Origin of the sequence: Rhodococcus sp. WB9 (genome assembly GCF_007558985.1) — a bacterium.
GTDB lineage: Bacteria > Actinomycetota > Actinomycetes > Mycobacteriales > Mycobacteriaceae > Rhodococcus_F > Rhodococcus_F opacus.
In genome coordinates, this window is the sequence record NZ_CP041769.1 from 2,034,747 (window position 1) to 2,489,021 (window position 454,275).

Sequence of the window (454,275 nt, forward strand, 5' to 3'; positions counted from 1 at the left end):
TGGGGTGGTATCCGCGGTGCGAAGGAGATGTTGCCGCCGTGATCGCGCATTCCACCGAATCCCGCGACACACGCCATCCATGTTCCGGCGAGTGAGGCGATGTGCAATCCGTTCTCCACGTTGGCGTGGAGGTCGTGGAGATCGGTCAGAGCGGCTTCGGCGAGGTAGTCGTAGGCGAGTTGAAGTTGCCCGACCTCGGCGGCCATCACGGACTGCACGCACGCCGACAGGGAGGAGTCCCGAACCGTCAGTGCCTCGTAATAGGCGAAATTGGCGATCTTCTGTTCGTGGGTGAAGGCGTCGCCCCGAAGGTACATCGCCAGCACGAGGTCGGCCTGCTTCACCACCTGCTTGCGGTAGAGATCGAAGTACGGGTAGTGCAGCAGCAGCGGATAGTGCTCGGGTGGTGTGCCTTCGAAGTCCCACTCGGCGTGGTGCGTGAAGGCGTCGGATTGCTGGTGGACGCCGAGAGCGTCATCGAACGGGATGCGCATGTGCTCGGCGGCATCTCGCCAGAGTGCTGCTTCCTCGTCGTCCACACCGAGCTCGCGCGCCAGGCCGGGGCGTCTCTCGCAGGCGGCCGCCGCGTCGTGCAGATTCTTCTGCGCCATGAGATTGGTGAACACGTTGTTGTCGGCGACGGCGGTGTATTCGTCCGGCCCGGTGACACCGTCGATTCGGAACTCGCCCTGCGCATTGTGATGGCCGAGCGACGTCCATAGCCGGGCGGTCTCCACGAGCAGTTCGACGCCGCATTCGGCTTCGAACTCCTCGTCCCCGGTCGCGGCCAGGTACCGGGATGTTGCCGCGGCGACATCGGCACCCACGTGGAAGGCCGCGGTTCCCGCGGGCCAATAGCCCGAGCATTCTTCGCCGTCGATCGAGCGCCACGGGAACACGGCGCCTGCCTGCCCCAGCTGTACGGCGCGGTTCTTCGCCTTGTCGAGCGTGGAGTGTCGCCAGCGCAGCGCGTCGCGGGCCGAGTCCGGCACCGTGTACGTGAGCAGCGGCAGGACGAAGGTCTCGGTATCCCAGAACGCATGCCCGTCGTATCCGGGCCCGGTCAGACCCTTCGCGGGGATCGCGCGTGACTCACCGCGAGCACCCGCCTGCAGCACGTGGAACAGTGCAAACCGCACCGCCTGCTGAAGTTCCGCGTCGCCGTCGATCTCGACGTCCGCCGTCTCCCAGAACGCGTCGAGGTACTCGCGCTGCCTCTTCAGCAGGGTTTCCCAGCCGGTTTCGAGTGCTCCGGCGAGCGCCCCCTCCACCTGGCCGCGCAGGGCCGGAGTCGACCGCCGCGCGGACCACCCGTACGCCAGGTATTTCGTCACCTTCAGGCGTTCACCCTGGGGGATGTCGACTGCCACGGTGAGGCGGGCCAGATCCTCTTCGGTCTCGATGCTGCACCGCCCGTTGGACGGGTACTCGACCTCGTGGTCCATACCCGCGGCCATCCGTAGTCCCGACGCCCTCGTGTGATGGGCGAGCACAGCCTTGAAGTCGTGGGCGGCAGCGAAATCGGAGACGAGCGGACTGTCCAGGGCGGCAGCTACTCTGGGGTCGTCCGTGCGGGCCGGGATGTGTTCGTTGGCGAGCAGATCCGATTGCAGGACGAGTTCGATGTCGCCGTCGAGTGGCTCGACCTCGTAGTGGATGGCGGCGACCGCGCGGGAGGTGAACGACACGAGCCGTTCCGAATGGATGCGGACCCGGCGTCCGGTCGGTGACGTCCACTCGGTGGTGCGGCGCAGGGTGCCCGAGCGGAAGTCCAGCACCCGCTCGTGCGCGGGTGCGCTGCCGTACCGCATGTCCATGGGCTCGTCTTCCACGAGCAGGCGGATGATGCTGCCGTCGGTCACGTTGACGACCGTCTGTCCGTCCTCGGGGTAGCCGTAGCCCGCCTCCGCATACGGCAGGGGGCGTTGCTCGTAGAACCCGTTGAGGTAGGTGCCGGGGAGGCCGCGTGGTTCACCCTCCTCGAACGTGCCACGAATTCCGATGTGTCCGTTGGACAGTGCGAAGGTGGATTCGGTGGCGTGCAGTGCCTCCAGATCCAGTCCGCGCCAGCGCAGCTGCCACGGCGAGATCTCGTAGCCCTTGTCGTCCATGCTCACCTTTCCAGGAGTTCGGCCAGGTCGTTCACCACCACGTCGGCGCCGTGCTCCCGTAACGCCTCGGCCTGATCGTTCCGATTCACCCCGACGACGTAACCGAATTCGCCTGCCCGCCCTGATTCCACTCCGGAGAGGGCGTCCTCGAACACGGCCGCCTGATCGGGATGCACGTTGAGGGCGCGGGCGGCCGCGAGGAACGAATCCGGCGCGGGTTTACCGCGGAGACCCTGCTCGCTGATCACCACCCCGTCGATGCGGACGTGGACGTAGCGGCTGAGATCGGCCGCGTCGAGGACGGCCTTGCCGTTCGCGGACGACGTGACCACGGCGATCTTCAGGCCGGCGTCGTACGCCGCGCTGATGTAGCGGACCGAACCGGGGTAGGGGCTGACGCCTTCCTCTTCGATGACTTTCAGCAGCAGCCGGTTCTTGCTGTTCCCGACACCGTTCACGGTCTCCGCGCCGGGCGGATCGTCCGGCGACCCCTCCGGCAACGTGATGCTGCGGGACGTGAGAAAGGTCCGGACCCCGTCGGCGCGGGGGCGTCCGTCGACGTAGTCGTAGTAGTCCTGGTCGGTGAACGGCCGGAAGTTCGCGCCCTCGCGATGCTTCAGGAACTCGTCGAACGTGCGTTTCCACGCCTTCCGGTGCAGCACCGCCGTTCCCGTGAGCACACCGTCGAGATCGAACAAGCAGGCCGAGATCGCATCAGGCAGTCCCATCACCTCCCCGACGGTACCGCCGTCGACGGCGGTTTCGCTGAGGCGCGCGCAAATCCCGCACCCGATCGGACCGGAATCAGGTCGTTGACTTCCAGCCGGCGGCGGTCGAATACTGAGAGTTCCCATTGACTGTTGCGGAGTGCACCGTGAGCATCGAGGAACCGGTCCCGTCGGAGCACGTGAAATCCCTCGCCGTTCGCGCGATGGAGATCGTGGCGAACGGAAGCCGCGCTGATTTCGATTCCGTCGTCCACTCGGGCGCAGTCAACCGGGAGAGCGCGACGGAACCCCCGCGGACGCGAGGGCGCGGGCCCGACGCGTTCTACGCTTCCGCCGTGTGGCTGCGTTCCGCCTTCACCGAGCTGCGGTTCGACGTCGAGCATGTCGTGGTCGAGGGCGACCTCGCTGTCGTCCACACGATCATGAAGGGCAGGCACGTCGGACCCTTCGTTGTCTACGACGAGCAGGGATCGATCGACCAGGTGTTCGCGCCCACGGGGCGATCGTTCGCGGTCGAGCAGTCGCACTGGTTGCGCGTCGAAGACGGCCGCGTCATCGAGCATTGGGCCACCCGGGACGACCTCGGTCAGGCGGTCCAGCTGGGCTGGGTGCCGCCGACGCCGCTGTCGATGGTCCGCAATGCCTGGGCCAAGCGTGCGGCGCGCAGGAACGCGCAGAGCTGATTCGCCGTTCGTGTCGGAAGGGTGACGATTCCACGCAAAGACGCCAAAACGTACCAAACGGACCGTATGTTCCGTTCGATCGATAGATACTCGAACGAAGGAGACGGTCTTGAAACGCTCGGTGGTTATCGCGGCAAGTTGTGCGCTCCTGACGCTGTCGGCCTGCGGGTCCGACAGCGAACCGACGCCGACATCCGAAACGGCTGGCTCGACCACAAAGGCGACACCCGCCGCAGCCACGACCACTCCGCCGACATCGGAGCTCGCACCGCCGCCTGTCGAACCCGAGTCGAACGGAGGCGGCGGCGGTTCGTCGGAGACCGGGCAGGGCGGTTCCGGCGGGGGTGGGCAGGCTCCGGTCGCAAGTCAGCAACAGGTGCCGGTGGTACCGCCGCCTGCAGTGGTTCCGCCGCCGGTCGAGCAGCCCGCCGCATCCGAGCCGCCACCTGTTGTCGAAGAGGAACCGCCGGTGGCCGAGGAGGAGCCTCCCGTCGAGGAGACCGAGCCGCCGGTCGAGGGAGAAGATCCCGAGGCCGAGGGCGAGGATCCGCCGGGAAACGAGGAACAGATACCCGAGAATCCCTGATGCACTCCGCCTGTGCGGGCACAGTCACTCGGTCAGTTCGTTGACGCGATCCGCGAGCAGCGCGCAGTAGGTCCGGTCGGTGCCCGGGGCGAGCCGCACCCGGTAACTGGTGTGGTCGCCACGGAACAGGTAACCGTTCACGTCGTCGATGGCCTCGGAGTACTGCTGCCACACTGTCCAGGGTCGCCACCAGTTCAGGATCACCGCCTGCCACCGGCGGGTGCGGAGCCGATCGACGAGGTCCGACACCCACGCCCTCGGGTCGGCGAGTGAGAAGGCCGCCGACTGGTCCACGAACGTGCGCAGAGGCGAGTTGCCCGGGCAGCAGCAGATGGCGTCCAGCGGGTCCGCGATCTGCCACACGGGCATCCCCGTGATCGGGCGTTGTCCCGCGATTCCCCAGCCCGGCAGGTCCGGAGACGCCGGCCGCAGCGGATCGGCGATCAGACCGGCCCCGCGAACGTCCAGGGCGGGGTGCAGGCCCCGCCCCACCTCGGCTGCCACGTTGCCGGCGAGTGCAGAACCTCCCGAGTAGCCGAGCAGAACAACGGGATTCGGGTCCTCCGCGATCATCCGCAACAAGAGCGTGCGTCCTTCGGACAGCGCCCTGTCGAACGCTGAACCACCCGGATCGGGCACCGGTCCGTAACTTGCCTCCCACGGAACCTGCTTGACGACGAACCGTGCGGGATCCAGCAGTTGCGTGGTGTTGGTGAGCATGTTGACGCCCCGATCCTCACCGATGCCGCGGCAGCACAGAACGGTGATCATGCAACCTCCCACGTGAGTGCCGATGTGTGCCCGAGCACACTTTCCCACTCACGTGCGGGGGCGTCCCCTGATCGGGGGAGTCGAGATTCATCCGATGCACGGCCTGATCGGCGGACAGACGTGGGCGCCGGGGCGGGAGAGAGTTGTCTCGTACAGGGATCAGCCGTTCACGTGGACAGGAACCTTTGTCATGTCACCCATCTCCAGCATCGAGGTTGCCCGAGCCCGTCGGTCTCGCCGTGTGTTGTTCGTCGGCAATCCCACCCGCTACAACGATGTGTCGCAGTGGGCGATGGTCCGGCAATGGGTGGCGCTCCACGGGCTGGAACCGATCCGTGAACTCGAGGGAGACGTGCTCTGCGTCATCGTCACCGAGGACATTCTGGACGGGCGTTGTTCGCCGAAGGAATCGGCCGCCGTTCAGCACGCCCGTGCGCTCGGCGTGCCGTGCATCAGCGTCCACGACACAACTTTGATCTGGCAGGTCACCGCTCGCGTGCGGTCACGGATACGCGAGTCGGCGGTCGTACCTGCGGGAGTGCATCGCGACGGCGCGTGAGCCGAGAGCAGCGTAGTCGCGGGTGAAGTGGTGGTTCAGAGCCGCTTGTGGAGGAGGCGTCGAGGGCGCTTCGGCCTCGGGTCCCACGATCCAGCTTGGCGGAACCCCCAGATCGCGATTCCGAGTGCGACCGCCGACAGCAGGTCGGACACGGTCAAACCGTGTGAAGAGTTGAGTGCCCACAGGACGTCGCCCTCGAGCGGTCCGTTGCCGAACAGCCATAGAGCCGCGGCCGCGACGGTGGCTGCGGCGGACGCGCGGGAGGGGCGTGCAAGGCACAGTGTGGTCGCCGCAAACAACAGGTTCATGAACACGAGTGGATAGAAGGGCAGCGCCATCCCGTCATTCTTCCAAGCTGCAGCGGGAACGCACCCGGTGGGGCGCGGTCATGCGACCGTTCGGTCGGGCGGGTCGTTCTTTCTTGTCGCGTCTTCCCTGGCGGGCAGTTCGCGCAGGTCTTTCTGCCGTATCGCTCTCCCGATGAGGATCGCGAGCGGCACCGACAGTGCCACCCACACCAGCGCGACCCAGGCTATCCACCACACACATCGAGTATGCCCGCCCCTGGACGCTTGCCCAAGGGCGCCGCGGTCCGAGGGGACTGGTCGGTAGCACAAACTCGCAAAAATTACCTGGTTATCGCTGGTTTGCCCTGCCAAGTTCGGGGCACCCCCTTCGGTAGGGATTGGTTCTCTTTTCAAGGAGGTGGGTGATGACGACACCAGGTATGTCGATCGAGAGACACCCTGATATCGCCGAGTTGCGGGCTCGCTACGACCGAGTCTCGGAACAGCCGATGACGCAGGTCACCGAGGGCCTGATGTTCATGGCGGGCCTCTACATGGCGGCGTCACCGTGGATTGTCGGGTTCGCGAGCCAGTCGGGCCTGGCGATGTGCAACCTGTTGTCGGGTGTTGCGGTGGCACTGCTTGCCGTCGGCTTCACGTCGGCCTACTCACGCACGCACGGCATGGCGTTCGTCGCGCCGCTGCTGGGTCTGTGGATGATCGTCAGCCCGTGGCTGGTCGTCGGAGTAACCACCACGGCGGGAATGATCTGGTCGAACGTGATCTGCGGCATCGTCGTCTGTCTGCTGGGTCTCGGTATCACCGCCATGGGCATGGCGGACGGCGGAATGCGGATGAGGAGGAGGTAGTCGCGGCGCGTGCCTTCATGGGGATGGGGCACGAGTCACAGGAGCGCCCGCCGATTCGGTGGGCGCTTCGTTGTTTGCCTAATTCTGTTTGAGAAACGCGTCGTGCTCCTGGTGGGCGCGCTTGATGAGGTCCATGAGTGCGGTTTCTTCGCGGACCATCTTCTTGAACTTCGGGTCGAGCTTCTTGAGCTGTTCCTCCTCGCCCCGCAATTTGTCGTACATGCGTTCGCGCTCGGCCAGGTCGGCGGTGTAGTCGAGGTCGAGGTAGTTGATCGCGTGCCGCCGGGCACCGGCGATGGCGGATTGTGCCCTGCCCTTCTTGCTGGTGAGCGACGCGATCACGGTGATGACGAGGATGCCGATGATGACGGCCAGCGACGCGAACGTGCTGATCTCGATGACGTTCACCGGTTCGCCGTCGTTGACGAACGGCAGGTTGTTCTCGTGCAGCGCGTGCAGGATCAGCTTGACCCCGATGAACGCGAGGATCGCGGACAGTCCGTACGACAGGTAGATGAGGCGGTCGAGGAGACCGTCGAGCAGGAAGTACAGCTGCCGCAGACCCATCAGCGAGAACACGGTGGCCGTGAAGACGACGAAGACGTTCTGGGTGAGACCGAAGATCGCGGGAATGGAGTCGAGCGCGAACAGGATGTCGGTGCCGCCGATCGCAACCATCACCAGCAGCATCGGCGTCATCGCCCGCTTGCCGTTCTCGATGGTGAAGAGTTTGTCGCCGTCGTAGTGCTCGGTGGTGTGCATGAACTTCTTCGCGATCCGGATGATGAAGTTGTCGGCCGAGTGCGAATCCTCGGTCTCTGGTCGCAGCATGTTGCCGGCGGTGATCAGCAGGATCAGGCCGAAGAAGTAGAACACCCACGCGAACGAGTTGATCAGCGCGGCACCGAGGAAGATGAACGCGGTCCGGGCGAAGATCGAGAACACGATGCCGAACAGCAGGACCTTCTGCTGGTCTTCGCGCGGGACCCGGAAGCTGGACATGATGATGAGGAAGACGAAGAGGTTGTCGACGGACAGCGCCTTCTCCGTGACGTAGCCGGCGAAGTACTCCGAGCCCATGTCGACGCCGCCGAAGATCAGGACCGCGACTCCGAAGAGCAACGCGAGTCCGACGTAGATCGACGACCAGATCGCCGCTTCCCTCAGCGTCGGGATGTGCGCGTGGCGGACGTGGAAGAAGTAGTCGAACGCGAGCAGCGCGACGATCACGATGATCGTCACAATCCAGGCGAACGGAGTCACATGCATCGTCTCTGCCTTTCAGCCGAAGCGAACGCGCCTGTTCGTCAGCGTAGTCGCGCACAGGGCGGGACTCGGCAGAACCGCCGCGGTCGCCGGGACGGCACACGCGCTGCCGTCCCGGCGACCGGGCTCATCCTCGGTCGCCGAACACCGTCCGGTGCCAGTCCTTCCTGGCGGTTCCGGTGATGTCGGACATGACGTGCTTGACGTTGGTGTATTCGTCGAGCGAGTACGTCGACATGTCCTTGCCGTAACCGGACGCCTTGTACCCGCCGTGGGGCATCTCGCTGATGATCGGGATGTGGTCGTTGATCCAGACACAGCCCGCGGCGATGTCGCGGGAGGCGGTTTGAGCCCGGTACAGGTCCCGTGTCCACGCGGACGCCGCCAGCCCGAAGTCGGTGTCGTTGGCGAGCGCGATTCCGTCCGTATCGTTTTCGAACGGCAGGACGACGAGAACCGGGCCGAAGATCTCCCGCTGCACGATCTCACTCGACTGGTCGGCACCCACGACGAGCGTCGGCTCGTAGTAGAAGCCGGATGCGAGGTCGCCCCCGGGGACGGATCCGCCGCGGACGATCTTCGCCCCGGTGCCGCGGGCACGATCGATGAATCCGGCGACGTGCTGCTGCTGTCGCCGCGACACCAACGGCCCCATGTCGGTACCGGGATCGGACGGGTCGCCCAGGCGGACGGTATCCATGAGCGAGGCCACCCCGGCGACGAAGTCGTCGTACAGCGGACGCTGCACGTAGGCGCGGGTGGCCGCGGTGCAGTCCTGGCCCGAGTTGATGAGGGCACCGGCGACGGCTCCGTTGATCGCCGCCTCGAGATCGGCGTCGTCGAACACCACGAACGGTGCCTTTCCGCCCAGTTCCAGGTGAAGTCGCTTGCCTGCCGCGGCGGCCGCGATCTGCCGTCCCACGGGCGTCGATCCGGTGAAACTCACCATGCTCACGTCCCGATGCGACACCAGCGACGACCCGGTCGTCACGCCGCGGCCGGTGATCACGTTGACGACGCCGTCCGGCATGCCGGCACGGGACGCGGCCTCCGCGAACAGCAGCGACGTCAGGGGAGTGATCTCCGCCGGTTTGAGCACGATCGTGTTGCCGGCGGCGACCGCGGGCAGGATCTTCCACGCCGCCATCTGCAGCGGATAGTTCCACGGCGCGATCGAGCCGATCACCCCGACCGGTTCACGGCGGATGGTGGACGTGTGGTCGGGGGAATACTCGCCCGACGCCTTGCCCTCCAGGTTGCGGGCCGCGCCGGCGAAGAACGACACGTTGTCGATCGACCCGGGAACGTCGAACTCGGTCGACAGCTTGATGGGCTTGCCCGTCTGCCGGGTTTCGGTGCGCGCGATGTCGTCGGACATCTCCGTGAGCTCGGCAGCCCATCGAGTGAGGACCGCGGAACGCTCGCCCGGGCTCGTTGTCGACCATTCCGCGTAGGCGGTCTTCGCGGTGGCGACCGCGTCGTCGACGTCGTCCACCGACGCCTCGGTGCGGGAGGAGATCACCTCGCCTGTAACCGGATCGAGCACCTCGTACCGCTCGGCTGCCCGGCCGTCCCGGTAGCGGCCGCCGACGTACAGCCCCGGAAGGTCCTGGTGGTTCACAGCAGGGTCCAGGCTTCGGTGAGGACGCTGCGCAGGATGCGTTCGATCTCGTCGAATTCGGCCTGCCCGCAGGTCAGCGGCGGGGCGAGCTGGATGACCGGGTCGCCGCGGTCGTCGGCCCGGCAGTACAGGCCTGCGTCGAACAGGGCGGTGGAGAGGAACCCGTGCAGGATCCGTTCGGCTTCGTCGTCGGTGAACGACTCCTTCGTGGTCTTGTCCTTGACCAGCTCGATGCCGTAGAAGAAGCCCTCTCCGCGCACGTCCCCGACCATCGGCAGGTCGGTGAGCTTGTCGAGAGTGGCCCGGAAAGCCGGCGCCTGCTCGGCGACGTGGGCGTTGAGGCCCTCGCGTTCGAAGATGTCCAGGTTCGCCAACGCCACCGCCGCCGAGACGGGGTGCCCGCCGAAGGTGTAGCCGTGCGCGAACATCGACGTCCCGTCGGCGAACGGTTCGAACAACCGGTCCGAGGCGATCATCGCCCCGATCGGGGAGTACCCGGAGGTCATCCCCTTGGCGCAGGTGATGATGTCGGGCACGTACCCGAAGTCGTCGCACGCGAACATCGACCCGATCCGGCCGAACGCGCAGATCACCTCGTCCGAGACCAGCAGCACGTCGTACTCGTCGCAGATCTGCCGGACCCGCTCGAAGTAGCCGGGCGGGGGCGGGAAGCAGCCGCCGGCGTTCTGCACCGGTTCGAGGAAGACGGCGGCGACGGTGTCGGGGCCCTCGAATTCGATGGCCTCGGCGATCCGGTCGGCGGCCCAGATCCCGAAGGCCTTCGGGTCGGAGCCGAGGGGGTCGGGGGCCCGGTAGATGTTGGTGTTGGGGACCCGGAACGCGCCGGGGGTGAGCGGTTCGAACGGGGCCTTCAGCGCGGGGATGCCGGTGATGGCGAGGGCCCCCTGCGGGGTGCCGTGGTAGGCGATGGAGCGGGAGATGACCTTGTGTTTGCCGGGTTTGCCGACCTTCTTAAAGTATTGCTTGGCCAGTTTCCAGGCGCTTTCGACGGCCTCGCCGCCGCCGGTGGTGAAGAAGACCCGGTTCAATTCGCCGGGGGCGTAGCCGGCGAGGCGTTCGGCGAGTTCGATCGCCGGTGGGGTGGCGTAGGACCACAGCGGGAAGAACGCGAGTTGTTCGGCCTGTTTGGCGGCGGCCTCGGCGAGCTCGATCCGGCCGTGACCGGCCTGGACGACGAACAACCCGGACAGCCCGTCGAGGTAGCTCTTGCCGGCCGCGTCCCAGATCCGGGCGCCCTCACCGCGGGTGATGATCGGCGGGGTGATGTTCTGCCCGTGCCGGGAGAAATGCCCCCACAGGTGGCGGCGGGCGGCAGCTTCGAGTTGCGGCGTGGTAGGCGAAGTGTTGGTAACCGTGGTCATCGGGTTCCCCAATCATATTGCTGTTTGACAAGTTTCAGGTACACCATCGTCTCGGTGCCGAGCACACCGGGAATAGTGCGAATTTCTTTGTTGAGCACGGTCAGGAGGTGGTCGTCGTTCTCGCACACGATCTCGGCCAGAATGTCGTAGGCGCCTGCCGTCAACACGACGTAGTCGATGGCGTCGACGTCGGCGAGCCGGGCGGCGATGTCGGTGACATCCCCGGAGCAGCGGATTCCGACCATGGCCTGACGTGAGAATCCCACTTGAACGGGGTCGGTGACCGCGACGATCTGCGTGACGCCGGTGTCGATCAGTTTCTGCACGCGTTGGCGTACAGCTGCTTCCGACAATCCGACGACCTTGCCGATGGCCGAGTACGACCGTCGTCCATCCTCCTGAAGTTGCTCGATGATCTGCTTGGACACGGGATCGAGAGAGGCAGGCTGCTCAGACATGGTCGAATCCTCCCTTGGTCGTCGTGTCGAAGACAATCGGCTCGGACATTTCGGAACTATCGCCTCTTCCTTGTGACGTGGGTACTCACGATTCGGGCACCTTCACTTCGGTGTCGGCGGTGAGGGTGCGTCCGCGGAAGAAGTTCCGGGAGCCGGTCGCGAAACACAGCAGCATCAGGGGGATTCCGACGACCAGCATTCCGACGCCGAGAACGAACACGCCCCCGAACGGGCCGAACGCGGTGAATCCGTAGTCGGGACGCAGCATGTCGACGGCGCTCTGCACGAAGGCCCACGTCATGCAGAGGGCACCGAGCAGCGGAAAGATGCCGCGCATGAACAGGTTACGTGCCGAGTCGAGGAGGGTGCGACGGAAGTACCAGACGCACGCGTAGGCGGTGATGCCGTAGTAGAAGGCGACCGCGAGTCCGAGCGACGCCACCGAATCCTGCAGGGCGTTGGCGCTGGCGAACGACAGGACCAGGTAGAACAGGAGCGCCGACGCTCCCATGACCAGGGTCCCGAAACCGGGGGTCATGTACCGGGGGTGCACGGTGGAGAATTTTCGCGGCAGTGCCTCGTAGACCGCCATCGACAATGTTCCGCGGGCCGTCGGCAGGATGGTGGTCTGGGTCGAGGAGAGCGCGGAGATCGAGACGGTCAGCAGCAGCAGCGAGGCGGCGACCGGCCCGGCGACCGGCCCGCCCAGCGTGGTCAGCACGTCGTCGACGTTCTCGGGGTTGTTCAGTCCGATCCCGGTGTCCCCGAACCCGGCGAACGACTGGACCGCGTATCCGACGAGGACGTACGTGGCGACGAGAATGACCGTGGTCAAGACCGCGGCACGGCCGGGCGTCCGCTCCGAATCCTTCGTTTCCTCACCGACTGCCAGGCAGGCATCCCACCCCCAGTAGATGAAGATGCACAGGATGATGGCCTGTGCGGCACTGGACATCGAGACGCCGGTGGGAATGATCCAGTCGAGTTTCGGCGTGATCGCCTGTGGGCCGGCGGTGCCGCCGAACACCTTAGACAGTGCGATGACGCTGACCCCGATGAGGACGGTGAACTGGACGGCGATCAGGATATTCTGCAGCCGTTCGCTGATGAGGATGCCGCGAAAGCTGACGTAGGTCATGGCGGCGATGAAGAAACACCCCAGCAGAACCTTCGCGGCGAGCGACTCGGCTGCCGCGTGTAACCCGAGAACCTCGAACAGGTAGATCGCCGCAATCTCCGCGGTGTTGGCGAGGACGATGATTGCGGACACGGCGAGTCCCCACCCCGCCATCCACCCGATCCACGGACCGAACGCCTTGGTACCCCAGGTGAACGAGGTCCCGCAGTCCGGGGTGTCCCGATTGAGCTCGCGGTAGGCGAACGCCGTGAGCAACATCGGGATGAACGCGACGAGGAACATCGACGGTGCCTTGTCGCCGACGGCCAGAACGACGTATCCCAGCGTCGCGGCGAGGCTGTAGGCGGGTGCGACCGACGACAGCCCGATCACCGTGTTGCCGATCAATCCCAGTGCGCCGCTGTTGAGGCCCTTCGCGGTGCCGAGCGGGTTCTGGGTCTTCGAGGGCTGGGTCTTCAAGGGTGGAGGTTCGGCAATGCTCATCAAGTCTCCCTCGAGGTGTGCGGGTGCGGGCAGACGTGCCCGTGCAGGTGTAGTACAGGGGTGCAGTGGTTTTCGCGGCTATGTTGCCGGTGCGGCGATGAAGATTTTCCGCAGCGTGTCGCGCACGATCCAGCGGGTCTTCTGGCCGGACCGCACGTGGACGACGCTCCCGGGACCGAGCTCGAGATCGGGGGTGCCGTCGTCGAACTGCACTGTCGCGTCGCCGCTGAGCACGACGAACACCTCGTCGATCTCGACGTCGCACGAGATGCTGGGCTCGATTTCCCAGATGCCGACGGTGGCGCCGGCGAAGTCGCCGAGCACCCGTTCGCCGACCATCGGGGCCGGTCCGCGGACCACCTGATCGTCGGGCAGGCGGTGATAGGTGAGGTCAGAGGTTTGAGCCTCGGTGTGCGGTCCGGATTGCCAGGCGACGACCCCGGTCACGAGTCGAAGCCCAATCCGACGGCGTCGAGAGCCTTGAGGAAGACGTTCCGTCGGCCGTCCCTGTGGTCGGCGCGGTCGAGCGACCACCGGGTGGCGTTGATGCCGGCCGCCGCCAACGGTTCGGGCGGGAAGGGGAGGGGCATGTCCTGCACCATCTTCAGTTCCGTCAGCGCCGTCGTCTCGCCGGACACCTTGTCGAGCATGACGTTCGCCGCGAAGCGGGATGCGCCGACACCGAGACCGGTGAAACCGGCCGCGTATGCGATCCGCCCCTTCGCCGCGGAACCGAAGAACGAGCAGAAGCGGGTCGACGTGTCGATGACGCCGCCCCACCGGTGGGTGAATTCGAGGCCCTCGAGCTGGGGGAACGTCGTGAAGAAGTGGTTCGCGAGCCGGGTGTGGGATTCGGGACGGTTCTCGAGGTCGTGCCGCATGCCGCGACCGAAGTGGTAGATCGCGTCGTATCCGCCCCACAGGATTCTGTTGTCCCGGGTGAGCCGGTAGTAGTGGAACTGGTTCGACATGTCGGCGATGCCCTGTCGCGCGGACCATCCGACCTCCGCGAGCTGTGCGTCGGAGAGCGGTTCGGTCATGAGCACGTAGTCGTACACCGGAACCGTGTGCAGCCGGTACCGCTTCAGCAGGGACGGAAAGGCATTGGTTGCCAGGATCACTCGTCCGGCAGACAGGGTCGCGGACGCCGTCCGCACGCCGACGCGGGCCGACGACCGGGAGCGGTCGAGGCCGAGCGCCTTCGTGTGCTCGAAGATGTCGACGCCGTGCTCCGCGCAGGCCCGGCCGAGTTCGGCGGCGAGCTTGGCCGGATGCACCAGCGCGGTGGACTGCTTGTCCCACACGCCGGCCAGATACGTGGGCGAGTTCACCTGCGCCCGCATCGCGGGGCCGTCGAGCACCGTGGTGGTAGCGCTCGGCGGCGTGTCGAACACGTCCTTCGCCTGGTAATCGGCGATCGCGACCGAGATCGCGCCGTTTCGTTCGAAATCGCAGTCCAACCCCAGAGTGTGAACGGTCTTCTCGATGGCGTCGAGGTTCTCGAGCCCGAGCGCCTCGAGGGCGTCGATCTCCCCCGGCCAGCGTCGTCGTCCGTTCTCGCTGCCGTGGGTCAGGCTGGCTTCGACGAACCCGCCGTTGCGACCGGATGCGGCCCATCCGATGGTCTCGCCCTCCACGAGCGCGACGGACATGTCGGGGTGGCGCTGTTTCGCGAGGAGCGCACTCCAGAGTCCGGTGTATCCGCCGCCGACGACCACCAGGTCGTACGCGGCGTCGGCCGAGGCGGCCGGGTAGGTGGGTGTGTCGGCGACGTCCTCGATCCAGAACGGTGCCAACCGGGTGCGCCGGAGCGCATGGTCGACGACCTTCGCGTTCGGTTGATTCTTCTCGAACACTGTCTGCAGCATGGAGCACCTTTGTTGGTGGAATGACCGAAAGGTGACGTGTGAGGCGCGTCACTGTGGCACCCATCCTGACCTACGCCCGCCACTATTTCAATAGCAATAGGCGAGAATCATTGCGGAATCAGTTGTCGAGGTAAGAATTGGAAACCGAATCGGTTGCCCCTTGCTGGCCTGCCTTGTCAGCGCGCGACCGTTCCGAGGTGCAGTGACACCGAGCGGACCGGGCTGATCCTGGCCTCGTCACCGGACTTGACGGCGTGAACGGTGCCGAACTCGACGGTCTCGTCGGGGAAGGTGCCCGCGAAGGCGTAGGCGTAGTAAGTCCCCGCGACCGCATCTCCCGGCACCGTGTAGGCGATGGCCTCCTCGAGGACCTCGCCGGGTTGCAGGTCGACGTCGATCGGCCCGAAGAAGGGGTCGCTTGTCCGGCCGTCCGGGGAGACTGCGCTGACCCACACCTGCCCCGCGTAGGGACGATCGTCGGGTGCCTCGACGAGCATGGTGGTGTCGACGGTGCCGCCGCCCGCAGGCAGCGTGGTGTCGGAATCGGCACGCAGCGTGACCCGCACCGGCAGATCCGTGTCGGGGTTGGCGGGTCCGGTCGACGCGGGCGAACCGTCGCCGACCTCGGGCCACCCGTTGGCCCACACGATCCGGTCGATCATTCCCTCGCGTCGCCGAGCGCCGCTCGGCAGATCCCGGTTGTCGCGTGGAATGGCGTGGTACACGATCCAATCCGCGCCCGCGTCGTCGGACACCACCGTGTTGTGGCCCGGGCCCGCCCACGGTTCGCTGCCCGCGAGGATGAGGGCGCCGCCGCCGTCGTTCAGGTCCTGACCCTTGCGGTCGAGGTATGGCCCGGTCAGCGATTCCGACCGGCCGACGAGGACGCGGTAGGCGGTGTCGGCGCCGTTGCAGCAGTTGCCGGCGGAGAGGAACAGGTAGTAGTAGCCGTCGTGGAATTCGACGTAGGGGCCCTCGAAGCGTTCGTCCGCGACCCGTACGGGTTCGCCGGCCGCCGCGGTCCCGTCCGCGCTGAGCGGGATGGCGTGGACGCCCTGGAAGTTGCCGACGAACATCGTCTTCGTCGTGCCGTCGTCCCATACGAACGGGTCGATGGTGCCGCCGACGCCGACGTCGTGGGCGCAGAACACCGGGCGGCCCAGATCGGTCCACGGTCCGGTGGGCCGGTCGGCGGTGGCGAGACCGATGCACGGGTTCGACTCGTCGTAGAGCGAGTAGTACAGGCTGTACTGGCCATCGGATTCGAGCACGTTCGGTGCCCACGCAAGCTTGCCGTCCGGGTGCCACGCGGGCCGGTCGGGGAAGACGTCGCCGAGGTACATCCAGTCCATGAGGTCGGCGGACTTGAAGATCGACATGTTGTGCATGCCCTGGCCGTCGCCCCAGTCGTCGGCGGTCGTGTACATGTAGAACATGCCGTCGGAAGCGCGGACGACGCTCGGGTCCGCGGCCACCGGTTGCACGATCGCGTCGGCCGTCGCCGACGGGGCAGGCGCGACCATCAGGACGAGAAGCGTCAGCGTCGTCACGATCCACCCGCGCCGCGGACGGTGTCGGGTGCCGGACTTGCGCAGCGCAGCATCGTCAGTGTCCACGTCACTCCCAACCTCGCCCGCCCGGAATCCGCAAATCTATAAGGGTGAGGTCGAGGTTAAGGGTGGAACCGGCTCACAGCGCCGGACTGCAACCGAACCGTGTTCTGCCGGCGGTGACCGTTGTCAGGTCGTGGGGTCGAGCAGGACGAGAGGGATCTCGCGGTCCGTTTTCTTCTGATAGCCGGCGTATCCCTTGTAGGCGGCCGTCACTTGCGGCCACAGCCGGGCCCGCTCCTCGGGGGTGGCCGTGTGGGCGCGCATCGACCGCGCGGGCCCGCCCTGCAGCGAGAGTATGACCACCGGGTTGGCCTGCAGGTTGAGGTACCACGCGGGGTGGCGGTCGTCGCCACCCCGCGAGGCCACCACCACGAGGGTGTCGCCTTCGCGCACCGGCACGGTCAGCATCACGCGGTGCACCTGCCCGGTCTTGCGGCCGACGGTCGTCAACTCCACCGCCGGCATCTTGCCGAAGCTCTTCCCGACCCGCCCACCCGTAATGCGCAGTACGGCACGGTGCAGGGCATTCATGAACTTGAGTGACCGGTCCGAAGGCATGGTGTCAGCGTAACGAGGTCGGCGTCCGCACGAGCAGGCTAACGCGATGGCCGCGGTCAAGTTCGGGCTGGACTCCGGATACCAGCCGCCCCGACTCGGCGAGCACATCCCGGCAGGTCCCACGTCGGGCTTTGACGGATGCTTAGGGGCTCTAATCATGAATGACAGCGACGCCGAGGGGGAGGAGGATCGAGTCGAGACCGATCAGTCTCATTGTCACGTACTGGTGATTCTGCTTCGGAGTTTCCCAGGAAAGAGATTTGCCATGTTCGTTAAACCCTCTGCCTACGCCGGCGTCATATGGGCGTCGGTTGGCTGTGCGCCGTCGGCCCCGCGGCAGCTGAGACAATCCCACAGCCGAGTCCAGTCATTCTCAGTTTCGTCGAGTTCAACTGCCCTGGTCCTGGTGGAGCGTTCAGTGGCGTCGAATATGTCCAGGACCCTAACGACTCCAACGCCTTCTACGTGTGCAGCGGCGGGCTGCCGCAACAACATCTGAGATGCCCAGACGACACGGTGTTGAACATGAGCACGACCCCGCCGACATGTGATCAGTGGCGGGCGCCCTACGGGAACTAGCTGATGGCTGATGCGCAGGGTCGGCACGCATTAGCTGAGCGGCCGATGTTGATGGCCGAACGGTTGGTGGGAAATCATCCGGTCGAACCAGCGCGGTAGGCTCAGGCCGCGAAAGGATTGTTGTCGGCGAACACGACATGTCAGCCTTTATCGATGCCGTCGACGTCGTGCTCAACCGGGGTGTACTCCACCATCGAGGCGGCGTTGCCAGTATTGCTGGAGCACGGTGACGGCGGTGCCATCGTAATCACGAGCTCGACAGTCGGGCTCAACGCGCTGTGTCCGACCTTAAGTCTCTGAAGCCATGGAATTGCCGGCTATCACGCCGCGAAGCACGGAATCGTTGGTTTGATGCGGTATTACGCGACCTCCTGACCACCCCCGGATCATTCGTCAGACAGGAGCGAGAAGTCATACCGAACATGGTGACCGTGGTTCCGCTGAACGCGACCACGAAGACGGTAACGGGCCTACAAGGAGTCCGCGGTGCGGGGCCGGGGGACGAGTTCGAACCAGGCGCTGAACCCGCCCTGTAGGTGCGGATCCGGATAACTGAGGGCGAGGCCCTGCTGGTCGAAGGTGTCGAACCATTCCGTCCAGGCGATGTGTTCGAGACTCGAGTCAACTCCGTGCAAGTCTATGCGGAGCACGTCGCAGGCAGTGGTGTGAGGGACCCGGGCGGGGGTGCCGTGATGGGTTCGGATCCACTGACGGATTTCCTCGTGGTCGGTGGTGAGATGCGTGTGTGTGGTCATGAGATCGATCCTGCTGTGTCGCTACGTGGGTTCATTGCTGCTCGATCGCACAGCGTGTGTTCGTCGGGACGATCGACACCACTGCGGCCGGGTTCAACCACGGCCCGCCGCGATCCCCGACGTCGTCGCAGTCCCGCTGCCGTGGCGGTTCCGGTTTCATGCCGGTGGCGGCCGGCACCGTCGGCGGCGTTCGCCCCGCCGCGGCGTTTCCCGGGTCCCAGGGGTGGGTGGTCCGGATGTAGGCATTGAAGTCCTCGATCCGACGTCGCAGGTTCAGCTCGGTGTGGCCGATGGCTTGGGCGGCGAAGGGTTCGAGGAGACGGCCGAGGGTTCTTCCGGTCAGTCCGCTCGGGGGTTGGTAGCTGAAGTCCACGGTTAGTCGGGTCTCGCAGATGCCGGTGGCGGTGAAGCGCCAGATCGAGGTGTTCCTGAAGCCGTCGATCGAGTCGAGGGCGATCAGGCGGTTTCCTTCCCAGGCGGTGACCGTGAGGATCGAGTGAATGGTTTTGAAGCCGACCTGCATGGCGGCGTCGAAGGTGGCGCCGAGGCCGTGGTCGAGGGTGCCCGTGGGATCGAATCGCGAGATGCCGAACGCCCAGCTGGGGACGTTGCGGTAGTTGCCGATGAAGTCGAATGCGACGTCGATCGGCACAGTGGCGACCGCGCTGTGGTGAGTGTGCATCATCTGTCTGCCTTTCGGTGTGGTTGCACCGAAAGGCGGGGCTCGCGACACGACGCGCGGATCGATTGTTCGATCATTCGGTCGTCTGCTGAAACGCCTCGTCCGGGCCCAGCACCATGGGGAGTGTGGTCTGCCGGATCGGCACATCCAAAATCAGCGACCAGTTCGCCACTTGGCGTGGGACCGTCTGAAGCGGGCGAACTTGCCACCACTAAACATACTCAAGGTATGATATAAGGGCAATAAAATACTCGTGGGTTTTCTCCCTAGCGGGGACAGGCGCCAGTCGCGAAAGGAGTGTTCCCGTCGAGTTGATCACAGTGACAGGAACGGGATGATGTCGACGATTTCGAGCACCGGGTTGGTGGAGTCGGCGTCCGAGTGGTGCACCGAGGCGGAGATTCAGGTGCAGGCGCCGGTCGTGGCGAGCGGGCGAAACCTGACGCGGAGCGTCTTGTTCATCGGTAACCCGTCCACCGTCACCGAGGTGACGCACTGGGCCGCGGTGCGGCATTGGACGGTGGAGCAGGGGCTGAAACCGGTCCGCGACTTCTCCGGCGACGTGCTGTGCGCGATCGTCACCGAGGCCGTTGCCCACGGGACGTGTTCCGGTTCGGACGCGGCGGTCGTGCAGCGGGTGCATGCCCGCGGTGTGGATTGTATTCAGGTCTGCGACATCGAGCCGTGGGGGACTGCTTGGTCGTCCGGGGTGCTTGCGCCTACGTCGGCTCCGTGACCACTCGCTGGGCGGCGGGCCAGAATTCGAGTCCGTCGGTCAATTCGACACGGTCCCATGGGTCCGCTGCCGGAGTCGTGTGAGCCACCCTCGTGGATGGTTACCTGAAGGAGGGGGATGGCCACTGCGGAGGTAGCCATTGTGAGTGCAGACCGAGCGAACCGGCCCGCGCGCCCGGCCGACGGCTTCGTCGACGCGCATTGCGAGGTGCGGTCGAGCACCGCGGACCGGGCGGCGGAGGTGGACCGGTGGTGCGGCGTTCACGAACTCGTGTGACCGGTCCGAAGGCATGGTTTCAGCGCGACGACGTCGGCGCCCGCACGAGGCTCGGTGCGGGCGCCTGTGCCGAATTACGGCCGGTCGTGGACGAGTTCGCTCGGGCCGATTCCCGCCTCGCCGGCGATTCCGGCGAGTTCCGCGCCCACCGATTCCCGTGGTTCGTCTGCCGTGGCCTTCTTCTGCGGTCCGGTGAGCAGTGAGGCGATGCCGCCGATCACGCACGCGGTGATGGCGAAGGCGAATGCCATGGCCAGACCGTCGGCGAACGGTCCCGAGATCAGTTGCGGGAAGAAGTCGAGGCCGGTGAGGTGCGCCTGTTGCTGCTCGGTGAGCGAGGTCAGTTGCGGTCCGAGCAGTTCCTGAATCGGGTTGGCACCGAGGAACGCCGCGAACAACACGGCGACGGTGGGCAGGTTCGCGATCTGGGTGGCCTGCGCCGCGGAAACCCCGTTTGCCATCAGTCCGTCGCTCATCGCCGACGGCAGGTGGGTGCTGAGGCCTGCGATCATCAGGCTGAAGAAGAAACCGATCGACAGCACCATTGCCGCGTTCTGGAACGTCGTCATCATGCCCGCGCCGACGCCGCGCGCGTTGGCGGGCAGGCTGTTCATCACCTCGGCGCGGTTCGGGGCGGAGAACATGCCCATGCCGATGCCGTTGATCAACAGCGTCACGGCGAATGCCCAGTAGTGGAAGTTCACTGGCAGCGCGATCAGCATTCCGAACGTGGCCGCGGTGATGAACATGCCGGTGCTGGTGAACCACTTGGTGCCGAATCTGTCGGAGATCACCCCGGCCACCGGTGCCGACAGCAGGAATCCGACGGTCATCGGCAGCATGTAGATGCCGGCCCACAGCGGGGTGCGGCTGTAGCCGAAGCCGTGCTGCGGCAGCCAGATGCCCTGGAGCCAGATGATCAGGATGAACTGCAGACCGCCGCGGCCCAGCGACGCCACCAGGTTGGCGATGTTGCCCCACGTGAACGACTTGATCTGGAACAGATGCAGGTTGAACAGGGGATTCGCGACCCTCGTCTCGATGACGCAGAACGCTGCGAGGACGGCGAGGCCGCCGACGAGGCACCAGAGCACCAGCGGGCTGCCCCAGCCCATCGACGAGGAGCCGTACGGCTGGATGCCGTAGGTGATGCCGACCAGCACGGCGATCAGTCCGACGGCGAAGGTGATGTTGCCCCACCAGTCGATGTCGGCGTGCTGGCGGACGCCGGTGTCGCGGAGTTTCAGGTAGGCCCAGATCGTGCCGACCACGCCGAACGGCACCGACACGAGGAAGATCAGATTCCAGTGGATCGACGCGAGGATGCCACCGATGAGCAGGCCGAGGAACGACCCGGCGATTGCGGCGACACCGTTGATGCCGAGCGCGAGGCCGCGCTGATCGGCGGGGAAGGCGTCGGTGAGGATCGCCGACGAGTTCGCCATCAGGAACGCCCCGCCGACGCCCTGCACGACCCGCCACCCGATGAGCCACAGTGCCGCCTCGGAGCCGTCGAACCACGTCACGGCCAGGAAGATCGAGGCGATCGTGAACACGGCGAAGCCCATGTTGTACATCCGGGCTCGCCCGTACATGTCGCCGAGGCGTCCGAAGCTCACCACCAGGACTGCGGTGACCACGAGGAACCCCATCATCATCCACAGCAGGTAGCTGGTGTTGCCGGGTTCGAGTGGGTTGAGGTGGATGCCTTTGAAGATGTCGGGGAGCGCGATCAGCACGATCGACGAGTTGATCGTCGCCACCAACATGCCGAGGGTGGTGTTCGACAACGCAATCCACTTGTAGTGGGGGCCGAGTTCGTCGAGTGTCCGGTTGTCGTCACCGATCGGGACGGAAGGTTCCTTCGTGTGGGAGACCACGGGATTTCACCTCTCGATTTTCATAGTTTTCAAAAGTAAGTAATCGAAAGCAAAGTGTTCTGTTGTCGCGTGTTCTGTGTGGTGGGGCGTTCCGCCGACCGTGGCATCCCTCGATCGGATATGTCCGGTATGTCGCTGTCGCTCAATCGGTTCCGTCGAGACGGTCGATCAGGGTTGTGATGATACGACGTCTCGATCCACCCCGCACCCCAGGCGCTGTGGCCCGATCAGGGGACAGCCGAATCATCCCATTCCAGGCCCGATCGGGGGACAGTCCGGGCGCCCGATACGCGACAGGATGACTCTCATGCGAGTCGGACGCAGGAACAGGACGAGGTAGATGTCGACGATAGCGAGCACCACGTTGGCCGAGGTGGCGTCCGAGTGGTGCACCGAGGCAGAGATTCAGGTGCAGCCGTCGGCTGTCGCGGGCGGGCGGAATGTCACGCGCAGCGTGCTGTTCATCGGTAACCCGTCCACTGTCACCGAGGTGACGCACTGGGCCGCCGTGCGGCACTGGACGGTGGAACAGGGACTGAAACCCGTACGCGAACTCCAGGCTGATGTGCTGTACGCGATTGTCACCGAGGCCGTTGCCGACGGCACCTGCGCGTCGGCGGACGCGGCGGTCGTGCAGCGTGTGCGCGCCCGTGGCCTGGACTGCATCCCCGTCTACGACATCGAGCCGTGGGGGACGGCCCGGCTATCCGGTGCGCTGCCCCCTACGTCGGCTCCGTGAGCGCGCGTTGGGCCGCGGGCCAGAATTCGAAACCTGCGGTCATCAGTCCGCCGAGCCCGATGATGATCACCGCGGCGTCGACGCTGGTCCGCCCCTCCTTCGCCCAGTAGACGTCTTCCAGATCCAGCAGCAACGCCAACTCGTCGACGATGAGCGCGGTGCCGACGCCGTACGAGATGGGCACCGTCGGATGGCGGCGCTGCTTCTCGGAGCCTCGAACCGCCACGGTTCCGACCCCGGCCAGCGCCGCGATGCCGAGGTTGTAATGGTGGAAATGACGGCCGTGCAGACTCAACCCGCCCCCGGCCGGCCCGTGCCCACGCCTGATCCAGTGCGTCAACGCCCGCACTCCCGCGAACGTCAGCGTGAACGCGGCCCACGACACCACCGCCGACTGCTCACTCGGGTCGAGCTTCCTCCGCCACGCAGCACGCAGACGGCGCAAGCGACTGCGGTGGGGCTCGGTCGCCGTGTCCTGGGTCGTCACGCCGTCAAGCGTGCCACTCGTTCGCGTACTTCGTATGTCGTTCCGAGACTTCTTCGGTGGGGTTACCCGAAGGTCGCGGCTGCCACGAAATCATTGACTCGAACAAACGTTCGAAGTAAGATTCGAACATGGGACTCGGGGGAGATATCCAGGGGGTGTTGTCGGACGAGATTCTGGCGACCGCGGTCGGCGATGCGTGGCGTCTGGCCGAGGCGGAGTTGCTCGAATCGGTCGTTCGTATCTCGGAGGAGATTCAGCGACTCGAAGCCTTGCGTGTCAAGCTCGTCGGGGCCGTCGACCACCGCTGCAAGGTCGACGTGCTGGGGTTTCCGAACGCCAAGATGTGGCTGGCTTCCAAGACGTTGCTCGAGGTGGGCGCGGCGGGGCGAATCGTGCTGTTGGGCCGAGGTTTGCGTCTCCAGCCGGAGATCGCGGACGAGTATTTCGGCACAAATATTTCGGCGGAGCACGCAGCGCTGATCATGAAGTTCTGCGAGAGGCCACCCAAGGGCATGCCACTCGAAGCGATGGATGAGTGCCGAAACGCGTTGCTGTTCGCCGCAACCGGTCCCACCGCGAACACGGACGCGGTGCGCGCCGTGATCGCCAGGTTGGAACGCGCCTTCGAGTCCGACGATCCGCCGCCCAGTGAAGACACCGACCTCAACGAGTTCCACGCATCCAAGACACTCAACGGCCGTGTCGCCGTCAAGGGCGACCTGGATGCCGTGACCGGTGAGATGCTGCTCTCGGCGCTCTCCGGACTGTCCAAGCCGCGGCCCGCGCAGGACGGAACCAAGGACCCCCGCACTCCCGGGCAGCGGCGGGCCGATGGGTTCACCGAACTCCTGCGCCGCTATCTCGACTCCGGGGTCGCCGGCGAAGAAGGCGGCGAACGACCGCACGTCTCCGTCCACGTGAACGTCAAGGATCTCGCCGACCACACCGACTGCAGTGCACGAGCACAGCAGGATGCCGCCGCCTCGCCGGACGACTCGCTCTTCGCCGTCGAGGGGGTGGCGTGGACCGAGTGGATGGGGCCACTGAGTCTCAGGGCAGCCCGGCTCCTCAGCTGCGATTCGATCTACACGCCGATCGTGCTCGACGACAACGGGGCGCCACTCGACCTCGGCCTCTCCACCCGGACAGTCACGAAGAGGCAGCGAAAAGCGTTGGTGGCGAGGGATCGAGGATGCGCATTCCCCGGGTGTGGTGCGCCGCCGTCCTGGTGCGAAGGTCACCACATCGTTCACTGGTCCGCAGGCGGGCCGTCCGACATGGGTAACCTGGTGCTGCTCTGCGGCTTCCACCACCGGCTGCTGCACCGCAGCGACTGGGAGATAGAGATGGGAGCCGACCGGCACCCCACGTTCATCCCACCGGGGCAGGTCGACTGGGAGCGAAAGCCGCTACCGGCGCACAACCAGGCCCGGCCCCGAGCCTCCTGACCCGGGGCACCATGCCGACTCGGCAACAGGATGATTCCTGTTGCCGAGTCGGCATGTCGTGGTGCCAGGAGTCCGGTCGGTGTCACCGAACCGTCGTGCCCATCGCCTGCGCAAGACCGTTGCGATCGGCGACGTCGAGCTTTATGCACGCACGGTAGATATGCCCCTCGACCGTCCGCACCGAGACGAACAACCGATCGGCGATCTGGCGGTTCGACAATCCGGCCGCAACCATCGACCCCACTTCCCGTTCACGACTCGTGAGGGGGAGCGGATGGGCCGCCTCCACCAGCGCGGGGGACGACATGTGGTCGCATCGGGCCGACAGGGCTTCGGCCGCTGCAGCGCACTCGATCGAACGCCGCTTGTCTCCGGCATGCGTAAACGCGATCGCCGCTCGAGCGTAGGCATCGGCGGCATCCGGCAAGGCGCCGATTCTCTCGAACTCGGCTGCCGCCGAGGCCGCACCGCATCCGTTTCCTGCCGCGACTGCCGCCGCATGCCGGGCAACGATGTCGACGAGTTGGCCGTCGCAGATCTCGGCCAACTCGGCGAGACGCGTGGCGGTAGTCGTGTCGCCGAACCGGGTGGCAAGGTGAAGCGCGACCGCCTCGATGCCGAATTGTCCTGACTGACAAGCGCACTCTGCTGCCGACCGCGACAGGTCGACGGCCCGCGAGGTTTCACCTCGTGCTGCGGCGAGCCACGCCTGCGACATCATGAGTTGGGGCCCGAACACGGCCACGTGCCGGCCGTTCCGGGCCTGTGCTGCGGTGATGATGCCGACCGCCTCGTGAATGCGGCCGAGTTCCGCATACGCCTGACCGAGCGCGATGTAGGCGGGAAAACTCCATGATATGGCGTCGGCCGTATCGCCGACGTTGAGGGCGGCGATCGCCTGCTCGAGGCGACCCGCGGCGTCGGTGAACCGGCCGCGGACAAGTTCCACCGTCCCGACCAGGATGTTCGCAAGCCCCCACGCAACGTATCGGCCGCTGGACGCCAACGAGAGGTATTCCTCGGCTCGGTGTTGCGCCGCGGCGAACTGTCCGGTGAGGGTCAACGCCAGGATCTCGCCGTGTGCGGCGGGGAACCGCAGCAACCCGTCGATCTGATCGGCCACCGCCGCGCTGCGTGCCGCCAGTTCCGGCACTTGGCCGCCGCGTCCCATGAGTGCCAGGGACAACCCGCCACCGAAGTACGCCCACTCGATCGCCCATGGCAGCACTCGGTCGGCGGCCAGAATCGCCTTCGCCGCCGCTGCTGCTTCCTCGGGCCGATTCTCGAACACCGCGCACACCGAGCCGATGCCCTCGATGATCGGCACGAGACTGGGATGCGTGACCTTCTCCCGGAGAACCGCGAGCACTTCGTCGGCCTTCTCCGACTCGCCGCTCGCCCAGAACAGGTTGGCGATCCGCGACGTACCCCAGCGCACCAGCTGCACCTGGTCCAGGCTGTCGGGCGAAAAGGACAGCAGCAACGATTCCGCCTCGGTGGCGTGCCCCTGCCACAACAGCGCTCGTGCCAGGAGGTCGGCTGCCTCGAAGCCGCCGGTCTGGTCGAGTGCCGCGCGCGCAAGCCTTTCCCCCAGTGGCACATTCGCCAGACCGATTGCGTCCTCGGCAGCGTTGATTAGCAGTTCGGGTTCGACGGACCGGTCGCTGTCGAGGGCCAGCTCGGCCAGGCGAATCCGGTTCGAGGATCCGACCACGGCGCGGCTGCTCAGGGCCTCCACGAGCTGTCCGCGGAGCCTCCGGCCTGCCGCGCGCCCCACCCGTCGTCGGATCACCTCGCCGAACAGTGGATGCGTGTAGCGGACGTCGAGCCGGTGTCCGTCCTCGACGATTCTGACGAGGCCGCGTCGCTCGGCCTCCTCCACCGCATCCTCACCTGCCAGCTGACCGAGGATGTCGAGATCGAGCGGTTCGCAGAACGTGAGGAGCTGCAGCGCCTGCAGCACGTCGTGGGGAATCTGATCGATCCGGTGCTCCAGCAGGGACGCGAGTTCGGACGTGATGGCGGCACGGCCCCGCAACTGCCAGACACCACCCGAGCGTCGCAGCGTCCCCGCTTCGAGGGCACCCTCGACCAGATGCCGGACGAACAACGCGTTCCCGCCGGACGCCTCCCAGATCGTGTCCGCGCTCAGCCCCTCGAGGGGGCCGTCCAGCACGGACTCGATCAACTCGATGCTCTGGTCCCGGCTGAACGGCGACAGTTCGAGCCGCAAGAGGTGCCCGTCCTTCCACAACGACGTGATCGCGTCGGGCACGGTCTCGCCGTTGCGAACGGTGGCGACGATGTGCACCGCCCTGTCGAGGGCAAGCTGATGAAGGAACGTCGCCGACAGCTGATCGAGGAGGTGCGCGTCGTCCACTCCGATCACCACGTCGCGACTGTGGCCGTCGTCGAGGAGCGCCTGCCGTGCCGCAGACAGGAAGGCAACCGGATCTCGGGAGGTGGACGCACCGACCAGATGGGCGAACACGCCCAGCGGGATGCTCCGCGCCGATTCGGTGCCCGCCACCCACTTCACCTCACGCGGCAACGACTCGGTGGCGAACCGCGCGAGGGTGGTTTTGCCGACGCCAGGATCGCCCGTGAGGACCACACCGCATCCCCCGGACCGAGCCGTGAGCGACGCGGTGATCGCGTCGAACTCGACTTGCCGCTGAATCAGAGGCCACGTCGGACCCATACCGATGAGTCTAGTTTTCTTGCGGCACAGGTGACAGCACTGCGGCGGGTATCGGGCGAGAGTTGTCCAGCGCACCAGTGCAATACAGCCTCGAAGTTGCTTTACGCCACAAAACTCCGGAGCCGTCTATGGATTGAGTAGCGCGACACGGGCACGAGTTCGGTTTCGCGATCGACCGAAGGTGCGTCTCGCGCGATCGGGTAGGACGCTACTCGCGAGATTAGCCGACATCCCGGCCACGCTGAATGGGTATCGCGGAAAGTTATTGCGTCGAACTACAGGAGAATGTCATGACCGCGCGGCCGGAGCCCTTCTTCAGTTGGACGGCGCGACGGATCGAACTCGATCGGCTCCGCGAATCCGAGTCCTCCGATCTGGTGTTGGACGAACTCGTGTCGCTCGGAACCGGCACGGCGCGACTGATCGCCACCCGCGACGACGCCGATGTCGACTACCTCGCTCTGATCGTCGGCGACGTCGCAGACGGACATAACATCGCGGTCCGCGGCGTCGACGAGGAGGCGCTACTCATCGAGGGCAGCCGAACAGAGTCCTCTCCGGAGATCCTGATCGGGTTGCGGGCCGCACAGAGCATCTGCGGTTGCTCCGATGCTCGGCACGTCGACAGCCAGCTGTGCCTGGACGGTCCGATCCGGACGATGATCGCATCGATCGGCGTGAGGTCCGTCGTCGTCGACTGGTACCACGTGATCTCTGCGGTCGCGTGAACCGAGCTACTCACCCCGACAGCTCGGCCCGCCACAAATTCGGGTAGCGCGCCACTCGCGGAATTCGGGAGCCGACGCCGGAGAGTGGAGGGAGTCCCATGAGCGCCACCGGCGATCGAAAACTAAAGGTAAGTAGACACATTGACGCGACGACGAGCGCGCCGCGATCCAGAGCAAAAGGACGAAACAGTGATGTTTCCACAAGATTCCGACCGTGACGGCGACGGGGCCGATGCCGATTCGCGGGCCGAGACGACGGGCCGTCAGGTCGTGGTGTTCACGGACGACGGGAGGCGAGCGGGTCCCACAGCACTCCTACGGTCCCTCACCGGCGTCTCGACCGTAACAAGAAGTAGCGAGTTTGATTCTTCGGCAATGGATCTCGAACTGGCGGAAGTGTCCGACGCAGTTCTGTTCGACGAACTCGGAATTGCCGTAGTGACCGCGGACCCCGACCAGTTGGTCGCACTCCGCACCGCAGTCGCCTCGCCCGACGTCGCGGTCCTCTCGGTCGAACCCGAGTTGTTCCACCATGCGCTGGACAGTGAAGACACCGTCGTAGAGATCGCACGGCCTGAGAACGGCGCAGCCGCGCCAGTAGACCTCGACCACTTCCTGGATACGCCGGAGTTCACCTGGGGACTGCAAGCGACGCGCACCACGACGTCGGAATGCAGTGGGCGCGGTGTCAGGATCGCCGTCCTCGACACCGGATTCGACCTCACCCACCCGGATTTCCAGGGTCGCACCATCACGGCCCAGTCGTTCGTTCCGGGTGCAGCACCCCAGGACGGGCACGGACACGGCACGCATTGCATCGGAACGGCCTGCGGTCCGGCGGCAGCGACCGGCACCCGTCGATACGGAGTGGCTCACGAGGCCGACATCTTCGTCGGGAAGGTTCTGTCGGATCAGGGGCGTGGCGTGGACGGTGGGATCCTCGCAGGAATCGAGTGGGCCATCGCCAATGGTTGTCACATCGTCTCGATGTCGCTCGGTGCCGACGTCGCGTCGGTGTCCGTCGCCTACGAGACGGTGGGGCAGCGAGCGCTGGCGGCCGGAGTGCTGATCGTGGCCGCGGCCGGCAACAACGCGAACAGAGCCGCCGGACGCCCGGGACTGGTCGGCGTACCCGCCAACAGTCCGTCGATCATGGCCGTCGCTGCAGTCGACCCCGATCTCGGGCTGGCCAATTTCTCTGCTGCGAGTAACCCCGTCGCCGGTGGTCAGATCGACGTGGCAGGACCTGGCGTGCGGGTGTTCTCGTCGGTGCCGATGCCTGCGCGCTACGGCTCCAAGAATGGAACGAGTATGGCCACTCCGCACGTCGCGGGCATCGCTGCCCTGTGGTGCGAGAAGACCGGGCGCACCGGCCGCGATCTGTGGTCACTGCTCACCCAGCATTCCCGGCGGCTCGGGTTGCCGTCACTCGATGTGGGTGCCGGGCTGATCCAGGCATCCAGGCATCCAGGCATCCAGGCATCCAGGTAGAAGTGCCCGACGTATCGTGCCCGGCATGGTCGGGATCAGTGTCACGGTGGACGCCGACCACGTCGAGGACATCGACGTGGTCGGCGTCGCGCTGGCCGAGGAGGGCATGCGGATCGACGCGATGCACCGCACGATCGGAATCATCTCCGGTTCCGTCCCCGCGGGCCGACTCGCAGCCCTCGAGGCAGTTCCGGGCGTCCTGGCCATCGAACTGGAGCAGCACGTCGACATCCGCCGTAGCGGCCCTGAACCGTGGTAGGCGACGTCAGACGCGGATGCTCCGCGCGATCACACCCAGCAGTTCTGCGATCTCCGACCCGACATTCAGGAATGTCTCCTCGTCCTTGCCGACCGGATCGGAAATGTCCTCCGGCGTCCCGTCCGACTTGTGCTGAGGACGGGCCGATGCCAGGTCGGCGACAGTCTTGGCGTCCGACGCCTCGGCTAGCCGGGCAGCCTCCTTCAGCGTGAACGTCTTCTTCAGCTGCTCCGGGGCCAGCGCCAGCACCTTCTCGCGCTGACGCTCGGTCATCGTCAACACCAGATCGGCATCCGCCGCCAGATCGGCGGTGAGCATCCGCGCGGTGAAATCGCTCGGATCACCGCCGAGCCCTTCGAGGACTTGCGCGGCCGTCGGTTCCATCGGGCGTCCGACCGCGGCGCGGGTACCTGCACTTTCGGCAGTCAGATCGGTGATCCCGAGCTCCTCGGCGTATGCCACTGCGAGGCGCTCAGCCGTTGGGGAGCGACAGACGTTTCCGGTGCAGACGAAGAGAACATGCATGGGCGAAGCATAGGGTCTCGCCCCGCACCGTTCGTACACGCACTGTTGGCTTCGAGCATCAGTCGGGTAAATATCGCGCTCACCTGCACTGGTTATCAAGGGTGCATGCGCTGCACCGTGTTTGGAACCGGATACCTGGGAGCCACCCACGCCGCCTGTATGGCGGAACTGGGCCACGACGTCCTGGGCGTCGACATCGATCCCGGAAAAGTGGCGAAGCTCTCCTCCGGGGAGGTCCCGTTCTACGAGCCCGGGCTGGGGGAGGTTCTGCGCCGGAACATCGACGCCGGCCGACTGCACTTCACCACGTCGTACAGCGAGGCCGCCGAGTTCGCCGACCTCCACTTTCTCGGTGTCGGCACCCCGCAGAAGAAGGGCGAGTACGCCGCGGACCTGCGGCACGTGCATTCGGTGATCGACACACTCGCGCCGCTGCTCGATCGCCCTGCCGTCATCGTCGGCAAGTCGACCGTTCCCGTCGGGACGGCGGCGGAGCTGGGTGCGCGGGCCCGGGCGCTTGCACCGGCGGGTGACGCCGTGGAAGTGGCGTGGAATCCGGAGTTCCTGCGGGAGGGCTTCGCCGTCGAGGACACCCTGCACCCCGACCGGATGGTGCTGGGAGTGGACCGCCAGCGCCCCGGACGCGCCGAGACCGAGTTGCGCGAACTGTATGCCCGCCTGCTCGGCGAGGACATTCCGTTCCTGGTCACCGACCTCGCCACCGCGGAACTGGTGAAGGTCTCGGCCAATGCGTTCCTCGCCACCAAGATCTCCTTCATCAACGCCATCTCCGAGGTCTGCGAGGCAACCGGCGCCGACGTCACCCAACTTGCCGACGCCCTCGGGTATGACGCGCGGATCGGCCGGCGCTTCCTCAACGCCGGGCTGGGCTTCGGCGGCGGCTGCCTGCCCAAGGACATCCGCGCATTCATGGCGCGGGCGGGTGAGCTGGGCGCGAACCAGGCACTGCACTTCCTCCGGGAGGTCGACAGCATCAACATGCGGCGTCGCACCCGGATGGTGGAGTTGGCGGCGCAGGTGTGCGGAGGTTCGCTGCTCGGCGCCAATGTCGCCGTGCTCGGCGCGGCATTCAAGCCCGAATCCGACGACGTCCGTGATTCGCCGGCACTGAACGTCGCGGGAATGATGCAGTTGCACGGGGCAGTGGTCAGCGTCTACGACCCGAAAGCCCTGGACAACTCACGCAGACTGTTCCCGACGCTGAACTACGCGACATCGGCGGTCGAGGCGTGCGACAACGCCGACGCCGTGCTTCTGCTCACCGAGTGGGCGGAGTTCGCGGCCCTGAAACCCGAGGATCTGAACGACGTGGTCCGGGCCCGGGTGATGGTCGACGGCCGCAACTGTCTCGACGCCGCGGACTGGCGCACCGCAGGGTGGGTCTATCGAGGTCTCGGGAGGGGATAGCGCGCGCAGATAACGGTTTGTGACCTCGCGGTTCCCCGCGATAACGGGTTGACGATCTCCGCTCCCGCGGCATCGGCGGGCGGTAGCGTCAGCCTCAATCGCAACGGAGGGCTGGCGATGTCGAAGGCACGTCACGGATCCCCACTCGCACTCCTGGCTGCCGTTGCCTGTATCTGTGCGCTCGGTGTCGCCCCCGCTCGGGCGGCGGAAGTCCCGACCCTGCCGGGGCCGGCGCAATCCGACGCCGGCGCGGCCATCTCGTACGCGAAGCAGCATCCGCATTCGGCGCCCCCCGGGGCCAACGATTTCTCGTGCCGCCCCGGTCCGGCGCACCCCCACCCCGTGATCCTCGTACACGGGAGCGACGGCAGTGCCTATTCGAACTGGGCCGGGTTGAGTCCGAAATTGAAGGACGCCGGCTACTGCGTGTTCGCCCTGAACTACGGACGGAAACCGGGCACCGAACACTTCGGGATGCAGACGATGACCGAGGGAGCGGCCGAACTCGAGGTGTTCGTCGACGATGTCCTGGCCGTAACCGGTGCGGACGAGGTCGACCTGATCGGTCACTCGCAGGGCGCGACGGTAGCCCGGTACTACATCAACAGGCTCGGCGGAGCCTCGAAGGTGAACCGCTGGATCGGTCTCGCGTCCCCGTCCTACGGTGGAACGTTCTTCGGGATCGCCACGGCTCTGCAGACGCTGCCCGGCGGCAACGAGTTGATAGTGGGGATCGGTTCGGAGGCCCTCGCCGAGCAGGTGCAGGGATCGCCGTTCCTCACCGCCCTCAACGCCGGCGGTGACACCGTTCCCGGCGTCGAATACACCACGATCGGGACGCGATACGACGAGGTGATCCAGCCGTACACCAACGTCGCGCTACACGACCCCGGTGCCACCAACATCCTCGTCCAGGACCTGTGCCCGCTGGATCAGACCGGCCATTTCAACCTGCCCTACGACCCGTTCTCCCAGCAACTGGTACTCAACACGCTCGATCCTGAACACACGGTCGTGCCGCCCTGCACGTTCGTACCGCTGGGCACGGGCATCGCGGGAGTGATCATCGCGAGCAACTTCTGAGTTGCCTCTCGCCGAACGGTTGCTCGGTTGCCCCGTCGGACCGCTTCGCTAGACTGCGGGCCATGGAGTGGGGGGATTCCGGATCGAACCCGTGCACAGTCGAGTTAGGCGGCCCATGAGTTCGGTTCTAGGAGTGTCGGTCGGTGCGAGCGCGGTGCGCTTGGCACGACCCGACTCCGTGAACCGTGACGACGCCGGGAACCGGCTCGTCCCCGATTTCCGGGCCCAGGTCGTCGCCGCGGGGCGGGACCTACCGGAGGAACTCGCCGCCGAAACGATCGGCGTCGTCCTCGCCGGGGCACCCGACGCCGGGCAGGTCCGAGCCACCGGGGTCGCCTACCGCGACGAAGCCCAGGCAGGCGCCGTCCAGGCGGCGATGGCCCGGCAGCAACTCGCCAACTACCAGCTCGTCACCGAAGCCTCGGCGGCGCTGAAGTTCCTCGACGCCTCGGGCGCACTCGACGACCATGCGACGCTCCTCTTCTACGACCTGGGCAGCTCCGGGCTCACCGTGAGCGTCGTCGACCGGGCGACGGGGGAGGTGGTGGAAACGGTCCGCACCGACACGGTGAGCGGAGACGTCTTCGACCGGCTGATCCGCGACAACCAGTTGGAGAACAAGCGGATCGAGGAGCCCGGCGACGCGCCCGCCGGCCTCGCGCTCGACCTCCGCTGTCGTGAGGCGAAAGAGCGGCTCTCCACCGGCGGCGCCGTCGCGGTGCCCGGCGACGGCGGGCTGCTGTTGCTGTCCCGCGACGTCTTCGACGCACTGATCGTTGTTACCGTCGAATCTTCGGCGCGCCTCGCCCGCGACGTGATCACGAAGTCGGGACGAACCCCCGATGCCGTGGTGTTCATCGGCGGCGGTGCACGCATCCCTCTGGTGCGGTCGGTGCTGCAGTCGTGGCTCGGGTTGCCGGTCGTCGTTCCCGATCACCCCGAACTCGTTGCGGCACAGGGTGCCGCGCTACTTGCCCAGCAGGTGGTGCCGCCACCCGCCGAGGTCGCCAGGGTCCTTCCGCCGCCATACACGCCGCAGTCCGCACCGGACGCAGTCGTATCCACCTACCAGGCTCCGAGCGCGACCGTCGCACGCACCGGTGCGCCGTCGAGTACTCCGTCCTGGCTGAGCGCCGCGGCGCCGCCGCCGAGTCAGCAGGTGGCCAAGCCCCAGATCCGGGGGGCCGCGCTGGCGGGCAGCGCGCTCGCCGTGGTGGCGGTGATCGGTCTCGGACTCGGGTACGGCAAGAACCTGCTGGCACGCACCGAGGGCTCGTCTCAGCCGGTGACCACACAACTCACCACCGCATCGCCGGTCATGACCGAGGTGGCCACGCCGTCGCCGACGACGCTCCCGCCGCCTCCGACGTCCGAGGCCGTCGAAGAGCCGATCCAAACGGCGTCGCAGATCCGGATTCCGGAGCCGGAGCCCGTGCCGCCGCCCCCACCACCCGTTCCGGTGTTCCCCGGTCTGCCGCAGATCCCACTGCCGCCGTTCCCACTGCCCGAACTTCCCAGGTTCCCCGGAACGTAGTCGCCGCCGTTCTCCAGGCCTACGATGGGAATGGTTCCGGCGTAGAGAGGATGTGTGCAGTGACTGCAAATCCAGCGGAGTTCCACAGCACTCCCAACGTTCCCAGGCCTTCGGCGGCCGCGCCGGCAGACACGCGCCGGCTCGTCGCATATTCCAAGCCGATCCTGAAGATGTTCCCGCCCACCAGCGAGCATGCGGCCAAAGTGACGATGCTGACCGTCTACGCGCTGATGGTCATCGCCATCATCTTCATCGTCCTGCGGGAGTTCGGCGTCTTCAGCTAGCGGTCGCCGCGCTACTTGGAATGGCGGCCACCCCGTGACGGCTTGACCGCGGGAGCGCTGCCGGAAGGACCCGCGCCGATCGGCCGCGCCAGCATCACCGCGATCGCGGTGGTCAGCGGAACCGACAGTGCCAGGGCGATGCCACCGACCGCCGAACGCACGATCTCGATGGCCACGGCATCGCTGAGCAGCACGTCCTGGATCGATCGCCCCGCCACACTGAACAGCAACAGCAGCGGCAACGCCCCGCCGGCATACGCGAGGACGAGGGTGTAGACGGTGCTGGCGATGTGATCGCGACCGACGCGCATCGCCGAACCGAATATCTGACGCCGGGAGGCGTCGGGGTCCAGCGACGCCAGTTCGAACGCGGACGCCGCCTGCGTGATGGTGACGTCGTTGAGCACACCCAGTGAGCCGATGATGAAGCCGGCGAGCAGGAGTCCGGTGATGCTGACGTGCTGTATGTACGTCTGGACGTTGGTGTTCTGTTCCTCGGAAAGCCCAGTGAGACGAGTCATCTCGATGGTGGCGTAGGAGAGGATCGCCGCCACCAGCATCGACGCGAGAGTGCCCAGCAACGCAGAACTCGTTCGCAGGGAGACACCGTGCGCGAGATACAGCACGGCATACAGGATCACGGCGCCGGAGACGAGGGCCACCGGGATCGCGGGTTGTCCGTCCAGCAGGGCCGGGAGCGTGAACAGGACGAGCACGCCGAACGAGACGACGATGCCGACGAGTGCCCGGAATCCGCGCCACCGCGCGACCGCGATCACGACGACGGCGAACGCGAGGGCAATGAGGGTGACGGGCAGGCCGCGCGCATAGTCCTCGAACGAGTACTCCGTGGTGCCGTTCACGTCCGTCTGACGGGACAGCCGGATCTTCTCGCCCACCCGGAGGTCGGGCTGCCCGGGGCCGGGAATGATTTCGAGCAGCGTCTGGGTACCGGTGTTGGGACCGGACTCGATGTCGACGATGCTGCGCTGGCACTCGTACGCGCCGGCCGGCGGCGGCAACGGGGTGCCGGTGAAGACGCGCCCGGCCGACGGGCTTCCGCAGTCGCCGATGTTCTGCATCGTGACCGTGCCCGACTCCGTGACGACTGCACCGCCCTGGGCGCTCTGGAAGGGCTGTTCGACGTCGACGCTCGGCTTGCCGGGCCACAACGCGATGGCGCCGATGAGCACCGCGACGCCGATGGCGACGAGGAGTCCGACGACCACCTTGGCGGCCACAGGTCCCATCGGGGCCGGTCCGTCGCTGTGGCCGTGGCCGTGGCCGTGTCCGTGTCCGTGTCCGTGGAATTCGCTCATCGGCCGCGTCGCGTCGGCTGCTGGGGGGATTGTCTCGGCACGCACGACAGGGTAGTCGGACGGGGACCGGCGACGCTGGGACGGAAGTGGCGTGAGGTGCCAGTGTTGCCACGCTGTCAGGCTCGTATTGCTCTCGTGTCGCTTATATGTCGCCGGTGTGATTAGATATCGAAGCATGGCCCGCAGCAGCTAATCTGCAGCGAACGCCGAACTCCACGCAGGGGTGGTCCGGAACTCCGAACGAGGGGTGTGTTCCGCGGACGCAGAGCCGCTGCGTGGAGAGATTTGCCGAGCTGGGTGGCGGGGTACAGGGGGGGTTGACCCCGCCACCAACCTGGCGCCCACAGGGGGGGAGGGGCGACAGGTGCTCGAGGCACTCGAGGTGCCGGTTGCCAATCTACCGACACGGTAGGGGTATTCGTCAACCGGGTAGGTGAAATCGCCCACATGTCGTGACCTCGTACCCCGACGGCCTAGGATTATGGCCGTTCGGAGGTGTTCCAGTGCGAATCTCGCGGCAGTCGCGATCCAGCAACCATCTTCGCCGGATCGTGGCGGAGATGGCTATTCCCGTGCCCTGGAACAGGGATCAGCTCGTCGCCGGCGTCGCAGCTCGTCGTGGCCGTCCGATTCACCTGGTCCCGGTCTCGCACGCCCTCGTCCAGGGCGGTCATTCCGGTCTCTGGCTCGCACGGGCCGACGACGACGTGATCCTGTACGCAGCAGGGACGTCGGACGTGCACGCCACCCACATCATCTGCCACGAACTGGCACACATGGAGCTCGGCCACGACCGCGACACGATCGGGGACACCACCGTCGATTCGACGGCCTTGTCGGTCGCCGCGCCAACGGTCGACACGGCGCGCGTGGTCAAAATGCTCGGCCGGTCCAACTACTCGAACGACCAGGAATACGAGGCGGAACTTCTCGCCACCCTGATCATGGCGGGTCGTCGAGCGGGCACGAGCGGCGACACCGTCGGTGACGCACGGGTGTCGCGGATGCTCGGAACGTTCTGACGCCGTGTACGAACCGCCCACCTATGTGAGCTGGCCGCTCCTCGCCGTCGTCTGGGGAACGACCCTCCTGCGCCTGGCTCTCGTCCGGTCGACTGTCGCCGAACGCCGGATGAACGCCGCCCTCGTCTTCGCGTCCCTCTCCCTGGTCCTCCAGCGGTCACTGGCACAGATCTGGCTCGACCGGTGGTTCGGGTACGGGTTCGCGAACACCCTCAGTAACGTCTGCATCATCTTGACCGCGGCGTCGCTGATCAGTCTCTTCTCCGCGTGGGCGCTCGGCCCGGCGCGCCTTCCCCGGATCCACGTCGTCTCGCTGTCGATGTGTGCCGTCGCGGGGGCAATCCTGATCGGCCTGAGCACGCCGGCGCGATCGCGGGGCGTCGCCATAGCCGACGAGGGCGGCTGGCCCTTCGCGACGTACTGCATCACGTACGCGGTTCCGATCCTGTCCGTCGCCCTGCTCAACCTGTGGATCTCGCTGAAGGCCGTGCGCAGCGCGACACCGGGACGCGAGCGCCGGGTGTTTCTCGCGGTCATCGCCCTGTCGTTGTTCGAGGTGTTCGACATGGGAGTCGTCGTGACGACCGGCGTGGTCAACGCGGTCAGCGAAGACAACGCCCTGACCGAATCGCACAGCGACTCGGGGGCGTTCATCCGCCTGCTCGTCGTGTCGGCGGGCGCGCTCATCTCGGTCGGACCGGTGGTACGGGCGCTCGGTCACCGGTGGCGGTCGCGGCAAGTCACCCGGCGTCTGCAACCGATGTGGCGGACCCTGACCGGTGCGGTGCCCGAAGTGGTCCTGGAACTGCGACCGGCGGATCGCCGGGCACTGTCGGCCCGGAGCCGCCTCGACCGCATGAGCGTCGAGATCCGCGACGCGATCATGATCCTCGACCGGCACGTGGTGTTCGAACTCGGCGGGCATTCCGGCACCGCACCGCCCGTGGTCACGGCGACGCGGCTGCACCTCGCGTGCCTGGCCCGCCGGGCCGGTCACCGGGCGCACGGCAGGGGCGGGACGGCGCACCTGTTCACGACCGACGTCGGCGGCGAACCGTGGGAGCTGGCCCGGCTGGCCGATCACTGGCGGGACGCCGAGCATCTGGCGGCCGAACTGTGGGCGCGTCGCCTCCCGCAGTTCGGCGGCCCCGCGGACCCGTCGGCGCGCGTCCCCGCTCAGGTCTGACGAGGATCCGGCGCCGGACCGTGACTCCGCCGCAGATTCTCCAGAAGGGGAATCAGCGATTCCATCTCCGCGGTGCTCGGTTCCGCGGATGCGTCGAGCGATCGCATCGACAAGTGCCGGACACCGGCCTCGCGAACCGCGATCTTGAAGCGGACCAGCGTGTCGTAGTCGTGGTAGCCGTCGGCGGCGAGGTACTGCTCGGGGGCGTGGAAGTGCTGCGCGACCGCCCGCAGGACGTCGGGCTCGGGCGCGTGGTGATCGTTCCTGCGCAGGGACTCGATCTCGGACGGCTCGACGGCACGGCCGAGTATCCGCGACACACCCGCGGCGACGGTGTCTTCGCCCGGTTCGGGACCGTCGAGGTCGTGGGCCAGCGAGAAGAGGCGGTTGACCCGCACCGACAGCGGCACGCCGTTCATGCGTTCACCCCCGCATCTCCGCTGCGTTCGGGATCCTCGGTGGCCACGAGTTTCACCGCGTCCTCCCATCGACGCCAGAAGCGCTCCCGGGTGGCCGCGTCGAGGCCGTCTCCCCGGCCGTAGAGGAAACGGCGATACCGTGCTTCCTCCAGTTCACGTGGGTCGGTGACCGTGGACGGTTCCTCCAGCAGGTGGCCGAACGCGAATTCGACCAGCGGCTGGCGCGGCCCGGCCGGGCCTCCGTTGACTTCCAGCAACCGCGTCACGTACGCGCCGGTGATCTTCGAGACCACCCGGCTCAGTTCGCCCGCCGCCTCGGCCAGCCCCGGAACCTCGGGGTGCGCCGCGCTCAGCTTGGTGATCTGGGTGTGCGGCCCCAGGATCTCGATGATCGTGTCCAGATCCAGCGGAATCTCCGACGGCCCGAGTGTCAGCGGGCGCGAGGTCGGTGACCGGTCCTCCCCGTCGAGCGCCTCGAGCGGAGTCGGATGACCACCGTCGAGAGTGCGAGCCGCGCTGCCCGGAGCCCAGCGGAGCGCGACGTCCAGTTTGCGGAGGGTCTCGATGCTCGGATCCGGGCCGGTCCCGTTCTCGGCGCGCGTCTGAGCTGCGTCGGACGGGCCACCCGCGGCCGTGACCTCGTCCTGTGTGAGGTTCAGCAAACGCCGTCGTCGATGGACGAATTGTCCGAAACGCGCGCGGGTGCTGGTGACCATTCGTTTCCCCCAGGAGACACGCAAGCGACGCGCGTGTCGCTTGCTGTGCGTCGATCCTACTGCTTGTAGCTGGTGAGGAAATTTCCGAACCGCTCGATGGCGACAGCGAGATCACGCGCCCACGGCAACGTCACGATGCGGAGGTGGTCGTGGTCCGGCCAGTTGAATCCGGTGCCCTGCACCATCAGGATCTTCTCCTGCAGCAGAAGGTCCTGGACCAGCTTCTCGTCGTCGTAGATCTCGTACACGTTCGGGTCGAGGCGGGGGAATGCGTACAACGCGCCCTTCGGCTTCACGCACGAGACACCGGGAATCATGTTGAGGCGTTCCCAGGCCACGTCACGCTGTTCGAGCAGTCGACCACCCGGCAGGATCAGATCCTCGATGCTCTGGTGCCCACCGAGCGCCACCTGGATGGCGTGCTGCCCGGGCACGTTCGGGCACAGACGCGTCGACGCGAGCAGGTCGAGTCCCTCGAGGAAACCCGCGGCGTGCTCCTTCGGGCCCGTGATGGCCACCCACCCGGACCGGTAGCCGGCGACGCGGTACGCCTTCGACAGGCCGTTGAACGTCAGGCACAGCAGGTCCGGGGCCAGCGTCGCCAGCGAGATGTGCTTGGCGTCGTCGTAGAGGATCTTGTCGTAGATCTCGTCCGCGAGAAGCAGCAACTGATGCTTGCGCGCCAGGTCGACGAGCTGCTGCAGCACCTCCATCGAGTACACCGCACCCGTGGGATTGTTCGGGTTGATGACCAGCAGCGCCTTGGTCTTGTCGGTGATCTTCGACTCGATGTCCGCGATGTCGGGGTTCCAGTCGTTGCCCTCGTCGCACAGGTAGTGCACCGGGGTGCCGCCGGCGAGGCTCGTCATCGCCGTCCACAGCGGGTAGTCCGGTGCCGGGATCAGCACCTCGTCGCCGTTGTCGAGGAGCGCCTGCATCGTCATCGTGATGAGCTCGGACACACCATTGCCCAGATAGATGTCGTCGACGTCGAGTTCGGGGAACCCGGCGACCAGCTCGTAGCGGGTGACGATCGCGCGCCGCGCCGACAGGATGCCCTTGGACTCGGAGTACCCCTGCGCGTACGGGAGCGCGGCGATCATGTCGCGCATGATCACGTCGGGCGCGTCGAAACCGAACGGTGCGGGGTTGCCGATGTTGAGCTTGAGGATCCGGTGGCCTTCCGCCTCCAGCCGGGCGGCGTGGGCATGTACCGGTCCACGAATCTCGTAGAGCACGTTCTGAAGCTTGGTGGACTGCTCCAGCTTGCGGTGCGGCATGCGGTGATGGCCGTGGTCTGGGTTGCTCACGAGCGTCATTCTCCCACTCCCGGGCAACCCGATTTCTACTGGTGGGTATCAGACCGCCGTCGCGTCGTCGAAACACCCCGCCCGCGCAGGTGCCCGTCGTACCCTCGAGAGGGGGTCGGATCCGTCTCGCATTCACCGCGCCCGGAGGGAATGACGCACATGTCAGCACCGGTATCCCGTCGCCCCGGACCCGTCGACATCGCGCACCACAGCCATCTCGTCGGGGTGTTCGCGCCGCAACGGGAGGAGGTGGACGTCCGGGATCTCGAGGTGATCGGCGAACTACCCGCCGATCTTCACGGCGCCTATCTGCGCAACGGGCCCAACCCCCGGTTCGATCCGATCGGGACGTACGTCTATCCGCTCGACGGCGACGGCATGGTCCACCGAATCGAAATCGCCGACGGTGCGGCCCGGTACACCAACCGCTTCGTCCGAACCCCGATGGTGCAGGCGGAGGAGAAGGCCGGGCACGTCATCTGGCCCGGCGTCACCGATCTCTACACGCCGACGGAGGACGAAGTGGCGCCCGACCTCGCGGGCACGTCGCGCGAGCTGCCCGACATCAACATCGTCCGGCACGGCGGACGGCTGCTCGCGATGGCCGAGACCACGCTGCCGTTCCGCCTCGACCCCGCCGACCTGAGCACGCTCGGGCGCGAGAACTGCGACGGCGCCATGGGTGTGGGGAGCACCGCGCACCCCAAGCTCGACCCGGTCACCGGGGAGATGGTGCTGTTCAATTACATGCTCGAGGCCCCGTACCTGACGTGGTCGGTGGTGAACCCCGACGGTTCGGTGGCACGGCCACCGACGCCGGTCGCGGGTGCGGACACGCCGCTGATGATTCACGACATGGCGCTCACCGAGCGCTACATCGTTCTGATGCTGTGCCCGCTGGTCTTCGACATCGCCGCCGTGCTGACCGGTGGGTCCGTGCTCGACTGGCGCCCCGAGGACGGCACGCGGATCGCGCTGGTGCCCCGCGACGGCGGGCCGGTCCGGTGGACGACGCACGACGCCTACTGGGTGTGGCATTTCGCGAACGCCTTCGATCTGCCGGACGGGAGGGTGAGCGTCGACTACGTGGAGTGGACCTACCCCGGTGGGTTCGCGAAGGCCCCGTCACCGTCGCTCGGCTCGTTGGTTCGCGCCGTCGTCGACCCCGGCAGCGGACGGGTGACGCGAGAGGTGGTGTGCGACCGCGACGTCGAGTTCCCGCGAGTCGACGACCGTGAGCTGACCCGAGGGCACCGCACGGTGGGGACCGTCGGCAAACTCGACCGCAGCCTGGGACGGCAGGATTCGCTGTGGTTCTTCGACACTGCCCGCGGCACCGAGGCGCACTGGGATCCGGGGAGCGTGTCGGTGGGTGAACCGATCTTCATGCCCGGCGCCGAGCACGAGTACTGGGGAATGATCGGCACAGACCGGGCCGACATGTCGTCCTGGTTCTTCGTGCTGCCCGCCGAGGTCCCCGGGTCGGGGCCGATCGGTAAGGTGCGGCTGCCGATCCGGGTTCCGGCGGGCCTTCACGGCGCGTGGCTGCCTGCGGAGTAGCGGACGGCGGAATATCCTCTGCGGATGACCTCTGCGCCTTACGGTTCCTGGCCCTCTCCGATCGCGGCGGCGGATCTCGCCTCCAGCGGCCACCCCGTCGAGGGCGGCCGGTACGTGGGCGACGACGTGTGGTGGTCGGAACTGCGACCCAGCGAAGGCGGGCGGGTCGCGGTGCGGCGCCTCGGTCTGGACGACGAACCGGAAGACGTCCTGCCCGCGCCGTGGAACGCCCGCACCCGCGTTCACGAGTACGGCGGCGGCGCCTGGACCGTCACCGACGCCGGCCGCCTGGTGTTCGCCGAGTTCAGCGATCAGCGCCTGTACCTGCTCGAAGGCGGGACGCCGGTGCCGCTGACGCCGGAGCCGCCGCAGCCCTGCTCGCTGCGGTACGGCGACCTGTCGGTGATCGACGGCGAGGTGTGGGCCGTGCGCGAGATGCACGACACGGACGGTGGCGTCTCCCGCGACATTTGTGTGATTCCGCTGGACGGGTCGGCGGCGAACGACCCGCACCGGGTGCGGTCCGTCGTCGCCGGCTCCGACTTCCTGGCCAATCCGCGGCTGTCCCCGGATCGAAGGCACCTCGCCTGGATCGCGTGGGACCACCCGCAGATGCCATGGGACGGCACCGAGCTCAGGGTCGTGGCGGTCGAAGGCGGCCGCGTGACAGGGAAGGTGCGGACACTTCTCGGCGGTCCCGAGGAATCGGTGCTGCAACCGGAATGGGACGGTCCCGCCGACCTGTACACGATCAGCGACCGCAGCGGCTGGTGGAATCTCTACCGCGTCGGCATCGACGATCCCGACCCGGTCGCGTTGTGCCCGATGGACGCCGACTTCGGCGGCGCGCTGTGGATGCTCGGCGGCCGGTGGCACACCCGCCGCGACGACGGCACACTCCTGACCGTGCGGACGTTCGGAACCGACACCCTCGCCGTCCTCGATCCCGCGACCGGTTCGCTCGTGGACATCCCGCTGGACGGGCTCACCAGCGTCGGCCTCGGGGACCGCAACGGCAACCGGATCCTGCTGCTCACCGGCGGCGCCCAGACCCCGTCGGGCCTGCGCGAACTCGACCTCGACACCGGTGCGCTCCGCACGGTCCGGCTGTCGGTCACCGAACTTCCCGAGGCGGCATATCTCCCCGAGGCCCGGCAGCTGACGTTCCAGGGCGCCGAACGTGAAGTCCACGTGATCGCCTACCCGCCGCGTCACCCGCGGTACCGGGGCGAGGACGGGGAGTTGCCGCCGTATGTGGCGTTCGTGCACGGCGGACCGACGTCGCGGGTCGCGCCTTCGCTGAATCCCGTGTTCGCGTTCTTCACCAGCCGCGGAATCGGCGTCGTCGACGTGAACTACGGCGGGTCCACGGGATACGGTCGCGAGTATCGCAACCGGCTGCGGGGACAGTGGGGGGTCGTCGACGTCGAGGACGTGGTGACGGCGGTGACCGGCCTCGCCGAGGCCGGCATGGCGGACCCCGGCCGGCTGGCGATCGAGGGCGGATCCGCCGGCGGGTGGACCGTGCTCGCGGCGCTGACCACGTCGGACGTGTTCGCGTGCGGTGCGTCCTACTTCGGGGTGGCCGAACTCGACGGGTTCGTGAAGGAGACGCACGACTTCGAGTCCCGGTACATCGACGGCCTGATCGGTCCGCTGCCCGAGGCGGCCGACCTCTACGCCGAACGTGCACCGCTGAACAACGTTGGCGGACTGAACTGCCCGGTCCTGCTCCTGCAGGGTCTCGACGATCCGATCGTGCCGCCGTCGCAGGCGGAACGGTTCCGGGATGCGCTCGTGGAGAAGGGCATCCCGCACGGTTACCTCGAGTACGAGGGGGAGTCGCACGGATTCCGGAAGCTGGCCACCCTGATCAGCTCGCGTAACGCCGAACTGTCCTTCTACGGCCAGGTATTGGGATTCGAGCCACCGGACATTCCGCGACTCGAACTCTGGCGACCCGAGGGATAGCGGCGGCCACTCCCCGGTGAACGCCGCACCTCGTCATCCCGCGAGCCGAGCCTCGCAGGAACGCGCCGCGCACGCGCACGCCTGAACCGTTGCGGGGTCGATGGCCGGGCGTCCCGCCTGGGACCGCCAAGAAGGTGGTGGGCAGTCCGACAACACCCGCAGTTCCCGGAACACGTGGGTGTCCGCGAGCAGCCGATCGGCCGCCCTGTTCAGGCTGCGGCTCGCCGACGACAGTGTCCGCGTCAGCACGGCCTGCAGCGAGCTGAGCGCCGAGTGCGCTTTCAATTCGGTGCTGCGCTGACCGAGCTGCAGATGCGGTGTGCGGCGAAGGTCCTCGAGGCCACTGTGCGCCGTCAGCTCGCGGGCCAGTGCCGGCGCGTCGGTCGCGCCCGCGCGAATCAACCTGACCGCGAACCGGATACCGAAGAGGCCGAGGTCAGGCCTCGGTGAGAGCGCCAGCCGACAGTGAGGCGTAGATGAGCATGAACACGAACAACATCCAGCCCGCACCCTGCCAGATCTGCCACCGGCCACCGGCCCGCCACACCCGGTAGGTCTGCACGAAAGCTCCGATCCCGCCCAGGAGCAGCAACGCGGGTGGGCCGAAAACAAGGACGTACTTTTCTCCGCCGGCACACTCCATCATCGACTCGGCGCGGTCACCGGACCCGATCGACATCCACGCGACCGAGAGGAGCGCAACGACCACTGCACCGCCCATGACCGCCACCGTGTACGTGGCGGCGCGGCGAAAAGTGAGATCGGCGCCCGAAGTCATCATGTCGGAGGTTACGCCGTGCGCAACGCGGGCCGTCACGGAAAACAGCAGCGCCCCCACCGTGATCGGTGGGGGCGCTGCTGTTCACTGCAGTCGGCTAGCTCTTCCGGCCCGGTGCCTTCGCGCCTGCCTTGAAACCGAGTCCGCCAGGCTTGGCCGGCGGCGGAGCCTTCACCGTTTCCGGTGCCTTGCCGTTGGATCCGTCGCCGTTCGACTCCTCGACCTTCGGAGCCGCGGTCTCGGTTGCCTCGGCCTTCGGTGCTTCAGCTGCGGGAGCCTCGGCCGCGGGTGCTTCGGCCTTCGGAGCTGCGGCCTTGGGGGCCGCGGCCTTGCGAGCTCCGGGAGCCTTGGCGCCGCTCTTGAAACCGAGCCCACCGGCCTTCGCCACCGGGGGAGCCTTCGGCGCCTCGGCAGCGGGGGCCTCCGAAGCGGAGGACGTGTCGGCGACCTGCGGTTCGGAAGCCTGGGGCTCGGCACCCTGGGGTTCGGCGATTGCCGGCTCGGCGGGAGCGTCCGCGGGAGCGGCCTTCGCGCCGGGAGCCTTCGCCTTGCCCTTCATCTGCAGACCTTTGCCCGGTGCCTTGGCGCTGGACGCGAGTCCGAGTCCCTTCGGCTTCGCCGCGGGGGCGTCCTGAGCAGGGGTTTCCGCTGCGGGAGCCTCTGTCGCCGGTGCTTCGGCAGCCGGAGCGGCGGCCTTCGCGCCGGGAGCCTTGGCGGCACCCTTCATCTGCAGACCCTTGCCGCCCGGTGCCTTCGCGCCGCCGGCGAGTCCGAGGCCCTTGGGCTTGGGTGCCTCCGCTGCGGGCGCCTCCGTACCGGCAGCCTCGGCCGTAGCAGGAGCAGCCTTCTTGGCGCCGGGTGCCTTCGCCCCGCCTGCCATGCCGAGCCCCTTGCCGGGTGCCTTGGCGCCGGGAGCCTTCGCCCCGGGTGCCTCGGCCAGGCCCTTCATCGCCAGGCCCTTGCCCGCGGGAGCTTCCGTGGCGGCCGGCGTTGCAGCGGCCTCCTCGACCTCCTCGACGCGCTCCTTCTCCACCACCTCGGCCGTGGCCTCGGCTGCTGCCGGCGATCCTGCCGGCTCGGCCGGCTTCTCGCGGGGGATGACCGTGATGTTCTCGCTCAGCTTCTCGGGCGCGAGACGCGTGATGGACGAGAGCATCAGCTGGGCGACGTCGACGACCTCGACGCCCTCGCCCTGGCCGGACTCCTGGCGAGCGGTGACGCCGTCGGTGAGCATGACGCGGCAGAACGGGCAGCCGGTCGCGATCTTCTTCGGATCCGTGCTGAGCGCCTCGTCGACCCGGTCGATGTTGATGCGCTTGCCGATGTTCTCTTCCATCCACATGCGGGCACCACCGGCACCACAGCACATGGACCGTTCGCCGTGACGGGGCATTTCCTTCAGCTTGACGCCGGAGGCTTCCATCAGCTCGCGGGGTGCGTCGTAGACCTTGTTGTGGCGACCGAGGAAGCAGGGGTCGTGGTAGGTGACGTCCTCACCGACGGACGCGACCGGAATCAGCTTCTTCTGGCGGACCAGGCGGTTGAGCAGCTGAGTGTGGTGAACCACCTCGTACTCGCCGCCGACCTCCGGGTACTCGTTGCCGAGCGCGTTGAAGCAGTGGGCGCAGGTGACGACGATCTTGCGCTTGCGCTGCTCGACGCCGTCGAAGACCGAGTTCAGCAACTCGATGTTCTGCATGGCGAGCTGCTGGAACAGGAATTCGTTACCTGCGCGGCGAGCGGAGTCACCGGTGCACGTCTCGTCGGCGCCGAGCACCATGAACTTCACGCCGGCGGTGGCGAGCAGCTCGGCGACGGCCTTGGTGGTCTTCTTGGCGCGGTCCTCGTAGGCGCCGGCGCAGCCGACCCAGAAGAGGTACTCGTAGTCCTCGAAGCTGTCTGCATCCTGGCCGAACACCGGGATCTCGAAGTCCATCTCCTTGATCCAGTTGAGACGGTCCTTGGAGTTCTGACCCCAGGGGTTGCCCTTGTTCTCGAGGTTCTTGAACAGGCCGGCCAGCTCGGACGGGAACTCCGACTCGATCAGCACCTGGTAGCGGCGCATGTCGATGATGTGGTCGACGTGCTCGATGTCGACGGGGCACTGCTCGACACACGCGCCACAGTTGGTGCAGCTCCACAGCGTCTCGGCGTCGATGACCGGAGCCAGCTCGCCTTCGACGGTTTCGCCGACCAGCTTGCGCTCGGCCTCCTGGCGTGCAGCCTCGGGGATCGCGGCCAGCTTGGCCTCGTCCACGGCGCCGTCGCCGTCCACCAGGCCGATCTCGTCGCCGCCCATGTCCTTGCGGCCACCGGCCAGCAGGTACGGGGCCTTCGCGTAACCGTGGTCGCGGAGCGACGTGATGAGCAGCTTCGGCGACAGCGGCTTGCCGGTGTTCCAGGCGGGGCACTGCGACTGGCAGCGCCCGCACTCGGTGCAGGTGGTGAAGTCCAGCCAGCCCTTCCAGGAGAAGTCCTCGATGTTGCCGGCGCCGAACGTGTCGGTATCCGGATCGGCGTCCTCCATGTTGATGGGCTTGCCACCCGACATCATGGGTTTGGCCGCACCGAGGGCGACGTCGCCGTCGTCCTCACGCTTGAAGTAGATGTTCGCGAACGCCGCGAAGCGGTGCCAGGCGACACCCCAGGTGATGTTGCGGCCGACGACGTAGAGCCAGATCATGCCCGACATCAGCTTGACGAAGGCGAAGAACGCGACCATGTTCGGGCTCGCGGGCAGCAGCTTCGCGAGGTTCATCGTGAAGAAGTCGGTCCACGGGTTGGCGTGGCCGTAGGTGGCGATCTTGCCGGCCTTCACGAAGATCATGCCCAGGCCCTCGATGAGGACGACGGCCTCGACGAAGTACGCGGCCTTGAAGTCGGAACCACTGAACCGGGACAGCCGGGCGGGCACGCGGGGGTGGTTGAGCTGGCGGATCACGATCAGCGTGGTGATACCGATGACCGTGCCGAGGCCGAGGATCTCGTCGATGAAGTGGTAGACGGCGGTGTTGCCGACCAGCGGCCAGTGGAACGCCGGGTCGAACGTCTGCCCGTACGCCTCGAACCACACGATGGCTCCGAGCATGAACCCGACCATGACCAGCCAGTGAGCCCAGCCGACGGTGCGGAACTTGCTCATACGGGTGTGCGCGATGAACTCCACACACATCTGCTTGAAGCGCGGGAAGAAGGGGCGCCATCGGTCCGGGGCCGACTGGCCGATCCGGACGACGTTGACCATCTTCAATGCGCCAGTGATGAAGGAGAACCAACATACGAGGCTCAGCAGCACGCCGATGGTGCCCAACGTGATCGTCAGGGCATTCATGTCGCGGCCTTTCGTTTCAGGGCGGCAGGGCGGCCACCTCGGGACTGCTCGTGATCCTAACGCTTGCTAAGTTACCCGCTAGTAACTTATTTAGTCTACCTGCGGGTAACTTACCGGTGTTCGGCGGGATCTCTGCAGCTCGGGCGCCGATGAGGCATGTGGTGCATGCCACAATCGGACTTTCTGTTCGTCACGTTAAAGGGTCGAAATTGCGGCGCTCACCCAAGGTCGCCCTAACTCCGGCCGGCAGCCGCCGGAGGCCGTCCGAGCGGCTTCGTGAGAGGGCTTCAGAGGTCGTTTTCGTCACGAATTCGACGCGGTTGCATTGCGTTCGGATAACGATGGGCAAATATTCCGCGTACGCACGTTCCGTCCTCTCGATAACAGGCCGAGTGACGTAATTCATCTCGTGTAATTCGCGCGAATTACACCCGATTGATTTGCTACCGATCGGTAACTTGCGGGCGCGACGAATTTTTCGTCAATGAACATTTCGGCCGTGATTCCGCTGTTACTCTGAGCGTGTTTTCCGGCCCTGGCCAGCGGTCGCACGGGGGGCCGTGCAGTGCACTTCGATCACACCAGTACTTCGTCGGGACGCTCCTGAAATGAGGCATCAATGATCGTGAGAAAAGCTGCAGTCACGGCAGGGATGGCGGTCGCCGCCATGGGGCTCGCTGCCGGGGTTTCTCATGCAGGGCCGGTGGCGGCACCCGCTCCAGCGGCGCCTGTTCCGGCAACGGCGGCGCCCGCGGTTCCTTCGCTGCCGTTCCACGACGTCGCATCCCGCGAGGAGAACGACAGGGCGTTCGCCCAGTTCGGTGCGCAGGTCGGCATCGCCGTCACGGTCGGCAGCCTGGTCGGAACCATGGCCGGTGCCGGAATCGGCTGTATCGCAACACTTCCTGCGTGCCTTCCCGGTCTGGTTACCGGAGCCGGTATCGGCGGGGTCGTCGGAACGATCGTCGCCGGGGGTCCCACTCTCGGTGTCAGTGCATACCAGTTGTGGGAGACGTACAACGCCGCTCCGGGGACGTCGATCTACGCGGACCGGGACGAGTAGAGCCCTCGTATCAGCGCCCGGCCCCGTCGTGCCTCACACGGCGGGGTCGAGTCGTGAGTGGAGGCGACCGCGAATAAACCGACCGGTTCCCCGCTTTGTGTGAGAATAACTGCATCCCCGACTGGTGGAACTCTTGAAATTCGATCCCGATGCCGTTCTGGGCGCAATTTTTCATAACCCTGAGCAGACTATTTCGTGAGCGCCTTTTCTCGAGGCGAGACTCAATTGGGATCTGTCACAGCTGCAAGTTACTGTTTAGCAACGGATGGGGTTGAAACCTTAAGGGGATGGAATGAAGTTGCGTCGTATCGTTACGACTTCGGCACTTTTGGTGGGTGTGCTCGCGACCGGGTCCGGGGTGGCGGACGCGGAACCCGTCGCCGAGCCGGGCACCGAGATCGGATACGAATCCCACATCGAGGACCGCACGGTCGTGACCACGCTCGACGCCGGCGCCTTCGCGCTTGCATCGGACGGGAAGTCCGTTGCGATCAAGGATGCGGGTGGGGCAACTGTCGTTTCCCTCCCGCTCGCGTACCGGTTCGACGGATTGCAGTTCCCGTTCGAGGAAGAGATCACCGAAGACGGAAAGACCCTGCGCCTGACGCCGAGCGTCGACAAGGCCGAGGCGACGCCGATCTCGCCCGAGGATCGGATCACGCCCATCGCGCTGCACGACGTGGCGTCGATCGACGAGAACACCCGGGCCCAGTCGGCGTTCCAGCAGCAGCTCGGCATCGCGATGACGGTCGGCAGTCTCGGCGGCACCATCGTGGGTGGAATCCTGGGATTCGCCGTCGGCTGCGTGGTCGGGACGCCGGTCGCGGTCTTCGGATGCCTGCCGTTCGGCGTGACGGGCGCGGGAATCGGTGCCCTTCTCGGCACGATCGTGGTGGGCGGCCCCACGCTGGCCATCGCCGGTATCGACCTGATCAACACGCTGAACGCACCGCCCGGCACCACGAAGTGGGTGAAGTAGCCGCACCCCGCAGTACCTCAGACGCCGCCCGCCTCCCTTCGGAGGCGGGCGGTTCGTCGTTGCGCGGCCTCGCGACCGTGAACCTCGTCACACCCGCAGAGCTGATCTGCCTGACCGGCCCATGCTTAGGCTAACCTTCGTCCGTCACAGCGCTGCTCTCGAAACGGATCTCGATGAACCTCCGACGGTTTACTGCCACCTCCATGCTCGTCGTCGCGGCGATGGGCGTCGGAGCGGCCACGTCATACGCCGATCCGGCCGCCGCACCCCAGCCGGGTGCGGAACAGGGCATCCCGAACATCAACTACCAGACCGCTCGCGACGGTGACGCCGCTGTGGCCACCCTCGACGCCGGCGCCTTCTCGATCAACGACGCGAACGACACCGTCGACGTGGTCGACGACGGCGGCCGCGTCGTCGCCTCCATTCCCACCTTCTTCCGGGTCGACGACCTGCAGCATCCCTTCGCCGTGGCGGTCGACGAGTCCGCTCGCGTCCTGCGACTCGTCCCGAACATGGATCCGTCGGCAGCGACCCCCGTACCCGTGTCGGAACGCCTCACCCTCGACGACGTCGCCGCGCCGCAGGACAAACAGGAACGCGACGATCGCGCACTCGACGACTTCCAGCAGCAACTCGGCATCACGAGCGCGATCACCGCGATCGTCGCCGCCATCATCGGTGGGGCGATCGGATGCGCGATCGGCGTCATCCCCGGCACGGCTGCGCTGGTGATTCCGTTCCTGGGCCTCGCGGGGCCGGTGGCCGGGTGCATCGGGGGTGCGCTGATCGTCGCGCCCGTCGTCGCGCTCGCCGGCACCATCGTCGTCGGCGGTGGCGCCCTGGTGGTTCTGGGCATTCAGTATTTCAACACCATCAACAGCCCGTTCGTCGCACCGGAACCCACGGCATGAGCGGCCGGTTCGCACGGAACCTGCGGGCCGTCACCGGAGCAGCGTTCCTCGTCGTCGCGGCCCTCGGGATCTCCGCCGGGACCGCACACACAGCTCCACTGGCGCAGCAGGATTCGTCCGACATCGGCTACGAGGCACACACCGAGGGGGAGTCCGTCGTCACGTCGATCGACGCGGGCGCCTTCCGGATCACCGGCACCCGGGAAGCGATCGAGGTGGTGGACGACAGCGGCAAGCTGGTGGCTGTACTGCCGCTCACGATTCGGGTCGGCGACGCCGTCTATCCGATCGACGCCGACGTCGACGGGCGGAAGGTGACGCTTACCCCGCAGGTTCCCGCCGACGTCGCGTCGTCCGTGAAATCGGTTGCGCAGGAAGGATTCGACACTCAGGAAGAGCGTGACGACTCGGCGCTCGCCGACTTCAACAGTTACCTCGGTTACGCGACGCTGATCGGCGGCCTGATCTTCGGTGTGATCTTCGGCGCCGTGGGTCTTGCGGTCGGGTGCGGCCTGTTCGCCGTGACCGTGATCGGCACGCCGGTCGGGTGCCTCGGCGGGCTGCTGGCGGGATTCGCCGCCGGCGGGCTGGCCGGCACCATCTTCGTGGGCGGCGCCGCACTGGTGATACTCGGAATCCAGTACCTCGTCACCATCAACACGCCGTTCGTTCCGCCCGCGCCCGAGCCCACCGCCTGATCAGTTCCCGCGCGCTCGGCAGCCGGTTGCCGTGATCGTCGGCAGCACCAGAGAGGGCAGATTCGCAGCCACCGTCGCCGACTGGTTCGTTCGCGCCGCTCTCGACGTCATTGACCTCGCGGACGTCCCACTGCCCGTGGTGGTCCCGGCTTTCGGCACCGACGCAGAGCCTGCGGTGGCCGCAGTGGGGGCGCGGCTCGCGGCCGCGGACGCCTTCGTCGTGGTGACGCCCGAGTACCACCACAGCTTTCCCGCGGTCCTGAAGAACGCCATCGACCTGTTCCGCGACGAGTGGCGGGCCAAGCCCGTCGGCTTCGTGTCGTACGGCGGGATGGGCGGGGGACTCCGCGCGGTGGAACAGCTGCGGTTGGTGTTCGCGGAACTTCACGCGGTCACGGTCCGCGACAGTGTCGGCTTTCACGGTGCGGGGGCGGTGTTCGACGAGCACGGGGAGCCGCTCGACCCGGCAGTCAGCTCGAGTGCGGTCAAGAACATGCTCGACCAGATCGAATGGTGGGGCACCACCCTGCGGGATGCCCGGGCGGTCCGGCCCAACGCGGCCTGAGTGCGCGAACGACGACAGCGGCCCACCTCCCGAGAGGGAAGCGGGCCGCTGTCGCAGGCGGAGTGCGTTACGAGGTGCGCACGCGCAGACCCGGGTTCTCGGCCAGCACCTCGTTGATCGGGGTGGCGAACAACTCGGGGCTCTCGCCGAGAACGAACGTGACGACGTCCGCGACCTGGCAGATCGGGTACTGCCCGACATTGGAGGCGCTCGAAATTCCGAGTGCCAGCGTGCCGGTCACGATCGTGCCGCCGCTGTCGCCCTGCAGGGCGCACATGCTCGTCGAGAAGCTGTCGGCCAGCGTGCGTTCACCGACCGAGACGGTCTGCGCGACGGACGTGACGACACCGCACGTGAAACCGGTGGTCAGACCCGACTTGCACACCGGGGCGCCGACAATCGGATCGGCGGTTCCGGTGATGGCGACCGGCGCTGCGCCGGGAACCCGGACGCCGTTGTTCTCGAACCGGTGTGCGGCGTTGTCGTCGGCCCGGATGATCGAGTAGTCGTGGATGTCCAGGCTGGTCTTGGCGAAGGTGCCGATCCGCGGACCGGTGCCACCCGGGACCAGAGAGAACGCCTCCGACGCCTCCGAGGTGCCGGCAGCGTCCCGGTTGGGGTCGCAGTGTCCGGCCGTGATGTTCACCGGGCCGCCCGAGCTGTCGGTGCCGTTGAAACCGAGCGAGCACCGCAGCCCCACTCCGCCGCCGAGCGAGCCGTACGCGTCGCCGCCTAGCAGGGCGTCGGCGGGGAGCGGTTCGGCGATGGGGGTGAGGTCGGTGGACGGCAGCGGAGCGGCCGTGGCAGGCGACTGCACGACGCGTGCGCCCTTCAGGAAGTCTGGAAGCTGCAACCCGCCCACGTTGTCGGCGCGGAGCACGAGATCGTTGTTCACGATGTCGATGGCCACACCGCGAACGAGGTCCGCGACGGCGGGCGGCTGGGTGTCCAGCCAACCGTCGAGCGACTTCACCTGAGCCTGCAGGCTGCTCTCGCTCTGTGCCACATCCTTCACCTGGAAGCCGGCCTTCTCGGCCGCGGCGACGGCGGCGTCCTTGTCCGCACCGTCGGCGAGCCCGACGATGGGGGTGCCGGCATTGTCGAGCCACGTTCCGGCGAACGCATCCGGGAACTGGATGCGGGCGATCTTCGCGAACTCGGCCAGCTTCTGGCCCAGCTCGGAGTGCTCCAGGTACTGGTCCGGGCTCAGCGACAGATCACGCTGGATAGCGTCGATCAGTTCCGCGGGAAGCTTGGCGGCCTGGCCGGACACTCCGGGCTCGACCGGATCGGCCTGAGCGGAGGCGGCGACCGGACCGAGGAGCAGCAGCGCGGCGGAGCCGAACACGGCGGCACGACGTGCGATGGAGCTTCGCATGGGGGCCTTTCTGATGTTTGTTTGTTCGCAGTTGCCTCGCGGGCGCATACGAATACGACCCCCCGACAGGTAAGGCCGTACACAGTCGGAGTCGACTATATGGGTTCGCCCCGTCTATTCCCACCTGTAACACTCTCGGTGGACGGCGCAGCAGGACAAAGCGGACACCACCCCTGAATGCACCTGTGCCCGGTGTCCGAGAGCAACGGACACCGGGCACCGGGTGGAGCGGTGGAGAACTAGTCGGAGATGGTGCGCACGCGCATCCCGGATCCGATCGTGTCCACGATGTCCGCGACAGGGATGCCCAGGCTGGCGGTGCCACCCTCCGGTGCCAGCACCAGGTTCGCCTCCGTGCAGTTGGGGGCGCCACTGGCGTTGGAACCACTGGTGATACCCAGCGCGAGGGTTCCGGTGACGATGGCGCCGCCGCTGTCACCCGCGAGGGTGCAGGCCGTGCCGGCGAAACCGTTGACCACGCGGCTCGAACCGTCGGCGACGAACAGCTGCGTCTCGACGTGATCGGCCGCCACCACGCCACACGTGAACGACGACGTCTGACCCGACTTGCAGATCGGGGCGCCGACGACGGGCCGGGCGGTGCCGGTGATCTCCAGCGTGGTGCCGTTCGCGCCGCGAACCGCGGGACGGTCCAGACCGGCCTTGACGCCTGCCTCGTTGAGCTTGATCACCGAGTAGTCCAGCTTGTCGGCCGGGTTGCCCACCGACGACTTCGAGAACGCGCCGATCTGCTGGCTGTCGTCGACGTTCTGGTGGTTGGGGAGGAACACCGGCGACGGCTGACCCTCGGCGGGGTTGCAGTGTCCGGCGCTGATGTTCACGGCCTGGCCGCTGTCGTCCACGGCGTTGAAGCCCAGCGAGCAGACGGAGATCTCCGAGATCGGCGTCTTCGGCAGCTCACCCGCGGTGGTGATGTAGGTGTCACCGGCGAGGGGGCCCCGCTCCACCGGACCGCCGCCGCCGGGGCTCAGCATGACCTTGACGTTGGCGAGCAGCGTCGGCAGGTTCAGCGCCTGGCCGATGGGGCTGTTGACGACGTCGATGACGACGCGGTTCTCGAGGACGTCGATCGACGCGGAGTTGACCTGGGACGCCACGTCCTTCGGCAGTCCCGCGATCCAGCCGTTCACGTCGGAGAGGGTCTTCTCCAGGCCGTTCGCGGACACGGGCGCAATGCGGGTGTCGTACCCGGCCTTGGCTGCGGCGTCGGCGGCCTCGTCCGTGGTGACCGCGACGACGGGCTGACCGTCGAGGCCGATCCAGGCCCCGGCGAAGTCGTCGGGATGCTGTTCCCGGAAGTCCTCGGCGTAACTGCCCAGCTCCTGTGCCTTCGCGGCGCGGTCGAGGTACTCCTGCGGGCTGATCTTCAGGTCGCGGGTGATGGCCTCGACGAGTTCGGCCGGCAACTTGTCGGCGCTCAGCTGAGTGGTGTCGGGCTGCGTAACAGGGTCGGCCTGGGCGGCGGTGGAAAACGGAAAGAGAAGAAGCATTGCCGAGGCGCCTACAACAGCGGCGCGGTGCGCCAGCACGTTACGCATGAAATCCCTTCTGCACGGAATCCGTTCACTGAGGATTCCTTCTGGGGTGGGTATCAGCGCCCCACCTTAAGCTACGGACGGGTCGGCCCGTCGGGGAGGTGTGACCGAAGCCTCACTGACCTGGACTTTTCGCAGCGGGCTTCGCGGGCGTGGTCGTGGTGGTGATCGCGGCCGCGGGTTCCTTCATCGTCGTCGTCGTCGTGGTTGTTGTCGTTGTTGTTGTGGTGGTGGTCGTCTCCGGCGGCGTCGTCGTGGTCGTAGTGGTCTGCGGGACCGTGGTGATCGAGGGGAGGGTGATGACCGGCGTCGTCGAGGGCGGAGGCGGCGGCACGAACACGGGTGTCGTCTCCACCGGTGCAGGCGGGGGAGCGACCGGGACCGGGGCTTCAACCTCCGTCGTCACGGCCACCTCCTGCGTGCTCGCCGTCGGGAAGACCGCGGGTGGAGCCTGCGTGGGTCGTGCGCTGGACGTCGTCACCGACGCGGTCTGGGCGTCCCGGATCGTCGGGACAGCGGTGCTGCCGTTGCCGGTGAGCGCGAACGCGAGCGCCCCACCGGCCACCACCAGTGCGGCCGCGGCGACACCGGCGATGATCAGCGGCCGACGGTTCGTGCGCTTGGCGGGTGGCGTCGGTGTACTCGCGGGAGCGGACGCCTCGGTCTCGGCGGGCGGATACGCGTCGGCGGCAGCGGCCGCGGCTGCGGGCACCGCCGTCACGGCGGAGTACGCGGTGTGCATCGGGGCCTCGACGACCGGAATCGACTCGGTGTCGGCGCTCGTGTCCTCGTCGGTCAGTGCCAGCCCGGCCGCCAGCAGTGCCGCGCCGTGGGCCGGGGATTCCGGTGAAGCGGCGAGCGCCACCGACTCCGGGATGAGAGTCGCCTCGCCCAGACCCATGTAGTCGAGGGATTCGCGCAGCTTCGTGACGATCTCCGGTGCCCAGTCCGACGGATGGGTCGCGGTGACCTTCACCGTCCCCGACAGTCCGTCTGCGGCCTCCCGGAACAGGCAGAACATCGCCGTCGCGACGAGGTCCTCGGCGCGGGTCAGCGAACCCGCGTACTCGATTCCCGCGGGCTCACCGACGCGGGCGAGGAAGTCGCGGACGGCGCCGGTCGATTCCGTGCCGGGGTCGCCGAGCTGAACCGTGCCGTCCGGGGCCGTGAACAGGACGGACGGGTGTTCGATCGTCCTCACATCGGTTCCGGAAGCGGTCACCACCGCTGTGGAAACCGAATCGCCGACGGTGAGTCCGACTCCGGTGGTCATGAAAGATCCTTACTGGCACGGTTCGAGGGAGTGCGTCATCGCACCATGCACAGTGTGTCGCCTGTCGCAGTCGAATGGTTACACGGGGCGCTGCTGCGCCTTCGGCGCCCGTGAGTACTTATCAACCACCCGCGGTTAATAAGTACTCACGGGTCAGGAGTCTGCGGAATACCCGTGGCCCATCGCACGCAGCATCGACAGCAGCTCCGACCGCGACCCGGCGCCCAGCCGTCGCCGGATCCGGGCCACATGGTGCTCGATCGTCTTGGCGGAGATGTAGAGGCGTGACCCGATCTCCCGGTACGTCAGCCCCTGGACGAGCAATTCGGCCACCTCGGCCTCACGGTCGGTGAGCGATCCCGGCGTGCTCGGACTCGACACGACCGCGGAGTCGGTGCCGTTGCCCGCGGACGTCGGCTGTCGCAGGGCCCTCGCGACCTGCAGGAGCGTGGTCGCGACCCGCGTGTCGGACGCGCGCAGCGCGGCTTCACCCGCGAGGCGCGCACCGTCCCACGGCAGGCCGATCCGGTCGAGGGTGCGGGCCGCGTCCTCGACGGATGCGGCGTCGATGTCGCCCTGCAGCACACGCAGCCAGGCGCGACCGGCGGTGGCGAGCCCGGACGCGTACGTGCTGACCTGGGCGGCCTCGCCGAGTGCGCGGGCGTGGGGCATCAGGTCTGTGGGGCATTCGGCGAGGATCGAGGCCTGCACGCCGTACCAGTGCAGCGCCGATCCCCACATCGCCGGCTCGCCGAGCGTCCGCAGCAACGACTGCGCGTCCTCGACGAGGTGGGTGATCCGGGCGGGTTCGCCGACCCGGATCGACGTCAGCCACAGTTCGCCGAGCGGCAGCAGACTCAGCAGGTCCACCGAGTACTCGGCGAGCACGCCCTGCGCGCCCGCCCAGGCCTGGAGCAGTGCCGCGTTGTCGCCGGTGCGCCGGGCCAGCCCGACCCGCAGACCGTGGACGAACAGCAGGTCGCGCTGCCGCATCGACGCGGCGTCGAGACCGTCGAGCCGGGACTGCGCGGCGGTCAGATCGCCGCGGACCATGGACGTCCAGGCGGTAAGCAGCTGATGCCGGTTCGCGGTGACACTGCCGGGCTGTTCGGCTTCCCGTGCCCGGGCGAGGACGGCGTCCGCGTGGGCGAGTTCGCCGCAGTGGAGCGCGGCGAGGGCGGTGATCGCGGCGGGCGAGTCGGGCAGCACCCGTGGCCGGGACGCGCGACCGGGCAGCGACAGCGCACGCGTCAGTGAGTTCAGTGCCGCGTTGGCGGACGCGGTCACCGACTGGACGAGTCCGGTCGCGACGAGTGCGGCGCCGGCGGTGGCGGCGGTGGGGGGTGCGCCCGCGCTCGTCGCGAGGACGGCTTCGGCGTCGTCGAGTCGCCCCGCGACCACCAGGACGGAGGCGGCGAGGGAGGCGTCGGCGCCGGCCCGGTCCGCGCCGAGCCAGGCGTACAATTCGGCGCTGCGATCGATCATGCCGCAGAACGCGGCGCCGGCGGCCGAAATCCTGACCGCCGCAGCGAGTTCCGCATCGTCGACGGTGCCGGACCGTTCGAGGACCGAGTCGGCCAGCCCGACCGCGGTGTCGAGGTCGCCGTTCAGGGCGCAGGCCTCGGCGTATGCGACGACGGCGGTGTCGCCGAGCCTGCCGGCCCGGCCGGCTTCGGCATACAGTGCGACGGCGGTGGCCGGCTCGGCGAGTTCGGCCTGGGCGCAGAGGAATCGGCTCAGTTCGTCGCTCGATGTGCCGGTCGCGGCGACCGCGCGGGCGACGGGCAGCGTGAGCGTTCCGCCGTCGACGTGATGGGTGAGCAGGCGGCGAGCGAGCGTGGTCAGCCGGTTCTCGCCGAGCGTCGTTGTGAGATGCGTGCGGTCCGCGTGAACCAGCGTGTCCCGTTCGTCGACCCAGCCGTCCGCGCGGAGCGCGTCCACGGCGGCACGGGCACTATCGGGTTCGACGTCGAGTACTCGGGCGACCACGGTCTCGTCGAGGTCGCTGCCGAGCAGAACCAGTGCGAGAGCGGACAGTTGGGGGCCGTCGAGCTCCGCGAGTTCCGTGGGAGGAAGCGGTGAGGGCAGCGTGGACACCGGCGCCCTATCCGCCGTTACCGAGGACGCCGGGCACCAGGCCGGTGACTCCGCCGACGACGCCACCGACCGTGTCGCCCACTCCGTTGACGGTGTCACCCACCGCGCCGGCTCCGCCGACGATGGTGTTGGCGATCGCGGCGCCGCCGTCGGTCTGGGGAACGCTCGGGGCCGGAGCGGGGGCCGGGGCGGGTGCGGGAGCAGGGGCCGGTGCGGGTGCGGGTGCTTCGGCCGCGGGAGCCGGTGCGGTACCGGGAGCTGCGGCAACCGGTGCGGCGACGGCCGGTCCCACGGTGCCGGGTGGGACGGTGCCGGGGGCGGCGACCGGGGTGGCGACGCCGGCGGCGGTGCCGGGGACACCGGTCGCGGCGGCGATGCCCGCCGCCTCGGTGCCGGGAGTGGTGGCGCCCGTCGCGGCGGCCTCGGCAGGAACACCGGACGTGGACGCCGCGCCCGCCGACGTGCTCGACGACTGCGAGGTGGTGGAACCCGAGCCGGACGACGGTGCGATGTCGAGGGCGGTGCCGAGCGACAGCCCACCCGCGGCGAGCAGGGCGATGGCCGCGGCGGAGGCGGTGATGATCCCGGCCTTCTTCTTCCGCGACATGCCGGTGGCGGCGGGCTCGGCGAGGGTCGGTGCGGGGGTGCGGGCGGCGAGGACGACGGTCTCGGCGTCCGGCTCGACGGTCTCGGCGGCGGCGGGCGCTGCCGTCACCGGTGCCACGGTGGGCGCGACGACCGGCATCCGCGCGACGGTCGGGGCGGCGGCGCGTCCCGCATCGTCGTCGGCGGCGAGCAGGGCGGCGCCCAGGGCCGCGGTATGGCCCGGACGTTCGGCCGCGACGACGGGTACCCGCAGTTCCGCCGACAGCAGTTCGGCGACCAGCGGGATCGCGGCGCTGCCGCCGGTGAGCACCACCTGGGTGACATCGCTGGATTCGAGGCCGGCGGCGTGGATGCTCTCGCGCACCAGCGTCACCGATTCCTGCAGGGACTCGCGGATGAGATCTTCGAGTTCCGAGCGGACGAGTCGCACGTCGGTGGAGATGCCGGGCAGCTCGATGCCGATCGTGGCCTCGGTGTCGGACGACAGGGCCTCCTTCGCCGCGGTGCAGCGGGTCCGCAGCCGGGTCAGGGCGGCGACCGTGTCGGGGGCGAACGGGTCGACGTCGCCGAACTCCTCGGCGACGTTGCCGAGGACGTACTGCATGGTGGCGTGGTCGAAGTGGGCGCCACCGAAGTCCTCGGACCGCACCGGCTTGCCGAGGACGCCGGTCTCCGTGCCGTGTGCGTCCGAACGGAAGAGGGTGATGTCGAGCGAGGTGCCGCCGAGGTCGTAGATGACGGTCAACGCGTCGCCGAGGGCGCCGCGGGTCCGTTCGAGCCACGTCATCACCGCCTGCGCCTCCGACACCAGGGTGGCGTCCGCGACGCCGGCCTGTTCGAGCGCGTCGGCGAGGACACCGACGGTGTACGGCGGCCAGACGGTCGGGTGGGCGACGACGGTGGTCGGGAGGCCGTGCCGACCCGACGCGGCCTGGTGCACGATGCAGCTCACGGCGGTAGCCACCAGGTCTTCGCCGGAGTAGGTCGAACCGTCGTCGGTGAGGATCCCGACCGGGTCGCCCACCCGGTTCGCGAAGTCGGACACCGTAACCGCGTCCGGTTCGCTCGTGTCGTCGCCGAGGACGGGTGCGCGGTCGGGGGAGAGGTGGAGAACACTTGCGCGGGACAGGACGGTGAGGTCGGCGGCATCCGTCATGCTCGCCCCGTCCGGGTCGATGGCGGCCACTGTATTGACCGATCCGACACCGATGCCGAGCGCTGCAGCCATGTTCCACTCCTGTGGTCCGGGCGGGCGTCACGCCGCCTGCGTCAGGCGGACGGTGCCGCCGTCGTATGTAACGGCCGATGCCGTCGTGGTCACTCGAATTGTCGCGGGTGGCGGCCGTTTCGTTACGCGACGCCGCTGGTCGACGGCAGTTACGGGGCCGATCCCCTAATGGCCCCCTATCCCCTAACGGGGAGGACCCGGCCCCCGATGGGAGATCCCCGATACCGGGGTCCCCGAGTAGGGGGCGCCGCCCCGTTGGGAAGGGGCCCGCCGATCCATAACGTGTATTTCACTCGCCGTCACAGCAGTTGTGGTGGCCAACCGAACTCCCCGAACCTCGACTACAGGAGAGCTGCCATGGCTACCAACGCCGTCCTCGACTTCATCCTCGGCCTTCTTCGCGACGAGCAGGCTGCGGCTGCCTACTGCGCCAACCCGACCGAGGCGCTGTGCGCCGCCGGCCTGCAGGGTGTGAGCCACGCGGACATCGTGTCCGTCGCTCCGCTGGTCGCGGAGTCGGGACTGTTCGCAGGCGGCGGGGCCGACCTGGCCGCGATCGTCAACGCCGGTGCCGACGTCGCCGGTGACGTCGCGGGCGGTATCGGCGCAGGTGTCGGTGGCGGCCTGGGCGGCGGCCTCGGTCTCGGCGGCGGACTCGGCGGTGCGGTCGGTCTCGGTGCCGGCGCAGGCCTCGGTCTCGGTGCCGGCCTGGGCGGCGATTTCGACTTCGCCGCGGAACTGGCCGCCGGCCTGAGCGCAGCACTCGGTGCGGCCCTGGAGATCGGCGGCGAGATCGGTGCGCAGCTCGGCGCCGCGCTGGGTGCAGCCCTCGACGCAGCACTCTCCCTCACCGGTGGTCTCGACCTCGGTAGCGCCCTCGACATCGGCGCCGCGATCAGCGGAGCCCTCGGAGGTGCCCTCGGACTGGGCGCCGACCTGACCGCACAGCTCGCCACCACCCTCACCGCGGCGATCACGGCCCTGCCGGTGGTCGACGTGGCCGGTGGCCTCACCGGGATCCTCGCCCCCGCACTGTCGATCGGCGGCGACCTGGGCGCCGAGCTGGGTGCGGCACTCGGTGCCGCCCTCGGAAGCGTCGTCGACCTCGGTGGCAGCCTGGACGGTGACATCCTCGCCGGACTCGGTGGCGGCCTCGACCTCGGTGGCGTGCTCGGTACGACCCTCGGCGGCGTGCTCGGTGTCGACGCCGGTCTCGGCGGTGCGCTGGGCGGTGCCCTCGACGCGGCGATCGGCGCCGGTGGCGGACTGGGCGCCACCCTCGAAGGCTTGCTCGGCGGTGAACTGCTCAGTGACGTCGCCGGCTCGCTCGGCGGAGTCCTCGGCACCGACCTCGGTGGAATCCTCGGTGGCGCTCTCGGTGGCGTCCTCGGTGCGGGCGGCGACCTCAGCGCAGACCTCGGTGGCGCACTCGGCGCGACCCTCGGTTCGATCGCGGACCTGGGCGGCGGACTGGACCTCGACGCGATCCTCGGTGCGGGCGGCAGCCTCGGCGGTGCGCTGAGCGGACTGCTCGGCGGTGAACTCGGAGTCGGCGGCGACCTCACCGCCGGTCTGGGCACCGCGCTGGACGCCGTTCTCGGTGCCGGTGGCGGCCTCGACCTCGGCGCCGTTCTCGGTGCCGACGGCGACCTCGGTGGCGCGCTGAGCGGCATCCTCGGCGGCGTCCTCGGCGCGGGCGGTGACGTCAGCGGCGATCTCGGTGGAGCCCTGGGCGGACTGCTCGGCGGCGCCCTCGATCTGGACGGTGGCCTCGGCGGCGCCCTGTCCGGCGCACTCGACAGCGGACTGGGACTGGACGCCGCACTCGGCACGGTCCTCGGCGGAGCCCTCGGCCTGGACGGCGGCCTGGCCGCGGAATTGGGCAGCACCCTCGACGCCGTGCTCGGCGCGGGCGGCGTGACGGACATCGACCTGGGCGGTCTGCTGGACGGTGGACTGGACCTCGGGCTGGGCGCCGACCTCGGTCTCGGCGGAGAACTGACGTCGGAGCTGACGACGGCGCTGAGCGGAGCCCTCGGGCTGGGCGGCGAGGCAGGCGCGAATCTGGGCACGGTCCTGGGCGGCGCCCTGGAGAGCGGCCTCGGGCTGGGCGGTGTCCTCGACACCGGCGCCGACCTGGGCACCACCATCAGCGGCGCGCTCGGCGGGGTGCTCGGAGTCGACGGTGACGCCACCGCCGGTCTGGGTGCGGCGCTGGATGCGGTGCTCGGCGCGGACGGCGGAGTCGACCTCGGCGGCGTGACCGACCTGGGCGGCCTGCTCGGCGGTGCGTTCGGCGTCGGTGGCGGTGCGGGCGCAGACCTCGGCGCGGCCCTGGGCGGAGTGCTCGGTGGTGCGCTGGAGACCGGCGGCGCCCTCGACCTCGACAGCGTTCTCGGCGCGGAGGGAAGCATCGGCAGCACGCTGGGCACCGCTCTCGGCGGCGTCCTCGGAGCCGACGGTGACCTCAGCGCGACCCTCGGTTCCGCACTGGAGACGGCGCTGGAGGCCGGTGGCGGACTCGATCTCGACTCCGCTCTGGACGCCGACCTCGGACTCGGCGCCGCAGCCGGCGTGGGCGGCGCCCTGGACGGTGCGCTCGACGCGGGCACCGATCTCGCGGGTGGCCTGGCGGGCGGCATCGACGGCGCACTCGGCGGACTGCTCGACGTGGGCAGTGACGTCACGGGCAACGTGGGCGGCGCGGTCGGTGGCGGCGTCGCGGGCGGCGCGGACGCCGCAGCCGGCATCGGTGCCGGTGTCGCGGCGGGTGTCGGTGCGGTTGCCGACGCCGGAGCGGACCTGGGCGGCAGCCTCGGAACCAACCTGGTCGGCGGACTGGACACGGCGGGTGGCCTGGGCGCCGGTCTGACCAGCGGCCTCACCGGTGGTCTGGGTGGAATCTTCGAAACCGGTGCGGGCCTCGGCTCGGCACTGACCGGCAGCGTCGGCGGTGCCGTCGACGCGGTGGGTGAGGCCGGCGCCTCGGTCGGCGCGGTCGCCGACGCCGGTGCGAACGTGGACGCGAATCTCGGTGGCGTCCTGGACACGGCTGCCAACCTGGGCGGCACCGTCGGTGGCGCTCTGGACACGGCTGCGAATGTCGGCGGAAGTCTCGGCGGCACCGTGGATGCCGCGGCCGGAATCGGCGGCGACGTGGCCGGTGGAGTCGAAGGCGGCCTGGACAGCGCGGTCGACGCCACTGCCGGTCTGACCGGTGGCCTGGACGCCACCACCGACGCGGTCGCCGGTCTCGGCGCCGGATTGTCCGGTGGCGTCGGTGGCCTCGGATCCCTCGGCACCTCGGTCGGAGGCGCACTCGACGGTGCGGTCGGCGGAGCGGTCGACGGTGGAGCCGCAGTGGGCGGAGCGGTCGACGGCGGAGCGTCCGCCGGCGGTTCGGTCGAGGGTGGAGCGTCGGCAGGCGGTTCCGCCGACGCGGACGCGACCACGGACGGTTCGGCCGACCTCGGTGCGGTCGGCGGGGTCGTGGCCGACACCACCGGTTCGATCGCAGGCGACCTCGGATCCACCCTGGGCGGTGCCGTCGACACCGGAGCCGACACCTGGTCGTCGATCGACGCGGACAACGCGTTCGGCGCCGACTCGGGCCTGCACGCGGACACCGATGGCTCGCTGTTCGGCGACACCGACTCCTCGGTGGCCACGACGCACGACGTCACGGACGTGGTCGATCACCTCGAGCCGTGATGAGACGGCGGTTCCGGCATCCCCCAGACGGGGCGGCCGGAACCGCCGTACGATGTAACGAAATCAGCCCCGGACGCGTTATGCGTGCGGGGCTGTTTCACACACAGTCGGGTGTCGGCGCACCGAACAGGTGTCCGCGCAGAGGTCGGAAGAATTGCGGGTCAACGAAGCTCATGGACAGTGCAGCCGCCGAGAAGAGTCCAGCCGGGTCCCAGTCGATGACGGCGTTGCTCGAGCAGGCCCTGGACGTGGCGAAGAGGTTCGGTCGCGGCGATCTGGCGCAGCGCCTGGACTCGGCCCGGACCCGGGTGCAGGACCCGCGGATGCGGATCGTGGTGGTCGGACCGCTCAAGCAGGGCAAGAGCCAGTTCGTGAACTCCCTTCTCAACCTCACCGTGTGCTCGGTGGGTGACGACGAGACCACCGCGATCCCGACCGTCGTCCAGAACGCCGAGACGGCGTCGGCGGAACTGCTCCTCGCCGATCCGGGCGCCGACCCGATCCGGGTTCCTCTTCCGCTCGACGAGCTGAACGGCATCACGCCGGCCTCGCCCCGCGCCGAGGGCCGGGAGGTGCTGCGGGTCGAGGTCAACGTCCCGAGCCCGCTGCTCGCGGACGGTCTGGTCCTGGTCGACACGCCCGGCGTGGGCGGCGCCGGCAACCCGCACGCCGCGAGCACACTCGGGCTGATTCCGGCGTCGGACGCCGTGTTCGTTCTGTCCGACGCCAGCCAGGAATTCACCGAACCGGAGCTCGGCTTCATCCGTCAGGTCACCAGCCTGTGCCCGTCGGTGGCGTGCCTGATCAGCAAGACGGACCTGTACCCGCACTGGCGCGAGATCGTCGAGGCCGACCGCGGGCACCTCGCGCGCGCCGGTCTCGACGTTCCCCTGATCCCGATCTCCTCGGTGCTGCGGTCGCACGCGCTGCGACTGCAGGACGAGGAACTCAACACCGAATCCGGTTTCGTCGACCTGTACGCGTTCCTGCGCGAACGGGTGGTGGCGCGGGCGGAGGCGAACACACGGCGGGCCGTGTCGCTGGACGTGTCCTCCGCGGCCGAGCATCTCACCCTGGGGATCGGCAGTGAGCTTGCCGCCCTGCGTGATCCGGCGAAGGGCGTCGCAGCGGTCGCCGAACTGCAGAAGGCGAAGGCCGCCGCCGAGGAGCTGCACAAGAAGACGTCGCTGTGGCAGCAGACGCTCGGCGACGGCATCGCCGACCTGGCCGCAGACATCGACCACGACCTCCGGGACCGGTTGCGCCGCGTCACCCGTGAGGCGGAGGAGACCGTAGACGAGGGCGACCCCGGCAAGGACTGGGACGCGCTGGGCCAGTGGCTCGAGCAGGAATTCGCCACCGCGATCGGCGACAACTTCGTCTGGGCCCACGACCGCGCGCTGTGGCTGGCCGAGGTGGTGGCGCAGCACTTCGCCGAGACGGGTGCCGTCGAACTGCCGCACCTGGACGTCGCGAACGTCGACGGTGTTCTCGAACCGGTGGCCTCGCTCGCGGACCTCGAGGCCGGACGCATCGGCATCACGCAGAAGGTTCTCGTCGGAATGCGCGGATCGTACGGCGGCGTCCTCATGTTCGGTCTGATCACCACGATGATGGGGATGGCCCTGGTCAATCCGATCTCGATCGGCGCCGGAGTCCTCCTCGGCACCAAGGCGTACCGGGAAGACAAGGAGAGCCGGATCCTGAAGCGGCGTGCCGAGGCGAAGGCCGCGATCCGCCGGTTCGCCGACGACGCCAGCTTCCAGGTGGGCAAGGAGTCGAAGGATCGGCTCCGGTCGATCCAGCGCTTGCTGCGCGATCATTTCAGCGCGATCGCCGAGCAGGCGCTGCGGTCGATCAACGACTCGCTGCGCGGCGCGCAGGAGGCGGCGAACCTCGAGTCCACCGAACGGACCCGTCGGATCGCGCAGCTCGAAAAGGATCTCCACGTCGCATCCGAACTGAAACAGCAAGCCGCGCAACTCGTCGCAGGCGACGCGGGAGCGGTCACGGCATGACGGCCGCTCCACTTCACGAAGCCCGGGCACTCATCGCGTCCGCCCGGCAGCTGTACGCGGGCAGACCCGAGATTCGGGATCAGCTGACCGAATGTGCCCGGCGACTGGAACAACCGCTGCGCGTGGCCCTGGCCGGTTCGCTGAAGGCCGGCAAGTCCACTCTGCTCAATTCCCTGGTGGGGCAGGATATCGCGCCCACCGACGCGACCGAGTGCACCCGCGTCGTCACCTGGTATCGGAGCGGGTCGACGCCCACCGTGACGGCCTGGTATCAGCCGGACAACGGCAGCGGCGCTCAGCGTTCCGCCAACGTCCCGGTGCTGCGCCGGGACGGACATCTCACGTTCGACCTCGGCCACCTCACCGCTGACCGGGTGGACCGCCTCGACGTGGAGTGGCCGTCGTCCGCCCTGGCGCACACGACGATCATCGACACCCCGGGCACGTCCTCGCTGTCGCGGGACGTCTCGGCCCGCACCCTCGAGATGCTCACACCCGACAACGAGGCGTCCGGCGCCGACGCCGTCGTCTACCTGCTGCGCACGCTCAACGCGACCGACGTCCAGTTCCTCGGTCAGATCGGCGACCACGTGGGCGACGAATCGGGACCGCTCGGGGTGGTCGGTGTCGTGTCGCGGGCCGACGAGGTGGGGGCGGGACGCCTGGACGCCATGATGTCCGCGAAGGAGGTGGCGTCCCGGTTCGCGGGCGAGCTCGAGCGCACCGGGCTGTGTCAGGCCGTCGTCCCCGTCGCGGGTCTGCTGGCGCTCGGCGCGCGCACGATGCGTCAGGCGGAGTTCACCGCGTTCCAGCATCTGGCCGAGGTCCCGGTGGACGATCTGAACCTGGCGATGCTCTCGGCCGACCGGTTCGCGCGTGAGGACAGTCCGCTTCCCGTGGACGCCCGGATGCGGGCTCAGCTGGCAGACCGCTTCGGGCTCTTCGGGATCCGGATGGCGGTGACCCTGATCCGGTTGGGCACCAAGGACTCGCCGACGCTGGCGGCGGAACTGGTGGAACGCAGCGGCCTCGACGAATTGCGTCAGGTGATCGACATCCAGTTCGGGCAGCGGGCCGACCAGTTGAAGACTCATTCGGCCCTCGTGGCACTCAAGCGGGTACTCACGGCACATCCCGTGCCGGGCGCGAGCGAGATCCTGCTGTCGGCCGAACGACTGCTCTCCGACGTGCACGGTTTCCAGGAACTGCGGCTGCTCGGGCGGCTGCGGTCCACCGAGGTGGGACTGCCCGCCGACGACGTGGCCGAGTTGCAGCGCCTGATCGGCGGCTTCGGGATCCAGATCTGCGAACGACTCGGCACCGACGGCGACGACTCCGTCGAGTTGCAGCGGATGCGGGCACTCGCCGCGGTCCGGAAGTGGCGCGAACGGGCCCGGCATCCGCTGCTCGACCAGTTCACGGCGCGGGCCTGCACCGTGGCGGCCCGCAGCGCGGAGGGTGTGCTCGAGGAGCTGAACACGGTTCGCCTGTAAGACCGTCCGTGTCAGGTCGCGGACACGCCGGTGATCTCACCCTCCCGGAACGCGTTCACGAACAGCTGGTGATCCCTGCGGCTCACCTCGGCATATTTGATGCCGAATTCGACGATCTCGTCGACGAATTCGTCCAGCCTGCCGTCGAGGACACTGCGGACGGCGTCCTCGGTCTGAAACGTGACCAGCGTCTGGTTACTGTCCTCGTCGGAGACGCAGTGCACCTTCGCGGTCGCCCGGCCGAGATCCTCGAGCACCGGCGTGATGTCCTCCGGCTCGGTGAGATCGGACCAGTCCAGGTCCAGTTCGTACGGGGAGAGTTCGGCGACCACGAAACCGGTGCCGTCGATCTCCGTGTAGCCGAGCAGCGGATCCGTGTGAACCTGCAGGGCCCGCTGACTCACCGCGGTGCGATGACCTTCGTGCTCGAAGTAGCCGCGGACGGCGGGTTCGTCGACGATGCGGCTCGGTGCGGCGACGTTGCCCTGTTTGAGGGAGAGCACGATGTCGTTCTCGAGGGCCTGGGTCGCTCCTTCGATGAGTACGTTGTACGCCGGGAGGCCGGCGCTGCCGATTCCGAAACCCTTCCGCCCGACCACGTCCTTGATCCGGTAGAACACCGGTCGCGCGGATCGCTTGCTGCGGGGCACTCTCTCGATGTACTTGTCCAGCGCCTCGCACACGATCGTGCGTTCCTTCTCGTCGAGTTCGCGGACACCGCGGCCCCGCCGGAAACGCCGGTCGTAGTCCTCGATCACCGTGGCGGACTCGAGCAGGTCCACCCGGGTGGCGAGGCGCGCGCTCAGCAGGAGATCGTGAATGGCACCGCGCGAATTGTCCAGGCGCAACGCATACGCCTCGTCCGCCTCTTCCCGCGCATACTGCAGGACCTGCTCGACGTAACTGCGCAGATACGTCTCGGCCAGCGCCCGGACGTCCTTGTCGGGGAGGGCCTTCTGCCAGCCCATCAGGGCCAGACTCGCGACGAAGCGACGAAGATCCCAGCTGAAGTGCCCCACGTACGCCTCGTCGAAATCGTTGACGTCGAAGACGAGGGTGCCTTCCGAGTTCATGTACGTGCCGAAATTCTCCAGGTGAAGATCGCCGTGAATCCACACCCGGCCGGTGCGCTCGTCCGCCCACGGATCGTCGAAGTTTCGCAGATCGTCGTAGAACAGGCAGGCGCTGCCGCGGTAGAAGGCGAACGGATCGGCGGCCATCTTCCGGAATTTCGTGCGAAACGCGCTCGGGTCCGCCTCCATCAGGTCGGCGAAGGTCTCGACGAGGACCTCCACGATCCGCCTCTGCCGCGCAGCATCGGTGTCGTCCACACCCGCCTCCTTACCGCGGCAGACCCGCCGCCGCACGCCTCGTCAGGACCACACCGAATCACGGTAGCGCTGTCGCCCGCCCAGTGACTGCTGATACGCCCAGGCGGCGGCGACGGTCTCGTCGAGATCGGTGTGCCGCGGGTGCCAGCCCAGCTCGGCCTGGACCCGTGCACCCGACGCGACGAGGACCGCCGGATCGCCGGCGCGGCGCGGGGCGTCCCGGGTGGTGATGGTCCGGCCCGTCACGCGTTCGCAGGACGCGATCACTTCCCGCACGCTGAACCCGGTGCCGGTGCCGAGGTTGTAGATGCGATGGGTGCCCGGCCGGGCCGACTCGAGCGCCAGGACGTGCGCCTCGGCCAGGTCGCGGATGTCGATGTAGTCGCGGACGGCGGTGCCGTCCGGGGTGGGCCAGTCGGCGCCGAACACCGAGATCTCGTCCCGTTGCCCGGCAGCGACCTGCAGCACCAGCGGGATCAGGTGCGTTTCCACCAGGCGATTCTCGCCGAGCCCGGCGTACGCGCCCGCCACGTTGAAATAGCGCAGGCTGCACGCCGCCAGACCGTGCGCCGCCGCGTACGACGTGATCGCGTGGTCGACCGCCAGTTTGGTGGCGCCGTACGGGTTGGTCGGCCGGGTCGGAGCGTCCTCGGTGATCGGCACGGACTCGGGAGAACCGTACGTCGCTGCGGTGGAGGAGAACACCAGCCGGCCGGTACCGGACGAGCGCATCGCCTCCAGAAGGGCGAGGGTCTTGACGACGTTGGCGTTCCAGTACGCCTCCGGCCTGTCCACCGATTCGCCGACGAGGGAGCGGGCGGCGAAATGCAGCACGCCGTCGAACTCCGCGCCGCCGAGAACCCGTTCGGCCGCGCTCGCGACGTCGTCTTCGACGAATACCGCTCCCGCAGGCACCGCGTCGGCGTTGCCGGTCGACAGGTCGTCGACGATCACGACCGTGTGGCCGCACTCGAGCAGCCGCCGGGCGCAGACGCTGCCCACGTAACCGGCGCCGCCGGTGACGAGAAGTTTCACTTGTTACTCCTTCGGAGGGTGTTCAGTCGCCCAGCCGCAGTCCGGTGGTCGGGGAGAAGTAGTGCAGGCGGGCGGGGTCCGGTGCCAGCCGGATGACGTCGCCCTTGGCCGGGGACGGGGTGTCGCTGACGCGCGCGACGATGTCGTGGCCGCCGAGTTCACCGTCGCGGACGATGCGCCCGTAGATGTAGGCGTCCGCGCCGAGTTCCTCCACCACGTCCACTTTCACTGTGGTGCCCTGGTCGGACACGGTCCAGGCCTCGGGGCGGATTCCGACGACCACCTGGGCGGTGTCGACGGCGTTCAGTGCCGACCGCTCGATCGGCGCCGACAGCGAACCGATCCGGGCGGCGCCGTTCACCACGTCGACCTCGAAGAGGTTCATGGCCGGTGATCCGATGAACCCGGCGACGAAACTGTTGACCGGTTTCTCGTACAGCGTCTTCGGGCTCGCGCACTGCTGCAGGATGCCCGCCTTCATGACGGCCACGCGGTCACCCATGGTCATGGCCTCGACCTGGTCGTGGGTGACGTACACGGTGGTGGTGGCCAGCCGGCGCTGCAACAGGGAGATCTGGGTGCGGGTCTGCACCCGGAGTTTCGCGTCGAGGTTGCTCAGCGGTTCGTCCATGAGGAACACCTGCGGGTTGCGGACGATGGCCCGGCCCATCGCGACACGCTGGCGCTGCCCGCCGGACAGTGCCTTCGGCTTGCGGTTCAGGTAGTCGCCGAGGTCGAGAATCTTCGCGGCCTCCTCGACGCGGCGGCCGATCTCGCTCTTGTCCATGCCGGCGATCTCGAGGGCGAAGCCCATGTTCTTCGCGACCGTCATGTGCGGGTACAGGGCGTAGTTCTGGAACACCATCGCGATGTCGCGCTCTTTCGGCGCGAGGGCGGTGACGTCCTTCTCGCCGATGCGGATGGCGCCGTAATCGACGTCCTCGAGACCGGCCAGCATCCGCAGGGACGTCGACTTGCCGCACCCGGACGGGCCGACGAGGACGAGGAATTCGCCGTCCTCGATGTCGAGGTTCAGTGAATCGACGGCCGGCACATCGGAACCGGGGTACATCTTGGTGGCTGCGTCGTACGTGACTCGTGCCATGGTGTTCTCCTGGTCGTGGAAGGGGATCTCAGAGTCGGTGCGCCGAGCCCGACGGCTCGGCGGACAGGAACTGCGGCGTGGGCAGGGCGGCGGATTCGGCTCGGCGGACGACGTTCTCGGCGACGGCGTCGATCCGGTCGGCCGGAACGAGGGCGATCGCGGAGCCGCCGAAGCCGCCCCCGGTCATCCGCGCACCCCAGGCGCCGGCCGCCAGCGCCGCGTCGACGGCGGAATCGAGTTCGACGGAACTGACCTCGTAGTCGTCGCGCAACGAGGCGTGCGAGCGGTTCAGGGCGTCGCCGATGTCGGTGATCCGGCCGCGGTCGAGCAGGTCGGCGACCTCCCGGACGCGACGGATCTCGCCGAGCACGTGCCGGACCCGCTGCGCTGCCGGGGAACTCAGCGCCGCGACGGCCGCGTCGACGTCGGCGACGTCACGCAGTGTGGCGACGCCGAGGTCGGCGCAGGCCTTCTCGACGGTGGCGCGCCGGTTGCCGTACTGGCCGTCGACCAGCCGGTGCGGCGCGTTGGTGTCGATGACGACCAGTCGGGCGCCTGCGGCGTCGAAGTCGAGCGGAACGTGCCGGGTCGCGCCGCCGCGGCAGTCGAGGAGCAGGACGTGACCGGGGCGGGCGAGCATCGCAACCGACTGGTCCATGCCGCCGGTGGACGCGCCGGCGATCTCGTTCTCCGCACGGATGGACGCGGTGATCAGCGGCCGGCGGCCGGCGCCGTCCGTGGGCAGTCCGGCGAGGTCGGCGACGGCGAGCGCGAAGGCGCACTCGAGTGCGGCCGAACTCGACAGCCCGGAGCCGACGGGGACCGTCGAATGCACCGCGACGTCGAAACCGGTTCCCGCCGTGAGATGCCCGGACCGGCGTAGCGCCCACACCACTCCGGCGACGTACGCGGCCCAGCCGGCCGGGTGGCCCGGGGCGACGTCGTCGAGCGGACCGTGCCAGGACTCGCCGGTGTGCGTGGACACGGCGTGCAGGATCCCGTCGTCGCGTACTCGGACGGCGACGACGGTCACGTAGGGGAGGGCGAACGGCAGTACCAGTCCGCCGGCGTAGTCGACGTGCTCACCGATGAGGTTGACCCGGCCTGGTGCAGTCCAGACGCCGTCCGCGGCGCCGCCGAACGTGCTGCGGAACAACGCCTCGGCGGTACCTGCGACCGCGTCGGGGTCGACGGGGGTGACCCACTGCGGCGCACTCACGACGCCACCTCCCGCAGCCGGTCGGCGATGCGCTCGGGGGTGGTGTCGTTGACCCACGCCCCCATCCCGGACTCGGATCCCGCCAGGTACTTCATCCGGCCGGGGGAACGCATCATCGAGAACAGTTGCAGGTGCAGGCGTCCGAGCGGACGGTCCTCTCCGACGGGCGCCTGGTGCCACGCGGCGATGTACGGCACGGCGTCGACGCCGTCGAAGAACCGGTCGACCCGGCGCAGCAGTTCGAGATAGACGTGGGCGAGTTCGTCGCGCTCGTCGTCGGACAGTTCGGTGAGGTCACGGACGTCGCGGTGCGGTGCGAGATGCACCTCCAGCGGCCAGCGCGAGGCGGCGGGAACGTACGCGGTCCAGTGCTCGGCGGCCAGGACCACGCGCCTGCCGGATCGTGTTTCGGCGTCGAGGACATCGGCGAGCAGTAGTCGCCCGGTGCTCTCGAAGTGCTCGCGGGAGCGCCGGATCAGCGCGTCCGTGCGGGGCGGCAGGTACGGGTAGGCGTAGATCTGCCCGTGCGGATGGGTCAGGGTGACGCCGATTTCCTTGCCCCGGTTCTCGAAGCAGAACACCTGCCGGACCCCCGGCAGCGCCGACAGGTCGGCGGTGCGGTCGGCCCAGACGTCGACGACGGTGCGGACCCGGTCGACGCTCAGGGTGGAGAACGCGGCATCCGGGTTGCTGGTGAAGCACACGACCTCGCACCTGCCCGCCCCCGGTGCCAACGGCCACAACGCTTCTCCGTCGACGCGGTCCGGAAGGTCCTGCTCGGCGGCGCCCGTCGCCAGCGACGGGAAGCGGTTCTCGAACACCACCACGTCGTAGTCGTCGGCCGGAATCTCCGTGGGCGCCTTGCCCGGCATGCTCGGGGCGAGCGGCGACGCGTCCGGCGGCGGCAGGAACGTGCGGTCCATCCGCTGGGCGGCGATGACCACCCACTCCCCGGTGAGCACGTCGAAGCGCATCTGCGACTGCGACACCGCCGGCGGCAGCGGCCGTGAATCCACCAGTTCGCGGGTGGCGCCGCCCGACACATACGGCTCGGAGTCGTCGAAGTAGATCAGTTCGCGGCCGTCCGCGAGGGTCGTCCGGGTCTTGCGCATCCGGAGCCGTGTGCCGGTCTCCCGCGCCTCCTGTTCGTCACGCACGGTCATCGGTGGGTCCTTCCCGGTTCTCCCGTGTCACCACGAGATCGCCGACGTGGTCGGCAAGAGCTTCCTGGGCGGCGCGCTCGAGCCCGGCGTCGGTGATGAGGATGTCGACGTCGGACAGCGGGATCGTGTTCGCCAACGCGGTCACACCCCACTTCGTGTGGTCGGCGAGCACCACGACCCGCCGCGACGACGCGACGAGCGCCTGATTGGTCTGTGCTTCCATCAAATTGGGGCAGGTGAGTCCCGAGTCGATCCCCATCCCGTGCGTCCCCAGGAACAGCATGTCCACGTGGATGCCGCGCAGCGCGGCGACCGTGAGCGGCCCGACCAGAGCGAACGACGGGGTGCGCTGACCACCGGTCAGGAGGATGGTCTGGTCGTCGCGGCCACCCTCGTGGAACGTGTCGGCGACGGGCAGCGAATTGGTGACGACGGTGATGTCGGGGACGTCGAGGAGTTCGCGGGCGAGGGCGTGCGTGGTGGTGCCGCCGGAGATGCCCACCGACGTGCCCGGGCGCACCAGCCGGGCGGCGGCGCGGGCGATGGCCTGCTTGGCCTCGCGGTCGAGTTCGGACTTCGCCGAGAACCCCGGTTCGTGCACACTCGCCGACCGCGGCAGGGTGACCCCGCCGTGCACCCGCTCGACGAGACCCTGCTCGACGAGTTCGTTGATGTCGCGCCGGATGGTCATGTCGGAGACCCCGAGTGTCGCGCCGAGGTCGACGACCTTTACCGCACCGTGCGCGGTGACCTCGTCGAGGATCACCTGCTGGCGCTGACGAGCGAGCATCATGCGTCCGCCTTTCGGGTCCGGGCGCCGGTGTCGGCGCTGTCTTCGCGAATCACAGCACAGCTGCCGGGTTCCAGCGTGAGCGGTCCGTCGACCACCCGTTCGGTGACGAGGTCGGTGCCGGACACCTCGACGGTCACCTTCTCGGTCGTGTGGTTGAGGACGAACAGCCACGACCCGTTCTCGCCCCGCCTGCGCACGATCTCCACGTCGGCGTGCTGCCCAGCGTGGAGGTCGAGACCGGCTGCGGCGCAGATCGATTCGGCGATCCTCGTCCAGCCCTGCGTGTCGGGGACGGTGGCGAGATACCAGGCGGCGCCGTCGCCGACCGGACGCCGGGTGAGGGCGGGCACACCCTGGAGGTGCCCCTCGGTGTGGCGGGCGAGAACCTCCACGTCCTCGGACACCGTCAGATACTCGGTCCAGATGCGGGCCGCAGTGCCGTCGTCGAGGGCGACGGTCTCGTCCGCGCCGAGCGGGAAGAACTCCTCGGTGCGGACACCCAGCAGGTCGCGGAACGCCCCGGGGTAGCCGCCGAGCCGGACGTGATCGTCGCGGTCCGCGATCCCGGAGAATGCGGTGACCAGCACCTGGGCGCCGGCGCGGGCCGCGGCCTCGATGCGCGCGGCGTCCTCGTCGCTGCACAGGTACACGGCCGGAACGACCACCACGGCGTACCGGCTCAGGTCGGCGTCCGCGGGGATCACGTCACACGTGACGCCGGAGAAGGCGTGGTGGGCGCGTTCGGCGATCGCCATGGGCTGCATCAACCGGGACGGGTGCCCGTCCTGCTCGCACGCCCACTGCGACTCCCAGTCGAACAACACACCCACCGGGGCCTCGACGCGGCTGCCGGCCACCGGTTCGAGGCGGCGCAGCACGGCGCCGAGCTGGACGACTTCCCGCCATCGCGCGGAGTCGGTGCCCGCGTGCGGAACCAGAGCGGAATGGAACTTCTCCGCACCCGCGTCGGATGCGCGGAACTGGAAGAAGGCGATGCCGTCCGCTCCGCGGGCGACGTGGGCGAGAGAGTTGCGCAGCATCTCCCCGCGTGCCTTCGCCCGGTTGACCGGCTGCCAGTTGACGGCGCTCGTCGAATGTTCCATCAGCAGCCACGGCCGTGAGCCGGCGATACCGCGCGTCAGGTCGGCCGAGAACGACAGCCGGTGGTGGGCGGCGCCGTCGCCCGTCGCGGGCCCCACCAGGTAGTGGTCGGTGGACACCAGGTCCTGTTCGGGTGCCCACTGCGCGTAGTTCATGTCGCCGGCGAGCGACTGCGGTGAGCCCATGCCCACCATGAAGTTGGTGGTGACCGGGACGTCGGGCGTGATGCGCCGCAGTATCTCCCGCTCGGCGAGGTACTGGTCGAGGAGGGCGTCCGAGCAGAACCGGCGCCAGTCCAGCAGATGCGTGGGATTGCCGAACGTCGTGCTCGCGGCGGGCGGCACCACTTCGTTCCAGTCGCTGTAGTGCTGGCTCCAGAACGTCGTGCCCCACGCCCGGTTGAGTTCGGTGAGGTCGCCGTAGCGACGCTGCAGCCACCGCCGGAACGCCCGCGCGCTGTCGGGGGAGTAGCAGCGTGAGTTGTGGCAGCCGAGTTCGTTCGACACGTGCCAGAGCGCGAGTGCGGGGTGGCCGCCGTATCGGGTGGCCATCTTCTCGACGAGGACGAGGGAGTGGTCGCGGTAGATCGGGGAACTCGGGCTCCACGTCTGCCTGCTGCCGATCTCGTACCGGTAGCCACGCTCGTCCACGGGCCGGACCTCGGGATGCGCGGTCGTGAGCCACGGCGGTGGGGACGCGGTCGCGGTGGCCAGGTCGACGCGGACGCCGCCGTCGTGCAGGAGGTCGAGGACGCGGTCGAGCCAGCCGAAATCCCACGTGTCCGGAGTGGGCTGGAGCCGGGCCCAGGAGAAGACGCCGACGGTGGCGAAGTCGACACAAGCCTCGCGCATGAGTTCGACGTCGCGTTGCCAGACCTCTTCCGGCCACTGCTCGGGGTTGTAGTCACCGCCGAAGGAAATACCCCGGGTCGGCCACCGCAGGTGCCGCCCGCCGGAATCGCTCGCTGTGTGCATGCTCACAATCTGTCCGATCGCTGTTCAAAAGTCAACACGAATGAACATTTCTGCACTTACGCAGGTAAAAGCGCTAACAACTGGTTGACAATGCGCGGTGCGGCGTGATTTTGTAACCTGAATCACGTAAGTGCGTGAGGCGACAGCACCGAAATGTGATCGAAGTTGTTCGATTTCGATCAGGTGGTGAGCGACTCCGACCACCCCGGTACTCAATCGAAAAGGGCACCATGAACCGAAACGAGCTGCCGCACCCGTGGCAACCCTCCCGGCGCACCTTTCTCAAGGCCGCGCTCGGCGCCGCGGGCGCCCTGTCGACGGCGGGCCTGCTGTCCGGGTGCACGAGCGGTGTCGACCCCCACGTGATCACCCTCGGATCGCGGCTGTCGGACAAGAACGCCAAACTCGGCGTCCAGGACGTCGTCGAGATGTTCCAGCAGCAGACCGGCGGCGCCGTGCGGATCAACTCCGTCGACTCCACCTCGTTCCAGGAGAACGTCAACAACTACCTGCAGGGCACCCCGGACGACGTCTTCACCTGGATGTCGGGGTACCGCATGAAGTACTTCGCCGACAAGGGCCTCGTCGACGACGTCAGCTCGGTGTGGCAAGCGCACGGCAGCGGCTTCAGCGACAGTTTCCGCGAGGCGTCCACCGGAACCGACGGCCGGCAGTACCTGATCCCGTTCTTCTACTACCCCTGGGCCGTGTTCTACCGTCCCAGCCTCTGGCAGCAGCGCGGCTACGCGCCGCCGAAGACGTTCGACGACTGGGTGACCCTGTCCAAGCGCATGCAGGCCGACGGACTCACCCCGATCGGATTCGGCGTCCGCGACGGCTGGCCGCCGTTCGGCACGTTCGACTACCTCGACCTGCGCCTCAACGGTGTCGACTTCCACCGCTCCCTCCTCGCGGGCGACGTGAGCTGGACCGACAACCGCGTCCGGTCGGTGTTCGACACCTGGCGCGAGATCCTCCCGTTCCACCAGCCGCAACCGCTGGGCCGCAAGATGTCCGAGGCGCAGCAGGCACTCCTCAACAAGGAGGTCGGCATGCTGGTGGCCGGCATGTTCGTCGCACAGAGCTTCCCGGCGGGGCCCGACCGCGAGGATCTGGACTTCTTCGCGTTCCCCGAACTCGACTCCGCCGTCGGCACTTCGGCGGTGGAGGCGCCCATGGACGGATTCATGATGCGCAAGGACCCGCGCAACCTCGGCGGGGCGCAGCAGTTCCTCTCCTTCCTCACGAGCGCCGACGCCGCAGTGGCGTACGCGAAGCAGGACCCCCAGGCGATACCCGCGCACCGTGATGCCGATCTGTCGAGTTTCCCTCCGCTCGTGCAGAAGTCGGCCGCCCTCGTCCAGGGTGCGGGGTCCATCACCCAGTTCCTCGACCGGGACACCCGCCCCGACTTCGCGTCCGTCGTGATGATTCCGGCGATGCAGCAGTTCCTGGGCAACCCGAACGACGTCGACGGCCTGGTCCGCAGCATCGAGCGTCAGAAGGCGGCGGTGTTCGGGCAATGAGAGCACACGAGAAGACAACGACCACCATCACGGTCCCGACAGGTCAGGTGAATTCATGACCAGCACAGTTCCTCCCCAGACCGGAACCGAACCCAGGATCCCGGCGCCGAAGGTCCGGCGCAGCCGGGGTGACCGGTGGACCATCGCCGTCATGCTCGGGCTGCCCGCCGCGATCGTGATCGGGCTGGTGTGGATTCCCACCGTGCTCACGGTGATCCTGTCGTTCGCACGCTGGGACGGCATCGGCGGCACGTCCACCATCGAGTGGATCGGCCCGCAGAACTACGTCGACGCCGTCCAGGCGTACCCACCGTTCCAGCAGGCCCTCCACAACAACGTCCTCTGGCTGGCGTTCCTGTTCGTCTTCCCGACGATCCTCGGCATCTTCCTCGCCGTCCTGCTCGACCGGGGCCTGAAGGGCAGCCGGCTGTATCAGAGCATCTTCTACATCCCCGTGGTGTTGTCGATGGCACTGGTCGGATTCGTGTGGCAGCTGATCTACGCCACCGACGGCGGCGTGCTGAACACCATCCTGGGTACGGACGTCGACTGGCTCGGCAACCCCGACGTCAACATCTGGGCCGTCATGGTCGCCGCGAGCTGGCGGCACACCGGCTACATCATGTTGCTGTACTTGGCCGGTCTCAAAGCCATCGACCCGTCGGTGCGCGAAGCGGCCCTCATGGACGGCGCCGGCCCGATCCGCACGTTCTTCCGGATCGTGTTCCCCTTGATGAAGCCGACCAACCTGCTGATCATCGTCATCACCGTCATCGAGGCCCTGCGCGCCTTCGACCTCGTGTGGGTGATCAACAAGGGCCGCAACGGACTCGAACTCATCTCCGCCCTCGTCACCGCCAACGTCGTGGGCGAAGCGGGCCGGGTCGGATTCGGTTCGGCCCTGGCGACGATCATGCTCGTGATCTCGCTGGTGTTCATTGCCCTCTATCTCTGGATCGTGATGCGGAGCGACGACTGATGACCATGACGACACCCCTCGCCGACCACAGTGCGCCCGTCGACCGGCCCGGGCCCCGCAACACGGCCGCGGTGGCCAACCGGCGCCGGCTGAGTACCGCGCACGCGGCGATATACCTCCTTCTCACGGCGCTGGCGTTGCTGTGGATCTTCCCGCTGCTGTGGGCGCTCTACAACTCGTTCCGCGACTACGACTACGTCCTCACCCACGGCTACCTGTCGGTCGGCGGTTTCACGCTCAGTAATTACACCGAGTCGTGGGAGATCGGCGGAATCCCGCACTACTTCTTCAACTCGATGCTCATCACGATCCCGGCGGTGCTGCTGATCCTGTTCATCGGGTCGATGGCGGCGTTCGTGCTCGCCCGGTTCCCGTGGAAGTTCAACGTGATCATGCTGGCGGTGTTCATCGCGGGCAATCTGCTGCCGCAGCAGACGCTGCTGACCCCGTTGTTCCGGCTGTACAACGCGATTCCGTTGCCGTACTGGATGAGTTCGTCGGGCTCGCTCTACGACAGCTACTGGGGACTGATCCTGGTGCACGTCGCGTTCCAGACCGGGTTCTGCGTGTTCGTGTTGAGCAACTACATGAAGACGGTCCCGCCGGAACTGCTCGAGGCGGCGACGGTGGACGGCGCCGGGCTGTTCCGCCAGTACTGGCAGGTGGTGCTCCCGCTGTGCCGTCCTGCTCTGGCCGCGCTCGCGACGCTCATGATCACTTGGATCTACAACGATTTCTTCTGGGCACTGGCGCTGATGGTCAGCGGCGACAAGCTGCCGGTCACCACCGCGCTGCAGAATCTGCAGGGCAGCTTCTTCACCGACACCAACCTGCTCGCCGCCGGATCGGTGCTCGTCGCATTGCCGACGGTGCTCGTATTCGTCGCGCTGCAGCGGCATTTCGTTTCCGGGCTGACGATGGGAGCCAACAAGTGAGTGCGACTCCACCGCACGCGTACGTCCACCTCGCCGCAGGCGGCGTGTCCGCCGTGCTCGACCTCACCGGGGGACGGTTGCCGGCGATCGTGCACTGGGGTGCGGCGCTCGGCGACCTCACCCTCGCCGACGTCGAAGCCCTGGCGCAGGCGAACATCGAGCCCCCGGCGGGCAACGTGGTCGATCTCCCGGTGCGGCTGTCGATACTCCCCGAACACCACACCGGGTGGGTGGGGAAGCCCGGGATCGCCGGGCATCGGGACGGCGCCGACTGGTCGCCGCTGTTCACGACCACCACGCTCACGGTCGGCGGAGTCGAGCACCGGTCGGGACTCGTCGCGGTCGGTGCCGGCGCGGTCCGGGTCGCCGCGCAGGACACGGTGGCCGATCTGGGTCTGGTCCTCGACATCGAACTGCTGCCGAGCGGTCTCCTGAGGGCGCGCGCCGAGGTCACGAACGAGGGCGACTCCTTCTACGTTCTCGACGACCTCCAGCTCGCGTTCCCGGTCCCGCCGCAGGCCCGCGAGATCCTCGACTTCGCGGGCCGGTGGGGGAAGGAACGGATCCCGCAGCGCCGTGAACTGACCGTCGGCATCCACGAACGCGAAGGACGGAAGGGACGCACCGGCCCGGACGCCGCGACGGTGCTCTCCGTCGGCGTGCCCGGATTCGGGTTCGGTCGCGGGGAGGTGTGGGGCACCCACGTCGCGTTCAGCGGCAACCACCGGCACTACGCCGAACGTCTCTTCACCGGTTTCCAGGTGGTCGGCGGCGGGGAACTGCTCCTGCCGGGCGAGGTACGGCTCGCGGACGGCGAGAGCTACGAAACGCCCTGGGTCTACGGCGCCTACGGAGACGGCCTCGACGCCCAGGCGCATCGCTTCCACGACTATCTCCGGTCGCGGCCCACGCACCCGCGGCGCGTGCGCCCGGTCACGATCAACGTGTGGGAGGCGGTCTACTTCGACCACGACCTGGCCCGGTTGACGGACCTGGCGGATCGCGCGGCGAAGCTCGGCGTCGAGCGCTATGTGCTCGACGACGGCTGGTTCAGGTACCGGCGCAACGATCTGGCGGGCCTGGGGGACTGGCACGTCGACGAGACGGTGTGGCCGAACGGTCTGCATCCGCTCGTCGATCACGTGCGTTCCCTCGGCATGGAATTCGGCCTGTGGTTCGAACCGGAGATGATCAACCTCGATTCCGACCTTGCGCGGGCGCATCCGGAGTGGGTCATGGCGACCGGCGGTCGCACGCCCGTGCCGTCCCGGAACCAGCAGGTGCTCAATCTGGGGATCCCCGAGGCGTACGACCACATCCTCGAGCGCATGTCCGCGATCCTCGGCGAGTACGACATCGCCTACATCAAGTGGGACCACAACCGCGACCTGATCGACGCCGGCACCGCACCGCACGGCCGCGCCGCCGTCCACGACCAGACCCTCGCGACGTACCGGCTGATGGACGAACTGAAGCGCCGCTTCCCCGGACTGGAGATCGAATCCTGCTCGTCGGGCGGAGCGCGGGTGGACCTCGGCATCCTCGAGCGCACCGACCGCGTCTGGGTCTCGGACTGCATCGATCCGCTCGAGCGTCAGCAGATGAACCGGTGGACGATGCAGCTGCTTCCCCCCGAACTGCTGGGCTCGCACATCGCGTCCGGAATCTCCCATACGACGGGCCGGTACCACCGCCTGTCGTTCCGGGCGGGGACGGCGCTGTACGGGCACCTCGGGATCGAGTGGGATCTCGCGACCGCCACCGACGACGAGAACGCACAGCTCGCGGTGTGGATCGACCTGTACAAGCGGCACCGGGAACTCCTGCACACCGGAACGATGGTGCGGGCCGACGAGATCGACCCGACCCTGCTCGTCTACGGTGCGGTCGCGGCGGACCGGGCGGAGGCGCTGTTCTTCCTCGCGTACGTGGGGCGCTCCGAGGTGTCACCGCGGGGCAGGTTCACGCTGCCCGGGCTCGACCCCGACCGGCGCTATCGGGTGCGTCCCGTCTTCGCCGGGGCACCGGACGAGGGCCTGAAACCGCCCGCGTGGTTCGACGTACAGCCACCGGGCGGACGAGCCGACGGACTGTCCGCGGGGAGCGAGGTACCCGGCGTCTCGATGACGGGCCGGGCCCTTGCGGTGGTGGGTCTGCAGACACCCGCGTCCTTCCCCGACGACGTGGTCGTGCTCTCGGTCACCGCGGAGGCGTAGCCGCAGCACCAGGTGGGCAGGATTCACCCTGGGGTAGGTAGCCGGTGTTCCGGCAGCGGGGCACCATGGTTTTCACCAGTCGGCGAAAAGTTTGAACCGCAGGAGGTAAGTCAACACTCGAAAACGCCACACGAAGAGAACACCTCACCGGAACCCGAACCCGGTGAGGTGTTTTCGTCTGTTCTGCCGGGCGGGTCAGAACTCCATGCCCGCGTCGGCGCCCATCTGCATGGTGGTGTTTCCGCCGTCGAGGGATTCCCGGATGATGTCGGCGTGACCGGAATGGTGGCCGGTCTCCCGGATGATGTGGAGCAGGGTGCGGCGGATCGTCCACCACTGCCGCTCGGGTGCCCAGGGTGCGGTGGGCAGTGGGACGAGCACGTCCAGGTCGTCGAGGCCGGCCACGGCGGCCTCCGTCGCGCGGGCCACCTCGGCGTACTCGGCGAGCAGTCCCTCGAGGGTCTCGTCGTCGCGCATGTAGTACTTCTCCATGGCCCACTCCATGTCGAACTCCGCGTTCTCGTCGGGTTCGAGAATGGTTTCGACCCAGTGCTTTTCCGTGTGGGACACGTGCTTGATCAGTCCGCCGAGCGTCAGGTCGCTGACGGTCGAGCGCTGCCGTGCCTGTTCGTCGTCGATGCCGCGGACCGTGATCAACAGGGTGGCTCGCTGCTCCTGCAGGATCTGGAGGAGGTCGGCGCGCTCACCGGTGGCGGGGGACTTCTGCGAAGTGGTCATGAGAAGAAGAGTAGAAGCGATTGAGGTCAGAAACGGTCCTCATTAGGAAGGCCTTCTCAGGGTTTTTCTCGGGGTCCAAGTTGGGTGCCTTCCTGGATGCGTGGAAAGCGCGCGCCGCGAAGGATTCTCGGTATGAACTTCGACTCTCCGGGACCGGCACCCCGGCCCTCCCGCCGACGCGTGTGGCTTCGCGTTCTCGGGGGCATGGTGTCGCCCGTCCTCGTCGCCGTCACCGTGGGAGTCGGCACGTTCGCGTACGCCTCGACCGCCGCCGAGAGCGACACCGGCGGGCAGATGGAATTCCGGCGAGCCCTGACGATTCCGCCGCTCGCGCCGGGTGTCGCGCGCCCCGATGTGGGTACCCCCACGGTGACGCGTCACGCCGATGTCGCCGGGTGAGCCGGATCGGCGCGGGCGAACCCGCGATGCCCCACCAGCCCGCACACGGGTGACCCCGCTCGGTTCTCTCTTCTGGGTCCGCCCAGCCCACCGATGATCAGCCCACCGATGAAAGGAATCATCATGATCCGCACGACGATGACCGCACTGGCAGCCGTGGCTCTCGTGTTCGGCGCCGCGTCCGTGACCCAGACCGCTGCCGCCCACCCGGCCTGCAACTCCTCCTACGAGGGCACGACCAACGACGAGTACGACCCGGACCCCGACTTCACGGGGACGACCAACGACGAGTACGACCCCGATCCCGAGTATTCGGGCACGTCCAACCGCGAATACGACCCCGACCCGGAGTTCCACGGCAGCACCGATCCGTGCCAGGTGTGAGTCCGGTCAGCGGTTCCGGCGCAGCCACGGAGACACACCGGGAGCGAACAGGGCGAGCACTCCCACCGCGACGAGGGCGCTGTAGGCGAGCGGCGCCCACTGCAGCACACCCGCGGTCGCGTCACCGGCGTCCGACAGCAGGGTCCACAGGCCCACCCCGCCGGCGGCGCTGAGGACGCCGACGACGGCGAGGGTGATCTGGCCCGCCGGTTTCCGGGCACGCAGGAGTTGTATCCCCAGCAGTCCGAGGAGGATCAGGACGACGGCGATGGCGCCGCTGCCGATCAGCGTCAGGTTCACCGTGTCGGTGATGTCCGTCGCGGAGTCCCCGGGATTGTCCGCGGCGACCGAGGCCTCGAGGGCGTCGCGGACCGCGCCGAGGTCGAGCGCGATGGCCCCGGCGATTCCGGCGAGAACGACGAACGATCCCACCCAGGCGGACAGCGACACCGCGACCGCCTTCGGGGTGGCATCGGTGGGGGTGGCGCGCAGCGGGGTGACCGCGAACTCCGGACGCGGCGGTACGGGTCGCGGCGGTTCCGGCCGGCGTGGCGGCTGCTCGGGTGTCGTCACGCTGCGATCCTATCGACCTGCCGTACCGTGGCGGGCCGACGCGCGGGTCCGTGTCGGCGGCCCCGAAACGCGGCGCCGAAACACGGCGCCCGAACAAAATGTGGGCATCCGGGAACAAATCTCCGCACCCCTCCGTTGAGCCTTACGACAACATGAGCGTGCAAGACTCAAGTTCGAATTGACTCCCGACGGTGTCGGAGTGCAAACTTGAGCGGAGGGCGCTCACTAAGCGCCAACATCGCAGTTCAGTAATGAAAAACCTGCACACAGGACTGCAAAACGAAAGTGAGGAACACTATGGCTCGTGCCGTCGGTATCGACCTCGGTACAACGAACTCGGTCGTGTCTGTGCTGGAAGGCGGCGAGCCCGTAGTGGTCGCCAACGCCGAAGGTTCACGCACCACCCCGTCGATCGTCGCCTTCGCCAAGAACGGTGAGGTGCTGGTCGGCCAGCCCGCGAAGAACCAGGCCGTCACCAACGTCGACCGCACCATCCGCTCCGTCAAGCGCCACATCGGCACCGACTGGAACGTGGAGATCGACGGCAAGAAGTACACGCCCCAGGAGATCAGCGCGCGCACGCTCATGAAGCTGAAGCGCGACGCCGAGGCGTACCTGGGTGAGGACATCACCGACGCGGTGATCACCGTCCCCGCGTACTTCGAGGACGCCCAGCGTCAGGCCACGAAGGAAGCCGGCCAGATCGCCGGTCTCAACGTCCTGCGCATCGTCAACGAGCCCACCGCGGCCGCCCTGGCCTACGGCCTCGACAAGGGCGACAAGGAACAGACCATCCTGGTCTTCGACCTCGGTGGCGGCACCTTCGACGTCTCGCTGCTCGAAATCGGCGACGGCGTCGTCGAGGTTCGCGCCACCTCCGGTGACAACCACCTCGGTGGTGACGACTGGGACGAGCGCATCGTCACGTGGCTCGTCGACAAGTTCAAGGCTCAGAACGGCATCGATCTGACCAAGGACAAGATGGCCCTGCAGCGTCTCCGTGAGGCCGCCGAGAAGGCCAAGATCGAACTGAGCTCCTCGCAGAGCACGTCGATCAACCTGCCCTACATCACCGTCGACGCGGACAAGAACCCGCTGTTCCTCGACGAGCAGTTGTCCCGCAGCGAGTTCCAGAAGATCACGTCCGATCTCCTCGACCGCACCCGCGCGCCGTTCCAGGCCGTGATCAAGGACAGCGGCATCGCCGTCAAGGACATCGACCATGTCGTGCTCGTCGGTGGTTCCACCCGTATGCCCGCCGTCTCCGATCTGGTGCGCGAGCTGACCGGTGGCCGCGAGCCCAACAAGGGCGTCAACCCGGACGAGGTCGTCGCCGTCGGCGCCGCCCTGCAGGCCGGTGTCCTCAAGGGCGAGGTCAAGGACGTGCTGCTCCTCGACGTCACCCCGCTGTCCCTCGGCATCGAGACCAAGGGTGGCGTGATGACCAAGCTCATCGAGCGCAACACCACCATCCCGACCAAGCGTTCCGAGACCTTCACCACCGCTGACGACAACCAGCCTTCGGTGCAGATCCAGGTGTTCCAGGGTGAGCGTGAAATCGCCTCGCACAACAAGCTGCTCGGCTCGTTCGAGCTGGCCGACCTGCCGCCCGCCCCGCGTGGCGTGCCGCAGATCGAGGTCACCTTCGACATCGACGCCAACGGCATCGTGCACGTGACCGCCAAGGACAAGGGCACGGGCAAGGAGAACACGATCAAGATCCAGGACGGCTCCGGTCTGTCCAAGGAAGAGATCGAGCGGATGGTCAAGGACGCCGAGGCTCACGCCGAGGAAGACAAGGCCCGCCGCGAGGAGGCCGAGGTGCGCAACCAGGCCGAGTCGCTCGTGCACCAGACCGAGAAGTTCATCAAGGACAACGAGGACAAGGTGCCCGCCGACGTCAAGGAGAAGGTCGAGGCTGCCATCAAGGAAGCCAACGACGCTCTCGCAGGCACCGACATCGCGGCCGTCAAGGCCGCGGTCGAGAAGCTGGCCACCGAGTCGCAGGCCCTCGGCCAGGCGATCTACGAGGCCAGTGCCGCCGAGGAAGCCGCCAACACCGACGGTTCCGGCGCGAGTGGTGCCGACGACGTCGTCGACGCCGAGGTCGTGGACGAGCCGTCCGAGTCGGAGAAGAAGTGACGTCCGACAACACCGAGCAGGAACCGGTCACTTTCGTGGACAAGCGGAAGATCGACCCCGAGACCGGTCGGACACGGGACGCGGAGCCGGTAGTGGAGCCCCTCGCGGGCACCGCTGCCGCCCCGCAGCCCGGCTCGGTGGACGAAGGGGACCTGCCGGACACGGCAGCTCCGGAGACGGACGAGTTGGCGGAGCGCACCGCTGACCTGCAGCGACTGCAGGCGGAGTACGCCAATTACCGCCGCCGCGTCCAGCGCGACAAGCAGGCCGACATCGCGAACGCCAAGGCGTCCGTCGTCGGTGAACTCATCGCGGTGCTGGACGACCTCGACCGTGCACGCAGCCACGGCGACCTCGACTCGGGGCCGCTGAAGGGTGTGGCAGACAAGCTCACCGGCACCCTCACCTCGCTCGGCCTGAGCGAGTTCGGTGCCGAGGGCGACGCATTCGATCCGGCGCTGCACGAGGCAGTGCAGCACGAGGGCGAGGGTCACGACCCCGTTCTCGGCACGGTGATGCGAAAGGGCTACAAATTCGGTGATCGTGTCCTGCGGCATGCGATGGTAGCTGTGATCGATCGCGCCGGCGGTGCCGGCGCGAACACCTCCGACGAGGCGGCGAAGCCCGCCGAGTCGGAACAAGAGTAAGAGCGAGAGGAGGAGACGCCCAGTGAGCCAACGGGAGTGGATCGAAAAGGACTTCTACAAGGAGCTGGGCGTCTCGTCCCACGCATCCGCGGACGAGATCAAGAAGGCGTACCGCAAACTCGCCCGCGACCTTCATCCCGACGCGAACCCCGGCGACACGAAGGCCGAGGAGCGTTTCAAGTCCGTCAGCGAAGCACACGCCGTGCTCTCGGACCCTGCCAAGCGCAAGGAATACGACGAGGCCCGGCGACTGTTCGCGAGCGGCGGTTTCGGTCAGGGCGGCGGCGGATTCAACCCCGGAGCCGGCGGTTTCGGCCAGGGCGGATTCGACATCAACGACCTGTTCGGTGGCGGCGGCGCGGCGGCCGGTGACGGCGGCCTCGGCGACATCTTCGGTGGCCTGTTCAATCGCGGCGCCGGTGGTGGCGGCGCGACCCGCACGACCAACCGTCCCCGTCGTGGCAGCGACGTCGAGACGGAGACGACCCTCGAATTCCGTGAAGCCACGCTGGGCGTCACGGTTCCGCTGCGTCTGACCAGCCCGTCGCCGTGCACCACCTGCCATGGCAGCGGTGCCAAGCCGGGAACCAGCCCGCGAGTCTGCCCGCGCTGCAACGGGACCGGAATCGTCAGCCGAAACCAGGGCGCGTTCGGGTTCAGTGAGCCGTGCGACGACTGCCGCGGTACCGGCTCGATCATCGACTCGCCGTGCGAGGTGTGCCACGGCAACGGCGTCACCAACCGGACCCGCACCATCACCGTCCGCGTTCCCGCGGGTGTCAGCGACGGACAGAAGATCCGGCTGGCAGGCCAGGGGGAGGCGGGCCTGCGCGGCGCGCCGTCCGGCGACCTGTTCGTCACGGTCCGGGTGCGTCCCGACAAGGTGTTCGGCCGCAACGGCGACGACCTCACCCTCGTCGTCCCCGTCAGCTACGGTGAGCTCGTGCTCGGAACCACGGTCTCCGTCCCCACGCTGGAGGGGCGCGTCGGTGTGAAGATTCCGGCGGGCACAGCCGACGGCCGGGTTCTGCGGGTACGCGGCCGAGGCGTTCCCAAGCGTGCGGGTGGCGCCGGTGACCTGCTGGTCACGGTCAAGGTCGCCGTTCCGCAGAAGCTCGACGACCCCGCCACCGAAGCACTGAAGACCTATCTGGAAGCAGAGAAGGCCAGCGGATTCGATCCCAGGGCCGGGTGGGCAGGTGCCTGATGAGCGATACGACCCAGGATCCACGCGAGACCGCCGTTGATCCGGACGCCCAGATCTTCGTGATCTCGGTGGCCGCGGAACTCGCCGGCATGCATGCCCAGACGTTGCGCAACTACGACCGGCTCGGTCTCGTCACCCCGCACCGCACGTCCGGTGGCGGGCGACGGTACTCGCCGCGGGATGTGGCGCTGCTCCGTGAGGTGCAGCGCCTCTCGCAGGACGAGGGTGTCAACCTCGCCGGGATCAAGCGGATCATCGAACTCACCAACCAGGTGGAGGCTCTACAGCACCGGGTTCGCGAGCTGGCCGAGGAGATCGCCAAGATTCACGCCGGCTACCGGCGCGATCTGGTGCCGATCCCGCGGAGCAATGCGCTCGTCGTGTGGAAGCCGCGACACCAGCGCTGACCCGGCGATCTCTCGGGTGAATCGAACCGATGTCGCACTGGTCCTGTCGGAGTGAACCAGTGCGACATCGGGCCCCAACCCCCGGCTCATCGGTCGCGGTTGCCCCAGCGGGGCCCGCGGCGGGTGCGTGATCGCGGAATGTTCATCTCCTCGAGACGTGCCTTGATCTCCTCGGTGGTCCACATCGTGCGGGAGACGGTGGGGGTGGGGGTCTCGGTGACGTGCATGATCATGTTCTCCGGCTTTCTACGAGTGTTCGGTGGATGGTCGGGATCGTCTGTCAGGGGTGTCCGTACAGGTGGTAGCCGGCGTTCATGTTCGGGTAGCCCGAGTCGATCCAGCTGCTGATGCCGTAGGCGTGGCCATAGTCGGCGTCGACGCGGGTGCCGTCCACGTCGGTGGTGTTGCTGTAGTTGTCGGCGCGGAACACGGCTTGGGCACCACCGGGGAGCGAGTAGGTGGCGTCCACCTCGACGCCGTTCGGATCGGTGGAGAATGCCTTCACGATCTGGCTGCTGTGCGGGGCGAGGTAGTCCGACGGCGCCTGAATCCACTGCCCGTAGGGGTTCGACGAGCCCGCGAGGACCATCGGCAGGTCGGTGTCGTTGCTGATCGTCATCGCGATCGTGGGTCCCGATGTCGGCATCGTGCCCGCGGTGGCAACACCCGCTGCGGCGATGGCGAATCCGGTGACGGCCACTGCGGTGGCAGGCAGTGCGATGTAGAGTGCGACGCGGCGGCGGGCGGTGGTGCGCATGATGGCTTCTCCTGAGTTGTGACACTTCGGGGGGGAACGTCTGGGGCCGTGGGGGTTTCGGTTTCCGATCTCCCCGTTTTCCGGTGTGCACCAACTATGTCGCGAATATGCGCCGTCGTCTGTCCACCGACAGGACCGAGCGCGGGATGAATCCGGTGTCCACCGATCGGGGGACACCGGCGCCGCGAAGTGCTCCGCGCGGGCCTGCTCTCGTGAGAAAGTGAGCAATGGACTTCGCCGGAGTCGCTTCGCATCGGGCCGCGCCGTGAGCGCCGTGCGGGTCGTGGTGGGCGACGACCACCCGATCTTTCGGGACGGTGTCGTCCGTGCGCTCCTGGCGAGCGGCGACATCGAGGTGGTCGGCGAGGCGGACGACGGTGCGGCGGCGCTCGCCCTGATCCGCGAACTCGCCCCCGACGTCGCACTGCTCGACTATCGGATGCCGGAGCTGGACGGTTCCCAGGTGGCGGCGGCCGTCCGGCGAGCCGAACTGGCCACGCGGGTGCTGCTGCTGTCGGCGCACGACGAGTCCGCGATCGTCTACCACGCGCTGCAGGAGGGGGCGGCGGGGTTCCTGCCCAAGGAGTCGACTCGGGCGGAGATCGTGAAAGCCGTCCTGGACTGCGCTCAGGGCCGCGACGTCCTCCCCGCCTCCCTCGCCGTCGGACTGGCGGGTGAGGTGCGTCGTCGCAGTGAACCGGTCGGGCCGGCGCTGAGCGGCCGGGAGAAGGAAGTGCTGGCGCTCATTGCGCGCGGCCAGAGCATTCCCACGATCGCCGGTGAGCTGTATCTGGCGCCGTCGACGGTCAAGACTCATGTCCAGCGCCTGTACGAGAAGCTCGGGGTGAGCGACCGCGCGGCCGCGGTGGCCGAGGCGATGCGACGCGGCTTGCTGGAGTGACGTGCCGCTTCCGTCCCAGAGTCGCGTAGTCCGTCGCTACAGCACCGAGGCCGTCCGGGTGACCGCCATTCTCCGGTTACCGCTGATCGGGCTGATGGCGCTGCTCGGGCCGGTGATCCGCGTGGTGCACTGGAAACCCGACGTCTTCGCCGGGCTGCTGATCGGGTATGCGGCTCTGGCGCTCGGCTGGCTGATCTTCGTCCTGGTGCGGGACGTCGGACCGTGGGCGGGCTGGGTGTCCACCGCGGCGGACGTCACCGCGGTGGTGGCGTTGTGTATCGCCTCCGGCGGCGCGACGTCGGTGCTGCTGCCGGTGTTCTTCCTGCTGCCGATCTCGGTGGCGTTCCAGTACCGGCCGCGTCTGACGGCGATCGTCGGGGTTTGCACCGCCGTCGGGTACCAGGTGGTGTGGATCGTCTACTCCAAGCGCGACGACGCAGTCGGCTTCCCCGACGAGGTGTACCTCTACTTCGGGTTCCTGTTGTGGCTCGCGGCCGCGACGACGGCGTTGTCGTACGTGCTGGTCCGGCGCTCTGCGACGGTGATCTCGCTGATGGATGTGCGCAGGCAGCTGATCGCCGAATCGATGGGCGCCGAGGAACGCGAGCGACGGCAACTGGCCGAAGACCTTCACGACGGGCCCCTGCAGAATGTCCTGGCCGCCCGGCTGGACGTGGAGGAGGCCCTGGAGCGAAACCCGGACGACATGCTGGTCGCCGCCGAGTCCGCCCTCCGCGAGACCGCGGCGCAACTTCGGTCCACGGTCACCACACTGCATCCGCAGGTCCTCGCGCAGCTGGGCCTCACCGCGGCGCTGCGCGAGCTCACCGATCTCTACGCGCGGCGGGGGTTCGAGATGTCGGTGAGCCTCGACGACGTCGGTCACCCCGACTGCCAGGAGCTGCTCTACCGGGTGGCGCGGGAACTGCTCACCAACGTGACCAGACATGCCCAGGCGACGACGATCGAATTCGCACTCACCCGTGCCGACGGGCGGACCACGCTGACGGTCGCCGACGACGGCGCCGGTTTCGATCCGGCCGTCGTCCCGGAACGGGTGGCGCAGGGGCACATCGGGCTGGCGTCGCACATCGTGCGGGTCGAAAGCCTCGGCGGCACCTTCGACGTCACGTCCTCACCCGGATCGGGCACCCGCGTGGTGGTGACGGTGCCGGACTCGCGCTGACCGCGCTGGGCGGTTGACGTGTTCGCTGACGGGTAATCGGGGACCAGTCGATCGCGAAGGAAGGGCAGAGCAATGGGTACGCGCGAGTCATCCCGGACGAAGTCGCCGGTTCAGATCGCCGCGCTCGTCGTGGGTGTGGTATTCCTCCTGGTCGGGATCCTGGGCTTCGTTCCCGGCATCACGACCGACTACGACCTGCTCGGCGGCGCCGGGCACCATTCGGGCGCGAAACTGCTGGGAATATTCCAGGTTTCGGTGCTGCACAATCTCGTTCACCTGATTTTCGGCGTCGCCGGCATCGCATTCGCCAGGACCGTACAGACTGCGCGCCTGTACCTGGTCGTCGGCGGTGTGGTCTATCTCGTTCTGTGGATCTACGGACTGGTGATCGACCAGGCCAGTGCGGCGAACTTCGTGCCGGTCAACACTGCCGACAATTGGCTGCACTTCGCACTCGGCGCCGGAATGGTCGCGCTCGGATTCTTCACGGCGCGGGTCGGGTCGTCGCCCGCAACGGACCCGACCCGACCGCACTCGCCGATGGACTAGTCACTGCGGGTGACGGCCCTCGGCGAATTCCTCGACGATCTTCGCGCAGAACGCGGGCAGGTCGTCGGGGTTGCGGCTCGACACCAATCCGTTGTCGACCACCACTTCCTCGTCGACCACGGTTCCGCCGGCGTTGCGGATGTCGGTGCGCACGCTCGGATACGACGTGAGAGTGCGGCCGCGGACGACGTCGGCCTCGACCAACGTCCACGGTCCGTGGCAGATCACGCCCACCGGTTTGCCCGAAGCGACGAAGTCGCGGACGAAGGCGACGGCCGACTCGTCCATCCGAAGGTGGTCGGGGTTCGTGGTGCCGCCGGGCAGGATCAGTGCGTCGAAGTCGGCGACCGACACGTCGCCGACCACGGCGTCGACGGCGTAGGTGCCTGCCGCGTTCACGTCCGAGTTCATGGCCTGGATCTTGCCGGGGGACAACGCGATCAGCCGAACCTCCGCGCCGGCGTCCTCCACGGCCTTTCGTGGCTCGACGAGTTCGACTTCCTCGACCCCGTCGGTGGCCAGGATCGCGACCTTCCGGCCGCGCAGTGTGTCTGCCGATGTCATGGGCACTTCCTTCCTCTGGTGAACACAAGCGACGGGTACCCGCTCGGCCCGAAGCCAATCGGGTGGGAATCAGAGTCGTCGGAGATCGGTGGTTGCGGGGCCTTCGAGAAGTGTTCCGCCGGAAGTGAATCGGGACCCGTGCAGCGGGCAGTCCCACGAAGCCTCCGCATCGTTCCAGCGGAGCACACCACCGAGGTGCGGGCAGACGGCGCAGACACGCTCGGTGTGACCGTCCGAGGTGTATTCGCCGACGGGCAGCAGTCCCTCTCGCACGATGCGTGCCCGGCCCTGCCCGCGTTGCCGCCCCACGAGCGCGTCGCCCCAGCCCGCGACCATCTCCACCGCCACCTCACCGTTCGCCTTCACCGCCGCGGGAAGGTCGAAAAGCTGCGTCGGCGAATAGCTCTGAAATGCCTCGCCCCAGCGCATGTGGCCACCCAGAATGCGTCCGGCGAGCACGAGACCGGCGGCGACGCCGTTCGAGAGACCCCACTTGCCGTAGCCCGTGGCGACGAGAATGCCGTCACCGCCGGGAACCAGTGGGCCGACGTAGGGGAGCGCGTTCAGCGAGGAGTAGTCCTGCGCCGACCAGCGGTGGGTCGGCGTCGCCCCGGGAAAGTGACGGCCGGTCCAGGCCAGTAGATCGTCGACCGCGGCCTGCGGCGACGTGCTTCGCCCGACGTCGTGACCGTTGCCGCCGACGACCAGAACACGACCGGCCTCGGCTGGGCGCAGCGACCGGGTGGGCTGATCGGCGGTCAGGTACATGCCCCCGGGGGCACCGCCCGGCACCCGGAACGCCGCCGCATACGATCGTTCCGCCTTCAGCCGGGCGAAGAATCCTCCGCGATCGAGGATCGGAGTTCCCGTCGCGAGAACCACGCGGCGGGCTTCGATGTCGCCGTCCGGCGTCGACAGGACGTGGAATCGCACCAGCGTCCGGACCGACGTCACGCGACGGTGCTCGAACACGTCGCCGCCGTGCGTGATCAGGTCGCGGGCCACCGCATGGAGAACGGGCATCGGGTCCAGGAACGCCTGGTCGTCGATTGTGACGGCGTCGACGTGGGGCACCGGGATCTCGAGTTCGGGCACGAGTCGCACGGGCAGGCCCGCCGATCGCGCGGCCGTGTACTGGGCGCGCACCGCGTCGACGCCGGACTCGGTCTGCGCGAACGTGAAATCCGGTGCCGTGCCGACGGGAATCTCGCGGTCGTGGCAGTACCGGAGCAGCCACTGCTGGCCTTCCAGGTTTCCCTCGACATACGAGCGCAGGATGTGCGACGCGTGGCGTCGGCCGATCTCGGCGAGCCGGGTACCTTGCAGCACACTGACCTTGCCCGTGGTGTTCCCTGTCGTGACGGCCCCGATGGTTCGCGCTTCGACGACGGCGACGTGCTGTCCCGCACGGGCGAGCAGTAGCCCGGTGATCAGCCCGGTCACCCCCGCGCCCACCACCACGGTGTCGTACCGTCCGCGTTCGTCCCACGATCGCCCCGTTACCGCGCCGCGGTGACCGGCGACGTGATCGAGCCAGAGGGAAGGCATTACGGCTTCAGGAGAATCTTCACAGCGCCGTCTTCCTTCTTCTGGAAGATCTCGTACGCGTGCGGCGCGTGGTCCAGTGGCAGTTCGTGAGTGGCGAACGTGTCGACACCCAGGGGGTCGGCGTCGGTGAGCAACGGCAGGATGTCCGGCACCCACCGCTTCACGTTGGCCTGCCCCATCCGCAGCTGAATCTGCTTGTCGAACAGGGTGAGCATCGGTATCGGGTCCGCCATTCCTCCGTACACCCCGATGAGCGAGAGGGTGCCGCCGCGCCGCACGATGTCGATGGCCGAGTACAGCGCGTGCAGCCGGTCGATTCCCGCCGTCGACATCAACGGGGCCGCGATGGCATCGGGCAGGTACGACGTGACCTGCTGCAGGAGTTTCGCGCCGGGGGAGCCGTGCGCTTCCATGCCGACGGCGTCGATGACGGAATCGGGTCCGCGGCCGTCGGTCATCTCCCGGATCACGTCGCCGAGTTCGCCCTCGGCGTCGTTCAGGTCGACCGTCTCGATCTGCCGCGCCCGCGCTCGGGCGAGCCGCTCGGGTACGAGATCGACGCCGATGACCCGAAAACCCTTGTGCGTGGCGATGCGTGCCGCCATGTCGCCGATCGGTCCGAGCCCGAGAACGACGACGGAACCGCCGTCGGGTATCTCCGCGTACTCGACGGCCTGCCATGCCGTCGGCAGCACGTCGGACAGGTACACGAAGCGCGAATCCGGTGGACCCTCCGGAACCGTGATGTGGGTGTTCTTCACGTGCGGCACCCGAAGATACTCGGCCTGGCCGCCGGGAACGCTCCCGTACAGTTTCGAATAGCCGAACAGCGCCGCGCCCATGCCCTCGTCCCGGATCTGGGTGATCTCGCACTGGGTGAACAGCTTCCGATCGCACATGGGGCAGCTGCCGCAGGATATCTGGAACGGGATGACCACCCGGTCGCCGACCTTCACGTCGGTCACCTCGGACCCCACTTCGCGGACGATGCCCATCGGTTCGTGGCCGAGGATGTCGCCCTCGTTCATGAACGCACCGAGCAGTTCGTACAGGTGCAGGTCGGAGCCGCAGATGTTGGTGGTGGTGATCTCGACGACAGCGTCGGTGTTCTGTTCGATCACCGGGTCGGGGACGGTGTCGACGCTGACCTCCCGTTTGCCCTGCCACGTCACGGCTCTCATCGGGCTCTCCGGTTCGCCTTCTCGATCGCGTCGACGAGTTCGTCCTTGGTCATGGTGGACCGGCCGTGTATGGCGAGTCGCTGCGCGATGTGCATGAGGTGGTCCTTGCTCGCGTTGGCGTCGACGCCCTCTGCCGTCGCACCGGACGCGTTCGGGCCGCCGCTCTTCGCGCGCTCGTCCGACGGGCCCTTCTCGTCCTTGGCCTCCCAGTGGTCCCCGACCTTCTCATAGCTGTGTTCGAGGGCGTCGTACGCGACGCGATGCGCCCGTTCCTCGTCCCCGTACTGGTCCATTGCGGAGTCGTACACCTTGGCGAACGTGCGCTGCGCCTTCTCGGACGACTTCTTCAACGTCCCGGGGAGCTCGCGCTTCTTCGGCTTGCCGCTGTCGGTGGTCTTCGGCACGGAAATCCTCCTCGGGTGTAGAGGTGCCCGCACGGACGATTACCCGACTCTCGGAGATCTATGCGAGCGGGGGAGGAACTCGACCGGGCGCGGAGGTCAGCGCCTGCTCGAGCAGTTCCAGGGCACGGTCGGTCGTTGCGGTCACGACGTCCTGCGGTTCACCGTCGAATCGGTGCATCTCGGTGTCGATGCGGCCGTGGGTGAAGAGTCCGAACCAGACGGTCCCCGGCGGTTGCCCGTCCTGGGGGTCGGGGCCGCCCGCACCGGTCACTGCGACGGCGATGTCGGCTCCGAGCAGTTCCGCGACCGCACTTGCCATCGCGCGGGCACTGGCCTCACTGACGACGGGACCGTCCGGCACCTTCAGCACCCGGTGTTTCACGTCGCTGGAATACGCGACCACGCTGCCCCGGTACCAGTCGGAGGACGCGGGCGCGGCGCCGAGAATGCATGAGATCTGCCCGCCGGTGAGGGATTCCGCCGTGGCGAGGAAGACGTGCGCGCTCTGCGCCGCGGTCGAGATCCGTTCTGCGATTCGGTCCTGCGGACTCATGGACCTCACGATATCGGACGTGTTCCGGCGCGGAGTTGCCGTCGCCACCCGGGAGCCAGGTGGAACAGGTTTCAGTTTTTCCGGTTTCCGGTTAGGGTGTCGGTGACCCAGGACACAGGAAATCCAGGCCGCCGGACCAATGCGCCTCGGCGTCGCGGGAGTAGAAGGATTACAGATGACCGACGAGTTCGCAGATCTGCATCGACCCGCCTTCGCTGCAGACCTCCTCATCACTGCACTGGAACGCAACTCCGACAAGCCGGCGCTCTACCTCGGCGACGTCGTCCTCACCGGCGGTGAGATGCGCGATCAGATCAGTTGCTTTGCGCAGGCACTGGCGTCACTCGGAATCGGTAAAGGCACGAGCACCGCCATGCTGTCCAAGAACAGGCCCGAAGTGCTCATCAGCATGGGCGCCACCATGATCTCCGGATGCCGCGCCAGCGCGCTGAACCCGATGGGCTCGCTCGACGACCATCTGTACATCGTCGGCGACGCCGAGATTCAGACGTTGATCTTCGATCCCACCGCCTTCGAGGAGCGCGCCGCCGAACTGGTAGCGCAGTCGCCGTCGATCGAGAACGTGTTGTCGTTGGGGCCGTCCGAAGTGGGTACCGACATTCTCGCCCTCGCCGAGAACTTCACCCCGCAACGCCTGCGGGCGGCGGACGTGGCCGCCGACGACAACAGCAGCATGGTCTACACCGGCGGAACGACCGGCAAGCCGAAGGGCGTCGTCGGCTCCTACCAGTCCGGCGCGACGCTCAACCAGATTCAGATGGCCGAGTGGCAGTGGCCCGACGAACCGCGTTTCCTCATCTGCACGCCGCTGTCGCACGCCGGCGCCGCCTTCTTCATCCCGACCCTGCTGCGTGGCGGCGCGCTGATCGTGTTGCCCGCGTTCGAGCCCGGTGCCGTCCTCGAGGCGATCGAGAAGCACAAGATCTCGGCCACGATGCTCGTCCCCACCATGATCTACCTGCTGATGGATCACCCCGACCTGCCGAAGCGGGACGTGTCCAGCCTGCAGACCCTCTTCTACGGCGCCTCGGCGATGTCGCCGGCCCGGTTGAAGGAGGGCATCGAGAAGTTCGGCCAGATCTTCTTCCAGTTCTACGGCCAGACCGAATGCGGAATGACCATCGCGGTGCTGCGGAAGGAAGAGCACCTGGCGGACGATCCCAGCCGGCTCGCGACGTGCGGGCGTCCCGTGCCCTGGCTGAACGTCGCCCTGCTCGACGACGACCTGAACGAGGTCCCCCAGGGTGAGCTAGGTGAGATCTGCGTTCGTGGCCCGCTGGTCATGAAGGGGTACTGGAAGAAGCCCGCCGAGACCGCCGAGGCCTTCCGCGGGGGATGGCTGCACACAGGCGACGTCGCACGCAAGGACAAAGACGGATTCATGACGATCGTCGACCGGAAAAAGGACATGATCGTCACCGGCGGATTCAACGTGTTCCCCCGGGAGATCGAGGACGTCATCTCGGCGCATCCGGCCGTCGGCTCGGTCGCGGTGGTCGGCGTTCCGGACGAGAAGTGGGGCGAGGCCGTGAAGGCGTGCGTGGTGTTGCGGGCCGGGCAGACGGTCGACGCCGCCGAACTCGTCGAACGGGTGCGGGCCGCGAAGGGATCGGTGCACGCCCCCAAATCGATCGACTTCGTCGACACGCTGCCGCTCACCCCGCTCGGCAAACTGGACAAGAAGGCGCTGCGCTCCCGGTACTGGGAAAGTGCAGACCGAGCGGTCGGATAGCACGACCAGGGCGGAAAAAAAGGGACCTGGTCTGCGGCGTGGCGCCCGCGCCTATAGTCTGCCCAAGTACTTCGCGGCGAGGCCGCGTTCAGTCGGTGACGAGGATGCGCGGTGGATTCACAGGCAATATCGCTGGTCCGGTCGAGTTTCAAGGCTATCGCGGCGGTGCCGGACGGGCCCCAGACTCTGTCGCGGTCCTTTTATGCCCTGCTGTTCGCGCGGTATCCCGACGCCCGGGACTTCTTCCCCGCGGCCATGGACGAGCAACGCGACCGGTTGATCTCCGCCGTCCAGTACGTGATCGAACGGCTCGAGGAGGAATCCGGGCAGATCCTCGCCTACCTCGCCCAGCTCGGCCGCGACCACCGTAAGTACGGAATCGAGGACGCGCACTACGTCGCCGTCGGCAACTCCCTGATCGCCGCGGTGGAGCAGTTCCCCTCGACCGAGCCGTGGACCGACGAACTCGAGCAGGCGTGGCGCGACGTCCTCTCGGTCGTCGCCGCCACCATGATGGATGCGGCCAACGCCGAAAGCGGCCCGGCGGCGTGGGGCGCGACCGTGATCGAGCACCTCCAGGTCCGCAAGGACGTGTCGATCGTCCGCCTGCAACTCGACGAGCCGATGACCTACACCGCCGGTCAGTACGTGAGCGTGCAGGTGCCGTCGCGTCCCCGGATGTGGCGGTACCTGTCGCCGGCGAACCCCGCCAACGACCAGGGCATCATCGAGTTCCATGTCCGACGGGTGTCGGGCGGCTGGGTCAGCCCCGCCATCGTCAGCCAGACACTCGCGGGCGAGCGGTGGGTGATCGGGTCCCCGCTCGGCGACCTGGGAGTCCGCTACGACAACGGTCGCGACATCCTCATGATCGGATCGGGGACGGGAATCGCGCCGCTCCGCGCGCAAATCCTGCAGATGTCGCAGCGCGGCCAGGACCGCCGCGTCCACGTCTTCTTCGCCGGGCGGTACCCCTGCGACCTCTACGACCTGGGCACCCTGTGGGCACTCGCGGAGCAGAATCCGTGGCTGACCGTCGTCCCGGTCACCGAGGAGGACGAGGACCCGTGGTGGTACACCGGCCCGAGCAGCGCCGCGTTGCCCGGCATGCACCGCCGGTTGACCGGCAAGGTCGGGCAGGTCGTCGCCGACTTCGGGACGTGGGCCGAGCGCGACATCCAGCTCGTCGGCTCCGAGGCGATGATCAACACCACCAAGTTCCGGCTGCACGCGGCGGGCACTCCGCCGGAGAACATCCGGCACGACCCGTCCTACTGATCCGAACGGCTCAGTACGGGTCGAACTGAATGTTCTCCGCGGGGGTCCCGGTGTCCCGGAGACGGTCGAGGGTGGCGCGGACCATCGCCGCCGAACCGCACACCAGCACCTGGTGCTCGGTGAACGCGCCGTAGGACGTCACGACGTCGGGTAGCGAGCCCTCGATGAGGTCGTCCTCGGTGAACCCCACGTCCACTCTGGTGCGCTCGTACCATTCGTCGGTCCAGTCCGGATTCACGACGTTCTCCACCACCGGAATGACGGTGAGCCACGGCAGATCCTGCAGCAGCAGGTAGAGCATGTCGGACGCATACAGATCGCGCGGAGTCCGATCGCCCGTGAACAGGAACACCCGCGGCGGATTCGGCTTGCGCGACAGGTCCAGCAGGATCGATCGGAACGGTGCCAGGCCGGTGCCGCCGGCGACCATGATGACATCCGGCCCGTCCTCGTCGACGGACATCGTGCCGCGCGGTTCGAGAATCTGCCACTGGTCGCCGGTCGAGGTCCCCGTGACGATGTCACCGCTGACCCAGCCACCGGGCACTGTCCGGACGTGGAATTCAAGCTTGCCGTCCAGTGACGGCGGCAGGGCGGGGGAGAGTCTGCGCAGCAGCCGCGGGTTCTGGGGCACGCTCACGTCCACGTATTGCCCCGGCGCGAACGGGACGTAGTCACCGACGAGGCGGACCACGGCGAGGTCGTGCCGCAGGCGGTGATGTTCGACGACAGTGCTGGTCCAGGTGGTCTGCGTGGCTTGCATGGCGTGATGCTCTCCCGACGGTCGAACCGGATAGCGGATGGGCAGGGACGGGCTGCGCGACTAGATCAGGGGGTCGTGCCGGATCAGTTCGGGCGGTGTACCGCCGCGCTGCAACGCGTACACGGTGGTCTTGATCATCGCCGGAGAACCGGAGATCTGGATCTGCCGGTCCGCCCACGACCCGAACCGGGCGACGACGCGGCCGAGCTGCCCCTGGAGTCGTTGATGCAATCCCGGCGGCACCTCCGGGGCGGGAATCGTGTGCCACCACGGGTCCTCGTCCTCCTCGGACACGGGAACCACGGTCAGCCACGGATTGCTCAGCGACAGGTGCCACAGGGTCTCGATGTCGTACAGATCGCACGGATACTTGCCGCCCACGAACATGTGGACCCGCGGATTGTTCGACCGCATCGCCATTTCCATCACCTGGGCGCGCAGCGGCGCGATGCCGGTCCCCGAACCGATCATCAGGACGTCCTGCCCGCTGTCGCGGTCGACCTCGAGACCGCCCAGCGGGGAGCTGAGCAGCCAGCGGTCGCCCACTTGCGTCTCGTTCACGATGGCGGGGCTCACCCACCCACCCGACACGCGGCGGACGTGGAACTCGAGCTGGCCGTACGGGTTGGCGGGGATGGCAGCCGACAGGTACCGCCACATCCGGGGTCGCTGCGGGATCTGGACGCTGAGGTACTGGCCCGCACCGTAGGGGATGGGGGAGTCGGTCTCGAGACGGACGATCGCGAGGTCGTCGAGGCGGCGTTCGTGATCGACCACGGTGGCGCCCCACGCGGCGGGCAGGTCGTCGGTGTCCGCGGCGTCGGCCATCGTGTGGAGGAGGAGGTCGAGCAGTTCTGTCCAGGCCGCGGTCAGCGAGGGCGTCCAGATGGCCTGGGTGAAGGAACTCTGCACGGCGACCAGCAGCGCATTGCCCGACGCGAAGTAGTGCCTGCCCTCGACGCCGTACTTGCGGTGGTCACGGCCGAGCTGGCTGAGGAAACCGAGGACCCGGCCCTCGTCGTCGAGGTTGTCGATGACGAACTGCAGTGCCTGGAACAGGCGGTGACCCTGCTGATCCAGCGCAGGCGGGAAGAGCGCGCGGAATTCGGGGTGTTCGGCGAACAGGGTGGCGTAGAACGTGGTGGTGAGCCGGTTGCGTCCGTGTTCGGTGGACACGATCGACGAAAAGCTGGCGCGCAGACGCGAAATCACGAGCGGATCGAGGCAATCTCGTGTCAAGCCGTCCCCTGCCTCCGTGCCTGCTGATTCGAACACCCGCATTCTAGCCGTCCCGCGGGCGGACCCCGGGTTACGGCAACGGCCGGTTCGGCGTGTGCCCCCGGTATTTCGGTGGGTCGCTATTGAGCTGTGACCACCGGCAAGGCACGATGCATCCAGTTGACAGGCAGTGTTACCGAGGGGGGCCCATGAGAGTTGGCGGTGCGCGGGATCGGGGTCGGTTTTGTCCGGGGATGCCCAGTTCGGCCCGGGTTCGCCGAGCCGCCGCTGTCGTGGCGGCCGTGACGCTGACGGCGATCGGCGGCGGAGGCGTCGTCTCCGCCGAACCCCGGACGACGATCGAGTCGATCTCGGCCGACGAGGCGCCCGACGGTTCGCGGTTGGTCGGGGTCACCACGGTGGGCGAATCGCAGATGAACTTCACCGTCCACTCGACCGCCATGGACAAGGACATCACCGTCCGGGTCATCCGGGCCGCGTCGGAGAAGCGTCCCACCGTCTACATGCTCGGCGGCGTCGAGGGGAACTCCGAGCAGTTCGGCTGGGAGCAGAAGGCGGACGTCGAGAAGTTCTTCTCCGACAAGGACGTCAACGTGGTCATCCCGTTCGGTGGCCAGTCCAGTTACTACGCGGACTGGAAGCAGGACGACCCCGAGCTCGGGCGGAACAAGTGGCAGACGTTCCTGACGAAGGAACTGTCACCCATCGTCGATTCCGCGCTCGAGACGACCGGGAAGAACGCCATCGCCGGGCTGTCCATGTCGGCCACCAGCGTCCTCAACCTCGCGATCTCCAAGCCGGGGCTGTATCAGAGCGTCGGGGCGTACAGCGGGTGCGCGATGACGAGCGACCCGGTGGCGCGGCGGTTCGTCGAGATCACGGTGTCGGACTTCGGCGGGAACCCCGAGAACATGTGGGGTGCGGCCAACGATCCGCTGTGGGCCGCGAACGATCCGTACGTCAACGCGGAGAAGCTCCGGGGGACCACCCTCTACATCTCCAATGGCAGCGGGCTGCCGGGACCGTACGACACCCTCGACGCCCGGACCGTCGGCGGCGACCGTCGCAACCTCGCGACGCAGGTCGTGGTGGGTGGTGTCATCGAGGCCGTCACCAACGACTGCACGATACGGCTGGCGGAGAAACTCCGCGCCCTGGACATTCCGGCCACGGTCGATCTCCGGCCGGTCGGCACACACTCGTGGGGGTACTGGCGCGACGACCTGTCCGCATCCTGGCCGACGATGGCGGCCGCGATCGGGGCCTGACATCTCGCCCCGCGAACCGTCGCGGGGCGAGAGAATTGGTGTAGCGGAAAATTTCCAAAGTTGAGCGGAACAGACTCAACCCTTCGCGCGTTAAGAAGATGACAGCGTCGCCACGTGCCACTCGGCCCCGGGCGGCGGACCGTTCTACAACGCCAGAAGAGGTGAACAGTGGACTCGTTCAATCCGACCACCAAGACCCAGGCCGCGATGACCGCTGCGCTCCAGTCGGCGTCGTCGGCCGGTAATCCCGACATCAGGCCCGCGCATCTGCTCGTGGCCCTGCTCGACCAGACCGACGGCATCGCCGCCCCGCTGCTCAAGGCGGTCGGCGTCGATCCCACCGTGGTCCATCGTGAAGCGCAGGATCTCGTCGACCGGCTCCCCAAGACGACGGGCGCCACGACCACACCGCAGCTCGGCCGCGAGGCCCTCGCCGCACTCACCGCAGCACAGCACCTCGCCACCGAACTCGACGACGAGTACGTGTCGACGGAACACCTGATGGTCGGACTCGCCTCGGGTGAGTCGGACGTGACCGGACTGCTGAAGCGGCACGGCGCCACCCCCGAGGCGCTGCGTGACGCGTTCACCTCCGTCCGCGGCAGTGCGCGCGTCACCAGCCCGGACCCGGAAGGGACGTACCAGGCGCTCGAGAAGTACTCCACCGATCTCACCGCGGCGGCCCGCAACGGCAAGCTCGACCCGGTGATCGGCCGCGACAACGAGATCCGCCGCGTCGTGCAGGTACTCAGCCGCCGGACCAAGAACAACCCGGTGCTGATCGGTGAGCCCGGCGTCGGCAAGACCGCCATCGTCGAGGGGCTCGCTCAGCGCATCGTCGCAGGCGACGTTCCCGAATCGCTGCGCGGCAAGTCGGTGATCTCCCTCGACCTCGGATCGATGGTCGCGGGCGCCAAGTACCGCGGCGAGTTCGAGGAGCGACTCAAGGCCGTCCTCGACGACATCAAGAACTCGGCCGGTCAGGTCATCACGTTCATCGACGAGCTCCACACCATCGTCGGTGCGGGTGCCACCGGTGAGTCCGCGATGGACGCGGGCAACATGATCAAGCCGATGCTCGCCCGCGGCGAGCTGCGGCTCGTCGGCGCGACCACGCTCGACGAGTACCGCAAGTACATCGAGAAGGACGCGGCCCTCGAACGCCGCTTCCAGCAGGTGCTGGTGGGGGAACCCTCCGTCGAGGACACCGTCGGCATCCTGCGCGGGCTCAAGGAGCGGTACGAGGTGCACCACGGCGTGCGCATCACCGACTCCGCGCTCGTCGCCGCCGCCACGCTCAGCGACCGGTACATCACGTCCCGGTTCCTCCCGGACAAGGCGATCGACCTCGTGGACGAGGCCGCGTCCCGGCTGCGGATGGAGATCGACTCGCGACCCGAGGAGATCGACTCCGTCGAACGCATCGTCCGCCGCCTCGAGATCGAGGAGATGGCGCTGCAGAAGGAATCCGACGCGGCGTCGAAGGACCGGCTCGAGAAGCTGCGTCAGGAACTGGCGGACGAACGGGAGAAGCTCAATCAGCTGACCACCCGCTGGCAGAACGAGAAGCAGGCCATCGACTCCGTGCGCGGGGTCAAGGAACAGCTCGAGACGCTGCGCGGCGAGGAGGAACGCGCCGAACGCGACGGCGACCTCGGCCGGGCCGCGGAGCTGCGGTACGGCCGCATCCCGCAGCTCGAGAAGGAACTCGAGCAGGCGGCCCGCGAGTCCGGTGCCGCCGCCGACGGCGACGTCATGCTGAAGGAGGAAGTGGGTCCCGACGACGTTGCAGACGTGGTCGCGGCATGGACCGGCATCCCCGCCGGCCGCATGATGGAGGGCGAGACCGCCAAGCTGCTGCGGATGGAGTCCGAACTCGGCAAGCGGGTCGTCGGCCAGGAAGCGGCCGTCGTCGCCGTCTCGGATGCGGTTCGCCGCGCCCGCGCCGGAGTCGCCGACCCCAACCGGCCCACCGGGTCGTTCCTGTTCCTCGGACCGACCGGCGTCGGTAAGACGGAGCTCGCGAAGTCCCTCGCGGACTTCCTGTTCGACGACGAGCGCGCCATGGTCCGCATCGACATGTCCGAGTACAGCGAGAAGCATTCGGTGGCCCGGCTCGTCGGCGCCCCGCCCGGATACGTCGGGTACGAGGCGGGCGGCCAGCTCACCGAGGCCGTGCGGCGGCGTCCGTACACGGTCGTGCTGTTCGACGAGGTGGAGAAGGCGCACCCCGACGTGTTCGACATCCTGCTCGCCGTCCTCGACGAAGGTCGGTTGACGGACGGTCAGGGACGCACGGTCGACTTCCGCAACACCATCCTGATCCTCACGTCCAATCTCGGTGCGGGTGGATCACGGGAGCAAGTGATGGACGCGGTCCGGCACGCGTTCAAGCCGGAGTTCATCAACCGGCTCGACGACGTCGTGGTCTTCGAGTCGCTCACGGAAGAGCAGCTCGAGTCCATCGTCGACATCCAGCTCGCCCAGCTGTCCCGCCGGCTCGCGGCGCGGCGACTGACGCTGGACGTGTCCGAGTCGGCCCGCTTCTGGCTGGCCGTCCGCGGCTACGACCCCATGTACGGGGCCAGGCCGCTGCGCCGGCTGATCCAGCAGGCCATCGGCGACCAGCTCGCGAAGCTGCTCCTCGCCGGTGACGTCAAGGACGGTGACACCGTCCCCGTGAAGGTGTCCGAGACCGGGGACGCGCTCGTCCTCGGCTGACCCCCAGGTGAGTGGCACGGTGTGCTCCCGCACGCCGTGCCACTCACCTGTGTTTTCACAGCGACGTCTTAAGTTTCGTCGTTACCCTGGACCGTCCGTAGCCGCAGGACACCGGCCGGACGAACCCGAGGGAGGGGCCGATCATGACGAACCCCGACGACCCGCGCACCCCGCAGGAACGCGCGTACGACGGAACGGAGTCGTGGACCACCGACGATTCCGCGTCGAGGGCTGGTGACGAGGACCCCACCCAGGCGTGGTCGCGGCGGGACCAGCCGACCGAGCATCTCGGATCGCCCGAGCAGCGCACCGAGCACATGGGCCCCGCAGGCACACCGACCGAGCAGTTCTACACGTCCGATCCGACCGCGGCGTACGGGCGGAACCAGCCCAATCCGACGCAGGCCTACCCGACCTACGATCCGCGGTACGACCCGCAGGCTCCACCGCCGAACGCCACACAGGCGTATCCGACGTACGACGCCCAGCAGTACCAGGGCGGGTATCCGACGGGGCAGTACCCGAACGCCCAGTACCCGAACGCCCAGTACCCGCCGGGTCAGTACCCGGGCTCGCAGTACCAGGCGCCGGTCGCCGAGAGCCCCGAGGAGAAGAAACCCCGCCGGATCGGCACGTGGATCGCCGCGACCGCGGCCGCGCTGCTGTTGATCGCCGTCATCGGCTTCGGAGTCGCCCTCTTCACATCCGCGCCGAACAATTCCTCGAGCACCACGGCGGCGGGCCCCACCACGTCCCGTCCGCCCGCCACCGCGCCGCCGAAGACGACGACCCCGCCGCCGTCCACCACGTCGGAGTCGCCGCTCGATCAACTCCCCGGCGGAATCGGCGAGGCCATCGGCGCTGCCGGCGCCGCGTTCGGAACGATCAGCGCCAACGACGGCTCCACGCTGACCCTCGACGCCCTCGGCGGTTCCCAGTTGACGGTCCAGACCAACGCGCAGACCAATGTGATCGCACTCGACGGCACCACGGTCGCCGATCTGAAGCCCGGGTTCACCGTGATGGTGCAGGGAACGAAGGTCGAGAACGGCACGATGACGGCCGAGACGATCATCAGCACCGAGCTGCCGAAGCTCGGCGGTAACTGAGACGATGGGTCCGGGCAAAACCGACACGGGGTGTCCGGGTACCGCTTCGCCTCGTAACGGCGTCGACTCGCTAGGCTGATCACCGATGACGGGAATGTGGTTCGTACTGGCGTTGATCGCACTCGCAGGCGCGTGCGCGCTGCTCTATTTCGATCGCTCGCGTCGTGACCAGACGGGTCGTGTGCGGCAGATCTGGGCCAAGGCCCAGGGCTACACATACGACAACGTCGAAGAGAAGCTGCCCGGCCAGTTCCATCGGGCCGCGCTGGCCAAGCAGGAGTACCTCAGCGCCATCGATGTGGTGAAGGGCGAACGCCGGGGCGAGTCGTTCATTCTGTTCGACCTCGAGGAGACCGCAACCATCGTCGCCGTGCGCCGACGGGTGGGCTCGGACGTCGACATCGACCTGCGCCTCAAGTCGACCCCGCCGCCCAAGGATTCGGATCTCGAACTCCTCGGTGCCATCGGACCGCGAGTCGTGTTCGCCACCGACCTCGAAATCGCCCGCAGGGTCTGCGATCAACGCATGGTGGCGTTCACCGAGTCGGTGCCGCCGCACGTGAACATGCTGTGGAGCGAAGGCGAGTGGACCCTCGGTTCGCTGCCCATCGGCAGCAGCGGCCGTGAATGGGATTCGGCCATCGAGGCCGTCGCCCGGCTGTCCGGCATCCTGCACGTCCTGCCCCCGGTCACCGAACCGCGCGGACTCGACCGCGGCCACCACGACCCGAGCCGCCCGCGACTACGCGAAGGCGCTCCCGCCGAGGCGCGTCCCGAGCGTCCGACGTCTCCCCGACCGCCGGCCCCCGGCGCTCCCCGGCAGCAGACCTCCGGCGCTCCGCGCCCGCCGGCCCCCGGCGCTCCCCGGCAGCAGACCTCCGGCGCTCCGCGCCCGCCGGCCCCCGGCGCTCCGCGCCCGCCGGCCCCCGGCGCTCCGCGCCCGTGAGTGCGTGACGAGTCCTGGGACTCGCTAACCGCGCACAGGCGCGCAGCGCCTTGCTACCGTCACCGGTATGTCGACGCCCTCCAGTTCCGCCCGACCCGTTGCTCTCGTCACCGGCCCGACGTCGGGGCTCGGTGCCGGTTTCGCGAGGAAATTCGCGTCTCTCGGTTACGACCTCGTGCTCGTCGCGCGTGACGAAACCCGCTTGCAGGCCCTCGCCGACGAGATGAAGGCGTTGTTCGACACCGAGTCCGAGATCCTGCAGGCCGATCTGGCCACGGCTTCCGGGCGCGAGGAAGTGGCGCAGCGCCTCGGGAAGGGTGTCGAGGTGCTGGTCAACAACGCCGGATTCGGCACTTCGGGCGAATTCTGGACGGCGACGCCGGAGCTGTTGCAGTCCCAGCTGGACGTGAACGTCACCGCCGTCATGCAGCTGACCCGCGCGGCGTTGCCCACCATGATCGCGTCGGCGAACGGCACCGTCATCAACGTGGCGAGCGTCGCCGGCCTGCTGTCCGGGCGCGGATCGACCTATTCGGCGAGCAAGGCGTATGTCATCTCGTTCTCCGAGGGACTGGCGAACGGGCTGGGCGGCACGGGTGTGCGGATCCAGGCGCTGTGCCCGGGCTTCATCCGCACCGAGTTCCACGAGCGCGCGGGCATCGAGATGAGTTCGATTCCGAAGCCGATGTGGTTGAGCGTCGACCAGGTGGTCGCGGCGTCGCTGTCCGATCTCGAGGACGGCAAGGTGGTGAGTATTCCCGGACTTCAGTACAAGGTGCTGACCACGGCCGGTCGCCTCGTCCCGAAGAGTCTGGTCCGGCGGCTGACCAACGTGTTCGGCCGGGGGCGTGCCCGCACGTAGAGGTGGGTAGGGTTTCGGGCATGAGCGATCGCGAGGATCTGGCCGCGTTGGTGCGTGAGCTGGCAGTTGTGCACGGCAAGGTGACGTTGTCTTCGGGCAAGGAAGCCGACTACTACGTGGACCTTCGCCGCGCCACGCTGCATCACGAGGCGGGCCCGCTGATCGGGAAGTTGCTGCGTGAGCTGGTGGCGGACTGGGATTTCGACGCCGTCGGCGGACTGACGATGGGCGCCGACCCGGTGGCGATGGCCGTGATGCACGCCCCGGGCAGGCCGATCGATTCGTTCGTGGTGCGCAAGGCCGCGAAGGCGCACGGCATGCAGCGGCAGATCGAGGGACCGGACGTCGTCGGCAAGCGTGTCCTCGTCGTCGAGGACACCACCACCACGGGCAACTCTCCGCTCACCGCGGTGAAGGCGTTGCGCGACGTCGGGGCGATCGTCGTCGGTGTCGCGACCGTCGTCGACCGCGCGACCGGTGCCGACGAGGTGATCGCGGCCGAAGGTCTCGAGTACCGTTCGCTCCTCGGTCTCCCCGACCTGAACCTCTGACCGCACATGTGAGTGGCGAAGTGTGCGGAGGCACACTTCGCCACTCACATGGGGGTGGTCAGTCGGCGTCGGCGGCCGTGACGGCCAATGCCTCCGCGACGCTGTGCGGTTCGGGATCGTGCTCGTCGACGTGAGCGAGGACCTTCCGTCCGGTCGCGAGCACGATGATCGCGGCGGCGGTGCACACGGCGCCGACCCAGAACGGCATGTGGATGTTGCTCTCACCGAGCTTGCCCGCGACCCACGGTGCGGCGGCGCCGCCGACGAAGCGGACGAAGCTGTACGCCGCGGACGCCGTCGACCGCTCGACGGGCGCGGAGATCATCACGGTCTCGGTGATGAGCGTGTTGTTGACACCGAGGAAGAGTCCGGCGAGCACGACACCGACGACGAGCACGGTCTTGTTGTCGGTGAACGCGGCCATCATGGCGAGGTCGAGGGCGAACAGCGCGAGGGCCACCATCATCATCGGCAGCGTGCCGAAGCGCCGCTGCAGCCGCGGGGCGAGGAACACCGACGCGACGGCCAGCGCGAGGCCCCATCCGAAGAAGATGAATCCGATCGAGTACGTGCCCATGTCGAGCGGGAACGGCGTGTACGCGAGCAGGGTGAAGAAACCGTAGTTGTAGAGCAGCGCGGTGATCGCGACGGTGAGCAGACCGCGGTGGCGCAGCGCGAGGAACGGCGCGGCGATCGATGTGCGGTGCTCCGGCTTGGGTGCGGCCGGCAGCATCACGACGATCAGGATGAACGCGACGGCCATCAGGGCTGCGACGCCGAAGAACGGTGCGCGCCAGCTGATGTTGCCGAGGACGCCACCGACCAGCGGGCCGACGGCGATGCCGATGCCCAGCGCGGCCTCGTAGAGGATGATGGCCCGCGCGACGCCGCCGCTGGCAGCGCCGACGATGGCGGCGAGCGCGGTGGCGATGAACAGGGCGTTGCCCAGTCCCCAGCCGGCACGGAAGCCGACGATCTGGCCGATGGTGCCGGAGCTGCCTGCCAGCGCCGCGAACACGACGATGACGGCGAGGCCGGTGAGGAGGGTCTTCTTGGCGCCGATCCGGCTCGACACCACGCCGGTGATGAGCATCGCGACACCGGTGACCAGCATGTAGCTGGTGAACAGCAGCGACACCTGGGACGGCGTCGCGTCCAGTTGTTCGCCGATCGGCTTGAGGATGGGGTCGACGAGCCCGATGCCCATGAACGCGATGACGCTGGCGAAGGCGACGGCCCACACCGATTTCGGCTGGTGGAGGAGGCTCGGTGGCGCCTCGCTGGATGTGCTGTTCGTGACGGTTGCGGTCGTGGTGCTCACGGCCACCTCCTTCGATGTACGTCGGGGTATGGATGGGTTGTCAGGAAGAGCGGGCCGACGACTTGACGATCGAACGCAGTTCCGACAGGCCCTGCGCCAGTCGTTCGAGTTGCTCGGGCTCGAGGTCCGCGAAGTGCGGGGCGAGTGCACACGCGATCTCGTTGCGGGACACGGTCAGCCATTCGCGGCCCAGGTCCGTGATGGACACCCGGACGGCCCGGGCGTCTTCCGGATCGGGTCGGCGGGCAACGTATCCGCGATCGGCCAGCTTCTGGAGCAGGGCGGTCGCGGACGGTTGGGAGCAGCGGTCGATGCGGGCGAACTCGCTGATGCGTAGCTCGCCGTGGTCGTCGAGCAGGGCGAGGGCACGTGTCCACGGCCGGGGGTGGTCCTCGGATCCGAAGGAGCTCGCGAGCCTGGTGAATCGGTGAGAATTCGTGACCAAGTCGACGAGCAGGCTCTGCAGCCGCGTGTCGTCGTCCATGCCAAACATATTACATAGGCTAACTAACTATGTAAACCCGACGAAGTGCTTCACGGCCCGCATCCGCCCCGGCGGGCGCGGGCCGCGAAGATCAGGACGAGTGCTTCGCGCTCTGCTCGACCTGGCGGCGCAGGGTGGCGTCGGTGTGGCGGATCGCCTGCGCGACGAACGGCTCGATGAGCTTGCCGAGCGCCTTACCTGCGAGGCCGCCGGGCAGGTCGTAGCGGAAGTCGACCGTCATGCGGGTCTCGGTTTCGCCGACCGCCTCGAACTGCCACCGCGAATGGGTGTACAGGCCGTCGATCGATTCCAGCTCGATCACCGAATTGCGTTCCCACCCGGTGACCTTCACCACGGAGTCGAGGGTCTTGGGGCCGACCTTCATCGCGGCGTCGTAGACCGCGCCGAGGCCCTGGTCGTGGTCGCCGATCGGATCGAACTTCGTGATCCCGAACATCCAGGACGGGACGTGGCGGTAGTCGTCCACGTAGTCGAACGCGGCCGCGACCGGTGCGCAGGCGAGGGCAGTGTGATGGATCTCGATCATCGTGACTTTCCTGAGGGGTGGAGGGCGGGGGGCTGCGCTGTCCGGTACGGGCGGATGGCGTAGTTCTCGAGGTCGAACCGGGCGAGGCGACGGCGCAGGGAACCGGTGGACCAGGGACACGCGGCGAAGTTCCTGCCGTCGGCGTCGAGGTAGTAGCTACTGCATCCGCCGTTGTTGAAGACGGTCGGCTCCAGGCCCTTCTGTACCGCGTCGTTGAACCGGCGGAACGGCTTATCGCGTACCTCGAGTACTTCGATGCCCTGCCGCTCCGCCTTGGTGAGTCCGTCGATCACGTAGTCGAGCTGGGTCTCGGCCAGTCCGAGAAACGAGTTGTACACCAGAATGTTCGGTCCGAGCATGATGTACGCGTTCGGTGCGCCGGGCGTCGTGGTGGCCAGGTAGGCCTCGGGGCTCTTCGACCACTTCTCCGACAGCAGTGTTCCGTCGCGTCCGCGGATCCGGTTCGCGATCGGTGGATGACTCACGTCGAAGCCGGTTCCGAAGATGATGACGTCGACCTCGCGGCGGGTGCCGTCGGCTCCGACGACCACGCGTCCGTCGACCTCGGCGAGGGCGTGCGGAATCAACTCGACGTTGCTCTTCGTCAGCGCCGGGAGATACGTGTTGGACAGCAGGAGGCGTTTGCATCCCAGCGTGAAGTTCGGTGTCAGGGCCGCGCGAAGTGCCGCGTCCGGTACCTGCCTGGCCAGCCAACGGGTGCCGATGGGGTTGAGGAGCCGGGCGGTCCGTTCGCGGCGCATCACCGAAGTGAGCGTCCGCAGGATGACGTCGAGGAGCCGCCGGAACGCGCGCTGCACCGCGGGCACCCGCGCGAACACCCACTGGGCGATGCGGGGGAACGGAAAGTCCAGGCGCGGCACCACCCAGGCCGGGGTGCGCTGGAAGACGTACAACTCCTCGACGTCCGGCTGGATCTCGGGGATGAACTGCACCGCGGACGCGCCGGTGCCCACGACGGCGACCCTCTTCCCGGTGAGGTCGACGTCGTGATTCCAGCGGGCCGAGTGGAAGACGTCGCCGTCGAAGCCGTCGATTCCGGGTACAGCAGGAGTGCTCGGTTCGGTGATGGGGCCCGCCGCGAAGATCACGTGCTGGGCGACGATCGTGCCGCGGCTGGTATCGAGGATCCAGCGTCGGCGCTCGTCGGACCAGGCGGCTTCGCGGAGTTCGGTCTGCATCGAGATCCTGGACTGCAGACCGAACGTGTCGACGGTGTCCTCGATGTAGGACAGCAGTTCCGGTTGCAGGGCGAAGTTGCTGCGCCACCGCGGATTGGGGTGGAAGGAAAACGAGTACACGGGGGCGGGGATGTCGACACCGCACCCGGGGTACGTGTTCTCGCGCCACACGCCCCCCACACGATCGGACTTCTCCAGCACGACGAAGTCCGTGATGCCCGCGCGTTCGAGCTTGACCGCGGCGGCGATCCCGGACAGTCCGGCGCCGACCACGACGACGCGCAGGTGCCGCTCGTCTCCGCTGCCGTCGGGTGCGGCGGCCTGCTGAGTGGTTGTCGCTGTCATGGCTTCTTCCCTGCGCGGATGGGGAACCGTCGTCGTCGGTCCAGTTAACTGAGACGCAGTGTCACAGTAAAACGAAGTATGCGCATTGGCAAGCGAAGGCGAGGCCGGTGTCGGCTGGGAACTCGGGGTCATGGGGCTGTACCTGCACGCAAGCAACGCGTTCGGGACGCCGGAGCGTGCCGCGACCGCGGCCGGCGTTCGCACGACCGCGTTCTACACGGGAGCCGACACCGGGGCGGGCTGAACCGGGTCCTGGAAGAATGGCGTCCGTGACCGAGCGCAAACCTCCCGGGGTGAGCTTCGAGAGCTGGATCGACAAGCAGATCCGGCTGGCTCAGGAGCGCGGCGACTTCGACGATCTCCCCGGCTCGGGTAAACCGATTCCGGCGGGCGATGTCGACGACGAACTGTGGTGGGTGAAGAACTATCTCCGGCGTGAGAATCTGCCCACCGATTCGCTGCTCCCGACGCCGCTGCAGCTGCGGAAGGAGATCGAGCGGTTGCCCGACACGATCCGTGGGCTGCCGTCGGAGCAGTCGGTGCGGGACGTGGTGGCCCAGCTCAACCTGCAGATCGTCGCCTGGTTGCGGGCACCCTCCGGCCCACGGATCCCGGTCAGCCCGATCGACGCGAACGAGGTCGTCGCGACCTGGCGGCAGCAGAACCGGCCGGCGCGGAAGCCGCCGGTGACCGCGACCCCGGAACCCGACGATCCGCCCCCGGCCGGCAGGCGATGGTGGCGACGGAAACGGTGACGGATCATCCCTTCCGGAAATCACCCGATTCCATCACCCGGGACACGAGCAGTCCGGCGATCAGCCCCCAGAACGCAGCCCCGACGTTGAGGAACTGCACGTTCGACACGGTCACGAGGAAGGTCACGAGCGCGCCGAGCGTGTGCCGGGAGCTGAACGCGGCGACGAACGAACCCTGCAGTGCCCGGAGCATCGCGAGTCCGCCGAGCGTGGCGACGAACGCGACCGGGGTGGCCAGCATCAGCTGAACGAACAGCGGTGCGAACAGGCCGACAACCATGGCGAGCAGCCCGCAGGCGACGGCCGCCGTGTACTGCCTGGTGCGCTGCCCCGATGCCACCAGCAGGGCGTTGGTGGGCCCCGTCAGGCACGTCGAGACGGCTCCGACCGCGGAGGTGGCGAGGGACCAGACCCCGCACAGGACGGTGCCGACGTTCATCGGCGGCTTGTGGCCGGCGGACGTCAGCACGGCCGCGCCCTGACCGTTCTGCACGACGATGACCGTGATTGCGAGCGGCACTACCAGTTCGGCGATCGCCTGCCAGGTGAACTGCGGCGCCTGGAACATCGGTGCCGCGATCCACGATGTACTCGAACCGGTCGGGTGGAAGCGGCCGGTGACCGCGACCGCCGCCGCCCCGACGAGCAGTGCGCCGAGGATCGGTGGCATCCACCGGCCGAACGCGGCTCGGGACGCAAGGACGACGAAGACTACGACCATCGGAACGGCCACGGCCGCATCGGTTCCCACGGCGTGGACGAGGTCGGTGCCGAACTTCAGGAAGACGCCGGCCACCATGGCCATGACGATCGGCATCGGGAGCATCGCCATGACCTGATGTACCCGCCCGGTCAGGCCGAGGGCGAGGATCAGGAGCCCGGTCACCAGAAACGCGCCGAGCACTTCCGGCCACGACAGGTGGGTGAGCGAGCCGCCGACGATGATCGTGCCGGGGATGGTCCAGAAGAACGCGAGCGGCTGGCGGTACAGCCAGCTGGCGAGGGCGGTCAGGATTCCGTTGAGGAAGAAGACACCGAAGATCCACGACGCCATCTGCTGGGGCGACAGTCCGCCCGCGGAGCCGGCGGCCAGGATCACGGCGACGGGACCCGTCGCGGAGAAGATCAGCCCGATCAGACCGTTGGCGGCGTAGGTCCCGGCGAGGCCGCCGATCAGGCGGCGCGGGCCCACGGGCGGCCACGGTGGTCTCTCGAAGCGAGGGGGGCGGGTCTGCACGTCTTCGCTGCGGGTCGGTTCCTCGGTGGTCGTCATGAGGCCTTCCTGCTCGGGCGGGAGTCATAATGTACGCAAAGCGGACATAGCTCCCGCAATGCGTACATGCTTAGTGTGGTCTGGATGATAACCACTCGCGTCCCGGGGCTGCACGGCGGGCCGTCGAACCCTGGGTGGGGTGCTTTCCACCCCTGGGGTGAACGACACTCGGGCGCCGTCGCGACAGACTCGAAGGCGTCGACCCGACACCACCCCCGCACCGACGAACCATGCGAAGAAGGGCCACATGGCTGAACTCACCCGAATTCCCCGAGAGCGAGGCACCGTGTACGCGCGGCGCCCCACGGTGGCAGCGGAACGCGAACCGCGATCCGCCGTCGAACGGACGTCGACGTTCCTGGCCTACGGTCTGCTCGCGTTGTTCGGCGGGCTCGGCATCTTCGGAACGATCTGCTCGGTCGATGCCATCCCGGACGGCGCGCGGATCGCCGTCGTCCAGACGGTGCCGACGCAGTCGCAGCCGCTCGATCTGCCGCATCCGGCGCCGGACACTCCCGAGCCCACTCCCGGCGGCGTCTGATTCGTCAGGATGCGACGTCGTCGCGCAGTGCCGCGAGTTCGAGTAGCCGGGGCAACATGTCCGGCGACGCGATCGAGGGCAGGAGCAACGCCCACATGTCGGCCAGACGCTCGTACAGGTCGGAACGTCCGGTCAACGCCTCGGACACCAACTGCATGCCGGTGAACGAACTGACCAGGAACCGGGCGAGTGCCGCGGGGTCGACGGTCGCGCGCAGTTCTCCCGCCTCCCGCGCCTTGCCCGCGAGTGCGACGAGGGTGTCGGTCCAGTCGATGTAGGGGTCGGTGGCCGGGCCGCGGGACGTACCGAGTTCCAGGGTGAGTCGCACACCCGCTCGCACGATGGGCTCGGTCAGCAACTGGCGCGCCATCTCCTTGGCGCACAACAGGATCGCTTCCATCGGTGACTGCGCCGTCGCGAGCACTCGCTGCGCCGCCAGCATCGCCATGGCGTGCTGTTCCTTGATCACCGCCCAGGCGAGCGCTTCCTTGGACTCGAAATGAAAGTACAAGGCGCCCTTGGTCACATCGGCATAGGAGAGGATTCCGCTCAGGCTCGCGCCGCCGTACCCGAGCTTCTCGAAGCTCAGTGCCGCACCCTCCAGTACCTGATGGCGGGTGGCTGCCGCGCGCGCCTGTTTTGCCATCACCTGTGCCTCACAATCGCGGATTATCCGTCGCGTCCACTCTCGAGTCAACCACTTTTCGGGCCGGTAACCTCGGCACGTCCGCAAGTGTGGGAGGAAGACGTGAAGTCGAAGAACAACTGGGGTGTCGAGCATGTGGTGTTCGCCGGTGCGACGCTGGCCACCGTCGTCGGGGCCGTCACCGGGCGTGAACGGTTGCAGCAGGCCGCGAAACCACTGATCGCACCCGCGCTCGCCGCCCGTGTCCTGCGGCGGCGTGCAGACACGGACCCGGCCGACATCGCACTCCTCCTCGCTGGTCTCGCGGCCGCGACCGTGGGTGACGTCTTCATGATCGATCCCGACGACGACGCCCGTCTCGTGCGCGGCGCGTCCTCGTTCGCCGTCATGCAAGTGGGCTATTCCGCGCTGTTGCTGCGCCGGGGCGCCCGGCCCACCGTGCCCGCATTGCTTCCCCGGCTCGCCGGTTGGGCAGGCGCGGCGGCACTGCTGCGCGGACGGGCGAAGGAGGTCGCCGCGCCGTTGACCGCGTACGGGTCGTTGCTCGGCACCACGTCGACCCTGTCCTCCGATCCGTCCCTCGCGCCCGGCGCGGACGTCGTCGCGAATGTGGCCGTGCCGGGAACCGACCGTCGCAGCTGGCTCGGCGCGGGCGGGATGCTGTTCACCGCCTCCGACGGTCTGATCGTGTTGCGGCGCTTGTTCATCCGAGGCGAGCGGGGAAGGGCTGTGGCGGAAGGCGTGATCCTCGCCAGCTACGCGGCGGCCCAGTTGCTGCTCGTCGAGGGGATGCTCGCACTCGGTCGTCGCCGGATCACGGGCAGAGCATGATGTGGTCCCGGTCCTTCGGGTCCACGAGGATGGTGATCGTCTCACCGGGCAGGAAACGTGTCGCGTTCTCCCGCCGCACCTCGTAGACGACACGTCCGGCGTAGCTCTCCGATCCGGGCACGGTCAGCCGGAGGTCCAGTTCGGTGAGCTCCCCGTTGTCGAGAGTGCGGCGCAGCGGAGTGACGTGCTCGATGCGGGCCCAGCCTTCGAGTCCGTGCCGTTCGAGTTGGCGGTCGGCGCGGCTGGGCCGTTCGGCCGCCATCATCCCGAATCCCAGCGCCGAGCCGAAGGCGGCGACCAATCCCATGATCTGGTACGGGATGGTCGCCGGCGGGGTGTGCTCGATCAACCATCCCAGCCAGACGGCGAGGACGATGACGTAGCCGACCGTGACGAAGCAGACCGTCCGCACGATGCGCTGATGATTCATCGATTGCCTCCACCTCCAGATTAGCCCGTCCCGGCCTCGCCGAAGCGACCCCGCCGCCGCACTGCCGTTAGAGTGCAGTGTCGGCAGCAGGAAAGCATGTGTGGAGGTGGCCGTATGGCGTGGCGTCGGGTGTCGTTGGTGTGTCTGAGCATTGGCTCGGCCATGATGCTCGCAGGGTGTGGTGGGTCCTCGGACGCGGTGGCTCCGCCGACGTCCACGACGACTGTCGCGGCTCCTGTGACCACCACCACGACCACGGTTCCGCCGACGACCACCACCACGACGATTGCGCCGCCGCCCACGACGACGGAAGCGCCGACCACGACGCTCGTCGACGTCCCCTACGAGCACAACGAGTCGTACTTCTTCACGTCCCCGGACGGCGGGTTCCAATGCGGCATCATCAAGCTGCCGAACCGCACCGAGGCCGGATGCCAAGGGTCGACCAGCCCGGTGCCGCCGCGGCCGGCCGACTGCATGGTCGACTGGGGACACGGCATTCGCGTCGAGAACGACGGCGAGGCGTCGTTCATGTGCGCCGGGGGCCTCGTCTACACGTCGGGCGGCGACGAACCGGACGCGGCCCTGCCCGCCGGGGCGAAGCTGTCCAAGCTCGGTTACACGTGCAGCACCACGGCCACGGCCGTCACGTGCACCAACGACGAGACGTCGCACGGCTTCACCGTCGCTCCCGATTCGAACAAGACGTTCTGACATCGTGAGCGGAGTCGAGACCGGCCAGGTCGAAGTCGCCGAGGCGGGTCCCACCGAATGGGGGGACAACCCGAACGGCGTCGGTCCGTGGACCGAGGAACACGACACCCCGGTCCCTGCCGACCCGCGGTACGACCCCGAACTGCTGGCCGGCGGCGATCGCCGCAACGTGGTCGACGCCTACCGGTACTGGACGCGGGAAGCGATCGTCGCGGACATCGACAGCCGTCGCCACCCGCTGCACGTGGCCATCGAGAACTTCGGGCACGACGCCAACATCGGGACGGTGGTGCGCACCGCCAACGCGTTCGCCGCCGCCGCGGTCCACATCGTGGGACGTCGACGCTGGAACCGCCGCGGGGCCATGGTCACCGATCGGTACCAGCACGTCCTGCACCATTCGGACGTCGACGGCCTCGTCGAGTTCGCACGTGAGCGGGGTCTCACCATCGTGGCCGTCGACAACACGCCCGGATCCGTCCCGCTCGAGACGGCGAGTCTGCCCCGCGACTGCGTGCTCCTGTTCGGCCAGGAGGGGCCGGGAGTCACGGACCAGGCGAAAGAGGTTGCGGCGATGACGGTGTCGATCGCCCAGTTCGGTTCCACCCGCAGCATCAACGCGGGCGTCGCCGCGGGAATCGCCATGCACGCGTGGGTGCGTCAGCACGCCGACCTCGACCGCGCCTGGTAGCGGAACCCCCGGCGAATAGGCAAGATCAACTCTTATGCAGGACTCGTGGTCGGCGCGCGCGGACGCCGCTGAAGAAGCGGTGGTGAGCAGGCACCTTCGCCGGCTGTGGGCGCTACCGGGCACCGCCCTGGGCGTCGTCGCCTGGCCGCCGGTCCGGCGCGAGCGACTGTTCCTCAGCTGGCACTACTGGTGGCAGGCACACCTGCTCGACTGCGCCGTGGACGCGCTCGAACGCGACCCCACGCCGCGCCGTCGCCGTCGCATCGTGAAACTGGCGCGCAGCCACCGTCTGCGGAACCTGTCGGGCTGGACCAACAACTATTACGACGACATGGCCTGGCTGGGGATCGCCCTCGAGCGCGCCCAGCGAATGCACTTCATAGACAACAGAAGTGCGGTGCAGGCGCTCGAATCCCAGTTGTTCGACGCCTGGGCGCCCGAAGCCGGAGGCGGCATCCCCTGGCGGAAGGGCTCGAACTTCTACAACGCGCCCGCCAACGGACCCGCCGGGATCATGCTGGCCCGCACCGGAAAGCTGTGGCGCGCCCAGGCCACGGCCGACTGGATCGACGACACGCTGCGGGACGTGCACACCAACCTGATCGTCGACGGCATCCACCCGGGCGGTGAAATCGAAAGGAACGTCTACTCGTACTGTCAGGGCGTCGTGCTCGGCCTCGAAACCGAACTCGCCGTGCGCCTCGGTTCGCCGCGGCACCGCAACCGGACCCATCGGCTGGTCGACGCCATCGACGAGCATCTCGCACCCCACGGCGTCATCGACGGCGGCGGTGGGGGAGACGGCGGGCTGTTCAACGGGATCCTCGCGCGGTATCTGGCGTTGACCGCGGTGATGCTGCCCTGGGAGTCGCCCGCCGACATCCGGGCCCGGGAGATCGCCGCCCAGCTCGTGCTGACCTCCGCGGAATCGGCCTGGGAGCACCGCCTGCAGATCGAGGGGCAGCCGCTGTTCGGCCACGACTGGACCAAGCAGGCGCAGCTGCCGGGGATGGGCGGGGGAATCGCCACGTTCACCGGGGGCACCGTGCGGTCGTCCGGGATCCCGGAACGCGACATGTCCGTCCAACTCGGCGGCTGGATGCTGATGGAGGCCGCGCACATGGTCTCCGCGGCGGGGTATCCGCGGCGATAGGGTACGGTTCGAATCACGCGAAACTTAACCGTATCGCCCTCGATTCGGCGCTGTTAGACAGTTCGTTATGTCAGATCAACAGCGGCAGCTGAGTCTCAACGCGTTCATCTACCCGGCCGGGCACCACGAGTCGGCGTGGCGCCACCCGCTCACGACGCCAGAGCGGCTGTACGACGTCTCCTACTTCCAGGACATCGCGCGCACCGCAGAGGCGGCGAAGCTGGACGCGATCTTCTTCGCCGACGGTCCGGCCCTGCGCAGCGACGTCGAGCACGGCGCCGCCGGAGCACTCGAACCCATCACGCTGCTGACCGCCATCGCGACCGCCACCGAACGGATCGGCCTGATCGCGACCGCGTCCACGACGTACTTCGAGCCCTACAATCTGGCGCGGCTGTTCGCGTCCCTCGACCACATCTCCCGTGGCCGGGCCGGCTGGAACATCGTGACCACCGGAACCGACCTGGCGGCCGCCAACTTCGGGCTGGCCGGCCACCCCGATCACGCCGACCGCTACGCGCGGGCGCGGGAGTTCGTCGACGCGACCGTCAAGCTGTGGGACAGCTGGGAAGACGACGCCATCCTGATCGACAAGACCGCAGGCATCTACGCGGACCCGTCGAAGATCCACGAGATCAACTACGTGGGGCGCCACCTCCGGGTGCGGGGACCGTTCAACGCGCCACGCTCCCCGCAGGGACACCCGGTGCTGGTGCAGGCGGGTGCGTCCAACGAGGGTCGCGCGTTCGCGGGCCAGTACGCCGAGGCCATCTTCACCGCGCACCAGCGGCTGTCCGACGGGCAGGCGTTCTACGCGGACGTCAAGCAGCGCGCGACGCAGTACGGTCGCAACCCCGATCACGTCAAGATCCTGCCCGGCATCAGCCCGTTCCTCGGCGACACCGAGGCCGAGGCCTGCGACCTGGAGCGGGAGTTCAACGAACTCACGTCGCCCGAGTACGGGCTCGCCCAGCTCGAGAGCCTCACCGGTTCGAGCGTGCGCCACCTCGATCTCGACGCCCCCGTGCCTGCCGGACTGTTCGGGGACGCCGGCGACGTCACGGACAACCAGCAGAGTCGCCTGCAGGTGATCGCCGGGATCGTCGAGCGGGAGAACCCGACCCTGCGCGGATTGCTGCACCGTCTCGCCGGTGCGCGCGGGCACCGGGTCGTCGTCGGGACGCCGGTGCAGGTGGCCGACACCATCGAGGAATGGTTCACGCAGGGCGCGGCGGACGGTTTCAACGTCATGCCGCCGTACTACCCGGGCGGTCTCGAGGTGTTCGCGGAGAAGGTGGTCCCGATCCTGCAGGAGCGCGGGCTGTTCCGCACCGAGTACTCGGGCGCCACACTGCGCGACCACTTCGGTCTGCCCCGCCCCGAGAGCCAATACGCGGACGTGTCCGGCGCCGTCGCGCTGTAGGCGCGGCCGCCGGCGTCCGCTCGCGCCCGATGTCGCATCCGTTCCGTTCGAGTGGACGGATGTGACATCGGGAGCCCGCGACAATCGACCTTACTGAAAACAGTTATCATTTCGGGATGACTGTCACCCGGCCGCTCCCCGTCACCGTCCTGTCCGGCTTCCTCGGCGCGGGCAAGACCACCCTGCTCAACCACCTCCTCGCGAACCGGGACGGCAGGCGCGTCGCCGTCATCGTCAACGACATGAGCGATGTGAATATTGACGCAGCCCTCGTCGCCGGGCAGGGGCACCTGGACCGGACGCAGGAGAAACTCGTCGAGCTCACCAACGGCTGCATCTGCTGCACCCTGCGGGAAGACCTCGTCGAGGCCGTCGCGCGGCTGGCGCAGGAGGGCCGGTTCGACCACCTCGTCATCGAATCCACCGGCATCTCCGAGCCGATGCCCGTCGCCGCCACGTTCGACTGGGAGTTCGAGGACGGGTTCAGTCTCGGTTCGGTGGCCGCCCTCGACACGATGGTGACGGTCGTGGATGCATCGACGTTCCTCGGTGAGCTGGCCAAGGGCGAGCGGCTCGACGACCGGAACCTCGAAGCCGGGGAGGGCGACGAGCGCAGCATCTCCGACCTGCTCGTCGACCAGGTGGAGTTCGCCGACGTCATCCTGCTGAACAAGACGGATCTGGTGAGCGAGGGCGCCGCCGGTGCCGTCGAAGCCACCGTGCGCAGGCTCAACCCCACCGCGACACTGCTGCGCACCACGCGCGGCGTCGTGGATCCCGGCGAGGTTCTCGGGACCGGCCTGTACAACCCGGAAGTCGCGGCCGAGCTGCCCGGCTGGGCCGAGGAACTGGCCGGGGGCCACACCCCGGAGACCGAGGAATTCGGTATCCGCAGCGTCACCTACCGGGCGTCGCGGCCGTTCCACCCGGCCCGGCTCGAGCAGGCGCTGGGACGGTTCACCGGCCTGCTCCGGAGCAAGGGCTTCTGCTGGATCGCGAGCCGCCCCGACCTCGCCGCCGTCTGGTCGCAGGCCGGTCCGAACCTGGTGATCGAGCCGGCCCAGCTGTGGGCGTCCGCGGACGAGACACCGGGGCAGGAGATCGTGTTCATCGGTGTCCGCCTCGACCCCGACGGTCCGCGGCGCATCCTGGATCCGGCGCTTCTCACCGACGACGAGCTGGCGTCAGGGCCGGCGGCCTGGGTTCAGTTCGACGACCCGCTGCCCGCGTGGGACGCGGTGCATCGGTACTAGTCCAGAACTTCTTCGACGGCCACTTCTTCGGGCGGCCGCGCCATCTCCTGCCGGTAGTGCCACACCCCGAGCACGGTGCCGATCACCAGCAGCGCGACCATCCCGGCGAGCACGGCCGGCATCAGCCACGACACCCGGTCCAGGAACGAGCCGAAGTAGAAGCCGATGAGCAGCAGGACGGGTGCCCAGAAAATGGCGCCGATGGTGCTGGCGATCGTGTACTTGGTGTGGTTCATCTTGGCCGCACCGGCGACCAGCGGGCACAGGGTGCGGACCCACGGAATCCAGCGGGCGATGAGGACCGCCCAGAAGCCGTGCTTCTCCAGCAGGACGTTGACCTTGTGCAGGTTGGTGTAGTTGAGATACTTCCCGCCCTTGCGGGCGAGGATGCGGTTGCCGGTGCGGTGACCGATGACGTAGCCCACCTGGTTTCCGCAGATGGCGGCGATCATCGCGCCGACCGACAACGCCCACACGTGGCCGGCGCCCGACGCATGGTTGGCCAGCACGATTCCGGCGGTGATCAGCATCGAGTCGCCGGGCAGGAACAGGCCCAGGATCACCGCGCACTCGATGAACACGAACGCGAGGACGACGATCCAGACCAGCGCTGGGCCGGCCGAGACGAGAGGCCCGAAGGTGCCTGCTGCCGTGGTGACCATCGTCAGTGCGCTACTCGATCGGCTTCAGGAGGTCGGATCGGTGGGTGTGGTGACCGGCTGCGCGTCCTCGGTCGTGGCGCCCGCGCTCTGCCGCGACCTCACGACGCGCTTGCCCACCTCGAGGACGATCGGAAGGACGGACACGAAGACGATCAGCAGGAAGATGATGTCGACGTTGTCGCGGATGAACTCGATCTGACCGAGCAGGTAGCCGAGCAGCGTGACGCCGGCACCCCACAGGATGCCGCCCACGATGTTGTACGTCAGGAACAGCGAGTATTTCATCCGTGACGCACCCGCGACGACCGGCGCGAACGTGCGCACGATCGGAACGAAGCGGGCCAGGATGATGGTGATCGGGCCGTGCTTCTCGAAGAAGGCGTGCGACTCGTCGATGTACTTCTTCTTGAAGAACCGCGCGTCGTCGTGCTTGAACAGGGCGGTACCGCCCTTGCTGCCGATGAAGAAGCCCACCTGGTCGCCGAGGATCGCGGCGATGGGGATCAGAACCAGTAGCGCCCAGATGGGGGCGAACGGTTCGATCTCCGTCGACTTCGACGCCGCGATGAGTCCCGCGGTGAAGAGAAGCGAGTCGCCGGGGAGCAGGGGGAACAGCAATCCCGACTCGATGAAGACGACCAGGAGAAGTCCGACGAGCACCCACGTGCCGAAGGAGTTGAGGAGGTTCACCGGGTCGAGGAATCCCGGCAACAACGCGAGGTTGGTCACGGAATCCGATGCTGCCTGCACAATCACGGCCCTCAGCGTACCGGCGTATTCCCCGACTGACGGAATACTGCAGGTCATGGAGTTTCGGCCGGGTCGTGGGCCTGCCAAACTCCGGTGCCGCGACAGCCACCGGGAGACGTACGCTACCGGTATTGCCATACTGCTAGGACCACATCGCGCGCTGCGCTGATCGCGCGCGCCGAAATCGACTCTTAATGGAGGACTGCCGCCGTGCCAATCGCGACTCCCGAGGTCTACGCCGAGATGCTTGGTCGAGCCAAGGAGCACTCCTTTGCCTTCCCCGCCATCAACTGCACTTCTTCCGAAACCATCAACGCCGCCATCAAGGGCTTCGCGGACGCCGGCAGTGACGGCATCATCCAGTTCTCGACCGGTGGCGCCGAGTTCGGTTCGGGCCTGGGCGTCAAGGACATGGTGACCGGCGCGGTCGCGCTCGCCGAGTTCGCGCACGTGATCGCTGCCAAGTACGACGTCACGATCGCCCTGCACACCGACCACTGCCCCAAGGACAAGCTCGACACGTTCGTCCGCCCGCTGCTGGAGATCTCGCGGCAGCGCGTCGAGGCCGGCCGCAACCCGCTGTTCCAGTCCCACATGTGGGACGGTTCGGCTGTCCCGATCGACGAGAACCTGGAGATCGCCAAGGAACTCCTCGCGAAGGCGAAGGCCGCCAACATCATCCTCGAGGTCGAGATCGGCGTCGTCGGTGGCGAAGAGGACGGCGTGGAAGCCGAGATCAACGACAAGCTGTACACCTCGCCCGAGGACTTCGAGAAGACCGTCGACGCGCTCGGCACCGGCGAGAACGGCAAGTACCTGCTGGCCGCGACGTTCGGCAACGTGCACGGCGTCTACAAGCCGGGCAACGTCAAGCTGCGTCCCGAGGTGCTCGAGACCGGCCAGAAGGTCGCCGCCGCCAAGCTGGGGCTGTCCGAGAGCGCGCAGCCGTTCGACTTCGTCTTCCACGGTGGATCGGGCTCGCTGAAGTCGGAGATCGAGGCTGCGCTGAACTACGGCGTCGTCAAGATGAACGTCGACACCGACACCCAGTACGCGTTCACCCGTCCGATCGTGGGCCACATGTTCAGCAACTACGACGGCGTGCTGAAGGTCGACGGCGAGGTCGGCAACAAGAAGGTCTACGACCCGCGCAGCTACCTGAAGAAGGCCGAGGCCGGCATGGCGGCCCGTGTCGTCGAGGCCTGCAACGACCTCAAGTCCGCGGGACGTTCCGTCTCGGGATAGGCGCTTCGCGCTCGTGCGCCTTTCCGGTAGCCACCGCTACCGGATAGGCGCACAGTCGTTTATCGGGGGTCGCAGATCTTCCAGGTGCCGTCGACCTTCTCGAGGTTGAACGTGCGCCACGACTGCTCGCTGGGATTGGCGGCCGTGTGGGCCTTCACCTGGGCGATGGCGGTGTCGCCGGTGATCTGCACGGCGTCGACGCCGCCGACCACGGGAATGTTCTGCTGCGTGACGGCGACCTGGTGGACCTCGGCGAAATCTTGATCCGAGAGGCCCTGGTAGTACTCCGCGAGGCTGCCGCAGGTGCTGGTGCGCAGCGTCGCCAGGTCGCCCTGGGTGAGTGCCGCGACGAACGTGTCGATCGTTCCCTGCACCTGGGCCTCGGGTGAGTTCTCGGCCTGGTTGTTGTTGTAGACGATCACACCGGCGACCGCGATGGCGGCGACGACGATGACGCCGGCGGCGATCGCGGCGAACAGCCACGCCTTGCCGTGCTTCTTCGTGGGCTGCTGCGCCGCGGGGACGCGCTGCGGCGCGCTCTGCTGGGGCGGCAGCACCCGCTGCGGTGCGGCCTTCGGCGGGGCGGGCGCCGGCCTCGAGGGAGCGGGCGGCGGGGGCACGGGCCGCGCGTTCTGAGGCTGGGCGGCGGCAGGTCGGGGTGGCGGCGGCGTCGCCGGGACTGCGGGTTTCGTCACGGGGATCGCGACCGTCTCGTCGTCCGACGGCGGTGTCGTCTGCCCCTGCACCGTCGGGGTCTGCGTGTTCGGTGCGCGGTGCATCTTCACGGTCGCGGCGTCGCCCGATGCCGGCACGCTCTTCTGCGTCGGGATCGCGGTGGTGGCCGCCTCGGATGCCTTGTCCGCGGGTTTCGCGGCAGAGTCCGGGCCGGCCTGAGGTGTCTCGGCTCGTGGGCGGCGCGGTGCCGGAGGCTTGGGCAGTTCGGGCTGCGGCTCGTCGGCCTTCTTCTCTGCCGCCTTCTCGGGGGCCTTCTTCTGCGGGGGCTTCGGCTCGGGTGACTTCGGTGCGGCGGGCTCTGCGTCCGCCGCGGGCTGCGCGGTCTTCGCAGGCTTCGCGGTCGCGTCGGCGCCGGCGGTGCCCTTGCCGGCGGTGGTGCCTGCCGCTGCCGGTCCGGACGGTGTGTCCGCGGCCGGCTTCTGAGTCGATTCGTCTTTCTTCGGGTCCTGCACGCGCTGCCCCTCGGTCTGCAGAGAAATGAACGTTGGGGGCAGCCTAACGACATCGTGCGTCATCGGAGACCACGACAGGGCGCGTCGTGGACGCGGGCCGACGCAGTGACGGCACTGCGGCGGGGGCACAATAGGCGCATGACGTCTTTCGGTGACCTTCTCGGACCACAGCCCACGCTGCTCCCCGGGGACGACGAGGCCGAATCGGCCCTGTTGAACCACGAGGATCCGGCTTCCGTTGCAGCCGCCCATCCCACCGCCTCAATCGCATGGGCCTACCTGGCCGAGGCGGCCCTCCAGGCCGACGAGACCATCGCGGCGTACGCCTACGCGCGCACCGGGTACCACCGTGGACTGGACCAGTTGCGTCGCAACGGCTGGAAGGGATTCGGCCCGGTTCCCTACAGCCACGAACCCAACCGCGGCTTCCTCCGGTGCGTCGCCGTGCTGGCGAAGGCGGCGAAGGCGATCGGCGAAACGGACGAGTACGCGCGGTGCCTCGATCTGCTCGAGGACTGCGATCCCCGAGCTGCCGAAGCGCTTGGCGTCGGTTAACGCCCTCAGCTCGGCGAAAGTCCGTGGCCGGGACGGGCTGAGGACTTCGGCCCAGCGACTGCGGGTGTCGGCACTGCCCATCCTGCAGTGCGCGATCGCTGCCGGCGCTGCCTGGTGGGTGGCGACGGTGGTGATCGGTCACCCGACGCCGTTCTTCGCACCGATCGCCGCGGTGGTATCGCTGGGGCTGTCTCTCGGCGCCCGCCTGCGCCGTTCCGTCGAGTTGGTGGCCGGTGTCACGATCGGGATCGGGGTCGGCGACCTCATCGTCTCCGTGATCGGGAGCGGTACCTGGCAGATCACCCTTGTCGTGATTCTGGCGATGTCCGCGGCCGTATTGCTGAACAGCGGACCGATCTTCTCGATGCAGGCGGGTAACTCCGCGGTGCTCGTGGCGACGTTGCTGCCACCCGGCGGCACCGCAGGTATCGACCGCATGGTCGACGCTCTGACCGGTGGCCTGGTGGGGATCGCCGTCGTCGCGCTGATTCCCACGCATCCCGTGGGGCGGGCGCGGAAGTACGCCGCGAACGTTCTCGGGACGGCGTCCGAAGTGATGCAGCTGGTGGCCGACGGTCTGGTGGCCAACGACGACAAGCCCATCGAGAAGGCCCTCCAAAAGGCGCGGGCAACGCAGGCGTCCATCGACACGCTGCGAACCCACCTTGCGGGCGGCCGCGAGATCAGCCGCATCTCGCCGCTGTACTGGAACACCCGCGGCCGGCTCGAACGACTCACCGCGGCCGCGGACCCACTCGACAATGCCTTGCGCAACATCCGGGTGCTCGCGCGGCGTTCGCTCACGCTGGTGCGTGACGACGAGATTCTCAACCCACGGCTCGTCGACCAGGTGGAGAAACTCGCCCACGCCTTGGAAACCCTCCGGCAGATGGCGCTCGCGGACCCCGGTCAGCAACCCGATCAGGCCGAGGCGGCGCGGGTGCTCCGTTCGGTGGCGTCGGGATTGAAACCGGAACTGGTGGAGAACGCTGGCCTGTCGGCCACGGTCGTCTTCGCGCAGATCCGGTCACTGACCGTCGACCTTCTGCAGGTCGCAGGGCTGAAGCGCATTTCGGCCATCGCCACCCTGCCGCCGACCGTGGAGAAGCCGGCCTATCGTCCCGAGCTCTGACCGCCCGAGCTCGCTGTTGAACATATGCGCATGTACGCATATGATCGGCACAACTCGGGAGGAGGCTCACCCATGGGAGTCGGTCACGGCCATTCGCACGGCAACACACAAGGCGGCGGTGAGGTAGGCCCGTCCCGGGGGCGGATCCGCCGCATGGTGATCGCTCTCGTCATCCTCCTCGCGTTCCTCGTTCTCGAGGTCGTCGTCGGTCTGACCGTCAACTCGCTGTCGCTGCTCGCCGACGCCGGGCACATGCTGACCGACGTCGTCGGAATGTCGATGGGTCTCGTCGCACTGCTCCTGGCACGCAAAGGCAGTGCCACCGCGGCCCGGACCTTCGGCTGGCACCGCGCCGAAGTGCTCACGGCCATGGCCAATGCCGCGATGCTGCTCGCCGTCGCGGTCTGGGTGTTCTACGAGGCGATCTCCCGCATCGGCGACGCCCCCGACCTTCCGGGCATGGCGCTGATCCTCACCGCATCCGTCGGACTCGCCGCGAACCTCGTGGTAATGCTGATGCTGCGCGCCGATTCCAAGGACAGCCTGGCAGTCCGCGGCGCCTACCTCGAAGTGCTCGCGGACGCCGTCGGCAGCGTCGGCGTCCTCATCGCCGGCGGCGTCGTGCTGGCGTTCGACTGGACCTACGCCGACATCATCGTCGGTGTCCTCATCTCGCTGTGGGTGGTGCCGCGGGCGATGAAACTGGCCGCCGCGTCGCTGCGCATCCTCACGCAGGCGTCCCCCGAGGACGTCGACGTCGAATCGGTGCAGGCCGACCTCGAAGCGCTGCCCGGGGTCACCGGTGTCCACGACCTCCACGTGTGGACGCTCACGACGGGAATGGACGTGGCCACCGTCCACCTGACCACGGACGCCGACTCGTCCGCCGTCCTCGAATCGGCGCGGACCGTCCTCGAGAGCCACCTGCTCTCCCACGCCACGGTGCAGGTGGAATCCACCGCCAACGGACGCCACTGCGCCGAGAACGTCACCTGGTAGGGGCCCTGTCTGTTTCGTCCGGTTACGCGGCGGGAAAACCGTTGTGGGACGACTCACGGAAGGGAACACCATGTCGACTCTCGCAGCGTTCGCACGACCCGTCGCCGTTGCCGCACTCGGTGCAGCCGCCCTCTTCGCAGCACCGGCCGCCGCCTCCGCCGCGCCGTTCATGCCCGATCCGCTGGCGAACTGTAAGCCCGCCGCGACGCTCGGAGTCGAGAAGGAAGAGGGCGACCTGGTCGAGTGGGATTTCGACGCTCCCGAGGGTGCTACGACCGACGCCCAGGTGACCTATCTCAACATCGGTCAGGCGCCAACAATCGGCACGTCAGGGCCTCTCGTGAACGAGACAGGCGACGCCGAAGGGCCCGAGAAGGTTCTGCCCGGCTTCACCGCCCATTTGATCCCCGGCGGAACCTACGATCCGGACGGTCCAGCCAAGAATGGCGTTGCAACCTGCCCCCTCGGCTTCGGATTCGCCGTCACGCAGTGAACGTCACTTGGTGAACCGGGTGACACCCGCACCCGGCCGCCACAGATCGACATACAGGTGCTCGCCGTCGACGGTGGTGAGCACCACCTCGTTGAGGCCGAGTTCGAAGACGTCCGCCTCGGGGATTTCGTCGGGATAGTGCTCGAGGATCTGCTGTTTCCGCTCTCCGAGGATCTCGTCTGCGCGGCCGCTGATCTTGGCGTCGCCGCCGTCCATCGTGTGGTGACCGGGGTTGCTGTGGAGAGAGAATCGCGGATCGCGTTGCAGGTCCTGCACTTTGCGGGCACCGACCATCGAGCCGAGCAGTAACGCGCCCTCGTAGAACTCGACCTCGGTGCCGCTCACTCTCGGGGAACCGTCCTTGCGGAGGGTCGCCAGCACGTGGTGCTTGTGCGCCTCGAAGCGCGCGGCGACAGCCTTGGCGAGGTCGGGTGCTTCGGTCTCGAACTGCGTCCAGTTGGTCATGCCGACCAGTGTGCTCTCCTATCCCTGACATCTATTGTCAGGGATTTTCACTAGAATCGGAGCATGCGTTCGAGTCGGCTCGTCGAGGTGATGCTCCGTCTGGAGGGCAGTCGCGGGGCCACCGCGCAGCAACTCGCGGACGAACTCGGGGTCTCGGTGCGCACCGTGTATCGCGACGTCACGGCGTTGTCGGCGGCCGGTGTGCCGTTGTGGACGGAGAGTGGACCCGGTGGCGGAATCCGGTTGCTCGACGGCTGGCAGTCGAAACTCGGCGGGATGACGGGCGAGGAGACGTCCGCGTTGATGTTGCTCGGTGTCCCCTCGATCGCCGACGATCTCGGTCTTCGCGACGTCACCGCTGCCGCGCAGTCGAAGCTGTTGGGGGCGTTGCCTGTCCCGCTGCGCGCCGGGGCTCAGCTGTGGCGGGATCGGCTCTACGTCGACGCCCCCGGCTGGTTCGACGGGCCACGCGACAACGGCGATCTCCCGGTGGTGGCGTCCGCGGTGCTCGAGGGTCGGCGTCTCGGTATCCGCTACCGGAAGGGGAGCCGTTCCGCGGCAAGAACTCTCGATCCCCTGGGTCTGGTGGCGAAGGCCGGTGTCTGGTATCTCGTTGCGCAGCATCGCAGACGGACGCTGTCGTACCGGGTGTCGCGCATCAGTGACGCGACCGCGCTGAATCAACCGGCGGTACGTCCCGAGAATTTCGATCTGGGTGCGTGGTGGACGGCGTCGGTGGGCGAATTCGATCGTGCCCTTCTGCGATTCCGGTGCCGCGTGCGGCTCTCGCCCGCCTCGTGGCGACGGCTGCCGCGGGTGGTGGGTGTGGAAGCCGCACGCGTCGAACCCGGCCCGCCGGATGACGCCGGCTGGGTGACCGTCGACCTGTCGCTCGAGGCCGAAGACGTGGCACTCGACCAGTTGACCGTTCTCGGCGGGGGAGTCGAAGTGCTCCAGCCGCCTTCGCTACGCGAATCGCTGCGTGCGGTAGGAGACGCGATCGCCCGTCGGAACGGCTGAGATGGACTACCTCCGCGTCACCCGAGTCGTTCGAGCACCGTGGCGTTGGCGAGTCCGCCCGCCTCGCACATGGTCTGCAGGCCGAACCGGGCCCCGCGCTGGTCCATCGCGTTCACCAGCGTGGTCATGAGCCGGGCGCCGCTGGCCCCCAGCGGATGTCCGAGCGCGATCGCGCCGCCGTGCACGTTGACGCGGTCCAGGTCGGCTCCGGTGTCCGCGGCCCAGGCCAGGACCACCGGCGCGAAGGCCTCGTTGACTTCGAACAGGTCGATGGCGGAGATGTCGAGGCCGCTGCGCTGCAGCACCTTGCGTGTCGCGGGGATGACCGCGGTGAGCATCATCAGCGGATCGTCTCCGACGACGGAGAAACTGTGGAGCCGGGCCAGCGGCCGCAGTCCCAGGCGTCCCGCGATCTCACTCGTGGTGATCATGAGCGCCGCACTTCCGTCCGACAGGGGACTGCTGTTGCCCGCGGTGATCGACCAGTCGATCTGCGGGAACCTCTCCTCGTAGAAGTCACTGCGGAAGGCCGGTCGCAGGCCGGTGAGAGCGTCCAGCGTCGTGTCCGGCCGGATAGCCTCGTCGACGCTCAACTCCGGCAGGACGGCGAGTTCCTTCGCGAAGTTCCCGGCACTCGTTGCCGCCGCGGCCTTCTGATGGCTGCGCAGGGCGAACTCGTCCAGCTGGGTGCGCGAGAGTCCCCACCGGGCGGCGATGAGTTCGGCGCTGATGCCCTGCGGGACGAGGCCGTCGGGGTAGCGGCGCTCGAAGCCGACACCCATCGATTCGCGTCCGATGGTGCTGGACCCCATGGGAACGCGGCCCATCGATTCGACTCCGGCGGCGACGACGATGTCGTAGGCGCCCGACATCACGCCCTGCGCGGCGAAGTGGACGGCCTGCTGGCTGCTGCCGCACTGCCGGTCGACGGTCGTGCCGGGCACGGATTCGGGGAATCCGGCCGCGAGCAGCGCACTGCGGGTGATGTTCTGGCTCTGGTCACCGACCTGGGTGACGGTGCCGCCGATGACGTCGTCGATCAGTGCGGGATCGATTCCCGTGCGCTCGACGAGGGTCGACAGGCTGTGGGCGAGAAGGTCGACGGGGTGCACTCCGTGCAGGGCGCCGGAGGGCTTGCCCTTCCCGATCGGCGTGCGGACGGCCTCGACGATGACGGCGTCTCTCATGATCGTTCCTTTCGGTGCTGTGAGTACTTGTCAACCGCGGGCGGTTGACAAGTACTCACGGGGTGGATTCATCCGTGTAGCGGTGAGTGCGGCGACGGCGGCGACCGCGGCCACCGCCGACCAGGCGAGTTGGAACGCGGAGTGGGTGTCTTCGTCACCGGCGGTCGTACCGAGGAGGGCGACGAGCATGCTCACGCCCAGCACCGTTCCGACCTGACGGCTCATGGTGACGACGGCACTACCGGTGGCCGAGCGCGACTGCGATAGTCCGGCGGTGGCGGACGACAGGATCGTCGGCAACGCCAGGCCGACCCCGACACCGGCGATCATCCAGCCGGGCAGCAGTTCCGACGCGTACTGCGGTTCCATCCCGACGGACGAGAGCACGAGCACGGCGCCGGCGGCCCACAGGGCGCTGCCCGCCGCGGTGAGCGCTCCGGCCGAGAATCTACGGGACAGGAACTGGCCGACCACCGCGAACACCGGCACCATCAACGGGCCCGGCGCGATCGCGAGACCCGTCAACAGTGCGGAGAACCCCCACACCTGCTGCAGCCACAGAATGTTCGCGAGCAGACCGGCCGCGAAGGCGGCACTGAACGCGAGCGCCGTCACGTTCGACCAGGCGAACGTCCGCACCTTCAGCATGGCGGGTTCGATGAGCGGCTCGCGCTGCCTGCTGTTTCTCCACCAGAACAGTGCGACGGACGCGGCAGCGACGGTGAACGCGAGCGCGATTCGGGGGTCGCCCCAACCCCAGTCGGGTCCCTGGACCAGCCCGAGTGCGAGGGCGCCGATGCCGACGGTCGACAGGGCGGCTCCGAGCAGATCGAGGTTGGTGTCGCGGGCGGTCGGGCGGAAGTCGGGGACCCACCGGACGGTGGCGATCAGGAAGGCGATACCGATGGGGACGTTGATCAGGAAGGCCCAGCGCCACGACGCCTCGACGAGCAGCCCACCCACCACGGGTCCGAAGGCCGCGGCCGCGGCGCCCGACGCGGCCCAGATCCGGACCGCGCCCGCACGTGTGGCTTCGGGGACCGTGCTGATCAGCAGTCCCAGGCTGGCGGGGGTCAGGGCGGCAGCACCGACGGCCTGGAGCAGTCGGAAGGCCACGAGCAGCCACAGCGAGGGGCTCAGCGCGCATGCCGCGCTCGCCGCGGTGAACAGCGCCAGCCCGAGAAGGAATCCGCGCCGGCGGCCGACGCGGTCGGCCCAGCGTCCGAGCGGAACCAGGAGTGCGGCGAACACGATCGCATAGCCGCCCAGCACCCAGCTGAGGTCGCCGAGGCTGTAGCCGGGGTAGCTCGCGGCGATGTCGCCGAACGCGACGTTGACGACGAACAGATCGAGGCTGGCGACGAACGACGCGCCGGAGAGGACGGTGAGGAGTGGGCCGAGCCGCACTTTCTCCCGCACCTGACTATTGAGGGCCATAGTCAGCAATGTACACCTGACTATGGCTATGGCAAGTCAGGTGTGACGGACGCCTCGGATCGAGGGTTTGCGCTGCAGAGATCCCGTGGCGGTCCTAACGTGAGGCATGGCTGTTCTCACCCCCGGCTTCCACGGCAGACCTCGCAGCGAGCACTCTCTTCCGCCCGGGCAGTACGAGGTCGGGGATTTCCCGGTCCTCTCGGCGGGACCGACGCCCCGCGTCCCGACCGACACGTGGACGCTGACCGTGACCGACGAGACCGGCCGGCGCCACGAGTGGTCGTGGGCCGAATTCACGAAGCTCCCGCAGGAGCGGCCGACGGTCGACCTCCACTGCGTCACACGTTGGTCGAAGTTCGGAACGTCGTGGAAGGGTGTCTCGCTCGACACCCTGTTCGCGGACGTCGAGACGTCGGCGGGATTCGTCCTCGTCGGATGCGACGGCGGTTACACCACGAACCTCCCCGTCGCCGACATCCTCGGTGGCAAGGCATGGATCGTGCACACGTACGAGGGCGCGCCCCTTGCGGCGGTGCACGGGGGACCGGCCCGTCTGCTCGTGCCACATCTCTACCTGTGGAAGTCCGCGAAGTGGGTTCGGTCGATTCAGCTCGTCACCCAGGACGTCCCGGGCTTCTGGGAGCAACTCGGCTACCACGATCGCGGCGACCCGTGGCGGGAGCAGAGGTACCAGGGTGACCAGTGAGCTGTTGGGCCGTGCCGTGCTCAGCTGGCGAGTGGCGGAACTCGTCGAGTCGTGGCCCGAGACGGCGAGTGCGCGGGCACTGGTCCTCGAGGTCCCGGACTGGCCGGGGCATCGTGCCGGGCAGCACGTCGATCTCCGCCTGACCGGTCCCGACGGATACACCACCGAACGGAGCTACTCGCTGGCGTCGCCGGCCGAGCGTTCACCGGGCGGGTGGCGATTGGTGTTGGTCGTCCAGCGGGTGGCGGACGGCGAGGTGTCTCCCTACCTGACCGAGGTGTTCGCCGCGGGCAATCTGATCGAGGTGCGCGGACCGATCGGTGGCTGGTTCGTGTGGTCGCCGCGCGAGGGTGGTGGCGCGCCGGTGCTTCTCGTCGCGGGTGGGTCGGGCATCGTGCCGCTGATGTCGATGATTCGCGAGCGCCGGTTCCGGCACGACCGCACGCCGTTCCGGCTCGTGTACTCCCTCCGGACGCAGGCCGACGAATTGTTCGCGGACGAACTGAACAGGCCCGGGACCGGCGACGGGGGAGTCGAGACGTTCGTTCTCTGCACCCGTGAGGACTCGCCGCGGCGTCCGGCGGGGCGGATCACTGCCGCCGATCTCGCGGCGTGGGGGTGGCCGGCGGACTTCGCGCCGCGCTGCTTCGTGTGCGGGCCCACCGGATTCGTCGAGGAGGCGGCTCGCCTGCTGCTCTCGCTCGGGCACTCGCCGGACGACATCAAGACCGAAAGGTTCGGTCCTTCGGGGCCGTGACCGGAGGAAGGAATTGTCGATGAGTACGTTGCAGGGCAACGACTTCGAGGACGGGAACGTTCTCGGCGGGCCGTTCGCGGAGATCTTCGTTCACGACCTCACCGCGGCGACCGGACAGTGCCGGTTCTGCGGTCTCGACGGACCGATGGCGGCGGTGCACGTCTATACGCGTGCGCCCGGTGTCGTCGTGCGGTGCCCGGGATGTCAGGAGGTGCTGCTGCGGCTGGTGGCGACTCCGCGCGGGCTCGAACTCGACGCCAGCGGGCTGTCGCACCTGTCCTGGACACTGTGAGCGCTGACTATGTAATCTGCAAGTCAGCTATGCTGAGATGCATGGACGCGGCACGGTTGGACGGCTTTCTCGCAGATCGCGACACCTGGCGGGCGACGCACTGCTCCATCGGCAAGGCGATGGACGTGATCGGCACGCGTTCGGCCGTCCTGATCCTGCGCGAGGCTTACTACGGCACCACGCGATTCGACGACTTCGCGAAACGGGTCGGCATCACCGAGGCCGTGGCGGCGTCCCGGCTGCGTGAACTGACGGCCGAGGGCCTGTTCGAGCGGCAACCCTACAAGGAGCCCGGGCAGCGCACCCGCTACGAATACGTGCTCACCGAGAAGGGGCGCGACCTCCTGCCCGCCGTGCTCGCGCTGATGCAGTGGGGCGACAAGTACCTCCAGGGCAAGCACGGTGCGCCCATCGGGATGCGGGACGACGCGACCGGCGAACCCGTGCGCGTCGAGGTCCGCAGCCCCGACCGCGAGGTGCCGTTGGCGGAACTGCGGCTGACCCCCAACTTCACCGAAGAGGATGCGTCCCGCCCGTGAGTACTTGTCAACCGCGGGCGGTTGACAAGTACTCACGGGTCAGAGCCAGAAGCGCATCAGGTAGTTGCCGTACTGCGCGTAGATCTCCGGAACCCCGGACAATTCGAACAGCCGGTAGATGACGTCGAAGAACACCACGTTGATCGACGGCACGAACAGCAGCGCCACGAGGATCAGCAGTCCGTACGGCTTGAACTGGTCGACGGACCTGCGGGTGCGGGGCGGCAGGAACGGCTCGAGCGCGGCGTACCCGTCGAGTCCGGGTACCGGCAGGAGATTGAGCACGGTGGCCATCACCTGCAGGAACGCGAGGAAACTCAGTCCCGTCCAGAATACCTGGTGGTCGCCGCCCAGCCCGAACCAGCGGATCACCGCGAGGAGGACGATCGCGGACACCAGATTCACGGCGGGTCCGGCGAGCGACACCCGCGCCTGCACCTTCGGCGAGAAAAGTCCGGTGCGCAGGTACACGGCGCCGCCGGGCAACCCGATCCCGCCGAGTGCGATGAACAGCACCGGCAGACCGATCGACAGCAGCGGGTGGCTGTACTTCACCGGGTTGAGCGTGAGATAGCCGCGCACCTCGACGTCGGTGTCGCCGTGCCGCCACGCCGTGTACGCGTGCGCGAACTCGTGCAGGCAGAGCGTCACCACCCATCCCGCGACCACGAGCAGGAACACCCCGACGTGGCCGAGGATGGACTCCAGTTCGGCGCGCCACGCGAGAACACCGCCGGCGACCGCCACGGCGACGACCAGAAGGAACACCGGACTGGGGCGTACCGCGGTGGTCCGCGCCCGGGGCAGGCTCATCGGACCAGCAACCACTCTTGGTCGTGACGGTAGAACGTCGAACGCTTGACTTCGCGCGGGTTCGGCACGCCGTCGCGGGTCAGCGCCGCGGCGGGCGACCCGAGCTGCACGGCGCGGCCCTCCACCCAGCGGCGGGGCAGCCAGCGCCTGCGAGGTTCGACCGACGCCCGCAGACCGGGCATCCGTGGGGTCGGGGTGACGTTCATGCTCGTCGTCGTCCCCGAGAACAACCGGGTGTCGTCGACGTAGGCCTCGCCGACGAGCGGCCCCCCGTCCGGACCCGTGATGGTGGCGCACCCGACGAGCGCGATGCCCGCGTCGTCGCGGATGAGGGGGACCGGCTTGGCCGTCCCCTTCAGCGCGGTGCGGGCGCCGCGGGCGCCGGAGGACAGGTGGTAGGCGTCCGTCGCCTCCGAACGATGCTCCGCGACGTACGCGAGTTCGATGTGCAGGCGTTCGGTGCGCATCAACCGGGTCAGGGTGGCCGCGAAGGCGGCGTCGCTGCCCACCACGATCAGTCGCGGATCTACGACGACCTGAAGTTTGGAGAAGACCTCGTCGAAGTCGTCCTTGTCCGGGACGGCAGGTGCGCTCGAGGTCGAAATGGAGCCCAGAGGTAGGGGAAGCGGCACGTCGCCGCAAATGAGCACTACGGGGGTCAACGCCACTCCTCGCCCGGATGTCCCGCCGCGATTTCCGCAGCTTCCCTTTCGGATCATCCTAGTGGCACGCCCGAGATGGCCTCCCCAGCCGTACTGTGGGGTCTGTTCTCCGTGCCCTCGGCTAGACTGTTCCCCCGGCCACTGCCTACGAACGGCAGGACCACGCAGTCGGATACGACTGTACGTCGACCGTAGGAGACAACGTCATGCCGGCAATCGTCCTGATCGGCGCCCAGTGGGGCGACGAGGGCAAGGGCAAAGCTACCGATCTACTGGGCGGACGCCTGCAGTGGGTGGTGCGCTACCAGGGCGGTAACAACGCCGGACACACTGTGGTTCTTCCGAACGGCGACAAGTTCGCGCTGCATCTGATCCCGTCCGGAATCCTCACTCCGGGCGTCACGAACGTCATCGGCAACGGTGTCGTGGTGGACCCGGGAGTGTTGCTCACCGAACTCGCCGGACTCGACGAGCGGGGTGTGGACACCAGCCGCCTGCTGCTCTCGGCCGATGCGCACCTGATCATGCCGTACCACGTTGCCATCGACAAGGTCACCGAACGCTTCCTCGGGGCCAAGAAGATCGGCACCACCGGCCGCGGCATCGGGCCCTGCTACCAGGACAAACTCGCGCGTGTCGGCGTCCGCGTGCAGGATGTGCTGGACGAGAAGATCCTCACCCAGAAGGTCGAGGCGGCACTCGAGTTCAAGAACCAGGTGCTCGTCAAGATCTACAACCGCAAGGCCCTGGACCCGCAGCAGGTCGTCGACGAGGTGCTCAAGCAGGCCGACGGGTTCAAGCACCGGATCGCGGACACGCGCCTGCAGCTCAACGAGGCACTCGAGCGCGGCGAGACGGTGCTGTTGGAGGGTTCGCAGGGCACGCTCCTCGACGTCGACCACGGCACCTATCCCTACGTGACGTCGTCCAACCCGACGTCCGGTGGCGCAGCGGTCGGTTCGGGCATCGGACCCACCAAGATCACCACGGTGCTGGGCATCCTCAAGGCGTACACCACCCGCGTCGGCTCGGGCCCGTTCCCGACCGAACTCTTCGACCAGAACGGCGAATATCTCGCCAAGACCGGCGGCGAGGTGGGTGTCACCACCGGCCGCGCTCGTCGCACCGGATGGTTCGACGCCGTGATCGCCCGCTACGCAACGCGTGTCAACGGCATCACCGACTACTTCCTCACCAAGCTCGACGTGCTCAGCAGCCTCGACACCATCCCGATCTGCGTCGGCTACGACGTCGACGGCGTGCGGTACGACGAGATGCCCATGTCGCAGACCGACGTTCATCACGCGAAGCCGATCTACGAGGAAATGCCCGGTTGGTGGGAAGACATCTCCCATGCCCGGACGTTCGAGGAGCTCCCCAAGAACGCGCAGAACTATGTCCTGCGCCTCGAGGAGCTGTCGGGTGCGTACATCTCCTGCATCGGTGTCGGCCCCGGCCGCGACGAGACCATCGTCCGTCGCGACGTGGTGCGGTAGTCCGCGCGCCTGTCGCCGAATGTGACATCGGTTCAGTTGAATTGAACCGATGCGACATTCGGCGATCCGCGATACATTCGAGCCGATGATCAGGACTGTCGAAGCGAGTACCCGGACGCCGGCCGGCCGGTGGTGCGACAGCTTCCACGCAGCGGCCGCCGTCCTGGAGGCATTCGGGCACGACACGTCGGACGCCGGCAGGTGCGTGGCGGTGGTGTCGACGGATCTGGGCGTCTGGGTGTTCGAGGGCGACCCGAGGTCGACGGTGGACGCGTTCGTCCACGCGGTGGAGCGGGCGATACTCGCCGGCGGGCAGGCGTTCGTGCTGGGATGCGCCAGGGTGACCGGTGCGGATCAGCGGGTCGTCCGGACCCTCCGGGTTCCGGACGGCGACAGGATGGCGGCGGCCGCGGAGTTGGCGCGCGAACTCGTCGGCGACCCGCAGGCGCTGATCAGAACAGCACCGGGTCGTCGAACCCCGGAGTGTGCTCGAGGGCCAGGAGTTCGCGCTTGGTGAGGGTGCCGCCGCCGGCGGAGAAGCCGCCCACCTGCCCGCCGGCGGCGAGGACGCGATGGCACGGGATCACGATCGGCAGCGGGTTACGGCCGAGGGCCTGACCGACGGCCTGCGCGGCACCCGGCTTGCCGAGTTCCGCCGCGATGTCGCCGTAGGTGAGCGTGGTGCCCGGGTCGATTGCGCGAGTGAGGTCGTATACGGTGCAGTCGAATTCGGGGACTCCCTCGAAGTCGAGGTCGATCCACCGCAGATCGTCGAGTGCGCCGCCCAGATGTTCGCGAATTCCGTCGATGGCCCGCTGGACCGGTGCCGGCGGCTGGTGCTCCACCGCATCCGGGAAGCAGTGTTCGAGACGCTGCCGGGTGGATTCGGGTGAACCTTCGGGCAATTGCACACCCACGATTCCGGCGGCCCGCCACGCGATGGCGCAAGTGCCGAGGGCCGTGTCGAACAGGGCGATTCCTGTGGTCACCAATCCAGTATGCCTCCCACATCTGACGTTCACCTTCCGTTGACCGCGGTTGGACATCCTCGAAGCTCGCCGACCGAGGAGATGTTTCCGTGTACCTGTCCCGCCGTGCCCTGCTCCGCTCCACCGCACTCGGGTTGCTGGCCGTGCCCGCCGCCGCGTGCTCCGATTCCGGTAGTGCGGGTCCGGCGCTGGTCCGTGAACGACCCACCCTGACGCACGGTGTCGCGGCGGGGGACGTGCGAGCCGACGGTGCGCTCGTCTGGGCGAGGTCCGACCGTCCCGCCACGATGATCGTGGAGACCTCGGCCACCGAGTCCTTCACCGACCCGATGCGGTTCGAGGGTGGACTGCTCACTCCGGACACGGACGGCACCGGACGGCTGCGGCTGACCGGACTACCCGCAGGGCAGCAGGTGCACTACCGGGTGACTCTCGAAGGCGACGACGGCGCCACCTCGGAGGCGGTGACGGGTGTCTTCCGCACCGCTCCGGGCGCCGCAGGGGACATCCGGTTGCAGTGGTCCGGGGACACGGCGGGTCAGGGGTACGGAATCAATCCGGACATCGGCGGAATGCGAATCTTCGACAGGATGGCCGCGCGCGACCCGCACCTGTTCCTGCACTCGGGCGACGTCGTGTACGCCGACGGTCCGCTGAAGGAGTCCGTCACGCTGCCGGACGGACGCGTGTGGCGGAACACGGTCAGTGAGGCGAAGAGCGCGGTCGCGCAGACGCTGGACCAGTACCGCGGCCAGTACGCGTACAACCTCACCGACGACAACTACCGTAGGTTCAATTCCTCTGTGGCGCAGATCGTTCAATGGGACGATCACGAGACCGTCAACAACTGGTACCCCGGTGAGGTCCTCGATCTCGACGCGTACACGGAGAAGAACGTGGACGTGCTGGCGCAGAGGGCATTCCAGGCGTACCACGAGTGGCTGCCGGTGGAGCCGGCCGACGCGGTCGACGGTCGCGTGTACCGCAAGATCGGGTACGGGCCACTGCTCGACGTGTTCGTCCTCGACATGCGCACCTACAAGGACGCGAACGGGGTCAACACCGGTGCGGCCGGGCAGATTCTCGGTGCGGCCCAGAAGGACTGGCTGATCCGGGAACTCGGTGCGTCCACGGCGACGTGGAAGATCATCGCCAACGACCTCCCGCTCGGGATGGTGGTCCCGGACGGCGACACCGCGTTCGAGGGCGTCGCGAACGGGGAGCCCGGTCAGCCGTCGGGCCGGGAATCCGAGATCGCCCAGGTGCTGTCGGCGATCAAGGCGGGGCGGATCACCGGGACGGTATGGCTCACTGCGGACGTGCACTACACCGCCGCGCACCGGTACTCGCCCGACCGCGCCGCGTACAAGGATTTCGACGAGTTCTGGGAGTTCGTCTCCGGTCCACTCAACTCGGGCGGCTTCGGTCCGAACGACCTCGACGCCACGTTCGGCCCCGAGGCCGTGTTCGTGCACGCGCCGCCCGCACCCAACTCGTCGCCGCTCGACGGATACCAGCACTTCGGTGAGGTGTTCATCGACGGGCAGACGTCGGAGTTGCGGGTGGACCTCCTCGACGCGGCCGGGACGGTGCTGTTCACTCAGGTCCTGCCGCCGCCGCGCTGACCCCGACGTGAGTGCTGCGGCGTCCCCGGGCACACTTTCGCACTCACGTGTGGGAGGTCCAGTCCGCAGAATCTGGACTGCTCGGCTCGTCGGGGAAGATTCCACCGAGAGGGGCGCCGACCCGGAACTGCTCCAGGCGAAATATCCCCTTACCTCCCTCTTTGGGGCCGTAATGCGCCACGGCCGCGGCCAGGAGGACCATGCACGCGAGGGTGATCACTGTCGTCATGGATCCGAGCTTCGCCGCAACTGGCTTGGAGATGAATAGCCAAGAGGTTGATACTGGACTGCATGATGACTCGCGTACTCGGCGCACGCTCCCTGGCCAGGGACCTCGGCAACTGGCAGGACGACAGCAGCCGGCGGTCGGCCGCGCGGCCCGCCTACCGGGCGCTGGCCGACGGGATCCGCCTGCTCGTGCACGACGGCCGCATCCCGTTGGGGGTCGCGTTGCCGAGTGAGCGCGAACTGGCGTCGATGCTGGAGTTGAGCCGGACCACGATCACGTCATCGTATTCGGTGCTCCGGGACGAGGGGTATCTCATCAGCCGTCAGGGGTCGCGCAGCACTGTCGCGCTGCCGCTCGGGGCACGGCAGAACGGGCTGATGTTCCGGGCGCACCAGCCCGGTTCCGACAGTTCGGTGGTCGATCTCAGCTATGCGGCGATGGCCGCGCCCGCGGAGGCGGTCGAGCAGGCCTACGCCTATGCGTTGCAATCGCTTCCGCAGTTCCTGCCGACTCATGGAATGGAGCCGGTGGGGATCGGCGCGTTGCGGGACGTGATCGCCGCCCGCTACCGGGCACGAGGGCTGGAGACCTCGCCTGAGCAGATCATGGTCACCTCCGGTGCCCAGCACGCGCTGCGGCTGCTCCTCAACGTGCTCACGGCGCCGGGGGAGCGGGTGCTGGTCGATCACCCCACGTACCCCAACGCGCTGGAGGCGATCCGCAGGGTGGGTGCGCGTCCGGTCCCGGTCCCGGTCCGTCCGGAGGGCGGGGCGTCCGGGGCGTGGGATCTCGACGGAATCCGCAGCGCCGCCCGGCAGACCGCGGCCCGGATGGCGTACCTGATCCCGGACTTCCACAACCCCACCGGGTTGTGTCTCGACGCGTCCGGGCGGGCCGAATTGGCGCGGATCGCGCGTGACACCCGCATGACCCTGGTGGTGGACGAGACGATGGTCGACCTGTGGCTGGACGAGCCGTCACCGGGGCCGGTGGCGGCGCACGGCAGGGGAGCCGCGAAGTCGGAGGTCGTGACGATTGGGTCGGCGGCGAAGTCGTTCTGGGGCGGGCTGCGCGTCGGCTGGATTCGCGCCGATCCGGCCCTGATCACCCGGCTCGCCGGGGCGCGGGCCGCGGTCGATCTGGGCACGCCGGTGATGGACCAGCTCGCGGCCGCGCATCTGCTCTCCGACGACGAACTCGTCCTCGCACGACGCCGGGCGGAACTGCGGGAACAGCGGAGCGCAATGCTCGACGCTCTCGCCGACCGCTTGCCGGACTGGGTCCCGACCATCGGTTCGGGAGGGATGTCGCTGTGGCTGCGCATGCCCGCGCCGGTGTCGACGGCGCTGGCCGCGACGGCCCCCAACTTCGGGGTGCTGCTGGCGGCGGGGCCGCGGTTCGGTGTGGAGGGCGCATTCGAGCGGTTCGTCCGGCTCCCCTACGCGCGGACGTCCGACGAGCTGCGCCGCGGCGTCGACTGCATCGCGGCAGCGTACGAGACGCTGGCCGTCGACCGTGAGCTCGCGGAACCGTCCCTCGTCGTCTGAGCACGTGAGTGGCGAAGCGTGCCGGAACACGCGTCGCCACTCACGTGGGGATCAGGTCCAGACGGTGTCGATGTCGACGCCTTCGCGGGCGGGCGGGGTGGGTGCGCCCGCAGGGGTGCGGGAGAACCGCGGCGCCGGGGCGTGCTGGGTGACGCCGTCGAGGTCGATCAACGACCCGCGGGCGGCGATGTGCTCGTTGGACGGCGCCTCCGCGAACGTCAGCACGGGAGACACGCAGGCGTCGGTGCCGAGGAAGATGGCCGCCCATTCGTCGCGGGTCTTCGACAGGAACTTCTCGGCGAAGACCTTCTTCATCTGCGGCCACGCCGAGACGTCCATCTGCTGCGGCAGTTCGGCGGGGTCGAGTTCGAGGCCCTGCAACAGCAGGGCGTAGAACTGCGGCTCGATCGAGCCGACGGCCATGTACTTGCCGTCGGACGTCTCGTAGGTGTCGTAGAACGGCGCGCCGGTGTCGAGCAGGTTGACGCCGCGCTCGTCGGACCAGACGCCGCGACCGCGGAACGCCCACATCATGTGCGACAGGGCGAGTGCGCCGTCGACCATCGCCGCATCCACGACCTGGCCCTTGCCGGACGACTGGCGTTCGACCAGCGCCGACAGGATCCCGAAGATCAGGAACATCGAACCGCCGCCGAAGTCGCCGACCATGTTCAGCGGCGGCACGGGACGTTCACCCTTGCGGCCGATGGCGTGCAGGACACCGGTCAGCGAAATGTAGTTGATGTCGTGCCCGGCGGCGCTGGCCAGCGGACCCTCCTGGCCCCAGCCCGTCATCCGTCCGTACACGAGCCGCTCGTTGCGCCCGAGGCAGACGTCGGGGCCCAGGCCCATGCGCTCGGTGACCCCGGGGCGGAAGCCCTCGATCACGACGTCCGCGCGCTCGATCAGGCCGAGGACCTTCTCGACCTGCTCAGGGTCCTTCAGGTTGGCCTCGACGACGCGACGACCACGCTGGATCTGGTCGTACGGGCCGTCCGGCGGAATCACTCCGGGACGCTGGACGCACACCACGTCGGCGCCGAGATCGGCCAGGAGGGCGGCGGCGTGCGGGCCCGGTCCGAGGCCTGCGAATTCGACGACGCGAATGCCCGCGAGGGGGCCCTTCTTCTCTGTAACTGGAGCAGACACGCGAGTTCCTCATTCCGGTGCGAGACAACCTGTCGAATCGACGTTAACTTGCGGGTGCCCGGCCGTGTGCCCCGGGTCACCGGAGCCGCCCCGGGTGACCCCGCGCTCTTGCCTGCCTGCGGGTCCGCGGGGCACAGTTGATTCATGAGTCTTCAGGGTGAGCTCGTGAGTTTCGTGGCCAGCACCGATCTGGACGTCTCGGAGATGTTCTACGTGGAGACCCTGGGGCTGACTCTCGTCACACGGGACGAGTTCGCGTTGGCCCTCGATTGCAACGGCTCCCTGCTCCGGGTCACGCTGGTGCAGGCGAAGGCCGACACCGGGTACACCGTGCTGGGGTGGAAGGTCGCCGACCTGAACAAGGTCGTCGAATCACTGCGCAGCAAGGGCATCGAGTTCACCGAGTACCCGGGGATGGATCAGGACGAGCATGCGGCCTGGCGTGCCCCGGACGGCATCCGCGTGGCGTGGTTCCGGGATCCGCACGACAACGTGCTGTCGCTCTTCGAGGATCCGAACTGACCGGCGTCAGGGGCGGGCCGCACCGCGGCCGGCGAGTAGTGCCTCGGTAGCGTCCCACAAGCGCGCGGCGAGTTCGGCGTCACGTGCGTCCTTGCTCGGGTGAACAACCTTGCAACCCTTGACGTATTCGCCGGTGAACTTGCCGCTCTCCGTCGCGGTGGCGGTCCAGACCACGCTTTCCGCAGCCTTCGCGACGTCGGCCGTGAACGGGGACAGGAGCGTCCCCACCACCTGGTGGCCGAACAGCAGACCCCGCCCGAGGGAGGTGCCGCGGACGAAGCCGGGGTCGGCGCAATTGACGACCAGCCTCGCGGGATCGGACCGGCGCGCCAACTCCCGCGTGAACAGGGTCAGGGCGAGTGTGGAGTTGTTGTACGCACGCTGGCCGTGGAACGTGTCCTTCGTGCCGTCGAGGTCGTCGAAGTCGACGTGCCCGCCCCGATGTGCCGACGAGCTGACGTCCACGATGCGTGCCGGATGCCGGTACCCGGCGGCGTCGGCGGTCGACGCCGCAGCCATCGCCGGAGCCAGCGACGTCGCCAGCACGAACGGCGCGAGGTAGTTCACGGCGAACATCTCTTCGATGCCGTCGACCGTCAGCTGACGATGCCCCACGTCGATGCCTGCGTTGTTCACCAGCACGTCGATCCGCGGGAACCGGTGCAGCAGTTCCTCGGACAGCTTGCGGGCCCGATCGAGCGAGGACAGGTCGGCGAGCGCCGAATTCAGCCGGTCGCGATAGGCGCTCTCGGACAGTTCGGCGATCACGGCGTCGATCCTGTCCTGGTCCCGGTCGACCAGGACGACGGTGGCCCCGCGGCGTGCGAGTTGGCGGCAGGTCTCCAGGCCGAGCCTCGAGGTGGCACCGGTGACCACCATGGTGCGGCCTGCGAGATCGTTCGACTCGGTCATTCTCGCCTCCCGAATGCAGGTCTCTACGAGAGTAGGGCAACCGGGAGGGACGCACCGTGGAACGAACCGACGGCGCGGCCACGGGTGAGGCCGTTACGTATGCGGCTCGCCGCGGGTTCGGCCTAGCGTCGGTGTTCGTACCCCAGCCAGGCGCGTCGACGCTCGCCGAGCGGATCGTTCTCCACCCGGCTCGTGTCGTCGATGATGAGCGTCTCCCGGCGCTCCGGCGAGTACCGGGGCCATCCGGGTGCCGGGGTCCCGTGCCGGGCGAAGTGCAGCCAGTGCGACTGGACGGTGTCGGTGACGGCCCGAAGCCCGCGGCGCCCCCCGAGCGCGGTGAGCAGCCGCGCCCACGGCCCGGTCAATCCGAACACCGCGTACATCTCCGTGGCGTGGGTGGCGCCCAGCCCGAGGACACGGAGTAGCCGGGGTGCGAAGTCGTACCGGTAGCTGTAGGTCGGTGCGATGGTCGTGTGGCCCTGTGCGCACAGGACGGACGGTTCCCAGAACGTCACGTCGCCGCCGAGGTCCGCTGCCGCACGCCGACCGGGATAGCCGGGGTAGGCGGCGATGGCCCGTTCCTTCACCGACGCGTCCACGTGCGAGAACATCTTGTCGATCCGGGTGGGATCGGTGGGCAGGATGTTCAGGAACCGGGGAAATACCCTGCCCTCGTGGCGGTTCGTGCCGATGATCAGCGGCACCGGGTGCCCGGAACCGGAAGCGAAACAGTCGAGCGGATGCGTGGGAAGGAAGAAGCCGTCGACGACGGGCGCGAACGCGCGAGTTCCCGGTTCCTCGTCGGCGCCCCGGTGCGCCAGTGTCGTCCCCGCCTCGACGAAGTCGGCCGGGTCGGCGGTCTCGAGCCACGTCGCGGCGTCGGCGAGCGGGACCCCGGCGATCTCGAGGAATTCGCGCGACCACCGCGCGGCCCGCTCGGGGTGATAGGCCGATGCGACCGGCGGGCTTTCCGCGATGGCCCGTGCGAAAAGGCCTTTCGCGGCGGGTGTGGTCATCAGTGTGGTGACGGCGTTGGCGCCCGCGGATTCGCCGAAGACGGTCACGTTGTCGGGGTCGCCGCCGAACTCGGCGATGTTGCGTTGCACCCATTCGAGTGCGGCCACCTGGTCGCGGAGTCCGAGGTTGGAGTCGAAAGGCCGTTCGGGGGTGGAGAATTGGGTGAAGTCGAGGTATCCGAGCGAGCCGAGGCGGTAGTTGATCGACACGTACACGATGTCGCCGCGGCGGACCAGCGACTCACCGCTGTAGAGCGACGAGGACGAGGACCCGCCGGAGTAGGCGCCGCCGTGGATGAAGACCATCACGGGTCGCGGCGATCCGGATGCGGACCCGGGTGCGAGCACGTTCAGGGTGAGACAGTCCTCGTCGGTCCCACCACCCTGCGGTGCCGGGGACCCGAAGTGGAAGGCCCGCCGGACCCCCGACCACGGCTCGACCGGTTGCGGGGCCCGTAACCGCAGAGGCCCGACCGGGGGAGCGGCGTAGGGGATACCCCGCCAGGCAGTCAGGTGGTCGTCGATCCGGCGCCCTCCGACGGCGCCGGCATCGGTGTGGACCTCGAGAGCGTTCACAGGCCCTGCCCGTAGTAGCCCCGGTACCCCTCCCAGGCCAGCCTGCGCTCCCGGCGCGGATCGTCCTGGACGGTGGTGACGGTGTCGAACACGAGTGTTGCCCTCCTGTCGGTGTCGTACTTCGGCCATGACGCCAATGGTGTTCCCTGCGAGGCGAAGTGCAGCCAGTGCCGCTGCACGGTGTCCGTCACGTCCTTCAGTCCGCGACGACCGCCCGGTAGGGTGAGGCCGCGGCCGATCAGGGTGTCGGCGATGTCGAACACCGCGAACAGCTCGAATCCGTGTGTGGCGTCCAGTCCGAGCCATTTCATGGCGCGCGGAGCGAAGTCGAAACGGTAGCTGAAGGTGGGGGCGAACGCGGAGTGGGCCTCGGCCAGTTCGATCGACGGCCTCCAGAACGTCAGATCGCCGCCCAGGTCGACGGCCGCGTCCGGCGCCGGGTAGCCGGGATACGCGGCGGTGACGCGGGCCTCGGCGCCCGGGTCGGTGAGGGCGAACATCCGCCCGATCCGGTCGGGGTCGGTCGGCAGCGCGTCAAGGAGTTTCGGGAACAGGGTGCCCTCACGGGCGTTGGTGCCGATGATCAGCGGAACCCGGTGCGCCGAGCCGTCGGCGAACGCGTCGAGCGGCGGCTTCGGCAGGAAGTCGCCGTCGATCACGGGGCCGAACGGGTGCAGTCCCGGCGTCTCCGACAGCACCTTCGCGCCGAGACGATTTCCGGCCCGGCCCAGTGCGCCGACCGGTGACGAGGTGAGCGCCTCCGCGGCGGTGTCGGGTTCGGCCCCGAGCAGCGTCACGTAGTCGGATGCCCACCGGGCGGCGCGGTCGGCGGTGGTGACGAGGCCGGGGGCGGAACTCTCCGAGATCGCCCGTGCGAAAAGGCCTTTCGCGGCGGGTGTGGTCATCAGTGTGGTGACGGCATTGGCGCCCGCGGATTCGCCGAAGACGGTGACATTGTCGGGGTCGCCGCCGAATTCGGCGATGTTGCGTTGCACCCATTCGAGTGCGGCCACCTGGTCGCGGAGTCCGAGGTTGGAGTCGAAAGGTCTTTCTGGGGTGGAGAATTGGGTGAAGTCGAGGTAACCGAGCGAGCCGAGGCGGTAGTTGATCGACACGTACACGATGTCGCCGCGGCGGACCAGCGACTGGCCGCCGTAGAGCGCGGTGGCCGACATGCCCAGCGTGTACGCGCCGCCGTGGATGAACACCATCACCGGACGCGTCCCGGACGTGCCGGGCGTGGCCAGCACGTTGAGTGTCAGGCAGTTCTCGCTACTCGGCTGATACTTGCCCGGCCGGAGTGCGGTGAATTTCTTGTGCTGCACGGCGGCGTCGCCGAATTCGGTGGCGTCGAGTTCACCGGACCACGGCGTGACGGGCTGGGGTGCGCGCAACCGCAGCGGCCCGACCGGGGGAGCCGCGTAGGGAATTCCCCGCCACGCGACCAGGTCGCCGACACGCCGGCCGCGGACCGCCCCGTCGGCCGTCCTCACCAGTGTGTCGGTCGTGAGAGTGTCAGACGCCATGTCGGCGACTATACGGAGACCGGACGAGCGGTCGCCCCTTCCGCCCGGTCAGCGCCTCGCCTCGAGCAGCCGCAGCCACACCTCGCTCACGGTCGGGTACGACGGGACCGCATGCCACAGCGTGTCGAGCGGCACCTTCCCGACCAGCGCGATGGTGGCGGCATGGATGAGTTCGCCGACATCCGTGCCCGCGAACGTCGCTCCGACCAGGGTGTCGGTAGCCCGGTCGACCACGAGCTTGGCGTGACCGCTGAAATCGTCGCGGGCCAGTGACGAGCCGGCGACGGCGATGTCGACCTCGACGGTCTCGACGTCCACCCCGGCGTCACGCGCCTGCTGCTCGGTGATCCCGACGGCCGAGACCTCGGGATCGGCGAACACCACCTGGGGAACCTGGCCGTGGTCGGCGGTCGCCCGGAATCGGGCCCCCTCCAGAGCCCTGCCCTCGGCGCGGGCGGCGATCACGTCGCCACAGACACGGCCCTGGTACTTGCCCATGTGGGTGAGCAACGCGCGGCCGTTGGCGTCGCCGACGGCGTACAACCATTCGTCCGCCGTCGTCAGATGGTCGTCGGTGGTGAGGTATCCGTGCGAGTTCAGCAGTCGCGTGTCGAGGCCGAGCGCCGACGTCGCCGGAGTGCGCCCGGTCGCGACGACAACCTCGTCGACGACGAGCGGATCCTGTCCCGCCACGTCCAGAGTCACCGGACCGCCGTGGATGCGGCCGATCCCCGTGTCCCGGGCGTCGGGCCGCTCGACGCCGCGAAGGTCCGCGCCGAACAGGATCCGCGCACCCTTCTTCTCCAGCGAGCGGGCCACCCGCTCACCGGCGAACGGCTCGTTCTTCGGGAGCAGTGCCCGGCCGCGCACCACCATCGTCAGTTCCTCGACACCGAGGTCCAGCAGCCACGTCGCGCTCTCACATGCCACGACGCCGCCGCCGATCACGGCGACCCGGCGCGGAACTTCTCTCAGGTTGGTGGCGTCCCGCGAGATCCACGGCAACGCTGCCCGAAGGCCGGGGGTGTCGGGGACCGCGGCGGTTGTCCCGGTGGCGACCACGACGGCGTGCCGGGCGCGCAGCTCGCGGGAATCGCCGACCGTCACCGTGCGGTCCCCGGTGATGCGTGCCGATCCGCGGATGACGTCGATCCCCTGCGAGTCGGCCCACATCACCTGCGACGAGTCGTCGTGGTTGCTGGTGAACGAGTCGCGTCGCGCCAGCACGGCGTCCACGTCGAGCGGACCGGCCGACACCCCGGGCATGTTGTGCGCGGCCCCGAGGACGTCACCCGGACGCAGCAACGCCTTGCTGGGCATGCACGCCCAGTAGGAGCATTCCCCGCCGACGAGTTCGTGTTCGATCAGCGCCGCGGTGCGGTCGCTGCCCGCGATGGCGTAACTCGCCGCGTTCTCACCCGCGGGACCGCCTCCGATCACGATGACATCGAACTCTTCCGCGCCGCTCCCAGAGTCAGTCATACCTGTAACGGTAAGCCGGTCGGTGCTGGATGTCAGAGGTTCCGGCGGGCCTCTCGCGTTGTTACCCGCGGGTAGATAGTGTGGCGGAATGAGACGGCAGAAGATTCTGATCACCGGGGCCAGCTCGGGACTCGGCGAGGAGATGGCTCGTCGGTTCGCCGCCCAGGGACGAGACCTCGCGCTGTGCGCACGACGCGTCGACCGGCTCGAATCCGTGCGCGACGAGTTGCAGGCGGCGCATCCCGGGATCACCGTCGCCGTCCGGGAACTCGACGTCACCGACCACGACGCGGTGGTCCGGGTCTTCGGCGAACTGCGCGACGAGCTGGGCGGACTCGACCGCGTCGTCGTCAACGCGGGACTCGGCAAAGGGGCCCGGATCGGAACCGGCCGGGCCGACGCCAATCTCGCCACCGCCCGCACCAACTTCGTCGGCGCCCTGTCTCAGTGCGAGGCGGCGCTCGGGATCTTCCGCGAACAGAACTCCGGACACCTGGTGCTCGTGTCCTCGATCAGTGCCGATCGGGGTCTTCCCGGCCCGAAGGCGGCGTACTCGGCGAGCAAGGCGGGAGTGTCGGCCCTCGGCGAGGCGCTGACCGCGGAACTGGCGAAGAGTCCGATCGTGGTGACCACGCTGCTCCCCGGGTACATCGCCACCGACATGTCGGGCAGGGCCGGGGACAGTGCCAAGATGACGGCCAGCCTCGACGACGGCGTCGATGCGATGGTCGCGGCCATCGAGAAGGAGACGAACCGCGCTGCGCTGCCGGGAATCAAATGGCGAGGAATCGACCTCGCGTTGAGGTTCCTTCCTCATGCGTGGACATCCCGGTTCGTGTAGGACTGACCTATGACGACCGCCCAGGAATCTTCGTCCCTCGGCCTGCAGCGTTCGAGGCCTCGTGTCGTCATCGTCGGGGGAGGGTTCGGCGGGATCCACGCCGCCCGGCGGCTCCGCGACGTCGACGTGGATGTCACCCTGCTGGACCGGGGAACCAGCCACCTCTTCCAGCCGCTGCTCTACCAATGCGCGACGGGGTTGCTCTCCGAAGGGGAGATCAGCAGCCCGCTGCGGCACCTGCTGCGCGGCAACCGCAACGTGCACGTCGCCCTCGGGGAGGCGCACGCCGTCGATGCCGTCAGCAGGGTCCTGACCGCCAGTCGCTTCGACGGATCCACGTTCGACCTTCCCTACGACTACCTGATCGTCGCGGCGGGAATGCGTCAGGCGTACCACGGGCACGACGAGTACATCCAGTGGGCGCCGGGGATGAAGACCCTCGACGACGCGCTCGCCATTCGCCGAAAGCTGATCTCCGCCTTCGAGATGGCCGAATCGCTGCCCACCGCGGAGGAGCGCAGGCCGTGGCTGACCTTCGCCGTCGCAGGCGGCGGACCCACCGGAGTCGAACTGGCGGGCCAGATCCGGGAACTCGCCGTGCACGCCCTCGCCCACGAGTTCCAGTCCATCGACCCCTGCGAGGCCCGGGTGCTGCTCTTCCACGGCGGCGACCGTGTTCTGCAGTCGTTCAACCGGAAACTGTCCGCGGCGGCGCAGCGGACCCTCGACAAGGTCGGTGTCGAAACGCATCTCGGTGTCCACGTCACCGACGTCTGCGAGACCAGCATCGAGACGACGGCCAAGAACGCGGCCCGCACCAAGAAGCGGTACGGGGCTCGCACGATCCTCTGGACCGCGGGCGTCGAAGCCGTGCCGTTCGCGGGAGCTCTCGCGAATGCGCTGGGCGTGAAGCAGATTCAGGGCGGACGCATCGCCGTCGAACCCGATCTCACCGTGCCCGGACACCCGAACGTCTGGGTGATCGGCGACCTGATGTCGCTGAACGAGCTTCCCGGTGTCGCCGAGGTCGCGATGCAGGGTGGCAGGCACGCCGCGGGGTGCATCGCCCGCACCGTCACCGGTGGGGTGCCCGACCGCAAACCCTTCAAATACCGCGACCTGGGGAGCGCGGCCTACATCGCCCGCAGGCACGCGCTGCTCCAGGCCGGCCCGATCCGGATGTCCGGGTTCATGGGCTGGGTGTCGTGGGGTGTCATCCACATCGCGTTCCTCGCCGGGTACCGGAACCGGTTCGGCACCCTGCTCAACTGGGGCGTCACGCTGGCGTCGCGGACGCGCCGGGAGCGGGCGATCACCTACGGCGATCCGCAGTCGGCGCGTCAGCCCTACGCCGAACCCGCGTCCGAGTCCTGACGTCACCAGCTCCGTGCGTCGAGACCGTGGCGGGCGAGGACGTTCGCCGCTCGCTGCCGGAGCGCGGCGTGGTCCGGACTGTCCAGCGACTCGAGCGCGAGCGTGTAGCTGCCGCCGAATCGGCTGAGATAGGCGGAGAGCCGGGTGCGGCTGGTCACGACACCCGGATGCACGGCTCGGGTGGCAATGCCGGTGGCGCGGTGACCGCCGATCGAGACGAGCGTCTCGGGTAGCGGTCCGATGTTGGAACACAGCACGTCCCGTTCGCCGGGGTTGCCCGTGAGGGCATGCGCCACCCGGTCGGGGACCAGTTGCAGCATCTCCTCCGGGAACCCGGCCGGACTCGTCATCGCGGGCGCGGAGAACGCCGCGCGGCTCGCAGCCCGCACGTCCGCGACGGTGTCCTGCGGGCCGACGTCCACCTCGACCATGGCGACGGAGTTCGCGGTGCCCGAGGAGGTGGCCGCGTCCCGCAGGTCCATCGGCACACTGATCGTGAGCGGCCGGGATTCGCCGTCCCGCCGCGCCAACTCGGCCACCACGGCCAGGAACAGGCTGTTCGGGGTTCCGCCTGCCCGCTCCGCGGCGGCATCCCACCGTTCGGCGCCCACGTCCAGCACCGCCGACACAGGTGAGTGGCAATGCGTGCCGGGAGACGCATTCCCACTCACGTGCAGGAAGCGGCGCAGTTCCGCGCGCCGGGTCCCGTTCACCACGAGGCCGGCGACCGCACGTGCGGTTCCCTCCGTCACGCGGCGGGCGAGCCGGGTGGCGTCCCACATGTCGGCGACAGCGCCGTCCGCACCGCCCGGAGTCGACGGGGGCAGGCCCTGCAGCGCCGCGGCGATGGCTGCCGCCAGTCCGCGCGCATCCGCGAGCACGTGCGAACACACCAGCGACAGCACCGTGCCGCCGTCAGCGGGTCGTGCGCACGCCAGACGCCAGCCGGGACCCCGCTCGGGGTCGACCGACAACGAGCCCTGCTCGTCCGCCCACGCAAGGACCGTCCCGGCCTCGATCTCCGCGTATTCGACGGGGAAGGCGCCGGTACTCGGCTCGAACCGGGGCCGCGCGCCGGGAATTCGCGGACGCACCACGCGCCGGCCGAGCGGTCCGCGGGCGAAGTCTGCGCTCAGGGAATCGAGGGTCGAGGCATTCACGTGCCCGTCGGTACGCCACAGTCCCTGCATCACGATCGGCGTTCCGAACCCCCGGTGGGTGCGCAGGAACATCTCGTCGACGACGCTCAATCGGGCGCTCACCAGCGAAGTGTACGACCGGGCGGGACCCTCGCGGCACGCCGGCCTCTGGACAACCAGCGCATACTGGAACTGCAGCGCTGTTCGGACCGCACACGGAGAACACCATGGTTAGCGTCGAGAAATGGAAGGTGTGGGGTTCCGTCGTGGAGGTCGACGTCACCGAGGGCGCCGCCCTTCCGGAGGCCGCGGCGTTGATCGCGGCCGTCATCGACGAGGCCGAATCGGTCTGCGACATCCACCGCGGCGACGCCGAGATCCACGCGGTCAACCTTTCGCAGGGCGCCCCGGTGAAGGTCAGCAGGCGAATGTCGGCACTGCTGCGTTCGGCACTGTGGGCTGCGCGGATGACAGACGGAGTGGTGAATCCGCTCGCCGTCGAATCCGCCGACGAGGACTTGATCCCCACGGTGCATCCGGCGCCCAGCTTCCTCGACGTCCAGATCGACGACGACGTCGTGTTCGCGCCGTGGGGTGCGTCGTTCGACATCACCGACACCGCCAAGGCCGACACGGTGGACCGGGCGGCGGAACTGGTCGCCCGCCAACTCGAGTGCGGGGCCGCCGTGCGTATCGGCGACGTCATCGCGACGGCCGGGCACTGTCCCGCCGGCGGCTGGCAGATTCCGGTGCCCGGCGACGGCGAGGTCGAACTGGTGAACGGGACTGCGATGGCGACGGCGTTCGCGCCCCCGGCTGCCGAACCGCCCACCGCCACCGAGTGGGAGACGGTGACGGTGATCGCCGACGACGCACTCTGGGCGTACGCGGCCAGCATCGCCGCCCTCGCCCGCGGTATCGGTGCGATCCGCTGGATCGAACAGCACGAGCTGCGGGCCCGGCTGGTGGACCGGTCGGGCCGGGTCTACACCACGGAGAGCTGGTGAATCACGCCCGTCCGCGCTGACGGCGGTACCAGCGCACAAGGCTGTCCGTCGACGAATCGCTTTGCGCGGCCGGTTCATCCGCGGCGGTGAGCACCGGCTGCAGCTCCACAGCCTGCGTCTTGCCGAGCTCGACACCCCACTGGTCGAACGAGTCGATTCCCCACACGACGCCCTCGACGAACACCTGGTGCTCGTACAGTGCGATCAGCTGCCCGATCACCGACGGGGTGAGCTTGGGCGCGAGAATCGTGGTGGACGGCCGGTTGCCGGGCATGACCTTGTGCGGCACCAGATTCTCCGGCGTCCCCTCGGCCGCGATCTCCTCGGCCGTCTTGCCGAACGCCAGGACCTTCGTCTGGGCGAAGAAGTTGCTCATCAGCAGGTCGTGCATGCTGCCGGTGCCGTCCGCGGTGGGCAGGTCGTCCGTCGGTTCGCCGAAACCGATGAAATCGGAGGGGACGAGCCGGGTGCCCTGGTGCAGGAGCTGGTAGAAGGCGTGCTGCCCGTTGGTGCCGGGTTCGCCCCAGAAGATCTCGCCGGTGGACGTGGGGACGGGGGAGCCGTCGGCGCGCACCGACTTGCCGTTCGATTCCATCGTCAACTGCTGAAGATAGGCCGGGAACCGCACGAGGTCGTTGGAATACGGCAGCACGGCACGGGATTCGGCGCCGAAGAAGTTCGAGTACCAGAGTCCGATCAGGCCGAGCAGGACCGGCGCGTTCTCCTCGAGCGGCGCCGTGCGGAAGTGTTCGTCCACGGCGTGGAAGCCGGCGAGGAACTCCGCGAACCGTTCCTTGCCGATCGCCGCCATCACCGACAGCCCGATGGCGGAATCGACCGAGTACCGGCCACCCACCCAATCCCAGAATCCGAACATGTTGGCCGTGTCGATACCGAACTCCGCCACCCGATCCGCGTGCGTCGAGACGGCGACGAAATGCTTTGCGACCGCTTCGTTTCCGAGGCCGAGACCGCCGAGCAGCCAGCGTCGCGCGGCGGTGGCGTTAGTGAGCGTCTCGAGCGTCGAGAACGTCTTGGACGCCACGATGAACAGCGTGGTGGCCGGGTCGAGGCCCTGCAGGCTGCGCACCAGGTCGGCGGGGTCGACGTTGGAGATGAACCGGACGCTGATGCCGGCGTCGGCGTAGTGCCGCAGCGCGCGGTACACCATCACCGGACCCAGATCCGATCCGCCGATGCCGATGTTGACGACGGTCTTGATTCGCTCGCCCGTCGCGCCGCGCCATTCACCGGAGCGCACACGATCCGTGAAGTCGCCCATGCGGTCGAGGACGTCGTGGACGTCGGCCACGACGTCCTGCCCGTCGACGACGAGAGACGCGTCGGCGGGCAGCCTCAGCGCGGTGTGGAGGACGGCGCGGTCCTCGGAAGTGTTGATGTGCTCGCCCGCGAACATCGCGTCCCGGCGTGCCTCCAGGTCGGCGCTGCGTGCCAGTTCGAGGAGCAACCCGATGGTGTCGCGGTCGATGCGGTGCTTGCTGTAGTCGATGTACAGGTCGCCCGCCGAGACGGTGAGTTCCTGCCCGCGTGCCGGGTCCTTCTCGAAGAGTTCTCGAAGATGGACGGACTGAATTTGAGCGTGATGATCACGCAATTTCTGCCAGGCAGCGGTTCCGGTGATGTCTGAGCTCACGAGATTTGAGCTTAATGCCCGCGCGTCGAAACTTCCGTGCGAACTTCGGTGCGGCGCATGATGGACGTCATGGATGCTGTCGAACTCATGCGAACCGTTCCCACAACCCTCTTCCTCGGCGGCGAGAAGCGTGACGCCGAGAACGGTGCCACGTTCACCGTTTTCGACCCGGCCACCGGTGACGCCCTGACCGAGGTGGCGGACGCCAGCCCTGCCGACGCGATGAAAGCGCTCGACGCCGCGGTGGCGGTGCAGCGGGAGTGGGCGGCGACCCCGGCACGTGAGCGGGGGGAACTGCTCCGCGCGGTGTTCGAGAAGATCACGGCCCGGGCCGACGACTTCGCGCTCTTGATGACGCTGGAGATGGGCAAGGCGCTGCCGGAGAGCGCGGCGGAGGTCAAGTACGGCGCCGAGTTCTTCCGGTGGTTCAGCGAGGAGGCCGTGCGTATCGCCGGCCGCTACACACCGGCGCCCGCGGGGAACGGACGCATCCTGGTGACCAAGCAGCCCGTCGGACCGTGTCTGGCGATCACACCGTGGAACTTCCCGCTCGCGATGGGCACCCGCAAGATCGGACCCGCACTGGCCGCCGGCTGCACGATGATCGTCAAACCCGCCTCCGAGACGCCGTTGACGATGCTCCTGCTCGCCGAGGTGATGGCCGACGCGGGGCTCCCGAAGGGCGTGCTGTCCGTGCTGCCGACGTCGAAGTCGGGGGAGGTGACCGGTCCGCTGCTCGACGACCCCCGGCTGCGGAAGCTCACGTTCACCGGCTCGACCGGGGTGGGGCGGATGCTCGTCGAGAAGTCGGCGAAGGGACTGCTGCGCACGTCCATGGAACTCGGCGGGAACGCGCCCTTCGTGGTCTTCGACGACGCCGACGTGGACAAGGCGGTGGCCGGCGCCGTCCTCGCCAAGATGCGCAACGGCGGCGAGGCCTGCACCGCGGCCAATCGCTTCCACGTCGCGAACAGTGTGCGGGAGGAGTTCACCGCGAAGCTCGTCGACAAGCTGTCCTCGTACACACTCGGACCCGGCACGGATCCCGACACGACGCTCGGCCCGCTGATCAACGCGGACCAACTCGAGAAGGTCGGGGAACTGGTGCAGGACGCCGTCGGTGCCGGCGCCCGGGTGCGGCTCGGCGGGGTCGCCCCGGAGGGTCCCGGTTACTACTACCCGGCGACCGTGCTGGACGAGATCCCCGCGCAGGCGCGGATCCTGAAGGAAGAGGTGTTCGGACCGGTGGTCGCGATCGCCGGGTTCGACACTGAGGAGGAGGGGATCGCCGCGGCCAACGACACGGAATTCGGCCTGGCGTCGTACATCTTCACCCGCGATCTCGACCGTGCACTCCGGGTGGCCGACGCCCTCGAATCGGGCATGGTCGGCATCAATCGCGGGGTCATCTCGGACACCGCTGCCCCCTTCGGCGGCGTCAAAGCGTCAGGCTTCGGGCGCGAAGGGGGCAGTGAAGGCATCGAGGAGTACCTGGAGACCAAGTACGTGGCGCTCGAGCCGTAACGACCGCCGTCGGGGGACGGGCAGGCCGCTTCGGGAAATCAGTGACCGAGGCGGCCGCGCCCGAGGCGCAGCAGCAGCATGGCGAGTGTGTGGCCTTCCTGGCCGAGCTCGTTGAACCGCTCGAGCACCTTCATCTCACGGCTGTGGACGAGGCGGGGACCGCCGGACGCCATCCGCGTGCGCCCGATGAGCTGCGAGACCTCTGCACGGCGCTTGATAGCGGCGAGAATCTCGGCGTCGAGCTTGTCGATCTCCTGGCGGAGAACCTCGATCTCGGCCTCGCTGGTGGGCACAGCGGTTTCCTTGGCGGCTGATGCGACGGTCTGAGTGCTCATTGGTTCGTCTCCCTCTTGTCAGAACTTGGATCGTTGTTTTGGCTCGAGTCGTTACCGATCCAGGCTCGTTTGACGAAAAAAGCCCCGGATCCGGTGCGGACCTCGGGGCTCGTGAGCTGTTCAGTTCACGGGCACCGGAGGCCGGTACCCGTAAAAAAATCGCCACAGGGGGCGCGACGGCGGACTGAACATGTGTACCAGTTTGCCATGGCGGTACCGCGCAGGCCAAGCGGCTGTGACGCTGTCGGTACACGCCGGTAAGTTTGATAGTTGATGAACACTATCTCCGGCACCGCTTCTCCCCTGAGCACCACGTCGCCTTCACACGCCGCCGCACCGGCGCGCGCAGGATCCGACGTGCTCCTCCAGGGCCTCAACCCACCGCAACGGGAAGCGGTCGTGCACGCCGGGTCCCCGCTGTTGATCGTCGCGGGTGCGGGCTCGGGCAAAACGGCTGTGCTCACCCGCCGTATCGCATATCTGCTGGCCGAGCGGGGGGTGATGCCCGGTCAGATCCTGGCCATCACGTTCACCAACAAGGCTGCCGCGGAGATGCGGGAACGCGTCGCCCACCTCGTCGGCCCCAGGGCCAACAGCATGTGGGTGTCCACGTTCCACTCCAGCTGCGTGCGGATCCTGCGAGCCCAGGCGTCGCTGCTCCCCGGCCTCAACTCGAACTTCTCCATCTACGACGCGGACGATTCGCGGCGTCTCCTGACGATGATCGCCAAGGATCTGAACATCGACACCAAGCGCTATTCGGCGCGGCTGCTCGCCACCCACATCTCGAATCTCAAGAACGAGCTCATCGACCCGGAGCAGGCGAGCGCCGACGCCGACAAGGATCCGGCGGAACTGCCGCGGCTGATCGCCAAGGTGTACGGGCACTACCAGCAGCGGTTGCGGTCGGCGAACGCGCTGGACTTCGACGACCTGATCGGCGAGACGGTCGCGATGCTGCAGGCGTTTCCCCAGGTGGCCGAATACTACCGGCGGCGGTTCCGCCACGTGCTGGTCGACGAGTACCAGGACACGAACCACGCCCAGTACATGCTGGTGCGTGAACTGGTCGGCGGAACCGCCGACGGCGAGGACGCGGACCACCGGGTCGCCCCGGCCGAGCTGTGCGTGGTGGGCGACGCGGATCAGTCGATCTACGCGTTCCGCGGCGCCACGATCCGCAACATCGAGGAGTTCGAGCGCGACTACCCGGACGCCCGCACCATCCTGCTGGAGCAGAACTACCGGTCCACCCAGAACATTCTGTCGGCGGCCAACTCGGTGATCTCGAAGAACACCGGCCGGCGTGAGAAGCGGCTGTGGACCGATTCGGGCGAGGGTGAGCTCATCACCGGCTACGTCGCGGACAACGAGCACGACGAGGCGTCGTTCGTGGCGTCCGAGATCGACAAGCTCGTCGATTCCGGCGACGCCAAGTTCGGTGACGTCGCCGTGTTCTACCGCACCAACAACTCGTCGCGTGCCCTCGAAGAGATCTTCATCCGGCTCGGCGTTCCGTACAAGGTCGTCGGCGGAGTGCGGTTCTACGAGCGCAAGGAGGTGCGCGACATCGTCGCGTATCTCCGTGTCCTCGCGAACGAGGACGACACCGTAAGCCTGCGCCGGATCCTCAACACGCCCCGCCGCGGCATCGGCGACCGCGCCGAGGCCTGTGTGGCCGTCCACTCCGAGCAACGGGGCATCAGCTTCGCGGAGGCGCTGCGGGACGGCGGTGAGGGGCGCGTACCGCTGCTGAACACCCGTTCCCAGAAGGCCATCGCGTCGTTCCTCGAGCTCATGGACGGACTGCGGGTGATGCTCCCGCCGGAGACCACTGTGGATGACGTCGTCCCCGACCAGCTCGGCGACATCGGCGACGTCGTCGAGGCGGTCCTGGAGCGGACGGGCTACCGCGCCGAGCTCGCGGCGAGCAATGACCCTCAGGACGGGGCGCGTCTCGACAACCTCAACGAACTCGTGAGCGTGGCGCGTGAGTTCAGCTCCGACGCGCGGAACGCGGCGGGCCTCGTGGAACCGCCGGAGGACGGCGACGTCGACGCCCGGGACGGTGAACCCGATCCCGGATCCCTCGCCGCGTTCCTCGAACGGGTGTCCCTGGTCGCGGACTCCGATCAGTTGCCCGACAACGACGAGGGCGTCGTCACACTGATGACCCTGCACACCGCGAAGGGGCTCGAGTTCCCCGTCGTCTTCGTCACCGGGTGGGAAGACGGTCAGTTCCCGCACATGCGGGCGCTCGGCGACCCCACGGAACTGTCGGAGGAGCGCCGGCTCGCGTACGTCGGCATCACCCGTGCCCGGCAGCGGCTGTATCTGACACGGGCCGTCATGCGGTCGGCGTGGGGCCAGCCCATCCAGAACCCGGAGTCGCGATTCCTGCAGGAGATCCCGTCGGATCTCGTGCACTGGCGCCGTGAGGACCCGGGCACCGGTATCGGTTCCGGTGGTGCGATCGGCGGTGGCCGTGCGCGTGGATCGGGATACGGCGGTGGTGGCTTCGGCGGCGGTTCCGGTTACGGCGGCGGGTCGGCAGGCACGCCGAGCTTCGGCGCCGCCCGTTCCCGCAACAACAACCTGGTGCTCACGGTCGGCGACCGTGTCAGTCACGACAAGTACGGCCTCGGCACGGTCCTCGAGACCAAGGGTGCCGGCCCGACCGCGACGGTCACCATCGATTTCGGCAGCGCGGGCAAGGTCCGGCTGATGCTGATCGGTGGCGTCCCGATGGTCAAGCTGTAGCGACGGCGAAACGACTGCGGCGCATGCAATGCATGCGCCGCAGTCGTGTGTTCGGGTGGAGCCGAAGGGTTTCGGTCAGTCCATCTCGGGGCCGAGGCTGATGCCGCGGGAGGCCAGCCAGGGGAGGGGATCGATCTTGTTCTCGCCGGCGAGGTGGACCTCGAAGTGCAGGTGCGGGCCGGTGGAGAAGCCGCGGTTGCCGACGGTCGCGATCTGGTCGCCCGCCATGACCTTCTGGCCGACGGTGACGGTGGAGGTGTTGATGTGCCCGTAGACGGTGATGGTGCCGTCGGCGTGCTTGAGGCGGACCCACATGCCGAACCCGGAAGCCGGACCCGAGTCGATGACCTCGCCGTCGGCGACGGCCACGATGGGGGTGCCGATGGGGGCGGCGATGTCGACGCCCGCGTGCAGGGTGCCCCAGCGGCTTCCGAAGTTGGAGGTGAAGGTTCCCACGGCGGGGAGGACGAACAGGGGGCGGCGGGCAGCGGCTTCGCGGGCGGCGCGCTCTTCGCTGAAACGCTGTCCCTTGGCGAGCAGGTTGCTGAACTGCGACAGGTCGGTCGGGTTCGCGATGTTGAGGACCTGCGGGGCGTTCGACTCGGACGCGGCCGTGTCGGCGACCGTGGAGAACTGCGCGGCCTGCGGCTCGGCGGTGGTTCCGATGGTGCTCGACTCGTCACTGGCGAGGGCGACCTCGGAGTGGTCGGAGGAGCTGGACGATCCGCTGGTGACGGCGGCCTGGCCTGCGGCGACTACGGCGCCCGCTGCGACAGCGAGGACTGCGGCGCGGCCTTTGAGAGCTGAGGGGGGAGTCGGAATGCGGTGGGCTCCGCGGCGGGAGTGGGAGGGTGCGCCCTCGAAGGACTCGGAACCGCTGCGGGGAGTGAAGCCGGGAATCTCGGACTCGGTGTCGACGGTCTCGAAGCCGTTGCCGGCGCCGACGCTGTCGGGGGTGGAGCTTGTGGACTGCGAATTGCGGAAGAGCATGCGTGAAATCTCAGAACTATCGGTCTCGGGATAACGCTCGACCGACCTCGAGGGGTACGTGGGCGCGACTTCGTCGTTGTGACCCCGCAACTCGTCATCGTGGTGACTCACAAAACGGCTGGCCGTGAACTGGCTGCGATGGTGCATACGCCCGTCCGTCCTCCTGCTCGTGACCTGCCTGTGACTTGGACCCTGGCGACGGTAACGAAACGGTTGCGATGCGCGCAACCTGTAACGCGGAGGAACGGCTACATGTGACGGGCATCACAAACTGAGCTGGGAAAACGTCGAACCCACTTTTCGTCTCGGTTCAATCTCGTCCCTGAATGCGCGTGTCACAACGCGGGGGAGGCAGTGGGTTAGCGCTAGCGTCGGCCTGTGGCGTCATCAACTCGATCTCCGGACGGGCGTAGGGCCGAGCCCGAACGTATTCCCTCGTCCGGCGGCACCGGGCTGACGGCCGTCGAGGAGCCCGATCCCGCCCGTGCGCGCCGGGGGTGCGTGCTCGCTGTTGTCCTGGGTCTCGTCGGGGGTGTGGGAGTGGCCTCGGCGCCCGTGCTGCACGCCGTCCGTTCGGCCGACGGGGTGGCCGCGCCGTCGGCGATCGGCGCAGCCGCGCTGTGGGCTGCGGTCTTCGCCGTCGCGGCACCCGTTCTCGCCGTCCCCGCGGTTCTCGCCCGGCGCACTGCGGTGGCGGGTGCGCTGCTGGCCGGTGCCGGTGCGGTGTCCCTCGGCGCTGCCGTGCTCGACACACAGCTGTGGACGGACGCGATCGACGCCAATCGACTCGAACTGTTCCGGCCCGAGACGGCGGCCGAGCTCGCCGCCGGGTCCGGCGCGTACGCCGCCCTCGCCGGACACCTGCTGATCGCCTTCGCCGGCCTCCTCGGCATGGTCGCGGTCCACCGGGAATCGCTGATGGACGGTTACGGCGACGCCCGCAGCTCCGAACAGGTCGGACGGGCGACGGGCGCCCGTGTCGGATTCCTGCCGTCCGCGGTCGCGGTGGTCGCCGCCGTCGTGCTCGTCGGCGCGCTGTTCGCGCCCGCCTTCGTATCCGAGGATCCGGTCATCCTCGTCCCGACGGTCGTCGAGTCGGATCTGGCTGCGTCCGCGGGCGCCGGGGTCCTGGCGGCGGCCGTTCTGATCGTGGTCGCCTCCGCACTGGCGTCCATCTCGCCGCCCGTGGCGTCCGGTGCGCTCGTCGGGGCAGGTCTGGCCGCGCTCGGCGTGGTCGGGACGCGCCTGGTGGCCGGACTCGCCGCGGGCGAACGGATCCAGCCCGGGCCCGGCGCGGTGTGGGGGACCGTCGGCGCCGGTGTCCTCGTACTCGTCGGTGTCTGCATCCCGATGGTCGACCGGGCTCGCGACACCAGGATCCTGAAGACGCTCGCCACCCCCTCGTCGTCCGCGCCTGCTCAGGGCGGCCAGGCGAAGAAGGGGGCCGTCACCCCGTCCGCGAAGGGCGTCGCCAAGGCGGCGCTGCGAGCCGAGGCCGCCGCTGCCCGCGCTCGGATCGCCCGCTGGCACGTCGCCGCCGGGACCACCGGAATCGTCACCGCCGTGCTGGCCGCCGCCGGTGCCCTGCTCCCCGTCCTCGACATTCCGGCCGACGCCGTGCGCCCCGACATCTACGCCACCCGGGTCGTGCTCGTCGCCGCCCTCGTGCTCGTCGTCGGCTGCGTCTGGCTGCTGCTGTCGGAGTTCGCCTCCACCGTCCGGCCCGCGGTCGGAGTGCTGTGGGTGACGATCCCGTTCTCCGTCGCCTCGGTGTCGCAGTCCGTCGTGCTCGCCGCCGACGTCCCCGGAATCGGCGCCGGAATCGGTGCCGCGCTGCTGTGGTGTGCGGCCGTCACCGCCGGCGTCACCGGCGTGCTGACGTGGTTCGCCGGTTCGGCGGAACGCGAGGAGATCGACACGTCCGAGGAACCGTCCACCTCGATCGCGGTCCTCGCGGTCGGGGGTCTCGGGGCGGTCGCCGCGTTCGTCGGACTGGGACTGCCGCTCTTCCACGGGACCGATGCACGCGGCGACGACTACGCGCCCGCGTCGTTCGCGGAGTTCCCGTGGAACCTCGACGTGTGGGGGCGCGTCCTACTGGGCGTCGCGGTGGTCCTCGCAGTGATCGTCGCCTCACGTGCCCGCCCGGCCCGGGCGGTGGCACTCCTGCTCGGTTCGGCCGTTGTGGTGGGGGTATACCTCCTGTCGTGGCCGCTCACCGCGGCCCGGGTGACCGATCCCTCAATGGGGGCCGGTGTCGTCCCGACAACCGTGGGCATAGTGTTGATTGCGGCTGCCGCGGCCCTCACGACACGCAGCAGAAATCGGTGAGGTCCGCCCCGTCGACCGCGGTGAGGCTCGCCTCAGTACTTCTGGTGAGGCTCGCCTCAATGCGTGTTATCGCGTGATGTGGACCACATAGCAGACACGCGGCCGCAGACCGGGCCCGGCAACTGGTTAAAGTCCAAAACAGACCCGCTCCTACCCCTCGAGCGGGTGTCAACGCAGACGAGACGGTGAGCAGATGGATCTCTTCGAATACCAGGCGAAGGAACTCTTCGCCAAGCACGAGGTGCCGACTTCGGCTGGGCGTGTTACCGACACGGTCGCCGGCGCACGCGAGATTGCCGAAGAAATCGGCAAGCCCGTGATGGTCAAGGCGCAGGTCAAGGTCGGAGGCCGCGGCAAGGCCGGTGGCGTCAAGTACTCCGCCGACGCCGATGCCGCCCAGGCCAACGCCGAGGCGATCCTGGGCCTCGACATCAAGGGTCATGTCGTCAAGAAGCTGCTGGTCGCAGAGGCGAGTGACATCGCCGAGGAGTACTACATCTCATTCCTGCTCGACCGCACAAACCGCACCTACCTGGCCATGTGCTCGGTCGAGGGTGGCGTCGAGATCGAGGTCACCGCCGAGGAGAACCCCGACGCTCTCGCGAAGATCCCCGTGGACGCCGTCAAGGGTGTCGACCTCGCGTTCGCGCGCAGCATCGCCGAGGCAGGAAAGCTGCCCGCCGAGGTGCTCGACGCAGCGGCCGTGACGATCCAGAAGCTGTGGGAGGTCTTCATCAACGAAGACGCTCTCCTCGTCGAGGTGAACCCGCTCGTCCGCACGCCGGACGACCAGATCCTCGCACTCGACGGCAAGGTCACGCTCGACGAGAACGCTGCGTTCCGTCAGCCCGGCCACGAGGCGTTCGAGGACAAGGACGCCACGGACCCGCTCGAGCTCAAGGCCAAGGAAAACGACCTCAACTACGTCAAGCTCGACGGTGAGGTCGGCATCATCGGTAACGGCGCCGGCCTGGTCATGTCGACCCTGGACGTCGTCGCCTACGCCGGTGAGAAGCACGGTGGCGTGAAGCCGGCCAACTTCCTCGACATCGGTGGCGGCGCCTCCGCAGAGGTCATGGCGAACGGCCTGGACGTCATCCTGAACGACGCGCAGGTCAAGAGCGTGTTCGTGAACGTTTTCGGTGGCATCACCGCGTGTGACGCGGTCGCCAACGGCATCGTCGGCGCCCTGAAGACGCTCGGTGACGAGGCCAACAAGCCGCTGGTCGTCCGCCTGGACGGCAACAACGTCGAAGAGGGTCGTCGTATCCTCGCCGAGGCCGCCCACCCGCTGGTCACGGTCGTCGGAACCATGGACGAGGCCGCCGACAAGGCTGCCGAGCTGGCCTTCGCCGCAAAGTAAAGGGACTCAAAAAACATGGCTATCTTCCTGACCAAGGACTCCAAGGTCATCGTCCAGGGCATCACCGGCGGTGAGGGCACGAAGCACACCGCGCTGATGCTCAAGGCCGGCACCCAGGTCGTCGGCGGTGTCAACGCCCGTAAGGCCGGCACCACCGTCACCCACGACGGCGGCGTCGAGCTGCCCGTCTTCGGCACCGTCGCCGAGGCCATCGAGAAGACCGGCGCGGACGTCTCCATCGCGTTCGTTCCCCCGGCCTTCGCCAAGGACGCCATCGTCGAGGCCATCGACGCGGAGATCCCGCTGCTCGTGGTCATCACCGAGGGCATCCCGGTGCAGGACTCGGCGTACGCCTGGGCGTACAACGTCTCCAAGGGCAACAAGACCCGCATCATCGGACCCAACTGCCCCGGCATCATCACCCCCGGCGAGTCGCTGGTCGGCATCACCCCGGCCAACATCGCGGGCACCGGCCCGATCGGTCTCGTGTCCAAGTCCGGCACGCTGACCTACCAGATGATGTTCGAGCTGCGTGACTTCGGCTTCTCCACCGCCATCGGCATCGGCGGCGACCCGGTCATCGGCACCACCCACATCGACGCCATCGAGGCGTTCGAGAAGGACCCCGAGACCAAGGTCATCGTGATGATCGGTGAGATCGGTGGCGACGCCGAGGAGCGTGCCGCCGACTACATCAAGGCGAACGTCACGAAGCCGGTCGTCGGCTACGTCGCGGGCTTCACCGCCCCCGAGGGCAAGACCATGGGCCACGCAGGCGCCATCGTCTCCGGTTCCTCGGGCACCGCGCAGGCCAAGAAGGACGCCCTCGAGGCAGCCGGGGTGAAGGTCGGCAAGACGCCGTCCGAGACCGCTGCGCTCGCTCGCGAGATCCTGCAGAGCCTGACCGTCCAGGCCTAGGCGCTCCGCGCTCGTGCGCCTTTTTGGTAGCTCCCGCTACCGGAAAGGCGCACGGGCCGTTCAGGCATCGACCCACATCTCCCCGGCCGGATCGAGTGTCCCCGTCCCCGACGTGACGGCAGCGACCAGATCGGCCAACTCCGCCGAGTCCCGCGCCGCGAGGGTGAGGACCGCGGATTCCCCGTATGTCGTGTCCACCACGACGACGCCCCGCCCACGCAACTCCGACTCGACGCGTCCCGCCTCGGCGTGGCCGACGGCGAGGGTGTGCAGGTGGCGAAGTTCCCTCCGCACGAGGGGTGCGGCCTCGACCGCTGTGGCCACCGCGCCGGAGTAGGCGCGCACCAATCCGCCCGCGCCCAGCTTGATTCCCCCGAAGTACCGTGTCACGACCACCGTGACGTCGACGAGATCACGGGCCTTGAGTACCTGCAGCATCGGAATGCCCGCGGTGCCACCGGGTTCGCCGTCGTCGCTCGCACGCTCGACCCGGTCGCTGGGGCCGTTTCCGATGATGTACGCCGAACAGTGGTGTCGCGCATCGGGATACGCCCGCCGCCGATCCTGGACGAAGGCCTGCGCCGCCTCGGCGTCCTCGACGCGCCGCAGTGCGGCGATGAAACGTGAGTGCTTCACCTCCGTCTCCAGGGTGAGATCGGCGGTGTGGGGAGCGAGGGTGTACGGCACCGAACCATTGTCTCCTGCGCTGTTCCCGGCGCCGCGGGCCGCGAGTGACGGCAGTGACCGACGGGTATACGTAGGCTAGCGTCGGAAGAGCGCACGCAGACGACCACTTGTCGACTAGGAGAAGTCATGACGTTCACGCCCGGAGGACCGAGTTACGGTCCGCCCGCGCAACCGACTGCAGGGGGAGAACCGAAAGGCCTGGGCTTCTTCCTTCTGATCGGTGTCGCAGTTCTCGGTGTCCTCAACCTACTGCTCGGGTTCGCCCCGTACGCCACGTTGGCGCGAGAGTCCGTGAACTCGTTCGAAGCCAACACGGACGGGCTCGGCCTCCTGTTCCTCGGTGGTCTCCTCGCGGCAGTCTCGCTCCTTCCGAAGCAGTCCTACGCGGGCGCGGCAGCGGCGGCGTCCGTCGCGGGCTGGGTTGTCGCGTTGTTCGTTTTCCTCAACGTCGACGCGGATTCGGGTTGGGGCGCAATCCTGATCCTCGTTCTCGGATTCATCCAGTCGGCCGTGGCCGTCGCGGCCACGCTGTTCGACATCGGACTCCTGAAGCAGCCGGCGCCCAAGCCGGCCGCAGCCGCGGGCTTCGGTCAGCCCGGTCAGCCCGGTCAGGCGCCGCAGGGTTACGGCCAGGGCGCCCCGCAGGGCTACGGGCAGGGCCCGCAGCAGTCGTACGGACAGCCGCCCCAGGGCTACGGTCAGAGCGCCCCGCAGGGCTACGGGCAGAGTCAGTCGCAGCCCGGCTACGGCCAGCAGAACCAGCCCGGCTACGGCCAGCAGGGTTACGGCCAGCAGGGTCAGCCCTCGCAGAGCCAGACCGGCTACGGTCAGGGCTACGGGCAGCCCCAGCAGCCGGGTTACGGAGCCGCGGCGGGTGCCGGGTCCGCGTCGTACGACGCCCCGACCACCGCCTACCAGCAGCCGCAGTACCAGGGGTACTCGCAGCCGTCGAGCCCGTCGCAGTCCACCGGAACGCCCAGCTCGCAGTACCCGGCCGGCACCAGTTACGGTTCCGCGCAGCACGCGGCGCCCGCGTACGGCTCGCAGTCCGAGTCGTCCCCGGTGGAGCGCACGCTCGAGTACGGCGAGCAGCCTTCCACCGAGGCGAAGTCGGCAGACTCGGCCGAGAAGTCCGAATCGGAGGGCTACAGCGCGCCGACCCAGGCGTTCGACACGCGCGCCGACAGGGATGACAAGTAGCGGCCCAACCAGCAGGTGGCCTCTGACCCAACGTGGTCGGAGGCCACTTCTGTGCGGCGCGCCTGACCGCCGCCGCGGAGTCGGAGTGCCACTCTCGAGGGGATGAGTTCTTTGGTTGATCGTGCGCAGCGCGTCGCACAGGGAGCACGACGGCGAGCCGTCGGTGATGACGAGCGGCAAGTCCCGCGACAGCGACCCGTGCCCGACGCCGACGAGATGCGGGCGCTGCTCGCGGTCGCGTTCCGGCCCGCGGGCGTCACCGTCGTCCTGTTGTCCGCACTCATCGTCGTCACGCTGGTGGCGGCGAACAGCGACCTCACCGGAACGTTCGGTGCCATCGCGGCGTCGTGGCTGGCGATTCACCAGGTGCCGTTGACGATCGACGGCACGTCACTCGGTGTCCTCCCGCTGATCCCGACAGCCGGGATGATGTGGGTCGTCGCCCGCGGATGCGCCGCCGTGGTGCACCCGGCGTCCTCGCGGCGGCACGCTCTGCAGGTGATCGGCGCTGCGGTGGCCGGACCGCTGGTCGTGACGGCCATCAGCCTCGCCGTCATCGCGGACGCGTCGGCGGTCATCCCGTTGTCCTCCCCGAACGCGCTCGCCGCGTTCGGGTGGGTGCTGTTCGTGCACCTGCTTGCATCGGCGATCGGTGTGACGGTCGCGATGTGGCCGACGCTCGGTGCGCAGGTTCCGTCGTGGGTCCGGGACGCGGTGCGGCCGGGACTGCGCGCGTTGACGGCGATTCTCGGTGCCGGCGCGGTCATGGTCACGATCTCGCTGCTGATGGAGTGGTCGACGGTCGGCTCGCTGCTCGAACGCGGCGACGGCGTCGTCGGAATGCTCGGACTGACGATCCTGTCGGTGCTGTACCTGCCGAACGTCGTGGTGGGTGCCGCGGCCGCGGTCATCGGAGGGACCGCGCAGATCGGGGACGTCTCGGTCAGCGTGTTCGGGAACGTCGGTGGTTCGCTGCCGCCGTTGCCGCTGCTCGGCGCCGTTCCCGACGGGGTGTCGGGTGGTGCCTGGCCCGCGCTGCTGGTGATTCCGTTGCTGATCGGTGTGATGCTCGGATGCGACTGCGGGCGTCGCGTCGCCGGGCAGGAAGCGCTGTTCACCGTGCTGACCGCCGCCGCGGGGGTGGGCGTGGTGACGGCGGTGCTCGGCCTCGTGTCCGGCGGCAGGCTCGGCGCATTCGGAACGGTCGAGCTGCACTGGTGGGCGTTCGGACTGCTCACGTTCGCGTGGCTCGGACTCGCGGGCGCGGTGACAGCGGTGGTCGTGGCCTGGCATCGGAGCCGGGGCGCCGTGGACGAGGACGACGCCGACACCGAGGACGAGGAGCCGCATCTTCCCGGCGCGGAGGAGGTTCCGGCGATCGCCGCCCCGATCACCGAGGAACCGGCGGTCGCCGAACAGGTCGCGCCGAGTCGGGTGATCGAAGCCGAACTCGTCGACGAGACCGAAGCGCCGGCAGCGCCGGTTGCACCGCAGGACACCGGCGCCGAGGCCGAGGTCGTGGTGGACGCAGAGGTCGAGGAAGACACGCCGACGGACGAACCCGAGGGGTCCGCAGACGCCGCCGAGAGCCCGGAACCCGACCTGCCCCGAGGGCCCGCAACCCCCAGCGACTAGGCTCTTGGTCGGTCGACGATGCGACCGCCCCCATTTTTTGCCCGTCTTTCGATTCACCAGGCCTTTCGATTGTTCAGGAGTAGTGCGCTGACTTCCTCGCGTGACCACCTGAGGCCCACGACCGGTTCGCCGGCGCGGATCGTCGTACTCGCCTCCGGTGCGGGAACCCTCCTGAGGTCGCTGATCGAAGCAACACACACGGACGGGTATCCCGCTGAGATCGTCGCCGTCGGCGTCGACCGCGACTGTGATGCGACCTCCCACGCGAACGTGGCGGACATTCCCCACTTCCGGGTGAGCCTGCGCGACCACGCCGACCGTGCCGCCTGGGACGTCGCGCTGACCGAGGCCGTCGCGTCCCACCAGCCGTCGCTCGTCGTGTCGTCGGGTTTCATGAAGATCCTCGGTCCCGCCTTCCTGGAGCGCTTCGGCGGTCGCATCATCAACACGCATCCCGCGTTGCTGCCCGCATTCCCCGGCGCGCACGCGGTCCCGGATGCCCTGGCCTACGGCGTGAAGGTGTCGGGATCGACCGTCCACCTCGTGGACGCCGGTGTCGACACCGGCCCGATCCTGGCGCAGGAACCCGTGCCTGTGCTCGACGGCGACGACGAGTCGACCCTGCACGAGCGCATCAAGACTGTGGAGCGACGGTTGTTGGCGGACGTCATCGCCGCTGTCGCCACCCGTGGAGTTGTTTCCGATGGACGAAAGGCCGTGATCCCCAGTGAGTGAACGCAAGGCAGTACGCCGAGCGCTCGTCAGCGTCTACGACAAGACCGGTCTGGTCGAACTGGCTACGGGCCTGCACAAGGCAGGCGTCGAGCTGGTGTCGACAGGGTCGACTGCAGCGAAGATCGCCGACGCCGGCATCCCGGTCACCCCCGTCGAGGCGCTGACGGGCTTCCCCGAATGCCTCGAGGGCCGGGTCAAGACGCTGCACCCGCGGGTGCACGCCGGCGTCCTCGCCGACACCCGGAAGCCGGAGCACCTCGCGCAGCTCGAGGAACTCGGCATCGAGGCGTTCCAGCTGGTGGTCGTGAACCTGTACCCGTTCACGCAGACCGTCGCATCGGGTGCGACCCCCGACGAGTGCGTCGAGCAGATCGACATCGGCGGACCGTCCATGGTGCGTGCCGCCGCGAAGAACCACCCGTCGGTCGCGGTCGTGGTGGATCCCGCCCGCTACGACGACGTGCTCACCGCGGTCGCCGACGGCGGTTTCACGCTGCCCGAGCGCACCGCCCTCGCTGCGCAGGCGTTCCAGCACACCGCGTCGTACGACGTCGCGGTCGCCAGCTGGATGACGTCCACGCTGGTCGAACCGGGTGACTCCCAGTTCCCCGAGTGGGCAGGCGCCACCTGGGACCGCTCGGCTGTCCTGCGGTACGGCGAGAACCCCCACCAGGCCGCGGCCCTCTACGTGAACCCCGCCGCCCCGGCCGGTCTGGCTCAGGCGGAACAGTTGCACGGCAAGGAAATGTCGTACAACAACTACACCGACGGCGACGCCGCCTGGCGTGCGGCGTTCGACTTCAGCGAGCCGGCCGTCGCGATCATCAAGCACGCGAACCCGTGTGGCATCGCGGTCGGAGCCGACATCGCCGAGGCACACCGCAAGGCGCACGCCTGCGACCCGGTCAGCGCATACGGCGGAGTCATCGCCGCGAACCGCGAGATCACCGTCGAGATGGCCGAGCAGGTCGCCGAGATCTTCACCGAGGTGATCATCGCCCCGTCCTACGCGGACGGTGCGCTCGGAGTGCTGCAACGCAAGAAGAACATCCGCGTCCTCCTCGCCGAGGCACCGACCGCGACGGGAATCGAACTGCGTCCCGTGTCCGGTGGAGCGCTCCTGCAGGAGCGCGACGTGCTCGACGCCGAGGGCGACGACCCGGCCAACTGGACGCTGGCCGTCGGCGACGCCGCCGACGAACAGACCTTGAAGGATCTCGAGTTCGCGTGGCGCGCGTGCCGATCGGTGAAGTCCAACGCCATCCTGCTCGCTTCCGACGGTGCGTCGGTCGGCGTCGGCATGGGCCAGGTCAACCGCGTCGACTCCGCGCACCTCGCGGTGCAGCGGGCCGGTGACCGGGTGGTCGGGTCGGTGGGCGCGTCGGACGCGTTCTTCCCGTTCCCCGACGGACTGCAGGTGCTCGCGAACGCCGGCGTCAAGGCAGTCGTGCAGCCGGGTGGTTCCGTCCGCGACAACGAGGTGATCGATGCGGCCAAGGAAGCCGGCGTCACCATGTACCTGACGGGCGCGCGGCACTTCGCGCACTAGCGTTCGACGACTCTCGAACGGGCCTTGGCATCATGCCGGGGCCCGTTCTGCTTCGTCAGGCGGCTGCGGCCCCGTGTGCTCGGGCCGTGCCCTGGAGTTCGCGCGGCGAACCGGTGATGACCACGCGGGCGGCGCCGCGGCTGCGGACCTCGCTGATCAGCTCACCCAGGCCGGCCTCGTGGGCGGCATCGCAGTGCGACAGGTCGAGGGTGACGGCGTACCCGGTGAGATCGTCCGGCAGGTCGAGATACGGGGGAGAGGTGGACAGCTGGTTGATGCGAAGTTTCATGGGGTGCTCCTGAAAGTGAAAGGTAAAAGAAAAGGCACCCGAGGGGTTTGCCCTGGGTGCCCGAGAATGACGTGGTGTGAGTCTCAACATTCTCGGGGTGCGCCGAACTTGGTGATGTGCTTGTCGGCGGAGCAGCGACGCCATGCGGGTACGGATGCGAAGAGCGCGTGAAGCTGCATCATGTCCGTACCTTTCTGCGTGTCGTTGCTGGTTGGTAGATGACCGTACAGCACCGGTTGAGGGTTTGCACTTCCATTATCCGGCCACGGCGCCGAAATGCAGGGTTGAGCAGCGGCTCTTGGCCCAGAGTTGCCGTCCCGTTCACCTCCGCGCACGGATTCGTCAGATGCACCGGCGATTGCGTCGGCGTGTGGCTGATCGGTGCGCATCTGTCGAATCCCACACTTTGGTCACAGGTTGCTTTCGATCCGGCCTCGAGCTGCCCGCACGCACGGTGCAGCTGATTCACTCGGGGCTGATGTGACTCGAGTGGCACCTGTGGAAGGAGAGTGGCGCCCGGACTGCGACGGTGCGCCCATTCCCGTTATGAACCGATTTGCGATCAAGGCCGGCCTCGGCGCCTGCGTCCTGGGTGCGTCCGTGCTCATCCCTGCTCAGGCTTCGGCGGAACCCGCGGCGACGGCGACCGGCACCGAACTGTCCGGGATGACGGTGTTCCTCGACCCCGGACATCAGGGTTCGAGCGAGGGCCACGACCTCGCGCAGCAGGTGAACGACGGCCGGGGCAACACGAAGGACTGCCAGACCAGTGGCATGACGTCGCTGGGCGGGGTGCCCGAGCACACGATCAACTGGAACGTCTCCCAGCTGGTGAAGAGCAGCCTCGAGAGTCTCGGCGCGAAGGTCGTCCTGAGCCGCCAGGACGACACCGGCTGGGGCGGATGCGTCGACGAAAGAGCGCGTGCGGCAAGCGAATCGAATGCCGACCTCGCGGTGAGCATTCACGCGGACTCGACGGCGCAGGGCGAGGACGCGAGCAAGCACGGGTTCCACATGATCATCCCGTCGCTGCCCATTCCCGACGAGAAGGCGGACGCGGCGCAGTCCGGTGGCGGCCTCGAGGCGTCGAAGATGATGCGCGACGCCTACAAGTCGGACGGATTCGTTCCCGCCAACTACGCCGGCGTGAACGACGGCCTCCAGACCCGCGCCGATGTAGCCGGGCCCGCGCTGACTCAGGTGCCGCTGGTGTTCGTCGAGATGGGCAACGGTTCCAACAAGGAAGACTCCGCCCAGCTGGAGAGCACCGACGGCCAGTTGAAGCACGCGATCACCATCACGACGGGCATCGTCACCTACCTGCTGACGGGGTCCCAGTCGGCGCCGGCCGAGGAACTCGCGGCAGCACCGGCGGCCACCACGACGACGCCCGAGGCGAGCGAGGACAGCGCGTCGTCGACCACCACCACCACGACGCCGAAGGCGACCACCCCGAAGGCCACCCCGCAGTCGACGGCCCCGGAGTCGGCGGAGTTCTCCGAGTTGATGGAGATGCTCGCGCCGCTGCTCGAGGTCGAGGGCCTCGACGGGCTCGAGGATCTCGTCAACGACAAGAACCTGGGGCTCGTGTCCGAACTGGCGAGCACACTGATGGCCGTGATCACCGGAGCCGGCGGGAACTGATCACAGAGCGGCGATCCACCTGCTGAACGGTTCGGTGAACTCCGCCGAGTAGGGGAGCGGTTCCACGTAATCCGGTCCGGTGGACGGACGGTCGCCGACGTCCTTGAGGACGTGATTGGCGTTCGTCATCCGCACCGGCGTCAGCGCGGTGTGCGCGAGGGCGTCGTTCAGGCCGTCGACGTCCGCGAGCTGTACCTGGATGTCCTTGGCGGAGCAGCTGGTGAGGACGGGGAACCCGGCGGGCAGCCGGCCGGCCAGTGCGCGCGGGTCGAGAGCGTCCTCCTCTGCGAGGGCCTTCGCGTTGGCATGGACCAGCCCGGCGTTCTGCAACGGTTCCGGAAGGTCGTCGGGGATCGTGCCCGACGTGCGGAGCGATTCGACGGTGTCCGCGAGCGCGAGCCGGAGTTCGTCGGCCAGTTCCACCGGCAGCTGGCCGGTGCCGACGACGGCGTCGAGCTGACCGTGGATCTGTGTGGTGAGCAGGTCGAGGAGCCGGACACTCAGCGGTTCGAGCAGTCCGACGGCGCGCACCCGCGACTCGTCTTCCGCGGTGGCGAGCGCGAGGGCGACGAGTCCGCCGTCGCTGTGACCGATGACGATCAGCTTCGACGGGTCGACCCCGGGTTGGGCGGCCAGGAAGTCGAGGCCCGCGGACGCGGCGTCGACGAAGGTGGTGAATCCGAGACCCCCGACTTCTTCCACCTCGTAGGGGCCGAGGGCGGTCTCGCCGCTGCCGATCTTGTCGTAGCGCAGGCTGGAGATGCCGTGCTGTTCGAGCACGTCGGCGAGATGGCGGAGCGTTCCGATGTCACCGGGGAGCAGGGCGCTGTCGCCGTTGCGGTCGGTGGGACCACTGCCGGCGAGCAGCAGCGCGGCGGGCGCCGACCCGTTCGCGTGGTCGGGGGTGCGCAGGCTGCCGTAGTACGTGACGGCACCGCTGTCGAACGTGATCTCGGTGTCAGGCATGGGGACTGTCTACCAGTTCACGTCGCGCGCAGTCGCCGCACCCGTTGCACCCCTCGCCACGCGAACCACAGCAGGAATGCGAGTAGCGGAATGACGAGCAGCGGAATCAGCAGGGCGATCAGGGATGTGACGAACGAGACCACGTCTTCGATCACCGACACCACGGGATTGGCCAGTCCGCCGGTGGAGGCGGTGCTCACCGCCCGGGTCCCGGTCTGCGCGGTGCTGAACGCCAGAGCGGTGGGCGCGCCGATGACGATTCCGGCGATCGCGGCGGTCGACGGGTCCACGTCCGCGAAGGCCGCCCAGGTCGCGATGACACCCGCCACGGGACCGGTGACGTTGCCGATCACGGACAGCGCGTTGTCGACGAACGGGATGAGATCGGCGGTCAGTTCCACCACTGTCGCGATCGACAGCGCGACCAGCGCCCCGGTCGAACCGAGCCACCGCATCGACTCGTTCAGGGTGATCCCGAGCACCTCGAAGTGCAACGCGGCGCTGAGCATCAGCAACGGCAGGAACGTGCGCAGTCCCGAAGCGGCGGCGAGGCCGAGGCCGAGCAGTCCGGGCAGAACCCACGTCTCCATGCACGGAGTGTAGAAGCTCGGCTATCACGGTAGGCGGGCATCGCGGCCGAGATCTCAGAGAAGCACCACAGAACTCACACAATCGACGATTAGCGTCTGCATCACCAGTTGTTCCAACGGATTACGTCCGAGAACAGCCCCCGACTCCAGGAAGGTGCCGCACCATGAACGTCGTACAGCTGACCACCGGTGATGTTGTCGCCGCCATGTTCTCCCTCGACTTCGTCGACGGCGGATTCCGCCGGGAGGCCGTCGAGCGGATTCACCGGGGAGCGATCGACGAGTGGGTGTCTGCGCTCACCGGGTCGGGTCTGTTCTCGAACCGCGCGGTCGCGGACGTGGTCCGGGCATGGCGCGATGATCCGCGAGTCCTGCTCGATTCCCTTCTGGCGGAGGCCGATCCGGTGACACTCGAGCGCTACCGCTCCGCGTGGTACGAGTTGGACGCCCTGGTCTCGTATGGTGTCGCCGCGTAGGCGCACTCTCAGGGAATGCTGAAGACGTCGGCGAACGTGGCGAGCAGCGCCGGATCGCCGGTGACGGACACGCTGCCGACGGCGATGGCGTCCTCCGGGGTGATCTCGCGTGCCATCAGTGCCTTCACCGCCGGCCCGGTCTCGATCACGAGGTCGGGCCGGTCGGCTGCGCCCTCCACGACCTCGAGTGCGCCGCGGTCGATGCGGGCGGACAGCACGATCGGCCCGAGCCGCAGTTCGTAGGTGAGGGTGACGTCCCGTGCGGCGTCGGGGTGGAACGTCGATCGCAGCGCCATCACCATCGAGTCGACGGTCACGGCATCGTCCGGGTCGGGTTCGCCGAGGGTGCGGGCGCCCCACCGGCCCAGCGACTTCACGGCGTCCTCCAGGGCGTTGCCGTAGTCGGTCAGTTCGTAGACCACCGCGTTCGACGGCCGGGGCAGCGCGCGGCGCGCGATCACGTCGGCGTCCTCGAGTTCCTTCAGGCGCGCCGACAGGATGTTGGACGGGATGCCTGGCAAACCCTGCTTGAGATCCGTATAACGCCGCGGTCCGACCAGCAGATCTCGGACGATGAGCAGTGCCCAGCGTTGTCCCACGATATCCAGGGCGTGCGCGAGTCCGCAGTACTGCCCGTAAGCATGCCGTGCCATGGTTTCAACTATAGACCGAAGTTGTCTATTGACACCAAAAGGTTTCTTTTTGCAACATTGGTACGTGATCTGCTCCACAAGGTCGCACGGCTCGTCACCCGAAAACACTCGGCTCCACCGACGGTAAGAGAATTCGATGTCGACCATGATCTTCGTGAACCACCCGTGAAGAACCTCGGCAAGTCGACGGCCTTCTACGAGGCGCTCGGCTACCGGAAGAACCCGCAGTTCTCGGACGAGAACGCGTCGTCGATCGTCGTCAGCGAGCAGATCCACGTCATGCTCCTGACGGAGAAGTTCTTCTCCACCTTCACCAAGAAGGCCGTCGCGGACGCCACCACGACCACCGAATCCATCATCTGCATCTCCGCGGACAGCCGGGAGGCCGTCGACGCGCTGGCCGACAAGGCGCTCGCGTCGGGCGGATCCTTCTCCAACGATCCGATGGACGAGGGATTCATGTACGGCCGCAGCTTCCAGGACCCGGACGGTCACCTCCGGGAGGTCATGTGGATGGATGTCGATGCAGCGCAGGGGCAGGAGTCGTGAGCACCGCGACCACACCCGTGATGGCGGAGTCGGGAACCGCACGCACGGTGGGCTGGGTTCTCAGCGGACTCGTCGGCGCCTTCCTCCTCTTCGACGCGGTCGGCAAGCTCCTGAAGATCGGACGGGTGGAGGACTCGGCCGCCGAACTGGGACTGCGGATGCACATCATCGTGCGGATCGGAGTGGTGCTGCTCCTCTGCACAGTGCTCTACCTGGTGCCGCGAACGGCCCCGCTGGGGGCGGTGCTGCTGACCGGCTACCTCGGTGGGGCGGTACTCACCAACTGGCGCGTCGAGAAGCCGTTGTTCAGCACGGTTCTGTTCGCGGTGTACGTCGGAATCGCAGTCTGGGCGGGGCTGTACCTGCGCGACCGCAAGGTCCGCGAACTGCTCCCGCTGCGCCGCGAGGACTGACCCGGGCGGGTCGGCGCGCGTTAACCGCGTGCCGATTCGCTCGAACCCTCGTAGCGTGGAGTGGTGACGTCATCGGAACACAGACCTTCCACCGTCGGCGAGCTCCGCGAGTCGGGCCACATTCAACGCACCGTCAAGGAAGAGATCCGCGAGAATCTGCTCGCGGCCCTACGCGACGGCCGTGATCCGTGGCCCGGCATCGTCGGTTTCGAGGAGACGGTGGAACCACAGCTCGAACGGGCTCTCATCGCCGGTCACGACGTGGTGTTGCTCGGCGAACGTGGTCAAGGCAAGACCCGCCTCCTCCGCACCCTCAATCTGCTCCTCGACGAATGGACCCCGGTGATCGCCGGTTCCGAACTCGGGGAGCATCCCTATGAGCCCATCACCCCGGCGTCCATCCGCCGGGCACAGGAACTGGGCGACAGCCTCCCCGTCGCATGGCGGCACCGCAGCGAGCGGTATTCCGAGAAACTCGCGACCCCCGACACGTCGGTGGCGGACCTCGTCGGCGACGTGGATCCGGTCAAGGTCGCGGAGGGCCGGAGTCTCGGCGACCCGGAAACCATTCACTTCGGGCTCGTTCCCCGTGCGCACCGGGGCATCGTCGCCATCAACGAACTGCCCGACCTCGCCGAGCGAATCCAGGTGTCGCTGCTCAATGTCATGGAGGAACGCGACATCCAGGTCCGCGGGTACACGCTCCGGCTCCCGCTGGACGTCCTGATGGTGGCCAGCGCGAACCCGGAGGACTACACGAACCGCGGTCGCATCATCACCCCGCTGAAGGACCGGTTCGGCGCCGAGATCCGGACGCATTACCCGACCCGGCTCGACGACGAAGTCGCGGTCATCCTCCAGGAAGCGCATCTCACCGCGGAGGTGCCCGAGTACCTCCTCGAGATCCTGGCCCGGTTCACCCGTCTGCTCCGCGAGTCGACGTCGGTCGATCAGCGGTCGGGTGTGTCCGCCCGCTTCGCGGTGGCAGGCGCCGAAACCGTCAGTGCCGCTGCGGTGCATCGCGGCGCTGTGCTCGGTGAAGCCGATCCGGTCGCGCGGCCGGTCGACCTGGAGACCGTCGTCGACGTCCTGCGGGGCAAGGTGGAATTCGAATCCGGTGAGGAAGGGCGCGAGATCGAGGTCCTCGAGCACCTGCTCCGGCGCGCGACGGCCGACACCGTCCGCACCCGGCTCGGCGGCATCGACCTGGCGGAACTCGTGGACGCGGTCGAACAGGGCGACCCGGTGGTGACCGGTGAACGGATCACGGCGAAGGCACTGCTGAACGAGCTGCCCGAACTCGAGGTCCTCGACGAGCTGGCCGAGCGTCTGGGCGCGGAGTCCGACGGCGAGCGGGCCGCGGCCGCGGAGTTCGCCCTCGAAGGGCTGTACCTGGCGCGGCGCATCTCGAAGAACCCGGACATCAACGGGCAGACGGTGTATTCGTAATGTCCCGCAAGGCGGAGCGCGGACCGCACAACGCGCGGTACGGGCCGTACGAGGGCGGTGATCCGCTGGCGCCGCCGGTGGACCTGCGTGAAGCCCTGGCCGCGATCGGCGACGACGTGTTCGCCGGCACGTCGCCGCGGCAGGCGCTGCGCGAGATGCTCCGGCGCGGCAACCGGGACATGCGCGGCCTGGACGAACTTGCGGCCGAGGCCAATCGGCGTCGCCGTGAACTGCTGAAGCGGAACAACCTGAACGGCACACTCGAAGAGGTCCGGGAACTCCTCGACCGCGCGGTTCTCGAGGAACGCAAGGCACTGGCCCGCGCCCTCGACGACGACGCCCGCTTCTCGGAGATGCGCCTCGAGGAACTGTCGTCGTCCACCGCGCAGGCCGTGCAGGAACTCGCCGACTACGACTGGCGCAGTTCGGAAGCCCGCGAGGACTACGAGAAGATCCGGGACCTCCTCGGCCGCGAAATGCTGGACCAGCGGTTCGCCGGCATGAAACAGGCCCTCGAGGGTGCCACCAAAGAAGACCGCGAACGCATCCGCGAGATGCTCGCCGACCTCAACGACCTGCTCGACAAGCATTCGCGCGGCGAGGACACGCAGGAACAGTTCGACGAGTTCATGGACAAGCACGGGGAGTACTTCCCCGAGAACCCGCAGAACGTCGAGGAACTGCTCGATTCGCTGGCGCAGCGGGCGGCGGCGGCGCAGCGCCTGCGGAACTCGCTGTCGCAGGAGCAGCGCGACGAACTGGATGCGCTGGCGCAGCAGGCGTTCGGCGATCCGTCGCTGATCGGACAGCTGGACCGCCTCGACCAGCATCTACAGGCCGCGCGCCCGGGCGAGGACTGGCAGGGCGCGCAGCGGTTCCGCGGCGACGACGGCATGGGCCTGGGCGAGGGCACCGGGGCGTTGCAGGACATCGCGGAACTCGAGTCGCTTGCCGAGCAGCTGTCGCAGCAGTACGCGGGCGCACAACTCGACGACATCGACGCGGAGACTCTGGCCCGGCAACTGGGCGACGAGGCGGCAGCCGATGCGCAGACCCTCGCCGAACTGGAGAAGGCACTGCGCGATCAGGGCTTCTTCGACCGCGGGGCGGACGGCCAGTGGCGCCTGTCGCCCAAGGCGATGCGCCAACTCGGTCAGACGGCTCTGCGGGACGTGGCGCAGCAGCTGTCGTCGCGTGGCGGGCAACGGGAGACGCGCCGCGCCGGGTCGATGGGGGAGCCGACGGGCGCGTCCCGCGAGTGGGCGTTCGGCGACACCGAGCCGTGGGACGTCACACGCACGATCACCAACGCCGTGCTGCGGGCGGCATCCGATCCGGTCGAGCGCGGTCGCGTCCCGGTCCGATTGTCGGTGGCGGACGTGGAGGTGATGGAGACCGAGCAGCGGTCGCAGGCGGCGGTCGCGTTGCTGGTCGACACGTCGTTCTCGATGGTGATGGAGGGCCGGTGGGTGCCGATGAAGCGCACCGCCCTCGCCCTGAACCACTTGGTGAGCACCCGGTTCCGCAGCGACGAACTGCAGCTCATCTCGTTCGGCAGGCACGCGCAGGTGCTGACGCCGGCGGAGCTGGCCGGCCTGGACGGCGCGTGGGACCAGGGCACCAATCTGCACCACGCGCTGCTGCTGGCGGCCCGGCATCTGCGCCGGCACCCCAACGCCCAGCCGGTGGTCCTGATCGTCACCGACGGTGAGCCGACGGCCCACCTCGAGCCGGACGGCTTCGCGTACTTCGACTACCCGCCGAGCGCCCGGACCCTCGGTCTGACGGTCCGGGAACTCGACACCCTTGCCCGCCTCGGCGCTCACGTCACGTTCTTCCGGCTCGGTGAGGATCCCGGTCTCGCGCGGGTGGTGGACCGGATGGCCGAGCGGGTCGGCGGACGCGTCGTGGCGCCCGGTCTGGACGGTCTCGGCGCCGCCGTCGTCAGCGACTACATGCGTCGCCGCCGCTAGATGCGGCTCCGCCACCCGTGAGTACTTCTTAACCGCCCGCGGTTGAGAAGTACTCACGGGCGCGTCAGCGCACGGCGGGCTGGTGCTGGGTGATGCAGTGAATTCCGCCGCCGCGCGCGAAGAGCGGTCGGGCGTCGACCGACACGACCGTGCGGCCGGGGTAGGCGGCCGACAGGATCGCGACCGCTTCCTCGTCCGCGGGATCGTCGAAGCTGCACGCGATGACGCCGCCGTTGACGACGAAATGGTTGATGTAGCTGTAGTCGACGAAGCCTTCCTCGTCGCGCAGGACCGTCGGCGCGGGGACGGTGATGATCTCCCACGACTCACCGCGGGCGTCCGTGGTCTGCTTCAGCACGTCGATGACGGCCTTGCTGACCTCGAAGTCGGGGTGTTCGGGGTTGCGCTGATCGTGTACCAGGACGACGCCCGGTGACGGGATGGCGGCGACGATGTCGACGTGCCCGCGCGTGCCGTACGTGTCCTGGTCCCGGGTCAATCCGCGCGGCAGCCAGATGACCTTCGTGGCACCGATCGTCCGGGCGAGTTCGGCCTCGATGTCGGCTTTCGACAGTTCCGGGTTACGGCCGGGGTCGAGTTGCACGGTCTCGGTCACCAGCACGGTGCCGAGGCCGTCGACCTGGATGCCGCCGCCCTCGTTGACGATCGGCGAGTCGACGAGTTCGGCCCCCGACCGCTCGACCACCAGTGCGCCGATCTTCTCGTCCTTGTCCCACTGGGCCCAGTCCTGGCCACCCCAGCCGTTGAAGATCCAGTCGACGCCGCCGAGACGTCCGTCCTCGGACAGCACGAACGTGGGTCCGATGTCGCGCATCCAGGCGTCGTTCAGCGGCGCCGCGACGATGTCGATGTCCGCGGAGAGGTACTCCTCGGCCGCCGACACCTGTCCGGGATCGACGACGACGGTGACGGGTTCGAACCGGGCCACGGCGTGCGCCACCTCGGCCCACGTGGTGCGGGCCTCGTGATGCTCCTCGGGGGTGTCGCCCAGAGAGTAGCCCTCACTGGGGTAGGCCATCCAGGTGCGTTCGTGCAGTTCGCCTTCCGCGGGCATGCGCCAGGTCATCAGGCCCTCCCGAACGGGGAGGCGTGATCGACCGGCTCGGTGAGGACGCCGTACGTGTCGGGGCGGCGGGTGGCCAGGAACGGGAACAGGGCCAGCCAGTCCTCGCGCTGCTGGAGGTCGAGGTCGGCGACCAGGACCGCGGATTCGTCGCGCGGGGCCTGTGCGAGGATCCGGCCGTAGGGGTCGGAGATGAACGACGAGCCGTAGAACGTGATGAGGCCTTCGCTGCCGTGACGGTTGGGCACCACCATGAACGTGCCGTTCGCGATGCCGTTGCCGACGATCACCTGCTGCCACAGCGGCTGGGTGTCGAACTGCGGGTGGTCGGGCTCCGAGCCGATCGCGGTGGGGTACACCAGGATCTCGGCGCCGCCGAGCGAGTACGCGCGGGCGACCTCGGGGAACCACTCGTCCCAGCACGTCGGCAGTCCGAGCTTCGCCCCGCCGAGCGCCTCGGCGGTGTGGACGGGGTACGGATCGGTTGCGGGACCGCCGCGGAAGTAGGTGTCCTCGTAGTAGCCGGCGGTGACGGGGATGTGCAGCTTGCGGGTGCGGGCGAGCAGTTCACCGGAGGGGGCGACGAGGATGGCTGTGTTGAAACCGAGCCCGTCCTCGTACTGCACGCCGTCCTCGGAGTCGTTCCGCTCGTACAGCGACGCGTGGACGAGGACGCCGTGTTCGGCGGCGGCCTTGGCGGCGAACGTGAACGTGGGGCCGGTGAGGAGGTCCTCGGCGGTCCGTCCCGGGTTGTCGCCACCCGGAGTCGACGCGGGGTAGCGGCTCAGTGTGAGCTCGGGGAGGAACACCACGCGCGCCCCGAGTTTCGCTGCCGCGGCGATGCCCTCGTCGAGTTCGGCCCGCAGATCCTGATCGTTCTCGTGCCAGCGGTGCTGGACGAGGCCGACACGGAGCGGGGTGCGTCCCGTCTCGCGCGTCCTCGACAGGGACTCGGGAGAGGTGAGGGCGGTAATCGTCAACATTGTGTTTCCTCGGATGTTCGGTTCGGCGAGCGCCTAAAACGAATTGGATTCGTTAAGTATGGTGGGTGAATGCTCGGCGATCAAGGGGTGGGGCGTGACTAATTCGATTCCTTCGGTATCCGCCCTGGTCGCCGGTGACACACACCGACCAGGAGGGCACCCATGCCACGGCCATCACAGCGACTGCTGTCGCCGGAGATCATCACCGAAGCTGCCATGCGCATGGTGGACCTCACCGGTGATTTCACGATGCCGGGTCTCGCCGAACGGCTGAAGGTGCGGCCCTCCTCGCTGTACAACCACGTGTCCGGGAGGGCGGAGATCATCGAACTGATGCGTGCCAGGATGATGGCGGGCATCGTGGTGGCGGACCCCGACGGCAAGTGGAGCGAGACGGTGGCCGGCCTGGCGCGCGAGTATCGGCGCAACTACGCCGAGCATCCTCGGCTGATTCCTCTGTTCACCGCGCACACAGTGCAGTCCGGTGTGGCGTTCGGGCTGTACAACGCGCTGGCGCAGGCATTCTCGGACGGCGGCTTCACGCCCGAGGAGATTTTGCACGCCATCACGACGGTCGACAGCTTCGTGCTGGGGTCGGCGCTGGACCTCGCCGCACCCGAAGTGGTCTGGGCGACCGCCCCGGAGGCGAACGAGGCCATGCTCGCCGCCCTCGCCACGTCCGGGCCGAACCCCGGACGGGCGGATGCAGCATTCGAGTTCGGGCTGCGGACGCTTATCGCGGGCTTGGTGGCGCAGGCTCCGATCGAGCCGTGAGATCGCCCTCGTCCCGCAACGCGGACGTGTCACGGTTGAGGGTCTCGCCACGGAAGAAGGCGGGATTGCGGAAGCGCATGACCATCATCAGCACGGCGCCGAGCAGGAGGATGCCGAAGCCGAGGAAGAAGACGAGGCCGATTCCGCCGATGGACGCACCGCTCGCGTTCTCCGGGTCCATGCTCTCGTCGATCGAGATGATGAACACGGCGAACAGCATCAGCCCGCCGAGCAGCGGGAACGCGAACCGGAAGACGGCGTTGCGCACGCTCGTGAACAACCGGCCCCGGAAATACCAGACGCAGGCGAACGCGGTGATGCCGTAGTACCAGCAGATCATGATGCCCAGCGCGGCGATCGTGTCGAGCAGTGTGCGCTCCGACAGGAACGTGACGACGGTGTAGAAGACCGCGGTCACGACACCGGCGACGACGGTCGCGTAGGACGGCACCAGGAATCGCGGCGACACCTCGGCGAGCTTCTTCGGGAACGCGCCGTAGGCGCCCATGGCCAGCATCGTGCGCGCGGCGGGCAGGAACGTGGTCTGCAGGCTCGCGACCGAAGAGACGAACACGGCGAGGAACAGCAGCATGCCGCCCCAGTTGCCGAGAACCGGATCGGCGAGGGCGCCGAAGACGTTCTCGGAGTTGTCCGGGTTGCCGAGGCCGAGACCGTCCTCGCCGACGCCGGCGTACATCATCGCCGCGACGGACACGAGCAGGTAGGTCAGCAGAATCGTCGCGACGCACAGCAGTCCGGCGCGACCGGGGGTCTTCTTCGGGTTCTTCGACTCCTCGCCCAGTGTCAGGCAGGTGTCCCAGCCCCAGAACGCGAAGATCGAACCCGTCAGGCCGATCACGAACGCACCGAGGGCCAGTCCCGTGAACGGGTTGAACCAGCTCAGGTCGAACGAGAGCCCGGCGGGGGCGGATCCGTTGCCGACGTGAACCAGTGCCACCACCGCGAAGGCGATGAGCAGGACCATCTGGAAGCCGACCAGCGCGAACTGCAGCTTCTCACTGGTGGTGATGCCGCGACTGGCGATCCACGTGGCGAGCGCGATGAAGAGCAGTGTGGTGCCCACATTCACGAATTTGTTGCCCGGCAGATCCGCGATGCTCGGGGCGTCGAAGAGTTTCGCGATGAACAGATAGAAGAACTGCACGGCGATCGCCGCGAGGTTCGAGAGCACGATGATCGTGGCGATCACCATGCCCCAGCCACACATCCACCCGACGTACGGTCCGAACGCCTTCGTCGACCAGGTGAACGACGCACCGCAGTCTGGGGATTCGGAGTTGAGTTCGCGGTAGGCGTACGCCGTGAGGAACATGGGAATGAAGCCGGCGATGAAGATGGCGGGCATCTTCAACCCGACGGCCGCGACGATCAGTCCGATGCTGGCCGTCAGCGTGTAACCCGGTGCTACGGAGGAGATTCCGAGGATCGCCCCGGAGAAGGTCCCGACCGCACCGGTGGCCAGCCCCTTGGCGCTCACGGCGCCGTCGGCCGACGGCGGTGCGCCTTCGCTGTTCGTCATGTCTGAACCTCCGGTCGGGAACGAGCGTGGATCCGGGGCGGGTGTCGCGGACGGTTTACTCACTGTTTTCGAACTCCTGCTTGGGGACGACCACCATGGGCACCGGCAGGACGCGGAGCATCTTGGCCGCGGTGGATCCCAGGAACAGTCGATGTGGTTGGGCGAGCCGGCTGGAGCCGACCATCACGAGGTCGCCGTCCTGCCAGTCGAGTGTGCGGACCGCCGATTCCACGGAGGATCCGTCGGCGATCGTGACGGACACGGGAAAGTCTTCGGGAAGAGCGGATTTCGCTGCTTCGAGGGTGCTCTGCGCGTGGGCGACGGCCCGGTCGCGGATGTCGTCGGGGGTGTCCCGGTGATCGCGGAGGTCGTTCTGCGGGTCGAGTGCGACGAGGGAGACGAGGCGGAGCGGGGTCTGCATCCGCTCGCACGTCCGCACCGCCGTCCGCAGCAGCACATCCGCCCCGGTCCGGGTCCCGAGCGCGCAGGTGACCTCGCGGATTTTCTTCGCGGAGGAATGCCGATAGCCGCGGGGCGCGAGGGCCAGCGGAACGTGCGCCGAGTGCAGCAGTTCCGTCGACACGGAGCCGACGGAGTGCCGCCCCAGCAGGCCGTCCCCGGCGGCGCCGACGACGATTGCCTGCGCCCCCAGCCGGGACACCTCGTCGATGAGACCCTGGGCGAACGAATCGTGGAAGCTCAGGTGGACGTCCACGTCGATGTCGCTCGGCACCGACGACTTCGCCTCGTCCAGCCAGCGCTGGGCACGGGAGGCGAGGATGTCGTCGTAGCCGGTCTCTGCCGGAACTCTCGCCGGGACCGTCCGGTCCGGCGGGAGCACCATGCAGATGTCGAGCTGTGCGCCGAGACTGCGGGCGAGCTGCGCCCCGAGGGCAAGACCGTCCTCCCCGCTGGGGGTGGCGAGATATCCAACGACCAAACGCATGGTGACGGTTCCGATCTGTCTCGGGGCGGGTGGTTTACGCGAAGCCGACGTACTTGGTCTCGAGGTACTCCTCGATGCCTTCGGTGCCGCCTTCGCTGCCGAGGCCGGACTGCTTGACTCCACCGAACGGCGCGGCGACGTCGGAGATGACGCCGCGGTTGACGCCGACCATGCCGCTCTCGAGTTTGTCGGCGACGCGGAACGCACGGTCGACGTTCTGTGTGTAGATGTACGCGGCGAGGCCGTATTCGGTGTCGTTGGCGGCGGCGACGCCCTCGGCCTCGGTGTCGAAACCGGTGATCGCGGCGACGGGTCCGAAGATCTCCTCGCGGACGATGCGCGCGTTGGCGGGCACCTCGTCGAGGACGGTGGGCTGGAAGAAGTAGCCGGGACCGTCGACGGACTTGCCGCCGGTGCGGACCCGGGCGCCCGCGGCGACGGCGTCGTCGACGAGGGACGCCACGTTGCGGCGCTGCTTCTCGTTGACGAGGGGGCCGACGTTGGTGCCGTCTTCGCTGCCCGGTCCGACGGTGAGTGCGGCGATCCGGTCGGTGAGCTTGGTGGTGAATTCCTCGCGCACCGAGTTGGCGACGATCAGGCGGTTGGCGGCGGTGCAGGCCTCGCCGCCGTTGCGCATCTTCGCGGCCATCGCGCCCTCGACCGCGGCGTCGATGTCGGCGTCGTCGAACACCACGAACGGGGCGTTGCCGCCGAGTTCCATCGAGGTGCGCAGCACCTGCTGGGCGGACTGCTCGATGAGGATCTTGCCGACCCGGGTGGATCCGGTGAACGTCACCTTCCGCAGCCGCGGATCCGCGAGCAGCGGTTCGGTGACGGCGGCGGCGTTCGACGCGGGCAGCACCGACAGCACACCGGCGGGCAGGCCTGCCTCGGCGAAGATCTCGGCGAGCAGCAGCATGGTGAGCGGGGTGTCCTCGGCGGGCTTGACGATGATCGTGCAGCCGGCGGCGAGCGCGGGGCCGATCTTGCGGGTGCCCATCGCGAGCGGGAAGTTCCACGGTGTGACGGCCAGGGTGGGTCCGACCGGAACCTTGGTGACCATGATCCGTCCGTTGCCGGACGGTGACGTGGTGTAGCGGCCCTGGATGCGGACGGCTTCCTCGCTGAACCAGCGCAGGAACTCGGCGCCGTAGTTCACCTCGCCGCGGCTTTCCGGCAGGGCCTTGCCCATCTCCATCGTCATCAGCAGCGCGAGGTCGTCGGTGCGCTCGATGACCTTCTCCCACGCCGAGCGCAGGATGATCGACCGCTGCCGCGGCGCGGTCGCCGCCCATTCCTCCTGGACCGCCGCGGCGGAGTCCAGTGCGCGCATCGCGTCCTTGCCGCCGGCATCGGCGACGTCGGCGATGAGGGTTCCGGTGGCCGGGTCGTAGACCGGGAACGTGCCGCCGTCGATCGGGTCGGTCTGGGCGCCGTCGATCCACAGACCGGTGGGCAGGGTGGCGCGGAGCCGTTCGAAATCAGTCATCGGAGTCCTCGTGGTGGGAAGGGTGGTGATCGCACGCCTCCGGGGTGGGGGCGACGTCGAGGGCGGGGTTGCGGTCGAAGAATCCGACCGGCTTCAGCCAGAAGGACACGGTGTCCGCAGGCATGATCGGCCAGTCCTCCGGCCGGGGAATGTGGTGGATACCGAACGTGTACCAGAGCACCACGTCGGTGTTCTCGATCGGGCGGTCGGCCGCGGTCCAGGCGGGAAGTCCGTGATCGATCTTGCTCTGGTTCACGAATTCCCCGGCGGGCCAGCGCTCGTCGGGTGAGTTGGGCGTCACCCAGACGGTGTGGCCGATCGCACCGGTGCGCTGGAATATCGGCGACGCCGGGTCGAACATCGACGGGATCGCGCCGCCGGGAACGAGCTTGTAGGCGGGGGCGGTGCCGAGCCCGGTGGTCGCGTTGTCGTTGACCACCTTCCACGCCCGCTGGCTCTGCCAGTCGAAGTCCTGTCGGCCCTCGAGTTCGGTGCGCAGCGGGGTGTTCTTCTGGCGCAGCGCGAGACCCAGAGGGTTGTCCGGGCCCATCGGCACCACTTCGGTCTCGGTGGCGTACACCGTGTTCTCGGTGCCGTCCACGTCGAGATCGAGGCGGGCGACCAGGAAGTGCTGGTGGAACGGCGCGTACGTGCGGTTGTCGACGAGCGTCCCGCTGGGGTGCTCCCCGCCTTCCGGGAAGTGGCTGACCACCATGATCCCGGTGGCGCGGACCTCGCATTCGATGTTGCCGTCCTGGTAGAACCGCCAGTAGACGAGATATTCGTAGTTCGCGACCGTCACGTGTGTCGACACCGTCAGCCGCCGCATGCGGCGCACCTCGGCGCCCGCATCGTGGTCGACGTGCTTCCAGAGGACGGCGTTGTCCTCCTCGTGGATACAGATCGCGTTCTCGATGGTGAACGGCACACCGTGGCTGTCGTGGAGTACGGCGTCGAGATACCGGATCTCGCCCAGGCAGTCGCAGCCCAGGGTGAGTGACGTGGTCATGAACCCGATGCCCCACTCGCCGATGTCGAAGGCGGTGCGGCGGTAATGATCGGTGCTGGTGTCGCGATACGGCACCGCCATTTCCGCGAACGACATCCGGTTCGCGATCGAGCGCACCCGGCCGTTGTCGTTGTAGGTCACCGCGTGCAGGGTCATGCCCTCGCGGTAGTTGAACCCCACCCGCAGCGACCAGTTCTGCCACTCGAGCTTGTTGCCCTCGAGCGTGAACGACGGTCCCTCCGGCTGGACGATGTCCAACGGCTTCAGCGGCGGCCGCGTGCTCGCGTCGCGGATCCGTTCCGGGATGTGCCGGGGCACGTACTCGCCCATGATCTCGGGACGTTCGACGCTGAACGTGTCCTCGATCTCGAGCAGTTCCATCTTGTTGACGTCGATCACGCAGTGGAAACCGTTGACGGGGCCCGCGTACGGGTTGGCGCCCTCGGCCGCCCGGACCCAGGTGTCCGACCAGCCGAGCCGGCGTCCCTTGTACTTCTCCGGGGTCACCGCGTCGCCGTACGTCCACACGTCCATGAACACCAGGCTCATGTCCGTGATCCCGCGCTTCGCGAGCGCCGCGATCACGTCCGGGTGCCCGCGGAGGAAGGCGTCCGCCTCTTCCCATTCGTCCACCGTGAAATTCGCCTGGACGTCGGGGATGTGCTCCCAGGAGACCACGTTGTCTCCCGCGAGCGAGACGAGCGCCTTGTAGGTGTCTCCGCTGTTGCGGTCGAAGCACACGACGACGGCCCGGCGGTCCGGGACGGTGCCCGACGCGTCGAACTCCGACACCTCGGCCTTGCCGGGCTCGGCCAGTTCGATCGACGCGTACCGCCAGCCGTCCCCGACCCCGTGTTCCCGGGCGAGGACGGCCGCGGCCTTCGCGAATTCGTCCGCCCCCAACGGGTCCAGAGGATGGAACGTGCCGGTGGTCGTCCGGGTCATGGTGTCTCCTCTGGTCGTGGGGTGGCAGTTCGTGCTCGTGCGCCTTTTCGGTTGCGGTGACTACCGAAAAGGCGCACGGGTCAGACGAGCGAGCGCACGATCTGCTCTATGACGGTCAGGGCGTCGTCGAGCAGATCGTCGCTGATCACCAGCGGCGGAAGCAGTCGGATGACGTTTCCGTAGGTACCGCACGTCAGCAGAATGACACCTTGTTCGAGCGCATGTGCGGCAATCGCCTTCGTCAGTTCGGCGTCCGGCTCGTCGGTGCCGGGCTTGACGAACTCCATCGCGAGCATCGCGCCGCGTCCGCGCACGTCACCGATGACGCCGATGTCGGCGGCCAGTGCCTTCAGCCGCGGCAGGGCCAGGTCGCCGATGTGCTGTGCGCGAGCGGGCAGGTCGAACTTCCGCATGCTGTCGATCGCGGCGAGCGCGGCGGCACACGCGACGGGGTTGCCGCCGTACGTGCCACCCAGACCGCCGGGGTGCACCTTGTCGAGGAGTTCGGCGCGGCCCGTGATCGCGGACAGCGGCATGCCGCCCGCCATGCCCTTGGCCATCGTGATGATGTCCGGGACGATCTCCTCGTGCTCGCACGCGAACCAGGCGCCGGTGCGGGAGAACCCGGTCTGGACCTCGTCGGCGATGAACACGACGCCGTTGGCGCGGGCCCAGTTCACCAGGGTGGGGAGGAATCCCTCGGCGGGAACGATGAATCCGCCCTCGCCCTGGATCGGCTCGATGATGATCGCCGCGAGTGAATCGGCGCCGATCTGCTTCTCCATCTGGCTGATGGCGCGCTGGGCGGCCTGCTCACCGGTCAGTCCGTCCTGGTCCCGGTAGGGGTAGGACATGGGGAGCCGGTACACCTCGGGCGCGAACGGACCGAAGTGGGCCTTGTAGGGCATCGACTTGGCGGTGAGGGCCATCGTCAGGTTCGTACGACCGTGGTAGGCGTGGTCGAACGCGACGACGGCGTCGCGGCCGGTGGCGAGGCGAGCAACCTTGATCGCGTTCTCCACGGCCTCCGCGCCCGAGTTGAACAGGACGGTGCGCTTCTCGTGGTCGCCGGGGGTGAGGGCGGCGAGCTCCTCCGCCACGCGGACGTAGCCCTCGTACGGGGTGACCATGAAACAGGTGTGGGTGAAGTGCCCGACCTGCTCCCGAACCGCCTCGGCGACGGCCGGATCGGACGCGCCCACGCTGGTGACCGCGATGCCCGAGCCGAGGTCGATCAGGGAGTTGCCGTCGACGTCGACGACCACACCACCGTCGGCATCCGCCGCGTACACGGGGACGCTGGAGCCGACGCCCGCGGCCACGGTGGCCCGGCGACGTGCGGTGAGGGCCGCCGACTTCGGGCCGGGGAGCTCGGTGACCAGGGCGCGCTTCTGCGGCAGCCGGTACTGGATGTCGTTCATGTTGGTGCAGTCCTCGGGGTCGTGACGTGGATGGGTATGGGGTGGGCGACGTCAGTCGTGGGAACTCATGACGTGCTTGATGCGGGTGTAGTCCTCGACGCCGTAGCCGGAGAGGTCCTTGCCGTAGCCGGAGTACTTGAATCCGCCGTGCGGCATCTCGGCGACGAGCGGGATGTGGCAGTTGATCCACACGGCGCCGAAATCGAGTGCGGCCGAGAGGCGTTGCGTGACGCCGTGATCGTTGGTCCACACACTCGACGCCAGACCGTACCGGACATCGTTGGCGAGGGTGACGGCCTCCTTCTCGTCGGAGAAGCTCTGCACGGTGAGGATGGGGCCGAACGTCTCCTCCTGCACGATGTCGTCGCGCTGGTCGACGCCGGTGATCACGGTGGGTTCGAAGAAGAATCCTTGCTCTCCCGAACGCTTTCCGCCGGTGACGATCTTGGCCGAGGTGGGGAGCGAGGCGATCTTGGAACTGACCGCGTTGAAGTGGTTGATGTTGTTGAGCGGGCCGTAGAACGTGTCCGGGTCGTCCGGCAGACCGGGCACGAGTGTCTCGGCCTTGCGGACGAGGGCGTCGACGAGCTGGTCGTGGATGGACTCGTGGACGAGGACGCGGGTGGCGGCGGTGCAGTCCTGGCCACCGTTGAAGAAGGCTGCCTCGGCGATGCCGCTCGCGGTCTTCTCGATGTCGACGTCACCGAAGACGATGGCGGGGGCCTTGCCGCCCAATTCGAGGTGCGCGCGCTTGAGCTGGCGTGCGGCGGAGACGGCGACGGCGATACCGGCGCGCACGGATCCGGTGATCGACACCAGTCCGAGGGCCGGGTTCTCGACGAGGGTCGCGCCGGTCTCGCCGTTGCCGAGGACGACGTTGAAGACGCCGTCCGGCAGGATCCCCTTGGTCAGCCGGGCCAGGACGAGCGTGCTGTTCGGGGTGGTGTCGCTCGGCTTGAGCACGATCGTGTTGCCTGCCGCGAGCGCGGGGCCGATCTTCCACAGCGCCATCATGAACGGGTAGTTCCACGGGGTGACCTGACCGACGACACCGATCGGCTCGCGGCGCACGTAGGACGTGAAGCCGTCCATGTACTCGCCGGCGGCCTTGCCTTCGAGCATCCGGGCCGCGCCCGCGAAGAAGCGGAGCTGGTCGGCGCCCACCTTGATCTCTTCGTCGGCGATGACCTGCTTGGGCTGCCCGGTGTTGCGGCATTCCGCCTCGACGAGTTCGTCGCTGTGCGCCTCGATCGCGTCGGCGAGCTTCAGCAACGCGGTCTGCCGCACGCTCGGGGTGGTCTTGCCCCACGAGACGAAGGCCCGCTCGGCTGCCTCGACGGCGGCGTCCACGTCGGCCTTGGTGGAGACGGGCGCACGCCCGACGACGCTCTCGTCCACGGGGTTGATCAAGTCCAGCGTCTCCGTCGCGGATGAGGCGACGAACTCACCGTTGATGTAGTTCTCGAGTACGTCGATCGACATTCGTACCGGTTCCTCTCGTGGGGTCGAAACTCGTGTGTCGGAACGGACCGTCGGTCGATCAGTCCGACCGGAGTCCGGAGTTGCAGAGCATCTGAAAACAAGTGTGCGCTGCCTCACAAGCCAGGGGCAGCTGACAAAATGGTGAAAGACGCGCCCCCCGCCGCGCCGAGTTGTCCAATCCGGAGTCACCCGTGCGAGCAGGTGTGGCCGGCCGCGCCGGAGCCGGCGAACGGTACGTCCGCAACGGCGCTCGCCGAGGCGGCGTCGTGCACGATCGCGCCGCCGACGAGGGTGAGGTCGGCCCGCTGGTCCAGCAGTTGTCCGGGCTCGAGCGTGTAGAGGTCCTCCGACCAGACGACCAGGTCGGCGCGGGCGCCCGGACGGATCACTCCGAGCTCGTCCTCGGCGTGCCACGCCCACGCGCCGCCGCGGGTGTACGCCCGCAGCGCCGAATCCAGGTCCATCCGTTCGCGCGGAGTCCAGTCGGTGCGGCCGTCCAGACCCGAGCGGGTGAGGGCGGAGTACAGGCCGACGAGCGGATCCATCTCCCCGACCTGCCAGTCGCTCGAGAACGCCAGCGCCGCCCCCGACTCGGCGAGCGAACGGAATCGCCACGCCCGGTCCCACCGGTCCTCGCCGACGTTCTCCATCCACGTTCCCGCGACGAGGTCGGGAGAGCAGTGCCGCGGCTGCATCGCCGCGACCACGCCGAGCTCCCGGAACCGGGGAAGGTCCTCGGGATGGAGGCATTCGACGTGGACGATGCCATGCCGTCGGTCGACCGTCCCGTTCGCGCGGCCGGCGTGCTCGATCGAGTCGAGCGCCAGCCGGATTCCCCAGTCGCCGGTGGCGTGGGTGTGCGTCTGGAAGCCGAGGCGGTCGAGTTCGGTGAGCATCGCGGTGAACTCCTGCGGCGGCAGGCTGGGCGCGCCGCGATGCCCCGGCCGGTTCGCGTAGTCGGACAGCATGGCCGCGGTGTGCGGTTCGATCACGTCGTCGGCGTACAGCTTGACCGGCCCGAGCCGGAGCATGTCGTCGACGGGTGCGCTGTCCACGGCCTCCCGCAGGTCCCGGCGGAACGCGGCGTCGGCGCCAACCGGGTGGAACAGGGCGGTGATCACCCGCGAGTGCATCCGCCCCTCGGCGCGCGCCCGGTACATCAGATCGAGTTCGGCCAGCGGGACCTGCGGTTCGACGACGGTGGTGATACCGCTCGCGGTCGCCATCTCCAGGCTGGACGTGATGCGCCGATAGCGGCGGTCGGGGGAGTACATCGGGATGTCGCGTTGCAGACCGGCCAGACCGGCCCGTGTCATCGCGCTGGTGTAGAAGTCCGTGACCCAGCCGGTGGGGACGCCGTCGTCGTCGAATTCCGGTCTTCCCCAGGGGATCTGGGTGCCGCGGTCGATTCCGAGCACACGCAGTGCGGCGTCGTTCAGCCACACCGAGTGCTGGTCGTAGGTCGTGATGAAGACCGGGCGGTCGGTGAGGCCGCGAAGGTCGGCGGCGTTCGGGCGGCGCCCGGTCACCACGGAGTAGACGGCGTTCTCGGCGCAGATCCAGTCGAGGTCGGGGCGGGTGGCCGCGTGCGCGCCGATCCGTCGCCGGACCTCGGTGAGGTCGGGTGCGCCTTCGAGGCTCACGGCGTCGGGATCGAATCCGAGGAGAAGGTGGTTGTGGCTGTCGATGATCCCGGGGGTGAGCAGTCGCCCTCGCAGGTCGATGGTGCGCCGGGCGGCGGGGGCGTCCTCGGTGGTCCCGACGTACCGGATGTGGCCGTCCGCGATGCCGACGGCCTGGGCCCGGCCGGTGGTGTCGAACGTCCGCACGACGCCGTTGGTCAGAAGCAGGTCGAGCATCAGCAGTTCTCCTCAGGGGCGGCGTTCAGCAACAGCAGGTGGGTGTTCTTGCGCGGTCGCAGGTACAGGGCGAAGTAGACGAAGCCGGCGGTGACGAGTCCGAGGGAGATGCCGAGGCTGAGCCACTGCTCCGGGTCGAGCAGCGTGACGACGAAGACGAGGCCGAGCGCGGCGATGCAGATTCCCGGGGCCAGCGGCCACAACGGCATGCGGTAGCCGGTTCGGGTGGTGCCGCCGCGACGGTGGTTGATCGCGGCCAGCGCGATGAACAGGTACGTGAACGTCAGGGTCGACCCGGTGGCGGTGAGCAGGACGTCCAGCGGGACGAAGCACGCGGCGAACGCGATGGCGCCCATCACGACGGTGGCGAGGACGGGGACGCGGCCCTTGGTGCTGACGGTCTGCAGCGGCGCGGCGACGGTCTCGGGGAGGGCGCGATCGCGTGCGGCGGCGTAGAGAAGCCGGCCCGCCTGCAGCGTGATCGCGATGATCGCGTTGATCACGGCGAGGGCGATCGAGAGCAGGACCACCATGGCGACGGCGTGACCGGCGCGTTCGGTGAGGAATGCCTCGACGGGAAGGCTGGAACCGAAGAGTTCGGTCTGCGAGCGGGCGCCCACCAGGATCGCGATGAGCGGGACGAGTTCGGTGGCGACGGTGATGACGGCGCTCCAGATCACTGCCTTCGCGATCGAGCGGGCGGCGTTCTTGGTCTCCTCGGCGAAGTACACGGCGCCGCCGTAGCCGTTGTACGCGAAGATTCCCTGGGTGACGGCCAGCATCAGTCCGGAGATCGCCAGTGGTGCGAGGTTGCCGGTGCTCGGATCGAGAACCTCCGGGCTGAGGAGGCTGGTCAGTGGCCGTTCCATGTGGACGAAACCGAGGACGGTGAGCAGAGCCAGCGCCGCCATCTCGACGCCCAGGAAGACCCCGGTGAGCCATGCGTTGGTGCGGATGTCGAAACATGCGGTCACGGTGGTGATCACGACCACGACGAGCGCGGTCTGCTGCGGCGACAGGCCGTGGATCGCGACGCCCAGGTAGTCGGCCACTCCGAGGGCGAAGACAGCGATGATCAGCGGCAGGGAGATGAGGCTGATGAAGAACGTGGCGACGCCGAAGGCCGGTCCGAGTGCCCGCGACACGAGTGAGTAGTCGCCGCCGGCAACGGGATACGCGGACGCGAGTTCGGCGTAGCAGAAGGCGATGAGGATGCTCACGATGCCGGCGACGAGGAACGCCCAGAACACGCCGATGCCGAACAGGGCGAGCGCCGAACCGCCGAGGATGAAGACGCTCGACGCCGGCGAGATCGACGACAGGGTGATCAGGATGTTTCCGCCGACGCCGATGCTCCGGGAGAGCGAGGCCTCGTAGGTGCCGGGTGCGGCGGGGGGAGTGGCGGTGGGTGGCCGGGCGGTCTGGTCCATGAGCTGTCCGTTCGGGGAGGGGGAGGGGGGAAATAGTTTTTTGACAGGTCTGTCAAACAACTGGGCCGAGTGTCACAGATCACGTCGGCTAGTGTCAACGGCATGGCGCGACCGAACACTCAGAAGCAGCGGCGTTCCGAGCTCATCGAGGCGACACTCCAGGCGGGATCCGCGCAAGGGCTCAGGTCGCTGTCCCTGACCGATGTCGCGAAGCGCGCGGGCCTGACGCGCGGCGCGCTGCTCTACTACTTCGACGATCTGGATTCGCTTCTCGTCGAGGCCCACCGGGCGGGCACCGAGCGCTATTGCGACCTGCGCGACGAGGCGGTGGCCGCGCAGTCGTCGTACGCCGCCAAACTGCGGACGGCCATCGACGCCGGGCTGCCGAGCGGTCCCGACGACACCCTGATGCGGCTGTTGTACGAATTCGACTTCATGACAGGCACTTCGGCGCTGCATGACGAACTTGTCCAGAAGATGTATCTGCGTCAGCTCGCGACGTACCGCGCCATCCTCGGCGACGGGCACGCGGCGGGGGAGTTCACCGTGCGCGGCGACATCGACCAGGCGGCAATGAATCTGGTGGCCCTCGAGGACGCCTACGGGCTGCACATCGTCGGGGGAAACAGTCTCATCACCGTCGATGCCGCGCGCAGGGCGATGCTGGGGTTCTGTGAGCAGATCGGCTGCGGCGTCACGGAAGACGCCGCAGCCGAACGGGACTGACCGGGCCGGCTGCGTCGGCTACGCCGGGTGGCTGCCTGTCATCTCCGCTTCGTGGCGCACCGAGCCGGCCACCACGGTCAGCTGCACCCGCGCGGTGAGGAGGGAATCGGCGCCGGCGGTGAACGGATCACCGTCGAGGACCACGAAGTCGGCGGCCTTGCCCGTGACGAGTTGACCGGTGAGGTCGTCCCAGCGGCACGAGTAGGCGGCGTCGCGGGTGGCGTGCGCGAGCGCGTCGGCCATCGGCAGTGCGTACTCGGGCAGGTTGGGTGCGAGCGCCGGATCGATCGCGGACTTGCGCGTCGTCGCGATGTACATGTTGGGCAGCGGGGGATGCGGCGCCGTGGGGGCGTCGGACCCCAGCGCGAGGACGGCGCCCGCGGCGGTCATCTCGGGCCACGGGAACGCCCGCTCGACCCGATGGTCGCCCAGCATCGCCCGCCAGTTGTCCTGGATCGCCGGATCGGCATGGACCGGCTGCATCGACGCGACGACGCCGAGGCGCGCAAGCCGCTGCACGTTGTCCTTCGTGATCGTCTCCAGGTGCTCCATCCGGTGCCGACGCGGTCGAATCCCGTTGGCGGCGATCGCCTGTTCGAGCGCGGCGAGCGCGATCTCCGACGCCTCGTCGCCGATCGCGTGCAGCGCCACCTGCAGGCCGGCGGCATCCGCTGCGACGACCACCGGTGCCAGCGAGGCGCGATCCCAGATCGGTTCGGCGTTCGTGCCGTCCGAGTACGGCTCCTTCATCGCCGCGGTGCAGCTGTCGATGACGCCGTCGATGATGATCTTGATCCCGGCCATCCGCAGCCACGGACCCTGCAGTCGCAGGTGGTGCTCCACCGCCTCGTGCACCTGGCGGACGTTCTCCTCGTCCGAATCGGTTCGTTCGATCAGCCAGTGCCCGGCCACCCGGAGCGGCAGCGTGTCCCCGCCGGCGGCCAGTGCGCGTTCGAGCGCCTCGAGTTCGTCCGCGCCGAGCGCCATGTCGACCGCCCCGGTGACGCCGTCCGCGAGATACTGCTCGAACGCCGCCGCGAGGGCGACATCCCGCTCGGTGTCGCTGACCAGCTTCGCGAGGGCGGGCCACACGATCTGGGTCACCGCCGTCTCGTAGAGCATGCCGGTGGCCTCGCCGGTGACGGGGTCGCGCTCGATCCGGCCGCCGATCGGGTCGGGAGTGTCCGCGTCGATGCCGAGTTCGCGGAGCGCGGCCGTGTTCACCCACGCCGAGTGCACATCGTTGGAATCGAGGTACACGGGACGGTCGGCCTCGGCCGCGTCGATCATCTGCCGGGTCGGCGGGTGCCCGTCGAGTGCCGAAAACAGCCAGCTGCGTCCCAGGAGCCGGGGTGCGTCCGGGTTCTCGGCGGCGAATCGGCGGATGCGGTCCTGGATGTCGTTCAGATCGTCGGCGCTCTGCAGGTCCACCTTCTGGAGGGCCTGGCCCATCATCAGCAGGTGGGTGTGGGCGTCGATGAAGCCGGGCAGGACGAGGGCCCCGCCGAGTTCGACGACGCGGGCGTCGCCGGACAGCGTGTCGGCGGTCGCGGTGTCGCCGACGTACGTGAGGCGATCGCCCTCGACGATCATCGACTCGGCCCAGGCGGGTTCGGCGGCGGTGAAGATCCGGCCGCCGCGGTAGAGGGTCGTCGTGTCGGTGTTCATTGGAGTTCTCTCTTTCCGTCAGACGACGACCGAAGTGGTGTACCGGGCAGTCGGAGCCTGTCCGGGTGACGCGGAGGCCCGCTCGGTGCGCGTCGACAGGCGGGCGATCGACACGATCGGGACGAGCAGGACGAGGCTGATGCCCGCCAGGACGAAGCCGAACGCGACGTAGCCGACTGCGCCGGTCACGAGGGTGCCGAAGAGCGGGGCGAAGGCGGACCCCACCAGATACGTCCCGAGGAGCGGGGCGGACCAGCGGCCGGATGGGTCCAGCGCGGCCGCGATGGCCACCACGTAGATGAAGGCCGCGGCGTAGACCGTGTTCCAGGCGATGATGAGCACCAGATACGTCGTCGAATCGGTGGCCTGGCACGAGCCCAGTTTGAGGGCGGCGCCGAGCACGAGGAGGACGGCGGTGGGGACGGTGCGTCCGAGGCGTGACCCGAGCGCGGTCAGGACGAGAGCGGCGCCGATGCCGCCCGCGGTGGAGAGGCTGAGGGCCAGACCCATCTGCTGTTCCGTCAGGGCGGCGTGTTCGGCGCCCATGATGCCGGACACCGCCCACAGCGAGTCCTCGCCGATCGCCCAGATCGCGAAGAGCACGAGCAGGGTGAAGCCGGCAACGGCCAGTTTCTTCTCGGTGACGCCCTCGGGCAACGGGGTTGGTGTGTCCGCGGTGCTCGCCGAGTCGTCCTCGACGGCCGGGGCGGACGGCAACCAGCTGATCGTGAAGACCGTCGCCAGCGCCAGTACCGCGACGATCCCGAAGGCATTGGTCATGTGCAGGCCGAGGATCGGGATCAGTGCCAGTATTCCGGTGACCGCGGTGCGGTTGACGAGCCCGTTGATCCCGGACACCCGGTTCGGATTGTTCAGCGCGGCCAGAGCTGCCCCGCCGACCGCGACCGCGCCACCGGCACCGATCCCGCCGACGATGATCGCGACGCACGCGATCGGGGCCGAGTGGACGGTGGCGGCGACGGCGAATCCCGCGGCCATCACGACGAGGCTGACGCGGCCGAGCAGGTGGCGCGAGCGCCCCGCCGCCCACCGGGTGGTCGCGAGGCAGACGAGTGCGGTGGCCAGCAGGGAGCCGGTGAGGACGGCGCCGGCGACGGTCTGGGTGATGCCGAGATCGTCCACCATCGCGATGATCATGAGCGGGATCAGGTTGGCCGTGATGTAGCCGACGACGAAGACGCTGAACGTGGCGATACCTCGGCCGAGTGTCAGTGGGACGCGGACTGCGGCGGTCACGTGGGATTCCTGGGGTGGGTCAACGACAACTCCGTGTCTCGGGTGGCGCCCGCGTGAGACGTGGGTCACTTAGCGAATGGGATTCGTTAAGTATGAGGAGGGCGCGTCCCGTATGCAAGGGGTCAAACGAACTCAATTCGTTAATGTTGGGTCTCGGCGTTGCCCGAGGGTCGACGTCTGACACAATGGAGTAGTCGTCCGTGCTCCGCTGGCCAATTTGTCCAGCGCTATCCCGATCCCGACCGGTCAGGGTGGCACGGACCCGACCGCAATGCGCAGGAGCCGACATGACCGTTCCCGTTCGCTGGATGTTGTCCCAGCCGGACCTGGCTCTCGAGCTGAAGGGTGGCGCCGCCGGTCTCGGCAACGAGATCACATTCGCCCACACCACCGAACTGCAGGACCCCTTCCGGTGGCTCTCCGGCGGAGAATTGCTCCTCACCACCGGCATCCGGCTCCCGCTGACCGCCGCCGACCGGGCCCGATACCTGCGCGGCCTCGGTGAAGCCGGGGTGGCGGCGGTCGGGTTCGGCACCGGTCTCTCGCATCCGGAGGTTCCCGAGGACCTGGTGGCCGTCGCCGACGAGATCGGGCTGCCGCTGCTCGAGGTGCCGTTGCCGACACCGTTCGCGGCCGTGGTCAAGCGGGTCATGAACCGACTCGCGGAGCAGGAGTACGAGGCGGTGCTGCGCGCGTCCCGGGCCCAACCGCGGATGACCCGCGCCGTCATCCAGGGCGGCACCGGCGCCACCGTGCGTGAGCTGGCCGTCGCCACGTCGGCCACCGTCCTGCTCCTCGACCTGTCCGGCCGGGTGCTGGAGTCCCATCCGGCGCGGCCGGCGGAGGATGTGATCGGGGAACTGCGGGAAGTGCTGGAGGCGGGCACCGGCGGGGCGTCGAGCAGCGTGTCGCTGGCACGGTCGGGTGCGTCGATCACCGTGCAGCAGATCAGCGTCGGCAGCACACCACACGGGCACCTCGCCGTGATCAGCCCCACCGCGCTCAGCCACGTCGACCAGATCCTGCTCGGTCACGCGAACTCGTTGCTCGCGCTGGACTTCGAGAAGCCGGTGCGGCTCCGGACCGCACAGAACCGGCTCAACTCGCACGCCCTCGGCCTGCTGCTCACCGAGGACCGCGACCTCGCGCCCGCCTGGTCGCAGATCCGGCACGCCGCAGACGCGGACGGGATGGTCCGTGGACTCACGGTCGTGGCCGAGACACCGGCACTCGCGGAACGGGTGGAGTCGGCGGTCGCGGTCGCCATGAACAAGGCCGGGCGGCAACTCTTCTCGCGCCGCCACGACACGCGGGTCACCGTTCTGCTGCGGGGTACCGACGACGTGGACTTCGCGCGGGCGATGCTACGCGGACTGTCCGGGCCGGCGCGGAAGGCGATCCGTGCGGGGCTGAGCGGGAAGCGGGAGGTCGCCGGTCTGGTGGCGGCCATCGAACAGTCCCAGCTCGCCGCGTCGGCCGCCGAGGCCGGGGCCGAGCCGTTGGAGTTCGCGGCGCTGACCGGTAGCGCGCTGCTCGCCTTCAGCTCGACGCGGGAGGTGCTGAACTCCCTGGCGGACACGATGATCGCGCCGATCGACGACTACGACCGCACCAACGGCACGGAACTGCTGGGATCGCTGCGGGCGTTCCTCGAGGCGAACGGCCACTGGGAGTCGGCGGCCGCGGCGATGGGCGTGCACCGGCACACCCTGCGCAGTCGCATGGCGCGGATCGAGTCGTTGATCGACTGCAGGCTGGACGTGGCGCGGGTGCGCGCCGAACTGCTGCTCGCGATCATCGCCCGGCAGTCGTGACCTGCCGGGCGATGATCGGACGGGATTACTTCCCGAGGCGGGCGACGATGTCCGCGGCGGTGCGCTGACCCATCCGCACGGCGCCGTCCACGTGCTGGTAGCCCTCGGCGGCGATGTCCGAGCAGGAGAAGTGGAACGGTCCGACCGGCGTCCGCGTGTCCTTGCCGTACCGGTGCAGGCCGCCGAGGTCGAAGCTCGCGGCGTACGCGCCCCGGGTCCATTCCTCGGAGCCCCAGTCGGACTCGTAGTAGACGACCGGCTCGGCGGCCTTCGGTCCGAGGTAGCGGGCGAGCGAACCGAGGATGGTGGCCCGACGCTCCTCTTCACTCAGTTCGAACATGGCGTCGGCCTTCTCGTCCGACACGAACGCGACGAGGGTTCCCCGGCTGTCCTCGTAGTTGGTGTTGTCGTACACCTCCTGGACGACCTCGGACGCGCCGAATCCGGTGCCGGCGAGACCGTCTTCACGCCAGAACGGGGTCTCGTACACGGCGTGCACCTTGATGACGAGTCCCAGCGACTGGTGCTGGTGCATCTGGTGCTGGCGGCGCGGCAGCGGCGGGTCGTAGGAGATGCGGGAGTACAGGTTCGGCGGGACGGCGAGCACGACGCGGGACGCCTCCACGCGAATGTCCCCGTCCGCCAGCACGACTGCACCGTCCTCGCTCCACTGGACGGTGCGCACCGGCGCGTTCAGGAAGACGTCGTCGCCGAGGGCGGCCGCCATCCGGATCGACACCTGCTGCATGCCGCCGATGACGCGCTTGTCGAGGATGAAGTCCTCGTCCACCAGGTGCGAGAACGATCCGGCGGACGCGGCCATGAGCACGGCCTGCAGCGCGGAGAACGAGTGTGCGGGCTTGGTCAGCATGCCGCCTGCGATGAACAGGCCGATGTTGTCGCGGGCCTCGGCGTCGTCGGACTGCTCGATCAGCCAGTGCTTGAACGAGATCGTGTCCAGTTCGCGGGCCAGGGGGTGCGCCCAGGGCTCCTCGGCGCCGACCTGCGCGGCGAGGTCGTCGAGGATCTGGATCAGCCGGTCCATCTCCTTACGGGTCGTCTCGTCGACCGGGAAGGACTCGCCGGTGTAGCGGGTGCGTTCGCCGGCGGCGGAGATGTAGACGGACTCACCCTCGCGGTACCGGTCGAACGTCTCGAGTCCGAGTTCGTCGAGCAGGGAGATGAGCGTCGTCTGGTCGGGGGAGACCCACTGGCCGCCGATCTCCAGCATCGCGCCGTCGATGGTGTCGGTCCAGGTCCGGCCACCCACGCGGTCGCGCGCCTCCAGGACCGCGACGGACAGCCCCGCCTTGCGCAGCGCGGTGGCTGCGGCCAGGCCGGACGGGCCGGCGCCGACGACGGCGACATCACGTTGGAGAGTAGGCACTTTCGAGCTCCTTTGGTTGAAGTGCTGAAGGGTTCGTGAAATGTGGTTCGGTTAGCAGCGGGTGAGCGCGAGCGACAGTTCGGCGTCGATGACGCAGATGCTCGAGTTGTCCACACGGTCGTGGCTCCGCAGCTCGCCGAGCATCTGTGCCAGGCGGTCCGCGGCGGTGGTGTGTTCGGTCAGCCAGTCGGCGACGGCGTCGGCGGCGGACGTCGCGGGCGAGGCGTCGCGCAACACCAGTCCGATCAGGCCGTGCCAGTGCTCCTGCAGGTTGTCGACGAGGACGGCTCCCGCCATCGCCTCCCAGTAGGCGGTCCCGGTCTCGCCGACGGAGAACCGTTCCGACAGCCAGTCGAGGCCCACCACCCGGCCGAATTCGCGGTACGTCTCGGCGACCTGGGTGATCGGCAGGTCGAGCGACTGCGCGGTGGTCTCCAGCGCGAAGCCCTGCGCCAGGATCCGCAGCGTGCCCAGGTCCTGGGCGGGCGCACCGGTGAGGCGAGGCAGTGCCGCGGCGAGTTCCTGGACCGGCTTCGCGAAGCGCTCGATCAGCTGCTGCGCATCCGTGCCGGCGCTGCGATGCCGCAGGAGCCACGACGTGGTGCGCTCGATCAGGTCCTGGATACCGAAGTGCAGGTTCAGCCGGGTTCGGTGGGATGCGCCGGGCAGGGTGAGGACCTCGTTCCACAGGTGGTCGATGTCGAACACCTGCCGCACCACCGCGTACGCGACGGTGATCTCGGGGGTGCCGACGCCGAGCCGCTCCTCGAGGCGGTGGATCAGGCCGGGTCCGACACGGTCGATCATGTCGCCGGCCACGATCACGGCCACGATCTCCCGGGCCAGCCGGTGACCGCTGATCTGCTGGGGGACGCGTTCGCGGATGGACGCCGGGAAGTAGTCGGCGAGAACACCGTCGAACACGGCGTCGTCGAGCACGGGGGAGGCGAGCAGTTCGGTGACGACGAGGTTCTTCGACTGTGCGAGCAGAACCGCGATCTCCGGCCGGACCAGTCCCTGGCCCGCGCGGTGCCGCGCCGACAGTTCCGCCGCCGACGGCAGGACTTCCGCGGCCCGGCTGATCCCGGCGTCCCGCTCGAGGTTCTCGATCAGCCGCTCGTGGCGTCCGAGCAGGAACGGTGCGTGGACCTCGGCGAGGCTGATGGCGAGGGTCTGGGAGGCGGCGTCGGCGAGCACCGATTCGCCGATCTCGTCCTGGACGCGGGCGAGCAGCGTGTTCCGTTCCTCGGCGGGGAGTTCGCCGGCCGCCACGGCCGCGTCCAGCGCGACCTTCAGGTTCACTTCCCGATCCGACGTGGCGACCCCGGTGGCGTTGTCGATGAAGTCGGCATTGATCCGGCCGCCGTTCAGCGCGTACTCGATGCGGGCGCGCTGCGTGAGGCCGAGGTTGCCGCCCTCACCGATCACCGCGGCGCGCACATCGCTCGCCTCCACCCGGACGGCGTCGTTGGCCGGGTCGGCGGCGTCGGCGTGCCCCTCGGCGGAAGCCTTGACGTACGTTCCGATTCCGCCGTTCCACAGCAGATCCACATCCGCGGTCAGCAGCGCCTTCACCACCTCGTGCGGCGGGAGTTCGGTGGCGGTGACGCCGAGGCGTTCACGCACCTGCGGCGACAGCGGGATCTTCTTCGCCGTCCGCGGCCACACGCCGCCGCCCGCCGACACGAGGCTCCGGTCGTAGTCGTCCCAGCTGCTGCCGGGCACGGACGCGAGGCGCTCGCGCTCCCGGTAGGACGCCTCGGAATCCGGTTCGGGATCGAGGAAGATGTGCCGGTGGTCGAACGCGCCGACCAACCGGATGGCGCGGCTGAGCAGCATCCCGTTGCCGAACACGTCGCCGGACATGTCGCCGATGCCGACCACCGTGAACGCGTCGGTGTCGACGTTCTTGCCCATCTCGGCGAAATGCCTGCGGACGGAGACCCATCCGCCGCGCGCCGTGATGCCCATCGCCTTGTGGTCGTAGCCGGCGGAGCCACCGGACGCGAACGCGTCGCCGAGCCAGAAGCCGCGACGCGTCGCGATGCTGTTGGCCAGGTCGGAGAATCGGGCCGTGCCCTTGTCGGCGGCCACCACCAGATAGGGGTCGGCGTCGTCGTAGATCACCGTGTCGCGGGGGTGGACCACCTCGCCGTCGACGATGTCGTCGGTGACGTCGAGCAGTCCGTCGATGAAACTCGTGTATGCCGCGCGGACCGCGTCGGGCGTCGTCTCGGTGCGCACCACGAACGCGCCCTTCGCGCCCATCGGAACGATCAGCGAGTTCTTCACGTGCTGTGTCTTCATCAGACCCAGGACCTCGGTGCGGAAATCGTCCTTGCGGTCCGACCACCGCAGCCCGCCGCGCGAGACCGGACCGCTGCGGACGTGGCTGCCCTCGACGATCGGCGAGTGCACGAATATCTCGCGGTACGGGGTCACGGCCGCGGACAGCGACAGCAGCGACGGGTCGATCTTGAACGCGGCGGGGGCGGCGCTGATCGTGCGGTCGTGCTGGAACCAGTTGGTGCGCAGCACCGCCGACGTGAACGACAGCAGGCCGCGGAGCAGACGGTCCTCGTCCAGCGTCGCGGTGCGGTCGATCGCGTCGAGCAGCACGCGCTCCGCGTCCGCGACGGCGCTGTCCCGGTCGGGGCCGGTGGCGGCGGGATCGAAACGGGCGATGAACAGGTCGCGGAATCCGCGCACGAAATCACTGTGCCGCAACAGGATCGCGACAATGTTGGGTTCCGACAGTCCCAGCCCCACCTGACGGAGGTAGCGGCACGCCGCCCGGACCAGGACGGCGTCCGTCCACGTCAGGTTCGCCGCGGCGACGAGGCGGGTGAATCCGTCGACCTCCAGATGTCCGGCGGCCGCAGCCTCGAACGCGTCGGACAGCAGACCCGGAGTTTCGGCGTCCCAGGCGAAGTCGCCGGTGCTGAAGTCGAACCGGTGGACCAGCGGGCTGCCGGGCTCGCCCGCGGGCAGCTGTTCGTGGGACGCGACCCGCAACCCGAGGTCCGCGAACAGTGCGACCAGCTCGGCGAGCAACGGGGTCCCCTGCGGCCAGACCATGACGGCGGCCGGCTCGGGCAGTGCATCCGCGGTGTCGACGAATCGCAGCCGCGGAGTGGTCCCTCCGGACGCCAGGACCGCGCTCGACACGGCGGCCTCGTCCTGGCGTGGACGGGGTGTGTCGGTCGTGCTCGGAATGACACCGGTATAGCTCATCGTGTGGCTCCTGACCCCTGATCTGGCAAACGCGTGACTTGGGAACCAGTGTGTCGAGAAGAGACGCACGCCACATCCGACGAAGTGGAGCGTCGTGCGGCGACGGACGCGACGTTTCGGAGCCGTGAGTACTTGTTAACCGCGGGCGGTTAACAAGTACTCACGGCCAGACGAGAACGCGGACAGCGTGACAGACGGCCCGGAGGAGAGCAGTGGCAACGCAGACGTTGAGGAACCAGTGCTTCACCAGGTCATCCGTTGATCACCCGGCGATCGCCGAGCGGTGCCTGCAACGGGACTTCGAGGGTGCCGAACACGGCGACGAGAATGCACATCTTGTCGGCGGCCTCCGGGAGGGTGCCGGTGCGCAGCGAGATCGTGACGGTGGTGTCGGTCTCGGTGGCGGTCGCGGCGGCGCCGTAGCACTCCGGGGTTCCGGTGACGAAGTGGATCGCCACCTTGTTGCCGTCCGCGCGGGACCACGACTCGAACGGGGTCGGATTCGCCCGGACGATGTCAGGGCGCGACTCGAAGACGGTGCCGAACTCGTCGCCGGGCACCTCGGAGGGAATCGGCATCCCCGACGACGGATTGGTCGGGCTGGGATCCACTGCGGACGCGATCTCCGGGGGAATCGTCGGTTCGTCGGTGCTCGAACCGGACCCGCATCCGGCGAGGGCGAGGCAGGCCAGCACTGCGAGGGCGATTACGCGCATATGCCACGGTAACCTCATCCCGCGAGCAGGCCGGAGACCAGCGCAATCCCCGGAATCGCAGCCAACGTGGTGACGAAAGCCGTGTCTCGCGCCAGCACCGTTCCCACCCCGTACCGGCTGGCGTAGACGAAGACGTTCTGGGCCGTGGGCAGCGTCGCCACCACCACGATGGCGAACAGTTCGTGGCCGTCGAGCCCGAGCAGATAGCGCGCCATCAGGTAGGCCAGCACCGGTTGCACCACGATCTTGAGCACCGACGCCAGCGCGACGTCGCGTCGCGGGCTCGTCCCCTTCTCGAGCACCCGCACCCCGTACAGCGAGATGCCGAACGCGAGCAGCGCACCCGGCACCGACGCGCCACCCATGAGCCGGAACGGCTGCATCAGAGCTTCCGGGGGTGTCCAGCCGAGGAGTGCGACCAGCAGTCCCGCGGCACCCGCCACGACGATCGGGTTCTTGAACGGCGCGGTGATCGTGTCGAGCCGCGACGCGCCGCGCCGGAGCGTGGTGACGTCCAGGATGGTGAGGGCGATGGGGGAGTACGCGATGATCTGGAACAGCAGCAGCGGCGCCACGAACGACGCGTCCCCCAGCACGAACACCGCGATGGGAATGCCGAGATTCGCGGAGTTCACGTACGACGCCGACAGAGCGCCGATCGTCAGTTCCGGAAGGGACCTGCGTAGCCACACTCTCGCAATGACCATGTACAGTGCGCCGACCGTCAATGCCGTGACAGCCGCGACGGCGAGTGTGGGCGAGAAGATCACCGAGAGGTCGGACGATGCGAGCGAATCGAACAGCAGCGCCGGTGTGGCGACGAAGAACACCAGCCTGCCCAGGACGGTTTCGCCCTCCGCGCCCAGCGTCCCGCGACGGCCGAGCAAGTAGCCGATCGCGATGATGACGAATATGACGGTGAATCCCGCAACCACTCCCGACACGCTGCGGGGCACCTCCTCGACAGGTAAGCCTCCTGTCGGCAAACCTTCCGAAGTCTAGTGCTCGGCGTTCGGGTGGGTGACAATAGCGTCCGGTCGGGGAGATCGTCTGTGCGCGCGTTCCGTCGCGCGCGAGGAGCCGCAATGCTGCGTCGAACGACCGTCCTCTATGCGCTGTTCTGCGCGTGGACCCTCGCGTGGGGCGCCGCCCCCGTGGCGTCGGCGCTGGCCCCGCCGTCGAGCGGCGATCCGCAACTGATCGCGCTCACCGGGCAGGTCCTCGGGCGCAGCTACCGCGAGAACGCGAGCGTCGCGTACATCGACGCGTCCGGTACCCGGTTCGCGAATTTCGGGGCCACCGAGGGTACCGACTTCGAGATCGGTTCCGTCACCAAGACGTTCACCGCGGAACTGTTTGTCGACGCCGTCGCCCGGGGTGAGGTGCGCGAGGACACGAGGGTCGGAGATGTGCTGCCGTTGCAGGGCGCACCGGTCGGCGACGTGACGCTACTCGAGCTGGCGTCCCACACGTCCGGGCTGGCGCAGTTCCCGATGAGCACCGACACCGTGGTGGCCGTCGGGCACTGGGTGGTCGCGTCCAACCCGTTCACGTACGACCGGGACACCCTGCTGCAGCAACTGCAGTCGGCGCCCCTCACGACCCGCGGCACGTACTCGTACTCGACCGTCGGCTTCGCGCTGCTCGGCCAGGCGCTGGCCGCGGCAGCGCACACGGACTACCCGTCGCTGCTCCGCGAGCGCATGCTCGTCCCCCTCGGACTGTCGCAGTCATGGATGCCGCTCACCGCCGCCGACCTGCCGCGGAACGTCACCCGCGGATTCGACGTCCTGCACCGGTCGCAGGACCCGTGGCCGCTGGACGCCTACGCCCCGGCCGGCGGGTTGCGGTCCACCGCGAACGACATGTCGACGTACGTCCGGGCGCTCCTCGACGGGACGGTCCCCGGCGCCGCGGCCATGGACCCGCGGTGGATCGGCAACAATTACCGCGCGCTGACGTGGTCGATCGTCCCGTTCGAAGGTCGCGACTACACGCTGCACGGCGGCGCGACCGGTGGTTTCCAGTGCACGGTCGTGCTCGACCGGGAGAACGACCGCGGACTCGTCATCCTCACCGACACCATCGGCGGACTCGAGCAGCAGGGTCTGGAGATCCTCGCCCACACCCCCATGTGAGTGTTTTCGCGTCCCGGGGCACACATTGTCACTCACGTGCCTGGGTACCCCCGTTGGGTATGTCCGGTTACAGTGGTCATGTGGAGACGGCAACCGGGCGGAGGCGCACAGTCGTGGCGCGTGCTGCGCTGCTGATCGCCGTCGCCGCCGGGGTGCTCCTCATGCACAGCCTGATCGCGCCGACCGCGATCGCCGCGGCACACGAGCAGCACTCGGTCACCGCGTCCCACTCCGAAGACCCCCACGGTTGCGGCGGGGACGGCTGCGAGCAACCCCATGTCACCGGACATCAGTGTGCCGGCGTGATCGTGGTGATCGCCGCGCTGACGTCGGTGATGTTGCTGTGGTGGCATTCCGTGGATCCCGCCGCGCGACGGTCGCGGGTGAGCGCCGACCGTGTGCGGTCGGGGCGCGGACCACCACCGTGGACGGTGCTGTCGTTGGCGGAACTCTCGATTCTGCGGGTGTGACAGGGAGCCCGGGGCGTGTGCCCCGGCGGATCCGACTGTCATTTCCCGAATCGATCTCGAGGAGTTCCTCATGCGTACCACCATCACTGCCCTGATCGCCGCCGCGGCAGGCGCGGCTCTCGTCCTGACCGGCTGCGGCACCGACTCGGCAGGCACCTCGTCGACGTCCGGCGCCGCGACGTCCGCGGTCGAATCGCAGGCGCAGTTCAACGACGCCGATGTCGCGTTCCTGGAAGGGATGTACCCGCATCACGCGCAGGCGGTGCAGATGGCCGACATGGTCGCCGGCCACACCGACAACGCCGACGTGGTCGCTCTCGCCGCCGCGATCAAGGCGGCGCAGCAACCCGAGATGGACCGGATGACCACCTGGCTCCAGCAGTGGGGACAACCGGTTCCGACGCCCGACATGTCCGGCATGCACGGCATGAACCATGGTGCCGGCATGATGTCGGCCGATCAGATGGACGCCCTGACGGCACTGTCGGGCACGGAGTTCGACCGGCAATGGCTGACCATGATGATCGAGCACCACGAGGGCGCGATCGACATGGCGAACACCGAACTGGCCGACGGTGAGAGCCCGGAGGCCAGGCAGATGGCCGCCGACATCGTGACCGCCCAGCAGAAGGAGATCGCCGACATGCAGGCCGCGCTCGGCTGACCGGAATGACGAAAAGGCCGCGTAATCCGAGGATTACGCGGCCTTTTCGGTGCCTACGTGAGTTACCGGCTCGTGAAGGGCAGCAGAGCCATCTCGCGAGCGTTCTTGACGGCGACGGCAACCTGACGCTGCTGCTGCGGGGTCAGGCCCGTGACGCGGCGGCTACGGATCTTGCCGCGGTCCGAGATGAACGTGCGGAGGAGGTTGATGTCCTTGTAATCGACGTACTCGATCTTGGCCGCGAACAACGGGTTCTTCTTGGGCTTGCGGCCCTCGACGGGACGCGGCTTCTTCGACGGTGCTCTCTTGACTGCCATCTGCTTCCTTTACCAGCTCGACTTGTGGACGCCTGGCAGCTCCCCGCGGTGCGCCATCTCGCGAACACGCACGCGAGAGAGCCCGAACTTCCTCAGGTGGCCGCGCGGACGTCCATCCGCAGCGTCTCGATTGCGCAATCGTACCGGACTCGCGTCGCGGGGTAGACGCTGCAGTGCCGCCCGGGCCTCCGCGCGCTCGTCTTCGCTGCTCGACGGACGGCGGATGGTCTCCTTCAGCTCCGCGCGGCGCTCCGCCCAGCGTGCCACGACGATCTTGCGCTGCTCGTTCTTCGCGATCTTCGACTTCTTGGCCATGTGCGTGTCTTCTACTTCTCTTCTCGGAAATCGACGTGCTTCCGCACGACCGGGTCGTACTTCTTCATCACCAGACGATCGGGGTCGTTGCGGCGGTTCTTGCGTGTCACGTACGTGTATCCGGTACCTGCCGTCGACTTCAGCTTCACGATCGGGCGGATCTCGTTGCGGGCGGCCATCAGATCTTCTCTCCACGGGCGCGGATCCGGGCGACGACGGCCTCGATACCGTCGCGGTCGATGGTCTTGATGCCCTTGGTGGAGAGCGTGAGGGTCACCCGCCTGCCCTCACTGGGCAGGAGATACGTCTTCTTCTGGATGTTCGGATCCCAGCGCCGGTTGGTGCGCTTGTGGGAGTGCGACACGGACTTGCCGAATCCTGGCTGGCGTCCGGTCACCTGGCAGTGGGCCGACATGGGCGTTCCTCCCTGTACCTCGCAAGAGGTTATGACAATCATTTTCGACAATGGCGAGATTCCAATGTAGCGTTCTGTCCAGTTAATGACAATCGTTATCGAAAGGGTGCTCGTGAGTGAGATACTCGACGGCCGGACGCCGCTGATCCTGGTTTCCGGCAGGAACGGCCCCACCGAGGACGCGGCGCGGTCGCTGCTCCGCGACGGCACCGTCGTCGTGCATCACGACCTCGACCTCGTGCACGAAGGCGTCGTGCGCCGCACCGTCACCACGCTGGAGTCGGGGGCGCCGCGCGAGCGCCTCGGCATCCTCGAACTGGCGCACGGCTGCATCTCCTGCACGCTGCGCGAGGACCTTCTCCCGCTGCTCCGCCGCCTGCACACCCGCAGTTCGGTGCAGCGCATCGTGCTGCACCTCGACCGCCGGCTCGAACCCGAGGCGGTGTGCTGGGCGGTCGAGCACGTGGCGGTATCCGGTGTGGTGGGCCAGATCGACGGCCCGGCATCGCGGGACGTGCGCGTCGACGGCGTCGTCACCTGCGTCGACGCGGGATCGTGGCTGGCCGACGCCACCGGAGACGAAGCACTGGACGACGACCGCACCGTCGCGCAGGTAGCGGTCGGGCAGGTGGACTTCGCCGACGCCTTGGTGGTGTCGGGCAGTGCCGGCGACGGCTGGCAGCAGGCCCGGCTCCACGCTGTCCTGGCCCGGCTGGCACCCGGCGCGCCGATCCTCTGGGACGGGGACGCGCCCGACGTCGAACGCCTGCTCCGCGACATCCCGGCCGGCGCCCGGCGCGGTGAGCCGTCCCACGCCCACTCACCGCTGCTGCGCGGGCAGCCGCCGCTGTCCCACGACTGCGGCGTCATGCTCGTCGAGTTCACCGCCACCCGGCCGTTCCATCCGGAACGACTGCACGAGGCCGTCGACGTGCTCCTCGACGGGGTCGTCACGTCTCGCGGCCGCATCTGGGTTGCGACGCAGCCGGACGAGGCACTGTGGCTCGAGTCGGCCGGTGGGGGACTGCGGGTGGCCAGTGCCGACCGCTGGCTGGCCGCGATGACCCCGGAGGAACAGGAGGAGGTCGGGGTCGCGCGCCGCGCGATGGCCGCGCTGTGCTGGGACGAGCGCTTCGGCGACCGGCACACGTCGATGGTGGTGCTGGTGCATGCGGCCGACCCCACCGAGATCGACCGCACTCTGCGGTGGGCGCTCGTCACCGACGACGAACTCGCGGACGAAGGCGCCTGGCAGTCGTGGCCCGACCCGTTCGGGCAGTTCCACGAGGACCCCTGCGAGAGCAGCGAATCACCCTACGCAGAACCCGAATCGAGAGAGGGACACGAATGAAGGCGAACATCCACCCCGACTACCACCCCGTGGTGTTCCAGGACGCGAGCACCGGAACCACGTTTCTCACGCGGTCGACGCTGACCAGCGATCGCACTGCGGTGTGGGAGGACGGCAACACCTATCCGCTGGTGGTCGTGGACGTGACCAGCGAGTCGCACCCGTTCTGGACCGGTGCGCAGCGCGTGATGGACACCGCGGGCCGCGTCGAGAAGTTCGAACGCCGGTACGGCGTGCGCAAGCGCCCGTGAGTACTTGTCAACCGCGGGCGGTTAGTAAGTACTCACGGGCCGACGAAGGAGGCAGAGAATGGCAGTACCGAAACGCAGAATGTCGCGGTCCAATACGCGCAGCCGCAGATCGCAGTGGAAGGCCCAGGCACCCGACCTCGTCGAGGTGACGGTGGGCGGCGCGACGCATCGCGTGCCGCGCCGGCTGGTGAAGGCCGTGAAGCTGGGATTGGTGGACCCGGCCGGGAAGTGACGCTCCCCGTGCGAACCTTGGCGGGTGCTGCTGTACATCCTGGAACTGGTGGGCATCGCGGTGTTCGCGGCGTCGGGCGCCCTGGTGGGGGTGACGAAGCGCCTCGACATCTTCGGTGTGTGCGTGGTCGGTGTCTTCACCGCTCTCGGTGGCGGCATCGTCCGCGACGTCCTGCTGGGCATCCAACCGCCGACGTCGCTGGGTAGCTGGCCGAACCTCGGCACGTCGTTCGGCATGTCGTTGCTGGTGTTCTTCCTGCACTCGACTGTCGGGCGACTCCGCCGGGAGATCCTGGTGCTCGACGCTCTGGGCATGGGCCTGTTCGCGAGCACGGGCGCCGTGATCGCGCTCGACCACGGGGCGAGTCCACTCGCGTCGTGTCTGATCGGCGGGACGGCGGCGATCGGCGGCGGGATCCTGCGCGACGTGCTGGTGAACGAGGTCCCGTTGCTGCTGCAGCGGGACTTCTACGCGGTTCCGGCGCTACTCGGTTCGGCGCTGGTGGTCGTGGTGAGCGAGTGGGGTTTGGGCACCGACGTGGCGCTGGTGGTGGGAACCGTGTTCGCGTCGGCGCTCCGGGTGCTGGCGCTGTGGCGGAACTGGGGTCTGCCGGGCCCGCGGGTCCTCGAGTGACCGCCGCCAGGGCATGTCGATGATCCCTTCTCAGACATATCTCAGTTGATCGGGCCAAACTGTCGGGTATGCGCATTTTGGTGGTCGACGACGATCGCGCCGTGAGGGAGTCCTTACGGCGGTCCCTCAGCTTCAACGGGTACTCGGTGGAACTGGCCGTCGACGGTATCGATGCTCTCGAGAAGGTGGCGAACGCGCGCCCCGACGCGCTAGTGCTCGATGTGATGATGCCGCGCCTGGACGGTCTCGAGGTGTGCCGACGGCTGCGGAGTACCGGCGACGACCTGCCGATTCTCGTCCTCACGGCGCGCGACTCCGTGTCGGAGCGGGTGTCGGGACTGGACGCCGGAGCCGACGACTACCTGCCGAAACCCTTCGCCCTGGAGGAGTTGCTGGCCCGGCTGCGCGCACTGCTGCGCCGCGCTGCGCCGGAGCCGGGCATCGACTCGGAGAAGATGACGTTCGAAGACCTCACGCTCGACCCGGTCACCCGCGAGGTGACGCGTGGCGAGCGGTCCATCAGCCTCACCCGCACCGAGTTCTCGCTCCTCGAGATGCTGATGGCCAACCCGCGCCGGGTGCTGACCCGCGGCCGCATCCTCGAGGAGGTGTGGGGTTACGACTTCCCGACGTCCGGCAACGCGCTGGAGGTCTACGTCGGGTATCTGCGCCGCAAGACGGAGGCGGACGGCGAGACCCGCCTGCTGCACACCGTCCGCGGAGTCGGCTACGTGCTGCGGGAGACTCCTCCGTGATGGCAGTTCCGTTCCACAAGACCGCCGACAAGTCGGGGTCGGCGAAGCGCAACTCGCACCACGTTTCCCGGCACCCCACTGGCCCGATCCCGTTACCGCCCGAGATGCGACCTCCGATGCCGTTGACGCGGTCGGTGTCGTTGCGGTGGCGGGTGACGTTGCTCGCCGCGTCCGTGGTGGCCATCGCGGTGGCAGTCATGGCGATCGCGGCGTACGCCGTGGTGTCGCGGGCTCTGTACGCGGATGTCGACAACCAGTTGCGCACCCGCGCGTCGGCGCTCATCGACAGCAATCTCGTGACGTTCGATCCGCGCTACATCGCGGGCGCGACGCTGTACACGACGGACATCAGTGTGGCGCTGATCTTCCCGGACCTCGACACGTACACTCCGCCGGGGTCGAGTGTCCCCATTGGTGAACCCGAACTGTCCGTGGCCCGCGGCGAGCGCGACACGTCGTTGCGTACGGCGGACAATCAGCGGGTGCTGGCCGAGCGCACCCAGGACGGCAGCACCCTGGTGATCGCGCAGCGCCTGGCGCCGACGGGCGCCGTGCTCGACCGGCTCGCCTGGGTGCTGTTCATCGTCGGCGGGTGCGGAGTGGTCCTCGCGGCCGCCGCCGGAACGACGGTGGGGCGCACCGGTCTGCGTCCGATCGCCCGGCTCACCGCCGCCACGGAACGGGTGGCCCGGACCGACGATCTGACGCCCATGCCGGTGACGGGCAACGACGAACTCGCCCGGCTCACCGAGAGTTTCAACACGATGCTGAGGGCACTCGCGGAATCGCGGGAGCGGCAGAGCCGGCTCGTCGCCGACGCCGGACACGAACTGCGGACGCCGCTCACGTCGTTGCGCACCAACATGGAGTTGCTGATCGCGTCGAGTCGTCCTGGCGCACCGCACATTCCGGACGAGGACATGGCCGAACTGCGCACCGACGTGGTGGCGCAGATCGAGGAACTCTCGCAGCTGGTGGGCGACCTCGTCGATCTCGCCCGCGAGGACGCACCGGAGACCGTTTTCGAGAGAGTCGATCTCAGCGAAGTGGTGGATCGCAGTCTCGAGCGGGCACGCCGCCGGCGCAACGAGATCGACTTCACCGCCGTCACCGTTCCCTGGTTCGTCTACGGCGACCACGCGGGACTGTCGCGGGCGGTGCTCAACGTGCTCGACAACGCGGCCAAGTGGAGTCCCACCGGTGAGCAGGTGCGTGTGGCGATGAAGCCGGCAGGCGACGGACTTCTCGAGCTGACGGTCGACGACGCGGGCCCGGGCATTCCGGAGGAGGATCGGGAGCTGGTGTTCGACCGCTTCTACCGGTCGACGGCGTCGCGCTCGATGCCCGGCTCCGGGCTGGGTCTGGCGATCGTGAGGCAGGTGGTGGTCAAGCACGGCGGCACGATCGCCGTCGACGTCTCCGAACGGGGCGGTGCGCTCATCCGGATCGTCCTTCCGGGTGAACCCGGAGCGGAATAGTCTCAGGGTCTCGGCTTACTCAAAGGCCGGTCTCAGGACCTTCTCAGTCCCACCGGGCACTCTCGTAGACAGAGACGGTGCGACTGCCCCTGCGGGCGGTCGCGGGAGATGGAAGTGATGCGATGACCGAAGATCGAAACAGTCACGACGGCAACAGCCGCGACAATGCGGGTGGTGACCAGGGCGCGCGCCCCGATCAGCCTGCCCACCCGCAGCCGGCGCCGGGTCACCACCCGACCGAGCAGTTTCCGGCCGCACCGCAGCACCCCACGGGCGGTCCGATGGGTCAGCAGGCCTACGGCGCCGGGTACCCCCAGGGCAATCCGTACGGTGTGCCGCACCAGCCCACACAGCAGTTCGGGCAGCCTCAGCACGGCGCTCCCGGACACCCGGGTGCCCAGCACGCTGCCGGGCAGCACGGGGCGCCTCAGGGCCCGTTCCCCGGCCTTCAGGGCCCCGGACAGGCCGGGGAGGGATCGACGGCGACCGCGACCAAGCGTCCCGCCCGCACCGCCATCGTGGTGGGCGCTGTGGCGCTCGCTCTCGTGAGCGGCGGTATCGGTGGCGTCGTGGGCTCCCTGGCAACCGAACGGAACGGCAGCGGCGCCGCGGTGACCAACTCCCTCGACGCCCCCAAGAACAACACCGCGACCCCGGCCGCGAACGCGCCGGCAGGTTCGGTGCAGGCGGTCGCGAACAAGGTGGTCCCGAGCGTCGTCCAGATCGAGGTGGCGACGGCAGGCGGTTCCGGTGGAGAAGGATCCGGCATCGTCATCTCGTCCGACGGCATGATCCTCACCAACAATCACGTGGCAGGCGCGGCCGCGAAGGGCGGCAAGCTGACCGTCGCCTTCTCGGACGGCAGCACGGCGGACGCCAAGCTGGTCGGCGCCGACCCGGTGTCCGATCTCGCGGTCATCAAGGTGGACGGCAAGACCGATCTCACTCCGATCGAGCTGGGAACCTCCGGCAACGTCCAGGTCGGGCAGCAGGTCGTCGCGATCGGGTCGCCCCTCGGCCTGGCCGGGACCGTCACCGAGGGCATCATCTCGGCGCTCGATCGCCCGGTGTCCACCAGTGGTGAGTCCGGCAACCAGAACACCGTCATCGACGCCCTCCAGACGGACGCGGCGATCAACCCGGGCAACTCGGGCGGCGCCCTCGTCAACATGGACGGCCAGCTGATCGGCATCAACACCGCCATCGCGAGTATCGGCGGTTCGGGTGCGGGCGAGCAGAGCGGATCCATCGGACTCGGCTTCGCGATCCCAGTCGACCAGGCCCGGCGCATCGCGGACGAGCTGGTCAAGACCGGCAAGGCCACCCAGGCCGTCATCGGGATCCAGGTCCCGTCGCAGGACGCCGCCAACGGTGCCACCGTCGTCGAGGTCACGTCGGGCAGCCCGGCGGAGAAGGCGGGAATTCCGAAGGGGTCGGTGATCACCAAGGTCGACGACCGCGTCATCACCAGTGGCGACGCGCTCATCGCCGCCATCCGCTCACACGCACCGGGAGACAATGTGTCCATCACCTACACCGACGGGAACGGATCCAATTCCAAGACCGTCGACGTTACGCTCGGAACCGCCGAACAGGGTGGCCGCTGATGAACGCGGGGATTCTCGGGCAGGTCGAGTCCGTTCTGAACGGGGCCACTACGGTGGGGACCATGGACATCGAAGCCTCGCTGGCCGGCCGCGCGCTGGTGGTAATCGTCGACGACCGCACCGCTCACGGTGACGGCAAGGACTCCATCGGGCCCCTGGTGACAGAACTGCTGAACGAGGCCGGCTTCATCGTCGACGCCATCGTGGCGGTGGCGGCCGACGAGGTGGAGATCCGCAACGCGCTCAACACCGCCGTCATCGGCGGCGTCGACCTCGTCGTCTCGGTCGGCGGCACCGGCGTGTCGCCCCGCGACGTCGCCCCCGACGTCACGGCCGAGGTCCTCGACCGCGAGATTCCGGGAATCTCGGAGGCCCTCCGGTCTTCGGGTCTCGCCGCCGGTTCGCTGGATGCGGGCCTCTCCCGCGGGCTCGCCGGAGTGTCCGGCAGCACACTCGTGGTAAACCTCGCTTCCTCCCGCGCCGCGGTCCGGGACGGCATGGCCACCCTGACGCCGCTCGCGGCGCACGTGATTTCCGAATTGTCCGGTCTGGAAGGCTGAGACGATTTCTCGTTCCGACGAGCCGGACTCGCCAAGCGAGACCGACGAGCAGGCAGTTCCGAGCCGGGCCCCGATCGACAGGGCCCGGCTCGAACGCATCTTCGGGGACGTCTTTCCCGACACCACCGCGGACGAACGCGAACCCGGGGAAGGGCCCGCCGCCGCTGCCGGCGACGAATGGCTGCGCCGTCAGCGCCCCCCACATCACGGGTAGTTACCTTCGAAAGCCTCACCTTAAGCGAATCGTGATCTGCGGTCCCGCTCTGCGATCAGCGTGAGTATTTGTGCTTCCGCCCGGGCGGAATTTCCCCGGCACGGGGCCGCCTTCCGCGTACTTTCAGGCATCACATTTCGGTCAGAACAGACATACTTCGAGCTTGTGAACCGAATGTAAACGTTACCGAACTTAACGTGAACAGCCAGTGAAGCTGCTGGTCAGGAGGGTGGCGAGTGGTCGGAATTCTCGCGCAAATCCCACACATTGGACACGTTTTCGGGTGTGGCATACATCACGATTCTGTTTCCGATGGAATTAATTGCTTAGGCAACCACCTGCCGGTTACTGTCCTCGGCGAGTCAGTACTGGAGATGGAGGGCAGGGTCGATGTGCCGTTGCCCAGTCGGAACTCTGACGCTTCGTCAGTGATTTCGTCTTCAGCGCGGTTATCGAGCTGTGATCATCCGTAGTTCACTCTGCGGACATCACAGCTCTGGATACTGCGCTGGGCCCGACATGGACCACTCCTCAGTCTCGAAGGTCGTGACTGGGAACCAGCAGAATCCTGATGAGGGGAACGAATGAGCGAGAACCGAAAGACCGGCCTGCGCCGTGGAGCCCGCATTGCCGGCCTTGGTGCCGCTGCGGCTGTAGTCCTCGGCCTGATGTCCACGGGTGCGGCCAACGCCGACACCTTCGTGCCGCTGCCGGGTGGCGAAAAGGTCGTCAACGCGGGAAGCGTCACGGCCAAGATCGCCCGCAACGCGGAGAGCGCTCTGGTTTCGCCGTCGCTGGCCGCCAATGGTGCGGGCCGCGTCGCGTGGGTGTCGGGTGATGTGTTCGCCGAGCTCGGTGGCGAGGTGCCGGAGGAAGGCGCGACGCTGACCACCGGTTACATCGTGGGTTGCCAGCTCGACATCACCGGTCTCGAGGCGGGCGTCAGCGGAAGCCTGTCGCTGTCCGGCCCGAGTGCCAGTGGTTCGCTGAGCCTTCCGGTCGCACCGGGTGAGGTCAAGTTCGCGAAGATCCGGACCAAGGAAGACCTGAAGCCGGGTGTCTCTGCGATTCAGTACCGCGATCAGCAGATCGAGGTTCAGGGTTGCGGCGGGTACGCGCAGGCGCGCGCATACACCGTGGTCGAGGTGCCGGGGAACCACTACGTCAAGACCACCCTCTACGGGCAGCCGTTCAGCATCGGCTGATTGCTCGTAAGCAGATCCCACTTCACGCCTTCTCGCGTCAGCGACATTCACCCTAGAGGGGAACAATGAACAGCAAGACCCTGCGCCACGGCGCCAAGGCTGCCGGCGTGGTCGCCGCGGCCACCGTCGCGATCGGCCTCTTCTCCACCGGTGCGGCCAACGCCGACACCTTCGTTCCGTTGCAGGACGGAACCATCACCCAGACGCTGCTCGACGGCACCGTGGTGACGGTCAAGCAGACCGGTAACTCCGCCAACATCAGCCCGTCGATGGGTTCGACCCCGCTGCACCGCAACGTGTGGGCGTCGGGCACCATCGATGTCGCCATCGACGGCGGCACGGCCAAGGGCGGCACCATCGACGCCGGTTACATCGTTGCCTGCCAGCTCGACTTCGGCGGCGAGGCCGGCGGCGAGGTTGCCAGCGACGACAAAACGAATACCTGGGACTACCTGGCTAACGGCGGAACTCCTGTCGTCGACGAGGGTGGAACGAATGTCGGAGGGGGTCTCTCGATCGCTCCCGGCGAGGCGAAGAACGTGCCGATCCTCGACGTCGAGTACACCGACGACTACGGCGCCGAGGCTCACAAGAGCAGCTTCAAGTTCACCGGTAAGAGCGGCGGCTTCACGTACTCGGACGAGACATTCGGTGTCTCCGGTTGCGCCGGCTACGCGCAGGCCCGCTCCTACGCCAAGGTCACCGTCTCGACCGAGTCGGTCGACGGCACCGTCACCCTGTGGGGACAGCCCTTCAGCCTCGGCTGACGCGTGACGCCGAAAAAAAATTGAACAATGTAATACCTCGGGGTTGGGGGCGTACGGCACTTCAGTACGCCCCCAACCTCGCTTTATGCGCTGTTGTGCATGTCACAGTTAGGACACGGAGGCTGGGGCGGAGGCAAATTCGGACACGTAGCTATAACATTTGGACGTTGTTTCAGCTAACTTTATCCCGTCAAGAGGTAAAGACTGCCTAACCGAACGCCGGGTAGGTGGTACCTGATGAGGGGAAAGAATGAGCGAGATCCGTAAGTCAGGCCTGCGCCAGTCAGGCCTGCGCCGTGGGGCCCGCGTTGCCGGCCTCAGTGCCGCCGCGGCCGTTGCACTCGGCCTGATGTCCACCGGTGCGGCGAATGCCGACACCTTCGTGCCGCTGCCGGGTGGCGAAAAGGTCGTCAACGCGGGAAGCGTCACGGCCAAGATCGCCCGCAACGCGGAGAGCGCTCTGGTTTCGCCGTCGCTGGCCGCCAATGGCGCCGGCCGCGTCGCGTGGGTGTCGGGCGATGCCTTCGCCGAGCTCGGTGGCGAGATCCCGGAGGAAGGCGCGACGCTGACCACCGGTTACATCGTGGGTTGCCAGCTCGACATCACCGGTCTCGAGGCGGGCATCAGCGGAAGCCTGTCGCTGTCCGGCCCGAGTGCCAGTGGTTCGCTGAGCCTTCCGGTCGCACCGGGTGAGGTCAAGTTCGCCAAGATCAAGTCGAAGACGGACCTGAAGCCGGGCGTGTCTGCGATTCAGTACCGCGACCAGCAGATCGAGGTTCAGGGTTGCGGCGGGTACGCGCAGGCTCGCGCGTACACGGTCCTCGAAATTCCGGGGAACCACTACGTCAAGTCGACCCTCTACGGGCAGCCGTTCAGCATCGGCTGATCACCACGCTGCCGAACTACCAACTTTTTCGAGCCTTGTGGGCGGCCACTGTGTGCCCACTGTAAGAACCCTAGAGGGGAACAATGAACAGCAAGACCCTGCGCCACGGCGCCAAGGCTGCCGGCGTGGTCGCCGCGGCCACCGTCGCGATCGGCCTTCTCTCCACCGGTGCGGCCAACGCCGACACCTTCGTTCCGTTGCAGGACGGGACCATCACCCAGACGCTACTCGACGGCACCGTGGTGACGGTCAAGCAGACCGGTAACTCCGCGAACATCAGCCCGTCGATGGGTTCGACCCCGCTGCACCGCAACGTGTGGGCGTCGGGCACCATCGATGTCTCCATCGACGGCGGTACGGCCAAGGGCGGCACCATCGACGCCGGTTACGTCGTGGCCTGCCAGCTCGACTTCGGTGGGAAGGTCTCGGGCGGTGCTGCTTCGAATGACCAGATCAATACCTGGGAGTACGTCCAGGAAAATGGCCTCGCCGTGAGTGAGTCCGGTACCAAGGTCGGAAGTGGCCTGTCCATCGCTCCCGGCGAAGCGAAGAACGTGCCGATCCTCGACATCGAGTACACCGACGACTACGGCGCCGAGGCTCACAAGAGCAGCTTCAAGTTCAAGGGCAACAGCGGCGGCATCACGTACTCGGACGAGACGTTCGGTGTCTCCGGTTGCGCCGGCTACGCGCAGGCCCGCTCCTACGCCAAGGTCACCGTCTCGACCGAGTCGGTCGACGGCACCGTCACCCTGTGGGGACAGCCCTTCAGTCTCGGCTGATAATTCGTTCCACCCATGACTCCGGGCCCGTGCATGCAGCTGCTGCACGGGCCCGGAGTCGTCGGAAGCTATTCGCGGGTCTGCTCGAGGTTCGCGGCCTTGTCCGCGGTCATCGCGTGCGCTCCGTCGGGACTCGCTGTCGCGCCGTTGGTTTCGAGGCTCGATTCGAGGATGTCGCGGATCTGGATCAGCAGGTCGGCCTCACTGGCCTTCTTGTCTGCGGGCTCGGTGATGAACCGCTTCTTCGCGGCATTGGCCGGGACGATGAGAATGAAGTACACGACTGCGGCGATGATCACGAAGTTGATCACGGCCGTGATGACGGCGCCGATGTTGATGAAGGTGGCCGGGTTGTCGGCGAGAATCTGATAACCCCAGCCCAGATCGTTGGCGCCACCCGCAACGGCGATCAACGGATTGATCACGTTGTTGGTGAACGATGTGACGATGGCGGTGAACGCGGCTCCGACTACGACCGCGACGGCGAGGTCGAGGACGTTCCCCCGGAGCAGGAAGTCCTTGAATCCCTTGAGCATGTCGACGTCTCCTCGAGTGGGTGGCAAGTCATCCAGCACTGTTCGCAGAAAAGCCTAGATCAGCGCGGCTCCGCGCGACGGGTCACTGGAAGGTCACGGTGATCGCGCTCGTGAGTGACGCCGCGGCCACCGTCACGGCCTCGGATGCCGGAAGAGCCAGCATCACCACGCGTTCGCGCTGGTCGCGCCCGTTCTCGGACGGTGTCACCAACACCACGACCGCGCGGGACGCCAGCACGGTGGCGCCGGACCGCCGGTCCGGATTCGCTGGTGTGCCGGGATCGACCGTGAGTACATCGACGCGATCGCCCTCACGTAGAAGTTCCGTGACAGCGGGGTCGGCGAGCCGGACGGGGACGATCCGGGCGTCGTCCATGCCCGCTGCGGCCGCGGCCAGACGGGGTCCCAGTACCCGGACGTCGGTGAGGGCTTCTCCGGCGCGGGTCGGTCCGGCGAGGGTGCGCCCGGCAACGTCCGCCAATGCGGTGACGGCCCCGTCAGGGAGGGTCCCGGCCTCGAGTTCCACCAGTTCCACGTCGGCGTCCGTGAGAACGACGCCCGGTTGCAGATCCCGGGCGGCCACCACGACTGCGGAGCGGGCAGAGTCAGGGTCTCCGCGGGCGAGGAGCGCCAGTGCGAGGCAGACCAGCGCGGCGGCCAGGACGCGTCTGGCGACGAGGGTGCGGGCCCATCCGGGATGGGCGAGATCCGACAGCCGGTCGGCCCACGACGGGCTCAGGCTTCGGTGTGCTCGGTTCGACCGGCGGCGACCGGTCTGGACAGGATCGAACGACATGGTTCGACGCTAAGAGACCGGCGGACCCGTGGGTACGCCGAAAGGGCCCGCCTGTGGATGGACGAGAAGTTGTGGATAACTCGCGGAGACGCGAGAACTAGCTGGCAGCAGCCTTGGCCGGTGCGGCGGTCGCGGTGCTCGACGAGCTGGACGAGGCCGTCGACGAACTTTCCGACTTCGCGGCGGGAGCAGAATCGGTCTTGGCCGGCTCGCTTGCTGCGCCGGACGTGCCGCGGCTGTCGGTGCGGTAGAAACCACTGCCCTTGAAGACGATGCCGACGGAGTTGAACAGTTTGCGAAGCTTGCCCGAGCACGCGGGGCAGACGGTCAGGGAGTCATCACTGAACGACTGGACGATGTCGAAACGGTTGTCGCATGCCGTGCACGCATATGAATAAGTGGGCACCGGGGTTCCTCCGCACTGTGTAGTCAAACCGCAGGTGTTAGCACTCTACAGTCGACAGTGCCAACAACGCTAATCAGAGAACTATTCCGGGCGGGAAACGTCCTCAGCGGTCGCCGAGCGGGACGAGGCCCGAGCCCGGGGTGAGCGCCCATCCCATACGTACGTCATGGGGATCCTCGGGCAGCTCGGACACTAGTTCCTCGTCGCGGACCACCGTGATCAGCCGCGCGTCGGAGGCGGCGAGGCCGAGAGTCCGGTCGTAGAAGCCCGCGCCGCGGCCGAGTCGCACCCCCCGCCGGTCGACGGCCAGGGCGGGAACGAAAATGGTCCCGGCCGAACGGATCTCGTCGGGTTCCCACACCGGCCCGGTCGGCTCGCGGAGGCCGTAACTCGCGTCGGCGAGACCATCCGCGCCCGTGAACTCGGACCAGTGGAGCGGACCCGGATCGCGGGTGACGGGCACGAGGACGCGTCCGGCGACCCGTCGGAGGGCGTCGAGAAAGTCCAGCGACCCGGGCTCGAGCGCAGTGGGAACGTAGGCACAGACGGTTGATCCACCGGCGATTCCCTGTGTGGCGAGCGCGACAAGCGCCCGGTCCTCGGCGGTGCGGAGTTCGGGGGTCAGCGCGCGCCGCCCGGAGAGCACCAGTTGCCGCCACTCGTCCTTCGTTCGTGCGTGCATGCCCCAACCTTAGAGCCGGCCGGTGAGCGTCCCCGACGGGTTCCGGGAGGTTACCGACAGGAACTTGGTGATTGTCGAGTAGGTCCGCACAGTTATGGTGTGGTCATGACAGACGCCGCACCGCACACCGCCAGCGCCTTTCGCACGGCTGTAGTGCCCGCAGCGGGAATGGGTACGCGATTCCTCCCCGCGACCAAGACCGTGCCGAAAGAGCTGCTCCCGGTCGTGGATACCCCGGGTATCGAACTGGTGGCCGGAGAGGCCGCGGATTCGGGCGCCGGCCGGCTCGTGATCGTGACATCGCCGGGTAAGGACGGAGTGGTCGCCCACTTCGTCGAGGATCTCGTGCTCGAGAGCAAGCTCGAGGCCAGCGGCAAGTATCACCTGCTCGAGAAGGTGCGCAAGGCTCCCGGCCTGCTCGAGGTGGAATCCGTAGTCCAGGACGAGCCTCTCGGCCTGGGCCACGCGGTCGGCTGCGCGGAATCGGTCCTCGACGACGACGAGGACGCTATCGCCGTGCTCCTCCCGGACGACCTGGTGATGCCGCGCGGAGTGCTCGAGACGATGTCGCGGGTCCGCCGCAAGCGTGGTGGCACCGTCCTCTGCGCCATCGACGTACCCAAGGACCAGGTGAGCGCGTACGGCGTCTTCGAGGTCGAGACGGTTCCCGACGCCACCAACCCGGACGTCCTCAAGGTCATCGGCATGGTCGAGAAACCGGCCATCGAGGATGCGCCGTCCACGTTCGCCGCCGCAGGTCGCTACCTCCTCGACCGGGCGATCTTCGATGCGCTGCGGCGAATCGAACCCGGCGCCGGCGGCGAGCTCCAGCTCACCGACGCCATCGCCCTCCTCATCAAGGAAGGCCATCCCGTTCACGTCGTCGTGCACCGAGGCACGAGACACGATCTCGGAAATCCCGGCGGCTACCTCCGTGCTGCGGTTGACTTTGCGTTGGACATGGAGGAGTACGGCCCATCGTTGCGCGAATGGCTGATCGACCGATTGAAGCGGACGGATTCCTAGAGAAGCTCGGGAGGCAAGAACTTGCGGTCGGTCGAGGAGCAACAGACGATCGTGACCGCGGCCGCGGTGGCGCCGCGGCCGGTCCGTGTGGCGATCTCCGAAGCCCAGGGGCTGCTGTGTGCCGAAGAGGTGGTCACCGAGCGTCCGCTTCCCGGTTTCGACCAGGCCGCGATCGACGGCTACGCCGTCCGTAGCGTCGACGTCCAGGCCGCCGGAACCGACATCCGGGACGACGACGGTGCGCCCGTCGAACTGTCGCTCCCCGTGGTCGGTGAGGTCACGGCAGGTTCGAGGCAGCCGATCCGGCTGCAACCGCGTCAGGCAGTCAAGGTCGACACGGGCGCTCCGCTCCCGACGCTCGCCGACGCCGTCCTTCCGCTCGACCGCACGGATGGCGGCCGGGCCCGCGTCAAGATCTACAAACCCGTCCGCTCCGGCGACTACGTGCGCCGGGCCGGCGACGACGTGCAGCCCGGAGACGTCGCGGTCCGGGCAGGCACCATCATCGGGGCCGCGCAGGTCGGGTTGCTGGCGGCGGTGGGCCGAGACAAGGTGCTCGTGCATCCCCGGCCCCGGCTGTCCGTCATCTCGGTCGGTGGCGAACTCGTCGACGTCGACCGGACCCCCGGTCCCGGCCAGGTCTACGACGTCAACTCCTACGCGCTGGCCGCCGCCGCCCGCGACGCCGGCGCCGACGTCAACCGGGTCGGTATCGCGAACGCCGATGCCCGTCGGCTGCGCGAGGTGGTGGAAGGTCAGCTGATCCGGTCCGAGATCGTCGTCATCGCGGGTGCGGTCGGCGGCGGCGCCTCCGAGGACGTGCGGGACGCACTCGCCGATCTCGGCAACCTCGAGGTCGACCGCGTCGCAATGCATCCGGGATCGGTCCAGGGTTTCGGCCAGCTGGGCCGGGACGAGGTGCCGACGTTCCTGCTCCCGTCCAATCCGGTGAGCGCCCTCGTGGTGTTCGAGGTGATGGTGCGCCCGCTGATCCGCATCGCGCTGGGGCGCAGGCAGCCGATGCGACGCGTCGTCACCGCCCGCACCGTCGCACCCATCACGTCCATCGAGCACCGCAAGGGTTTTCTCCGAGGTCAGCTCATGCGCGACGAGGCCACGGGGGAGTACCTCGTCCAAGCTCTCGGCGGGGCGCCGGGCGCGTCCTCACACCTGCTCGCCACGCTGGCCGAGGCCAACTGCCTCGTCCTCATCGACCCCGAGATCACCGAGGTCCGGACCGGGGATCAGGTGGACGTGGCTTTTCTGGCGCAGCGGGGCTGATGACACCGCGACAGTGTGAGACGGGATGACACAGCATCCGGGTTGGCCGCCGCATCTCGGGCCCTTGCGGGTGAAGGGTGGCGTCGTCACCGTGCGCGCCATCAGGTTGCGTGACGCGTCGGCGTGGAGCCGTCTGCGCACCCGCGACCGCGCGCACCTCGAACCGTGGGAACCGACCGGGGAGGCGCCCTGGGAAGCGCGCCACCATATTTCGGGATGGCCCGGACTGTGCAGCAGTTTGCGTTCGGAGGCCCGGAAGGGCCGCATGCTGCCGATGGCCATCGAACTCGACGGCAATTTCTGCGGCCAGATCACGATCGGCAACGTGGTGCGGGGTGCACTGCGCTCCGCCTGGATCGGTTACTGGGTGGCCAGCGACGTCAACGGGCTCGGGGTGGCCACGGGCGCACTCGCGCTGGGGCTCGATCATGCCTTCGGGCCCGTGGGGTTGCATCGCGTGGAGGCCACCGTGCGTCCGGAGAACCTGGCGAGCCAGGCGGTGCTCCGCAACGTCGGCTTCCGCGAGGAGGGTCTCCTCAAGCGCTACCTGGACGTCGACGGGCAGTGGCGCGACCACATTCTGGTCGGCATGACCGTCGAGGACGTGCCCGGCACGGTGGCGGATTCGCTCGTGCGGAGTGGCAAAGCCACCTGGGCGTGACCGCCGTAGCGGATATGGACAAGCGTCCAGCTACGCGGCAGTTATCTCACGGTATCAAAGCTTCCTGACCGGGACTCCGCTTTCGGCGAGTCTTTGCCGGATCGTTCCCTCTGCCGTCTCGGGGCATGTCGAGCACCACATTTTCGCGTTACGCATGTGACACCTGAGTATGGTGAGATCGGCGCGTCTGCGAAGATGTGCGTGTTCATGCGGTTAGCCTGGGTGGGTCAACAGCGGTATCCATGCTGGTAGACGATTGGGAGGAGGTCGCCGTATGCCGAACTCGTTTCTCTGGATCGGGCTCGTCGTCGTGTGGCTCTTCGTCCTGGTTCCGATGCTGGTGAACAACCGCCCCCGGATTCGGCAAACCAGTGACGCAGCACTCGCGACGCGTGTGCTGCACCGCGGTGACGAACGTCCCGTGCAGCGTGGACCCGCGGCTGGACACCGCAGCGACCCGTACTGGCAACCGGAACCGGACCACTACGGCTACGACGCGGAGGACCTTGTGGACACTCACGCAGAGGAAGACGAGTTCGACGGCGAGCGGGCACCGGTGGGTGAGTACGTACCGGCGCGCCGGGGGCGTGGCGGCTTCGATCCCGAGGCCGACGCGATCGCGCGCGAGGCCCGGTACACGTTCCGGCAGCGGTCGGTTCTCGGGCTGGCGTTCGCGACAATCATGTCGGCGGCGCTCGGGCTGATCATCTCGCCGCTGATGTGGTGGGCGTTCGCGGCCGGTGTGGTCGGTCTTCTCGGCTACTTGGCGTATCTGCGCCGGCAGGTTCAGATCGAGCAGGAGATCCGTCGTCGGCGGACCGCGCGTCTCAACCGTTCGCGGTTGGGTGTCGAGTCCCGCAGCGACGAGGAGCTCCGTCTCATCCCGGCCCGGTTGCGGCGTCCGGGCGCCGTCGTCCTCGAAGTGGACGACGAGGACCCCGAATTCGATCATCTCGAACACTTCGACGACGCCCCGATGCAGCAGGCCACGATGCGCCGAGCTGCCGGTGAGTAGCCGGGCGAATCGGGCCGAAAGCCACGTCGGTGTAGGCGATTCGCTCCCGCCGCGGGTGGCCTGCTAGAGTTTGCCGAGCGGATCGCAGGATCCGCGCGGGGCTGTGGCGCAGTTGGTAGCGCGCTTCGTTCGCATCGAAGAGGTCAGGGGTTCGATTCCCCTCAGCTCCACCACGGAAAAGGCACTCACTCCACCCGGAGGGAGTGCCTTTTCTGCATTCCGGCGCATTTTCTGTCTTCCGGCCCAGGCGAGCGCCATCGTCGGGGTGTGTCGAGCGAGGCCGCTGTGCGAATGCCCGACTCTCCAATTTGCCAAAAGGTAACTGGATGCTGTGTACTGTCCGTAGGTCATCAAGGGGTCGATCGCACGGGGCGGAAATACATGCAGGCAATGGGCAAGATCTCGAAGTTCTTGGAGCCGGCGACGGTGGTCGCGACCATCACCGCGACGATGTTGCTGGTGAACGTCCTGTGAACTCCGGCCGACCACTCGAAATCGCGAGGGCCGCGTCGGAGACGCCGACCTTCCGCTGACCGATCAGCACCTCCAGGCGATACCGCCGAACCCGCAGGGGTTCTCGGAAGCTGCTCGAGTCCCACCTGGCTCGGGCACCGCTGGTGGTGCCGGTTCCCCGACACCGGCACCACCAGCACCTCCGCTCGGTTCGCTCGATACCATGACAGCGGCGACGTCGCCGTAGACGTGGTGTCGTGAATACGAGGGGGGTGCACAGTGAGCGCGCGTCGTGTTGTTCGAAGGCTGACCATGGTCGGACTGGCGCTGGCCTTCTTGTCCGGGCTCGGCTGGGTCACCGTCTCGGTGTTCCCGTCCGACGCCTCCGCCGACCCCCAGTACCATGACTGCGCCAACAGTCGATGCGACGACGGTTCCTCGGAGTCGTCCGGCGGCGGCAAGCCCCGGCATCCTCATCCGCCGTGCGAGAGTCGCCGCGGCTGCGGTGGCGGAGAGCCCAGCGAGACACGGGAACCCAGCGAGACACGGGAGCCCAGCGAGACCGCGAACCCAAGTGATACGGCCGAGCCCAGCGAGACGGCCGAGCCGTCCGAGACCACGGAACCGTCCGCCACCGCCGAACCCACGGAGACGTCGACTCCTTCGACGTCACGGGTCGTGGTCGTTCCGCCCCGTCCGATCAAGTTGCCGCCCGTGGCCGAACCGGATATCGGGCGCCCGGACACGTCCGGGGACGACGGTTCGGGAAACGACGCGGGTCCCGATGCTGCCGACCCGGGATCCGAGGGTCCTGCCGCACCTCCGGCGTCCGGGGGAGCGCGGGCCGCAGGTTCCGGGTCCGGTTCCGGAGCCGCCGCGGCAGCCCCGGGTGCGGGTGGTCCCGCGGATTCCGCACCCCAGGATCGCCCTGCCGGCGAGACCCCGAGCAGCGACGGAGGGTCGCCCGCTGCGGGGGCACCGGCCCCGGACGATCCGGCCGCCGCGCCGCCGGGAATGGTTCCGGTGGTCCACAGTGAGCCGTTGCCTGCGATCACCGTTCTCGGTGGGGTCGGCGTGCTGTTGTGCTGCGCCGGCGGGGCGGGTGCGCTGACCTTCAAGGGTGCTCGCGCACAGCAGGCGCGCATCGCGGCCGCGCGGGCGGAATTCTTCCCGTCCGCTTCGAGTGGAGGGATGTAGTCGTGGGGGCGAACAGATCTCATCGTCGGGTCGCGGCGGCCGTGGACGCGGTGTGTGACGCGGCGGCCCGGGCTGAAGCGGTGTCACTCCGGCACGTGGTGGACGCGGTGGTCCGCGAACGGCAGCGTCCCATCGAACTCGATTTCACGAAGCCGATGGCGCCCGGTGTGTGCGGCCAGAGGCGCGCATACCCGGACCGGGACGTGATCGTGCTGGCGCCGGGCCTGCCGGACCTCGACCGCACGCTTGCGCATGAGCTGGGTCACATCGTGTTTCGGCACGAAGGAGCCGAGATCGTTGCCGCGACGCTCGAAGCCGGGGACGATCTGATCGCCTACATGCTCAGCCAGCGGTCGCGACGGCGGAGAGACGAGCAGCCGTCCGACGAGGTGGCCGAGTGGGAGGCCGAGACGTTCGCGTCGATGCTGCTCATCCGGTTGAACACGATGCAGGGGCGCGGAACTCCCGTGTCCGTGCTCCGCTACGACGAGGCGATCGGCTGATGGGCTGGCTGGTTGCGCTCGTCGTCTGGACGGCCGCGGGTGCCCGGATCGGCCGGGTCGCCGCGCGTCAGCCGACGCCGCTGCGCGTGGCGATGGTGGTGGCGGTGTCCAGCGCGGCCCTCGCGTCCACGTTGGCCGTTCCGGACGTCGCCGGGCGCCTCGACACCGTGGCCCCGGATGTCGGGCTGTCGGAGATCATCCTCGAACTGGCGTGGACGTTGGTCGCCGCCGCGAGCGCGGTCGGCGCGATCTCCGTGTGGCCGATACTCCCGCGTCCTGCGCTGCGTGCCGTCGCCGTTATCGTCTACACCGTGGCCATCGTGCTCGGAATCGGGCTTGCCGGTGGATATCCCGTTCCTGCGCTGGTGTTCATCGTGATCGCGCTGACCGCGGTGGTCGTGACCGGAGCCCGGCACGTCGCGTGGACACCGCTCGGCCGCGGAATCTCCCTGATCGTGGTCGGATCGGCGATCGTCCTGGCTGCGGCGGTCGTCGGACTGGTGCGTGAGGTGTCGGGCGAGACGTGGGCCGTCGGCTCCTCGCCGGCGTACACCGTCGCGGCCGTGATCGTCTCGGTCGGCACCGTCTGGGTGCTCGTCGAAACCTGGTTCCGCGCACGACAGGACCTGCGCCGCATGAACACACTACATTCGGTGCTCGTTTCACGGTTCCCCGAAGTGGTCGAGGGCGACGGCAAGGGGAGCACGACCGTCCTCCGCGCCTCCGACGCTGTCGCACACATCATGGATGCGCTGTACTTGCAGGCGGGCGCGGGCATGCTCGACACGGACGAACAGGACCTGCCGGAATCGACCGCCGAACGCGCCCGGATTCTCGCCCGCTGGATCGACGACCCGGTCGCCTCCGACGTCCTCGACACCGAGTGGATCGCGCCGCCCCAGGGCATGTCCCCGCGCCGATGGGTGCTCGATCTCGCGGACGCGTACGCCGACTTCCGGAAGTCGGCGCCGGTTCCCGTGAAGGCGGACACCGTCGAATCGTCTGCGGAATAGCCTTCAGCCGCCGGTCAGTCCGGTGAACCGGTGACGAGCCACCCGCAGGGCGAGGCGAGATCATCGGCCTCCGGCGGTCCCATGGATCCCGCGGGGTACGGCTTGGCCGGGGGAGGGTCACGCAGCAGCGCGTCGGCGACGGTCCAGACGTGCGCCAAGCCGTCGGGGCGGGTGAACAGTGACCGGTCGCCGTGCAGAACGTCGAGGATGAGCCGCGAATACGGTGCGAGGGCGTGGGCGAGCGGTACCGTGTCGAGCGGCAGGCCCAGGTGGCCCACCGACAGTGTGTCGTCGGGTCCGGGTTCCTTGACGACCATGGAGATGTCGATCTCGCCGTCCCCGGACAGATCGAACGTCAGGACGGCGCCGTCCGGCGGAATGTCCGAGAGCGGTCCTCGAGGACTGCGGAAGACGAGGCTGACCCGTTGTCGGCTGACGCCCAGCATCTTTCCGGTCCGGAGGAGGAACGGCACCCCACGCCAGCGGTCCGTGTCGACCCACAACCGTGCGGCGACGAACGTCTCCGTCGTCGAATCGTCTGCGACACCGTAAACGTCGCGGTACCCCTCGTACTGGCCGAGCACCACGTCGGCCGTGTCGAGCGGACGGAACGCCCCGATCACGGTTTCCCGGGCGGATTGGAGATCGTCGGCGCCCAACGTCTCCGGCGGCTCCATCGCGATCTCGGCGGCGACCTGGAACAGGTGCGTCACCAGCATGTCCAGGACGGCACCGGTGGCGTCGTAGAACCGGGCGCGGTCGTCGATGTCGAGTGTCTCGGGCACGTCGATCTGTACCTGCTCGACGTGTTCCCGGTTCCAGACGCCTTCGATCAGCCCGTTCGCGAAGCGCAGGATGTGCAGATTCTGGGTGCTCTCCTTGCCGAGGAAATGATCGATTCGATAGATCTGCTTCTCGTCGAGGACGTGGTGCACGGCTTCGTCGAGCTCGGTGAACGCCTGGTGCGACGTCCCGAACGGTTTCTCGTACACGACGCGTGCGCCACGGGCCAGGTCGTGAGCGCCGAGCGCGCGGGTGGTCTCGGCGAACGTGCTGGGTGGCAGGGCCAGGTAGTGAACCAACTGCGCGTCTGCCGCGTCGATGTCGTCCCGCGCCTGCCGAACGGCTGCGGGGAGCGTTCCCGGGTTGTCCGGGGTGAAACCGCCGCCCGCGAATCTCAGCCGCCGGGCGAACGTCTCCCAGTCTGTGTCGTCGTGCGGCACTCCGAACTGGTTTACGACGTCGCGCACGTGGTCGCGGAACTGATCGTCGGAGACGTTGCCCCGGCCGGTGCCGATCAGCATCCACTCGGAGTTCAGGAGCCCTGACCGAGCGAGCTGGAAGAACGCGGGGAGGACCATGCGTTTGGACAGGTCCCCGGTGGCACCGAAGAGCACGAAGATCGTGGGACCGAGCTGCGGTCTGTCAACCATTGTCCCATCATGCGCCACGTGGGCGCACCGGGCAGGGCATTCCGGCGGTGTCGTCGGGTGCGTTAGGTGACTTCTACCCGGACGTCGGGAGCGACCTGCGGCGAACTCGTTGCTGCCCAACGACTCCGGTGATCAGCGGGACGCGTCCGGTGGGACCTCCGGCAACCCCTCGCTGGCGCGGAGTTTCTCGGCCATCGTGGTGAGCAGGTTCTGCGACTCTTCGGAGAGGTCGAACGCGCGGCTGGAGAGCTTGCGAAGTCCGTATCCCTGGAGTTGAGAGAGAAGCTCGAGATCGTGATCGATCTTCGCGGCGTAGATGTCGTTGAAGAAGTAGTCGGGCTTCACCTTGAAGAAGCGGGCGAACGCCGCGACCGTCTCGTCGGAGGGGTTGGTGCGTTGTCCCGACCGGAGCTGGGAGATGTAGGGCTTCGAGATCTGGTGTCCGTCTGCGATGAGTGCCGCCGCGACCTCGGCGTTGGTATGCGGTTTACGTCCCGGAGGGTGGACCGTGTCGAAGAGCTTGTTCAACCGCGCAGCAAAATCTGCCATTGTGAGCCGCCGGGTCCTCTCTCGTGCGGGCGTCAGTCGTGTGAACGACACCGTACCACGATGATAACCGATTGATAACTCACGGACATAGAGGCAAAACGTCGTCCGCCGCCTCCGTGCTTATCTCATATATGTTTCAACGATCGCCTGTTCGTCGCTCGCGGATCGCCGACATTTCGGGAGCCCTCTGTGCTCGTCACGCATGCACTACCGTTTGAAAGTTCAAGAGAGGCGCGGAGGTGGGGTGACTGGAGCCCGCCGGGCCGGTTGTGGTTGCCGGGCCGATTGTGTGGTTGCTCTTTCAATCACTGAGAGTTAGCTGGCAACGTCGCAGGGGTGTGCGCCGTCAGGCTGCCCGGTTAATATCCCCAGTTCAGGGCCACTGTGTTGCGTTGCGCATCGCAACGTGGAGAGGTCGCTCGCGGCCCGCGGGGCCTCGTGAACACTACTGTGAAGTTGTGGCATCCGCGCGGGCGCCAGGCCGCGCGCCCCCGATTAGCGTCGCGGCCGCCGCGTGCACTTCGCGGGTTCGCGCCGCCTGGTTGGACGAGTGTCCAGCTCAGTCGGGGTTGTGCCGCTCCGGTGCACCCCACGAGTCTGGCCAAATCTGAAGCCGTCGGGGATGATTGTGATATGGAACACAGAATGAGTGACGCCGAGCTTCGGAAGGCGATTCGAGTTCTGCGCGAGCGCGCCGACGACGCCCGGCACCGAGGAAACGACGACGACGCCAACGGAATCGAGAGGACGATTCGTACCTATCAGGAAGAAATGACCCAGCGGTTGTGAACCGTCACGAACCGGCCCGGAGAGGGCCGGTTCGCGTTTTCCTCGGGAAAGGCACCGCTGCGGTTGCGTGCGCGCAATCAGATTGCGTGCGTAGACTTCCAGCCGACACGGATCGGTGACGACGGGGGCGCGCACGGCTATGGCGATCAAGACGCTGGACGGCAAGAAGTGCCTGATCACGGGTGCAGGTAGCGGGATCGGACAGGCGACCGCCCTGGCGGCCGCGGCGGAGGGCGCCGAACTCTTCCTCACCGACATCAACGAGGTCGGCCTGGCGCAGACGGTCGAACAAGTCGGCAGCCGCGGGGGCACCGTCAGTTTCTCACGTGCCCTCGACGTGTCCGACTACGACGCCGTCGCCGCATTCGCCGCCGATGTCCACGATCAGTTCGGCAGCCTCGACGTCGTCATGAACGTCGCCGGTATCTCCGCGTGGGGGACCGTCGAGAATCTCGAACACCGCCACTGGAAGTCCATGGTGGACGTCAACCTGATGGGTCCGATCCACATCATCGAGAGCTTCCTGCCCCCGATGGTGCGGGCGGGACGCGGCGGTCACCTGGTCAACGTCTCTTCTGCCGCCGGCTTGCTGGCGCTGCCGTGGCATGCCGCCTACAGCGCAAGCAAATTCGGGCTCCGCGGAGTGTCCGAGGTTCTGCGGTTCGATCTCAAACGGCACGGCATCGGTGTGAGCCTCGTTGTTCCCGGCGCGGTCAAGACACCGCTGGTGGGCACGGTCGAGATCGCCGGGGTCGATCGCGACGACCCGCGCATCCAGAAGGCGATCCATCGCTTCGAGAAGCGGGCCGTCACGCCCGAGAAGGTCGCGTCCTGCATCATCGCCGGCATCAAGAAGGACCGGTACCTGGTGTACACGTCGCCGGACATCCGGTTCGGCTACTGGTGGGCGCGCAAGTTCTCGCCGCCGTACGACTTCGTGATGCAGCGGGCGAACGACCAGTTCAGCAAGTTCCTGTAGGAGCTAGAACTCTCCGCCTGGGACCGGGGCGCTCGGGGCCAGTACCGTCCCGTCGGTGAATCGGACGCCGTCGGTGCACCGGCACTCGACCTGTCCGCCACCGAACTGCTCGGCGTGCAGTCGCGCGTACAACCCTTGTCGTGCAAGGAGTTCGGTGTGCGTGCCGCGCTCGATGAGCGTTCCCTCGTCGATCACGAAGATCACGTCGGCGTGCTGAATGGTCGACAGCCGGTGGGCGATCGCAAGGGTGGTGCGTCCGCGCATCACCTCACCGAGAGCGCGCTGGACGAGTCGCTCGGAGACCGTGTCGAGCGCGGACGTCGCCTCGTCGAGGATCAGTACGCGGGGGTTCTTCAGCAGCACCCGCGCGATGGCCAATCGCTGCTTCTCGCCACCGGACAGGCGAAATCCTCTTTCGCCCACCAGGGTGTCGTATCCGTCGTCGAATCCGAGGATGCGGTCGTGAATGTTGGCGGCCGCGGCGGCGGCCTGCAGTTCGGCATCGGTCGCGTCCGGTTTGGCATATCGAAGGTTGTCCGCGATCGAGGCGTGGAACAGATACGGGTCCTGGGTGACCATTCCGACCGCCTCGGAGAGCGAGCTCATGGTCAGGTCGCGCACGTCGTAGCCGTCGACCCGGACGGCGTCACTGTCGACCTCGTACAGGCGCGGCACGAGGTAGCAGAGCGTGGTCTTGCCCGCGCCGGACGGACCGACGAAGGCGGCGAGCTGACCCGGCTCGATCTCCAGGGACGTGCCCGCGACCGCCCAGCGCCGGCTGCGACGTTCCGCCGGTTCGGTTTCGGGCGCCGCGGCCGGGAACCGCGGCGCGACGGTCGCGACGCCGCGCATGCCGCCCCCGCCGCCGCGACCCAGACTGCGCAGCGCCACCGGGTCGGGATCTGCGGTGGCCAGCCGGACGGGCGCGGGATACGCGAAGTACACGTCGTCCAACTCCACCCGGCCGGGGGAGTCCGCAGGCAACTCGACGGCCTCCGGGCGGTTCACGATCGCGGGCTGCAGGTCGAGGTACTCGAAGATGCGGCGGAACAACGCCATCGACGTCTGGACGTCGAGGGTCACCCGCATCAGCGAGACCAACGGTTGCAGCAACCTGGCCTGCAGGGTCGAGAACGCGACGAGTGTGCCTGCCGAGAGAGCCGCGGAACCGCCGCTGACGAGATACCCCGCCAGCAGGTAGACGAGAGCGGGCGTGATCGCCATGAACGAGCTGACGACGGCGAAGAAGCCCTGACCCGTCATGGCCTGCCGCACCTGAAGCTCGGTCTGCCGCGCGTTCTCGGTCCGATATCGGTCGAGTTCGGTGTCGGCCTGGTTGAACACCTTCGTCAGCAGCACACCCGAGACGCTCAGCGCTTCCTCGGTAATGGCGGTCATGTCCGACAACGACTCCTGCGTCTTGCGCGCCAGAACGCGTCGCCGGGCGCCGACCCGCCGCTGCAGGTAGACGAAGCCGGGAAGCAGTGCGACGGCGAGAAGCGTCAGCTGCCACGACAGCAGCAGCATCGCGATGAGGGACGCCGTGACGGTGACGACGTTCGACAGGATACTCGACGCCGTGGACGTGAGAACCGACCGCACCCCACCGACGTCGTTGGCCAGCCGCGATTGGATCGAGCCGGTTTTGGTGGAGGTGAAGAACGCCAGTTCCATCGTCTCGAGGTGGGCGAACAGACGCTTCCGGAGATCCGCCATCGACAGGTTGCCGACCTTGGTGGTGAGGTAACTCTGGCCGACGCCGATCAACGAACCCGCGAGCGTCACCGCGATCATGGTCACGACCAGCCACAGCAGCAGTGTCAGCTGGACACCGCTGCCGTCGGTGGGGAACAGTGCGCGGTCGAACACCGCCTTCGTGAGGAAGGGATTCACGATGCCGAGCAGTGATGAGACGACGATGGCGGCCGCGACGAGCACCAGCCACCCGCGGTACGGACGCAGGAGCGCCCAGATGCGGGGGAGCAGCGAAGGCTCGGCGGGTGCCTCCGAAGCCTGCTGTGTGGATGTGGGACCGGTCGCGGGCATCTCCCCATCGTGCCCATCCCCCGCAGTCCTGGCGAGCCGATTCGACGCGGCCCGTCCTGATGCTCCGGTCCGGTGGTTACGGTAGGTCCCCCTGCTCGGGGATGCCGAGTTCGTCTCGCACCGCGGAGAGGAAGTCGTCCTGGGCGCTCATCCCGGCCTGGAAGTGGTCGGCGAACTGTTGTTGGCGGGTGGACAGGGTGTCCGCCGACACGACGTCATCCGTCGCGAAGTCGGTGCTCAGCCAGCCGATGGTCTCGGATCCAGCCAGATACTCGACCACCATTCGCCGTGCCGATTCCACGACCGGTTCGGATCCGATCAACTCCACCGCCGTGAACTTCGAGACGAGGACGATGTTCTGTTGCGGTAGCGGACGGAGGACATCGGCGATCATGGTCAGGAGATCGGTTCCGTCGAAATGGTCGAAGGCCACCGAGACGGAACCCGAGGTGATACGCACCTCGTTGGCGGCGGTCAGGAGTTCCGAGTAGATCTGCTGCCGCTGCGTTCGCAGGAACTCGTTCGACGATTGGTTCACCGTCGCCTCCACCTGATTCGACGTGTTCAGCAAGGTGAACACGCCTCCGCACACGGAACCGATCAGGGTGCCGACGACGGCCATCGAGGCCACGAGCATGCTGAGCCGAAACTCGTTGCGCCGCCCGTCCATTCGATCGACGGGCTTCACACCCTCACGCTCGTTCATCGTCCTGCTCCTTCGGCCCACCACCGGTTTCCCCGACTTTCCCGTACGGCCGGCGTCTCGTCGCGCGTAGTCGACTACTCGGGTTGTGGCACCCTGTCGAGGAGCAGGGTGTCGTCGCTGTCGGGCACGTCCGTCGACGGCGGTTCCTGCCGGGCAGCCACCTCTTTCCGCCTGCGGCGGGCGATCTCACCGCGGATCTGATCGGTTATCCTGCGAGTGGCGGTCTGGATCAGCCGGCCCCGCGGATTGTCCGGCAACCCCTCCCGCGGCCAGTGCCGGGCCGCCGCGAGCAGCGCTTCCCGCACCGCGTCCTCGGATCCCTCGAAATCACCAGACCTACGCACGAGCGCACCGAGGAGCTGCGGCGCGAGTTCGCACGGCAGGCCCTCGATTTCGGCGTCGGTTCTCACAGATCGGTGTCGGGTGCGCCCATCACCTGACGCACCTCGATCGGATGCTGGATCGGTACCCCGTCCGGACCCGGTGCCGCCGACGTCTGCACGGCGATCTCCAGCGCCCGCTCCTCCGATTCGACGTCGACCATGCGGTACCCGGCGAGCAGTTCCTTCGATTCGGGGAACGGTCCGTCGGTCACAACCGGAGCGCCCTTGCCGTCGAATGTGACACGTTTCGCGAGGTCCGGTCCGGCGAGCCCCTGAGCGTCGACGAGTTCATTCCTGGCGACGAGCTCCGCGTTGAGATCCTGCTGGAACCGGATGTGCGCCCGCACGTCCTCCGGCTTCCGCTCGGTCATCGGCACATCGCACCCCGCGCCGCCCTCGTAGTGCTGCAGCAACATGAACTTCGGCATCTCTGTCTCCTCACCCGGTGTGGCGCCCATTCTGGCGCTTTCGGGAACAGGACGAAGCACATCCGAGGTTCTCGACATCCTTCGGGAACCTTTCGAGGAAATCTCTCTCAGCGGTGCCCGGCGTGCAGGCAGTCCTCGAACAGGGTGCGCACCTCGTCGACGTGCCGGTCGAGATCCGCCAGGTCCCAGCCGACGGTCGGCACGGGTGCGAGGACGTCGACGTCGACCGTGCCGGGGTGCGCGACCAGCGAGTTCCGCCACATCCGTTCGCCCGCGTTGTGGATGACGATCGGCACGATCGGCACGCCCGCCTGCATCGCCAGGTGGAATCCGCCCTTCTTGAACCTGCCGAGGCGCGGAGTCGGCGAGCGGGTGCCCTCGGGGGCGATCGCGATGGAGATGCCGGACTGCAGTTTCTCCACGGCCGGGCGGAGGGCCGCCCTCGCCTTCGTGCTGTCCGCCCTGTCGATGTACGCGACGTCGAGCAGAGCCCCCACGGGAATGAACCGGGGATCCCGCGCGGCCTCCTTCTTCGCGACGCCGGTGACATCGCGCCGGATGACGCTGCCGATCACGAGCATGTCGAGCGAACTCTGGTGATTGAACATGAAGACCGCGGGCCTGGCCGACCACGCGTTCTCCTTGCCCTTGATGCGCACGTTGATCCCACAGATAGCGAGCGCGAGATCCGGGCCGAAGCTGCCGACCAAGTTGGCGCCCGTCTGCCGGTTCTGGGTGAGCAGGCCGGCGGAGACACCGAACGCGGCCGCCCCCATCAGAGCGCCGATCGCGGTGGTGGTGCGGGCGATGGACATCGGGTCGGCGCCGCTCTCCGGAGGTCGCAGATTCACCGACGGCCACCCGTTCTGCCGCGCGGTCGCCGCCAGCTTGCGGTCGGGATTCAGTGCCACGGGATGTCCCACCGACTTCAGCATCGGAACATCTTCTGCGCCGTTGGAGTACGCGAAGCTGTCACCCAGATCCGCTCCGTGCTGGTCGGCGTACTCGCGCAGTGCCTCGGCCTTGGCGGGACCCCACAGCGGCGGCGATTCGAGCTTCCCGGTGAGCATTCCGTCCAGAACCGCGGGCCGGGTACACAGCACGTCCTCGGCGTCGATGTCGAGGTCCGCGGCCACCGACAGTGCCTGATAGGGGGTGGCGGAGGTGGCCATCACCACCCGGTGACCGGCGTGCCGGTGCGCGGCGAGCAGTCCACGGACCTCCGAGAAGATCATCCTCGCGATCTCCTGGCGGAACAGCCGCTGCCCCCACTCCTGCATCTCGTCCTCCATGCGCCCGGCCAGGCTCTGCACACCGATGCGCATCAGGTTGCCGACATCGGCACCCCGGAAGCGGGTCTCCACCGCGGCGCCCGTGGTGCGCAGAAGCTCGGCCACGCTGATGTCGAAGCGACGCAGGCGATCCCGATAGACGACGCTCGCGGAGTACCCGCTGATCAAGGTGCCGTCCAGATCGAACGCGGCGAGGGTGCCCGGGCCGGGAACGGCGGCCGCGATGTCGTCGTGGAGACTGCGGAGATCGCTCATCTACTCACCTACCACCCATCTGGTCGAGATTCTCGTGCGCGATGGCCCGGATGCGCAGCACCCGATCGATCAGGGTCTGGAGTTCGGCCTCGAACTCGACCCGCCGGGCCGCCATGTTCTCGGCATTCGGTTCGACCAGGCCCCGGTTTCGTGCCAGCTTGAGCGCGGTCGTGAAGAGCTCGGCCGAAATCGACTCGCTGCTCCCGATCTGCTGCCGGAGACGGCGCTGCTCCGCGAGCGCGAGGCACGACGTCATGAAGGCCTTCTCGTCGAACTTCCGATCCACCGGAGTCCGGAGCAACTGGCCCGCGACCACGGCGTACGCCTCCAGGAACGGCTGCAGAACCCGATGTGCCAGATGAATCCGCATCCCGGACAACAGGTTCGCCCCATGCTGCGGGTCACCCAGATTCGACTCCCACGCCGGGTCGATGAGATCCAGTTCGGTCCGGAGTTCCTTCCGGAAGCTGTCCTTCTCGCTGAAGAAGAATTCGAACTTGAGGAGATCGCGAATGCGCAGTGCCGCATCCCATCCGTCGTTCAGCGGATCGGTGAACTGCTGATCGGCGGCCGCTCGCAGCACCATCTCCGCGATCGCCCGCATCACCAGGAAGTGAATCGTGTTGTTACGGTAGAACGCTGCCACGAGATGCTGATCCCGGCCGAGGTAGAACACCCGCTCGCTGCCCTGATCGAAACTCCGCAGCACCCCGGAATCGAGGTGGGTCCGCACCGCCTTGCGGATCACCTGCGGATCGGTCAGGTCCACATCGCCCGCGGTCGGCAACGAGCGCGCGGTGATGTAGTCGACGAGCGGCCCGAGGATCCCGCCGACCTCGGCGACGGTGAGCGCGCGGTCCTCGATGCCGAGAAACGCGAGCATCACGAGCGACGACGCGGTGACGGGTGTGACCTCGTTGATGCGGTGACACACCTCGAACGCCGTCTTCTGCACCGCCAGCCGCAGGTCGTCCTCCTGGCCGAGGTAGTCCGCCAGCGACATCGGCCTGCCGACGTTGACGTGCGCGACACCGTGCCGTTGACCCTGCGCCCGAACGTATCCGAAGAGCCAGCGCAGACTCTCCTTGCTCTTCGCCTGGCCGTGCGCCTCCGCCGCCATCGCTCCGACCTCGTACAGCTGGTCGTAGGTCAGCGACACCGGGACGAGGTACACGTCCGACATCCCGCTGTCCTGGAAGGCCTTCGCGAGGTAGTTGAGCAGACCGAACCGCGGCGGCCGCAACTTCCCGGTGCGGCTGCGCCCGCCCTCGATGTACCACTCGAGGTTGAACCGCTTGGTGAGCAGGTAACGCATGTACTCACGCAGCGTCCACTTGTAGATCTCGTCGCCGTCGAACTTGCGGCGAATGAACACGGTGCCGCTGCGCTTGCCGATCGGTCCGATCGGCCAGAAATTGATGTTCAGACCACCCATCACATGGTTGAGCGGAAGGTCGTTCGCGAGCAGCGCCGGGCGCAACACCAACGGGTCGAGGTACGAGCGGTGGCTGGGCAGGAACACCAGGGAATGTTCCTTGTTCAGCTCCCGCAGCTCGTCGAGCCGGGTGGTATCGACGTCGAGCCGGTAGGCGCGGGAGAAGTACCGGCCCAACTGGTCCCACAGCGCGATGGCCCGCCTGCTCTGCGCGGCGACCATCTCGTCCAGTGCCCCACGGGCTCGGCGGTCCACCTCGGCTACGGGGAGGTTCAACTTCGCGGACAGCTCTCGGGTGCCGACGTGGTACCGGCTGGCGTCGGTGATCTCGTCCACGACGAACCTCGACACCTTGTACTGCGTACCCAGCAGGGTGCGCTCGGCCCGCTCGAGGGTCAGCGCGGCCTGGCGGCGGATGAAATCCGGAAGCGACCCGCCGCCGTTCTCCGCGAGCCGCCGTTCGAGGTCGCTGAGCGGAGCCGGATCGCCTTCCAGAACCTGGCACCGGGCCGGGTCGTCGCGCATCACCCGGCGCTGCATGTTCTGGCCGGGGTGCAGCGGATCACGCAGCGACAACGTCTCCCGGAATCGTTGCGCGCCGTCCGGATGGGTCTCCTTCGGCAGCCACACCACCCGCAGCGGGGTGAGCAGCGGATCATCCTTCCGGCGCACGAGATCGGCGAGGGCCTGGTCGGTGACGCGGACCGTCGGAGGCGGCTGACCGGAGTCGTTCGCCTGTCGCTCCAGCCACGTGCGGAGAACGTCGTCCTCCATGTCGCTCATCGTCTCGATGAGGTAGACCCGCGGCCGTGTCCTCTGCTCGTCCATCACGCCAGCCTTTCCTTTCACCCGCGGCCCAGTTCGACGATCTCGTCGAGACTCTCCTGCAGGCACGACATGAACCGCGCCGGCTCGGTGACGGCGGCGGTGTCGAGATTGACGCCGATGCAACACGTGCCGACGTGGGAGACGAGGGTGGCCATGACCGCGCAGCCGGGGGCCGGGCCGAACGGGAACATCCGCTCGATCCGGGCACCCGCGAGGTACACGGGCACGGGGACACCGGCGACGTTGCTGGCCTGTAGATCGAGTCCCGTCGACTGCGAGAGGTACCAGTTCGCCAGCACCACCGTCGGAAGCCGGACCAGGAGCGGGGCGGCCGAATCCAGCAGTCCGAGTGCGGGTTCCTGGCGCAGCCCCAGGATGATCGCGCGCACCTTCTCGATCCGCGCGACGGGGTCGCGCTCACCGACCGGTCCGGCGAATCGGGCCGCGGCGAACCGGTTGCCGCCCGTGGGATCCGACGCCGAACGCATGCTCACCGGCATGCCCACCGGAATCGTCTCGAGGTCGTGGCCGAACGATTCGTGGTAGCGGCGGAACCCGCCCAACAGGGCCGCCACGTACGCGTCGTTCAACGACCCGCCGGCGACGTGAGCGGCGGAACGCAGTTCGTCGACACTCACCTCGAGCACCCCGAACCAGCGTCCCAGTCCGCGGTCGCGGAGCAGGTCCGAACCCGTGGTCGGGGGAGGGGTCACCACCCTGCGGATGGAGTTCGCGTAACCGGCAACCTCCGTGACACTGCCCACCGGATCACCGACGACGGTCATCGCCGTCCGCACCGCGCCCCGGATCAGGCCGCCGAGACGACCGGGAGCGCTGCGCACGTTGTCGAGTGCCTGCTCGAACAGGGCGCCGCCGCCCGACATCTGCTCCGGTAACGGCGCAGGGCGATCCGGTTTGTCCGGCGACGGTTCGGGGCGCCTGCTGTGCAGCAGCGTCATCAACTGGATGCCGCCGAGACCGTCCGTGATGCTGTGGTGCGTCTTCACCACGTAGACGGCGCGGCCGTCGTCGAGTCCCTCGATGAGCATCGCGCTCCACGGCGGCCGGGCGCGGTCGAACGGCTCGGTCGCCATGTGCCTGCACATCCGCAGCGCGTGGTCGAACGTCGCCGGCTCCGGCAGGCGCACCCGCGACAGGTGATAGTCGAGATCGAACTCGGGGTCGACCGACCACATCGGGTTGCCCAGCCGCAACGTCGGCTCCACCACCCGCATCCGGATGCGCGGCACCATGTGCGACGCCCATTCGTGGGCGCGCACCAGCCGGTCCCAGTCCGGCGGCTTGTCGAGCACGTCGACCGCGACGATCGGTGAGCGCAGCTTCGGCTGCACCTCCTCCATCCGCCACATCCCGGTCTCGAAGTCGGACATCGTGCGGTCCGCTCCCCAGGCGACGTCGGAGAAATCCACGTCGACGGCACTCGGCGGTATCAGAGGTTCGCCGTCGGCCATGCCCACCCTCATTCGGTTGCTCGAGTTGCCCTCAGCTGCTGCTTTTCCAGTGTGGACCCGCCCCGCAGATCGCGTCCCTGGTTCCGGCGGATTACGCACCGGACTTTCTGTCCAAGGTGAGGACGTGCCGACTCTCCACCACGCGACGCTCGACAGGATCGACCCGGCCACGCTCTACCGGATCATGGTGCTGCGGACCGACGTGTTCGTCTTCGAACAGGGCATCGTGTCGGAACCCGAACTCGACGGACGCGACCTCGAACCGACCACCGCCCAGTTCTGGGCGGAGGAGGACGGCGAGGTTCTCGCGACACTGCGGGTGCTGGCCGACGAACCGACACTGCATCTCGGACGGGTCGCCACCGCCGCCCCCGCCCGGGGGCGGGGACTCGTGGGACAACTGCTCGAAGCCGTGTTCGAGGCGTTCCCGGCACCCATCGAGATCTCCGCCCAGGCCTACCTCGAAAACTGGTACGGCCGTTACGGTTTTCGCAGAACCGGTGAGAACTACCTCGAGGCGGGCATCGACCACATTCCGATGAGGCGCTCCGCGCCCGTGCGTGGTTGACGAGTCTCCGGACTCCTTCATCACTCACGGAGTTGTCGTAGGCTGCCGACATGGCGAAAAGCTTCGAATACTCCGAACAGATCGCGTACCCCCTCGACCGGGTGCACGCGACGGTGACGGATCGGGCGTTCTGGCAGCATCGGTTCGAAGAGGCGCCGGAGAAACTCACTCTCGACGACAGCCGCGGCCCCGGCACCCTGACGGCGACGATGCGCGACACCATCGGCGCGTCGTCCCTCCCCGGGCTCGTCCGCAAAGTCGTCTCGGGTGAACTGAAGGTCGAGCGTGCCGACGAATGGGGTGCACTCGACGGTGACCGCGCCGACGGCCGGATCAGTGGCAGCTCCACCGGGATCCCGGTGAAGATCGAGTGCACGTCGGTGCTCCGCGCGTCGGTCGACGTCACCGTCCTGGATGTAGCCGGATCGGTGCAGGTCAAGATTCCGCTCGTCGGCGGACAGATCGAGTCCCTCGTCAGGAAGCTGGTCGGCGACATGGTCGGGCAGGACCGTGACGCGATCGAGAAGTGGCTCGGCGACAGCTGACGCTCACACCCCGGACGCCGGGCCGTCGAGTTCGACGTCCAGCGTGCGGGCACCCGGTCCCGCCGTGCCCAGCCGGTCGTGGGTGTTGACGATCGCGCAACTCCCGAGCGACAGGCACCCGCAGCCGATGCAGCCGGTCAGGTTGTCGCGGAGCCGGATCAACTGCTCGATCCGCTGATCCAGATCCGCGTGCCACCGCGTCGAGAGCTTCTCCCAGTCCTTCCGGTTCGGCGTGCGGCCCTCGGGAAGGGTCCCGAGGGCGTCCCGGATCTCGGCCAGCGGAATCCCGACCCGCTGGGCGATGCGGATGAACGCGACCCGCCGCAGCGTGTCCCTGCGATAGCGACGCTGATTGCCGGACGTCCGCCTGCTGGTGATCAGCCCCTCGCGCTCGTAGAAGTGCAACGCCGACACCGCCACGCCACTGCGCTCCGACAGCTGTCCCGGCGTCAGTTCCTTGGCTCTCCACTCGGGCATCTCCACGACAGGCAACCTTTCACCGGTTACCTGAACAATACTCGAGGTCAGTCGCGGCGGAGATGTCCGTGCAGGTGGTGCGTGAGCGGAGTCAGGTCGTGCGCCATCCACAGGTCGTACGTGAGGTCGCCGCCGCGCACCGACAACTGTCGCCGGATGCTGTGCACCGGTTTCGCGTCCGGCGACGCGCTCAGCGCCACCATCGACAACTCGATGGTCCCCTCCCGGATCTGACCACGGTGGATCTCGGTGAATCCGGTCGGCTGGGCCACGAGCAGTTCCGCCTCGTCCTCGGCGACGAGCCGCAGGAACCCGGACTCCGAGTGCAACGGCCGCCCGCTGCCCGCCTCCCGTGTCCGAGACCGGTACGCCAGGAACGGTTTACCGGTGGGGGCGAATTCGATCTCCTCGGTGTACGCGAAGTTGTCGATCGTCGGGTACGCGCCCTCGCCCTCGCCGCGCCACAGACCGGCGAACGGTGCCAGGGCGGAGGGAACGGACGGAAGTGGGGGCGTGTTCGCAGACGAACTCGCCGCCGCATCCGAGTGCGCCGGCGAGAGAGTCGAGTTCTCGTCCATGAGATACCTCCGCCGTTTCACGGTACTCGCCTGCGGCGCCGAGGGACACGGTCGGCCGCGAAGTGTTTGAGCGTGCCTGCCGGGCCCGCCGGCATTACCGTCTAGACATGAATGCGTCCGGTTCTGCACCGCTGGGGGCCAACTCCGAAGTCGGGCAGCTGCGTGCCGTCCTCCTGCACCGGCCCGGGGACGAACTGAAGCGGCTCACGCCCCGCAACAACGACCAACTGCTCTTCGACGGACTGCCCTGGGTGGACCGCGCGCAGGAAGAGCACGACGCGTTCGCGGACCTCCTGCGCTGCCGCGGCGTCGAGGTCCTGCTGCTGTCCGACCTGCTCACCGAGACGCTCGGCGCCAGCGGCGCCGCCCGCATACAGGGCATCGGCGCAGCCGTCGACCCGCGCAAACTCGGGCACACCCTGGCGCAGGAACTGGCCGCGCACCTCCGCGGTGTCGCGGCCCCCGAACTCTCCACCATCCTCACCGCGGGGATGACCTTCGACGAACTTCCCGTCGCGGCCAACACGGCGTCGCTGGTCCGGCGCATGCACCACGGCGGCGACTTCGTCATCGACCCGCTGCCCAACCTGCTGTTCACCCGGGACTCGTCGTTCTGGATCGGACCCCGCGTCGCGATCACGTCCCTCGCCCTGCCCGCCCGCGTCCGCGAGACGTCCCTCACCGACATCATCTACGCCCATCACCCGCGCTTCCGTGGCGCCCGGCGCGCCTACGAATCCCACACGGCTCCCGTCGAAGGCGGCGACGTCCTGCTCCTCGCACCGGGAGTCGTCGCCGTCGGAGTGGGGGAGCGCACCACGCCGGCAGGCGCCGAGGCGTTGGCGCGCAGCGTCTTCGAGGACGAACTGGCACACACCGTGCTGGTGGTGCCCATCGCGCAGGCCAGGGCGTCGATGCACCTCGACACCGTCTGCACGATGGTCGACCACGACGCCGTCGTGATGTACCCGATCATTCAGGACACTCTGTCGGCGTTCACCATTCACCGCGAGGACAAGGGCGTGTCGATCCGAGGAGCGGACCCGTTCCTGACCGCCGCCGCCGCGGCCATGGGCATCGGCAAACTGCGCGTCATCGACACCGGACTCGATAACGTCACCGCCGAACGCGAGCAATGGGACGACGGAAACAACACGCTCGCACTCGCACCCGGCGTCGTCGTCGCGTACGAACGGAACGTCGAGACCAACGCCCGGCTCGAGGCGTCGGGAATCGAGGTACTGCGGATCGCCGGTTCCGAACTCGGGTCGGGCCGCGGCGGACCCCGCTGCATGTCCTGTCCGGTGGCCCGCGACCCGCTGTAGGCGGCTCCGCCGCCCGTGCGCCTTTCTGGTAGTCGGAGCAACCAGAAAGGCGCACGGGCGCGCAGCGCCTAGAGGACCTCGCGGACCTTCTCGGCCGGGCGGGCGAGGACGGTGCCCTTGTCCGTCACGACGATCGGTCGCTCGATGAGGATGGGGTTGTCCACCATCGCCTCCAGCAGTTCGTCCTCGGACGCCTCGGCGAGCCCGAGCTCCTTGAAGACGGCCTCCTTCTTACGGATCGCCTCGCTCGGCTTCAGCCCGGCGTCGTCGAGAAGTTTGCGCAGCCCGTCCCGCGAGGGCGGGGTCTCGAGGTACTTCACGACGGTCGGCTCGATGCCCGCGTCCCGGATCAGTCCGAGGACGGTGCGGGACGTGTTGCATCGCTGGTTGTGGTAGATGGTCGCGGTGTTCGCCATACCCGACATTCTGCACCGGGGAACAAACGCGCCCGCAGGAAGCGCTGAACCTGAGGTAGCAACTCGTGAATAGTCGACGAAAGAGGGAGATCGATCATGGCCGAGCACAGGGATGCGACTCCGCGGCGCATCGTCATTGCGGGTGGACACGGGAAAATCGCCCGTCACCTCATCAAGATTCTCACCGCGCGCGGTGACCGAGCGGTCGCGCTGATCCGCAACCCCGATCACGAGCACGAGGTGGCGGTGCTCGGCGCCGAACCGGTGGTGATCGATCTGGAGACGGCGAGCGCGGACGACGTGGCGAAGACGCTCGTCGGTGCGGACGCCGCGGTCTTCGCCGCAGGCGCAGGCCCGGGCAGCGGTATCGCCCGCAAGGACACCGTCGATCGCGGGGCCGCGGTTCTCCTCGCGGACGCCGCCGAGAAGGCGGGAACGCGGCGATTCGTCCAGATCAGCTCGTTCGGGGCGGGGGAGCCGATCCCCGAGGGCACCGACGAGGTGTTCGCGGCCTACCTCGTCGCGAAGACGGCCGCCGAGGAAGACCTGCGCGCCCGGACCCACCTCGATTGGACGATTCTCCGCCCGGGCGGTCTGCTCGACGACGACCCGACGGGTCACGTCACGCTCACTGCGCCGCCGCTCGAGCGCGGCACCGTCCCGCGCGCCGACGTCGCCGCAGTGATCGCGGCGCTTCTGGATCACCCGGAGACTGCGAAGAAGACGCTCATGCTGACGTCCGGTCCGACGCCGATCGAGGAGGCCGTCGCCGCGGTGTGAGCATTGCGGCGCCGCAACTGCGCAACTACGGTCTGATACAACGTGTGGAACAACGGAGGTGGCGCCGGCCGTGGACATCGACATCGATCCGGATTCGTCGACCGCCCCGTTCGACCAGTTGCGATTGCAGATCATCGAGCAGGTGCGCAGTGGGCAGCTGATCGCGGGAACGAAGATCCCCACAGTCCGCGCGCTCGCTGTCGAGGTGGGTCTCGCACCGAACACGGTCGCCAAGGCATACCGGGAACTCGGCGAGCAGGGTGTCATCGAAACCCGGGGCAAGCAGGGCACGTTCATCGCGAGCGGCGGTGACCCCATTCGTGCCGGGGCCGAGAAGGCCGCAACAGGGTATGTGCAGGAACTGCGGAAGCTGGGGGTGTCCGACGAGGAGATCCTCGGCTTCGTGCAGTCCGCTCTCCGCGGCGCCGAATGAGGTCGGCGCCGTATCCAGAAGGTGTGACCCCAGAAAGGTAGACGCTCGGTATGGCTTCCGCACTCTTCCGCGACCTCGCACTACTGATTGCCCGGATCGGACTCGGCGTCGTCTTCGTCGCGCACGGCTGGCAGAAGTTTTTCGACTACGGAGTGAAGGCCACACAGGCGTCGTTCGCGGACATGGGCATCCCACTGCCCGACATTTCGGCTGTTGCGGCCGCCACTATCGAACTCGCGGGTGGATTTGCTCTCATCGTGGGAGTGGCCACACCGATCGCCGGAATCCTGCTGTTCCTCGACATGCTCGGAGCGCTGATTCTGGTGCACGCGGACAAGGGCGTCTTCGTCGTGAACGGAGGGTACGAACTCGTCGTCGCACTCGGCGTCGGGTCGCTACTTCTCGCCGTGATCGGTGCCGGACGCCTCAGCATCGACGGGCTTCTCGGAAGAGGCTCGGGATGGGGAAAAACCGCAGCGTAACGATACTGCCCGCTGGATCTCGATTCGGTGTGAAGCGGTGGGCTAGCTTGCTTTTACCATCGAAAATGACCAACGTAGTTGTTCATGGCAATGAATACTGATCTGCCTGATCAAGGTTCCGAGACCGCTGGCACGAGCGCCGGCGGAGGGCTCACACGGGTCGGTGTTCGCACCGACCACGTCGTGTTCTCCGCCGCTGCCGCCGCGGTCTCGGCAATCGTCGTCTGGGGGCTCGTGGCCCCCGACAATCTCGACTCCACGACAGGTAAGGCACTCGACTGGCTGGTCACCGACATGGGCTGGTTGTTCGTCCTGTCGGCGAGCGGGTTCGTCCTCTTCTCACTGTGGCTCGCGTTCAGCAAGTTCGGTCAGATTCCGCTCGGCAAGGACGGCGAGCAGCCCGAGTTCCGAACGGTCAGCTGGATCGCGATGATGTTCAGCGCCGGCATGGGCATCGGATTGATGTTCTTCGGTGTCGCCGAGCCGCTCGCGCACTACGTGACACCACCGCCAGGGTCTAGCGGTGGCATCGGAACTGCGATGGCCACCACCATGTTCCACTGGAGCCTGCACCCCTGGGCGATGTACGCGGTTGTCGGACTGTCGATCGCGTACGGCTCGTACCGCAAGGGTCGCAAGCAGCTGTTCAGCTCCGCATTCATCCCACTGCTCGGCCGCCGTGCGGAGGGGCCGATCGGGAAGTTCATCGACGTCCTCGCAATCTTCGCGACGCTGTTCGGCACCGCCGCTTCGCTAGGCCTCGGCGCACTGCAGATCGGTTCCGGCTTCCAGGTCGTCGGGTGGATGTCGCAGGTCAGCACGTTCCTGCTGGTCGCCATCGTCGCCCTGCTGACCCTCGCGTTCGTGGCGTCCGCCGTGTCGGGTGTCGCCAAGGGAATCCAGTGGCTCTCCAATACCAACATGGTGCTCGCCGTCATCCTGGCCCTGTTCGTGTTCGTCGTGGGGCCGACGGTCCTGATCCTCAACCTGCTGCCCACGACGATCGGCGCCTACGCCGCGCAGCTCGCGCAGATGTCGGCCCGTACCGGAGCGTCGTCCGATCCGGCGACCGGCGAATGGTTGTCCTCGTGGACCATCTTCTACTGGGCGTGGTGGATCTCCTGGACCCCGTTCGTCGGCATGTTCCTGGCGCGCATCAGCCGCGGCCGCACCATCCGCCAGTTCGTGGTCGGTGTGATCGTGGTGCCGAGCGCCGTGAGCCTCGTGTGGTTCGCGATCTTCGGTGGTGCCGGAATCAGTGAGCAGCGTGACGGAATCGACCTCGCCGGGCAGGACACCCAGGAGGGGCAGCTGTTCGGCATGCTCAATCACCTGCCGCTCACCGGCATCACGACCGTCCTGGTGATGGTCCTCGTCGGGATCTTCTTCGTCTCCGGCGCCGACGCCGCATCGATGGTGATGGGCACCCTGTCGCAGCGCGGTTCGCTGGAACCGCAACGCTGGGTGGTCGTGTTCTGGGGTGTGCTCACCGGAGGCGTGGCCGCGCTCATCCTGTGGACCGGCGGCGACACCGCGCTCGACGGACTGCAGACGATGACGATCATCGCCGCGGCGCCGTTCGTCATCGTGATGATCGGGTTGTGCTTCTCGCTCTACAAGGATCTGTCCCGCGACCAGATGATCGTCGACGGCCGGGAGATGCGGAGAGAGATGCGGAGGGTGGCGGCGAAACGTCGTCGCGACCGGATCTCGTCCCGCTAGAGCACTAGAGAAACAGTCTGCGAGCCGCTCGGTGTCCCACGGGACCCGGGCGGCTCGACTCATTCCGGGGTCAGCGCCAGCTGGGATAATTCCGGGGTCAGCGCCAGCTGGGATAATTCCGGGGTCAGCGCCAGCTGGGAAGCCACAGTTGGTGCTGCCACGCGTCCGGGGTGATCGGGACGGCCGTGAGGATCGGCCACAACCAGATGAAGTTGGCGACCACGAGCCCCACATAGAGGCAGACGGCGAGCAGGCCGGTGGTCCGGCGTTCGAACGACGCCTTCGCGCTTCCCAGGATGTCGCCCAGGACAAGCGCGAGACCCATCACCATGAATGGCGCCAGCGCCACCGCATAGAAGTAGTACATCTGGCGGTCCAGGGTGGTCAGCCACGGCAGGAACGCGGCGCCGTAGGCGGTGAGGACGGTGGCGTACCGCCAGTCCTTCCGCACCACGGTCTGCCACAGTGCCCACGCGAGCATCGGCAGTGCCAGCCACCACATGGCGGGTGTCCCGATGAGCATGACGGCCTTGACGCAACTCGACGCTCCGCAGCCGGTGACGTGATCGCCCTCGGCGAAGTAGTACAGCATCGGGCGCAGACCCATCGGCCACGTCCACGGCTTCGACTCCCACGGGTGATGATTGCCCGCCGAATTGGTGAGGCCTTCGTGGAACTCGAGGACGTTGCCGCTGTAGTACCACAGCGAGCGGAGCGCGCCCGGCACGAACGACCAGGGGCCGCCCGTCCCGATCTCGTTGCCCACGGCATGCCGGTCCACGCCGGTCTCGCTGGCGAACCACGCCCAGTAGCTGGCGAGATACACGAACAGCGGCACGACGACGAGCGCGTACAGCGCCGGGCCCACGTCGCGGACGCCGGCACCGAACCACGGGCGTCGCACCCCGTAGGCGCGCCGGGCCGACACGTCGAATGCGACGCTGAGCAGCCCGAAGAACACGATGAAGTAGACGCCCGACCATTTGGTGCCGCACGCCAGACCCAGCATGATCCCGGCGCCGAACCGCCACCAGCGCACTCCGAGGCGTGGGCCCCAGTCGCTGTCGCCGATCCGGCCCTCGTCGTATACGCGGGCCATCCGCTCGCGGACCTGGTCGCGGTCCACGATCAGGCAGCCCAGAGCGGCGACGGCGAACAGTGCCAGGAAGATGTCGAGCATGCCGAGCCGGGAGGACACGAACGTGACGCCGTCCGCGACCAGCAGGATCCCGGCGAGGCCGCCGATCAGAGTGGATCGGGTGAGCCGGCGGACGATGCGGATCACCAGGAGGACCATGATCGTGCCCGCCACCGCGGAGGCGAAACGCCAGCCCCAGCCGTTGTAGCCGAAGATCGCCTCGCCCATCGCGATCAGCTGTTTGCCGATCGGCGGATGCACCACCAGCCCGTAACCGGGATTGTCCTCGAGCCAGCCGCCGGTGAGCACCTGCCAGCCCTGCGGCGCGTAGTGCTTCTCGTCGAACACGGGAGTGCCCGCGTCCGTCGGGTAACCGAGCATCGTGAACCGGGTGATCGCCGCGATCACCGTGACGAACAGGGTGACCACCCAGCCGCGGGCACGGTCGACGGGACCGAAGTCGGGGGGCGGCACGAGCGGCGCCGGTCCGACCATGGACGGCTGTCGTGCGGAGGGCGTCGGTCGCTCGTCCGTCAGCATCGTCACGCCGCAATCGTAGGCTGTGGGTCATGACTGGTCGCCTAGTGCTCGCCGCAACACCGATGGGGGACGTGGGTGACGCCTCGCCGAGGCTGCGTACGGCGCTGGAGACGGCAGACGTCGTCGCCGCCGAGGACACCCGCCGCACCAAAGCCCTCGCCTCCGCTCTCGACGTGACGATCACCGGCAAGGTCGTCAGCTTCTACGACCAGGTCGAGACGGCCCGGCTGCCCGCGCTCGTCGCCGAAGTCGCGTCCGGCAAGACCGTTCTCCTCGTCACCGACGCCGGCATGCCCTCGGTCAGCGACCCCGGGTACCGGCTGGTGTCGGCGTGCGTGGCCGAGGATCTGGCGGTGACGTGCCTGCCCGGACCGTCGGCCGTGACGACGGCGCTCGCGCTGTCCGGGCTGCCCGTCGAACGGTTCTGCTTCGACGGCTTCCCACCCCGGAAGCAGGGCCAGCGCAAGACGTGGTTGCAGGCACTGGTCGCCGAGCAACGCGCCTGCGTGTTCTTCGAGGCGCCGCACCGGCTCGCCGACTGCCTGGCCGACGCGGTCGAGGTGCTCGGTGGAACCCGCCGCGCCGCCGTCTGCCGGGAACTGACCAAGACGTACGAGGAGGTCCGCCGCGGCACCCTCGCCGAGCTCGCCGAGTGGGCCGCCGAAGGTGTCCGCGGCGAGATCACGGTGGTGGTGGAGGGTGCCACGCTCGTCGCGTCCGACCCCGCCGACCTCGTCGACGAGGTGGAGCGACTCGTCGCGGACGGCACCCGGCTCAAGGACGCGTGCGCGCTCGTCGCCACCACCGGTGTGTCGAAGCGGGAACTCTACGAAACGGTGCTGGCCTCCCGGAAGGACTAGGCGGCCTGCGAGCGTTACCGCCGGAGGGCACGCTCCCCGGGAGCCAGCGAGGCGTCGTCGGCGGCCGCCTGCCCGGCGTACCAGCCGGTGGCGTCGACGGCCCTGCCGCGCGCCTTCTTGGTACGCGGAAACAGACGGTCGAACTCGGCGTCGACGGCCTCGGACTTGGTGGCCAGAATCGGGAGCAGATCGTCGACGGGAATCGACGCCTCGTCGGCGGCTTCGGCCGTGGCCCGGCTGTCGGCGTCGCGCAACCGCTGCCCGATGCGACTGGCGAAGCCCGCGAGGAAACCCTTGCGGAACGACGTGGTGCGGGAACCACTGCGACTGTCGGCGTCCGCGAATTGCATTGCGCGAGTCGCCTGCACGAGCAGCGACGTGAACAGCATGTCGACCTGCTGGAGGTCGAGGGGGGTTCCGACCACGGTCGCGATGGCGAGGGAACTGAACCACACGGTGCGCACCCGGTTGGAGTCGCCGATCTCGGTGAGAAGGTGCACCTTCTCCTTGACGTACGGATTCTCCAGGTGGATGCGGCGACTGTGCACCGCCGTGTTGCCCACCCCGTTCTGGGTGTGGAGGAGAGCGGCGTTGATTGCGTAGCGCGTCATCAATTCCTGCGCCTTCGCGGTGAAGATCTCCGCCTCCTCCGCGAAATCGGTGGCCTCGGCCTTCGCGAGCAAACCGCGGATCCTGTTGAGCACCTTCGCGTCGGCCTCGGTCTCGCCCGGCACCGCCGCGGCCGTGTCGGCGACCCGCACGACCGGCCACGTCGACGGCGGGGGAGCGAGCACCGTCCAGCCGGGCAGATTCGTCCACGTCAGCGACAGGTCGGTGAGCTGGTAGACGGAGTGGTACGGGTCTTCGAACAACAGTCCGGCCGCGAGCGCTCGAACGTCGGGACCGTCGACCGGAACCCGCCCCGCCAGGTGCGACGCGCCTGGATACTGCTCGCCGATGGTGCGGAGTTGCTCCACCCAGTCCCGCGGCGCCCGGTGCACGGCGCGCGTGCGCTCCGCCTCGTGCAGCACCAGGGCCGCCGCCAGCGCCGCCTCGGACGGCTCCTTCGATCTCCGCGCCAGATGCACGACGTCGGCGGGCTGCCACCCACGCTCGTACGCGGCCGACAACTCACCCATCAGGGTGTGGACCGCCGCTGCGGCCTGAGGGCTCACTTCGTCGTCGAACACGCGCGCTCCGTTCCCGAATCCACCGTGAGGAGATCGAATGTATGTTCTATTCGGCGTCATGGGGGAGAGTGTGCATGCGGGGTCCGACACGAACGGACCCCGCGTGGATCAGTCCTCCACGTAACGCGGGAACACACCCGACGGCGCGGGCAACGCGGTGCCCGCCACGATGCGCGTCGGAAGGTCGCTGAACTGCCGCGCATCGGCCTTCTGGCCGAGCAGGTCGAGGATCTTCTCCGCGGCGTCCGGCATCACCGGCTGCACGAGAATGCCGACGATCCGCACCACCTCGAGCGTCACGTACAGCACCGTCGCCATCCGCTCCGGATCCGTCTTCCGCAGAACCCAGGGCTCCTGCTTGGAGAAGTACCGGTTGGTCTCGCCCAGAACCGACCAGATCGCCTCCAGCGCCAGATGCAGTGCCTGCACGTCGTATTCGGCGCGAACCCGATCGAGCAGCGCATCCGCCTGCGCGAGCATCGCCGTATCGTCCTCGGTCAGCTCGCCGGCGGCCGGGACCTGGGCGTCGCAGTTCTTCGCGACCATCGACAGCGACCGCTGCGCGAGGTTGCCGAGCTCGTTCGCCAGGTCGGCGTTGATCCGGGTGACGATGGCCTCGTGGCTGTAGCTGCCGTCCTGGCCGTAGGAGATCTCACGGAGCAGGAAGAAGCGCACGGCGTCGAGGCCGTACTGCTCCACCATGGCGACGGGGTCGACGACGTTGCCGACCGATTTCGACATCTTCTCGCCCTTGTTGTAGAGGAATCCGTGCACGAAGACGCGCTTGGGCAACTCGATTCCCGCCGACATCAGGAAGGCCGGCCAGTACACCGTGTGAAACCGGGTGATGTCCTTGCCGATGATGTGCAGGTTCGCCGGCCAGAACTTGCCGAACTGCTCGGAGTCGGTGTCCGGGTAACCCGCGCCGGTCAGGTAGTTGGTGAGCGCGTCCACCCACACGTACATGACGTGCTCGGGATGGTCGGGGACCGGAACGCCCCAGTCGAACGTCGTGCGAGAGATCGACAGGTCCTTCAGCCCGCCCTTGACGAAGCTGACGATCTCGTTGCGCCGCGTCGCAGGTGCGATGAAGTCGGGGTTCTCCTCGTACAGCCGGAGCAGCTTGTCCTGATACTCGGACAGCTTGAAGAAGTACGTGGACTCCTCCGTCCACTCGACCGGGGTGCCCGTCTCGGTGGACAGGCGTGAACCGTCGTCCTGCAGCGTGGTCTCGGCCTCGGTGTAGAACGCCTCGTCGCGGACCGAGTACCAGCCCGAGTACGTGTCGAGGTAGATGTCGCCGTTCGCGAGCATCTTCTGCCAGATCGCTTTGCTGGCTTCTTCGTGATCGACGTCCGTGGTGCGGATGAACCGGTCGAAGGAGATGTTCAGCGTCTTGTCCATGGCCTCGAACACGTCCGAGTTCCGTGCGGCGAGCTCACGGACGTCGATGCCTTCCTTGGCCGCCGTCTGCTGCATCTTCAGGCCGTGCTCGTCGGTTCCCGTCATGAAGTAGACGTCGAACCCGTCCAGGCGCTTGAAGCGTGCGAGGGCGTCGGAGGAGATGTACTCGTAGGCGTGGCCGATGTGCGGGACGCCGTTGGGGTACGCGATCGCCGTCGTCAGATAGAAAGGTGGCCGCGAGGCGGTGGAATCAGCAGCATTCATGGTGCGACCACTCTATCTGCGCGCTGCCGTTTCGTGACGCGCAGATTCGGGTTCTAGGCCGGTCCGGTGTCGTCCTCGTCGGTGACGGCGCGTGACTCGTACGCCGCGCGGGCCGACTTGTTCGTGGACCTGACCTGGTCTGGAACCATCCGGCGGATCGCGAAGTCGCGGGCGAACTGCGGAAAGACGGTGACCAGCCGGGCCAGCGGACCGACGTACCGGGGGATGGTGACCTCGAACCGGGGCCGGTGGATCACCGCGACGACCGTCTTCGCGACGTCGGCCGGCGTGAGCAGTCTTGCCGCGCCCGTCGCGGTGCCGGCCGCGAGTTCGGTGTCGACGACACCGGGCATGACCACCGAGATCCGCACACCAGACCCGCGCAGCTCCTCGCGCACACCGGTCAGGTAGCCGAGCACGCCGTGTTTCGTCGCGGCGTACGTCGACTCGCCGGGTGGTGCGACCTTCGACGCCAGCGACGCCACCGTGACGATCTGGCCGCGGCCGCGCTCACGCATCGCCGGCGCCGCCAGTCTCACCCCGCGAATCACACCGTGCAGGTTGACGGCGAGCTGCCGATCCGTCGCGGAGTCGGGTTCCTCGTCGAACCTCCCGACCCACATCACGCCCGCGTTGTTGACGAGCACGTCGATCGGGCCCCAGTGATCCTCGACGGCTGTGAGGAATGCCGTGAACGACGCGGTGTCGGTGACGTCCAGTTCGAGACCCTCCACCGTCCCGCCCGTCCGGCCGAGTTCGTCCGCCGTCCTGCGGGCGGCGGCGCCGTCGACGTCGCCGATCGCGACCCGGGCGCCGGCCAGCGCCAGCTGTCGGGCGATCTCCCGCCCGATTCCTCTGGCACCGCCGGTCACGGCGATCACGCGGCCGTTCATCGAGCTCGAAGTCATGGACACGGCTCCCTCCCCGTCCGGGAGAAAGTACCGCATGTGACACGTGCGGCGGCGGCGTCGACAATGTCCGCATGAGCAAAGACCGTCCCGCCCTGGAAGCCCCTGCGCCGCTGTTCCCGCTCGTCGATTCGCACACCCACCTCGATGCGTGTGGTGCCTCGGACGCCGCGAGCGTCACGGCGATCGTCGACCGGGCCGCCGCGGTCGGGGTGGAGCGGGTGGTCACGGTGGCCGACGACCTGGCGGCCGCGCAGTTCGCTGTCGACGCGGCGCACTGGGATCCCCGCGTCTACGCGGCCGTGGCCATCCACCCGACGAGGGCGAACGTGCTCGACGACGCGACGAGGGCGGAGATCGAGCGACTCGCCGGCGATCCCCGGGTGGTCGCGGTGGGGGAGACGGGACTCGACTTCTACTGGCCCGGGAAACTCGACGGCTGCGCCACGGTCCCCGAGCAGACCGAGGGCTTCCGTTGGCACATCGACCTCGCGAAGCGGCTCGGCAAGACGCTGATGATCCACAATCGGGAGGCCGACCGGGCGCTGCTGCAGGTGCTGCGCGAGGAGGGTGCGCCGGAGACGGTGATCTTCCACTGCTTCTCCTCGGACGCCGAGATGGCGCGCGAGTGCGTCGACGCCGGTTACGTCCTCAGCTTCTCCGGCACGGTCAGCTTCAAGAACGCGAAGGCCTTGCGGGAAGCGGCCCCGCTGGTGCCGTCGGATCAGTTGATCGTCGAGACGGATGCGCCGTTCCTCACCCCGCACCCGTTCCGGGGCGCCCCGAACGAGCCGTACTGCCTGCCGTACACGGTCCGGGCGCTCGCCGAGATCCGCGGCGAGGATCCGGACGACCTGGCGAAGGCGTCCACCGCGACCGCCGAGCGCGTGTACGGCCTCCGGCCCGTGAGTGGTTAGCGAGTCCCTGGACTCGTCGAGCACGCACAGGGCCGAGGGCCTATGTTGAAGTTTCAAGTTAGAGAACCTAGGATCGTTGCCTGTTCAACTAACGGTCGTCCCGGTCGCGCGGGGACACCACGATGAAAGGCACATCCATGAACAACCCCGCAGTCCGAAGCCTGGGAATCCTCGTCGCCCGCGTGGGCATCGGCATCATCTTCCTCGCCCACGGCTGGCAGAAGGCCTTCACCAACGGACTCGACGCCACGACCGCCGGCTTCGAGGCCATGGGCGTTCCGGTTCCCGGCATCTCGGCATTCCTCGCGACGTGGATCGAGCTGATCGGCGGAATCGCACTCATCATCGGAGCGGCCGTCCCGATCTTCGGCATCCTGCTCTTCCTCGACATGGTCGGCGCCTTCTTCCTCGTGCACGCCGACAAGGGAATCTTCGCGAGCGAGGGCGGCTACGAGCTGGTGCTGGCGCTGGGCGTCGGCGCACTGCTGCTCGCCGTCGTCGGATCGGGCCGATTCGGTGTCGACGGACTGCTCGGCGACAAGGTGCCGTGGGCGGCGAAGGAACGCGCCACCGTCTGACCCCCCATGTGAGTGGCGAAGCGTCCCCCGGCACGCTTCGCCACTCACGTGTCAGAGGACCTTGTTCAGGAAGTCCTGGGTGCGGGACTGCTGCGGGTCGCCGAAGATCTGCTCCGGGGTTCCCTCCTCCACCACGTAGCCGTCGGCCATGAAGATCACCCGGTCGGACACCTCGCGGGCGAAGCCCATCTCGTGCGTGACCACGACCATCGTCATGCCGCCCTTCGCGAGATCGCGCAGAACCTGCAGCACCTCGCCCACCATCTCGGGGTCCAGCGCGCTGGTGGCCTCGTCGAACAGCATGATGTCCGGGTTCATCGCCAGGGCCCGCGCGATCGCGACGCGCTGTTTCTGCCCACCGGACAGGTTCGCCGGCTTCGAGTCCGCCTTCTCCGCCAACCCGACCTGCTCGAGCAGCCGAACCGCCGTCGCCCGCGCCTCGTCCTTGGAGGCGCGCTTGGTCTGCACGGGCGCGAGCATCACGTTCTCGATCGCCGTCATGTGCGGGAACAGGTTGAAGTGCTGGAAGACCATGCCGATGTGCTGACGCACCCGGTCGATGTCGATCTTCTTGTCGCTCACGTCGAACCCGTCGACCACGACCTTGCCGTCCGTGATGTCCTCGAGCCGGTTGAGGCAGCGCAGGAACGTGCTCTTGCCGGAGCCCGAGGGGCCGATCACGCAGACCACTTCACCGCTCGCGATGTCGACGTCGATGCCCTTGAGGACCTCGTTGTCGCCGAACGACTTCTTCAGGCCCTTCACCCGAATCTTCGGGTCGGCGGTCTCGGCCTTGTTCTCTGTCACCGGTGTCTCGGTCACTTGTTGATCCTCTTCTCGAGCCGGTTCGACAGCTTGGTCAACGCCATGATGATGATGAAATACATCACACCGATGATCAGCCACATGTTGAAGGACTGGAAGTTGCGGGCGATGATGATCCGCCCGGTCTGAGTGAGCTCGGCGAGCCCGATCACGGACAGGATCGACGTGTCCTTCAGCGTGATCACGAACTGGTTGATGTACGACGGGATCATCGTCCGCACGGCCTGCGGCATCACGACCTTCTGCATCGACTTCAGGTAGCTGATGCCGAGGCTCCGCGACGCTTCCATCTGGCCCTTGTCGACGGACAGGATGCCGCCGCGCACGATCTCGGCCATGTACGCGCCTGCGTTGAGGCTCAGCGTGATGATGCCCGCCGTGAACGCCGACATCTGGAAGTCCAGCGCCGCCGGGATACCGAAGTAGATGAAGAACGCCTGCACCAGCAGCGGCGTGCCGCGGAACACGTCGACGTAGGTGGTGCCGATGCCGCGCAGGACGATGTTGGTCGACACCCGGAACAGGCCGAAGATCGCGCCGAGGACGAGCGCGATGGCGATCGAGACCACGGTCAGGACGATCGTGAGCCACAGGCCCTCGAGTAGCAGCGGGTAGGTGCTCTTGATCAGGCCCAGGATCGAGTTGTCGTCGTCGGATGCGTCGGAGTTGAGGTAGGTGTCGAGGATCTCGTCGTACTGGCCGCTGGCCTTCAGGTTGGCGAGCCCGGTGTTGAACTCTTGCAGGAGCTGCGCGTTCTGGCCCTTCGCGACGGCGAACCCGTAGCTGGCGCCGGGGACCTTGTCGGTGACCGTCTTGAAGCCGTTGCCCTGCTTGATGCCGTAGGCGAGGACGGGGTAGTCCTCGAACACGGCCGCCGAGTTACCTGTGCGGACCTCGTCGAACATGCTCGACGAGTCGGCGAAGTACTTGGTGGTGAAGCCGTACTGGTCCTTGATGGACTCCGCGTACGTGGCGCCCTCGGTGCCGTTCTTGACCGCGACGGACTTGCCGCGCAGGTCCTCGTACGAGGTGATCGAGTCGTTGCTCTCGAGCACGCCCATCTGCACGCCCGACTCGAAGTACGGATCGGAGAAGTCGAACGTCGCCTTGCGGGCGTCGGTGATCGACATGCCGGCGATCATGCCGTTGGCCTGACCGCCGGTGACCGCCTGGAGTGCGGCGTCGAATCCGACGGGGTTGACCTGGTAGGTGAACCCCTGGTCCTCGGCGATGGCGGCGAGGAGGTCCATGTCGATTCCGACGAGCTTGCCGCTCTCGTCCTGGAACTCGAACGGGGCGAACGTGATGTCGGTTGCGATCGTGTAGTTGTTGCCCGGAGCGGGCTCTTGTGCGCCGGCGAGGCCGGGCGCGACGAGTGTGACGAGCAGCGTCAGCGCGGCGATCACCGCGGGCACTCTCGGACGTCTGACGAGCCTCAGAAGTCGATCGGATCTGCTGCGCACGGAACCCCAGCTTTCTCAGTCAGTAGTGCCCGGTCGCTTCCGGGCTTCTTGGTGCATGTCGCAAGATACTGCGTTTCGCACGTGGTCCGGACCAGAAGCGTTCCATCGCGGTGAAGTGAAAACTGTCCCCGATCTCAACCTTTTCGTGATCTCGCGCGCAGGTCGTAGCGGCAAAGTTGCCAGACCATCGCCGATTCGTTACCGTACCGTGATCAAACCTTCGCCAGCCTTGGGATTTCATGTGTCGCCGTTAGCCAGAATCAACAACGCCAAATCGCCCCTTCTCTACGTAGTCGTCGCGGCACTGCTCGCGACGCTCGTCGTGGGCGGTGCGCTGGCAGTGGCGCGGCACAAGACCGTCACGCTCGACGTCGACGGCGAGACCATCTCGCTCGGCACGATGGCCTCCGACGTCGGCGGCGCGCTCGACGACGCCGGATACACCGTCAGCGAGCGTGACGCGGTCGCCCCCGCCGCCGACGCGTCGCTCTCCGACGGCGACACCGTGGTGCTGCGGCGTGCCCGCGAGATCGACCTCACGGTCGACGGGCAGCCGAAGACCGTGTGGACCACCGCCCTCACCGTCGACGACGCGCTGAAGCAGTTCGAACTCGCCGACGACGTCCACGTCTCGGCGTCCCGCTCCGAGCGCCTGCCGCTGGAGGGCACCGCGCTCGAGGTCGTCAACGCCAAGCTCGTCAAGGTCGCCGACGGCGGCGCACCGCTCACGGACGTCCGACTGGCAGCCCCCACCGTCGGTGCGCTCCTCGCGGCCAACGGCGCGCCGCTCGAGCAGGCCGACACGGTCGTTCCACCCGCCGACGCCCCCGTCGTCGAAGGCGCCGAGATCCACGTGACCCGCGACCGCACCGAGACGCGCACCGAGACGCTGCCCATCGCGCCGCCCGAGAACCGCGTCGAGGATCCCGCGCTCGACAAGGGCAAGACCGTCGTCGAGAACCCCGGAGTCCCGGGCGAGCGCACCGTCACCGCGTCCGTGAAGACGGTCAACGGTGTCGAGGCCGGACGTCAGGAACTCAGCTCGCAGGTGCTCCGCGAGCCCGCGCCGGCACTGGTCAAGGTCGGCGTGAAGGAACTCGCCATCTCCAACGCCTCCACCTGGGATTCGATCGCGCACTGCGAGGCCACCGGCAACTGGGCCATCAACACCGGCAACGGGTTCTTCGGCGGACTGCAGTTCACCCAGAGCACCTGGGAGGCGTTCGGCGGAAGCCAGTACGCCGCCCGCGCCGACCTCGCATCCCGCGAACAGCAGATCTCCGTCGCCGAGAAGGTCCAGGCGGCGCAGGGCTGGGGCGCATGGCCCGCCTGCACCAGCAAGCTCGGACTCCGCTGACGGTCTGAAGTAAAGGAACACGATGTCGCCCTTCGCGAAGATCAACTCGGCTCGCTCGCCGCTGCTCTACGCCGTGGTGGCCCTGCTTCTCGCCACACTGATCGCAGGCGCAGTGATGGCCGTGGTCCGGCACAAGAACGTCACACTCGACGTGGACGGCGAGAAGATCTCGCTGAGCACCATGACCACGAGCGTCGACGCCGCACTGTCCGACGCCGGGTACTCGATCAGCGACCGCGACGTCGTGGCGCCGGAGCGTGACGCGACCCTGTCCGACGGGGACACCGTGGTGCTGCGCCGCGCGCGTGAGGTGTCGCTGACGGTGGACGGTCAGCCCAAGACGGTGTGGACCACCGCGCTCACCGTCGAGGACGCACTGAAGCAGTTCGAACTCGGCGAGGACGTGCACGTGTCCGCGTCCCGTTCGCAGCGACTTCCGCTCGACGGTGCGGCCCTCGACGTGCTCAATCCGCTCGTCGTCAAGCTCGCCGACGGCGCGCTGCCGGTCACCGAGGTGCGCATGGCCGCGCCGACGGTCGGGGACTTCCTCGCCGCGCACGGCGCGCCGCTGGAGCAGGCCGACACCGTCGTCCCGGCCGCGGACACGCCGCTGACCGACGGCATGGACGTGACCGTCACGCGCGACCGCACCGAGACGAAGGTCGAGACGTTGCCGCTGGCTCCGGAGGAGCAGCGCATCGAGGACCCGACGATGAACAAGAGCCGCACCGTGGTCGAGAATCCGGGACTGCCCGGCGTCCAGGATGTCACGTTCGCGGTCAACACCGTCAACGGCAAGGAAGTCGGACGCAACCAGGTGTCCGCGACGGTCACGACGCCGGCACAGCCGAAGGTGATCCGTGTCGGCGCGAAGCCGGGCACCGAGGTGCCGCCCGTCGAGAACGGTTCGGTGTGGGATGCGCTCGCGCAGTGCGAGGCCACCGGCAACTGGGCCATCAACACCGGCAACGGATTCTTCGGCGGCGTCCAGTTCGACCAGAACACGTGGGAGCGTCAGGGCGGACTCAAGTACGCGCCGCGCGCCGACCTCGCCACCCGTGAGGAGCAGATCGCCGTCGCGTCGAAGACGCAGAAGACGCAGGGCTGGGGAGCGTGGCCGTCGTGCTCGGGCAGGCTCGGCGTGCGTTAAAGTTCGCCTGGTGTCCGAAGCCGAAGTACCCCCCGTCGCTCGCGGTCAGGCCGCACTCCTCGGCCCCGCCGAGGTGCGCGCGTTAGCCGAGGAGTTCGGCGTGCGCCCCACCAAGCAGCTGGGGCAGAACTTCGTGCACGACGCCAACACGGTGCGCCGCATCGTCGCGACCGCGGGCGTGGGACGCGAGGACACGGTGCTCGAGGTCGGTCCCGGGCTCGGTTCGCTGACGTTGGCGCTGCTCGATGTCGTCGACAAGGTGATCGCCGTCGAGATCGACCCCAACCTCGCGGCACGGCTGCCGGTCACGGTCGCCGACCGTGCACCGGAACTCGCGGACCGGCTGACCGTGGTCGGCGCGGACGCGATGCGGGTCAAGCCGTCCGAGATCCCCGGTGAGCCCACGGCTCTCGTTGCGAACCTGCCGTACAACGTGGCGGTGCCCGTGCTGCTGCATCTGTTCTCCGAACTTCCCAGTCTCCGAACCGCTCTGGTGATGGTGCAGGCCGAGGTCGCCGACCGGCTGGCGGCGTCCCCGGGCAGCAAGATCTACGGTGTGCCGAGCGTGAAGGCCAATTTCTTCGGCGCCGTGCGACGCGCGGGCGCCGTCGGGCGCGCGGTGTTCTGGCCCGTCCCGAAGGTCGAGTCGGGTCTGGTGCGCATCGACCGGTACGCCGAACCGCCGTGGCCCGTCGACGACGAACACCGCCGCCGCGTGTTCGCCGTCATCGATGCGGCTTTCGCTCAGCGCCGCAAGACTTTACGAGCCGCGCTCGGTGGTTGGGCGGGTTCGCCCGCGGAGGCGGAGCGGCGACTGCTCGAGGCCGGCATCGCACCGTCCACCCGCGGCGAGACCCTCGACGCCGCGGCCTTCGTGCGTCTCGCCGCCACCCAGCCGTGAGTACTTGTTAACCGCGGGACGTTGATAAGTACTCACAGGGGGGTACCCTCCGGGCCGCACCCCACGGTCATCGGAATTCCGTCGTTCTCGACGGTGCAGGGTCAGGCGTGGCCGGTTCCGGGACGACCGGGGTCGGCGCTCGTCCGTATGAATACCGGGGCCCCGGGTTCGTACCGGGTGAGCAAGGACTTTCCGCAGTTCGCCGGCTTCTACAACGAGCGCGTCGTGCCCACCGGCAGCGGGACCGTCGTGGTGTCGGTGACGGGGAGCGTAACCGTCCTCCCCGGTCAGGGTGCGCCGTGGGCGCCGGACGGGATCGTGGCGCCCGCCGCTCCCGGTGTGTACGCCAATTTCATCCCCTGACCTGCGCAAGGTCAGCCCGGGGGAGACAACCGACCGGATGTGTGGTTCACTATTGGAGGTCGTAAGTTTTGTGTTTGTGTTTCCCACGCTCGCAAATCGATGGTTGCGAGCGTTTGGACGTCCTCCACAGGAATTGTCATAGACGGTCGTGTTCAATGACCCAGGTAACCGAGCCGGTTGCTTGAAGAAGTTACTGTGTTAGAGGAGATTTACATGGCAGAGGGCATCGTGAAGTGGTTCAACTCCGAGAAGGGGTTCGGCTTCATCGCCCCCGAGGATGGCAGCGCTGACGTGTTCGTCCATTACTCGGAGATCCAGAGCGGCGGCTTCCGCACGCTCGAGGAGAATCAGCGCGTTTCGTTCGAGATCGGCCAGGGCAACAAGGGCCCGCAGGCCACCGGCGTCACCCTGATCTGAGAACGGCCATGACTTCCCGGTTCGCCGGGACATGACGTTCGAGCAAGGCCCCACTCGTCAGAGTGGGGCCTTGACTCGTTTCCGACCGACTACGCCGACCGCAGGTGAGCGGCCTGATACCCGAGATTCATGGCGCAGACGAGCCAGAGTTGCAGCGCGGAATTCTCCGACGGACCGAACAGCCCGATCCCCGCAGCGGCTCCGAGTGCAGCGGCGACGAAGAACGTGGCCGTCCCGAGCGCCCGCCGAGGCCTCGACGAGAAGATCACCACACCCGTGACGAAGAGCGCCCACAGAGTGGTGGCGAGGATGGTCGTGGCGACGAACCAGGCCGTCGAATACCTGCTCGGCCACGTCCACGGCTGGGTTCCGTTGTCGAGGGTGCACACGAACGCCAACGAGAACGCCATGATCACCACCGTTGCGCCCCCGAGCGCCAGATGGCCCCCGACGAGCACCTTCCCGACTGCTCCCGCCCCCGCAGGCGCCCGCGCGCGCCCTTCCGCGACAATCGTGTGCTGCATCCCCGACTACCCCGACCTTTCCTTGTCGTCACCTGGTTGGACGCCGCGCAAGACCGTTCGGTTCCCACGGATTTTCGGTCCGCGGTGACGGCTGAACGGCGTCTCGGTCAGGCGTTACCGTAGCGGTCGGCGAAGAGGCGGTGACGCTCACCCACCCGTCGGCACTCTTCGCGCAGCTCAGGAGGGTCGAGGACGGTGAAGTCGACGCCGAATGCGCTGAGCCAGTTGGCTATCGACGGCACGGAGTCGCCGCCGAGCGCCACCGCGCATCGTCCGTCGGGCATTTCTTCGAGAGTTCCCCAGTCTTCGTGGACCAGGGTCGCCATCTCGTCGATCGACGCGTGCAGCAGCACCCGTGCGCGGATCCGGGTGACGGCCCGGTTGATTCCGTGTGCGACGAATTCGGCAGCGCCGCCGGGCGGCAGTTCACGGGGTACGAACCTCGGTCCCGTCGGGATCTTCGGTGTCAGGCGGTCCACCCGGAACGACCGCCAGTCCGCGCGGGTGAGGTCCCAGGCGACGAGGTACCAGCGCAGCCCTGACCGGACGAGCCGGTACGGCTCCACTTCACGCCGGCTCTCGGTGCCGTCGTGGGTGCTGTAGTCGAATCGGAGTCGTTCGTGGTTGTGGCACACCGAGCCGACGGCCGACAGGACCTGCGCGTCGACGGCGCTCTTCGCGGGCTCGCGGTGGACCACGTCGACCTGCAGCGCCTCGAGGCGGTGTCGCAGCCGGGACGGCATCACCTGCCGGAGTTTGGTGAGCGCCCGCATCGACGCCTCCCCGATGCCGACCACGGAGCCGGTCGCGCCGGACTGCAGGCCGAGTGCGACGGCCAGGACTTCCTCGTCGTCGAGCAGCAGGGGCGGCATCTCCGCGCCCGCGCCGAGCTGGTAGCCACCACCCACCCCGACCGTCGCGTCGACGGGGTACCCGAGGTCGCGGAGTTTCTCCACGTCTCGCCGGACCGTGCGTGGGGTGATGCCGAGCCGGTCGGCGAGTTCTGCCCCGGACCAGTCTTTTCGGGTCTGGAGCAGGGACAGCAGCCGGAGGAGTCGTGCCGAAGTTTCCCGCATGCACCTCAGGATGCCATCAATAGAGGACATCTTCTGTCCTCTATTGATGGCGGGTAACGGTAAGTAACGATTTTCCCACCAGCCCCACGAGTGTCACTACACTGGCGCCGACGCTCCACGGACCATCGCATGTGTACTTCGTGAAAATCCGACGGAAAGGTCTCAGCGTGACGCAGTTTCGTGTTCGGCCCATTTCTTCAGCAGTCAGGGCGCTGCTCGCCACCGTCATGACCGCCGCCTTCTGCCTGGCGCTGGCGGTCTCCACCACCGCGACGGCGTCCGCCTCGGCCGCCGACCTCTTCAACAGCGCGCAGGGCAGATTCGCCGCAGGTGACACCCGTGGCGCCCTCGCGGACATCGGTGGCGCCGTCGCCGGAGAACCCGGCGACACCAATGCGCTGGCGTTGCAGGCCATCTACGCCGACGCCGCGGGCGACCTGATCACCCGGGAGACGGCGCTCGCCCGGCTCGGCGCGATGGACGGTGGGATGCGCGCCGGCGTCGACGGGATGCTGAACGCGATCAGAATTGCGTCGTTCACGCCCCCGAACCCACTTCCGGCCATCCAGGGTCCGTCCACCGCGATCATCGTCCTCGGCTTCGGACTGCTCCCCGACGGTGCGATGCGACCGGAATTGATCAACCGTCTGCAGGCCGGGCTCGTCCAGTCGTGGGCCTCGCCGATGTCGCCGATCATCGTCACCGGCGGCAACCCGCAGAACGGCATCACCGAGGCGGCCGCGATGCAGGGGTGGTTGCAGTCGCACGGTGTCCCGGCGCAACGCATCCACCCCGAGCATCGTGCCGGCTCGACGGTGGGCAACGCGCTCAACTCGGTTCCGCTGGCCCGCTCGCTCGGTGCGGGCGGCGCGATCATCGTGACGTCGGCCAACCACATCCGCAGGGCAACGGTCGATTTCAACGTCGCCGGACTGCCGGTGGTCGGGGCGATGAGCGCGATCACCAGCGCCGGTCAGCTGATCGCCGAAGTCATGCCCCTGACCAAGGATCAGCAACTCGGCATGTACCGCGACGCGATCAGGGTGTTCGGCATCCCGGCCGGCTACTGACGCGACTCGTACTCGGCCACGACCGGCGGCTGCTCGACGGGATCCGCGCCGCCGGGGCCGAGCTTTCCGTGGATGGCGTCCTGCATCTTCTGCTTGTCCAGCTGGCCTTCCCAGTTCGAGACGACGAACGTGGCGACACAGTTGCCGAGGAGGTTCACGAACACACGCATCGAGTCCATGATCCGGTCGGCGCCGAGCAGCACCGCGACCGCCGCGACGGGGAAGATTCCGAGCGCGGTCGCGGTCGCCGACAGCGCGAGGAACGACGACCCGGGTACGCCCGCCATGCCTTTCGACGTGAGGAGCAGGATGAACAGCGCGCCGAGCTGGTCGGCGACGGACAGGTCGTGGCCGGTGGCCTGGGCGAGGAACAGGGTCGAGATGGACAGATAGATCGCGGCGCCGTCGAGGTTGAACGAGTATCCGGTCGGCACCACGAGCCCGGTCGCGGCCTGCGAGTTCCCGGCGCCGACGAGCTTGGTCATGATGCGGGGAAGCACTGCCTCGGACGAGGCGGTTCCCAGCGCGAGACCGAACTCCTCCTTGGTGTAGCGGATGAACGTGAAGATGTTCAGTCCCACGGCGAACTTCGCAATGAGTGCGAGGACGAGGACGAACAGGGCTCCGGCGAGGTAGCAGCACGCGATGAGCGCGGCGAAGCTCCCGAGGGTGGAGATTCCGTACTGGCCGATGATGAACGCCATCGCGCCGAATGCGCCGATCGGGGCGAGCCGCATGACCCAGCCGATGATCATGAAGATGATGCGGCTGAGGTGGTCGACGAATTCGAGGACCAGCGGGGGACCGTGCTCGCCGTACTTGGCCAGCGCGATACCGAAGAGCACCGCGAAGAAGAGGACCTGCAGCAACATGTTGTCGGCGAATGCGCCCACCACGCTGGTCGGGACGACGTCCATGAGGAACTCGACGGCGCCGGGGAGTTCACCGCCGCCGGTTTTCTCCGCGATCTGCTCGGTGCCGTCGGCGAGGGTGGCCGGGTCGATGTCGAATCCGGCGCCGGGCTCGACGATGTTGCCCATCACCAGCCCGAACAGCAGCGCGAACCCGGTGACGGCGGTGAAGTAGATCAGTGCCTTCACGCCGATCCGTCCGACGGCCTTGACGTCGCCGACCTTGGCGATTCCTGTCACGACCACCGTGAAGATCAACGGCGCGATGAGCATCTTGATGAGCTTGACGAACGTGTCGCCGATCGGTTTGAGCTCCGACCCCACCGTCGGCCACAGCCAGCCGAGGGTGATGCCGCCGACGATTCCGACGAGGAGCTGGACGAACAGGTTGGTGTACCAGGGCGATCGCGTCCGGGTCGTCGACGCGTCGCCGGCGGGTGGGGGATGGGCGGCAGTGGAGATGGCCATGGGGGAACGCTAGGAAGGCGCTGTGACGGGTTCGTGTCACGAATGTTTCCGCGGTGAGAACGGCGGCCGTTCCGGGCGTGGGCGGTGCCACACTGCAGTTCGTGGCAGTATTGCGACGCACCGACCGCAGGAGGACACATGCGCTTGTCGCCCCACGAGCAGGAGCGTCTGCTCCTGAGCTACGCCGCGGAACTCGCGCGCAGGCGCCGGCAACGCGGCCTCGTGTTGAACCACCCGGAGGCGGTGGCCCTCATCACGGATCACATCCTCGAGGGGGCCCGCGACGGCCGGTCGGTGGCCGAGCTGATGGTGTCCGGTCGTGAGGTGCTCACCCGGTCCGACGTGATGGAAGGCGTCCCGGAGATGCTGCACGACGTGCAGGTGGAGGCCACGTTCCCGGACGGCACCAAGCTCGTCACCGTCCACGATCCGATTGCGTAGGGGTGACCGTGATTCCAGGTGAAGTCGTGTGCGCCGAAGGCGTGATCGAGCTCAACGAGGGTTCTCCCCGCACCGAACTCGCGGTGGTCAACACCGGGGACCGTCCGGTCCAGGTCGGGAGCCACGTTCATTTTCCGCAGGCCAACCACGCACTGCAGTTCGACCGTTCCGCCGCCCACGGGCTGCGGCTGGACATCCCCGCGGGCACCGCGGTGCGCTTCGAACCGGGTATCGCGCAGACGATTTCACTCGTACCCCTGCGCGGGACCCGTGAAGTGCACGGACTGAGCCTCACTCCTCCCGGAAAGCTGGACGCGTCATGACCGAACTCAGCCGCGCACGCTACGCCGAGTTGTTCGGTCCCACGACCGGCGACCGCATCCGGCTCGCCGACACCGACCTTCTGATCGAGATCACCGAGGACCGCAGCGGCGGGCCGGGACTGGCCGGCGACGAAGCGGTGTTCGGTGGCGGAAAAGTGTTGCGCGAGTCCATGGGCCAGGGTCGCGCGACCCGCGCCGAGGGCGCGCCCGACACGGTGATCACCGGCGTGGTGGTCGTCGACCACTGGGGAATCATCAAGGCGGACGTCGGTATTCGCGACGGTCGTATCGTCGCGCTCGGCAAGGCGGGCAATCCCGACACGATGTCGGGGGTCCACCCCGATCTGGTGGTGGGTCCGTCCACCGAGATCATCGCCGGGAACGGCAAGATCCTCACGGCCGGCGGTATCGACTGTCACGTGCACTTCATCTGCCCGCAGATCATGGACGAGGCGCTGGGCGGCGGCATCACGACGATGATCGGCGGCGGCACGGGCCCCGCCGAGGGCAGCAAGGCCACCACCGTCACCCCCGGTTCGTGGCACACCGCCCGGATGCTGGAGGCACTCGACGGCTGGCCGATGAACATCGCGCTGCTCGGCAAGGGCAACACGGTCAGCTCCGAGTCGATGTGGGAGCAGTTGCGCGGCGGCGTCTCCGGGTTCAAGCTGCACGAGGACTGGGGTTCGACTCCGGCGGCCATCGATGCCTGCCTCACCGTCGCGGACGCTGCGGGAGTGCAGGTGGCCCTCCACTCGGACACGTTGAACGAGGCCGGTTTCGTCGAGGACACTCTCGCGGCCATCGCCGGACGCGCGATCCACGCCTATCACACGGAGGGGGCGGGCGGCGGCCACGCGCCGGACATCATCACGGTGGCCGCGCACGGGAACGTCCTGCCGAGTTCGACCAACCCGACCCGGCCGCACACGGTCAACACCCTCGACGAGCATCTCGACATGCTCATGGTGTGTCACCACCTGAGCCCGAAGATCCCGGAGGACCTGGCGTTCGCGGAGAGCCGTATCCGGCCGTCCACCATCGCGGCGGAGGATCTGCTGCACGACCTCGGCGCCATCTCCATGATCGGCAGTGACTCGCAGGCGATGGGACGCATCGGCGAGGTCGTGTTGCGCACGTGGCAGACGGCGCACGTGATGAAACGGCGGCGGGGTTTCCTGTCCGGCGACAACGGCGCCGACAACCAGCGCGTCCAGCGGTACGTGGCGAAATACACGATCTGCCCCGCCGTCGCGCACGGGTTGGAGGCCGAGATCGGATCGGTCGAGGTCGGCAAGCTCGCCGACCTGGTGCTCTGGGACCCGGCGTTCTTCGGTGTCCGGCCACACGCGGTGATCAAGGGCGGGATGATCGCGTGGGCCGCGATGGGAGATGCCAACGCGTCCATACCGACTCCGCAACCGGTGCTCCCGCGTCCGATGTTCGGGGCGGCGCCCAAGGCTGCGGCCGCCACGTCCGTGCACTTCGTCGCTCCGCACGCCCTCGAGGACGGTCTGGCGGATCGACTCGACCTGAGCCGTCGACTCGTCCCGGTCGCGAACGTGCGGTCGCGGGGCAAGGCCGACATGCCCCGCAACGACGCGCAGCCGCGGATCGAGGTGGACCCGGACACGTTCACGGTCCGCATCGACGGCGACGTGTGGGAAGAGCAGCCGGCGGCGGAACTGCCGATGGCCCAGCGATACTTCCTGTTCTGATGCGCCTCGCTCACCTGATGTCCCTCGCCGATTCGAGGCTGCCCACGGGCGGTCACGTGCATTCGGGCGGCATCGAGGAGGCCGTCGCGAGCGGTGTCGTCCGCGACGTCGGCACGATGGAGGCGTTCCTGCGGCGACGGGTTCGGACCGCCGGGCTCGTCGGGGGATCGATCACTGCGGCGGTGTGCGCGGGGCGGCTCACCGCCGAACACGCCGACGCCGAGATGGATGCGCGAACCCCGTCCCCCGCGGCGCGGTCGTCGTCGCGGGCGCAGGGGAGAGGTCTGCTGCGGCTGGCCCGCACCACGTGGCCCGAGCACGACTGGTCGCCGCTGGGCACACGTCCGCACCTGCCCGTGGTCTCGGGGGTGGTCGGATCCGTCACCGCCGTCGAACCGCGGGAGGCGGCACTCGTCGTCGTCTACACCACCATGACCGGGTCCGCGATCGCCGCGCAGCGTCTGCTCGCTCTCGACCCCGCGCAGGTCGCCGCGTGCACGTTCGCGCTGTCCGACCTGTGCGACGACATCGCCGGCCAGTGCGTGACCGGACTGTCCAGCGTGTCCGACCCCTTCATGGATGTCGTCGCCGAGCGGCACGTTCTGCGGGACCGCCCCCTGTTCGTGTCGTGACACTCAGCTGTACCCCAGTAAGGAGAGATCAACCATGCCACCGCATTTCATCGATGGTGAACCCCACGACCATCAGCACGACCGTCCCCGGCGGGTCCGGGTGGCGGGCGAGCCGGTCCGGATCGGGATCGGTGGGCCCGTCGGATCGGGCAAGACGGCGCTCGTCGCCGCGCTGTGCAGGCAACTGCGCGAGGAGTTGTCGCTGGCCGTGCTCACCAACGACATCTACACCACCGAGGACGCGGACTTCCTGCGCCGCCACGCCGTGTTGCCGGACGAGCGCATCGCCGCCGTGCAGACCGGTGGCTGCCCCCACACGGCCATCCGCGACGACATCACCGCCAACCTCGACGCCATCGACGACCTGATCGCGGCCAACCCGCCGCTCGATCTGATCCTGGTGGAGTCGGGCGGCGACAACCTCACCGCGACGTTCTCCTCGGGCCTGATCGACGTGCAGATCTTCGTCGTCGACGTCGCGGGCGGTGACAAGGTTCCCCGCAAGGGTGGTCCCGGCGTGACGTTCTCGGATCTCCTCGTGATCAACAAGACGGACCTCGCCCCCATGGTCGGAGCCGATCTCGGGGTGATGCGCCGCGACGCCGAGAAGGTCCGCGAGGGCAGGCCGACGGTGCTGATCTCGTTGACGGAGGATCCGTCGTCCGGACCGGCTCTGGAGTGGGTGCGCGAGCAGGTGCGCACCCTCGCCGACGTGCACTAGTAGTGCGCACCGAACTGACGATCGTCGCGTCCCCCGAGCGCAGTCCGCGGATCTCCGCGGTGGGGGGACTGGCGGCGCGAATCACCGGCCGCGACACGGTCCACGTGATCGGCACCGCCGCGACCCCGCTCGGCGGCGACCACTGGGACGTCACTGTCCGGGTGCTGTCGGGTGCCCGGCTGACGCTGCGCAGCGTCGCGGCGTCCCTTGCCCTGCCCGGCCGGGGTCGTGTGCTGTCCACGGCGCAGTGGTCGGTGGAGGTCGAGGACGACGCCGAACTCGACTGCGCGCTCGAACCCACGGTGATCGCGGGCGGCGCGGAGCATCGCGTCGAGACGACGGTGTCCCTCGCCGAGTCGTCCACGTTGCTGCTGCGTGAGCGGGTGCAGATCGGCCGGGCGGGAGAAACGACGGGACGCTGGGTCGGGGTCACCAACGCCGATCTCGGCGCCGTGCCGCTGCTCCGGCACCAGCTGGAACTCGGCGTCGGCACCGTCTCACACGACGTCCTGGACGGCCCGGCGGCCGTCACGAGTGAGCTGCGGTACCCGGACGACCGGCCCGCGGACGTCACCGGCGACATCCGGTCGGCGCGGACCCGTCTGCCCCTCGCCCGGGGCGGCAGCCTCACCACCCGGCTCGGGCCGCACCTGTGACGCGGTGAGTGGCAAAGTGCGTGATGGTGCGCATTTCCGCACCCGTACCGGGAGCGCCTAAGCTCTACCCTTGTGCTTTCCGTCGTTCCTCGCCCCGTCGTAGTCAGGGCCCCGTCCAAGGTCAATCTGCATCTGGCCGTCGGGGACCTGCGCGACGACGGCTATCACGAGCTGAACACGGTGTTCCAGGCGCTCTCACTCAGCGACACGGTGTCGGTGGTCCCCGCGGAGACGCTGTCGGTGACGGTCCGCGGCGAGGACGCCCGTGTCGTGCCCACCGACAGCAGCAACCTCGTGTGGCAGGCCGCCGAGATGCTCGCGGCCGAGTCGGGGCGGCGCCCGGACGTCGAGATCGCCATCGACAAGGGCATCCCGGTGGCCGGGGGCATGGCCGGCGGCAGCGCGGACGCCGCGGCGGCGCTGGTCGGGCTGAACGCGCTGTGGCAACTCGACCTGTCGCGGGAGGAACTCGACGGGTTCGCCGCGAAGCTCGGCAGCGACGTTCCGTTCTCCCTCCACGGTGGCACCGCGGTCGGGACGGGACGCGGCGAGCGACTTCTGCCGGTGCTCTCCCGCAGCACGTTCCACTGGGTGCTCGCGCTCGCGAAGGGCGGCTTGAGCACACCGACCGTGTTCCGGGAGCTGGACCGGCTGCGTGCCGACGGGAATCCACCGCGACTCGGCGGATCCGAGGACCTGATGCACGCGCTCACCACGGGCGACTCCGCGACACTGGCCCCGTTGCTGGGCAACGACCTGCAGTCGGCCGCGCTGTCGCTGAATCCGGGCCTGCGGCGGACGCTGCGTGCCGGGGTCGCGGCGGGCGCACTGGCCGGCATCGTCTCCGGGTCGGGCCCGACCTGTGCCTTTCTATGTGCTGAAGCGGACGCCGCGGTCCGGGTCAGCGCAGAACTCGCAGGTGCGGGGGTGTGTCGCACGGTGCGGGTCGCCAGCGGTCCCGTACCGGGCGCCCGAATAATCAACGACGCGGCGGAGGGATCGCACTGATGGCGAATCTGATCAATCTCGAGCAGGTATCGAAGTCCTTCGGCATCAAGCCGCTGCTCGATTCGGTATCCCTCGGAGTGCAGGAAGGCGAACGCATCGGCGTCGTCGGCCTCAACGGCGGTGGCAAGACCACCATGCTCGAGGTGCTCGCCGGAGTGGAGGCGCCCGATTCCGGACGTGTCAGCCGGGTCGGCGGCCTGCGCATGGCGGTCGTGACCCAGCGGGGCGTCCTGCCACCCGGCTCCAGCGTCGGCGACGTGGTGCTCGGGCCGCTCGGGGTCGCCGACCACGAGTGGGCGGGCGACGCCCGCATCCGGTCGATCCTGGCCGGCATCGGCATCGACAACCTGGGGCTCGAGGTGTCGGTCGACGGGCTGTCCGGTGGTGAGCGGCGACGCGTCGCACTGGCCGCCGCGCTCGTCCAGGACCTCGACCTGCTGGTGCTCGACGAGCCGACCAACCACCTCGACGTCGAGGGTGTGCAGTGGCTGGCGGAACACCTCGTCAGCCGTCGCAGCGCGCTGGTGGTCGTGACCCACGACCGGTGGTTCCTCGACACCGTGGCCAACCGCACGTGGGAAGTGGTGGGCGGCAAGGTCGAAAGCTACGAGGGCGGTTACAACGACTGGGTCTTCGCCCGGGCGGAGCGCTCCCGGCAGGCCGACGCGTCCGAGGAACGTCGCCGCAACCTCGCCCGCAAGGAATTGGCCTGGCTGCGGCGCGGTGCACCTGCCCGCACGTCCAAGCCCAAGTACCGGATCGAGGCCGCCGAGGCGTTGATCGCGGACGTCCCACCGCCCCGCGACAACGTGGCGCTGGCGTCGTTCGCGCAGCGCCGGCTCGGCAAGGTCGTCATCGAACTCGAGGATGCGCGCCTGGAGACGCCGGACGGCCGGGTGCTCGTCGACGACCTCACGTGGCGGTTGGCGCCGGGGGAGCGTGTCGGCCTGGTGGGTGTGAACGGCTCCGGCAAGACGACGCTCCTGCGCACGCTCGCCGGCGAGATCTCGCCGGCGTCGGGCAAGCGCATCCAGGGGCAGACGGTGCACATCGGCTGGCTCCGTCAGGAACTCGACGATCTGCCGACGAACATGCGGGTGCTCGAGGCCGTCAAGGACGTCGCCGAGCGGATCACGTTGGGCGACAAGGAGGTATCGGCCGGGCAGCTCGCCGAGCGGCTGGGCTTCACTCCGGCCCGGCAGCGGACACCGGTCGGTGACCTGTCCGGTGGCGAGCGTCGCCGGCTGCAGCTGACCCGTGTGCTGATGTCGGAGCCGAACGTACTGTTGCTCGACGAACCGACCAACGACCTCGACATCGACACGCTGCAGCAACTCGAGGACATTCTCGACGGCTGGGCGGGCACGATGGTCGTCATCAGCCACGACCGGTACCTGATCGAACGCATCTGTGACTCCACGTGGGCGTTGTTCGGTGACGGCAAGCTGACCAACCTGCCCGGGGGGATCGAGGACTACCTGCGTCGCCGGGCGAAGATGGTCGACACCGGCGCACCGTCGGTGGCGTCGACGGCAACCGGTGCGTCGGCCCCCAAGCAGGTGCGGGACGGGGCAGCCGAACGCGCCGCGCGCAAGGAACTGTCGCGTCTCGAGCGGGCTGTGGCGAAGCTGGACGACCGGGAACGGAAGCTGCACGAGAAGCTGGCGGAGGCGGCCACCGATCCGGACAAGCTGCAGAAGCTCGACTCCGAGCTCAAGCAGGTCGTCGCGGAGAAGGAAGCCACCGAGGAACAGTGGATGGAGCTGGCCGCCGAGCTGGATTAGCCGGGACCTGCGCTGCGGCCCGTCAGAACCGCAGCGACAGGATGCCGTCACGGTCCGTGACGTGAACAGTCCGCCCGATCACCGACCGTGCCGGGGTCTCGGTGAACGCGGACAGCGCGACCGCCTCCGCGGGGCCGGTACGTCCGGCCAGACGCCGGCCGTCGGGGGTGTGCGCGACGACGAAGCCGGTCGCCGGGGCGCCGTCCCGCCCGTACTCCACCGTGGACGTGACGAGGTCGGCTCGTCCTTCGTAGCCGGTGACGAGTTCCGGCGCCTCCGACGCGAGTTGCGCCGGTTCCGGATCGCCGACGTACCCGTCCGGGTGCGGGGCGCCCGCCAGCATCACGACGTGCTGGTACGTCAGGTAGCCGCCGTTGCCGTGGACCAGGGCCGGTCCCGCGCCTTCCCGCAATCGGCGGGTGACCTCGGCAATCGAGTGCAGCGTGTAACTGTTGAGGGGCCCGCCGAAGAAGGAGTGGCCGCCCGTCACGCTCGGCACGGTGCTTGCGGGCAGGCCGAGCGTGCGGGTCAGTAGCTTCGGCACCACCGGGAAGCAGCTGTACGCGTCGACGATGTCGAGTGCGGAGGCGTCGATCGAGGCCCGCGACAGCGCCCGGTGCACCGCGTCCGTCATTGCCGTGGACGTGCCGAAACCGTTGCGGCTCAGTACGTCCACGGGATCGGCGGCTCCCGCGCCGCCCCACAGGTACACCGTGCGGTCCTCCGGAACGCCGTGTTCGCGCGCGACGGCCAGGGAGCACACCAGCACCGCAGCGGCCTGATCGACGAACGGCATGGCGTTGAGCATCAACGGGTACGGCTCGCACACCATCCGGTTGCCCGGACCCACCGTGGCGATCTCCTCGGCGGAATACACCTCGCACGTCCACGATGCCGGGTTCTTCGCCGCCAGTTCGGAGAATGCGGAATACATCCGGGCCGACTCCGCCAGCGACTGGTCGGGTCCGACACCCGACTCGTGCGCCACGCGGTTCTCGAACAACGGGTACACCCGGGTCGGAACGATCAGGTCGGCGCGCTGCATCGCGGGACTCCCGAGATCCGCCGGGTCGAACGCGGGAGGACCGCCCGGTTCCGACGCCCAGCCCAGCGTCGTGGGATCGGTGCCCGACTTGCGCAGCGCCGTCATGGTCGCCTGCGACTCACCGCCGACAAGGAGCGCTGCCGACGACCGGCCCGAGGCGATGTCGTCGCCGATGCGGTCGAGGAGCGTCGCGGGCCAGTGGCCACCGATCGGGGACGTGCTCGACCGTGGTGACGGCAGATTCAACCGGACGGCCAGCAGTCCGGGGAGATCGTCGTACGACCAGCTGACGGTCTTCACCGCATGGATTGCGTCGATCCGGGAGCCGAGGGTCGCGGAGCCGCTGTCGGCGAGGGCGGCACGTGCGGCGTCGGTGATCAGGTCGAGCGGTTCACGCGGGGCTGCCGGATCGCCTGCACGGCCGGAGCGGATGTCGTCGACTCCGACGATCACCGGTATGCGGGCCGGATCCATGGATTCCCCTCTCGCGTGACCACGTCAGCGTCACGATAGCGTCGGGCGGGTTACCTGTGGATTCGGGGTCACAGCAATCCCGTCCGGCGTCCGGCATCATTGGACCCTTCGGATCGAAGGGTGCTCGGATAGATGCCTAAAAGTGCTGTGCAGCAGATAGATTCGAACGCCGATGGACTGAGGTGCGGGACCCTCGGGCCGGTGGGAGCCTGCGGGCTCCGGGCCCTCGTCGGGTGAGGGTAGCCTAAGGTAGTGTGAACAGCGTGCTGTTGCGCAGGCCATGCAGTCATTTCGTAACCTTTTCGTGTCCCGGATCGCGGCCTGAATATGCATGATCTGGGCAAAACGGGGGAAACCAAGGCGAACCTGCAGATTATCCGACTAATCTGCAGTCCAGGGCTTGCATGTTCGCTGCACAGGAGGCGGGGGTCATGGATCTCGAAGCAATAAAACAGATCGAGCAGCTCAAGCACCGTTATTCACGTGCTCTCGACACGAAGTCGTGGGTGGAGTTCGCCGAGACGATGGTCCCGGACGTCACGGCGACGTACAGCGAATACCTCACGTTCGATTCCCGTGACTCATTCGTGTCCTTCCTCGAGAACACTCTCGGGACCCACGTCATCACCGAGCATCAGTGCGGCCAGCCCGAGATCACCGTCACCGGTGACACCGCGGTAGGGGTGTGGTTTCTCGCGGACACCACGCTGATTCCCGAGGACGGCATGCTGCTGCGCGGGTCTGCCTACTATCACGATCGTTATCTTCGGTGCCCCGACGGAAACTGGCGGATCACGCACACCGGATACGAACGCACCTGGGAATCGGTTGCGGCGCTCTCCGATTTCCCGAGCTTCCGGCTCACGTCCAACAAGTGGGCGATGTTGCAACCTCCGGCGTCTGCCTGAGGGAGCACACTGGGACTCGACGCACCGCGGACACTGGGAGGTGACGATGGCTCCGGAAGTCCCCGTTCCCGGCGCGCTGCCGTATCTGACGGTGCGGCGCGGTGTCGAGGCCATCGAGTGGTATTCCAAGGTGTTCGGCGCCGAGGTGGTGGGTGAGCCGATCGTCATGGAGGACGGCCGGGTCGGTCATGCGGAACTGCGGTTACCGAGCGGCATGATCTACCTCGCTGAGGAGTTCCCCGAGATGGGTCTGACGGCGCCGGAATCGGGTTCGACGTCGGTGAGCCTGATGTTGTCCGTCGACGATCCAAATGCCGTCCTGGCGGGTGCCCGCGACGCCGGCGGCAAGGTGGAACGGTGGATCTCGGAGGGCCACGGACACCGCAACGCGACACTCATCGATCCGTTCGGTCACCGCTGGATGCTGGTGGGGCCGACGGATCCGGCCGCGTCGGCCTGAAGCCCGGGCCGCGGCTACTGTCGGCACATGCCGACCACACCCGACCGTTCGTCGTTTCCGGACACCCGCGCGTGGATTCGCGCCCTGCCTGCTCTCGGCGGCGAGACACCTCCGCCCGTCGACGCGCTTCCGGAGTCGCCGACAACACTGTTTCTCGACTGGATTACGCAGGCCGCGGTGGCCGGTGTTCCGGAACCGCACGCCGCCGCGCTGTCGACCGTCGATTCCGACGGCAACCCGGACGCGCGTTTCCTGCTCCTCAAGGACGTCACGGAGCAGGGCTTCTGGTTCTCGGGTGACACACGCTCGCCGAAGGGGCGTGAACTGGCCACCAATGCCGTTGCGGCACTGTCGTTCTACTGGCGAGAACAGGGCCGGCAGGTGCGGGTGCGCGGTTCCGTCGTCGAGGGCGATCCGGCGCTCTCCGCCCGCGACTTCCGCGAACGGTCGGTCACCGCGCGGGCCGTGGCCGCCGCCAGTCGTCAGAGCGAGGTCCTCAACGATCCCGCCGAATACGAACGCGCCGTCGCGGCGGCGGTGGCCCGCATCGAGGCCGACCCCGACTTCGTGTCGGGAACCTGGCGGGCATGGTGCATCGTCCCCGACAGTGTCGAGTTCTGGCAGGCGGACGCCGGGCGCAGGCACGTGCGCCAGCTCTACCGCCGCGAGTCCGGCCGGTGGATCTGCGAGGTGCTGTGGCCCTGACGACGCCCGGGAGCGGGGGTCAGCGTGCGGTCGCGGACGGCGAGCGCAGGTCGACGACGATCGACTGGCCGTTCAGCTTCGCGTGGATCTCGGGGCGCTCGAACCCGGCTGCGACGAGGTATTCGCCGAGCAGCGCCAGCAGTTCGTCAGCGTCCACGGTGGGATCGGCGGAGTGACTGCTCGCCGAGGCGAGGTGCTCCTCGAGCAGTTCGGTGTGTGCAAGACGGCCCGCGACTCGCACGGCTGCCACTCCCATCGCGTTGCGTCGCATGACGGTGCGCCCACGAGATTCGAGCGACGCCGTCGTGTCGGAGACCTCGCCCGGCTCCTCGGTGCTGTGCGAACCCGAGCTGCGCGTCGGCAGCGGGAAGGTGAACGTCTCGGCGGAGCTGGTCGTGGACTTGCCGTTGCCGTTACCGTTGCTGCCGGTCAGCCCGCCCGTGCTCGGTTCAGCGAAAGGGGACTCCGATGCCGAGTTCGTGCCGGCGGAGCCGTTACTGCCCGATCCGTTGGTGGAAATGCCGTTCTCCATCGTGTCGCTTCCTGCTCGTGGCCAAACGGGTACCGCGCAAAGCCCGTCAGTGTGCTCGATTCGACCTGAAAGCTACCAGGAGGGTCCGGCGGGCCGCACGCCTCGACGGCGCACGGCGCGGCCCCGGTCGGTCTCGGGTCCGCGGCGCCGTCACGTCATCGAACTCCCTCGGCCCTCAATTCCCGGGCCCGGGCGGACGCGTGCTTCGTGACCACGCCGGCGATCCGCTCCAGCTCACCCGGGTACGACGCGACCTCGGCGGGCACGGACACGCTGAGGGCGTCGGTGGCGGGGATCCGGTAGGGCCCGACGGTCGCGATACATACCACGCCGACCGTCCCCTGTTCTCGTTCCAGGGCCCATCCGCGGTTGCGGACCTCGCCCAGTTCGGTGACGAGATCGTCGACGTCGGGGGATCGCCCCGGTGATGTGGTGCGCCGGGTCCGCCAGTGCCGCGCTTGCGGGCTCGAATAGCAATGGGAGTGACTGGACCGGATGCGCCTCGACGCGGAGAAGGTCCAGAGCGCGGTGGTGTGGCCGATCCGGCGAGACAGACTTCCCCGTTCGCCTGTAGCGTTTGTCGGGCGGTACCTGAGTTCCTAGCGGAGGTCAGCCACCTGGCGGCTCGTAGGCTTGGTTTTGGCGGGCTGGCCTGTTGGAGCGCATCGCGACCCCTGGGACTCCTCGCCCGCCGCCTGCTTGCGGCGCTCACGCATCCGCTTGTATCGGACGTTCTCGCGCCGCCGCGGGTCGATCTTGTAGCGCGCCTTGATGATCGCCGGCCCTCGGCCTCGGTGATCGGCGTGTCGTCGACGTCCCGCAAGGCGTACGGTTGGCCGGTACGCATGCAGGCGGCGATCCGGGTGACCAGACGGGTGACCAGATGACAGATCGCAGACTCGTGGTGCCCGTCGCCGATCCGTCCAGCGATGACGGCGCTGATCACCGCCCCCACGCCGGGAGCAGAGGCAACGATGCCGGCCGGGTCGGCGTCGGCGTAGAGGTTCGCGACTCGCTCGTCGATCTGCTTGATCTGACGGGCCAGGAACAGTGCCTGTTCGGCTTCGTGGGCGATGTCCTCAGCGAGCTCGACGAAGTCCATCCCGTCAGACCCGTCGCTGGTGCCCACAGGGCGAGGGTCTCTCGGGCCGCGGTGATGAGCCCGGCGGCGTGATCGTCGCGCCACGCACCGCGGGACCGGGCGAACAGGAACCTGGTCAGTCGCGCCTGGCCTAACCGGATCACGAGACACCGAGCCCGCAGACGACCAGTTCTCGGTGACCACCCCCGCCCATGTGGCGGTCGACGCCGCGACCGGTGAGCCGATCGGACTCGACGACGTCGATGCCCGGGTGGGGTGGCTGCTGGACCTGGCCACCGCGGCCGGCGGCGATTTGGTGTCACGGCTGTGGAATCCGGCGACGTTCGATGTGCTCGCCGCCGGTCGTGACCGGCAGCTCGAGGCGAAGATCGCCGTCCTCGACGAGCACCGCACCGCGGTGGGTGTCAAGAGGGGGAAGATCAACCGGGAACTGGCCTTCCACTTCGCCCGCCAGGTCACCGACTACGCCGCCGCAGCGGGCGCGGAGATGATCGCGCTGGAGGATCTCACCACCCTCGAGATCCGCGGACACGGACGGGTCAACAACAACCGGGCCGCGCAGTCCGCCCGCCGCCACGCTGTCACTGCCCTCGCGCACACCGCCGCCGGTGTCGGCGTCACGGTGGTCTCGGTGCCCGCCCGGGGATCCTCCGCACAGTGTCCGGGCTGCGACAAACCACTTGCATGCCCCGGCGGCTACCACACCACGTGGTGTGCCCGCTGCCAGGTCGGCGGCAACCGCGACCACGTCGCCGGGGTGAACCTGGCCAAACGCGCGCTGCTCGGCAGAAACAATGTCACCGTCGGCGTGGGCAGGTGCCCGCGGTCCGGGTCGCCGAGCATGCGCCGGTGCGCAAGTGCCGGGACAAGAACAGTCCCACCCCGGGCAGGCCGCGGCACCGCCGCAGCCTGCCCACCGTGACACCGCGGATGGAGGTGACTCCGAAACAGCATGTTCCTGCACCACAAGCGTCGGTGTGGGACACGGTCAAACCCGCACCACCGCACGGTGATACAGGTAGCCGTGACACACATCCATCTCAACTATCCGTTGCGCCAGTGGCGGAGAGTATGAGATCTATGCAGACGCTGTAGTAGAAGACGCTAGTCGGCGGCGGCCACGAGCGGCTCGAGCGTGAGGTCGGGCAGCTCCTTCTGGATGTACTGCAGCCGCCACTTGTCGCTGACCAGAGCCAGCATCACACCGTCCGAGCGGGTGAACACCTCGACGCCGCGCTGACGGTTCAGCTCGTCGGCCGACTCGGCGTCGGTGCGCCGCGCCAACGCGTAGCCCAGGGGTTCCATCCGGGCCTCGACGTTGAACTCGGCCTTCATCCGCGCCGCGACCACCTCGAACTGCATCGGGCCGACGGCCGCCATGACCGGCGAGGCGTCGCCACGGAGGTCGTTGCGGAGGATCTGCACGACACCCTCGGAATCGAGCTGATCCACAGCCCGCCGGAACTGCTTGTACTTGCCCGCGCTCTCGGCCCGCAGGATGGAGAAGTGCTCCGGCGCGAACGACGGGATCGGCGGGAACTCCACCTTCTTCTCGAAGAACAGGGTGTGGCCGGGGGCGAGTGCGGTGGCGTTGACGAGTCCCACCACGTCGCCGGGGTACGCCGATTCCACGGTCGAACGCTCGCGACCGAACACGGTCTGCGCGTACTTCGTCGTGAACGGCTTGCCGGTCTGAGCGTGGGTGACCACCATGCCGCGCTCGAACACGCCCGACACGATGCGCATGAACGCCAGCCGGTCGCGGTGCGCGGTGTCCATGCCGGCCTGGACCTTGAAGACGACCGCACTGAACGGGTCGGTGACCTCGCGAGGGGCGCCGCCGACGTCCTCGCGGGCGCGCGGCGGCGGCGCCAGCTCGACGAGCGTGTCGAGGATCTGGCGGACACCGAAGTTGAGCATCGCCGACGCGAAGATCACCGGCGACGTCTGGCCACCGAGGAACAGCTCCTGGTCATGGTCCTGACCGGTGGCCGACAGCAGCTCGCTCTCCTCCGTGGCGGTCTCCCATTCGGAGCCCTCCTTCGCGAGGGCGGCGTCGGCATCCATGATCTCTTCGGGGGCGATCTTCGCGCCACCCGCGGTCCGCGTGAACCGGATGTACTCCCGCGGGGCACCGTCCTCGCCGCGCCGCAGCAGGCCCCGGAAGTCGCCGGCGATCCCGACGGGCCAGTACAGGGGAGTCGGGGTGAGACCGATGCGTTCCTGGATCTCGTCGAGAAGCTCCAGCGGCGTCTGGCCCGGCCGGTCCCACTTGTTGATGACCGTGATCACCGGGATTCCGCGGTGACGGCACACCTGGAACAGCTTCAGCGTCTGCGGTTCGAGACCCTTCGCGGCGTCGATCAGCATGACGGCGGCGTCGACCGCCGTCAGGACGCGGTACGTGTCCTCCGAGAAGTCGGAGTGGCCGGGAGTGTCCACCAGGTTGATCACGTTGTCGACCGGCTCGTCCACCGACGTCTCGGTGGAGCGGTAGTTGAACTGCAGGGCAGTGGAGCTGACCGAGATGCCGCGGGCCTTCTCCATCTCCATCCAGTCCGACACCGTCGACTTGCGGCCCGCCTTGCCGTGGACCGCGCCCGCTTCGGAGATGACCTTCGCGTGGAGCGCGAGAGCCTCCGTCAGCGTCGACTTACCGGCGTCGGGATGCGAGATGACGGCGAACGTGCGGCGGCGCGACGCCTCCGCACGGACACCCTTCTCGGATTTCCCCTCCGGTGAGCCGGATGTGGCGACAGGCGCCGCCTCGGCTGGAATGGTGTCGGCCGAGTCGGACGGGGTAGTCAACGAAGAACCTCTCGGGGGACGGGATGCGTGCAGGAAGGCCGTGTGGCCGCATACCAGGTTACTCGGGTGCCGAACACGAACTCGCAGCACAGTCGCATCCAGGGAGGAGTAACGATCGGAGGCCGGTGGGGGATTTATATGGGTGAGTCGTCGGGGCGCTCCGGAGTTCACCGTTTCTGCGTTCGGACACCCGTATGTGCAGGAGGAAGACTGTGAGCAAGTTCACCGACGAGATGTACGCGACCGCGGCGAGTAGCACCCGTGGTCTCAACACGGGTGAGCCCGACGCGCCGCTGCGGCAGCCGTGGGGCGAGATCCACAAGGCCGCGCGCCGCATGGCGGGCGCACTCGCCGAGGCGGGTATCGGACACGGCGACGCCATCGGCATCCTCGCCGGTCAGCCCGTCGACATCGCACCCTCCTGCCAGGGCACCTGGATGCGGGGCGCGTCCGTCACCATGTTGCATCAGCCGACGCCGCGCACCGACCTGGCCGTGTGGGCCAAGGACACCGAGACCGTCATCAACATGATTCAGGCGAAGGCCGTCATCCTCGGTGCGCCGTTCGACGCCGCCAAACCGCTGCTGGAAGAGCGCGGCATCACCGTGGTGACGGTGGCCGAGCTGAACGAGGGCACGGCTATCGACCCAGTCGAGGCGTTCGAGAGCGACATCGCGCTGCAGCAGCTCACGTCTGGTTCCACCGGTTCCCCCAAGGCCGTGCAGATCACGCACGAGAACTTCTACACCAACGCATACGCCATGATCGACCGCATCAAGTTCTCCATCGAGGACGATGTGATGATCAGCTGGCTGCCCCTGTTCCACGACATGGGGATGGTCGGGTTCCTGAGCGTGCCGATGCAGGTCGGCGCGGAGGTTGTGAGCATCACCCCGATGGACTTCCTCCGCACGCCGCTGCTGTGGGCGGAACTGATGGGGAAGTACAAGGGCACCGTCACAGCCGCCCCCAACTTCGCCTACTCGCTGCTCGCCCGCCGCCTCAAGCAGGCGGAGGACGGCGCCGTCGACCTGAGCACCGTCCGGTACATGTGGAACGGCGCCGAGCCCGTCGACCCCGAGACGATGACCAAGCTCGCCGAGGCGGGCGCCCGCTTCGGCCTGAACCCGTCCGCACTCGCCCCCGTCTACGGCATGGCCGAGACCACCCTCGCCGTCTCCATCCCGGATCCGGATCAGGGCCAGGTCCTCGACCTCGTCGACCCGGATCTCCTCGAGGCGATGCAGCGCGCCGTCCCGTCGAGCAAGCCGAACGCGCGTGCCCTCGCCACCCTCGGAAAGATGGTGCCGAACCTGGAGGGACGCGTCGTCGACAGCGAGGGTGAGCTGCTCCCGACCCGCGGTGTCGGCATCATCGAGGTCCGCGGCAAGGCGGTCACCCCCGGATACATCACGGTCGACGGACACAAGCCCGCGCAGGACTCGGACGGCTGGCTGAACACCGGCGACGTCGGCTACTTCACCGAAGAAGGCCTCGTCGTCGTGTGCGGCCGCGTCAAGGACGTCATCATCATGGGTGGCCGCAACATCTACCCGACGGACATCGAGCGGGCCGCCGGCACCGTCGCCGGAGTACGTCCCGGCAACGCGGTGGCCGTCCGCCTCGACGCGGGGCAGAAGCGGGAAAGTTTCGCCGTCGCGGTGGAGACCAACGACTATCAGGACCCCGAAGTGGTCAAGCGCATCGAGCACGAGGTCGTGCACGCCGTGTTCTCCGAGGTCGGCGTGCGACCGCGCACGGTCGCCGTCCTCGGGCCCGGCAGCATTCCCAAGACGTCGTCGGGCAAACTCCGCCGCGCCACGTCGGCGAATCTGGTCCACTAATGCAGGCGGTTCTGCGCAGCCTCGAGCCCGACGCGCAGGACCAGCTCGACGGCGTCCGCGGATTCTTCGCAGACGAGGTCGAGTTCCTTGCGTTCCGCCGAGGAGAACGGCTTCAGCACGTACGACGCCGGATCCATCCGTCCGGGGGGACGACCGATCCCGACACGGGTGCGCAGGTACTCCTTGGTGCCGAGCGCGCTCGAGATGGACCGCAGGCCGTTGTGCCCGCCCTCGCCGCCGCCCTGCTTGAGTCGAATGGTCCCGAAGTCGAGGTCGAGTTCGTCGTGGATGACCACGATGTTGCCCGGATCGACGGAGAAGAACCGGGCCAGCCCGGCGACGGCGGAACCGGACAGGTTCATGAACGACCGCGGTTTGGCGAGGATCGTCGGACGTCCCTCGAGTCGCCCCTGAACGATCTCGGCGCCGCTCTTCTTGTGCGCGCTGAACTTGCCACCCATGCGAGCGGACAGCACGCCGGCCACCATGAAGCCGACGTTGTGCCGCGTCTTCTCGTATTGCGGTCCGGGGTTGCCCAGGCCCACCACCAGGGCGGTGTCTTCACTCACCGACAGGGTCCTTCCATGCGTGAGGGGGTCGTGTCAGACGACAGCGGCGCGTCACCCCGGACAATCCGGGACGACGCGCCGCCGACATCAGTGCGGTTGCGAGAGGATCAGCTCTCGGCGCCCTCTTCGGCCGGAGCCTCGGCGGGCTCGGCCGCGGCTTCGCCGGTCTCCTCTTCGAGGTCGGCAGCGGTCGGGGCTGCGACGACGTTGACGATGAGCAGTTCCTCGTCGGCCTGCAGGGTGGAACCCTTGGGCAGCTCGAGCTGGTTGGCCAGGATCTGGGTGCCGACCTCGAGGCCCTCGACCGAGATCTCGATCTGCTCGGGGATGTGCAGTGCGTCCGCTTCGAGGGAGATGGTGGCGGCGTCCTGCGCGACCAGGGTGCCGGCAGCGGCCTCACCGGTGACGACGACGGGAACGTCGACGGTGACCTTCTCGCCCTTCTTGATGACGAGGAGGTCGGCGTGCTCGATGTAGTTGCGGATCGGGTGAACCACGACCGACTTGGTGAGCGCGACCTGCTCCTTGCCCTCGATGTCGAGGGTCAGGATGGCGTTGGTGCCGTGCGCGCGCAGGATGGCGGCGAAGTCGCGGGACGGGACGTTCAGGTGGCGGGGGTCCTCACCGTGGCCGTACAGGACTGCGGGGACCTGGCCGTCGCGGCGCGCGCGGCGGGCGGCACCCTTGCCGAACTCGGTGCGCACGGCGGCTACGAGGCGATTTTCGTCAGACATGGTGAAACGGCTCCTACAACTCACGGTGGTAACTGGCGGGCGGTTCGAGTCGACGAGGGACGAACACGCGACGGCCAGGAGCGAAACGCTCGAGCAGAGCCGTCGCCGCGTCGATCACGGTGAGCCAGTCAATGGGAACTTCTGGTTCACCCTCGCCGAGACAACTTATGGAACTCTACCGGATGGCCTGTTGACCTGCTAATCGGGTGTCCTCGGGAGGCTGCGCGGCGCCGAGGTGGGGACGGTGCAATCCGATGCAACGCTACCGCCCCGTCCTTGTGACCCGTATCACAGAGGTATCGAACTTCTCGATTCCGACGACGGAGGACATCATGACCGCCACACTCGACGCACCCGTCGACACCGCCATCCCGCAGCCGGGTGACATCGCCCGGCGCTGGCTGGCCGGATTCGGTGCCGCCCTCGAACGAAGCGACGTGCGCGGGGCCGCCCAGCACTTCCTGGTCGACGGTTGGTGGCGCGACCTGCTGTCGTTCACCTGGGATCTGCACACCACGCACGGTCGCGCGGACATCGAGTCGCGCCTCGCGGATTCGGTTCCGGTGCACGAGCCGCGCCACCTCGTCCTGTCACCCGCGCACCCCGCCGAGGCGGTGGCCGATCCCGAGGGTGACTGGATACAGGCCTTCTTCACGTTCGAGACGACCCTGGCCCGCAGCCGCGGTTTCGTTCGGCTGAGGCGCGACGACGACGGCGAGTGGCGTGCCTGGACGTTGATCAGCGCGATGGAGGAGCTCAAGGGTCACGAGGAGAAGAAGGGGCATCGGCGGGTTCAGGGCACGAATCACGGCGCCCACCGCGGCAAGATCAACTGGCTCGACCGGCGAACCGTCAAGGGTGAGTTCGAGACCGAGCAGCCGGCCGTCGTGATCGTCGGCGCCGGCCAGGGTGGTCTCGCCCTCGCGGCCCGTCTGGGACAGCTCGGAGTCGACACCCTGCTGGTGGAGCGAAACGACCGGATCGGTGACAGCTGGCGCAAGCGCTACCACTCGCTGGTCCTGCACGACCCGGTCTGGTACGACCACCTGCCGTACTTGAACTTCCCCGACCACTGGCCGGTGTTCACGCCCAAGGACAAGCTCGCGAACTGGTTCGAGTTCTACGCCGACGCAATGGAACTCAACGTGTGGACGGGAACCGAGTTCACCGGCGGCAGTTATGACGACGCCACCGGCGAATGGACCGTGACCGTCGCCCGCGACGACGGCTCCACCCGCACGCTGCACCCCCGGCACGTCGTCCTCGCCACGGGAATGAGTGGGGTGCCGAACATTCCGCGGATCGCTGGTGCCGACACGTTCGAGGGAACCATCGAGCATTCGAGTTGGTTCGTCGGCGGCCGGGAGATGCAGGGCAAGAAGGCCCTCGTCGTCGGTTGCTGCAACTCGGGCCACGACATCGCCCAGGAACTCAACGAGCAGGGTGCGGACGTGACCATCCTGCAGCGCTCGTCCACGTATGTGATGAGCAGCAAGCACGGCATCCCCGGACTGTTCGGCGGCGTGTACGAGGAGGGCGGGCCCGCGGTGCAGGACGCCGACCTGATCTTCGCGTCGCTGCCGTACCCGTTGCTCGCGGGAATTCACGCCGGGGCGACGGAGGCCATTGCAGAGAAGGACGCGGAGATGCTCGACGGTCTGCGGAAGGCCGGCTTCAAGGTCGATTTCGGCGAGGACGGCAGCGGCCTGTTCATGAAGTACCTGCGACGCGGCGGCGGCTACTACATCGACGTCGGCGCATCCGAGCTGATCGCGAGCGGCGAGGTGACGGTGAAGCAGGGAACCGAGATCGATCACTTCACCCCGGACGGGGTTGTGTTCGCCGACGGCACCGAGATGCCGGTGGACGTGGTGGTTCTCGCGACCGGATACAAGAACATGCGTGAGAGCGCCCGCAAGTTCCTCGGCGACGCGGTCGCGGACCGCTGCCAGGACGTGTGGGGCCTCGACGACGAGGGCGAGCTGCGCACGGTGTGGCGCCGGTCCGGTCATCCGGGTTTCTGGTTCATGGCCGGCAACCTGCATCAGTCCCGGCACTACTCGAAGTATCTGGCCTTCCAGATCAAGGCCCAGGAGGAAGGGTTGCAGCCGATCCGATGACGGACAGTGGTGTGGCTCACAACGCCGGGGGTAGCCTCGGCGTTGTGAGCGCTGAACGTCCGACCGCCGACCGGCTGACCGCAGTGGCAAGCGGTGTGGATCTGCCGCGACATGCCCGGCTGCTCAGCCGGGTGCACGACGCCGTGCTGTCCGGGGAGCAGCCGCCCGCGCTGCCCCGGGACGTGGTGGCGCGGTCGTGGTCCAGACTGCAGGCGGGCGGTGTGAGCCCGGACCACTGCGCGGACGTGGAGCCCGCCGACTTCTCCGAGATCGAGGCGCGGCGTACCCGGACGGCGCTGCGCACGGTGCTCCCGGAACTGCGCAGCACGCTGACGCAGGTCGCGGACGATGCGAACTTCATCGTGGTCATCGCCGACGCCGACGGTGTCCTGTTGTGGCGGGAAGGATCCCGCGGGGTTCGGAAGGCGGCCGACGCCCTGGGGTTCACGGAGGGTGCTCGCTGGGCGGAGCAGGCGGTCGGGACCAACGCGATCGGCACGGCGCTGATCGAAGATGCTGCGGTGCAACTGTTCTCGGCCGAGCACTATGCGCCCTCGCATCACGGCTGGTCGTGCACAGGGTCGCCGGTGCACGATCCGCGCACCGGTGAGATCCTCGGCGTCGTCGACATCAGTGGGTCGGCGATGTCGATTCACCCGACCACGGTCGCACTCGTCCGCACCGCCGTGCGTCTGGCCGAGGCGACACTGTGGCGCGAGCACACGGCGCAACTGGACAAGTTGCGCGGCCGGGCGGCACCGCTGCTCGCGTCGGCGGGCGGTCCGGCGCTGGTCGTCGACAAGCACGGGTGGGTCGCGGAGGCGAGTGGCATCGCGGCGCCGGAGCGGGTCGCGCCGCCGAGCCTGGACCGGCCACTGCTCGTCCCGGGGCTCGGGCTGTGCGTGCCCGAACCGCTCGGCGACGGCTGGCTGGTGCGCAGGCGCGTCGACGGGGCAGCCATCGAACTGGAACTCGACCTCGGGGACGCGCCGCACGTGACGGTCCGGGGCGACGTCAACTGGACGCGGGCGCTCTCGCCCCGGCACGCCCAGATCCTGCGGGTGCTGTCGGTCGCGGGACCGGCGGGCGTCGACGCGGCCTCGCTCAGCGAATCGTTGTTCGGCGACCGCGACCACGTGGTGGCGGTCCGCGCCGAGGTCTCGCGTCTGCGCAAGAGTCTCGGCGCGGTCCTGAGCACCCAGCCCTACCGGTTCGCGGCCGGCGTGACGGTCCGGCTCGTCGGGTAGTCCGGTCAGGCGCGCGTCGCCGCACTGATCCCGGCGCGGCGGCCGTAGAAGCTGCCGTCGCCGAGGGAGGTGCCGCTGGCGTAGCCGCCGGCGCACACACCGGACGTGCACCGTCCCGCCGCGAAGAGGCCGGGAATCGGTTCGCCGGAGACGTGCAGTACCTCGGAGTTCACGGTCGTCCGCAGGCCGCCGAGCGTGAAGCCGAGGGTGAACCCGCGCAGGTCGAGTGCCGCGACGGGGGTGCCGATCGGCTTCACCCACTCGGACTTCTTGTGCAGCAGCGGGTCCGATCCTTCGGCGGCGTGCGTGTTGTAGACCTCGACGGTCGACTGCAGTGCGCCGGCGGGCAGGCCCATGTCCGATTCGAGTTCCTCGACGGTCTCCGCCGCCCACTTCGGTTGGACGCGCAGGAACGGCGTGGCCGTGGTGGCGGCCGCGCCCTCCTCGTAGGACGCCTCGTCGATGATGAGGAACGCCTGGTTGTCCTGGTGGAACAGGGTCATCTGGCCGATCCGCCCGGAGTACGTGTCCTCCGGCACGTAGCGCTGCCCCCGGCCGTTGACCAGGATGCCGCGGACGATCAACTGGGGGTCGCAGACGAACGCGACCTCAGTGGCGTCCATGTGGGCGAGATCGGCGCCGAGGGCCTGCGCCATGAGGATCGACCGTCCGTCGTGCTCCTCGATGGCGGCGCCGGGGCGGCCGATGAGCCGCGGCGCGTGGGCTTCGATCATCTTGTCGTTGTAGGCGAAGCTGCCGGTGGCGAGGACGACGCCGCGGCGCGCCCGCACGGCCACCTCCTTGCCGTACTGCTTGGCGACGATCCCGACGACGCGACCGGTGTCGTCCGTGACGAGCGTCTGGACGCGCATGTCGTATTCGGCTCGGACCCCGAGCTTTTCGGCGGTCTCGACGAGCGGCTTCATCAGCATGTAGCCACCGCCCTTCTCGCCGGTCCGCTTGCCGTCCATCTGCGGAACGTGGCCGCGCGGTGCGGGAGTCGCGATCTCGTTGAAGGGTGCCGCGTTCTCGCCGCCGGAGTACATGAGTCCGTCGTCGAACGGGGGCTCCCAGCCGGGTTCGCCCCAGAAGCTCTCCTTGAACGGGACACCACAGTTGACGAGCCAGTTGTAGTGTTCGACGCTGCCCTCGCAGTAGTCGGTGATCTTCTCCTCGTCGGCACCCGGGCCGAGGGCCGCCATCATGAACGTCTTCATGTTCTCGGGCGAGTCGTCGAACCCGCACGCCTTCTGCAACGGCGTGCCTCCGCCGAGGTAGATGAAGCCGCCCGCGAGAGCGGCGGCACCGCCCCAGCCGCTGGTGCGTTCGAGGACCAGGACGTCGGCGCCGGCGCGCGCCGCCTCGATGGAGGCGGACACACCGGCGATGCCGTAACCCGCGACCACGACATCGGCCTCGTAGTCCCACTCGGCGACCGTTGCTGCGGACCGGGGGCGGATCGGTGTGGCGTCGACCATGGGTGGAAGTCCTCTCGGGTGGTCACAGGCGAAGTGTGACGTGGGTTACCCTCAAACTGTAACCTGTTCCAAAACCCGATTCGGTGGATCTCCCGGCCAGTGGGACGCCGCGCTCGGAGGTCGGCGAGCGCCTGGCTATCCGGGCAGGTCCGTCACGCCGGACAGCTCGTAGTGCAGCGTCGACGTGCGTGCCAGCCGGTGCGCGAGATGCACCCCGATCCGCTGCACCACGGGATACTTCTCGTCGATCAGGGCGCCCGCGGCCCGCGCCTCCTCACCGGACAGCAGTCGCGCCGTGGCTTGCGCCGGCGGACCCGTCGGCTTGCCGGACCACGTGCACGGGCGGATCCGGACGTCGGGAAAATTGCGTAGCCGCTTGTTCTTGGACGCCCGTCCCGGGGTCCGGAAGTATGCCCGATCGCCCTGCACGGCGAAGTTGACCGGAGTGTCCACCCACGAGCCGTCGCGTCTGCGCGTCTGCAACTGCACGACCTTCTCCGCGGCGAAGCGCGGCAGCGCCGGTGATCCCTGGTCCGTCATCGCGAAGTCCTGATACTCGGGTGAGTTCCAGCGTACTGCCCTAGTTCGCGAGTGTCCGCACCTCCGCGAGGAACCGGTCGAGGTCGTCGGTGGAGCAGAAGTAGTGCGGCGACGCCCGCACCACGGCGTCCAGTCCGCGGGCGCTCATGTCCAGCAGCGTCGATCCACGCAGGCTGGCCGTGACCGTGACGTTGCGGGCGGCCAGCTGTTTCCGGACGTCGCCGGGATCGAACCCGTCGACGGTGAACGAGACGATTCCGCAGCGGCGGGCGCCGAGGTCGCGCACGGTGACACCGGGGATCGCCGCGAGCCCCGACCGGAGGTGCTCCGCCCCGGCAGCAACGGCCACCTCGACCTCGTCCACCCCGAGGTCGAGGAGATAGTCGGCCGCCACTCCGAGTCCGAGGCGCGCGGCGACGTCGCATTCCCAGAATTCGAACCGGCTGGCGTCGGTGGCGAGCCGGTACGCATCGGCTGCGGTCCACTCCGCGCTGTGCAGGTCGAGGGCGGCCGGCTCGAGCGTCGCGGCCAGTTCCGGCCGGACGTACAGGAAGCCGGTGCCCCGCGGTGCACGAAGCCATTTGCGGCCCGTGGCGGAGAGCGCGTCGACGCCCAGTTCGCCCACGTCGAGCGCGATCTGACCGACCGACTGGCACGCGTCGAGCAGCACGAGCGCGCCGTGCGAGTGTGCCAGCTCCGTCACCTCGCGGACGGGGTTGACCAGACCGCCGTTTGTGGGCACGTGCACGAGGGACACGAGACGGACCCGGTCGTCGAGAAGCGTCTCGAGGGCGGCCACGTCGATCTGGCCCGCCGGGTCGCTGGGGATCACGTCGACCGTCGCGCCCACGGACCGGGACCGTTGCAGGGCGGCGATGGCGTTGCTGGCGTACTCGACCTCCGAGATCAGCACTCGGTCACCGGCCCGGAGCGGGACGGCATGGAAGAAGTCGTTCCAGGCGGTGGTGGCACTGTCCACCAGGGCGATGCCGTCGGCGCTCGCCCCGATCAGCCGGCCCAGGGACGACTTGACGGCGGCGAGATCGTCGGCCCGTTCGGCGGCCGCGACGTAGCCGCCCACGTCGGCTTCCCGGCGCAGGTGCGCGAACACGGCGTCCAGGACCGGGGTCGGCGGAAGCGAGGAGCCCGCGCTGTCGAGGAACACCTTGTCGAGGCAGCCCGGGGTGTCCCGTCGCGCCTGCTCGAGGTCGAGCATGTCCGATACCTCCCTTTTCGCGGTGAATGGACTCGAACGTACCTGTGCAGGTTCCTCGAAAAGTATGCCGTTGGGGCGTGCATCGACGGCCGAGGCGCTCTAATGTCGATAACGACGTTCAGGCGGCGCCCGAAGGGGAGGGTCGAATGGCTACTGCAGTTCAGTCCGTCGAGGCAACGTGTTTCACGTCGCGGCCGGCGGCGGAGGCGTACCTGGGTGGTGTGTGCTTCAAACTTGGGCCGCCGCAGCTGATCGGCGCGGAATTGGAGTGGCTGACCGCGCAACTGCCGGAAAACGTGCGCCCCGACCTCGCCGCTCTCGCTGAAGCTCTCGGGCCGCACACTCCTAGAACCATCGATCCCTCTTCTCCTGCTCAGCCCCTTCCCGGTGGCAGCGTCGTCACGGTCGAACCCGGCGGACAGATCGAACTGTCCAGCGCCCCCTATTACTCCGCACGCGAATTGTGCGACTATCTCGCCGCCGATCAGGCGGTTCTCGCGGACCTGTTGTCGTCCCAATCGATCCTCATGTCGTCCGAGGCCGCAGACACCCGCCGGCCCGCGCAGCGTCTCCTCCAATCGCCGCGGTACTGCGCGATGGAATCCCACTTCACCGGCATCGGGCCATTCGGGAAACTGATGATGTGCAACACCGCCGCAACGCAGATCAGCGTGGACGCCGGGGCCGATCCGGTTGCGGTGGAGAAGCGGTGGCACCTGCTCCATGCCATCGGTCCCGCATTGATCGCGGCCTTCGCGTGTTCGCCGCGGCTCTACGGGGTACCCGACGGGCAATGGGCATCGCAGCGGATGCGAACGTGGCTCGAACTCGATTCGCCGCGCACCACCGGAACCCCGCACATCGCGGACTATGCGGGGTGGGTACTGGACGTGCCGCTGCTGTGCATCCGCAACGACGGAACGGACTGGACTGCGCCCGACGGTGCAACTTTCGCCGACTGGGTCGAGGGCGCGCTGGACGACGTGATCGGGCGCCCGATGCCCGCCGACCTCGACTACCATCTCACCACCCTGTTTCCGCCCGTTCGTGCGGCCGGTCATCTCGAGGTGCGCTACCTCGACGCGCAACCGGGTGACCAGTGGCGGGTTCCCATCGCGGCGATCGACGCGCTGCTGTCGGGTCCGGGCGCCATGACCGAGGCGATCGACGCGGCGCTGCCCACCGCCGAACGCTGGCGGGACGCGGCCGAGTTCGGTCTGGCCGACCTCGAACTGCGCGCTGCGGCAACATCTCTGCTGTCGCTGGCGGCGGCGTACTCGCCCGACCCCGAATTCGTCAGACTGCTCGATGCCGCCGCCGAGCGATGTTGCCGGGGCCAGGCACCGAGCGGGGAACGCTGATGGGTACCCGCGAGAAGATCGAGACGGTGTTGACACGGGCGCGGGAGCGCACCGCCGGGTTGACGGACTGTGTGGACGGGAAAGACCTCGTCGCGCAGCATTCCCCGTTGATGAGCCCGCTCGTCTGGGATCTCGCGCACATCGGCAATCAGGAAGAGTTGTGGCTCGTGCGGGATGTCGGGGGCCGGGAACCGATCCGCCGCGATATCGACGAATTATACGACGCATTCAAACATTCGAGGAACTCCCGGCCGTCCCTCCCGCTGCTGAACCCGGACGAGGCGAGGGAATACATACGAACTGTTCGAGACAAGGCGTGGGACGTGCTCGACCGCAGCACGTTCCGGGGCCGGCCGCTCGAGGAGAACGGATTCGCGTTCGGCATGATCGCGCAGCACGAGCAGCAGCACGCCGAAACGATGCTCGCCACCCATCAACTGCGCACCGGTGCAGCAGTACTGGCCGCGGAGAGCGCGCCGCGTGTCGGCGGGGCGATGGACGAGGACGAAGTGGTCATTCCCTCCGGCGAATTCACGATGGGGACGTCGGACGATCCGTGGGCACTCGACAACGAGAGGTCCGCGCACCCCGTGCACGTCCCGGCGTTCGTGATCGACGCCGTCCCCGTCACCAACGGCCGCTACCTCGAGTTCATGGACGACGGTGGTTACGCACGTCCCGAATTGTGGAGCGAGCGGGGATGGGCGCACCGCCTCGAAGCGGGGCTGGACGCTCCCCAGTTCTGGGAGAACGACGGCTGCGGAACGTGGTGGCGACGGCGGTTCGGGGTGACCGAGCCGATCCATCTCCAGGAACCGGTCGTGCACGTCTGCTTCTTCGAGGCCGAGGCGTTCGCGCGCTGGGACGGCAAGAGGCTTCCGACCGAAGCCGAATGGGAGAAGGCCGCGCGATGGGACCCGTTCACCGGCCGGTCGCGCCGATTCCCCTGGGGTGACGACGAGCCCGACGCCTCGCTGGCCAACCTCGGGCAGCACCACCTCGGACCCGCGGTGGTCGGGGCGTACCCGTCGGGGGCGTCCCCGCTCGGCGTCCATCAACTGATCGGCGACGTGTGGGAGTGGACGTCGTCGCCCTTCGAGCCCTATCCCGGCTTCTCGGCGTTCCCCTACCGCGAGTACTCGGAGGTGTTCTACGGCGGCGACTACCGCGTGCTGCGCGGCGGTTCGTTCGGCACCGATCCGGTGGCATGCCGTGGGACGTTCCGCAACTGGGACCACCCGATCCGCAGGCAGATCTTCTCCGGATTCCGCTGTGCCCGGGACCTTCCGGGAGACGACCGCTGAGATGTGCCGACACCTGGGCTATCTGGGACCGGAACAGTCGGTGGGCGACCTCCTGAGTCGCGGCGAGAACTCGCTACTGCGCCAGTCCTACGCGCCACACGACATGAGGGGTGGCGGAACCATCAACGCCGACGGATTCGGTGTGGGGTGGTGGGGAACGGACGGCTTCTCCCGCTACCGCAGTGCTCAGCCGCTGTGGTCCGACCCCGTCGTGCGAGAGACGTTGCCGAACATCCGCTCCCACGCCGTGGTCGCCGCCGCCCGGTCGGCGACGGTCGGTATGCCCGTGCAGCACACGGCCTGCGCACCGTTCTCCGACGACACCTGGGCGTTCAGCCACAACGGGGTGGTGCGCGGGTGGCCCGAGTCGATCGCCGGGCTCGCCGCGGAACTCCCCGTGAGCGACCTGCTGCACCTCGAGGCGCCGACCGATTCGGCCGCGCTGTGGCTGCTCCTGCGCCGGGCGCTCGGCGAGCAGGACCCCGAGAAGGCGATGAGTTCGCTGGTCCAGTCCGTCGTCGCTGCCGCCCCGAACTCGCGACTGAATCTGCTGCTGGGCAACGGCACGGAACTGTGGGCCACCACCTGGCATCATTCGCTGTCGGCGCTCGTCGACGACGAGCGGGCCATCCTGATGTCCGAACCCTACGACGACAACCCCGCATGGCAATCGATTCCGGACCGGCACTTCGTCAGCGCACGCCCCGGACACCTGATCGTCACCCCGCTCGAGATGGGAGCACGATGACCACCACACCGACACTCGAGGTGTACCTGCAGCCCGAGCAGCTGAAGGCCGCTCTGCGCAAGGACGCCACCGTCGGGCTCACGTCGAACCCGAAATGGCTGCCTCCCAAGTACTTCTACGACGCCCGAGGGAGCGAGCTGTTCGAGCAGATCACCGCGTTACCCGAATACTTCCCGACGCGTACCGAACGGGAACTGCTCAGGCGGTATTCGGGGGAGATCGCCGAGGTCGCGGCGCCGGAGATTCTCGTCGAACTCGGATCCGGGTCGTCGGAGAAGACACGGCTGCTGCTGGGCGCCGGCACGCGGCACGGAAGCCTCCATACGTACGTACCGCAGGACGTGTCGGTGTCCGCGCTCGAGGGTGCGGCGGAGCAGATCGGTGTGGAGTTCCCGAATCTGACCGTGCGCGGCGTCGTCAGCGACTTCACCGAGTCGCTGCACCACCTCCCGCGCGGTGGCCGCCGCACGATCGCGTTCCTCGGTGGCACCCTCGGAAACATGGTGCCCGCCGAGCGGGCGGAGTTCCTCTCCGGGATCGCCGACGTCCTCGAGCCGGGGGAGCACCTGCTCCTCGGGGTCGGACTGGTCACCGATCCCGCCGTCCTCGTCCCCGCCTACGACGACGCGGCCGGGGTGACCGCCGAGTTCAACCGTAACGTGCTGCGGGTCCTCAACACACAGCTCGACGCCGATTTCCCGGTGGACGAGTTCCGGCACGTCGCGCTGTGGGACGCCGACAACGAGTGGATCGAGATGCGGCTCGAGGCCGAGCGTGCCATGTCGGTCCGCGTGGGCGAGCTGGATCTGGACGTGGAATTCACCGAGGGTGAGCAGCTGCGGACGGAAATCTCCGCCAAATTCACACTCGACGGCATCCGACGGGAGTTGGCGGAGGCGGGATTCGACGTCGACCGCACCTGGACCGATCCCGACGACCGCTTCGCGCTGGTGTGCGCCGCGCGGAGGTGACCGACAAGATCAACTTCGGGCGTCGGCGCGCTTATAGTTGCCGCGTAGCGCGTCAACGACCCGAGGAGAACTTGTGCGTCAACCGAAGCTCGCTGTCCTCGCTCTCGCCACCACGGCCGTGATCGGCCTCGCCGCCACACAGGCATCCGCTCAGCCGCTGCCCTTCCCGTTCGACACGGGAAGCCTCGGCTCCGGCAGCGACGGCCCGGGAGTGCCCACGGAGGACACGCTTCCGGCTCTGACAGTCACGCCGGTCCTCGACGGGCTCGACCATCCGTGGGATGCGGTGCAGGCTCCGGACGGTGCGGTTCTCACCGGGCAGCGGTCGGGCGGGTTCTTCGTCCGGCGTGCCGACGGAAGCACCGGACCCGTCACCGCCGATCTCTCCGACCTCTACGCGCAGTCCGAGACCGGGCTGATGGGTATCGCACTCGCGAGCAACTTCGCGCAGTCCCGCACCCTGTACACGTGCCAGGGATTTCAAGGCGGCGGTGTCACCGACATTCGAATCCAGTCGTGGACCGTCGATGCCGGCTGGACAGCGCTGACCCGCGGTGACCCGATCCTGACCGGAATCCCCGTCAACGAGGGGCGCCACGGCGGTTGCCGGATCCTGGTGGCCGCCGACGGCACCCTGTTCGTCGGCACCGGCGACACAGCGCAGCCGACCGTGTCGCAGGACCCGAACTCGCTGGGCGGCAAAACCCTCCACATCAATGCCGACGGCACCCCCGCCGCCGGAAACCCGAACCCGGCGAGCCCCGTCTACACGCTGGGCCACCGTAACGCGCAGGGTCTCGCCCAACAGCCGGGAACGGGCCGCATCTACGCCGTCGATCAGGGAACGTCACGGGACGACGAGGTGAACCTCCTGGTCGCCGGCGGCAACTACGGATACAAGCCCGACCGCATCCCCGGCATCTACGACGAAACCGTGCCGATGACGGACCCGGTGCGCGTGCCCGGAGCCGTTGCCGCGGCATGGAGTTCGGGCAGCAGCACCCTGGCGACCGGAAGCGCCGCGTTCGTGACCGGCTCCGGATGGGGACCGTGGGACGGCGCCCTCGTCATGGGCGGACTCAAGTCGCAGCAACTGATCTTCCTGCGCCTGTCCGCGGACGGGCAGACGGTGACGGCGCAGACCTTCGGCCTGCAGAATCAGTACGGCCGCCTGCGGTCCGTCACCCCGACCGCCGACGGCTCGCTGCTCGTCACCACGGACAACGGTTCCACCGACCAGGTACTGCGGGTCACGCCCCAGGGCTGACCCCCCCACGTGAGTGGCATGGAGTGCCGCCGCACGCTTTGCCGCTCACCTGCCCCCGACGAACGGGACGCTCGTTGCGTCAGATCGAACGAGCGTCCCGTTCGTCCGGATGGTGTGAGGTGAGTGCGGGGGCGACGAACTGCGCGAGCATCGTGCGTTCGTCGGTGTCGTCGACGCCCGGAACGGTGAGCAGGGAAACGATGATCCGGACGAGCCACCGTGCCTTCCGGGACGTCTCCTCGCCGGAGAACCCCGCCTGCCCCAGGAACGCGGTGCCCAGCGACTCGATGACATCCGACGAGTGTGCGATCTGCGCGGCCAGGCCCGAGTCACCGAGCTGGAACCACGCGGCAAGGGCCGGGTCGGCGCGCACCAGCCGGATCGCTGCCAGCATCGCCTCCACGATCACGTCCTTCGGATCGCCGGTCGCGGACACCTCCTCTGCGACCAGCGCGCCGATGCGCCGGGCCTCGCGATGGACGAACGCCAGCTGCAACGCCTGCCTGCTGTCGAAATAGCGGTACAGCGTGGCGCGGGAACATCCGGCCGCCCGGGCGACCTCGGCCATACCGACGGCGGCGATGCCGTTCTCGACGTACAGCTGGGCCGCGACGTCGAGGATTCGCTCGGCGGCGAGGCGGGGGCGTTCGTCCCGCATCCAGTCGGCGGTCATGCTTCACGCACCCGGAACGGGACGCTAGTCGGACGGCGCACGTAGTTGCCGTCCGCGTAGACGACGGCGTCGATGTCGACGGTGAAGTCGGGGCAGCGGGCCAGCAGTTCCTCGAGCGCGATCCGCGCCTGCATCCGTGCCGCGGCCGCACCCAGGCAGTGGTGGGCCCCGTGGCTGAACGTGAGGATCTGCTTCGGACTGCGACGCACGTCCAGGACCTCGGAATCCGGTCCGAACCGGCGCGGATCGCGGTTCGCGGAGCCGTACAGCAGAAGCACCTTCCGTCCCTCGGGAACGACGGTGCCGTCGATCTCGACGTCGCGGGTCACCGTGCGGGCGAGGCCCTGGACGGGGGCCGTGAGCCGCAGCAATTCCTCGACGGCGTCGCCGATGAGCTCCGGATGTTCGATCAGATCGCGGCGCTGATCCCGGTGCTCGGTGAGCAACTGGACTGCGCCGCCGAGCATCCCGGTGGTGGTGTCGTTGCCGCCGGTGACCATCGTGAACGCGAAACCGAGGATGGAGAGCAGCCCGGTGACGTCGCCGTCGGCTCCCATTCCGCCCGAGACGAGGTGTGAGATCGTGTCGTCTCCGGGGGCGGTGCGCCGCCGCTCGATCAGTCCGGCGAAGTAGCCCATCAGATCGGTGACCGCACCCGTCGCCTGCAGCGTGTCGCCCTGCGCATTCGCCGCGACGATGGCCTCGGTCCAGCCGTCGAACTGCGCTCGGTCTTCTTCGGGGACACCGAGGTAGTGGGCGACGACCATGCTCGGCAACGGCTTGAACAGTTCCTTCACCACATCGCCCTCACCTGTCTCCCGCAGTCGTTCGATGCGCTCCACCACGAACGCCCGGACGTCCGGCTCGACGGCGGTGACCTGCCGTGGGGTGAATCCCTTCGACACGAGGCGGCGGAACGCGGTGTGGTCGGGCGGGTCGAGCATCACCAGTGGCGGATTGTCCTGCAGGCCGATCTTCTCCAGCTCGCCGTATGTCGTGGTGAGGCCGGCTGCGGAGGAGAACGTCTCGGCGTCCCGGGCAGCCGCGTAGACGTCGGCGTGCCGGGACAGCACGCAGTAGTCGTTCCCGGGTGCGTCCTCGGGGACGACGTGATGGACGGGGTCGTGGTCGCGCAGGTCTGCGTACATCTGCCACGGGGCCCGCCACGATTGCCCGGACCTCGGCACGAACGAGACGCTCGACACATGTGCGATCATGTACCGATAGTGAGACACATTCCACAATGTGTCAATGGTGCGGCTGCGACTTCCCTAGCCGAACAGGGCGAACGCCACGACTGCGAGGATCAGGACGAGTACCGGTGTGAGGATGAGCAGCAACCCGAGCAGTCCAGGATTCTTCACCGGCCGATGGCCGATGGCGCCCTTGCTGAAACTGCTGAACGGCGATGCGTAATACACCGCGGGAGCCGGGTGGTACCGGTTGTCGACGGTGATCTGCGCCCTGCCCTGCTCCCAGATCCACGGGACCGAGATCTGGATGTGGTGCACGCCCGGCGGTGCCGGAATTTCGTTGTGTCCCCACCGGAGCGGCACGGGATACCCGTTGATGCGCGCATTGGGGGTCACCAGCATCGGGCCCATCGGCGGTTTCTTCGCGTCGATGACGAGCGCGGTGGGTGAGGAGGCGGGCTGCACGAAGGGCGACAGTATCACCCTGCGGTAGCCCGAAACGGGTGGCCTACTGGCCGGCCGCGATCCGGGCCTTCTCCAGCGCTGCGAGGGTGCGGAGCACGGTGGCGCGCTGCTTCTCGAGGTCGCTGATCCGGGCACGCGCGGCCAGTCCGGCGGGCTCACCGATCAGGTTCATCTGGGCATCGATGGCCGAGAGTTGATCGAGCAGTCCCGTGACGCGGGATTCGAGTGCGGCGACGTCGACGGCGTCGGTGCGCACCGGTGCCACCGGCGGCGTGGCGGACGTGCGGGACGTGCTCGGGCGGGTCGACGCGGTGGTCGACGACGTTCCGGAATGGGAGGTGCTGCGCGGCTCCGACACCACACTGGCCGCCCGGGGACGAAGGGCCTTGCGCACGGCGGCCGGGTCCGGGAGTTCCGAGAGCTTCATCTCGTTGAGTTCGCGACGCGCATCGCGGGCGTTGACCCGGTGCTCACGCTCTTCGTCGTCGTCCGACTGCAACGTGCCGCCGAGCGGACGCAGACCGTACATACCCAGGAAGCGGCGGGCCTCGTCGATGACCGATTCCTTCTCGCGGCAAATGCCACAGCGAGGTTCGTTACGGAACATTTCGACTGCGTTGTCGTCTCCGCACCACACGCACGCCCCCGGCGACCAACGCCGGACGTTTCGAATTGCAGCGATATCGATAGGGCCGGAGAGAGTCTGCGCGTCGATCACGACGAGCCACAGTAGGGGAAATCGAGCGTGCGAGTCACATCGCCGTAAGTACGACCTGCGGTTCTGCGGCCAAGCGTGACGAAGATCATGCCGATGCTCGCAAACTGCTCCGCAAACGCTGTGTGCCACACGTGTTTTCCCGACCGGTAAGTTTCATTCTCCGGCACCGATGACGGTGGTCAGCCAGTCGACGAGCGGCCGCATCGAACGCCAGGCGGTGCGCACTTCGTCAGCGGCGCGGGGAGTTTCGATCCAGTCGGGGGAGAGGTAGCTCCGGCTGGCGGTGAGCGACTTGTGACGCATCAGGTCGAGTCGCGGATGGTCCTCGGCGACGCCGCGGGGACGGGTCTTGAGTGTGTCGCCGCCGATCTCGAATCCCGACGACCGGACCTTCTTCACGAGCCGGACGAGTTCGCGGCCCTTGCGGTCGTCGTCGACGGCGTCACGGAAACGCCCGACCTGGACCGGGGTATGCGAATAGAAGCCGCCCGCGACGAACAGTCCGGCGGCGTCGATCTGCACGTAGTAGCCCACGCCGGGGCGGGTTTCGACGAATCCGCCCTGATGGGTCTTGTAGGGCGTCTTGTCCTTCGAGAACCGGACGTCGCGGTAGGGGCGAAACACCTTGCCTGCGCCGAACTCCGATTCGAGTTCCGCGAGCAGGGCGGTCATGGGTGCGCGCACGGAGTCGTCGTAGACGGATTTGTGCGCGGTCCAGAAGCTCTTGCTGTTGTCGGCCTCGAGGTCCTCGTAGAAGTCGAGAGCAGCGGTGGGGATCCCGGTGAACACAGGGAAAGGCTACGCCTGTGAGTGGTTGACGAGTGTCTGGACTCGTCAACCACTCACGGGTGCGAAGCGCTCAGGCGTTGCCGTTGAACAGCGACGTGACCGAGCCGTTCTCGAAAACTTCCTTGATGGTGCGAGCCAGCAGCGGGGCGATGGACAGCACCGTCAGGGTCGGGAATTTCTTCGACTCGTCGATCGGGAGCGTGTTGGTGACGATGACTTCCTTGGCACCACACGCGGCGAGGCGCTCGGCCGCCGGATCGGACAGGACACCGTGGGTGGCGGCGATGATCACGTCGCCCGCGCCGGCCTCCTTGAGGATCTTCACGGCGCCGGCGATGGTTCCACCGGTGTCGATCATGTCGTCGATCAGGATGCAGGTGTGGCCTTCGACGTCACCGACGACGCGGTTGGACTTCACCTGGTTGGGCACCAGCGGGTCGCGCGTCTTGTGGATGAACGCCAGCGGCGCGCCGCCGAGGGTGTCGGCCCACTTCTCGGCGACCCGGACGCGACCGGAGTCAGGGGAGACGACGGCGATGTTCTCGGTGCCGTAATTGCCGCGGATGTACTCGGCGAGCTGCCCCTGGGCGTGCATGTGGTCGACGGGGCCGTCGAAGAAGCCCTGGATCTGGTCGGTGTGGAGGTCGACCGTGATGATGCGGTCGGCGCCGGCCGTCTTGAGGAGGTCGGCGATCAGGCGAGCCGAGATGGGCTCACGGCCGCGGTGCTTCTTGTCCTGGCGTGCGTAGGGGTAGAACGGCAGGATCGCGGTGATGCGCTTGGCCGATCCACGCTTGAGCGCGTCGATCATGATCAGCTGTTCCATCACCCACGTGTTCAGCGGGGCCGGGTGGCTCTGCAGCACGAAGGCGTCGGAGCCGCGGACCGACTCCTCGAAACGGACGAAGATCTCGCCGTTCGCGAAGTCACGGGCAGTCTGCGGGGTGACCCGCACGTCGAGTTCCTTCGCTACCTGTTCGGCCAGCTCCGGATGCGCGCGACCAGAAAAAAGCATGAGGTTCTTCTGGTTGTCGATCCAATTCGCGGTCACTGCTCTATGCCATCCTTTAAATCTTGCTTCTCGGTTTCGTGCAGATCTGAACTGTGGTGCGGTCCCGCGGCGGCTGCCGCCTCGGCGGCGGCGGTACCGGGCCGATTTCGTTGCACCCAGCCGTCAATATTGCGCTGCTTCCCGCCGGAGACCGCGAGTGCCCCCGGTGGTACGTCGAAACGCAGCACCGTGCCGGCGCCGGTGTAAGCACCGTCACCGACCTGTACCGGAGCGACGAACATGGTGTCCGATCCGGTCCGGACGTGTGATCCCACCACCGTACGGCTCTTGGTGACGCCGTCGTAATTGACGAACACGCTCGACGCACCGATGTTGCTGTACTCGCCGATCGTGGCGTCGCCCACGTAGGTCAGGTGAGGAACTTTGGAGTGCGCTCCGATGTCGGCGTTCTTCGTCTCGACGAATGCGCCGAGCTTGCCGGACGCACCGAGGACGGTGCCGGGACGCAGGTAGGAGAACGGGCCGACGGTGGCGCCTTCGCCGATCGTCGATTCCGAGCCGTGGGTGCGCACCACGCTGGCGCCTTCGCCGACCGTCACGTCGGTGAGTGTGGTGTCGGGACCGATCACGGCGTCCTCGCCGACGGCGGTGGTGCCGAGCAGCTGCACTCCCGGATGAATGGTGACGTCGCGAGCGAGCGTGACGCCGACGTCGATCCACGTGGTCGTCGGATCGACGACGGTGACGCCGGCCCGCATCCAGTTCTCGACGGTGCGGCGGTTGAGTTCGGCGGCCAGCCTCGACAGCTGGACGCGATCGTTGGCGCCCGCGACCTTCGCGGAGTCGGACAGGTGGGCGGCGAAGACGGGTGCACCGGCCTCGCGGGCGATCTTGACGACGTCGGTCAGGTACAGCTCACCCTGCGCGTTGTTCGCGTTGAGCTGCCCGAGCGCGGAGCGGAGGAACTCGGCGTCGAACGCGTACACACCCGCATTGACCTCGGTGATGGCCGACTGCTCTTCTGTGGCGTCGGCCTCTTCCACGATCTCGGCGATCTCACCGTCGTGGGGCAGTCTGACGATCCGCCCGTAGCCGGTGGGCTCCGGGGCGGTGAACGTCAGTACCGTGACCGCCGCGGGCGTGGGTTCGCTGCGGTGCTCGTCGACGAGAGCGTGCAGGGTGCGGCCGTCGAGCAGCGGGACGTCCGCGGCGGTGACCAGCACGGTCCCGCGGAAATCGGCGGGCAGAGCGGACAGGCCGCATTCGACGGCGTGCCCGGTGCCGTTCTGCTCTTCCTGGACGGCGATTGCGATCGGACGGCCCAGTTCGGCCTCGAGGGCAGTGACGGCGGCTCCGACGCGTTCCTTGTCGTGCCCGACGACGGTGACGAGGTGTGCCGGATCGACCTCCGCGGCGGCGTGGAGGGAATGCGCGAGCATCGTGCGTCCGCCCAGGGTGTGCAACACCTTGGGGGTCTTCGACCGCATCCGAGTTCCCGCGCCGGCGGCGAGGACGACCACGGCGGTCTGCACTGGCATGAAGCTCCCTCTGGATCGTTCCGCTCTTGCTGTTCTCGACAGCTCCGCCTGCAGGAATCAGCTCCGCAGGCTCCGCTCCGCCGCCAGGACTCGAACCTGAACTATCTGAACCAAAATCAGAGGTGCTGCCATTACACTACGGCGGATTGCCACACACACGGGGTGTCACGCCCGTTTGCGCGAGAGAATCCTCGCATGCCGACCCGCCGCCCGTCGAACCGCTGCGGAAATTTGTCTCGAACGTCCCGATAGAGTGGGTGCTACCTGCAGTGTTTCGACGCTGCCCGCGGCACTTCGTCGTCGCGAGTGTCAGGAAAGGATGGTGCCTCGGTGCCCCGACCCACGGACGTGGACGCGACCCCCGAGAGGGCGGTCCGCACCCGGATGACCGGTACGCAACGCCGGGAGCAGTTGATCGAGATCGGCCGCGCCCTGTTCGCCGAGCGAGGCTATGAGGCGACGTCGATCGAGGAGATCGCACAGCGGGCGCACGTCTCCAAGCCTGTCGTCTACGAACACTTCGGCGGCAAGGAGGGCCTCTATGCCGTGGTCGTGGATCGGGAGATGTCGCGGCTGCTGGAGATGGTGACGTCCTCGCTGAAGCAGAACCGCTCCCGGGTCCGGGTCGAGCGGGTGGCGCTGGCGCTGCTGACCTATGTGGAGGAGCACACCGACGGATTCCGCATCCTCGTCCGCGACTCTCCGGTGGCGGCACCGGACGGCACGTACTCGAGCCTGCTCAACGAGGCCATCGGTCAGGTCGGGCACATCCTCGCCGGCGATTTTTCGCGGCGTGGCTTCAATCCGGATCTTGCCCTGCTGTACGCGCAGGCACTGGTCGGAATGGTGTCCACCACCGCGACGTGGTGGCTGGACGAGCGGACACCGCCGAAGGAAGTCGTCGCCGCGCATCTGGTCAACCTGTGCTGGAACGGGTTGACCAATCTCGAGGCGGATCCGCAGCTGGGCACGGATCGGCCCCGCACGACACCTCAGTGAACGTGTTCTCGTTTTCCGACTCGCGGTTCAACTTCACCAGGGCTGCGCCTGTCAAGTGCTAGGGTTCGCTGGAGTTTGCGCGCCCCGTCGGGGGGGTTGTTCGGGAGGCAGTCGATGGCGAGACAGGTTCGAGCAGAGGTAACTCGGGCGTCGGTCCTGATGGCGGCGGCCGACGTATTCTTACGCCTCGGGTACGCCAACGCGGGTCTCAACGAGATCATCGAGCAGTCCGGTGTGACCAAAGGTGCGTTGTACTTCCACTTCAGTTCCAAGGAAGACCTGGCCCGCGGTGTCATCGACGAGGGGCAGATCCGGCTCACAGCCGGAATGACGTCCGTCAGTGACGGGCCGACGCCGGCACTCGAAGCGCTCGTCGCCCTGTCCTATGTGGCGATCGAGGCAGCGAGTTCCGATTCGATCGTCGCGGCGATGTTGCGACTGCAGCACGAGATCGGTGACTACCAGGGGACGCACGGCAACGTGGTGGCCTCGTGGCAGCAGGGTTTCGAACGACTTGTCGCACGCGCGGTCGAGGAGGGCGACATTCTCGCGGAAGACGACGTCTCCACGGGAACACTGTCCACGTTCCTGCTCGGGTCGCTGCTGGGGGCCCACGTGGTCGCGACCGCGACAGGAGCCTTCGACGATCTTCCGCGTCGGATGGAACGGGTCTGGTACTTCATTCTTCCCGGGCTTGTCGAGCCGTCGAAGCTCGTGTACTTCCGGCAGTTCGCCTCGCGCCGCCTGCTGCGCTGAGCGATCCTTGCGGCTGCACGATCAGTCCGATGTATCGATCCGGCGGGGTGCCGCATAACGGCGCAGGGCAGGGGCGACAGGGCGGCCGCGGAGGAATCCTGCCACGCCGCCGGATTCGATTGCCCTACTGTAGATTTCGAGAGCGCGATGGACCACTTCCAGAGTGAGATCGACGTCGGCCGTGCGGTGCGCCGCAGACGTGACAAACGATTGGCACAGAACGCCACCTGACAAGAGTTCTTGCAGGAAGAGCGTCCGGAATTCCTGTGATGGCTGACGGTTCAGGTCACGCGTGACGAAAATCAGGCATGAAGGCCGACCGATCACCTGGACGTAGTCCGCAATCCCCATATCTGCAGCGGCTGCGCCGACTCCCTCAGCGATCCGCCTGCCGGACTGCTCCATGCGCGAAATCGGATCCTCGGTAGCGTAGGCGTGTACGACTGCGCGGAAAGCCGCGAGCGCTCCGCATTCGGGTCCATGGGTGGTGGACAGCAGAAAGACCCGGTCGTGGTCCGTGTTCAGGCCGCCGAACTCCATGTACTCGCGCTTACCCGCGAGGGCTGAAATCGGGAATCCGTTACCCATCGCTTTACCCCAGCACGACAAGTCGGGTGTGACCGCGTACTCCGTTTGTGCGCCGCCCGGCGACCATCGGAATCCTGTGATCATCTCATCGAAGATGAGAAGGGCTCCGCGCTCGTCGCAGAGTGACCGAACGGCATCGAGGTATCCGGGTGTCGGCTCAGCTGTAGCGGTGGCTGCCTCCATGACGACACAGGCCACCCGGTGTGGATTCTCGTCGAACACCGAGACAAGTGAGTTGAGGTCATTGAATCGGAATCCGCGTGTCTTGGCAGCAACATCGGAGGGCACGCCGCTGTTCATTGCGGTTGTGCCGATGAACCAGTCGTCCACGGAGAAGAACGGTTGATCGCAGACCGCAACCAGCTCGCGTCCCGTCACAGCCCGCGCGAGGCGGACCGCCGCCGTGGTGGCGTCGGACCCGTTCTTGGCAAACTTCACCATGTCTGCGCCTGAAACGAGTTGGAGAAAGTCCTCGGCCGCGTGCAATTCGAGTTCAGTCGGACGGCTGAAGTTCGTACCGTGGGCGATTGCCTCACACACGGCGTCGACAACGGGGGGGTATCCGTGTCCCAGTGTCACGGACCGGAGACCCATGCCGTATTCGACGAAGCTGTTCCCATCCACATCCCACACGCGGGCGCCCTTCCCGCGGACAAGTACGGGCGCCATGAAGTCCGGGTATTGGTCGGGGCCGCGCGCATAGGTGTGCGCACCGCCCGGCACAAGTTTGTTCAGCCGTGCCTGCAGCTCATTCGAGCGAGAAAAGGAGCGACTGACGGCGTCGTCTGTGAGGGGCATGGCGACCTCCATGGCTCGGAGATGCATCGCGACGTAATTGTGCCACCCAGTAGGTCGATTGTCGTGCTGAACGGGAGAAACGGCCCACCACGTGCTGGACGTGGATCTCGAAGTAGCGGGCGCGGACCGTGGTGTTGAGGAAAGGGTTGCGGTATCGTCGAATCGACCTCTACCTGCCGCTTCGGTCAGGGCTCACATGGTGCCACATGGCTCGGGGGTCGGTGACCTCCTCGCGCGAATGAGTGTCCGAAGGGCCGATATGGAGAATCGCGAATCCCGCGCGACGCCGGTCGGCGGATCCAACATCCGTGTCCTCGTGGAAAACGGCGAATACTGGCTGAACAACAAAGGTGACCTGGGGATTCTCAACGTCACGGTGCGCAGGATTGCCGAGAGATGGCCCGACGCCGCAATCGGTGTCCTCACCGACAGATCGTCACTGTTGAAGGCCTATGAGCCGAACGCGGAGCCGATTCGGTATCAGCGAGGCGGCGATTGGCCGAGAAGGCGTGGTTGGGGTGGATTGGCCGGCCGTTTCGGCCCCGAGGTGGCGGGGCCGTTGCTCAGGGGATGGGAAGCCGCGGCGGCCGCACCCGCGTCTGTCGTGCGGCGGGCACGTCGCGTCGTCCTCCGCGGGGGCGAGGGCGATGGTACGAACGGTGAGTCCGACGCGAGGACAACGAATTCGGAACGGTTGCTGCTGAGTCGTGACGGTGGACGGCTGCCTAATGCCATCGACGGCGCATCTTTGGTGCTCGCGATCGGCGGTGGGTACCTTACCGATATCGATCGGTTCCAGACAGAGCGCACACTCGATTTGCTCGAGTACGCAACGAATCATCGAATTCCTACCGCGATGGTGGGGCAGGGGATTGGCCCGATTCACGACCCCGGGGTGCTGGAACACGCCGCCCGCGTGCTTCCCCGGGTCGATTTCATCGCGCTGCGCGAAGGACTACGGGGCCCAGAACTCTTGCACTCCCTCGGTGTTCCGCCGGAACGCGTCGTGGTTACCGGGGACGACGCGGTGGAACTCGGCTATTCGACTCGGCGCAGGGACTTCGGCACGGACATCGGCGTCTGTCTCAGAGTCGCGGAATACTCTCCGGTCGGAGACGAGATGCAGAAGGTGCTGGGTCGCGTCATTCGGGGCGTGGCCGCCGAATCCGGTGCCGGACTGGTTCCGCTGATCGTATCCGAGCATGATTCCGAAGACCGTCGCTCGACGATGCCACTCCTCGCCGGGTTCCCCGACGTGGTTCCGCCACTAGGTCGTTTTGCGAGTGCGCGATCACTCTCGCGCCGGATCGGGCGATGCCGGATCATCGTCACGGGGGCTTACCACGTCGCAGTCTTCGCACTGTCGCAAGGAATTCCTGTTGTCGGGCTGTCGACCTCACGGTACTACGACGACAAGTTCGAGGGCCTGGCCGCGATGTTCGACGCCGGACTCGAGTTGGTAAGGCTGGACGGGGAAGACTTCGACGACCGGCTTCGCGGTGCGATGCGCAGCACATGGTTGCGCGCGCCGGAACTGAGGGCTGGATTGCTCGGTCGGGCGGTGAACCAGATCGAAGCGAGCAGAGCTGCGTTCGACCGTGCCGCGCAGCTTGTCAAGGGTGACATCACGACGCGGTCGAATTCGAATCCCGGGCCGACTTGGCCGCCCACATCGTCGACGTGATTGCCCACAGGTCGTGATCTTTGCGTCGACCGCCGACGTCGAGGTAACTGGCCATCGTGCCCTCTCGCTGCATCCCGGCCTGTTTGACGAGCCGGGTGGCCTGTCGGTTGTCGACGCAGACGGGAGCGGTGACCCGGCGCAATCCGAGTATGTCGAATACGTACTCTGCGAGGAGGTTCGCAGCTGTCAGCGCGATTCCCTGTCCAGTGAGCGAAGAATCGATCCACACGCCGACTTCTGCGCTCTGTGCTCCCCAGTCGATGTGCTCCATGTTGAACTGACCGGCGAATCGGCCTTCGACCTCGATTACCAGCGGCAGTGCCCGGCCTGCGCGGGCCTCCTTACGCATGTGTAGAAATTCGTCTACCCAGGCCCCCTCGGTGTGGCGCCGAGACCAGGATTTCGGGGACGACACCCAGAACGGTTCGATCAAGTGTTGATCCCGTAGCCGTAGGGTTTGCCACGCCGAGGCATCCGAAAGCCTGGGCGAGCGAAGAGCAACGCGATGCTCGGCCGACATCACAGGGCCCAACCGGATTCCAGCGCTGGGCACACGGTGGGATCCGATCCGATGCCGGAAGGGCCTCGAATAGAGCTTGCCAGCCGCGACGAGAACCACCAATGATCGTGGAGGCTTCATGCTTTCACCTCTGGCCAGCAAGCCTGACTGAAGCAGTCGATCTGCCACGCCAGACGACGACGGTGGAGAGCTTGGAGTAAGCCTACCCGAACCGAGGTCCCGAAAACATGGGGGAAGGCAGATCGTGCGAACCTGGATAAAGGTACCGCTACCTGCATGAATGCAATTCTTCGCTGAAATCGGGCTGGTATTGTCGGCGGTGTTGGTCGACGGGTCGCCGGCGCAGATCGGAAAGAAGGTGTGTAGCGTGATTTCCTCCGCCGCAAGCATCGTCCAACGGGATGCTCGATGACCACTCCCCGCGTCGCGCTCGTTCACGAGCGATTCACGGAAGTCGCCGGTTCGGAGCACGTTGTCGAACAGTTGTCGGCACAATGGCCTGATGCGCGCGTACTTGTTCCGATCGCGCGTCCGCAAGGGATTCCGTCGGGACTGCGCACGGCGCCGGAGACCACTTGGCTCAATCAGTTGTACCGACTCGGTGGCGAACGCTCCTATGCGCCGTTGCTGCCGTTGATGCCGAATGCCTTCCGGCGAATGGATATCGGAGATGCCGCCGCAGTGATCATCAGTCATCACGCATTTGCGACCCAGGCCGTGTTCTCGACATCCGCCGCCACAATCGCGTATGTGCACAGCCCGGCGCGCTGGGCGTGGGACGCATCGCTCCGTGAGGGTGAAGCAGGGGGGAGAGCCGGCGCCGCCGCATTGAGGATGCTCGCGTCGACAGCTCGACGTGCCGAGCTCGCTGCAGCTCCGCTGTTGACTGAACTAGTCGCGAATTCGACTACTGTCGCACAGCGGATAAGGCAGTGGTGGGGCCGCGATGCGGTCGTGGTTCATCCGCCTGTCGACACCGATGCATTCACGCCGGACCCCGGTACCCGCAGGGAGGACTTCTTCCTGGTCGCAGGGCGTCTTGTGCCTTACAAGAGGCCCGATTTGGCAATTCTCGCCGCGAACGCCGCCGGGGTGCCCCTCGTGGTTACGGGGGACGGCCGCAGCCTCGACTATTGCCGCAGCATAGCGGGGCCCACAGTTGTCTTCCTCGGGCACGTATCGCATGCGCAACTGTTGAATCTGCTGCGCCGGACTCGTGCGCTGCTCATGCCCGGTGTAGAGGATTTCGGAATAGTCCCGGTGGAAGCCATGGCCTGCGGAACGCCGGTGATTGCGCTCGGCAGAGGTGGTGCACTCGACAGCGTGGTGCCGCATGTGACGGGACAATTCGTCTCCGGCGTTCTCGACGAAGAGATAGTGGCTGGTTTCGTGAACTCGATACGCGCGTTCGACGGCTCGATCTATGACGCGGCTGCAATCCGTCGACACGCCGAGCTGTTTTCTCGTAGCATCTTTCGGCGCAGAATGCAGGCAGTTGTCGATGGCGTGCTGGCGTCGTGACCGAGTTACCCGGTGATGGGTATTTCAACACCCTCGATCGGTGAAGGCATTGAGGTACCCGGCGGATTGGCGGATGTACATTCCTGCCCAGAAGAGCAGCCCGGACGGGCTCGGGCTTGCGACCATGGTCAGCTCGCCGTCGAAGCACTTTTCGACGATGTACCTCGCGCGCGAGATATGGGGCGTGAAGGTCACGACGATGATGTGATGCCACCCTTGCTGGGTGGCGCGGCGCCCTATCTCCTGGGCTTCTCCCTTTGTGGTCCACGGATCGGGCTCGAAGCAACTCACCGCGAAGTCGAAGTGGCCATGGCAGTACTTGTCCATCGTCCTGTCGCCACTCCCGACGGAGTTCGAGATGACGAGTTGTGGTGCGTATCCGCGCTCTGCCAATTCGACGCCGATGTCGAAACGCTCGTATGGAGTTCCACCGAGAACCACAATGGCGTCCGCTGTTCTCAATGGGTCGATCTGCGGACGTACGTAGACGGGCCAGCCTGCCGCAGCAATTGCGGCGAGAGCAGAGAAGAGGACGACGAGCGTCCACAGTGCACGCTTGAACCGGGCCGGTGCCTTGGGGGAATGCGCACATTCAGGTTGTCGGCCCGAGCGTGGTTCGGGGTCGCGAGGCGAGCGGCGCATACCTAGCCAGTCGGTCGGCGCCTACCGAGCGGTGAGGTCTTCACACTGCCATCGGTCGAGACCGTGAGTCTCCAGTAGTTGTCGCCCGAATCCTTCAGCACGACTCCGCTGTCGGCTCGATCGACGATCCACTCTCCGGTCGACAGTACCGCGGAAAGTACTGCACCATTGGGGGATTGCGCCTGCAGGAGGTCGGCACTGCCAATGCCCGCGCGAGTAATCACGGTTCCTACGAAGGTAACTCCACTTACTTGCCCGCGACCAGTCACACTCCACCCTTCAGGAAACGATTTCGGGTCGATGTCGGACGCTGTGCTGGAGAGCAGATTGACAGCGGTGCCGTCCGGACACCCCTCGGAATCGACGCGGACTTCGATTGCCGGCCGCTGGGTATCCGAATCGAACTGGACGTTGGCGAGGTAGGGCTGTCGGCAATACACCAGGTCCATGCACACCGAGCGTGCTGCGACCTTGCAGTTGACCAGGCCGAATTGCGCGGGCCCCCCACGATCGCGATTCCCGATCGACAGGGCGATGTCGGCGCCCTCGAACCAGACATTTGTCAACCACCAATCGTTTGCCGCTCCGTCGATCAACACGTGCTTGTCCGTAGTGTTCGGATCGGTGTCGGATACGAACTCGACGTTGACCATTGACAGCCCGGCACTGTGATCATTTCCCGTCCCCAGTACTCCGACGTAATTGCTCGTGAACTTCGAGGAGGTGACGTAGTTCTGAATGCATCTGGTTGTGAGCCCGATTCCGAAGTTGTTGACATCGCAATTGATGAACGCAGTGCCACCCGTGTTCTGGTCGAGTATGACCCCTCGCTGCTGTGTGAACTCGGGATAGTTGGTACTGACGTGTCCACCGCGGAGTACGACGGAATCGAACGAGCATCTGAAGCACTCGGACAGGGCCACCGCCGCGCCGGTTGCGCCGGTCACGTAGATCCCCAGGCGCTTGAAACTCACCCGATGCTTTCCGCGAAGTGCGATCAGTGGTCCGTCTCCGGCGTAACCGATGGTTGTGACGTCGCTGCCGTCCCCGATGACAGCGGCGTAGTCGGGCAGGTCGGGCCATGCGGTGACGCGGTAGGCACCGGCGGGCAGGTAGAGAACCAAGGGCCCGTTGCCGACCGCACAAGCGTTGGCGATCGCCGTCGTGTCGTCGGCCTTGCCATCGCCGACAGCCCCGAAATCCCGGACGTTGCGCGCGGAGGGGACATCGGAGACATGTGGCGAGGTGAACTCGACAGTCGGTTCCTCGGCCGATGACGAACACGCTGCAGCCGCCAGCGGTAGTGCTGCAGCGACACCCAGTGAACGAGCCAGTAACCGCCGCCGATTCAGGACATTGTCGGTCACCGGTCCGCCTCGAGTGTGTCTGCCGTTGCATCGAGGACGATCGCGGGTTCCTCCTTCTGCGGTTCCGTGTCGGTACTCCGCGTTCGGAGTGGTCCGCTGTTCGGCCGGCGAATGATCTTGCGAAGCCAGTTGACATGCTTCTTCGATATTGCTACGGCTCCGACCATCCGGGAGCCACCTTGATCGAACGTCGCCAGTGCGCCGAGTACCTGCGGTGACGTGGACCTCCCCATTTCGACGACAGCGACTGTGCCGTCGCAATGCCCGGAGAGCGTTAGTGCGTCGGCGGCAGATCCGACCGGGGCGGCGTCGATGACGACGTAGTCGAAGTCGCTACGGAGTGCGGATACGATCTGCGTGAGGCGCTCGGATGCGAGCAGATCACTTGTTTGATCGTCGACAGAACCGAGGGCCAGCACGCTGATCCCGGTGTCAGCGCATGTCGACAACTCGTCGATGGGGGACGACGTCGTGCGCAGGAGGTCTGCGAGGCCCGAGTCGGACACGGGAAGATCGTTGGAGATCCCACTTCCCGTGGTATCCGCATCGATCAACACGACCCGCCGACCGCTGTCGGCGAATGCCTTCGCGAGTATGACCGAGACATCCGGTTGTGAACGTGCCGACAGACTTGTGAGCATCACTGTCATCCCATTGTCGCCACCTCCCGCCTGGATCAATCGAGTGCGCAGTCGGCGAGCCTCCCCGATAGCACCGGGTTCCCCGATATCGAGAATGGCGAGAACGGGGACCGGCAGAATTTCACCGAGTTCATGCGATGTCCGGATCGTGCGGTCCATGCGGTCTTTCACGAGTGCCGCCAAACAGCCGAGCACCAATCCGGCGAGAAGGCCGATACCGAGCAGCCGCCGCGAGTTGGGTCCATTGATCGCGGTGGGATCTGTGGCCGGATCGACGATCGAAACCCTCGCAGCAGGAGCCGCGTCGGTCTGGATGGTCTCCAATTCGTCTATCAGCCTTCGGAACTGAGAGACCACGGCGTCGGTCAACATGACGGCACCCTCGGCTGTCGAATCGGTGACCGTGACGTCCAGCAGCGCGGTGGCCGGGGGGAATGAGGCGGTGATCCTGCCCTGCAGCTCGCCGGCAGACATCGGCAAACCGAGTTGGTCGACGACACGTTGAGCGACGTTGGAACTCGCGGCGAGGTTTACATATGACGTCACTCGCTGCTGGGCGGCAAGACCACCCTGGTATACGTCGTTCACCGACGTTCCGGTTGCCATCGTCACGTACAGTCGGCTGGTCGACTGATATGTGGTCGGTTGCATGGAGCTGTAGCCGGCGGCGCCCGCCACACAGAGAAGCGTGATCGCCGAGATGAGAATCCAGCGGCGGCGAGCAATGTGCCAATAGTCGATCAATCGCATGTCCTTCAACCTTTCGACAGCGCCGCGCCGACGAGTACAATTTCCCCTTGCGGCGGTTCCTGCGGTTTCTGTTTCGAAGACCATTCAGTGCGTCTTCGGTGTTTTCCGACGAGCAGGTAGACAATCCAGACCAGAATGGCCACCTGAAGTGACTTTCCGAGGAGTTCCATGCTGCCCAGAATTCCCCGCTCGAAGAAGGCTGGAGCTGCACGCGTTCTCCGTGGCCCGACCGTGAACGGCGGGGTGATCGCCGACTGCGCGGGCATGCCGATCGGCGAGAGGGACGTACCGCTCCAATTTTTCGACCGCGCCGCGCCGACGAGTGTGTGTGGCGGTTCCTGCGGTTTCTGTTTCGAAGACCCTTCACTTCGTCTTCGGTATTCTCCGACGAGCAGGTAGACAATCCAGACCAGAATGGCCACCTGAAGTGACTTTCCGAGGAGTTCCATGCTGCCCAGAATTCCCCGCTCGAAGAAGACGGGAACCTCGATCAGCATGAGACCCATAGAGATCGGGATGATGTGCCGTGAATGCAACGCACGCACTCCCGCCAACACCAACGCGAAGGTGAAGACGACGCCGACGGCGACCCCGGGATACCCGCCGAGTACGAAACCCTCGTTGATGTTTCCCTCGGCCAGTGAGACGGACACTCTCGTCATGTCGACAGACGACCCGCGGACTTCGATTGCCCACGCGGTCCCGGACTGGAACTTCGAGGTCCCGAGAAGCTGTTCCGGCACCATGCTGATGAGCGCATGGTGTGTGACGTCCGACAGGCTGAGCCAAGGCCGTCCGCCCAGGTAGTAGCTGTCCGTCGCGGCCTCGAGCAGATCGAATCTGCGCAGGATGCTGAGGAAAGGCTGCATGGCTGCCGGATAGCTCGCATCAAGAATCTCGGACTGTGCTTTCGCGAGAGCGGATGCCTTGATGGCCTGCAGCCAGCCGAACGCGGCTATTCCCAGAACCGAGATCACCGCGATCGCGGCGACCTTGATCCTGGACCATCCGGTGAGTGCGAAGCGGACTGCAATCGCCAGCGCGGCGCCCATGATCGGTGTCTTCGATTCGATTGCGACAGTCCACATCAACTCCATGACAGTCAGCGCACCGATAACCGCAATGGTGGCCCTGCGATTGACCGGTCGGTAGAAGACGATCAGCCCGAGGGCGCCGATAACCGCCATCAGCGTCACGAAGCTGAGTATCGGGTTCGGGCTCTGTGTTTGTCCGGCGGAGGCGGTGGAACCTGTTGCGTACGATACAATTCGCCCGAGTACGCCGATCGCATAGATGGTCCAGAGTGTAGGAATCAGATTCGCGTCAACAGCGGAACGGACTGGAACGCAGGCGTCACGGTCCCGCGCTGGGCGATGCCGGATCCAGACCGCATACGCCACAACGATGATCGCGTACACCCACAGCCCGAACACCACGGGTCGCAAGACCATCGCGATCCCATAGTCGTATCCAATCGTGGCCAGTCGCGGATCGGCGATGCTGTCGCCGAACCGTGGTTGCGGCCGCACCAGGAGAAGGACGATCGGACGCGCGACGTAGGACAGGCTCCAGTAGGCCGCCTGCGCGATGAGGAAGACACGTGCGATTCCGTGAACGTATGCAGCGGCGATAACGATTGTCGCCAGTGCTCCTATGACGAGCGATATCTGGAGTTCGGGATTATTCATATATCGCGTTCCGATTCTCGATTGTCAGCCGATTTCATCGACGATCTCTCGGGCACGATCCACATATCTGTGTCTACCCTCCACGATCCGCCGGAAACCCGACTCGGCAACCTTCTCCGCCTGGCCGGGACTCTTCACGCACCATTCCACGATCTCGTTCAACTCGTTCTCGTTCGAAAACAAGAGGCATTCCGCGCCCTCCTCCAGAAGTTCCGCATGTTCGCTTGTCCTTTCACCCACGAAGAGTCCGCCGGAGGCGGGCACTTCGAAACTTCTGCAGGTGTGTGTGTCCCGGTTGTCGGAGTTGAGCAGAACGAGGTTCGCCGTCACGGATGCGACTTCAGAGGCGAAATGTTCTCCGTAGACCGGACCCGCGACGTGGGCGTGGGTGACCTGCAACTCGGGTACCCGGCGCCAGCCAGGCCCTCGGACGAGCATCTTCCCGCCGTACTTTCGTGCCAACGAGATCAAGCGATCGCGGCGGTCGGGACGGCAGGCTCCGATGAACCCGACGACGTATTGCCTGGAGTCGCGTCGCGCCGAAAGGTGGTGCCACGCGGGGTCGTACGCGCTGAGAACGAACTTGACGGCGCGCGCACCACGGTCGAGCAACTCCGGAATGTTGTGACGCTTGGTGGTGACGACGAGGTCCCATTCGTTCTCGAGTTCCAGGTAGGCGGGTGACGTGTTGTAAGGGTTCGACGTGTCGTCGGGGCTGTAGTGAACATGGAATTGCGCCGGGACGCCGAGGAGGCGTCGCTGGTCGAGGAAGACTGCTTTGAATCCGAACACCATGTCGGGCCGGAATTCGGCAGCGATCGCATCGATGCGCGAATGAACAGCTTCGACGCGCCAGGGAGCACGCCGGTGAGTAGCCTTCGCATAGATCCACGGAGGTGACAGCCGCGTCGGAAGTGACACTGACGTCGAGTCGACAACGACGACGTCGTGTCCTGCCTGCCGGAAGCCATTGGCGAGCGATCGAGCGTTGCTTCCGACCCAGTCGTCGCCGACATAAAGGATCTTCATAGTCGATTCTCCTTGCGCACCAGCGCGACCTCTGTGACGGTGCCGCCGGCATTGCGCTCGTTCCGTTCGCGACCGGCGAGTTGCCGCATACGGACGATGTACCACAGCGCCACGGAAAACTCGCAGCACAATGTGCCGTAGACGAGGGCCCACACCGATTGGGTCAGTGCAGCGACGAACAATGACGCGGCTGCGACGCACGTTCCGACGGTTGCACCGATCAAGACGCCGCTCGTGTCCTGCTTGACGGGTAAGACCGCGGTGGTGACAAATGACGTCAAGGCGGTCGCGGGGAGTATGAGTACCTCGACCCGCAGGAGCGGAATCGCCTCGGAAAACTCGCTTCCGAAGATGAGGTTGATCAAGGTCGGGGCTGCAATCCACACCGCGACAGTCGCAACTCCGGCCGCGCAGAGACATACGACCAGTGCTTGGGTTGCGCGTCGCCAGAACCGATCGTCGTCACTGTGGCGGGCCATGCGTGGCAGCAGAGCGAAGCCAATGGGGTCGAGCAAGGACTGTATGGCTCGCACGAGTCGGTCTCCGGCAGAATACAGGCCGATGGACACCGCATCGAGCACCGAGGAGTACACCGCTGCGGCGCCCTGGCCGTAACTTGCCACGAGCAAACGTGAGGTGAGGACGGGTGCTCCCATTCGGAGAATGGATATCACCTTGTACGGACGACAAGGGCGGCCGAATTTCTTGAGAGAGTCCCGCCAGGTCAGCACGACAGTCAGAGTGGACGACACGAGTAAACAGAGGAGTGCGACGGACGGATGGGGTAGGCGTGGGAGTAATGACATCAGGAGCACGAGATATGCGATTCGGCCGATGCCCTGATACGCCATCGAGGCTCCGAATCGACCTTGCCCGATGAGAACCCAGTCTTCCGAAAGGGACCAGAACCCACCGGCGAACAACCCGAGCAAGATCATGTGCAGGTGGATATCGACGCCGACGACCAGGCTGGAGATCAGTGCGGCACCGATGGTCCCGAGGATGGCCGCTCGGATCACCAGGTAGTTTCCGCGGAGCTGATTGATATCTGCGCTGTGGACCATCGCGGCGAGAAACTGGGTGATACCGAGATCGACGAGCAGAGATCCGATGAAGTAGGAAGACATTCCGATCGCGAGTAGCCCGAGTCCTTCAGTTCCGAGAACTCGCGCTATCAACGGAAGTGTCACTACCGTGATGACATACTGGCCGTACTTCCCGAAGCTTACGAATGCGATGTCACGTACGACAGTGATGATGTGGATTTCTCTGCGATCGTCAGGCATGTGCTGTTCGCTTACGTTTCGGCGTAGCAGTCACGGTGTCGAGAAACGATGCTATGTCGCGAGCGGAAGCGGCTATGCCGAAGTGAGCTGCGCGCCGTCGGCCCGCTGCCGACAGACGTCGACGGAGCTCACGGTCTCCGATCAATGTATTCAGCGCCGTGGTCAGTTGCTTCTGATCACCGCCGTCGACGAGTAGCCCGTTGATCCCTGACTCGACGATCTCGGTTGGGCCACCGGGGCCCGAGGCGATTACCGCGCAGCCCGCGTTCATCCCCTCCACCACGACCTGACCGAATGGTTCCGCGATGACGGAGCAGTGCACCAATATGTCGGCACGCCGCATGTAGGCGTCGGGGTTGTCGACGTGTCCCGTGAAGATGACTGGAAGTTCGAGTTCGTGCGCGAGGCGCTCCAGACGTACCCGAAATGCTTCCTCGTCGAAGAGTGTCCCTCCGACGAGATAGACGCGCTCAGGTCGGACAGTCGTCTCGGCCAGCGCGCGCAGTAACACGTCCTGACCTTTCCAGGGCGTCAAGCGTCCGACGGCGACGACAACAGTCTCGGAGGGGCGACGTTGCCTTACGTGATCGTCGCGACTGCTCGGTTCGACGCCGGGGTAGGCGACGAGCGCTGCCCTGTGCCAGGCGAACAGCGTACTCATCGTGGATCTACTGTTGGCGATGTACCCTCGGCTGACCACCCAGCCGAGCCCGCGAATGAGGCTCGAGAGGAGACCTCCGAAGTACTCGGCGGATACGCGGTCGTGCACCTGCCAGACGAGTGGGATCCTTGCGCGTCTCGCAGCGACGGCGCCGATGATCAGAGCCTTGGTACTCTCTGCGACAAGAACTGTCGCCCTTGTCGCCCTCGCGGTCGCACCGGCCGACCACCCGATCTTGACGAGTCCGAAGAATCCCACGATGAGTCGGCGCAAGCTCCTGCTGTGGACAGTCATGGCGCGACTGTCGAAAGTGTTTCGAAGGACGATGGTTTCCACACCTGCTTCGCGCATGCGATCGACAATCGGACCGTCCTGCGCACACACCACCGCGACAACGATTCCCCGACGCCTGGAGTCATCTGCCCCAGTGTCGCGCAGAGCGACTGCCAATCGGAGTGTGGCCAACTCTGCTCCGGAGGGAGCGGCTGTGTGCGTGATGAACAGGGCCTTCGTCATGAGACCAGTTCCTCGTACAACGAGATGTGCTGCTGCGAGGCGGCGTCCCAGGAGAACGTTTCGGCGTGAGCACGGCACTGTCCGGGCCCGGGAACGTTTCCGTCCAGAGCGCGGACGATCCGGTCTCCGAGCGCATCGGCGTCGCCGGCAGGAACGATCAAGGAAGTGTCGAGTTCCTGTACAGCGTCTGGCAATCCGCCGCACTCGGTCACGATCGGGGCGCGCCCGGAGGCCAGGGATTCGAGCGCGATGAGTCCGAACCCTTCGAGGGCGACGGATGGGACGATGGTTACCGCTGCCTGTCCGTACAACTGAGCCAGTCGTCCGTCAGTGGCGGTGCCCTCGAATGTGATGGCGTCGCCGTAGCCGGACTCGGCAGCTTGAACCCGGAGCGCCGATTCTTCGGTGCCCGTACCGACTATCACGAGTCGGGCGTCGGGATGAGCAGCGATGACTGCTTGCCATGACCGGAGCAGAACATGTATACCCATCCTCCTCTCGAGGCGTCGCACGCAGAGGATCGTGCATGACGCCGAGGGATGTTCCGATGGGCGAAATCGGTTGAGATCGACACCAGGAGGAATAACCCTGATACTGTCTTCTGGCACCTGGTAGTTCGCGACGAGCAGATTGCGGAAGTGCTTGGACAGCACGACGAAGCGATCTGCGCCGGCGTAGCGGAGCCGCTCGATCCAGTACTTCGACCGCGCAACTGTCTCACTGGCCCCGACCATGCGACTTTCGGCCGCCCAAGGCCCGTGAAAGTGAACAACCAGGGGGTGTTTGCCATGCGCGTCGATCGCCGAGCGCCCATAGAGGCAGAAATGTCGGTCGATGACCGCGTCCGGCGGTAGAGCGCTGGCGTCGCGGAAAGCGGTGTACGCGCGGCGCAGCGTCGATGCACCGACCGGGCCCCACGAATGCCCACCCTGCTCGGGCCTACCGAACGCCGCAGCGGAAACGTCGACGCCCGGTCGCTGATTCAGTGTGGAATACAGGTCGGTGAAATATCGGTTCAGTCCACCAGGCCCCGACGTGAACCACTCCGATCCCGTCATGTGGAGTCGCAGAGACCGAGAGTTGTCGAGTTGTGGGCTACCCACCGTAAAGTTCATTTCGCGCCGGCTGTCGTTGCTATTGCGCTGTCACGCCGGTCCATTCGGTACCGGACAATTAAACTCTACAGTGCTGCGCACGGCCGCGCGATGTCCTTGCGGGACTTTCGCGATGCTCGTCCCGGCCGAGGTCTCGAGCCGCTCGGCGTGATAGAATTTGAACCAGTCCTGTCCGCCAGGAAATATTGGTGCACAACGAGGATCATGATTGTCGCTCGCGTCAAAAGTTCGGTGGGAGAATAGCGATGGCTGCTGCCACGGTTTCCGTCTGCGTTCCCGCATATAACGCCGCCTGTACTCTCGAAGAGACGTTGCGATCGATCCTCGACCAGGACGTCGCAGTTGATCTGGTCGTACTCGACAATGCGAGCAAGGACGCCACTCAATCGATTGCGCAGTCGTTCAGTGACTCACGAGTGCGAGTCTTTCGCAACGACGTCGTTCTGCCGATCGGCGCCAATTGGAACAAGGCAGTCGAATTCTCGAACGGACGATTGGTGAAAGTCGTCTGTGCAGATGACGTCCTGATGCCGGGATCGCTCGAAACTCAGTTGCGTGTAATGGCTGATCCGGCAATAGCTCTCAGTGCCGCCAAGTTCGACGTGATCGACGAGAACGGAGCGTTGCGGGAGTCACGACTGGGGATTCCCGGCTTGGAGGGGCTTCATACTCCGCGCACACTGATGAGGACAATTGTCCGACGAGGGCCGGCCGACTTCGGGCCGACAGCTGCCGCGATGTTCCGACGAGAGCATTTCGATCGTGTGGGCGGATTCCGTGGTGATCTCGTATTCCCCATGGACGTGGATCTTTTTGCGCGGGTGACAGCTTTCGGGATGTTCTTCGGGATGCCCGAGCTCGTGGCTGCGTGGCGCGACTCCACCTTCAACATGTGCAGTCGAACATCGACAGTCAGCAAGCTGTCGGACATGCTTCGCTTCCATCACCGAATTGCCCGTGATTATCCCGAGTTCCTTTGTCGTGCAGATGTTCTAGCCGGAGATATGCGCCTGATGAGGGCGGCCTTTCAGCGACTCGCCGTGCGCTCCCGCACCGTTGTGTCGCGGGGGAACCGGCTGCACGTCGACTGCTGAGTCGGCCGGGGGTGCCGACCGGTGGGCCCTGCGCCACTTCTGCTACTTGCCTCCGAGCCTCACTACCGCCACTACGGTCATGAGTAGTACCTTGACGTCGAACCACATGCTCCAATTCTCGATGTAGTAGTTGTCGAACCGCGTGCGGTCCCCGATCGACGTGTCGCCGCGCAGACCGTTGACGGCGGCCCATCCCGTTATTCCCGTCGGCACGCGATGGCGCGCTTCATAGTTGGGAACCGTGGCGTGGAACTTGTCGACGAAGTGGGGACGTTCCGGCCTCGGGCCGACGAGTGTCATGTCTCCCCGGATGACATTCCACAGTTGAGGCAACTCGTCGAGCGAAGTCGCCCGCAGGATCCGACCGAGACGCCCGATCCTGGCGTCGTGTGCAATGCACCAGTGGGTGGCGGATTCGTGGTCGCTTTCCGGGCTCATTGTTCGGAACTTGAGAAGTTCGAACACCCGGTCGTCCAAACCGACTCGCTTCTGTCTGAACAAAACCGGTGCCGATCGGTCCGAGAGATACACTGCGAGAGCGATCGCGAGGAATGTCGGGGCCAACGCCACAAGCATTGCCGCGCTGAGGACTCGGCCCATCCATAACTTCACCCGCCACAGGAACGATCGGTGTGCCGCTCGGCGAAACTTCTTCAATGGGACGGTGCCGATGTGTTCCATGTCGCCGGTGACCGCAGTCATCTCCCACAGTCGAGGAACAACGAAGATCTCGCAGTCGATGCGGTCGCACTCACGCAACGCGTGGATGACCGCGCCGTCGACGGCGTGGGTAAAGGCGAGTACTGCCGTGTCGACGTAGTGGGTCGTGAGGTACTCACGCAGGTTTCCCCGCAGCGGGGTGATCGGTACGTTCCCATTGCGCGCGGTCTCCGCTTGTGGGGAGTCGTCGAGAAGTCCGATCAACTGCAGTCCAGACGAGGGCTCCGTGACGATGCTGTCCGCCAGTATCTTCGCGACAGGACCTCCGCCGATGATCACCGTTCGACGACCGCCGCGGAGTTTCCGTCTGAGGAGACGTTCGACCGGATAGGTGGCGTTGCGGGACAGTACGACCGCCAAGAGGGTCACTGCAGCCAGCTTCGCCGCCCCTACCAATGTTCCGTTCGGGGTCAGCACCAGCGCGGTGGCCAATGCCGCCAGCGTGCTTGCTAATGCGAGCCGGGGCAGGGTGTCGAGTAGTGAGAGCGTCAGGTGGGGTCGGTACGCGCCCGTGAAGGCCAGGACCGCGACGATTATCGCTGCGGACTGTGCGGGACGATCGATCCGTGTCAGTGAACACACGACGGACAGCACGATGAAGTCTGTAGCGAGCGGGAGCAGATAGGCCTGTGCTCGCCTTCTCGCCAGAAGTCGGGTGGGAGCCTGCAGCGAATCCGGAACGATGTCTGCGGAGTGGCGGACCGTGCGTGTCGTTGGAGGTCGTGGATACGAGGGGCCGATTCGCAATATTCGACGGGTGCTGGTGGTCATGGCTGTACTTCATCTCGGTTGCTGGCGGCTGAACGCGAATCGAGCCGGCCGCCTCGGGTCGTCGGTGTGTCCGCGCATGTCTCACGGTGTCTCGGCGCCAGATGCTCTCGATTCCGAGCGCGGATGAGCGGAGGAGCAGGAACGCGTGGTGTTTCGGATGGAAGGACCCACCGCCCGGACAGTTCCGGATAACGCTGCGACACTTCGGGTAGCAGATCCGGCAGCGTGAGCACGACCTTGTCCGGATGAGCGCGAAGCAATTGCTCAGGCGAGATGATCGGCACATCGGTGCCGGGCATTCGCCGCCCTTGTTTGGCGGTGGATGCGTCGGCGACTGCCGCCACAAGGCCTCGATCGACGCCCGCGTGGGCGAACAGTGGTACTGCCCGAGATGCGGCGCCGTAGGCGAACACTCGACAGTGCCGCTGCGCCATCGCTGTCAGCCAGTCGCGAAAGGCTGCCGCATTCGTGTCCGCGGCGAGTTGCAAGGATTGGACCGTGACAGGGTTCGTAACACCGGCCATGTGTTCATCGACCAGTATGCGATGAACGCGAGGTGTCGGCGGTGCGCACGGCGAACGGCGCGCGGCCGCCAAGACCGTGCCGCCGTAAAGATCGAATAGCCAGGCGTGTGTGAGGTGTAGTCCTGCGTCGGCCAGCAACCGTCGGAGTGACGTCAAGGAATAGTATGCGAAGTGACCGTGCCGGAGTGCCGTCCACTGCTGGTGCTTCACAATCGCAGTAAGGGAATGAAATTGAATGAGCAGGACGCCGTCGGCGTCGAGTGCCGCTGCCCGCCCCGAGAAGGCGGCCCGCTGGTCAGGTTCGTGCATGATCCCGAAACAATCGATGACCACCGAGGCTGTGCGCCGGTCCGTCGCGACACGGAACCCCCGCGCGGTGAGCAGTGGTAACCATGTTCCGCCGTGTGGACTGCCGAACTCGGTAACCGTGTCGCCCGTGAGATACCCGGCATCGGCGACGGCTCGAACAGCTGTGCATGCTTGTGTTCTCAAAGCCTCCGGTTCGACGCCACGTGGTTCCTCCGGCGCCGTGTCGTCGTCGACGAGCTGGGCAAGACCGCACTCGCGACACAACGCCATTGTCAGGCGGTGCGCCGATTCGGCTGGCGTGACCGGACTACCAACTGGAGGGAAGAAGTCGGCCGCGGGCATCGAACCGAGGTCGAGTACTCGATCGAACACTGCGACGCCACAGCCTCGACAGGCCATCATGTCGGAACCTCGGTGCGATGGAATCGGTGACCGACCCGGCCCTTGTGCGCAAGAATTGCAGCGTGCACGTTGAAACCACCGAATTGACGGACGTCCGGGTGTTCCGGCCGGTGCCCCATCGTGACGACAGAGGCCTCTTCACTCGCACGTTCGAAGCCGGCCAGTTCGATGAACATGTGGGAGCGACTGGAATCCTGGCCGCAGACTTCCTGCAGGATTCGCAGTCCCGGTCGCGGCGTGGCGTGGTTCGCGGCATGCACGGACGGGCGAGTCCAGGTGAGGCGAAGCTGGTCCGGTGCGCCCATGGTGCGATCTACGATGTCCTGGTCGATATTCGCAGGGAGTCGCCGACGTTCGGTAGGAAGCAGGCATTCCGGCTCGACGATGTGGACTTCGCGCATCTCTACGTTCCGCCCGGCTTCCTGCACGGATTCCAGGCACTCACCGAGAGCGCGGATGTGTGTTATCGCATCGATCGTGAGCACGATCCGACGGCAGACATCGCAGTGGCCCACGACGACCCCCGCCTCGCGATATCGTGGCCGCTTCCGGTATCGCTGATCAGCGAACGAGACGCCACCGCAGGGAGTTGGACGGCGTTGCTCGAACGGCTGTGACCGTTCCTGGCAGTGTCCGTCATTCATGGCCGGCTCCAACTCGCTGGAAACGCAGGGACTCGTCGAGTACACCGGTGCGCTCGAGTTGCTGAAGATGGGCGAGTCGGGTGAAACGCTGCGTGAAGAGCACGTCCGAGAGGCCCCAGCGGGTGTACCGGTCGTACAACTCGGCCGCTCCGTCGACGATGCTCCATCGCGGCACGAAGTCCTCGAATGCCGTGCGGATGGCAGAGAAGTCGACACGGTAGGACCGCGGGTCCGAGCCCGTCTCTCCCGTAATGAGCACTTGTGAGTCGGGAACCGCGGCGGCGGCGGCCTCGGCGATCTGTGCCACCGTCACATTGTTGGCCTCGGTACCGACGTTATAGGCGACGCAGTGGATCCGGTCGACCGGCGCGGTGAGTGCACACGCGAACGCGCTGGCGATGTCTTGCGTATGTACCAGCGGGCGCCACGGCGTGCCGTCCGACAAGACTCGCACCGTGCCCGTCAGCATCGCGGTGCCGACCAGGTTGTTGAGGACGATGTCGGCGCGCAGCCGTGGGGAGAATCCGAAGGCGGTCGCGTTGCGCAGGAAAACCGGAGAGAACCCGGAGTCGGCGAGTGCGGCTACGTCTTCCTCGACACGCACCTTGCTCTCGGCGTATGGCGTGAGCGGACGCAGTGGTGCGGACTCCGTAACCAACTCGATACCGGCCGAACCGTATACGGAGCAGGTCGAGGCATACAGAAATCGCCGCACACCGGCTTCCTTCGCCAGGCGAGCCAGCCGGACGGACGCTCGATGATTGATCTCGTAGGTGATGTCCGGTGCGAGAGACCCCAGCGGGTCGTTCGAGAGCGCAGCAAGGTGAATCACGGCATCGAAGCCGCCCAGATGCTGCTCTGTCACGTCCCGCAGGTCTACATCGAAAGAGGGAGGGTCGGCGGGTGCAGGACCGAGTACGCACCCGGCGAAGAGCCCGGAATCGAGACCCACGACGTCGTGCCCGCGCGTGTGCAATATCGGAACCATGACCGAACCGAGGTATCCCTGGTGGCCGGTAAGGAGCACTCGCATGTCAGGTCCTTCCGAATCGGATGGTTGCCTTTTCGAGGACGAACGCCTCCGCGTGCGGTTGTCTGCTCTGCACACCCCTCAGCCGCGACAGCCCGAGGAAGGAGTCTTCGTCGAACCAGTCGTGGGTGGTTTGGGACGGGTAATGCTTCAGCAGTATCCGCGCCTTTTCCGTCGCCACAGCGCGGGTGAGCGGGTGGTAGATCGACGTCCGAGGTGTGTCGTTCTCCCACTTGAGGATCTCGTACCCCAGGATCAGATGGTCACGGAACACCGTCGGAACCAGCTCCGCCAGCATTCGGTGGTCCTGGTGTGCGTCGGCTCGGTGCGGAGCGAACACCACGTCGGGATGGCAATCGCGCCCGAAGGCCTCGACTGCCTTCTTGATCGGCTCCCAATATGCCGGTGCGTATCCGTCCGGAACGTCGAGAACCGTGAGCTCGAGGTCGGCGTCGGGACACAATGCCGCCAACGCATGACGCTCCTCTATCTCGCGGCGGGCGTCGGCTCCTGCCAGGACGAGCGCCCGGACGCGAAGGCCGGGAGTGCTGGAAGCAAGTGTGAGGAGGGTGCCTCCGAGCCCGATCGCAACGTCGTCACAGTGTGCACCGAGCACAGCCACTTCGTGGAGCCCTAATGTGTCGAGGCTGATCATCATGCGCTGTGTGCGGGCTGCGACGGCTCCCACACCATCCACGGATGGATGCCTTGCGAGTAGTTCGAATCGAGTTCGGCGCGCTCCTTGAAAGTGTCCGCCGGCTTCCAGAACCCCTCATGGCGGTACCCGAACAAACGGCCTTCACCGGCAAGACGTTCACACACATCGGCCACGAGATCGCCGCCAGGGGGAAGGAGATCGAAGATCTCCCGACTGAGGACGAAATATCCGCCGTTCTCCCAGATGGGCAGCCGGCTGACCGGGATGATCTCCTTGACCTCGCCGTTCTCGGCTACGTTGACGCAGTGGAACGAGGACTGGGGCGTGACGACGAGCATGGATGCGGCCGCGCCCGACTCGTGGAACTTGGTGATGACGTCGTCGAGGGGGGCGTCGGTGAGCACGTCTGCATAGTTCGCGAGAAAGTACTCGTCTTCGCCGAGGTGCTGTCGAACGCGTCGGAGACGCTCGCCGATCGCAGACTCCAGACCGGTATCGACGAATGTGATCGACCAGTCGCTGATGTCGGAATTCAGCAGCTCGATCTTGCTCGCACGCAAAACGAAGTCGTTGGATTCCGCCTCGCGGTAGTCGAGGAAATAGTCTTTGATGGCCTCCGCCCCGTACCCGAGGCAGAGAATGAACTCCGTATGGCCGAAATGAGCGTAGTAGTGCATCACATGCCATAGCAGCGGACGTGGCCCGACCATCTGCATGGGTTTGGGGATCACGTCATTGTGGTCGTTGCGCATGCGTAGGCCGTATCCGCCGCAGAACAGGACAACTTTCATGTCGTGAGCCTCCTTGCCACGCTGTCGGGTTGGAATGTCGCTCTGTGCAGGGAGGGGAGCGGATACACGAGCTCTCCGCCCCACTCACTGATGTAGCGCAGTTGTTCGGTCAGCTCTCCCTCGAGGTTCCACGGCAGGGCGAGAACGACATCCGGCCGATCTTTCTCGATCTGTCGGGGATCGAGAATCGGGATCCTGGTGCCCGGCGTGTACCGGCCGTGCTTGTACGGATTGCGGTCGACCGTGTATTCGAGTAGGTCGGGGCGAATTCCGCAGTAGTTCAATAGGGTGTTTCCCTTGCCGGGAGCGCCGTAGCCGACGACGGTCCTGTTCTGGGCCCGGCAGTCGAGAAGGAACCCGAGCAATTCTTGTCGAGCGGCTCTCGCCTGAATTTCGAGCCGGCTGTATCCGTCGACGTTGTGCAGTCCGGCGTCTTCCTCCGCCTTCAATACGTCGGTGACGCTCGGGGTGGGCACTGCGCCGGCAGTGTCGGGACGTGCCCAGATCCGGATCGAGCCGCCGTGTGTCTCCAGAAGTTCCACATCGACGACCGAGAGGCCGGCCGTGGCAAGCGCACGCATGGCGGAGAGGAGTGTGTAGTACTGAAAGTGCTCGTGATAGACCGTGTCGAACTGCGCGAGGACGATCAGATTCAGTGCGTGGTGCACCTCGATACTCAGCTGGCCGTCGTCGGCGACGAGGGTACGCAGTGCCCGAGTGAACCCGCGGAGGTCGGGGATGTGCGCATACACGTTGTTCGCAACCACGAGGTCTGCCGGACCGTGCTCGGCGCGGACGTCGGCGGCGAGTTCCTCGTCGAGAAATGCCGTGAGAGTGGGAACACCTCGTTCACGTGCGGCCGCGCCGACGTTGTGCGACGGTTCGATTCCGACGCAGCGGATCCCGGCGTCGACCGCGTGCTGCAGCAGGTAACCGTCATTGCTCGCGACTTCGACGATCAGCGATTTCGCGTCGAGGCCGAGCCGCGACACCGAGGACCGGACGAACTGCCGTGCGTGCTCCACCCATGAATCCGAGTAGGAAGAGTAGTAGGCATAGTCGGTGAAGGTGTCCTCCGGAGAAATCAGGGCCGGAACCTGAAGCAGGAGGCATTCCTCGCAGATGCGCAGGTGCAGCGGATAGTTCGTCTCGGGGGCGTCCAGGCCTTGCTCGGTCAAGAAGAGCTCGCACGGCGGCGTCGCCCCCAGATCCAGGACGCTTCGCAAGCGATCGGAGTCGCACAGTCGGCAGCGCACGGGCAGTCTCCCCTCGTCACCAAGATCTGGAGGTCGCTCTGTGTTAGTTGCGTCACACCCAGGGTCTCGATCCGTCCAATAAACCACACTCTAGGTCGTCTTGCAAGGCCTAAAACCAACTTTGAGTATGTTAAGCACTGAAATACGCGATAGAGTCCCTTTTTGTTTGACAGCTCGTGGGGACTTGATCAATTGAGTGTTTCCGTGGTCGTGGAGGTTTTCGCGGCTAAGTCCGCAGACCGCGGATACTGGACGAGGTATGGTGATATCTCGTCCTCCGAATTTAAGGCGGGCGAGCAATAATTGTCATTGAAAACCCAATGTGCCGATGACATCGGAGGGTGCCCGATGCCGTTCGTCATAGTCGAACGCGAAGAGACACTGGTCGCCGGACTGGCCGTCCGCAGTCCGAAGAGGGCGCTGGGAAAAGCGCGCGACAAGGATCTTGAAAAGACGTGGTCGACCCTTCTCGCGCAGAACGTGGACAAGCCATTGGCGTCTGCCTACGTCGACCACGCTCCCGAGATCAATTCGTACTACACGCAAATCGTGGGCTACGAGTGCACTTCGATCGATCAGGTCGGACGAGGGCACCTGGTGTCGCGGATTCCTGCGGGAACCTATGCGAAGTTCTCCTCGGTCGGAACTTTTCCCGACCTCTTCGACGCGCTCTGGGGGCAGATTCGTGATGCGGAGGAATCGCAGCAGATTCAACGGTCCTACACCGGCGACTTCGAGTTCTACCCGCACGCCTTCGGAATCGATTTGTACGTGGCGATAGTGTCATCCGCCACGATGCAGGGGCCGCAATGAGTTTCGAGATCGTCAAGCGTGAGTCCGCCGACTTCGGTGGGCTTGTTCTGCCACGCACGGAGCTCAGTTCGTCAGCGCACTCGACCGACCTGATGAAGTTCACCCGCGAGCGAATCCAGCAACGCGGCACCGCGGAGTTGACCACCGTATATATTGCGGTCCCAGATCTGGGGTGGACCGCCGTGATCGGATATCGGTGTATCGACCTCGGCCATCTCGAGATCGGTGACGTGCTGGTGCGAGTCCCGGCCGGCTATTTCGCCAAGTTCACGCCTGACGGGCGGTCGTCAGACCCGATCGAGGATGTATGGATTCAGGCGGAGCTGGCCGAGAAGGAAGGGCGCATCGAGCGCGCCTATGCGGAGGAGATCGAGGTCTTCCACGCCCCGAGCCACGTCGAGCTGTTCATTTCCCTGACTTAAATGCCTGGTTGGCAATTACCAACCTGAAGTTTGTTTTTGAGCTCATTTGTGGCATCACAGGTGACAAATCCGGTGTAAACGCGGAAAATAGGTAGCCGCGGGGCTGTGACCGGGTTCGTGTGTCCAGTTCTTGGGGTCTTTACGTAACCCGTGAGTCCCCGGAATTGCCGCACCAACTCCGATGGGAAAGCCAATGCCTGTTGAACAGCTGACGCGTCCGCAGACCGACGCACGGTCGACCGAGACCATACTCGACCGAACTCTAAGTGTCTGGGATCCCCGGTCGGAGTGTCGCTTCGTCGTGGCCCGGCCCTCCGACGAGCCGGCGCTGTGGGAAGCATATCTCGAGGGCGCCGTGACCGGCTATCGCAAGTACGGCGCCGAGAAGGCCCTCGAATACCGCCGGATACAGGACGGCGACACCACTGCAATGTTCGTTGTCGCGATCGAGCCGCAGGGCTCCGTCGCGGCGGGCGTCCGAATCCAGGGACCCTATCTTTCCGCAGATCAGGCGCATGCGATCACGGAATGGGGCACCCATCCCGGAGCTCCCGCCGTCCGCCGGATGATCGAGGACCGGTTGCCGTTCGGCGTGTTGGAGGCGAAGGGTGCGTGGGTGTCGGACACCGCCGCCAGGCGGGGTGAACTCGTCGGCGCACTGGGCCGCATCGCCACCTTCTCGATGGATCTGCTCGACGTCCAGTTCATGCTCGCGACGGCCGCATCCCACGTCCTGGACACGTGGCGAACCACCGGTGGGGTGGTGGCCGACCATATTGCTCCCGTGCCCTATCCGGATGACCGTTACGAGACGCGGCTCATGTGGTGGGATCGGAGTAGGCGCAGGGGCCGCGCCGAAGCAATGCAGTTGGCCCAACTGTTACTCACGACGTCCCGACCGACGCCGTCGGCAGCCATCGCGACGGGGGCGGGAGGGGGCGTCGTTCGGCCGATGCGGAGCGTCTCGTGAACGAAACCCACGGTGAGTACACCGCCCTGTTGCTCGACGAGGGCCACTCCGGGGACGCGGCGGTACTCGACCGCCTCCGCCGCGACCCCGCGGTGGCCTTCGTCGATCGGCTCGACCACCAGAGGGACGCTCTGCGTTCCCTCGTTCCCATGCCGGCGGCCGGCGTGCTGGACGAGTCTCCGGTGTGGGCGTACTACTCGTGGCGACGGACCGTGGTGCGTCTGCTCGGGCGCACGTCGTTTCGGCGGCTGCGGCTGGACCGGAATCGGAACAAGATCACCGCGCACGAGCAGGAACGTCTCGAGGATGTGACCGTCGGGATCGTCGGTCTGAGCGTCGGTCACGCGGTCGCGTTGGCGCTCACGCTGGAAGGAGCGTGCGGCGGCCTGCGGCTTGCGGACTTCGACACCCTCGAACTGTCCAACCTGAACCGGGTTCCCGGCACCGTTCTGGACCTCGGCGTGAACAAGGCCGTCGTCGCCGCCCGCCGTATCGCGGAGATCGACCCCTATGTCACTGTGACGTTATGGGAGGACGGTCTCGACGTCGAGTCGGTGGCCGAGTTTCTGGACGGCACGGACGTGGTGATCGACGAATGCGACTCTCTCGACGTGAAGGTGTCCCTACGGCGGGAGGCCAGGCGCAGGGGATTGCCGGTGCTGATGGCGACCAGTGACAGGGGTCTGCTGGACGTCGAGCGATTCGACCTCGAACCCGATCGGCCCGTCTTCCACGGAGTGATCGGTGACGTCGACGTGGAGTCGCTGGCGGGGCTCGGCTCACGGGACAAGATTCCGCTCGTACTTCGGATTCTCGACGCCGGACAGCTGTCGGCGACGATGGCCGCGTCGTTGGTGGAGGTGGACGAAACCATCTCCACGTGGCCTCAGCTCGGGGGTGAGGTGCTGCTCGGCGGGGCGGAGGTTGCGGCGGCGGTGCGGCGCATCGGGCTCGGACAACCGCTCGCGTCGGGTCGGTGCCGCATGGATCTGGACCAGCATCTCGATGCCCTCGCCGATCCGCCGAGACCGCACGACCTGCCGAAGGAGCCCGCGGATCGCGAGGCGGCTGCCGCGGTCTCGCGCGACGCCGTCGACGCCGTCGTGTATGCAGCGGCCCGCGCGCCGTCCGGCGGCAACGTCCAGCCGTGGACGATCGCGGCGGACGACGACGGGCTGACCATCTCCCTGGCCCCGGAGCACTCGACGGCCATGGACGTCGGGTACCGGGGCAGTTATGTCGCGGTCGGGGCCGCCCTGCACAACGCCCGGATCGCCGCGTCGGCCGCCGGACTGCTCGGCACCGTGACGATCCACGACGGGGACCCGAGACTTCCCGTTGCCACCATGACGTTCGGCAGCGGAAACGACCGGGAACTCACCGACCGCTACGAGCACATGCTCGACCGGACCACCAACCGCAGGCCAGGCGTGCCCCGGCCGTTGGACGACACGCAGGCATGGCTTCTGTCGGAGGCGGCATCTCGGGAGGGTGCACGTCTCTGTCTGGTGACCGACCGGGACGACATCGCGACGATCGGCGCCATTCTGGCGGAGTCGGACCGCATCCGGTTCCTCACACCGACCCTGCACCGCGAAATGATCGGCGAGTTGCGGTGGCCGCCCCTGGATTCGGTCGAGACCGGCATCGACGTTCGCGCACTGGAACTCGACTCGGCGGAACTGTCGACCCTGGCGCTGCTGCGGAGACCCGACGTCATGGAACGGTTGGGCGCACAGGACGGGGGACAGGCGCTGGGTAAGTCGACTGCGGACCGCGTCTCGTCGAGCTCGGCTGTCGCGGTTGTTGCGATACCGGGCAGCACCCCTCGGGACTACGTGCGCGGCGGTGAGGCGACCGAAAGTGTGTGGATACACGCCCAGACGCTCGGGCTCGCCGTCCAGCCGATTTCACCGGTATTTCTCTACGGTGTGGAAAGCGCGGAACTCGAACAACTCTCACCACGGTATGCGGCACCATTGGAGAGGCTGCGGGAGGAACTGTTCGATGTCGTCGGAGCGAAGGGAGGTGAAGCGCTCGCCATGGTGTTACGGCTCAGCCATGCGCCGGGCCCGTCGGTTCGGAGCGAGCGCCTCGCCGATCGGGTTCGCAGGCGGATATCGTAAGGACAGGAGGGCCCGTGAACACCGAGAAGCAAACCGAAAAGCTCGAGACCCTGGTGACAACCGTGGCGTCCCGGCTCACGCCTGTCGATGCGGTCTCGTTCAAGCCCGTGGCCACCCGCGTGTTGCAGGATCTCGTCGAGCACTTCGAGGTCGACACCAGCTTCCTCCGGTTCACCGACCACGAGATCGCGGCGACGGTCCTGGTCGCGGAATACCCGCTCCGGCCCTTCATCCCCGACCCCGACCCGCTCGGCGTCGTCTATTTCAAGGACGCCGACTCGACGTTCGCCCAGATCGAGCACCAGAAGGAAGTGGCCATCTTCCGGCCGGAGGTGTCCGGTCCGGATTACAACGAGCGGGTCCGCGAGGCGTCCGGAGTGCCGCAGGTGTCGCTCGCGGCCGTTCCGCTGCTGTCCGGTGAGACGACGACGGGCACGCTCGGATTCATCAAGTTCGGCGACCGCGACTGGACGCCGCCGGAGCTCGACGTCCTCAAGGCTATCGCCGCGCTGCTCGCCCAGGTCCAGGCGCGCATCGTCGTCGAAGAGCAGTTGCGCTACTCGGCCGACCACGATTCCCTTACCGGGCTCAGTAACCGGCGCGCGCTCTACCACCACCTGGACACGCGCCTCGCCGAGTCCGAACCGGGGCCGGTCGCCATCCTGTTCCTCGACCTGGACCGGCTGAAGCCTCTCAACGACTTCTTCGGTCACGGAGCCGGTGACGGGTTCATCTCCACGATCGCGGACCGGCTCAGATCGACCAGCGAGGCCGACGACCTCGTCTCCCGGCTGGGCGGCGACGAATTCGTGCTCGTGCTCGGCGGATCGGTCGGTTTGCCGGAGGCGGAGGCGCGGGCGCAGCACATCCGCGACGTCGTGACCGAGCGGGTGCGTCTCGGCCGCGAGGTCGTCAGTCGCAGTGTCAGCATCGGCGTCGCGGCGGGATATCCGGGTAAGGCCACCACAAGTTCACTTCTCAGCCAGGCCGACCAGGCCGTCATGGTCGCGAAGACCAAGGGCGGTAACGCGATCAGCGTCTTCACGGACGAGATGCAGGAGGAGAGCGAGAAACGCAACATGATCGAGCTCAGTCTGCGTGCGGCCATCGCGGACGAGTCGCTGTTCCTCGAGTACCAGCCCGAGGTCGACCTGCGGACCGGCCGCATCATCGGGGTGGAGGCCCTGGTGCGGTGGAATCACCCGCTGCTCGGGTTGCTGCAGCCGGCGTCGTTCATCGACGTCGCCGAGGCGACGAATGTGGCGGGGGAGCTCGGGCGCTGGGTGATCCGGAAGGCCTGCCGGCAGTGGGCCGACTGGCGGTCGCAGGTTCCCGAATTGGATCTGGATCTCAGCGTCAACGTCTCGCCGGGGCAGTTGGCCGGTCTGGATTTTCTCGACGTCGTTGCCAGTGCGTTGACGGAATTCGACCTTCGGAAGGGCGCGCTGTGCCTGGAGATCACCGAGAACGCTGTGCTCAGTGACCTGACCTGGACGCGTGAAGCGCTCGAAGGGCTGCACGCGATGGATGTCGAGGTCGCGATCGACGACTTCGGCACCGGGTACAGCTCCCTCAGCCACCTCAAGGCGCTGCCGGTCGGGACGCTGAAGATCGACAAGGGCTTCGTGATGAACCTCGACAGCAATGCGGGGGACCGGGCGATCGTGAAGTCCATCATCGGCCTTGCCGAATCGTTCGGCCTGGAGCTGGTCGCGGAGGGCGTCGAGAACGTCGAGTCGGCCCGGCAACTTCTCGACATGGGTTGCCATCGGGCCCAGGGCTTCCTGTTCAGCCGCCCGGTCTCGGCGGAGAAGATCGGCAAGTTGCTGGTCGCGGGAGCGATCGAGGTCGGGCTGTAGCTCGCCCTACCTGCCCGGCGCCGGAGACTTTCCGGAGGATCGCTCACACCGGATGTGCTGATTCATCGCGTCACAAAGACAGGGTTACAGACTCGGGGTATGTTTATGCCCACACTGGAGTACCTCTTGTCTTGAATTGCAAGTGTGCGGTAACTTCTCGAATGGTTTGCTGGATAGTCGCTGAGCGCGGCTTCCGGCGCAGAACGTGGGACTGTCGAAGACTGGAGCAGGGGGATCGATGTCTGGTGGTTCTGTCTTGTCGATCCCCGAGTCCCGTATCGGGTGCGACGTGATTGCGGTCGGGCATGTGAGAAGCAGCGTCGAGCGGTTCGGTGACCGCTATCTGAGGAGGATCTTCACGCCCCACGAATTGGAAATTTGCGAAGGACCTGCGCGGGCCCAACGGCTGGCCGCCCGGTTCGCGGCCAAGGAGGCCGTGGTCAAGGTGTTGCGACCCGGGGACGTCGCCTTGCCGTGGCAGTCCATCGAGATCCGGCGCGAGAGCTGGGGCGGATGCGGAGTGCGCTTGTCCGGCAACGCGTCGGCCCTCGCCGAGCGGCAGGGGCTCGGCGGATTCGACGTCTCGATCTCGCACGAGGTCGATGTCGCGATCGCGATGGTCACCGCTTCCCGGCTCGGCACCCCATCCCGTCACCAAGGAGAACGTCACCTATGAGCGAGCAGACCATCCGCAAGGTTCTCGGCGACCACGCCCGGTTGTCCGTCGATGCCGCGAGCATCGCCGTCGGCGCCGATCTCTACGAACTGGGTTTGACGTCGCACGCGAGCGTCAACGTCATGCTGGCGCTGGAGGATTCGTTCGACATCGAGTTTCCCGACGAGCTGCTGCGCAAGAGCACGTTCGCGAGTGTGGATTCTATCCGGGGCGCACTCGTCGAACTCGGAGTGGCATGAGTATCGCCCTCGCGAGCGGCACCGGGATCGAGTCCGCGCAGTCGTGGGGACCGGCGGCGCGAGCCGAGAGGGTCGTGGCCGAGGTGGCCGCGCGCTGGGCCGTCGACGTCGATCGGGACGCGCGTTTTCCGCAGGAAGCGATCGACGCGCTCCGGGACCAGCGGTTGCTCTCGTGTGCCGTTCCCGCGGAACTGGGTGGCGAAGGCGCGTCGCTGCGGGAACTGTGCACGATCGCCCGGACCCTCGGGCGTCACTGCGCCGCGACGGCGATGGTGTTCGCGATGCACCAGACCCAGATCCTCTCGCTCGTACGGCATCCGGGTGGCGACGGCGTCTCCGCCTTCCTGCGTGACGCGGTCGCCGGTGGGTACCTGCTGGCATCGGCGACGACGGAACTGGGCATCGGGGGCGATGTACGGCGCAGCACGTGCGCGGTGGAGCACTCCGGCGGGGTGGTGTCGCTGGTCAAGAATGCCCCCGTGATCTCCTACGGCGAGTACGCCGACGCGATCCTCGCGACCGCGCGGCGCACCCCCGACAGCCCGCCGAGCGACCAGGTGCTCGTCATCTGCCGGCGTGCCGACGTGACGCTCGAGCGCACCGGTGACTGGAACACGCTGGGACTGCGCGGAACCTGCAGCCCCGGTTTCGTGCTGCGTGCCACCACCAGCCCTGACCTCGTCGTCGCCGATCCCTACGCGGAGATCTCGGCGGCGACGATGCTCCCGGTGTCGCATTCGGTGTGGTCGGCCGTGTGGCTCGGCATCGCCGACGCCGCGGTGGAGAAGGCGCGCCGGTACGTGCGAGCGGCAGCGCGTAAGCAGCCGGGCGTGGCCTCGCCCGCGGCGTCGCGTCTCGCCGAGGCGGCCGCTGTGCACCAGCAGTTCTCGGACATCGTGTTCGCGGCGGCCCGCCGGTTCGACGACGCCGATGCGGCACCCGCCGGTTCACCGGAGGCCGAAGTCGCAGGCGGCGTGGGCTATTCGCTGGCGATGAACAACTTGAAGGTGACGGCGTCGACCCTGGTTGTCGACCTCGTCGGCAGGGCCCTGCTGATCTGCGGGATCGCCGGCTACCGGGAAGACACGGAGTACTCGCTCGGCCGGCACCTGCGCGATGCGCACGGGGCGGCCGTCATGGTCAACAACGATCGAATCATGGCCAACTCGGCGCAGATGGCCACGGCATACCGGGGGACGATATGAGCACGGATACAGCAGTGGAGCGGGAAGAGACGAGCGAACTCGAGCGGGCCCGGCGTGCGTTCCGGGCGGAACTGCTGGACGCCGGACTCCTGGTGGACACGTCCGTCGCCGGCCTCTACGGACGGTCGGGATTGTTCGAGGACATCGTCGACGGCATCGACGCGGTCGTACGGGCAGCAGGGCCGGGCGCGTCCGCGGCCCGATTCCGGTTTCCTCCGGTGTTCCCGCGCACCAGTTTCGAGCGCACCGACTACATCGCGTCGTTCCCCAATCTGACCGGGGCGATCAACACGTTCACCGGCACCAACGCCGAGCACGCCCAACTGCTGGCGGCGCGAGCCGACGGCGAGAGCTGGGACAAGTGGCTCGAACCGGCCGACACCATGCTGGTGTCGGCGGCGTGCCACCCCGCGTACCCGATGTTCACGGGTGTGTTGCCGGACGGCGGTGCGCTGCTCGACGTGTACGGCTACTGCTTCCGGCACGAGCCTGCGTTCGATCCCGCCCGCATGCAGGCGTTCCGGATGCACGAGTTTGTGCGGATCGGCACGGCGGACCAGGCCGCGACGCACCGTGATTCGTGGATCGAGCGCGGGCTCGAGGTGCTGTCCGACCTGTGGCTGGACGCCACGCCGGTGGTCGCCAACGACCCGTTCTTCGGCAGGGTCGGACGCATGCTGGCCGCCAACCAGCGCGAGGAGAACCTCAAGACCGAGCTCACGGTGCGCCTGTACGCGGATCTCGACGAGGGCACCGCCGTTGTCTCGTGCAACTGCCATCAGGACCACTTCGGTGTCACGTTCGACATCGCCACCGCAGACGGCGGCGTCGCCCACAGTGCGTGCGTGGGATTCGGGATGGAACGCATCGCGCTCGCGATGCTGCGGACCCACGGCATCGACCCGTCACGCTGGCCGAGTGCGGTGAAATCCCGGATGTCGCTGTGACGTCCCGGTTGATCGACATCTCGCCGGACGGATACGAACCGCACACCATCCACTCCGACGAGCGGACGTGGACCGAGACCAACTGCTACCTCGACCTGTGGGTGGAGGTACTCCACTCGCTCGGGCTCGATCCGGTGCCCGCCGCCGCGTGCGCGTTCGGGGCCCGGTTCGACGGATCGCAGTGGACATTCCTGAAGTTCAAGCCGGAGGATCTGTTCGCGCTGTACGGGATCGACGTGGGGGAGATGAACGTCTGGCGCCGGGTCCTCGACCACGTCGAGGACAATCTCGCGGCGGGAATGCTGTCGACCGTCGAGGTGGATGCGCACTGGCTCCCGGACACGGTGGGCACCGGTTACCGCGAGAGTCACACCAAGACGACGATCGTCGCGAACTACATCGACCGGGAGGCCGGTGTGCTCGAGTATTTCCACAACAGCGGGTATCACCGGCTGGCCGGTGACGACTTTCGCGGGTTGTTCGGGCTCGACGTCGCCGGATCGGCGACCTTCACCCCCTACGTGGAGCAGGTCCGGTTCGACGGGGACCCGGGGTACCGGCCGGCGCGTTTCGAGGCGGTACTGCGCCATCATCTCGCCACCCGACCGGACGGGAATCCGGTGCGCGATCTCGGTGAGCGGGTGGTCGCCGACGTGCCCTGGATCCGCGACGCGGGCATCGACACCTTTCACCTGTGGACGTTCGGGGTGTTGCGGCAGTGCGGTGCCACCGCGGAATTGGCCGCCGACGTCTGCGAGTACCTCGAGCGCAACGGGTTCGCGGGGGCGGCGGCGTTCGCGCCGGGCTTCCGGGCGGTGGCGCAGGGCGCGAAGAGCGTGCAGTTCCAGATGGCTCGGGCCGCTCGCGGACGCAGTGTCGACCCGTCGGCGCAACTCGACGGCATGGCCGAGGCGTGGGAACGGTCGGTGGGCGGCGTGGCGCGAGTGGTCGGACGCGAGTAGTGGATCTTCTCACCGGTGCTCGGTGGCGTTGTGTGGCAACGGAACCGGATTCGGTCACCGATCCCTCGGGCCTGGCTTGTGTGCCGGGTCGGTGGTATTCCGCGCAGGTGCCGGGCACCGCGGCAGGCGCGATCCGGGCGATCGACGGCGCTGCGGCGGCGCGCGCGGCGAAGACCGATGCGGTGGACTGGTGGTTCGTCACCGACGTGTCCGGCGACGGCCCGGGTCCGTGGCGTCTCGAGTTCGACGGCCTCGCCTCGCACGCGGAGGTGTGGGCCGGTGACGACCTCGTCCTGTCGTCGGAGTCGATGTTCCTGCCGGCCTCGGTCGAACTCGCTTCCCGCCCCGGCACGGTCACGCTGGCGATCCGTTTTCCGTCGCTCGATGCCGCGCTGCGCCGCCGACGGCCACGGGGACGCTGGCGGTCGGCGCTGGTGAGCGCGCAGGGACTGCGCTGGATTCGCACGAGTCTGCTCGGTCGTGCCCCGGTCTTCGGGGGTGTGCCTGCCCCGGTGGGTCCGTGGCGTGCGGCACGTCTACACGACGGCGCTGCCCCAGTCCTGTCGGACCGTCACGTGGTCACCACCGTGGAGGACGGCGCGGGCGTACTGGACCTCGCCGTGCGCGTGCACCGCTCGGCCGGGCCGGCGCCTGTCGTGCGGCTCGGCGACCTCACCGTGGACGCGACAATCGTGGACTCCGGGTCCGGCGCGCAGGAGGTCCGCGCTCACCTCCGCGTCCCCGACGTCCGGTTGTGGTGGCCGCACACCCACGGCATCCCCGCGACGTATCCGCTGAGCGTCGTCCTGGGGGAGCACGTCGTCGACCTCGGTGCGGTCGGATTCCGCACCGTGTGCGCGGCGCGCGGTGACGGCGGATTCCGGCTGTCGGTCAACGGCGTCGACGTGTACTGCCGCGGCGCCGTCTGGACGCCGGTGGATCCGGTCGGGCTGGGCGGCCGGGATCAGACGCGGGCCACTCTCGAGAGGGTGGTCGAGGCCGGCCTGAACATGGTCCGCGTGCCGGGCACGGCGGTGTACGAGGACGCCGCATTCTGGGACGACTGTGCCGAACTCGGTGTCATGGTGTGGCAGGACGCCATGCTGTCGACGTTCGACCCGCCCGACGACCAGCCGTTCCTGGACCTGCTGACCGCGGAGGTCGAGGCGGTGCTGCGGCCGCTGTCCGGTAACCCCGCGCTCACCGTGTTCAGCGGAGGCAGCGAGACCGAACAGCAACCGGCAATGCTCGGACTCGCGGCGCCGCACATGACGGCGGTGCACGACGTGATCCCGGCGGTGGTCGGTACGACGGCACCGGGGGTGGTGCCGGTGTCGTCGTCACCGACCTCGCCCCCGGGCGGCGATGCGCTCGCGACCCACGTGGGGACGGGTATCGCGCACTACTTCGGTGTCGGGGGCTACCGGCTTCCGCCGTCCGACGTCCGCCAGGCCCGGGTGCGGTTCGCCGCCGAATGCCTCGCATTCTCGATCCCCCCGGCGGACGCGACGATCGAGGCCGAGTTCGGCAGCCTCGCGGCGGCCGGCCACCATCCCCGGTGGAAGGCGGCCGTGCCGCGGGACAACGGGGCGTCCTGGGACTTCGAGGACGTCCGCGATCACTACGTGCGGACGCTGTTCGGCGAGGAACCGTCGACGGTCCGCTGGAGCGACCCCGAGCGGTACCTCGCCCTCGGTCGGGCCGCCGTCTGCGAGGTGTTCGCGGCGACTCTCGCTTACTGGCGTCGGCCCGATTCGGGATGCGACGGCGTCCTGGTGCTCGCGCTCCGCGACCTCGAACCCGGCGCCGGGTGGGGGCTGCTCGACTCCGACGGCAGGCCGAAGGCGCCGTGGTTCGTGATGCGGCGGATGTCGCTGCCGGTCGCCGTCCTCCTCGCCGAGGACGGACTGGACGGACTGCGGATCGACGCGGTCAACGACTCCGCCCACACGGTCGTGGGGGAGTTGCGGGTGCAAGTGCACACCCGCACGGGTGCCCGGGCGTTCGACGTCACCGAACCGGTGACCCTCGCCGAGCACGCGGCCCGCCGGTGGTCGCTCGACACGGTGCTCGGGCGTTTCACCGACGCGACACACGTCCACCGCTTCGGCCCCCGCGGGTACGAGAGCGTGACCGTCACCCTGTCGAGCGAGGACGGTGTCGTCGCCGAGGCCGTGCACCTCGTCGGCGGACCTGCACGGGCCCTCGAACGCACCGTCGGCCTGACGGCGGTGGCGCGGCAGGCGGCGCCCGGGGACTGGGTCGTCGACGTCGGAACCGACGGCGCCGCCCAGTACGTCCACCTCGAACTCCGCGGCTTCGAACCGGTGGACTCCTGGTTCCACCTGCCGCCCGGCGGAGCGCGAATCGTGCCGGTGCGCAGGACCGGGACAGCGGACGCGGTGACCGGGCACGTGCGGGCGCTGAACTCGGTGGCCGTTACACCGGTCGTGCAGGTCTGCACCTGATACGGACCCCGGTCCGTCCGTGTGCGATATCGACTAGGCTGGCTCAGTCCGCAACTGGCCGCTCGTCCCGGCCCGAGCTGTTCGCCGGCAGTTCGTCATCACTGCTCAGGAGTGCGTCGTTGTCTTCCCCGCTCATCGCTGCCGAGCCCTCGTCCGACACCCCGCTCGCCGGTCTGGCGAAGATTGCGCTGGGCGACGCAGTCATCGCACAGGTGACCGAGGCGCTCGGGCGGCATCACCTCGACATCGTCGCGCCCGCACCCGCCCGGCCGTTCGTGGCCGCGGCTCTCGCCGAGCGCACCCATCTGCTGCTGGTCACCGCGACCGGTCGCGAGGCCGACGACCTCACCGCCGAACTGCAGGAGATGATCGGCGACGCCGTGGCGCAGTTCCCGTCGTGGGAGACGCTGCCGCACGAACGGCTGTCGCCGAGCGCCGACACGGTCGGTCGCCGCGTGGAGGTGCTCCGCAGACTCGCGCGCCCGGACGACCGCTCGTACGGGGCCCCGCTCCAGGTCATCGTCACCACCGTCCGTTCGCTGGTGCAACCCATGGCCCCCGGTCTCGGTGAGATCGAACCCGTCACGCTGCGCGTGGGTGTCGAGCACGACTTCGACGGGCTGATCCAGCGGCTCGTCGAAATGGCGTACACGCGCGTCGACATGGTGGGAAAGCGCGGTGAGTTCGCCGTCCGCGGCGGCATCCTGGACCTGTTCTCACCCACCGCGGATCATCCCGTGCGCGTCGAATTCTGGGGCGACGAGGTCACCGAGTTGCGCGCGTTCTCCGTCGCGGATCAGAGGTCGCTGCCCGAACTCGACATCGACGCCGTGATCGCTCCGCCGTGCCGCGAACTGCTCCTCACCGAGGACGTCCGCGACCGCGCCGCGCAGCTCGCGGTCGACAACCAGGCCGACGCCGCGCTCGTCGAGATGCTCGACAAGATGTCGGCGGGCATCCCGGTGGAAGGCATGGAGGCACTGCTGCCCGTGCTGCGGCCGGGGCAACTGCAGTTGCTCACCGACGTGCTGCCCGAGAGCGCACACGTGCTGCTGTGCGATCCGGAGAAGATCCGGACGCGCGCCACCGACCTGGTGCGCACCGGTCAGGAGTTCCTCGAGGCGTCGTGGACGGCGGCCTCGATCGGCGGCGCCGCCCCGCTCGACACCTCGGTGCTGAAGGGTGACGGCATCGATCTCGGAGCCTCCGCCTACCGCTCGCTCAGCCAGGTCCGTGAATCCGCGGAGGCCACGGGCCTGCCGTGGTGGACGCTGAGCCCGCTCGCGTCGGGCAACGGCGAGGAACTGGAGCTGGCGGTCACGCCGGCACCGCAGGTCCGTGGGTCCGACGACCTGCTGTCGGAACTGTTCGTGAGCCTGCGCGCCCACGTCACCACCGGCGGGCGCGCCGTCATCGTGGTCGCGGGCGCCGGCACCGCGCATCGCGTGCTCGAGCGTCTGCGCGAGGCCGAGGTGCCCGCGGCGGAACTCGCGCCCGGCACCGAGCCCCCGCGGGGCCAGGTCGGGGTGCTGCGCGGTTCGCTCCACGACGGCCTGGTCTTCCCCGGCGACGACTCCACCGCCGGACTCGTCATCGTCACGGAGGCCGATCTCACCGGCAACCGGGTGGCCGCGGTCGGCGACGGCAAGAGGCTGCCGGCGAAGCGCCGCAACCAGGTGGACCCGCTGGCCTTGACCGCCGGGGACATGGTGGTGCACGACCAGCACGGCATCGGACGATTCGTCGAGATGGTCGAACGCACCATCGGCGGCGCCCGCCGCGAGTACCTGGTGATCGAGTACGCCGCCAGCAAGCGCGGACACCCGGGCGACCGTCTGTTCGTTCCGATGGAGTCGCTCGACCAGCTGTCGCGGTACGTCGGCGGCGAGCTGCCCGCGCTGAGCAAGCTCGGCGGATCCGACTGGGCCAACACCAAACGCAAGGCGCGCAAGGCGGTTCGTGAGATCGCCGGTGAGCTCGTCCAGCTGTACGCGGCGCGGCAGGCCGCACCCGGACATGCGTTCGGCCCCGACACCCCGTGGCAGAAGGAGATGGAGGACGCCTTCGCGTTCACCGAGACCCACGACCAGCTGACGGTCATAAGCGAGGTCAAGGCCGACATGGAGAAGGCGGTCCCGATGGACCGCGTCGTCATCGGCGACGTCGGCTACGGCAAGACCGAGATCGCGGTGCGGGCGGCGTTCAAGGCCGTGCAGGACGGCAAGCAGGTGGCCGTCCTGGTGCCGACGACGCTGCTCGCTCAGCAGCACCTGCAGACGTTCACCGAGCGCATGGCCGCGTTCCCGGTGACGGTGCGCGGGCTCTCCCGCTTCACGGATGCGGGAGACTCCAAGGAGACCATCGCCGGCATGGCCGACGGCGAGATCGACGTCGTGGTCGGCACGCACCGGCTGCTGCAGACCGGGATCCGGTGGAAGGACCTGGGCCTCGTCATCGTCGACGAGGAACAGCGCTTCGGTGTGGAACACAAGGAGCACATCAAGGCCCTGCGCACCCACGTGGACGTTCTCACGATGTCGGCCACGCCGATCCCGCGAACACTGGAGATGAGCATGGCGGGCATCCGCGAGATGTCCACGATCCTCACGCCGCCGGAGGAACGGCACCCCATCCTCACCTACGTCGGCGCGTACGCCGACAAGCAGGTGGCGGCGGCCATCCGACGGGAACTGCTCCGCGACGGGCAGGTGTTCTACGTCCACAACCGGGTCAGCTCGATCGACAAGTCGGCCCAGCGGATCCGCGAACTCGTCCCCGAGGCGCGGGTCGTGGTGGCACACGGGCAGATGAACGAGGACACCCTGGAACGGACCGTGCAGGGCTTCTGGGAACGCGACTACGACGTGCTGGTGTGCACCACCATCATCGAGACGGGTCTCGACATCTCCAACGCCAACACGCTCATCGTCGAACGCGCCGATTCCCTCGGCCTGTCGCAGCTGCACCAGTTGCGCGGCCGCGTCGGGCGGAGCCGGGAACGCGGCTACGCGTACTTCCTGTACCCGCCGGAGAAGCCGCTCACCGAGACGGCCTACGACCGCCTCGCGACCATCTCACAGAACTCCGACCTCGGTGCCGGCATGGCGGTCGCGATGAAGGACCTCGAGATCCGCGGCGCCGGAAACGTGCTGGGTGCCGAGCAGTCCGGTCACGTCGCGGGTGTCGGGTTCGACCTGTACGTGCGGCTGGTGGGGGAAGCGGTCGAGGCGTTCCGGGCGGCCGCAGACGGCAAGCCGATCACGACGGAGGACGCTCCGAAGGAGGTCCGTATCGACCTGCCCGTCGACGCGCACATCCCTCCCGATTACGTCACCAGCGACCGTCTCCGGCTCGAGGGGTACCGCAAGCTCGCGGCGGCCACCGAACTCGACGGCATCACGGCCGTGGTCGACGAACTCGTCGACCGGTACGGACCGCTGCCCGAGGAGGTCCGCCGACTGGTTTCGGTGGCCAAGCTGCGCCTGCTGGCCCGCGAGTACGGACTCGAGGAGATCGCCGTGGTCGGGACGCAGCTGAAGATCGCGCCGATGGCCCTGCCCGACTCGAAGCAGTTGCGTCTCAAGCGGATCTACCCGAGCGCCCAGTACCGTGCCACCACCGGAATGGTGCAGCTGCCGCTGCCCCGGGCGGGGTCGGGCGGAATCGGCGCGGAGCGGGTGCGTGACGTGGAGTTGCTGCAGTACATCGCCGACTTCGTGGTCGCGCTGGACGGCAAGGCTGCCGGGTCCGTGGTGATGGAGGCCTGACCCGATGACGGTGGTCCTGCTCGACCCGTTGCGGCCCACGACGATCCCGATGCAGGCCGTCGGGGTGGTCGGTGACGCAGTGGAGTTCACCGATGAGGTACCCGAAGCCGTGCGGACGTTGCTGACCGAAGCACCCGGGGCCGCCGTCCTGGTCAGTACCGATCCCGACCATCCGACCGTGCGCGAGTGGGTCGCGTCGGGGTCCCGGGTCATCGCGGCACCGAAGGTCCCGGGCGACAACCTCGTCGAGGCAGCCGAGGTGATGGACCGATTGTGGAGTTACGGCGGCTGGGAAGTGACGCAGACGCACCGCACCCTGTCGCACTACCTCGTCGAGGAGACGTACGAGGTGCTCGACGCGATCGAGTCGTCCGAACCCGGCGATCTCCGGGAAGAACTCGGAGACCTGCTGCTGCAGGTCCTGTTCCATTCGCGCATCGCGTCGGCGTCGGGCAATTTCGACGTGGACGACGTGGCCGCGACCCTGGTGGCCAAGCTCGTGCACCGCAGCCCCCACCTCGGGGAAGACGTCGTCGGGCCGATCGACATCGCGGAGCAGGAACGGGCATGGGAGATCCGGAAGGCGGCGGAGAAGGCGCGGAGTTCCTGCCTCGACGGCGTCGCGATGAGCCAGCCCGCGGCGTCCCTCGCGGCGAAGGTGATCGCCCGCGCGCGCAAGGCCGGCCTGCCGCCCGAACTCGTGCCCGACGAGCTCGAGTCCGGTCTGGTAGCTGAGGCAGAGGCCGAGACGAGACTCCGGGCGGCGACGCACGCGTTCATCACCCGGATCCGGGTAGCCGAGAATGTGGCGCGTGCACAGGGGAAGTCCTTGCTCGGAGCAGCGGACTGGACGGGTCACTGGCCGTCGTGAGGGCGGCCGTTCCACGCGATCGTTTCGGTTTGCCGAAATATAACTGAGTTTTAAATCACTTCGCGTTAACGGGTGCGCACGAAACAAACTTGAGATAGGTTTACCCCTGCAAAGAAGACCGATGGTCGAAAAAATTGAAGTTTTCTGAACTGCGGGGGTTCGAACGGTCTCTGCTTCCTTTGCACGCTGCACGTGGTGAGGACATCACTCCAGACACGGGGTGGTCAGTGCTCGCATGGGACGACTGTGATGCTGCCGGGCCATTCGCCCGACGAGGAAAGACGGACAAATGAGCCTCTACACGCCTGATCGCCTGGAACCCTCCGACGGTACCGACGTCGTGGGCGTCGACCAACGCGAAGGCGAAGACAACGGTCGCAACGACGGGGACGGGTCACAGCGGCCGACGGTCACGGTCGTCGTGCCTGCCATGAACGAAGCCAAGAATCTCCCGCACGTTGCCGCGCGGATGCCGGCCGACATCGACGAGATCGTCTTCGTCGACGGACATTCCGTCGACGACACGGTCGAGGTGGCCAAGAGCCTGTGGCCTGACGCCACGGTCGTGACGCAGAGCCGAAAGGGCAAGGGCAATGCCTTGGCCTGCGGTTTCCTCGCCTCCACATCGGACATCATCGTGATGATCGACGCCGACGGATCCACCGACCCGGCCGAGATCCCGCTGTTCGTCGAGGCTCTCGTGGCAGGCGCGGACTTCGCGAAGGGAACCCGCTTCGCCGCCGGCGGCGGAAGCTCCGACATCACGTTCAGCAGAAAGCTCGGCAACAAGGCGTTGAACGCCATCGTCAACCTCAAGTTCGGGGCCTCGTTCAGCGATTTGTGCTACGGCTACAACGCATTCTGGCGCCACCACGTCCCGGTGATGGCATTGCCGTCCGTCGATGCGACCGAGGCGCAGTGGGGCGACGGCTTCGAGATCGAGACACTCATCAACGTGCGGGTCGCCAACGCGGGCCTGAAAATCACCGAGGTGCCGAGTTTCGAACAGGACCGCATCCACGGCGAGAGCAATCTCAACGCGGTACGTGACGGGCTCCGGGTGCTGCGCACCATCAGGAGCGAACAACGCACCTCCGCGCCTGACGTGTTCCCGGCCCCCGTCTCGCGAGGCTGAGCAACCATGACGGTGTCCACACTCGTGTCCTGCTCCGTCGTGATCTGCGCCTACACCACCGAACGGTGGACCGACCTGTGTGCCGCAGTCGACTCGGTGCTCACGCAGAATGTGCCCGTGCTCGAGGTCCTGGTGGTGATCGACCACTCCGAGGAACTGTTCTCGCGTGCCGAATGGCACTTCGCCGGGCAGACCCGGGTGACCGTGCTGCGTAACTCCGGGTCGAAGGGGCTCTCCGGAGCCCGCAACACGGGCGTGCGCGCGGCGCGCGGCGACATGATCGCGTTCCTCGACGACGATGCGCGCGCCGAACCCGACTGGTACCGGGTGTCCGCCGCCCACTACTCCGACCCCGACGTGCTCGGTGTGGGGGGATTCGCGAGTCCCGTCTGGCCCGCGGACCGCCCCGTGTGGATGCCCGCCGAGTTCGACTGGGTGGTCGGCTGCAGCTACGTCGGCCAGCCGACACGTATCGAGCCGGTGCGGAACTTCATCGGCTGCAACATGTCTCTGCGGCGCACGGTGTTCGACGCCGTCGACGGGTTCAGCGACGGGATCGGCCGGGTCGGGACGACGCCGGTCGGGTGCGAGGAGACCGAACTCTGCATCCGGATCCGCGCCCACCAGCCCACTGCGCAGCTGCTGTTCGACCCCGCGATGAAGGTGGCGCACCGCGTCAGCGACGACCGCACAACGTTCCGCTACTTCCTCTCGCGCTGCTTCCACGAGGGCATGTCGAAAGCGCTGGTCTCCGATCTCGTCGGGGCCGGCGACGCGCTCAGCAGCGAACGGGCGTACACCGCACGCGTTCTCCCGCGAGCTGTCGTCACGGGGATCGCATCCCCGCGGCACGGCGGGCTGGCCCGGGCCGGTGCCGTGATCGCGGGGCTCACGGCGACCACGGCCGGCTACGTCCGCGGTCTCGTCGGTCTGCGATCGAAGCGGGTGACGGCATGACCGGAACACTCGATCGCCGGATCGACCTGGTGCCTGCTCTCGTGAGCGATCACGCGCCGACGTGGGACGGGGCCGTCTGGGTCGGCGAACTACGCGGTCCCGTGCGAGACGACACCGAATACCGGCTGGAGCGTGCCGAGGGGTATCAGCGTGCCCGGCTGCTCGTGCGGGAAGACCGCACCCTGCTGGGATTCGTCGAAGTGGACATCGAGGACGGCCGACTCGCGGCCGGCGCACTGCGGCGCGCACTGGACGGGCTCCTGCCGGGAGCGGTGGCCGAAAGCGCCGCCGCCACCGCCGCATCCGGCCCGTCCGTCACCGTGGTGGTGTGTACCCGGGACCGGGTAGACAGCCTCAAGGTCGCCCTGGAATCGATCCTGTCGCTCGACCATCCCGACTACGACGTGATCGTGGTCGACAACGCATCCCGCACGGATGCCACGCAGCGGTACGTCACAGAACTCGGCGACCCCCGTGTGCGCGTCGTGACCGAGCCCCGCCCGGGCCTGTCCCGGGCGCGCAATGCGGGCGTCCGCGCGGCGAACACGGAGATCGTCGCCTTCACCGACGACGACGTCGTCGTCGACCCGCACTGGCTCACCGAACTCGTCGCCGGATTCGGCGCCGGTAGTGCGGTGGCGTGCGTGTGCGGGATCGTCCCGAGCGGGGAGATCCGCACACCCGCGCAGGCGTACTTCGATCAGCGGGTGGGGTGGGCGAGTTCCTGCGTCCCACGGTTGTTCGACCTCGCGCACCCGCCCGCCGACGTGCCGCTCTTCCCATTCCAGGTCGGCGTCTACGGCACCGGTGCGAATTTCGCGGTCGATCGGCAGGCCGTGTTCGCGCTGGGTGGTTTCGACGAAGCGCTCGGGGCGGGAGCCCCCACCGACGGTGGCGAAGACCTCGACATGTTCTTCCGCGTACTGCACGCCGGGCGGCAGCTGGCGTACCGGCCCGGGGCTGTCGTGTGGCATCGGCACCGGGCGGACAACGAGGCGCTCGCCGTCCAGGCGCGCGGCTACGGACTCGGACTCGGTGCCTGGCTTGCCAAGATCGCCGTCGACCCCCGCACCGCCTGGCTCGCAGCGCGCATCGCGGTGCGGCAGGCGCCGACGTTTCTTCATCTGTCGCGGAAGATGTCCCGTGTCGCCACCCCTCCGGACGGTCTCGCCGACGACCTTCCCGTGGGGATCGGAGCCACCGAGCTGCGGTCCATCGCGCGTGGTCCGTTCGCCTATCTGAGGGCCCGAGTGGAGGGCCGGGATCCGGCACCGCTCAGGGGGATGACCGATGACGGCCCATCCTGATCTCGCCGGCCGCACCGACGGCACCCGGTTCGCCACCTGGTTCGGACCGGAGGACGCGCCGCTGTTCGGCGTCGTCGACCTTCCCGCGGACGGCCGCTGCCGCGGTGCCGTCGTCCTCTGCCCGCCGATCGGCAAGGAACAGGTCGACGCATATCGCGGAATGGTGTATCTCGCCCAGCAATTGCGGGCTCGCGGTCTACTGGTGTTGCGGTTCGACTACCGCGGCACCGGTGACTCGCCGGGCGCCCAGGACGATTCCGACGCGGTCACCGGATGGCTCGACAGCATCCGGAGGGCCGTCGATTTCGTGCGCAGCTGCGGCATCACGGACGTCGGGCTGGTCGGCCTCCGGGTCGGCGCCCTGCTCGCCGCACAGGTCGCCGCGACGTGCGGTCCGGTGCGGGCCGTGACCTTGTGGGACCCGGTGGTGCGCGGCCGCGCCTACCTGCGCAAGCAGACCGCGCTCCACCGGATGGTGGTCGGTCCCGAGGACGCGGACGATCCGCGGATCACCCTCATCGGTGCGGTGCTCGCACCGGCCGCGGCTACAGCACTGTCGGCGATGAGTGTGCGAGCGGCCACCCCGCCGCAGGGCGCGAAGGTCCTGATGGCGTTGCGGGAGAGCGAGGTCGATTCCGTCGGGATGCGTGAGTCCGTCGCGGCCTGGAACGCCGAGAACTTCTCAGTTCACGACTACGAATCGTTTCTCGAGCCGCCGGACTTCGTGGTCCGGATTCCGTTCGGCGACATCGACCGGATCGCCGACTGGATGTCCGCGTCCTTCGGCGACCAGCACACCGGTGCGGCACTCGATCTCCGCACCACCGCCGTCGTGGATCGGACCGTCGACGGCAGACACGTCGTCGAGACTCTGGGCTTCGCGGGAGCATCCGAACTCTTCACGATCCGAACGTCCATCGCGGCGGGGCGGGATGCGGCGCACAACCCTGCGGCACCGACCGTGATCTTCCACGGCACCGCCGGCGAGCACCGCGTCGGACCGGTCCGGCTGTGGGCCGAGACGGCGCGCGAACTCGCCGCCCACGGGATCGTCAGCGTCCGCTTCGATCGTCGCGGCACCGGCGACACCGGCACGGTGCAGCACGGCGAATGCACCACCGTCTACACGGACGAATCCCGGGACGACGCCGTCGACATCATCTCCGTCAGCGGTGCGCAGCCCGAATCGGCTGTGCTCGTGGGCATGTGTTCGGGGGCGTGGAACTCGAGCTACGCCGCCCTCCGGCGTCCCGTCCGGGCGGTGGTCCTGGTCAACATGGCGGACTGGACCATCACCCGTCAGGCGTTCGTGAAGCAGTCGACGATGGGCGCCGACCGGAAATCTCTGAAGGGTGCAGCGCTCGCGCTGCTCCACCGGCACGCGGCGACAGCGAAAAAGTACCTGCGGGTGTGGATGCCGTACCGCGGCTGGTTGTGGCTGGGCCGGGCCGGGTTGCTGCAGGTGCCGGAGGTCATGCTCGCTCCGCTGAACGAGCGTGGCGTGCACACCACCGTTCTGCTTTCACCGATCGACTACGCCGCGTTCGTCGAGAACCAGGGCGAGCGCAGCCTTCGCCGGCTCCGGCGCGCCGGCTGGAACGGCCGCCTGGTGACGTACCCGTCCGGCGATCACTCGCTGTACAGCACCGCCCTGCGGGACAGGGTCCTGCGGGACGTCCTCGCCACCGCGCTCGGTGAACTGACCGTGGGTCCTGTCGACGACGCCCGTGACGATTCCCGGCCGGAGTTGGTCGGGTAGCCATGGGATCCCCGACAGCGACGCAGTCGCAACTACGCGCGAAGCACCGTGCCGAGCAGCCACCGCGCTCCGCGGGGCGGAATCTGCAGCTCAACTCGATGGCCCTGATGCTGTCGAGTGTCGTCACCGGTGTACTGGGCCTCGCCTTCTGGGGCGCGGCCGCGCGCTTGTTCCCCGCCGATCAGGTGGGCGTGGCGTCCGCTCTCATCTCGACGGCGATCATGCTGTCGACGCTGTCGAATCTCAGCCTCGGCTCGATGTTCGAGCGCTTCCTGCCCGTGGCGGGACACCGCGCGGGACCGTTGCTGGTCAAGGGTTTCGCTGCCGTGGCCACGCTGGCCTTCGTGTCGGCCGTCGGGCTCATCGTCCTCGGTCCGCGGGACACGCTGTTCGAGAACAACCTGGAAATCGCGATCTATCCGGTGTTCGTCGTCGTCCTCGCGCTCTTCGCTCTTCAGGACCAGACCGTCTCCGGGCTGGGCGTGGCCCGCTGGGCGGCGTCGAAGAACGTCTTCCACGCACTGGCCAAACTGCTCGCGGTCGTGGTGCTCGCGGCGTCGGGGTCGGCGCTCGCCATCGTCGCCTCCTGGGGGGTCACCGCGGCGCTCGCCGTGGTGGTCGTGTTGACGTCGATGGGCCTGCGCATCCGGTCCGACCCGCGATACCGGCAGGTACCCGCGCTGCCCTCCAACAAGGAACTCGGAGTGTACTTCGGTTCCTCGTACGGCATTTCGGCGCTGGGGGCCATCGCCCCGCTCGTCGTCCCGCTGATCGTCGTCACCCGGGTCGGCACCGCGGCGAACGCGTACTTCGCGGTGACCTGGTCGATCGTCAGCGCCCTCTACATCATGGTGAACCTCATGGTGGGCCCGTTCGTCGCCGAGGCCGCCGCGCATCCGGACAAGATCGTCAGCCTGTCGCGCCGGTTCGTCCGCACCATTGCCGTGGTCGCGGTGGTGGGCGGATTCGGGCTGGCCTTCGTCGCGCCGCCCGCACTCGGATTCATCGGTGACGAATACCGTGCGGAAGGAACGCCTCTGCTCCATCTCGCCGCGGTGTTCGTGCCTCTCACCGTCATCGGCGCCGTCTACGACGGTCTCGCGCGGGTGTACCGCCGGCTGACCCTCGCCGTCGTCACCCAGTGCCTGGCCACGGTGGTCATCATCGTCGGCAGCCTGGTCTTCAGCGCGTCGATCGGGGTCGCGGGTGTGGGCTGGGCGTATCTCGCGGCCGAGACGCTCACCGCCGTGATCCTCGCAGGACCGCTCATCTCGTGGCTCCGCCGACTCCAGAACCGCGCCAAGTGGGAGCGGTGGCTGGCCAAGAAGAGTATGAACCCGAAACCGATGTGGCAGGTGTCCGATGTCGACACATAGAGCGAGTACCCGCGACCTGATGCGCAGCGGGAGCCGGATGATCACCGCGATCGGTCCCGTCCGACTGCCGAGCATCGGCGAGATCCGGGACACGCTGACCCTGCTCGCGCACGCGGGTGGGCGGCACACCCCGATCGGTCTCGTCCCGGCCCCCGGGTCACGCCGGTGGGAGCACCGACCGCAGGACTTTCTCGGGCGGGTACGGGAACTCGAACCCTGTACCAGGGAGGAGGTGCCGCAGTTGCTGACCCGGCTGGCACGGTCGGGTGCGTCCGCGCACGCGCTGAACGTCGCGGTCGCGGGTGATTTCCTCCTGCTCGACATCTCGCACGGACTCGGCGACGGCAGGCTCGCGCTGTCTCTCGTCCATGCCGTCGCCGGCGGCCGCACCGGGACGCCGGTTCCGGAATGGGCGCGGACCCGGGACAGCGCACTGCCGCTCGCACGCGCCCTGACCCGGACCTTCGCGTCGACCCCCACACGTGTCGCGTCGCTTCTCGAGTCCCGGCCCGCTGCCACACATGGTTCCGGATCGGCCGGGGTCGTGGTGCCGTGGCACCGCGCGCCCACCGCGGTCATCGCGTCCACAGCGTCCGGGACCACCGCAGAACTGCGTCGCTGGCGGGACCGGGAAATGCCCAGGGCGTCGGTGTCGTCGTTGCTGTTCGCGGCCGTCGCGCGGGCAATGCGGAGTCATGGACTGGCTGTCGACGACACGGTCGACGTCCTCTTCGACTGCCGCCGGTACCTTCCAGAGGCTTCGACGGTGAACGGTAACTTCGCTGCTCTGGTGCGCTTCTCACTGTCGGACCCGGGTGATCCCGCCGAGATGAGTGCGGCGATCACGCAGGCCACGGCGTCTGGCCGACCGCTCGCCTCGCTCGCACTCAGCACCGCCACGTTCCGCAGGCGGGTGCGTGCCGGCCGTGCGCACGCGCAGGCCACCCACGTTCCTGCGGACCCCCGGACGCGGCTCGTGTACTCCGACATGGGAGAGGCCGCACTGCTGGCCGATCTCGACTGGACCGACGAGCCCGGCCGGCGTCTCGTCACCGCACTGAGCGAACCGGCCGACCCTGCATCGATCGTCTTCAACTCGGTGCGCCACGGTTCCGAACTGGACGTGTCGGCGTCGCTGCACGACAACGTCTTCGACCCCGAACTCGTCCGCACCGCACTCGCGGACGCATTGTGCGACCCACTGTCTCTACTGTCTCGAAGGATGTTCTGACCATGCCCTCACACGTCCTCGAGACATCGAAGCGGACTCCGCTGTACCTCACCGTTGCCGTCCTGCAGTTGTTCGTCGTCGAATTCCTCGTCGCCGGCACGTGGCGCGGTCACTACAGCTACTCCGCCAACTTCATCAGTGACCTCGGCGTCCCGTTCTGTGGCACGGACGGAAACGCGCCGTGCAGCAAGACATCACTGCTGATGGACGCGTCGTTCGTGGTGACCGGACTCGCCTACATGGTTGCCGCCGTCCTCTGGCACCGCATCGAACGGGTGCTGCCGCCGGCCCCTGTCGTCTTCCTGGTGGTGGCCGGGATCGGCGGAGTAGTGGTCGGTCTCGCGCCGTCGAACACGCACTGGGAACTGCATTCACTCGGCGCCACGCTGTTCCTCATCTTCGGCAGTCTCTTCACACTGACGACGGCACTCACCGTCTGGCCTCGGATATCCGGGCCGGCAACGTACCTCGCCTTCGCGCTGGGGGTCCTCGGACTGGTGGGGTACTTCTGCTTCACCTACTCCTGGGACCTCGGTCTCGGCGTGGGTGGTATCGAACGGGTCGCGGCCTACTCGGCGATCCTGGGGTTCGTCGTGTGCGTCCACCTCGTGACGCAACTGCAGTCGGTTCGACATTCGGCCGTCGTCCGGGTCGGAGACAGTGCCGGTGCATAGGCAGCTGAACCGTCCACGCAGAACCCGCGCCGTGTCTGCGGCGACGGTGTTCCTCGCGCTCGTCTGCATCGGCGTCACCGGGTGGTACGCGTCGAGCGATGTCGCGCAGGCGTCGAGGAAGGCCGAGTCTGTGCTCATGTTCGACGATTTCGTCGGGCCCGCCGGAACCGCGCCCGACCCCCGCTACTGGGGACACGCAGTCGGGGGAGGAGGCTGGGGAAACGACGAGGCGCAGGTCTATACGGACGATCCCGTCAATTCCCGGCTCGACGGCGAGGGCAACCTCGTGATCGAAGCACGTCCCGACGGGTCGGGTTACACGTCCGCCCGGCTTGTCACCCTCGACCGCTTCGCATTCCAGTACGGACGGGCCGAGGCCCGCATCAAGCTGCCGAGCGGACAGGGCCTGCACCCGGCGTTCTGGTTGATGGGCACGGACGTCAACCGTGTGGGCTGGCCGCAGTCGGGGGAGATCGACGTGATCGAGACGATCAACGACGCGTCGTTCTACCACAGTGCGCTGCACGGCCCCTCCGCGGACGGCACGCCCTGGGAAGTGAAAGCCGAAGGCAGCGAGAACATGTCGGAAGATTTTCACGACTACTGGGTGAAGCGGTCGCCGGACCGGGTCACGTTCGGCATCGACGACGCGGTGACGGGCGAGTTCTCGCGTGCCGACCTGGCCCCGGGGCAGGAGTGGGTGTTCGACAAACCGTTCTCCCTGTTGCTGAACGTCGCCGTCGGGGGACGGTGGCCAGGCGACGTCGGAGCCGACACGACGTTTCCCGCCACGATGCTCGTCGACTGGGTGAGGGTCACCGATGAGTGATCTCCTCACCGCGGAGCGCCTCGACACCAGGGCTCCGGAGCTGACCCGGTACTACGACGTCGCCGCGCTGGCCTCGGCGGTCGCGGGACTGACGTCCCTGGCACCGCTTCCGTCGTCGGTGAGTTCGGTGCTACTGACGGTGTTCGTGTTGCTCGGACCGGGTCTCGCGATCGTGACGTGGATGCGGATACCGGTCGCCGCAGCCGTCGCGGCCGTCCCCGTTCTCGGACTGGCCGTGGCGACTGCGGCCACCACCGTCCTGGCCTGGTTCTACCGATGGCCCGCGACGGGTCTGCTGCTGGTGATGGTCCTTGCCGTCGTGGCGTCCGCGCTGCGGCATCGGTGGCACGACACCGGCGCCGAGCCGGTTCGCGCGGTGACCGTGCAGCAGGTGTCGCTGCGTCTGTCGCAACGGTGGCACGCTGCCCGCCGCAACCGGCCCCTGATCCTCGTTGCCGTGGCGCTCGCCCTGTGGGTGGTGGTTCTCTTCTGGCTCGGCTCCACTGCGTACTCACAGTTCGGTCTGCTGTTCGTCGGCAGCGGGCCCGGCCTGGTGGTGTGCGCGCTGATGATGCTCGGTGCATTCGTCTGGGCTCTTCGCAAGAGGGCTGTCGGGACCGCCGCCGCGGCCGTGCTCGGCGTGATCGCGGTGGAACGGCTCACCCCGACCCTCATCACCGACGTGCCCATCTACGGGTGGACGTACAAGCACCTCGGCGTGGTCGACTACATCCAGCAGTTCCAGACACTGCCGCCCAAGGGCGTCGACATCTACGGCGAGTGGCCGGGCTTCTTCACCGCTTTCGCGTGGTTCGGCGACATCACATCCGCGGACATGATGTCGATCGCCCACTGGTTCGCGCCGGTGATCCACGTGCTGCTGGCGGTCGTGATCGCCGCGATCGCCCGGCTCCTCGGGTTCGGCATGCGGGTGGCACTGACGGCTGCGATGGTGGCGGAACTCGCCAACTGGGTGGGGCAGGACTACTTCTCGCCGCAGGCCATCGCCCTCGTCATGGCGCTGGGTGTGGTAGCACTGCTCGTGGTGTCGACGGAGCACCGCTCTGCGGCGTACCTGTCGATCCTCGTCTTCGCCGCTCTGGTGCCCACCCACCAGCTGACCCCGTACTGGCTGTTCGGCGTGACAGTCGCCCTGGCGGTGACGCGGAAGATCCGTCCGTGGTGGATCCCCGTTCCCTACTTCGCGATCCTCGTCGCCTATCTCGTTCCCCGGCTGGACATCGTCGCACCGTACGGGCTGCTGTCCGGCTTCAACCCGGTCGACAACGCCGCCAGCAACGTGACCGCCGTCGGCACGTTCGGGAAGATCTTCACCTCCGCCGTGTGCCGTTCCCTGTCAGCGGGCATCATCCTGCTCGCCGTGGTCTGTGCGATCGTCCTCTGGCGTCGCAAGCGTCCCGCCTGGGTCGCGACCGTCATGGCGTTCAGCTCGTTCGCGCTGCTGGCCGGTCAGAGCTACGGCGGTGAGGCGATCTTCCGGGTCTATCTCTACGCCGTGCCCGGGTGCGCGATCCTCATCGCGCCGATCCTCGTGGACGCTCTCACGACCAGGTTCCGGTCCGGATTGCTCCGTCGAGTCGTCCCGGTCGGACTCGCGAGCGGAGTGGCGTACGTGACGTTCGCGGGCCTGCAAGGCTATTTCGGGCTGTGGTCGCTGGTCATCGGGTATCAGTCCCAGGTGACGTTCGCAGAGGACATCCTCGCGAACGAGAAGCCGCCGGCGACGATCATGTCGCTCTATCCCGCCGGCCTTCCCACTCGGGTCAGCGCCGACTACATCACGTTCGCCGTCATCGACAAGGATTTCGATCAACCTCTGCTGGCCTTGCCCCCGGCCGTGCTGGAGGGCTTCCCGCACGGCGGCCAGATCGAGATGCTCACCGCGGATGCGGCGGAACGCGACGGCGACACGTATCTCGTGTTCAACACCCAGGGCACTGCCGCCATCCGCTACTACGGCTATCTTCCGGACGGATCCGTCGAGAACTTCGAGGACCAGATGCGGTCCAGCCCCGACTGGTCCGTGTACGCGCAGGACGACAACAGCACGATCTTCCGTTACACGGGGCCGCGCCGGTAACGACCACGTCGCGTATTCGGTCACGACCGGTCACGGCGGCGCCTAGCATCGGCACATGCGGCGGATGCGCTCGGCCCTGTTCGAGATTGCGTTGACGTGCTCGGTGGCGCTGTGCGCGCTGTCCCTCACCCCGGCTGTTGCCGCCGCAGTGCCCGGCGGTGGAGCCGTCCGGACCGCCTACCCCGGATACACCGTGATCGGCAGCGACGAATTCGACGGACCCGCAAACGCGGCACCCAATCCACTGTTCTGGGGCTACGACCTCGGCGGCGGTGGGTGGGGCAACAACGAGAAGCAGGTGTACACCGACTCCCGGCAGAATTCGCGGCTCGACGGCAACGGTCGGCTCGTCGTCGAGGCCCGCAGAAACGGTGGCGGATTCACGTCGGCTCGACTCGTGACCCGTGGAAAGTTCGAATTCACGTACGGGGTGATCGAGGCACGGATTCAGGTACCGTCCGGTCCGGGAATCCATCCGGCGTTCTGGACGCTCGGAAGCAACATCACCAGCGTCGGGTGGCCTGCCTGCGGCGAGATCGACATCCTCGAGGTGATCGGGGACGGTTCGCGATACCACGCGGGAGTGCACGGCCCGACCGTCGGCGGCGGGCACTGGGAACGCTCGACGGATGGCTCGATCGGTGCGAACCTCAGCGCAGGTTTCCACGATTACGCCCTGATCAAAGCGCCCGGCCGCATCTCGGTGGGCATCGACGGGAACATCGTCGGCACGGTCACCACGGCGGACCTGCGACCCGAGGAGCGCTGGGTGTTCGACGCCCCGGCGTACCTGCTGCTCGATGTGGCCGTCGGCGGGAACTGGCCCGGCCCGGTCACGTCGTCGACACGCTTTCCCGCCACCATGCTGGTGGACTGGGTGAGGTTCTCCCAGTGACGTCCGGGACGCGCGAGTTTCGGGTGTGAATAGAATCAAGTTCATGGCCGTGTCGAACTCAGAGTGCCGCTGCGGCCACCCATTCGCCGCTCACGAGCACCACCGCAAGGGCACGTCCTGTGCACTGTGCGACTGTCCGCGGTTTCGGCGGCCGCTTCCCCGGTTGATCCGGAAGCTCGTCGGCCGCTGACCGCGATCCGCGCACGGTAGTGGTGCGGATAGGGCAGCGATGTCGAACGCTCGTGCTCGCCCATCTCCTTAGCCTATCGAGGGAAACATACCACAGGTATCTTTATGGACTATATTTCAATACGCACGTCGTGCAAAGATGAATGTCTGGATACTTCGAATCCAATAATTCACTGACGGCAGGCGGCAGCTCGGGTGGTGACGATGGGACATCGTACAGCCGAGCGGGTGGGGACCTCGTCGAGTGCCGAGGCCGTGTGGAGAGGCGGTCTGTGGGCGATCGCGGTCGCATTCATCGTCCCATCGCTGTTGTTCGCGGTGGGTTGGTGGTCGGGATGGGATGGAGCGTTCACGACGATCGTGATTGCCGACGTGAGTTTGCTGGTGTTCGCCGTGCTCGCCACCGCGTGTGCCGCCTGGGCTGCCTGGGTAGGGCGGGGCATGGTGCGCCACAGCTGGTCGGCGTTGGCAGGTGGGCTGGCGGCATGGTCGGTCGGTCAAGTCATCTGGTGCTACTACGTGGTGAAGGAGGGAAGTGATCAGATACCGTTCCCCTCCGCGGCGGCTGCGGCGTATCTGTTGTTTCCGGTCGGCGCATGCGCGGCCTTGCTGCTGTTCCCGGCCGGTGACAGCGGACAGTCCCGTACCCGGCTGATTCTGGACGGAATCATCGTGGCCGGTTCACTGTTCGTGGTGTCGTGGGTGAGCGTGCTCGGCAGCGTGTACCACGCGGGGAGCGACACACCGGCCAGCCTCGTGTGGTCCCTCGCCTATCCTGTCGCGGACCTGGCGATTGCGACGATGGCGATTGTGGTGCTGACCCGAGCGCGGGCCGGGCAACGCCTGACCCTGGGATTGCTGTGCATCGGGATCATCCTGATGGCACTGTCTGCCAGCGCAGTCTCCTACCTGACCGCGCTGGGCACCTATCGCAACGGCGGTGTGACCGACCTGGGCTGGGTGGCCGCCTTCGTCGCGATCGGGCTGGCGGCGCTGTCGAGCACCCGCACACCGTCACCCGAACCGGTCCCCGCGCAGATTCCGTCCCGGGCACGGTTGTGGTTGCCGTACGTTCCGTTGTTGCTGGCCGTTGCCGTCGGCCTGCAGCGGGAGTTGCCCGGACTGGGCTCCGGCCCGATTCCCGCTGCGATCATGGTCCTGGTGTTCGCCTTGCTGGCACGGCAGTTCATCGTGTTGGCCGAGAACCGGCGGTTGTTGCTCACCGTGGCCCGACAGGCCTTTCGCGACCGACTGACCGGACTGGCGAACCGTGCGTTGTTTCTCGACCGTCTCGACCAGGCAGTGCAGCGCCAACGGCGGGAACTGACACCGATCGTGGTGTTGTGTGTGGACCTCGACGATTTCAAAACAGTCAACGACAGCCTCGGCCATCCCGCAGGGGACGAGCTGCTGATCCGCGTTGCCGAACGGCTCACCGGGTGCGTGCGGAGCACCGACACCGTAGCGCGGCTCGGAGGTGACGAGTTCGCGGCCCTGGTCGAAGGGAGCGTCGAGGATGCCCTGTCGGCCGCAGACCGGGTGCTGGAGGCATTCATCCCGCCGTTCGTCATCGACGGTGTCGCGCTCTCCATCCGTCCCAGCATCGGGCTGACCATTGCCACCTCCGAGGTCCCCGACGCGACCACCGAGAGCCTGCTCAAACAGGCAGATTTGGCAATGTACGCGGCCAAACGCTGCGGCGGTGGCTGCCTTCGCAGTTTCATGCCGAATCCGGCCGGCTTCGAGGAGTTCGACGGGCGGCCCTGTGTCGACCATCCCACCTCCCGCACCGTCGACACCGGGCCGGGGGAGATCGAGAACCTGCCTCGAGCCGTGGAACCCGTAACAGAGCAGCCTCTCTCGGGCCGGGGTGCCGCAACTGGAATGACGTCGGCACACAGCCGAACACGGCCGTTTCGGACGGGCTGGGTGTCGCCACCAGGTCGGTCACGGCGCGGTGTGATGGCGGTGCTCGGGATTCTGCTGATCGGTGCGATCTCGTACGGGATCTCGATCGCGGTGGGTGATCGGGCCGGCTGGATCGTGCTGCGCGAGGCGCTCTACGACGGATTGACGCTCTCGGTCGCCTTCGTGGTCGCCGCTCGCGCGTGGTGGGTGCCGGCCGAGCGCCAGGCGTGGTGGCTGATCGCGCTGGGGCTGACGAGCTGGTGCGTGGGCGATGTCGCGGCGATGTCGTGGGTGCCCGAGGGCCAGTCCCCATCCGTGGCCGATCCGCTGAAGTTGGCGTTCTACCCACTCGTCTATACCGGGCTGGTGTTGCTCCTCCGTGCGCGAGCGCGGCGACTACCGGCGGAGATCTGGTTGGATGCCGTCACCGCCGGGTTGACGCTCGCGGCTCTGGCAGCGGCCCTCGCATTCGGTCCGATCGAGTCGGTGGCGAGCGGGTCACCCGCAGCGGTGATCGTCGGGCTGGCGTACCCGGTGGGAGACGTGCTGCTCCTCGCGCTTGCGGTCGGAGCGCTCGCGGTGCTGGGTTGGCGTGCCGAGCAGCGGTGGGTGCTGCTGGTTGCGGGGTTCATGCTGTTTGCGGTGGCCGACACCTTTTACCTGTTCCGCAGTGCTGACGGCTACGTCGAGGGCACGTGGATCGATGCGCTCCCGCACGTCGCGGTGCTGCTGGTGGCCTTGGCCAGTTGGCGGGCCCCCGGCCGGCGGCGATCCAATCAGCTTCCCGGACTGGCTATCTGGGTCCCCCCACTGGTGTGCACCGCTGCGTCGGTGGGCCTGCTGGTGCTCGACCACGATGCGCGGCTGTCGCGGCTCGCGGTGGTTCTCGCCGCGCTCACCCTAGTCGCGGTCGCGGCCCGATTCGCGGTGACGTTCCGTGAAGTGGTCGTCCTGGCCGACAGCCACCGCGAGGCGAGGACCGACGACCTCACGAACCTGGCAAACCGGCGGGCGATCACGGCCGCGTTGACGGCCGAATACTTCGACCATGTGGCGCAGCCGGCCGGGCGACCCCACCGCCCGGGTCCGGGCTTGCTGCTGATGGATCTGGACCGGTTCAAGGAAATCAATGATTCTTTCGGACGGTACGTGGGCGATCAATTGCTGCGCCAGGTCGCGGGCCGGCTGGCGCGGTCGGTGCGACCGGGTGATCTGCCGGCCCGGATCGGCGGAGACGCGTTCGCGGTCCTACTCCCGTCCGGGATCGACCTTACGGAAGCCCGTGCGCTGGCTGGTCGTCTCCTCGAAGCGTTGCGCGAGCCGTTCCACCTCGATGAGATCACCGTTCACGTCGAGGCGAGCATCGGAATCGCCCTCTGCCCGCAACATTGCGCCAACCCCCAGGACTTGCTTCAGCGCGCCGGAGTGGCGATGTATCGGGCCAAGTGCGGCCGTCGCGCGCTCGAGGTGTACGACGCTGCCGAGTACCAACGCAGCATCGAGGAGAAGCAGTCCATCGAGGAGTTGCGCACAGCGATCGCCGGCGACGAGCTCACGTGCTATTACCAACCGAAGGTCAGCGCGTGCGACGGGCAGGTGCACAGCGTCGAGGCTCTCGTTCGATGGGAACACCCTCGCCACGGCCTACTCCTGCCCGATCAATTCCTTCCTCATGCCGAACAGTCGGGCCTGATGCGGCCACTGACAACGAGAGTCCTGGAGCTTGCTCTGGGTCAAGCGCGCACCTGGCTCGATCGCGGGGTATCGCTGACCGTCGCGGTGAACCTTTCGGTCACGAATCTGCTCGACGCAGACCTGGTTGCCGAAATCGACCGGCTCTTGAAGGACTTTCGACTACCCGCCGACGCACTCATTCTCGAGATCACCGAAAGTGTCCTGATGACCGACTACATGCGCGCCAGAAGGGTGGTCGAGGCGCTGCAGGGTCTCGGAATCGGATTGTCGATCGACGACTACGGCACCGGGTGGTCCTCCCTTGCCTATCTGCAGGACCTTGCCGTCGATGAGCTGAAACTCGACCGGGTCTTCGTCGCCCGCCTCGCCAGCGACCCTCGATCCGTCGCGATTGTGCGATCGACCGTGGAGCTCGCACACAGCCTGGGCGCGTCTCTGGTCGCCGAAGGTGTCGAAGACGAGGAAACCCTGAGGGCCCTGCGTCGATACGGCTGCGACGTCACCCAGGGGCATTACCACGGCCGCCCGCTGCCTCCCGACCAGCTCGACCTTCGATCGCTCGGCCGGCACCGTTGATGCGATACGACTGTCCGGTGCGGTGATCGGGAGGCTCTACGTGAACAGGCCCTGACCCCAGTACTGCCCCTCGGCGAGGCCGGGCGGGCAGGCGAAGAGGGCGGAACCGACGTGCTGGATGTACTCGTTCATCGCGTCGTTCCTGGACAGGTTGAGCTGCATCGGCACGAACTGTTCCTGCGGGTTGCGGCAGTAGGCGATGAAGAAGAGTCCGGCGTCGAGGTGACCGAAACCGTCGGAGCCGTCGGTGAAGTTGTATCCACGACGCAGGATCTGGATGCCGCCGAGTTCCTGAGCGGATGCCAGTCGCACGTGCGCGTCGACGTCGATGACGGGGTCGTGACCCTTCTTGGAATCGAAGTCGAGTTCGTCGAATTCCGCCTTGCCGCTCAGCGGGGCGCCGGTGCCCTTGGACCGTCCGATCACGCGTTCCTGCTCGCCGAGCACGGTGCGATCCCACTGCTCGATGAGCATGCGGATCCGCCGCGCCACGAGGTACGCGCCGCCGCCCATCCACGCCTGGTCGTCGTCGGACGCCACCCACACGTGCTGGTCGAGGACGCCGGGTTCCTCGGCCTTGATGTTGTTCGTTCCGTCCTTAAACCCGAACAGGTTTCGCGGCGTGTCCTGGGTGGTCGACGTCGACGAGGTGCGGCCGAACCCCAGCTGCGACCACCGGACGGAGGCCGTCCCGAACGCGACGCGCGCCAGATTGCGGATGGCGTGCACGGCCACCTGCGGGTCGTTGGCACACGCCTGGATCGCGATGTCGCCGCCGCTGCGCGCCGGATCCAGGTTGTCCGCCCGGAAGTGCGGAAGGTCGACGAGCGCGGCAGGCTTCTTGGACGCGAAGCCGAACCGGTCGTCGAACAGTGAGGGTCCGAACCCGATGGTGAGCGTCAGCTGGGACGCCGGCAGGCCGAGCGCCTCCCCGGTGTCGCTGGGCGGAACGTAGGCTCCGTCGCCGATGGCACCGTCCGGGGTGGCCTCCTCGCCCGCGGTCATCCGCTCGGCCATCACGGTCCACTTCTTCAGCAGTGCTTCGAGTTCCTCACGGGACTTCGTGGTGACGTCGAACGCCACGAAGTGCATCCGGTCCTGCGCGGGCGTCACGATGCCCGCCTGGTGTTCACCCCGGAAGGCGACGACGTCGCCGTGCGAGAACGGCGGTTCGGCGGCGGTGGCGCGCCCGACCAGTGCACCGGCGCCGGCGAGGGCGGCTCCCGCCCCGACGGCGCCGAACAGACGTCGTCGGGACACTCCCTTGCGCTCGTCCACCGAGGTGGTCGTGTCGGTCGTACCGGTCGGATCAGTCATGATTATGCGCCTGCTACCACGCCTTGAACCTGGCTGACCTCGGCCGAGAGGGCGTCGATCTTGCGCGACAGTTCCTGGCGCTGTTGTTCGTCGACAGTGTCGTAGAAGACGAACCCGTCACCCTGGCGGTATTGAGCGAGTTCGGCATCGAGGTCCGCGAAACGCTGGGTGATGTTCGCGGCCAGTTCGGGATTGCGTTCGTCGATGATCGGCTGCAGTGCGGCGACCGCGGCCTGCGAGCCGTCGACGTTGGCCTGGAAGTCCCACAGGTCGGTGTGCGAGAAGATGTCTTCCTCACCGGTGATCTTCGACGTCGAGATCTCGTCGAGCAGTCCCTGCGCGTCGCCGGCGATCTTGGTGGGATCGATCGTGTAGTCCTCGGCGTTCACCTGGTCGGCGAGGTACTGGACGTCGACGACGAGTTGGTCGGCGATCGCATTGGTGTCGGGCTGGGGACCGGTGACCCACAGATCCTTCTCGAGCCGGTGGAAGCCCGTCCATTCCTGCCCGGGTTCGAGGTCGGCCTCCCGCAGGTCGAGCTTGGGGTCGAGCTCGCCGAAGCTCTCCGCCTCGGGCTCGATGCGCTCGTAGTAGGTGCGGGAGACGGGGAAGAGTGACTTGGCCTGATCGATGTTGCCGGCCTTGACCGCGTCGACGAACTGCTGCGTGGTGTCCTGCAGGGCTACGACCTGACTGCGGATGTAGCGGCGGTAGCCGTCGGCGGCCTCGGCGAGCTGTCCGCTCTCGTCGGAGGCGCTCATCGAGTCTCCGGTGACGGTGAACTCCTGGCGGATACCGTCGCCGACCATGCCGGGCTTGCATGCGAGCTGGTAGGTGCCGGCGTCGGGCAGCGACACGATGAGCTGGCGGGTGAGGCCGGGACCGATGTTCTCGACCTCGCCCATCGCCCGGTCGCCCTCGGCGAATACGTAGAACTCGGTGACCTTGGTGCCATTGTTCGTGACCTGGAACGTGCTGTTCCCGGTGGTCCCGGAGTCGGCGCTGACGTCACACGTGTCGTCGCTTGCGGTAACGGTGATGTCGTCGGTGCTTGCGGTCGACTTCTCCGTGCAGCCGGCGAGCGCCAGCGGCAGTACGGCGACCGAGGCGAGGGCGAAGGTGGTTCGGCGCTTGGTCTTCATGGGCGGAAGGTGCCTTTCATGAAACGGTCTCGTCGGGGGTGGGGGAAGCGGTGCGCTCGGGTGCCGCGGGGGCCGGTGTGGGTGCGGAGACGGGCCGGAGGAACAGGAACAGGACCACGACGACGTACACGACCCAGGCGACGGCCTGCAGGACCGTCGGGTCGGGCCGGAAGTTGAAGATGCCTGCCAGGACGGTGCCGTACCAGCTGGACGCGTCGTAGCCGTCCGAGATGTCGAAGGCGAGTGCCGAGCCGCCGGGCAGGACTCCGCCGATCTGCAGGGCATGAATGCCGTACCCGAGGATTCCGGCGGCGACGATGATCAGGAAGATGCCGGTGTATTTGAAGAATTTCGCGAAGTCGAGCCGGACGGCGCCGAAGTACAGCAGGACCGTGAGGGCCGCGGCGGCGACGATACCGAGCAGGAGGCCGACCAGGGGCCAGGCGCTACCCGCTGTGTTCTCGGCGTACCCGACCATCAGGAGCGCCGTCTCGACGCCTTCCCGGCCGACGGCGAAGAACGCGAGGGTGAGCACCGCGATGGGCCCCGCGACCAATGCTTTCTCCATGCCCGCCTTGAGGTCGTGGGAGATGGTCCGCGCGGCCGTGCGCATCCACAGCACCATGACGGTGACGATCGCGACCGCGACGAGCGACGCGACGCCGGCGATGACCTCCGCGGTGAGTCCGGTGACAGTGGACGTTCCGTAGTGGATGACGAGAAAGATCGCGGCCACCATCGCGACGGCGATGCCGACGCCGAGCCAGACCCACTTGAGTGCGTCCTTGCGCTCCGCTTTCACGAGGAACGCGGCAAGGATCATGACGACGATGCCTGCCTCGAGGCCCTCGCGCAGACCGATCAAACCACTGCCGAACAGCTGTGTGGCGATCGACGGCGCGGTCCCTGCGGCGAGGACTGACATGCACACTCCTGGGCGAGACGGGTCGAGTCGAGTGGTCCGCAAGGTTGGGTAGGCAAACTTGCGGTAGGCAAGGCGAACCTTAGCCCTGAAGAAAAACATACACCGCGCCTACTTATCCGAAGAAGCCCTCACCAGCACTTTTACAACCCTTTACCTTTGGTGTGTTGCCTCGTCGCGGCCCGGCGCCGTGCGGGGGCCGTCCCGCGTGGCTGGGATCGACGAGTTTCGTGTGGATGATGGAGACGTGAACCGATATCCCGCGCGGCCGAAACGTCGTTCCCGATGGCCCGGACCGCTGTTCGCTCTTCTCGCGGCGACGGTGGTCGTGGTTCTCGCCTACGGCGCGTGCTCGCGGGAGCAGCAACCGAGGATCGCGATTCCGGAAGGCATCCCACCCGGGCCCGGCGCGGCGACCCCGCCGATCGACATCAACGCACCCGGGCGTTCGGCGGATCAGCTGCACGGATGGTCTGCCGGGCTGGCCGACTCGATCGGCGTCGGGAGTACCGCGCTCGAGGCGTACGGCTACGCGGCGACGGTGATGGCCGAGACGAAGCCGGAATGCGGAATCGGGTGGACCACCCTCGCCGGAATCGCGAGTGTGGAGAGCCGGCACGGCACCCATGCCGGTTCGGCGGTCGGGCCCACCGGTCAGGTGACGCCCGAGATCCGGGGTATCCCCCTCGACGGTGGACCTGGTGTCGCCGAAATCCCCGACACCGACGGCGGGGCGATGGACGGTGACCCCGTGCACGACCGCGCGATGGGTCCCCTGCAGTTCATTCCCGAGACGTGGAAGCGGTGGGGGGTCGACGCGAACGGTGACGGCGTGGCCGACGCCGACAACATCGACGACGCGGCGCTGACCGCCGCCCGCTACCTGTGCGAGCGTGGCGGCGACCTCACCGCGGCGGAGGGCTGGCAGTCGGCGCTGATGGCCTACAACCTGTCGGGGGAGTACCTCACGCTGGTGCGCGACCGGGCGTCCGCCTACTCGGTCGGGGTTCGCCCGTAATCCTTCCCTTTGTGACGTGATCGGCGCCACATCGATGGATGTCGTGCGGGCGGCTCGCCGTCCGCGGGGCGCGCCATCCCGCGCCGGTTTCGGTGTGCCGTTACGCTGTGTGCTGGCACGATCTGGTGTCCCTGGCACGATCGGACCGGTCGATGCACAGTGCGAAGCCCATATAAGGAGAATCAGCAAGTGTCCATCATTGAGCAGGTCGGAGCCCGTGAGATCCTCGATTCCCGTGGTAACCCCACGGTGGAGGTCGAGGTGCTGCTCGACGACGGAAGTTTCGCTCGCGCCGCGGTCCCGTCGGGTGCATCGACCGGTGAGCACGAGGCCGTCGAATTGCGTGACGGCGGCGACCGGTATGGCGGCAAGGGTGTCGAGAAGGCCGTCGAGGCCGTCCTGAGCGAGATCGCTCCGGCCATCATCGGGATCGATGCCACCGAGCAGCGGACCGTCGACCAGGCCCTGCTGGACGCCGACGGCACCCCGGACAAGTCGCGTCTGGGCGCCAACGCGCTCCTGGGTGCGTCGCTGGCGGTGGCCCGCGCGGCCGCCGAGTCGTCGGGTCTGGATCTCTTCCGTTACGTCGGTGGCCCCAACGCCCACGTCCTTCCCGTTCCGATGATGAACATCCTCAACGGTGGTGCGCACGCCGACACCGGTGTCGACGTCCAGGAGTTCATGGTCGCCCCGATCGGTGCCGCCACGTTCAAGGAGTCGCTGCGCTGGGGCGCCGAGGTGTACCACGCCCTCAAGTCGGTGCTCAAGGAGAAGGGCCTGGCCACCGGTCTCGGTGACGAGGGCGGCTTCGCCCCCGACGTCGCGGGCACCAAGGAAGCACTGGACCTGATCAGCGTCGCCATCGGCAAGACGGGCCTGGTCCTGGGCACCGACGTGGCGCTGGCACTCGACGTCGCCGCCACCGAGTTCTACACCGACGGCACCGGCTACAAGTTCGAGGGCAGCAACCGGACCGCGGCCGAGATGTCGGCGTTCTACGCCGAGCTGGTCGATGCCTACCCGATCGTGTCCATCGAGGACCCGCTGGACGAGGACGACTGGGACGGCTGGGTCGCCCTGACCGATCAGATCGGCAACAAGGTGCAGCTCGTCGGTGACGACCTGTTCGTCACCAACCCGGAGCGTCTGGAAGAGGGCATCGTCAAGGGTGCCGCGAACGCTTTGCTGGTGAAGGTCAACCAGATCGGCACGCTGACCGAGACCCTCGACGCCGTCGACCTCGCGCACCGCAACGGCTACAAGACGATGATGAGCCACCGGTCCGGTGAGACCGAAGACACCACCATCGCCGACCTCGCGGTCGCCGTGGGCAGTGGTCAGATCAAGACCGGTGCCCCCGCACGCAGTGAGCGCGTCGCCAAGTACAACCAGCTGCTGCGCATCGAGGAGAACCTGGGCGACGCCGCCCGCTACGCCGGCGAGGTCGCGTTCCCGCGGTTCGCGTTCGAAGGCTGACGTTCGACAGTCGAGTAAGGGGTGTTGGGGTAGGTGGCACAGCGCGGCAGGCCGCGGTCGTCCGGAGCAAGTCCGGGCGGCCGGGGCTCCGGGCGGGGTGAGCGGGTCCGCGGAAACCGGGCGGACGGCGCTCCGGGCGGAGCGCGGCGTCCCCGTACCACCAAGTCGACGACGCCGGGGCAGGCCGACGGCAAGCCGGACGCCGTCGACGGCGCCGACACCGGCAAGGTGCTCCCCGGTCGCGCCCGCCCGAGACGGGTGGGCGCGACCGGGGCCGCCCGCGCAATGCGCTCCGAGCACACGATCCTCGGACTGTCGACGGGCCGGGCGCTCGTCCTCGTCATGGTCGTGCTGCTTCTCGCGCTCACCCTCGCGGTTCCGCTGCGCAACTACCTCACCCAGCGTGGGGAAGCGGACCGTGTTGCGGCGGAACAGGTTCAGCTCGAGAAGGATCTGCAGGAACTGCGGATACTCGAGGAGCGCTACTCCGACCCCGCCTACATCGAGGCGCAGGCACGCGGCCGGCTCCGGTGGGTGAAGCCCGGCGACACCCCGTTCCAGGTGCAGCTGCCCGGCGACTACAAGGAACCGGAGAAGCCGGAGGAGAAGGACGCCGAGATGGCGGGCCCCTGGTACTCCGACCTGTGGAAGACCATTTCAGAACCGCCGGCCGCGCCCGAGGTGCAGCCGGCACCGGCTCCGGCGCCCCCCGTGGTGCCGCCGCTCGTACCGCCAGAACCAGGAGAACCCACCGGGTGACCACTTCGTCCGACCCGTCCAACCCCGTGCCGCAGGAAGACCTCGACGCCGTCGCCGCCCAGCTGGGCCGCGAACCGCGTGGAGTGCTCGAGATCGCGTACCGCAGTCCCGACGGCACGCCCGGCGTCGTGAAGACCGCGCCCACACTTCCTGACGGAACACCGTTCCCGACGCTGTACTACCTGACCGATCCGCGACTGACCGCGGAGGCCAGCCGGCAGGAGTCCGCGGGGGTGATGCGTGAGATGACCGAGCGTCTCGGGCAGGACCCGGAACTCGCGGCCGCGTACCTGCGCGCCCACCAGTCGTATCTTGCCGAACGTGACGCCATCGAGCCCCTCGGAACGGACTTCACCGGCGGCGGAATGCCCGAGCGCGTCAAATGCCTGCACGTGCTGATGGCCCACTCGCTGGCGAAGGGGCCGGGCGTCAACCCGCTGGGCGACGAATCGGTGGCCCTCGCCGCGTCCGCGGCAGGCGGAAAGCTGAGGGGCACCGCGATCCCCGCGGACTGGCCCGGCATCGACGACGTCGAAAGTCCCGAGCAGTGACCCGCGTCGCCGCCGTCGACTGCGGCACGAACTCCATCCGCCTGCTCGTCGCCGACGTCGACGAGCAGGGCGCACTGCACGACGTATGTCGCGAGATGCGCGTCGTCCGGCTGGGACAGGGCGTGGACGCCACCGGGCGCCTGGCGCCCGAGGCCATCGAACGCACCCGGGTCGCGTTGAGCGAGTACGCCGGCATGATCGCCGACGCCGGGGCCACCGCGGTCCGCATGGTCGCCACGTCCGCCACCCGCGACGCGTCCAATCGGGAGGACTTCTTCTCGATGACCCGCGAGGTGCTGGGCGCCGTCATCCCCGGCTCCGGGGCCGAGGTCATCACCGGCGACGAGGAAGCACGGCTGTCGTTCAACGGAGCGGTCGGGGAACTCGATCCGTCGCAGGGACCGTTCGTGGTCGTCGACCTCGGCGGCGGTTCCACCGAAGTGGTCCTGGGCGACGAATCCGGCGTCCACGCCGCCTTCTCCACCGACATCGGATGCGTGCGCATCACGGAGCGCTGCCTCCACGACGATCCGCCGACACCCGCACAGGTCGAGGAGGCCCGCGCGTTCGCGCAGGAACGCCTGGACGAGGCGTTCGCGCATGTCCCCGTCGAACAGGCCCACACCTGGGTGGGCGTCGCCGGAACGATGACCACAATCGCCGCGCTCGCCGAAGAACTGCCCGAGTACGACGCCGAGCGGGTGCACCTGTCCCGCATCCCGATGCCCCGGCTGCGCGAGGTCTGCAACTCGCTGATCGCCATGACCCACACCGAGCGGGCCGCCCTCGGCCCGATGCACCCGGGGCGGGTCGACGTCATCGGCGGCGGCGCGATCGTGACCCTGACACTGGCCGATGCATTCGAGAAGAAGGCCGGCATCGACCAACTCGTCGTCAGCGAACACGACATCCTCGACGGAATCGCATTGTCGATCGCCTGAGCTAGGGTGATCTGCGCACGGTCGCCGAGCGACACCCTCGGCGACCGGTAGCCCCTATAGCCCAATTGGCAGAGGCAGCGGACTTAAAATCCGCCCAGTGTCGGTTCGAGTCCGACTGGGGGCACCACTACACCGGCGTGCTCCAGCTGCGGTCAGGACGTTCGGACGAGTTCCGCCCGCATCTGGGTGAACAGGAACAGCCCTGGACGTCCCGAGATCTGCTCGTACGCGCGCACGACGTCGTCCATGAACTCCGGCACGGCTGCGTCGGCGAGGTGCGTGGTCCAGTCGGTGGATCCGACGGTGCACCACCGCGCGAATTCCTCCCGGGAACCGAAATCCCATTCGACGTCGCGCACGACGAGGTCGGTGGTGTCGAGTCCTGCCGCCTTCGCGACGTCGCGGAATCTCTCCGGTTCGACGTGGATGAACGGCGCCGTGAAGTCGGTGAAGTACTCCGCCCATCGCGGGCTCGTCGCCACGGCCATCAAGACGTCTTCGACACTGGTCCGCGGGCCGGCGCACACCATCTGGATGATCACACGCCCGCCGTCCACGACGCTGCGGGCGATTCCAGCCAGTGCCACCTGCAGGTCGGGGACCCAATGCAGGGCGTTGAACGACACCGCGACGTCGAAGTCGCCGTCGAACGGGAGGGCGCGTGCATCGGCGATACGGAACTCAGCGCGGGTGCCGTCCGGCAATGCTCTGGATTGGGCCTTCGCGATCATCCGCGGCGATGCGTCCACTCCGACTACCGAGCCGCCGGGAAGCCGTTCGGCGATGCGGAGCGTGACGAATCCGTCGCCGCATCCGACGTCGAGCAACCGTTCACGGCCGGCGAGGGCGAGTTCCGCGATCGATGTCTCCGCGACAGCGCGCTGGAGGGCACCGACATCGGCGTAGCCTTCGCCGTCCCAGTCGACCATGACGGCGGCGGCCCGGCTTCCTCAGGCTCCCTGGTGGTGCGGGCTCGAGTGTGCGCCGTCGCCGGATCGTGCGATGGACGCGCGGACGCGGGCCGTGGCCTGCCAGATCTGGGTGCTGTCGTGGACGCTGATCACCGGTATGCCCTGTTCACGAGCATTCTGAACGGTCAGCGCGTCCTGGGGTGAGCCGACCCCGTCGAGGACGTCCTCGGTGACGATCGCGCAGAGCGCGGGGCCGTCCATCTTCCGGACGGGCTCGAGTCCGTGGACCACCATCCACTGCTTGACCATCGCCCAGTGCGACACCTCTTTGTAGCGCGTGGGGTTGCCGATGAAGAGAACCCGACGGGAGCGGCGGGCGCGAGCGATATCGATGTGCGTGACGGTAGCCATGGCGGAGGGTTCCTGTCCGTTGCGGGATTCCGTACTGTCAATCCCCGCTCGCAGCGGTTTCGTTACGCACCCGCCCCGGATAGGTCCGTCAGCTGCCGAACGGGCTACCGGACGAGCCGCCGCCGCCCGGCCCGGACGTCTCGGTGACGGTGACGATGGTGGGTTCGACGGTGCCGTTGTTCAGCGGCGGAATGCTTCCCCACTGCTCGAACGACGGCACGCTCGAGCAGGACCATTGCACCGCGTACTCGCCGGGGTCGACGGTGGCCCGCAGCTCGCCGTCGTCTCCGCCCATCACGACGGTCGGGCCCACGGTGGCGGCCGGCAGGGTTCCGTCGACGGGGACGATGTTCATCACGCACACCACTGCCCCGGACACGTCGTACCGGACGTCCATCACCACGGCATTCCCGTCGACGCCGATATCGACCGTGACGTCTTCGGGTGCCGCGGACGCGGTGGGGGCGGCGAGGAGACCCGCGCCGGCGATAGCGGCGGCGATACCTACGGTTCGTGCAATCGTGACCTTCATCGGTGCGTCCTTCCGGACTTCTTTGTTGCCGGTTGATACGAGGCAAGAGCCACCCGGGAGTATCGCACCTCCAACCCTCATCTGCTGGGATGTGGAAGGTGGAACACTGCTGGTCTGGGAGTTCAGCGTGTCGATCCGACACCCGGTGCATCGAAGGAGACGGCGAAGTGCTCGGACGGAAGAACTACACGAAGGACGAAATCGAGCACGCCGAGGCGTCCGTCGCGGAGCAGGTCGCCGCGTACACGTCGCTGACGGGGGCGATTGCGGGCGAGGTCACGGGCAAGAAGGTTTTCGCCGCACTCGAGGACTTCGAGCCACTGTTCTTCGGCAACATGGTCCTGGTGCTGGACCGCTACTTCGTCCACCGGATCCGGGCGGTCACGGGCAAGGACGGGAACCCGCTCAACGAAGTCGAGATCATCGCCGACTCGTTGATGAACAACGACGGCATCCTGCGCGGCATCAGCGTCCTGAAGTATTTCTCCGGCCAGTCCGTGCTGAAGTTGGAGATCGGCGACCGGATCCGCGTGAGCGCCGACGACTTCGAGCGGCTGTCGGCGGCGTTCTTCGCGGAACTGCGCTCACGGTTCCTGGAATGAGCGTGTGGTTCACGTCCGATCTGCACCTTCGTCACGCACGGCTGGTGGAGATCCGGGGCTTCGAAACGGAGATCGACGCGCACGACCAATCCATCCTCGACGCGCTGGCCGCCGCCGTCGGGAGCGGCGATCAACTCTGGATACTCGGCGACATCACCGTCGGAGGTAAGGCCGCCGAGGATTGGGCGCTGCGCGCACTCGACGAGTTCGCGCGGAAGCGGAACGTCGAACTGCATCTGATCCCCGGCAATCACGACTCGTGTCACCCGATGGCGAACCGCAACAGCCACATCCGGCAACGGGTGTTCCTGGAGACGTTCGCGTCGGTGCAGTTGTTCGCGCGGCGCAAGATCGCGGGCCAGACCGTGCTGCTCTCCCATTTCCCGTACGTCGGCGACCACACCGCGGAGGACCGGGGCGTGAAGTACCGGCTGCAGGACGAGGGGGACTGGTTGCTGCACGGGCACACTCACCAGGACGGCGTGCTCGACCCGTCCGTGCACCCGCGGCAGATCCACGTGGGCTGGGACAGTTGGCGCAGGCCCGTGCACGTCGACGAGATCGCGGAGATCATCGGGCCGGACGCGTCGACCCGGTGACCGGTGTGGCGTCGGCGCGGTATCTGCCGGGCGTCGATCCGTGCGTGTTCTTGAACAGCCGGGAGAAGTGGGCGGCGTCGGTGAAACCCCAGCGGGCACCGATGGCCGAGACGGGCAGATCGCGGTAACGGGGGTCGGCGAGATCGCGTCGGCACTGCTCGAGGCGGCGGCGTCGGATCCATCCGCTCACCGTGTCGCCGTCGGCCTCGAACAGCTTCTGCAGGTGCCGCACCGAGATGTGATGCGCGGTGGCGATCGAGTGCAGATCCAGCTCCCGGTCGGCGAGCCGCTCGTCGATGAAGGCAGTGACCCGGACTCGCAGTGCGTCCCCGCGCGACTGCGGGATCAGTCCGTCGGCGAGGTGGAGTTGCTCCGCGAATGCGGCCGCGACCAGATCGAGGACGGCGTCGCCGAGGTGGACCGCGACGGTGGGGGAGGCGTCGGCGATCTGCTCGCCGAGCCCGCGCAACAGCGGGGTGACGACGGCACCGAGCCCCTGGCTGCCCGGCACGCGGCGCGCGGTGAGCTGGGCGATGCCGTCGGGCGGAACGCGGAGCAGGTGCCGGGGGAACATCACGACGAGCATCCGGAACCGGTCGTCGAACGACAGCTGATACGGCCGGGTCGTGTCGTAGATCGCGAAGTCGCCGGGGGTGAGCGCGGCTTCGCGGCCGTCCTGGCTCAGGACGCACGACCCGCGCACCTGCAGTCCGAGTTTGAAGTAGTCGGGGTTGGCGGCGCGGATGGTCCGGGGTGTTCGGCGAATGACGTGCGGGGCGGCCGTGACCTCGCTGATCCGGATCGCACCGACCGTCGCGCCGCGCACGACGCCACGGAAGTCGTCGTGGTCGGCCGACGTCATTTCGAGGGGGACGAACGCGTCGCTCACCGACTCGCGGAACTCGTCGAACGAGACGAGGCGCTGATCGCCCGGACGGATGAGACTTCTCACGACCATCGTCTACCTCAACTGCGTTTGACGGCTTCGCGTGCGGCGGTGCCCGACGCCAGCTTCTCCAGCAGGCGGATCAGGTCGAGCCGTTCCGACGCTGTCAGCGCGTCGGTCCACGTCTGCTCACGTTTGTTGTGCGCCGAGTACGTGCTGACGATGGCGTCGTGCCCGGCGTCGGTGAGTTCGAGGTCGACCGCCCGGCGGTCGCCTGCGTTCGGTCGCCGCGTCACGAGACCGTCGCGCTCGAGCGTATTCACCAGCGCCGATACAGCAGACCTGCTCATCCCGGACAGTGAGGCCACCCGCTTGGCTTCGCACGGTCCGGCGAGCCACAACACGAACAGCACCCGGAATCCGGGCCAGCTCCACCCGCTGGGCCGGTGGACCGTCGACTCCAGGTCGTAGACGAGGGCACTGGTCACGCGGTGCAGCGCGAGAACCAGGCGCATGGACACCGGATCGGCCTCGGGCAGTTCGTCGACGGTCTTGCCCACCGCGAAGTCCACGAAGGACAGGAAGTCCAGGTTGCTCTGGTCGGTCGTCTCCTCGGGCATGAGCACAGGTTAGCGGCCGAATCGGTGTAATCAAAGCCTTGACCAATGGCGCCCGTGAGTACTTGTTAACCGCCCGACGTTAATAAGTACTCACGGGGCGTCAGCCAGTAACCCTCGCGGCACTGCCCGCGTCGACGGGCAGGACGATGCCGCTGATGTGTGCGCTGCCCTCGGCGGCGAGGAACAGCACGACCCGGGTGACCTCGGCGGCATCCAGCCACGCCACGGGCTGGGCGTGCAGGCTGCGGAACACCGGTGCCACGTCCTGTGCTCCGGGCATCTCCAGGTCCGGCCGCATCATCCGGTAGAGGGCGTCGTTGTGAATCATCGGTGTCGAGATATTGCCCGGTGCAATCGCATTCACCGTGATGCCGTGCGGGGCGAGGTCGAGCGCCGCGCTCTTGGTGAGCCCGATGACACCCCACTTCGACGCCGCGTACGCGGCCATGTTGGTGCTGCCGGCCCGGCCGAGCATCGACGAGAGGGTGAGGATCCGGCCGTATCCCCGCCGGATCATGCCGGGCGCCACCGCTCCCACTGTGTTGAAGACGCCGGTGAGGTTGGAACCGATCGCCTCCGACCACTGTTCCTGCGTGAGCGACTGCACCGGGGCGGCCACCGAGACGCCGGCATTCGCGACCGCGACGTCGATCCGCCCGAACTCGGACTCCGCCTCCGCAACCAGTGCGTCCATCGCGGCCCGATCGGCGGTGTCCACCTTGGCGGTGATGCACCGGCGGCCGGTGGCGCGCACCAGCTCCGCGGTCTCGTCGAGATCGGCGGCAGTGGCCAGGGGATAGTTCACGGCCGGGCTGTCCTCACAGCGGTCGCACAGAACTATGTCTGCTCCACGTTCGGCCAGTGCGACCGCGTGGCTGCGGCCCTGGCCGCGGGCGCCGCCGGTGATCAGGGCGACCCGGCCTTCGAAGTCTTCCATCGTCGTTCTCCTGTCCGGGCGGATCAGCGCAGCTTGATGCTGCCGCCGTCCGCCATCAGTGTCTGTCCGGTCATGTACCGCGAATCTTCGGAGGCGAGGAACACCGCGACGGGCGCGATGTCGGTCTCGGGATCGCCGATCCGCTGCATCGGAACCTTCGCCACGGATGCGGCGGCGCGGTCGGGAAATTGTTCCTGCCAGACGAGGACGCCCTCGGTCGCGGCGAACGGGCAGATCACGTTGACCCGGATCTGGTCGGCCGCCCACTCGTTGGCGGCCACCCGGCTGACGCCGCGAATCGCTTCCTTGGCCGCGGCGTACGACGTCTGGGTGGGCATGCCGTCGAGCCCGGACCCGGACGCGAAGTTGATCACCGACCCCGTCGCCGCCTTCAACTGCTCGTAGCACGCCTGCATGAGGTGAACGACCGGATAGAACCCGGTCCGGAACGAGAGGTCGAACATCTCCTGGGTGTGGTCGATCAGTAGTGCCTGCCGCGAGGCGTGAGCGTTGTTGACCAGCACGTCCACGGATCCGAACGCTGCGACGGCGGCGTCCCGGATCTGCTCGGCGGATTCGCGCCGGGAGATGTCGGTGTTCAGGAAGCGAGCGGACGATCCCAATTCCTGCTCGAGATCTTTGCCGCGTTCGTCGTTGATGTCGACGAACAGGACGTTGGCGCCCTCGCGGACGAACACCGTCGTCACGGCCCGGCCGATGCCTCCGGCGCCGCCCGTCACGATCGCCGTCTTTCCGTGCAGCCTCATCGTGCGCTCCCTCTGCGGTTGTGGCTCAGACATCGGCGGTGTCGCCGGTCGCCAGCGCGACCTTCTCCAGTTCGGCGACGCTGAACGCGGCATAATTCTCGTACGGTCCGCGGCCGGCGAAGTAGGGTGTGAGAAGCTCCTCCAACTCCTCGGGCGAGAACGCGGAATCCGCTGCGTCGAAACGGTTCTCGACCTGCGGTGCCGCCATCAGCGCGACCATCTTGCCGTACACGACGAACACCTGTCCGTTGATCTCGTCGGCGGCGGGGGAGGACAGGTAGTGGACGAGGGTGGCGACCCGTTCGGGTGACAGAGGGTCGAGTCCCGCGTCGGCCGTGTTCTCGCCGAACGCGTCGGCGGTCATGGCCGTCCTGGCGCGCGGGCAGATCGCGTTGGCGCGCACCCCGTAGCGGGACAGGCCCTGTGCCGTCGAGAGTGTGAGTGCGGTGATCCCGGCCTTCGCGGCCGAGTAGTTGGGCTGGCCCGCCGATCCGAAGAGGAACGCCTCGGACGACGTGTTGACGACCCGCCCGTATACCGGGCCTCCGGCGGCCTTGCTCGCCTCGCGCCAGTGCACGGCGGCGGCCCGCGACGTGGCGGCGTGCCCCTTGAGGTGGACGCGGATGACGTCGTCCCAGTCGGATTCGGTGAGGTTGAAAATCATCTTGTCGCGCAGGATTCCGGCGTTGTTGACGAGGATGTCCATCGATCCGAACGTGCTGACGGCCTCGTGCACGAGGTGTTCGCCCAGCGACCAGTCGGAGACGTCACCGGTCACGGCGGTGGCGCGGCCGCCGGCCGCCGCGATCTCCGCGGTCACTGCGTGTGCGCCGTCGCCCATGTCGTTGACGACGACTGCCGCGCCGGCGGCGGCGAGTGCGAGGGCTTCGGCCCGGCCGAGGCCTGCGCCCGCGCCGGTGACGACGGCAGTGCGTCCGGCGAGGCTGAGTGATTCCGTCATGGGAACTCCTGAGTGAGAGATGAGTTATATTTCATTCTAGTTGTATCGCACGAACTACTGATCAGCCATGAGAGAAGCGCAATCTGATAGAGGAATGTTTTCTACTTTCTCTGCCGATTCGGCAGCGACGGCACCGGCTGCGGACAGGTCTCGGTGAGTGGGAACTGTGGTCGACGTCACTGAACGGCATGCCAGGTTGGGCGTGCTGATCCTCTCGAATCCCCGGAGCCACATATGCATAACATGCCCCTGTCCCCAGGTGAGGCGGAGCGCGCACCGCTCTCACGCGGGAAGTCGTTCGCCCTCCTCGCCCTGATCATCCTTCTCGTCGAAGTCATCCCGCTCGCCTACAACTTCGTCACCCCGGCGCTGCCGGAGATCGCGAAACACTTCGGCACCGCGAACGTCGGTTGGGTGATCACGATCGTCACCCTGATGCTTGCCGCCTCGACTCCGCTCGTCGGCAAACTCGGCGACATCTACGGCAAGAAGCGGATGATGCTCGTGTCCGCCGCGGTGTTCGGCGCCGGTTCACTACTCGGCGCCCTGGCCCCCAACTTCGAACTCTTCCTCGTGGGCCGCGGACTCCAGGGTGCGGGCATGGCGATACTCGTACTCGCCTACGGGTTGATCCGAGACATCCTGCCCCCGTCGATCATTCCCGTGGCCGTCGGATTCGTCGCCACCGGAATGGGCGCCAGCACCATCCTCGGCCCGATCATCGGCGGCTACCTCATCGACCACTTCGGCTACACCGGCGTGTTCTGGGCGCAACTCCTCCACGTGGCGGTCGTCGGAATCGCGGTCGCGATCTTCGTTCCCGAGACCACGCTGCGGACGCGATCGAAGCTCGACGTGCTCGGCGCGGCCATCCTCGGACTCGGCGCATTCGTGCTGCTGTTCGGTATCGGTAAGGCCACCGCGTGGGGTTACACGGCCCCGCAGACGCTTCTGTGTGTGGGCGGCGGGCTCGCCATCCTCGCCGGCTGGCTACTCTACGAACGCACGCCGAAGGAACCGCTCATCGACCTGCAGATGCTGAAGCACGGACCCGTCGCGAAGACATTGGCCGCCAGCGGTTTCGTCCAGTTCGTCCTGGTCAGCCATTCGATGCTCATCCCGATGTTCGTCATGACCGATCCCGACCTCGGTCTCGGTTACGGATTCGGAGTCACCGCCCTCGCCGTCGCCATCTACACCGTCCCCACGGGCGTCGTGTCGATGATCGCGGGCCCGGTCGGCGGATACTTCACCCGTCGGATCGGCCCGGCGCCGGTTCTGGTGTTCGGCGGCGCATCCCTCGCGCTCGGATCGTTCCTGCTCGCCACCCTGCACGATTCGACGGTCCAGATGATGTTCGGGCAGTTGGTGATCGGCCTCGGGCTCGGTTCCGCGTCGGCGACGCTGCCGAACCTCATCATGCGCACCGTGCCCGCGCAGACGCAGGGGATTGCCGGCGGGATGCTGAACCTGTCCGGCTCGCTGGGCAGTGCGATCGGCAGTCAGGTGATGATCGCCATCGTCGCGATCCCCGGTGTCGTGCTGGTGGGCCGTGCAGCGCAGTACTCGGAGAAGGGCTTCGTGTACGCCTTCTTCACACTCGCCGTCGCCGGACTGCTCGCCGCGGTGATGGGGCTTCTCCTCACCCGCAACAAGATCGAGCGTCCGGTCGACGCGACGGTGCCCAAGTCGGAGATGGTCGCCTGACCTTCCGTCCGCGCACACCGACACGAGGCCCGCAGCACCTGCGGGCCTCGTGTCGGTGCGGCAGAGCCAGTGCTCAGGCCCGCACACCAGCCGCCAGCAGGGTGCGCGCCTCCTCCCGGCCGTCGAGCAACCGATTGACGCGCCGGGTCACCTTCCACGCGCCGTCGATCTTGGCGAGCTCCCACCGGTTGGCAGTGATCCGGTGGACGCGGAATCCCTCGTCGTCGTGAATGATCAACTGCGACTTGCACGTGGCCACCGCGGTGTCGCCGTCGACGCGCACGTGCCCGGGCTCGAGCATGTGCGCGCAGCCACCACCGATCCAGCCTTGATGCGCCTGCGACTGCACCATCGCCGTGATGGCCGCATGCCCGCGCATCACCCCGGTGTCGACGTCGTACACGCCGTCCTCGGTCCACAGCCGCGCGACCGCGTCGGCCGAACCGCTGTCGATGGCGGGACCGTAGGCGGTCATCAATTCGAGGATGGCGAGCTTGTCTTCGAGTGCGGTGACGCGTTCGGCGAGTGCGCGGACGAGTTCGTCGGTGCCGGTCATGGACGGATCCTGTCTTCGGTTGCGGTGCGGAAGGACACGCCGAGTTCGTCGCCCAACTGTCGGAGGGCCTCCAGTTGCTCGCAGTAGTGGGCTGCGCTCGTGGAGGCGAGGGTGGCGCTGACGACGGTGGTGCCTGCGTCGCGTCGTCGTTCGAGGGCGCGGGTCACGATGTCGCGGGAGCCGATCGGGTCGAGGGGCGCGCCGGCGCTGAGGACCACCTCGAAACCGTCGGGGAGGTCGACCCTGGCGAGCAGCGTGCACAACTCGTCGAGCGACAGGCCGAACGGCACCCACCCGTCGCCGAGCGTCGCGGCGCGGCGCAGGGATCGCAGAGTCCGTCCCCCGATCCACAGCGGGACCCGCGGCTGGACGGCGTGCGGTTCGACGACGACGCCGCCGAAGTCGTAGAACGTGCCGTGGTACTCGGGACGGGGTTGCGACAGCGACGCACGGAGCGCCGCGAGGGCGTCGTCGGCGCGGGCGCCCCGGTCGTCGAAGTGGGCGCCGAGCAGGTCGAATTCCTCGCGCAGGCTGCCCACGCCGAGACCCAGGACGAGCCGGCCGCCGCTGACGACGTCGAGCGTGCCGTAGCGCTTGGCGATCTCCAGTGGGTGGTGATAGCCGAGTACCAGAACCTGGGTGGCCAGGCGGATGCCGGTGGTCTGGGCGGCGAGGAACCCGAGGGTCGCGAGCGGGTCCCAGTAGGTGCCGCCGCGCTCGACCGCGACGTCGGTGGGTACGGCGACGTGCTCGCTGCAGGTGAGGTGGTGGTAGCCGAGGCGGTCGGCTGTGCGGGCGATCGCGGTCAACTCCGCGATGCCGGCGCCGAGTTCCCAGTCCGCGCGGACGGCGGGGTGCGCGATGACGATGGGCGGCGCGATTCCTATGTGCATCAGTTCGTTACTCCGCTGTCGGGTGTCGGTCTGTCGTCACCGTTGTAGTGGAGGTGCCCGGGTGCCGCGCGGGCATTCCCGGTGACCGGACGCGGCGGTTGTCCGATTTCTTCCCCGCGGCGGTCACGACTGGTACATTTTAAGAATTCATTTCAATTTTTGTCGGGCGTATGCGTGTGACCAGGATATTTGGAGGCGTCGATGACTGTCGTCGATTCGGATGATGCACTGTCGGTACCCGCTGCGAAGAAGGATCTGCCACCGTCGATGGTCGAGCGGATGACGCTGATCCTCGACGCGTTCGACGGCCGCACGTCGCGCCTGACCCTCGAGGAGGTCGCGTGCCGCACCCGGCTGCCGCGGTCCACGGTGCACCGCATCCTCGACCAGCTGGTCCGCCTCGACTGGGTCGACCACGCGAGCTTCGGCTACTGCCTCGGACGGCGCGCGATGGGGCTCGGCGGCGGCGACAACGGGCACAGCCAGGTTCGGGCCGCGGCGGCCCCGCTGCTGCACGAACTGCACATGCAGACCGGAATGGTGGTGCACCTGGCCGTGCTGGACGGCGCGGAGAGCGTGTACCTGGACAAGGTGGGCGGACGGATGGCCGCGAGCCTGCCGTCGCGGGTGGGTGGGCGCGTTCCCGCCTACACGACCGCGGGCGGCAAGGCGATGCTGGCGTGGGTGGACCCCGAGGAGGTCGACGGCATGTACGGGCCGCGGCTCAACCGGAGCACGGACCGCACGATCACCGAACGGTCCACACTGCACCAGGAGCTCAACCGGATCCGGCAGCGCCGCGGTCTCGCGTTCGAGCGGGGGGAGGCGGTGCGCGGAATCGGCTGCGTCGGTGTCGCGGTCCGCAGCGCCGACGGGCCGGTGGCCGGCATCTCGCTGTGCGGCGACGCGCGCACCGTCCAACTCGAACGCGTCGCCACGCTCGTCGTCGACGCCGCCCGGGAAGTCACCCGGACGCTCCACCCCGATTTGGGAACACCCCGTCGATGCCGCCGGACCCCGGAGATCCCGGACAGCTCCTGGTCGACCGAGACCCTGGACCAGCTCCTCGCGGTGCAGTCCGGGCAATGGCTGTAGCGCCCGTGCGCGCGTGAGGAGTCGCTGGACTCGTTACGCGCGCACGGGTCGCGGAGCGGCGTCGAGGCCGAAACCGCCCCGGAAGAACACCATCGGACGCTCCTCGCACACCGATTCGAGTTCCAGGACGCGTCCGATCACCACGTCGTGGTCGCCGGCGGTGTGCACCGACTGCACGTCCGCGTGCACGCGCACGAGAACCCCCGGCAGCGACGGCGTCGACCACCGCGACGGCTCCCAGGACAGCCCGTCGAACTTGGTGCCCCGGCTCGAGCCGAACCGGAAACAGAGGTCCGTCTGGTCCTCGCGCAGTACGTTGATCGTGAAGCGCCCCGACCGCCGGATGCGCGGCCATGCCCGCCCGCGGCGATCGGCGCAGAACAGGATCAGCGGCGGCTCCAGTGACACCGACGCGAACGACTGACACGTGAATCCCACCGGGCCCTCCGTGTCGAGCCCGGTTACCACTGTCACTCCGCTGGCGAATTGGCTTAGGGCGCGGCGCATCTCGTCCGGTGACGGTGCGTCCGAGCGTGTACCGGGCTGGGTGCCGGCCGGTTCGGTTGCCATCAGACCGCCTCCGATTGCTCTTCCGTCGCCGACCCGTTCGACGATCGTCCCCGAGGCTAGGGACGGCCCAGAACCGTCACGAGATGCCGTCTCGGTCAGTGGAAATCCTCGGCCGATGCCTGCGCGAGCAGGGCGATGTCTCGCTGACCGGGATCGCTTCTGTCCGAGCCGGGAGCGCGCTGGCAACGTGACCGACCATGACGACTGACTCGAGTTACGAGGGCACCCTGAAGGAGCTCAAGACCGACCTCGGCGTGCTTCGCTACCACGAGGCCGGCGACGGCCCGCCTCTTCTGCTGCTGCACGGCTCCGGCCCCGGCGTGACGGGGTGGCGCAACTTCCGCGGCAACCTCGGCGTCTTCGCCGAGCACTTCCGCACCTTCGTCCTGGAGTTCCCGGGATTCGGGGTCAGCGACGACTTCGGCGGTCATCCGATGCTCACCGCAGGCGACGCGGTACTCCGCTTCCTCGACGGGCTCGGACTCGACGAGGTGGCGATGCTCGGAAACTCGATGGGCGGCATCGTCGCCACCCAGTTCGCCATCGCCCACCCCGACCGGGTCGGGAAGCTGATCACCATCGGCGGCATCGGCAGGAACCTGTTCAGCCCCGGCCCCGGTGAGGGCATCAACCTCCTGATGGAGTTCACGGACGACCCCACCCGGGAACGACTGGTCGCGTGGCTGCACTCGATGGTGTTCGACCCCGCGATGGTCACCGAGGAACTGATCGAGGAACGTTGGACGCAGGCAACCGACCCGGAGACCCTCGCCAGCGCCCGCAAGATGTACAGCAAGGCGGCGTTCGAAGCCGGCGCCAAGGCGGCGCTCGAGTCGGATGCGACGCCGTACTGGGCGCAGCTGCACAAGGTGAAGGCGCCGACACTGCTCACGTGGGGTCGCGACGACCGGGTCAGCCCGCTGGACATGGCGATCATCCCGATGCGGTCGATTCCGCGGGCGGAACTGCACGTGTTCCCGAACTGCGGGCACTGGGCGATGATCGAGCAGAAGACGGCGTTCGAGAGTGCCGTCCTCGCCTTCCTGCTCCGCAAGGACGGCAGCGGACGATGAGCGGCACCGAAGAAAACTTCGACACCACAGTCGATTTCCTCGTCGTCGGCAGCGGTGGCGGTGGCATGGCCGCGGCGATCACCGCGGCCGACCGGGGAATCGACACTCTCGTCATCGACAAGGGCGCCACGTTCGGCGGATCCACCGCCATCTCCGGGGGCGGCATCTGGATTCCCAACGCCCCGACGCTGCGGGAGAAGGGTGTGATCGACTCGCGGGAATCGATCCGCCGCTACCTGGACATCATCACCGAGGGCACGGTTCCCGCCGACCGTCTCGACGCGTTCGTCGACAAGGGCCCGGAGCTGATGGAACTGCTCGACCGCAGCCCGCACATGAAGCTCTACTGGGTGAAGGGTTACTCCGACTACCACCCGGAGTACGACGGCGGCCGTCCGCTCGGACGCACCATCGAATGCACACCGTTCGACACCCGGGCGCTGAAGGAGGATGAGCAGTACCAGCGGCCGAACAGCATGAAGGGCCCGCTGGGACTGTGGGTCACGTCCAAGGACTACCACGACCTCGCCATGGTCAAGCGCACCTGGAAGGGCCGCAAGGCATCACTGGTCGCGGCGTGGCGGGTGGCGTCCAACGTGATCCGCCGACGCCACATGGCCACCGGCGGCCGCGCACTCGTGGCGCGGATGCGGATGGTCCTCAAGGACGCCGGGGTGCCGCTGTGGCTGAAGACGTCGATGACGGAACTGATCGTCGACGGCACCGGAGCCGTCGTGGGTGTTCTCGCCGAACGCGACGGACGAACGGTCCGGATCGGCGCGCGTCGCGGCGTGCTGCTCGCGACCGGCGGGTTCGACCACAACCAGGACATGCGCGCGAAGTACCTGCCCAAGCACGGCGTCCCGGACGTCAGCGCCGGTGCCCGGGAGAACACCGGCGACGGCATCGTCGCCGGCCAGAAGCTCGGCGCGGCAGTCGACCTCATGGACGACGCCTGGTGGATGCCGTCGGTGTTCCACCCGATGGGCGCCGTGATCCCGCTCGTGTCGGAGCGGTGCATTCCGCCGTCGGTGATCGTCAACGGCCGCGGCGAACGCTTCACCAACGAGTCGTCGCCGTACGTGAACTTCGTCCACGACCAGCTCGACGGCGGTCACGTCCCGGCGTGGTTCGTGATGGACGGCAAGGCGAAGTCGCGGTACCCGTTCGCGCAGGTGCTGCCGGGTGTGCCGTTCCCGCAGGGGTTCTACGACTCCGGGGTCGTGCGCAAGGCGGACACGCTGCGTGACCTCGCCGACGCGATCGGCGTCAAGGCCGACACCCTGGTTGCGACCATCGACCGGTTCAACGGCTTCGCCCGCACCGGCAAGGACGAGGACTTCGGCCGCGGCGACAGCGCATACGACCGGTACTACGGCGACCCGACGATGAAGAACCCGTGCCTCGACGAGATCGTCGAGGGACCGTTCTACGCGATCCGGTGCGAGGCCGGCGACCTGGGCACCAAGGGCGGACTCGTCACCGACGCCGACGCGCGGGTGCTCCGCGAGGACGGTTCCGTCATCGACGGCCTGTACGCCACCGGCAACACGTCGGCGTCGGTGATGGGCAACGAATACGCCGGTGCGGGCGCGACCATCGGTCCCGCCATGGTGTTCGGCTACATCGCCGCGCTGCACGTCGCCGACGTGAGTGGCAAGACGTCCCGGGACGCGCGACAGCACTCACGTGCGGGAGAGGTGGCGTGATGCTGAGCGATGCACAGCGACTGTCCGCCGCCCACCTCCTGCGGAACGCCGAACAGAGCCGCGCGCCGATCGATCCGTTGACCACCGTGTTCCCGGACATCGACGTCGTCGACGCGTACGAGATCGCGCTGCTCAACATCCGGGCGCGGCTGGCGGCGGGGGAAACGGTATACGGCCACAAGGTCGGACTGTCCTCCGAGGTCATGCAGAAGATGATGGGTGTCGACGAGCCCGACTACGGACATCTGCTGTCGAGCATGGTGCACGCCGAGGGGACGCCGATCGACACCGCCCGATTCTGCTACCCGCGCATCGAGGTGGAGATCGGATACGTCCTCGGCGAGACCCTGCCGGGGGAGGGGTGCACCGAGGCGGACGTGCTGGCGGCCACCGAATACATCGTTCCCAGCATCGAACTGATCGACTCCCGCATCACCGACTGGAAGATCGGGCTCGCCGACACGATCGCCGACAACGCGTCCTCGGCCGGGGTGATCCTCGGCGCCGGACGGGTCGAGCCGGCGAACGTCGACATCGGCGGGATCTCCGCCGTGCTGTTCCAGGGCGAGGAGGAGATCGCGCGGGGCGAGGCGTCGGCGGTGCTCGGCAATCCCACGAAGGCCGTGGCCTGGCTGGCCCGGAAGGTCGCGAGCTTCGGAGTGCGACTCGAGGCCGGGCACGTGATCCTGCCCGGCTCGTGCACCCGCGCGATCGACGCCCGGCCCGGCGACGTGTTCCGCGCTGATTTCAGTGACATCGGTTCCGTATCAGTAGAATTCAAGTAAAGGCGACAACTGTGACCAAGGCTCTCGCCGCGATCGTCGGATCCGGCAACATCGGCACCGACCTCCTGTACAAGCTCCTCCGCTCGGAGATCATCGAGCCCCGCTGGATGATCGGCGTCGACCCGGACAGCGAGGGACTGAAGCGCGCCGCGGACCGGGGTGTGATCGCCAGCGCCGAGGGCGTCGACTGGCTGCTCGCCCAGGACGAGCGTCCCGACATCGTCTTCGAGGCCACGTCCGCCTACGTGCACCGGGTGAACGCACCCCGTTACCGGGAACTCGGCATCCAGGCCGTCGACCTCACCCCCGCCGCGCTCGGACCCGCCGTCGTGCCCGCCGTGAACATGGGCGAGCACCGGACCGCGCCGAACGTCAACCTCATCACGTGCGGCGGCCAGGCGACCATCCCGATGGTCCACGCAGTCTCCCGGATCACCGAGGTGGCGTACGCCGAGATCGTCGCCAGCGTGGCGTCGCCGTCCGCAGGCCCGGGCACCCGCGCGAACATCGACGAGTTCACGATCACCACGAGCCGGGGCATCGAGACGATCGGCGGGGCGAAGAAGGGCAAGGCCATCATCATCCTGAACCCCGCCGAACCGCCGATGTTCATGAAGGACACCGTGTTCTGCTCCATTCCCGCCGACGCAGACCGGGCCGTGATCACCGCGTCCATCCACGACGTCGCGGCGTCCGTGCAGGCCTACGTCCCCGGCTACCGTCTGCGCGCCGAACCGCAGTTCGACGACCCGACGCCGATCAGCGGTGGCCTCGCCCGGGTCGGCATCTTCCTCGAGGTCGAGGGAGCGGGCGACTTCCTGCCGCCCTATTCCGGCAACCTCGACATCATGACCGCCGCCGCCACCAAGGTCGGCGAGAGCTTCGCGACGCAGATCCTCGGCGCGAGCGTCTGAGCGCGTCCGCCCCATTCACTCTTCGAAGGAATACCGATGCCTTACAGTGCTGATCTCGACATCCGGGTGACGGACTCGTCGCTGCGCGACGGCTCCCACGCCAAGCGACACCAGTTCACCGTCGAACACGTCCGCTCGATCGTCGGGGCGCTCGACGCCGCCGGGGTTCCGGTCATCGAGGTCACCCACGGCGACGGACTCGGCGGTTCCTCGTTCAACTACGGCTTCAGCCACACCCCGGAGCAGGAGCTGATCAAGGCCGCGGTGGAGACGGCGGAGCGGGCCAGGATCGCGTTCCTCATGCTCCCCGGACTGGGTGTCCAGTCGGACATCCGGGAGGCCGCGGACAACGGCGCGAGCATCTGCCGCATCGCCACGCACTGCACCGAAGCCGACATCTCCGTGCAGCATTTCGGTCTCGCCCGCGAACTCGGGCTGGAGACGGTCGGCTTCCTGATGATGTCGCACAGCCAGCCGCCGGAGGTTCTCGCGAAGCAGGCCCGGATCATGGCCGACGCCGGCTGCCAGTGCGTGTACGTGGTGGACTCGGCCGGGGCGCTGATCCTGAACGCCGTCAGCGACCGCGTGTCCGCCCTGGTGGCCGAACTCGGCGACGACGCGCAGGTCGGCTTCCACGGGCACGAGAACCTCGGGCTCGGTGTCGCCAACTCGGTGCTCGCCGTCGAGGCCGGCGCCCTGCAGATCGACGGCTCCACCCGGCGTTTCGGTGCGGGTGCGGGCAACACCCCGGTCGAGGCGTTCGCCGCCGTCACCGAGAAGCTCGGAATCCGCACCGGCATCGACACCCTGAAGATCATCGACGCCGCCGAGGACGTCGTCCGGCCGATCATGGACGGCGACTGCCTGCTCGACCGGCTGTCGCTGACCATGGGCTACGCGGGTGTCTACTCCAGCTTCCTCAAGCACGCCGATTCCCACGCCCGCCGGTACGGGGTGTCCGGTGCGGAGATCCTCATCGAGGCCGGCCGACGCAAGCTGGTCGGCGGTCAGGAGGACCAGCTGATCGAGATCGCCCTCGGTCTCGCAGACCGGCAGTCCGCGAGTTCCGCAGTCGCCGAGAAGAAGTCCGCCTAGGCGTTTCGCCGGGTACCGACACCAGAAAGCCGAGATCATCATGGGCCAGGTTCTTGACAGGATCGAACAGTACGCGGACGAGATCCGCGCGGAAGGCGCCGAGGGCGACAAGCTGATGCGCCTGTCCGACACCTCCGCGAAACGGTTGCGCGACTCCGGCGTGATGCGGATGCTGCAGCCCAAGGAGTACGGCGGCTACGAATCGCATCCGCGCGAGTTCGCGGAGACCGCGATGGGCATCGGCGCCATCGACGGGGCCGCGGGCTGGGTGAGCGGCATCGTCGGCGTCCACCCGTGGGAACTGGCGTTCTTCGACCGCACGGCCCAGGACGAGGTGTGGGGCGAGGACTCCGACATGTGGATGGCCTCGCCGTACGCGCCGATGGGTGTGGCCGTGCCCACCGACGGCGGCTACGTCCTCAACGGGCGGTGGTCGTTCTCCTCGGGCACCGACCACTGCGGGTGGATCATGATCGGCGCCGCGGTCGGTGACCGGGACGGCAACCGGGTGATGCCCCCGAAAATCCTGCACGTGCTGCTCCCACGCTCGGACTACGACATCGACCAGGGCAGCTGGAACGTCGTCGGACTGCGCGGCACCGGGTCCAAGGACCTGATCGTCAAGGACGCGTTCATCCCGCAGCACCGGACCCTGCAGGCCGACAAGGTGTTCGACGGGTCTGCGCCGAAGGAGTTCGGCCGCACCCAGACGCTCTACAACTTCCCGTTCTCGTGCATCTTCCCGCTCGGCATCACGTCGTCGCTGATCGGGATCGCCGAGGGCGCGCTGGCCTGCCACCTGAATGCGCAGCGTGAACGTGTCACCGTGTCGGGTACCGCGATCAAGGACGACCCGTACGTGCTGTTCGCGATCGGCGAGGCAGCGGCGGAGATCGCGGCGTCGCGCGCGGCGATCCTCGAGACGGTCGACCGGTTCTGGGACATGACCGAGAAGGGGCAGGACGTCTCGTTCGAACTCCGCTCCATCGGCCGGCGCACGCAGACGGCCGCCGCGTGGCGGGCGGTGCGCGCCGTGGACGAGATCTTCGCACGTTCCGGTGGCGGTGCGCTCCAACTGAAGACACCCCTGCAGCGCTTCTGGCGCGACGCCCACGCCGGCCTCTCCCACGCCATCCACGTGCCGGGGTCGATCTTCCACTCCTCGGCGCTGACCCAGCTCGGCGGGGAACCTCAGGGCATCCACCGCTCGATGATCTAGGCGCTCCGCGCCCGTGCGCCTTTCTGGTAGTTCCAGCTACCAGAAAGGCGCACGGGCGGCGGAGCCGCCTCCAGGAAAGGACTTTCACATGACCGACATTCGAGGACTCGGCTACCTCAGGATCCAGACGAAGGACGTGCCACGCTGGCGTGAGCTGGTGGTGGACGGGCTGGGCATGGCCGAGGGTGCCGGCCCCGAGCCCGACGGCCTGTACTTGCGCGTCGACGAGCGGCGGTCGCGGCTGATCGTCCTCCCCGGCGACACGGACACGGCACTCGCGGTGGGGTGGGAGGTGCGCGACCAGTTCGCTCTCCAGCGGGTGCGTGAGCAGGTGGAGAAGTCGGGTGTCACGGTCGACGTCCTGTCCGAGGAGGAGTCGCGCCACCGCGACGCAGAGCAGGTGATCGCGTTCGACGATCCGTCCGGCACACGGGTGGAGGTGTTCTTCGGGCCCGTGCTCGACCACAGTCCGGTCGTCACTCCGCACGGCGGCCGGTTCGTCACCGGCGCACAGGGTCTGGGGCACGTGGTCCTCCCGACGCCGGCGTTCGAGGAGGCCTACACGTTCTACACCGAGGTGCTGGGCTTCCTGCCGCGCGGCGCGATCCGGCTCGGACCGGCCGACGCCCCGGGACCGGCCCGCCGGGTGCGGTTCATGGGCGTCAATCAGCGCCATCACAGCCTCGCGTTGTGCCCTGCACCGCGCAGCGGCGAACCCGGGATGGTGCATCTGATGACGGAGGTCGACACCCTCGACGCCGTCGGCCAGGCGCTCGACCGGCTCGGCAAGCTCGGCTTCTCCATCTCGTCGACCCTCGGCCGGCACACCAACGACCGCATGGTGTCGTTCTACGTGCGTGCCCCCGGCGGCTGGGACCTCGAGTTCGGCACGGAGGGCATGCTCGTCGACGAGGCGCACTACACCGCGGAGGAGATCACGGCGGACAGCTACTGGGGTCACGACTGGTCGGGTTCCGAGCCGCTGGCGGCGTTCTCATGACGTTGTCGCGCGCCCGGATCGGAGCGGTGGCCGTACTCGTCCTCCTCGTCGGTGGAACCGCCTGTTCCACTGCGACATCCGAGACGGCGACCGACCCGGGCGCACTGCGGCCGGGCCAGCTTCTGTCGTCCCGCGCCGTCGCAGACGGTCCCGCACTGCCGAGTGCCGCGCGAAACGACGTGATCACCTACGTGTCGCAGGACGGCAACGGCGACCCCGTCGTGGTGTCGGGCACCGTGTCGATCCCCCGCACGCCGGCACCCGAGGACGGGTATCCGGTGATCAGCTGGGCGCACGGCACGACCGGCGTCGCGGACGCCTGCGCCCCGTCCGCGGATTTCGCCGGCGGCCCCGCCCACGGCTATCTCTCCGGGGTGGACGCGTCCCTCGACGACTGGGTCGCCAAGGGATATGCGGTGGTGAGCACGGACTACCTGGGTCTGGGCACGCCGGGGATCCACCCGTACATCAACGGTGACACGGAGACGAACGCCGTCGTGGACATCGTGCGCGCCGCCCGGGCGATGGATCCGGCGGTCGGCTCGACGTGGTTCGTGATCGGTCACAGCCAGGGTGGGCAGGCGGCGTTGTTCACCGCCGCGCAGGGCGGGGAGCGCGCCCCGGAACTGCGCCTCGGTGGTGCGGTGGCGATCGCGCCGGGCAACGGGCTCGACCAGACGCCGCAGTACTTCCGCTCGGGTGTTCCGGGTATCGAGGCGGCCGAGGCGTTCCTCCCGCTGATCCTCCTCGGAGCCCAGGCCGCAGATCCAGCCATCGACCCGTCGGCGTTGCTGACGGAGCAGGCGCAACCGCTGCTGACGGTGGCGCGGACCGGCTGCATCGACGACATCCGGAAGGTGCCGCCCGTGCCCGCCGGTCAGGTCTTCCGTCCCGACGCCGACCTGGGACCGCTCACCGAGTACCTGGCCCGTCAGGAGCCGTCGCGGGTCCACGTGCAGGTCCCGACGCTGGTCGCGCAGAGTCCGGGCGACCTGGTGGTGAGCAAGCCGTCGACGGATCTGATGGTGAAGACGTTGCAGGACAACGGGAACGAACTGACGTATCGGACGTACGAGGGTGCGGACCATCGCGGAACGATCGGTGCGTCGCAGAAGGACGCGCAGGATTTCGTCGCCGGGATCCTCGCCGGCTGAGGATGCCGGGACCTCGTCCGACGGATGCCGGGACCTCGTCCGACGGATGCCGGGACCTCGTCCGACGCGCCCATCAACAGAATGTTGACAACAGACTGTTGATGGCGTGTGGTGGTCGGGTGACCACCGACGACCAGACCCACGCGGCCGAACTCGATCAGGCACGCACGACGCTGAACCAGGCCGGCGCCGCCCGGCTCGAGCGGCGTCCCTGGGAGCATTCCGGGCAGCCACGTTCGGACACCGACCTCGTCAGGTTCGCGGCGTGGGCCGGCCGGGACGCACAGGGCACGGACCCGGCGGTGCTCGCGGCCGGGCTGCGGCTGCTGTCGTCAGCTCGGGTCGAGCTCGATCAGATCGAGTCCGGCCTGCTGTTCGCTGCCCGTGCCAGTGGGATGACCTGGCCGCAGGTCGCGGAGGCGCTCGGTCTGGGTTCGGCGCAGGCAGCCCAGCAGCGCCTGAACCGGGTCCTTGCCAGGGCCGGCGACCGCGACGCGGAGGCCTGAGCAGTGCCGATGCTCCCCCTGCCGGACGCGTCGGATCGTTGCGGTGCCAAGGCTCGCAACCTCGGCTGGTTGCTGCGTGCCGGATACCGGGTACCCGACGGATTCGTGATACCCGACCCGCTCGGCGATCCCGGTTGGGAGCGGGAGATCGAGGCCGGACTGCACCGTCTCGGTCCCGGTCCGTTCGCGGTGCGCTCGTCCGCCCTCGCGGAGGACGGCGTCGAGTCTTCGTTCGCCGGACAGCTGACCACGACGCTCGGGGTCACCACCAGCGCCGAGGTGATCGAGGCGGTGCGTCGCAGCGCCGCGTCGGGCTCCTCGCCCGAAGCCGTCGCGTACGCGGCTCGCACCGATCGGGAAGCCCCCGCGTCGGTCGGGGTGATCGTGCAGGTGATGGTGCAACCCGAGACGGCCGGAGTCATGTTCACCCGGCACCCGGTCAGCGGGGCCGAGCAGGTGGTGATCGAGGCTACGAGAGGCCTGGGCGACAGTGTCGTGGCCGGGACCGTCACTCCGGAGGCGTACCTGGTCGACGGTGCCCACGTGCAGGTCGCGCGGCACCGGGGCGGGCAACTGCTGACCACTGCCCAGGCCCTCGCCCTCGCGGCGCTGGGACGCGATATCGAGAGCCTGTTCGGCCGCCCGCAGGACATCGAGTGGGCGATCGCCGGCGACGACATCCGGGTCCTGCAGGCCCGCCCGATCACGACCGCTCCCTCCACCGCGCGGCCAGTGCGAGCCACGTCGGGCGACATTCTGCTGACAGGCATCGCAGCCGGCCCGGGCACCGCCGTCGGGCCTGCGCGGATCATCGGCAGCCTGGACGACTTCGCCCGCTTTCGTCCGGACGACGTGCTGGTCTGCCGTACGACCTCGCCGGCGTGGACCCCGCTGCTGGCCCGCGCGTGCGCGGTGGTCACCGAGACGGGCGGGATGCTCGCGCATGCCGCGATCGTGGCCCGCGAATTCGGCATCCCGGCAGTCCTGGCGGCGCCGGGGGCCATGACCATCCTGACCGAGGGCCGGCTGGTCCGCGTCGACGGCACCCACGGGCACGTCGGCACCGCGGGGAGGATTTGATGTCGCACCGCACACCGACGGACATCCTGGTGCTGCACGCCGTGCGGATCCTGGGCTACGCGGAGACCGCGCGCATCGCCGCCCGGTTCGCGCTGCCTGCAGGACTGGCCGCCGAGCACCTGCTCGATGCCGAGGCCCGTGGGTGGATCACCCACACCGATTTTGCCGGGGACAGCGGCTGGTCCCTGACCGAAACCGGGAAGGCCCACGGCGAGCGACTGCTCGCCGCCGAGCTCGACCGGTGCGGCACCCGCGCCGTGGTGGTGCAGGTGCACCGGGACTTCCTGCCGCACAACGTCGCCGTGGCGGACGCGTGCACCGCCTGGCAGCTGGCCGAGATGGGCCTCGGCGAGGCGACCGTGACCATCGACGCGACGATCACCCGCCTGGCGACCGCGGCGCACGCCCTGGGCGAACTCGAGGCGCGCCTGGTCGCGGGCATGGACCGGTTCGCCGGCTATCACCAGCGGTTCGCCGGCGCCGTCGAGCGAGCGGGCACCGATCCGGGCTGGATCACGGCAAACGACCGCGACTCCTGCCACCGCGTCTGGTTCGAGTTCCACGAGGACCTCGTCGCTTCCCTCGGCCTGGCCCGATGACAGGCCTAGTCTCGACTCATGGGCCTGCGACTGCGCGACAGCATCGGACGTCAGCTACGCGAGCTTCGCTACGAGCCGTCGGCGAAGCGGATCCGTGCCGTGCTGAACGGGACCACGGTGGTCGACAGTGACCGTGCGGTCCTGGTCGGGGAACCGCGGCGCGTCGTTCCCACGTACGCGGTGCCGGCGGAGGACATCGACGCGGAGTTGTCGCCGGAGCCAACGCGTTCGGTGGCCGCGGAGGTGACCGGCGACGTCGGTTTCGCCCTGCCGGACGTGACGACGATGCCGGTACTCGATCCGCGGGTGCCGTTCTCGGTGCACAGCACGGAGGGCGAACCCGTCGCGCTCCGTACCGCCGGCGCAGGGTACGCCCTGGGGTTCCGGCCCGGAGACGAGGACCTGACCGGGTACGTGGTTCTCGATTTCGACGGCTTCGACCGCTGGCTGGAGGAGGACGACGAGATCGTCGGTCATCCGCACGACCCGTTCCAGCGCATCGACGTTCGCCGCACGTCCCGCCACATCCGGGTGATGCTGGGCGACACGCTCCTCGCCGAAACTCGGCGGGCGAAAATGCTGTTCGAAACACTGCTGCCGGTCCGCTACTACCTGCCGCCCGACGACGTCGTCGCGGAACTGCAGCCGAGTGCGACGACGTCGTACTGCGCCTACAAGGGCGAGGCCGCCTACCGGTCCGCGGTCACCGCCGGCGGAGTGCTTCACGACATCGCGTGGCGATACGACGAGCCCCTCGTCGACGCGTCGGAAGTTCGGGGGTTCGTGGCCTTTTTCGACGAGCGGCTCGATCTGGTCGTCGACGGTGTGGCCCGGCCTCGGCCGGTGACTCCCTGGTCCTAGTACTCCTCGCCGGCACCGGTGTCGGCGCGCCCGAGGACGATCTCGAGCGCCCGGGCCTCGTGCGCATGTCCGAGCAATTCGTATCCGACGACCGTGACGACCGGCGCCAGCATCACCACGATCAGACACCATGCCATCGACACACCCTGCGCCGCCAGCACCAGCGCGAGCGCGATCGTGGCCGCGGTCAGGACGAGGAGCAGGACATGGAACGGGTCGGGCTCCCGCAGCAGGTATGTGTACAGCGCGTAGACGCCGGTGAGGAAGATCGCGACGGGTGCGGCGACGGAGAGCACCGTTGCCGTCGCGCCGATGTGGGAGGCGTGTTCGATGTAGTACGCCGCCACGTGTAGTCCGGCTCCCACCGCGGCCAGCGACGCGAAGAGCGCGATGTGGCTGTAACCCCAGACGAACGACCGGTTGCGGTACACCGCGAGCACCTCGGCCGACGGCAGGATGTAGTACACCCACCACAGTCCGAACGTGAGTCCGATGCCTGCGACCGTGACGAGTATCGCGTCGAGTGTCCAGCCCTGGTGTTCGACCACGGCGGACAGGGACGCCACGGTGCCGATCACACCCTCGCCGAGGGTGATGATGACGAGCAGGCCGTGACGCTCGACGATGTGGTGTGCGTGCCAGGGTGTTCCGCCCCGGTACCGTTCGGCGATGACGGGGCTGGTCAGCTCGACGAGGATGAGGATCGCGCCGAAGCCGAACGCGTACTCGACGGTGAGGGGAGCGATCACCAAGGCGACCCAGCCGATCTGCGCGATGACGAGCGTCGTGGCGTACGTCAGTGACGCGGGACGGTGCTCGGGGTCGTGTTTGGCGGCGCGCAGCCATTGGAACACCATGGCGACACGCATGACGATGTACCCGGACACCATCACGGAATTGTCGAGCTCGACGCCGCGGTCGATGGACGCGAACATCGGCGGCATGCCCAGCGCCAGGATGACGACGCCGATCATCTGGACCATGGTGGTGACCCGGTAGATCCAGTCGTCGGTGTCGTAGGCCGACGCGAACCAGGAGAAGTTGATCCACGCCCAGATGATCGAGAACATCGCGAACGCGAATCCCGCCAGCCCGGCGCCGACGTGCCCTTCGGCGACGAGGTGCGCGAACTGCTCGCCCGCGACGCCGAACGCGACGACGAACGTCAGGTCGAACAGCAACTCCAACGGCGTTGCCGCACGGTGTTCCTCGTGCGGATCACGCCCGACCATCTTCTGGACCCGATGGGCGAGGCTCCTGCTGTTCGGTGCCGGTGTTCCGGGCGCGTTCACGGCGGTCCGCTACGGAGTTCCCTGGTCTGCCTGCACCACGAGGTCCGCGACCGCGCCGGGCTGGGACACCAGGACGGCGTGCGACGCGGAAACTTCCGTGATCCGGGCTCCCGCGCGTGTGGCCATGAACCGCTCCGCGGCCGCCGGAATCACGCGATCGTTCTGAGCGACCATGGCCCAGCTGGGTGTCGACGCCCACGACGGATCGGCGGTCGGCTCGAGGTTCGCGACGAGCGCGGCCGACTTCTGGTGTGCGATCATGTCGGCCACCGTGGCGTCCGGGACGTCTTGGGCGAACACCTCGTGGAATCGGCCGGGGTCGATGTAACCGTCGAGATTTCTCCCGGCGATTCCGGTGGGATCGTTCTCGACGACCTTCACCTGAAGCACCGGCGGGAGCAGTTGGCTGCCGGGGAACCGGATCGGATCGAGGTTCAGCATGACCGGCTCGCCTTGCGCCGGGGCGAAGGCCGCCACGTAGACGAGGGCCTCGACGTTCGGCGAATGCACATTGGTGATGACCGCGCCGCCGTACGAGTGACCGACGAGCACCACCGGCCCCGGGATGTCCGCGAGCACCTTCTCGATGGCGGCGGAGTCGTATGCCGGTCCGCGCAACGGGTTGTCGGGGACCACGACTTCGTATCCTCGGCCGCGCAGTTCCGCGGCCACCGCATCCCAGCTGGTCGTGTCGGCGAACGCGCCGTGGACCAGCACCACCGTCGGCAGATCCTGGGCGAGGGCCGGTCCGGCCCCCACGGTCAGCGTGCCGGCAGCCGCGATCGCGCACGCGGCAACGGCGGTTCGAAGTCGAAGAAGTCGCATCACTCGTCTCCCGAGTCAGGAAAGAACACAGTGCTTAGGGGTGAAGGGGCCTGCGCGCCAGGTGTAGTCGTGCGACGACAGGCATCGCCGTACGAGAGCAACGCCGTGGCCTGGCCCTTCGTCGCTGAGATTACTCGCCTGCAGCGCGGTCGGCATCATTTCGGCTAGCGTGATCGGAGGGGGATGTTCCGCTCGTCCGTGCACGCTCCGCCGTCGTCAGGAGGAACCCCGTGGATCTCGCCTTACGTGGCACCGTCGCCGTGGTCACCGGAGCCAGCAAGGGCATCGGGCTCGCTATCACCCGGGCGCTCGCCGCGGAAGGTGCGTTCGTGGTGGCGGGGGCCCGTTCGCCCAGCCCCGAACTGGAAGAACTCGTCCGCAGCGGAACGGTGGAGGCGGTGAGCGTCGACTTGTCGACCCCCACCGGTCCGGGCGAACTCGTCGCCGCCGCCACTGCTCGGGGCAGTCTCGGCATCGTCGTCAACAACGTCGGCGCCGCCCACCCGAGACTGACCGGGTTCCTCGACGTGACCGACGAAGACTGGATCACGACGATGAATCTCAACCTGATGTCGGCGGTGCGGACGATCCGCGCCGCCCTGCCCACGATGATCGCGGCGGGCCGGGGAAGCATCGTGACCACGAGTTCGGTCAACAGTTTCCTGCCCGACCCCACCGTCATCGACTACTGCGCGTCCAAGGCCGCGCTCACCAACTTCTCGAAGGCCCTGTCGAAAGAGGTGGGACCCTTGGGTATTCGGGTGAACACCGTCAGCCCCGGTCCGGTGTCGACCGCCCTGTGGCTCGGCGACGACGGGGTCGCCGCCACGGTGGCGCGCGCCGCAGGCGGTGACCCGGAGGCAGTGGCGGAGCGTGTCGCGGAGCAGGCGGTCACGGGCCGGTTCACCCGCCCGGACGAGGTGGCGGATCTCGCCGTGTTCCTCGCGAGCGACCGGGCGGGCAATGTGACGGGCTCCGATTTCGTGATCGACGGCGGACTCGTCACCACCCTCTGATGTCCGCGGCTACCGGCGGCCCAGAAGTTTCCGCATACCCTCGGCTGCCCCGCGCACGAGTGCGTCGCGGGGGAAACCGCTGCGCTTGCGCGCCGCGTCGTAGTTGCCGCCCGCCACCCAGACCGGGCCGTCGGCGATGTGCGCGATCCCCTCCCGGGCAACGTCTTCGGGTTCGGCGACCTTCATCCCGGGAAGATCGAAGTTCAGGCCCGCCCGGACCATCGCCGGCGTGCGGGTGACGCCGAGGACCAGTTCGACCACGTGGACGCCGAACGGCGCGAGCTCGAGCCAGAGGCTTTCGGCGAAGATCCGGCCGAACGCCTTGGATGCGGCGTAGATGCTCTGGTCTTCCGAACCCAGGTACCCGGCCAGCGAACCGACCAGCACGATGCCGCCCCGGCCGCGGTCCTTCATCCTCGCGCCGAAATGCTGCGAAAGGTGCAGCTGCGAGGTGATGTTCAGGTCGATGACGCGCTGGAAGCCGGTGAGGTCGCCGCTGACGAACTCGTGTCCGTAACTGTTGGCCCCGGCGTTGAAGATCAGCAACCCGACCTCGACGTCGTCGGTGGCCGTGCGGATCCGGTCGAGGGCGTCCGGATCGAGGAGATCGAGCGCGAGTGTGCGCACCAGGACGCCGTGGGCGCGGACCGTGGCCGCGGTCTCCTCGAGCGGCCCGGGCTTACGAGCGATCAGCACGAGGTTGATCCCCGCGCGGCCCAGTGCCTCGGCGAAACTCGCGCCCACACCCTCGGAGCCGCCTGCGATGACGGCCCACGGACCGTAGTGCTCGGTGTCGATCATGTTGTGTCCTTCCGGAAAACGTTCAGTGGGCGACGACGGGGGTCGGGACGGGGGCGGGATCGCGTACCGGGACGGCACCTGCTTCCGCGGCTCGGGTGATCGTCGCGGTCAGCGCCGCGCACCCCGTGCGGGGAGCGCCGGGGCGCCCCGGCCCGGCGCTGTCGATCTCGCGGCACCGGGCGCGGGCGGCGTCGTCCCACTGAATGGAAGTGTGTTCCCAGCTGTTCTTCTGGACCAGGACCCGCGCGCCGCACTCAGTGCACTGCAGTGGCTGCATCGGCTTCGCGCACCTTTCGCGCGAGATTCTCGTCGACTTCGCGCTTCCACGACTCCACGGGGCGGGTGGTGTCGAGTTCGAACTCGAACCGTTCGGTCATCTGCGGGGTCACCGCGGCGGCGTCGACGTAGAACTGGTCGTACCAGCGTCGCAGCTGGTAGACCGGGCCGTCTTCCTCGCACAGCAGCGGGTTCTCGATGCGGGTCTTGTTCTTCCAGATCTCGATGTCCTGTTCGAAGCCCTTCGCGATGAACGTGCCGAAGTTCTTCGCCATCTCGGCCGCCGCGTCGCCACCCAGTTCCGTCGATTTCTTGACGATGATGCCGTACTGCAGCACGAACTTGTCGGCGCTGACGGGGTAGTGGCAGTTGATCAGCACGGAGTCGACGTCGTGGGTCTCGTACTGGTACGTCAGGTCGTCGACCATGAACGACGGGCCGAAATAGGTGGCATCCGAGCGGCTCCCGAGCATCTTGGGTTGGCCCGACGCGTGCGGGCGCATGTCGGCGCGGGCCTGCCCGCGCATGAACTGGCTGGCGACGTGGCCCTCGAAGACGTTCTTGAAGTACGTGGGGAACGAGTAGTGCACGTAGAAGAAGTGCGCCATGTCGACGATGTTGTCGACCACCTCGCGGCAGTTGGTGTCGACCGTGGTCCGGTACCAGACCCAGTCCGTCCATTCGTCGTCGAGCGCGCCGTCGATGCGGGGAATCGTGACGTCCGCGGGCGGCGGGTTGCCCTCCGGGTCGTTCCACACGAACAGCATCCCGTCCTGGTCGAGCGCGTGCCACGACCGGGTCCGGGCGAGCGGTGGCACCCGGCGCGCGTACGGAATCTTCTTGCAGCGGCCGTTGCTTCCCCACCTCCAGTCGTGGAACGGGCACGCCACCTCGTCGCCCTTGATCGTGCCCTGGCTGAGGTCGCCGCCCATGTGTCGGCAGTACCCGTCGAGGACGGCGAGATCGCCGGCGCTGTCGGCGAAGACGACGAGCTTGGTGCCGAACGCTTCGACGGAGTGGGGCTTGCCGTCCTTGAAAGCCTCGGACAATCCGATGCAGTGCCATCCACGGGCGAATCGGGTGGGCGCTGCGCCGGTGTCGATTTCGCGTACCTCGACTGTGTCGGACTGTTGGGTGGTCACGATGCGTCCCGTCCTCTCCTGGGCTTGTGCGGTGCCCTGCACGCTAAGTGAGCGTGGACGGCCCGCATGACGTGGTCCCACTGGACGGGACCGGGCGGTGGGGCGGCGTTTCCCGTTGAGCGAGATGCCTGTCCACGCGCGGGGGTGATCGCCCTACCCTCCGACAGATGACGAACGAGGTCCTGAGATCGATCCGCGGCCTGCTGCCGATGATCGCGGAATGCGCGGACAAGGTCGACGAGTCGCGGCGGGTGTCCGAACAGGTGATCCGTGAGCTCGGCGACGCCGGATTGTTCAAGATGCTGCAGCCCAGGCGGTACGGCGGCACGGAAAGCAACCCGGTGCACTTCTACGAGGTGGTGCGCGCCGTGTCCGGTGTGTGCGGCTCGACGGGCTGGCTGGCGTCCGTGCTCGGGGTGCACCCGTGGCACCTGGCCCTGTTCGACGACCGCGCGCAAAATGACGTGTGGGGCCACGACGATTCGGTGCTCGTGTCGTCCGCCTACGCACCCGTCGGGCGGCTCGTCCCCGTCGAGGGCGGCTACCGGCTGACGGGGGACTGGCATTTCTCCTCGGGCTGCGAGCACGCGTCGTGGGCGCTGCTCGGCGCGATGGTGGTCGGGACCGAGGGCCGCCCGGTCGATTTCATGACCGCGCTGGTGCCGCGGTCGGACTACCGCATCCACGACGTGTGGGACGTGGTGGGGATGCGCGGCACGGCCAGCAACGAGATCAGTGCCGAGGACGTGTTCGTTCCCGACTACCGGATCAAGAGGAATTACGAGACGGCGCAACTGCGCGGACCCGGACAGAAGGTGAACCGGGGACCGCTGTACCGGCTGCCGTTCGCCACACTCTTCACGACCGCCGTCGCGGCGCCCGGGGTCGGAGTCGTCGCGGGATGCTACGAACGCTATCTGACGTTCATGCGGGAACGAGTGCGGCTCAGCCTCGGTGGCGGAAGATTCGTCGACGACCAGTTCGCCCAGGTCGCGGTGGCCCGGGCGTCGTCCGAGATCGACGCCGCGATACTGCAGATGGATCGCAACGTGCGTGAACTGTGGGAACTGGCGGAGGCCGGTGAGGAACTCCCCATGGGACTGCGCCTGCGGGTGCGCCGCGATCAGGTTCGCGCGACCGAGCGAGCCCTCGCCGCGATCGACCTGCTGTTCAAGACCGCCGGCGGAAGTTCGCTGTCGCGCGGCAACGCGATCGAACGGTCGTGGCGCGACGCCCACGCGGGCAGCGTGCACGTGGCCAACGAGCCCGAACGCGCCCTCGCCCTGTTCGGCAGGGGCGCGTTCGGACTCCCGGTGGAGGACAACCTCGTGTAGTCAGCTCCGCATGTGCTGAACTGCCCGGTAGGAGAAGACCATCGCGGTGCCGAGCGGCACTCCGGGACCGGGATAGAACCGGCCGCTGAGCGATGCGCTGGTGTTGCCCGCCGCATACAGTCCGTCGATGGGCGTGCCGTCGGCGCGCAGGACCCGGGCGTCGGCGTCGGTCCGGACCCCGCCCTTGGTGCCGAGATCGCTGAGCACGATGCGGGCCGCGTGGAACGGGCCCTGCGACACCGGGCTCAGTGCCGGGTTCGGTGGCGCGTCCGCACCCGTGCCCGGAGGGCAGAAGAAGTTGTCGTACGGGTCCTCTCCCCGATGGAAGGCCTCGTCGACGCCGTGTTTGGCGAAGTCGTTGAACTGTTCGACGGTGCGGCGCAGTGCGTCTGCGGGGACGCCGATCTTCTCCGCGAGTTCCTCGATCGTGTCGGCCGAGACCCAGGTGCCCGCCGCGTGATGCTTCTCGGCGGAGATGTTCGGAATGGAGATGGCAGGCAACACGGGCCCGCCCTCCTTCGAGTCGAACACGAGATACGAACTGCTGCTGCCGTGCTCGATCATCGCTCGGCCGAACTGGTCGTACGGCAGCGATTCGTTGAGGTACCGCTCTCCGGACGTGTCGACGAGAATGCCGCCGCGCACGCCCACCATGAAAGCGCCGGAGCCGTCCGGAAGTTCGACCCCGGGGCACCACCACGCCTCGTCGAGGAGCGCGGTGTCCGCGCCGATCTCCACCGCCGCCCGCAGGAGGTCGCCGGTGTTCGCGCCGCGCGGGCCCATGCTCCAGGCCGCCCGGCCCGGTGTTCCGTTGTCGGTGCGCAGGGCCGCGTTGCCCTCGATTCCGCCTGCCGCGAGCAGCACGCCGCGCGTCGCCCGGATCCGGACGGTCTCACCGGCGGCGTTCGTCGCCTCGACGCCGACGACCCGGCCGTCCTCGACGATCAGCGAGCGCGCGGCGGTCTCGGTGCGCAGTTCCGCGTGCCCGGTGCCGTGCAGAGCCATGAGAAGGCGGCCGATCAGGGCGCGGCCACCGTTCAGTGTGCCCTCCGGATGCGGTTCCCCGGCCCGGTCGACGTCGGCCTCGGGCCGGATGACCTCGCGCAGGTCCCCGATCTCGTCGCTCGGCAGGTCGAGGGGGTTGATCGCGCGACCGTAGTCCATCCGGCCGGGTGCCCTGTAGTAGTCGGGGAACGCGCGCCACTCGAACTCGATGTGGGGATCGCGTTCGAGAAGGTCGACGACGTCGGGCGCGGTGGCGACGTACGCCTCCTGACGGTCGATCTCCTCGTCGCCCACCACTGCGCGCAGATACGTGCGCGCCTTGTCCGTGGAGTCGCCGATGCCGGCGCGCTCCTGCACGGCGGTGCCCGGCAGCCACACCGCGGCGCCGGAGTACGCGGACGTGCCGCCGAACAGTGGGGTCTTCTCGAGGACGAGGGTGCGCAATCCCTGCGAAGCGGCCGTGTATGCGCCGGTCAGCGCGCCGCCCCCCGAACCGACCACCAGCACGTCGCACTCGGTTGTCCAGTCCTGCATCGTCGTTTCCTCCGTTGATGGTCTGTGGAGACTGGCGGTCCAGTCGTGGGGTTCACGCAATCGCATCCGGGCGACCTGCGGCACGCGCGGTCCCACTCACCGGACGAAATTCGATGGTTTCCCGATCCGATGCGAGAATCGACACCGGATCCGGGGCTGTGCGGAGTGAAGGGGGATCGAGGGTGCCGAGAATCGCCGAAGTGCGGGATGCTGCCGAACCGAGTTCGGAGGAACAGCGGGCCCGCCACGTCCGCATGCTCGAGGCCGCCATCGAACTGGCCACCGAGAAGGAACTCGCCCGGGTCCAGATGCACGAGGTGGCCAAACGTGCCGGCGTCGCGATCGGGACGCTGTACCGGTACTTTCCGTCGAAGACGCATCTGTTCGTCGCGGTGATGGTCGATCAGATCGACCGGATGGGTGCCGGGTTCAAGAAGAGTGCGCCCCCTGGCGAATCGCCGCAGGATGCGGTGTACAACGTGCTGGTCCGCGCCACCCGCGGGCTGTTGCGCCGGCCCGCATTGTCCACCGCGATGATCCAGTCCACGAGCACCGCCAACGTCGCGTCCGTGCCGGACGCGGGGAAGGTCGACCGGGCATTCCGGCAGATCATGCTGGACGCCGCCGGGATCGAACATCCGACGGAGGAAGACCTCACGGCGCTGCGCCTGCTGGTGCAGCTGTGGTTCGGCGTCATCCAGTCCTGCCTCAACGGCCGAGTCTCGATTCCCGATGCCGAGTCCGACATCCGTAGGGCGTGTGACCTGCTGCTGGTCAACCTGTCGCATCGCTGACAGATCGCCGGCGTCGGGCCGCCTCCCCGCCGACCTCGAAGTGAAATTCATTCCCGACTCCTAAGCTGTGCGGAGAACTATTTCGCATGGCGAAGGGCATTGATGTCTCCTCAAGAATAGAATACATTTCAAAAATGAGCCGCGGACGCGTCCGCGTGCCGGAAGAACTCAAGGAGCGGAACATGGGCAATGCCGTCATCGTCGACGCGGCACGGACACCGATCGGGCGCCGGCGCGGGGCACTGTCCGGACTGCACCCGACCGAACTACTCGGCGCCGCACAGCGGGGTGTCCTCGAACGGGCCGGTGTCGCCCCGGCGGACATCGGGCAGATCGTCGGCGGATGCGTCACCCAGGCCGGTGAGCAGTCCAACAACGTGACCCGGCAGGCCTGGCTGCACACGGGACTGCCGTACGCGACGGCGGCCACGTCGCTCGACTGCGCCTGCGGATCTTCCCAGCAGGCCGTACACGTCGTGGCGGGTCTCATCGCGTCCGGCCAGATCTCCGCCGGAATCGGGTGCGGTGTCGAGGCGATGAGCCGGGTGTTCCTCGGCCAGGCCGTCACGCCGGAGACCGGCAACCCCTACCCCGACGACTGGGCGATCGATATGGGCGACCAGTTCACGTCCGCCCAGCGGATCGCCGACCTCCGCGGGCTCGGGCGCGGCGACGTCGACGCGTTCGGGCTCGAGTCGCAGCGACGCGCCGCCCAGGCCTGGGCGAACGGACGGTTCGACCGCGAGATCGTTCCCGTCACCGCTCCCGTTGTGGACAAGTCCGGCGCACCCACCGGTGAACTTGCGGTGGTCACCCGGGACGGGGGACTGCGCGAGACGACCGCGGAGGCCCTGTCGGCTCTGAAGCCCGTGATCGACGGCCACATCCACACCGCGGGCAACTCGTCCCAGATCAGCGACGGCGCCGCCGCCGTCCTGCTCATGGACGGCGACCGTGCCCGCGAACTCGGATTGCGGCCGCGCGCGAGGATTCTCGCGTCCGGCATGGTCGGCTCCGACCCGTACTACCACCTCGACGGGCCGGTCGAGTCGACGCGGATGGTCCTCGAGCGCGCCGGAATGTCTTTGGGCGACATCGATCTCGTCGAGATCAACGAGGCGTTCGCGTCCGTCGTGCTGTCGTGGGCGCAGGTGCACGGAGCCGACATGTCGAAGGTGAACGTCAACGGCGGGGCCATCGCACTCGGCCATCCGGTGGGCTCCACCGGGGCCCGGCTGATCACGACCGCCCTGCACGAACTGGAGCGATCCGACACCTCCACCGCGCTGGTCACGATGTGCGCCGGTGGCGCGCTGTCCACCGCAACCATCATCGAACGCATCTGACCCCGAACGATCGACGAGGCCGACATGACAATGGGATTGACCGAAGAAGAGCGCGACCTGCGCGACTCGGTGCGGGGCTGGGCCACACGGACCGTGACCCCGGCCGTGCTCCGGGAGGCCGTCGAGGCCAAGACCGAGCAACGACCGCTGTTCTGGAAGTCGTTGGCGGAACTGGGCGTACTGGGACTCCACCTGCCCGAGGATGTGGGCGGGGCGGGGTGTGGGTTGGTGGAACTGGCAGTGGTCGCCGAGGAACTGGGCCGGGTCCTGCTGCCCGGTCCCTTCCTCCCGACCGTGCTGCTCGGCGCCGTCCTGCACGAGTCCGGGCGCACGGGTGAGCTCCCCGGGCTGGCCGACGGTTCGGCCCTCGGCGCGGTGGCCCTGCAGCCGGGTTCGCTGCGTCTCGTCCGGGACGGCGGAGTGGTGACGCTGGACGGCGAGTCCGGGTACGTCCTCGGCGGGCAGGTGGGCGACCTGTTCCTGCTCGCGGCGAGAGACGGCGACGAGACCGTGTTCGTGGCGCTCACCCGCGACCGGCTCGACGTGACCGACCTGCCCAGCCACGACGTGGTGCGCCGCAACGCGACCGCTTCGGTGAACGCCCTCGAGATCGCCGAAGCCGATGTCCTGCAGATCGATTCGCAGCGCGTTCTCGATCTGGCGGCCACCTTGTTCGCCGCCGAGGCCTCGGGTGTCGCCGACTGGGCGGTCACCACCGCCGCCGACTACGCCAAGGTGCGCCACCAGTTCGGCCGCCCCATCGGCCAGTTCCAGGGTGTGAAACACCGGGTGGCCCGCATGCTCTGCCTCGCCGAACAGGCCCGCGTCTGTGCGTGGGACGCGGCCCGTGCGATGAATCCCGGCAGCAGTGCCAGGGCCGCGACGGCTGCGCCGCGCTGCAGTGCGGCGGAGGCGTCACTCGCGGCCGCGGTCGCCGGAGCCACCGCACCCGACGCGGCGTTCGCCGTCACCAAGGACTGCATCCAGGTGCTCGGGGGAATCGGCTACACCTGGGAACACGACGCCCACCTGTACCTTCGCCGGGCGCAGTCGCTGCGGATCCTGCTCGGGTCCACGGCATCGTGGCGGCGGCGCGTGGCCCGCGCGACCCTGGGCGGGGCCCGCCGGGTGCTCGGCATCGACCTGCCTCCGGACGCCGAGGGCATCCGCGCCGACGTGCTCGCGGAACTCACGGACGCGGCCGCATTGGACGAGCCGGAGCGCAGGACGTACCTGGCCGAGAAGGGCTACACGGCACCGCACCTCCCCGCGCCGTGGGGCAGGGGAGCGGGCGCCGTGGAACAACTGGTGATCGCGGAGGAACTGCGCGCGGCCGCGCTGAAACCCCACGACATGATCATCGGCAACTGGGTGGTGCCCACGCTCATCGCGCACGGCAGCGACGAACAGTTGCGGCGCTTCGTGCCCCCGTCGCTGCGCGGCGACCTGGTCTGGTGCCAGCTGTTCTCCGAACCCGGCGCCGGATCGGACCTCGCCGGCCTGACCACCCGGGCCACCAAGGTGGACGGCGGCTGGGTGCTGCGGGGGCAGAAGGTGTGGACGTCGATGGCCCGGGACGCGGATTGGGGTATCTGCCTCGCCCGCACAGATGCCTCGGCGCCCAAACACAAGGGGGTGTCGTACTTCCTGATCGACATGAGGGGCAGCGACGGCCTCGACATCCGGCCGCTGCGCGAGATCACCGGCGAGGCACTGTTCAACGAGGTGTTCCTCGACGACGTGTTCGTCCCGGACGAACTCCTCGTGGGCGAACCGGGCGACGGCTGGAAGCTCGCCCGCACGACCCTCGCCAACGAACGGGTATCGCTGTCGCACGACTCCTCGCTGGGCTCCGGCGGCGAGGCTCTGCTGACCCTGGCCGGCGAACTGCCCGTCGGCATCGACGACGAGCAGCTGACCGTGCTCGGCAAGGTCCTCTGCGACGCACAGTCCGGCGGCCTGATGGGGCTGCGCACCACCCTGCGCTCGATCGCGGGCGGGCAACCGGGCGCCGAGTCGTCGGTCGCGAAACTGCTCGGCGTCGAACACATCCAGCAGGTGTGGGAGGTGGCGATGGACTGGGCCGGACCGCGCGCCCTGCTCGGCGACCGGCCCCGCACCTCCGCTACGCAGATGTTCCTGAACTCGCAGTGCATGTCGATCGCGGGCGGCACCACCAACGTCCAGCTCAACATCATCGGCGAACGACTGCTGGGTCTGCCGCGTGATCCCGCGCCCCGGAAAGGGAGCGTGACCTGACGTGGCGATCGACGTGAAGGCCGCGCTGACCGCGGAACCGGCCGTGCGTGACGTGGCGTGGACAGAGCGTGACGTGATGCTCTACCACCTCGGACTCGGCGCCGGCGGGAACGCCCAGGACCCCGCGGAACTGCGCTGGGTGTACGAGAAGGACTTGCTGGTGCTGCCGACGTTCGCGCTCGTCGCGGGGCAGGGAATCTCGGCCGGCGACGCACCGGTGGCCGGGCTGAGCCTGCCCGGTATCGACATCGACCTCCGCAAGATCCTGCACGGCGGACAGTCGCTCACCGTGCACGCGCCCATTCCTCCGTCAGGTGGGGCCCGGGTGTCCTCGCGGGTGGCGGACGTGTGGGACAAGGGCAAGGCCGCCGTCATCGTGCTCGAACAGACGGCCACCGACTCGGGCGGGAACCCGTTGTGGACCACGGGGATGCAGATCTGGGCCCGCGATGAGGGCGGGTTCGGCGGCTCCCCGGGGCCCGAGTCGGTGGCCACGGTGCCGGCCCGCGAACCCGACAAGGTGCTGGTGTCGCGCACCGGGACGGCGCAGGCCCTGCTCTACCGGCTCAGCGGCGACCTCAACCCGCTGCACGCGGACCCCGAATTCGCGGCCGCGGCCGGGTTCGAAAGGCCGATCCTGCACGGGCTCGCGTCGTACGGTGTGGTGTGCAAGGCCGTCGTCGACGGGATGCTGGACGGCGATCCCACGCGACTGCGCCACTACGCAGTGCGGTTCGCGGGCTCGCTGTACCCGGGCGAGACCGTCGAGACCGCGGTCTGGCACGACGGCGACCGGCTGACCCTGCGCGCGACGTGCCCCGACCGTGAGGGGCAACCGGTCCTGACCCAGGCGACGATGGAGGTGAGCGGATGAGCGTCGGTACGCACCCCACGTTCGAGAACAGCCGGTCGGGAACGGTGCTGACGTCACCGCCCGACGGTTCCGCCGTCGACCGGGCGACCGAGGCCGCCCGGCGCGTGGTCGACGCGCTGCTGCGGACCGATCGCGGCAACGCCAACCTCGACCGCGTCGCGGAAGAGTTGAACAGCATCGCCGGGCACCTCGAGGAACACGCGCCCGCCGTCGCCGAGCGGCTGATCGACATGTGGAACGGGGAGGGCGTCACCCGGCACGATCCCGTCACCGGTCCCGAGAACGCGCTCGCACCGCCTGTGGTCCTCGAGGGGCTGTCCGACGGATCGGTCCGGGGCACCGTCACGCTGACCATCCCGTACCAGGGGCCGCCCGGGCACGTCCACGGCGGCGTGTCCGCGCTCCTGCTCGACCACGTCCTCGGCGTCGCCAACGCCTGGGGTGGAAAAGCCGGCATGACAGCGCAGTTGAGCACCCGCTACCACCGCCCGACGCCACTGTTCGAACCACTCACCCTGACCGGGAAGCTGATGTCGGTCGACGGCCGCAAGATCACCACCGTCGGCGACATCCGGACCGCGGACGGCGAGGTGTGCGTCTCGGTCGAGGGACTGTTCGTCGACAAGACCGTGCCCCGCCCACGATGACCCCGATCAGGAGCAGACAATGATCAGGAACAGACAATGACCTCACCCGACCGTTTCGAGAACAAGGTCGTCTTCGTCACCGGCGCGGCACGCGGGCAGGGCCGCGCCGAGGCCGTCCGGTTCGCGTCCGAGGGCGCCGACGTCATCGCGATCGACGCCTGCACCGAATTCGCGTCCACCGCCTATCCCGGCGCCACCCGGGACGACCTGGCCGAGACGGTCCGGCTCGTCGAATCCACCGGCCGGCGGATCGTCGCCTCCACCGCGGACGTGCGCGATTTCGACGGACTCTCGCGCGCCCTCGCCGACGGCATCGAGCAGTTGGGCCGCCTCGACGTCGTGATCGCGAACGCGGGCATCTGCTCGGGGGCGTTGTCGTGGGAGATCACCGCCGAGCAGTGGCAGGAGACGGTCGACGTCAACCTCACGGGAACGTTCCACACCGCGAAGGCGGCGGTTCCGTATCTGATCGAACAGGGGGAGGGCGGCGCCGTCGTCTTCACGAGTTCGGTGTCCGGGCTGAAGGGCACCCCGTTCACCGGGCACTACGTCGCCACCAAGCACGGCATCACCGGGCTCGCCAAGACGATGGCGAACGAACTCGGTGAGCACCGCATCCGTGTCAACACAGTGCACCCGGCGGGCGTGGACACCGGCATGAAGGTGCGCGACCTGCACCCGCTCATCGCCCGGTACGCGTCGACGCTCGGCTCCATCTACCAGAACTCACTGCCCTACCGCATCACCCAGCCGGAGGACGTCGCCGCCGTCGTCGCCTGGGTGTGTTCCGACGAGGCGAAATACATCACCGGGGCGCAGATTCCCGTCGACCTCGGCAACCTCATTCGCTGAGGTTCGCCGTCTGTGTTCGCCGAATGTCACAGTGGTGCAGTTCGCCTGCACCACTGTGACATTCGGAGCTCAGCTGCCGGTGTCAGACGGTGATGTCCCGGCGGACCATCTTGCCGGTCGCATTGCGGGGCAACAGGTCCGTGGTGATCCGCCAGCGGGTCGGGACCTTGAAATACGACAGGCGATCCGCGGCGTACTCGCGCAGTTCCGCCTCGGTGGTCACGGCACCCGGTCGCAACACCACGACAGCCGCCACCTCCTGACCCAGATCCTCGTGGGGCGTCCCGATCACCGCGCACTCGAGCACGTCGGGGTGTTCGTCGAGGCACTGCTCGATCTCGGTGGGGTACACGTTCTCCCCGCCGCGCAGAATAAGATCCGAGCGACGTCCGGTCAGCCGCAGGCGACCGTTCTCGACGAGTCCGTAGTCGCCGGTCCGGAGCCACCGGCCCGGGGCGATCGCCGCAGCGGTGGCGGCCTCGTCCTCCCAGTAGCCGAGCATCACGAACGGGCTGCGCACGCACACCTCGCCCTCGACGCCGTCGGGCAGCCACTCCCCGTACGGATCGCGGATCTCCATGCTCACCGTGATGATCGGACGTCCCAGAGTCCCCGGGAACTGCTCGAGTTCGGGGGCGGTGGCGACGGCGATCGCGGTACTGCACTCGGTGAGTCCGTAGCTGTCCACGAGGGCGTTCCGCGCGAACGGCACCTTCTCGCGCAGCCGTTCCTTGAACGCCACCGACGACGGTGCGGACGCCAGCGAGAACGACGTGAGCGACGACAGGTCGTACTTGTCGAGGTCGTCGTGCTCGACCAGACGGGACGCCATCGTGGGCACCGCTCCCCAGTTGGTGACCCGTTCCCGCTCGACGAGGCGGAGCACGGCGTCCACGTCGAATCCGCCCTGGTGCATGACGACCGCGCCGCCCGTCGCCAGCCGCGGAATCACAAGATTGTGCAGGCTCGCGATGTGGAACAGGGGAGAGGTCAGGAGGTAGCGAAGCGGACTCGGCATCGCAGGGTCGACGGGTCGTCCACTGAATTCGCCGACCACGGCGTCGCTGAACCGGTGGTAGTCGACGACGGCCAGAATGTTGCGCTGCGAGTGCAGCGCTCCCTTGGGTCTGCCGCTCGTGCCGCTGGTGTAGAGGATGGCGGCGGGATCGTCCTCGTCGACGTCGGTGTGCGGCATCGGGGACCCTGCGTACTTCGCGAAGATCGCGGGCAGATCCGCCTCCATTGTGAGGACCGGAAGGTCGGTGCCGACCGCGGCGAGCGTCTCGGCGCGCTTCGCGTCGGCGATCACCACAGTGGGGCGACTGTGCGTCAGCCCGTACTCGACCTCCCGCGGAACCCACCAGCCGTTCAGTCCGACGCTGATGGCGCCGAGCACCTGCGTGGCCCAGAACGCGACCACCCACTCGGGGGTGTTCGCGGCCAGGATCGCCACCCGGTCACCCTTCCGGACGCCGTGGTCCTCGCGCAGCGCCGTCGCCAGGGCCGCGACCGCGGCGGCGTGCTCCGTGTAGGACATCCGGCGGTCGGCGGTCACGAGGTAGTCGCGGTCGCCCCACCGGAGCGACGTGGTGAGGAGTTCGCCCACCGAGCGCCCGCGGTTCTTCATCACCGGCATCCGGGTGCCGAGTACCGGCTCCTCGACGAGTTCGAACCAGCCACCGGGTCCGGTGAGACGGGACATCACCTGATCCAGGTGCAACTGTGGATCTGTAGGGGCAGTCATCGGGGCGACCTTTCGTCCTCGGGCACTCGTACCGACACAAGATGGCACGCCGTGACGGGCGCCCGGACGTGGTTACCACTCAGCGAGACTGCCGCGATCCGCGACATCCCGGCGCCGTTACGTTCGACAGCGAATCGCAGCTGGAGGAACTCATATGACGATAGATCTCGACCCGCCCACAGTGAAGGTCGACCCGCTCGCCCCGGCCACACTCGGGCCGATCACCCTGCGCAATCGCGTGATCAAGGCAGCGACGTACGAGGGCCTGACCCCGAAGGGGATGGTCACCGACGAGCTCATCGAATTCCATCGGCAACCCGCCGCAGGGGGCGTCGGTATGACGACGGTCGCGTACTGCGCCGTCGCCCCCGACGGCCGGACGTCGCCGGGCCAGATCCAATGGACCGACGAGACGATGCCGGGCCTGCGGAAGCTGACCGACGCCATCCACGCCGAGGGTGCGGCAGTGTCTGCGCAGATCGGCCACGCGGGACCGGTCGCGGCTGCGAAGTACATCGGATCTCCGGCCTTGGGCCCGTCCCGTGCGTTCCGGATGACCACCCAGAACTTCTCCAAGCCGGCGTCTGCGGCAGATATCGCCCGGATCGTCGAGGCACACGCCGACGCGGCTCGCCGCGCGGTGGAGTCGGGGTTCGACGCCGTGGAGATCCATTTCGGCCACAACTATCTGATCAGCTCCTTTCTCAGCCCGAAGGTCAACAAGCGCACGGACGAGTACGGCGGATCCCTGGCGAACCGCGCCCGGTTCGCGCTCGAGACCGCACGCGCCGTACGCGACGCGGTGGGGGACAGGATCGCGATCCTCGCCAAACTGAACATGGACGACGGTGTGCCCGGGGGCTTCTGGGTGGACGAGGCCATCCAGGTGGCGCAATGGCTCGAACAGGACGGTTCGCTGGACGCGCTCGAGCTCACCGCGGGCAGTTCCCTGCTGAACCCGATGTACCTGTTCAAGGGCGACGCGCCGCTCCGTGAGTTCGCCGCCGTCATGCCGCAGCCGACGAAACTGGGAATCCGGTTGGTCGGCAAGCACTTCCTGAAGGAATACCCCTACCGCGACGCCTACCTCCTCGAGGACGCCCGCCAGATCAGAGCCGCCGTGACGATGCCGCTCGTCCTACTCGGTGGCATCACCGGCAAGGCGACCATGGACCTGGCGATGGCGGAAGGATTCCAGTTCGTGGCCGTCGCACGGGCACTCCTGCGGGAACCCGACCTCGTCAACCGGATCACGGAGGAGACCCACAACCCCGGTCTGTGCATTCACTGCAACAAGTGCATGACGGCCATCTACGGTGGCACCCACTGCGTGCTCCGCGTGCCGTGAGCGTGCATACCGTGTCGACAGGAGAGATGGAGTTGGAACGCACCACGATCGCCGAGATGCTGCTGGACCGGCTGGGTGACGACAGACTGGGAGTCCGTACCCGGGAACAGGATTGGACCTGGGACGAGGTGGTACGCGAGGGTGCGGCCCGCGGGGCCGTCGCGTCCTCGCTGCGGCGCGACCGACCGTTCCACGTCGGAGTCCTGCTCGAGAACACCCCCGAGTTCCTGTTCTGGCTGGGCGGCGCCGCGCTCGCCGGCGCCACCGTGGTCGGCATCAATCCGACCCGTCGCGGGGCGGAACTCGAGGCCGAGATCCGGTACGTCGACTGCCAGCTGATCGTCACGGACACCGCAGGGAAGGCGCAGCTCGCCGGTCTCGACCTCGGGCTGTCCGACGACCGGTTTCTGCTGGTCGACGATCCGGCCTACACCGAACTCGTCGCGTCCCATGCCGTCGAGAGTCCGGCCTGGGAGCCCGGGATCGACGCGTCGACGCTGTTCCTTCTGCTGTTCACGTCCGGCACCACCGGCACGTCGAAAGCGGTGCGGTGCAGTCAGGGCCGGCTCGCCCGGCTGGCGTACGCGAACACCGTCAAGTACGGGCACGTGCGCGAGGACGTCGACTACTGCTGCATGCCGCTGTTCCACGGCAACGCGCTGATGGCGCTGTGGGCGCCCGCACTCGCGAACGGCGCCACCGTCTGCCTGCCGCGCAAGTTCTCCGCGTCCGGATTCCTGCCCGACGTCCGGTTCTTCGGCGCCACATTCTTCACCTACGTCGGCAAGGCGCTGGCGTACCTGATGGCCACACCGGAGCAACCCGACGACCGTGACAACACTCTCGTCCGCGGTTTCGGGACCGAGGCGTCCCCGGAGGACAAGACCGAATTCGTCCGCCGGTTCGGCGCCGAACTGTACGAAGGGTACGGCTCGAGCGAAGGCGCCGGTTCGGTGACGCTCGACCCCGACGCCCCCGAGGGTGCGCTCGGCAGACCCGCGAACGAGAACATCGTCATCGTCGACCCCGACACCCGCGCGGAGAAGGCCCGGGCGCGGCTCGACGGGCACGGTCGCGTGCTCAACCCGGACGAGGCGATCGGCGAAATGGTCGACAAGGCCGGCGCGGCGCGATTCGAGGGCTACTACAAGAACGAGGACGCGATCGCGGACCGCATCCGGCACGGCTGGTACTGGACGGGCGACCTCGGGTACGTCGACGAGGCCGGCTTCATCTACTTCGCCGGCCGGAAGGGCGACTGGATCCGCGTGGACGGGGAGAACAGCTCGGCGTTGATGGTGGAGCGCATTCTGCGCCGCCACCCGAAAGTGGTCGCCACCGGCGTGTACGCCGTCCCCGACCCGCGGTCGGGCGATCAGGTGATGGCGGCCGTCGAGGTGTCGGACCGCACCGATTTCGATCCGGCGGAGTTCGCCGCCTTCCTCGGCAGACAGGACGACCTCGGCACGAAGGCGGCACCCCGCTTCGTCCGGGTGTCGACGAACCTGCCGGTGACGGGATCGAACAAGGTGCTCAAACGAATGCTGCAGGAACAGCGCTGGCGTTGCGACGATCCGGTCTTCCGGTGGGTGGGACGCGGTGTTCCCGAATACCACCAGATGACCGACAGTGAGAAGGCCGCGCTGGAGCAGGAGTTCCACACGCACGGCCGGCAACGATTCCTGCACGTGTGACGGTGAGGGTGACATGAAACTGGGTGTGGTGGTTCCCGTCGAGCTGGGACGGGCGGGCGAGCCCGACTGGATACTCGAATTCGCGAGGGCTGCGGAATCACTCGGATTCGACGAGATCTCCGCCGTCGAGCACTCGGTCGTCATCGCGGACACGGCGAGTGCCTATCCGTACTCGCCCACCGGCAAGTCGCACCTACCGGACGACTGCAGCCTGCCGGACCCGCTGGAACTGCTGTCGTTCGTCGCCGGCGCCACGACGACCCTCGGACTCGCGACGGGCGTGCTGGTCCTGCCCAACCACCATCCGGTGGTGCTGGCGAAGCGTCTCGCCACTCTGGACCGGCTGTCCGCGGGACGCCTCCGTGTCTGCCTCGGTCTCGGCTGGATGCGTGAGGAGATCGAGGCCTGCGGAGGTGATTTCGACCGGCGCGGCGCGGTCGCCGACGAGGCGATCGCGGTGATGCGGGCGCTGTGGTCGGGTACCGGCGCCGTCGACTTCGCGGGTGAACACTTCTCCTTCCGCGGCGCCCAGAGCTGGCCCAAACCCCACCGGAATTCGGGAGTGCCGCTCTACATCGGCGGTCACAGCCCAGCGGCCGCACGGCGGGCAGGGCGGCTGGGCAACGGATTCCAGCCGCTCGGCCTGGCCGGCGACGACCTGGACCGGGCGATCGCCCGGATGCGGGCTGCGGCAGCGGACGCCGGCCGCGATCCCGCCGACGTCGACCTCGTGCTGGGGGCGACGCTGCCGCGGCTGGACGAGGCCAAGCTCGACCGGTCCCGGGACCTGGGTGCGAGTCGGCTCGTGCTGTCGGCGTCCCGATACGCGCAGTCCCTCGGCCAGGTCATCGACGAGATGGCCGCCTGCTCGGCGCGGTTGGGCCTCAGTCCGGCACGGTGACCGGCACGTCCTCGCTGAAGTCGACGATCAGTTCGCGCCGGGAGAACTGCCAGCCGGTGTCGCCGAGCACGTACCGGTCGTGGTAGCGCAACGCGATCCGGTTGTCGCGGAAGCCGTTTCGGCCGGCGTAGACATGGTGCGCCGTGCAGTACGTCTCGCCCGACGCCGTCGACCCGTCCACGTCGATCACCTGCTGGTGAACGACGTGACGGGTGGATTGCAGATGCGAGACCGCGTCCACGACGGCGCCCGCGAGCACCGCGTTGCCGCGGAGTTCGCTCGCCGCACCGGTGCCCGTCAGCGCCGGGGGAAGGACGAACGTCGCGTCGGTGTCGAACAGCGCCGCGAGCGTTGCCGCCTCGCGCCGGTCGACGGCCCGCGCGTAGCGGGCGGTGAGTTCGGTGACAGCGAATCCGGTGGCCATCCGACCATTCCAGCGGACATGCGGCACCGGCGACAACCACCTCCCGCTCACCGAGACATCGGCACCGAGGCGTGGGAGTGCTGGTTAGCGTCCAGAACACCCGTGGCGACAGCCACGCACAGGCTCGAGGAGGACGCCGATGAATCTGAGGGAATCGCCCGCGCAGCGGGAACTCCGGCGGGAGTTGCGCGCCTACTTCGCGGCGCTGCTGCCGGAGGAGACGCGGCGGATCGCGGGTGAGGAAGGTGTGGGCGGAGAACACTTCCGCGATATCGTGCGGCTGCTGGGCAAGGACGGCTGGCTGGGTGTCGGCTGGCCGGTAGAGTACGGCGGGCAGGGACGGTCGATCGAAGACCAGTTCGTGTTCTTCGACGAGGTGCAACGGGCCGGGTTGCCGTTCCCGTTCGTCACCGTCAACACGGTCGGCCCCACCTTGATGAAGTACGGCACCGAGGAGCAGAAGGCGCGGTTCCTTCCGGGCATCCTGGCCGGCGACATCGTCTTCGCCATCGGGTACACCGAACCGGAAGCCGGTACCGACCTCGCGTCGCTGCAGACCCGGGCCGTGCGCGACGGGGACACCTGGGTTGTCGACGGCAACAAGATCTTCACCAGTGGCGCCAACACGGCCGACTATGTGTGGCTGGCGTGCCGCACCGATGCGGACGCACCCAAGCACAAGGGCATCTCGATCCTCATCGTCCCCACCGACGATCCCGGCTTCGGCTGGTCGCCGATCCACACCGTGGGCGGGCTGACGGTCACGTCGACCTACTACACCGGGATCCGGGTCGGCGATCAGGACGTCGTGGGTGACGTCGACGGTGGCTGGCAGCTGATCACCGCTCAGCTCAATCACGAACGCATCGGGCTCGCCGCGCTCGGCGGACGCACGCTCGGCCTGTGGCAACAGGTCCTCGACTGGGCCGGACGGAACGGTGCACTCGACATCCCGTGGGTGCAGATGGACTTCGCGCGCACTCACGCGAAGCTCGAGGCGATGCGACTGCTGAACTGGAAGATGACCGCCGCGGTCGCGCGGGATGCGTTGTCGGGTGCCGACGCCGGTGCCACCAAGACGTACGGCACCGAAACCCACGTCGACGTCTATCGCACGCTGCTCGGGATCCTCGGTGCCGCCGGACGGCTGCGTCCGGGCTCGCCGGGCGCGATTCTCGCCGGCCAGATCGAACAGATCTCCCGGCAGAGCGTGGTGAACACGTTCGGCGGCGGCGTCAACGAGGTGCTCCGCGACATGGTCGGCACCCTCGGCCTCGGACTCGCCCGCGAGAAGAGGGTGAAATGAGCGAACTCCTCACCCGGCTGCGCGCCTTCGAGGGACGGACGATCGTCCCGGCCATCTGGGGTCCCGACCCGGTGAACACTCCCATGATCCGGCACTGGGCCGAGGCGATGGGTGACACGAGCCCGGTCTACCTCGACGACGACGCCGCACGCGCCACCGGCCGCGGCGGCGCCGTCGCGCCTGCGCAGATGCTGCAGGTGTGGACGATGCGCACATTCGCCGACAAGATGTCCGGCGCCGACCCGTCACCCGTCTGGACGGAACTGATCGCCACACTCGACGAGGCGGGATTCACGTCCGTCGTCGCCACCGATTCCGACCAGGAATTCTTCGCAGAACTGCGTCCCGGCGACCGGGTGAGCACGACCGAGGTCGTCGAGTCCGTCTCCGCGGAGAAACGGACAGGTCTCGGCGCAGGACATTTCGTCACCACCCTCAAGACGTACCGCAACGGTGACGGCGAGATCGTCGGCACCCAGCGGTGGCGGACACTCCGATTCCGGCCCGCCGAACGCCCGGCCACGCGCGCGCTGCGCCCGCGGCCCGCCCTCGACGACGACAACGCGTTCTGGTTCGCGGCCGCCCGCGAGCACCGCCTCGTCATCCAGCGGTGCACGAACTGCGGTGTGCTGAGGCACCCGACCGGACCGATGTGCGGAGAGTGCCGCTCCACCGAATGGGACACCGTCGACGCGTCGGGGCGGGGCACCGTCTACACGTTCGTCGTCAACCACCACCCGAAGATCGACGCCTTCGACTACCCACTGATCGTCGCGGTGATCGAACTCGCGGAGGGCACCCGCCTGATCGCCAACATGACGGGTGTCGAACCCGAACACGTGCACATCGGAATGCCCGTGGAACTGGACTGGATCGACGCAGACCCGCAACTCACACTTCCCGCATTCCGGCCCGCAGTATCGGAGGAACACTGATGGACTTCACATTCGGCGAGGAGCAGGAAGCGGTCCGCGGACTGGCCGCGGACGTGTTCGCCGCCAGGTCGCGACCCGAGCGGATCACGGACGTCGAGTCGGGCGCCGACCGGATCGACCGGGAACTGTGGCGCGAACTGGCCACCACCGGGCTGCTGGGCATCGCCCTGCCCGAGAACCTCGGCGGCGGCGGCATGGGACTCGCCGAACTGTACGTCCTGCTCGAGGAGCAGGGCCGGACCGTGGCGCCGGTTCCGTTGTGGCCGCACGTGCTCGGCGCGCTCGCGATCGCCGAGTTCGGGACGCCGGACCAACGTGACGCGCTGATCCCCGCGGCGGCAGACGGCAGCCTGATCCTCACGGTCGGACTGGAGGAGTTCGGACCGTACGTCGCGGGCGAACCGGCGACGACGGCACGCGAGGTGGACGGCCGGTGGCAGGTCCACGGTGCCAAGGCCGCGGTCCCCGTGGCGCACCTCGCCGAACACCTCCTCGTCTCCGCGACCACACACAGCGGTCCGGCGCTGTTCCTGGTGCACCCGGAGGCCGCGGGCGTGACTGCGCAGCAGGCGGAGTCGACCACCCACGAGATCTGCGCGAACGTCGCGTTCGACGCGGCCCCCGCGGAACCGGTCGGCCCGGCGGACGGTACCGCGGTGCGGTGGCTGCTCGAACGAGCGGAACTGGCGGTCGCCGCCCTGCAACTGGGCGTGGGGGAGGGCGCGGTGCGTCAGGCCGTCACGTACCTCAACGGACGCACCCAGTTCGGCCGCCCGCTCGCGACGTTCCAGGCCGTCACCCATCAGCTCGCGGACTGCTACATCGACCTCGAGGCCATGCGGGTGACACTGTGGCAGGCCGTCTGGCTCCTCGCGAGCGGGGAAGATCCGGGAACCGCTGTGCTGGTCGCGAAATGGTGGGCGACCGACGGCGGACAGCGGGTCGTCCACCGCACCCAGCACGTGCACGGCGGAATCGGCGTCGACACCGACTACCCGGTGCACCGGCACCTGCTGTGGGGCAAGCAGCTCGCCGCCACCCTCGGCGGAGCCGGCTCCGACCTGGCACGTCTGGGCGCGCAGCTGGCGGCCGGGGTCGAGGTGGTCGCATGACCGCCACCGTCGGCACCACGACCTACGACGCCGTCACGGTCGGCGATCGGCTGCCGGAGTTGGTGATACCGCTGACCCGCACCCTGATCGTCGCCACCGCCCTCGCCACCCGCGACTTCCAGGACGTCCACCACGATCCGGCGCTCGCGGTGGAGCGGGGGTCGAAGGACGTGTTCATGAACATCCTCACCACCAACGGGCTGGTGGGACGGTTCGTCACCGACTGGGCGGGGCCGCACGCGTCGCTGCGCCGGATCGCGGTGCGGCTCGGTGCCCCCAACTACCCCGGCGACGAGATGACCCTGACCGGTGAGGTGGTCGCGAAGGACGACGGCCTCGTCACCGTGAATATCCGCGGCGCGAACAGCCTCGGTGATCACGCCACCGGCACCGTCGTCGTCGCGTGGACCGCGGGAGGGAACCGATGACCAGCCCCCTGTCGGGCGCCGCCGCCATCGTCGGCATCGGCGCCACCGAATTCTCCAAGCACTCGGGACGAAGCGAACTGCAACTGGCGTGCGAGGCGATCGTCGCCGCACTCGCCGACGCGGGCATCGACCCGTCCGAGGTCGACGGACTGTCCACGTACACCGCCGAGACGAACGGTGAGGTCCTCGTCGCCCGCAATACGGGCATCGGCGAGCTGAAGTTCTTCTCCCGCATCGGGTACGGCGGCGGCGCCGCGTGCGCCACTGTCCAGCAGGCGGCGATGGCCGTGGCGACGGGCATCGCCGACGTCGTCGTCTGCTACCGCGCCTTCAACGAACGGTCCGGTGTGCGCTACGGACTCGGGCAGCACGACCGACCGATGGACAGCACCGCGGACCGGGCGGCGTACGCCTGGCTGACCCCGCAGGGATTGTCGACGCCCGCCCAGTGGGTGGCGATGTTCGCCCGCCGGTACATGCATCGGTACGGCGCCACGAGTGAGGACTTCGGCCGGATCGCGGTCGTCGCACGCAAGCACGCCGCCGGCAACCCGGCCGCCTGGTTCCACGGGCGGCCCATCACCCTCGACGACCACCAGAAGTCGCGGTGGATCGCCGAACCGCTGCACCTGCTGGACTGCTGCCAGGAAACCGACGGCGGCCAGGCCCTCGTCGTCGTCTCCGCCGAACGCGCCAAGGACCTCCGCACCACCCCGGCGATCGTCAAGGCCGCCGCGCAGGGCTCCGGCAAGGACCAGCACATGATGGCCAGCTACTACCGGCCCGACATCACCGGAATACCCGAAATGGGCCTCGTGGGCAGGCAACTCTACCGGCAGAGCGGTCTCGCGCCCGACGACATCTCGGCGGCGATCCTCTACGACCACTTCACCCCGCTCGTCCTCCCGCAACTCGAGGAACTGGGTTTCTGCGATCCCGGCGAGGCGAAGGACTTCATCCGGGACGGCAACCTCGAGGTCGGCGGCCGACTCCCGGCGAACACCCACGGCGGCCAGATCGGTGAGGCCTATCTGCACGGCGTCAACGGCATCGCCGAGGCAGTTCGCCTGATCCGCGGAACGTCGACGACACAACCGGACGGCATCGGCAACGTGCTGGTGACCGCGGGCACCGCCGTGCCCACCAGCGGCCTGATCCTGGGCAGAGAGGACTGATCATGACGACAACCGAACGCACGACAGCAGGAGCGTGGCGAGGCGAGGACCTCGGCACCCGCACCGTGAGTTACGACGAGCGCGACGCCATCCTGTATGCACTGTCGGTGGGTGCGCGGGCCACCGAATTGGACCTCGTCTTCGAGGAGCGTCTGCGGGTGCTGCCCACGTTCGCTCTCACCCTCGCCCAGTGGGCGCCGGACGAACTGGGGTCGCGGGGCGCTTTCGACACGAAGACGGCGCTGCACGGATCGCAGGAACTGACGGTGCTCGCGCCGCTTCCCCGTCGCGGCGAGATCGCGTTGTCGGCGTCGGTCGGCGAGGTGTGGGACAAGGGCTCGGCCGCCGTGTTCGAGGTGCGCGTCGAGTCCGAGTTCTTCATCGCCACCTGGTCGCTGTTCGCGCCCGGCGCCGGTGGTTTCGGCGGCGATCGAGGCCCCGCGAAACCGTCTCGGCCCGAGGGTGAACCGGCCGTGGACGCTGTTCTGCGAACCGCGGAGAACCAGGCGGCGCTGTACCGGCTGACCGGCGACCGGCACCACATCCACATCGACCCGACGGCGGCCGAGCGGATCGGACAGCCCCGGCCGATCATGCACGGCCTGTGCACGCTCGCCGCGAGCACGCTGGAACTCGCCCGAGCGCTGGACGTCCACCCGGCCGACCTCGTCCGGCTGGAGGGACGGTTCGCCGCACCGGTCTACCCGGGCGACGCGCCGTCGTTGCGGGCCTGGGGTGATGCGGGTGATGCGTCGTTCGAACTCGTCCAGGACGACCGGCCGGTGATCGTCGGCGCCCGCGCCGCGTTCGGCTGACCGCACGGTCTATTCGTTGCCGAATATCACACCGGTGCAGTTCAACTGAACCGATGTGACATTCGGCGAGGAGGTCAGGAGTGGGTGGCGAGATACCGCGCGGGATACTCGCCGCCGCCGTGAACGGCGAGATCGGCGCCGTTCACATACGACGCCTGCGCGCTCGCCAGGTACAGGCAGGCGTCCGCGATGTCCGACGGCACCGCCATCCGCCCCATCGGCAGGGTCCGGGTGACGGCGGCGCCGCCGTCGTCACCGTAGACGGACGCCGCGCTCTCGGTGCGGATGAGACCCGTGGTGATGTGGTTGATCCGGACCTTCGGAGCCCACTCGAGCGCAAGCGCTTTCGTCAGAACCAGCAACCCTGCCTTCGCGGCGCTGTACGCGGCGGTGCCGGGCTGCGGGTCGTGAGCGGAGACGCTGCCGATGTTGACGATGGCACCGCCGCCGGACTGCTGCTGCATCACCGCGTTGGCGGCCTGGGCGACGGTGAAGGGCGCGAGCAGATTCAGCGCGACGATCTTCTCGACGAAACGCGGCGAGACGGTGGCGGCGTCGGCGTCGGGCGACCCACCCGCGTTGTTGACGAGGACGTCGAGGCGGCCGTAGCGGGCGACGGCCTCGTCGATCAGTGCGGCGGCGTCGGCGTGGTCGCGGACGTCGGTCGCGCGGAACGCGGCGGTGCGATCACCGTGCGCGGGCGGGTTGTCCGGTGCGCTCCGGCCGCACACGAGCACGTTCGCACCCGCGGCGAGAAACGATTCGGCGACTACGAAACCGATGCCCTTGGTTCCGCCGGTCACGACGACGGTGCGGCCACTGAAATCGAGAGGATGGGGGATTGTCACGGGAGACCTTCGGAGTGAGGGAGCGCGGGATTGCCGGCGCTCGAATGGGATCGGGTGAATCGGCACGAAGACCGAAAACAAGCAAATGCTTGGTTCGATAGTAGGGGAACGGGAGTGGACATGGGCAAACTCGACGGCAAGGTCGCGCTGATCACCGGTGCGGGGCAGGGGATCGGGCAGGGAATCGCCCTGGCCCTCGCCAGGGAGGGCGCGGCAATCGCCGTCGCCGGCCGGACCGAATCGAAACTGCACGGCACGTGCGAGCGGCTCACCGAACTCGGCGCACGCAGCGAACCAGTGGTGTGCGACGTCAGCAGGCGGGCGGACATCGCGTCCGCCGTCGAGCGGACCGTGGACGTGTTCGGCGGCGTCGACATCCTGGTCAACAACGCCAACGACTGCACGCCGGGACCGATCCTGTCGGTGATCGACGAGGAGTACGAGCGGTCGTTCGCAACGGGACCGCTCGCGACGCTGCGCATGATGCAGTCGTGCCACCCGCACATGAGGGCGCGCGGCGGCGGCGTGATCGTCAACCTCGTCACGTCGGCGGCCGTGCGGTGGGACGCGAGCAACTACGGCGCCTACGGTTCGATCAAGGAGGGGATGCGTTCGCTGACCAGGTCGGCGGCGTGTGAGTGGGGCCGGGACGGCATCCGGGTGCTGTCCGTGGCCCCGCACGCCAAGAGTCCGGCGCTCGAGCGATGGATGGGCAGGAACCCGGACGAGGCGGCGGAGTTCGTGGCGGGCATCCCGCTCGGACGGGTCGGCGACGCCGAAACCGACATCGGACGTGCCGTCGTGTTCCTCGTGAGCGAGGACGCCGGCTACCTCACCGGGGCCACCATCCCCCTGGACGGCGGGCAGTCCCGTTGGGGCTGACGGCGGGCAGTCCCGTTGGGGCTGACGGCGGGCAGTCCCGTTGGGGCTGACGGCGGGCATCCGGGTCCCGCACAGCGGGAAGGCCGGGGGCCGGCGCGCTCGATCTGCACTAGTTTCGGCAGGATCGAATTACCGTAGCGAGAGGGCACCGTCGCGATGACGACCGTTGAAACACCACGCAGTTCGCGATCAGTAGTGGTCACCGTGGCCGCTGTCGTGGAGGAGACGTCCGACGCCCGGTCGCTGGTGTTCGACGTCCCCGACGAGCGTCGGCACGAATTCGCCTACAAGCCCGGACAGTTCCTGACGCTGCGCATCCCGAGCGATCGGACGGGTTCCGTCGCGCGGTGTTACTCGCTGGCCAGTTCGCCGTTCACCGACGACCTGCCGAAGGTGACGATCAAACGCACCGCAGGCGGGTACGGTTCGCACTGGTTGTGCAACAACGTCGGTGTCGGCGACCGCATCGAGGTCCTGCCTCCCGCGGGCGTGTTCACTCCGGCCAGCCTGGACGAAGACCTGATCCTGTTCGCCGCGGGCAGTGGAATCACTCCGGTGATGTCGATCCTCAAGTCGGCGCTCAGCGAGGGCAACGGGAAAGTCGTTCTCGTGTACGCGAACCGGGACGAGAAGTCGGTCATCTTCGCCGAGGAGTTGCGGGAACTCGCGGCCCGCCACGAACACCGGCTGACCGTCGTGCACTGGCTCGAGAGCGTGCAGGGCCTGCCGACACCGCGGCAGCTGGCGAATCTGTCGGACCGGTTCCGGGACCACCGCGCCTACCTCTGCGGGCCGCGCCCCTTCATGGACACGATCCACGAGTCGCTCGCACTCGCCGGCGTCCCGCGCGACCGTGTGCACGCCGAGGTGTTCACCTCACTGTCCGGGGATCCGTTCGCGGACGCCGTGGTCGAGGAACTGCCGGACACGGAGGCGGGAACGGCATCGACGGTCGAGGTGCAACTCGACGGCGAAGCGCACAACCTGCGCTGGCCCCGCGAGGCGACACTGGTCGACGTCATGCTCTCCAAGGGGCTCGACGTCCCCTACTCGTGCCGCGAGGGCGAATGCGGTTCCTGCGCATGCACGGTGGTCCAGGGAGAAGTGGACATGGACAACGCGTCGATCCTCGATCCCGAGGACATCGCGAGCGGCTACATCCTCGCGTGCCAGGCCCGCCCCGTCAGCGAGCACGTGCGGATCGAGTTCTGACCGACGCCGGTACTACTTCTCCGTCTGCGCCGCCGCGGCGTGGGCGCCCAGGTCGGCGAGGCGGATCGGGTAGCGCGGTGGGCGATCGACGATGACCTCCCGGGTGACGGCGAGGTCGCGGTCGACGTGGAGCAGTTCGCCCGGCTGCAGTGGCATCCAGCCGGGGTCCTCGTCCATCTGTTCGCTGGCGACGACCACCGCCGGATACTCGGCGAGATGCTCGGACCTGGCACGGATCCGGCCGGGAGTGCTCGCGTGCTGGAGGTGACGACCACCACTCGGACCGCCTGCGCGCCGCTCGAGGAACAGCAGGTCGTGGGTGTCCGGGTACCGTAGCGCCCACAATTCGCCGGGCGTGGTCAGCAGGATGTTGAGCGCGTAGATCGGCACGTTGTCGGCCAGCCATCGGGCGGCCGAGGTGATGCCGGCCGTGACGTCGCCGCCGTTCCTGCCGATGTGACTGGTCACGAGGGCGAAGACGCGTTCCGAGTCGGTGTCGCCGTGAACGAGCGCGAGATCGGAGCCCAGTTCCGCCTCGAGCTTCGGCAGGTCTTCGACCACGCCGTTGTGAGCGAACACGCGACCGCCCTGGGCGAACGGGTGGGTGTTCTGCGGAAGCAGTTCACCCGTGGTCGCGAAACGGATGTGCGCGACGAACGTGACCGAAGAGCGATGCTTCGCCTCTTGCGCGAACTCCCTGTCCTCGTATGCGGCGAGCGGTTGCTTCTCCACCACCGGAGTTCCGTCCTCCGCGAACGTGCCGAGTCCGGTGCCGTCCGGCTCGCGGTGACTCTGCTGTGCGAGGCTGTCCGGGGCGTCCAGCAGCCAGAACGACGCGCGGACGCGATGAGGGGCGGCGGACAACCCGAACAATCGGCACATGACTTCCCTCTCGGATGGGCGAATCAGCGGTAGTCCGGGTTGGCGAAGTCGGGGCGGCAACCCGCATCCCACTCCGAACGTCGATTTCCGTACGCCGGGAACCCGCCGGCCTTCTTCAACATCGCGGCGACGTGCATCAGGTTGTACGTCATGAACGTGGTGTTGCGGTTGGTGAAATCGTTCTCCGGACCGCCCGACCCTTCGTCGAGATACGACGGGCCCGGGCCGGCCTCACCGATCCATCCGGCGTCGGCCTGCGGCGGGATCACGTATCCGAGATGCTGGAGGCTGTAGAGGATGTTCATCGCACAATGCTTGACCCCGTCCTCGTTGCCGGTGATCAGACAACCCCCGGCCCGCCCGTAGTAGGCGTACTGGCCGTGGTCGTTGAGAATCGACGAGCAACCGTAGAGCCGCTCGATCACCTGTTTCGTGACGGAACCGTTGTCGCCGAGCCAGATCGGACCGGCCAGGACCAGGATGTCGGCGTCCAGCACTCGCTGAAACAGCTGGGGCCATTCGTCGCTCGGCCACCCGTGCTCGGTCATGTCCGGATACACGCCGGTCGCGATGTCGTGGTCCACCGCCCGGATCTGGTCGACCGAGACGCCTTCCTGCTCCATCAGGCCGACACTGCGGTCGATCAGCCCCTGGGTGTTGCTCACGTCGGGGGACCGCTTCAGGGTGCAGTTGACGAACAGGGCACGCAGGCCGCTGAAACGGGGGGTCCCGTCCCGCGGCGACGGATCGGCCATCAGTCCTCCCACGAAAGAGTCCGGAAGTCCACGATATGCCGCGGCGGTCCCTGTTCGTGGCAGAAGTGTCCGCCCGGTCCGGGACGATCCCGGACCGGGCGGACCCGGGTGTTCTGTCAGCCCAGCGCGGAGATCGCCTTCGCGACGCCCTCGCCGTAGGCGGGATCGCACTGCGTGCAGTTGTCGATGTGCCGCTGCACGACCTGCTGCGACGCGCCGTTGATGGCCCGCGCGGTGTTCTCGAACAGCACCTGCTTCTGCTCGTCGCTCATGTTGTTGAACAGCACGCGCGGCTGCGAGAAGTAATCGTCGTCGTCCTCCCGGAAGTTGAACCGGTCGGCGAACGCACCCACGCCCTGCGCGGGATCGCGGTACCGGCTCTGCTCCTGCCACTTGCCGTAGCTGTTCGGCTCGTAGTGCAGGGTGCCACCGTTGTTGCCGTCGACCCGCATGGCACCGTCGCGGTGGAAGTTGCTCACCGGGCAACGGGCCGCGTTGACCGGGATCTGGTAGTTGTTCACGCCGAGGCGGTAGCGCTGCGCGTCACCGTAGGAGAACAACCGGCCCTGGAGCATCTTGTCCGGGGAGAAGCTGATGCCGGGCACGACGTGTGCCGGGTTGAACGCCGCCTGCTCGACCTCGGCGAAGTAGTTGTCGGGGTTGCGGTTGAGTTCCCATTCGCCGACCTCGATGAGCGGGTAGTCGGCCTTCGGCCACACTTTCGTCAGGTCGAACGGGTGGTAGGGGACCGTGTCGGCGTCGGCCTCGGGCATGATCTGCACGCACAGCTTCCACTTCGGGAAATTGCCGGCCTCGATGGCGTCGAAGAGATCCCGCTGATGGCTCTCGCGGTCGGCGCCGACCAGGGCCTCGGCCTCGGCGTCGGTGAGGTTCTCGACTCCCTGCTGCACGCGGTGGTGGAACTTCACCCAGAAGCGTTCGCCCTCGGCGTTGATGAAACTGAACGTGTGCGAACCGAATCCGTGCATGTGCCGGTACGACGAGGGGATACCGCGGTCGCTCATCACGATGGTGACCTGGTGCAGCGACTCGGGCAGCGACGTCCAGAAGTCCCAATTGTTGTCGGGGCTGCGCAGATTCGTGCGGGGGTCACGCTTGACGGCGTGGTTGAGATCGGGGAACTTCAGCGGGTCGCGGAAGAAGAAGACCGGGGTGTTGTTGCCGACGAGGTCCCAGTTGCCTTCCTCGGTATAGAACTTGACCGCGAAGCCGCGGATGTCGCGCTCGGCGTCGGCGGCGCCGCGCTCACCGGCGACGGTGGAGAAGCGGGCGAACAGGTCGGTCTTCTTGCCGACCTCGGAGAAGATCTTCGCGCTGGTGTACCGGGTGATGTCGTTCGTGACCGTGAACGTTCCGTACGCACCGGAACCCTTGGCGTGCATGCGGCGTTCCGGAATGACCTCGCGGTCGAAATGTGCGAGCTTCTCGAGGAACCAGACGTCCTGCAGCAACTGCGGCCCGCGGGGCCCGGCAGTGACGACGTTCTGGTTGTCGGGGACGGGTGCGCCTACGGCCGTGGTGAGCTTGTCGCCCGTGTTCGCAGTGGTCTCTCGGCTCACAGTGGATCCCTTCGTTGCTGACTCTCGCGGTGGGTTTTCTGGAACTGGCTGTCGGGCAAGAGGCTTCGCCGATGGACGGTCGACGTCGCGGATTGAACCACCCTCACGGGATGCGACGTGGTGGTGGCCGTCTCCCGCCCTCGTGTGTGTCCACGGTCACACTGCACCATCGTTTCTTGAATTAGTCAAGAAAGCGCACGCTAACTCTCGACCGGTGTCCGCGTCTCCAGCGCCGCAACCAGGAACTCTTCCGGAACATCCGGCCAGTCGGACTGCCAGCGGCCGGCTCGCCTGTCCTCGAGGAGTGCCGTCAGCGCGGGCACCATGCGCGGTCCGCCGTCGATCAGATAGCGCACGAAGCCGATTCGTGCACACGTTGCGGCGACGGACGCCAGCAGCGGCTTCGCTTCGTCGACCCGGCCCGCCGCGACCAGGCATGCGATGAGCAGGCGACTGGCCTGCATGGCGGCCCTCGGCCGGCTCTCCCGTTCGACCCTGCGTACCCACTCCTCCGCGCGGCGGCACGCGACGTCGGGCTCGTCGGCCGACTGCTTCCGGATCTCGGTGGCGTCGTCGAGCTGCGCGACGATCTCGGCGAAACCGAAATCGGGTTCCCGGTTGGCCTTCCCGGCAGTGGCCGGGGGCTGGGGCGAGGCCGGCAGACCGAGCCGGACCCGCTCGTTCTCGACCCGGGCCCGCAGCCGGGGGAGTCCCAGCGACGCCGCCGCGGACGCGCCCTCGTCGAGGTGGCGGGCGGCGGACACGACGTCGCCGCGCGCCGCCTTCAGCCGGGCGCCGGTGACGAAGCGGGCGATCATGAAATCGACTATGCCGCCCTCGGGCCCGAGCTCGTAGCTCTCGTCGAGGAGTCGTTCGGCCTCGTCGAGATGGCCCAGTTCGTACATCAGCTCGCCGAGGAGTGCGCCTGCAAGTCGTGCGGCATGTGAGTGGGTGCCTGCCGACTTCGTCGCGGTCTGCACGGCCAGCCGGAAGTTGTCCTCGGCCGCGGCGATGTCGAGTTGTTCCATCGCGGCGATGCCGGCGAAGCAGTACCCGTACATCGTACTGAACGGTCCGACGGTCCGCTGGTGGTACCCGGTGGCCCACTCCTGCAGGCGGCGAGCCTCCACGAAATCGAACTGGGCGATCGCGACGGCGGATGCGAGATTCGACCCCGCCGAAACCACCCACGCGCGTAGGGTTTCCGGGCGGGCCAGGCATTCCGCGATGAGGTCGGGAACTCCCGCGATGCGATCGGACGACACCGCGATCACGGCGCGGACGATGTCGGCCTCCACGCGGATGTCCGCCTGCTCGGTCTCGCTCAGCTTCGAGGACTCGAGGGTCGACGCGACCAGCGAGAGCGACCGCAGCGTCGGCGCCACCCGCTGCAGCAGGATGTTCGCCCACGCGACCGCGATCTGAATGCGGGGACTGGACTCGACCAGCGGCCGCGGCAACTTGTCGACGAGGCCGAGCAGCGCGACCATCCGCGAGTGCTCCACCAGGTACATGCCCTGCTCCTCGACCACCGCGACAGCCACGTCGCGGTCGCCCGCCGCCAACGCGTGATCCACTGCGTCGCTGACGTAGTGGTGGTCGGCGAACCAGTGCGCGGCCGCGCGGTGCAGGTCCGCCACGCGCGACGGATGATCGCGCTCGAGGCGCCGGCGGAGATACTCGGCGAACAGGTGGTGGTACTCGAACCACTCCCGGTCCTCGTCGAGGCTGCGCAGGAACAGATCGCGCGATTCGACCTGTTCGAGCAGGGCCTGACCGCGGGTCACGTTCGCGAGCACGCAGGCGAGGTCGCCGCACACCCGCTCGGTGACGGACGTGGCGAGCATGAAGTCGAGAAGCGCAGGCTCGAGTGTGCTGAGCACGTTCTCCGCCAGGTACTCACCGATCGCATGATGGCGGCCCGACATGTGCCGGATGAGATCGCCGGGATCGGCGCGATCACGCAGCGACAGCGATGCCAGTTGCAGCGCCGCCACCCACCCGTCCGTGGTCTCCTCCAGAGCCTCCACGTCGGAATCCTCCAGGTGCAGTCCACCGAGGTCGACCAGGAACCGCTGCGACTCGTTGAGGTCGAAGCGCAAAGCCACGGAATCGATTTCGACGAGTTCGTCGCGCACCCGCATCTTGGCCAGCGGAAGCCCTGCCTGGCTTCGGCTGCTCACCACCATCTGCAGGTGGTGGCAGCCGTTCTCGAGGATGAAGTCCATCGCGGCGATCGTGTCCGGCGACGTCACGCGATGCCAGTCGTCGATCATCACCACCACATGGCGCTTGCTGTCGTGGACCTGATTCACCAGCGAGGTCAGCACATACCGTTCCGCTTCGGCACCGTTCTCGTCGAGCGCCTGCCCCAGTTCGTCCGCCAGGGTCGGCTCGGCCCGGCGGATCGCCTCGACGAGGTGGGACAGGAACCACACGACATTGTTGTCGTCGTTGTCGACCGTCAGCCAGGCGACGGCGGAGCCGTCTTCGATGAGCACGTCGCGCCACTGCGCGGCCACCGTGCTCTTCCCGAAGCCGGCGGGTGCGTGGATGAGCGTCAACCGCCTCCGCTGACCCAGCCGGAGCAGATCCAGGAGACGGGTGCGTTCCACCAGGGACCGCATCGGGGTCGGCGGGCGGAAGCGGGCCGCGGCGCTCGGCGGAGTGGCACCCGACCGCCGGCGGTAGCTGCGACTGCCCCCGGACGCCGAGGACTGCGTGGTCGGCGCCGCCGGGTGCTCGGTGCGCGGGAATTCGTCGGCCGCGGCGGGGAGCGCCATCTCGTCGACATCGAGCCCGTGCCTGCGCTCGATGTCGCGGAGTTCCTGGCCGAACTCCGCGGCCGAAGCCGGGCGGTCGGTCGGTTCCTCGGCCATGGCGCGCTCGATGGCCGCGCACACGTCGTCGGGAATGTCCTCGCCCCGCAGGTCCGGAACGGGTTGCGTCGCGATGCGGAGGAACTGCGCGACGAGCCGCTCCCCGCTCCGCCGCTCGAACGCGGCATGACCGGTGAGCAGGCAGAACAGGGCGGCACCCAGGCTGTACACGTCGGAAGCCGCGGACGGTGCGTCACCGCGGAGGACCTCCGGCGCCGTGAACGCGGGTGAACCGGTGATCATGCTCGACGTGGTCTCGAATCCGCCCGTGACCCGCGCGATGCCGAAGTCCGTGAGCTGCGGTTCGCCGTATCCGGTGAGCAGGATGTTGGCGGGTTTCACGTCGCGGTGCAGGGTGCCGAGCCGGTGCGCCGTCTCCAGAGCGCCCGCCAGCTTCACGCCGACGCGCAGCGTTTCACTCCACGGCAGCGGCCCTTCACGGCGAATCCAGGCGTCGAGCGAATTGCGCGAGTGGTACGGCATCACGATGTACGGCCTGCCGCTGCGTGTCACCCCGGACTGCAAGATGTCGACCACGTGGGGATGCCCCGACAATTTCCCCATCGCACGCTGTTCCCGCAGGAAACGTTCGCGGTCCTCACCGTCCAGATCGGAGGACAGCACCTTGATCGCGACCGTGCGGTCGAGCGCTGTCTGAAGGCAGCGGTAGACGACCCCGAACCCTCCCCGGCCGATCTCGCGGGCGTCGTCGAATCCCTCCGACGACAGCTCCGCGACGATGTCGGTCACGACGATCCGCTTGGTAGCCTGCGGATCCGAGTCGGTCGGCCCGGAACTGCTTTCCGGGTGTCGTGGCACACTCAATGAAATCACCTTCTCGGTGCACTGACGCCAGCATATCGCGGTCGCCCGACACAGAGAGCGGTGTTCGAGAACGAGTAGACCCGAGGAGAATTCGACGGTGACGGATACCGGCATTGCGGCAACGGACACGAGCCTGGCCGAGCGGACCCTGGCCCAGCTCCTCGACGCGCGGATCAGTTGCAGGGCTTACCTACCGACGCACGTGCCGCGCGAGGTGATCGAGAGGATCCTCGAGCTCGCGCAGCAGACGCCGTCGTGGTGCAACACCCAGCCGTGGCAGGTCGCGATCACCGAGGGGGAGGGGACCGATCGGTTCCGATCCGGGCTGGCGGAGTACGTCCGCACCCACCCGCAGGAGTCCGACTTCGAGTGGCCCCGCGAATACGTCGGCGAGCACAAGCAACGCCGCCGGGAGTGCGCCATGCAGCTGTACTCCAGCGTCGGCATCGCGCCCGGCGACCGGGCCGCGTCGGCGGAGCAGACGATGAAGAACTTCGACCTGTTCGGCGCGCCGCACGTCGCGATCGTCACCACCCACGAAGCGCTCGGCACATACGGCGCCGTGGACTGCGGCCTGTACGTCGAGACATTCCTCCTCGCCGCGCAGAGCCTCGGGGTCGCGACCATTCCGCAGGCCGCCGTCGCGGGAAGTTCGCGGTTCATCCACGACTTCTTCTCGCTCGACGAGGACCGCAGGGTCGTCTGCGCGATCTCGTTCGGCTACCCCGACACGGAGAACCCCGTCAACGGATTCCGCACCCACCGGGAACCCGTCGCCAACGTCGCGCAGTGGGTGTCGCAGTAACGTGCTCGACTCCGAAGTGTTCGACCGGGACGCCCTGTTCGCCCGCCTCCGCCGCCGTCCCGACGTCGAGGCCCCCAACCTGACGGCCGTCGACGCCGCCGACCGGCTGATCCTCGACGAGGCCGCGGCGGCCCTGTCGGCGGCGTGTCCCGGGACGCTCGCCGTGATCGGCGACCACTACGGTGCGCTCACCCTCGGCGCCGCGGCGACGCACGGCTCCACCGGGATCCGCGTGCACCAGGACCCGCTGACCGGGGAACTGGCGCTCGCCGCCAACGCCGCGACGGTCGCGCTCGCGAACCGCTACCGGTCGTGCGCGCTCGGTGAGGAGCTGCTCGCGGGCGCAACCGTCGTGCTGATGCAGCTGCCGCGGAGCCTCGGCGAACTGACCGAGGTCGCCGAGGCGATCGCCCGCCACGCCGACCCGTCCGTCGTCGTCTACGCAGGTGGGCGCAACAAGCACATCTCCACCGCCATGAACGACGTGCTCGGGCGTTCGTTCTCCGACGTCCGCGCGACCCTCGGCAGGCAGAAGTCGCGGGTGCTGATCGCGAGCGGTCCGGTGGAGGGGGCGCAGCAGACGTACCCCGTCACCGATCATCTCGCCGAGATCGGGCTGGACGTCGTCTCGTACGGGGCCGCGTTCGCCGGCCCCAAGCTGGACATCGGGACCCGGTATCTCCTCGACTTCCTACCCCGCGTGAATCCCGGTGCACGGGCCGCGGTCGACCTCGGCTGCGGAACGGGCATTCTCGCCGTCAGCCTGGCCCGGCTCCTCCCGGAGGTCTCGGTGATCGCCACAGACCAGTCCGCCGCCGCGGTGGCATCGGCCGCCGCCACCGCCCGCGCCAACGGTCTCGACGGACGGGTCAGGACGCTGCGCGACGACGCCATGTCCACGCTCGCCACCGACAGCCAGGACGTCGTCCTGTGCAACCCGCCGTTCCACGTGGGCGCGGCCGTCCACACCGGGGGCGCGTCGAAGATGTTCACCGAAGCCGGGCGCGTGCTCCGGCCCGGCGGCGAGTTGTGGACCGTGTACAACTCGCACCTCGGGTACCGGGGCCGGTTGCAGCGGCTCGTCGGTCCGACCGACGTGGTCGGCCGGAATCCCAAATTCACGGTCACCCGGTCGGTGGCCTGACCGCCACGCCGACCGGCCTCGTCTGGCGGGTGTCCCCGCGGCACCGGTAGAGTCCGAATTGTCCGACCCGAAAGCGACGAACGGGAACTTGCGGTGGGTGCGGGACGTTCAACGTACAAGAAACCGGATCCACCCGGCGAGCCACGAGAAGGGATGTGCACGGTGCGCACCACCAGTAACCCGGTGTTCCGCAACCTGCCCAAACAAGAGGGCAGCGGCGGATACGCCTCGTTCGGATCTACGACGGCCGGCGCAGCGCAGGTCACGCAGCAGTTCGGTCAGCCGCAGTACACGCAGGCCGAGCCCTACCGGACGGGCCCCGACTACCGTTCGATGACCATCGACGACGTCGTCACCAAGACGGGTGTCACGCTCGGCGTGCTCACGGTGTCGGCGATCATCTCCTACTTCCTGGTGAGCAACGACGCGAACCTCGCGACCCCACTGGTCATCGGTGGTGGCCTCGTCGGTCTCGTGCTGGTCCTCGTGGCCACGTTCGGCCGCAAGATGGACAACCCGGGCATCGTCCTCGCCTACGCGGTGGCAGAGGGCCTGTTCCTCGGCGCCCTGTCGTTCATGTTCACCGACGTCACGTTCGGCGGAGTCGGGGGAGCGGCGCTCATCGCCCAGGCCGTACTCGGCACGTTCGGCGTGTTCTTCGGCATGCTCGTCGTCTACAAGACGGGCGCGATCCGAGTCACGCCCCGCCTGACACGGATGATCATCGGCGCCCTCATCGGTGTCGTCGTCCTCGCCCTCGGCAACGTGATCGCCAGCTTCTTCACCGAAGGCGGCCTCGGTCTCCGCGACGGCGGTCCCCTGGCGATCATCTTCAGCCTCGTCTGCATCGGCATCGCCGCGTTCAGCTTCCTGCTGGACTTCGACGCCGCCGACCAGCTGATCCGGGCACAGGCGCCGGAGAAGGCAGCGTGGGGCGTCGCATTCGGACTCACCGTCACCCTCGTGTGGCTGTACGTCGAGATCCTGCGACTCCTGAGCTACTTCAACAGCGACTAGTAGTTCCACGAGACGGCCCCCGAGAGCATGCTCTCGGGGGCCTTCTCTGTTGTGCGGGCTCGGTTCGATTACCTCGGAGGTAATCGACGCGCGTATCCCGACGGAGGAATGTCGTGTGCAGCAACCAGCCCCACCCGAAGGAGCACGACATGAGCGCGTACGGAATGGCCCACCTCGAGAACGTCGACATGGGTCCGCAGATCGTCGAATACCTCGAACGCATCGACGGCACCCTCCGCCCGTTCTCCGGCAAGTTCATCGTCCACGGCGGACGCCAGGACGTGGTCGAGGGAACGTCCAACGGCGCGTTCATCGTCATCGAGTTCCCCGACCGCGAGCACCTCGAAGGCTGGTACGCGTCCGACGCGTACCGGGAGATCCTCCCGCTCCGCGCCGAGCATTCCGACGGACTGGTGATAATGGCCGACGGAGTCGACGCCGACCACAAGGCCACCGACATCCTCGGGTAGGCGCTTCGCGCCCGTGCGCCTTTCTGGCCGCTACCGCTACCAAAAAGGCGCACGGGCCGGAGGCCTAGCTCAGGCGCTCCAGGACCATGGCCATGCCCTGCCCGCCGCCGACGCACATCGTCTCGACGCCGAACGTCTTGTCCTGCTCGCGGAGGTTGTTGAGCAGGGTGTTGGTGATGCGGGCACCGGTCATGCCGAACGGGTGACCGAGGGCGATGGCGCCGCCGGAGATGTTCAGCTTGTCCTCGTCGATCTTCAGCTCGCGAGCCGATCCGAGGACCTGGACCGCGAAGGCCTCGTTGATCTCGAACAGATCGATGTCGGAGATGGACTTGCCCGCGATGGCGAGGGCCTTCTTGACGGCCTCGATCGGGCCCAGGCCCATGATCTCGGGGGACAGTCCGGACACCCCGGTGGACACGATGCGGGCCAACGGGGTCAGGCCGAGCGCCTTGGCCTTGGTGTCGGACATGATGACGAGCGCGGCGGCGCCGTCGTTGAGGGGGCACGCGTTGCCGGCGGTGACGGTGCCGTCCGGGCGGAACACCGGCTTGAGCTGGCTGATGCCCTCGTAGGTGGTGCCGGCGCGCGGGCCGTCGTCGGTGCTGACGACGGTGCCGTCGGGGAGGGTGACCGGGGTGATCTCCCGCTCGAAGAAGCCGTTCTTGATCGCTTCCTCCGCGCGGTTCTGGGAGCGGACGCCCCAGCGGTCCTGCTCCTCACGGGTGATGCCGGTGGCCGATGCGACGTTCTCGGCCGTCTGGCCCATCGCGACGTAGACGTCGGGAATCTGCTCGTCCGCGCGCGGGTCGGTCCACGCGACGCCGCCCTCGGCGAGCTTCGCGGTACGCGCCTCGGCGTCGGCGAACTTCGGGTTCTTGGTGTTCGGCAGGCCGTCGGCGTTGCCGGTGACGAAGCTGGACACCGACTCGACGCCGGCGGAGACGAACACGTCGCCCTCGCCGGCCTTGATCGCGTGCAGTGCCATGCGGGTGGTCTGCAGCGAGGAGGAACAGTAGCGGTTGACGGTGACACCGGGCAGGAAGTCGTAGCCCAGTTCCACTGCGACGACGCGGGCGATGTTGAAACCCGACTGGCCTGCGGGTTGGCCGCAGCCGAGGAGCAGGTCGTCGATCTCGGTGGGATCGAGTTCGGGGACCTTCGCCAGAGCCGCGGCCACCATTTGCGTCGTCAGATCATCCGGGCGGATGGTCTTGAGCGAGCCCTTCATGGCTCGGCCGATCGGTGAGCGTACTGCGGAGACGATGACTGCCTCGGGCATGAAAACTCCTTTGTCAACTGCGGGGGTCTGCACTGTGTTGCAGACCACCCGTTCTGTAGCCTTCCCGACAACTTACGTTGCCGGGCGGCACCGGGGACATCGCCATCTCACTCAGCGACCCGGCGCGTCCTGGACGCGGACGCCTCCTCGATCGCGAGGAGCTCGTCGAGGTGGGCAGGTGAGCGTCGCCGGGCACTGAGTCGCCACAGGAAACGGTTGAGCGAGGCGGTCATTCGGGTCGACAGCTTGCGTGATTCCGCGGCCTCCGACACCTCGGGCAGGTCGGGCAGCGGTCCGCCGTGCCACATGCCCAGAGCGGTCGCGAGAACGGGCACGATCTGCATCGCCGCCAATTCGTACCCCGCCGCGGACGGGTGGAAGTGGTCGGAGGAGAACATCCGGTCGGGGGCCGCCAGGAACTCCGGCGCCAGCAGGTCGGCCAACGCCACCGGGTGGCCACCCGCCGCGCTGGTCGCCGCCGCCTGTGCCCGGGCCAGGCGCAACCCCCACATTCGGACGACGGTCCGCAGGGGCTGCGGAATCGCGGTGACCACCCCGAGGTCGGGGCACGTTCCGACCACGACCGCGCAGTCGTGGGCGCGGAGCCGTTCGACCGCCTCCCCGAGCCTGCGCGCCGACGCCCGGATCGAGTTCTTGGACGTCACGTCGTTGGCGCCGACCAGGATCACCGCGGCGTCCGGCGGCGGTCCGGCCACGAACATCGCGTCCACCTGCCCGCTGAGCCCGCGGGACGTGGCGCCGCCGATGGCCTTGGTGCTCAGCCTGATCCGCTTGCCGGTCTCGTCGGCGAGGCGCCTCGCGATCTGCACACCGGGCACTTCGTCCGCCGACAGGCATCCCACCCCGGCGGCCGTGGAGTCGCCGAAAATCATCAGATGGACGTCGTACGAGACGGTCCGTAGCCAGCGTTCGGGGACCGCGGCGCCGGGGGAGTAGACGCCGTCGGCCTCCGGCGGCTTGGCGACGTTGCGCCCGATCACACCGCGGGCCGCCGTCGCCTGCGACATCAGATAGGAGTACGCCGCCCACGACAGCGTGCCTGCGCTCGAACCTGCCACGACAGCCGCGGCGCCGGCTTTCACTCCGGTCTGCCAGGTCCTCTTGGGCACTGGTCTCACCTTTCCGCTACCTGGTGCTCATCTCACGGGTTCCAGCGGACTGCGTCCGCACCAATCTAGTCGGATCAGGGCCCCCGTGCCGGACGTCTGTGAGCATCGGATCAGGGCATCTGGGAGCATGGAGGCATGCGCATCGCGGAACACGTCGTCGACCTGATCGGCAACACCCCTCTCGTCAAGCTCTCTTCTGTCATCGGGGAGAACCACGGGACCGTTGCAGCCAAGATCGAATACCTCAACCCGGGCGGAAGCTCGAAGGACCGCATCGCGGTCAAGATGATCGACGCCGCGGAGGCGTCCGGTGAGCTGAAGCCGGGTGGGACCATCGTGGAGCCCACCTCCGGCAACACCGGCATCGGCCTCGCCCTGGTGGCCCAGAAGCGCGGATACAAGTGCGTGTTCGTCTGCCCCGACAAGGTCAGCGAAGACAAGCGGAACGTCCTCAAGGCCTACGGCGCCGAGGTCGTGGTGTGCCCCACCGCGGTCGCGCCCGAGCACCCGGACAGCTACTACAGCGTCTCCGACCGGCTCGCACGCGAACTCCCCGGCGGCTGGAAGCCCAACCAGTACTCCAACCCGGGCGGCCCGCAGAGCCACTACGAGACCACCGGCCCCGAGATTTGGGCCGACACCGACGGCAAGATCACCCACTTCGTCGCAGGCGTCGGCACCGGCGGCACCATCACCGGCACCGGCCGCTACCTCAAGGAGGTGTCCGGCGGCAAGGTCAAGGTCATCGGCGCCGACCCCGAGGGTTCCGTGTACTCGGGTGGCACTGGCCGTCCGTACCTGGTCGAGGGCGTGGGCGAGGACTTCTGGCCGAGCGCCTACGACCCGTCCATCCCCGACGAGATCATCGCCGTGTCCGATGCCGACTCCTTCGAGATGACCCGTCGCCTCGCGCGCGAAGAGGGCCTGCTGGTCGGCGGCTCCTGCGGCATGGCTGTCGTCGCTGCACTCGAGGTCGCCAAGCGCGAGGGCCCCGACGCCGTCATCGTCGTCCTGCTGCCCGACGGTGGTCGCGGATACCTCTCGAAGATCTTCAACGACAAGTGGATGGCGTCCTACGGCTTCCTCCGCACCCCGCTCGACGGCAAGCCCGACGAGAAGACCGTGGGCGACGTGCTGCGCGGCAAGTCCGGCGAACTCCCGGACCTCGTCCACACCCACCCATCCGAGACGCTGCGCGACGCCATCGAGATCCTCCGCGAGTACGGGGTGTCCCAGATGCCGGTCGTCGGCGCGGAGCCGCCCGTCATGGCCGGTGAAGTGGCGGGCAGCGTCACCGAGCGTGACCTGCTCAGTGCCGTGTTCGAGGGACGCGCGCACCTGGCCGACCCGGTGGAGAAGCACATGAGCAAGCCGTTCCCACTCATCGGTTCGGGTGAGCCCGTGTCGGCCGCCACCAAGGCGCTCGGCGACACCGACGCGCTGATGGTCGTCGACGACGGCAAGCCCGCCGGGGTCATCACCCGCCACGACCTTCTCGGGTTCCTCAGCGCCGGCTCCTAGACGATACGTCGGACCCGGGCACGACAACACTGGTCCCCGCTGCGCACGGAACGTACGGTGCACAGCGGGGGACCGGTCCGGTGTCCGTGAGGGGGGATCTCAGTGAGTGCTCGTCTACGTCGTCGTGTTCTTGTGGGCTCGGTTGTCCTGCTCGGGTTCGCCGCCGCCGGATGCGGGAACAGCATCGAGGGTGCCGCCGTCGCACAGCCAGGATCGTCGGACGTCGACTCGGCGTCTGCGGGCACGTCGTCTTCGGCGGCGTCCGCCGACTGCGCCGCGCTGACGAAGGCACTCGGCCGGCTGGTGTCGGACCGGCCGCATCTCACCGAGGCCGTCCTGCCCGGCTCGACCGATCCGACGTGCTCGTGGTCCAAGGGACCGACGAACGTGATGAGCACCATCACCGCGTCGGTCAAGCCGCAGGTGACGGATCCCGCCGTCCTCGTCGAGATGCGGAACGGGACGAACGTCGTCCCCGACCCCCGTTCCGCAGAGTTCGGCGGGGTGGTCCTCGACGTCGTGGCCATGGCGCTGCTCACCCCGGAACACAGCATCATCGTCAACGCGCTCGACCCCTCCGTCAGCGACGCGACCAAGCTCGACGTCGCGTTCGCGATCGCGGAGTATCTGGAGAAGTAGGTCCCCACTAGGCTGGGGGCCATGAGTGAGCAGCGCAGCAAAGCGGACAACATCAGCTGGCAAGGGTTCTCCACCAAGGCCGTGCACGCAGGATTCGACCCGGACCCGCAAACGGGCGCCGTCAACGTTCCGATCTACGCCAGTTCGACGTTCGCGCAGGACGGCGTCGGCGGCATGCGTAACGGATTCGAATACGCCCGCACCGGCAACCCCACCCGACGACCGCTCGAGGCCAACCTCGCCGCCCTCGAGTCGGGCACGTACGGTCGCGCGTTCGGCTCGGGCATGGCCGCCACCGACTGCCTGCTCCGTGCCGCGCTGCGCCCCGGCGACCACCTGGTCATCCCGAACGACGCCTACGGCGGAACGTTCCGCCTGATCGACAAGGTCTTCACCCAGTGGGGCATCGAGTACACGCCCGCCGCGGTCTCCGACGTGGACGCGGTCCGGGCAGCCATCCGACCCAACACCAAGCTCGTGTGGGTCGAGACGCCCACGAACCCGCTCCTCAACATCGGTGACATCGAGGCACTGTCCGACATCGCGCACGAGGCCGGCGCGAAGATCGTCGTCGACAACACGTTCGCCTCGCCGTACCTGCAGCAGCCGCTGCAGCTCGGCGCCGACGTCGCGCTGCACTCGACCACCAAGTACATCGGCGGACACTCCGACGTCGTCGGCGGCGCACTCGTCACCAACGACGAGGAGCTCGACACGGCGTTCGCGTTCCTGCAGAACGGTGCCGGCGCGGTCCCCGGACCCTTCGACGCGTTCCTCACGCTCCGCGGCATCAAGACCCTCTCCCTGCGCATGGAGCGGCACAGCGACAACGCCGAGAAGGTCGTCGAACTGCTCACCGGGCACTCCGCGGTGTCGCAGGTCATCTACCCCGGACTCGACTCGCACCCCGGCCACAAGGTCGCGGAGAAGCAGATGCGCCGCTTCGGCGGCATGATCTCGGTCCGCCTCGCCGGCGGCAAGCAGGCCGCACTGGACTTCTGCTCGCGCACCGAGATCTTCACGCTGGCCGAGTCGCTCGGCGGCGTCGAGTCGCTGATCGAGCACCCGGGTGCCATGACCCACGCCTCCACCGCCGGTTCGCTGCTCGAGGTTCCGGACGACCTGGTGCGCCTGTCCGTCGGCATCGAGGACGCCGCCGACCTCGTGGGCGACATCGAGCAGGCGCTGAAGTAGGCGGCTTCGCCGCCCGTGCGCCTTTTTGGTTGCCGCCGCTACCAAAAAGGCGCACGGGCCGAAGGCCTTATGCTGGCCCGCGTGGAGCCTGTCACGCTGGATCAGATCAGAGCAGCTCGTAAGCTGCTGGACCCCGTCATGCGCCGGACGCCGGTGATCGCGTCCCGGGCGTTATCGGAACGATGCGGGCACGTCGTGTCGCTGAAGTGCGAAAACTTGCAGCGCACTGGATCTTTCAAACCGCGGGGTGCGTACAACCGGATCGCGAATCTGTCGGTCGCGGAACGGGCCTGCGGGGTCGTGGCGGCCAGCGCGGGCAATCACGCGCAGGGCGTGGCCTGGGCGGCCACGGAACTGGGCATCCCGTCCACCGTGTTCATGCCCACCGGCGCACCACTTCCGAAACTCGTCGCCACCAAGGCGTACGGCGCCACCGTCCACTTGACCGGCGACACCGTGGACGACGCGCTCGTCGCCGCGAAGGAGTTCGCGGACGAGACCGGCGCCGTCCTCATCCATCCCTTCGATCACGTCGACATCGTCGCCGGGCAGGGGACCGTCGGCCTCGAGATCCTCGAGCAGGAACCCGACGTCGGCACGCTTGTCGTCCCGACCGGCGGCGGTGGGCTGATCGCGGGCATCGCCGCGGCGGTCAAGGCCACCCGGCCGGACGTGCGGATCGTCGGCGTCCAGGCCGAGCAGGCGGCCGCGTGGCCGCGTTCGCTGGCGGAGGGACGTCCGATTCCGCTGGAGACCATGTCGACGATGGCCGACGGCATCGCGGTCGGCCGGCCCGGCGACGTGCCGTTCGCCCACGTCGGCTCGCAGGTCGACGCCATCGTGACGGTCAGCGAGGACGCCCTGTCCCGGGCGCTGCTCCTGTGCCTCGAACGCGCAAAGCTCATCGTGGAGCCTGCGGGCGCGGCGGCGGTGGCCGCGTTGATCAGCTGCTCGACGGAAGAGCTGGGACTCACCGGGAAGGTGTGCGCGGTGCTGTCCGGCGGCAACATCGACCCGTTGCTGCTCACCCACGTCGTCAATCACGGCCTTCGGGCCGCCGGCCGGTATCTCGGTGTGCACGTGACCATTCCGGACCGACCGGGTGGTCTGGTCAGCCTCCTGGGCGTGATCAGCGGCAACGGCGCCAGCGTGGTGGACGTCGTCCACTCCCGCACCGGCGGCGCGCTCGCGCTCGACGAGGTGGAGGTGTTCCTCACCGTCGAGACCCGTGGCCCCGGCCACCGGCAGGATCTCCTCGACGCACTGCGCGACGCCCAGTACGCGGTTCGCCTCCAGGAATAGCCGGACCTAGCTGGGCCACCCACCCAGGGTGATCACCCGGAACTCCTGATCCACCAGCCGGGCAGGCAGCTCGAGGTTGGTGAGCCAATCGATCGCACCGCCGCCCATCCCCACCGCGGCCGTGCTCGACGCGTGCGCCGTGGTGCACGACTCGGCCACCACGGACACGGTCCGCCACAACGAGATCGAGTCGGGATGCAACGGCTTGACGGTGCTGGCGGTCGCGACGGCCGCACCCGACGGGATCGACACCTGACAGGTGGGGTCGCCCGGCAGGTCCTGGACCTGGACCTGCCAGCCGCCCGGTGGCGTGGTCCCGGCGGTGGCGATGTCTCCGCCGAGCGCCACCAGGACGCCACACCCGAGCAGCTCCGCCGTCGTCGACGCACAGTGGTCGGCGGAACTCGCCCGCGCGGTCGCCGTCAGGTCGAGTTCCACGCCGGCGGGCAGCGTGACCTCGGTACCGTCGACGGTGATCGACCGCCACGACTGAGGTGCGGGGGCCGACGCAGTGGGGTCGAGTGCCCCCTCCGTGGTGCGCGCTGCGGCGAGGGCGTCGCTCAGGAACCGCGCGAACATCGGGGTGACCGTGTTCGGGCCCTCGTCGAGGGAGCGGATCTCGGCGTCCGCGCGGTCCCGGTTGACGGCGGCATCGGCCGCCGCGAGGTAACCGCGGATCAGGTTCGACGCCGAACTCAGGGCGTCGGGGTCGGTGACGACGATACGTGCGTGCACACCCCAGGTGGACCATTCGGTTGCGCTGCGTGCGCTGGTCATGTGGTGGTTCTCCGGTCGCGCGATCTCAGGAACCGCTGGACACGGCGTCCGGTGCGCCGAATCCTGCCGAGACGAGGGGTGCTGCCACCGCCGAATCGGGGGTCGCGGGGTCCGCTGCCGCCGCCATACCGCCACCGGCGACCAGTCCGGCGATTCCGGCTGCCGCGAGGACGCGGCGAACGGGAAGCAGGCGGGAAATCCGTCGGTCTTCACTCATGCCGACCAGCTTCCCCGACGAACCTTAGAACAACCTGGGAAGAATCTGTCTCTCCTCGTCGAGTGCGCGGTGGGTGCAGTGCACGCCCCTGGCGCGTCGCATGCAGTCGTGCCCGACAGCCGTGATTCGCCAGGTGCCGCTCTCCCGCAGGTCACGGTAGGAAACGGATCAATCCCGCAGAATCGCCTCGCATCTGCTGTGCCCCGTCGTAACGTGAACTCACTCGGTTAGGTGCACCGAGGAGGAGGAGCGCACGTATGTCAGTTGATGCAGCGGCGATCATCGTGGCGATCACCACCGCAGCGGGGGCCATCGTTCAGGGAGCGGACATACCGCAGCCGGTGAAAGATCAAGCAGCAGAAGCAATTCAGGTGGTCGAGCAGGCCTCACCCGACGTTCAGAAACAAGTTGACGACGCAATATCGACCCTCCCCGAACCGGCCCGCGTGCAGGCCGAGCAGATGGTGGCCCAGGCCTCGGATGCGGTGAAGCAGGCGACCGACCCCTACATTCCGCCGCCACCCGCCGTCGAGGCGGCTCCGCCGCCTGCTCCGGTTCCCCCACTGGCGCTGCCGGACACGCCACTCGACCAGCCCCCAGCGATGAGCGCCCCCGACGTCGGAAATGCGATCGGGGGCCTCGCCGCTCTGCCGGGGGTCCCCGCCCTGATCAGCGGACTCGGGTCGCTGATCCCGTCCGTCCCCGCCGGCTTCCCCGGTGTCTCGCTCGCGCCGGTCGGCGCCATCGCCGTCTTCGCGCCGTGGATCCGCAAGGCCGGATCGCTGTGCGAGGGCATCAAGCCGCCGACGCTGGCGGCCCTGTATTCCGTCGAGAACGGCTTCCGCTACGGCGCGACCTCACCGGTGTCCCGGGCGGGCGCTCGGGGTCCCGGCCAGTTCATGCCCCCCGCGTGGGCCAAGTACGGCAAGGACGCGGACGGCGACGGCAAAGTCGACATCAACGGCGTCGCCGACCCGATGATGGCGTCCGGTCAGATGCTGTGCGACCTGTTCGGGCAGATCGAGGGCTGGAAGAAGGAGGGTGTGGTCAAGGGCGACACCCTCGACCTCACGATCGCCGCGTACAACGCCGGTGCGGGTGCGGTCCGGACCGCGGGTGGCATGCCCGCCGGCAAGTTCGACTACGAGCACGAAACGCAGCCGTACGTCGCGCGGATCCGATCGCTGGAGGAGTCGTTCGCGCGGATGCTGTCGCCGTTCTTCTACGGTGCGGCCGCCGGTGACACGAGCCGCGTCGTCGAGGCGGCCATGCGGTTCATCGGTCTGCCGTACGTGTGGGGCGGCGGCAACATCAACGGACCGTCCGGCGGCGGTTTCGACTGCTCGGGGCTGACGTCGTTCGCCGTGTACGCCGCAACCGGCGTCAAACTGCCCCGGACGTCGGAAACGCAGTGGAATGTCGGTGTGGAGGTGCCGCTGTCGCAGGCCAGGCCCGGAGACCTGCTGTTCGGCAACTGGCAGTCGGGTGGGCCGGGACACGTGGCGATCTACGTCGGCAACGGCCAGATGCTGCACGCCCCGACGACGGGCGATGTGGTGCGGATCGGTCCCGTGTTCGCCGACATGAAGGCCCGCAGGGTCTTCTGATCTCGCTCACCGGCGTCAACGCAGAAAACTCCGGCCCGGGTGCGTGGCCCGGACCGGAGTTTTCGGCGGTGGATCCGCGATCAGCTGTGGTACGGCTCCGCGCTGACGAGCGTCACCTTCATGCTGCTGCCGTTGGGCAGCGTGTATTCGCGGGTTTCGCCGACCTTCGCCTCGAGCAGTGCGCCACCCAGCGGGGAGTTGGGGGAGTAGACCTCGAGCTTGTTGTCGCGTGCACCCTCTTCGCGGGTGGCGATCAGGAACGTCTCCGTGTCCTTCTCGTCGCCGTCGTAGTACACCTTCACCACGGAACCGGGCAGTGCGACACCGGACTGGGTGGGCGCTTCGCCGACCTTCGCGCTGTTCAGGAGTTCCTGAAGCTGGCGGATGCGTGCCTCCTGCTGACCCTGCTCTTCGCGGGCCGCGTGGTAGCCACCGTTCTCCTTCAGATCGCCCTCTTCGCGACGCTCGTTGATCTCGGCGGCGATGACCGGACGATTGGCAATGAGCTGGTCGAGTTCGCTCTTGAGCCTGTCATGTGACTCCTGGGTCAGCCAGGTCACCTGGGTCTCGGTCATCTCGATCACTCCCTCGTAGTTGGAGCCGCCGGGCTCCCTCGACAGACCACTGCAACAGCAGTGATCAACGGCTCGGCAAAATTCGACGGCCGGGGCCGTTCGATTTCCGCCTTGCCGCCAATGCAGCAATACACGGTTCCAAACCGGAACCGTGTACCAGGCGATTCTAGCACGATCGGGGAGCGCAAACCCCGAATAACCCGAACGGTCGCTCGGGTGCGCCGGTGTCAGCCGCCGGTCAGATAGGCGGGAACGTCCAGGCTGCAGCCGTAGATGTCGCCCATCGCGGGCGGGCGCGACGTGTAGACGGGGGCGGTGACTTTCACCGTCTGGTCTTCGCCGCCGGCGATGTAGACCTCGCGACGGCCGGTCTCGGAACCGTCCTTGGAGCGGGAGCGGACGATGCAGACCGCCGCCTGGGACGGGTCCTCGCGGGTGACGGTGAACGTGATGTCCAGCTGCGATTCACTCACCAGATCGAACGACGTGGCCTCGCTGTCGATCTCGGAGACGGCGAACTTGTCGTAGGCGACGAACGCCACGATCACACCGACGACCAGGACCGCCGCGGACAGCGCCCACACGAGCCAGCGCTTCGGGCGCGCAGGCTTTGCCGCGGCTGTGTATCGGCCCGGGGGAAGCGTTCTCGTCATCTCTCAACTCTCGTACCGCTCCGGTTCCACGTAACTCGCAGCACTCGAGCGGGGGCACGGCTGCGAGCGGAACTCTCGGGTGGAACTATAGAGGACGTGCGTCAGTGCGCCGTCAGCGATGGCGGAGGGCGAGAGCGCGCGACACGGACAAGCCGGCAACGGCTACTGGCGAAGTTGAGGTGAACGAATACGTGAGCGGATTCCGGCTCATGGCCGTCCATGCCCATCCCGACGACGAGTCGAGCAAGGGTGCCGCGACAACGGCCCGTTACGCCGCAGAGGGCAACGAAGTGAAGGTCGTGACGTTGACCGGTGGTGAACGTGGCGACATCCTCAACCCCGCGATGGACGTGCCCGGGGTGCGGGACCGCATCCACGAGGTACGCATCGAGGAGATGGCCGAGGCGGCGCGCATCCTCGGAGTCCAGCACCAGTGGCTGGGATTCGTCGACTCGGGTCTGCCCGAGGGTGACCCGAAGCCGCCGCTGCCGGAGGGCTGCTTCGCGCTCGTTCCGCTCGAGGAGTCGACCGAGGCGCTGGTGCGCGTGATCCGTGAGTTCCGTCCGCACGTCATGACCACGTACGACGAGAACGGCGGCTACCCGCACCCCGATCACATCCGGTGCCACGAGGTGTCGATGGCCGCGTACGAGGCCGCTGCCGATCCGGAGCGGTTCCCCGACGCCGGGGAACCGTGGAAGGTGCAGAAGGTCTACTACTCGCACGGCTTCATCCGGAAGCGTCTCCTGCAGTTCCAGGAGGAGTACGACCGCCGCGGCGAAGAGTTCCCGATGGCCGAGTGGCTCAAGAAGTGGAAGACCGAGCAGGGCGACCTGATGGCACGCGTCACCACCCAGATCACGTGCGGCGACTATTTCCCGCAGCGTGACGACGCGTTGCGGGCCCACGCGACCCAGATCGACCCGAACGGCTCGTTCTTCGCGGTGCCGCTCGAGATCCAGCAGAAGATCTGGCCGACCGAGGAATTCGAGCTCGCCAAGACCCGCGTCACCACCTCCATCCCGGAGAACGACCTGTTCGCGGGCATCAACGAGGACGGACAGCAGTGAATGCGTTGACGGTGAGCATCGTGGCCGGCGCGGCGGACGTCCTGGCGCAGACGCCGAGCACCCCGTCCGGTCCCGAGTTCGGCAAGGCGTCGCCCATCGGTCTCGTCGTCATCCTCGCGCTGCTCGCGGGTGTGGTGCTGCTGGTGCGGTCGATGAACAAGAAGCTCAAGAACCTGCCCGAGACGTTCGAGCCGGAGCACCCCGAACCGGACCAGGAAGCGGACGAGGGCACCGACCGCGGCGCGATCCACGGTGGCGGGCCGAGCAGCACCGAACCGCCGAAGCCGACGGACACTCCGCCGAACCTGCAGAAGTAGTCGAACAGGAGCCGGACATGGACCCACGCGCACAGAACACACTCGGTGGGTCCACCAGCCCCTATCTGCGACAGCACGCCGACAACCCCGTGCACTGGCAGCAGTGGGGTCCGGAGGCGACCGAGTGGGCGCGCGAGCGGGACGTCCCGATCCTGTTGTCGATCGGATACTCGGCGTGCCACTGGTGCCACGTGATGGCCCACGAGTCCTTCGAGGACGAGGCGGTGGCGTCGCTGATGAACGAACACTTCGTGTGCGTCAAGGTCGACCGCGAGGAGCGTCCGGACCTCGATGCCGTGTACATGAACGCCACGGTCGCGATGACCGGCCAGGGTGGCTGGCCGATGACGTGCTTCCTCACTCCCGACGGCGCCCCGTTCTACTGCGGCACCTACTACCCGGCCGAGCCGCGCGGCGGGATGCCGTCGTTCACGCAACTGCTGAGCGCCATCGCCGACACGTGGCGGGACCGCCGCGGTGACGTCGACGACGCGGCCGCCTCGGTGGTCGCCGAGTTGCGGCGGGGAGCCGGCGGCATTCCCGAGGGCGAGGTCCGGGTGGACGCGGCCCTGCTGGACGCGGCTGCCGCAGCCGTGCTGCGGGACGAGGACGCCGACCGCGGTGGGTTCGGAGGAGCCCCCAAGTTCCCGCCGTCCGCGCTGATGGAAGGCCTGCTGCGCACGTACGAGCGGTCCGGTGACGACGACGTGCTCGGTGTTGTGGGGCGGACGGCGTCGGCGATGGCGCGCGGCGGCATCTACGACCAGCTCGGCGGCGGTTTCGCCCGGTATTCGGTCGACGCCGCGTGGGTGGTGCCGCACTTCGAGAAGATGCTCTACGACAACGCCCAGCTGCTGCGCGTGTACGCGCACCTGGGCCGGCGCACGGGCTCGGACCTGGCCGTCCGGGTCACCGAGGAGACGGTCGAGTTCCTGCTGTGCGATCTGCGCACCGACAACGGGTCGTTCGCGTCCGCCCTCGACGCCGACACCGAGGGCGTCGAGGGACTCACGTACGTGTGGACCCCCGGGCAGCTCGTCGAGGTTCTCGGCCCCGAGGACGGGGAGTGGGCGGCCCGGGTGTTCGCGGTGACCGCGGACGGGACGTTCGAGGCCGGCACGTCCGTCCTGCAGCTTCCGCGCGATCCGGACGACTGGGACCGCTGGCGCCGGATCCGGGGCACGCTGCTCGCCCAGCGTGCGACGCGGCCGCAGCCGGGACGCGACGACAAGGTGGTCACCGCCTGGAACGGTCTCACGATCACCGCGCTCGCCGAGGCCGGTGCCGGACTCGGCAGGCCGGAGTGGGTGGCCGCGGCCGCCGAGTGCGCGCGTGCGGTGCTGGGCTTGCACGTCGTCGACGGGCGTCTGCGGAGGGCGTCGCTGGGAACGTCCGTGGGCGAATCGGCCGGGGTGCTCGAGGACTATGCCTGCCTGGCGACGGGCCTTCTCGCGTTGTATCAGGCGACCGGCGACACCGCATGGCTGACGCACGCGCAGGCGCTGCTGGACCGCGCCCTGATCCATTTCGCCGACGACGAGCGGCCGGGCAGCTGGTTCGACACCGCCGACGACGCCGAGACACTGGTGACACGCCCCCGCGACCCGGTCGACGGTGCGACGCCGTCCGGAGCGTCGTGCCTGGTCGAGGCACTGCTCACCGCGGCCGCAGTGGCCGCCGCGGACGCGTCGGGACGGTACGCGAGCGCGGCCGCCGAATCGCTCGACCGGGTGGCACTGCTTCTGGAGCGCGCGCCGCGATCGGCCGGGCACTGGCTTGCGGTGGCCGAGGCGTCGGTGCGCGGCCCGATCCAGGTGGCCGTGGCGACCGACGGGGATCCCGTCCTGCTTCGAGAGGCGCGCAGACTCGCTCCCGGCGGCGCCGTCGTGGTCGGCGGCGCACCGGACTCGTCACCGCTGCTCGCCGACCGGCCGCTGGTCGGCGGCGCGTCCGCGGCGTACGTGTGCCGCGGGTTCGTGTGCGACCGCCCGGTGTCGACGATCGAGGACCTGGGTGCCGCGTTGAGCAGGTAGTCCGGCCTACCGGAACACCACCAGCCACACGGCGATGTAGTGGCACAGGGCCGCGATGACGGTAGCGGCGTGGAAGAACTCGTGATGCCCGAACGTGGTCGGCCACGGGTTGGGCCACTTGGTGGCGTAGAGGATCGCGCCGACCGAGTAGAGGATGCCGCCGATCAGCAGCAGCACCATCGGTAGGACGCCGACCTCGTGTGTCAGTTCGGGTGCGACGGGAACGATGGCCCAGCCGAGCAGCAGGTAGAGCGGCACCCCGACCCAGCGCGGTGCTGTCGGCCACAGCATTTTCAGTGCGACCCCGGCGAGCGCCCCCGCCCACACGACGATCAGCAGGGTCCGGCCCGTGTCGGGCGGAAGCCCCAGCACCGCGAACGGGGTGTAGCTGCCGGCGATGAACAGGAAGATCATCGAATGGTCCGCGCGCTTCATCCACGTGCGGGCCTTGACGGTGTTCCAGTGGATCCGGTGGTAGGTGGCGCTGACCCCGAACACACCGCACACCGTGAGGCTGTAGACGGCGGTGGCGAGCGCCGCTTCCCCGGACACCTGGGTGCCCGACAGTGTGACGAGGACGATGCCGGCGATCACGGAGACGCCGAACGCCCACAGGTGGATCCACCCTCGCAGTCGGGGCTTGACGGGCAGTTCGTCGAGGCCGAAAGCGGTCACTGAACACCTCTTCTCGCTGTGAGTGGCGCTAACCTACGCAACCGTAGGTTAGCTCGTGGTGCGAGCGTACCCGTCGGTAGCGGCAAGTCGTGCGCTGTGTGACGGCCGTCGCGGATCACCTTCGGATGCGGCGTACTCTTGCGTGTCATGGTGATCTCCAGGTGAGTGCGCGAGGACTGCTGTACAGCATCTACGAGCGTCGTCTACTGAAGCGGCTCGACGGTCTACAGCACCCTCGGCACATTGCCGTGATGTGCGACGGCAACCGGCGGTGGGCCCGGGAGAACGGCTTCGAGGACGTCAGTCACGGCCACCGCATGGGCGCCCTGAAGATCTCCGAGCTGCTCGGCTGGTGTGACGCCGCGGGCATCGAGATGGCGACCATCTACCTGCTGTCCACCGAGAACCTGCGCCGCGACCCCGGGGAACTCGACACCCTGCTCGAGATCATCACGGACGTCGTCGAGGAGATCTCCGGCCCCGACAAGAACTGGAGCGTCAAGATCGTCGGCGCCCTCGACCTCCTGCCCTCCGAACAGTCCCGCCGTCTGCGTGACGCGGCTGCCGGGACCGAGGGGCGCACCGGCACCCACGTCAACGTCGCGATCGGCTACGGCGGTCGCCAGGAGATCGCCGACGCCGTGCAGTCGCTGCTGAGCGAGAAACTCCTCGCGGGACTGTCGGGCGACGAACTGGTGAAATCGATCACAGTCGACGGCATCGACGGTCACCTCTACACGTCCGGCCAGCCCGACCCCGACCTCGTGATCCGCACGTCGGGGGAGCAGCGGCTGTCGGGGTTCCTGCTGTGGCAGAGCGCCTACTCCGAGATCTGGTTCACCGAGGCGTACTGGCCCGAGTTCCGCCGGGTCGACTTCCTCCGCGCGCTCCGCGACTACGCCGCCCGGCACCGCCGCTTCGGCGTCTGACGCGAGTAGCGAAGCGTGCCGGAACACACTTCGCCACTCACCTACAGCTTCCGCAGCCGCAGCCGGTTGATCGAATGATTGGCGTCCTTGCGCAGCACGAGCGTGGCACGCGGACGCGTCGGCAGGATGTTCTCGACGAGGTTGGGCCGGTTGAT

Annotated in this window: 429 protein-coding genes, 3 tRNA genes and 2 pseudogenes (2 of these 434 running past the window's edge); 239 read left to right on the forward strand and 195 right to left on the reverse strand. The window is 67.8% G+C overall.

Annotated features, from left to right (window positions below):
• Positions 1-2,111, reverse strand: partial view of a glycoside hydrolase family 65 protein gene (locus tag FND50_RS09435; protein WP_144285561.1) — the 5' portion only. It extends 232 nt beyond the left edge of the window; the window shows 2,111 of its 2,343 coding nt (coding positions 1-2,111); the start codon lies at positions 2,109-2,111; its stop codon lies beyond the left edge, outside the window.
• A gap of 2 nt (positions 2,112-2,113) precedes the next feature.
• The gene (locus FND50_RS09440) at positions 2,114-2,839 is read right to left on the reverse strand and encodes an HAD family phosphatase (protein WP_144289016.1); all 726 of its coding nucleotides are present in this window, start codon (positions 2,837-2,839) and stop codon (positions 2,114-2,116) included.
• Positions 2,840-2,985: 146 nt separating this feature from the next.
• On the opposite strand from FND50_RS09440, the gene FND50_RS09445 reads away from it, so the two are divergent.
• A complete protein-coding gene (locus tag FND50_RS09445) occupies positions 2,986-3,522 on the forward strand; it encodes an ester cyclase (RefSeq protein ID WP_144285562.1) in 537 nt (178 codons plus the stop codon).
• A gap of 109 nt (positions 3,523-3,631) precedes the next feature.
• Positions 3,632-4,108 (forward strand): chromosome condensation regulator RCC1, encoded by a 477-nt coding sequence (locus tag FND50_RS09450; protein ID WP_186301260.1) that lies wholly within the window; start codon positions 3,632-3,634, stop codon positions 4,106-4,108.
• Positions 4,109-4,132: 24 nt separating this feature from the next.
• On the opposite strand, the gene FND50_RS09455 is transcribed toward FND50_RS09450, so the two are convergent.
• Positions 4,133-4,879 carry an alpha/beta fold hydrolase gene (locus FND50_RS09455; protein ID WP_144285563.1) on the reverse strand — a complete coding sequence of 249 codons (747 nt, stop codon included), beginning with the start codon at positions 4,877-4,879 and terminating at the stop codon, positions 4,133-4,135.
• Positions 4,880-5,069: 190 nt separating this feature from the next.
• Here FND50_RS09455 and FND50_RS09460 point away from each other — a divergent pair, with 190 nt between their 5' ends.
• Positions 5,070-5,438 (forward strand): hypothetical protein, encoded by a 369-nt coding sequence (locus FND50_RS09460; RefSeq protein ID WP_061043939.1) that lies wholly within the window; start codon positions 5,070-5,072, stop codon positions 5,436-5,438.
• Between the two features lie 35 nt (positions 5,439-5,473).
• Here the strand turns inward: FND50_RS09460 and FND50_RS09465 are convergent, their stop codons facing one another.
• Both FND50_RS09465 and FND50_RS36045 read right to left on the reverse strand, forming a co-directional pair.
• A complete protein-coding gene (locus FND50_RS09465) occupies positions 5,474-5,776 on the reverse strand; it encodes a hypothetical protein (protein WP_144285564.1) in 303 nt (100 codons plus the stop codon).
• A gap of 48 nt (positions 5,777-5,824) precedes the next feature.
• Positions 5,825-5,983, reverse strand: a complete 159-nt coding sequence (locus FND50_RS36045; RefSeq protein ID WP_005238188.1) for a hypothetical protein — start codon at positions 5,981-5,983, stop codon at positions 5,825-5,827.
• A gap of 167 nt (positions 5,984-6,150) precedes the next feature.
• Between FND50_RS36045 and FND50_RS09470 the strand changes: the two genes are divergently transcribed.
• The gene (locus tag FND50_RS09470; protein WP_011597573.1) at positions 6,151-6,594 is read left to right on the forward strand and encodes an SPW repeat protein; all 444 of its coding nucleotides are present in this window, start codon (positions 6,151-6,153) and stop codon (positions 6,592-6,594) included.
• A gap of 78 nt (positions 6,595-6,672) precedes the next feature.
• On the opposite strand, the gene FND50_RS09475 is transcribed toward FND50_RS09470, so the two are convergent.
• The 11 genes from FND50_RS09475 to FND50_RS09525 all read right to left on the reverse strand — a co-directional run bounded on the left by FND50_RS09475 (position 6,673) and on the right by FND50_RS09525 (position 19,000).
• Complete coding sequence (locus FND50_RS09475; protein WP_144285565.1) at positions 6,673-7,863, reverse strand: TerC family protein; 1,191 nt, start codon at positions 7,861-7,863, stop codon at positions 6,673-6,675.
• A 124-nt stretch (positions 7,864-7,987) separates the two neighbouring features.
• A complete protein-coding gene (locus FND50_RS09480; RefSeq protein ID WP_144285566.1) occupies positions 7,988-9,481 on the reverse strand; it encodes a gamma-aminobutyraldehyde dehydrogenase in 1,494 nt (497 codons plus the stop codon).
• Positions 9,478-10,863, reverse strand: a complete 1,386-nt coding sequence (locus FND50_RS09485) for an aspartate aminotransferase family protein (RefSeq protein ID WP_144285567.1) — start codon at positions 10,861-10,863, stop codon at positions 9,478-9,480. The genes FND50_RS09480 and FND50_RS09485 overlap by 4 nt, the downstream gene beginning before the upstream one ends.
• Entirely contained in the window at positions 10,860-11,321 is a 462-nt protein-coding gene (locus tag FND50_RS09490) for an Lrp/AsnC family transcriptional regulator (RefSeq protein ID WP_005264039.1), read from the reverse strand. The genes FND50_RS09485 and FND50_RS09490 overlap by 4 nt, the downstream gene beginning before the upstream one ends.
• A gap of 85 nt (positions 11,322-11,406) precedes the next feature.
• Positions 11,407-12,942, reverse strand: a complete 1,536-nt coding sequence (locus FND50_RS09495) for an APC family permease (protein WP_144285568.1) — start codon at positions 12,940-12,942, stop codon at positions 11,407-11,409.
• Between the two features lie 78 nt (positions 12,943-13,020).
• Positions 13,021-13,389: a cupin domain-containing protein gene (locus FND50_RS09500; protein ID WP_144285569.1), complete on the reverse strand. Its 369-nt coding sequence runs from the start codon at positions 13,387-13,389 to the stop codon at positions 13,021-13,023.
• Complete coding sequence (locus tag FND50_RS09505) at positions 13,386-14,810, reverse strand: FAD-binding oxidoreductase (protein ID WP_144285570.1); 1,425 nt, start codon at positions 14,808-14,810, stop codon at positions 13,386-13,388. The genes FND50_RS09500 and FND50_RS09505 overlap by 4 nt, the downstream gene beginning before the upstream one ends.
• Before the next feature lie 176 nt (positions 14,811-14,986).
• Entirely contained in the window at positions 14,987-16,426 is a 1,440-nt protein-coding gene (locus FND50_RS09510) for a family 43 glycosylhydrolase (protein WP_144285571.1), read from the reverse strand.
• A 123-nt stretch (positions 16,427-16,549) separates the two neighbouring features.
• The gene (locus FND50_RS09515) at positions 16,550-16,981 is read right to left on the reverse strand and encodes a nitroreductase family deazaflavin-dependent oxidoreductase (RefSeq protein WP_144285572.1); all 432 of its coding nucleotides are present in this window, start codon (positions 16,979-16,981) and stop codon (positions 16,550-16,552) included.
• Between the two features lie 1,049 nt (positions 16,982-18,030).
• Entirely contained in the window at positions 18,031-18,315 is a 285-nt protein-coding gene (locus FND50_RS09520) for a hypothetical protein (protein ID WP_144285573.1), read from the reverse strand.
• 31 nt (positions 18,316-18,346) lie between these two features.
• Positions 18,347-19,000: an SRPBCC family protein gene (locus FND50_RS09525; RefSeq protein WP_144285574.1), complete on the reverse strand. Its 654-nt coding sequence runs from the start codon at positions 18,998-19,000 to the stop codon at positions 18,347-18,349.
• A gap of 334 nt (positions 19,001-19,334) precedes the next feature.
• Between FND50_RS09525 and FND50_RS09530 the strand changes: the two genes are divergently transcribed.
• Both FND50_RS09530 and FND50_RS36720 read left to right on the forward strand, forming a co-directional pair.
• Positions 19,335-19,733 carry a hypothetical protein gene (locus FND50_RS09530; protein WP_144289018.1) on the forward strand — a complete coding sequence of 133 codons (399 nt, stop codon included), beginning with the start codon at positions 19,335-19,337 and terminating at the stop codon, positions 19,731-19,733.
• Between the two features lie 141 nt (positions 19,734-19,874).
• Positions 19,875-20,009: a hypothetical protein gene (locus FND50_RS36720; protein WP_260850951.1), complete on the forward strand. Its 135-nt coding sequence runs from the start codon at positions 19,875-19,877 to the stop codon at positions 20,007-20,009.
• Positions 20,010-20,083: 74 nt separating this feature from the next.
• Here the strand turns inward: FND50_RS36720 and FND50_RS09535 are convergent, their stop codons facing one another.
• Positions 20,084-21,889, reverse strand: coding sequence for an MFS transporter (locus FND50_RS09535; protein ID WP_144285575.1), 1,806 nt, complete (start codon positions 21,887-21,889; stop codon positions 20,084-20,086).
• 340 nt (positions 21,890-22,229) lie between these two features.
• Here FND50_RS09535 and FND50_RS09540 point away from each other — a divergent pair, with 340 nt between their 5' ends.
• Positions 22,230-22,628 carry a hypothetical protein gene (locus FND50_RS09540; protein WP_144285576.1) on the forward strand — a complete coding sequence of 133 codons (399 nt, stop codon included), beginning with the start codon at positions 22,230-22,232 and terminating at the stop codon, positions 22,626-22,628.
• Here FND50_RS09540 and FND50_RS09545 read toward each other — a convergent pair.
• Positions 22,612-23,115 (reverse strand): hypothetical protein, encoded by a 504-nt coding sequence (locus FND50_RS09545; protein ID WP_144285577.1) that lies wholly within the window; start codon positions 23,113-23,115, stop codon positions 22,612-22,614. The two genes, FND50_RS09540 and FND50_RS09545, sit on opposite strands and share 17 nt — an antisense overlap.
• Positions 23,116-23,243: 128 nt before the next feature.
• Between FND50_RS09545 and FND50_RS09550 the strand changes: the two genes are divergently transcribed.
• The gene (locus FND50_RS09550; protein ID WP_144285578.1) at positions 23,244-24,563 is read left to right on the forward strand and encodes an HNH endonuclease signature motif containing protein; all 1,320 of its coding nucleotides are present in this window, start codon (positions 23,244-23,246) and stop codon (positions 24,561-24,563) included.
• A gap of 82 nt (positions 24,564-24,645) precedes the next feature.
• On the opposite strand, the gene FND50_RS09555 is transcribed toward FND50_RS09550, so the two are convergent.
• Positions 24,646-27,264 (reverse strand): LuxR family transcriptional regulator, encoded by a 2,619-nt coding sequence (locus FND50_RS09555; RefSeq protein ID WP_144285579.1) that lies wholly within the window; start codon positions 27,262-27,264, stop codon positions 24,646-24,648.
• A gap of 290 nt (positions 27,265-27,554) precedes the next feature.
• Here FND50_RS09555 and FND50_RS09560 point away from each other — a divergent pair, with 290 nt between their 5' ends.
• The 3 genes from FND50_RS09560 (at position 27,555) to FND50_RS09570 (ending at position 29,742) form a co-directional block, all read left to right on the forward strand.
• On the forward strand, positions 27,555-27,992 hold the full coding sequence (locus tag FND50_RS09560) for a hypothetical protein (protein ID WP_144285580.1): 438 nt from the start codon (positions 27,555-27,557) through the stop codon (positions 27,990-27,992).
• A gap of 192 nt (positions 27,993-28,184) precedes the next feature.
• Positions 28,185-29,483, forward strand: coding sequence for a S8 family peptidase (locus FND50_RS09565; RefSeq protein ID WP_397494159.1), 1,299 nt, complete (start codon positions 28,185-28,187; stop codon positions 29,481-29,483).
• Positions 29,484-29,499: 16 nt separating this feature from the next.
• Positions 29,500-29,742 carry a hypothetical protein gene (locus tag FND50_RS09570; RefSeq protein ID WP_144285582.1) on the forward strand — a complete coding sequence of 81 codons (243 nt, stop codon included), beginning with the start codon at positions 29,500-29,502 and terminating at the stop codon, positions 29,740-29,742.
• Between the two features lie 6 nt (positions 29,743-29,748).
• Here the strand turns inward: FND50_RS09570 and FND50_RS09575 are convergent, their stop codons facing one another.
• Complete coding sequence (locus tag FND50_RS09575; RefSeq protein WP_144285583.1) at positions 29,749-30,267, reverse strand: protein tyrosine phosphatase; 519 nt, start codon at positions 30,265-30,267, stop codon at positions 29,749-29,751.
• Positions 30,268-30,372: 105 nt separating this feature from the next.
• Between FND50_RS09575 and FND50_RS09580 the strand changes: the two genes are divergently transcribed.
• The 4 genes from FND50_RS09580 (at position 30,373) to FND50_RS09595 (ending at position 34,596) form a co-directional block, all read left to right on the forward strand.
• On the forward strand, positions 30,373-31,695 hold the full coding sequence (locus FND50_RS09580) for a UDP-glucose/GDP-mannose dehydrogenase family protein (protein ID WP_144285584.1): 1,323 nt from the start codon (positions 30,373-30,375) through the stop codon (positions 31,693-31,695).
• A 117-nt stretch (positions 31,696-31,812) separates the two neighbouring features.
• Positions 31,813-32,778, forward strand: a complete 966-nt coding sequence (locus FND50_RS09585) for a triacylglycerol lipase (RefSeq protein WP_144285585.1) — start codon at positions 31,813-31,815, stop codon at positions 32,776-32,778.
• A gap of 115 nt (positions 32,779-32,893) precedes the next feature.
• On the forward strand, positions 32,894-34,312 hold the full coding sequence (locus FND50_RS09590) for an Hsp70 family protein (protein WP_186301261.1): 1,419 nt from the start codon (positions 32,894-32,896) through the stop codon (positions 34,310-34,312).
• A 50-nt stretch (positions 34,313-34,362) separates the two neighbouring features.
• Complete coding sequence (locus tag FND50_RS09595; protein ID WP_231137848.1) at positions 34,363-34,596, forward strand: hypothetical protein; 234 nt, start codon at positions 34,363-34,365, stop codon at positions 34,594-34,596.
• 11 nt (positions 34,597-34,607) lie between these two features.
• Here FND50_RS09595 and FND50_RS09600 read toward each other — a convergent pair whose 3' ends face one another.
• Entirely contained in the window at positions 34,608-35,915 is a 1,308-nt protein-coding gene (locus tag FND50_RS09600) for a YibE/F family protein (RefSeq protein ID WP_144285586.1), read from the reverse strand.
• Positions 35,916-36,475: 560 nt separating this feature from the next.
• On the opposite strand from FND50_RS09600, the gene FND50_RS09605 reads away from it, so the two are divergent.
• Both FND50_RS09605 and FND50_RS09610 read left to right on the forward strand, forming a co-directional pair.
• Positions 36,476-36,937: a hypothetical protein gene (locus tag FND50_RS09605; protein WP_260850952.1), complete on the forward strand. Its 462-nt coding sequence runs from the start codon at positions 36,476-36,478 to the stop codon at positions 36,935-36,937.
• A gap of 4 nt (positions 36,938-36,941) precedes the next feature.
• Positions 36,942-38,123: an MAB_1171c family putative transporter gene (locus FND50_RS09610; RefSeq protein ID WP_144285588.1), complete on the forward strand. Its 1,182-nt coding sequence runs from the start codon at positions 36,942-36,944 to the stop codon at positions 38,121-38,123.
• Here the strand turns inward: FND50_RS09610 and FND50_RS09615 are convergent.
• From FND50_RS09615 to FND50_RS09625, 3 genes are read right to left on the reverse strand one after another with little or no spacing between them, the layout of a single operon-like run.
• Complete coding sequence (locus FND50_RS09615; RefSeq protein ID WP_144285589.1) at positions 38,114-38,542, reverse strand: hypothetical protein; 429 nt, start codon at positions 38,540-38,542, stop codon at positions 38,114-38,116. The two genes, FND50_RS09610 and FND50_RS09615, sit on opposite strands and share 10 nt — an antisense overlap.
• Positions 38,539-39,258 carry a helix-turn-helix domain-containing protein gene (locus FND50_RS09620; protein WP_144285590.1) on the reverse strand — a complete coding sequence of 240 codons (720 nt, stop codon included), beginning with the start codon at positions 39,256-39,258 and terminating at the stop codon, positions 38,539-38,541. Before FND50_RS09620 ends, FND50_RS09615 begins: the two co-directional genes overlap by 4 nt.
• Positions 39,259-39,314: 56 nt before the next feature.
• Positions 39,315-40,577 carry a pyridoxal phosphate-dependent aminotransferase gene (locus FND50_RS09625; RefSeq protein WP_005238257.1) on the reverse strand — a complete coding sequence of 421 codons (1,263 nt, stop codon included), beginning with the start codon at positions 40,575-40,577 and terminating at the stop codon, positions 39,315-39,317.
• Between the two features lie 150 nt (positions 40,578-40,727).
• Between FND50_RS09625 and FND50_RS09630 the strand changes: the two genes are divergently transcribed.
• Together FND50_RS09630 and FND50_RS09635 are read left to right on the forward strand one after the other, a co-directional pair.
• Positions 40,728-42,128, forward strand: coding sequence for a carotenoid oxygenase family protein (locus FND50_RS09630; RefSeq protein WP_144285591.1), 1,401 nt, complete (start codon positions 40,728-40,730; stop codon positions 42,126-42,128).
• A gap of 24 nt (positions 42,129-42,152) precedes the next feature.
• On the forward strand, positions 42,153-44,099 hold the full coding sequence (locus FND50_RS09635; RefSeq protein ID WP_144285592.1) for a prolyl oligopeptidase family serine peptidase: 1,947 nt from the start codon (positions 42,153-42,155) through the stop codon (positions 44,097-44,099).
• Between the two features lie 33 nt (positions 44,100-44,132).
• Here the strand turns inward: FND50_RS09635 and FND50_RS09640 are convergent, their stop codons facing one another.
• From FND50_RS09640 to FND50_RS09650, 3 genes are all read right to left on the reverse strand, one after another.
• Positions 44,133-44,501, reverse strand: coding sequence for a hypothetical protein (locus FND50_RS09640; RefSeq protein ID WP_260850953.1), 369 nt, complete (start codon positions 44,499-44,501; stop codon positions 44,133-44,135).
• A 34-nt stretch (positions 44,502-44,535) separates the two neighbouring features.
• Positions 44,536-44,880, reverse strand: a complete 345-nt coding sequence (locus tag FND50_RS09645; RefSeq protein ID WP_260850954.1) for a hypothetical protein — start codon at positions 44,878-44,880, stop codon at positions 44,536-44,538.
• A 94-nt stretch (positions 44,881-44,974) separates the two neighbouring features.
• On the reverse strand, positions 44,975-48,208 hold the full coding sequence (locus FND50_RS09650) for a (Fe-S)-binding protein (RefSeq protein WP_144285594.1): 3,234 nt from the start codon (positions 48,206-48,208) through the stop codon (positions 44,975-44,977).
• A 619-nt stretch (positions 48,209-48,827) separates the two neighbouring features.
• Here FND50_RS09650 and FND50_RS09655 point away from each other — a divergent pair.
• The 5 genes from FND50_RS09655 (at position 48,828) to FND50_RS09675 (ending at position 52,427) form a co-directional block, all read left to right on the forward strand.
• Positions 48,828-49,271 carry a hypothetical protein gene (locus tag FND50_RS09655; RefSeq protein ID WP_144285595.1) on the forward strand — a complete coding sequence of 148 codons (444 nt, stop codon included), beginning with the start codon at positions 48,828-48,830 and terminating at the stop codon, positions 49,269-49,271.
• Positions 49,272-49,563: 292 nt separating this feature from the next.
• Positions 49,564-50,250 carry an ammonium transporter gene (locus FND50_RS09660; protein ID WP_144285596.1) on the forward strand — a complete coding sequence of 229 codons (687 nt, stop codon included), beginning with the start codon at positions 49,564-49,566 and terminating at the stop codon, positions 50,248-50,250.
• Positions 50,251-50,423: 173 nt separating this feature from the next.
• The gene (locus FND50_RS09665) at positions 50,424-51,164 is read left to right on the forward strand and encodes a hypothetical protein (protein WP_144285597.1); all 741 of its coding nucleotides are present in this window, start codon (positions 50,424-50,426) and stop codon (positions 51,162-51,164) included.
• On the forward strand, positions 51,161-51,862 hold the full coding sequence (locus FND50_RS09670; protein ID WP_144285598.1) for a hypothetical protein: 702 nt from the start codon (positions 51,161-51,163) through the stop codon (positions 51,860-51,862). The genes FND50_RS09665 and FND50_RS09670 overlap by 4 nt, the downstream gene beginning before the upstream one ends.
• A 31-nt stretch (positions 51,863-51,893) precedes the next feature.
• Positions 51,894-52,427: an NADPH-dependent FMN reductase gene (locus FND50_RS09675; protein WP_144285599.1), complete on the forward strand. Its 534-nt coding sequence runs from the start codon at positions 51,894-51,896 to the stop codon at positions 52,425-52,427.
• Between the two features lie 67 nt (positions 52,428-52,494).
• On the opposite strand, the gene FND50_RS09680 is transcribed toward FND50_RS09675, so the two are convergent.
• The 5 genes from FND50_RS09680 to FND50_RS09705 form a co-directional block, all read right to left on the reverse strand.
• A complete protein-coding gene (locus FND50_RS09680; protein ID WP_144285600.1) occupies positions 52,495-53,805 on the reverse strand; it encodes a S1 family peptidase in 1,311 nt (436 codons plus the stop codon).
• Between the two features lie 239 nt (positions 53,806-54,044).
• Positions 54,045-55,364: a S1 family peptidase gene (locus tag FND50_RS09685; protein ID WP_005238294.1), complete on the reverse strand. Its 1,320-nt coding sequence runs from the start codon at positions 55,362-55,364 to the stop codon at positions 54,045-54,047.
• A gap of 112 nt (positions 55,365-55,476) precedes the next feature.
• Positions 55,477-56,634, reverse strand: a complete 1,158-nt coding sequence (locus FND50_RS36050; RefSeq protein ID WP_186301262.1) for a hypothetical protein — start codon at positions 56,632-56,634, stop codon at positions 55,477-55,479.
• A 153-nt stretch (positions 56,635-56,787) separates the two neighbouring features.
• Entirely contained in the window at positions 56,788-58,731 is a 1,944-nt protein-coding gene (locus FND50_RS09700) for a LuxR C-terminal-related transcriptional regulator (RefSeq protein WP_144285603.1), read from the reverse strand.
• A gap of 7 nt (positions 58,732-58,738) precedes the next feature.
• A complete protein-coding gene (locus FND50_RS09705) occupies positions 58,739-60,565 on the reverse strand; it encodes an Hsp70 family protein (protein ID WP_144285604.1) in 1,827 nt (608 codons plus the stop codon).
• 357 nt (positions 60,566-60,922) lie between these two features.
• On the opposite strand from FND50_RS09705, the gene FND50_RS09710 reads away from it, so the two are divergent.
• The 3 genes from FND50_RS09710 (at position 60,923) to FND50_RS09720 (ending at position 67,787) form a co-directional block, all read left to right on the forward strand.
• Entirely contained in the window at positions 60,923-64,276 is a 3,354-nt protein-coding gene (locus FND50_RS09710; protein WP_144285605.1) for an IniB N-terminal domain-containing protein, read from the forward strand.
• A gap of 173 nt (positions 64,277-64,449) precedes the next feature.
• Positions 64,450-66,294, forward strand: a complete 1,845-nt coding sequence (locus FND50_RS09715) for a dynamin family protein (protein ID WP_005560811.1) — start codon at positions 64,450-64,452, stop codon at positions 66,292-66,294.
• Positions 66,291-67,787, forward strand: a complete 1,497-nt coding sequence (locus FND50_RS09720) for a dynamin family protein (RefSeq protein WP_144285606.1) — start codon at positions 66,291-66,293, stop codon at positions 67,785-67,787. The genes FND50_RS09715 and FND50_RS09720 overlap by 4 nt, the downstream gene beginning before the upstream one ends.
• An 11-nt stretch (positions 67,788-67,798) precedes the next feature.
• Here the strand turns inward: FND50_RS09720 and FND50_RS09725 are convergent, their stop codons facing one another.
• From FND50_RS09725 to FND50_RS09755, 7 genes are all read right to left on the reverse strand, one after another.
• Positions 67,799-69,049 carry a DUF2252 domain-containing protein gene (locus FND50_RS09725; protein WP_397494161.1) on the reverse strand — a complete coding sequence of 417 codons (1,251 nt, stop codon included), beginning with the start codon at positions 69,047-69,049 and terminating at the stop codon, positions 67,799-67,801.
• 111 nt (positions 69,050-69,160) lie between these two features.
• Complete coding sequence (galE, locus tag FND50_RS09730; RefSeq protein WP_144285608.1) at positions 69,161-70,153, reverse strand: UDP-glucose 4-epimerase GalE; 993 nt, start codon at positions 70,151-70,153, stop codon at positions 69,161-69,163.
• Positions 70,154-70,175: 22 nt separating this feature from the next.
• The gene (locus tag FND50_RS09735) at positions 70,176-71,258 is read right to left on the reverse strand and encodes an ABC transporter ATP-binding protein (RefSeq protein WP_144285609.1); all 1,083 of its coding nucleotides are present in this window, start codon (positions 71,256-71,258) and stop codon (positions 70,176-70,178) included.
• 28 nt (positions 71,259-71,286) lie between these two features.
• Positions 71,287-72,477 carry a galactokinase gene (galK, locus tag FND50_RS09740; RefSeq protein WP_144285610.1) on the reverse strand — a complete coding sequence of 397 codons (1,191 nt, stop codon included), beginning with the start codon at positions 72,475-72,477 and terminating at the stop codon, positions 71,287-71,289.
• On the reverse strand, positions 72,474-73,640 hold the full coding sequence (galT, locus tag FND50_RS09745) for a galactose-1-phosphate uridylyltransferase (protein WP_144285611.1): 1,167 nt from the start codon (positions 73,638-73,640) through the stop codon (positions 72,474-72,476). The genes galK and galT overlap by 4 nt, the downstream gene beginning before the upstream one ends.
• Positions 73,627-74,433, reverse strand: coding sequence for a DeoR/GlpR family DNA-binding transcription regulator (locus FND50_RS09750; RefSeq protein WP_144285612.1), 807 nt, complete (start codon positions 74,431-74,433; stop codon positions 73,627-73,629). The genes galT and FND50_RS09750 overlap by 14 nt, the downstream gene beginning before the upstream one ends.
• Positions 74,430-76,508 carry a beta-galactosidase gene (locus FND50_RS09755; RefSeq protein ID WP_144285613.1) on the reverse strand — a complete coding sequence of 693 codons (2,079 nt, stop codon included), beginning with the start codon at positions 76,506-76,508 and terminating at the stop codon, positions 74,430-74,432. Before FND50_RS09755 ends, FND50_RS09750 begins: the two co-directional genes overlap by 4 nt.
• Before the next feature lie 230 nt (positions 76,509-76,738).
• Here FND50_RS09755 and FND50_RS09760 point away from each other — a divergent pair, with 230 nt between their 5' ends.
• Genes FND50_RS09760 through FND50_RS09775 form a run of 4 tightly spaced genes read left to right on the forward strand, consistent with a single transcriptional unit; the run spans position 76,739 to position 82,164 of the window.
• Positions 76,739-78,034 (forward strand): ABC transporter substrate-binding protein, encoded by a 1,296-nt coding sequence (locus FND50_RS09760; protein WP_144285614.1) that lies wholly within the window; start codon positions 76,739-76,741, stop codon positions 78,032-78,034.
• Between the two features lie 55 nt (positions 78,035-78,089).
• The gene (locus FND50_RS09765) at positions 78,090-79,013 is read left to right on the forward strand and encodes a carbohydrate ABC transporter permease (protein WP_144285615.1); all 924 of its coding nucleotides are present in this window, start codon (positions 78,090-78,092) and stop codon (positions 79,011-79,013) included.
• The gene (locus FND50_RS09770) at positions 79,013-79,948 is read left to right on the forward strand and encodes a carbohydrate ABC transporter permease (protein ID WP_144285616.1); all 936 of its coding nucleotides are present in this window, start codon (positions 79,013-79,015) and stop codon (positions 79,946-79,948) included. Before FND50_RS09765 ends, FND50_RS09770 begins: the two co-directional genes overlap by 1 nt.
• Complete coding sequence (locus FND50_RS09775; protein WP_144285617.1) at positions 79,945-82,164, forward strand: alpha-galactosidase; 2,220 nt, start codon at positions 79,945-79,947, stop codon at positions 82,162-82,164. Before FND50_RS09770 ends, FND50_RS09775 begins: the two co-directional genes overlap by 4 nt.
• A 195-nt stretch (positions 82,165-82,359) precedes the next feature.
• On the opposite strand, the gene FND50_RS09780 is transcribed toward FND50_RS09775, so the two are convergent.
• Positions 82,360-82,902 (reverse strand): DinB family protein, encoded by a 543-nt coding sequence (locus tag FND50_RS09780; protein WP_005256776.1) that lies wholly within the window; start codon positions 82,900-82,902, stop codon positions 82,360-82,362.
• Between the two features lie 132 nt (positions 82,903-83,034).
• Here FND50_RS09780 and FND50_RS09785 point away from each other — a divergent pair, with 132 nt between their 5' ends.
• Positions 83,035-83,301 carry a hypothetical protein gene (locus FND50_RS09785; RefSeq protein ID WP_260850955.1) on the forward strand — a complete coding sequence of 89 codons (267 nt, stop codon included), beginning with the start codon at positions 83,035-83,037 and terminating at the stop codon, positions 83,299-83,301.
• Between the two features lie 123 nt (positions 83,302-83,424).
• Positions 83,425-83,685 carry a hypothetical protein gene (locus FND50_RS09790; RefSeq protein ID WP_005238337.1) on the forward strand — a complete coding sequence of 87 codons (261 nt, stop codon included), beginning with the start codon at positions 83,425-83,427 and terminating at the stop codon, positions 83,683-83,685.
• A gap of 6 nt (positions 83,686-83,691) precedes the next feature.
• On the opposite strand, the gene FND50_RS09795 is transcribed toward FND50_RS09790, so the two are convergent.
• Positions 83,692-84,258, reverse strand: coding sequence for a hypothetical protein (locus FND50_RS09795; protein ID WP_112299545.1), 567 nt, complete (start codon positions 84,256-84,258; stop codon positions 83,692-83,694).
• Positions 84,259-84,555: 297 nt separating this feature from the next.
• Here FND50_RS09795 and dnaK point away from each other — a divergent pair, with 297 nt between their 5' ends.
• Genes dnaK through FND50_RS09815 form a run of 4 tightly spaced genes read left to right on the forward strand, consistent with a single transcriptional unit; the run spans position 84,556 to position 88,661 of the window.
• Complete coding sequence (dnaK, locus tag FND50_RS09800) at positions 84,556-86,400, forward strand: molecular chaperone DnaK (RefSeq protein WP_005238341.1); 1,845 nt, start codon at positions 84,556-84,558, stop codon at positions 86,398-86,400.
• Positions 86,397-87,047 (forward strand): nucleotide exchange factor GrpE, encoded by a 651-nt coding sequence (gene grpE / locus FND50_RS09805; RefSeq protein ID WP_144285618.1) that lies wholly within the window; start codon positions 86,397-86,399, stop codon positions 87,045-87,047. The genes dnaK and grpE overlap by 4 nt, the downstream gene beginning before the upstream one ends.
• Before the next feature lie 22 nt (positions 87,048-87,069).
• Positions 87,070-88,254, forward strand: a complete 1,185-nt coding sequence (dnaJ, locus tag FND50_RS09810) for a molecular chaperone DnaJ (RefSeq protein ID WP_005238348.1) — start codon at positions 87,070-87,072, stop codon at positions 88,252-88,254.
• Complete coding sequence (locus tag FND50_RS09815; protein WP_005238357.1) at positions 88,254-88,661, forward strand: heat shock protein transcriptional repressor HspR; 408 nt, start codon at positions 88,254-88,256, stop codon at positions 88,659-88,661. The genes dnaJ and FND50_RS09815 overlap by 1 nt, the downstream gene beginning before the upstream one ends.
• 86 nt (positions 88,662-88,747) lie before the next feature.
• Here the strand turns inward: FND50_RS09815 and FND50_RS36055 are convergent, their stop codons facing one another.
• On the reverse strand, positions 88,748-88,894 hold the full coding sequence (locus FND50_RS36055) for a hypothetical protein (protein ID WP_009478761.1): 147 nt from the start codon (positions 88,892-88,894) through the stop codon (positions 88,748-88,750).
• A gap of 47 nt (positions 88,895-88,941) precedes the next feature.
• Positions 88,942-89,418, reverse strand: a complete 477-nt coding sequence (locus tag FND50_RS09820) for a hypothetical protein (RefSeq protein WP_144285619.1) — start codon at positions 89,416-89,418, stop codon at positions 88,942-88,944.
• 274 nt (positions 89,419-89,692) lie between these two features.
• On the opposite strand from FND50_RS09820, the gene FND50_RS09825 reads away from it, so the two are divergent.
• From FND50_RS09825 to FND50_RS09835, 3 genes are all read left to right on the forward strand, one after another.
• The gene (locus FND50_RS09825; protein WP_025432069.1) at positions 89,693-90,319 is read left to right on the forward strand and encodes a response regulator transcription factor; all 627 of its coding nucleotides are present in this window, start codon (positions 89,693-89,695) and stop codon (positions 90,317-90,319) included.
• Between the two features lies 1 nt (position 90,320).
• A complete protein-coding gene (locus FND50_RS09830) occupies positions 90,321-91,505 on the forward strand; it encodes a sensor histidine kinase (RefSeq protein ID WP_144285620.1) in 1,185 nt (394 codons plus the stop codon).
• Positions 91,506-91,577: 72 nt separating this feature from the next.
• Positions 91,578-92,054, forward strand: coding sequence for a DUF4383 domain-containing protein (locus tag FND50_RS09835; RefSeq protein WP_144285621.1), 477 nt, complete (start codon positions 91,578-91,580; stop codon positions 92,052-92,054).
• Here FND50_RS09835 and FND50_RS09840 read toward each other — a convergent pair whose 3' ends face one another.
• From FND50_RS09840 to FND50_RS09860, 5 genes are all read right to left on the reverse strand, one after another.
• Positions 92,055-92,618, reverse strand: coding sequence for a type 1 glutamine amidotransferase domain-containing protein (locus tag FND50_RS09840; RefSeq protein ID WP_144285622.1), 564 nt, complete (start codon positions 92,616-92,618; stop codon positions 92,055-92,057).
• Between the two features lie 69 nt (positions 92,619-92,687).
• A complete protein-coding gene (locus tag FND50_RS09845) occupies positions 92,688-94,166 on the reverse strand; it encodes an FAD-dependent oxidoreductase (protein ID WP_144285623.1) in 1,479 nt (492 codons plus the stop codon).
• The gene (locus FND50_RS09850; RefSeq protein WP_144285624.1) at positions 94,166-95,347 is read right to left on the reverse strand and encodes a zinc-dependent alcohol dehydrogenase; all 1,182 of its coding nucleotides are present in this window, start codon (positions 95,345-95,347) and stop codon (positions 94,166-94,168) included. Before FND50_RS09850 ends, FND50_RS09845 begins: the two co-directional genes overlap by 1 nt.
• Positions 95,344-95,751, reverse strand: a complete 408-nt coding sequence (locus FND50_RS09855) for a ChaB family protein (protein ID WP_144285625.1) — start codon at positions 95,749-95,751, stop codon at positions 95,344-95,346. The genes FND50_RS09850 and FND50_RS09855 overlap by 4 nt, the downstream gene beginning before the upstream one ends.
• A gap of 58 nt (positions 95,752-95,809) precedes the next feature.
• On the reverse strand, positions 95,810-96,304 hold the full coding sequence (locus FND50_RS09860; protein ID WP_144285626.1) for a CinA family protein: 495 nt from the start codon (positions 96,302-96,304) through the stop codon (positions 95,810-95,812).
• 175 nt (positions 96,305-96,479) lie between these two features.
• Between FND50_RS09860 and FND50_RS09865 the strand changes: the two genes are divergently transcribed.
• Positions 96,480-98,057: an AMP-binding protein gene (locus tag FND50_RS09865; RefSeq protein ID WP_005574696.1), complete on the forward strand. Its 1,578-nt coding sequence runs from the start codon at positions 96,480-96,482 to the stop codon at positions 98,055-98,057.
• Positions 98,058-98,168: 111 nt separating this feature from the next.
• Entirely contained in the window at positions 98,169-99,335 is a 1,167-nt protein-coding gene (locus FND50_RS09870; protein WP_144285627.1) for an FAD-binding oxidoreductase, read from the forward strand.
• 10 nt (positions 99,336-99,345) lie between these two features.
• Here the strand turns inward: FND50_RS09870 and FND50_RS09875 are convergent, their stop codons facing one another.
• Entirely contained in the window at positions 99,346-100,098 is a 753-nt protein-coding gene (locus FND50_RS09875) for an FAD-binding oxidoreductase (protein ID WP_144285628.1), read from the reverse strand.
• 60 nt (positions 100,099-100,158) lie between these two features.
• Entirely contained in the window at positions 100,159-101,379 is a 1,221-nt protein-coding gene (locus FND50_RS09880; protein WP_144285629.1) for a globin domain-containing protein, read from the reverse strand.
• 191 nt (positions 101,380-101,570) lie between these two features.
• On the opposite strand from FND50_RS09880, the gene FND50_RS09885 reads away from it, so the two are divergent.
• From FND50_RS09885 to pyrE, 6 genes are all read left to right on the forward strand, one after another.
• Complete coding sequence (locus tag FND50_RS09885; RefSeq protein WP_144285630.1) at positions 101,571-102,605, forward strand: alpha/beta hydrolase family protein; 1,035 nt, start codon at positions 101,571-101,573, stop codon at positions 102,603-102,605.
• Positions 102,606-102,773: 168 nt separating this feature from the next.
• Positions 102,774-105,326, forward strand: a complete 2,553-nt coding sequence (gene clpB, locus FND50_RS09890) for an ATP-dependent chaperone ClpB (RefSeq protein WP_144285631.1) — start codon at positions 102,774-102,776, stop codon at positions 105,324-105,326.
• A gap of 143 nt (positions 105,327-105,469) precedes the next feature.
• Positions 105,470-106,435, forward strand: a complete 966-nt coding sequence (locus FND50_RS09895) for a DUF5666 domain-containing protein (protein ID WP_144285632.1) — start codon at positions 105,470-105,472, stop codon at positions 106,433-106,435.
• A gap of 94 nt (positions 106,436-106,529) precedes the next feature.
• Positions 106,530-107,381, forward strand: a complete 852-nt coding sequence (locus tag FND50_RS09900) for a hypothetical protein (protein ID WP_144289020.1) — start codon at positions 106,530-106,532, stop codon at positions 107,379-107,381.
• Positions 107,382-107,448: 67 nt separating this feature from the next.
• A complete protein-coding gene (locus FND50_RS09905) occupies positions 107,449-108,243 on the forward strand; it encodes an SDR family oxidoreductase (RefSeq protein WP_005571721.1) in 795 nt (264 codons plus the stop codon).
• A 20-nt stretch (positions 108,244-108,263) separates the two neighbouring features.
• Positions 108,264-108,794: an orotate phosphoribosyltransferase gene (pyrE, locus tag FND50_RS09910; RefSeq protein ID WP_005238397.1), complete on the forward strand. Its 531-nt coding sequence runs from the start codon at positions 108,264-108,266 to the stop codon at positions 108,792-108,794.
• A gap of 58 nt (positions 108,795-108,852) precedes the next feature.
• Here the strand turns inward: pyrE and FND50_RS09915 are convergent, their stop codons facing one another.
• From FND50_RS09915 to FND50_RS09930, 4 genes are all read right to left on the reverse strand, one after another.
• On the reverse strand, positions 108,853-110,121 hold the full coding sequence (locus tag FND50_RS09915; protein WP_144285633.1) for an MFS transporter: 1,269 nt from the start codon (positions 110,119-110,121) through the stop codon (positions 108,853-108,855).
• A gap of 34 nt (positions 110,122-110,155) precedes the next feature.
• Positions 110,156-110,599 carry a MarR family winged helix-turn-helix transcriptional regulator gene (locus tag FND50_RS09920; protein ID WP_144285634.1) on the reverse strand — a complete coding sequence of 148 codons (444 nt, stop codon included), beginning with the start codon at positions 110,597-110,599 and terminating at the stop codon, positions 110,156-110,158.
• Positions 110,600-110,690: 91 nt separating this feature from the next.
• On the reverse strand, positions 110,691-111,146 hold the full coding sequence (locus tag FND50_RS09925; protein WP_005571725.1) for an SRPBCC family protein: 456 nt from the start codon (positions 111,144-111,146) through the stop codon (positions 110,691-110,693).
• Positions 111,143-112,690 (reverse strand): NAD(P)/FAD-dependent oxidoreductase, encoded by a 1,548-nt coding sequence (locus FND50_RS09930; RefSeq protein ID WP_144285635.1) that lies wholly within the window; start codon positions 112,688-112,690, stop codon positions 111,143-111,145. The genes FND50_RS09925 and FND50_RS09930 overlap by 4 nt, the downstream gene beginning before the upstream one ends.
• A gap of 85 nt (positions 112,691-112,775) precedes the next feature.
• Between FND50_RS09930 and FND50_RS09935 the strand changes: the two genes are divergently transcribed.
• Together FND50_RS09935 and FND50_RS09940 are read left to right on the forward strand one after the other, a co-directional pair.
• The gene (locus FND50_RS09935) at positions 112,776-112,934 is read left to right on the forward strand and encodes a hypothetical protein (RefSeq protein ID WP_186301263.1); all 159 of its coding nucleotides are present in this window, start codon (positions 112,776-112,778) and stop codon (positions 112,932-112,934) included.
• Positions 112,935-112,950: 16 nt separating this feature from the next.
• Positions 112,951-113,445 (forward strand): DUF1992 domain-containing protein, encoded by a 495-nt coding sequence (locus tag FND50_RS09940; protein WP_144285636.1) that lies wholly within the window; start codon positions 112,951-112,953, stop codon positions 113,443-113,445.
• A gap of 4 nt (positions 113,446-113,449) precedes the next feature.
• On the opposite strand, the gene FND50_RS09945 is transcribed toward FND50_RS09940, so the two are convergent.
• Entirely contained in the window at positions 113,450-114,718 is a 1,269-nt protein-coding gene (locus tag FND50_RS09945; protein WP_144285637.1) for a benzoate/H(+) symporter BenE family transporter, read from the reverse strand.
• Between the two features lie 247 nt (positions 114,719-114,965).
• On the opposite strand from FND50_RS09945, the gene FND50_RS09950 reads away from it, so the two are divergent.
• Positions 114,966-115,259, forward strand: a complete 294-nt coding sequence (locus FND50_RS09950) for a hypothetical protein (RefSeq protein WP_005260058.1) — start codon at positions 114,966-114,968, stop codon at positions 115,257-115,259.
• A gap of 4 nt (positions 115,260-115,263) precedes the next feature.
• Here FND50_RS09950 and FND50_RS09955 read toward each other — a convergent pair whose 3' ends face one another.
• The gene (locus FND50_RS09955) at positions 115,264-115,905 is read right to left on the reverse strand and encodes a ScbR family autoregulator-binding transcription factor (protein ID WP_005571731.1); all 642 of its coding nucleotides are present in this window, start codon (positions 115,903-115,905) and stop codon (positions 115,264-115,266) included.
• A gap of 102 nt (positions 115,906-116,007) precedes the next feature.
• On the opposite strand from FND50_RS09955, the gene FND50_RS09960 reads away from it, so the two are divergent.
• Entirely contained in the window at positions 116,008-116,736 is a 729-nt protein-coding gene (locus tag FND50_RS09960; protein WP_144285638.1) for a lysoplasmalogenase, read from the forward strand.
• Here the strand turns inward: FND50_RS09960 and FND50_RS09965 are convergent.
• Complete coding sequence (locus FND50_RS09965) at positions 116,720-117,166, reverse strand: hypothetical protein (protein WP_144285639.1); 447 nt, start codon at positions 117,164-117,166, stop codon at positions 116,720-116,722. The two genes, FND50_RS09960 and FND50_RS09965, sit on opposite strands and share 17 nt — an antisense overlap.
• 114 nt (positions 117,167-117,280) lie before the next feature.
• Here FND50_RS09965 and FND50_RS09970 point away from each other — a divergent pair, with 114 nt between their 5' ends.
• The 5 genes from FND50_RS09970 to FND50_RS09990 all read left to right on the forward strand — a co-directional run bounded on the left by FND50_RS09970 (position 117,281) and on the right by FND50_RS09990 (position 122,400).
• Positions 117,281-117,880, forward strand: coding sequence for a hypothetical protein (locus FND50_RS09970; protein ID WP_043792684.1), 600 nt, complete (start codon positions 117,281-117,283; stop codon positions 117,878-117,880).
• A gap of 4 nt (positions 117,881-117,884) precedes the next feature.
• Positions 117,885-118,571, forward strand: coding sequence for a TrmH family RNA methyltransferase (locus tag FND50_RS09975; RefSeq protein ID WP_005260054.1), 687 nt, complete (start codon positions 117,885-117,887; stop codon positions 118,569-118,571).
• A 34-nt stretch (positions 118,572-118,605) separates the two neighbouring features.
• Entirely contained in the window at positions 118,606-119,724 is a 1,119-nt protein-coding gene (locus FND50_RS09980) for a glycoside hydrolase family 76 protein (protein WP_144285640.1), read from the forward strand.
• Positions 119,725-119,791: 67 nt separating this feature from the next.
• Positions 119,792-121,147: an LLM class flavin-dependent oxidoreductase gene (locus FND50_RS09985; protein WP_144285641.1), complete on the forward strand. Its 1,356-nt coding sequence runs from the start codon at positions 119,792-119,794 to the stop codon at positions 121,145-121,147.
• Positions 121,148-121,263: 116 nt separating this feature from the next.
• Entirely contained in the window at positions 121,264-122,400 is a 1,137-nt protein-coding gene (locus FND50_RS09990; protein WP_144285642.1) for a GTP-binding protein, read from the forward strand.
• On the opposite strand, the gene FND50_RS09995 is transcribed toward FND50_RS09990, so the two are convergent.
• Both FND50_RS09995 and FND50_RS10000 read right to left on the reverse strand, forming a co-directional pair.
• Positions 122,397-123,062, reverse strand: coding sequence for a DedA family protein (locus tag FND50_RS09995; protein WP_005260048.1), 666 nt, complete (start codon positions 123,060-123,062; stop codon positions 122,397-122,399). The genes FND50_RS09990 and FND50_RS09995 overlap by 4 nt on opposite strands.
• 24 nt (positions 123,063-123,086) lie before the next feature.
• A complete protein-coding gene (locus FND50_RS10000; RefSeq protein ID WP_397493667.1) occupies positions 123,087-123,818 on the reverse strand; it encodes a VTT domain-containing protein in 732 nt (243 codons plus the stop codon).
• Between the two features lie 204 nt (positions 123,819-124,022).
• On the opposite strand from FND50_RS10000, the gene fbaA reads away from it, so the two are divergent.
• The gene (gene fbaA, locus FND50_RS10005) at positions 124,023-125,057 is read left to right on the forward strand and encodes a class II fructose-bisphosphate aldolase (protein ID WP_144285644.1); all 1,035 of its coding nucleotides are present in this window, start codon (positions 124,023-124,025) and stop codon (positions 125,055-125,057) included.
• A gap of 59 nt (positions 125,058-125,116) precedes the next feature.
• Here fbaA and FND50_RS10010 read toward each other — a convergent pair whose 3' ends face one another.
• Positions 125,117-126,244: a transcriptional regulator gene (locus tag FND50_RS10010; protein WP_144285645.1), complete on the reverse strand. Its 1,128-nt coding sequence runs from the start codon at positions 126,242-126,244 to the stop codon at positions 125,117-125,119.
• Between the two features lie 138 nt (positions 126,245-126,382).
• Between FND50_RS10010 and FND50_RS10015 the strand changes: the two genes are divergently transcribed.
• The 4 genes from FND50_RS10015 to FND50_RS10030 all read left to right on the forward strand — a co-directional run bounded on the left by FND50_RS10015 (position 126,383) and on the right by FND50_RS10030 (position 129,423).
• A complete protein-coding gene (locus tag FND50_RS10015) occupies positions 126,383-126,799 on the forward strand; it encodes a DUF3151 domain-containing protein (protein WP_005260038.1) in 417 nt (138 codons plus the stop codon).
• A 64-nt stretch (positions 126,800-126,863) separates the two neighbouring features.
• Complete coding sequence (locus tag FND50_RS10020) at positions 126,864-127,931, forward strand: aromatic acid exporter family protein (RefSeq protein ID WP_005260036.1); 1,068 nt, start codon at positions 126,864-126,866, stop codon at positions 127,929-127,931.
• 72 nt (positions 127,932-128,003) lie between these two features.
• Entirely contained in the window at positions 128,004-128,930 is a 927-nt protein-coding gene (locus tag FND50_RS10025; RefSeq protein WP_144285646.1) for a cation diffusion facilitator family transporter, read from the forward strand.
• A 70-nt stretch (positions 128,931-129,000) separates the two neighbouring features.
• Positions 129,001-129,423, forward strand: coding sequence for a hypothetical protein (locus FND50_RS10030; protein WP_144285647.1), 423 nt, complete (start codon positions 129,001-129,003; stop codon positions 129,421-129,423).
• Positions 129,424-129,426: 3 nt separating this feature from the next.
• On the opposite strand, the gene FND50_RS10035 is transcribed toward FND50_RS10030, so the two are convergent.
• On the reverse strand, positions 129,427-129,888 hold the full coding sequence (locus FND50_RS10035) for a pyridoxamine 5'-phosphate oxidase family protein (RefSeq protein WP_144285648.1): 462 nt from the start codon (positions 129,886-129,888) through the stop codon (positions 129,427-129,429).
• 63 nt (positions 129,889-129,951) lie between these two features.
• Here FND50_RS10035 and FND50_RS10040 point away from each other — a divergent pair, with 63 nt between their 5' ends.
• Positions 129,952-130,908 (forward strand): YafY family protein, encoded by a 957-nt coding sequence (locus FND50_RS10040; RefSeq protein ID WP_144285649.1) that lies wholly within the window; start codon positions 129,952-129,954, stop codon positions 130,906-130,908.
• Between the two features lie 17 nt (positions 130,909-130,925).
• Here FND50_RS10040 and FND50_RS10045 read toward each other — a convergent pair whose 3' ends face one another.
• Positions 130,926-132,095 carry a thiolase family protein gene (locus FND50_RS10045; RefSeq protein WP_144285650.1) on the reverse strand — a complete coding sequence of 390 codons (1,170 nt, stop codon included), beginning with the start codon at positions 132,093-132,095 and terminating at the stop codon, positions 130,926-130,928.
• A gap of 30 nt (positions 132,096-132,125) precedes the next feature.
• Entirely contained in the window at positions 132,126-133,532 is a 1,407-nt protein-coding gene (locus tag FND50_RS10050; protein ID WP_144285651.1) for an MFS transporter, read from the reverse strand.
• Between the two features lie 106 nt (positions 133,533-133,638).
• Here FND50_RS10050 and FND50_RS10055 point away from each other — a divergent pair, with 106 nt between their 5' ends.
• Genes FND50_RS10055 through FND50_RS10070 form a run of 4 tightly spaced genes read left to right on the forward strand, consistent with a single transcriptional unit; the run spans position 133,639 to position 135,826 of the window.
• Complete coding sequence (locus FND50_RS10055) at positions 133,639-134,238, forward strand: sulfite oxidase-like oxidoreductase (RefSeq protein WP_144285652.1); 600 nt, start codon at positions 133,639-133,641, stop codon at positions 134,236-134,238.
• Entirely contained in the window at positions 134,228-134,995 is a 768-nt protein-coding gene (locus FND50_RS10060; protein WP_144285653.1) for a ferredoxin reductase, read from the forward strand. The genes FND50_RS10055 and FND50_RS10060 overlap by 11 nt, the downstream gene beginning before the upstream one ends.
• A gap of 19 nt (positions 134,996-135,014) precedes the next feature.
• Positions 135,015-135,287 carry a DUF6510 family protein gene (locus FND50_RS10065; protein ID WP_005260018.1) on the forward strand — a complete coding sequence of 91 codons (273 nt, stop codon included), beginning with the start codon at positions 135,015-135,017 and terminating at the stop codon, positions 135,285-135,287.
• A gap of 41 nt (positions 135,288-135,328) precedes the next feature.
• Complete coding sequence (locus FND50_RS10070; RefSeq protein ID WP_005238462.1) at positions 135,329-135,826, forward strand: helix-turn-helix domain-containing protein; 498 nt, start codon at positions 135,329-135,331, stop codon at positions 135,824-135,826.
• A 39-nt stretch (positions 135,827-135,865) separates the two neighbouring features.
• On the opposite strand, the gene FND50_RS10075 is transcribed toward FND50_RS10070, so the two are convergent.
• Positions 135,866-136,639, reverse strand: coding sequence for a site-2 protease family protein (locus FND50_RS10075; RefSeq protein WP_144285654.1), 774 nt, complete (start codon positions 136,637-136,639; stop codon positions 135,866-135,868).
• The gene (locus tag FND50_RS10080) at positions 136,636-137,289 is read right to left on the reverse strand and encodes a hypothetical protein (RefSeq protein WP_260851026.1); all 654 of its coding nucleotides are present in this window, start codon (positions 137,287-137,289) and stop codon (positions 136,636-136,638) included. Before FND50_RS10080 ends, FND50_RS10075 begins: the two co-directional genes overlap by 4 nt.
• A 218-nt stretch (positions 137,290-137,507) precedes the next feature.
• Here FND50_RS10080 and FND50_RS10085 point away from each other — a divergent pair, with 218 nt between their 5' ends.
• Positions 137,508-138,797, forward strand: coding sequence for an adenylosuccinate synthase (locus tag FND50_RS10085; protein ID WP_144285656.1), 1,290 nt, complete (start codon positions 137,508-137,510; stop codon positions 138,795-138,797).
• Between the two features lie 85 nt (positions 138,798-138,882).
• Positions 138,883-139,314, forward strand: coding sequence for a racemase (locus FND50_RS10090; RefSeq protein WP_260850959.1), 432 nt, complete (start codon positions 138,883-138,885; stop codon positions 139,312-139,314).
• Here the strand turns inward: FND50_RS10090 and FND50_RS10095 are convergent.
• Positions 139,250-139,843 carry a methylated-DNA--[protein]-cysteine S-methyltransferase gene (locus FND50_RS10095; protein ID WP_240960719.1) on the reverse strand — a complete coding sequence of 198 codons (594 nt, stop codon included), beginning with the start codon at positions 139,841-139,843 and terminating at the stop codon, positions 139,250-139,252. The genes FND50_RS10090 and FND50_RS10095 overlap by 65 nt on opposite strands.
• A gap of 32 nt (positions 139,844-139,875) precedes the next feature.
• Here FND50_RS10095 and FND50_RS10100 point away from each other — a divergent pair, with 32 nt between their 5' ends.
• Entirely contained in the window at positions 139,876-141,411 is a 1,536-nt protein-coding gene (locus FND50_RS10100; protein WP_144285658.1) for an alkaline phosphatase, read from the forward strand.
• 43 nt (positions 141,412-141,454) lie between these two features.
• Here the strand turns inward: FND50_RS10100 and FND50_RS10105 are convergent, their stop codons facing one another.
• The gene (locus FND50_RS10105) at positions 141,455-141,640 is read right to left on the reverse strand and encodes a hypothetical protein (protein ID WP_260850960.1); all 186 of its coding nucleotides are present in this window, start codon (positions 141,638-141,640) and stop codon (positions 141,455-141,457) included.
• A 62-nt stretch (positions 141,641-141,702) separates the two neighbouring features.
• Between FND50_RS10105 and FND50_RS10110 the strand changes: the two genes are divergently transcribed.
• Positions 141,703-143,187, forward strand: coding sequence for a PLP-dependent aminotransferase family protein (locus FND50_RS10110; RefSeq protein WP_144285660.1), 1,485 nt, complete (start codon positions 141,703-141,705; stop codon positions 143,185-143,187).
• A 51-nt stretch (positions 143,188-143,238) separates the two neighbouring features.
• Here the strand turns inward: FND50_RS10110 and FND50_RS10115 are convergent, their stop codons facing one another.
• Positions 143,239-144,336: a CaiB/BaiF CoA-transferase family protein gene (locus tag FND50_RS10115; protein WP_144285661.1), complete on the reverse strand. Its 1,098-nt coding sequence runs from the start codon at positions 144,334-144,336 to the stop codon at positions 143,239-143,241.
• Positions 144,337-144,480: 144 nt separating this feature from the next.
• Here FND50_RS10115 and FND50_RS10120 point away from each other — a divergent pair, with 144 nt between their 5' ends.
• Positions 144,481-144,858 (forward strand): VOC family protein, encoded by a 378-nt coding sequence (locus tag FND50_RS10120; protein ID WP_144285662.1) that lies wholly within the window; start codon positions 144,481-144,483, stop codon positions 144,856-144,858.
• 6 nt (positions 144,859-144,864) lie between these two features.
• Here the strand turns inward: FND50_RS10120 and FND50_RS10125 are convergent, their stop codons facing one another.
• The 4 genes from FND50_RS10125 to FND50_RS10140 all read right to left on the reverse strand — a co-directional run bounded on the left by FND50_RS10125 (position 144,865) and on the right by FND50_RS10140 (position 150,370).
• Complete coding sequence (locus tag FND50_RS10125) at positions 144,865-145,770, reverse strand: SDR family NAD(P)-dependent oxidoreductase (protein WP_144285663.1); 906 nt, start codon at positions 145,768-145,770, stop codon at positions 144,865-144,867.
• 122 nt (positions 145,771-145,892) lie between these two features.
• Positions 145,893-147,362: a carboxylesterase/lipase family protein gene (locus FND50_RS10130; protein ID WP_144285664.1), complete on the reverse strand. Its 1,470-nt coding sequence runs from the start codon at positions 147,360-147,362 to the stop codon at positions 145,893-145,895.
• A complete protein-coding gene (locus FND50_RS10135) occupies positions 147,359-148,888 on the reverse strand; it encodes a carboxylesterase/lipase family protein (protein WP_144285665.1) in 1,530 nt (509 codons plus the stop codon). The genes FND50_RS10130 and FND50_RS10135 overlap by 4 nt, the downstream gene beginning before the upstream one ends.
• Before the next feature lie 48 nt (positions 148,889-148,936).
• Positions 148,937-150,370 (reverse strand): NAD(P)/FAD-dependent oxidoreductase, encoded by a 1,434-nt coding sequence (locus tag FND50_RS10140; protein ID WP_144285666.1) that lies wholly within the window; start codon positions 150,368-150,370, stop codon positions 148,937-148,939.
• Positions 150,371-150,458: 88 nt separating this feature from the next.
• Between FND50_RS10140 and FND50_RS10145 the strand changes: the two genes are divergently transcribed.
• Positions 150,459-151,211 carry an SDR family oxidoreductase gene (locus tag FND50_RS10145; RefSeq protein ID WP_005574895.1) on the forward strand — a complete coding sequence of 251 codons (753 nt, stop codon included), beginning with the start codon at positions 150,459-150,461 and terminating at the stop codon, positions 151,209-151,211.
• 9 nt (positions 151,212-151,220) lie between these two features.
• On the forward strand, positions 151,221-152,585 hold the full coding sequence (locus FND50_RS10150; RefSeq protein ID WP_144285667.1) for an NAD(P)/FAD-dependent oxidoreductase: 1,365 nt from the start codon (positions 151,221-151,223) through the stop codon (positions 152,583-152,585).
• Between the two features lie 2 nt (positions 152,586-152,587).
• Here FND50_RS10150 and FND50_RS10155 read toward each other — a convergent pair whose 3' ends face one another.
• On the reverse strand, positions 152,588-153,847 hold the full coding sequence (locus tag FND50_RS10155; RefSeq protein ID WP_144285668.1) for a hypothetical protein: 1,260 nt from the start codon (positions 153,845-153,847) through the stop codon (positions 152,588-152,590).
• A 104-nt stretch (positions 153,848-153,951) separates the two neighbouring features.
• Between FND50_RS10155 and FND50_RS10160 the strand changes: the two genes are divergently transcribed.
• Positions 153,952-154,731 carry an FAD:protein FMN transferase gene (locus FND50_RS10160; RefSeq protein WP_144285669.1) on the forward strand — a complete coding sequence of 260 codons (780 nt, stop codon included), beginning with the start codon at positions 153,952-153,954 and terminating at the stop codon, positions 154,729-154,731.
• Position 154,732: 1 nt separating this feature from the next.
• Here the strand turns inward: FND50_RS10160 and pgi are convergent, their stop codons facing one another.
• Positions 154,733-156,385, reverse strand: a complete 1,653-nt coding sequence (gene pgi / locus FND50_RS10165; protein WP_065489949.1) for a glucose-6-phosphate isomerase — start codon at positions 156,383-156,385, stop codon at positions 154,733-154,735.
• Positions 156,386-156,454: 69 nt separating this feature from the next.
• Between pgi and FND50_RS10170 the strand changes: the two genes are divergently transcribed.
• Entirely contained in the window at positions 156,455-157,909 is a 1,455-nt protein-coding gene (locus FND50_RS10170; RefSeq protein WP_186301264.1) for an NAD-dependent succinate-semialdehyde dehydrogenase, read from the forward strand.
• Between the two features lie 38 nt (positions 157,910-157,947).
• On the opposite strand, the gene FND50_RS10175 is transcribed toward FND50_RS10170, so the two are convergent.
• Positions 157,948-158,244 carry a chorismate mutase gene (locus FND50_RS10175; protein ID WP_005238528.1) on the reverse strand — a complete coding sequence of 99 codons (297 nt, stop codon included), beginning with the start codon at positions 158,242-158,244 and terminating at the stop codon, positions 157,948-157,950.
• Between the two features lie 273 nt (positions 158,245-158,517).
• Here FND50_RS10175 and pcrA point away from each other — a divergent pair, with 273 nt between their 5' ends.
• The gene (gene pcrA, locus FND50_RS10180; RefSeq protein ID WP_144285671.1) at positions 158,518-161,004 is read left to right on the forward strand and encodes a DNA helicase PcrA; all 2,487 of its coding nucleotides are present in this window, start codon (positions 158,518-158,520) and stop codon (positions 161,002-161,004) included.
• A 75-nt stretch (positions 161,005-161,079) separates the two neighbouring features.
• Here pcrA and FND50_RS10185 read toward each other — a convergent pair whose 3' ends face one another.
• Positions 161,080-162,141, reverse strand: a complete 1,062-nt coding sequence (locus FND50_RS10185; RefSeq protein WP_144285672.1) for a M23 family metallopeptidase — start codon at positions 162,139-162,141, stop codon at positions 161,080-161,082.
• A 231-nt stretch (positions 162,142-162,372) separates the two neighbouring features.
• Between FND50_RS10185 and FND50_RS10190 the strand changes: the two genes are divergently transcribed.
• The 3 genes from FND50_RS10190 (at position 162,373) to sucD (ending at position 166,606) form a co-directional block, all read left to right on the forward strand.
• Positions 162,373-164,325, forward strand: a complete 1,953-nt coding sequence (locus FND50_RS10190; protein WP_144285673.1) for a hypothetical protein — start codon at positions 162,373-162,375, stop codon at positions 164,323-164,325.
• 193 nt (positions 164,326-164,518) lie between these two features.
• Positions 164,519-165,688, forward strand: a complete 1,170-nt coding sequence (sucC, locus tag FND50_RS10195) for an ADP-forming succinate--CoA ligase subunit beta (protein WP_005238541.1) — start codon at positions 164,519-164,521, stop codon at positions 165,686-165,688.
• A 15-nt stretch (positions 165,689-165,703) separates the two neighbouring features.
• A complete protein-coding gene (gene sucD / locus FND50_RS10200) occupies positions 165,704-166,606 on the forward strand; it encodes a succinate--CoA ligase subunit alpha (RefSeq protein WP_005238543.1) in 903 nt (300 codons plus the stop codon).
• 60 nt (positions 166,607-166,666) lie between these two features.
• Here sucD and FND50_RS10205 read toward each other — a convergent pair whose 3' ends face one another.
• A complete protein-coding gene (locus tag FND50_RS10205) occupies positions 166,667-167,293 on the reverse strand; it encodes a YigZ family protein (protein ID WP_144285674.1) in 627 nt (208 codons plus the stop codon).
• 126 nt (positions 167,294-167,419) lie between these two features.
• On the opposite strand from FND50_RS10205, the gene FND50_RS10210 reads away from it, so the two are divergent.
• The 4 genes from FND50_RS10210 to purH all read left to right on the forward strand — a co-directional run bounded on the left by FND50_RS10210 (position 167,420) and on the right by purH (position 172,412).
• Positions 167,420-168,493: a DUF5336 domain-containing protein gene (locus FND50_RS10210; protein WP_144285675.1), complete on the forward strand. Its 1,074-nt coding sequence runs from the start codon at positions 167,420-167,422 to the stop codon at positions 168,491-168,493.
• A 111-nt stretch (positions 168,494-168,604) separates the two neighbouring features.
• Complete coding sequence (locus FND50_RS10215) at positions 168,605-170,128, forward strand: DUF6350 family protein (RefSeq protein ID WP_144289021.1); 1,524 nt, start codon at positions 168,605-168,607, stop codon at positions 170,126-170,128.
• Positions 170,129-170,197: 69 nt separating this feature from the next.
• Complete coding sequence (gene purN, locus FND50_RS10220; protein ID WP_144285676.1) at positions 170,198-170,863, forward strand: phosphoribosylglycinamide formyltransferase; 666 nt, start codon at positions 170,198-170,200, stop codon at positions 170,861-170,863.
• A complete protein-coding gene (gene purH / locus FND50_RS10225) occupies positions 170,856-172,412 on the forward strand; it encodes a bifunctional phosphoribosylaminoimidazolecarboxamide formyltransferase/IMP cyclohydrolase (protein WP_005571818.1) in 1,557 nt (518 codons plus the stop codon). The genes purN and purH overlap by 8 nt, the downstream gene beginning before the upstream one ends.
• A gap of 55 nt (positions 172,413-172,467) precedes the next feature.
• On the opposite strand, the gene FND50_RS10230 is transcribed toward purH, so the two are convergent.
• On the reverse strand, positions 172,468-172,701 hold the full coding sequence (locus tag FND50_RS10230) for a hypothetical protein (protein WP_005259967.1): 234 nt from the start codon (positions 172,699-172,701) through the stop codon (positions 172,468-172,470).
• Between the two features lie 546 nt (positions 172,702-173,247).
• On the opposite strand from FND50_RS10230, the gene FND50_RS10240 reads away from it, so the two are divergent.
• Positions 173,248-174,345, forward strand: a complete 1,098-nt coding sequence (locus FND50_RS10240) for an N-acetylmuramoyl-L-alanine amidase (protein WP_144285678.1) — start codon at positions 173,248-173,250, stop codon at positions 174,343-174,345.
• Here the strand turns inward: FND50_RS10240 and FND50_RS10245 are convergent, their stop codons facing one another.
• The 3 genes from FND50_RS10245 to FND50_RS37755 are packed head-to-tail and all read right to left on the reverse strand — an operon-like array spanning position 174,346 to position 176,138.
• Positions 174,346-175,311, reverse strand: coding sequence for a serine aminopeptidase domain-containing protein (locus tag FND50_RS10245; protein ID WP_007301164.1), 966 nt, complete (start codon positions 175,309-175,311; stop codon positions 174,346-174,348).
• 17 nt (positions 175,312-175,328) lie between these two features.
• Positions 175,329-175,901 (reverse strand): DUF4126 domain-containing protein, encoded by a 573-nt coding sequence (locus FND50_RS10250; protein ID WP_144285679.1) that lies wholly within the window; start codon positions 175,899-175,901, stop codon positions 175,329-175,331.
• A 54-nt stretch (positions 175,902-175,955) separates the two neighbouring features.
• Positions 175,956-176,138, reverse strand: coding sequence for a hypothetical protein (locus FND50_RS37755; RefSeq protein WP_144289022.1), 183 nt, complete (start codon positions 176,136-176,138; stop codon positions 175,956-175,958).
• On the opposite strand from FND50_RS37755, the gene FND50_RS10260 reads away from it, so the two are divergent.
• Complete coding sequence (locus tag FND50_RS10260) at positions 176,066-176,377, forward strand: hypothetical protein (protein WP_005571823.1); 312 nt, start codon at positions 176,066-176,068, stop codon at positions 176,375-176,377. The two genes, FND50_RS37755 and FND50_RS10260, sit on opposite strands and share 73 nt — an antisense overlap.
• An 8-nt stretch (positions 176,378-176,385) precedes the next feature.
• Here FND50_RS10260 and FND50_RS10265 read toward each other — a convergent pair whose 3' ends face one another.
• Positions 176,386-177,030: a winged helix-turn-helix transcriptional regulator gene (locus FND50_RS10265; RefSeq protein ID WP_144285680.1), complete on the reverse strand. Its 645-nt coding sequence runs from the start codon at positions 177,028-177,030 to the stop codon at positions 176,386-176,388.
• Positions 177,031-177,166: 136 nt separating this feature from the next.
• Here FND50_RS10265 and FND50_RS10270 point away from each other — a divergent pair.
• The 4 genes and pseudogenes from FND50_RS10270 (at position 177,167) to FND50_RS10285 (ending at position 181,414) form a co-directional block, all read left to right on the forward strand.
• Positions 177,167-177,579: pseudogene (locus FND50_RS10270) on the forward strand (VOC family protein).
• The gene (locus tag FND50_RS10275) at positions 177,576-177,992 is read left to right on the forward strand and encodes a DoxX family protein (protein ID WP_144285682.1); all 417 of its coding nucleotides are present in this window, start codon (positions 177,576-177,578) and stop codon (positions 177,990-177,992) included. The pseudogene FND50_RS10270 and the gene FND50_RS10275 overlap by 4 nt, the downstream one beginning before the upstream one ends.
• 63 nt (positions 177,993-178,055) lie before the next feature.
• Positions 178,056-179,441, forward strand: a complete 1,386-nt coding sequence (locus FND50_RS10280; RefSeq protein ID WP_005238585.1) for a sigma 54-interacting transcriptional regulator — start codon at positions 178,056-178,058, stop codon at positions 179,439-179,441.
• A complete protein-coding gene (locus FND50_RS10285; protein ID WP_144285683.1) occupies positions 179,441-181,414 on the forward strand; it encodes a VWA domain-containing protein in 1,974 nt (657 codons plus the stop codon). The genes FND50_RS10280 and FND50_RS10285 overlap by 1 nt, the downstream gene beginning before the upstream one ends.
• 64 nt (positions 181,415-181,478) lie before the next feature.
• Here FND50_RS10285 and FND50_RS10290 read toward each other — a convergent pair whose 3' ends face one another.
• Both FND50_RS10290 and FND50_RS10295 read right to left on the reverse strand, forming a co-directional pair.
• Positions 181,479-182,501: an agmatine/peptidylarginine deiminase gene (locus FND50_RS10290; RefSeq protein WP_005259949.1), complete on the reverse strand. Its 1,023-nt coding sequence runs from the start codon at positions 182,499-182,501 to the stop codon at positions 181,479-181,481.
• Positions 182,501-183,481 (reverse strand): nitrilase-related carbon-nitrogen hydrolase, encoded by a 981-nt coding sequence (locus tag FND50_RS10295; RefSeq protein WP_144285684.1) that lies wholly within the window; start codon positions 183,479-183,481, stop codon positions 182,501-182,503. The genes FND50_RS10290 and FND50_RS10295 overlap by 1 nt, the downstream gene beginning before the upstream one ends.
• A gap of 162 nt (positions 183,482-183,643) precedes the next feature.
• On the opposite strand from FND50_RS10295, the gene FND50_RS10300 reads away from it, so the two are divergent.
• Positions 183,644-184,255 carry a TetR/AcrR family transcriptional regulator gene (locus FND50_RS10300; protein ID WP_005238594.1) on the forward strand — a complete coding sequence of 204 codons (612 nt, stop codon included), beginning with the start codon at positions 183,644-183,646 and terminating at the stop codon, positions 184,253-184,255.
• On the opposite strand, the gene FND50_RS10305 is transcribed toward FND50_RS10300, so the two are convergent.
• The 8 genes from FND50_RS10305 to FND50_RS10340 all read right to left on the reverse strand — a co-directional run bounded on the left by FND50_RS10305 (position 184,215) and on the right by FND50_RS10340 (position 196,376).
• On the reverse strand, positions 184,215-185,795 hold the full coding sequence (locus FND50_RS10305) for an APC family permease (RefSeq protein ID WP_144285685.1): 1,581 nt from the start codon (positions 185,793-185,795) through the stop codon (positions 184,215-184,217). The genes FND50_RS10300 and FND50_RS10305 overlap by 41 nt on opposite strands.
• Before the next feature lie 55 nt (positions 185,796-185,850).
• Complete coding sequence (locus tag FND50_RS10310) at positions 185,851-186,741, reverse strand: universal stress protein (RefSeq protein ID WP_144285686.1); 891 nt, start codon at positions 186,739-186,741, stop codon at positions 185,851-185,853.
• Between the two features lie 34 nt (positions 186,742-186,775).
• On the reverse strand, positions 186,776-188,230 hold the full coding sequence (locus tag FND50_RS10315) for an NAD-dependent succinate-semialdehyde dehydrogenase (RefSeq protein WP_144285687.1): 1,455 nt from the start codon (positions 188,228-188,230) through the stop codon (positions 186,776-186,778).
• A complete protein-coding gene (locus FND50_RS10320; RefSeq protein WP_144285688.1) occupies positions 188,223-190,184 on the reverse strand; it encodes a primary-amine oxidase in 1,962 nt (653 codons plus the stop codon). Before FND50_RS10320 ends, FND50_RS10315 begins: the two co-directional genes overlap by 8 nt.
• 80 nt (positions 190,185-190,264) lie before the next feature.
• Positions 190,265-191,605 carry a 4-aminobutyrate--2-oxoglutarate transaminase gene (gabT, locus tag FND50_RS10325; RefSeq protein WP_144285689.1) on the reverse strand — a complete coding sequence of 447 codons (1,341 nt, stop codon included), beginning with the start codon at positions 191,603-191,605 and terminating at the stop codon, positions 190,265-190,267.
• A 51-nt stretch (positions 191,606-191,656) separates the two neighbouring features.
• Positions 191,657-193,087, reverse strand: a complete 1,431-nt coding sequence (locus FND50_RS10330) for a gamma-aminobutyraldehyde dehydrogenase (protein WP_144285690.1) — start codon at positions 193,085-193,087, stop codon at positions 191,657-191,659.
• A 185-nt stretch (positions 193,088-193,272) separates the two neighbouring features.
• Positions 193,273-194,946, reverse strand: coding sequence for an amidohydrolase (locus FND50_RS10335; RefSeq protein WP_144285691.1), 1,674 nt, complete (start codon positions 194,944-194,946; stop codon positions 193,273-193,275).
• Positions 194,946-196,376: an APC family permease gene (locus FND50_RS10340; RefSeq protein ID WP_144285692.1), complete on the reverse strand. Its 1,431-nt coding sequence runs from the start codon at positions 196,374-196,376 to the stop codon at positions 194,946-194,948. The genes FND50_RS10335 and FND50_RS10340 overlap by 1 nt, the downstream gene beginning before the upstream one ends.
• Positions 196,377-196,478: 102 nt before the next feature.
• Between FND50_RS10340 and FND50_RS10345 the strand changes: the two genes are divergently transcribed.
• Complete coding sequence (locus FND50_RS10345; protein WP_186301265.1) at positions 196,479-197,102, forward strand: TetR/AcrR family transcriptional regulator; 624 nt, start codon at positions 196,479-196,481, stop codon at positions 197,100-197,102.
• Between the two features lie 18 nt (positions 197,103-197,120).
• Here the strand turns inward: FND50_RS10345 and FND50_RS10350 are convergent, their stop codons facing one another.
• Both FND50_RS10350 and FND50_RS10355 read right to left on the reverse strand, forming a co-directional pair.
• A complete protein-coding gene (locus FND50_RS10350; RefSeq protein ID WP_144285694.1) occupies positions 197,121-198,770 on the reverse strand; it encodes an amidohydrolase in 1,650 nt (549 codons plus the stop codon).
• Between the two features lie 18 nt (positions 198,771-198,788).
• The gene (locus FND50_RS10355) at positions 198,789-200,027 is read right to left on the reverse strand and encodes an MFS transporter (protein ID WP_144285695.1); all 1,239 of its coding nucleotides are present in this window, start codon (positions 200,025-200,027) and stop codon (positions 198,789-198,791) included.
• 287 nt (positions 200,028-200,314) lie between these two features.
• Here FND50_RS10355 and FND50_RS10360 point away from each other — a divergent pair, with 287 nt between their 5' ends.
• Entirely contained in the window at positions 200,315-201,841 is a 1,527-nt protein-coding gene (locus tag FND50_RS10360) for a PucR family transcriptional regulator (RefSeq protein ID WP_144285696.1), read from the forward strand.
• Positions 201,842-201,866: 25 nt separating this feature from the next.
• On the opposite strand, the gene FND50_RS10365 is transcribed toward FND50_RS10360, so the two are convergent.
• The 4 genes from FND50_RS10365 to FND50_RS10380 all read right to left on the reverse strand — a co-directional run bounded on the left by FND50_RS10365 (position 201,867) and on the right by FND50_RS10380 (position 208,122).
• Positions 201,867-203,228 carry an NAD(P)/FAD-dependent oxidoreductase gene (locus FND50_RS10365; protein ID WP_144285697.1) on the reverse strand — a complete coding sequence of 454 codons (1,362 nt, stop codon included), beginning with the start codon at positions 203,226-203,228 and terminating at the stop codon, positions 201,867-201,869.
• A gap of 51 nt (positions 203,229-203,279) precedes the next feature.
• Positions 203,280-206,462 carry an NAD-glutamate dehydrogenase domain-containing protein gene (locus FND50_RS10370; protein WP_144285698.1) on the reverse strand — a complete coding sequence of 1,061 codons (3,183 nt, stop codon included), beginning with the start codon at positions 206,460-206,462 and terminating at the stop codon, positions 203,280-203,282.
• 251 nt (positions 206,463-206,713) lie between these two features.
• On the reverse strand, positions 206,714-207,178 hold the full coding sequence (locus FND50_RS10375; RefSeq protein WP_144285699.1) for a hypothetical protein: 465 nt from the start codon (positions 207,176-207,178) through the stop codon (positions 206,714-206,716).
• Between the two features lie 14 nt (positions 207,179-207,192).
• Positions 207,193-208,122, reverse strand: a complete 930-nt coding sequence (locus tag FND50_RS10380) for an AEC family transporter (RefSeq protein WP_144285700.1) — start codon at positions 208,120-208,122, stop codon at positions 207,193-207,195.
• 141 nt (positions 208,123-208,263) lie between these two features.
• On the opposite strand from FND50_RS10380, the gene FND50_RS10385 reads away from it, so the two are divergent.
• The 3 genes from FND50_RS10385 to FND50_RS10395 all read left to right on the forward strand — a co-directional run bounded on the left by FND50_RS10385 (position 208,264) and on the right by FND50_RS10395 (position 210,450).
• On the forward strand, positions 208,264-209,316 hold the full coding sequence (locus FND50_RS10385) for a serine hydrolase (protein ID WP_144285701.1): 1,053 nt from the start codon (positions 208,264-208,266) through the stop codon (positions 209,314-209,316).
• 113 nt (positions 209,317-209,429) lie between these two features.
• Positions 209,430-209,786, forward strand: coding sequence for a DUF6153 family protein (locus FND50_RS10390; protein ID WP_260850962.1), 357 nt, complete (start codon positions 209,430-209,432; stop codon positions 209,784-209,786).
• Between the two features lie 70 nt (positions 209,787-209,856).
• On the forward strand, positions 209,857-210,450 hold the full coding sequence (locus FND50_RS10395) for a DUF305 domain-containing protein (protein WP_144285703.1): 594 nt from the start codon (positions 209,857-209,859) through the stop codon (positions 210,448-210,450).
• 62 nt (positions 210,451-210,512) lie between these two features.
• Here the strand turns inward: FND50_RS10395 and rpsR are convergent, their stop codons facing one another.
• The 4 genes from rpsR to rpmB are packed head-to-tail and all read right to left on the reverse strand — an operon-like array spanning position 210,513 to position 211,497.
• Positions 210,513-210,767, reverse strand: a complete 255-nt coding sequence (rpsR, locus tag FND50_RS10400) for a 30S ribosomal protein S18 (RefSeq protein ID WP_005238639.1) — start codon at positions 210,765-210,767, stop codon at positions 210,513-210,515.
• A 9-nt stretch (positions 210,768-210,776) separates the two neighbouring features.
• Positions 210,777-211,082, reverse strand: coding sequence for a 30S ribosomal protein S14 (gene rpsN / locus FND50_RS10405; protein ID WP_005259913.1), 306 nt, complete (start codon positions 211,080-211,082; stop codon positions 210,777-210,779).
• An 11-nt stretch (positions 211,083-211,093) separates the two neighbouring features.
• Complete coding sequence (rpmG, locus tag FND50_RS10410; protein ID WP_005238642.1) at positions 211,094-211,261, reverse strand: 50S ribosomal protein L33; 168 nt, start codon at positions 211,259-211,261, stop codon at positions 211,094-211,096.
• Entirely contained in the window at positions 211,261-211,497 is a 237-nt protein-coding gene (rpmB, locus tag FND50_RS10415) for a 50S ribosomal protein L28 (RefSeq protein WP_065489983.1), read from the reverse strand. Before rpmB ends, rpmG begins: the two co-directional genes overlap by 1 nt.
• Positions 211,498-211,582: 85 nt before the next feature.
• On the opposite strand from rpmB, the gene mrf reads away from it, so the two are divergent.
• From mrf to FND50_RS10480, 12 genes are all read left to right on the forward strand, one after another.
• On the forward strand, positions 211,583-212,848 hold the full coding sequence (gene mrf / locus FND50_RS10420; RefSeq protein WP_144285704.1) for a ribosome hibernation factor-recruiting GTPase MRF: 1,266 nt from the start codon (positions 211,583-211,585) through the stop codon (positions 212,846-212,848).
• Complete coding sequence (locus FND50_RS10425; RefSeq protein WP_144285705.1) at positions 212,845-213,099, forward strand: type B 50S ribosomal protein L31; 255 nt, start codon at positions 212,845-212,847, stop codon at positions 213,097-213,099. The genes mrf and FND50_RS10425 overlap by 4 nt, the downstream gene beginning before the upstream one ends.
• A 58-nt stretch (positions 213,100-213,157) precedes the next feature.
• A complete protein-coding gene (gene rpmF, locus FND50_RS10430; RefSeq protein WP_005259908.1) occupies positions 213,158-213,331 on the forward strand; it encodes a 50S ribosomal protein L32 in 174 nt (57 codons plus the stop codon).
• A 24-nt stretch (positions 213,332-213,355) separates the two neighbouring features.
• Positions 213,356-213,964, forward strand: coding sequence for a trimeric intracellular cation channel family protein (locus FND50_RS10435; protein WP_005570563.1), 609 nt, complete (start codon positions 213,356-213,358; stop codon positions 213,962-213,964).
• A 68-nt stretch (positions 213,965-214,032) separates the two neighbouring features.
• Complete coding sequence (locus tag FND50_RS10440; protein WP_005238656.1) at positions 214,033-214,719, forward strand: response regulator transcription factor; 687 nt, start codon at positions 214,033-214,035, stop codon at positions 214,717-214,719.
• The gene (locus FND50_RS10445; protein ID WP_144285706.1) at positions 214,719-216,197 is read left to right on the forward strand and encodes a HAMP domain-containing sensor histidine kinase; all 1,479 of its coding nucleotides are present in this window, start codon (positions 214,719-214,721) and stop codon (positions 216,195-216,197) included. The genes FND50_RS10440 and FND50_RS10445 overlap by 1 nt, the downstream gene beginning before the upstream one ends.
• Before the next feature lie 122 nt (positions 216,198-216,319).
• On the forward strand, positions 216,320-217,804 hold the full coding sequence (locus FND50_RS10450; protein WP_144285707.1) for a trypsin-like peptidase domain-containing protein: 1,485 nt from the start codon (positions 216,320-216,322) through the stop codon (positions 217,802-217,804).
• A complete protein-coding gene (locus tag FND50_RS10455) occupies positions 217,804-218,364 on the forward strand; it encodes a molybdenum cofactor biosynthesis protein B (protein WP_005259905.1) in 561 nt (186 codons plus the stop codon). The genes FND50_RS10450 and FND50_RS10455 overlap by 1 nt, the downstream gene beginning before the upstream one ends.
• 798 nt (positions 218,365-219,162) lie before the next feature.
• Entirely contained in the window at positions 219,163-219,783 is a 621-nt protein-coding gene (locus FND50_RS10465) for an MspA family porin (RefSeq protein WP_144285708.1), read from the forward strand.
• 65 nt (positions 219,784-219,848) lie between these two features.
• Positions 219,849-220,550: an MspA family porin gene (locus tag FND50_RS10470; RefSeq protein WP_144285709.1), complete on the forward strand. Its 702-nt coding sequence runs from the start codon at positions 219,849-219,851 to the stop codon at positions 220,548-220,550.
• 250 nt (positions 220,551-220,800) lie between these two features.
• Positions 220,801-221,436 (forward strand): MspA family porin, encoded by a 636-nt coding sequence (locus tag FND50_RS10475; RefSeq protein WP_144285710.1) that lies wholly within the window; start codon positions 220,801-220,803, stop codon positions 221,434-221,436.
• Between the two features lie 83 nt (positions 221,437-221,519).
• Positions 221,520-222,218 (forward strand): MspA family porin, encoded by a 699-nt coding sequence (locus FND50_RS10480; RefSeq protein ID WP_144285711.1) that lies wholly within the window; start codon positions 221,520-221,522, stop codon positions 222,216-222,218.
• 68 nt (positions 222,219-222,286) lie between these two features.
• On the opposite strand, the gene mscL is transcribed toward FND50_RS10480, so the two are convergent.
• The 4 genes from mscL to FND50_RS10500 all read right to left on the reverse strand — a co-directional run bounded on the left by mscL (position 222,287) and on the right by FND50_RS10500 (position 224,638).
• Positions 222,287-222,754 carry a large conductance mechanosensitive channel protein MscL gene (gene mscL / locus FND50_RS10485; RefSeq protein WP_144285712.1) on the reverse strand — a complete coding sequence of 156 codons (468 nt, stop codon included), beginning with the start codon at positions 222,752-222,754 and terminating at the stop codon, positions 222,287-222,289.
• An 82-nt stretch (positions 222,755-222,836) separates the two neighbouring features.
• Positions 222,837-223,550: an SAF domain-containing protein gene (locus FND50_RS10490; protein WP_144285713.1), complete on the reverse strand. Its 714-nt coding sequence runs from the start codon at positions 223,548-223,550 to the stop codon at positions 222,837-222,839.
• Between the two features lie 97 nt (positions 223,551-223,647).
• The gene (locus FND50_RS10495; protein ID WP_005238679.1) at positions 223,648-223,956 is read right to left on the reverse strand and encodes an FmdB family zinc ribbon protein; all 309 of its coding nucleotides are present in this window, start codon (positions 223,954-223,956) and stop codon (positions 223,648-223,650) included.
• 103 nt (positions 223,957-224,059) lie between these two features.
• Positions 224,060-224,638: a 5-formyltetrahydrofolate cyclo-ligase gene (locus tag FND50_RS10500; RefSeq protein WP_005567391.1), complete on the reverse strand. Its 579-nt coding sequence runs from the start codon at positions 224,636-224,638 to the stop codon at positions 224,060-224,062.
• A gap of 105 nt (positions 224,639-224,743) precedes the next feature.
• On the opposite strand from FND50_RS10500, the gene FND50_RS10505 reads away from it, so the two are divergent.
• The 8 genes from FND50_RS10505 (at position 224,744) to FND50_RS10545 (ending at position 231,787) form a co-directional block, all read left to right on the forward strand.
• Positions 224,744-225,664: a UTP--glucose-1-phosphate uridylyltransferase gene (locus FND50_RS10505; RefSeq protein WP_005255376.1), complete on the forward strand. Its 921-nt coding sequence runs from the start codon at positions 224,744-224,746 to the stop codon at positions 225,662-225,664.
• 21 nt (positions 225,665-225,685) lie between these two features.
• On the forward strand, positions 225,686-226,945 hold the full coding sequence (glp, locus tag FND50_RS10510) for a gephyrin-like molybdotransferase Glp (RefSeq protein ID WP_005238688.1): 1,260 nt from the start codon (positions 225,686-225,688) through the stop codon (positions 226,943-226,945).
• Positions 226,946-226,970: 25 nt separating this feature from the next.
• Complete coding sequence (locus FND50_RS10515; RefSeq protein ID WP_005238689.1) at positions 226,971-227,606, forward strand: GNAT family N-acetyltransferase; 636 nt, start codon at positions 226,971-226,973, stop codon at positions 227,604-227,606.
• Positions 227,607-227,880: 274 nt separating this feature from the next.
• Positions 227,881-228,621 (forward strand): gephyrin-like molybdotransferase receptor GlpR, encoded by a 741-nt coding sequence (glpR, locus tag FND50_RS10520; protein WP_144285714.1) that lies wholly within the window; start codon positions 227,881-227,883, stop codon positions 228,619-228,621.
• 97 nt (positions 228,622-228,718) lie between these two features.
• A tRNA-Ala gene (locus tag FND50_RS10525) sits at positions 228,719-228,794 on the forward strand.
• A gap of 592 nt (positions 228,795-229,386) precedes the next feature.
• Positions 229,387-230,271, forward strand: coding sequence for a cell surface protein (locus FND50_RS10535; RefSeq protein WP_144285715.1), 885 nt, complete (start codon positions 229,387-229,389; stop codon positions 230,269-230,271).
• A gap of 2 nt (positions 230,272-230,273) precedes the next feature.
• On the forward strand, positions 230,274-230,774 hold the full coding sequence (locus FND50_RS10540) for an ImmA/IrrE family metallo-endopeptidase (protein ID WP_144285716.1): 501 nt from the start codon (positions 230,274-230,276) through the stop codon (positions 230,772-230,774).
• The gene (locus tag FND50_RS10545; RefSeq protein ID WP_144285717.1) at positions 230,774-231,787 is read left to right on the forward strand and encodes a hypothetical protein; all 1,014 of its coding nucleotides are present in this window, start codon (positions 230,774-230,776) and stop codon (positions 231,785-231,787) included. The genes FND50_RS10540 and FND50_RS10545 overlap by 1 nt, the downstream gene beginning before the upstream one ends.
• A 14-nt stretch (positions 231,788-231,801) precedes the next feature.
• Here the strand turns inward: FND50_RS10545 and FND50_RS10550 are convergent, their stop codons facing one another.
• Both FND50_RS10550 and FND50_RS10555 read right to left on the reverse strand, forming a co-directional pair.
• On the reverse strand, positions 231,802-233,220 hold the full coding sequence (locus FND50_RS10550; RefSeq protein ID WP_144285718.1) for a glucose-6-phosphate dehydrogenase (NADP(+)): 1,419 nt from the start codon (positions 233,218-233,220) through the stop codon (positions 231,802-231,804).
• Positions 233,221-233,352: 132 nt separating this feature from the next.
• The gene (locus tag FND50_RS10555; RefSeq protein WP_005238699.1) at positions 233,353-233,769 is read right to left on the reverse strand and encodes a helix-turn-helix domain-containing protein; all 417 of its coding nucleotides are present in this window, start codon (positions 233,767-233,769) and stop codon (positions 233,353-233,355) included.
• Between the two features lie 645 nt (positions 233,770-234,414).
• Here FND50_RS10555 and FND50_RS36060 point away from each other — a divergent pair.
• A complete protein-coding gene (locus FND50_RS36060) occupies positions 234,415-234,558 on the forward strand; it encodes a hypothetical protein (protein ID WP_005561362.1) in 144 nt (47 codons plus the stop codon).
• A gap of 139 nt (positions 234,559-234,697) precedes the next feature.
• The gene (locus FND50_RS10560) at positions 234,698-235,537 is read left to right on the forward strand and encodes an SDR family oxidoreductase (protein WP_005255390.1); all 840 of its coding nucleotides are present in this window, start codon (positions 234,698-234,700) and stop codon (positions 235,535-235,537) included.
• 3 nt (positions 235,538-235,540) lie between these two features.
• On the opposite strand, the gene FND50_RS10565 is transcribed toward FND50_RS10560, so the two are convergent.
• From FND50_RS10565 to FND50_RS10595, 7 genes are all read right to left on the reverse strand, one after another.
• Positions 235,541-237,583, reverse strand: coding sequence for an ABC transporter ATP-binding protein (locus FND50_RS10565; RefSeq protein ID WP_144285719.1), 2,043 nt, complete (start codon positions 237,581-237,583; stop codon positions 235,541-235,543).
• Positions 237,584-237,659: 76 nt separating this feature from the next.
• Positions 237,660-238,289, reverse strand: a complete 630-nt coding sequence (locus FND50_RS10570; protein WP_144285720.1) for a hypothetical protein — start codon at positions 238,287-238,289, stop codon at positions 237,660-237,662.
• Positions 238,290-238,363: 74 nt separating this feature from the next.
• The gene (locus FND50_RS10575; protein ID WP_222105603.1) at positions 238,364-238,699 is read right to left on the reverse strand and encodes a sigma factor; all 336 of its coding nucleotides are present in this window, start codon (positions 238,697-238,699) and stop codon (positions 238,364-238,366) included.
• Entirely contained in the window at positions 238,696-239,100 is a 405-nt protein-coding gene (locus FND50_RS10580; RefSeq protein WP_144285721.1) for a YciI family protein, read from the reverse strand. Before FND50_RS10580 ends, FND50_RS10575 begins: the two co-directional genes overlap by 4 nt.
• Before the next feature lie 107 nt (positions 239,101-239,207).
• Complete coding sequence (locus FND50_RS10585; protein WP_054248090.1) at positions 239,208-240,647, reverse strand: HAD-IB family hydrolase; 1,440 nt, start codon at positions 240,645-240,647, stop codon at positions 239,208-239,210.
• 4 nt (positions 240,648-240,651) lie between these two features.
• Entirely contained in the window at positions 240,652-242,910 is a 2,259-nt protein-coding gene (locus FND50_RS10590; protein WP_144285722.1) for a glycerol-3-phosphate 1-O-acyltransferase, read from the reverse strand.
• 17 nt (positions 242,911-242,927) lie between these two features.
• Positions 242,928-244,382 (reverse strand): wax ester/triacylglycerol synthase domain-containing protein, encoded by a 1,455-nt coding sequence (locus FND50_RS10595; RefSeq protein ID WP_054248092.1) that lies wholly within the window; start codon positions 244,380-244,382, stop codon positions 242,928-242,930.
• Between the two features lie 124 nt (positions 244,383-244,506).
• Between FND50_RS10595 and FND50_RS10600 the strand changes: the two genes are divergently transcribed.
• Positions 244,507-244,950, forward strand: a complete 444-nt coding sequence (locus FND50_RS10600; RefSeq protein ID WP_144285723.1) for a GNAT family N-acetyltransferase — start codon at positions 244,507-244,509, stop codon at positions 244,948-244,950.
• Between the two features lie 50 nt (positions 244,951-245,000).
• Positions 245,001-245,495 (forward strand): DUF2505 domain-containing protein, encoded by a 495-nt coding sequence (locus tag FND50_RS10605; protein ID WP_144285724.1) that lies wholly within the window; start codon positions 245,001-245,003, stop codon positions 245,493-245,495.
• A 3-nt stretch (positions 245,496-245,498) separates the two neighbouring features.
• Here the strand turns inward: FND50_RS10605 and soxR are convergent, their stop codons facing one another.
• On the reverse strand, positions 245,499-245,978 hold the full coding sequence (gene soxR, locus FND50_RS10610) for a redox-sensitive transcriptional activator SoxR (protein ID WP_065490007.1): 480 nt from the start codon (positions 245,976-245,978) through the stop codon (positions 245,499-245,501).
• Between the two features lie 41 nt (positions 245,979-246,019).
• Positions 246,020-246,550, reverse strand: coding sequence for an FABP family protein (locus tag FND50_RS10615; protein ID WP_065490011.1), 531 nt, complete (start codon positions 246,548-246,550; stop codon positions 246,020-246,022).
• A gap of 107 nt (positions 246,551-246,657) precedes the next feature.
• Here FND50_RS10615 and arcA point away from each other — a divergent pair, with 107 nt between their 5' ends.
• Complete coding sequence (gene arcA / locus FND50_RS10620; protein ID WP_144285725.1) at positions 246,658-247,875, forward strand: arginine deiminase; 1,218 nt, start codon at positions 246,658-246,660, stop codon at positions 247,873-247,875.
• A gap of 68 nt (positions 247,876-247,943) precedes the next feature.
• Here arcA and arsC read toward each other — a convergent pair whose 3' ends face one another.
• On the reverse strand, positions 247,944-248,300 hold the full coding sequence (gene arsC, locus FND50_RS10625) for an arsenate reductase (glutaredoxin) (RefSeq protein WP_037203440.1): 357 nt from the start codon (positions 248,298-248,300) through the stop codon (positions 247,944-247,946).
• 87 nt (positions 248,301-248,387) lie between these two features.
• Between arsC and FND50_RS10630 the strand changes: the two genes are divergently transcribed.
• The 4 genes from FND50_RS10630 to FND50_RS10645 all read left to right on the forward strand — a co-directional run bounded on the left by FND50_RS10630 (position 248,388) and on the right by FND50_RS10645 (position 251,708).
• A complete protein-coding gene (locus tag FND50_RS10630; protein WP_144285726.1) occupies positions 248,388-249,071 on the forward strand; it encodes an SDR family oxidoreductase in 684 nt (227 codons plus the stop codon).
• A 58-nt stretch (positions 249,072-249,129) separates the two neighbouring features.
• Positions 249,130-249,504: a GntR family transcriptional regulator gene (locus FND50_RS10635; RefSeq protein ID WP_005238723.1), complete on the forward strand. Its 375-nt coding sequence runs from the start codon at positions 249,130-249,132 to the stop codon at positions 249,502-249,504.
• Between the two features lie 50 nt (positions 249,505-249,554).
• Positions 249,555-249,986, forward strand: coding sequence for a DoxX family protein (locus FND50_RS10640; RefSeq protein ID WP_144285727.1), 432 nt, complete (start codon positions 249,555-249,557; stop codon positions 249,984-249,986).
• A 90-nt stretch (positions 249,987-250,076) separates the two neighbouring features.
• Complete coding sequence (locus FND50_RS10645; protein ID WP_260851027.1) at positions 250,077-251,708, forward strand: BCCT family transporter; 1,632 nt, start codon at positions 250,077-250,079, stop codon at positions 251,706-251,708.
• Positions 251,709-251,832: 124 nt separating this feature from the next.
• On the opposite strand, the gene FND50_RS10650 is transcribed toward FND50_RS10645, so the two are convergent.
• Entirely contained in the window at positions 251,833-253,341 is a 1,509-nt protein-coding gene (locus FND50_RS10650) for a dolichyl-phosphate-mannose--protein mannosyltransferase (protein WP_144289024.1), read from the reverse strand.
• A 74-nt stretch (positions 253,342-253,415) separates the two neighbouring features.
• Between FND50_RS10650 and rsmI the strand changes: the two genes are divergently transcribed.
• The gene (gene rsmI / locus FND50_RS10655; protein WP_144285729.1) at positions 253,416-254,246 is read left to right on the forward strand and encodes a 16S rRNA (cytidine(1402)-2'-O)-methyltransferase; all 831 of its coding nucleotides are present in this window, start codon (positions 253,416-253,418) and stop codon (positions 254,244-254,246) included.
• Positions 254,247-254,260: 14 nt separating this feature from the next.
• Here the strand turns inward: rsmI and FND50_RS10660 are convergent, their stop codons facing one another.
• The 3 genes from FND50_RS10660 to FND50_RS10670 all read right to left on the reverse strand — a co-directional run bounded on the left by FND50_RS10660 (position 254,261) and on the right by FND50_RS10670 (position 258,051).
• Positions 254,261-255,436, reverse strand: coding sequence for a DUF2786 domain-containing protein (locus FND50_RS10660; RefSeq protein WP_144285730.1), 1,176 nt, complete (start codon positions 255,434-255,436; stop codon positions 254,261-254,263).
• A gap of 108 nt (positions 255,437-255,544) precedes the next feature.
• The gene (metG, locus tag FND50_RS10665) at positions 255,545-257,104 is read right to left on the reverse strand and encodes a methionine--tRNA ligase (protein WP_144285731.1); all 1,560 of its coding nucleotides are present in this window, start codon (positions 257,102-257,104) and stop codon (positions 255,545-255,547) included.
• A 53-nt stretch (positions 257,105-257,157) separates the two neighbouring features.
• Positions 257,158-258,051 carry an SDR family oxidoreductase gene (locus tag FND50_RS10670; RefSeq protein WP_144285732.1) on the reverse strand — a complete coding sequence of 298 codons (894 nt, stop codon included), beginning with the start codon at positions 258,049-258,051 and terminating at the stop codon, positions 257,158-257,160.
• A 35-nt stretch (positions 258,052-258,086) separates the two neighbouring features.
• Between FND50_RS10670 and FND50_RS10675 the strand changes: the two genes are divergently transcribed.
• Together FND50_RS10675 and FND50_RS10680 are read left to right on the forward strand one after the other, a co-directional pair.
• Positions 258,087-258,929, forward strand: a complete 843-nt coding sequence (locus FND50_RS10675) for a TatD family hydrolase (protein WP_144285733.1) — start codon at positions 258,087-258,089, stop codon at positions 258,927-258,929.
• Between the two features lie 137 nt (positions 258,930-259,066).
• The gene (locus FND50_RS10680) at positions 259,067-259,507 is read left to right on the forward strand and encodes a DoxX family protein (RefSeq protein WP_005561737.1); all 441 of its coding nucleotides are present in this window, start codon (positions 259,067-259,069) and stop codon (positions 259,505-259,507) included.
• Positions 259,508-259,558: 51 nt separating this feature from the next.
• Here FND50_RS10680 and FND50_RS10685 read toward each other — a convergent pair whose 3' ends face one another.
• Both FND50_RS10685 and FND50_RS10690 read right to left on the reverse strand, forming a co-directional pair.
• Positions 259,559-260,329, reverse strand: a complete 771-nt coding sequence (locus FND50_RS10685) for an amino acid ABC transporter ATP-binding protein (RefSeq protein ID WP_144285734.1) — start codon at positions 260,327-260,329, stop codon at positions 259,559-259,561.
• A complete protein-coding gene (locus FND50_RS10690) occupies positions 260,326-261,795 on the reverse strand; it encodes an amino acid ABC transporter substrate-binding protein/permease (protein WP_373418917.1) in 1,470 nt (489 codons plus the stop codon). Before FND50_RS10690 ends, FND50_RS10685 begins: the two co-directional genes overlap by 4 nt.
• A gap of 241 nt (positions 261,796-262,036) precedes the next feature.
• On the opposite strand from FND50_RS10690, the gene FND50_RS10695 reads away from it, so the two are divergent.
• From FND50_RS10695 to FND50_RS10715, 5 genes are all read left to right on the forward strand, one after another.
• Positions 262,037-263,152, forward strand: a complete 1,116-nt coding sequence (locus FND50_RS10695; RefSeq protein WP_005255438.1) for a resuscitation-promoting factor — start codon at positions 262,037-262,039, stop codon at positions 263,150-263,152.
• A 22-nt stretch (positions 263,153-263,174) separates the two neighbouring features.
• Entirely contained in the window at positions 263,175-264,302 is a 1,128-nt protein-coding gene (locus tag FND50_RS10700; RefSeq protein ID WP_144285735.1) for a resuscitation-promoting factor, read from the forward strand.
• A 10-nt stretch (positions 264,303-264,312) separates the two neighbouring features.
• Positions 264,313-265,203, forward strand: coding sequence for a 16S rRNA (adenine(1518)-N(6)/adenine(1519)-N(6))-dimethyltransferase RsmA (gene rsmA, locus FND50_RS10705; protein WP_005255442.1), 891 nt, complete (start codon positions 264,313-264,315; stop codon positions 265,201-265,203).
• Positions 265,204-265,350: 147 nt separating this feature from the next.
• Positions 265,351-265,566 (forward strand): hypothetical protein, encoded by a 216-nt coding sequence (locus FND50_RS10710; RefSeq protein ID WP_144285736.1) that lies wholly within the window; start codon positions 265,351-265,353, stop codon positions 265,564-265,566.
• A gap of 213 nt (positions 265,567-265,779) precedes the next feature.
• A complete protein-coding gene (locus FND50_RS10715) occupies positions 265,780-265,983 on the forward strand; it encodes a cold-shock protein (RefSeq protein WP_005255446.1) in 204 nt (67 codons plus the stop codon).
• Between the two features lie 89 nt (positions 265,984-266,072).
• Here the strand turns inward: FND50_RS10715 and FND50_RS10720 are convergent, their stop codons facing one another.
• Both FND50_RS10720 and FND50_RS10725 read right to left on the reverse strand, forming a co-directional pair.
• Positions 266,073-266,507, reverse strand: coding sequence for a hypothetical protein (locus tag FND50_RS10720; protein WP_144285737.1), 435 nt, complete (start codon positions 266,505-266,507; stop codon positions 266,073-266,075).
• A 107-nt stretch (positions 266,508-266,614) separates the two neighbouring features.
• A complete protein-coding gene (locus FND50_RS10725) occupies positions 266,615-267,583 on the reverse strand; it encodes a YafY family protein (RefSeq protein WP_144285738.1) in 969 nt (322 codons plus the stop codon).
• A 227-nt stretch (positions 267,584-267,810) separates the two neighbouring features.
• Here FND50_RS10725 and FND50_RS10730 point away from each other — a divergent pair, with 227 nt between their 5' ends.
• Complete coding sequence (locus FND50_RS10730; protein ID WP_144289025.1) at positions 267,811-268,653, forward strand: YdcF family protein; 843 nt, start codon at positions 267,811-267,813, stop codon at positions 268,651-268,653.
• Here the strand turns inward: FND50_RS10730 and FND50_RS10735 are convergent.
• Positions 268,647-270,032 carry a cation:dicarboxylate symporter family transporter gene (locus tag FND50_RS10735; protein WP_144285739.1) on the reverse strand — a complete coding sequence of 462 codons (1,386 nt, stop codon included), beginning with the start codon at positions 270,030-270,032 and terminating at the stop codon, positions 268,647-268,649. The two genes, FND50_RS10730 and FND50_RS10735, sit on opposite strands and share 7 nt — an antisense overlap.
• A 138-nt stretch (positions 270,033-270,170) precedes the next feature.
• Between FND50_RS10735 and FND50_RS10740 the strand changes: the two genes are divergently transcribed.
• The 8 genes from FND50_RS10740 (at position 270,171) to FND50_RS10775 (ending at position 277,315) form a co-directional block, all read left to right on the forward strand.
• Positions 270,171-270,473 (forward strand): urease subunit gamma, encoded by a 303-nt coding sequence (locus FND50_RS10740; RefSeq protein ID WP_005238744.1) that lies wholly within the window; start codon positions 270,171-270,173, stop codon positions 270,471-270,473.
• A gap of 8 nt (positions 270,474-270,481) precedes the next feature.
• On the forward strand, positions 270,482-270,796 hold the full coding sequence (locus FND50_RS10745) for an urease subunit beta (protein ID WP_144285740.1): 315 nt from the start codon (positions 270,482-270,484) through the stop codon (positions 270,794-270,796).
• A complete protein-coding gene (locus FND50_RS10750; protein ID WP_144285741.1) occupies positions 270,793-272,514 on the forward strand; it encodes an urease subunit alpha in 1,722 nt (573 codons plus the stop codon). Before FND50_RS10745 ends, FND50_RS10750 begins: the two co-directional genes overlap by 4 nt.
• Positions 272,514-273,146 carry an urease accessory protein UreF gene (locus FND50_RS10755; RefSeq protein ID WP_005572826.1) on the forward strand — a complete coding sequence of 211 codons (633 nt, stop codon included), beginning with the start codon at positions 272,514-272,516 and terminating at the stop codon, positions 273,144-273,146. The genes FND50_RS10750 and FND50_RS10755 overlap by 1 nt, the downstream gene beginning before the upstream one ends.
• 34 nt (positions 273,147-273,180) lie before the next feature.
• Positions 273,181-273,867, forward strand: a complete 687-nt coding sequence (gene ureG, locus FND50_RS10760; RefSeq protein WP_144285742.1) for an urease accessory protein UreG — start codon at positions 273,181-273,183, stop codon at positions 273,865-273,867.
• A 2-nt stretch (positions 273,868-273,869) separates the two neighbouring features.
• Positions 273,870-274,523: an urease accessory protein UreD gene (locus FND50_RS10765; protein WP_144285743.1), complete on the forward strand. Its 654-nt coding sequence runs from the start codon at positions 273,870-273,872 to the stop codon at positions 274,521-274,523.
• 72 nt (positions 274,524-274,595) lie between these two features.
• Positions 274,596-275,531, forward strand: a complete 936-nt coding sequence (locus tag FND50_RS10770) for a 4-(cytidine 5'-diphospho)-2-C-methyl-D-erythritol kinase (RefSeq protein WP_144285744.1) — start codon at positions 274,596-274,598, stop codon at positions 275,529-275,531.
• Positions 275,531-277,315, forward strand: coding sequence for an ABC-F family ATP-binding cassette domain-containing protein (locus FND50_RS10775; protein ID WP_144285745.1), 1,785 nt, complete (start codon positions 275,531-275,533; stop codon positions 277,313-277,315). The genes FND50_RS10770 and FND50_RS10775 overlap by 1 nt, the downstream gene beginning before the upstream one ends.
• A gap of 22 nt (positions 277,316-277,337) precedes the next feature.
• Here FND50_RS10775 and FND50_RS10780 read toward each other — a convergent pair whose 3' ends face one another.
• Positions 277,338-278,834, reverse strand: coding sequence for an acetyl-CoA acetyltransferase (locus FND50_RS10780; protein ID WP_144285746.1), 1,497 nt, complete (start codon positions 278,832-278,834; stop codon positions 277,338-277,340).
• 431 nt (positions 278,835-279,265) lie between these two features.
• Between FND50_RS10780 and FND50_RS10785 the strand changes: the two genes are divergently transcribed.
• From FND50_RS10785 to FND50_RS10795, 3 genes are read left to right on the forward strand one after another with little or no spacing between them, the layout of a single operon-like run.
• Positions 279,266-279,742 carry a nuclear transport factor 2 family protein gene (locus FND50_RS10785; RefSeq protein WP_144285747.1) on the forward strand — a complete coding sequence of 159 codons (477 nt, stop codon included), beginning with the start codon at positions 279,266-279,268 and terminating at the stop codon, positions 279,740-279,742.
• A gap of 46 nt (positions 279,743-279,788) precedes the next feature.
• Positions 279,789-280,202, forward strand: a complete 414-nt coding sequence (locus FND50_RS10790; RefSeq protein ID WP_144285748.1) for a glyoxalase/bleomycin resistance/extradiol dioxygenase family protein — start codon at positions 279,789-279,791, stop codon at positions 280,200-280,202.
• Between the two features lie 27 nt (positions 280,203-280,229).
• The gene (locus FND50_RS10795; RefSeq protein ID WP_144285749.1) at positions 280,230-280,907 is read left to right on the forward strand and encodes a pyridoxal 5'-phosphate synthase; all 678 of its coding nucleotides are present in this window, start codon (positions 280,230-280,232) and stop codon (positions 280,905-280,907) included.
• A gap of 19 nt (positions 280,908-280,926) precedes the next feature.
• Here the strand turns inward: FND50_RS10795 and FND50_RS10800 are convergent, their stop codons facing one another.
• A complete protein-coding gene (locus FND50_RS10800; protein ID WP_054247601.1) occupies positions 280,927-281,439 on the reverse strand; it encodes a hypothetical protein in 513 nt (170 codons plus the stop codon).
• 155 nt (positions 281,440-281,594) lie between these two features.
• Positions 281,595-281,993, reverse strand: a complete 399-nt coding sequence (locus FND50_RS37575; RefSeq protein WP_313905322.1) for an IclR family transcriptional regulator C-terminal domain-containing protein — start codon at positions 281,991-281,993, stop codon at positions 281,595-281,597.
• Positions 281,994-282,271: 278 nt separating this feature from the next.
• Between FND50_RS37575 and FND50_RS37760 the strand changes: the two genes are divergently transcribed.
• Entirely contained in the window at positions 282,272-282,613 is a 342-nt protein-coding gene (locus FND50_RS37760) for a hypothetical protein (protein ID WP_186301266.1), read from the forward strand.
• 280 nt (positions 282,614-282,893) lie between these two features.
• Positions 282,894-283,636, forward strand: a pseudogene (locus tag FND50_RS10815) (zinc ribbon domain-containing protein); the annotation flags it as partial.
• 9 nt (positions 283,637-283,645) lie between these two features.
• On the opposite strand, the gene FND50_RS10820 reads toward FND50_RS10815, so the two are convergent.
• A complete protein-coding gene (locus FND50_RS10820; protein ID WP_144285750.1) occupies positions 283,646-285,349 on the reverse strand; it encodes a peptide chain release factor 3 in 1,704 nt (567 codons plus the stop codon).
• Positions 285,350-285,561: 212 nt separating this feature from the next.
• Between FND50_RS10820 and FND50_RS10825 the strand changes: the two genes are divergently transcribed.
• Positions 285,562-287,193: a fatty acyl-AMP ligase gene (locus FND50_RS10825; protein WP_144285751.1), complete on the forward strand. Its 1,632-nt coding sequence runs from the start codon at positions 285,562-285,564 to the stop codon at positions 287,191-287,193.
• Here FND50_RS10825 and pth read toward each other — a convergent pair.
• Positions 287,190-287,762: an aminoacyl-tRNA hydrolase gene (gene pth, locus FND50_RS10830; RefSeq protein WP_005255495.1), complete on the reverse strand. Its 573-nt coding sequence runs from the start codon at positions 287,760-287,762 to the stop codon at positions 287,190-287,192. The genes FND50_RS10825 and pth overlap by 4 nt on opposite strands.
• A 107-nt stretch (positions 287,763-287,869) precedes the next feature.
• Positions 287,870-288,496 carry a 50S ribosomal protein L25/general stress protein Ctc gene (locus FND50_RS10835; RefSeq protein ID WP_039952679.1) on the reverse strand — a complete coding sequence of 209 codons (627 nt, stop codon included), beginning with the start codon at positions 288,494-288,496 and terminating at the stop codon, positions 287,870-287,872.
• A 332-nt stretch (positions 288,497-288,828) separates the two neighbouring features.
• Between FND50_RS10835 and FND50_RS10845 the strand changes: the two genes are divergently transcribed.
• Together FND50_RS10845 and FND50_RS10850 are read left to right on the forward strand one after the other, a co-directional pair.
• A complete protein-coding gene (locus FND50_RS10845) occupies positions 288,829-290,616 on the forward strand; it encodes an NAD(P)/FAD-dependent oxidoreductase (protein WP_144285752.1) in 1,788 nt (595 codons plus the stop codon).
• Complete coding sequence (locus tag FND50_RS10850; RefSeq protein ID WP_144285753.1) at positions 290,613-291,863, forward strand: GAF domain-containing protein; 1,251 nt, start codon at positions 290,613-290,615, stop codon at positions 291,861-291,863. The genes FND50_RS10845 and FND50_RS10850 overlap by 4 nt, the downstream gene beginning before the upstream one ends.
• 5 nt (positions 291,864-291,868) lie before the next feature.
• On the opposite strand, the gene FND50_RS10855 is transcribed toward FND50_RS10850, so the two are convergent.
• From FND50_RS10855 to FND50_RS10865, 3 genes are all read right to left on the reverse strand, one after another.
• Positions 291,869-293,341, reverse strand: a complete 1,473-nt coding sequence (locus tag FND50_RS10855) for an FAD-dependent oxidoreductase (RefSeq protein WP_144285754.1) — start codon at positions 293,339-293,341, stop codon at positions 291,869-291,871.
• Positions 293,342-293,476: 135 nt separating this feature from the next.
• Positions 293,477-293,881 carry a PPOX class F420-dependent oxidoreductase gene (locus FND50_RS10860; RefSeq protein ID WP_005562704.1) on the reverse strand — a complete coding sequence of 135 codons (405 nt, stop codon included), beginning with the start codon at positions 293,879-293,881 and terminating at the stop codon, positions 293,477-293,479.
• 40 nt (positions 293,882-293,921) lie between these two features.
• Entirely contained in the window at positions 293,922-295,097 is a 1,176-nt protein-coding gene (locus FND50_RS10865) for an aminotransferase class V-fold PLP-dependent enzyme (protein ID WP_144285755.1), read from the reverse strand.
• Positions 295,098-295,243: 146 nt separating this feature from the next.
• On the opposite strand from FND50_RS10865, the gene egtA reads away from it, so the two are divergent.
• The 5 genes from egtA (at position 295,244) to FND50_RS10890 (ending at position 300,748) form a co-directional block, all read left to right on the forward strand.
• Positions 295,244-296,458 (forward strand): ergothioneine biosynthesis glutamate--cysteine ligase EgtA, encoded by a 1,215-nt coding sequence (gene egtA / locus FND50_RS10870; RefSeq protein WP_144285756.1) that lies wholly within the window; start codon positions 295,244-295,246, stop codon positions 296,456-296,458.
• Positions 296,458-297,762: an ergothioneine biosynthesis protein EgtB gene (gene egtB / locus FND50_RS10875; protein ID WP_144285757.1), complete on the forward strand. Its 1,305-nt coding sequence runs from the start codon at positions 296,458-296,460 to the stop codon at positions 297,760-297,762. Before egtA ends, egtB begins: the two co-directional genes overlap by 1 nt.
• Position 297,763: 1 nt before the next feature.
• Positions 297,764-298,510: an ergothioneine biosynthesis protein EgtC gene (egtC, locus tag FND50_RS10880; protein ID WP_144285758.1), complete on the forward strand. Its 747-nt coding sequence runs from the start codon at positions 297,764-297,766 to the stop codon at positions 298,508-298,510.
• Entirely contained in the window at positions 298,507-299,481 is a 975-nt protein-coding gene (gene egtD, locus FND50_RS10885) for an L-histidine N(alpha)-methyltransferase (RefSeq protein WP_144285759.1), read from the forward strand. The genes egtC and egtD overlap by 4 nt, the downstream gene beginning before the upstream one ends.
• A 73-nt stretch (positions 299,482-299,554) precedes the next feature.
• Positions 299,555-300,748 (forward strand): sorbosone dehydrogenase family protein, encoded by a 1,194-nt coding sequence (locus FND50_RS10890; protein WP_144285760.1) that lies wholly within the window; start codon positions 299,555-299,557, stop codon positions 300,746-300,748.
• Between the two features lie 79 nt (positions 300,749-300,827).
• On the opposite strand, the gene FND50_RS10895 is transcribed toward FND50_RS10890, so the two are convergent.
• The 8 genes from FND50_RS10895 to FND50_RS10930 form a co-directional block, all read right to left on the reverse strand.
• Positions 300,828-301,421 (reverse strand): TetR/AcrR family transcriptional regulator, encoded by a 594-nt coding sequence (locus FND50_RS10895; RefSeq protein WP_144285761.1) that lies wholly within the window; start codon positions 301,419-301,421, stop codon positions 300,828-300,830.
• Entirely contained in the window at positions 301,418-302,638 is a 1,221-nt protein-coding gene (locus FND50_RS10900) for a cytochrome P450 (RefSeq protein WP_144285762.1), read from the reverse strand. Before FND50_RS10900 ends, FND50_RS10895 begins: the two co-directional genes overlap by 4 nt.
• 54 nt (positions 302,639-302,692) lie before the next feature.
• Complete coding sequence (locus FND50_RS10905; protein ID WP_144285763.1) at positions 302,693-303,079, reverse strand: hypothetical protein; 387 nt, start codon at positions 303,077-303,079, stop codon at positions 302,693-302,695.
• Between the two features lie 43 nt (positions 303,080-303,122).
• The gene (locus FND50_RS10910; protein ID WP_144285764.1) at positions 303,123-303,686 is read right to left on the reverse strand and encodes a hypothetical protein; all 564 of its coding nucleotides are present in this window, start codon (positions 303,684-303,686) and stop codon (positions 303,123-303,125) included.
• A 264-nt stretch (positions 303,687-303,950) separates the two neighbouring features.
• Complete coding sequence (locus FND50_RS10915; protein WP_005568654.1) at positions 303,951-304,586, reverse strand: DUF2461 domain-containing protein; 636 nt, start codon at positions 304,584-304,586, stop codon at positions 303,951-303,953.
• 70 nt (positions 304,587-304,656) lie between these two features.
• On the reverse strand, positions 304,657-305,601 hold the full coding sequence (locus FND50_RS10920; protein ID WP_397494164.1) for a ribose-phosphate diphosphokinase: 945 nt from the start codon (positions 305,599-305,601) through the stop codon (positions 304,657-304,659).
• A 32-nt stretch (positions 305,602-305,633) separates the two neighbouring features.
• Positions 305,634-307,136: a bifunctional UDP-N-acetylglucosamine diphosphorylase/glucosamine-1-phosphate N-acetyltransferase GlmU gene (glmU, locus tag FND50_RS10925; RefSeq protein ID WP_005255563.1), complete on the reverse strand. Its 1,503-nt coding sequence runs from the start codon at positions 307,134-307,136 to the stop codon at positions 305,634-305,636.
• 75 nt (positions 307,137-307,211) lie between these two features.
• A tRNA-Gln gene (locus FND50_RS10930) sits at positions 307,212-307,282 on the reverse strand.
• Positions 307,283-307,520: 238 nt separating this feature from the next.
• On the opposite strand from FND50_RS10930, the gene FND50_RS10935 reads away from it, so the two are divergent.
• On the forward strand, positions 307,521-308,135 hold the full coding sequence (locus FND50_RS10935; RefSeq protein ID WP_206031502.1) for a TetR/AcrR family transcriptional regulator: 615 nt from the start codon (positions 307,521-307,523) through the stop codon (positions 308,133-308,135).
• A gap of 114 nt (positions 308,136-308,249) precedes the next feature.
• Positions 308,250-308,891, forward strand: coding sequence for a ScbR family autoregulator-binding transcription factor (locus tag FND50_RS10940; protein WP_144285765.1), 642 nt, complete (start codon positions 308,250-308,252; stop codon positions 308,889-308,891).
• Between the two features lie 21 nt (positions 308,892-308,912).
• Here FND50_RS10940 and FND50_RS10945 read toward each other — a convergent pair whose 3' ends face one another.
• Entirely contained in the window at positions 308,913-310,289 is a 1,377-nt protein-coding gene (locus FND50_RS10945; protein ID WP_144285766.1) for a glutamate-1-semialdehyde 2,1-aminomutase, read from the reverse strand.
• A gap of 247 nt (positions 310,290-310,536) precedes the next feature.
• Between FND50_RS10945 and FND50_RS10950 the strand changes: the two genes are divergently transcribed.
• Complete coding sequence (locus tag FND50_RS10950) at positions 310,537-311,961, forward strand: polysaccharide pyruvyl transferase family protein (protein ID WP_144289027.1); 1,425 nt, start codon at positions 310,537-310,539, stop codon at positions 311,959-311,961.
• On the opposite strand, the gene FND50_RS37585 is transcribed toward FND50_RS10950, so the two are convergent.
• A complete protein-coding gene (locus FND50_RS37585) occupies positions 311,903-312,871 on the reverse strand; it encodes a GNAT family protein (RefSeq protein WP_313905310.1) in 969 nt (322 codons plus the stop codon). The two genes, FND50_RS10950 and FND50_RS37585, sit on opposite strands and share 59 nt — an antisense overlap.
• An 18-nt stretch (positions 312,872-312,889) precedes the next feature.
• Here FND50_RS37585 and FND50_RS10960 point away from each other — a divergent pair, with 18 nt between their 5' ends.
• Positions 312,890-314,002 (forward strand): glycosyltransferase, encoded by a 1,113-nt coding sequence (locus tag FND50_RS10960; protein ID WP_144285767.1) that lies wholly within the window; start codon positions 312,890-312,892, stop codon positions 314,000-314,002.
• A gap of 24 nt (positions 314,003-314,026) precedes the next feature.
• On the opposite strand, the gene FND50_RS10965 is transcribed toward FND50_RS10960, so the two are convergent.
• From FND50_RS10965 to FND50_RS11000, 8 genes are read right to left on the reverse strand one after another with little or no spacing between them, the layout of a single operon-like run.
• On the reverse strand, positions 314,027-314,644 hold the full coding sequence (locus FND50_RS10965) for a YdcF family protein (protein WP_144285768.1): 618 nt from the start codon (positions 314,642-314,644) through the stop codon (positions 314,027-314,029).
• A 2-nt stretch (positions 314,645-314,646) separates the two neighbouring features.
• Positions 314,647-316,011, reverse strand: a complete 1,365-nt coding sequence (locus FND50_RS10970) for a glycosyl hydrolase family 28-related protein (protein ID WP_144285769.1) — start codon at positions 316,009-316,011, stop codon at positions 314,647-314,649.
• Positions 316,008-317,402, reverse strand: coding sequence for a polysaccharide biosynthesis tyrosine autokinase (locus FND50_RS10975; protein ID WP_144285770.1), 1,395 nt, complete (start codon positions 317,400-317,402; stop codon positions 316,008-316,010). Before FND50_RS10975 ends, FND50_RS10970 begins: the two co-directional genes overlap by 4 nt.
• A 5-nt stretch (positions 317,403-317,407) precedes the next feature.
• Positions 317,408-319,090: a hypothetical protein gene (locus FND50_RS10980; RefSeq protein ID WP_144285771.1), complete on the reverse strand. Its 1,683-nt coding sequence runs from the start codon at positions 319,088-319,090 to the stop codon at positions 317,408-317,410.
• A 24-nt stretch (positions 319,091-319,114) separates the two neighbouring features.
• Entirely contained in the window at positions 319,115-320,119 is a 1,005-nt protein-coding gene (locus FND50_RS10985) for a glycosyltransferase (RefSeq protein ID WP_144285772.1), read from the reverse strand.
• Positions 320,116-321,405, reverse strand: coding sequence for a lipopolysaccharide biosynthesis protein (locus FND50_RS10990; protein ID WP_144285773.1), 1,290 nt, complete (start codon positions 321,403-321,405; stop codon positions 320,116-320,118). Before FND50_RS10990 ends, FND50_RS10985 begins: the two co-directional genes overlap by 4 nt.
• Complete coding sequence (locus FND50_RS10995; protein ID WP_144285774.1) at positions 321,398-322,582, reverse strand: glycosyltransferase family 4 protein; 1,185 nt, start codon at positions 322,580-322,582, stop codon at positions 321,398-321,400. The genes FND50_RS10990 and FND50_RS10995 overlap by 8 nt, the downstream gene beginning before the upstream one ends.
• Complete coding sequence (locus FND50_RS11000) at positions 322,579-323,640, reverse strand: glycosyltransferase family 4 protein (protein ID WP_144285775.1); 1,062 nt, start codon at positions 323,638-323,640, stop codon at positions 322,579-322,581. Before FND50_RS11000 ends, FND50_RS10995 begins: the two co-directional genes overlap by 4 nt.
• Positions 323,641-323,942: 302 nt before the next feature.
• On the opposite strand from FND50_RS11000, the gene FND50_RS11005 reads away from it, so the two are divergent.
• Positions 323,943-324,791, forward strand: coding sequence for a glycosyltransferase family 2 protein (locus FND50_RS11005; RefSeq protein ID WP_144285776.1), 849 nt, complete (start codon positions 323,943-323,945; stop codon positions 324,789-324,791).
• Positions 324,792-324,833: 42 nt separating this feature from the next.
• On the opposite strand, the gene FND50_RS11010 is transcribed toward FND50_RS11005, so the two are convergent.
• Positions 324,834-326,282 carry a sugar transferase gene (locus tag FND50_RS11010; protein ID WP_144285777.1) on the reverse strand — a complete coding sequence of 483 codons (1,449 nt, stop codon included), beginning with the start codon at positions 326,280-326,282 and terminating at the stop codon, positions 324,834-324,836.
• The gene (locus tag FND50_RS11015; protein ID WP_144285778.1) at positions 326,279-327,517 is read right to left on the reverse strand and encodes a methyltransferase domain-containing protein; all 1,239 of its coding nucleotides are present in this window, start codon (positions 327,515-327,517) and stop codon (positions 326,279-326,281) included. Before FND50_RS11015 ends, FND50_RS11010 begins: the two co-directional genes overlap by 4 nt.
• A 17-nt stretch (positions 327,518-327,534) precedes the next feature.
• Between FND50_RS11015 and FND50_RS11020 the strand changes: the two genes are divergently transcribed.
• Entirely contained in the window at positions 327,535-328,134 is a 600-nt protein-coding gene (locus tag FND50_RS11020; RefSeq protein WP_144285779.1) for a dTDP-4-dehydrorhamnose 3,5-epimerase family protein, read from the forward strand.
• Positions 328,135-328,153: 19 nt separating this feature from the next.
• On the opposite strand, the gene FND50_RS11025 is transcribed toward FND50_RS11020, so the two are convergent.
• The 4 genes from FND50_RS11025 to FND50_RS11040 are packed head-to-tail and all read right to left on the reverse strand — an operon-like array spanning position 328,154 to position 331,896.
• Positions 328,154-329,194, reverse strand: a complete 1,041-nt coding sequence (locus FND50_RS11025) for an NAD(P)-dependent oxidoreductase (protein ID WP_144285780.1) — start codon at positions 329,192-329,194, stop codon at positions 328,154-328,156.
• Position 329,195: 1 nt separating this feature from the next.
• Positions 329,196-329,846: a PIG-L deacetylase family protein gene (locus FND50_RS11030; protein WP_037203464.1), complete on the reverse strand. Its 651-nt coding sequence runs from the start codon at positions 329,844-329,846 to the stop codon at positions 329,196-329,198.
• The gene (locus FND50_RS11035; RefSeq protein WP_005238822.1) at positions 329,846-330,640 is read right to left on the reverse strand and encodes a glucose-1-phosphate cytidylyltransferase; all 795 of its coding nucleotides are present in this window, start codon (positions 330,638-330,640) and stop codon (positions 329,846-329,848) included. The genes FND50_RS11030 and FND50_RS11035 overlap by 1 nt, the downstream gene beginning before the upstream one ends.
• Positions 330,637-331,896 (reverse strand): class I SAM-dependent methyltransferase, encoded by a 1,260-nt coding sequence (locus tag FND50_RS11040; protein ID WP_144285781.1) that lies wholly within the window; start codon positions 331,894-331,896, stop codon positions 330,637-330,639. Before FND50_RS11040 ends, FND50_RS11035 begins: the two co-directional genes overlap by 4 nt.
• Before the next feature lie 348 nt (positions 331,897-332,244).
• Here FND50_RS11040 and FND50_RS11045 point away from each other — a divergent pair, with 348 nt between their 5' ends.
• The 24 genes from FND50_RS11045 to FND50_RS11160 all read left to right on the forward strand — a co-directional run bounded on the left by FND50_RS11045 (position 332,245) and on the right by FND50_RS11160 (position 365,853).
• Positions 332,245-332,709 carry a GyrI-like domain-containing protein gene (locus FND50_RS11045; RefSeq protein WP_144285782.1) on the forward strand — a complete coding sequence of 155 codons (465 nt, stop codon included), beginning with the start codon at positions 332,245-332,247 and terminating at the stop codon, positions 332,707-332,709.
• On the forward strand, positions 332,706-333,131 hold the full coding sequence (locus tag FND50_RS11050; protein WP_144285783.1) for a hypothetical protein: 426 nt from the start codon (positions 332,706-332,708) through the stop codon (positions 333,129-333,131). The genes FND50_RS11045 and FND50_RS11050 overlap by 4 nt, the downstream gene beginning before the upstream one ends.
• A gap of 301 nt (positions 333,132-333,432) precedes the next feature.
• Positions 333,433-334,101: a hypothetical protein gene (locus FND50_RS11055; protein WP_260850965.1), complete on the forward strand. Its 669-nt coding sequence runs from the start codon at positions 333,433-333,435 to the stop codon at positions 334,099-334,101.
• Entirely contained in the window at positions 334,098-336,227 is a 2,130-nt protein-coding gene (locus tag FND50_RS11060) for an Rv1355c family protein (RefSeq protein WP_144285785.1), read from the forward strand. The genes FND50_RS11055 and FND50_RS11060 overlap by 4 nt, the downstream gene beginning before the upstream one ends.
• A 14-nt stretch (positions 336,228-336,241) precedes the next feature.
• Positions 336,242-338,086 (forward strand): bifunctional diguanylate cyclase/phosphodiesterase, encoded by a 1,845-nt coding sequence (locus FND50_RS11065; protein ID WP_144285786.1) that lies wholly within the window; start codon positions 336,242-336,244, stop codon positions 338,084-338,086.
• A gap of 238 nt (positions 338,087-338,324) precedes the next feature.
• Positions 338,325-338,762 (forward strand): holo-ACP synthase, encoded by a 438-nt coding sequence (gene acpS / locus FND50_RS11070; RefSeq protein WP_144285787.1) that lies wholly within the window; start codon positions 338,325-338,327, stop codon positions 338,760-338,762.
• On the forward strand, positions 338,759-339,001 hold the full coding sequence (locus FND50_RS11075; protein ID WP_005238830.1) for an acyl carrier protein: 243 nt from the start codon (positions 338,759-338,761) through the stop codon (positions 338,999-339,001). The genes acpS and FND50_RS11075 overlap by 4 nt, the downstream gene beginning before the upstream one ends.
• On the forward strand, positions 338,998-340,206 hold the full coding sequence (locus tag FND50_RS11080; protein ID WP_144285788.1) for an acyl-CoA dehydrogenase family protein: 1,209 nt from the start codon (positions 338,998-339,000) through the stop codon (positions 340,204-340,206). The genes FND50_RS11075 and FND50_RS11080 overlap by 4 nt, the downstream gene beginning before the upstream one ends.
• Positions 340,203-341,153 (forward strand): amino acid--[acyl-carrier-protein] ligase, encoded by a 951-nt coding sequence (locus tag FND50_RS11085; RefSeq protein ID WP_144285789.1) that lies wholly within the window; start codon positions 340,203-340,205, stop codon positions 341,151-341,153. The genes FND50_RS11080 and FND50_RS11085 overlap by 4 nt, the downstream gene beginning before the upstream one ends.
• Positions 341,150-342,115 carry a DUF1839 family protein gene (locus FND50_RS11090; protein ID WP_144285790.1) on the forward strand — a complete coding sequence of 322 codons (966 nt, stop codon included), beginning with the start codon at positions 341,150-341,152 and terminating at the stop codon, positions 342,113-342,115. The genes FND50_RS11085 and FND50_RS11090 overlap by 4 nt, the downstream gene beginning before the upstream one ends.
• A gap of 32 nt (positions 342,116-342,147) precedes the next feature.
• A complete protein-coding gene (locus tag FND50_RS11095; RefSeq protein WP_260850966.1) occupies positions 342,148-344,583 on the forward strand; it encodes a glycosyl hydrolase in 2,436 nt (811 codons plus the stop codon).
• A 119-nt stretch (positions 344,584-344,702) separates the two neighbouring features.
• Positions 344,703-348,350: a transcription-repair coupling factor gene (gene mfd / locus FND50_RS11100; protein ID WP_144285792.1), complete on the forward strand. Its 3,648-nt coding sequence runs from the start codon at positions 344,703-344,705 to the stop codon at positions 348,348-348,350.
• A 4-nt stretch (positions 348,351-348,354) separates the two neighbouring features.
• Positions 348,355-349,221, forward strand: coding sequence for a MazG family protein (locus FND50_RS11105; RefSeq protein ID WP_144285793.1), 867 nt, complete (start codon positions 348,355-348,357; stop codon positions 349,219-349,221).
• 289 nt (positions 349,222-349,510) lie between these two features.
• Positions 349,511-350,356 carry a glycosyltransferase family 2 protein gene (locus FND50_RS11110; protein ID WP_144285794.1) on the forward strand — a complete coding sequence of 282 codons (846 nt, stop codon included), beginning with the start codon at positions 349,511-349,513 and terminating at the stop codon, positions 350,354-350,356.
• Positions 350,357-350,362: 6 nt separating this feature from the next.
• Positions 350,363-351,313 carry a glycosyltransferase family 2 protein gene (locus FND50_RS11115; RefSeq protein ID WP_144285795.1) on the forward strand — a complete coding sequence of 317 codons (951 nt, stop codon included), beginning with the start codon at positions 350,363-350,365 and terminating at the stop codon, positions 351,311-351,313.
• On the forward strand, positions 351,310-352,620 hold the full coding sequence (locus FND50_RS11120) for a glycosyltransferase (RefSeq protein WP_144285796.1): 1,311 nt from the start codon (positions 351,310-351,312) through the stop codon (positions 352,618-352,620). Before FND50_RS11115 ends, FND50_RS11120 begins: the two co-directional genes overlap by 4 nt.
• Entirely contained in the window at positions 352,604-354,379 is a 1,776-nt protein-coding gene (locus FND50_RS11125; RefSeq protein ID WP_144285797.1) for an alpha/beta fold hydrolase, read from the forward strand. The genes FND50_RS11120 and FND50_RS11125 overlap by 17 nt, the downstream gene beginning before the upstream one ends.
• Positions 354,380-354,381: 2 nt before the next feature.
• Positions 354,382-355,755 carry a lipopolysaccharide biosynthesis protein gene (locus FND50_RS11130; RefSeq protein WP_144285798.1) on the forward strand — a complete coding sequence of 458 codons (1,374 nt, stop codon included), beginning with the start codon at positions 354,382-354,384 and terminating at the stop codon, positions 355,753-355,755.
• Entirely contained in the window at positions 355,742-356,986 is a 1,245-nt protein-coding gene (locus FND50_RS11135) for a hypothetical protein (protein WP_186301268.1), read from the forward strand. The genes FND50_RS11130 and FND50_RS11135 overlap by 14 nt, the downstream gene beginning before the upstream one ends.
• A gap of 2 nt (positions 356,987-356,988) precedes the next feature.
• Complete coding sequence (locus tag FND50_RS11140; protein ID WP_144285799.1) at positions 356,989-357,660, forward strand: DUF998 domain-containing protein; 672 nt, start codon at positions 356,989-356,991, stop codon at positions 357,658-357,660.
• Positions 357,661-357,691: 31 nt separating this feature from the next.
• Positions 357,692-358,489, forward strand: coding sequence for a glycoside hydrolase family 16 protein (locus tag FND50_RS11145; protein ID WP_144285800.1), 798 nt, complete (start codon positions 357,692-357,694; stop codon positions 358,487-358,489).
• A complete protein-coding gene (locus FND50_RS11150) occupies positions 358,482-360,590 on the forward strand; it encodes a hypothetical protein (RefSeq protein ID WP_144285801.1) in 2,109 nt (702 codons plus the stop codon). The genes FND50_RS11145 and FND50_RS11150 overlap by 8 nt, the downstream gene beginning before the upstream one ends.
• A 55-nt stretch (positions 360,591-360,645) precedes the next feature.
• The gene (locus FND50_RS11155) at positions 360,646-361,485 is read left to right on the forward strand and encodes a glycoside hydrolase family 16 protein (protein ID WP_144285802.1); all 840 of its coding nucleotides are present in this window, start codon (positions 360,646-360,648) and stop codon (positions 361,483-361,485) included.
• A gap of 393 nt (positions 361,486-361,878) precedes the next feature.
• Positions 361,879-365,853 carry a bifunctional diguanylate cyclase/phosphodiesterase gene (locus FND50_RS11160; RefSeq protein ID WP_144285803.1) on the forward strand — a complete coding sequence of 1,325 codons (3,975 nt, stop codon included), beginning with the start codon at positions 361,879-361,881 and terminating at the stop codon, positions 365,851-365,853.
• A gap of 36 nt (positions 365,854-365,889) precedes the next feature.
• Here FND50_RS11160 and efeB read toward each other — a convergent pair whose 3' ends face one another.
• From efeB to efeU, 3 genes are read right to left on the reverse strand one after another with little or no spacing between them, the layout of a single operon-like run.
• Positions 365,890-367,170 (reverse strand): iron uptake transporter deferrochelatase/peroxidase subunit, encoded by a 1,281-nt coding sequence (gene efeB, locus FND50_RS11165; protein WP_144285804.1) that lies wholly within the window; start codon positions 367,168-367,170, stop codon positions 365,890-365,892.
• 2 nt (positions 367,171-367,172) lie between these two features.
• Entirely contained in the window at positions 367,173-368,312 is a 1,140-nt protein-coding gene (efeO, locus tag FND50_RS11170) for an iron uptake system protein EfeO (protein WP_144285805.1), read from the reverse strand.
• Positions 368,313-368,328: 16 nt separating this feature from the next.
• Positions 368,329-369,237 (reverse strand): iron uptake transporter permease EfeU, encoded by a 909-nt coding sequence (efeU, locus tag FND50_RS11175; protein ID WP_144285806.1) that lies wholly within the window; start codon positions 369,235-369,237, stop codon positions 368,329-368,331.
• 244 nt (positions 369,238-369,481) lie between these two features.
• Here efeU and FND50_RS11180 point away from each other — a divergent pair, with 244 nt between their 5' ends.
• The 6 genes from FND50_RS11180 (at position 369,482) to FND50_RS11205 (ending at position 374,106) form a co-directional block, all read left to right on the forward strand.
• Positions 369,482-370,252, forward strand: coding sequence for a lytic transglycosylase domain-containing protein (locus FND50_RS11180; RefSeq protein WP_037179302.1), 771 nt, complete (start codon positions 369,482-369,484; stop codon positions 370,250-370,252).
• Positions 370,253-370,441: 189 nt separating this feature from the next.
• The gene (gene eno, locus FND50_RS11185; RefSeq protein ID WP_005238851.1) at positions 370,442-371,728 is read left to right on the forward strand and encodes a phosphopyruvate hydratase; all 1,287 of its coding nucleotides are present in this window, start codon (positions 370,442-370,444) and stop codon (positions 371,726-371,728) included.
• A gap of 33 nt (positions 371,729-371,761) precedes the next feature.
• Positions 371,762-372,487, forward strand: a complete 726-nt coding sequence (locus tag FND50_RS11190) for a septum formation initiator family protein (protein WP_144285807.1) — start codon at positions 371,762-371,764, stop codon at positions 372,485-372,487.
• A complete protein-coding gene (locus FND50_RS11195; protein ID WP_005255623.1) occupies positions 372,484-373,038 on the forward strand; it encodes a DUF501 domain-containing protein in 555 nt (184 codons plus the stop codon). Before FND50_RS11190 ends, FND50_RS11195 begins: the two co-directional genes overlap by 4 nt.
• Complete coding sequence (locus tag FND50_RS11200) at positions 373,035-373,979, forward strand: Ppx/GppA phosphatase family protein (protein WP_144285808.1); 945 nt, start codon at positions 373,035-373,037, stop codon at positions 373,977-373,979. The genes FND50_RS11195 and FND50_RS11200 overlap by 4 nt, the downstream gene beginning before the upstream one ends.
• 50 nt (positions 373,980-374,029) lie before the next feature.
• Positions 374,030-374,106, forward strand: a tRNA-Leu gene (locus tag FND50_RS11205).
• A 25-nt stretch (positions 374,107-374,131) separates the two neighbouring features.
• Here FND50_RS11205 and FND50_RS11210 read toward each other — a convergent pair.
• From FND50_RS11210 to FND50_RS11220, 3 genes are all read right to left on the reverse strand, one after another.
• Positions 374,132-374,908 (reverse strand): trans-aconitate 2-methyltransferase, encoded by a 777-nt coding sequence (locus tag FND50_RS11210; RefSeq protein WP_144285809.1) that lies wholly within the window; start codon positions 374,906-374,908, stop codon positions 374,132-374,134.
• 21 nt (positions 374,909-374,929) lie between these two features.
• The gene (locus FND50_RS11215; RefSeq protein WP_144285810.1) at positions 374,930-375,301 is read right to left on the reverse strand and encodes a hypothetical protein; all 372 of its coding nucleotides are present in this window, start codon (positions 375,299-375,301) and stop codon (positions 374,930-374,932) included.
• An 88-nt stretch (positions 375,302-375,389) separates the two neighbouring features.
• Positions 375,390-375,833: a hypothetical protein gene (locus tag FND50_RS11220; protein ID WP_144285811.1), complete on the reverse strand. Its 444-nt coding sequence runs from the start codon at positions 375,831-375,833 to the stop codon at positions 375,390-375,392.
• Positions 375,834-376,000: 167 nt separating this feature from the next.
• Between FND50_RS11220 and FND50_RS11225 the strand changes: the two genes are divergently transcribed.
• Positions 376,001-376,435, forward strand: coding sequence for a hypothetical protein (locus FND50_RS11225; RefSeq protein ID WP_144285812.1), 435 nt, complete (start codon positions 376,001-376,003; stop codon positions 376,433-376,435).
• Positions 376,432-377,034, forward strand: coding sequence for a metallophosphoesterase (locus tag FND50_RS11230; RefSeq protein ID WP_144285813.1), 603 nt, complete (start codon positions 376,432-376,434; stop codon positions 377,032-377,034). Before FND50_RS11225 ends, FND50_RS11230 begins: the two co-directional genes overlap by 4 nt.
• Here the strand turns inward: FND50_RS11230 and FND50_RS11235 are convergent.
• The 5 genes from FND50_RS11235 to FND50_RS11255 all read right to left on the reverse strand — a co-directional run bounded on the left by FND50_RS11235 (position 377,006) and on the right by FND50_RS11255 (position 381,205).
• The gene (locus tag FND50_RS11235) at positions 377,006-377,992 is read right to left on the reverse strand and encodes a helix-turn-helix domain-containing protein (protein ID WP_144285814.1); all 987 of its coding nucleotides are present in this window, start codon (positions 377,990-377,992) and stop codon (positions 377,006-377,008) included. The genes FND50_RS11230 and FND50_RS11235 overlap by 29 nt on opposite strands.
• An 8-nt stretch (positions 377,993-378,000) precedes the next feature.
• A complete protein-coding gene (locus FND50_RS11240) occupies positions 378,001-378,540 on the reverse strand; it encodes a MarR family winged helix-turn-helix transcriptional regulator (RefSeq protein WP_186301269.1) in 540 nt (179 codons plus the stop codon).
• A 100-nt stretch (positions 378,541-378,640) separates the two neighbouring features.
• Positions 378,641-379,477 carry a mycofactocin-coupled SDR family oxidoreductase gene (locus FND50_RS11245; protein WP_144285816.1) on the reverse strand — a complete coding sequence of 279 codons (837 nt, stop codon included), beginning with the start codon at positions 379,475-379,477 and terminating at the stop codon, positions 378,641-378,643.
• A gap of 23 nt (positions 379,478-379,500) precedes the next feature.
• Positions 379,501-380,244 (reverse strand): SDR family NAD(P)-dependent oxidoreductase, encoded by a 744-nt coding sequence (locus FND50_RS11250; RefSeq protein ID WP_144285817.1) that lies wholly within the window; start codon positions 380,242-380,244, stop codon positions 379,501-379,503.
• A gap of 25 nt (positions 380,245-380,269) precedes the next feature.
• Positions 380,270-381,205 (reverse strand): 3-oxoacyl-ACP reductase, encoded by a 936-nt coding sequence (locus FND50_RS11255; protein WP_144285818.1) that lies wholly within the window; start codon positions 381,203-381,205, stop codon positions 380,270-380,272.
• Positions 381,206-381,448: 243 nt separating this feature from the next.
• On the opposite strand from FND50_RS11255, the gene FND50_RS11260 reads away from it, so the two are divergent.
• Positions 381,449-382,912: an MFS transporter gene (locus FND50_RS11260; protein ID WP_144285819.1), complete on the forward strand. Its 1,464-nt coding sequence runs from the start codon at positions 381,449-381,451 to the stop codon at positions 382,910-382,912.
• A 73-nt stretch (positions 382,913-382,985) separates the two neighbouring features.
• On the opposite strand, the gene FND50_RS11265 is transcribed toward FND50_RS11260, so the two are convergent.
• Complete coding sequence (locus FND50_RS11265) at positions 382,986-383,468, reverse strand: nuclear transport factor 2 family protein (protein WP_144285820.1); 483 nt, start codon at positions 383,466-383,468, stop codon at positions 382,986-382,988.
• The gene (locus FND50_RS11270) at positions 383,465-384,361 is read right to left on the reverse strand and encodes a TIGR03619 family F420-dependent LLM class oxidoreductase (RefSeq protein ID WP_144285821.1); all 897 of its coding nucleotides are present in this window, start codon (positions 384,359-384,361) and stop codon (positions 383,465-383,467) included. The genes FND50_RS11265 and FND50_RS11270 overlap by 4 nt, the downstream gene beginning before the upstream one ends.
• Before the next feature lie 201 nt (positions 384,362-384,562).
• Here FND50_RS11270 and FND50_RS11275 point away from each other — a divergent pair, with 201 nt between their 5' ends.
• Positions 384,563-385,456, forward strand: a complete 894-nt coding sequence (locus FND50_RS11275) for an IclR family transcriptional regulator (RefSeq protein ID WP_144285822.1) — start codon at positions 384,563-384,565, stop codon at positions 385,454-385,456.
• A gap of 33 nt (positions 385,457-385,489) precedes the next feature.
• Here the strand turns inward: FND50_RS11275 and FND50_RS11280 are convergent, their stop codons facing one another.
• Positions 385,490-386,026: a flavin reductase family protein gene (locus tag FND50_RS11280; protein ID WP_144285823.1), complete on the reverse strand. Its 537-nt coding sequence runs from the start codon at positions 386,024-386,026 to the stop codon at positions 385,490-385,492.
• Positions 386,027-386,223: 197 nt separating this feature from the next.
• Between FND50_RS11280 and FND50_RS11285 the strand changes: the two genes are divergently transcribed.
• The 12 genes from FND50_RS11285 to FND50_RS11340 all read left to right on the forward strand — a co-directional run bounded on the left by FND50_RS11285 (position 386,224) and on the right by FND50_RS11340 (position 398,021).
• The gene (locus FND50_RS11285) at positions 386,224-387,099 is read left to right on the forward strand and encodes an alpha/beta fold hydrolase (RefSeq protein WP_144285824.1); all 876 of its coding nucleotides are present in this window, start codon (positions 386,224-386,226) and stop codon (positions 387,097-387,099) included.
• Positions 387,096-388,808, forward strand: a complete 1,713-nt coding sequence (locus FND50_RS11290; RefSeq protein WP_144285825.1) for an FAD-binding protein — start codon at positions 387,096-387,098, stop codon at positions 388,806-388,808. The genes FND50_RS11285 and FND50_RS11290 overlap by 4 nt, the downstream gene beginning before the upstream one ends.
• Positions 388,808-389,593 carry a 2-keto-4-pentenoate hydratase gene (locus FND50_RS11295; protein ID WP_144285826.1) on the forward strand — a complete coding sequence of 262 codons (786 nt, stop codon included), beginning with the start codon at positions 388,808-388,810 and terminating at the stop codon, positions 389,591-389,593. Before FND50_RS11290 ends, FND50_RS11295 begins: the two co-directional genes overlap by 1 nt.
• An 11-nt stretch (positions 389,594-389,604) precedes the next feature.
• Positions 389,605-390,507, forward strand: a complete 903-nt coding sequence (locus FND50_RS11300; RefSeq protein WP_144285827.1) for an acetaldehyde dehydrogenase (acetylating) — start codon at positions 389,605-389,607, stop codon at positions 390,505-390,507.
• A 36-nt stretch (positions 390,508-390,543) separates the two neighbouring features.
• Positions 390,544-391,602, forward strand: a complete 1,059-nt coding sequence (dmpG, locus tag FND50_RS11305) for a 4-hydroxy-2-oxovalerate aldolase (RefSeq protein ID WP_144285828.1) — start codon at positions 390,544-390,546, stop codon at positions 391,600-391,602.
• 40 nt (positions 391,603-391,642) lie between these two features.
• Positions 391,643-392,821, forward strand: coding sequence for an acyl-CoA dehydrogenase family protein (locus tag FND50_RS11310; protein WP_144285829.1), 1,179 nt, complete (start codon positions 391,643-391,645; stop codon positions 392,819-392,821).
• Positions 392,822-392,909: 88 nt separating this feature from the next.
• Complete coding sequence (gene bphC, locus FND50_RS11315) at positions 392,910-393,821, forward strand: biphenyl-2,3-diol 1,2-dioxygenase (protein WP_144285830.1); 912 nt, start codon at positions 392,910-392,912, stop codon at positions 393,819-393,821.
• Positions 393,818-394,975 (forward strand): S9 family peptidase, encoded by a 1,158-nt coding sequence (locus tag FND50_RS11320; protein ID WP_144285831.1) that lies wholly within the window; start codon positions 393,818-393,820, stop codon positions 394,973-394,975. The genes bphC and FND50_RS11320 overlap by 4 nt, the downstream gene beginning before the upstream one ends.
• Positions 394,976-395,094: 119 nt before the next feature.
• Positions 395,095-395,481, forward strand: a complete 387-nt coding sequence (locus FND50_RS11325) for a hypothetical protein (protein WP_144285832.1) — start codon at positions 395,095-395,097, stop codon at positions 395,479-395,481.
• 9 nt (positions 395,482-395,490) lie between these two features.
• Positions 395,491-396,561: a PEP/pyruvate-binding domain-containing protein gene (locus FND50_RS11330; protein ID WP_260851030.1), complete on the forward strand. Its 1,071-nt coding sequence runs from the start codon at positions 395,491-395,493 to the stop codon at positions 396,559-396,561.
• A complete protein-coding gene (locus tag FND50_RS11335) occupies positions 396,561-397,160 on the forward strand; it encodes a hypothetical protein (RefSeq protein WP_144285834.1) in 600 nt (199 codons plus the stop codon). Before FND50_RS11330 ends, FND50_RS11335 begins: the two co-directional genes overlap by 1 nt.
• An 18-nt stretch (positions 397,161-397,178) precedes the next feature.
• Entirely contained in the window at positions 397,179-398,021 is an 843-nt protein-coding gene (locus tag FND50_RS11340; RefSeq protein ID WP_144285835.1) for a DUF427 domain-containing protein, read from the forward strand.
• Here FND50_RS11340 and FND50_RS11345 read toward each other — a convergent pair.
• Together FND50_RS11345 and FND50_RS11350 are read right to left on the reverse strand one after the other, a co-directional pair.
• The gene (locus FND50_RS11345; RefSeq protein WP_144289029.1) at positions 398,018-399,253 is read right to left on the reverse strand and encodes a low temperature requirement protein A; all 1,236 of its coding nucleotides are present in this window, start codon (positions 399,251-399,253) and stop codon (positions 398,018-398,020) included. The genes FND50_RS11340 and FND50_RS11345 overlap by 4 nt on opposite strands.
• 69 nt (positions 399,254-399,322) lie before the next feature.
• Entirely contained in the window at positions 399,323-400,138 is an 816-nt protein-coding gene (locus FND50_RS11350; RefSeq protein WP_144285836.1) for an alpha/beta fold hydrolase, read from the reverse strand.
• A 230-nt stretch (positions 400,139-400,368) separates the two neighbouring features.
• On the opposite strand from FND50_RS11350, the gene FND50_RS11355 reads away from it, so the two are divergent.
• On the forward strand, positions 400,369-401,154 hold the full coding sequence (locus FND50_RS11355) for an SDR family NAD(P)-dependent oxidoreductase (protein ID WP_144285837.1): 786 nt from the start codon (positions 400,369-400,371) through the stop codon (positions 401,152-401,154).
• Positions 401,155-401,163: 9 nt separating this feature from the next.
• On the opposite strand, the gene FND50_RS11360 is transcribed toward FND50_RS11355, so the two are convergent.
• Genes FND50_RS11360 through FND50_RS11370 form a run of 3 tightly spaced genes read right to left on the reverse strand, consistent with a single transcriptional unit; the run spans position 401,164 to position 403,373 of the window.
• On the reverse strand, positions 401,164-401,955 hold the full coding sequence (locus tag FND50_RS11360; protein ID WP_144285838.1) for an SDR family oxidoreductase: 792 nt from the start codon (positions 401,953-401,955) through the stop codon (positions 401,164-401,166).
• A gap of 22 nt (positions 401,956-401,977) precedes the next feature.
• Complete coding sequence (locus FND50_RS11365; protein WP_144285839.1) at positions 401,978-402,232, reverse strand: hypothetical protein; 255 nt, start codon at positions 402,230-402,232, stop codon at positions 401,978-401,980.
• Positions 402,210-403,373, reverse strand: coding sequence for a Rieske 2Fe-2S domain-containing protein (locus FND50_RS11370; protein WP_144285840.1), 1,164 nt, complete (start codon positions 403,371-403,373; stop codon positions 402,210-402,212). Before FND50_RS11370 ends, FND50_RS11365 begins: the two co-directional genes overlap by 23 nt.
• 167 nt (positions 403,374-403,540) lie before the next feature.
• Here FND50_RS11370 and hsaA point away from each other — a divergent pair, with 167 nt between their 5' ends.
• Positions 403,541-404,707, forward strand: a complete 1,167-nt coding sequence (gene hsaA, locus FND50_RS11375; protein WP_144285841.1) for a 3-hydroxy-9,10-secoandrosta-1,3,5(10)-triene-9,17-dione monooxygenase oxygenase subunit — start codon at positions 403,541-403,543, stop codon at positions 404,705-404,707.
• Here the strand turns inward: hsaA and FND50_RS11380 are convergent, their stop codons facing one another.
• On the reverse strand, positions 404,708-406,246 hold the full coding sequence (locus FND50_RS11380) for an FAD-dependent oxidoreductase (protein WP_144285842.1): 1,539 nt from the start codon (positions 406,244-406,246) through the stop codon (positions 404,708-404,710).
• Positions 406,247-406,428: 182 nt separating this feature from the next.
• Between FND50_RS11380 and FND50_RS11385 the strand changes: the two genes are divergently transcribed.
• The 6 genes from FND50_RS11385 to FND50_RS11410 all read left to right on the forward strand — a co-directional run bounded on the left by FND50_RS11385 (position 406,429) and on the right by FND50_RS11410 (position 413,018).
• Complete coding sequence (locus tag FND50_RS11385) at positions 406,429-407,040, forward strand: TetR family transcriptional regulator (protein ID WP_005238914.1); 612 nt, start codon at positions 406,429-406,431, stop codon at positions 407,038-407,040.
• A gap of 182 nt (positions 407,041-407,222) precedes the next feature.
• Entirely contained in the window at positions 407,223-408,386 is a 1,164-nt protein-coding gene (locus tag FND50_RS11390) for a steroid 3-ketoacyl-CoA thiolase (protein WP_144289030.1), read from the forward strand.
• A gap of 24 nt (positions 408,387-408,410) precedes the next feature.
• Positions 408,411-410,645 carry an acyl-CoA dehydrogenase gene (locus FND50_RS11395; protein ID WP_144285843.1) on the forward strand — a complete coding sequence of 745 codons (2,235 nt, stop codon included), beginning with the start codon at positions 408,411-408,413 and terminating at the stop codon, positions 410,643-410,645.
• Between the two features lies 1 nt (position 410,646).
• Positions 410,647-411,519, forward strand: a complete 873-nt coding sequence (locus FND50_RS11400) for a MaoC/PaaZ C-terminal domain-containing protein (protein ID WP_144285844.1) — start codon at positions 410,647-410,649, stop codon at positions 411,517-411,519.
• A complete protein-coding gene (locus FND50_RS11405) occupies positions 411,516-412,166 on the forward strand; it encodes a PaaI family thioesterase (protein ID WP_144285845.1) in 651 nt (216 codons plus the stop codon). The genes FND50_RS11400 and FND50_RS11405 overlap by 4 nt, the downstream gene beginning before the upstream one ends.
• Positions 412,167-412,202: 36 nt before the next feature.
• A complete protein-coding gene (locus FND50_RS11410) occupies positions 412,203-413,018 on the forward strand; it encodes a mycofactocin-coupled SDR family oxidoreductase (protein ID WP_144285846.1) in 816 nt (271 codons plus the stop codon).
• A gap of 82 nt (positions 413,019-413,100) precedes the next feature.
• Here FND50_RS11410 and FND50_RS11415 read toward each other — a convergent pair whose 3' ends face one another.
• Positions 413,101-414,762 carry a class I adenylate-forming enzyme family protein gene (locus tag FND50_RS11415; RefSeq protein WP_144285847.1) on the reverse strand — a complete coding sequence of 554 codons (1,662 nt, stop codon included), beginning with the start codon at positions 414,760-414,762 and terminating at the stop codon, positions 413,101-413,103.
• Positions 414,763-414,916: 154 nt separating this feature from the next.
• On the opposite strand from FND50_RS11415, the gene FND50_RS11420 reads away from it, so the two are divergent.
• From FND50_RS11420 to FND50_RS11430, 3 genes are read left to right on the forward strand one after another with little or no spacing between them, the layout of a single operon-like run.
• The gene (locus tag FND50_RS11420) at positions 414,917-416,110 is read left to right on the forward strand and encodes an NADH:flavin oxidoreductase (protein WP_144285848.1); all 1,194 of its coding nucleotides are present in this window, start codon (positions 414,917-414,919) and stop codon (positions 416,108-416,110) included.
• 26 nt (positions 416,111-416,136) lie between these two features.
• Positions 416,137-417,804: an AMP-binding protein gene (locus FND50_RS11425; RefSeq protein WP_144289031.1), complete on the forward strand. Its 1,668-nt coding sequence runs from the start codon at positions 416,137-416,139 to the stop codon at positions 417,802-417,804.
• Positions 417,805-417,817: 13 nt separating this feature from the next.
• The gene (locus tag FND50_RS11430; protein WP_144285849.1) at positions 417,818-418,705 is read left to right on the forward strand and encodes an LLM class F420-dependent oxidoreductase; all 888 of its coding nucleotides are present in this window, start codon (positions 417,818-417,820) and stop codon (positions 418,703-418,705) included.
• Here the strand turns inward: FND50_RS11430 and FND50_RS11435 are convergent.
• On the reverse strand, positions 418,689-419,129 hold the full coding sequence (locus tag FND50_RS11435; protein ID WP_144285850.1) for a nuclear transport factor 2 family protein: 441 nt from the start codon (positions 419,127-419,129) through the stop codon (positions 418,689-418,691). The genes FND50_RS11430 and FND50_RS11435 overlap by 17 nt on opposite strands.
• Before the next feature lie 139 nt (positions 419,130-419,268).
• Here FND50_RS11435 and FND50_RS11440 point away from each other — a divergent pair, with 139 nt between their 5' ends.
• The 6 genes from FND50_RS11440 to FND50_RS11465 are packed head-to-tail and all read left to right on the forward strand — an operon-like array spanning position 419,269 to position 424,900.
• Positions 419,269-420,435, forward strand: coding sequence for an acyl-CoA dehydrogenase family protein (locus FND50_RS11440; RefSeq protein WP_144285851.1), 1,167 nt, complete (start codon positions 419,269-419,271; stop codon positions 420,433-420,435).
• Positions 420,432-421,370 (forward strand): bifunctional MaoC family dehydratase N-terminal/OB-fold nucleic acid binding domain-containing protein, encoded by a 939-nt coding sequence (locus tag FND50_RS11445; protein WP_144285852.1) that lies wholly within the window; start codon positions 420,432-420,434, stop codon positions 421,368-421,370. Before FND50_RS11440 ends, FND50_RS11445 begins: the two co-directional genes overlap by 4 nt.
• On the forward strand, positions 421,370-422,482 hold the full coding sequence (locus tag FND50_RS11450; RefSeq protein ID WP_144285853.1) for an acyl-CoA dehydrogenase family protein: 1,113 nt from the start codon (positions 421,370-421,372) through the stop codon (positions 422,480-422,482). The genes FND50_RS11445 and FND50_RS11450 overlap by 1 nt, the downstream gene beginning before the upstream one ends.
• Positions 422,479-422,910, forward strand: coding sequence for a MaoC family dehydratase (locus tag FND50_RS11455; protein ID WP_144285854.1), 432 nt, complete (start codon positions 422,479-422,481; stop codon positions 422,908-422,910). The genes FND50_RS11450 and FND50_RS11455 overlap by 4 nt, the downstream gene beginning before the upstream one ends.
• A complete protein-coding gene (locus FND50_RS11460) occupies positions 422,907-424,085 on the forward strand; it encodes a lipid-transfer protein (RefSeq protein WP_144285855.1) in 1,179 nt (392 codons plus the stop codon). Before FND50_RS11455 ends, FND50_RS11460 begins: the two co-directional genes overlap by 4 nt.
• 2 nt (positions 424,086-424,087) lie before the next feature.
• Positions 424,088-424,900: a MaoC/PaaZ C-terminal domain-containing protein gene (locus FND50_RS11465; RefSeq protein WP_144285856.1), complete on the forward strand. Its 813-nt coding sequence runs from the start codon at positions 424,088-424,090 to the stop codon at positions 424,898-424,900.
• A gap of 74 nt (positions 424,901-424,974) precedes the next feature.
• On the opposite strand, the gene FND50_RS11470 is transcribed toward FND50_RS11465, so the two are convergent.
• Positions 424,975-425,748: an SDR family oxidoreductase gene (locus FND50_RS11470; RefSeq protein WP_144285857.1), complete on the reverse strand. Its 774-nt coding sequence runs from the start codon at positions 425,746-425,748 to the stop codon at positions 424,975-424,977.
• A gap of 120 nt (positions 425,749-425,868) precedes the next feature.
• On the opposite strand from FND50_RS11470, the gene FND50_RS11475 reads away from it, so the two are divergent.
• Complete coding sequence (locus FND50_RS11475) at positions 425,869-426,630, forward strand: SDR family NAD(P)-dependent oxidoreductase (RefSeq protein ID WP_144285858.1); 762 nt, start codon at positions 425,869-425,871, stop codon at positions 426,628-426,630.
• A gap of 156 nt (positions 426,631-426,786) precedes the next feature.
• Positions 426,787-427,842, forward strand: coding sequence for a ferredoxin--NADP reductase (locus FND50_RS11480; protein ID WP_144285859.1), 1,056 nt, complete (start codon positions 426,787-426,789; stop codon positions 427,840-427,842).
• A gap of 12 nt (positions 427,843-427,854) precedes the next feature.
• Here the strand turns inward: FND50_RS11480 and FND50_RS11485 are convergent, their stop codons facing one another.
• The 4 genes from FND50_RS11485 to FND50_RS11500 form a co-directional block, all read right to left on the reverse strand.
• Positions 427,855-428,724 carry a class II glutamine amidotransferase gene (locus tag FND50_RS11485; RefSeq protein WP_005255729.1) on the reverse strand — a complete coding sequence of 290 codons (870 nt, stop codon included), beginning with the start codon at positions 428,722-428,724 and terminating at the stop codon, positions 427,855-427,857.
• A gap of 23 nt (positions 428,725-428,747) precedes the next feature.
• Positions 428,748-429,479 (reverse strand): flavodoxin family protein, encoded by a 732-nt coding sequence (locus tag FND50_RS11490; protein WP_005568575.1) that lies wholly within the window; start codon positions 429,477-429,479, stop codon positions 428,748-428,750.
• Positions 429,480-429,595: 116 nt separating this feature from the next.
• Positions 429,596-431,059 carry a catalase gene (locus FND50_RS11495; protein WP_005238953.1) on the reverse strand — a complete coding sequence of 488 codons (1,464 nt, stop codon included), beginning with the start codon at positions 431,057-431,059 and terminating at the stop codon, positions 429,596-429,598.
• Positions 431,060-431,259: 200 nt separating this feature from the next.
• Positions 431,260-434,757 carry a serine/threonine-protein kinase gene (locus tag FND50_RS11500; protein ID WP_144289032.1) on the reverse strand — a complete coding sequence of 1,166 codons (3,498 nt, stop codon included), beginning with the start codon at positions 434,755-434,757 and terminating at the stop codon, positions 431,260-431,262.
• A 103-nt stretch (positions 434,758-434,860) separates the two neighbouring features.
• On the opposite strand from FND50_RS11500, the gene FND50_RS11505 reads away from it, so the two are divergent.
• The 4 genes from FND50_RS11505 (at position 434,861) to FND50_RS11520 (ending at position 438,199) form a co-directional block, all read left to right on the forward strand.
• Positions 434,861-435,568: a nitroreductase gene (locus tag FND50_RS11505; protein ID WP_144285860.1), complete on the forward strand. Its 708-nt coding sequence runs from the start codon at positions 434,861-434,863 to the stop codon at positions 435,566-435,568.
• A gap of 1 nt (position 435,569) precedes the next feature.
• Positions 435,570-436,712 (forward strand): class I SAM-dependent methyltransferase, encoded by a 1,143-nt coding sequence (locus tag FND50_RS11510; RefSeq protein ID WP_144285861.1) that lies wholly within the window; start codon positions 435,570-435,572, stop codon positions 436,710-436,712.
• Between the two features lie 162 nt (positions 436,713-436,874).
• On the forward strand, positions 436,875-437,729 hold the full coding sequence (locus FND50_RS11515; RefSeq protein ID WP_005255740.1) for a Bax inhibitor-1/YccA family protein: 855 nt from the start codon (positions 436,875-436,877) through the stop codon (positions 437,727-437,729).
• Between the two features lie 149 nt (positions 437,730-437,878).
• Positions 437,879-438,199 (forward strand): DUF1330 domain-containing protein, encoded by a 321-nt coding sequence (locus tag FND50_RS11520; protein ID WP_025432155.1) that lies wholly within the window; start codon positions 437,879-437,881, stop codon positions 438,197-438,199.
• 64 nt (positions 438,200-438,263) lie between these two features.
• On the opposite strand, the gene FND50_RS11525 is transcribed toward FND50_RS11520, so the two are convergent.
• Together FND50_RS11525 and FND50_RS11530 are read right to left on the reverse strand one after the other, a co-directional pair.
• The gene (locus FND50_RS11525) at positions 438,264-439,481 is read right to left on the reverse strand and encodes an acetyl-CoA C-acetyltransferase (protein ID WP_144285862.1); all 1,218 of its coding nucleotides are present in this window, start codon (positions 439,479-439,481) and stop codon (positions 438,264-438,266) included.
• A 107-nt stretch (positions 439,482-439,588) separates the two neighbouring features.
• Entirely contained in the window at positions 439,589-440,611 is a 1,023-nt protein-coding gene (locus FND50_RS11530) for an SGNH/GDSL hydrolase family protein (RefSeq protein ID WP_144285863.1), read from the reverse strand.
• Positions 440,612-440,746: 135 nt separating this feature from the next.
• Between FND50_RS11530 and FND50_RS11535 the strand changes: the two genes are divergently transcribed.
• The 4 genes from FND50_RS11535 (at position 440,747) to ilvA (ending at position 445,267) form a co-directional block, all read left to right on the forward strand.
• Positions 440,747-442,132: a cystathionine beta-synthase gene (locus tag FND50_RS11535; protein ID WP_005255744.1), complete on the forward strand. Its 1,386-nt coding sequence runs from the start codon at positions 440,747-440,749 to the stop codon at positions 442,130-442,132.
• A gap of 132 nt (positions 442,133-442,264) precedes the next feature.
• Positions 442,265-442,771 (forward strand): hypothetical protein, encoded by a 507-nt coding sequence (locus FND50_RS11540; RefSeq protein WP_007300198.1) that lies wholly within the window; start codon positions 442,265-442,267, stop codon positions 442,769-442,771.
• Between the two features lie 21 nt (positions 442,772-442,792).
• Entirely contained in the window at positions 442,793-443,965 is a 1,173-nt protein-coding gene (locus tag FND50_RS11545; protein WP_005567047.1) for a cystathionine gamma-synthase, read from the forward strand.
• 69 nt (positions 443,966-444,034) lie between these two features.
• Positions 444,035-445,267, forward strand: a complete 1,233-nt coding sequence (ilvA, locus tag FND50_RS11550; RefSeq protein ID WP_005253726.1) for a threonine ammonia-lyase — start codon at positions 444,035-444,037, stop codon at positions 445,265-445,267.
• 6 nt (positions 445,268-445,273) lie between these two features.
• Here ilvA and FND50_RS11555 read toward each other — a convergent pair whose 3' ends face one another.
• On the reverse strand, positions 445,274-446,044 hold the full coding sequence (locus tag FND50_RS11555; RefSeq protein WP_144285864.1) for an FAD:protein FMN transferase: 771 nt from the start codon (positions 446,042-446,044) through the stop codon (positions 445,274-445,276).
• Positions 446,045-446,069: 25 nt separating this feature from the next.
• On the reverse strand, positions 446,070-446,261 hold the full coding sequence (locus FND50_RS11560) for a hypothetical protein (RefSeq protein ID WP_005253724.1): 192 nt from the start codon (positions 446,259-446,261) through the stop codon (positions 446,070-446,072).
• Positions 446,262-446,518: 257 nt separating this feature from the next.
• Here FND50_RS11560 and FND50_RS11565 point away from each other — a divergent pair, with 257 nt between their 5' ends.
• On the forward strand, positions 446,519-447,868 hold the full coding sequence (locus FND50_RS11565) for a bifunctional lytic transglycosylase/C40 family peptidase (protein WP_144285865.1): 1,350 nt from the start codon (positions 446,519-446,521) through the stop codon (positions 447,866-447,868).
• Positions 447,869-447,948: 80 nt separating this feature from the next.
• Here FND50_RS11565 and greA read toward each other — a convergent pair whose 3' ends face one another.
• Together greA and FND50_RS11575 are read right to left on the reverse strand one after the other, a co-directional pair.
• Positions 447,949-448,443, reverse strand: coding sequence for a transcription elongation factor GreA (greA, locus tag FND50_RS11570; protein ID WP_005238978.1), 495 nt, complete (start codon positions 448,441-448,443; stop codon positions 447,949-447,951).
• A gap of 227 nt (positions 448,444-448,670) precedes the next feature.
• The gene (locus FND50_RS11575; RefSeq protein ID WP_037202953.1) at positions 448,671-449,096 is read right to left on the reverse strand and encodes a DUF4307 domain-containing protein; all 426 of its coding nucleotides are present in this window, start codon (positions 449,094-449,096) and stop codon (positions 448,671-448,673) included.
• 191 nt (positions 449,097-449,287) lie between these two features.
• Here FND50_RS11575 and mca point away from each other — a divergent pair, with 191 nt between their 5' ends.
• Genes mca through FND50_RS11590 form a run of 3 tightly spaced genes read left to right on the forward strand, consistent with a single transcriptional unit; the run spans position 449,288 to position 452,516 of the window.
• Entirely contained in the window at positions 449,288-450,166 is an 879-nt protein-coding gene (mca, locus tag FND50_RS11580; RefSeq protein WP_005238981.1) for a mycothiol conjugate amidase Mca, read from the forward strand.
• Positions 450,163-450,483, forward strand: a complete 321-nt coding sequence (locus FND50_RS11585) for a hypothetical protein (RefSeq protein ID WP_005253720.1) — start codon at positions 450,163-450,165, stop codon at positions 450,481-450,483. Before mca ends, FND50_RS11585 begins: the two co-directional genes overlap by 4 nt.
• A 17-nt stretch (positions 450,484-450,500) precedes the next feature.
• Positions 450,501-452,516, forward strand: coding sequence for a thioredoxin domain-containing protein (locus FND50_RS11590; protein WP_144285866.1), 2,016 nt, complete (start codon positions 450,501-450,503; stop codon positions 452,514-452,516).
• Between the two features lie 6 nt (positions 452,517-452,522).
• Here the strand turns inward: FND50_RS11590 and FND50_RS11595 are convergent, their stop codons facing one another.
• Positions 452,523-453,191 (reverse strand): hemolysin III family protein, encoded by a 669-nt coding sequence (locus FND50_RS11595; protein WP_005572246.1) that lies wholly within the window; start codon positions 453,189-453,191, stop codon positions 452,523-452,525.
• Between the two features lie 161 nt (positions 453,192-453,352).
• On the opposite strand from FND50_RS11595, the gene FND50_RS11600 reads away from it, so the two are divergent.
• Positions 453,353-454,120 (forward strand): isoprenyl transferase, encoded by a 768-nt coding sequence (locus FND50_RS11600; protein WP_005572244.1) that lies wholly within the window; start codon positions 453,353-453,355, stop codon positions 454,118-454,120.
• A 41-nt stretch (positions 454,121-454,161) separates the two neighbouring features.
• Here FND50_RS11600 and coaA read toward each other — a convergent pair whose 3' ends face one another.
• Positions 454,162-454,275: the 3' portion of a type I pantothenate kinase gene (gene coaA, locus FND50_RS11605; RefSeq protein ID WP_144285867.1), read on the reverse strand. 819 nt of this gene lie beyond the right edge of the window; the window shows 114 of its 933 coding nt (coding positions 820-933); the start codon falls outside the window, past its right edge; the stop codon is at positions 454,162-454,164.

What these genes read in the sequence shown, in the direction of transcription:
- FND50_RS09875 (WP_144285628.1), bottom strand. Translation starts at nt 100,098, where the DNA reads ATGCAAGCCACGCAGACCACCTGGACCAGCACTGTCGTCGAACATCAC.
- FND50_RS10065 (WP_005260018.1), top strand. Translation starts at nt 135,015, where the DNA reads ATGAGTACGTTGCAGGGCAACGACTTCGAGGACGGGAACGTTCTCGGC.
- FND50_RS09760 (WP_144285614.1), top strand. Translation starts at nt 76,739, where the DNA reads ATGAACCGAAACGAGCTGCCGCACCCGTGGCAACCCTCCCGGCGCACC.
- FND50_RS09455 (WP_144285563.1), bottom strand. Translation starts at nt 4,879, where the DNA reads ATGATCACCGTTCTGTGCTGCCGCGGCATCGGTGAGGATCGGGGCGTC.
- FND50_RS10865 (WP_144285755.1), bottom strand. Translation starts at nt 295,097, where the DNA reads ATGCTCGACCTCGAGCAGGCGCGACGGGACACCCCGGGCTGCCTCGAC.
- FND50_RS10085 (WP_144285656.1), top strand. Translation starts at nt 137,508, where the DNA reads ATGCCGGCAATCGTCCTGATCGGCGCCCAGTGGGGCGACGAGGGCAAG.
- FND50_RS09990 (WP_144285642.1), top strand. Translation starts at nt 121,264, where the DNA reads ATGACTGTCACCCGGCCGCTCCCCGTCACCGTCCTGTCCGGCTTCCTC.
- FND50_RS09475 (WP_144285565.1), bottom strand. Translation starts at nt 7,863, where the DNA reads ATGCATGTGACTCCGTTCGCCTGGATTGTGACGATCATCGTGATCGTC.
- FND50_RS09945 (WP_144285637.1), bottom strand. Translation starts at nt 114,718, where the DNA reads ATGACGACCACCGAGGAACCGACCCGCAGCGAAGACGTGCAGACCCGC.
- FND50_RS10985 (WP_144285772.1), bottom strand. Translation starts at nt 320,119, where the DNA reads ATGAAGATCCTTTATGTCGGCGACGACTGGGTCGGAAGCAACGCTCGA.
- FND50_RS10965 (WP_144285768.1), bottom strand. Translation starts at nt 314,644, where the DNA reads ATGCGCCGCTCGCCTCGCGACCCCGAACCACGCTCGGGCCGACAACCT.
- FND50_RS11360 (WP_144285838.1), bottom strand. Translation starts at nt 401,955, where the DNA reads ATGATCGACACCGAGCACTACGGTCCGTGGGCCGTCATCGCAGGCGGC.
- FND50_RS09580 (WP_144285584.1), top strand. Translation starts at nt 30,373, where the DNA reads ATGCGCTGCACCGTGTTTGGAACCGGATACCTGGGAGCCACCCACGCC.
- FND50_RS10305 (WP_144285685.1), bottom strand. Translation starts at nt 185,795, where the DNA reads ATGACGAACAGCGAAGGCGCACCGCCGTCGGCCGACGGCGCCGTGAGC.
- pcrA (WP_144285671.1), top strand. Translation starts at nt 158,518, where the DNA reads ATGAACACTATCTCCGGCACCGCTTCTCCCCTGAGCACCACGTCGCCT.
- FND50_RS11560 (WP_005253724.1), bottom strand. Translation starts at nt 446,261, where the DNA reads ATGAGTGAAGACCGACGGATTTCCCGCCTGCTTCCCGTTCGCCGCGTC.
- FND50_RS10580 (WP_144285721.1), bottom strand. Translation starts at nt 239,100, where the DNA reads ATGCCGAAGTTCATGTTGCTGCAGCACTACGAGGGCGGCGCGGGGTGC.
- FND50_RS11280 (WP_144285823.1), bottom strand. Translation starts at nt 386,026, where the DNA reads ATGGCAACCGAACCGGCCGGCACCCAGCCCGGTACACGCTCGGACGCA.
- FND50_RS11240 (WP_186301269.1), bottom strand. Translation starts at nt 378,540, where the DNA reads ATGCCCGAGGAGACGACCGACCAGAGCAACCTGGACTTCCTGTCCTTC.
- FND50_RS09735 (WP_144285609.1), bottom strand. Translation starts at nt 71,258, where the DNA reads ATGGCACGAGTCACGTACGACGCAGCCACCAAGATGTACCCCGGTTCC.
- FND50_RS11075 (WP_005238830.1), top strand. Translation starts at nt 338,759, where the DNA reads ATGAGCGAGCAGACCATCCGCAAGGTTCTCGGCGACCACGCCCGGTTG.
- FND50_RS09840 (WP_144285622.1), bottom strand. Translation starts at nt 92,618, where the DNA reads ATGACATCGGCAGACACACTGCGCGGCCGGAAGGTCGCGATCCTGGCC.
- mrf (WP_144285704.1), top strand. Translation starts at nt 211,583, where the DNA reads ATGACAATCGTTATCGAAAGGGTGCTCGTGAGTGAGATACTCGACGGC.
- FND50_RS11480 (WP_144285859.1), top strand. Translation starts at nt 426,787, where the DNA reads ATGACGACCGTTGAAACACCACGCAGTTCGCGATCAGTAGTGGTCACC.
- FND50_RS11265 (WP_144285820.1), bottom strand. Translation starts at nt 383,468, where the DNA reads ATGACCGGCACCGACGAACTCGTCCGCGCACTCGCCGAACGCGTCACC.
- FND50_RS10645 (WP_260851027.1), top strand. Translation starts at nt 250,077, where the DNA reads ATGAATACTGATCTGCCTGATCAAGGTTCCGAGACCGCTGGCACGAGC.
- FND50_RS11295 (WP_144285826.1), top strand. Translation starts at nt 388,808, where the DNA reads ATGCTGAGCGATGCACAGCGACTGTCCGCCGCCCACCTCCTGCGGAAC.
- FND50_RS11210 (WP_144285809.1), bottom strand. Translation starts at nt 374,908, where the DNA reads ATGGTCGACTGGGACGGCGAAGGCTACGCCGATGTCGGTGCCCTCCAG.
- FND50_RS11465 (WP_144285856.1), top strand. Translation starts at nt 424,088, where the DNA reads ATGACGACAACCGAACGCACGACAGCAGGAGCGTGGCGAGGCGAGGAC.
- arsC (WP_037203440.1), bottom strand. Translation starts at nt 248,300, where the DNA reads ATGTCGGGTATGGCGAACACCGCGACCATCTACCACAACCAGCGATGC.
- dmpG (WP_144285828.1), top strand. Translation starts at nt 390,544, where the DNA reads ATGCCTTACAGTGCTGATCTCGACATCCGGGTGACGGACTCGTCGCTG.
- FND50_RS10500 (WP_005567391.1), bottom strand. Translation starts at nt 224,638, where the DNA reads ATGCACGCACGAACGAAGGACGAGTGGCGGCAACTGGTGCTCTCCGGG.
- FND50_RS10250 (WP_144285679.1), bottom strand. Translation starts at nt 175,901, where the DNA reads ATGGAGACGTGGGTTCTGCCCGGACTGCTCGGCCTCGGCCTCGCCGCC.
- FND50_RS10980 (WP_144285771.1), bottom strand. Translation starts at nt 319,090, where the DNA reads ATGAATAATCCCGAACTCCAGATATCGCTCGTCATAGGAGCACTGGCG.
- FND50_RS11405 (WP_144285845.1), top strand. Translation starts at nt 411,516, where the DNA reads ATGAGCGTCGGTACGCACCCCACGTTCGAGAACAGCCGGTCGGGAACG.
- FND50_RS09605 (WP_260850952.1), top strand. Translation starts at nt 36,476, where the DNA reads ATGGCTATTCCCGTGCCCTGGAACAGGGATCAGCTCGTCGCCGGCGTC.
- FND50_RS11030 (WP_037203464.1), bottom strand. Translation starts at nt 329,846, where the DNA reads ATGATCAGCCTCGACACATTAGGGCTCCACGAAGTGGCTGTGCTCGGT.
- FND50_RS09635 (WP_144285592.1), top strand. Translation starts at nt 42,153, where the DNA reads ATGACCTCTGCGCCTTACGGTTCCTGGCCCTCTCCGATCGCGGCGGCG.
- FND50_RS10105 (WP_260850960.1), bottom strand. Translation starts at nt 141,640, where the DNA reads ATGACGACAGTGATCACCCTCGCGTGCATGGTCCTCCTGGCCGCGGCC.
- FND50_RS10350 (WP_144285694.1), bottom strand. Translation starts at nt 198,770, where the DNA reads ATGAACACCGACACGACGACCCTCTACCGCGGCGGCCGGATCTTCACC.
- FND50_RS11080 (WP_144285788.1), top strand. Translation starts at nt 338,998, where the DNA reads ATGAGTATCGCCCTCGCGAGCGGCACCGGGATCGAGTCCGCGCAGTCG.
- FND50_RS10640 (WP_144285727.1), top strand. Translation starts at nt 249,555, where the DNA reads ATGGCTTCCGCACTCTTCCGCGACCTCGCACTACTGATTGCCCGGATC.
- FND50_RS11445 (WP_144285852.1), top strand. Translation starts at nt 420,432, where the DNA reads ATGAGCGAACTCCTCACCCGGCTGCGCGCCTTCGAGGGACGGACGATC.
- FND50_RS37585 (WP_313905310.1), bottom strand. Translation starts at nt 312,871, where the DNA reads ATGCTTGCGGCGGAGGAAATCACGCTACACACCTTCTTTCCGATCTGC.
- FND50_RS10425 (WP_144285705.1), top strand. Translation starts at nt 212,845, where the DNA reads ATGAAGGCGAACATCCACCCCGACTACCACCCCGTGGTGTTCCAGGAC.
- FND50_RS09790 (WP_005238337.1), top strand. Translation starts at nt 83,425, where the DNA reads ATGATCCGCACGACGATGACCGCACTGGCAGCCGTGGCTCTCGTGTTC.
- FND50_RS10725 (WP_144285738.1), bottom strand. Translation starts at nt 267,583, where the DNA reads ATGCGGGAAACTTCGGCACGACTCCTCCGGCTGCTGTCCCTGCTCCAG.
- FND50_RS10090 (WP_260850959.1), top strand. Translation starts at nt 138,883, where the DNA reads ATGATCAGGACTGTCGAAGCGAGTACCCGGACGCCGGCCGGCCGGTGG.
- FND50_RS11270 (WP_144285821.1), bottom strand. Translation starts at nt 384,361, where the DNA reads ATGCACATAGGAATCGCGCCGCCCATCGTCATCGCGCACCCCGCCGTC.
- FND50_RS10750 (WP_144285741.1), top strand. Translation starts at nt 270,793, where the DNA reads ATGACCGAACTCAGCCGCGCACGCTACGCCGAGTTGTTCGGTCCCACG.
- FND50_RS09750 (WP_144285612.1), bottom strand. Translation starts at nt 74,433, where the DNA reads ATGATGCTCGCTCGTCAGCGCCAGCAGGTGATCCTCGACGAGGTCACC.
- FND50_RS09820 (WP_144285619.1), bottom strand. Translation starts at nt 89,418, where the DNA reads ATGCGCACCACCGCCCGCCGCCGCGTCGCACTCTACATCGCACTGCCT.
- FND50_RS09995 (WP_005260048.1), bottom strand. Translation starts at nt 123,062, where the DNA reads ATGGTCACCACGGCAGCAGGCACCTTCGGGCCTCTCGTCTCGGCCGGC.
- FND50_RS09585 (WP_144285585.1), top strand. Translation starts at nt 31,813, where the DNA reads ATGTCGAAGGCACGTCACGGATCCCCACTCGCACTCCTGGCTGCCGTT.
- FND50_RS10295 (WP_144285684.1), bottom strand. Translation starts at nt 183,481, where the DNA reads ATGTTGACGATTACCGCCCTCACCTCTCCCGAGTCCCTGTCGAGGACG.
- FND50_RS11365 (WP_144285839.1), bottom strand. Translation starts at nt 402,232, where the DNA reads ATGCAGCCACTGCAGTGCACTGAGTGCGGCGCGCGGGTCCTGGTCCAG.
- FND50_RS10345 (WP_186301265.1), top strand. Translation starts at nt 196,479, where the DNA reads ATGGCGCGACCGAACACTCAGAAGCAGCGGCGTTCCGAGCTCATCGAG.
- FND50_RS10740 (WP_005238744.1), top strand. Translation starts at nt 270,171, where the DNA reads ATGCGCTTGTCGCCCCACGAGCAGGAGCGTCTGCTCCTGAGCTACGCC.
- FND50_RS11590 (WP_144285866.1), top strand. Translation starts at nt 450,501, where the DNA reads ATGGACCCACGCGCACAGAACACACTCGGTGGGTCCACCAGCCCCTAT.
- FND50_RS10050 (WP_144285651.1), bottom strand. Translation starts at nt 133,532, where the DNA reads ATGGCCCTCAATAGTCAGGTGCGGGAGAAAGTGCGGCTCGGCCCACTC.
- gabT (WP_144285689.1), bottom strand. Translation starts at nt 191,605, where the DNA reads ATGAACGACATCCAGTACCGGCTGCCGCAGAAGCGCGCCCTGGTCACC.
- FND50_RS09880 (WP_144285629.1), bottom strand. Translation starts at nt 101,379, where the DNA reads ATGCGGGTGTTCGAATCAGCAGGCACGGAGGCAGGGGACGGCTTGACA.
- egtD (WP_144285759.1), top strand. Translation starts at nt 298,507, where the DNA reads ATGACCACCACACCGACACTCGAGGTGTACCTGCAGCCCGAGCAGCTG.
- FND50_RS11450 (WP_144285853.1), top strand. Translation starts at nt 421,370, where the DNA reads ATGGACTTCACATTCGGCGAGGAGCAGGAAGCGGTCCGCGGACTGGCC.
- FND50_RS10545 (WP_144285717.1), top strand. Translation starts at nt 230,774, where the DNA reads ATGGGCTGGCTGGTTGCGCTCGTCGTCTGGACGGCCGCGGGTGCCCGG.
- FND50_RS10110 (WP_144285660.1), top strand. Translation starts at nt 141,703, where the DNA reads ATGATGACTCGCGTACTCGGCGCACGCTCCCTGGCCAGGGACCTCGGC.
- FND50_RS09835 (WP_144285621.1), top strand. Translation starts at nt 91,578, where the DNA reads ATGGGTACGCGCGAGTCATCCCGGACGAAGTCGCCGGTTCAGATCGCC.
- FND50_RS11345 (WP_144289029.1), bottom strand. Translation starts at nt 399,253, where the DNA reads ATGGTCGGGCGTGATCCGCACGAGGAACACCGTGCGGCAACGCCGTTG.
- FND50_RS09985 (WP_144285641.1), top strand. Translation starts at nt 119,792, where the DNA reads ATGTCAGATCAACAGCGGCAGCTGAGTCTCAACGCGTTCATCTACCCG.
- FND50_RS10385 (WP_144285701.1), top strand. Translation starts at nt 208,264, where the DNA reads ATGCTGCGTCGAACGACCGTCCTCTATGCGCTGTTCTGCGCGTGGACC.
- dnaK (WP_005238341.1), top strand. Translation starts at nt 84,556, where the DNA reads ATGGCTCGTGCCGTCGGTATCGACCTCGGTACAACGAACTCGGTCGTG.
- FND50_RS10920 (WP_397494164.1), bottom strand. Translation starts at nt 305,601, where the DNA reads ATGCTTTTTTCTGGTCGCGCGCATCCGGAGCTGGCCGAACAGGTAGCG.
- FND50_RS11215 (WP_144285810.1), bottom strand. Translation starts at nt 375,301, where the DNA reads ATGGCTACCGTCACGCACATCGATATCGCTCGCGCCCGCCGCTCCCGT.
- FND50_RS09680 (WP_144285600.1), bottom strand. Translation starts at nt 53,805, where the DNA reads ATGCGAAGCTCCATCGCACGTCGTGCCGCCGTGTTCGGCTCCGCCGCG.
- hsaA (WP_144285841.1), top strand. Translation starts at nt 403,541, where the DNA reads ATGACGAACGAGGTCCTGAGATCGATCCGCGGCCTGCTGCCGATGATC.
- FND50_RS09490 (WP_005264039.1), bottom strand. Translation starts at nt 11,321, where the DNA reads ATGTCTGAGCAGCCTGCCTCTCTCGATCCCGTGTCCAAGCAGATCATC.
- FND50_RS10595 (WP_054248092.1), bottom strand. Translation starts at nt 244,382, where the DNA reads ATGGCCGACGGCGAACCTCTGATACCGCCGAGTGCCGTCGACGTGGAT.
- FND50_RS10860 (WP_005562704.1), bottom strand. Translation starts at nt 293,881, where the DNA reads ATGACGGACCAGGGATCACCGGCGCTGCCGCGCTTCGCCGCGGAGAAG.
- FND50_RS11110 (WP_144285794.1), top strand. Translation starts at nt 349,511, where the DNA reads ATGAGCCTCTACACGCCTGATCGCCTGGAACCCTCCGACGGTACCGAC.
- sucD (WP_005238543.1), top strand. Translation starts at nt 165,704, where the DNA reads ATGGCTATCTTCCTGACCAAGGACTCCAAGGTCATCGTCCAGGGCATC.
- FND50_RS09845 (WP_144285623.1), bottom strand. Translation starts at nt 94,166, where the DNA reads ATGCCTTCCCTCTGGCTCGATCACGTCGCCGGTCACCGCGGCGCGGTA.
- FND50_RS10070 (WP_005238462.1), top strand. Translation starts at nt 135,329, where the DNA reads ATGGACGCGGCACGGTTGGACGGCTTTCTCGCAGATCGCGACACCTGG.
- FND50_RS11435 (WP_144285850.1), bottom strand. Translation starts at nt 419,129, where the DNA reads ATGGCCACCGGATTCGCTGTCACCGAACTCACCGCCCGCTACGCGCGG.
- rpmG (WP_005238642.1), bottom strand. Translation starts at nt 211,261, where the DNA reads ATGGCCGCCCGCAACGAGATCCGCCCGATCGTGAAGCTGAAGTCGACG.
- glmU (WP_005255563.1), bottom strand. Translation starts at nt 307,136, where the DNA reads ATGCCAGTGCAGACCGCCGTGGTCGTCCTCGCCGCCGGCGCGGGAACT.
- FND50_RS10150 (WP_144285667.1), top strand. Translation starts at nt 151,221, where the DNA reads ATGACGACCGCCCAGGAATCTTCGTCCCTCGGCCTGCAGCGTTCGAGG.
- FND50_RS10590 (WP_144285722.1), bottom strand. Translation starts at nt 242,910, where the DNA reads ATGGACGAGCAGAGGACACGGCCGCGGGTCTACCTCATCGAGACGATG.
- FND50_RS11525 (WP_144285862.1), bottom strand. Translation starts at nt 439,481, where the DNA reads ATGCCCGAGGCAGTCATCGTCTCCGCAGTACGCTCACCGATCGGCCGA.
- FND50_RS10025 (WP_144285646.1), top strand. Translation starts at nt 128,004, where the DNA reads ATGGGAGTCGGTCACGGCCATTCGCACGGCAACACACAAGGCGGCGGT.
- FND50_RS10045 (WP_144285650.1), bottom strand. Translation starts at nt 132,095, where the DNA reads ATGAGAGACGCCGTCATCGTCGAGGCCGTCCGCACGCCGATCGGGAAG.
- FND50_RS10670 (WP_144285732.1), bottom strand. Translation starts at nt 258,051, where the DNA reads ATGCGGTACTTTCTCCCGGACGGGGAGGGAGCCGTGTCCATGACTTCG.
- galT (WP_144285611.1), bottom strand. Translation starts at nt 73,640, where the DNA reads ATGACCGTGCGTGACGAACAGGAGGCGCGGGAGACCGGCACACGGCTC.
- FND50_RS10285 (WP_144285683.1), top strand. Translation starts at nt 179,441, where the DNA reads ATGTCCCGCAAGGCGGAGCGCGGACCGCACAACGCGCGGTACGGGCCG.
- FND50_RS10700 (WP_144285735.1), top strand. Translation starts at nt 263,175, where the DNA reads ATGTCGCCCTTCGCGAAGATCAACTCGGCTCGCTCGCCGCTGCTCTAC.
- FND50_RS11310 (WP_144285829.1), top strand. Translation starts at nt 391,643, where the DNA reads ATGGGCCAGGTTCTTGACAGGATCGAACAGTACGCGGACGAGATCCGC.
- rpsR (WP_005238639.1), bottom strand. Translation starts at nt 210,767, where the DNA reads ATGGCAGTCAAGAGAGCACCGTCGAAGAAGCCGCGTCCCGTCGAGGGC.
- FND50_RS09615 (WP_144285589.1), bottom strand. Translation starts at nt 38,542, where the DNA reads ATGAACGGCGTGCCGCTGTCGGTGCGGGTCAACCGCCTCTTCTCGCTG.
- FND50_RS10785 (WP_144285747.1), top strand. Translation starts at nt 279,266, where the DNA reads ATGGATCTCGAAGCAATAAAACAGATCGAGCAGCTCAAGCACCGTTAT.
- FND50_RS10465 (WP_144285708.1), top strand. Translation starts at nt 219,163, where the DNA reads ATGAGCGAGAACCGAAAGACCGGCCTGCGCCGTGGAGCCCGCATTGCC.
- FND50_RS10910 (WP_144285764.1), bottom strand. Translation starts at nt 303,686, where the DNA reads ATGTTCCGTAACGAACCTCGCTGTGGCATTTGCCGCGAGAAGGAATCG.
- FND50_RS10095 (WP_240960719.1), bottom strand. Translation starts at nt 139,843, where the DNA reads ATGTCCAACCGCGGTCAACGGAAGGTGAACGTCAGATGTGGGAGGCAT.
- FND50_RS10585 (WP_054248090.1), bottom strand. Translation starts at nt 240,647, where the DNA reads ATGAGCGATCTCCGCAGTCTCCACGACGACATCGCGGCCGCCGTTCCC.
- FND50_RS10395 (WP_144285703.1), top strand. Translation starts at nt 209,857, where the DNA reads ATGCGTACCACCATCACTGCCCTGATCGCCGCCGCGGCAGGCGCGGCT.
- egtB (WP_144285757.1), top strand. Translation starts at nt 296,458, where the DNA reads ATGGGTACCCGCGAGAAGATCGAGACGGTGTTGACACGGGCGCGGGAG.
- FND50_RS09565 (WP_397494159.1), top strand. Translation starts at nt 28,185, where the DNA reads ATGTTTCCACAAGATTCCGACCGTGACGGCGACGGGGCCGATGCCGAT.
- FND50_RS09590 (WP_186301261.1), top strand. Translation starts at nt 32,894, where the DNA reads ATGAGTTCGGTTCTAGGAGTGTCGGTCGGTGCGAGCGCGGTGCGCTTG.
- FND50_RS11140 (WP_144285799.1), top strand. Translation starts at nt 356,989, where the DNA reads ATGCCCTCACACGTCCTCGAGACATCGAAGCGGACTCCGCTGTACCTC.
- FND50_RS10790 (WP_144285748.1), top strand. Translation starts at nt 279,789, where the DNA reads ATGGCTCCGGAAGTCCCCGTTCCCGGCGCGCTGCCGTATCTGACGGTG.
- FND50_RS09705 (WP_144285604.1), bottom strand. Translation starts at nt 60,565, where the DNA reads ATGGCTGCAGCGCTCGGCATCGGTGTCGGATCGGTCAATACAGTGGCC.
- FND50_RS09755 (WP_144285613.1), bottom strand. Translation starts at nt 76,508, where the DNA reads ATGCACACAGCGAGCGATTCCGGCGGGCGGCACCTGCGGTGGCCGACC.
- FND50_RS11520 (WP_025432155.1), top strand. Translation starts at nt 437,879, where the DNA reads ATGAGCGCGTACGGAATGGCCCACCTCGAGAACGTCGACATGGGTCCG.
- FND50_RS11395 (WP_144285843.1), top strand. Translation starts at nt 408,411, where the DNA reads ATGACAATGGGATTGACCGAAGAAGAGCGCGACCTGCGCGACTCGGTG.
- FND50_RS11275 (WP_144285822.1), top strand. Translation starts at nt 384,563, where the DNA reads ATGACTGTCGTCGATTCGGATGATGCACTGTCGGTACCCGCTGCGAAG.
- FND50_RS09920 (WP_144285634.1), bottom strand. Translation starts at nt 110,599, where the DNA reads ATGGACGACGACACGCGGCTGCAGAGCCTGCTCGTCGACTTGGTCACG.
- FND50_RS10360 (WP_144285696.1), top strand. Translation starts at nt 200,315, where the DNA reads ATGACCGTTCCCGTTCGCTGGATGTTGTCCCAGCCGGACCTGGCTCTC.
- FND50_RS10340 (WP_144285692.1), bottom strand. Translation starts at nt 196,376, where the DNA reads ATGGACCAGACCGCCCGGCCACCCACCGCCACTCCCCCCGCCGCACCC.
- FND50_RS10170 (WP_186301264.1), top strand. Translation starts at nt 156,455, where the DNA reads ATGGATGCTGTCGAACTCATGCGAACCGTTCCCACAACCCTCTTCCTC.
- FND50_RS09900 (WP_144289020.1), top strand. Translation starts at nt 106,530, where the DNA reads ATGTGGTTCGTACTGGCGTTGATCGCACTCGCAGGCGCGTGCGCGCTG.
- FND50_RS11235 (WP_144285814.1), bottom strand. Translation starts at nt 377,992, where the DNA reads ATGGTCGTGAGAAGTCTCATCCGTCCGGGCGATCAGCGCCTCGTCTCG.
- FND50_RS10995 (WP_144285774.1), bottom strand. Translation starts at nt 322,582, where the DNA reads ATGACGAAGGCCCTGTTCATCACGCACACAGCCGCTCCCTCCGGAGCA.
- FND50_RS10630 (WP_144285726.1), top strand. Translation starts at nt 248,388, where the DNA reads ATGGCCGAGCACAGGGATGCGACTCCGCGGCGCATCGTCATTGCGGGT.
- FND50_RS09555 (WP_144285579.1), bottom strand. Translation starts at nt 27,264, where the DNA reads ATGGGTCCGACGTGGCCTCTGATTCAGCGGCAAGTCGAGTTCGACGCG.
- FND50_RS10940 (WP_144285765.1), top strand. Translation starts at nt 308,250, where the DNA reads ATGGCGAGACAGGTTCGAGCAGAGGTAACTCGGGCGTCGGTCCTGATG.
- FND50_RS10335 (WP_144285691.1), bottom strand. Translation starts at nt 194,946, where the DNA reads ATGCTCGACCTGCTTCTGACCAACGGCGTCGTGCGGACGTTCGACACC.
- FND50_RS10850 (WP_144285753.1), top strand. Translation starts at nt 290,613, where the DNA reads ATGACGGACAGTGGTGTGGCTCACAACGCCGGGGGTAGCCTCGGCGTT.
- FND50_RS10455 (WP_005259905.1), top strand. Translation starts at nt 217,804, where the DNA reads ATGAACGCGGGGATTCTCGGGCAGGTCGAGTCCGTTCTGAACGGGGCC.
- FND50_RS10125 (WP_144285663.1), bottom strand. Translation starts at nt 145,770, where the DNA reads ATGACCGAGTCGAACGATCTCGCAGGCCGCACCATGGTGGTCACCGGT.
- FND50_RS11045 (WP_144285782.1), top strand. Translation starts at nt 332,245, where the DNA reads ATGCCGTTCGTCATAGTCGAACGCGAAGAGACACTGGTCGCCGGACTG.
- egtA (WP_144285756.1), top strand. Translation starts at nt 295,244, where the DNA reads ATGGCTACTGCAGTTCAGTCCGTCGAGGCAACGTGTTTCACGTCGCGG.
- FND50_RS10040 (WP_144285649.1), top strand. Translation starts at nt 129,952, where the DNA reads ATGCGTTCGAGTCGGCTCGTCGAGGTGATGCTCCGTCTGGAGGGCAGT.
- FND50_RS09950 (WP_005260058.1), top strand. Translation starts at nt 114,966, where the DNA reads ATGGCTGAACTCACCCGAATTCCCCGAGAGCGAGGCACCGTGTACGCG.
- FND50_RS10720 (WP_144285737.1), bottom strand. Translation starts at nt 266,507, where the DNA reads ATGCAGCACACGATTGTCGCGGAAGGGCGCGCGCGGGCGCCTGCGGGG.
- FND50_RS10505 (WP_005255376.1), top strand. Translation starts at nt 224,744, where the DNA reads ATGACAGACGCCGCACCGCACACCGCCAGCGCCTTTCGCACGGCTGTA.
- FND50_RS11340 (WP_144285835.1), top strand. Translation starts at nt 397,179, where the DNA reads ATGGGCCTGCGACTGCGCGACAGCATCGGACGTCAGCTACGCGAGCTT.
- FND50_RS11440 (WP_144285851.1), top strand. Translation starts at nt 419,269, where the DNA reads ATGAATCTGAGGGAATCGCCCGCGCAGCGGGAACTCCGGCGGGAGTTG.
- FND50_RS10210 (WP_144285675.1), top strand. Translation starts at nt 167,420, where the DNA reads ATGACGTTCACGCCCGGAGGACCGAGTTACGGTCCGCCCGCGCAACCG.
- FND50_RS10650 (WP_144289024.1), bottom strand. Translation starts at nt 253,341, where the DNA reads ATGGTCGGACCGGCGCCGCTCGTGCCGCCCCCCGACTTCGGTCCCGTC.
- FND50_RS10555 (WP_005238699.1), bottom strand. Translation starts at nt 233,769, where the DNA reads ATGGCAGATTTTGCTGCGCGGTTGAACAAGCTCTTCGACACGGTCCAC.
- FND50_RS10320 (WP_144285688.1), bottom strand. Translation starts at nt 190,184, where the DNA reads ATGACCCGGACGACCACCGGCACGTTCCATCCTCTGGACCCGTTGGGG.
- FND50_RS10845 (WP_144285752.1), top strand. Translation starts at nt 288,829, where the DNA reads ATGACCGCCACACTCGACGCACCCGTCGACACCGCCATCCCGCAGCCG.
- FND50_RS11290 (WP_144285825.1), top strand. Translation starts at nt 387,096, where the DNA reads ATGAGCGGCACCGAAGAAAACTTCGACACCACAGTCGATTTCCTCGTC.
- FND50_RS11380 (WP_144285842.1), bottom strand. Translation starts at nt 406,246, where the DNA reads ATGCAGGACTGGACAACCGAGTGCGACGTGCTGGTGGTCGGTTCGGGG.
- FND50_RS10780 (WP_144285746.1), bottom strand. Translation starts at nt 278,834, where the DNA reads ATGGATCCGGCCCGCATACCGGTGATCGTCGGAGTCGACGACATCCGC.
- greA (WP_005238978.1), bottom strand. Translation starts at nt 448,443, where the DNA reads ATGACCGAGACCCAGGTGACCTGGCTGACCCAGGAGTCACATGACAGG.
- FND50_RS10675 (WP_144285733.1), top strand. Translation starts at nt 258,087, where the DNA reads ATGAGCAAAGACCGTCCCGCCCTGGAAGCCCCTGCGCCGCTGTTCCCG.
- FND50_RS10490 (WP_144285713.1), bottom strand. Translation starts at nt 223,550, where the DNA reads ATGTCGTTCGATCCTGTCCAGACCGGTCGCCGCCGGTCGAACCGAGCA.
- FND50_RS10245 (WP_007301164.1), bottom strand. Translation starts at nt 175,311, where the DNA reads ATGCCTGACACCGAGATCACGTTCGACAGCGGTGCCGTCACGTACTAC.
- FND50_RS10570 (WP_144285720.1), bottom strand. Translation starts at nt 238,289, where the DNA reads ATGAACGAGCGTGAGGGTGTGAAGCCCGTCGATCGAATGGACGGGCGG.
- FND50_RS11415 (WP_144285847.1), bottom strand. Translation starts at nt 414,762, where the DNA reads ATGACTGCCCCTACAGATCCACAGTTGCACCTGGATCAGGTGATGTCC.
- pyrE (WP_005238397.1), top strand. Translation starts at nt 108,264, where the DNA reads ATGAGCGATCGCGAGGATCTGGCCGCGTTGGTGCGTGAGCTGGCAGTT.
- FND50_RS10565 (WP_144285719.1), bottom strand. Translation starts at nt 237,583, where the DNA reads ATGCCCGCGACCGGTCCCACATCCACACAGCAGGCTTCGGAGGCACCC.
- FND50_RS10160 (WP_144285669.1), top strand. Translation starts at nt 153,952, where the DNA reads ATGGTTAGCGTCGAGAAATGGAAGGTGTGGGGTTCCGTCGTGGAGGTC.
- FND50_RS10240 (WP_144285678.1), top strand. Translation starts at nt 173,248, where the DNA reads ATGAACCGATTTGCGATCAAGGCCGGCCTCGGCGCCTGCGTCCTGGGT.
- FND50_RS09940 (WP_144285636.1), top strand. Translation starts at nt 112,951, where the DNA reads ATGGCGTCCGTGACCGAGCGCAAACCTCCCGGGGTGAGCTTCGAGAGC.
- FND50_RS09650 (WP_144285594.1), bottom strand. Translation starts at nt 48,208, where the DNA reads ATGAATGCCCTGACGATCACGTTGGGCACCATCGGCGTGCTGCTGAGC.
- FND50_RS11155 (WP_144285802.1), top strand. Translation starts at nt 360,646, where the DNA reads ATGCGGCGGATGCGCTCGGCCCTGTTCGAGATTGCGTTGACGTGCTCG.
- FND50_RS11455 (WP_144285854.1), top strand. Translation starts at nt 422,479, where the DNA reads ATGACCGCCACCGTCGGCACCACGACCTACGACGCCGTCACGGTCGGC.
- FND50_RS10035 (WP_144285648.1), bottom strand. Translation starts at nt 129,888, where the DNA reads ATGACCAACTGGACGCAGTTCGAGACCGAAGCACCCGACCTCGCCAAG.
- FND50_RS11130 (WP_144285798.1), top strand. Translation starts at nt 354,382, where the DNA reads ATGGGATCCCCGACAGCGACGCAGTCGCAACTACGCGCGAAGCACCGT.
- FND50_RS09725 (WP_397494161.1), bottom strand. Translation starts at nt 69,049, where the DNA reads ATGGAGGCGGACCCGAGCGCGTTTCGCACGAAATTCCGGAAGATGGCC.
- FND50_RS10375 (WP_144285699.1), bottom strand. Translation starts at nt 207,178, where the DNA reads ATGCGCGTAATCGCCCTCGCAGTGCTGGCCTGCCTCGCCCTCGCCGGA.
- FND50_RS10450 (WP_144285707.1), top strand. Translation starts at nt 216,320, where the DNA reads ATGACCGAAGATCGAAACAGTCACGACGGCAACAGCCGCGACAATGCG.
- FND50_RS09560 (WP_144285580.1), top strand. Translation starts at nt 27,555, where the DNA reads ATGACCGCGCGGCCGGAGCCCTTCTTCAGTTGGACGGCGCGACGGATC.
- FND50_RS11230 (WP_144285813.1), top strand. Translation starts at nt 376,432, where the DNA reads ATGAGCGTGTGGTTCACGTCCGATCTGCACCTTCGTCACGCACGGCTG.
- FND50_RS11475 (WP_144285858.1), top strand. Translation starts at nt 425,869, where the DNA reads ATGGGCAAACTCGACGGCAAGGTCGCGCTGATCACCGGTGCGGGGCAG.
- FND50_RS09865 (WP_005574696.1), top strand. Translation starts at nt 96,480, where the DNA reads ATGACCGACGAGTTCGCAGATCTGCATCGACCCGCCTTCGCTGCAGAC.
- FND50_RS09495 (WP_144285568.1), bottom strand. Translation starts at nt 12,942, where the DNA reads ATGAGCATTGCCGAACCTCCACCCTTGAAGACCCAGCCCTCGAAGACC.
- efeO (WP_144285805.1), bottom strand. Translation starts at nt 368,312, where the DNA reads ATGAAGACCAAGCGCCGAACCACCTTCGCCCTCGCCTCGGTCGCCGTA.
- FND50_RS10055 (WP_144285652.1), top strand. Translation starts at nt 133,639, where the DNA reads ATGGCTGTTCTCACCCCCGGCTTCCACGGCAGACCTCGCAGCGAGCAC.
- FND50_RS09715 (WP_005560811.1), top strand. Translation starts at nt 64,450, where the DNA reads ATGGACAGTGCAGCCGCCGAGAAGAGTCCAGCCGGGTCCCAGTCGATG.
- FND50_RS11460 (WP_144285855.1), top strand. Translation starts at nt 422,907, where the DNA reads ATGACCAGCCCCCTGTCGGGCGCCGCCGCCATCGTCGGCATCGGCGCC.
- FND50_RS09525 (WP_144285574.1), bottom strand. Translation starts at nt 19,000, where the DNA reads ATGATGCACACTCACCACAGCGCGGTCGCCACTGTGCCGATCGACGTC.
- FND50_RS11555 (WP_144285864.1), bottom strand. Translation starts at nt 446,044, where the DNA reads ATGACCAGCGCACGCAGCGCAACCGAATGGTCCACCTGGGGTGTGCAC.
- FND50_RS10015 (WP_005260038.1), top strand. Translation starts at nt 126,383, where the DNA reads ATGACGTCTTTCGGTGACCTTCTCGGACCACAGCCCACGCTGCTCCCC.
- arcA (WP_144285725.1), top strand. Translation starts at nt 246,658, where the DNA reads ATGAATGCGTCCGGTTCTGCACCGCTGGGGGCCAACTCCGAAGTCGGG.
- FND50_RS11050 (WP_144285783.1), top strand. Translation starts at nt 332,706, where the DNA reads ATGAGTTTCGAGATCGTCAAGCGTGAGTCCGCCGACTTCGGTGGGCTT.
- FND50_RS10260 (WP_005571823.1), top strand. Translation starts at nt 176,066, where the DNA reads ATGAACGTCGTACAGCTGACCACCGGTGATGTTGTCGCCGCCATGTTC.
- FND50_RS09780 (WP_005256776.1), bottom strand. Translation starts at nt 82,902, where the DNA reads ATGACCACTTCGCAGAAGTCCCCCGCCACCGGTGAGCGCGCCGACCTC.
- FND50_RS11430 (WP_144285849.1), top strand. Translation starts at nt 417,818, where the DNA reads ATGAAACTGGGTGTGGTGGTTCCCGTCGAGCTGGGACGGGCGGGCGAG.
- FND50_RS09470 (WP_011597573.1), top strand. Translation starts at nt 6,151, where the DNA reads ATGACGACACCAGGTATGTCGATCGAGAGACACCCTGATATCGCCGAG.
- FND50_RS11245 (WP_144285816.1), bottom strand. Translation starts at nt 379,477, where the DNA reads ATGGAAGACTTCGAAGGCCGGGTCGCCCTGATCACCGGCGGCGCCCGC.
- FND50_RS10775 (WP_144285745.1), top strand. Translation starts at nt 275,531, where the DNA reads ATGGCGAATCTGATCAATCTCGAGCAGGTATCGAAGTCCTTCGGCATC.
- egtC (WP_144285758.1), top strand. Translation starts at nt 297,764, where the DNA reads ATGTGCCGACACCTGGGCTATCTGGGACCGGAACAGTCGGTGGGCGAC.
- FND50_RS11125 (WP_144285797.1), top strand. Translation starts at nt 352,604, where the DNA reads ATGACGGCCCATCCTGATCTCGCCGGCCGCACCGACGGCACCCGGTTC.
- FND50_RS09530 (WP_144289018.1), top strand. Translation starts at nt 19,335, where the DNA reads ATGTCGACGATTTCGAGCACCGGGTTGGTGGAGTCGGCGTCCGAGTGG.
- FND50_RS10735 (WP_144285739.1), bottom strand. Translation starts at nt 270,032, where the DNA reads ATGGCCATCTCCACTGCCGCCCATCCCCCACCCGCCGGCGACGCGTCG.
- FND50_RS09770 (WP_144285616.1), top strand. Translation starts at nt 79,013, where the DNA reads ATGACCATGACGACACCCCTCGCCGACCACAGTGCGCCCGTCGACCGG.
- FND50_RS10480 (WP_144285711.1), top strand. Translation starts at nt 221,520, where the DNA reads ATGAACAGCAAGACCCTGCGCCACGGCGCCAAGGCTGCCGGCGTGGTC.
- FND50_RS11320 (WP_144285831.1), top strand. Translation starts at nt 393,818, where the DNA reads ATGACGTTGTCGCGCGCCCGGATCGGAGCGGTGGCCGTACTCGTCCTC.
- FND50_RS10230 (WP_005259967.1), bottom strand. Translation starts at nt 172,701, where the DNA reads ATGAAACTTCGCATCAACCAGCTGTCCACCTCTCCCCCGTATCTCGAC.
- FND50_RS10470 (WP_144285709.1), top strand. Translation starts at nt 219,849, where the DNA reads ATGAACAGCAAGACCCTGCGCCACGGCGCCAAGGCTGCCGGCGTGGTC.
- FND50_RS11120 (WP_144285796.1), top strand. Translation starts at nt 351,310, where the DNA reads ATGACCGGAACACTCGATCGCCGGATCGACCTGGTGCCTGCTCTCGTG.
- FND50_RS10300 (WP_005238594.1), top strand. Translation starts at nt 183,644, where the DNA reads ATGCCACGGCCATCACAGCGACTGCTGTCGCCGGAGATCATCACCGAA.
- FND50_RS11135 (WP_186301268.1), top strand. Translation starts at nt 355,742, where the DNA reads ATGTCGACACATAGAGCGAGTACCCGCGACCTGATGCGCAGCGGGAGC.
- FND50_RS36050 (WP_186301262.1), bottom strand. Translation starts at nt 56,634, where the DNA reads ATGACCACCGGAGTCGGACTCACCGTCGGCGATTCGGTTTCCACAGCG.
- FND50_RS10265 (WP_144285680.1), bottom strand. Translation starts at nt 177,030, where the DNA reads ATGGCACGGCATGCTTACGGGCAGTACTGCGGACTCGCGCACGCCCTG.
- FND50_RS10975 (WP_144285770.1), bottom strand. Translation starts at nt 317,402, where the DNA reads ATGCGATTGATCGACTATTGGCACATTGCTCGCCGCCGCTGGATTCTC.
- FND50_RS09685 (WP_005238294.1), bottom strand. Translation starts at nt 55,364, where the DNA reads ATGCGTAACGTGCTGGCGCACCGCGCCGCTGTTGTAGGCGCCTCGGCA.
- FND50_RS11575 (WP_037202953.1), bottom strand. Translation starts at nt 449,096, where the DNA reads ATGACGAGAACGCTTCCCCCGGGCCGATACACAGCCGCGGCAAAGCCT.
- FND50_RS10855 (WP_144285754.1), bottom strand. Translation starts at nt 293,341, where the DNA reads ATGGTCGACGCCACACCGATCCGCCCCCGGTCCGCAGCAACGGTCGCC.
- FND50_RS11020 (WP_144285779.1), top strand. Translation starts at nt 327,535, where the DNA reads ATGGAATCGGTGACCGACCCGGCCCTTGTGCGCAAGAATTGCAGCGTG.
- FND50_RS09485 (WP_144285567.1), bottom strand. Translation starts at nt 10,863, where the DNA reads ATGACCACGGTTACCAACACTTCGCCTACCACGCCGCAACTCGAAGCT.
- FND50_RS10605 (WP_144285724.1), top strand. Translation starts at nt 245,001, where the DNA reads ATGGCGAAAAGCTTCGAATACTCCGAACAGATCGCGTACCCCCTCGAC.
- ureG (WP_144285742.1), top strand. Translation starts at nt 273,181, where the DNA reads ATGCCACCGCATTTCATCGATGGTGAACCCCACGACCATCAGCACGAC.
- FND50_RS10800 (WP_054247601.1), bottom strand. Translation starts at nt 281,439, where the DNA reads ATGGAGAACGGCATTTCCACCAACGGATCGGGCAGTAACGGCTCCGCC.
- FND50_RS11015 (WP_144285778.1), bottom strand. Translation starts at nt 327,517, where the DNA reads ATGATGGCCTGTCGAGGCTGTGGCGTCGCAGTGTTCGATCGAGTACTC.
- FND50_RS11490 (WP_005568575.1), bottom strand. Translation starts at nt 429,479, where the DNA reads ATGGCCGATCCGTCGCCGCGGGACGGGACCCCCCGTTTCAGCGGCCTG.
- FND50_RS10290 (WP_005259949.1), bottom strand. Translation starts at nt 182,501, where the DNA reads ATGACCTGGCGCATGCCCGCGGAAGGCGAACTGCACGAACGCACCTGG.
- FND50_RS11010 (WP_144285777.1), bottom strand. Translation starts at nt 326,282, where the DNA reads ATGACCACCAGCACCCGTCGAATATTGCGAATCGGCCCCTCGTATCCA.
- FND50_RS10445 (WP_144285706.1), top strand. Translation starts at nt 214,719, where the DNA reads ATGGCAGTTCCGTTCCACAAGACCGCCGACAAGTCGGGGTCGGCGAAG.
- FND50_RS09600 (WP_144285586.1), bottom strand. Translation starts at nt 35,915, where the DNA reads ATGAGCGAATTCCACGGACACGGACACGGACACGGCCACGGCCACGGC.
- FND50_RS10710 (WP_144285736.1), top strand. Translation starts at nt 265,351, where the DNA reads ATGAATACCGGGGCCCCGGGTTCGTACCGGGTGAGCAAGGACTTTCCG.
- FND50_RS09850 (WP_144285624.1), bottom strand. Translation starts at nt 95,347, where the DNA reads ATGAGAGCCGTGACGTGGCAGGGCAAACGGGAGGTCAGCGTCGACACC.
- FND50_RS11025 (WP_144285780.1), bottom strand. Translation starts at nt 329,194, where the DNA reads ATGCGAGTGCTCCTTACCGGCCACCAGGGATACCTCGGTTCGGTCATG.
- FND50_RS11035 (WP_005238822.1), bottom strand. Translation starts at nt 330,640, where the DNA reads ATGAAAGTTGTCCTGTTCTGCGGCGGATACGGCCTACGCATGCGCAAC.
- FND50_RS09515 (WP_144285572.1), bottom strand. Translation starts at nt 16,981, where the DNA reads ATGCCTTCGGACCGGTCACTCAAGTTCATGAATGCCCTGCACCGTGCC.
- FND50_RS09630 (WP_144285591.1), top strand. Translation starts at nt 40,728, where the DNA reads ATGTCAGCACCGGTATCCCGTCGCCCCGGACCCGTCGACATCGCGCAC.
- FND50_RS10440 (WP_005238656.1), top strand. Translation starts at nt 214,033, where the DNA reads ATGCGCATTTTGGTGGTCGACGACGATCGCGCCGTGAGGGAGTCCTTA.
- FND50_RS11335 (WP_144285834.1), top strand. Translation starts at nt 396,561, where the DNA reads ATGTCGCACCGCACACCGACGGACATCCTGGTGCTGCACGCCGTGCGG.
- FND50_RS09710 (WP_144285605.1), top strand. Translation starts at nt 60,923, where the DNA reads ATGGCTACCAACGCCGTCCTCGACTTCATCCTCGGCCTTCTTCGCGAC.
- FND50_RS09550 (WP_144285578.1), top strand. Translation starts at nt 23,244, where the DNA reads ATGGGACTCGGGGGAGATATCCAGGGGGTGTTGTCGGACGAGATTCTG.
- FND50_RS10315 (WP_144285687.1), bottom strand. Translation starts at nt 188,230, where the DNA reads ATGACTGATTTCGAACGGCTCCGCGCCACCCTGCCCACCGGTCTGTGG.
- FND50_RS10310 (WP_144285686.1), bottom strand. Translation starts at nt 186,741, where the DNA reads ATGCGTTTGGTCGTTGGATATCTCGCCACCCCCAGCGGGGAGGACGGT.
- efeB (WP_144285804.1), bottom strand. Translation starts at nt 367,170, where the DNA reads ATGACTGATCCGACCGGTACGACCGACACGACCACCTCGGTGGACGAG.
- FND50_RS10535 (WP_144285715.1), top strand. Translation starts at nt 229,387, where the DNA reads ATGGTCGGACTGGCGCTGGCCTTCTTGTCCGGGCTCGGCTGGGTCACC.
- FND50_RS09765 (WP_144285615.1), top strand. Translation starts at nt 78,090, where the DNA reads ATGACCAGCACAGTTCCTCCCCAGACCGGAACCGAACCCAGGATCCCG.
- FND50_RS09925 (WP_005571725.1), bottom strand. Translation starts at nt 111,146, where the DNA reads ATGATCGAGATCCATCACACTGCCCTCGCCTGCGCACCGGTCGCGGCC.
- FND50_RS09645 (WP_260850954.1), bottom strand. Translation starts at nt 44,880, where the DNA reads ATGATGACTTCGGGCGCCGATCTCACTTTTCGCCGCGCCGCCACGTAC.
- FND50_RS10945 (WP_144285766.1), bottom strand. Translation starts at nt 310,289, where the DNA reads ATGGAGGTCGCCATGCCCCTCACAGACGACGCCGTCAGTCGCTCCTTT.
- FND50_RS10715 (WP_005255446.1), top strand. Translation starts at nt 265,780, where the DNA reads ATGGCAGAGGGCATCGTGAAGTGGTTCAACTCCGAGAAGGGGTTCGGC.
- FND50_RS11250 (WP_144285817.1), bottom strand. Translation starts at nt 380,244, where the DNA reads ATGAGGCTGCACGGAAAGACGGCGATCGTGACGGGCGGCGCCGGAGGC.
- FND50_RS10835 (WP_039952679.1), bottom strand. Translation starts at nt 288,496, where the DNA reads ATGTCTGACGAAAATCGCCTCGTAGCCGCCGTGCGCACCGAGTTCGGC.
- FND50_RS11260 (WP_144285819.1), top strand. Translation starts at nt 381,449, where the DNA reads ATGCCCCTGTCCCCAGGTGAGGCGGAGCGCGCACCGCTCTCACGCGGG.
- acpS (WP_144285787.1), top strand. Translation starts at nt 338,325, where the DNA reads ATGTCTGGTGGTTCTGTCTTGTCGATCCCCGAGTCCCGTATCGGGTGC.
- FND50_RS09885 (WP_144285630.1), top strand. Translation starts at nt 101,571, where the DNA reads ATGCCCAGTTCGGCCCGGGTTCGCCGAGCCGCCGCTGTCGTGGCGGCC.
- FND50_RS09980 (WP_144285640.1), top strand. Translation starts at nt 118,606, where the DNA reads ATGCAGGACTCGTGGTCGGCGCGCGCGGACGCCGCTGAAGAAGCGGTG.
- FND50_RS09655 (WP_144285595.1), top strand. Translation starts at nt 48,828, where the DNA reads ATGATCGTGAGAAAAGCTGCAGTCACGGCAGGGATGGCGGTCGCCGCC.
- FND50_RS11005 (WP_144285776.1), top strand. Translation starts at nt 323,943, where the DNA reads ATGGCTGCTGCCACGGTTTCCGTCTGCGTTCCCGCATATAACGCCGCC.
- FND50_RS11150 (WP_144285801.1), top strand. Translation starts at nt 358,482, where the DNA reads ATGAGTGATCTCCTCACCGCGGAGCGCCTCGACACCAGGGCTCCGGAG.
- FND50_RS10730 (WP_144289025.1), top strand. Translation starts at nt 267,811, where the DNA reads ATGACCGCCGCCTTCTGCCTGGCGCTGGCGGTCTCCACCACCGCGACG.
- FND50_RS09665 (WP_144285597.1), top strand. Translation starts at nt 50,424, where the DNA reads ATGAACCTCCGACGGTTTACTGCCACCTCCATGCTCGTCGTCGCGGCG.
- FND50_RS09955 (WP_005571731.1), bottom strand. Translation starts at nt 115,905, where the DNA reads ATGGCAAAACAGGCGCGCGCGGCAGCCACCCGCCATCAGGTACTGGAG.
- mscL (WP_144285712.1), bottom strand. Translation starts at nt 222,754, where the DNA reads ATGCTCAAGGGATTCAAGGACTTCCTGCTCCGGGGGAACGTCCTCGAC.
- FND50_RS11535 (WP_005255744.1), top strand. Translation starts at nt 440,747, where the DNA reads ATGCGCATCGCGGAACACGTCGTCGACCTGATCGGCAACACCCCTCTC.
- FND50_RS09905 (WP_005571721.1), top strand. Translation starts at nt 107,449, where the DNA reads ATGTCGACGCCCTCCAGTTCCGCCCGACCCGTTGCTCTCGTCACCGGC.
- FND50_RS11425 (WP_144289031.1), top strand. Translation starts at nt 416,137, where the DNA reads ATGGAGTTGGAACGCACCACGATCGCCGAGATGCTGCTGGACCGGCTG.
- FND50_RS09965 (WP_144285639.1), bottom strand. Translation starts at nt 117,166, where the DNA reads ATGAATCATCAGCGCATCGTGCGGACGGTCTGCTTCGTCACGGTCGGC.
- FND50_RS10935 (WP_206031502.1), top strand. Translation starts at nt 307,521, where the DNA reads ATGACCGGTACGCAACGCCGGGAGCAGTTGATCGAGATCGGCCGCGCC.
- rpmF (WP_005259908.1), top strand. Translation starts at nt 213,158, where the DNA reads ATGGCAGTACCGAAACGCAGAATGTCGCGGTCCAATACGCGCAGCCGC.
- FND50_RS10370 (WP_144285698.1), bottom strand. Translation starts at nt 206,462, where the DNA reads ATGAGCTATACCGGTGTCATTCCGAGCACGACCGACACACCCCGTCCA.
- FND50_RS10515 (WP_005238689.1), top strand. Translation starts at nt 226,971, where the DNA reads ATGACACAGCATCCGGGTTGGCCGCCGCATCTCGGGCCCTTGCGGGTG.
- FND50_RS10140 (WP_144285666.1), bottom strand. Translation starts at nt 150,370, where the DNA reads ATGACTGACTCTGGGAGCGGCGCGGAAGAGTTCGATGTCATCGTGATC.
- FND50_RS10135 (WP_144285665.1), bottom strand. Translation starts at nt 148,888, where the DNA reads ATGGCGTCTGACACTCTCACGACCGACACACTGGTGAGGACGGCCGAC.
- metG (WP_144285731.1), bottom strand. Translation starts at nt 257,104, where the DNA reads ATGAATGCTGCTGATTCCACCGCCTCGCGGCCACCTTTCTATCTGACG.
- FND50_RS09505 (WP_144285570.1), bottom strand. Translation starts at nt 14,810, where the DNA reads ATGCTGCAGACAGTGTTCGAGAAGAATCAACCGAACGCGAAGGTCGTC.
- glpR (WP_144285714.1), top strand. Translation starts at nt 227,881, where the DNA reads ATGCCGAACTCGTTTCTCTGGATCGGGCTCGTCGTCGTGTGGCTCTTC.
- FND50_RS09460 (WP_061043939.1), top strand. Translation starts at nt 5,070, where the DNA reads ATGTCACCCATCTCCAGCATCGAGGTTGCCCGAGCCCGTCGGTCTCGC.
- FND50_RS10175 (WP_005238528.1), bottom strand. Translation starts at nt 158,244, where the DNA reads ATGAGCACTCAGACCGTCGCATCAGCCGCCAAGGAAACCGCTGTGCCC.
- FND50_RS11350 (WP_144285836.1), bottom strand. Translation starts at nt 400,138, where the DNA reads ATGCGACTTCTTCGACTTCGAACCGCCGTTGCCGCGTGCGCGATCGCG.
- FND50_RS11000 (WP_144285775.1), bottom strand. Translation starts at nt 323,640, where the DNA reads ATGACGGGATCGGAGTGGTTCACGTCGGGGCCTGGTGGACTGAACCGA.
- FND50_RS10475 (WP_144285710.1), top strand. Translation starts at nt 220,801, where the DNA reads ATGAGCGAGATCCGTAAGTCAGGCCTGCGCCAGTCAGGCCTGCGCCGT.
- FND50_RS11255 (WP_144285818.1), bottom strand. Translation starts at nt 381,205, where the DNA reads ATGACGGAATCACTCAGCCTCGCCGGACGCACTGCCGTCGTCACCGGC.
- rpsN (WP_005259913.1), bottom strand. Translation starts at nt 211,082, where the DNA reads ATGGCCAAGAAGTCGAAGATCGCGAAGAACGAGCAGCGCAAGATCGTC.
- FND50_RS10330 (WP_144285690.1), bottom strand. Translation starts at nt 193,087, where the DNA reads ATGTCGATCGACGTACTCGAGAACTACATCAACGGTGAGTTCGTCGCC.
- FND50_RS10960 (WP_144285767.1), top strand. Translation starts at nt 312,890, where the DNA reads ATGACCACTCCCCGCGTCGCGCTCGTTCACGAGCGATTCACGGAAGTC.
- FND50_RS09815 (WP_005238357.1), top strand. Translation starts at nt 88,254, where the DNA reads ATGAGCGATACGACCCAGGATCCACGCGAGACCGCCGTTGATCCGGAC.
- FND50_RS09520 (WP_144285573.1), bottom strand. Translation starts at nt 18,315, where the DNA reads ATGACCACACACACGCATCTCACCACCGACCACGAGGAAATCCGTCAG.
- FND50_RS36055 (WP_009478761.1), bottom strand. Translation starts at nt 88,894, where the DNA reads ATGATCATGCACGTCACCGAGACCCCCACCCCCACCGTCTCCCGCACG.
- FND50_RS11410 (WP_144285846.1), top strand. Translation starts at nt 412,203, where the DNA reads ATGACCTCACCCGACCGTTTCGAGAACAAGGTCGTCTTCGTCACCGGC.
- FND50_RS10185 (WP_144285672.1), bottom strand. Translation starts at nt 162,141, where the DNA reads ATGCACCATCGCAGCCAGTTCACGGCCAGCCGTTTTGTGAGTCACCAC.
- FND50_RS09440 (WP_144289016.1), bottom strand. Translation starts at nt 2,839, where the DNA reads ATGGGACTGCCTGATGCGATCTCGGCCTGCTTGTTCGATCTCGACGGT.
- FND50_RS09620 (WP_144285590.1), bottom strand. Translation starts at nt 39,258, where the DNA reads ATGGTCACCAGCACCCGCGCGCGTTTCGGACAATTCGTCCATCGACGA.
- FND50_RS09540 (WP_144285576.1), top strand. Translation starts at nt 22,230, where the DNA reads ATGTCGACGATAGCGAGCACCACGTTGGCCGAGGTGGCGTCCGAGTGG.
- FND50_RS10795 (WP_144285749.1), top strand. Translation starts at nt 280,230, where the DNA reads ATGCCGACCACACCCGACCGTTCGTCGTTTCCGGACACCCGCGCGTGG.
- FND50_RS10030 (WP_144285647.1), top strand. Translation starts at nt 129,001, where the DNA reads ATGTCGACTCTCGCAGCGTTCGCACGACCCGTCGCCGTTGCCGCACTC.
- FND50_RS10560 (WP_005255390.1), top strand. Translation starts at nt 234,698, where the DNA reads ATGGCGATCAAGACGCTGGACGGCAAGAAGTGCCTGATCACGGGTGCA.
- FND50_RS09625 (WP_005238257.1), bottom strand. Translation starts at nt 40,577, where the DNA reads ATGACGCTCGTGAGCAACCCAGACCACGGCCATCACCGCATGCCGCAC.
- FND50_RS11565 (WP_144285865.1), top strand. Translation starts at nt 446,519, where the DNA reads ATGTCAGTTGATGCAGCGGCGATCATCGTGGCGATCACCACCGCAGCG.
- FND50_RS11420 (WP_144285848.1), top strand. Translation starts at nt 414,917, where the DNA reads ATGACGATAGATCTCGACCCGCCCACAGTGAAGGTCGACCCGCTCGCC.
- FND50_RS10145 (WP_005574895.1), top strand. Translation starts at nt 150,459, where the DNA reads ATGAGACGGCAGAAGATTCTGATCACCGGGGCCAGCTCGGGACTCGGC.
- ilvA (WP_005253726.1), top strand. Translation starts at nt 444,035, where the DNA reads ATGCTGGCCCGCGTGGAGCCTGTCACGCTGGATCAGATCAGAGCAGCT.
- FND50_RS11390 (WP_144289030.1), top strand. Translation starts at nt 407,223, where the DNA reads ATGGGCAATGCCGTCATCGTCGACGCGGCACGGACACCGATCGGGCGC.
- FND50_RS11115 (WP_144285795.1), top strand. Translation starts at nt 350,363, where the DNA reads ATGACGGTGTCCACACTCGTGTCCTGCTCCGTCGTGATCTGCGCCTAC.
- FND50_RS09860 (WP_144285626.1), bottom strand. Translation starts at nt 96,304, where the DNA reads ATGAGTCCGCAGGACCGAATCGCAGAACGGATCTCGACCGCGGCGCAG.
- FND50_RS09670 (WP_144285598.1), top strand. Translation starts at nt 51,161, where the DNA reads ATGAGCGGCCGGTTCGCACGGAACCTGCGGGCCGTCACCGGAGCAGCG.
- FND50_RS11330 (WP_260851030.1), top strand. Translation starts at nt 395,491, where the DNA reads ATGCTCCCCCTGCCGGACGCGTCGGATCGTTGCGGTGCCAAGGCTCGC.
- FND50_RS09575 (WP_144285583.1), bottom strand. Translation starts at nt 30,267, where the DNA reads ATGCATGTTCTCTTCGTCTGCACCGGAAACGTCTGTCGCTCCCCAACG.
- FND50_RS09930 (WP_144285635.1), bottom strand. Translation starts at nt 112,690, where the DNA reads ATGACAGCGACAACCACTCAGCAGGCCGCCGCACCCGACGGCAGCGGA.
- FND50_RS10900 (WP_144285762.1), bottom strand. Translation starts at nt 302,638, where the DNA reads ATGATCGCACATGTGTCGAGCGTCTCGTTCGTGCCGAGGTCCGGGCAA.
- FND50_RS10680 (WP_005561737.1), top strand. Translation starts at nt 259,067, where the DNA reads ATGAACAACCCCGCAGTCCGAAGCCTGGGAATCCTCGTCGCCCGCGTG.
- FND50_RS11545 (WP_005567047.1), top strand. Translation starts at nt 442,793, where the DNA reads ATGAGTGAGCAGCGCAGCAAAGCGGACAACATCAGCTGGCAAGGGTTC.
- FND50_RS10950 (WP_144289027.1), top strand. Translation starts at nt 310,537, where the DNA reads ATGGAGAATCGCGAATCCCGCGCGACGCCGGTCGGCGGATCCAACATC.
- FND50_RS10120 (WP_144285662.1), top strand. Translation starts at nt 144,481, where the DNA reads ATGAGTCTTCAGGGTGAGCTCGTGAGTTTCGTGGCCAGCACCGATCTG.
- FND50_RS10550 (WP_144285718.1), bottom strand. Translation starts at nt 233,220, where the DNA reads ATGGTTGACAGACCGCAGCTCGGTCCCACGATCTTCGTGCTCTTCGGT.
- rsmI (WP_144285729.1), top strand. Translation starts at nt 253,416, where the DNA reads ATGACTGGTCGCCTAGTGCTCGCCGCAACACCGATGGGGGACGTGGGT.
- FND50_RS09895 (WP_144285632.1), top strand. Translation starts at nt 105,470, where the DNA reads ATGACGAACCCCGACGACCCGCGCACCCCGCAGGAACGCGCGTACGAC.
- rpmB (WP_065489983.1), bottom strand. Translation starts at nt 211,497, where the DNA reads ATGTCGGCCCACTGCCAGGTGACCGGACGCCAGCCAGGATTCGGCAAG.
- efeU (WP_144285806.1), bottom strand. Translation starts at nt 369,237, where the DNA reads ATGTCAGTCCTCGCCGCAGGGACCGCGCCGTCGATCGCCACACAGCTG.
- FND50_RS11485 (WP_005255729.1), bottom strand. Translation starts at nt 428,724, where the DNA reads ATGTGCCGATTGTTCGGGTTGTCCGCCGCCCCTCATCGCGTCCGCGCG.
- FND50_RS09660 (WP_144285596.1), top strand. Translation starts at nt 49,564, where the DNA reads ATGAAGTTGCGTCGTATCGTTACGACTTCGGCACTTTTGGTGGGTGTG.
- FND50_RS36060 (WP_005561362.1), top strand. Translation starts at nt 234,415, where the DNA reads ATGAGTGACGCCGAGCTTCGGAAGGCGATTCGAGTTCTGCGCGAGCGC.
- FND50_RS10075 (WP_144285654.1), bottom strand. Translation starts at nt 136,639, where the DNA reads ATGAGCCTGCCCCGGGCGCGGACCACCGCGGTACGCCCCAGTCCGGTG.
- FND50_RS11085 (WP_144285789.1), top strand. Translation starts at nt 340,203, where the DNA reads ATGAGCACGGATACAGCAGTGGAGCGGGAAGAGACGAGCGAACTCGAG.
- sucC (WP_005238541.1), top strand. Translation starts at nt 164,519, where the DNA reads ATGGATCTCTTCGAATACCAGGCGAAGGAACTCTTCGCCAAGCACGAG.
- FND50_RS09785 (WP_260850955.1), top strand. Translation starts at nt 83,035, where the DNA reads ATGAACTTCGACTCTCCGGGACCGGCACCCCGGCCCTCCCGCCGACGC.
- FND50_RS10990 (WP_144285773.1), bottom strand. Translation starts at nt 321,405, where the DNA reads ATGCCTGACGATCGCAGAGAAATCCACATCATCACTGTCGTACGTGAC.
- FND50_RS09720 (WP_144285606.1), top strand. Translation starts at nt 66,291, where the DNA reads ATGACGGCCGCTCCACTTCACGAAGCCCGGGCACTCATCGCGTCCGCC.
- FND50_RS11160 (WP_144285803.1), top strand. Translation starts at nt 361,879, where the DNA reads ATGGGACATCGTACAGCCGAGCGGGTGGGGACCTCGTCGAGTGCCGAG.
- FND50_RS10615 (WP_065490011.1), bottom strand. Translation starts at nt 246,550, where the DNA reads ATGGACGAGAACTCGACTCTCTCGCCGGCGCACTCGGATGCGGCGGCG.
- bphC (WP_144285830.1), top strand. Translation starts at nt 392,910, where the DNA reads ATGACCGACATTCGAGGACTCGGCTACCTCAGGATCCAGACGAAGGAC.
- FND50_RS10895 (WP_144285761.1), bottom strand. Translation starts at nt 301,421, where the DNA reads ATGACCGCCGACTGGATGCGGGACGAACGCCCCCGCCTCGCCGCCGAG.
- FND50_RS11285 (WP_144285824.1), top strand. Translation starts at nt 386,224, where the DNA reads ATGACGACTGACTCGAGTTACGAGGGCACCCTGAAGGAGCTCAAGACC.
- FND50_RS11105 (WP_144285793.1), top strand. Translation starts at nt 348,355, where the DNA reads ATGACGGTGGTCCTGCTCGACCCGTTGCGGCCCACGACGATCCCGATG.
- FND50_RS09465 (WP_144285564.1), bottom strand. Translation starts at nt 5,776, where the DNA reads ATGGCGCTGCCCTTCTATCCACTCGTGTTCATGAACCTGTTGTTTGCG.
- FND50_RS09970 (WP_043792684.1), top strand. Translation starts at nt 117,281, where the DNA reads ATGGCGTGGCGTCGGGTGTCGTTGGTGTGTCTGAGCATTGGCTCGGCC.
- FND50_RS11220 (WP_144285811.1), bottom strand. Translation starts at nt 375,833, where the DNA reads ATGAAGGTCACGATTGCACGAACCGTAGGTATCGCCGCCGCTATCGCC.
- FND50_RS09595 (WP_231137848.1), top strand. Translation starts at nt 34,363, where the DNA reads ATGTGTGCAGTGACTGCAAATCCAGCGGAGTTCCACAGCACTCCCAAC.
- FND50_RS10755 (WP_005572826.1), top strand. Translation starts at nt 272,514, where the DNA reads ATGCGCCTCGCTCACCTGATGTCCCTCGCCGATTCGAGGCTGCCCACG.